A 461,373-nucleotide genomic window follows, 5' to 3' on the forward strand; every position below is an offset into this window, starting at 1 on the left:
TAAAGAAGTTGTAATAAATGATACTTATAAATCAATGGGCTATTCTAGAGGAGCATCTGCTCTTGGAGTAGGACTTGCTTTAGGAGAAATTGAACGCCAGGATTTGACTCAAAAATCAATTCTTAAAGATTGGTCATTATATTCTGAGGTTGCATCAACTTCTGCTGGAGTAGAATTATTAAACTGTGAAATTATTTTAATGGGTAATTCTAATACTTCCAATAGTAAATATAAAATTGGGCACAGTGTTATGAAAGATTCAATTGATATGGATTCTGTTTTAGAAGCTATGAAAAATAGTGGCTTGGAGTTTGATCAGCTGCCAGCTGAAAATCAAAAAGAAAAAATAGTAAACATTTTTGCTAAAGCAGAAGCTTCACCAGACGGCTATGTCAGAGGTAGAAGAACAACAATGCTAACAGATTCAGATATTAACCACACCAGACAGGCTAGATCAGTTGTTAATGCAGTTTTAGCTTCAGTTATGGGAGATTCTATGCTTTATATTTCAGGTGGTGCTGAACATCAAGGCCCAGCTGGCGGAGGTCCTGTAGCAGTAATAACTGAAAAATAATTTAAACTCTAAAACAGACATATTAGGAGGAAATTAGATGGAGCTATTAATCAATGTAATACCTTTGATAGTTATATTGGTTTTATTATTTATGCGAAAACATATGCTTTTTGCTGGTCTTGTTGGTGGTGTTTTGACAATGATAATTGGCGGAATAAGCATTGGGGAAGCTACAGGTCATTTTATCGGTGGTGTCTCCAACATGCTGGGAATAACTGTTCCCATACTATATGCAGCTTCTGCAGCAATGGTTGCTGAAGCGGGAAGTATTGAAGCATTAGTAGAACTAGCTCGTAGAAGTCTAAAAGGTAGAATCAGTATTTTAGCAGGTATTATGGTATTAATCCAGGCCTTTGCAACGTATATGGCAGGTTTAGGTGCCGGAAACACAATGGTTACTGCACCTCTTATCGCTGCTGCTGTTGGGGCTGTACCTGAACTGATTGCTGCAATGGCAATAGCTACAGCAGTTGGTTTTACAACATCTCCCGCTTCAACTGAAACAGTATTAGCAGCAGAGAGTGCAGGTCGAGATGTTATTGCACATGCAGCCGCCATGAGGCCATTTACAATTTTGTTTTTCTTACTAGCTGCTGGTCTAGCAATTTATGGAGTCAGAAAACGTAAGAGCATCGTTGTTAATAAGGATAAAGAAGAAAATAAAAAAGACAGCATCTCTTTATTAAAGACTGCTACACCTGCTGTGGCACTTTTAGTTATGGTTGTTGCTGGAAGCAGTATCAATAATCTAATAAATATTTCAATTTTCTCACCGGCAACTGCTGTTATTTTCACAGCAATCTTAACAGTGCTTTTAACTCCACTGGATACTGCTGAAACATCTGAAGCACTAATAGACGGTTCAAGATTTATACTTACAACCTTATTTTCAGTAGGTATTTTTCTATCATTTATCAATATGATTGGAGATTTAGGGACTTTCGAACAGCTGGCTGGTCTTGTAGAACAAGTACCCCAGGGGATTATAGTTCCAACAGCTATGCTGGTAGCGTTTTTAATTGCAATTCCGTCAGGAGCATTTACAGCCGGAGTACTAACTTTAATTCTGCCAACTCTTTCCGTGCTTGGATTACCATCTGAAGCGATGGGTTTTGTAGCAATTGCAACGGGTTTTGGAACTCAAATAAGTCCGGTTCAAATTAATGTTGCTGCCTTATCAGAAGGTTTTGATAAAGAAATAATGGATATAGTAAAGGAGAACGCAAAGTTTGTCATACCTGCATTATTTCTCCTAATGATAATAGCTTTCTTTGCCGTATAACAAAAGTTAATATTAGACAATAACCATAGAAATAAAAAATAATCAAGAGGAGTGGAATTGTTGGATAATAATAGTGGAGATATAGAAATAATTTATGGAATTGATAGTAACCCAGGATTTTTAAAAAGCATTCCGCTGGCATTGCAGCATATATTAGCAATGTTTGCAGCCAATATAACAGTTCCTTTGCTTTTATCTGGAGCTATTGGTTTAACATCAAAGGAAACCACTTTTTTGATCCAATCTGCTTTGTTTATGGCTGGGTTAGCTACTTTAATTCAGATAAGAAAAAAAGGAGACTTTGGCTCTGGTCTACCAATTGTGATGGGAACCAGTAATGCTTTTATTGCAACTGTATTGGCCATAGGGAAAGAATTTGGAATTTCAGTTGTTTTAGGTGCTAGTTTAATTGGTGGACTTTTCGAAATGTTTTTAGGATTTAATCTTTCTAAACTAAAAAAAATATTTACACCACTGGTTTCAGGTATAGTAATCTTAACTATTGGTATTACTCTAATTCCAGTTGGAATAAGACAGGCTGCAGGCGGCTCAAATCTTGGAGATAGCAAAAGTTTAATCTTATCTTCGATTGTTTTGCTGACAATCATAATTTTTAATCAGTATGGAAACAAATATTTTAAATCTTCTTCTATCTTAATCGGTTTAGTAGTTGGATATATAGTTTCGTATTTTATGGGAGACTTAGATTTAAACGTTGTTTATAATGCTTCCTGGTTTTCATTTCCTAAACCTTTAGCATTCAAGCTCAGCTTTGAGCCTTCAGCAATTATTGCCATGATCTTTATGTATATAGCAACAGCAATAGAAACTATTGGCGATATATCAGCTCTAACAAACGCTTCTGAAGGAAGAGAAGCAAGAGTTGAAGAGGTAAAAGGCGGGGTCATGGCAGATGGTCTGGCAAGTTCTATTGGAGCCTTTTTTAACGCCTTTCCAAATACATCTTATACTCAAAATGTTGGGGTAGTTAACCTAACAGGTGTTTTTAGCCGCCATGTTGTAAAAATAGGGGCATTTATTTTACTGATATTTTCTTTACTGCCTAAACTGGGGGCCGTTATTTCGATAATGCCAGAACCGGTTCTCGGAGGTGCCTCGATAGCAATGTTTTCTATGGTGGTAGTTTCAGGCTTATCAATTTTAAAAAATGTCAGTTATACTAGAAAAAACATGTTGATAATAGCTATTTCTTTAGGGATTGGAATAGGCTTAAATGTTGTTCCAGAGGCTGTTAGTTCATTACCAAATAATTTTCAGCTGTTTTTAACTTCTGGTGTTGTTCCAGCCTCTATTATTTCAATTATATTAAGTTATATTCTTCCTGAATAAAATATTAACTAAATATGGAGTTTAAGATTATGAAAAAAAATTTGCCAAAAGGATATAATCTAAAAGCGAAAAGTTGTGATCATAAATTCTTGGATTATGTAACTAAGTCTGAAAATGATGGGCTCAAAATCCATAGTGTTTTTAATCGAGTTATTAATCTTATAGATGCAAACGGAAATTTAATAACAATTGCCAACAATGAACTTGACAATGGTCCGGCAACTTTGATAGTTGACTCTAAAATTAATTTCAACTTTATTAATCAAGAAATGGAAGTTAAATATTATGATCAAAAAATAACTATAGCAGATAAATTACAAATTTCTTTAGCTGATTTAAAAATATGGACAGTACCTGCAGCAAAGATTGATAAAGTTAATAGTATTTATTTTAAAAAGAATAAAAAGTTATTTGATTCATATTTAAAAAGTAAATTAACTACAGACGGCTGTGGGTATTTTTATTTAGCTAATTTTAATTCTGATAAAAAGTTTGAGCAAAGTCCAGGGATGATTTCTAAAGAACTTAATCTTAGATTATCTAACTTAAAAGCTAAATTAATAGCTGGAGAAGATATAACTGCTGAAATAAAAAGTATAATTGGTTTTGGGATTGGTTTAACACCTTCTGGGGATGACTTTTTAGTTGGAATGTTATCCGTATTCTATTTGCTAAAAGAGGGTGAAAAATTATTCCTGGAAATAGTTTCAATAATCAAAAAATTCAAAATTGAAACAACTGATATTAGTAAAAAAATGCTAAAATATTCAATGAGAGGTAGTACAAGAGAAAATATTTATAAACTAATAAACGCATTAACTGCAGAAGAAAAAATAAAAGAAAAAGTTATTAAGAATGTATTAGAAATAGGATCGACATCTGGTAAAGATATTGCTGTCGGAATAATGACAGCTTTTGACGTAATTATAAATATTAGAGAAAATAATGGAGGGTAAAAATGTATTCTAAAACTTTAATTAAAAAAGATAGTTATTATGACTCAGTAACATTAATGTCACTTTCAAATAAAATTTTAAATGTTGATGGTGTAGAAGATGCTGTTGTTTCAATGGGAACAGCAATGAATAAAGATCTATTAAATAACATTGAGATGGCTACAGAAGAATCTGAGGCAGCTGGTGAAAACGATCTAATTATTGCCATTAAGGCTGAAGATGAAGAAAAGTACGAAACTGCCTTAGAAAAAGTTGAAGACCTTTTAGATAATAAGGATGATAAAAAAGGAGAAAAGAAAGAAGTTAAAGCTAAAACTATAAATTCAGCTTTAAAAGATTTTCCTGAAGCTAATTTTGCTGTGATTTCAGTACCTGGACAGTATGCAGCAAGAGAAGCTAAAATTGCTCTAAAAAATGATCTAAATGTTATGCTTTTTAGTGACAATGTAAGTATTGAAGCTGAAAATGAACTAAAAGATCTTGCTGTCGAAAAAGGTCTGCTGATGATGGGGCCTGACTGTGGTACTGCTGCAATAAATAGCAAAGGTCTTTGTTTCGCAAATAAAGTTAAAGAGGGAAATATTTCACTTATAGCTGCTTCTGGTACAGGTCTGCAGGAAGTAATGGTTCAAATTGATAAAAACGGAGGTGGAGTAGCTCAGGCGATTGGAACTGGTGGTCGTGATTTAAAGAAAGAAATTGGCGGTAAAATGATGATTCAATCTATAAAGGCACTGGCTGCTGATCCAGAAACTGAAGTAATTACTTTGATTTCTAAACCACCTGCTGAAGAAGTAGAAGCAAAGATCTTAAAAGTTGCTGCAGAAATCGACAAAAAATTTGTGATCTGCTTTTTAGAAAGTGATAGAGACAGTGATGACGAAAAAATAGTATTTGCAAACACTTTAAAAGATGCAGCTTTAAAATCAGTCGAAGCAGCTGGAATTACTGTTGAAAAAAAGACAGGAATTAAAGAAAATAAAGAACTTCAGGCTAAGATAAAAGAGGAAAAAGCCAAATTAAATAAAAAGCAAAAACATTTAAGAGGGTTATTTGGTGGTGGTACTCTCTGTGCTGAAGCACTCTATATTTTAAGAGATAAATTAGAGGGAATCAAAAGTAATATTGCCAAAAATGAGCAGGAAAAGCTTGCTGATATTAATAATTATCAGGGTAATGTTCTCTTAGATATGGGGGAAGACGAATTTACTTTAGGAAAACCTCACCCAATGATTGAGCCATCACTAAGAAATGAAAGAATTTTAGAAGAAGCTAAAGACCCCGAAGTAGGAGTCATTTTACTTGACTTTGAATTAGGATATGGTTCTCACTCTGATCCAGCAGGGGCTTCAGTAAAGGCAATAAAAGAAGCTAAAAAAATCGCAGCTGATGACAACAGGGAATTAATTTTTGTAAGTTATATTTGTGGAACTGAATCAGATTATCAAAATTACAGCCAGCAGGCGAAAAAGCTTAAAGAAGTTGGTTCTATATTAGCAGAAAATAACGTAGAGGCAGCAGAAATAGCAGCTGAAATTCTGGCTGAGGAGGTATAAAATGTCTAAAATAAATGAATTATTTGCAGAAGAATTAAATGTAATTAATATTGGTAACCCTAACTTTAAAGAAGATCTTACAGCACAAAATGTTGAAGTTGTTGGCTTAGACTGGCAGCCACCTGCAGGAGGTAAGCCGGAATTAATCGAAGCTTTAGATAATTTAAGTGAACATCAAGCAGAAATTTCAGAAGCAAACAAAAAAGTTGTGGAAATACTAAAAACATCCCAGGCCAAATTAATTGGTATAGATCAGGCGATTAATGTTGTTCCTGGAATGAAAAAGAATTTAATCTTACATGCAGGACCTCCAGTAGCCTGGGAAGATATGTGTGGTCCGATGGAAGGAGCAGTAATTGGAGCGCTAATCTATGAAGGGCTGGCAGCAGATGAGGAATCAGCTAGAAAACTTGCAGCATCTGGAGAAATTGAATTTGCCCCCTGCCACGAGCATAGTGCAGTAGGTCCGATGGCTGGAGTGATGTCAGCTTCAATGCCTGTGCATATTGTTGAGAATTCTAAGTATGGAAATAAAACATACTGTACAGTTAATGAGGGGCTTGGTAAAGTATTAAGATATGGAGCCTTTAGTGAAGAAGTAATCGATAGATTAAAGTTTATTGAAACTACCTATGCACCAGCTTTGAAGAAAGCACTTGCTTTAATAGATGGAGGAATTGATCTCAAGGCAATAATATCTCAGGCACTGCATATGGGAGATGAGTGTCATAATAGGAACAAAGCTTCTACCAGTCTCTTTTTTAGAGAGATTACACCTTACTTTTTAGAGGCAGATTTAGAAAAAGAAGTATTAATTGATTCATTGAAATTTATTAAGGAAAATGACCACTACTTTTTAAATCTATCAATGCCTACCTGTAAGGCTGCACTGGATGCAGCACATGGTGTAGAAAACTCTACTTTAGTTACAACTATGGCCCGTAATGGAGTCGAGTTTGGCTTAAGAATCAGCAGCTTAGATGCAGATCAATGGTTTACCGGTCCAGCTCAAATGGTAAAAGGGCTACTTTTCCCTGGTTATACTGAAGAGGATGCCAGTCCTGATATTGGTGACAGCACTATAACTGAAACAATGGGACTTGGTGGCTTTGTAATGGGCGGTGCTCCAGCTATTGTTCAATTTGTTGGAGGTACTGTTGATGATGCTATAAACTACAGTAAGCAAATGTATGAGATAACTGAAGGAGAAAATAATAACTTCTCAATTCCAACTCTAAACTTTAGAGGTTCAGCAATAGGAATTGATGTAATGAAAGTAATTGAAAGTGGTAGATTACCAATTATTAATACTGGAATGGCTCATAAAGTAGCTGGAGTAGGGCAGGTTGGAGCAGGTATTGTTAATCCTCCTGCAGAGTGTTTTGAAAAAGCTATTATAGCTTTGAGTAAAAAAATTGCTGGGAGTGAAGTCTAATGAGTAGGATAATGCTTGCTTTAGGGGGGAATGCTCTAGGAAATGGCCCTCAGGAGCAGCTTCAAATTGTAAAAGAATCTGCACGCTCAGTAGTTGATTTAATTGAACAGGGACACGAAGTTGTTATTGCTCATGGAAATGGACCACAGGTTGGCATGATCAATCTCGGAATGGAGGTTGCTTCTCAAAATGATGAAAGAGTAAAAGCAATGCCTCTTCCTGAAAGCGGAGCAATGAGTCAGGGATATATAGGTTATCATCTGCAGAATGCTATTGGCTCTGAACTAAGAAAAAGACAGATTGATAAAAATGTCGTAACTTTAGTTACTCAGGTTCTAGTTGATGAAAATGATGACTCTTTTAAAAATCCAACAAAACCAATCGGTGCTTTTTATAGCAAAGAACAGGCAGAGAAAATAAAAAAAGAAAAAGGATACAAAATGATTGAAGACTCTGGCCGTGGTTTTAGAAGAGTAGTTGCTTCTCCTGCCCCTGTTGATATTATTGAAAAAAATTCGGTAAATTCTTTATTAAAAAATAATCATGTTGTAATTACTGTTGGTGGTGGAGGAATACCAGTAGCAAAAAAAGGTTACCAGCTAGAGGGTGTTGAGGCAGTTATTGATAAAGATTTAGCAAGTGAAAAAATGGCAGAAATAATTGATGCTGATTTTCTTTTCATTCTAACTGCAGTAGACAGAGTCTGCATTAACTTTGGTAAAGAATCTGAAGAAGAACTGGCAGAAATGTCAGTTGAAGAAGCCAATAATTATATTAAAGATAATCAGTTTCCAGCAGGTAGTATGCTTCCTAAAGTTAAATCTGCTATAAAGTTTGTCCAGTCCAAAACAGGTAGAAAATCTATAATTGCTTCTTTAGAGAAAGCAGAAGAAGCATTACTAGGAAATAGTGGAACACTAGTTTATAATTGAAATTAAATCTTTTTAAATAAAAATATGAAAATAGTATCTATTTAGTTAAATAATAAAGCGAAAAATTATTTAGACGGCTTATCCTTTGTTTTAAGGATTAAGCCGTCTATTTTTTATTGTTTTATCTGGTTTTGAGTGTTAAAATTAAGATAGGAAAAAATTAAAGTAATTATAAATTTTAGTATATTATAAATTAAAATTTTAAAAAAAGGAGGATTTAAGATGGTTATTGCAGAACTTACAGTTGTACCATTAGGTACAGAAAGCACAAGTTTAAGCAGTTATGTTGCCGGCTGTCATCAGGTTTTAAAAGATCAGGATAAAGTTAAGTACAGATTAACCCCGATGGGAACTATTTTAGAAGGAAAACTTGCTGATATTTTTGAAATCACAAAAAAATGCATGAGGTTCCTTTTGAAAATGAAGCTTTAAGAGTTACTACAAGTTTAAAAATTGATGACCGCAGAGATAGAGAAGCGGCGATGGATAAAAAAATTAATTCAGTTGAAGAAAAACTTAAATAAATAATTCAAATCAGAAGGAGATGACCATGGAAGTAAAGAAAATAGCAGAAGTCAGAAGCAAGTATAAAGAACCAGTCGGTCCTGATGAAATGAAAAAAAGTAAAAGTATTATCGAAATAAAAGCTGAATATGTTGATGGTCTTGATCAGATAGAGGATTATGAATATCTGCAGATTCTTTTCTATTTTCACAAATCTGAAGGTTATGATCTAATTAGTAAAAGAAGAAAAGGACCTGAAAGAGGTCTTTTTACCTCCAGAAGCCCCCGCAGACCAAGTCCAATTGGAATTACGACTGTGGAGTTATTGAAAAGAGAAGGCAATAAGTTACATGTCTATGGACTTGATGCAATAGATGGGACTCCTGTTCTGGATATCAAACCTTATGCTTCTTTTATGGATCAGCCTTCATTATCCTTACAGAAAAAGACACCTCGTTATCATATAAATGATTTAATTAAATACCAGAATCTGCATGAACTGCTGCTAAAAGCGGGAGAATTTCACGGCCATTACTGTCCCTATCTTGCTCTGGGAGTGTTGGCTGCTGCAGATGCATTGAATAAGCTGAATCTAAAAAATAATGAAAAGGAAGGTTTACGAGCTGTTGTAGAAACAAAAAGCTGCTTTACTGATGGTATTCAATATACGGCAGGTACAACCTTCGGTAATAATAAACTTATTTATCAAGATTTTGATAAAACTGCTGTTACCTTCCTCAAAAGCGCTGAGCCCGATAAAAATTTGCGATATCAGCTCCAAGATTCTGATTTTATTAAGAAAAAACATCCTGAAGCAGCCAAGCTTTTCAAAAAAGTTATTACTAAAGAAAATGGATCTAAAAAAGATAAAGAGAAAATGAAAGAAATCTGGCAGGAAATAGCTTTTGAGATTGTTGAAGCTGATATTAATAAATACTTTAAAATTGAGGAAAATGTTGAAATTGAGCTGCTAGACGGAAGTATTAATCAGAGTCTAAAATAAAATGGGGGGTAATAAAAATGATCAAACATGTGGTAATGTGGGAGTTTAAAGATTTTGCTGAGGGAAAAGATAGAGAGAAAAATATTGAAATAGCAGAAAAGAAACTTTTATCACTCAAAGATTTAGTTGAGCAAATTAAATTCATTGAGGTTGGTAAAAATATCAACCAGAGTGAGGCTGCTTATGATTTAGTTTTAATTACTGAATTTGAGAGTCTTACTGATCTTGATGAATATCAAAATCATCCTGAACACAAGAAGGTAGCGGCTTTTATTGGGAAAACTGCTGCCAAAAGAGTTTTAGTTGATTATAAAAATTAATTAAAAAGACTTTACAGTACCTGATAATTTAAGGAGGTAATCTAAATGAAAGATATAAGTTATTCTGCCCTATCAAATGCTGCTCTGAGAGCAGCGGAGTCATATTACCCGGAAGACGAGCGCCTTTTTTATGACAGAATAGCGTTTTATTTGTTACCTCCTCTTTGGAAATTATTTTTGAAATTAATGAAATTTTCACCATTAAGAGAAATGATATATTCAAAAAGAGATAAGGAAATGCCAGGTGTGATTGGCAATCTTCTTTACAGAACAAAGTATATAGATGACCGTTTGAAAGATAACAAAAATAAAATGGAGCAGCTTTTAATACTTGGCTCAGGTTTTGACACTAGAGCCTACAGGATTGAAGGGGTTCAGAAACTAGAGGTATTTGAAGTAGATCATCCTCAAACTATTTCTAAAAAAAGAAAAGGATTAAAAAAATTATACAAGAAAATTCCAGATCATGTAAGATTGGTTGAGATTGATTTTGATAAAAAGAAGCTAGAAGAGGTGCTGCTTGATAATAATTTTGCTTTTAATAAAAAAACTCTGGTCATCTGGGAAGGTGTAACTCAGTATATAGAACAAAAATCAGTAGATAAAATACTTGATTTTTTTGCTGATTTAGAAACAGGAAGCAAAATATTATTCAGCTATGTCAAAAAAGGAATAGTTGATGGATCAGATAGGTCTGAAGTTGATCAGCAGATAATTTCATTTGTTGAGGAAATGGGTTTAGACTGGAAAACTGGAATTGAAAGCTCAAAAATTGAAACTATATTAAATGACAACATCTTAAATCTAATTGAAGATGTGGGTAGAGAAGAGTATAAAAAAAGATATTCTCATCTGACCAGTCGAGAAATAAACATTTATGCTGGAGAAAGAATTGTTTATGCAGAAAAGAGGTAAAATATGAATAATTTTAAACTCCATCATTTAATAACAGTTGGCACTAGAGAAGCAGAAATGATAGAAGCACTGCTTAATGATAACAATATTGAAGTTATTGTGCGTCATGACGAGTTTGGCGGCTACAGCATGATCTATATGGGTTATTCTGCTTACAATATAGAACTCTATGTATCAGAAAATGATTATAAAAAGGCTAAAGAACTGCTAAAAAGCTTAAATATAGATAGTGTTGATAATTCTAATGGAACAGCGGAGAATCAAAAGGCTGAAAAAGATATAAGGCGCGAGAAAAGTATTTCTTTTTATCTAGCTCAGATTGCTAAAATAGTTATTATTCTTTATCTGATTTTAAATTTAATAGCTTTAATTTTCTGATTTAGTTTTAAAAATTGATTATGAAAAATAAGAGCTGAGGAGATGATTGATTTGGGTTATATTGATCTGCACTGTGACAGCTTATTGAGAATTTATAATAAATATGATCAGGATAATTTGTTGGAAAATAATAAGCTGAGTGTTGATTTCAAGGGACTAAAAGCTGGAGGAGCGCTGGCCCAATTTTTCGCTATATTTATGCCTGATCAGTCAACTTTAGAAGAATTAAATTTAGCACAAATTGATGATGATTTATATATAGAAGATTTACTTAACATTTTAAAAAATGAAGTTAAAAAAAACAATAAAATGATTGAGATGGCCTATAATTATCGGGATTTGTTAAATAATAAAAATGAAAATAAAATTTCTGCCTTTTTGACAATTGAAGATGGAAGAAGTGTCAATGGTGATCTAGAAAAAATAAAAAAGTATTATGAACTTGGAGTTAGATTAATTACTCTAAGCTGGAATTATGAAAACTGTTTTGGGTGGCCCAATTCTGATAATCAGGAAATTATGAAAAAAGGGCTTAAACAATTTGGAGTTGAAGCAGTAGAATATATGAATAAAATAGGGATGATTATTGATGTTTCTCATCTTTCAGATGGAGGCTTTTACGATATTGCCGAACACAGTGAAAAACCCTTTGTAGCCTCGCATTCTAATGTGCGTTCTCTTGCAGCTCACCCCAGAAATCTTAAAGACGATATGATAACTAAGATTGCAGAAAAGGGTGGGGTGATCGGACTTAATTTTGCTCCCCAATTACTAAATAAAAATTCTGCTGATAAAAGAAGCCGGCTGGAAGAGATGATAGAACATTTAAATTACATAAAAAATATTGGTGGTGAGTCTGTGCTTGCTCTGGGAAGTGATTTTGATGGGATTCAGGGTGACTTAGAGATCACAAAAAGCAGTGAAATGCCACTTTTATTTAAAGCTCTTAAGAAGGATGGCTGGAGTGATGATTTAATTGATAAATTTAGATCAGAAAATGTTTTGAGAGTAATCAAAGAGGTATTAAATTAATTAAAACCATAATTATTTAATCAAATCAAAAACAGGAAAGAGGTAGATCCATGTTTTACTTATTATTAATAGTTACTTTTTTGGTAGCTTTATTGGTCTGTTACATTGTCAGTAAACTTTTCAATGATTCTATTTATAAAATCTTACAATTAATTGTTCCAGAAGCAATCAATGAAGCCTGGCTTAAATATATTAAATTCGCAATTTATGTTGTTGGTATTTCTGGAGGAGTCAGAGTCTGGGATTTAGAAAAATATATTACCTCCAGGTATGACAACAGAGAAATTGTTCAATTAACTGCAGAGCGCTGGACTCTAGAAATTTATAGAACTCTGATTGGATCTCTGCAGAGCATAGCTACTGTGTTGTTGATTTTCTTTATCTTTACTTTAATTGCTTATGTTGTTTTAAGAATTTTCTCTTCCAGAAAAGAATGATTTTACTCAATAGATCTTTATATAATTTTTGTGTTTATATAAAATAAAAATATAATCTAGGGTGATTAGGTGACTAAAAAAATAATTTTTTTAACGATAATATTTGTTTTTATTTCTAGTATTAATATTTTAGGTGCTGACAATTTGATAAGATTAAATGAAATTAAAACTGAAGTTAAGCAGGCAGAAGAAAATTTTAATCGCAATAAAATTATAAAGTTGAAAAAAGAAGCAGCTGAGTTAGTTTATAATTTAGAAACAGCTAAATTATTTAAAGAAATTTTCCCTGATTTAGAAGATCACGATAATCAGGCAGAGTTTGTTGTTGAAAAATTGGCAAAATCATTAAATGAAGATGATCTATATAAGTTAATGAAGATTTATCCGAATAATTATAGAATAAGTAACGTTCACAGGGCTATTTTAGCTAAAAGTGATAGTTTAGAAGACCTGAAAAAATTATTAAGTGCAGTTCCCAAAAATAATTATGTGTTTCATCCTGCTAGATCTAAAGCAGTTAAATATGTTAAAGATTTAAAAACTGCCAGAGATTTTAAACAACTATTCCCAAATTTAGATGACTATAATAAAGAGACAAGAGAGATTTATAGAAAACTTAAAAATAAATTAAATAGAGAAGAACTTATTAAATTATCTGAAATATTTAAAAATCAAAGCTTTAATGGCCTTGATGATTTACTACTTAAAAAAAGTGAAAATATTGATGATGTTTTGGATACTCTAAATAGGTATCCTAATTTTAAAAAATACAGGCCAAGTTATGTGCGAAAAATAGCTTATAATTTTGTTAAGGACAGAACAAGTGCGGAGAAATTTCTAGCTGAGTTTATTGAGCATAATGAATATACAAAAAGGGCAAAAGAATATTTAAAGGAGAGTCCTTCAGCAAAAAAAGAAACTTTCAATAAGCAAAAAGAAATTAATAAAAATAGTAAAATTAAAGATAACAGTAAATTAGATAATAATAATGATTACAAGGAAAAAAATATTGTTGATAAAAAACTTAATGACGAAAAGGAAAAAGATGGTTATGCAAAAATGGTTAAGCTAGAATCAGATATTATTTCTGGAAAGAGAAGTGAAATTACAGCTAAAAAAGAGGCTGTTAAATATGTGGACAGTTTAAAAACTGCTGATAAATTTCATAATGTTTTCTACAAAAGTATAAACAATAATGATGTCGATAGTATAATAAATAATCTTAAAGATGATTTAAACACAACTGAAATCAAAAAATTAATAACTATATTTTCTGATTTTCCTGCAGTAAGTACTTTGATTTATGAATATCTTGATAGATCAAAAAATTTGGATCAAATGATTAAAGCTGCTAAAGAGTTTAAAGATTATAAATATCAGGCGACAGCAGGAAGAAAAGCTTTAAAATATGTCAATAGTTTAGACTCAGCTGTAAAATACAAAAATAATTTTTATGAGTACGCTGCTAGATCTAATGGACCTGCTAATTCTCAGCTTTATGAAATAGTTAAAGCTAACTTAAATAATTCAAAATCTATAGATGATGCTATAAAGATAACCAAAGATTTTAGAGATGTTTTTTCGATAATCAAAATGAGAGAACAAGTAATTTCATTAGTTAATACAAAAGATAAGCTTTTGAAATTTGTTAATTACTATCCTTTAGAAAATTTAAAGATTGATAAAGTTTTAAGCCAGTTATCAAAAGCTGAACTTTTTGAAGTTGCTAAAAATTTCAAAATCAATAAAATTCAATCTGCTGCCAGACAGAGATATTTTAATCAAAGCATTAGTTATTTAGAATATAGAAACATTATAAATTATTTTCCTGAATATAAAAATGAAACAGTAAATATTGTTTTGAACTCAATTAATAATATTGATCAAGCTGTAAAAGCTAAAAATGCTATTCCTGAATTAAAAACAGAAATTAGAAAAAAGGCTTTAAATCATGTAAATGATTTATATTCAGCTAAATTATATAATGATAATTTTTTAGTCAATAATGATAAATTAAAAGTTATCAAAAAATTAATTAAAACTCTATCACATGATGATTTAGAAAAATTGTTAGATGAGTATAAAGTTTTTGCTGATAGAGAAAAAATATATAGATTACATCAAAAATATCATAAAATTAATGAACAGTATATTAAAATTTCTAGTAAGAATACTGAATTTAATATTCAAGGCCAGCTAAAAGATAGAAGTGAAGATGTGCTTTACCTTCGAGGTAGATCTTCTCCTGTTAATGCTGCTCTAAGTACTTATGGAACCTTGTTAGATGAATCAAATATTTATATAATAAATTATAATCAAGATAAACTAAAGGATAATTTTTATCTTTCTAAAGGTCATTATTTAATTGAAAAAAGAATGGGAGAAAACTATTTTGGCCAAAATGTTCCAGTCTGGATATATGGAGATAAACCAGAAAAATTGTCTGAAATTGAAAAAAGATTATCTGAAATAAATAAACAAATTAATAGACTTTAGTTTAAGTCTTTCTAGCTATATTCTTATAAAAAAGTACATTAATGGTATTGTTATTAAATAGTTGTAAAATAATTGAAAATGCATCTTAAGGAGCCCAAAATGAAAAAAATAATTTTAGTTTTAATAACAATCTATATTTTAACATCATTTGTTCCTGCGGCAGCAGCTGAAATCTCGGAAATTGAAATTAAAGGACTGCAGAAAAGTGATACCAGTCTTATAGAAAAACAGCTGGCTTTTTCTTTAGGAGAAGAATTGGAAGAAGAAAAATTAATTTTAAGCCGGCAGAGGCTTTTTAATAGTGATCTTTTCAATCCGTTTACACTTAAGCTTACAGGCAGAGAAATTACTCAGGATGAACTAAAGGTTATTGTAGAGGCAGAAGAGAGTGGGGTTTTCATGATCCACCCCTATGAATTTGCAATTAGAAAGACTACAGGGCTTCTTGGAGAAAAATTTGAACAAAAAATCAGGAATCCGGCTGGAAATGGAATCAGCTACAATCTTGCTTTTGACTGGAGTGATGATTCCTATCAGGAATATGGTTTAGAATATCTGGCTGATCAGGGTAAAATATACAGATTTTCCTGGAGGGATTTTGACCAGGATTTAGAATTTAATCAGCAGCAGTATTTAGCTGAAGGCAATTTTTATAAATTTGAAATTGAAAGCCTGCCTGTAGTTAATATAAAAAATACTTATTCTTTAAAATATCAAAAAAACGATTATAGTACTTTAAATAAGGATTTAGAACAGGAATACCTGATCCCAGATTATAATTTTCTTTATAGGGGAGCAGTTAACTTTGAAGCATATTTAAGCAGGGCTTTTTCTTTAGATGATGATCAAAGTGATTTTAATAAAATAAAAATTAACATAAATAAAGATTTTAAGCTGAATAATAAATCACAAATTATTGCAGATTTTAAGGGTGGATATAGTTCAGATGAAACTCCTTTTAACTATCAATTTACTGCTGGAGCTTTTAGTAAGAATGATGGTGGAATACCGATTAGGGGCCAGGAATATGAATTTGCAGGTACAAAATATTTAAAAGGAACCATAGAATACCAGCACCAGTTATGGCAGAGAAAAATTTGGGGAGTTCTCTTTATTGACACTGCAAAAATTTCTGCCAACAATATGAGCCTGAGTGACTATGACTGGGAAACTGATGCCGGGGTAGGAATAATATATTATTCTTTTTTAGGACCGATCAGAGCTGATATTGGCTTTGATAATTTAGATTCTGATCCGATATTTAATATTGGTTTTGGCAGCTCTTTTTAGATTTATAAAATTCATTTTAATTGGATTGAGTCTTAAACTAATTTAAGATTTTAAAAAATATACACATAGAAATAGTGAGGTGAAACTACTTAATTTATGTTAAAAAATAAATTAAAAGCAGGAATTATAGGACATTTAGTTGGCGATGCTCTTGGAGTACCTGTTGAATTTAAAAGTCGAAAAGAACTAAAAAAAGATCCAGTAACAGATATGCGGGGCTATGGCACTTATAACCAAGCTCCAGGAACTTGGTCTGATGATAGCTCTTTAACCCTCTGTCTTCTGGAATCGCTTTTAGATGGATATGATTTGAATGACCAGGCAGAAAAATTTATTAGCTGGCTTGATGAGGCTTACTGGACGGCTGGTGGGGAGACTTTTGATGTTGGTAATACAACCAGAGTTTCAATCGCCAACTTGAGGCAGGGAATGGAGGCAACAGCTGCTGGAGCTGGGGGAGAAAAAGACAATGGAAATGGTTCTTTAATGAGAATTTTACCACTTGCTTTTTATTTAATAAATGTAGAGCCAGCAGAAAAATTCAAAAAAACTGAAGAAGTTAGTTCATTAACTCATTCCCATCTCCGCTCTATTTTGGGCTGCTATATCTATCTTGACTTTGCCCAAAGACTCATCATGGAAGCTGACCTGGAGCAGGCTTATGAGCAGTCTATAAAACATATAAATAACTTTATAGGGCAAGATAATTTCAGCTCAGAATTAAAATATTATAGTAGGATTTTATCTGGAAATATTAAAGACTCAGCAGAAACTGAAATTAAGTCAACCGGCTATGTAGTTGATACTCTGGAAGCAGTATTCTGGGTGCTTTTAAACAGCAATTCATATCAAGAATCTGTTTTAAAAGCAGTAAATTTAGGAGAAGATACCGATACTGTTGCTGCAATCACAGGCGGCCTGGCTGGGTTATATTATGGATTTAATAGTATTCCAAAAAAATGGGTTAAGCAGCTGGCACGTTTAGATGATGTATTAGAATTAATCAACAACTTTAGTAAAAAATTATAAAATAAATCAATTATTAAATTGAAGGAGTGTTTAAATTTATGACAGAGAACTTAAAAGCCAGTTTGGTTATCGGAAAAGGATATAATCCCTGGTACAACCTGGCAGTAGAAGAATATCTATTAAACAATTTAGAAGAAGACGAAATAATACTTTATCTCTGGCAGAATGATAATACAGTTGTTATTGGACGTAATCAAAACGCCTGGCAGGAATGCAGGATTAGTGATTTAGAAGCTGCTGGTGGGAAATTAGCCCGCCGCCTTTCCGGTGGAGGAGCAGTATTTCATGATTTAGGCAATTTAAACTACACTCTTTTAATGCCCCGCAGGGAATATGACTTAAAAGAGAAGTTGAAAATAATTTTAAAAGCTCTGCAGAATTTAGGTATAGCTGCTGAGTTTTCCGGGCGTAATGACATTATATGTGGTGGAAAGAAAATATCAGGTAATGCATATTATCTTGGAAGTAAAGCTGCCTATATTCATGGGACAGTTTTAGTAGATAGCGATCTTGAAAAATTAGTTTCTTACCTGAATGTCTCAGATGCTAAAATCAAATCTAAAGGAATTAAGTCTGTCAGATCAAGAGTTATGAACCTGAGTGAAGCTGATGCAGAAGTTTCAGTTGCAGCAGTAAAAGAAGCTATTAAAAATAGTTTTTCTGATTTATACAATCAGGGTCAGGCTCTAAATGAAATTAAAATTAAAGAAAATCAAGAGCTTAAAGAACTAAATAATAAATATTCTTCCTGGGACTGGAGGCTGGGTAAAACACCTGATTTTGATATCTCATTTAATAACCGCTTCCAGTGGGGAGAAGTAGAATTAAATCTAAAACTCGCTTCAGGAACTATTGCAGAAGCCACCTTATATTCTGATGCCATGTACAGTGATTTAATACCGAAACTGTCAAACTCTTTAACCGGAAAGCAGTTTAAACAGCAAGAAATGCTGGCTGGAGCAGAAAAAGTACTTGATAGTTATAACTGGCCGGACCAAAATAATTCTAAGGCAGTTAAAGAAGGATTTTTAAACTGGTTAGAAAATGAATTAAACCAGATAATTTAATAATATGGAGAGAATAGTTTAGATAGGTTATTTATAATTATAGAATAAATATAAGTTTAATTTTAAAAAACTAAAGGATTCTGAAATTTTATAAAGAATTATAATATAATAAGGAAAATAAAGTTAAAATAAGATATATCTGAAATTAAACCCTAATAACAATTTCAAATAAAGTTAAATGAAAACAAACTTTGATGTTTATACAGCGAAATTAATACAACAGGGAGATGATTAAAATGCGTAGTGATCTGTCTAGTGAACAGAAATTAGAAGAACTACTTAAAAATTTAGTTAATCAGGCTCCTGGTGCATTATATCAATTTCGTTACTTCCCAAAAAATGAAGAAATAATTTATATTTATGTATCTCAGGGAATACATGATATTTTTGAGCTTTCCCCAGCAGTAATTATAAAAGATAGCTCTAAACTTTTTGAGCGGATGCATCCTGATTATATTGATCAGGTTCTAGCATCAATTGAAGAATCAGCAGCAGCTTTATCACTCTGGCAAGAGACTTTTAAGGTGCTTTTACCTGAAAAAGGTGAGCTCTGGATTCAGGGAACTGCCAGACCAGAAAAAGTAGTTGATGGAAGTATAATCTGGTATGGGAATTTTAGAGATATTAGTGAAAAGAAAATACAGCAGCAGGAATTAGAATATCAGCTCAGATTTCAGAGAGCTTTAACCTCAGTTTCCAGTGATTTGCTTGATTTGAATTCAGCTAATCTTGATCGAAAAATAAACAGTGTTTTAGAAAAGATAGGCTATTTTTTCGATATTGACCGCAGTTACATTTTTCAATTTACAGATAATAATCGAAAAATGTCTAACACATATGAATGGTCTTTTCAGGATATTGAGCCTCAAAAATGCAAGCTACAGCAGCTTCCTACTGCTAGATTTCCCTGGTGGATGTCAAAGTTAAAAAAGAATCAATTTATCTCAATTCAAGATGTTAATGATATGGTTAAAGATGCAAAACCTGAACAGAAACTGTTAAAAATGCAAAATATAAAATCTATTATTGTAATGCCAATGTTTATTGAAAATGAGTTATTTGGATTTTTTGGTTTCGATTTTGTGAGAGAAAAAAGGGAATTTTCTAAAAAAGATATTAGACTGCTGAAGATTTTTACTGATTTTATTACGACTGCATTTTCTAAACATTTAGACTATCAAAAAATCAGAAAACTAACTTATAATGATAGTTTAACCGGCCTCTATAACCGCAGATTTTTTGAAGAGGAATTAAAACGCCTGGATACAGAAAGACAGCTGCCGCTGGCAATTATAGTTGCTGATATTAATGGGTTAAAAGTTATTAATGACAGTTTTGGCCATCAAAAGGGAGACTGTTTAATTAAAAAAAGTGCTGAATTAATTAAAAATGAAATTAGAGATGAGGATATTTTAGCTCGTCATGGTGGAGATGAATTTGCTATTTTGCTTCCCCAGACTTCAACAGCAGAAGCTGAAAAAATTGTTGCCAGAATTAAAAGAAAAATCCCTGAATCTAATAATGATAACCTAACAATTTCTATTTCCTTTGGAATCGCTGTTAAAGACTCAATTGAGGAAGAAATTTATCAGACTTTTAAAAGGGCTGATAATAAAATGTATCACAATAAATTATCACAAAGTAAGAGTATTAAAAATAGGATTGTTAAGGGCTTAATTAGCACATTAGAAGTAAAAAGCAATGAAACTAAAGAACATACTGTTAGAATGACACGCTTATCTATAAATTTTGGCCGTTACTTAAATCTCTCTAATTTTGAACTAAACAGATTAGCGCTGCTTTCAACCCTGCATGATATTGGAAAAATAACAATTGATGATCATATTTTAAAAAAACCTGGTAAATTATCTAAAGCAGAATGGAAAGCAATCAAACAGCACCCGGAAGCAGGTTATAATATTGTAAAGGCTTCGGGAGAATTTGCTTTAATTGCAGAAGAAATTTACTCTCACCATGAAAGATGGAACGGTTGTGGTTATCCAAGACAACTTAAGGGAAGTGAAATCCCATTTTTAGCAAGAATAATTTCGATAATTGATGCCTATGATGTTATGACTTCGGAAAGACCATATAAAAAAATGATGACTAAAGCAGAAGCGATTAAGGAAATTAAAAGCTGTACTGGAACTCAATTTGATCCTGAACTGGCAATGAAGTTTATAGACTTTTTAAAGGAAAAGAATAGTAAATAAAAATATTTTTTCAAAAGGAGATTTAGTATGTATATAGTAAGTTCTTGTTTGGCAGGAATTAACTGCCGTTATGATGGTGGTAATAACTTAAACGAAAAGGTATTAGAATTAGTAAAAGCGGGTAAAGCAATTCCAGTTTGCCCTGAAATGCTAGGAGGATTAGAAACTCCAAGATTAGAGTCAGAGATAGTTAGAGATGAATCAGGAAATAGAAAAGTTGTAGACAAAGAGGGAAGAGATGTTACAACTGCATTTATAAAAGGTGCAATGAAAACTGCTGCTATTGCAAAAATAGTAGATGCCAAAAAAGCGATAATGCAGCAGAGAAGTCCTTCCTGTGGGTATGGCAAAATATATGATGGGACTTTCAGCGGTAATTTAATTGAAGGAAATGGGATTACGACTGAAGTGCTGCTTGAAAATGGAATAGAAATTCTGACTGTTGACGATTTAGATGAACTTGATTAATTATCCTTAAAAATATTTAAATAATAAAATATTTAAGGTTGCTGGAAAATTCCATTTTATCTTTAATTTTAATGGTAGCAACCGCAGATATTTTATTCGGGTTTAATTTTTTGAAAATTAAGAAAAAGGAGGGGTAAAAATATATGAAGTGTTTTCTTTAAAGCGGCTTTAGTTGGGATTAATGGTAACTTCAAATTATCACAGGGGGTTATATAATGAGTACAAAAGTTTCGATTAGTAAATTTGACTCTTTAAAGGGAAATGAAGAATTTATCGGTGGTAAATTTAAGCGCTATGAAGAAGATATTTCAGAAATCAAAGATAAGTTACGAGAAGTAATCGAAAAAAGTGTTGGTGGTATTGATAATTTAGTTAAAAATGGTGATCGGGTTTTGATAAAGCCTAATCTGGCCTTTTTGGCACCACCGGAAAGTTTTTCAGTGGTAGATCCGCGGGTAATTGAAGCCCTGGTTTCTCTGTTAAAAGAGGAATCACAGGCTGGAGAAGTCTGGGTTGGAGATAACCCATCTTTAGGTAAACATGTTGGACGAGCAAAACCGGCTTTTAAAGCAGCAGAAATGGAGCAGGCTGCATATAGAGGTGGAGCTGATAAGGTATTATATTTTGACGAAGAAGCATCAGTAGAAGTTGATATTCCCATGGCTAAAGTTTTTAAAAAAGCTTCAGTCTTTAGACCAATCTTGGATGCAGATGTGTTAATTAATCTGCCCAAGATGAAAACTCATTTAGGTGGTACTGTTACCTTAGGTTTAAAAAACTGGCAGGGTATTATTCCAAATGTCCATCCTTCTGGTCAGCAGCAGGATACCCATCGAATAGATCTTGACCAAAAAATAGCTGATCTTTTAAGGATTAGAAAAGCAGATTTAACAATTGTTGATGGAATTATTGCAATGGAAGGTCAGGGACCTCATGCAGGTACACCTCTAGAGATGAACCTCTTAATTGCAGGAGAAGATACGGTTGCAGTTGATGCAGTTACTTCATATATTATGGGTTATGAGCCTCACGAAGTGCCTTCAACTCAAATTGCCGCTTCTGAAGGTCAGGGAGAAATGAATTTAGCCAAAATAGAGACTGCTGGTGTTGATCCTGATAGTGTCAGGACTTTCTTTAAGCGTCCAGCCAGTAATCCTGTTGGGCTTATTCCTGGAATTGATGTTTTAATTCAGCAGACCTGTCCCGGCTGTTATAAATATATTAGGGGAGCATTAGACAGCTTTAAACAGAGTCTGGATACCGATAAATTTATTGAGAAAAATGGTGAAGTTATGGTAATCGCTGGTGGAGTTCCTTCTCTGGACTATAATGATGCGGCTGGTAAACACTTATTTGTAGTTGGTGACTGCTGGAAGCAGTTTGAATCAAGCTCAGAGGTTAAAAAAGCAATGGAAGTTGCAGAAACAGTAACTGAATATCCTGGCTGTGCCCCAATTTATGTCTTTGCCCAGTTAAATACTGATTTATCTGCAATGGGTGCATAAATAAAAAATTAAATTCGAATCATAAATAAAGATTAATAAAAAATAAAGATTCTCAGAGGATGCTGTTAATGCATCCTCAATTTTTTCTGTATTCAAAATAGCTGACTAAAAGATTGGAAAGCGGCATTAATAAGGGGAAGAAAGCAAAGGGGAGATAATCCATTGTTCCAACTCCTAAGACTGCTGTCATCATTAGTGCATTAACATTCCAGGGGATTAGTGGTGAAAAAACAAGACCTGAATCACCAACTGCTCTAGCTAAATCTCTGCGCTCTAAACCCATTTGATCATAGTTCTCACCGAGCATCTTGGCAGGTAAAAATACTGCTAAAAACTGATTGCAGCCTAAAGTTGCAGAAATGACAGCAGCAAATAAGCTAACAGCTATTAAATGGATTTTTTCCTTAATCAGATGCAGAAAAGGTTTGATAATGCTGTTTAAAACACCTAACTTTTCTAAAAGTCCACCTAAAAGGACAGCAAAGATGATTAGAGAAATCAATTCCAGCATGCTGGTTAAACCACCCCGGGCCAGAATATTATCAATAAATACTGTTCCTGTTCTGCGGTTGATGCCTTTAAACATGATATTTAAAAGTTTTGACCAGCTGTTTTCTGTGAAAATTATTCCCATTACTAAAGAAAAAAGTATGTTTAAAGACAGATTAATAATTGTAGTAACTTTCAATACTGCTAAAATAATAATCAAAATTGGTGGCAAAAGCAGCCAGTAAGAAATTTGGAAATGGCTGTTCAGCATACTGCTTAAAGAACTCAAATCAGCGGCAGCAGTGTTATTCGAAAAAATATTAAGTCCAATAATCAAAAAAGTGAAAGCTGTAATTATGTATGGTAAAATAGCAGTTTTAAACATATGATAAATCATTTCCATCACTTCAGATTCAGCGACGTGAGCCGTGATAATTGCAATCGATGAAACCGGTGACATTCGATCACCAACATAGGAGCCTGAAATAATAGCTCCGGCAGCTAAAGGCAGATTAAGTCCCATAGTCTGGGCAATACTGATTAGGGCCAGACCAATTGTACTTGCAGTTCCAACTGCTGTACCAACTGCCATTGAAACCATAGAGGTTGAGATAAAGGATAAAATGAAAAAATATTTAGGGTTAATGACTTTTAGGCCATAATAAATCATTGTGGGCACTGTTCCGACAGCAATCCAGAGAGCAATCATCATTCCCAGAAGAAATAGGATCAAAACTACATTTCCAATGTTTCTGAAGCTTGAAAAAAGCATGTCTTCAATTTCCTGCCATTTATAGCCCCAGAACAAAGCCAAACTGATGATAATCATTATTTCAAAAAATAGAGCAATTTGAATCGGTGCTTCCCAGAATAAAACAGAAAGCAAAATCAAAAGCGCCATAGTAATTACAGGAATTATAGCCTGTTTAAATGTCAGCATTTATGGTTCCTCCAGTTTGTTTATATTATATTTGTATTAATAACACTATATAATTAATTGTGAACATATGTCAACTTTTTATTGTTTTAAAAGCTTAGCCTGAAATTACCAGTAATTTGTCAGCATCTAATTTTACAATTATAGCTTTAAGTGATAAAATTATATCAATTTAAAAATTGTAAATTTTGTTTTCTTAGAGTAGAAAATTAGCGAGAAGTAGAGAAAGGGAGGATTTTATGAATTTTGTATTTTTATCACCTTATTTCCCAAACAATTTCTATAATTTTTGTGTAGGTTTAAAAGAAGCGGGGATTAATGTTTTGGCAATTGGCGATCTACCTTATGAAGAGCTGCGGAGAGAGCTTAAGGATTCGCTGACTGAGTATTACCGAGTAGATAATATGGAAGATTATTCTCAGATGCTCAAAGCCTGCGGCTATTTTACCTTTAAACATGGAAAAATTGACCGTATCGAATCAAATAATGAGTACTGGCTGGAAACAGATGCCAGATTAAGAAAAGATTTTAATGTTCAGGGATTGAAACCTGAAGACATTGAGGCAATGAAATATAAATCGAAAATGAAAGAAGTTTTCAAACAGGCAGGGCTCAATACAGCCCGCGGGAAAGTAATCGATCAGCTGGCAGAAGCAGAAGAATTCATTGGTGAAGTTGGCTACCCGGTTGTTGTCAAACCTGATAATGGAGTTGGAGCAGCTGACACATATAAGCTAAATAATCATCAGGAATTAGTAGATTTTTTTCAAAGCAAATTGGACCTTGATTATGTAATGGAAGAATATATTCAGGGTAAAATTTATACCTTTGATGGTCTAACTGATCAGAATGGTAATGTTGTTTTTTCTTCCTCAATGATCTTTAATGATGGAATTATGGAGACTGTAAATGAGGGTCTTGATATGTTTTATTATATTCCTCGCGAACTGCCAGAGGAGATTGTAGAAGCAGGAATGAAAACAGTGGAAGCCTTCGGCTTAAAAGAACGATTTTTTCACTTTGAATATTTTAAAATGGACGATGGGAAAATAGTTGCTCTGGAAGTCAATGTACGTCCCCCAGGTGGCTTAACCCTTGATATGTTTAACTATGCAAATGACATTGATGTTTATCGAGAATATGGTAGAGTGGTTCATTTTAACAGTTTCGAAGCAGATATCAGCAGAAAATATAACTGTTTCTATGTCGGCCGCAAAAACTTTATTAATTACAAACATTCACTAAGCGAGCTGCTGAATAATTATGGAGACTATATAATTAGGCATGAAGAAATTTCGCCTATTTTAGCACCGGCAATTGGAGATTATGGAATTATTTTGAGAAGCAAAGATCTTGATAAAGGTAAAGAAATAGTTCAATATGCGATCGAACATGCTTAGAAGGGAGTATAAATTAGATGAAAATAGAATATAGAAATTTTCACAGTTCAAACTTAAATCAAGATATGCCCTTTAAAATTTATGGACATGCTGGTAAGCCGATGCTCGTTTTTCCATCATCTGGCGGCAGTTTTCATGAATATGAAGACTTTGATATGATCGATGCTGTCTGGCCTTATATTGAAAATGGAGAGATTACTGTCTACACAGTCAGCAGTGTTGACAATCAGTCCTGGCTGAACCATGAGCTCCATCCACATGATAAAGCGGTAATTCATAATAATTACGACAGATATATTATAGATGAACTGCTGCCTCTAATAAAATATCACTCAAACTGGGAAGGTGGAATAATTAGTTCAGGCTGCAGTATGGGAGCTTACCACGCGGTTAATTTTTATTTCCGTCATCCTGATGCCATTGATACCTGTATTGCCTTAAGTGGAATTTATGATGCTAGATTTTTTACCGGAGGCTATATGGACCAGGAGATTTATCTTAATTCACCCGTAGATTATCTTAAAGAGCTGGAAGATGAATGGTATTTAAATCATTATCGAAAAAATGACTTAATTATCTGTGCAGGTCAGGGAAGATGGGAAGAGGATACTTTAAGAGATACCAGACTTTTAGATACTATACTTGCTGAAAAAGATATTCCTGCCTGGTTTGATTACTGGGGCTATGATGTAGATCATGACTGGCCCTGGTGGAGAAAACAGATACCTTATTTTTTAGAGTTATTAAAAAAAAGAAATATTTTATAATTAGGAGTTCAATAATTTTAAAAAATAATATTTTTAGATAATAATACTGAATATAATTAGTAAAAAGAAAAGCCGGGAATCAAATTTCCCAGCTTTTCCCTATTTACTGCTGTAATTTAATGATTAAATTATTTTAAAACTAAGTCAGTTTTTTAATAATTTTTTCTAAATATCTGGATTTAAGCTGTTTGCTGGCCATTGCCTGTTTAATTGGAGGTAATTTCAAAATTGCTGAAACTACAGCGGCCATTGCCCTGTGGCTGCCAAAAGCCTGATTATCAAAAATAAGGTTAGCTAATTTACCCCTTTCAATTGCCATTAAAACAGTTCTGTGAACTGAATTTACAGGAGTGATAATTTCTTCCTGGCGCCGCTGTAGGCTTAGAGAATGGTTGGGACAGTTCCTAACACAGACACCACAACCCAGACAAATATCTTTGTCGACTATTATTTTTCCATCCTCTCTGGAGATGGCATCGATGGGACAGGCTTCAATACAGTTTCCACAGTCAATACAGCTTTGATGATTAAGTTGAGGTAGATAATTAGTTGTCTGGACTGGGTGCAAATTACCGAATTTTTTTGCTGCTAGAAGAGCTTCACAGCAGCAGCCACAGCAGTTACAGATAAAGGTAGGACTCTCACGTACATTTTCTCCACACTGGACCAGTCCATGCTCATAAGCCTGGTGGAGAAGTTCCATGCATTCTGAGCTGTCAACTCGACGGGCATGGTCGTGTCTGATTAAAGAGTCGGCTGTGTTATTAAATGTCATGCAGATATCGAGTGGAGCATCACAGGCCTGATCAAGATGATGCATTTTATGTCTGCAGTAGCAGGTACTAATTCCGATATCTTCAGCAGTTTCTATAATATGACTTGCTTTTTCAAAGTCTAAGATATGGACCATATTATCTTTAGATAGTACTGCTTCATTTACGTAAACACGGCCAAGCTTTGTTTCACCTGCTAAAAACAGATCTTTAATGAAATCTTCTTCAACATTTAAATATTGATGATATAATTCTGCCAAAAGTTTTTGATTTATATCACTGCGGGTTCTCATCATAGAAAATTCGAAAAAACCTGCCATAGGTGGTGGCAGTACATATTTTTTAACACCCTGATCTTTAGAATCAAGTAGTATCGCTCTTGCAGCCAGTTCATCAAGAATATTTTCTGTTTTGACTGGATTCATTTTTAAAATTTTAGCAGCTTTTTCGACAGTAAATGGTTTTATAGGCAGCTGGGCTACTATTTTTGCTTCTTTTTCGCTAAAAAGTATAGATAAAATTTTATATAGTGTTTCAGAAGGTGGTGCCCCCTGAGGAAATTGATTTAGCCTTTCTTCAAGACTTTTATAAGCTGATTTTGCTGTTTTATGTGACATATTAAACACCTGCTTTCTTAATCTATAATTAGTTAAAGGATTGTTATTTCCTTCATTTATTATCTATTCAAAAAACTTAAACTGTGCTTTATTAAAAAAATCTTATAATTAGGAGTTCATTAATTTTGAAAAATAATATAGAGATAGAAATTATTAAAAACTTTAAATCTAAAATTCTGCAGAACAAAAGAAAGATTCGGGTCTATCTGCCGCCAAGTTATTCGACTCAAAATGATAAATATTATCCGGTTTTATATATACATGATGGCCAGAATATCTTTAGTGCTGAAGAATCATATTCAGGTGAGTCCTGGCAGCTGCACCAGACTGCAGAATATTTGATCAGAGAAGAGATGATTGAAGAAATCATAATAGTCGCTGTTGACAATATGGGTTCAGAGAGATTAAGCGAATATGCCCATCAAGATGGTGTTTTTAAGGGAGAAAAAATTAAAGCCCGGGGCTTGAAATATGAAAACTTTTTCATCAAAGAACTGATGCCTTTTATTGAAGAGAAATATCGCGTTAAAACGGGGCCTGAAGATACAGCTCTAATGGGGTCTTCAATGGGAGGGTTAGTTACATTCAATATGGGTTTAAAAAGACCTGACCTTTTTGCAAAGCTTGGAGTAATGTCTCCTTCACTCTGGTGGGGTAGTAATGGTGCTGTAGAAAAATTGAGATCATATAATTATGAGGGTTTGAAATCTAAAATCTGGCTTGATACCGGTGATGCTGAGGGGGAATTTATGTCAGTTTCAGAAAAAGTCATTGCTGAGCTAAAAAGTATTAGAGATAATAATGAGCTGGATCTCGTCTATTATCAGGCAGCTGACGCTCAGCACAGTGAATCAGCCTGGGCAGCTCGAGTGCACTCTCCCCTCTTATACTTTTTTGGAGAAGTTGGAGAAATTGAGAAAATTGAACTAATTGGGAGAGAAGTTATCGGCCTCAGGGAAGCTGGAATTCGAATAAATCCGGTTCTAACTTTTGACAGCGGCTTTAAAATGACAGCTCTGGAAGGCGAGTTTAAATCTTTAACACCTGAATTATTAGAAGTTAATGAAAATGGTGTTTTAAAGCCTAAAAAATTAGGGGAAGCAGAAATTGAGTTTAAAGTTTTCGGTCATTATGCTTATAAAAGTATCAAGATAGTAAAAAAATTAAAGGAAAAAGTGAATATTAATATTTATTTACAGCTAAAAACTGAAAACAATGAAGAAATCGAAGCTGTTTATATAGCGGATAATGATCCTAAAGAATTCAAAATGAAGCATTTAGATAACTCATATTATAAAGCCGATTTGACCTTAAAAAGAGATGATATTTTAAACTTTAAATTTACTTTAGGAAGCTGGAAGACTGTAGAAAAAGACAGACAGGGTCGAGATGTAGATAGCCATTTTATTCGAGCTAATGAAGACCAGAGCCTATATTTTGAAGTTGAAAGATTTTCTTAGTGGAATTAGACTGCAATTTAATCTTGACTTAAAAAAGATATTCAAATATAATATAAACGACTTTAGTTCATTAAAGAACAAAATTAAATATTAGACACAACAAAAAAACTAGTAAAGGAGAATGAGTAGTGGAGAAGAAGAGTAGTTTTACGATTCCGGTTTTTTTCAGTGTAGCATTTGTCTGGTTTACAACGCATTTTGGGGGTGGTTTTGCCTCAGGTAGACAGGCGGCTGAGTTTTTTGTCAGCCACGGCTGGTATTCAATATTTACCCCGATAATTGCCATGGGAATTGATGCGGTTATCTTTTATTATGCCTGGGACTTTAGTGTGGTTAATAATACATATGATTACAGAAGCTGGACTGACGAATTTTACCATCCTTATGAAAAGATTTTCTCAAATTTATACGAAATGATTTTTGTTTTGACAATGGGAGTAGCAACAGCAGTAGCTTTTGCCACCGGAGGCAGTACTATTAAAGCAGCAATTGGCACACCTTACCTGGCAAATACTATCGCTATAGCAGTAATCATCTTTTTGTTAACAATTTTTGGGGCTAAACTGGTCCGAGAATTTGCAACTTACATAGGTATCGCCATAATTATAGGAGTTATAGTAGTTTATGGAGCAAATGCGGTGGTTAGTTTCCCTCAAATTATTGATGTTATTAATAACCAGACTGCAGAAACTAATATCTGGTCTGCCCTCTGGAGCATGCTCTTATATGCCAGTTTTCAGGCCTTAGCTGTTGGAGCATATGTTGCAGTGGCTGATGTCTTGAAAACACGAGATGATGCGCTTAAGGCTGCCTGGGCAGGTTTTGCAATCAATGGTATCCTTTTAACCCTTGCTTCAGTTACAGTTCTTGCTTATTATCCAGAAATTTTAGAAATACCTGTGCCAACTATTTATGTTGTTAATAATGGAGTTGGGGGAGTTTTAGCAGAAAATATTATTTCAATTCTAATAGTACTTGGAGTAATCTCGACCGGAGTTAACTTTGTTTTTGGTGGAGTAAAAAGAATTGTTTCCTGGTGGCCTAATGACAATACCGGGCACAGTCATTCAATAGCAGCTTCCCTTATTTTTGTGCTAATTACCTGGTCGATTGCCCGTTTTGGTCTGATTCCTTTAGTTGCCCGGGGCTACAGCTTCTTAGGCTATTTGGGTATACCAATGCTGATCTTACCAATAGTCTATAAGCTGATTAAAAGAAGGCTTCAATAAAATTTAAACTATAGAATCAATAACTGGGACATTAAAATTTTTAAAAAGTAAGTTAGTAGAAAATTAATAAAGAAACTTAATAATGATTTTGAAAAATTATTAAAATGTAAAAGTATTAGATTAGTGAGGAGTGATTATTTGCAGATTTTAGTTTTAATTAAACAGGTTCCAGAAATGGAAAAGGTTCAATTTGACGCTGAAAAAGGAAGAATAGATCGAAAATCAGCGGGAGTTGAGGTAAATCCATTTGACTTAAATGCTTTAGAAGCTGCGGTCAGAATAAAAGAAAAAGTTGGAGGAGAAGTCACAGCTTTGAGTATGGGGCCAGAAAGAGCCGAATCCGCCTTAAAAGAAGCCGCCGCCAGAGGTGCAGATCAGGTTTTTCTCTTAACTGATAAAAACTTTGCCGGAGCTGATACAATTTCAACTTCGGCCGTACTTGCTGCAGCAGCCAAAAAATTAGGCAACTTTGATTTGATCATTGCTGGAGAAATGAGTGTTGATGGTGATACAGCTCAGGTTGGTCCCCAGACAGCGGAATTTTTGGATATTAACCACGCCGCTTATGTTAGTGAAATAACTGCAGTCTCAGAAGCTGAGATTACTCTAAACACCTCTCTCTGGGAGGCTAATTACAGCAAAACCTTCAATTATCCGCTGTTGATTACTGTAACCAAAGATCTTAATGATCCACGTCTGCCTTCATTTAAAGATAAAATGAAAGCCAGAAAAATTGAGGTAGAAAAATTAGACTATGCAGCTATTAAAGATCAGCTGCAGCAGAAAGAAGTAGGTTTTAAAGGTTCACCGACCTGGGTTGAAAATATTGTTGTACCTCAAAAAATAGAGAGAAAAGCTAAAATATATAATAAAGATGAAACTGAAAAAGCTATTGCTGATATTAACGAAGTTTTAATAGCTAAAAATTTGATGGAGGCTTAACCATGGCAGATAAAAATAATTTATTAATAATTGCTGAATACAGTCAAAATAAAATTCATCCGGTAGCTTTTGAATTATTAAATAAGGGAAGAGAGCTGGCAGACAAAGCAGATTTACAGTTAAAGGTTTTAATAATGGCTGCAGATTATATAGAAAATAAAGAGTTAAATGAGCTAATCTATCATGGGGCAGATCAAGTTCAGCTTTTAATCAATGATAATTTCGGCTATCCAGATGAATATTTATTCAAAAAAGCTATTCTTGAGTTTTTAACTAGTGAACCAGCAGAAATAATCTTAATTGGAGCTACTCATTTTGGACGTTCTTTAGCACCTAGACTGGCAGCTGCCATGAAAACCGGACTGACTGCTGACTGCACAGAGCTTGATATAGCAGATGATGGATCACTGCTGCAGATTAGACCTGCCTTTAGTGAAAATATACTGGCACATATAAAAAGCAGTACCAGCCCACAGATGGCTACAGTTCGCTACCAGGAATTTGCTAAAGCAGCTAGGGATGAAAACAGAAATGGCAGGATAGCAATTGAAAAAATAGACTTCAAAGAGAATGATGCTTTAAAAGAAATAGATAAAATTAGTGATCAAAAGATAAATATTACAGAAGCAGAAGTTGTTGTCGCAGGTGGAAGTGGTGTCAAAAATGCTGAAGACTTTAAACTGCTGCAGGAACTTGCAGATATCTTCAATGGTGTTGTAGCAGTCTCCCGAGATGTGGTTGATAAGGGTTTAATGCCGAAAGAACGTCAGGTTGGCTACAGTGGACAGCGGGTTAAGCCAAAAGTTTACTTTGCCTTTGGTATTTCAGGGGCTCCACAGCATTTAGCTGGAATGAAGGAAGCAGAAACTATTATAGCGGTTAACACAGATCCCTCAGCCCCTATTTTTAAAGCTGCCGATTATGCAGTTGAAGGAGATTTGTATGAGGTTATTCCTGAGATGATCAAAAGGTATGGGAATAAATAATTTAAACTGAAAACAGATTGATAGAGACAAAAATGGGTTATTTACATAAAATTTTATATTATTGATTTGGAGGGCGAAGGCTAATATGAAAAAAGTGATAATAGAGAAGTTAGAAGCAATTGTTGGCGAAAAATGGGTGGATACAGACCCCGAAAGAGTGCTTTCCTATAGTTTAGAAAGTACAAATGATAATTATAGTTTAGTAGCACCGGAACCTGCAGCTGGCTCAGTTATAGTTAAGGCTGCTGACAGTAAAGAAGTTGCTAAAATTTTAAAATTTGCCAATCAGGAAAAAATTAACGTAATTGCAAGAGGGGCCGGAACTGCCCTGGCAGCAAATACTATTCCAGACCAGGCAAGTATAATTTTATCTTTAGAAAGAATGGATCAGATACTGGAAGTTGATGAGGAAAATATGCTTTTAAAGGCTGAAGCAGCAGTAAGTCTGGGTGATATCATAGAGGAACTAAAAAGCAATGATCACCTATATTTCCCCCTGCATCCGGGAGATGAAGGAGCACAGGCTGGCGGCATGGCGGCCATGAATGCTGGTGGAGTTCGAGCTGTAAAACACGGAATTATGCGGAATCAGATTCTGGGGATGGAAGTAGTTTTGCCAACAGGTGAGATAGTCCATTATGGAGGCAGCAGAGGAAAACTGCTTAAAAATAATGCGGGCTATGATCTAATGCAGCTAATGATCGGTAGTGAGGGTACTTTAGGAGTAATAACCGAAGTAAGTTTAAAATTATATCCAGAACCTGCAGCAAATGGGACATTAATTGTAGCTTTTGATGACCGCAAAGATGCCTTTGCAGCTGTACCTGCCATTTTAAAAAATGGTATTATTCCAATGGCCTTAGAATATGTTGAAAAAGATGAGATCAAACTGGCTGCTGATGATATCGGTAAAAAATGGCCAGCTGAAACCGGGGAATATTTTTTAATAATTATGCTTTCAGAAGCAAAAGAAGATGACCTATTTGAAATTGGCGGTCAGATAGATGAAATAACAGCAGAATTTAATGCTGTTGACATGCTGATTGCTCAAAGCATCAGTGAGCGCAAAGATATTCTGGATATTAGAAGTCATATTTTACCGGCTATTTCAGATAAAATTGTTGACAGCCCTGATGTTACTGTTCCCAGGGGCAGCCTCTTAGAATATTTAGAGAGCTTAAATGAAATTGAAGAAAAATATAATACTAAATGCCCTGTGATTGCTCATGCTGGAGATGGTAATTTACATGTTCTAATTTTAAAAGAAGACGGCCAGAAACCTTCTTATTTCGATGAGATTAAAAAAGATATCTACCAGAGTGCAGTTGAGATTGGTGGTACAATAACAGGAGAGCACGGGATTGGTAAGTTGAGGCAGGATTATCTTTCAATGATGTATTCAGAGAGGGAACTAGATATCATGAAACAGATAAAAAAGGCCTTTGATCCTAATAATATTCTTAATGCCGGCCGCAGTATTTAACTTAGTTAAATTTAAATATAAAAATTGTTTTAATAGGACTCCATCCGCTATTTTTGGGTGGAGTTCTTAATTAGTTTAATTTAACTTTAATTATTTTTTAACAAAACTTATTTGAATTTTAATCAAAAATAAAAAATTAAAGGATGGTGTTTTTAATGGAAAAAAAGGAAAGATGGTATCATAAGGTTCCAAATGCATATACCTTACTTATGATAATAATTGTAATTGTAACTGTAATGACTTTTATTGTTCCAGCAGGTGAGTTTGCACGTCAGGAAATGAGTAATGGTCGTGTTGGAGTTATTCCAGGTAGTTTTGAATATGTTGATCAGAGTCCGGTGGGAGCCATTGGACTATTTAGAGCAATTCCAGAAGGAATGCTGGCAGCTGCCAATATAGTCTTTATTGTATTTTTTGCAGGTGCATTATTTAATGTTATAGAATCAACAGGAGCTTTAGAAAATGGTATTGGGGTTTTAGTTAAAAAACTGGAGGGGAGTTCTAATGCTGGTCCAAAAATGATCTGGGTCTTAACTTTTGTTTTTGGAGCATTAGGAGCTGTAGTTGGTTTTGAAAATAATATAGCCATAGTCCCAATTGGAGTGATGATTGCTTTAGCCTTAGGTTATGATTTAATTGTTGGAACTGGTATTGCTGTAGCTTCAATTGGATTGGGTTTTGCAACTTCTCCGATCAACCCTTATACAGTTGGAGTATCACATGCTATTGCAGAATTACCTATCTTTTCAGGTTTTAACCTAAGATTTTTCTTTATGATTAGTGCTTTTGCTGTTTTAGCACATCATACTACCTCTTATGCTAAAAAGGTAGAGAGTGGAGATAAGGCCAGTCTTGTTTCTGATATCAGCACTAAAGATTTAGAGCTGACTAAAAGTCTCAGTCAATATCATCTAACCAAACGCCATAAAGCAGTATTATTAGTTTTAGTTGCAATTATTGGAATTATTATTTTTGGTACTGTTCAATTCAGCTGGTATATTACGGAAATTACAACTGTCTTTTTAGTAGGTGCAGTAACTGCTGGTCTGGTTGCTGGCTATAATTCTGATAAACTTGTAGATGAAATGATTGCAGGTGCTTCTAAATTAACAAGTGGTGCTTTGATCATTGGTGTTGCTAGAGCGATTTCTGTTATTTTGGAAAAGGGAAAAATTGGAGATACTATTATTTATGCTTTAGCTGCTCCTTTAGAGGATTTACCCGCACTTGCTTCCGGTATTTTAATGAGTGTTGCCCACTCTATAATTAACTTCTTTATTCCTTCAGGTAGTGGACAGGCGATGGCAACAATGCCGATTATGATTCCTCTCAGTGACTTAGTTGGAATCACCAGGCAGACAGCTATTTTAGCTTTCCAGATTGGTGATGGTGTGATGAATTTAGTAGTGCCTACACTTGGCGGTTTGCTGGCGATGCTGGCCTTAGCTAGGGTACCGTTTGATAGGTGGTTTAAGTTTATTTATCCGATGGTGCTGAAGGTGCTGGCCCTGGGCTGGATCTTTATCTTTATTGCTACAATAATCGGTTATTAAAATCAAAGATTAATATTTAGATTATATAAACTCACTAAAATTATTGATAAGAGTAATTTTGAAGTTAGAATTTAAAGGAGAATTATTATATGATTTCAGAAAGAATTAAGGAAGAAGCAGCAAAAATTGAAAAAGAAATTATTAAGATTAGACATCAGATCCATCAAAACCCTGAACTGGCTTTTAATGAGAAAGACACAGCCAAACTAGCTGCTTCTAAAATGAAAGAATTAAATTTAGAAGTCGAGACAGGTATCTATGGTACAGGCGTCTGCGCTCTTTTGAAAAACAGCAGCGAAGGTGATAAAAAGACTAAAACTATTCTGCTTAGAGCTGATATGGATGCTCTGCCGATTCAGGAAGCAACAGGGTTGGAATATGAATCCAAAAACAGAGGTGTGATGCATGCCTGTGGACATGATGCTCATACTGCAATTTTGATTGGAACAGCTGTAGTGTTAAATGAATTAAAAGACGAGTTAAATGGTAACGTTAAGTTTCTTTTTCAGCCCGCCGAAGAAGAAGAGGGGGGAGCTGAAGGAATGATTAAAGCAGGAGTTTTAGAAAACCCTAAAGTTGATGCTGCACTGGGACTCCACGTCTGGGGTTCAACTCCAAAAGGGGTAGTTGAATATAGGCCTGGTCCTTTTATGGCCTCACCTGATCGTTTTGAAATTAAAATTATTGGTAAGGGCGGCCATGCTGCTCAGCCACATAACTGTATTGATCCGGTTCCTATTGCAGCCTCAGTAATTAATGAGATTCAAAATATTATCAGCAGACGCCTTGACCCAGCTGAATCTGCAGTAATCTCAATCTGCAATCTTCATGGTGGTGAAACTCATAATGTAATTCCAAATGAGGTAGTGCTGGAAGGAACAATGAGGACTTTAAAACCTGAAATCAGAGAAAAAATACCGGTCTGGATAGAAGAAGTTGTTGCTAAAACAACAGCTATTTATGGAGCAGAATATGAATTAGAATTTGAATACAGATTCCCACCTTTAATTAATAATTATGAGATGACAGAAGTACTTAAAAATGCTGCTGCTAAAATAGTTGGTGAAGAAAAACTAAAACTAGCTGAAAAACCAAATCTTGGTGGTGAAGATTTTTCTTATTTTACTGAAGCTTTACCTGCCTGTTTTTTCTTTTTAGGTATTGCACCTTCGACAGATGAACTAATTCAGCATCACCACCCAGAATTTAATGTTGATGACGATGTTCTGAAGGAAGGAATAGCAATTTTAGCTCAGACTGTTATTGACTATTTAAATAATTAAAAATTAATTCAACTAAAAAGCCGAGAATTTTCTCTCGGCTTTTTTCATCCTGCTCATCATATGCTATAATTAATATAGTGAAGAAAATGAAATGGAGGTAATACTATTTTGGATAAAGAAAAGATTGAAAGCTTAATTCAAAACTACCTTAAAAATTATCAGAATAAAAAAAATATTAATAGTCAGTGGAAAGAAGCTGTGGTTGAATATGCAGCGGCAGCTGATCCAATGTTTAGAGAATTAGAAAATACAGCTTCTGCTACTCATCTTTTACCAGCAGATATTTTAGCTGAGGCCAAAACAGTTATAGCTTATTTTATTCCCTTTTCTGAAGAAATAGTGAACTCAAATCTAGATGGCAAATATAGTTCTAAGCAGTGGGCTGTGGCCTATGGAGAAACAAATCAGCTGATTGAAGATTTAAATAAACATTTAAAAAACGAGCTGGAAAAGAAAAATTATCAGGCTTCCTTGATTCCTGCTACCCACAATTTTGACAAAAAACGACTTAAAAGTGACTGGTCACATCGACATGCGGCTTATATAGCTGGCTTAGGGACTTTTGGGGTCAATAATATGTTAATTACGGAAAAAGGTTGTGCCGGTAGAATCGGAACTTTAATTACAGATTTAAAAATAGAACCTTCAGCAAGACCTGAAAATGAAAGGTGTTTAAATAAGGCTGGTTTTAACTGCAGTCAATGTGTTGACAATTGTGCTAATGGTTCACTAAAAATTGATTCTTTTGACCGGTTTAAATGTTATCAGCTTCTTTTAGAAAACGATGAGCTTCATTCTGATTTAGGACTATCAGATGTCTGTGGCAAGTGTTCTGTTGGACTGCCCTGTACTTTTAAATCTCCACTTTAAAGAAATAGTAAGTCAGATTTAAAAATTATGGAAAGATCAAAAATAGAAGTTTAAATTAATATGAAAGGGTGAGCTTATGGATCTTAAAATCAGAGGTAATTCGGCGATAATAACCGCTTCCAGCAGTGGTTTAGGGAAAGCTTCTGCTGCCGCTTTAGTCAAAGAAGGGGTTAATGTTGTAATCAATGGGAGAAATCAGCAAAAACTTGAGCAGACTTTAGCAGAATTAAAGGCTTTAAATGGTGGTGAGGTTATTGCCTGTCAGGGAGATATTACCAAAAAAGAAGATATAATAAAGCTGGTAAAAACAGCAGTTGATAATTTTGGCAGAATTGATCATTTAGTAACTTCTGCAGGAGGTCCACCTGCCAAAAATTTTGTAGAAACCACTGAAGCTGATTGGTATAATTCCTATGACCTACTTGTAATGAGTGTAGTTAGGTTAGTTAAAGAATCATTAGAATATTTAAAAGCTGATGGTGGAGGAACTATCGTAAATATTACATCTATCAGTGTTAAAGAGGCTATAGATAACCTGGTTCTTTCTAATTCTGTCCGGATGACTGTTATTGGTTTAATGAAAACTCTGGCCAAAGAACTGGGCCCGGAAATTAGGGTAAATGCTGTATTGCCGGGATCACATGAAACAAGCAGAATTAAAGAACTGATTAATTCTGAAGTTGAAAATGGTTTGTATGCTAGCTACCAAGAAGGATTGAGCGCTAAAAGTAAAAGTGTGCCTTTAAATAAAATTGGGGATCCCGAAAATCTGGGTGATCTAATTGCCTTTTTATCATCACCAAAATCAGCTCATATTAACGGAGATTCGATTGTAGTCGATGGTGGAGCCAGCAGTTCAAACCTATAAGCGGGCATAAATGCAGTCTTCAACCAATCTTATTCCATGCATATCTGCAAATTCTCTAATTTCATCACTTCTGGTTCCTGGCTGCAGCCAGACATATCGTATTCCAAGTTCATTTATTTCTTCCATAATTTTAATGCCTATTTGGGGATTAACAACAATATCAACAACATCTATTTTTTGATTAATTGAGCTGAGGTTTTTATAGCATTTAATTCCATCAATTTCGTCTAAATTAGGATTAACAGGATAAACGGTATAGCCCATTTTTTCCATCTTTTTAAATATCTTATAGCCAAATTTATTTTTCTTATTAGTAGCACCAACAACTGCCCAATTGCGATATGCCATTGTTTTAGTATCTAAATCCATTTTATTCACTCCTAAGCTTAGTAAATTTTGTATCTTAATTTTAACAGAAAATAGTCAAAATAGCCAAAAAAATATGTAATTTACTTAATATCTAATTTTTTAAGCAGGCTTTAATTCTTTTTTGTCGAATTAATTTATTGAGCAAAATTAAAAATAGTCTTTAATAAGGAGATTGTTATGACAAAAAAATTAAGAGTTTCTATTATTACTGGTTCTGTTCTGGGAATTATCTGTATTATTGGCGGCAGTATTCGGATGGGCTTTAGCGGTAATCAGCTTTATCTATTTGCCCTTTGGTATAATAGATTAATTATGGGAATCTTAATTGGCTCCACTAATTTAAATACTGGAATTAATAATCTTATTAAAGGTGGGTTTTTAGGCTTATTGGTCTCACTTGCTTTTTATCTTTCAACCGGCATGAATGATCACATCTCATTTTTAGCTGGGATAGTTTATGGTGTCATTATAGCTGCTGTCGCTGGAAAATATGAATAATAAAAGGTGATAGAGTGAAAGTCTGCTCGCAAACCTCGTGGGCTTGCCCCGAGGAAAGAGAAGACGGTTTTGAATTTTAAGTATTATTTTTAGGTATTAAATATTATAAAAAAATAAGAACATGTGTTTGCTTAGTCTCTTTGTTTATGGTATAATATTAACAAGGAGGTAACAGCATGATAAGTAAAAAAATCATAAGAGAAAAAGGATATAAGTTCAGGCTATATCCTAATAAAAAACAAAAAATATTAATAAATAAATCAGTTGGTTGTACAAGGTATATCTATAATCATTTTCTTGCCCAAGCTAAAGCCGATAAATATAAAACATATACTGAATATTCTAAGCAGCTAACAAAATTAAAAAAAGAATTAATCTGGCTAAAAGAGCCAGATAAATTTGCTTTACAAAATGCTCTTAAAGATTTAGATAAAGCTTTTAATAATTTTTTTAGCGGCAAATATGATTTTCCTCAGTTTAAATCTAAAAAGAATATTAAAAACTCTTATCGGACTAATAAATTTATTAGAAAAAATGGTACTACTAATATTGAAATAAAAGATAATAAGATTAAGCTGCCTAAATTGGGTTGGGTTAAATTCAGAAAATCTCAAAAAGTTAAAGGCAATATATTAAATGTGACAGTAACTAAAACTAATACAGAAAAATATTTTATTTCGATAGCAGTTAAAGAAGAAATCAAAAAATTACTTGAGGTAGATAAAAAAATAGGTATAGACCTGGGACTTAAGGAGTTTGCTATTACTTCAGATGGTGAGAAAAAAGCTAATCCTAGAGTTTTAAATAAATATGAGAAAAAGATTGCCAGGTTAAATAGAAGTTTAGCTAGAAAAGAAAAAGGTTCTAATAATTGGTATAAAACTAAAAAGAAATTGGCTAGAGCACATGAAAAAATAGCTAATATTAGATTAGACTTTCTGCATAAGTTTTCAACTAAATTAATTGAAGAAAACCAACTCATAGCAGTTGAAAATTTAGAAGTAAAGAAAATGCTTAAAAATTCTAATTTAGCAAAATCAATTTCTGATATCAGTTGGAGTAAATTTATAGAATTATTAACCTATAAAGCTAAATGGTATGGAAGAGACCTGATTAAGATAGACACATTTTTTGCCAGCAGCCAGCTCTGTAATAACTGCGGCTATAAAAATGAAAAAGTTAAAGATCTAAAAATAAGAAAATGGAAATGCCCTGAATGTGGAGAAGTTCATGACAGGGATATTAACGCCAGTGTTAATATTTTAAATGAAGGTTTAAAAATACAGAAGGCAAGTTAGAGGATATACCGTAGGACTTACGGGATTTTAAGCCTGTGGAGATGGTGGGTTACTACTTCTAAGAAGCAGGAATCCTTGTAGGCTTGCCCCGAGGAGGGTCAATAAAATTAAAACAATTGATTTCAAAAAATATTTAGAAAAATACAAAGAAACAACAGGTCTTTATCCCCAGGAGTTAATGCAGATTGGCGAAAAATATCATCAAAAACAGTATCTAACTAAAGAAGAGTTATACCAGCTGGCACATTTAAATTCTACCAGGAGTTCTTATCATGTAAAAAAGAATCCTGATAATCGAGTTGAAAAAGTAACAGAAGCAGCTTATCAGCTTTACGATGATTTCTGCCGTCTGGCTCTATATACAAGCCTGATGGGGATTGGTACTCCTACGGCTTCTGCGATTTTGACTTCCCTGGATCCTGAAAAACACTGTGTAATTGATACAAGAGTCTGGGCCACCCTCTATAATCTCGACTATTTTGAAAAAGAAAAAGAAAGTTTTAAACCTGACGATTATATTAAGATAATGGATATAGTAAGGAGAATGGCGGCAGAATCAGAATTTTCTACTGCTGAAATTGGTTATGCCCTTTTTGCTTATGATGCTGTCCACAGAGAAGGTAATTTACATTAAATTTCATAAATTTAGTTATTAAAATTAGGAGGCAAATAAATGTTATTAGATCTATTTAAAGACCTTTTTGGAATAGGAATCAAAAAAATGACTGTAGAAGAATTTCATAAGAAGAAAATACCTGCAGTCGATATTAGAGAAAAAAAAGCATTTGAAGAAGAGCATATACCGGGAGCAATTAATATTCCTTTTAGAGAGTTTGATTTAAATAACCCTCAATTAAAAGAGATTAATAAAAATAGAGAGATTGCAGTATATTGTGTGAGTGGTGTTTCAAGTGTGAAAATAACAAGACTTTTAAATAAAAACGGATATGAAAAAGCTAAAAGCCTTAAGGGTGGTTTTGTTGCCTGGAAAGCATTTAAAAATTCCAAGAATAACAAGTAAGAGGTGTTTAAAATTATAGATAAAAACAAAGTAAGAATAAAAATAATTAAAGATGGACCATACTGTGTTTTTGGAGGCATTCCCTTAAAGGAAAAAATTATTACTCCTGTTGGTAACCACTATGAGTATCATGATGGAAGAGAACTATCTCAGGATAACAATTATTCACTCTGCCGCTGTGGTCAGACAAAAACCCCTCCATTTTGTGATGGTTATCATCAAGAAATTGACTTTGATGGAACTGAGACAGCAGCCAGGGTAAGTTATGCGACAAGAGCAGAATTGCTATCTGGAAAAGAGATCGATCTAATGGATGATCACCGCTGTGCTTATCTTCGTTTTTGTCATACAGAAAAGGGTACAACCTGGGATTTAATAAAATCAGACAGAAAAGAAGAAAAGGAATTAGCTAAAAAATCTGCTGAAGAATGTCTGGCCGGGAGATTAACTGCTGTCTCCAAAAAAGGAGAAATTCTGGAAAAAGATTTTGAGCCTGCTGTAGAAGTGCTTCAGGATCCAGAAAAAGACTGCAGCTCGGCAATTATAGTTAAAGGAAATATTGAAATTGAAGCTGCTGATGGTGAAACTTATGAAACCAGAAATTCTGCAGCTCTCTGCAGATGTGGTGAATCTGAAAACAAACCATTTTGTGACTGTACTCATTATCATAATGGATTTAAAGACGGATTTAAAGCTGATGACTAAGAAATCAAACTTTTATCGACTCTTATTAATTATTACTGCTTCTGCCTATCTGATTTTTGCTTTAGTTTATAGAATCAGTGGCACAATCAGTGATCCAATGTCTATTGGAGAAAGAGTTATTACAGTTTCACTTTTTTTAGCAGTAATTTTAATTTCCTTTAAAAATAAATTTGTTAAAGAAAACATAGATATTATAACTTTTCTGCTTTCTTTAACAGCAATTCTGCAGCTTATATATTATAATCATCAGTTTAATTTTAATTTAGGACTATCCATACCTGTAATTATTATTGTTGCAGCATTTAACTTGATTTTTGACTTGGATAGGTTAAAGTTAATTGTCAACTTTGGTTTGTTGAGCTTAATAATATATTCTTTAAAAACAAGTGAGAATGTTAAAATAATAAACTCACTTTATTTAAGTTCCTATATTATTATAGTTTCTTTGAGTCTATATATTAGCTACTTTATTAAAAAATCCCAGGAAAAATTAAAAATTAATTTAGAGAAATTAAAATCACAGCATCAATTCCAAAAAACATTTGCCAAAATAGCTTCTGAATTAGTTAATCTAGGCCTGGATAATTTTGATTATAAAATTAATAATTCTTTAAAAGAAATTGGTGAGTATTTCGATATTGACCGCAGCTATCTTTTTGAAATATCTGATGACAGGAAGACTATGTCCAATACTTATGAATGGACAGCACCTGGCATCAAGGCTGAAAAAAATGAATCACAGAGTTTGAAAACTAAAAAATACAGCTGGTGGATTGATCAATTAAAAAATAATGAAATAATTATCATAGAGAATGTTGATAATTTAGGCGAAGAAGCTGCTGCCGAAAAAGAACTATTTAAAAGCCAAAATATAAAAGCTTTAATTGTTTTACCAATTTATATAAAAGAAAAATTAACAGGTTTTTTCGGTTTTGATCTTGTTAAAAGCAAACTTAAGTTAAATACAATTAAAATTGAACAGTTAAAAATTTATATTGATGTTATTAAAAATGCTCTTTCCAAGCATCAGGATAATCTAAAAATAAAGGAATTAAGTTATTATGATAGTTTAACAGGATTATATAACAGAAGATTTTTCGAAGAAGAATTAAGCAGACTTGATACAGCTCGACAGCTGCCGATATCAATTATTATGACTGATTTAAATGGTTTAAAAATGATAAATGACAGTTATGGTCACAAAATGGGAGATAACCTTTTAAAAAAAGCGGCTGATTTAGTCAAAAATTCTATTCGAAGAGAAGATATTTTAGCAAGACAGGGGGGAGATGAATTTATAATCCTACTCCCTCAAACTAAAGCTGAAGAAGCTGCTAAGATTATTCAGCGAATTAAATCAAATACTGGATTAATAGCTGGAACTTCTGTTCCTTTATCAATTGCCCTGGGTCAGGCAACAAAAACTGAACAGGACCAGTCTATTGAAGAAACTATTAAAGATGCAGATAATCAAATGTATAAAAACAAACTTTCTGAAAGCAGAAGCAGTAAAAGTAATGTTGTCAAAGGCTTAATTAGCGCTTTAGCTGCCAAGAGTAACGAGACTAAAGAGCATACACTTCGAATGAAAGACCTGGCTTTAAAGTTTGCTGAGAGATTAAATCTTTCTGATTCTGAACAGCATCGACTCTCACTTTTAGCTGCTTTACACGATATTGGTAAAATTAATATTAGCAAGATATTTTAAATAAACCAGGTGAACTTAATGAAAAAGAATGGGAAATAATGAAAAATCACACAGAACAAGGATATAAAGTTGCATCTGCCTCGGAAGAGTTTGCTTCTGTTGCCGAAGAAATATTTTCCCACCATGAAAAATGGGATGGAAGTGGTTATCCTCGTCAATTAAGTGGGGAAGAGATACCCTATCTGGCTAGAATTATTGCACTAATTGATTCCTATGATGTAATGGTAAATGATCAGGCATATAGTAAAACAAAACCAAAGCAGGAAGCTCTGGCAGAAATTGAAAGGTGTGCGGGAACACAGTTTGACCCTGATTTAGCAGCTGAGTTTATAGAGATGATGGAAGCTGATGAATAAATACAACATTTTAAACTACATTAAAAGATTTTAAAATAATTATTGAGCTAAGAGGTGTAAAAATGGCTTTAAAGATAGTGCATACAGGTGATATTCACCTTGGAATGAAATTTAATCAGTATCCTCAAATTAGTGAGCAGCTTGAAAATGCAAGATACCAGGCTTTAGAAAATGTGGTAAAAGAAGCAAATCAAAGAAATGCAAATCTGATTGCAGTAGCCGGAGATCTTTTTGATAAGACAAATATTAAAAGTGCTGATATAAAGAAGACTATAGATATTTTAGATAACTTTGCCGGAGATGCTGTTCTGATATTGCCAGGTAATCATGATTATAGTGATGGAATAACTAAGCTTTGGGATAAATTTAGAGAAGAACTGACAGGTAAGATAATTATTTTAGATGAGAAAAGGATCTACAAGCTGCATGATTTTCAAATTCCAGCTGCCATTTATCCCGCTCCCTGTGAGACTAAACTTTCTGCTGAAAATAACTTGGGGTGGATTAAAAATTTAGACAGCAGGGATAAAGTGGATTATCAAATAGCCCTTGCTCATGGAGCTCTAGCAGGTTTTTCACCTGATTTAAATGACAATTATTTTAAAATGAGTCGAGAAGAATTATTAGATATTGAAATGGACATCTGGTTATTAGGGCATTCTCATCTTTCCTATCCCAATCAGGATAAAGTTATCAATCATAAAATATTTAATAATGGAACACCGGAGCCTGATGGTATGGACTGCAGTCATCCAGGTTATGCCTGGTATATTGAGTTAAATAAAGCAAAAGAGATTAAGGCAGAAAGAATTTTAACAGGAAATTATCATTTTTCAGATTTAGCAAAAGAAGTCAACAATCAGGCTGAACTGGAAAATCTAGTTGAGCAGATACTTAACAAGAGCCCAGAAACAAAAATTTTACGATTAAAACTTAGAGGAGAACTTCCTCGAGAAGAATTTAAAGTAAAAGATAAAATTCTTAGAAAACTAAGGGATAGATGCTTTTACACTAAAATTGATCAAAGTAATTTAGAAATGAAAATAGATCGAGAAATTATAAGAGAAGAATTTTCTGAGAACTCATTTCCCTATCAACTTTTAACTGAATTAGAGAACGATAATCAGGCTCTGCATTTAGCCTATAAAATGCTGAAGGAGGTCCAGGATTGAAAATAAAAAATTTTGCTGTCGAAATATTTGCTGGTATCAATAACAGAAGCTATCAGTTTGAAGATGGCTTAAATATTTTGTTAGGAAATAATGAAGCAGGTAAAAGTACCATTATAAATGCAATTTATGCCTCTTTATTTATTCAGCCCCAGCTAAAGTTAAATACTAAAGAGGGAAAAGAATTTGATCAAAAATTTCTTCCCTATCCTGATGGCGACTTTGCTGAGGCAGAATTGAAAATTGAAGCCGATAATTTAGAATATAAATTCTATAAAAAATGGAGTAACAACAATTATGCCGGATATCTTGAGTTAGCTGATGGTAGAAGGATAGAAAGTCCTACAAAAATTGCAGATTATAAAAAAGATATTTTTCCTTATGCCAAAAGCACCTATAATAATATTGTTTTCAGCAGCCAGCAGAATATAAAATCTACCTTAGAAAGGATTAATTCAGCTGAGAGCCCTGAATTAATTGATACAATTAATTCTTTTTTGAGAAAGGCAGTAATGGAATTAGATGGAGTTTCTATTGATAAATTTCGCAGCCAGCTAGAATCAGAGCTTGATCAGCTGACAAAAAAGTGGGATTTAAAGTCTGACTCAGTTAAAAATAGCGCCCGCGGAGTAAATAATCCTTATCAAGTTGGGACCGGAGAAATTTATGACAGTTATATTGCTAAGGAAAAGTTGAGACAAAAACTGCAGCAAAGTAAAATTAATGAGAACAGATTTGAAAAACTAAGTGCTGAAATAAAAGAACTGAAAGCTGAAGAACAAGAATTAATAGAAAAGATCGAAAATCTCTCAGCAGTAGAAGCTGAAATTAATCAGCGAGCAGCAGTTGAGTTAGAATTAAAAAATTTGGAAGAAATAATTAAAAAATTAAGCAGTGATACTAAAAAATGGCCTGAGATCAATCAAGAACTTACAGAAGCTGAAAAAAAATATAAAAAAATAACTGAGCGAATGAAAAAGTTAGAAGCTGAGAAAAATAGAGCAGAAAAATTAGCTCAAAAGCAAGAATTAGAAAAAAGAACTGCTAAAATTAAAGAACTAAAAACTGAAATAAAAGCTATGAAAAAAACAATCTCTGAGGCTGTTATTAATAACAAGCTAGTTGATGATTTAGAAAAATATAAGAATAAAATTGCAGAGAGCAGAGCTGCTATCAAGGCTTCTAAATTGAAAGCTAGAATAAATTTTTCAGCAGCAGATAATATTAAGATAATTACTGGTGTAGAGGGAGAAAAAAACATTGTAGAAGGTGAAGTTATAGAAGCTGATGGCTATCTGCGGATTAAAACTGATCAGTTTGATATTGAAATCGAGTCAGCAGAAATAGATTTTTCTAAATTAAAACAAGAATATGAAGAAAATAAAAATAAATTTGAGGAGCTTAAAGATAAATTAAAGATTGAAAACTTAACTGAGGCCAGAACAAAATTGGCAGAATTAAATAACTTAAAAAGAAAAATTAAAGAAAACAAAGCTCGAGTTGATGAGCTTTTGGCAGCAGATAAGTTAGAAGAATTAGAAAAACAATTAAGCAGCCTAAATAATATAGAGAGTGCAAGAGACTTAGAAAAAATAAATGGAGAGCTTGAAGAGTTAAAAAATAAAGCTTCAGATTTAACTACAGAAATTAAAATTAAGGAAAATAAAATTGAAGAATGGAAAGAAGAATATCAGAGTCTGACCGCACTTGAATTAGATTTAACAGAAAAAAATGAAAGAAAATTCGAATTAAAAAAAGAGCTCAAAAATCTTTCAGCTTTACCAGAAGACTATCAAAATGCTGAAGAGTTTATAAGTGATTTGAAAGCAAAAAGAGAGCGAAGAGAAAATATAAATCAAAGTTTACGTGAAAAGTTAGATGAGCATAAAGATTTAGAAAACAGCTTACCTGAGGCCAGCAGCCGAGAAATGGAAAACGAATTAAATGAGTTGGAAAATAATTTCATAAAACTAAAAGAAAAGGCAGCTAGTTTAATTAAAATCAAAGAAGTTTTTGAAAAGAAATTAAAAGAAATGGATGAAAATTCATTTGACCCACTAGTTAAAAGTTTTAATAAGAATTTAAAACAGCTGACAGCTGGAAAATACAGACAGGCGCTGATAGAAAAAGATTTTTCTATCAAACTAAAGTCAGAGCAGAGAAGAGAACTTCCGGGTAATCTGGATCTCCTATCATATGGAACCTATGATGCAGCAGCTTTAGCTTTTAGATTTGCAATCTTTGATAACTTATTTGCTAATTATGGAGGTTTTATAATCTTAGATGACTGTCTTGTTAATTTAGACCCTGAGCGCAAAAGAAATGCAGTAAAGCTGATTAATGAATACCAGAAAAAATATCAAATAATTTATACAACCTGTGATCCACAAACAGCGGCTGAACTTAAAGGTAATATAATTCAGGTAGAAGATTAGTAGACTTCAGCATTTTAATAAAAAATAACATAGAAGAGTGAAAAGGCATTAAAAAAAATCGCATATAATTATATGCGATAAATTAAAAATTATTAAATTTTGACATAAAAAATCAAGGTTCTGACGAATCTTTCTCGATCTCCTGTTTACAGTTTGCCTTTTTACTCTTCTTATTTTTTCGTTTTATTTTAGATTTAGTCCTCCACTACTATCTTTGATTTGCTCAAAGTTATCATTAAAGAAAGCGATCCCTTAACAATTTCTTTTTGCTTACCATTAATAGTAACTTCTTCGGAATTGATCATCATCAAACCTAATTAACACCTGATCAATTTTGATGTTCCTTTGAACTTCTTTCTAAATCTTAAATAAACTTACTTAAATAAGAATTTCAAAACACTACTTTTAAACATTTAATCTTAGGACTTCCTCAGAACCTTGTAAGTACATTATAGACTCCTTTCCTATAAAACGCAAGGTCGAAAAATGTCGATTTAACTAAATTAAATCTTAATATCTTCCATTTTTAAACAAATGCTAATTATAGCGTCAATTTTCAGAAAATAATCCCTTTTTAAATTATTTTAAAGAAGTTATAAAAGTTTAATTATTTTATCGATTTTAAATACAGTTTTAATATTCTAAATCAATGTTAATTAACTTATTTACAGTAATTTAAATTAATGCTAAACTAATAATAGAAATTAATTATAGATAAAATAATAGAATAACATCCAAAAAGGAGACAACTAACATGAAAATAAAAAATTTAAGCCATACTGCCTTTAGTCTGGCCTTAATTTTTATTTCTTTTATGCTTTTTAGAGGCAGCACAAATATAGTTAATGCTGTTACTGTACCAACTATAATGTATTTAAATTACATAAAGTTTTCCCTGAAGGAATATTTGGCTTTAATTATTATAACTTTAGCCTTTTCTATTTTATTTTTCTTTCAGCAGATATTTTTTATCTTTCTATATGCTTTGCTAGGAATAGTAATGGCAAAATTATTCCATGGAGATCATAAAAAACTTTTTAAAATAATATTTTTAACAAAAATTTTTGCAGTTGGATTCTTTTTAACCTTAAATTTAACAGATCTTATTTTAGGTACTGCTTTACAGCCAATGCTGCTTTCCATAATGGGGGGTAATGTTCTATTCCTGGTTTTATTTTATTTAGTTAATTCACTTTTAGTTTCTCTTGCTCTTAATTTCTTTGTACCTCAAATTGAAGCCAGAATTTAGAATAACAAAACAGGAGGAATTTTATATGGATAAAGCAGCTAATTATTTTACAGTCGAAGGAAAATACAATCAGGCTAAAGTTTTTTCGCTAACTAGAGATCAAACTGCAGTGGATCAGATTCAAAAAATCTGCAGTAATGCTGCCTATAAAAATTCTAAAATTAGAATTATGCCTGATTATCACCCTGGCCTTGGTAGTGTGATTGGTTTTACAGCAACTCTTGCAGATAGAATTATTCCAAATACGGTTGGGGTTGATATTAACTGCGGCATGCATACATCTAAGTTAGGTAATATTGACATCAACTTTAAGCTGCTTGATAAGTTTATCCGCAGCAGTATTCCTCATGGTTTTAAACATAACAAAAACATTAGTCAAAAAATACCAGCTGAATTAGAAAAAGAAATAGAAACTATTTCTGCAAAACTCGACTTAGATGCTGAAAATCAGCTTAAAGGTGTTGGCAGTCTTGGGGGAGGAAATCACTTTATTGAAATAAACGAGGATCAGGAGGGAAATAAATATCTGGTTATTCACAGTGGTTCTCGTAATTTTGGGCTGCAGATTTGTAATTATCATCAGCAGCGTGCTTATAAATACTGCAGCAACAAATATAAAGAGGTTAATGAGCCGGAATTAAAAGAAGAATATAATTTAAATAAATCTGATTCTTTTTTAGAAGGAAAAGCAGCAGCCGAATATTATCAAGACATGAAAATAGCTCAAAAATATGCTGATTTAAATAGAAAAATTATTGCTGAAAGAATATTAAACTTTTTAGATTTAAAACCACAGTTTAGTTTTCAAACTAGACATAATTATATTAATTTTGAAGATAATATTATCCGAAAAGGAGCAGTATCTGCCCATAAAGATGAAAAGTTACTAATACCTTTAAATATGAGAGATGGAAGCATTTTAGCCAGGGGATTGGGTAATCCGGATTGGAATTACTCTGCTCCTCATGGTGCAGGCAGGGTTTTATCAAGAACCCAGGCGAGAAAAGAGCTTTCACTGCAAGAGTTCAGAAAGACAATGCGTGATGTTTATTCTACTTCTGTTAAAAAAAGTACAATAGATGAATCTCCTTTTGCCTATAAATCAGCAGAAGAAATATTAATACCAATTAAAGAGAGTATTCAAGTAATAGAAGTTTTAAAGCCTTTATATAATTTTAAATCAAGCTAAATTAAACTAACTTCAGAGAGGTGATATTTATGTATTCAAATAAATTAGTAGCCCGGGCAATGGAATATGCTGCTCAGCATCATCGGGGAGGAACCCGCAAAGGTGGAGATATTCCTTATATTGTTCATCCCTTTGAAGTTGCAATGATTTTAAAAGAAAATTCTTTTGAAGATAAAATTGTAGCAGCCGGCCTGCTGCATGACTTATTGGAAGATACTGCTGTTTCTAAGTCAGATTTAGAAGCATGAGTTTGGAGCTGAGATTTTGGAATTGGTTATATCAGCTTCAGAAAAGTTAAAAGGAAGAGAAGCAAGAAGCTGGCAGTCAAGAAAAGAACAGACAATTAAAATATCTAAGTCAGGAAGCAAATTTCATTAATAAAGCAATTGCTTGTGCTGATAAACTAACTAATGCGCGCAGTATTTTGAGGGATCTTGAAAAGAGTCCTAAAAATTTCTGGCAGAGATTTACCGCTCCTAAAGAAAGGCAGAAATGGTATTATGAATCGCTAGTTCAGAGCCTTAATGAATTGGAAGGATTAAAAATGTATGCTGAGTTTAAAGCGGTTGTTGCTAAAATTTTTTCTTAAAGAAAATCATATGTTTTTTCGAAGTAAAACCCGCTTATTAATCTAATCGGTTCTAAATAAGAGCAGATTTTAAAGCGGGTTTTTTATTATTTACATATAGACAATATAAACTAATAAACCATGACAGATAGCCTAAAACAATTGTAATATAGGCAAATATTTTATGAAGTTTTAAGTTTAATCTGGGATTAATATTAAATATTTTTCTAAAAAATCTGATACCTAATAAGAAGGTTATTAAAAGAGATGTCAGAGCACTTATGCCTAAAGGAATAATCCACTGTCCCACAGCAGCCTCCTTTCATAAACTCAGAAGCTAAATAGAAAGAAAATTATTCGAGAGTTATTTCAGTTTCTCTGCTGCCAAATTTATTACATTCTGCAACCAAACGGATTGTATCACCTGATTTTGCACCAGGGATCATATAGTGTAAATATTGAACTTCATTATCAGTCTGCATAATAAAACTTTGTTCAATTTGCAAAATTGTCATTTAAGAAGACTTCAACATTGTTTACAAAATGGTCAGTATTATCATTCGAATTATGAGGGACAGTAACTTCAAGCATATTATTTTCAGCATTAAAAGACATTTCTATTATTTCCAGGCGGATGAGCATAGACATTAAATGTCAGAATAAAAACCAGAATAACACTAAATAACAAAAGCTTTTTCATAATAATTAACCCCTTTCTAATAATTAATGTTCTTGTTTATATAATTTGCCATAATTATTATAATTCCTGCATTGATATTTTATTTTTAAAAAAGTATAGTACTTTACTTGACTTTATAAGTAAAAGTTGTATAATATATCTACGGTTATATAACAACCTATAATAATACTATAAGTTTATAAGAAAGGATGATAAATCATGAAAGAAATCATGAAAAAAATCTGCAGGTGCAGGTGCAGCCGTAGGTGCTATATCAGCATATGGTGCTTTTCTAGTCCAAATGTGGTCATAATATAGCAGCACTTAATAATTAAATATTCTAAAAGCTTAAGACCCGGCATTTATTTGTCGGGTCTCTTAAAATCTAGCTATTTCCACCTCTATTTTCTTAATTGAATATAGAGATTTTTTGTTTTAAAAAGGAATTTTAATTGGAATGTTGTAACTATTAATAAAGTAGGGTTTTTACTAAAAAACTGATTATACCTCAGTTAGTTTTAATATGGGCAAAAGCTTTATGAAAAATTTAAATCTTAATTTTTTTGAAAATAAATTAAAAGGAGATCTCAAAATGTGGAATCGATCTGATTTAAAAGAGAATGCAAAACTAAAATTAAAGGGATTTTTATTGGCCGTCTTTTTTAGTAAGTTTTATTCTGATTATCTCAGGAGGAAGTCATAACAAGCTTGATTTAGGAGGGTCTGGAGGTAGTACTGGGCCGACTAATGGTGATGATTTCACAATACAGCTTGCCTTATTTGCAGCAGCAGCTTTTTTAATTATTTGGGGCTTAAGAATTTTTCTTGGTTATATACTTGAAGTAGGAGGCAGAAAATATTTTATTGAACTGTGGAATGGTAATTCAGAGCTTTCATATCTCCTAAAATATTTTAACAAAAGATATTATAAAAACATTATTATTACACTATTGTTTAGGGGGATTTATATATTTTTATGGACACTTTTATTAATAATTCCAGGTATTATTAAAATGTATCAATACCGCTTTGTTCCATATATTTTGGCTGAAAATCCTGATTTAGATCATAACCAGGTTTTAAATCTCAGCCGTAAAATGACAGCTGGAGAAAAAATGGATATTTTTATTCTTGATCTTTCATTTATTGGTTGGTTTATTTTAGGTGCCTTATTTTTTGGAATTGGAATTTTATTTGTTCAGCCTTATTATGATGCAGTTAATGCTGAATTATATTTTAAGTTGAAAAACAATCTAGAAATCAAAGAAGAAAAAATTTAAATTATAATTAGATATTCAGACTTCATTTAATTGGGGGCAGTCATTATGGCAAACAGGAAAAAAGTAAATGAAGCAGTTATTTGGTATCAAAAAGAAAGACATAAATACATAAATTTAAAAGCAGAAGTAGAGATTATTTTAAGAGAAGCTTTGAAAGAAAATGATATTGCTTTTCACAGTATAAAAAGTAGAGTCAAATCTGTAAATAGTTTTAGAGAAAAGGCTCTTCGGCAAAAATATGATGATCCGGCAGCTGAAATAACCGATTTAGCAGGTATTAGAATCATAACTCTTTTTGAAAAGGAAATTCATCAAATTAGCGATATAATAAAAGAATTATTTAAAATTGATTTTGAAAAAAGTGAGGATAAGTCAGATCTGCTGGACGCTGATAAAATGGGTTACAAATCAATCCATTATATAGCAGAGTTGAATCAGGAAAAAATTCATGCTACTGATCTAGAAAAATTTACAGGAATAAAATTTGAGATCCAAATCAGAAGTATTCTTCAGCATGCCTGGGCTGAAATAGAGCATGACCGTAATTACAAGTTCAAAGGAAAGCTGCCAAAACATTTGCAGCGAAGGTTTTATGCTTTAGCTGGTATGCTGGAAATTGCCGATCGAGAGTTCAATACCTTGTCGGAAGAAGTTGAGAAATTTAGACAAAACAAAAATAATTAGAAATGAGGGATTTTAAATGTATAGAAAAGTAAAAGAGTATTTTAAAGGACGAGAAACTCAGGATGGAGCTGGTGTTAAACTTAGGCGATGTTTTGGCTATCATCAGATTCCTGATTTTGATCCCTTTTTAATGATGGACTTTTTTGATTCTACTAATCCTGAAGATTACAAAAAAGGTTTCCCCTGGCACCCACATCGAGGCATCGAAACTGTTACCTACCTGATTAAGGGAGAAATTGAACATGGTGACAGTATTGGCAATAGTGGTGTGATCAGAGATGGAGAATGTCAGTGGATGACAGCTGGCTCAGGTATTCTGCACCAGGAACTGCCTCAACCATCAGAGGAGATGCTTGGAGTTCAGGTCTGGTTAAACCTGGCAGCAGATAATAAAATGACTGAACCTCAATATGGAGATATTACTTCAGATATGATTCCGGTTTATCATGATGATCAGAAAAAGGTTCACATTATCGCAGGAGAATATCAAGGTTTAAGTGGTGATATTCAAAGAGCTGATACAAAGCCTACTTTTTTTGATGTTGAATTGGAGCCAGAAAGTGATTTTATTTTTGAACTACCAGAAGAATTTAATGCTTATGCCTTTTTAATTAGAGGAGAAGCTAATTTTGATCCTGTAAAAGAAGATTTTCGCAGTTATCCCCAGGGTGTGCTGTATGAAAATGGAAGCAAAATCAGGGTTAACACTGCAGATGAAAGAGCACGCTTTTTATTTTTAGCTGGAAAAAAAACTTGAAGAGCCAATAGCCTGGGGTGGACCAATTGTAATGAACAGCAGAGAGGAATTAAAGACTGCTTCCCAGGATCTAGATAACGGTACTTTTATTAAAAGGAAAAATGAGAAAAGAATTTCAGAAATTAATAAGTTTTATCAGGAAGATTAAATTAAAGAAAGCAGGTTTTTACCTGCTTTTTAAATTTTAATGAATTTTTTTCATTTATTAATCAATTTCAACTTCTTCTATCTTGGAATCAGCAGCATTCTTTTGATAAATTTTTTATATACTTATTATATTGCACAAAACTAGAAAAAATATCTAAAAGGTAAAAATCTAAATAAGCTATATGAAATAATTAAAAGAAAGGAAGGTTTATTTATGAAGCAAAAAGTTGTTTTAATAACAGGTGCCTCAAGTGGTATCGGACGTGCGGCAGCTAAAAAATTTCTTGAGCAGGGATATATAGTTTATGGAGCGGCCAGAACTGAAGCAGACCTCAGATACTTAACTGAGTATCAGGATGGCCATTATATTTTAATGGATATCACAGATGCTGAAATGAGAAAAGATTGTATAAATCAAATCATTGAGAACGAAGGTAAAATTGATATTCTAATAAATAATGCTGGCTATGGAGCTTATGGTGCGGTTGAAGAGGTGCCAATTGAAAAGGTAAGAGCTCAATTTGAAGTGAATGTTTTTGGTTTATCTGAGCTAACTAAATTAGTGATTCCACATATGAGAAATAAAAAGCAGGGTAGAATAATCAATATATCTTCGATTGCAGGTAAAAATATGGACTCCTCTAGGTGGCTGGTATCATGCCAGTAAATTTGCTCTAGAAGGTTTAAGTGATTGTCTTAGAAATGAGTTAAGAGAATTTGGAATTGATGTTATTTTAATTGAGCCAGGTGCAATTGAAACAAAATGGGCTGAAACAGCTGGTAAAAATCTACTTGAAAGCTCTGGCTCTGGGATCTATCAAAAAGATGCAGAAAGAAAAGCTGCAAAATATGAAGAGATGTATGGAGAAGGTGGGATGGCTGCTCAGCCTGAAAGTGTTGCTGCAGCTATCTTTAAAGCAGCTGAAAGTCCAAAACCTAAGGCAAGATATGCAGTTCCAGCCCATGCTAAACTAATTTTATTTTTTCGCTGGCTGCTGCCTGATAGATTATATGATTTTTTTACTAATAAGTTTTTTTGATAATTCTTTCATTAATGATATAATATATAAGTGAGAGAATTTTAAGAAGGAGCTGTTTTTATGGACGAAGACAATATTCAAAGACTTGAGTATGAGGGGAAAGAGATTATATTAATTCCTACTGCTCATATTTCGAAAAAAAGTGCAGAGCAGGTAAAAGAAGTTATTGAAACTGAAGAACCTGATAGTGTATGTGTAGAATTAGATGAACAAAGATATAGTTCTATTAATGATGAAGATAAATGGAATGAAATGAACATCTTTCAGGTTATCAAAGAAAAAAAATCTCTTTTATTGCTGGTTAATTTAATAATTAGTTCTTTTCAGAGTCGGATGGCTGAAAAACTGGGGATTAAATCTGGAGAAGAGATGAGGCAGGGGATTAAGTCGGCTAAAGAAGTTGGGGCTGAACTGGTACTTGCTGACCGCAATATTCAGATTACTTTTAAAAGAGTCTGGGCGGGACTTGGACTCTGGGAAAAGTTGAAGCTTATTTTTCAAATTATAACTATGCTTTTTGTTGACGAAGAAATAACAGAAGCTGAATTAGATGAGCTAAAAAATGGAGATGCTTTAAATATGATGCTGGAGGAAATGGAAAGAGTTTTCCTGGAATCAAAAAGCATTTGCTTGACGAAAGAGATCAATTTTTGGCTAATAAAAATAAAAAATGCTCCTGGAGAAAAAATTGTTGCTGTTTTAGGTGCAGCTCATGTACCTGGAGTTAAAAAAGAAATTTTTAAAGAACAGAACTTAGCTAAGATAACTAAAATACCTCCTAAAGCTAAATGGGGGAAAATATTTTCCTGGGGAATTCCAGCAGTTATTTTAGTGATTATTATTTCCAGTTTTATTAATAATACTAGTACAGGTATAGAAGTTACTAAAGCCTGGTTTATTTGGAATGGATCACTTTCAGCTTTGGGAGTTATTTTAGGTAGGGGTCATATTTTAACTGTACTCACAGCTTTTTTAGTTGCACCTCTAAGTTCTTTAAAACCCTACGCTTGCAGCAGGCTGGTTTGCCGGTTTGGCAGAAGCTTATCTTAAAAAGCCACAGGTAAAAGATTTTCAGAAGTTGTCTGAGGGCATTACGATTAAAGAAATTTATACAAATAAAGTAACTCACATTCTTCTAATTGTTATTCTTGCTAACTTAGGCAGTGTAATCGGAACTGCTGTTGGTGGTGCTAGTGTAATTAGAACATTTTTAGAATTTTTTAGTTTTTTAGGATTAGCTTAGTTTAAAATATAAAAGAACTAATAATAAAAACTCTTCTCAAAAATTATGAGAAGAGTTTTTGCTTGTGCTCTTGTGCTTCTATATATTTTAATTTAATTAAGGGATCAAAACAGCATCGATTACATGAATGACACCATTGCTGGCTTCAATATCTGTTGTTGTAACCTGAGCGTCATTGATATAAACCATACCATCTTCGATTGAAATCTCAATTTCTGCACCAGATAGTGTTTCTACCATAGCTCCGTCCATTGTTAAAACATCTTCCGCCATTACTTTGCCTGAAACTACATGATAAAGTAAAACATTTGAAAGCTGCTCTTTATCAGCAAGCAGACTGTCTAAATTACCTTCTGGTAGAGCTGCAAAAGCTGCATCTGTTGGTGCAAAAACTGTAAATGGACCTTCACCTTTAAGTGCGGATATTAAATCAGCTTCAGTTAATGCAGTTGCGAGAGTATTAAAATCATCAGCCTCTATAGCTGTATCTATGATATCCATTTTACTTCCACCATGTCCATTTGCCAGAACCATTAAATTAAGAGAAAATACTAAAGCCAGAACAATTAAAGCTACCATCAATTTCCTGGAATCAACTAAACCTTTTTTCATTTTCATTTCCTCCTTATTAATTTAATATAGACAACATAAGCTTATTTTTTTAAAATTAAGGGACTAAAACAGTATCGATTACATGAATGACACCATTGCTGGCTTCAATATCTGTTGTGATTACCTGTGCATCATTGATATAAACCATTCCATTTCTAATTGAAATTTCAATATCCTCTCCAAGCAGTGTTCCTACTTCTGCTCCATCCATAGTTAAAACATCTTCAGCCATTACCTTACCGGAAACTACGTGATATAAAAGTACATTTGCTAACTGTTCTTTGTCAGCTAATAAACCTTCTAATACACCCTCAGGTAGTGCTGCAAAAGCTGCATCTGTTGGTGCAAAAACTGTAAATGGTCCATCACCTTTAAGTGCTGCTACTAAATCTGCTTCAATAACTGCAGTAACTAAAGTATTAAAGTCATCTGCCTCCAGAGCCACATCTAAAACATCAGGTCCACTACTTCCATATCCATATGCCAAAACCATAAAATTAAGAGAAAAAACTAAAGCCAGAACAATTAAAGCTACCATCAGTTTTTGAGAATTAAATAAACTTTTTTTCATTTTTTTATCCTCCCTAATTAAGTTTTGTACAATTTAATTTTGATAAATACAATATACCACCATTTATTTTACTTGTCAATAGGAATAATTATTATTTTTGATAATTGTATTCTAGTAAACAATTTTGTTCAAAAAATGAGTATAAATTTTCTCAAATGGTCGACATTTTAACAGCTTATTGATATAATATTTAGTAATGCAGAAGATAGAAGCAAGCAATATAATTACAGGAGGTTATAAAATTGCTTAAATTAGGAATTTTAGGATTAGGAACAGTAGGTAGTGGAGTAGTTAAGATTTTAGAAAAGAATGCTGAGAACATAAAAAATAAGGTTGGAACTGAAGTAAAGATAAAAAAAATACTCGTCAACAACCTTAACAAGAAAAGGGACATTGAGATCAAAAGGGATTTATTAACTGATAGAGTTGAGGATATAATTGATAACCCTGAAATCGATATTGTCGTAGAATTAATCGGTGGTGAACAACCGGCTTATGATTACATTATTCGATCCATTGAAAATGGTAAAAGTATTGTTACAGCAAATAAACTTGTAATTGCCAAATATGGCAAAAGGATTTTTAGAAAAGCAGATGAAAACAATGTTCAGGTTTGTTATGAAGGAAGTGTAGCTGGGGGGCTGCCAATTGTTAGACCTCTTCAGAATTCACTTGCTGCAAACAGAATAGAAAAAATTTATGGTATTTTAAATGGAACAACTAACTATATTTTAACTGACATGAGTAAAAACCAGAAGGATTTTGATGAATCTTTAAAAAATGCTCAGGAACTCGGCTTTGCTGAAGCTGATCCCACCTCAGATATAGATGGTCATGATGCAGCTTATAAAATTACTATCTTATCTTCTCTGGCTTTTGAGAGATTTGTTGATGTAAGAGATGTTTATGTTGAAGGTATTAGAGAAATTAAAAGTGCTGATTTAGAACTTGCACATGAAATGGGATATGTTATTAAACTGCTGGCTATTGCTAAAAATGGAGAGGATGGAGTTGACATTCGAGTTCATCCAGCATTTGTGCCGGAAGATCATCCGATTGCCATGATTAATGGTACTTATAACTGTGTTTATTTACATGGTGATGCAGTAGGACAGGTAATGTCAACTGCCAGAGGAGCAGGACAAATGCCAACTGGAAGTGCTGTAACAGCAGATATTATTCAGGTTGCAAAAGATATTAATTATAATCAGCGTGAAGTTCAGCGCATGGATTCATTTTTAGAAAGTAATGTAACTGACATTGATGAAATTGAAAACAGTTTTTATTTACGTTTTGAGGTAGAAGATAAGCCGGGTGTGTTATCTCACATCACTAAAATTTTTGGTGATAATAATGTCAGCCTTGCTTCAGTTCTTCAAAAACAGAAAAATAATCCGATTGTTCCTTTAGTTTTTATTACTCATCATGTAAAAGAAAAGGATCTTAAAAAATCACTGGCTGAAATTAAGAACCTTGATGATGTAATTGAAATTAATAGTGTGATTAGAGTTGAAGATGATCTTTAAAATATATTCTAATTAATATTATAAATTAGTGGAGGGGATTTGAAGTGAAAAAAATAATTTTGCTGCTTATTCTAATTTTATTTATCTCCACTAATTTTATCTCATATAATATTATTTATGCAGCAGAGGTTTCAACTGCTGAATGGAGGGAAGATCTTAATTATTTGAAAAGCGAGCTGCCTTTAAAACATTTAAACTTGTTTTCAGAGCTGAATCAAGCTGAATTTAATCGAGAAATTGAGGAGCTTAAATTTGATTTAGCAGAACTGTCTCAGCTTGAAATCACATTAAGAATTATTGAGATATTTAACAAAGTAGGGGACCAGAATCTAGCATTAGATAATACTTCTTATTTGAGAGAATATTATCCTTTTTATTTAAAGAAATTCGCTGATGGTTATCGTGTTATGGCGGTAAATAAAAATTATAAAGAAATTTTGGGAGCTAAACTAATTTCAATTAATGGTCATTCATTAGAAGAATTAAAATTTAAGTTTTCTGGATTGATAAATGCTGACAACTACTATGCCTTAGAATCTCGCCTTCAATCTTTTCTCAATTTAAAAGATGTTCTAATATATTTAAACATTATTGATCAAAATAATATTTTTTCTTTTCAGGAGGGTGAAAACTATTTTAATGTTAATTTTGAGGCGGAAAAAATTGAGAATATTAAAGCAAATTCTGAAAAATTAATTGAATTAGACTATCAAAAAAATAACTTTTCAAAAAAAGAGAAGCAACTTTTTTATGTAGATTATTTCCCGACTGAAAAAACAATTTATCTGCAGTATAACAGTCTTCAGAAAGGCCATCATGATAAAATAGCTGTCGAAGATTTGGAGCAAAATGATCTAAACAATTCTTCTTTTAAAAAAATGGAAGCGCAGCTATTTAATTTTTTGAATTATAGAGAAGTAAATAAATTTATAATTGATTTAAGATATAACAGCGGTGGTGATTACAGGCCCGGATTGGAATTGGCTGAAAAACTGAGTGCTTATAAAGACACTCTAAGATTTTATGTAATTATTGGTAAAGATACTTATTCTACCGCTATCCTAAATGCTTTAAATTTTAAGTATAAATTAAATGCATATTTAGTCGGATATCCTACTTTAACTAAAATAAATCATTTTGGAGAAGTCAAAAGTTTTAGGCTGCCAAATTCAAAGCTTAAAATAAGTTATTCAGCTAAATATTATCAAATTTTAGAAAAGAGTGATCCTGATTCTTTATATCCGGATATTATGGTAGAACAAGAATTTGAAGATTTTTTAAATGGTAAAGATACAGTTTTAAAACTAATTAATACGATAGATTGAATAGAGGAGTGAGAATGTGGATACTAAAGATTGGTTAATTAGAGATTTAAAGAAAAATTGGGTGCAGGATAGAGCAGTTAAAGTAGAAAAAGTTAATAAAATTGATAAAGAATTTTATAAGCAGTATGATATCAAACAGGGTCTGAGAAATTCTGATGGAACTGGTGTTGTGGTTGGTTTTACTAAGATTGGTTCTGTCCATGGTTATACTTACTGTGATGGTGTTAAAACTCCAATTGAGGGTAAACTATTTTATAGAGATATTGAGATCGATAATTTAATCAAAAACACTGGTGAATTTGGTTTTGAGAGTATTATTTATCTGTTATTATTTGGCGAGCTGCCTGATGAAGAGGAACTAGAAAAATTTAATACTATTTTAGATGGGTTTAGAAAATTACCTCCCCACTTTACCGAAAATACTATCTTAAAAAGTCCAAGTCGAGATGTAATGAATAAACTGCAGCGGGCAATTCTGGTTCTTTATTCTTATGATGATCAACCTGATTCACTTGAGATTGATAGAATTTTAATTCAGAGCTTAAAATTAATTGCTAGATTCCCAACAATTATTGCTTATGGCTATCAGGCTAAGGCGCATTACTTTGATGAACAAAGCCTTTATCTGCATAATCCAGTAGATGGTTTGGGTACAGCAGCTAATATTCTGCATATGATTAGATCTAATAATGATTATACTCAGCTTGAAAGAGATACTTTGGATCTCCTGTTAATTTTACATGCTGAACATGGTGGTGGTAATAACTCTGCTTTTACAACTCATGTAGTTTCCTCAAGTGGTACTGATACTTATTCAGCTGTAGGTGCGGCTGTAGGTAGTTTGAAAGGACCAAAACATGGTGGTGCCAACCTAAGAGTAAAATCAATGGTTGATAATATTAAAGAAAATCTGGCTGATTATTCGAATAAAAATGAGTTAAAGAAATATCTAGAAAGAATTTTAAATGGTGAGGTATTTGATAAAAAGGGTTTAATTTATGGAATGGGACATGCAGTCTATACTAAAAGTGATCCCAGAGCTGTTATTTTAAAGAAAAAAGCAAAGGAGTTGGCTGCAGCAAAAGGAAGATTGGAAGAATTTGAACTTTATCATAATATTGAAAGTTTAACTAAAGAAATTTTCAAAGAAAAAAGAGGAGAAGATTGTGTAATCTGTGCAAATGTGGACCTTTATTCTGGTTTTGTTTATCAGCTATTAAATATTCCGGAAGAATTATTTACTCCATTATTTGCTACAGCCAGAATTGCCAGCTGGTGTGCTCATCGAATTGAACAGCTGGTTAGTGATCATAAAATAATTCGTCCCGCTTATAAGTCATTAAAGAACGAAGAAAAATGTACAATTAGATAAAAAGAAAATATCTTAGAGGTGAATTTGATGAATAAATACATAACAATCAAAGGAGATATAATTAAGTCTAAAACTATTGATAATTTTGCAGAATTATTTGCAGAAAAGATAAATCAAATTAATTATCCTGAAGCAGTAATCAGCAAATTTGAAATAGTCAAGGGAGATGAGATTCGAGGAATATTTACTCAAGAGCTAAATATTATTGATTTTTTAAGGGAATTAAGATCAGTTTTATTACCATTAAAGATTAGACTGGCAATTACAATTACTGAGGTTGAGCCCGGCAAATTTCCTGATAATAAAGAAGAATTATATAAAAAAGCTGATAGTATTTTGGATTTTATCGGCCAAAATAGGCAGTTTAAAACATATATCTCAACAGATAATGAACTAATTAATAAGAGTTTAAATACTCCTCTACTGCTGATCGATAAAATTAAATTTTCCTGGCAGCACGATGACTGTTTATTATATAATACTTATGCTAAAGATAAAAATTTAGAAGTTCTAGCAGAAAAATTTGATTATGAAAAAGAGGACCTTGAAAAAATAGCAGAAGAGTTAGCATTTGATGAATTATATATTTCAGAACATAATTTAATGCAGATCTTAAGTATTTTTATAAACAATTAGATATAAATAGACAGAAATAGACAAAAATAGATAGAAATAGATAGAAATAGATAGAATAACACAATAGGGAGGTTTTAAAATGAATAGACAAAGTATAGATCAAAAAAATCTAGAAGATTTTTCAGCCTATTTTAAAAAAAGAGAAAACAGTGAGATCATTGCTAATGCAGTAATTAAAAATGGTATTAATGACACTGCTTTAAATAATGAATCTGTTAAAAAAATGCATTATGATTTTTCGGAAGAAATTGATGTAGGTAAGGTTACAAATCAGAAAAAAAGCGGACGCTGCTGGATGTTTGCAGCTTTAAATAATATCCGTTTCAGTATTTCTAAAGATCTAAATATTAAAGACCATAATTTTGAATTATCGCAGTCATATACAATGTTCTGGGATAAGTTGGAAAAAGCAAATTATTTTTTAGAAAACATCATTTCCACAGTGGAACTAGAGCTTGACAGCCGTCGAGTGATGTGGCTCCTAAATGAACCAACAAATGATGGTGGTCAGTGGGATATGTTTACTGCATTAATCGAAAAATACGGAATAATCCCTAAATATGTAATGCCTGAAACTTATCACAGCAGCAATTCCCGTTATATGAACAAAATATTGAGTTTAAAACTAAGAGATCTGGCTAAAACTCTGAGAAATGATTTTAAATTAGGTGCAGATAAAGAAAGTTTAAGAGAAGAAAAAGAAGCTATGCTGGGTGAAATTTATGCTGTGCTGGCTTATTTTTTAGGAGAACCTCCGCAAGAATTTGATTTTGAGTACAAAGATAAAGATGGTAAATTTTATCGCGACAGCGGACTGACTCCCAAAGAATTTTATAATAAATATTCTAAAGTTAAGATGACTGATTATGTAAGTATTATTAATGCTCCAACTAAAGATAAACCATTTGATCAAACTTATACAGTAGAATTTCTGGGAAATGTTAAGGAAGGTCAGCAGATCCATTATTTAAACCTGCCTATTGAAAAATTAATCAATTATAGTACAGCTCAGTTAAAAAATGGTGAACCTGTCTGGTTTGGTTGTGATGTAGGCCAGTGGTCTGATAGAGATTTAGGAATCATGGATACTGAGCTTTTTAATTATGAAAAAGTATTAGATACCAAGTTTTCTTTAGATAAAGGTGAACGCCTGCAGTATGGAGAGAGTATTTTAACTCATGCAATGGTCTTTACCGGAGTCAACCTTGATGATCAGGACCAAACTGAACGCTGGAAGGTTCAGAACAGCTGGGGAGAAAAAGTTGGTGATGATGGATTTTTCATAATGAGTAATGACTGGTTTAAAGAATTTAACTACGAGGTAGTTATTCATAAAAAATATTTATCTGAGTCTGACCTTAAATCATATCAAAAAGATCCGGTTGTTTTAAAACCCTGGGATCCCATGGGGTCTCTGGCTAAAAAATAATAACTTACTAGATTTAATGACAATTTAAGCTGCTGTTATCTAATACAGCAGCTTTATTACTTTGATGCTATCAATAATTTAAAAAAGGATGAGTTTAGATGAAAATTAAAGAATTTTCAAACAAATTTGATTTAAGTTATGATACTATTCGTTATTATATGAAATTGAATTTAATTAATCCTCAGAAGCTAGGGGGACACTATGATTTTGATCAGGAAGATCAAGATGATATGGAAGAAATTTTGAATTTAAAAGAGATGGAGTTTTCTTTAGAAGAGATTAAGGAGATTTTAAGTTTTAAGAGAATTGGAAGGCTGAGCAATTATCAAGAAAGCAGCTATTATCAGGACTTATATCAAAAAAAGTTAAAAAATATAGAAAAAAGAATTGTTGAACTAAAAGACGCCAAAAAATCTCTCAATCTTCACTTAAAGAAAATTAAAGAAGAAATAAATGAAAAGCAGAATGACCTCAGTTTAAATTTAAAGCTGCTGAATCTTTTTGCCTGCCCAGTTTGTGGAAATGATTTTACTCTCTCTGCAGAAAAAATTAAAAATAACAGAATTCACCAGGGCAGCCTTAACTGCATCTGTGGAGAAAAGATTTTAATTAAGGATGGTATTCTTTATACTAAAGAAATTTATAACAAAGAAAGAGCAGAATTGTTTGAAACAGATCCAGTTTTTCATCTGACAGATTATATTCAGCAGACTAATTCCAAATTTATGGATCAATCATATCAGAGCTTGGAGTGGCTGAAAAATAGAATTAATTATACTGACTTAAAAAACAAAATTATTTTAGAACCTGGTTCTGGTTATGGACTTCTGTTAAGAAATATCTATGACAAGCTGCCTTCAGATACTATCTATATCTGTGTTGAACATAATTCGGAGCAGAACAAATATCTTAAATCATTGCTGGAATTATCGGCTGCAGGACCTGAAGTTGTTTTCCTGACTGCAGAATTACCCTCTTTACCTCTTAAAGAAAAAAGTATTGATTATTTAATCGATTATTCCGGAATTTCTAATTATTCCTTTAATAATCAGGGTTTTTTACCTGAATTATTGGCTAAATATTTTAAAGATCATCTGATAATGACAGCGGTCTTTATTATTTATCATAAATTTGGAGAGAAAAACATTGTTGACAGAGAATATCGAGATTATTTTATCTATTCAAATATTAGAAGAAAAATTAAAGAAATGGGATTTGATTTTTTAGATGAATATAAATCTGAAATAAATAAAGTAAATATTTCAATGGGTAAATACGAAGAATTTGCTCAACTTGGAGATCAGATTTATTCTTATCAGCTGCAGGCTAAAAAATAAATCTTAAAAGTAGAGCAGGCTCCATTTTTTGAAAAAATTATTCTAAAAAAAGTTTTTAAGACTCTTGCAGTTGAGTTACCTCCATTAATTATAATTAGCTTAGAAATAGAGGAGGTAATAAAAATGTTGAGATATAAGAGGAAAAATGCTGCAAAAGAATTGGAAGTTAAAGCTGATAAGAGGGAAAATATAAATTTGATACTTTTTTTATCAGGTAAAACAATTTCTTTATTTGGTTCTGCAATTTATGCTTTTGTGATCGGTCTCTACCTTTTGCGTACAACTTCTTCTGCACTCTCTTTTGCCCTAAATCTAACTTTATATACTTTACCTGTAGTTTTGTTTAATCCAATTGCAGGTGTAATTGCAGATAAGTTTAATAAAAAGCTGCTTGTGGTTGGATCAGATTTAATTAATGGAATATTTCTATTTCTAATTTATTTGATTATAATTAGATTTAATTTTAATGTTTATCTATTATATTTCAGTACTTTTTTGATGACAACTTTAACTGTGTTTTTTGATATTGCTCTAGAATCTGCTAAACCAAGTCTGGTAAGAGAATCAGGGCTGGTGAAAATCAATTCTCAAGCCAGAATAATAGAGTCTTTATCCCATATTTTAGGTCCGCTGCTGGGAGGATTAATTTATGGATTTATTGATCTGGAAGGCTTTATTCTAATTAATGCTATCTCATTTATAATATCTGCTCTAATTGAATATTTTATAGATTATAAATATAACCAGCAGTTAGAAGAGACGGGAAATGATAAAGATTTAGATAGTTTTATTTTAAAATTAAAAGAAGGGTTTTACTATATTTTCAGATCTAGAAATTTGAAAAATTTGCTATATATTTTTATTGCTTTAAATTTCTTTTTCAATTTTACTTTAATTGTGCCATTACCTTATTTAATCAACACAATTTGGAAGATAGATCCCCAAAAATATGGTATAATCCAGGCTGCATTCCCGATTGGAATGATAGTTGGAGCAGTATTAACAGAAAAAATAATGGATAAAATAAGTTATAATATCTTAATTAAAAAGATTACTTTTGTTACTGCTTTTGGAGTGACAGCATTTGCACTGCCAATTATTGTTTTCAAAAATACTCCTACTCCAAATTTCATTCTTGTATATTATAGTTTTTTGATGTTTTTAAGTGGTATTTCAGTAGCCTGGATAGATGTTCCGGCAAATGTGATTATCCAAAAAATTGTCCCCCAGAATCTTCTGGGCAGGGTTTTAAGTGTTAAAATGAGCATTATTAAAATTATTGCACCAATTTCACTTTTAATTTCTTCTTTTGCAATTAAACTGATTGAAGTAGAATATATTATATTAACTGGAGCTGCTATCTTTTTAAGCTTTAATATTATATTTTTTAAGTCTGCTAGCGGAAAAAAATTTATTCAAACTAAGATCGATATTTAATTATTTATAAACTATAAATAAAACAATTTGAAAACATCTTGACTTTATGAACATTATTCATTATAATAATTATAGTGAACATAATTTATAAAGTGTTTTTTTATAATATAATGAACATAGTTCATATAAGATAATTGGAGGTAATAAGATGTATAAAGACGAAAAGACAAGAAAAATGGCAGAAATGCCAATTAAAAAATTGCTAACAGAAATGTCAATACCGGCAATAATTGGAATGCTGGTAACAGCAGTTTATAATATTGTAGATACAATCTTTGTTGGTAGAATTGGTACAGAAGCAGTTGGAGCTGTAACTATTGCCTTTCCCTTATTTATGGTAATTTCAGCAATTGGCCTAACATTTGGTATTGGTTCAGGCTCATTTATTTCTCGCTTATTAGGAGAAAATAATAAGGAGATGGCTAATCAGGTTTCAACAACTTCAATAATTACAACTTTTATTTTAGGAATTTTAATGGCAGTCGGAGGGATATATTATTTAAAACCTTTACTCAGGCTGTTTGGAGCGACTGATGCTATTATGCCTTATGCAGTAAACTATACTGCTATAATAATTTTAGGTTCAATTTTTACTATGAGCAACATGAATATGAATAATATGGTGAGGGCAGAAGGTAGTGCCAAAATGAGTATGGTTGCCTTAAGTACAGGGGCTGTTATCAACATTATTTTAGATCCTATTTTGATTTTTACATTTAAGATGGGAATTGCAGGTGCCTCAACAGCCACTGTTATTGCTCAGGCGGTTTCAACAGTGATGTTAATTGCATTTTATAAATCAGAAAAGAGTGTGCTTGATTTTAAAATAAGTGAATTTAGGCCATCACTAACAATTTATTCGGAAATTATGAAAATCGGAGTTCCAACTTTAATTAGACAGCTTTTAAGCAGTGTGGCCATGACTGTTTTAAATAATATGGCGGCTGTATATGGATCATCAGTTGTTGCTTCAGTTGGAATTATTAATAGAGTTTTTTCCTTTGGGTTTTTTGTAACTGCTGGATTTACTCAGGGTTTTCAGCCTGTAGCTGGTTTTAACTTTGGGGCTCGACAAATTAAGAGATTGAAGGATTCAATCTCTGTTACAATTAAAAGGACAACAATTTTTGGTATTGCGTTATTTATCTTATTTTATTTCTTTAATGAAGAAGTTATTTCTATTTTTAGTCGAGACCCTGAGGTAATAGAAATTGCTGCTGAAGGCTTAAAATATTATTCTCTAGTTTTACCGTTGATTGGTTTTAGTATTACAATCAATACTTTATTTCAGGCTTTAGGCCATGGAATTCCTGCAACAATATTATCACTTTCAAGACAGGGATTATTTTTTATACCTGCAGTTTATCTGTTTTCCAAAAAATTTGAAATCTCTGGATTGTTTATGGCTCAACCAGCTGCTGATGGCTTAACATTTGTGCTGACAGCACTCTTGTTTATCTATGTTTATCGTGAAATTAAAGAGCTGGAAACTGAAGCTTCTCTAAACACTTCGTCCAAAATTAAATTAAATTATGAGCAGGAAAGTGCTTAACGATAAAGAAATAAGTAAATAAGGAATTTCTTAATTAAAGGAGAAATAAAAATGCCTAAAATTATTGAGAACTTAGATGAAGAAATATCTAAAACAGCTTTGAAATTGTTTAGAGAAAGCTCATATAAAAAAGTTAGTATGCGAAAAATAGCAGCTGAAGTAGGAATAGCTGTTGGAACATTATATAATTATTACCCAAATAAATTAGAACTATATATAGAAGCTTTTGAAGAAAGCTGGCGAGAAACTTATCAAATTTTAAAAAGAAACTGTCAGCAGTTAGAAGACAATTATCTAATCAGCTACTTAAGGGTTATTTATTCAGAAATGAAAAATAAAAAAGCAATAGTCAGAGAATTATTTAGATATATAATTAGTGATTTAGAAATTGGAGAAGAAGAACAGAAAAAACAATTTAAGCGGGTTCGCTTTCCAGAAGTTTTGATTAATCAAATTTATAATTTATTTGCTGCCGTATTAGAAAAAGAATTTGAAATAGAAATTGAAAGAGATAGTAGTGATCTTTATCGGCTTTTTACTATGATCCAAACTGATATTCCACTACTGCAGCAAAATTTCAAAGATGAAGCTGAAAATATTGAATTTCTATATGATATTATTAGTGCGTATGTTGAAAAAAATCATATTAAATAGCAAAAAGGCTGAAAATAACCGTTATCGGTTTTTTCAGCCTTCATTTTTTTGGCTTATTTTTTTGCTTAAATTTTTAATTCCAATATATTAATGATGAAGTTAAATTTATAAACTATCAAAGTTAATTTTTAGTTATTTAAATACCCTCTTAACTCTTTACTACGGGTGGGATGTCTGAGCTTTCTTAAGGCTTTTGCCTGAATCTGTCTAATTCTTTCTCTGGTTACTCCAAACTGACTTCCAACTTCTTTAAGAGTTCTCTGACGACCATCTTCAAGTCCAAATCTTAATTTAATAATTCTTTTTTCGCGGTCAGTTAGAGTGTCTAATACTGTTTCTAATTGATCTTTAAGAAGTTCAGAAGAAGCAAGCATTTCTGGTGCAGGTGCATCCTGATCTTCAATAAAGTCTTTTAAATGGCTGTCTTTTTCTTCGCCAATAGGAGTGTCTAAAGAAGTAGGCTGCTGATTCATTGCTAGTTTTTGAATTTCCAGCACTTTTTCCGGCTCCATATTCATTTCTTCACCAATCTCTTCTAGAGTTGGTTCTCTTTCTAAATCTTTTTTGAGTCGCTTTTCAATTCTTCTTAATTTATTCATTGTTTCTACCATGTGGACCGGAATTCGAATAGTTCTAGCCTGATCTGCAAGTGCTCTTGTGATTGACTGTCTAATCCACCAGGTAGCATAGGTACTAAACTTATAACCTTTGGTGTAATCAAATTTTTCTACAGCCTTCATTAATCCTTTATTTCCTTCCTGAATTAAATCCAGAAAAGACATACCCTGTCCTATATATTTTTTAGCAATACTAACTACAAGTCTTAAATTAGCTTCAGTTAGCTGGGCTCTAGCTTCCTGATCACCCTGTTCAATTCTTTTTGCAAGTTCAACTTCTTCTTCTTTGTCAAGCAGATCAACTTTACCCATTTCCTTTAAATAAACGCGAACGGAATCATCAATACCGGCTCCATCAGGTATGGAAAGATCTAATTCATTTTCTTCTTCAGTACTGTCATTCTGGTTATCATTATTTTCATTATTAGCTTTTTTAACCATTTAAATTCCTCCTCAATGCATAATGCCTGACACAATCATTAATTGTAACACAAAAACATGAAAAAATAAAGACTTTCAACAAATTAATTTAAAAAGTTTTTCAATTTCATTTTTTCAAAGCTATGTTTTTCCTGTTTCTTAATTTCTTCATAAAGCTTCTGCAGTTCTTGATCTCTAAAAATATATTGAATTTTAAAATCATCGTCTAAATAATTACTTTGATAAATATCCCAGACAGAAATATTTTCTGTTTTTGCCAGTGTAACAAATTTACCAGCTTCTGTTTCTGCAATCAAGTTTTTGTTTTTTAGTCTTTCGATTTCAAGCTCTATATCTTCAGCCGGTAAATTAATTTGATCAAGTAAATTAGAAAAGGAAAGAGCTTGAGTATCCTGCTGCCTGTTATTTTTAAGCAAAACCAATAAAATGGCAGTCGGTATTAGGCCTCTCAATCCCTGGTTAATTTTTTTGCGGTTCAACATATATTTTAGACTGCTTCGATGCTGGAAAACATAAGAGCTCACAGCTCCTAAAAGTACGATTAACCAAATCAAATAGAGCCAGAGCAAGAAAATCGGAATTATCGATAAAGGACCATAAACCTGATTATAAGTTACAATATTAGATGTATAAATCCCATATAATCTTTTGGATAAAATAAATAAAAATCCACTAAATAAACCGGCAAAAATAGCTGCAGTAGGCTTTACTTCTGTATTTGGAACAAAGTAATAGAAAATGATAAAAACTAAAAAATTAAATGAAAATAAAATATGATTAAAAATACTGCTTTCACTAATCTGTTCTCCACTCAGCCAGAGACCTAAATATCTTTCTGCAAAAAGCAGACTTAAGGTTAAGAGCATTGTAATAGTAAAGGTACCTAAAGTGATAAAAGTCCAGAAGGACACAAATCTTTTAAACAGATCACGATGTTCTTTGACATTCCAAATATTATTAAATGTCATTTCTACTCGGGCCAGCATAAAAACAATAATAAAAATTAAAGAAATAAAACTAATTATTCCAAGCTGTTCTATATCAACATTTACGATATAAATTTCCAAATAATTAATTAAACTTTCTCCTGTACCAGCAGCCAAATTGTTTAAAATTAGAGACTTTATCTCATCTACAATCGTATCGATTTTACCAAAGAAGTTAAATAGAGTCATAATATAAAATGAAAAAATCAAAAAGGGAACTATAGACAGAATAGTGATATAAACCATTCCCATAGCATGAATAAATATGTCGTTTTCTCTAGCCTTCTGGTAAACCCTTTTTATAAACAATAAAATCAGGTCAAAAGAGATCAGCGTTTTGGCATTTTTTAAGAAATCATCTATATATCTCATTGGCGCCACCTCTTATGCTTTTTTTCCGTCCTAATATTATATTCTTTAAATAAAAAAAATGTCCTTCTCTGAATTGAAATAAATATTTGCTGAATAAATAATTTTTGATATAATTAAACTACAAATAAACAAAAGGGGGATAATATGGATAAACTTAAATCGGGAATCTTATTAATAACGATTGGACTTTTTATGCTGCTTAATACATTTGATTTAGTTAGTGATAATATTTTTCTTTATTTATTAAGTGCCGGATTTTTAATCAGTTATATTCTATTAGGAGGAAGGAAAAATTACAGAAATATTGGGTTTTTAATTCCAGCCTCAATTTTAACTTCTATTGCCTTAGCTTCCGATCTGCAGAGAATTGATTTTATTAATAATCTTGGTAGTGGAGTCTTTTTTATTCTCCTTGGAATCTCATTTTTAGTCATTTTAATTCACAGCAGTGCCTTTGAAAACTGGGACTGGCCGCTTTATCCGGGAGGATCACTAATTATTTTTGGTCTTTTTGTAATTTTCTTAGATAACAGTCAATTTATGCAGAACTTAAGTTATTTAAATTATTTAATTCCAATTATTTTAATTGGTTCAGGAGTACTTTTAATTTACTTTAGGCAAAATAAAAGATAATTCAAAAAATTAATAATATAAGCTTTAATTAGATATTGACTAAAAATTATGGTATACTTTAAATGAATATAATTAAATTACTAACTTTTATCAGTTTTTAGGAGAAAATTCTCTAACTGAAAATACTTTATTAATAATTTCTACCTTATTTATCTGGGTAGAATTTTATTAAATATAAATACTTTCTATTATTAAAGAATTAAAGAAGGGAGATTAGAGAATGTCGAAAAAATTTAAAAGAGTTTTAGTGGCCAATCGTGGAGAAATAGCAATTCGAGTAATTAGAGCCTGTAAGGAGTTGGGCATTAGAACTGTAGCAATCTATTCTGAGGAGGATAGAACCGCCCTCTTTAGAACCAAAGCAGATGAAGCTTATCAAATAGGAAATAATAAGGGGCCTATTGAGGCTTATCTGGCTATTGATGAAATTATTGATTTAGCAATTAAAAAGGATGTTGATGCAATTCATCCTGGTTATGGATTTTTATCTGAAAATCCCGAGTTTGTAAGACAGTGTGAAAATGCTGGGATTAAGTTTATAGGACCTGATGCAGAAGTAATGGAGAAGTTAGGTGACAAGATTAAATCTAAAATTTTGGCACAGGAGTTTGGAGTGCCGACTATTCCCGGCTTAGAAAAACCGATTAAAAAAGAAGCAGAAATCAAAAAATTTGCTGAAAAACATGGGTATCCTTTAATGCTCAAAGCTGCTGCCGGTGGTGGTGGTCGTGGAATGAGGATAGTCCGTTCTGATGATGAATTAATTTCCCAGTTCAGGGATGCCAAGGAAGAAGCCCGTAAGGCCTTTGGAATTGATGATATTTTTGTCGAAAGATATCTTGAAAATCCAAAACATATCGAGGTTCAAATACTTGGGGATGAGCATGGGAATCTTGTCCACTTATTTGAAAGAGACTGTTCAATTCAGAGGCGTCATCAAAAACTTGTAGAATTTACTCCTGCAGTTGCTTTAAGTGATGAAAAAAGACAGGCAATTCTTAAAGATGCCTTAAAATTATGTGAAGGTGCAGGTTATAAAAATGCTGGTACAGTAGAATTTTTAGTTGATAAATATGACAATCATTATTTTATAGAGGTTAACCCAAGAATTCAGGTGGAACATACTGTCAGTGAAATGATTACTGGAATTGATATTGTCCAGAGTCAGGTTTTGATTGCTGAGGGGTACAGACTTGATTCTGAAGAAATTAATATTCCTAACCAGGAATCAATTAAGGTTAATGGTTATTCAATTCAGTGTCGGGTGACAACTGAAGACCCGGCAAATAATTTCATTCCTGATACAGGGCGTTTGGACCATTATCGAACAGGTTCAGGTTATGGAATTAGACTTGATGGAGGTAATGGCTATACAGGTGCTGTAATTAACCCCTACTATGATAGTCTGCTGGTTAAAACAATATCCTGGTCCCGAACTTTTTCAGATGCAATCAGAAAGGCAATGCGCTCAGTTGAAGAAATGAAAGTTCGCGGTGTTAAAACTAATGCTTCATTTTTAATAAATGTTTTAAACCATGAAGAATTTCAAAAAGGAACCTGTGATACCGGTTTTATTTCCAACAATCCTGAACTGCTTGATGTTAGACCTGGATCTGATCAGGAACAGAAGATTTTAAGTTATCTTGGTGAAAAAATTGTTAATGAAACAAGAGGTAAAAAACCAGAATTTGATGTGCCCAAGGTGCCTGAATTTGAAAAAATTAATGGTTTGGAAGGTACAAAACAGATCTTAGATCAGGGCGGTCCGGAAGCAGTTGTAGACTGGATTAAAAATAAGGAAGAAATTCTTTTAACTGATACAACTTATAGAGATGCCCATCAGTCACTGATGGCAACCAGAATGAGAACTGTAGATATGGAAAAGATTGCAGAAGCGACTTCTCATTTAGCCAAGGACCTATTCTCACTTGAAATGTGGGGAGGAGCAACCTTTGATGTTTCTTATCGATTCTTAAAAGAATCTCCCTGGGAAAGAATTGAACGTCTACGAGAAAGAATACCTAATATTTTATTCCAGATGCTTTTAAGAGGTTCAAATGGTGTAGGATATAAGAACTATCCGGATAATGTAATTCGTAATCTGGTAGCAGAAGCTGCTGATGCTGGTATAGATGTCTTTCGGATTTTTGATTCTCTAAACTGGCTGCCAGCAATGGAAGTTTCTATAGATGAAGTCGTTAAACAGGGTAAAATTGCTGAAGTTTCAATGTGTTATACAGGTGACATTTTGGATGATAAAAGAGCTAAATATGATCTGGATTACTATGTAGATTTAGCTAAGGGAATAGAGGAAATGGGAGCACATATTCTTGGAATTAAAGATATGGCTGGACTTTTAAAACCATATGCTGCCTATGAATTAATTAAAGCTTTAAAAGCTGAAATTTCTATTCCAATTCACCTGCATACTCATGATACAAGTGGTAATGGTGGAGCTACCCTTTTAATGGCTGCTGAAGCAGGAGTTGATATTGTGGATACCGCCTTTAATACAATGGCAGGATTGACAAGTCAGCCACCACTTAACTCAATTGTAGCAGCTCTAACTAATACTTATCGTGACCCAGAAATGAATATTGAAGATATTCAGAAAATCTCAAATTACTGGGGTGCTGTTAGACCCGTTTATTCCCAGTTTGAATCTGAGTTAAAGTCAGGTACAGCCGAAATTTATAAATATGAAATCCCTGGAGGTCAGTATTCTAATTTAAAACCACAGGTAGAGAGTGTTGGTTTAGGTCACCGTTTCAAAGAATTTAAGGAAATGTACCGTAAGGTTAACTTTATGTTGGGTGATATACCAAAGGTTACTCCTTCTTCTAAAATGGTAGGAGATTTAGCAATCTTTATGGTTAAAAATGATCTGACACCAGATAATATCTGCGAAAAGGCCAAAAATATGGCTTTCCCGGATTCAGTTGAGGCTTACTTTAAAGGTATGCTTGGTCAGCCTCCTGGAGGTTTCCCGGAAGATATACAGGAGATCGTTCTTAAAGGGGAAGAACCGATTACAGTTAGGGCTGGAACTTTACTTGAGGATTATGATTTTGAGGCAGCTGCAGCTGAACTAAAATCAGAATATGATTTTGAACCAACTCAAAAGGACCTTTTAGCATATGCACTTTATCCAAAGGTCTATAAAGAATATTTAGATTACCTTGAAGAATATGGTGACCTCAGTCATATGGGTAGTGATGTATACTTCCATGCGCTACGTGAAGGTGAAACAAGTGAAATCAAAGTTGAAGAAGGTAAAACTTTAGTTGTCAAATTATTAGAGATTGGTAAAGTTGACGACCAGGGTTTCCGCAGACTTGCTTTTGAGGTAAATGGTTTTAGAAGAGAGATAAAAATCTATGATGAAGCAAGCACTGCCAAAGCTGATTCTGCGGTTAAGCAGATGGCTGATCCTAATAATGAAATGGAAATTGGAGCCAGTCTTCCCGGTAATATTGTTGAAATTTTAGTTGAAGAAGGGGAAGAAGTTGAAGAAAATCAGAGCTTAGTGATTATGGAAGCTATGAAGATGGAAACAAATATAACTGCTCCTGCAGCTGGTACAGTTGCAGCTATCCATGCTCAGGCAGGTCAGCAGCTTGAATCAGGAGAATTAATCTTAGAGTTAGAATAAATATAGACTTAGAATATATATAATAATCAGCTTAAAGTTTAGCTATAAAAGTTAACTAAACTTTTTGACTTAATTACCCGTCTGAATTCTCAAATTTAAAGAGAACAGGCGGGCTTTCTTATTTAAAATATTTACTGCTTTTTAAATTTGCTTGATTATGTTAAAATAAGATTAGAAGAACTTAATTAAAATTTATAAACTAAAGCTGAGAAAGAAAGGGGGAAGAGATATTATCTAATCAGATAATTATCTCAAATTTATGTATCACAAAAAAACCAGTCTCGGTCTTGATGAAAATATCGAGTCAATTTTAGCCTATGCAGGTATCTGGGTTACGGGTTTGATTTTTCTATTTATTGAAAAGAAAAACAATCATGTTCGTTTCCATGCGATGCAGTCATTAATCACCTTTTTTTCCTTGTTTATAGCTTCTTCTTTAATTTTAGTAATTCCGGTAATTGGGGTTATGATTTCTTCTTTAATAACTTTTGTTGGAACTATTCTCTGGTTTTTACTGATGTATAAAGCCTACAATGGTGAAGTATTTAAGCTGCCTTTTATAGGTGATTTAGCAGAGGAATTAACTTTTGGTGAAAGTTTTAAAGAAAAAAATTAGCTAACTAAAATTATAATTTCAAATAAAAAATTAGTAATAAAAAAAGCCTGTAGAAATTAAATCTCTACAGGCTGCTTAAATTTTATTTAATTTTTTTCAGCTGTCCAGGGGGTAAATCACTTTCATCTGTATCATTTTCCTTTGGATCTCCAGGTGGCTGTGGATCAAGTCCATTACCAACACCATTATTACCCTTTTCTTTTGTAGGTGGATCTGGTTCTTCAGGGTCTTCTGGGTCATCGATCGGATCTATTATTGCCAGTACAGAGAGAGTTAAACTAAATACAAGAACCAAAACCAAAAAAACTGCCAGTAAACGATTCCAGCTTTTCATAAGATAACCTCCTTTTTATAGACCATAAAATTAAGGAGAAGATCTGGCAGCCTGGCGGCCCTAAAAGGGTCCATAGCTTTGCGAGACATTTTTGCAAATGTTTTGCTTTTTGGATGCTCCTTCATATATATAATTATATTACTAAGATTAATATTAGTCAATAATTTTAATTCTAAATTATAAAATATTTTACAGGATTTGATTACTTAATATAGAAATATTATTAAGAGGCTAGATCTGCTTTTAAATAAATACTAAAATAAAAAAGGGGATAATGATGCATAAACCATCTAAAAGATTTGTTTATTTTACGATTCGTTTCATTCTTGTCCATGTTTTAATTTATATTTTCATAGGGGTTATTTTTAAAAACTTTGAAAATTATGTTGTCTCATTTACTAATATTGATGCTTATTACGATTTTAAAGCATCAGAACCTGAACTTTTTAGGATAGCATCAGTTTTTCAAATTTTTAGAGGTGCTATTTTTGCCTTTATTTTATATCCCTTTTATGACAATATTATTAAAAGTGATTATGCCTGGCAAAAATTATTTTTTATAATCTGGGGTTTTTCCTTTATAGGAGCAGCTGCTCCCATACCGGGTTCAATTGAAGGCTTAATTTACACCAATACTACCTTAGTTGAACATGGAATTGCATTAGTTAAATATACAGTAGAAATCTTTGTTTTTTCCTGGTTTTTTGTAAAATGGGAAAATAGAACTGAAAGAGACTACAGTTAAATTTGGAGGCAGTAATGGCAAAAAATATTAAATTTATTCATACAGCAGATATACACTTAGGCAAAAAATTAAGCTGCAATATTCCCTCTGAAACTCAGGTGGATAAAGTTTTATTTGATGCAACTGAGCAGGCTTTTCAAAATTTAGTTGAACTGGCAGTGACAGAAAATGTTGATTTTATCTTAATTGCAGGAGATCTTTATGACAGAGAAGCCAGATCAATTAAATCCAGTCATTTCTTTTTAGAGCAGGCTGAAATCTTAAATAAAAATGACATTAAAATATTTGTTATTTCTGGCAACCATGATCCAGCAGGGATAGAAAATGAAGTTTTTGAGCTGCCTGAAAATGTTAAATATTTTTCAAGTGATAATGTGGAAAGCTATGAATTTTTAAAGAACGGAAAGTTAGCAGCCAGAATTTTAGGGCAGTCTTACAGACAAAAATTCGAGAATAGAACAATGTATAATTATTATACAGCACCGGACAATTCAGTCTTTAATATTGCTCTCCTGCATACTGCTTTAAATAAGGATAATAACCGTTATGTACCTGTAACTAAAAGTGAGCTGTTGACTAAAAATGAAATACATTATTGGGCTTTGGGACATATTCATCAATATCAAAAGCTCAATCATAAACCATCAATAAATTTTTCTGGTACTCTGCAGGCTCATGATATTAGTGAAGAAGGTAATAAAGGAGCTCTTTTAATAGAAGTTGATTCTAATTTAAAAGTTAAAGAAAAGTTTATTCCACTGGCTCCTGTTGTTTTCAAAAAAATCGAAATTGATTTAGAAAAATATGAAGAACTTGATAATATTAGTCAGCTGCTGCAGCTTTTAAAGATCAGATTGGACAAATCTATCGAAAATCTTAGACTGAAAAACGAGTCTCAAACTTTTAAGACTAAGGCTGTGATAGTTCGATTATATATTAAGGGTAGAACTGGAATTCATCGACATCTAGATGCTAATCGAGATGAGCTTGAAGAAACACTTTTAAAAGATATCAGAAGCAGATTTAGAGGAGAAAGTCCAAATCTCTGGCTGCATTCTTTAGTTTTTAGAACTACAGCTCCTATAAAGAATTTAGAAGAGCTTAAAAAAAGCAGTGAACTTTACCAAAATATTGACCAGTTAATAAATGATATTTTAACCGATCCAGAATTAAAAAGGGAATTAGCTGCTGAGTGGGGTCAGATCTGGCAGGGAGATCAGAATCCCGAAGATAGGGAAAATCATAAATTTTTTGCGGATCAAAAAATACGGGCAGATATTTTAGAAGAAGCAGAAAAGATAATTATATCTGAATTAATAGAAGGCGGAGATTAAATGTTTTATAAAAATATTTATATTCGTGATTTTGGAATATTTAATAACCAAAATTTAGAGGATATTTCTAATAACCTGGTTGTAATTGGTGGTCATAATAGAGCCGGCAAGAGCAGCTTTTTAAAACTTTTGCGCCATCTACCATTTGGTCTGCCACAGAATAAGTCAATTCCTCCAGCCAGCAATCAATATTATATTGAGGCTGAAATTGAGAGAGATTATAGAAATTACAGCTTGTATTTAGAGGGTTATGCTGCCCCTAAGATTTTAGATGAAAAACAAAATAAAGTCAAAGCTCCAGAACTTTTTAATTACTTAGACCAGCTGAGCTACCAACAACTTTTTACTATTACCCTTGACGAACTGCAGCAGTTATCTAAAATTGCAAAAGGTAAAAAGAGAGAAAAACGCTTATACTCAATTCTTCTTGGTGCTGGTCTGTCAGAATTAGTTAAAGTTCCAGAGTTGGCAGATAAATATTATAATTATGCTAAAAATATAGGAGGTACTCTTGGTGATCCTTCAGTTGCTTCATTTAAGCCCTATTTTAAAGAAATTGAGGAAGCTGAGTCATTAAGAGATCAGGCATTATTAGAGATTAAAGAGTTTAATCAAAAAAAAGAAGAATTGAAAGTTTCAAAAGATAAACTGGAAACAGTAGATAAAGAAATAACTGAAAGTGAAAATCAAATTTTCCTGCTTGATCTGCTCAAAAATAATTATCCTACTCTTACAAAAATAGAGAATTTACAGGTTGAAATAGAGCAGTCATCAGTTAAGGAAAATGAAGAATATCTGGAACTTGAGCAAATTGAAAGTTATCAGCAAAAACTTGTTTCAATAAAAAACAAAATGAAATCTAATAAAAATGATTTATATAAGTCAATAAAAGCTAATAAATTAGATGATTTTCTAGAATTTATAAAAAATAATAGCTCCAAAATAAATAATCAGCAGCAAAAAATTGACCTGATTAATGAAAAAATAAAAAATTTAAAAAAACAAAAGAACAAAATTAGTAATGAATATCAGACTTTAACTCTAGAACTAGAAAATCTAAATTACAGCTGGCAGCAGCCCTTAATAAAGCTTGATAAAATAAATTTGGATTTAATTGAAACAGAAAAGTTTAATGATAATTTAAGCAGAAATGAAAGTTTAAAGACAGCAGTAAATAATATAAAAGGAGAAATTGATAAATTAGATGCTGAAGTAAAAAATATTAAAGCTAATATAAATGACTATGACTATAAAAGTCCTGCTTCAATTTTAAAAAATACTTATTATGGTTTAGCTTTATCAATTCTGGTTTTGAGCTCTTCTTTTATTATAAGTTACAGCCAAATTAAATATTTTTCTCTATTAATTGCCGGCTTTGTTTTCATTTATTATAGTTCTTATTATAAAAGTTCTAAATTGGAAAAAGAAAAAGCTGATAAATTAGAAATAGAGCTCACCCAGAAGAAGAATAAATTGAATTCGTATCGAAAGCAGCTTACAGAAAAAACTAAGGAACTAAAAAAAGTCCAAAATAATTTAATTAATTATGCTAATTTATTAGGAATAAAAAATGTTGAAGCTGATGAAAATTTAAATTATTTAAGATCATATTTTTTAGAAATTAAGGATAAAAAAAGAAGATATAAAAAGCTAAAAATAGAAGAAGAGGAGAAATTTAAACTTAAAGATGAAATACTGTTTGAATTAAGAGAAATATATGATTTAATTAAAGAGGCAGCTGATTACTTCAATGATCAACTTGACCTTAGTGCTGCTGCAGAAACTGAAACTGTTGATTTAATTTCTAAGTCTCAATTTTTGTTTAAAGATCTGAATCAATTGTCTAAAATAAAACAATCTGCTGAAGAATATTTGGAAAAAGAAAAAGAATTTGAGCTTTTACAAAGTGAGATTTTAGATTTTTTAGGTGATTTAGAAAGCGAAAAAAAGCTGGAATTGCGCCTGGAGCTTTACCGCCAAAAAGCAGAATCGGCAGCTGATTACCAAAAAATAAAAAAAGATTATGATAAGCAAAAGTCTCAAATAGAACATATTCTTTTAGCCTCAGATAAAACAAAAAAAATTCTAAATGAAAAAGATTCTGATGAAACATATTATCAACTTTTTCTAAACTTATATCATGATTTTTCCTCAGCTGATGCAGTCGAAGCAGAAAAGAAATCACGTGAAAAAGAGCTTCAGTTATTAAAAAAGAAAAAAGAGAGTTTAGAAGAAAAAATAACTACTTTGAAAAATAAAATAGAGGCACTTTCCAGCTCAACAAAGATCGAAAACGCGCAATTGAAGCTTAATCAGGCCCAGAATAATTTAGAAAAAAAAGCTCAGAGATATGCTGTAAATAAAAGTGTTTATTTTATTTTAAAGAAATTAAGAAAGCGAATGGTAGAAAAAGCAGAAGAAAAATTATTAAAACCCGCTGCAAATATTTTAGCTGAAATTACTGATAATTACTATAAAAAATTAGAAACTGGTTCTGATCTAGAAGAATCAGAATTTCAGGCAGTTACTGAAAACGGTAAAAAATTTAACAGCGTAGAACAGTTAAGCCGGGGTAGTTTAGAACAGCTATTTTTAGCAGTTAGAATTAGCAGAATTAAGGAAATAAAACCTCATTTACCAATTATATTGGATGATTCCTTAGTTAATTTTGACAGTAAACACTTATATAATACGGCTGAAATAATTTCTAATTTAGCTAAGACAAATCAAATTTTTGTTTTAAGCTGTCATCCTCATTTAATTAAGTATATCAGTGAAATATCAGATTCAGCTCAATACTGGAAACTAGATTCTGGAAACTTTGAATTAAGTGACAGTCAGGAATTAATTTCTCATTTAAGTCTTTAATTCTAATTATATGACAATATAATTAATAAATTCTGCAGAACTAACACTAATTTTGTTAGAAAGAGGTGATCAGATGGAGAAAAAAATTGAAAACATCAAAGAAGAAATTAATAATTATTTAAATCAGTCAAAGAATATTCAAGAAGACTGGATCGAGGACAATCACCCGATAGATATTGCTGAAGCCTTATCTGAATTAGAAGCTTCAGAGATAAACAACTTTACTAAATTACTGGAAACTGAAGATCTTGCAGATATCTTTGAAGAATCTGAAAAAGAACTTCAGATTGATATTTTAAAATGCAAGACTTCACAAGAAATTATAGAGATTTTTTCTCATATGGCAGCTGATGATATAACTGATATATTAGGCTTACTGCCAATCCAGAAGCGAAAAGAATTACTGCGACATATGAAACAGGATGATGCTTTAGTAGTCAGAAACCTGCTGGGATATGATAAAGAGTCTGCTGGTGGAATTATGACCACTGAATATCTTCTTTTAAATAAAAATTTAACCACAACCGCAGCTTTGAAAAAGTTAAAAAATATTGCACCTGATACTGAAATAATTGACACCATTTTCATTTCAGATAATAACAAAAAACTGGTAGGTAGTGTTGATTTAAGAGATATTTTAAGTTCTGATGATGACAAAATTTTAGAAGAATTAATGGATGACAATATTGTTAAGGTTACAGCAGATGTGGACCAGGAAATTGTTGCCCAGCAGGTTGCAAAATATGACCTGACTGTAATTCCAGTAATTAATAATAGTGGAATTTTAATTGGAATTATCACAGTTGATGATATTATCGATGTTATTGAAGCAGAGAATACAGAGGATTTATATAAGATGCATGGTGTAGATGAAGAAGAAAGCTCTGATGCTACTTTAATGCAGTCTGTCAAGAGCAGGCTCCCCTGGATGTTTATTAATCTGGCGACAGCATTTTTGGCAACCTTTACTGTAGCTATTTTTGAAGATGTAATTTCTCAGGTAGTTGCTTTAGCAGCTGCAATGCCGATAGTTGCCGGCATGGGAGGGAATGCAGGCACCCAAACATTATCTATTGTTATTAGAGGAATTGCGCTGGGGGAAATAGATTTTAAGGATAATTGGAAGCTGCTATTTAAAGAGGCAATGGTTGGAATTATCAATGGAGCTTCTACCGGCTTAGTTACAGGACTTATTTTATATTTGATGTATGGTAATTATTATCTTGGGCTGATAATATTTTTAGCTATGATTTTAAATCTGCTGATTGCCGGTATGTTTGGATTTTTAATTCCACTCTCACTGCAGTCACTAGGGATTGATCCTGCTTTAGCATCAGCAATATTTTTAACAACAGTTACCGATGTTTTTGGATTTTTTGTCTTTTTGGGTTTAGCAAAAACTTTTCTTTTTTACTTAATATAAATTACTCTTGCTTAAGATAATTTATATTCACCCAAAATGTAAAAAGATGTAAAAAATAGAACAATATATCAATGTGCGAATATATTAAATATATAAACTTTCTTTTTTTAAAGAATATAGGAAGGATTTTATATATAAATCTTGAAATATTATTAGGGACAGACAAATAATATACAAAATGAGGTGCTATATTAAAAGTGGAAGACAAAACAATAACTAAGATACCATTTGGGCAATTGGGGATTATTGTCCATGAGAGCTGCAAGGAGTTAGGAAAAAAGGTTGATGATTTCATTGTTGAAAGAAGAAAAGAGGAATTTGCCAGCAGCTGTAGTGAATATCATCTAGAGGAAATTAAAGACTCCTATATTATTGATAACGAGATTATTCGTTTCGCTAATGGTGAGGCTAAAGGTCATTTGAAGGAAACAATCAGGGGAAAAGATATCTTCCTTTTAGCCGATATCGGAAATTATAGTGTAACTTATAATATGTTTGGAGTTGAAAACCGCATGAGTCCTGATGATCATTTTCAGGACATTAAACGTTTAATATCTGCTATTGCAGGTAAAGCTAGAAGAATACATATTATTATGCCGCTTTTATATGAAAGTCGTCAGGATAAGAGAAATAGTAGAGAATCTTTAGACTGTGCTATGGCTCTCCAGGAACTAGAAAATATGGGTGTTGAAAACATTTTCACCTTTGATGCACATGAAACAAGAGTTCAAAATGCTATTCCACAAACAGGTTTTGAAAGTCTTCATTCTACATACCAAATTATTAAGGCAATGAATAATTCAGAAGAAGAAATGCTTTTTCATAAAGATGAAATGCTTGTGATATCACCTGATACAGGTGCTATGGATAGAGCGATTTATTATGCAAGTGTTTTAGGACTTGACGTTGGTCTTTTCTATAAGCGAAGAGATTATAAGAAAATTGTAGACGGTAGAAACCCAATTATCCAGCACGAATATATGGGTGCAGATGTTGCAGGCAAGGATATTTTAATTGTTGATGATATGATAGCATCTGGCGGTTCAGTTTTTGATATCGCCAAAGAATTAAAAAGTAAAAACGCAAGAAATGTCTATGTAGCCGTTTCGTTTACTTTCTTTACTAATGGGATTGAAAAAATGAACGAGTATTACGAAAAGGGATATATCAAAAAATTGTTCTCCACCAATCTAACCTATGTTCCCCAGAAATTTAAAGATGCAGATTGGTTTGAGGAAGTTGATATGTCGAAGTTGATTTCACTGCTGATTGATACTGTAAATTACGATGATTCAGTAAGTCCAATTTTAGATGCTACAAATAAAATTAAAAGCATAATTGGTGAATAAAGATAAAAGCTCCCGGTTTAACCCGGGAGCTTTCTAATTTATTCCTCTACAAGTTCGTCAATTTTTCTTTCTCGAACGTTAACTACATCTAACTCTTTCCATTTGCCTGAGAAAAATCTCCAGAGTATTAAAATCGATCTTACACTAACATCAATTCCCATTGCAATCCAAAAACCATTTAAGCCGAGGCCCATTTTCAAACCTAAAAAATAACTAAAAACTAAGCGAACTCCCCAATTACCAATAATGGTAAAATACATAACCCATTTAGTATCACCAGCACCTTTTAAGGCACCTGCTAGAACCATAAACAAGCCTAAAAGTGGTTGAATTACAATAAATATTTTTAAAGCTGAAACTGCCATTTTTATTACATCAGGGTTGTCAGTATATAAATGTACAATTGGTTCGACAAAAATATACATTAAAATTGAAGCTAAGATCATTAGAACTAAGGTTAAAAGAGTAGACTGCTTTGAATATTTTTCTGCTAATTCTTTTTTCTTAGCTCCCAGACTTTGACCAACTAAGGTAGTTGCAGCCATCCCAAAACCAAAACCGGGCATAAAGGAGAGAGAAGATACATTCATTGTAACTGCATTAGCTGCTATCGTAGCAGTACCTAAACCGGCAACCATAGCTGTATAAATTATTTGACTGCTCTGACGGGCGAACTGCTCAACTGCAGCAGGAATACCGATCAGCAGGATATCTTTAATTATTTCGAAATCTATTTTAAATTCTATGAGCTCTAAATCTAACTTAATTCCTTTTTCACCTTTGATTAAAATTGATATTCCGATTAAAAAGCCAACAAACCTTCCCAGGCCGCTACCTAAAGCTGCTCCTGCAACCCCCATGGCTGGAAAAATACCAACACCAAAGATAAGGAGATAGTTAAATAGAACATTAACCACATTACTGATAAACATTATAAAAAGAGGTGTTTTCATATCTCCAATTCCCTGCAGTATAGCATTAATAACCATCATCGGTAATCCAAAAAGCATAGAGGCTAATACTATGTTTAAATATGTACTGCCGTTATTTAAGATAAATGGATTACTTTCTTCCATTAACATAGTCATTGCTGCCATCAGATCTTTTGAAAAAATGATACCAACTGTTCCAATAACTAAAGCAGCTAAAAAGCCAGTAAAAAGTGACTGCCACATTATATGATTTGCCTCATCTTTATTTCCAGCACCAATATAGTGGGCAACTAAAGCAGTCGAACCAATTGTTAGAGACATTAAAGTTCCAATCAGTACAAAAACAACTCTATTTCCAATATCAACAGAAGCAATTGCTGCAGCCCCTAATTGGCCAACCATAATTACATCTACTACACCAACAATACTCTGTAAAAACATCCTTAAAATAGCCGGCCAGGCAAGATGAAAAATATTTTTTCTAATTTCTTGATTATTTTTTGCTGCTGTTAATTCCGACAAAAAGATCACTCCTAAATTTATAATTTATAATATATAAATATTATATGATATAATAAATCTTTAGACAAGTTTAAAGCAAAGATGGAAAATTATAGTTTTTAGGAGTGATAATTTTTACTTTCTGCATATTTAGGACCTAAATAGGGCAGCAAAATAATTTGGGCAGTAATTAAATTAAGATTATCTTTCTGCTGTTCAACAGCTAAAACTAACAAAAAATGTTCTATAAAGCCATAACCAAAACAGCCAACTATTATACCAGCTATTATGATAAATAGGTTTAGAAAATACCATAAATACTTCGGCATTTTATATCTATACTTTTTGAACCATTTTTCTAAATTATAAATCCCCCAGAAAGAAGAGAGAGCTATATAGGCAAAAATTATGGCTGTAAAAAAAAGTGTTAGTATTGATAAAGAAAAGACTAAAGCAACAGCTATCCCGAGAAAAAAAGCAGCCAGGGCAGCAGCTGTTGCCTTTCTGCCTAAATTAATAAAATATTGATCCTGATTATAAAGCATAAGAATTTTACACCTCATCTATAATTTTTATATCCATTACTTTTATTATCTATTATTTTTTGGGTCTTCACTTAATTTTAAATGGTTTTCTTTTAACAATTGGTTTATAAATTGTCTGGCAGAGCGGCCTGAACGTCCATTATTCCATTTGCTCCACTTTAAAGCTTCAGTTTTTAATTTTTCCGATTCAATATCAATGCCCTCTTTTTTTGCTAATTCTTCCGTTATATTTATATATTGAGCTTGAGAGGGATTATTAAACATCAAAGTTAAGCCAAATCTTTCAGAAAGTGATAATTTTTCATTTAAAATATCATTTTCGTGGATTTCAGATTCACGATCCTGCCATTTTTCTCTAACTAGATGGCGGCGGTTACTTGTGGCATAAAAAAGGACATTATTGGGTTTTGATTCTACCCCACCTTCCATTACCGCTTTTAAATATTTATAATCAGTTTCAAATTCTTCAAAAGAGAGATCATCCATAAAGATAATAAAAAATAGCCCTCTTTTACTTAAAAAATCCAGTATATCTGGTAGTTCTTTAATTTGTGAGCTGTTGATTTCAATCAAACGTAATCCCTGATTATAAAATTTATTCAAAAGAGCTTTAACAGAAGATGATTTACCGGTACCACTGTCTCCATAAAGAAGGACATTATGGGCCTGATAACCATTTAAAAAGCTTTTTGTGTTTTCGATTAATTTTCGTTTTTCACTTTGATAAGAGATCAGATCTGAAAAGCCTATTGGATCCGGATTATTGATTATTTTTAAGTTTTTATTTTCCCAATAAAAAGCTTTACCCTCATTTAAGACACCAGTCCCATAATTTTGATAAAATTTAATTAAACTTTTTAAATTTTTTTGATCAGAACTATAATTAAACAATGATTTAAAACTTTCTAGTTTATCATCATTAACCTTTAATTTATCAGTTTTAAAATTGTCGAGATATGAAAAATTTTCAGATGATAATATTTCAGTTAAATCACTAAAAGAGAAAGAAAATAATTCAGCTATTATCCTTATATCATTTAAAGCAATTTGATAAATACTGCTGCCTGTATTTATTAATCTTTTTTCGGCTTCTAATGTGAAAATATTTTCTGCTCTGATTAGCTGTTTTTTTAAATAATTATGCCAGACATCTCCCTGCAGCCTTTCTTTAATAGAGCATTCAACTAATCTGTAAATTAAATCTCCAACTTCAATATTAGAAGGCTGTTTCTCATCAAGGTGTTTTTTTAAATTTAGAATTAAATCATTTTCTCTTATATTTTTAAAGAAAATGATTTTTTCAGTTTCTAAAACTGCTTTTTTAATATTATTGCTGCTCAATCTGATTCCTCCTCAATTTTCTAAATACTATCTTTTATTATAACAGACTCTTTATTAATTATACAAAAAGAACTAAAATTTCACATCGTGTAAAAAAATTTTGAGATTTATGAACCAGAATAATTCATCAACTTTTTACATTTTAGAACAAATATAATATAATTTAGTATGTAATAAAGAGTTTTTAAGAGATTTATAAGAACTTGCTAAGGAGGAAATTAAATGGACCAAAATCAAAATTTTATAGATAAATATTTTAATTTAAAAAATTCACTCCTTTATTTTTTATTATTTGTTTCAATATCAGCAGTTTCTCTTCATTATATAAATAAAATTTATGCTGAAGGAAGTAATTTAGATGTATTTTTTTCATTTCCTTCTAAAATCATTATTTCTATATTTGCTCTTTTATTTTTCTATTTTATTTTAGATGGTTTAAGGTTATATTGTGTTTTAAAAACACTGAAAGCAGATATTTCATACTGGAATGTTTATAAATTAGTTTTTATAAATATTTTCATTTCCAATATAACACCGCTGGCAACAGGGGGTGGTTTTGCTCAGGTATATTTTCTCCAGAAAAAAGGAGTTCCACTGGGTAAATCTTCGGCAGCTGTTTTAATTAGAACTTTATTATCAGCCACAATGCTTTTTCTATCTGTACCCTTTATTATTTTTAGAAATCAATCAATGCTTAATTTGCTGCCCGGAGACTATCTTTATATTTATTTAGCTGCTTTTTTAACTCTTTATTTTTTAGTCTTTTATTTATTGATTTTTAAACTCAGGTTAATTATGAAATATATCTATAAATTTTTCTATTTTCTCAAGTCTAAACACATACTAACTAAAAAAAGATTTAGAAAAACCATTATGTATATTTTTAGAAACCTTGAGCTTTTTTCTGAAGACCTAGCATTTTTTATCCAGGGGAATAAAATATTTGTTTTTTTATCTTTTCTGTTTACAACTTTATTTTTGCTGGCAGAGTTTTCATTTTCTTATTTAGTAGTTAGAGGCCTGGGTTATGATCTGGCTTTTTATAAGATTTTATCAATGCAGATTCTAGTTGTTTTTATTATGTACTTTGCTCCTACCCCGGGAGCAGCAGGAATTGCAGAAGGGGGATACTCACTATTATTTGCCAGATTTGTAGCAAAAAAAGATCTCTTTCCCCTATTGTTTTACTGGCGTTTTTTCAGCAAATACATTGGTATTTTTATTGGTGTTTTTGTTTTTTTCTATTTAATTATTAGGGGAGGCATTAAAGATGAAGAATAAGAGTAAAATATATTTAACTATTTTTATATTAATTATTTTAATTTTATTGACATATAAAATCTATGCCCCCTATACAATACAGGACTTTAATGCCGTAAATGTGAAAAATATGGATATAATTAAAGATAAGGTTCAGGCTGATAACTATACATTTGCAGTTGTTGGGAATATTGAGAATTCAATTTCTATTTTTGATAACAGGATTTTAGAACAGATTAATCAAGCTGATGTTGATTTTATAATCTCAACAGGAAATAATCTTCGTGATGGAGATGAAAGTAAGTATCGAGTTTTTTATCGAACATTAGAAAAAATGGAGCTGCCATTTTTAACAGCGATTGGACGCAGAGAAATTAAAGATGACGGCAACGAAAACTTCTACAAATATTTTGGCCCCTTTTATTATTCACTGCAGATTAATGATTCTTACTTTATCTTTTTAGATACTACTGAAAATACTAACTTAAACTGGCAGAAGCAGTGGTTGAGAAATGAACTTGAGGAAGCTGCAGCTTATGAGAAAAAATTTGTAATAATGAATAAAGCGCCGCTTAAAGTTGATGCAGAATACCTAATAACTGACAGTATAAAATATATTGATGAGCAAAAGTTAAGAGATTTTTATCAGGATATATTTGCAGAATATGAAATTGATGCTGTTTTTTCTTCCAATCTAGAAATCTTTCATCAGGAAAAAATCAAAGGTGTTGATTATTATATAACTGGTGGTGCTGGGGGGGAACTTATTTTTGACAATGATAAAAGCTTTTATCATCACCTTTTAGTTAATGTAAATCAAACTGGAATAAATGTTAGTGTAGAACGTTTAGAAAACAATCCAGGTTTCCCTTCAAAGTTATTAGTTAATATCTGGGTTGCAGTGCAGTCTTTCTTTTATGCTAATTATATAAATATTTTATTAGTGCTATCTATATTTTTAACAATATTTTATATAATTCATAGAGAAATTAATAAAGAAGTTAATTACTACCGTGATTTTGCCTATGCTGAAAACGAATATAAAAACAAAAACTTAAAAATTGCAATGTTCACTAATAATTATTTCCCAGTAATAGGTGGAGTCCCTATTTCAATTCAGCGTCTGTCTAAAGCACTGCGAAAAAGGGGACATCAGGTTAAGATCTTTGCTCCAGAATATAAGGATAAAAGCAAAACTGAAGATGAAGAAAATATTATCCGCTGTAATTCAATTTATTATTATGAAGAATCAGGCTTAGAATTTCCGGTTACAAATATTTATTCTCCGCAGATAAAAAAAGATTTTCAGGCCGAAAATTTTGACTTAGTTCATGCTCATCATCCTTTTTGGCTGGGGAACAAGGGAAGAAAATTAGCAGAAAAGTTTAATTTGCCGCTTGCTTTTACCTATCATACCCGACTTGAGAAATATGCACATTATGTTCCAAATATATTATTTATGCGTAAGTTTTTTGCTAATCGACTGTCTCATTTTCTAATAAAGAATTTTTCCAATAAAACAGATGCAGTCTTTGCTCCGACTGAGTCGACTAAAGAATATTTGCGTAATGTTGGAGTCAGCAGATATATTAAGGTGATGCCAACTGGAATTGACTTTGATAATTATCAGCAAACTGAAGATGAAATTGCTGAGCTCAGGCAGCAGCTAATTGGGAAATCTGAACACTTATTAATTTCAGTGTCTAGATTATCAAAGGAAAAAAATCTGTATTTTTTATTAGACGGAATTAAATATTTAAAAGAAAAGACAGAGCTGAATTTTAAGCTAATTATAATTGGGAGTGGGTCTGAAAAAGAAAATATTAAGAAGTTTATTAGTGATAATAACTTGGAGAATTATATTGAACTGCTGGGGGCGGTTGATTTTCGAGAAATGGCTAAATATTATCTGGCCTCAGATTTATTTGTATTTGCTTCAACTACTGAAACACAGGGAATGGTCTTACTGGAAGCAATGGCAGCAGAAAATCCGGTTGTTGCTGTTAAATCAAGTGGAATTGATGATGTTATTGAAGATGGAGTTAACGGCTATAAAACCGAAGAGGAGATTGAAAAGTGGAGCAGCAGAATAGAAGAGTTATTAATTAATAGACAAAAATACGATGAATTTTCTCAGAATGCATTTAAAACTGCAGAGAGTTATTCAATTGAAAAAATGGCAGTAGAAGCTGAAGAATTATACTATAAGATTATGCAGCTTAAAAAATACCAAAATGATTGAACAGCTGCTTTTTAAGTAAATTTATTAAGCTTTAAATGAAAAAATGGTGCTGGAAGCTGTTAAACTTCTGGCACCATTTTAGGTTTCAGTCTATCTTAAATTATTCAGCATTAAATCATTAAGTACTAATTTATTCAGTCAAACTGAAATTATTTATTCTATTTATTTAGATCTTGCAGCCTCAATATTAATTTTTGTTCCCTTAATATAATTATCTTTCATGATCTGTAATACCTCATGACCTTTTTCTCTGGGAACTTCTACAAAGGTAAAGTTATCGTAAATATCAATTGCTCCAATTAAACCACCGGGCATTCCTGTTTCACCAGCAATAGCGCCTACAATGTGGCGGGGAGAAACTCTATCTTTTTTACCGATATTGATAAATAATCTAACCATTCCTGGCTCAGCTCCTGTATCTCCAAAGCTCTGGCCTGAACTTTCAGCCTGATTATCATCATTATCTTCTCTTTCTATTGATTTTTTCATTAAAGCAGCTGCGATTTCGAGTGCTGAATACTGCTCGTCAATTAAGTCTTCAATTAACTCAATGTATTTACCTAAATCAGCAGAATCCATATAAGTACTTAAATCATCACTGAATTGTTCAAACTGAGCTGCTTCTATATCTGACTGAGAAGGAATCTCAGCTCTTTTAATTTTTGATTTTGTGTACTTTTGGATATCTCTTAATTTATAAATATCCTTACCAACTACAAAGTTGTGTGCTTCACCGCTTTTTCCTGCTCTACCTGTACGTCCAATTCTGTGTACATAGTAGTCAGTATCCTGAGGTAGATCATAGTTAAATACTGCTTCCACATCATCTACATCGATTCCACGGGCCGCTACATCTGTAGCTACAAGAACTTCGATAATTCCATTTCTGAATTTACCCATTACTCTATCACGCTGATTTTGATTTAAACCACCGTGAATTGCATCAGATAAATAACCGCGAGCCTGTAATTTAATATTCAGCTCGTCAACCATTTTTCTAGTGTTACAGAAGACAATTGAAAGTTCCGGACTGCTTAGGTCAATAATTCTGGTTAATGCTTTAAGTTTATCATGTCTTCTAATTTCATAATAATACTGATCAATAGAAGGAACAGTTAGATTTTCGTGAGCAACTCTTAAAAACTCTGAGTTTTTCTGATACTTTTTGCTTAATCTTTTAATTGATTTCGGTATAGTTGCAGAAAAGAAGAGAGTCTGTCTGTCTTCTGGAATATCTCTTAAAACAGTTTCAATATCATCAATAAAACCCATATCTAACATTACATCAGCTTCATCAAGAACAAAGTAATCTATATTATCAAGTTTTAATGTCCCTCGACGAATGTGGTCCATTACTCTACCGGGAGTACCAATTACAATTTGTACTCCTTTATTTAGAGCTTTGATCTGTCTGCCGATTGACTGACCACCATAAACAGGGAGGGTATAAATTCTTTTCTTATATTTTGCCAGGCGTTTTAGTTCCTCTGAAACCTGAATTGCAAGTTCTCTTGTAGGACAGAGTATTATTGCCTGAGGATTCTTGTTTTCAGCATCCATTTCTTCTAAAAGAGGGATTCCAAAGGCAGCAGTTTTACCTGTACCGGTCTGTGCCTGACCTACAATGTCTTTTCCATCAAGTACAGCCGGAATAGCATTTGTCTGAATTGGAGTTGTTTCCTCAAAACCCATTTCTTCAACTGCTTTTAAAATCTCATCTGATACGTTTAATTCATTAAATTTAATCTTTTGCAAATTAACTTCCACTTCCTTTTTTAATTATATTCTTATACTAAATCTACCAACCACGCATTTTCTTAACAAATAATACTGCAGCAGGTTGTCAAATTTATACTTATACGTAAAAAGCCCCGACTACAATTCATATAGTCAGGGCTTAGTTGCTATATTATCTATTAAGTTATTTAAATTAATTTTTTAGTCAGCTCTCTTAGTATAACTCAGGCTGTATTTAAAGTCAAATTTTTTGACAAATAAATGTTCACAGTTGTCATAAAAAGTTTTTGATTAAATCGAACAATTATGGTTAAATTAAAGCAGGATTTAAAGTTTTTAGAGAGTATTATATAAATAGATATCAAATTTTGGAGGGGTTTTAATGGCTTTTATTCAGTGCAACTTTTATTCAAATGTTTTGGGAATGTCTTCAACAATGAATGTAATAACTCCGGAGAATAGGGAAAATCAGACTAAGGCTCAAATTAGAACTGCTTCTTATCCGTACCCAGTTCTTTATTTATTACATGGCCTTTCTGATGACCATACGGCCTGGCAGAGAAAGACTTCAATTGAAAGATATGCAACTAAATATGGGCTGGCAGTTGTAATGCCTGCTGTCCACCGCAGTTTTTATACTGACATGAAGTTTGGAAATGACTACTTTACATTTATCAGCCAGGAGCTGCCTGAAGTGGTGGAAAAATTATTTCCTATTAGTAATAAAAGAGAAGGTACCTTTACAGCTGGTCTTTCGATGGGCGGCTATGGTGCTTTTAAACTTGCTCTCAGCAGGCCTGAAAAATTTGCTGCAGCTGCCAGTATTTCAGGAGTAGTTAATATAAATATTGTAAACAGTCCGGAAAATTTTGAAGAAAAGCAAAAATTAAAAAGAGAATTTGAATTAATATTTGGCAACTTAAAAAATATAAAAAATACAGAAAATGATCTTTTTCAGCTGCTGGCAAAATTGAAAAATAAAAAGGTTGAAATTCCAGCATTATATCAATGCTGTGGTAGAGATGATTTTCTCTATCAAAACAATCTCGAATTTAAAGCTTTTTGCCGCGAAAATAAAATTAAGCTTGAATATAATGAAGAAGAAAATGCAGCTCATGAATGGGATTATTGGGATCGGAAGATTTTAGATGTGATAAGATGGCTTCCTATTAAATAAATTAATAATAGAGTGACAATTTTTACTTTAAGAACATCGTTTGACAGACCAAACTCAGTTTGTTATTCTATTAAAGAAGCTAAGTTTGTGGGATAAAATTATCCCGCGTTATTATCAGACTCTAATCTCTGCTGATAATTTAAGGATACTAAAATTAAGCATAAGGTTTAGAATTTGTTCAATTCGGACATTTTCTAAACCTTTTTTTGTGCCAGCAAACTTTTAAAAAATAAAATAAAGAGGTGAAAACATTGAAAATAAAAGCAGAAAATCTCTATAAGATTTTCGATGGCAGAGGCCAGAAAGAAATTGAAATGCTCAAAGATGGAATGGGCAAAGATGATATTTTAGAAAAAACAGGGGCCACAGTTGGAATCAATGATGCCAGCTTTGAAGTAGAAGAAGGAGAAATTTTTGTAATCATGGGTCTTTCAGGAAGTGGTAAGTCAACACTGCTTAGAACTTTAAATAGACTTGTAGAACCAACAGCTGGGAAAATTGAAATTGATGGTACAAATATTATGGATTTAAATAAAGATGAGCTTAGAAAATTTAGAAAAGAAAAGTTTGGAATGGTTTTTCAAAACTTTGCTCTTTTCCCTTACAGAACAGTTTTAGAAAATGCTGAATTTGGACTGGAGATTCAGGGGATGGACAAAGATAAAAGAAGAGAAAAGGCCATGACAGCTTTAAAACAGGTTGGGCTGGAAGGATATGAAGATCAAAAACCTGATCAGCTTAGTGGTGGTATGCAGCAGCGAGTTGGTTTGGCACGTGCTTTAGCTGTTGATACAGATATCTTACTGATGGATGAACCATTTAGTGCTTTAGATCCACTAATCAAAAAAGATATGCAGGATAAACTCCTTGACCTTTATGAACATATAGATAAAACGATTGTTTTTATAACTCATGACCTGGATGAAGCACTCAAATTAGGTGACAGAATTGCAATTATGAAAGATGGTGAAATTGTTCAGGTTGGTAATCACGAAGAAATTTTGACAAATGCTGAAAATGATTATGTAGCAGAATTTGTACAGGATGTTAATCGATCACGTGTTTTAACAGCCGAAGATATTATGGATAATCCAAAAGCTGTCCTATATAAACAGGATGGCCTGAGAACTGCACTGCATAAAATGCGCCACAATGAACTGGGCAGTATTTTTGTGCTGGGAGAAAATAGGAAGTATAGAGGCATTGTTACAATTGAAGATGTAGTTGAATCACTAAATAATGATCAGGAAAGTTTAGAAGAAATCATTAAAGAAGTTCCTTTAGCAGAACCAGAAGAAAGTGTTAATGATCTTTTCTCTAAGATTGCAGATATTGATACACCTTTACCAGTTTTAGATGAAGATCAAAAGTTAAAAGGTGTAATTGTAAAAACTAATGTAGTAGCTAATTTAGCTTCAGAAAAAGTTTAAAAATAATCAATATAATATTTAAAACAAGTAAAAGGATTTAGTAAATTAATTAATAATATCTCTGGAGGGATATAAATGAATAACAAAAAATTAATTTCAACTTTATTAATTGTTTTATTAGGATTTGGACTATTTGCAGCAGTACCACAGGCTGCAGCTCAGGATGATACAGTTGATTTTGGTTATGTACAGTGGCCTGGAGTTACAATTAAAACTCATGTAGCAGCTAAAGTTGCTGAATACTTAGGTTATGAAACTAAAATGACAGCAGCCTCACAGGCAATAATCTTTAAAAGTTTAGAAACTGAAGATCTGGATGTCTTTTTAGGGAACTGGCTGCCGACTATGAAAATGCATTTTAATGAATATGAGGAAAAGGGAATAGTTCATAATGTAAGAGTTAATCTAGAAGATGTTGTTTATCAGACTGCAGTACCAGAATATGTATATGAAGCAGGAGTTAAATCTCTGGCTGATTTACAGGAACATGCTGAAAAGTTCAATAGTACAATTTATGGAATTGAGCCCGGTAATGATGGTAATATAATTATCCAAGATGCCATTGATAATAACACATATAACTTAGGTGACTGGACACTACAGGCTAGTTCTACTGCTGGAATGCTTTCTTCTGTTCAGAGAGCAGTTAACAATGAAGAATGGATTGCATTTAATGGCTGGAAACCCCATTATATGAACGTATTATTTGATCTAAAATATCTTTCTGATCCAGAAGGCATCTGGGGAGAAAACGATAGTGTTTACACTGTAGCCAGAAATGGTTATCAGGATGAAAATCCTAATTTCTACAAATTCTTAGAACAATTTAAAGTAACTGCTCCGATCCAGAATAAATGGATTGATGAATATCAAAATAAAGAACGTGATCCAGAAGTAGTTGCAGAAGAATGGATTGCAAATAATTTAGATGTTGTTAATCAGTGGGTATTTGGAGTAAAAACAACAGATGGTAGAATGGGTAGAAAAGCAATAGCTGAAATTGTAAGTAAATAGTAATATTTAAATGAAAAATAATTAATAATAAATACTAAATAAGATAAGATACTGGTGGCTTTAAACTTTGATGCCACCAGTAAAAATTTAATAAGGATGGTGATTATTATTAACAATATTCTTGAATTACTAACAACAAAAATTCCTCTGGGGAATTGGATAGAAAATTTAGTTGATTTTTTAATAAATAATTTTAGTGGACCTTTAAATGCTTTTTCTTCTTTAATAGAATCGATTGTGGGAGGAGTAGAAACAGTTCTCTCATTTCCACATCCACTTGTTTTTATTGCAATATTTGCTTTAATTGCCTGGAAGTTGAAGGGGAAAAAGATGGCAGCTTTTGTTGCACTGGGTTTGGCTCTAGTTTTAAATATTGAAATGTGGGATCCCTTAATTATAACACTGTCATCAATTATAACTTCTGTTTTGATAGCACTTGTAATTGGAATTCCAGTTGGTATTATCAAAGCACATAATAAAGCTGTAGATTTAATAACTCGTCCTATTTTGGACTTTATGCAGACAATTCCACCCTTTGTTTATTTGATCCCTGCATTAATGTTCTTTGGTTTAGGTAATGTCTCTGGAGTAATTGCAACTGTAGTTTTTGCAATTGCACCTCCAATAAGGTTAACTTATTTGGGAATCAAACAGGTAGATGAAGAGTTAGAGGAAGCAGGACATGCCTTTGGTGCTAACTGGTGGCAGATTTTATTCAAAATTGAACTACCAGGAGCTATGCCTTCAATCATGATGGGAATTAATCAGTGTATTATGCTCTCACTATCAATGGTTGTAATTGCAGCTATGATTGGTGCAGGTGGACTCGGTAAACCAGTACTTCGTTCCTTAAACACGGTTGATATCGGCTTAGGATTTGAAGCCGGTCTGGGTGTAGTAATTATAGCAATGGTGCTTGATAGAATGTTTGGTAGAGATTCTTAAAGTAAATATAGAAAAGAAAAGCCCCGCCAGGATTATTTAAAATCTAAGCGGGGTTTATTATTATGAATATAATTTTTAATAGGATAAATAAGTTTGAAATCTAAATTAAACTACACCCTGATCAAGCATTGCATTGGCAACTTTTAAGAAACCAGCAATATTAGCGCCAGCCACTAAATCACCTTCCATGCCATATTCTGCAGCAACTTTACTTGCATCTTTGTAAATGCCGACCATGATTTTTTGGAGCTCCTGATCAACCTTATCAAATGTCCATTCATCAAACATTGCATTTTGAGTCATTTCGATTGCAGATGTTGCAACTCCACCAGCATTAGCAGCTTTGCCAGGAATATAAAATACTTCCTTATCTTTAACAATTTTAATTGCCTCTGGAGTTAGCGGCATATTAGCACCTTCACCAATAGCAATTACTCCATTATCAACTAATGTCTGGACATCTTCTGCATCCATTTCATTCTGGGTTGCACAGGGAAGAGCAATGTCACATTCAATAGACCAGATATCTGTACAGTTATCACAGTATTCTGCTTCAGGATATTCGTCTAAATATTCTTTAATTCTACCCCGTCTTTCTTCCTTGATTTCTTTTACTAACTCTAAATCAATTCCGTTTTCATCATATAAATAACCGGAAGAATCACTCATTGCAACAACTTTTGCTCCCAACTGGGTAACTTTTTCATTAGCATAAATTGCTACATTACCAGAACCTGAGATAACAACCTTTTTATCATTTAAAGATACCTTATGATCTTTCAGCATTTCTTCTAGTATGTAAACCAGACCATAGCCTGTTGCCTCAGTCCGAACCAGACTTCCACCCCAGTCAAGACCTTTACCTGTTAAAACACCAGCTTCATATCTATTTTTGATTCTCTTGTACTGACCAAAAAGATAACCAATTTCTCTACCACCAACACCGATATCTCCTGCAGGTACATCAGTTTTATCACCAATATGACGTGACAATTCTGTCATGAAACTCTGGCAGAAGCGCATAACTTCCTGATCAGATTTACCCTTAGGATCAAAATCACTACCACCTTTACCTCCACCAATAGGACGTCCGGTTAGTGCATTTTTAAAGATTTGTTCAAAACCTAAAAATTTAACAATCCCTGCATAAACTGAAGGATGGAATCTTAATCCACCTTTATAGGGACCTAAAGCTGAGTTATATTCTATTCTGAAACCACGATTAACATGTGTTTTACCCTGATCATCTACCCAGGGAACGCGAAAAATAATCTGTCTTTCTGGTTCAACAATTCTTTCTAAAATACCATTTTCCTCAAACTCTGGATGTTTTTCAAATACCGGATCTAAAGATTCTAAAACTTCTTCTACAGCCTGATGAAATTCTGCTTCACCAGGATTTCTTTCAACTACCTGTTCCATAACCTTTTCAGTATAACTATTCAAACTTCTCACTCCTCAATAAATATTTTCGATTGAACTATACAAATTAATATTAATATATATTTCTTTTAAAATCAATTATAAAAGCTATTTTTTCCATTGTATACAAGGATAATTGCATATAATGCCATTTAATCCAGACACCTATTTTGATAATTTAGCTTAAAAAAGCCGCTTAATTCTTGACAAGCTTTCTACTATTATATATACTTAAACAAAGTTCAAATAGAATAAATTTTAATAGGAAAATGCCTCATCAATCAGATGGGGTAGAGGCGCGAATTTAGATCAGTATTTTTCAATTAGGCTTAAACCGCTTTTGTTAAAAAAAGGCTAATTCGCCGAAGTATTCAGTCAGGGTTTAATGACTGTCTGCTGGGTCTGTATAAAATATGTGCAGAACTGTCATTAACAGCTTTATCCAGGCTGTTGATGTTGAGCTATCTCGAATGATGGAAGAGGTGATTTCTCTGATTAAGTATTTAACTCAGCGATTTCGCTGAGTTTTTGTTATATACCTATATATTTTTCTTTTATCACTAAATTATGATAGAATAAATGTAGTAAAAAAATATAAAAATGGAGTAGATTTATGAAAAAAATAACTATTGCCGAGAATAAAATTAGAGAGACAGTTGAAGAATTTGGAACCCCTTTTCATATCTATGATGAACAGGTTATTGTAGATCGCTTAAATACTTTAATTTCTTCCTTTGATTGGATTGATTTTAAAGAATATTTTGCTATTAAAGCTAATCCAAATCCTCATATTTTAAAGATTATGAAGGAAAATAGCTGTGGAGTTGATGCAGCAACTGTGACTGAAATTAAACTGGCTGAGGAAGTTGGTTTTAGTGGTGAGGATATTATGTTTACTTCTAACCTAACAACATTAGAAGCCTATCAATATGCAGTTGATAGAGGAGCCATCATTAATATTGATTATGCTCCTGATATTTATGAGCTTTTTGAAAATGGAATTATTCCGGAAAATATCTGCTTTAGATTAAATCCTGGTTCAATTGAAAATGAAATCATGGGTGATTCAAAGGAATCAAAATTTGGCTCAACAGCTGAACAGATCAGAGATGCAGTAGCTTTTTTAAAAGAAAATAAGATTAGCTCAATCGGTCTGCACACTATGGTTGTCTCTAACGAAAATGATCCTCAAATTTTTGGAGAATATACTGAAATGCTCTTTGAATTTGCCAGAAAAATAATTTCAGACTATGGTGTAGAAATTGATTTTATTAATATTGGGGGAGGCATTGGAATTCCCTATGAAAAAGAGCAAATTGTCGATGTTCAGGCAATTGCCCGAGAAGTTAAATCATCATATGATAAGATTCTTAAAGAAAACGGACTTGAGCCCAAGATTTTTATGGAATCCGGACGTTATATTACCGGTGAGTCTGGCTATTTGGTCACAAAAGTTATTAAGGAAAAAGAAACATATAAAAAATATCTGGGGGTAGATGCTTCAATGTCAGATCTAATGAGACCTGCAATGTATAGAAGTTACCACCACTTAACAAATATTGATGCAGAGGCGCGGGGAGAAAGCGAATTCGAAATTTATGATGTAATTGGCTCACTCTGTGAAAACAACGATAAATTTGCTATTGACCGCAAACTACCTAAAAGTAAATTGGGAGATTTATTAGTTATTCACGATACAGGTGCTCATGGTCACGCGATGGGCTTTAATTATAATGGAATGCTGAGAAATGGAGAATTTTTATATACTGTTGATGGGGAAGTAAAACAGATTAGAAGAGATGAGAGTTTTGAAGATTATACAACTACTATTATAGGGGGCTATTAATATGTTTAAAGGTGTAGGTACAGCATTGATCACTCCATTTAAGGATAATGGAGAGGTTGATTATGATTTATTTGAAAAGCTTTTAGATTATCAATTAGAAAACGAGGTTGATGCACTTGTTGTACTGGGGACTACAGGTGAATCTCCTACAGTTCATTTAGGAGAAAGAGAAAAATTAACAAAAATGGCAGTTGCCAAAGCTGATGGTGAAGTTCCAGTAATTGTTGGAACAGGAACCAATGATACTGTGAAAGTTATTGAGATGAATAAACTGGCTGAAGAAAATGGTGCTGATGGAGCTTTAATTGTAACTCCATATTATAATAAAACTAGTCAGGCAGGTTTGGTTGACCACTTTACCCATATTGCAAGAGAAACTGAGCTGCCGATCATTGCTTATAATGTTCCGTCCAGAACCGGAGTTAATATCGAGCCGGAAACTTTTAAGAAAATGGCTGAAATGGAAAACAACATTGTTGCTATCAAAGAAGCAAGTGGAGACATGAGTCAGATTTTAAATGTAATAGAAATTGCTGGTGATGAAAAAACTATTCTTTCCGGAAACGATGATCAGACATTACCCTTAATGATGTCTGGAGGTCAGGGAGTTATTTCAGTATTTTCTAATTTAATGCCGGGAGTGATGAAAAAAATTACTTCTCACATTTTGGCTGAAGAATATCAGGCAGCCAGAGACTTACACTATAAATATCTTAAATTAATGCGGTTAATTTTTATTGATGTAAATCCAATTCCAATTAAATTTGCAATGCAGCAGATCGGTTTGTCAAACAATAACTTAAGACGTCCTTTAATTAATCTGAGTCAGAAAGATCAGGAGCTAATTTTAAATGAAATGAAGGAGCTTGATATTGTATGAAATATGGAATCATAGGCTATTCCGGCCGGATGGGTCAGGCCATAGAAGACTTGTTTTCTGATGCCGGTCACGAGCTGGTCTATCAAAAGGATGAAAATGGTGAAAAGGAAATAGAAAAACCGGAAGTGATTATTGACTTTTCTTTAAAAGAGGCTTTTGCTGATACCATCCGAGTAATTGAGGAAAAAAAGGTGCCTTTAGTAATTGGAACTACAGGTTTAGATGAAGACGATTTTGCTGAATTAGATAGGTTGGCAGCAGAGGTACCGGTGATTCAGAGTTTTAATTTTTCAATTGGTATCAATATTCTGTCTGAATTGCTCAAAAAGGTTAATCAGTATGTTGACCAGGACTGGGATATCGAAATTTCTGAAACTCACCACCGTTTTAAAAAAGACAAACCTTCTGGAACAGCAATTATGCTGGGAGATTTAATCGATAGAGATAATTTAGAAATGCACTCTAAAAGGCTTGGATCAGAATTTGGAGAGCACGAAGTTGATTTTGCCAGCACAGGTGAAGTGCTTACTTTGAAACACAGAGCCTACTCTAGGGAGGCTTTTACACAGGGAGTGCTTTTGAGTGCTGAAAAAATTCTAGAACTGGATGCTGGATTTTACAGCTTTTCTGAAATTTTAAAATAAGAATTAAAATTTAACTCCAAATCTCATTCAAGATATACTAAGATTCATTAAAGTTAATAAATAAGATTTCCTTCCCGATCAGCACCTCCTGTACTGCGGGTCAGCTGAAAACATCGTGTTCTCAGAGCTTATTTATTAACATAATTCATCAAGTTTTTCTTAAAAAAGAGATAATTCATTTCATTTTAATTCTTATTTTTGACGGCTACTTGTATTTTTAATTAAAATTCTTATTTTAACTAATAAATCAAAAATATATTTAATATATTATAACTGGAGGCAAAAAAATGAATTCTTACGATTTAATTGATTATATTTCTAATTCGACTAAGAAAACACCTGTTAAGTTCTATCTTAAAGGTGAGGATTTAAAAGATGTTTTAAGTACTTACGAATATTATGGAGATGACAGCTCTGGAGTTGTTTTCTGTGAGCTGAAAGAGGCAGAAGCTTTAAAGGAAGAGCTGGGAGACAAATTAATTCAGTCCAGAATTGAAATGGATAGATTGAATTCTGCTATTCCACTAGCTGATTACAGCCAGTACAACTGCCGCATTGAGCCTGGTGTACATATCAGAGATCAGGTTGAAATCGGTGATGGCTGTGTCTTAATGATGGGGGCTGTGATCAATATCGGTGCTAAGATTGGTGCTAATACAATGATCGACATGAATACAGTGCTGGGAGGTCGAGCAACTGTTGGTGATAACTGCCACATCGGTGCTGGAACTGTGCTGGCTGGAGTTATTGAACCACCTAGTGCTGACCCAGTTGTTGTAGAAGATAATGTTTTAATTGGTGCTAATGCCGTTGTTTTAGAGGGAGTTAAAATTGGAGAAGGTGCTGTTATTGCAGCTGGTTCAATTGTAATCGATGATGTGCCTGCAGGTACTGTTTATGCCGGTGCTCCTGCTAAAAAGATTAAAGATGTGGATGATCAGACAAAACAGAAGACTGAGGTAATGGCCAGTTTACGTCAGCTTTAAATTTTAAAAATTAGATTGAGATTTTATTTAAAATCAATCAAAATTTATTTATGAAAATTAAAAAGTATAAATTCTAAGCTGGCTGGATTTTATTCTAGCCAGCTTTTAAATAGGTAGGTAAATAAATTTTCCCAAATATTTTATAAAGGATGTATTAAAATGCGTTATTTAGAACTATATAATAGTTATGATTTTACAATTGAGAAGGCAGAAGGAGTATATATCTATGACCAGGAGGGTAATAAATATTTTGATACCTTTTCTGGGATAGGGGTGCTGGCCCTGGGCCACAGCCACCCTGAAGTAGTTAATGCAATAAGTGATAAACTGCATAAATATGCACATACATCTAATTATTTTTTAGACCAGGATACAGAAAGAGTAGCCGAGTTAATTAGTGATCCTGATGATAAAGTCTTTTTTGTTAATTCTGGAACCGAGGCAACTGAACTTGCTTTAAAGATAATTAAGAAGAAAATTGGAGAAGCTAAAATATTATTTTTCAGCAATTCTTTTCACGGTAGAAGTCTGGGTGCACTTTCAGTCAATGGTTTTCCCGGAATCAGAGACCAGTTCAAACCACTTTTAGCAGGCACAGTAGAAGCTGAATTTAATGATGCAGCAAGTTTAAAGGAAACTGCAGCCAATAATCCAGATATTGAAGCAGTATTTTTTGAGCCGCTGCAGGGTTCAGGTGGTGTACAGCCAGCATCAGCGGACTTTGTAGCTGAATTAAATAGGCAGATTGAAGAAAATGGTTGGATTCTAGCATCTGATGAAGTTCAGGCAGGACTATATAGAACTACCAAAAGATATTCCTTCGAGCATTTTGATTTAAAACCTGATTTAATTACTGTTGCCAAAGCACTTGGTGGAGGTCTTCCTTTAGGCGCAGTAATTATGAGAGGAGAAATGACCAAAGTTTTAGAGCCGGGTGATCACGGTTCAACCTTTGCTCCTAATCCTCTTGCTCTAAGGGGAGCAAAAATAGTTTTAGAAAAGCTTGAGAATATGCAGGAGACAATTGCAGAAAGAGGAGAATATTTTTTAAAGAAATTAAAAGGACTTAAATCTGATGAGATAAAAGATGTTAGAGGAATTGGTTTAATGCTGGGGATTGAATTAAAAGAAGAAATCCCTGATCTAAGGGACAAGGCCCAGGCAGAAGGAGTTCTTTTGAATATTGTTAAAGGCAGAGTTATTCGCTTTTTACCGGCTCTTAATATTACGAAAGCAGAAATTGATGAACTGGTAGATAAATTAGAAAAGATAATTTAAAGATAAATTTCATATTACAATGTAATGAAACCGGGACCTGAAAATTTATTTCAGATGCCCGGTTTTTTCATGTCAGAAACTTTCAGTTTTTGAACTTAATTTAAAAATCAGGCATCTCGTCAATTGCATTTTTCTTTTCCTCAGTATCAACATGGGTATAAATCTGAGTTGTAGAGAGATTTGCATGTCCTAATAGATCCTGCAGCACCTTGATATCCTTAGTCTGACGATAAAGAGTAGAGGCAAAGGTATGTCGGAGTTTGTGAGGGGTAATTTTTTCAGCCCTGCTCAAACCTGCTTTTTTGGCATATTTTTTCACAAATAACTGAATAGTTCGCGGGCTAATTCTCCTGCCGTGCCGGGAAATAAAGACTGCCTGCCTGGCATCATTAGCTTTAATTTTAATTGAATTCCTTTCCCGCATATAACGTCTGATTGCTAAAAGAACATCTTGATGCAGCGGCACATAGCGTTCCTTTTTACCCTTCCCGTAAAACTTGATTGACCCATCTTCAAAATCGATATTATCAAAGTCAAGATTTACGAGCTCCGAAATGCGGAGGCCGGCATAGAGAAAGAGCTTAACAATTGCCAGATCACGAAGTCGGTTGATACCACCATGCTCATCAATGGCCTGAATAAATTTCTGTGCTTCTTTAAGTTTTAAATATATCGGCTCCAGTCGGGTATCAGTTTTACTGCTTTCTATTGCCTCTGCTGGATTTTTGTTTACAATTCCATAATGAAGGAGATATTTATAAAATGACCGAACAGCAAAGAGCTTTCTGTTTCTAGTTACTGCCTTATTATCATTAATAATCACTGCATCAGCCAAAAATTCTGAGATGTCAAGCCTATCAACCTCATCCGGTTTAAAACCTTTCTTAAAATCCAGTTCTTCTCTGAGATATCTATGTAATTGATGCAGATCACTGTCATATTCCTTAATTGTAAGTTCAGAATAGCCTTTTTCCACATCAAGATATTTTTTAAATTTATTTAAAGCCTGCAAAAAATCAAGTTGAGAAATTTGAACCACTTCCTTTCGTCTTCAGTACCTATATCTATTATACCCTTACATTATTTATTCAATTAAAAACCTTAAAATCCTCTATTTTAACTCTTGACCTTCTCTGACCTTTTTATTATAATTATTATAGAAAGTAAATTATAAAAAATATATAAATTGAATATTTAGTCTCAAAGGAGGAGTAAAAAGATGGATATGGAAAAGTTTACACGCAAGGCACAGCAAAGTCTGGTAGAGGCACAGAATGTTGCTCAAGACTATCAGCATCAGGAAATCTTTCCTTCCCATTTATTTAAAGCTTTATTAAATCAGGATGATGGAATTGTGATTCCACTGCTGCAGAAAGCAGAAGCCAACCTAAAAGAACTTAAAGCTGAAAATGAAAAACTCTTAAAAAAACTGCCCCAGGTCTATTCTGAACAGAGTGGACAGGCCTATATGTCACATCAGCTGAATGAGATTATGCGGGAGGCAGAAAAACAGGCAGATGCCTTAGGTGATCAGTATATATCGACTGAGCATTTTCTGCTGGCTATTTTAAGAGACCGCAAGACTGAGCTTGGTAAAATGCTCTATGAGAAAAATTTAAATTATAATGATATCAAGCAGATTATTCAGGAAGTACGCGGTGGCAGCAAAATTGATTCCCAACAGGGAGAAGAAGGCTTCAACGTTTTAGAAAAATACACGATTGATATTACTGAACAGGCCAAAAATGGAAAGCTGGACCCGGTAATTGGTCGAGATAACTTGATTCGAAGAGTAATGCAGGTTTTATCCCGCCGCCGCAAAAACAATCCGGTTTTAATTGGTGAGCCGGGTGTTGGTAAAACTGCCATTGTAGAGGGGCTGGCCCAGAGAATTATTAACGGTGATGTTCCAGAAGGTTTGAAAAAGAAAAAAGTTATTTCTCTTGATATGGGTTCTTTAGTTGCTGGAACTAAATTTAGAGGTGAGTTTGAAGAGCGATTAAAGTCAGTTCTAAAAGAAATTAAAAAAGCAGAAGGTCAGATTATTCTCTTTATCGATGAGATGCATACCCTTGTTGGAGCTGGGGCTACTGAAGGCTCAATGGATGCAGCCAATCTTTTAAAACCTGCCTTAGCTCGCGGTGAACTACACTGTGTAGGTGCAACTACCTTAGCTGAATACAAAAAGCATATAGAAAAAGATGCCGCCTTAGAAAGAAGATTCCAGCCAGTTCAGGTTTCAGAGCCTGATATTGACGACACAGTTTCAATTTTAAGAGGTTTAAAAGAAAAATATGAGATTCACCACGGGATAAAAATTACCGATAATGCAATTGTAGCTGCCGCCAAGCTTTCGGACCGCTACCTGACAGAGAGATTTCTGCCGGATAAGGCAATCGACTTAATTGATGAAGCAGCTTCTAAAATTAGAATTGAAATTGACTCGATGCCGATAGAGATTGATGAGCTTGACCGCAGAGTTAGAAGGCTGGAAACTGAAAAAGAGGCCTTAAAAAATGAAGATACAGCAGAAGCCCAGGAAAGATTGTCAGAAATCGAGGAAAAACTGCAGGAATTAAAGGATAAGCGTGATCCTCTGCGCTTAAAATGGAAAAATGAAAAAGACCAGCTGGCAAAAATGCAGGAGCTTAAAGAAAAGATTGATCAGATTGAATATCGGGCCGAAGCTGCTGAGCGTGAGGCCAATTACGAGGAAGCAGCCCGCCTGCGCTATGGTGAGCTAAATGAACTGCGCAAAAAACTGGCTGAGGTCAGCCAAAAGGTAGAGGAATCACAAAAAGATGCTGATCATCTGGTTAAAGAAGAGGTAACAGAAGAAGATATTGCAGAAATTGTATCTCTCTGGACCGATATTCCACTGCAGAAGCTGATGGAAGAAGAAAAAGAAAAACTGATTCACTTAGAGGGCGAGTTAGAAAAAAGAGTTGTCGGTCAGCATGATGCAGTTAAAGCAGTCAGTAATGCAATCCGCCGCTCCAGAACTGGTCTGCAGGATGCCAATCGACCGCTTGCTTCCTTTATGTTTATGGGGCCAACCGGGGTTGGTAAAACTGAGCTTGCTAAAACACTGGCGGAATACCTCTTTGATGACGAAAGAGCGCTGACCAGAATTGACATGTCTGAGTACATGGAGCGTCATGCTGTTTCAAAATTAATCGGTTCCCCTCCCGGCTATGTCGGCTTTGAAGAAGGCGGACAGCTGACAGAAAAGGTAAGGCGCAATCCCTACTCTGTAATTCTATTTGATGAGATTGAAAAGGCTCATCCTGACGTATTCAATATCCTGCTGCAGATTTTAGACGATGGTGTTCTAACTGACAGTCAGGGTAAAGAAGTCGACTTTAGAAACACAGTTATTATCATGACTTCCAATGTCGGTTCCCAGTATATTCAGGATTTAGAAGATGAAGCAGAAATTAAAGAAGAAATTGATGAGGCCTTAAGAGGACAGTTTAGACCTGAGTTCTTAAATAGAATCGATGAAAAGATAATTTTCCACTCCTTAACTAAGGAAGATATCTTTAAAATTATCGACATTCAGATTTCTTACCTGCAGCAAAACCTCTCAGAACAGGATATAGAAATTGACTTAACTAGAGCAGCTAAAGAAGAGCTCTTAGAGCTAGGTTTTGATCCGGCCTATGGTGCCCGCCCTTTAAGAAGGGTTATCCAGAACCAGATTAAAGACGAACTGGCTATGCTCCTTTTAGAAGAAAAAATTAAAGAGGGAGATACAGTAGAAGTTGATTTTGTAGATGGAGAATTCAGATTTAAAAATTAAAACTATTAAATACTGTTAAAATAAATATTAAATTTAAGGCAGATCGGCAGCTTACCGGTCTGCTTTTTCATTTTAATGAAGGAAAAAAAATAATTACCACGAAATATATTAATTGTACATGATTTTTCTAACAAAAAATGCAAGAAATATTAAAATGTGAGGTTTTTAAATGTCTAAAAACAAGAAAAATATTCGACTTTTTATCTTTGTCACAGCCTTTTACTGGTTTTCAATGTATGCCTATATTCCAACGTTTTCTCCCTACATAGAATCACTTGGTGCATCACATAAGATGATCGGCTTAATTTTAGGTTCATATGGGTTTACACAGATGCTGATTCGAATTCCTCTTGGAATTTATTCGGACAGAATTAATAAGAAAAAGGTATTTGTCAATCTAGGAATCCTGCTCAGCTTGATCAGCACCACAGGTATGTGGTTTGCTGAAACTCCAGCTCTAATTCTAGTTTTTCGCTCTCTGGCAGGGGCCTCTGCTGCAACCTGGGTTAGTTTTACTGTCCTTTTTTCTTCTTATTTTAAAAAAGATGATACTGCCCATGCAATCGGTCTAATTAATGCTTCTAACAAGTCCGGTCAGGTAGTAGGAATGCTTTTAGGTGGAATAATTGCTCAGGGATTGGGCCAGCAGTTTCCTTTTTTACTGGCAGCAGCTGGAGCAGTAGTTGGTTTTATTTTAAGCCTCAAAGTAGATGAAAAGAAAAATATTGACCATCGAGCAATTACTTTAAAAGAGATTTTAAAAGTTGCCAGAAACAGGAGTCTCTTAACTGTTTCTTTTCTGGCGATTTTAATGATGATGATTGCACATTCGACCACCTTCGGCTTTATACCGGTAGCTGCTAAAAACCTGGGAGCAACTAGTTTCCATCTGGGTCTTTTGACCACAATCACAACTATTCCTGGGATTTTATCTTCTTATTTAAGCGGCAGCTATTTCAGCCAGCGGCTTGGTGAAAAAAATACAGTTACAATTGGATTTATTCTGCTGGCAGTTTCCTGTATTTTAGTCCCCTTTATTGATCAACTTTACTTATTATACTTCAATCAGATGCTTAATGGGTTTTCACAGGGAATGATTTTTCCTGTTTTAATGGGGCTGAGCATCAAAAATGTAGAAGCAAATAAGAGGGGAACCGCTATGGGCTTTTTCCAGGCAATTTATGGGCTTGGCATGTTTGCTGGCCCAATATTAGTTGGAACCATCAGTGATTTAGCCGGGCTTGAAATGGGCTTCTGGATGATCGGTCTGGTTGGGATACTGGGAGCAGTTTTAAGCCGCCTTTATAAGTCTGAAAAAGTATAGCAACTTAACCATAAACTTAGATAATTAAGAAAAAACCAGATAGATGAGGAAGATTATAATGAATAAAAATAGTATTTTAAAACTGTTAAAACAGGATATAAATAAAAATATAAGTATAATTGGTATAATCGAGAACTACGGTATAGAAAACTTTATTCAAACTGGGGATTCAATTTTGATTACTGTCAAAACTGACCATCTCTGGTCATATCCAACAGCTGAAAATGAACAAGAACTTAAGGCACTACTGAAAAAGTTTAAATATCAGACACTTTATTTTGCTTCTTTAGAAGAATGGATGCTCCCAGTTATTAGTCAGAATAGAGAAATCGAATGGGAGTTAAAGACTGAAAGACTAATTTTACCTAAAACTGCTGAGTTAAAGAAAAATAGAGAACTCCGGGATAAAGCAGACAGCAGTGATAAAAATGAAAATAACCTAGATGCTGAATTTAAATTAAAAAGATTAAAGGCTGATGATGCAGATTTTATCTTTGCTAACTCTCACTACCAGCAGTATACTTCAAAAGCATATATAAAAGAACGAATAGAAGCAGACTGCTCAGCTGGAATTTTTGTTGCAGGAGAACTAGCAGCCTGGGGTTTAACTCATGATGATGGGGCACTTGGTTTTATTCATGTCAGAAATAATTTCAGAAAAAAAGGATTTGGACGTCTGATTATGAAACAGCTGATTAGAGATAAGATTGCTAATAAGCAGGCTATATTTTTAAATGTTGAGCCCGATAATTTAAAGGCAAAAAAATTATTTGCTTCATTAGGATTCGAATTTGATAGGATGATCAGCTGGATTAAGTTGAAAGATAAAACTTAAAAAAGAATAATAAAATAATGGAGGAAAAAAGATGAAGGAAGAAGAAATTATTGCTAAAACAGAGGACCCTGTTACTAAAAGCTCATTAATTAATGATTTTAAGAAGCTAAATCTAAGAGGAGAAATAGTAATAGTTCATTCAACTCTCAGTAAATTAGGCTGGGTTTGTGGAGGAGCAGTAGCTTTAATTGAAGCTCTGCAGGAGGTTATTACAGAAGAAGGTACATTGATCATGCCAGCTCATAGTGGAGATTATTCTGAACCAAAATATTGGGAAAATCCAGCAGTACCTGAAACATGGCACCAAAAAATAAGAGAAGAAATGCCAGCCTACAGACCGGAAGTAACACCTACACGCGGCATAGGTTTGACTCCAGAAATTTTTCGTAAATTTCCAGGTGTCTTAAGAAGTAATCACCCCTGTCTTTCATTTTCTGCCTGGGGAAAAGAAGCGGAATCTATTACAGCTAACCACACATTAGATTATGCCCTTGGCGATAACTCACCTCTTGCCAGGATTTATGACAGAGATGGGAAAATACTCTTGATTGGAGTTGGCCATGACAGCAATACCTCTCTACATTTAGCAGAATACAGAGCAGACTATGACTTGAAAATCAAAATTTTTGGCTCTTCAATTTTGCATGAGGGACAGAAGGTCTGGACTCAATATCAAGATATTGAATTTAATGATGATCTCTTTCCTGCGATTGGAAAAGAATATGAGGCAGAAAATGATTACAGCACAACCAAAGTAGGAATGGCAGAGGCTAAATTGTTTAAACAGAAAGAAATGGTAGATTTTGCAGTTAGCTGGCTGGAAGGGAGCGGCAACTAGTTAATTAGTGATTGTTTAAGGCATATAAAAGGAGAAAATAATGAATGCATTAATTTTAAATGGAGAAGAGTTGGATGGTATTTCTTTAGAGAAGTTTTCAAAAAGTATCAGAGAAGAGTTAAAAACAAAAGATTATGAAGTTGAGGAAGTATTGTTAAAAGAGAAAAAGATTGCTGACTGTCTGGGCTGCTTTAAGTGCTGGGTAAAAACACCAGGCATCTGTATAATTGATGATTACGGCAGAAAGGCTGCAGCTAAGATAATTAATTCTGACCTATTAATTTATTTAACTCCAGTAGTTTTTGGCAGTTATTCCTATCAGCTTAAAAAGGCACTGGACAGAATGATTCCACTAATTTCTCCTTTTTTTACGAAAGTTAAGGGAGAAATTCATCACAAAAAACGCTATTCAAAGTATCCTTCACTTTTAGGAATAGGTATAATGGAAGAAAAGGATCAAAACCATAGTAAAATTTTTGAGGAGCTTGTAAAAAGAAACGGAATTAATTTTCATTCAGCTTATATAGAGGCAGAGGTTTTCAAATTAGATGCTAATTTTGATAATGAAAGGCTGAAAAAGACAGTTAGAAATATTTCAGAAAAAGTAGGTGAGCAGAGTGAGTAATTATAAAAAAGCAATTTTATTAATTGGAAGTCCTAAGGGAAAGAATAGCTCATCAGCAAGTCTAGGATCCTATCTGTTGAAGGAGATTGAAAAATATGATGTTGCAGGCGAAACAGTTCATATCCATTCTGAAATAAGTACTGAAGCTAAAACAGATTTGTTTTTAGATAAAATAAAGGGAGCAGATTTTATAATCCTTGCAGCTCCTCTATATGTAGATACTATGCCCGCAAAAGTAATTAAGACTTTGAGCTTAATTGCAGCTCAAAGGAAAAATTTGTATTTTGATGATATTAAATCTGCCAAAAATCAGAGTTTTATTGCGCTTGTTAATTGTGGTTTTCCAGAAGCTGATCAAAACGCAACTGTGCTAAAAGTATATCAGGAGTTTGCAAAGGAGGCCGGGTTTAAATACCTTGGCGGAATTGGTGTTGGAATGGGCGGAATGGTCAGTAGTAAATCTTTGGCAGAAATGGGAGCTATGGCAAAGGATTTAGTGGAAGGGCTTAAAAAGGCTGCTGAAGATATAGTTAAAAACCAAAAAATATCTGATGCAGAAGTTGAAAAGACTTCAAAACCAATGATCTCTCAGAAGTGGTTATATACTTTGGGAGGCAACTGGGGCTGGCGTTTTCAGGCTTTAAAAAATGGTGTCTATCTCAAATTGAATGATAAACCTTATTTGAAAAACGAGTCTGATAATTAAAAATAAAATTATAAAAATAAAGGAAAAATAAGCCAGATAAAGAAATATAAGAATATGGAAACCAATAAGAGATGGGAGCTTATTTATTAAATGAGGTTAAAGCTTAATAAAAGCAATAATTTAATTTGTGTGTGGTTTGATTATGACAAAACTATAATTAGAAAAATGAATTCAATTCCTGGGAGCCGTTGGAATCCAAAAAGAAAATACTGGCGCTTTGAGAATAATTACAGTAATCTGGCCCTTTTTTTAGAAATGTTTAAAAATAAATATCTTATTTTTGATTCTAAAGTTAAAGTTTTTGCTGCTCCAGAATTAATAGCAGATTACTTAAGTTTTTATTATCTCCCACAATTTAAAAAGAAGTTAAAAATAAAAGGATATTCTTCAAATACAATTAAAGCTTATCTAAACCACAACAAGTCATTTATTAAATATATTCAAAAAGATTTATTTTCAATAAAAATGGCTGATGTTAATGAATATGTATTATATTTACTGGATGAGCTTAATAATACTCATTCTTATGCTAATCAGTTTATCAGTGCTTTTAAAACTTTTAATAAATTAATTTTAGAACTTGATGGTATCAACAACAAACTTCTGCGGCCAAAAAAGAAAAAGAAGCTGCCCAAGGTATTAAATAAGAGAGAGGTTAAAGAAATTATTGCTTCTGTTGATAATTTAAAACATCAGTTAATTCTTATTTTAACCTATTCGGCTGGCCTAAGAGTTAGTGAAGTGGTAAAACTTAAAATTTCTGATCTTGATTCTGATAGAATGTTAATATATGTCCGTTCTGCAAAAGGATATAAGGATAGGTATACTCTACTATCAAAAGCTGCATTAAATAAGCTGAGGCTTTATTTAAAGGCTTTTAAGGTGCATAATTATGATGCACAATGGCTTTTCCCTGGGCAAAATAAAGATAAACACCTTTCAAAAAGGAGTGCTCAGAAGGTTTTTAAGTGTGCCTGTAAAAAAGCCGGGATAAATAAAGAGCTTGGAATTCATTCGTTGAGACATTCTTTTGCTACCCATCTGCTTGAGCAGGGAGTTGATCTGAGGTATATTCAGAATCTGTTGGGACATAAAAGTTCAACTACAACTGAGATTTATACCCATGTGAGCAATAGAAACTTAATAGAAATAACAAATCCTTTTGATCAGTTATAGATATACAGATATTAATGAAAAAATCGTCGTGAAGATCTAGCATTTTAACAAATAATGAAATTTTATTCGTAAATAAGGGAGTTAGACGAAATGCTTAGATATTAGTAATAATTTAAAGGGAGCTATTTAAATGCAAACAAAAACTCTTGAATGTAATTGTGGAACATACTTGTTTTTAATATTTGACAAATATAAAATTGATCACCAAAATAGGGAACTAATTATCGAAAATTGCCCAATTCTTAAATGCCCTAATTGCTCAAACAAGTATATTTTGAGTCGTACGAGAAAATTTCTAGTAGAACAATTTATTGAAAAATATATGAAAGAAAACAAAGATATATTAGATGCTAAAAAATTTTTTAATATAACTAATAAAGACTATATAAAAGAAGATGTTTCGTTCATATATGATCCATGGGATTATAACTTTATTCCGGGATTATATAGACCATATAATACAGGATTTTTAACTCCAGTATTTTTCAATATAGAAGTTTTATTAAAATATACTCAAGATCCCAAATATTCGTTAGAACTAGGGGCGAACACTTATGGTAATATTTATAAGAAGAATCAAGGTCATTTAATTTCATTTGGAATTAATAGAAATGGAAAAGTGATTATGTGGCTAGGAGATATTCAAAATTTAAATTCTGAAGAACAATATTATTTACGTTCGGAAAATATAGAATCTGATCATGATATAGCTTCTGAATTTTATGAGGGTCAAATTGAAGTTAAATGGGCAGAACCTTCTAATGATAAAAAATTGTTTAAAAAAAGATTAAGATTTGCTGAAAAAATTTTGAATAAATATAATATTTCTTTATCACATTTAGAACCAGAGTCTATTCAAGAAGCTAGTAAAATAGTTAGACCTCTTGTTAATACAGAAAAAGCTTTCGCAAATGTAATAATTCCCTTAAATAAAGTTTTAGTAGAATCAATTAATAGTAAAGAATTAAAAGATGACATTAAAATCATTGATCCAGAATGCGATATAGAAAATTTAGGTAGTTTAAAATTGTTTGAATTGTGGCTTGCAAAAAGGCTGGAAATACCAAATTCAAGTAAAATAGTAAGTCCTTTATTTGTTTTGTACGATTTAAGAATAGCATTTTCACATTTACAATCAAAAGAAAAGAAAGAGAATAGAATATCTTATAGCTGTAAAAGATTAGGTCTATCAAAAGGTAATGGAGATTTTATTGAAATTTATGATGTTCTTATTAATGAATTAGTAAACATGTATGATAATTTATTAACTAGTATATAACCGCACTTCGTCTAACATGTGATTGGCGTCATGCCTTTTGTCATAAAGCTTGTAATATTAAGCAGCAAGAAATATTACGGCAAGCTTTACGCCAGTTCCTAACGGAACCAGGCACGAGCGCAAATCCCAGGGACGTTATACGACATATCAATTTTAAATTATTTATAATTATTGGGAGGGATAACTTGTTAAAAAATTTAAGAATTTTTTTTAGAAGATGGATAATATTCAATATGTTAGGGCAACTAATTTTTATTGGTTTCTTTATGTTAATGTTTTATCTCCTTCTTATTTATGGTGAAAACATAGAATTATTTAGATTTAATTTTTCTCAAGAAAGTTTTCTGGATACATTGGAAATATTAATTCAAATCATTGGTTTATTAGCATCTTTTTTAGTTGGACTTTTCTTTTTTGCGTTTCAAAATATTGAGAGTTCAAGGATGAATTGGTTTTTAGCTATTAAAGATGAAACAAAAAAATTGAAAGAACTTGTTAAAAATATTCCAAAAAAATATGAATTTTTAAAACCATATTTAAGTGATATTATATATTTATTTGGAAGAAGGTTAAATGAATATCCAATTGTTAAGGATGATTGGGAGCCTTTAAATAAACTTGTTGAAGTTCTTGATGAACATAACCTTTCTTATAACAATATGTTAGAAGAATATACTTATATAAATGAAATTATAGATATTATAAATAATTTAGAAAGTTATTCTGGCGAGTTAGGAATTTTATCAATAAATATTATAACAAAAAAAGCATAATATCTAAAATTACAAAACTATTTATTTTATTAATAAACTTTATAAGTATTGATATAATTATTAGAGCTTTCAATGTAAGTTTTTTATTAAATAGATATTTTCTTTTACTTTTAATAACTTTTTGTTTTCTTTTATTTATATTTGTATGTTTCGATGTAATAACAATTGTTAACGACTATTATAGAAATATAATGACTGATATTATTGAAAAAGATTAAGTTTAATATTTTACATAATTGATACGTCGTATAACATGGGATTAGCGTCATGCCTTCTGTCATAAAGCTTGCAATATTAAGCAGCAAGAAATATTACGGCAAGCTTTACGCCAGTTCCTGACGGAACCAGGCACGAGCGCAAATCCCAGTAACGTTATGTGAAAGAAATAGGTAATTCATACAAAATTATTAAATAGTATTTGGGAGGATAATAATGCAAGAATCAATTAAAAAAAGCTTTGTCAAACTAATTAAATTTATTTTTCTAATTTTGCTTCCTATTTTAGTTGCAATACATACTTTATTGAATTATGATTTTAAAAAAATCATAATTCAATATTCTTCAACCTCATATATATTTATCATATTTTTAATTTTAATAAATTATTTTATTTTCTTAATTTATGAGTTGAAAATCAAAATAGATAGATTAAATGCTGAAATCATTGAATTAAAAAAGACTGATGAATTATTTGAACATGATATTAAATTATTTAATAAATCAAAAAATATATTGAATGAAGATAAATTGATTTACTTTATTGATAAATTAGAGAGAGATCATTCTTATTTCAAAATTGAATTTGGAGATATTTTAAAATTTATAAAATTTCATAGTAAAGAAAGTAATAAATATTTATCTACTGAAATTAATAATAAATGTAATAATTTAGTTGAATCCTTAAATAATTTGAGTGGCTTTTTATCTACAAATTTTTTTGAATATCCTCAAAGAGCATTAGATAAGGAAGTCCAATATTGTTTGCAACCTGATTTAAACATAGATAGAAAAGGAAGTGGAACAACACAAGAAATGAAAGAATACTCAAAATATAAAAACCAGCTATATGATTTATCAGAAAAAGTTTCTAATAACTATAAAGAATTTAGAAAAGCTATTAAAAACAAATTATATATATAATTTGTTTTTCTATTTCCATCACATAACATGTGATTGGCGTCATGCCTTCTGTCATAAAGCTTGCAGGTTAACCAATCACGGATATAAAAAAGCAAGCTTTACGCCAGTTCCTAACGGAATCAGGCACGAGCGAAAATCCCAGTAACGTTATGTGAAATTGGACAAAAAGAGATTTTTGGAGGGATAATATGAAAAAAGAAGATTCAACAAAAGATAAATATATGTACATAGATGAAAAAATTAAGAATAGAGAGAGTTGGTTTAAAATTGCAGTCGTTGGCTTTATTATATTAGTAATCAGTTGGAAAATATTACAGTCTTCAATAAAAATCAGTAACTTTGATTTTAATGAATTATTAACACTAATTTTGGCAATATTTTCTATATCATTATCTATAGTTTTTTACTTTAAAGCTACTGAAACTAGTAATAATTTTTATGATAATTCTTATCAGTTTACGAAAGAAATCTCTGAAGTACTTGGAAGAATAGAAGCAGGATTTGGTGAAAGGCTTAGACATTTAGATGAAGGATATTCTGATTTAAGAGAAAAAGTTCATTATTCAGGTTTAAGTCGAGAAGAAACTGAGAAAGAGATAGACAATGAAGAAGAAAATCTTAGCAAGGCTGAAAAAGAAAGAAACCAACTCATTGAAGAAATTATAGAAAAAGCAGAAATGCAAGATCAAGAAAAACAGGCATTTATTGAAAAGTTAAAAGATAAAGAAAATGAGATAGATGAATTAAAAGAAGAAATTCGAGAACTGAAAGATGATAAATATACCCAAAAAAGATATAATATTATTGAAGAAATCCCTGAATATTTAAAGAAGTTTTTATTAAATGAGGTTATTCCAAATATTAGAAACGGAAGATTAAATGATGTTCCTGCATCTTACATTAAGAATAAATTTAATTATATGAAAAAGCATTATGATTATACACTTTTAAAGAAATTAAGATACCATGGTATTTTAGATAAAGATTATGATTTAACTTTGAAGGGGATATCTATATTAAAATATTATGCTAATACCAAAATAGTTAAAAAACCGCCCAACTTCACATAACATGGGATTGGCGTCATGCCTTCTGTCATAAAGCTTGCAATATTATGCAGCAAGAAATATTAAAGCAAGCTTTACGCCAGTTCCTGACGGAACCAGTCACGAGCGCAAATCCCAGGGACGTTATGTGACATTAGGCTAACTAGGTTTTCTTTGGCTTAGAAGTATCGAGATGTACTTTTAAAACCCTCTTAGATAGTTTAAAATCATTAATAATTAAATTTATGATTTTAAATCTAATGTTTAAGAAAAAAATAATTTACAGTTAAATCGCTTATGAAATGTCTCAGGTGTAAAGTCTTAATGAGCGAAAAGTGTAAAAAGTTATTGAGCATAAAAATATTTTTACTAAATCTTAATGAAGTAACTTTCGTGAAGATAGTAAAAGTAAAGTATCAATGATAAGCACTGCAGCAGATAGTATTAATTTAATAAAAGAGAAGAGATCTTAATTAATAATAAAAATATTTTTGATTAATCTTTAATGTAAATTTTTAATAAACTGAAAATATAAAAGCCTTATTGTCTATTATAAAAATTTAGTAAATCTATATGAAGTAAGTTTCGGGAAGATCTAGAATTTTAAGTATCAATGAGAAGTATAGCAGCAATAATAAATAATAAAAAAAGTAAAGATTTTTACGCCTAACAGTCACATTCGTGACATTAGGCTGGGTCAATTATCTTTATCTCTTAGAAGTTCCGAGATGGATTTATAAAATGTTCGTAACTAATAAAGAAATAATTAAACCTGCAATTTTGCAGGTATTTTTTGCTATTAAAAGAATTATATTATTAATGTTATAGTTTTATAGAAATAATTATTAAGAGAAGAGATCGTTATAAAATAGTTTTAAGCTAATATAAAATTTAAAGCAGCAACGATAAGTATTAAAACAAAAAATCAGAAAAGAATAAACGTTAGGCGAGAATACTTATAACCGCCTAACAGTCACATAACATGGGATTGGCGTCATGCCTTCTGTCATAAAGCTTGCAGGCTAACCAATAATGGATATGTAAAAGCAAGCTTTACGCCAGTTCCTAACGGAATCAGGCACGAGCGCAAATCCCAGGGACGTTATGTGACATTAGGCTAACTTAGTTTTTTTATCTTAACAGTAGCAAGATGGATTTATAAAATCCTCTTAGATAATACAAAAGCATTATAATTAAATCTAATGGTTAAGATCAAAATAATTTACAGATAAACCGCTTATAAAACGTCTCAGATGTAAAGTCTTAATGATCGAAAAGTGTAAAAAGTTATTGAGCATTAAAAAAGATTTTTAGTAAATCTTAATGAAGTAAGTTTCATGAAGATAAAAAAATCAAAGTATCAATGATAAGTACTGCAGCAAATAGTAATAATTTAATAAAAGAAAAGAGATCTTAATTAATAAGAAAATTATCCGCCTAACAGTCACATTCGTGACATTAGGCTAAGTCAGTATCCTTAGGCATTGAAATAACGAGATGGATTGACAAGATGCGCTTTAGAAAATCAAAAAAAGAGAAATAATAATTAAACCTGCACTTTTGCAGGTATTTTTTTCTATTACAAGAAGTATATTAATAATAAATTGATTTTGTAATAAAAAGTACTAATAAAATCTTTTGCTTAAATCTTTATGAAATAAAGTTCGTGAAGATATCAAAAAGTAATAATAAATAATTAAATATCGTGCCACAAAGAAATAATTTTATTTAAAGACCATAGAGAAGAAAAGAAGCTGGGGTGAGCAATTTATTATAGATCGCCGCCTAACAGTCACATAACATGGGATTGGCGTCATGCCTTCTGTCATAAAGCTTGCAGGTTAACCAATAACGGATACGAAAAAGCAAGCTTTACGCCAGTTCCTAACGGAATCAGGCACGAGCGCAAATCCCAGTAACGTTATGTGACATATCATAAAACCAAATAACCTCTTTTTTATTTTCATAAATTAAAAATATGAAAATAATTGCAATATAAAACGAATTATATTATAATAAAATGTATAAAATGAAAATAAAAGAGAGGATGATTTAAATGAAACCTTTTAAACCATTTGAATTACCAATAGAAGAACAAATTAATCCTATGGAATTTTATAATGAACTAATTAATGCAAGTACAAATGTGGGGAAATATCAGGTTATGTTAAAAAAATCTAAAGTTAATGAGTATTTTCTTATTACTCCCTTTAGTTTACAGGAAGCTGTACAGTCCAGCAAAATTGAAGGTACACAAGTAACTTTTGATGAAGTTTTAGAATTTGATATTGATAAAAATGAAAAAAACAATGATGCTCAGGAAGTTTTGAATTATTATGATGCATTAAACTATGGTGAGAGTGCTTTAGAAAAATATCCTATATCAACACGTCTCTTCAAAAAATTACATGAAATTTTAATGAGTAATGGTGTTCTAGGTCAAAATAGAGCTCCTGGAGAATATCGTTCTATTCAAAATTTCATAGGCCCGGAAGGATGTACTTTAGAAACAGCTACTTTTGTTCCACCCCAGCCCCAATTAGTGGATTCCTATATGTCTGACCTAGAAAATTATATTAATAACCCCAATGACAATCTGCAATCTTTAGTTAGGATAGCAATAATACATGCTCAATTTGAAACTATCCATCCGTTTTTAGATGGTAATGGTAGAATTGGACGTATATTAATTCCATTATATTTATATGATGTAAATCTCATAAACTCTCCCAATTTATTTATCAGTGAAGTATTAGAAAAAGATAAACATAAATACTATAGATTGCTAAATGGAACAAGAAAAGAGGGTAATGGTTGGAATGAATGGATTAAATTCTTCCTGCAAAGCGTAAATAAACAAGTGCTCAAAAATATTGATCTAATTGAAGAAATTGATAATCTATATGAAAGAGATTTAGAAAATGCAATGAATTTAATAAATAGTACTAATGTAGTAGACCTAATTAAAGCAATGTTTCAAAAGCCAATATTTAATGTGAAAACAATAAGTTCCTTAACAGGAATACATGATTCTACATGTAGAAGATATCTTTCCACTCTTGAAGAGGAGAAGGTAATATTTTCAGATAATAAAATGAGAAATAGAAAATATTATTACTATAATTTACTCGATTTATTAAGATAAAAACCATGATACGTCACATAACATGGGATTGGCATCATGCCTTCTGTCATAAAGCTTGCAATTTAACTAATAACGGATATGAAAAAGCAAGCTTTACGCCAGTTCCTACGGAAACAGGCACGAGCGCAAATCCCAGGAACGTTATGTGACATATCATAAACCAAATCATCTCTTTCTTTATTTTCATAAAATATAAATTTGAAAATAATTGCAATATAAAACGAATTATATTATAATAAAATGTATAAAATGAAAATAAAAGAGAGGATGATTTAAATGAAACCTTTTAAACCATTTGAATTACCAATAGAAGAACAAATTAATCCAATGGAATTTTATAATGAACTAATTAATGCAAGTACAAATGTGGGGAAATATCAGGTTATGTTAAAAAAATCTAAAGTTAATGAGTATTTTCTTATTACTCCCTTTAGTTTACAGGAAGCTGTACAGTCCAGCAAAATTGAAGGTACACAAGTAACTTTTGATGAAGTTTTAGAATTTGATATTGATAAAAATGAAAAAAACAATGATGCTCAGGAAGTTTTGAATTATTATGATGCATTAAACTATGGTGAGAGTGCTTTAGAAAAATATCCTATATCAACACGTCTCTTCAAAAAATTACATGAAATTTTAATGAGTAATGGTGTTCTAGGTCAAAATAGAGCTCCTGGAGAATATCGTTCTATTCAAAATTTCATAGGCCCGGAAGGATGTACTTTAGAAACAGCTACTTTTGTTCCACCCCAGCCCCAATTAGTGGATTCCTATATGTCTGACCTAGAAAATTATATTAATAACCCCAATGACAATCTGCAATCTTTAGTTAGGATAGCAATAATACATGCTCAATTTGAAACTATCCATCCGTTTTTAGATGGTAATGGTAGAATTGGACGTATATTAATTCCATTATATTTATATGATGTAAATCTCATAAACTCTCCCAATTTATTTATCAGTGAAGTATTAGAAAAAGATAAACATAAATACTATAGATTGCTAAATGGAACAAGAAAAGAGGGTAATGGTTGGAATGAATGGATTAAATTCTTCCTGCAAAGCGTAAATAAACAAGTGCTCAAAAATATTGATCTAATTGAAGAAATTGATAATCTATATGAAAGAGATTTAGAAAATGCAATGAATTTAATAAATAGTACTAATGTAGTAGACCTAATTAAAGCAATGTTTCAAAAGCCAATATTTAATGTGAAAACAATAAGTTCCTTAACAGGAATACATGATTCTACATGTAGAAGATATCTTTCCACTCTTGAAGAGGAGAAGGTAATATTTTCAGATAATAAAATGAGAAATAGAAAATATTATTACTATAATTTACTCGATTTATTAAGATAAAAACCATGATACGTCACATAACATGGGATTGGCATCATGCCTTCTGTCATAAAGCTTGCAATTTAACTAATAACGGATATGAAAAAGCAAGCTTTACGCCAGTTCCTACGGAAACAGGCACGAGCGCAAATCCCAGGAACGTTATGTGACATATCATAAACCAAATCATCTCTTTCTTTATTTTCATAAAATATAAATTTGAAAATAATTGCAATATAAAACGAATTATATTATAATAAAATGTATAAAATGAAAATAAAAGAGAGGATGATTTAAATGAAACCTTTTAAACCATTTGAATTACCAATAGAAGAACAAATTAATCCAATGGAATTTTATAATGAACTAATTAATGCAAGTACAAATGTGGGGAAATATCAGGTTATGTTAAAAAAATCTAAAGTTAATGAGTATTTTCTTATTACTCCCTTTAGTTTACAGGAAGCTGTACAGTCCAGCAAAATTGAAGGTACACAAGTAACTTTTGATGAAGTTTTAGAATTTGATATTGATAAAAATGAAAAAAACAATGATGCTCAGGAAGTTTTGAATTATTATGATGCATTAAACTATGGTGAGAGTGCTTTAGAAAAATATCCTATATCAACACGTCTCTTCAAAAAATTACATGAAATTTTAATGAGTAATGGTGTTCTAGGTCAAAATAGAGCTCCTGGAGAATATCGTTCTATTCAAAATTTCATAGGCCCGGAAGGATGTACTTTAGAAACAGCTACTTTTGTTCCACCCCAGCCCCAATTAGTGGATTCCTATATGTCTGACCTAGAAAATTATATTAATAACCCCAATGACAATCTGCAATCTTTAGTTAGGATAGCAATAATACATGCTCAATTTGAAACTATCCATCCGTTTTTAGATGGTAATGGTAGAATTGGACGTATATTAATTCCATTATATTTATATGATGTAAATCTCATAAACTCTCCCAATTTATTTATCAGTGAAGTATTAGAAAAAGATAAACATAAATACTATAGATTGCTAAATGGAACAAGAAAAGAGGGTAATGGTTGGAATGAATGGATTAAATTCTTCCTGCAAAGCGTAAATAAACAAGTGCTCAAAAATATTGATCTAATTGAAGAAATTGATAATCTATATGAAAGAGATTTAGAAAATGCAATGAATTTAATAAATAGTACTAATGTAGTAGACCTAATTAAAGCAATGTTTCAAAAGCCAATATTTAATGTGAAAACAATAAGTTCCTTAACAGGAATACATGATTCTACATGTAGAAGATATCTTTCCACTCTTGAAGAGGAGAAGGTAATATTTTCAGATAATAAAATGAGAAATAGAAAATATTATTACTATAATTTACTAGATTTATTAAGATAAAAACCATGATACGTCACATAACATGGGATTGGCGCTATAATTTTTGTCATAACTAGGCACGAGCATAAATCTTAGTAACGCTATACGAAAGAGATAGTTTACAAATTTTTTCAAATTATATATATCAAGGGGGTAAAAATAATGAAAAAAGATAAAGAGGTAGAAAAAGGAATTTTAAAAAAACAACGTCAACATTGGGAAAATAAATTTAGTCACAAATCTGATATGTTTGGGATAGAAGCAAGTGTTGCTGCTCAAAAAGCAGCAAAGAAATTTAAGAAGGAAGGAAAGAATAAGATCCTTGAACTTGGTGGGGGCCAGGGGAGAGATACAATTTTCTTTGCTCAAAATGGTTTTGAAGTTTATGTATTAGATTATTGTGAAAGTGGAGTTGAGGCTATTAACAAAAAAGCAGAGAAAATGAATTTATCAGACTCAATTAACGTAAAATGTCATGATGTCAGAGAGCCGCTTCCTTTTTCAGATGAAGTATTCGATGCTTGTTTTTCTCATATGTTATATTGTATGGCTTTTACAACTTCTGAATTGGAATTTATTTCAGATGAAATAAATCGAACATTAAAAACAAATGGATTGAATATATATACAGCTAGAAATACAAATGATGCTGATTATGGTACAGGAATTCATCGCGGAGAAGATATGTATGAAGTAGGTGGATTTATTGTTCACTTCTTTAGTAAGGAAAAAATAAAACATTTAACAAAAGGATTTAAGATAGTTGATATTAATGAATTTGAAGAGGGAGGACTTCCTAGAAAACTATTCCAAGTAACACTCAAAAAAATTGACGATCACTAATCACTGATATTAAAAAGATTTATTACAATGAAGATAATTATGCAGGGGGAAAGCTTAAATGAAAAAAGGTGACAAATTATTTGTAAGGATAGATTCTAAAGTTGAAGGAAATGAGCTTAAAAAAAATGATTTTAATGACCATATAAGCTATTTAAAAAAAATTGCATCTAAAAGACTTTTTTTAGGTGGTGGTTTTGTTAATAAAACAGGTGGAATGATAGTTTTTGAAGCTAAAAATATAGAAGAGGCAAAGAAAATTTCAGATATTGATCCCTTAATAAAACGAAATTTATATAAATATGAGATATTCGAATGGAAATTAGCTGTTTTATCTAATGATGAATATTAGTTTATTATTACAAAAATTTGAGTAAAATAACTGATTGACATTACAAATAAAATTTATTGGCCGCAAATCTTCTGTCATGAAATTCGTTTTAACAAATAAATTTAAGAGGAGTCGAGTTATGATAAAACCAGAAAAATTAAAAAAAGGAGATAAAATAGCAACTATAAGTTTGTCCTCAGGCTTAGCAGGAGACAAGAAATTCAGATACAGATATGAAATTGGAAAAAAAAGAATAGAAAATTTATTTGGACTGAAAGTCGTAGAAATGCCTAATAGTTTAAAAGGAATTAAATATTTAGATAATAACCCAAAAGCAAGAGCTGAGGATATGATGAATGCATTTAAAAATACAGAAATAAAAGCCATATTTTCTAACATAGGTGGTGATGATACCCTCAGGTTACTTCCTTACATAGATTTTAACGTTATTAAAAACAATCCTAAAATATTCATGGGTTATTCAGATACAACAGTAAATCATTTTATGTGCTATAAAGCTGGGTTGACAAGTTATTATGGCCCCAGTGTTTTAGCAGAATTTGCTGAAAATGTTGAAATGCATGATTATACAATAAATTGGATTAAAAAAACTTTATTTAGTAATGAGACTATAGGAGAAATTGAAAGTAGTAACTACTGGACTTCTCAGATGTTACCCTGGGAGAATAAAGAAAATAGTAAAATTAAAAGAGAATTGAATAAGGAAAATAGAGGGTATGAACTTCTTCAAGATAATGGCATTGTAAGAGGGGAATTAATAGGTGGTTGTATAGAAGTTTTAGACTGGTTGAGGGGGACAATTTTGTGGCCCGATTTAGAAGAATGGGAAAATAAAATACTATTTTTAGAGACTAGTGAAGAAAAGCCAACTCCTATAGAGATAAGAAGATATTTAAGATCTTTAAATGCAACTGGTATATTTAAAAAAATAAATGGTTTAATTGTAGGTAAACCAAATGATGAAAAATATTATGAAGAATATAAAGAAGAATATTTAAAAGTAATAAGAGATGAAGCAAAGAGAAATGATCTTCCAATAATGTATAACATGAATTTTGGACATACAGCACCAATGTTTATCTTACCATATGGAGTAGAGGCGGAAATAGATTGTAATAATAATAAATTTCGAATCAACGAAGCTGGAACAGTAAGTTCATAAATTCTTAAAAACCAGCGATCTTAAAGAATAAATAGAAAGGAGAGATTAGGATGCCCAATAATTATAATCCGGATAATTACATAAACGAGTTAAGTGCTGCTTTTAAAAACATATCTGATTCAGAATGTGCTGAAAAGCAAAAAGAATATATGAGAAACAAATTTGATTTTTTTGGTATTCAAGCTCAGCCAAGAAGAAAAGCAGCTAGAAAATTTATGCGAAAAAATAATAGACCAGATTATGAAAATCTAGATATTATTATAAAAAGACTGTGGGAAAAGGAAGAAAGAGAATATCAATATTTTGCAGTTGAACTTTTGGAGAGATACGAGAAGAAATTTACTGAAAATATAATTGATTTACTTGAATACATGATAACAAATAAATCCTGGTGGGATACTGTAGATAGAATTGCTAAAAATCTGGTAGGAAAATATTTTGAATTGTTTCCTGCTAAAAGGAATATCTATTTAGAGAAATGGGTTAAATCAAATAATATCTGGCTTCAAAGAACTACCTTGCTATTTCAATTAGGTTATAAAGAAAATACTGACATTAAACTACTATTTAGTCTAATTAACAAATTAAAAAATATCGATGAATTTTTTATTCAAAAGGCTATTGGTTGGTCGCTCAGAGAATATTCCAAAATTGAGCCAAAAGTAGTTGGAGAATTTATTCAAAACAATAATCTATCTTCTTTAAGCAGACGAGAAGGAATGAAAATAATAAATAAAAATAATTAAAATATTATAGTTCGCTCATTTAAATATTTTTAGCTGTTCTATTCAATTTTTTAACTTTATTAAAATCCAGAAGGAGGTAAGATAAAATGTATAATAAAAGTAAAGAAATAATAAAATTTTGGTTTGAGGAATTGACTCCTAAACAATGGTTTATTGCATCTGAGGAGCTTGATACAAAAATTTATGATAGGTTTGGTGATGTTCATGCTGCAGCAGCTAAAGGAGAACTTGACTCCTGGCGATCAACTCCCGAAGGAAGCCTTGCAGAAATTATATTACTGGATCAGTTCTCTCGTAATATATATAGAGGAAAACCAGCTGCTTTTGCAAATGATCTTGCTGCACTAGTTCTGGCCCAGGAAGCTATCAAAAAGGGCTTCCACACCAAAGTTGAAACTTTTAAACGCAGATTTTTTTACATGCCATTTATGCACAGCGAATCTTTACTGATACATGAAAAAGCATTAAGACTTTTCAATGAGCCTGGCCTGGAAGATAATTTTGATTATGAAATCAAGCATAAAAAGATAATAGAGCGATTCGGAAGATATCCTCACCGCAATGAAATACTGGGAAGAAATTCTACTGCTGAAGAAATTGAATTTCTATCTCAGCCAGGGTCATCATTCTGATTTATTTGCTGCGGCAACTATCATATTTGTTAAAAAGATTAAATTTGGAGGTATACTAATGAAAACAATCGGTTTAATTGGAGGAATGAGTTGGGAATCGTCACTTGAATATTATCGCATCACTAATCAGATAATTAAAGAAAAATTAGGGGAGCCACATTCCTGTAAGAGCATAATGTATTCGGTAGATTTTGCTGAATTTGAAAAGCTGCAGCATGAGGGAAAATGGGGATTATTAACAGATAAGATGATTAACATTGCAGTAAAATTAGAAAAAGCAGGTGCTGATTTAATACTAATTTGCACTAACACAATGCATAAAATGGCTCCAGAGGTTCAAAATAATATTAAAATCCCATTACTACACATAGCAGATGCATGTGCTGAAGAAATTAAAAATTTCAACTTAAATAGAGTTGGCCTTTTAGGAACTAAGTTTACTATGGAGCAGGATTTTTATAAAGCAAGGTTAAGAGAAAAACATGGAATAGAGGTAGTTATTCCTGATAGAAAAGAAAGAGAAATAGTTCATAATGTAATATATAAAGAATTAATATCAGGAAAAATAAAAATGGAATCTAAAGAAAAATTCAAATTAATCATCAATAACCTTAAAAAGAATGGGGCAGAAGGAGTTATTTTAGGCTGCACAGAAATTCCACTTTTAATAAAAGATGAAGATAGTGTTATTCCTGTATTTGATACTACAATGATTCACGCAAAAAAAGCTGTAGACTTAGCATTAGAAAAATCATAATTGTTATCTAAAATAGTGCTTCGCTAAAATGAAAAAAGTAATGTACAATAAGTTGTGTAAATTATTTTATTAAAAAGTGATTTATAAATAAATTAACTGAATTAAAAGGATGAATAATGTGTTTAATTATAAAAAAATAAAGGGTTTAGTGAAATTAATGCGGCCAGAATTACAATTTGCAGCAGGAATATCTGTAATTATAGGAGAAATTATTACAATTGGTAATCTACCTACTTTATCCGAATTATTTCTAGGCTTTATGTGGGGATTTTTTCTATCAGGATCAGCGATGATCTTAAATGATTATTTTGACATTGAAGTTGACAAAGTTAATGCACCAGAGAGGCCTTTACCATCTGGATTGATTTCTTCAAGTACTGCAGTAACATTTACTATTATTATAACCCTACTAGGATTGATAGTCTCATTTTTTATTAATAGAATAGCTATTTTATTATATTTGCTTTTCTGGATTATTGCTTTCTTGTATAATTGGAAATTGAAAGAAAAAGGATTAATGGGTAACATTTTTGTTAGCTCTTCAGTTGCAGTTACAATTATTTTGGGAGCAGTTGTAGTTGGTAATCCCTGGAATAAGGCAGTTATAATTTTTAGTATGATGCTTTTTATTTTTGATCTTGGAGAAGAAATTGCAGCTGACTCAATGGACATTGAAGGAGATAAGAAGAGAAATATAAAATCGATTGCTATAATACTGGGAAGAAAAAAGGCTCTAAACATCTCATTCTTATTATTTATTACTTATATATTATTAAGTTTTTTACCAGTTATCTTAGATTTATTTGGGATCAGCTATCTTATTATTATTTCTATAACAGATATTATTATCTTATTTTTTGCAATAAAACTTTTAAAAAGTGAAAATATAAAAGAAGGACGAATTATTATCCGCAATTTATACCTTAGTGGTCTTTTAGCTTTGCTTCTAATTATTATTAGCATGATTGAAATCTAATTTATTATAATAAAAATGTTTTATTTTATAGTTTATTAATTTATTACTCAAAAGATCAGAAAATTTTATATAACACTTGAAATTCATTAAAAAATCCTTTATACTAATAATAACGATAATTGTTATCAATTAATAATTTCAATAAAATTATAAATCTATAAGGAGGAATTATTATGTTTGTTCAAGATTATTATGCTTATAAAGGTACAAATAATGAATTTTATCATAACAAAAAAGGAGCTAGTGGTAATTCTGGTTATTATAAAAAGACAAATGCCGCTGATTTAACTGATAATTATTTTGCGACAACAGGTAATGAGCATACATTGAATTACTATAAGACAGTATCTGTTGACGATGAAAATATTTACGATGATTCTAATGTATTTAATAGATTAGAACTTTCATTTGACTCTCTGTTTTAAATTTAATATATTTTAAGAATTAGGGCCTGTGCATTTTAATTAATGCTCAGGTTCTTTTTTTTATAAATTTGAAAATCTAAGCTCAAATTATTATTATGATTATAGATAAGGGGGTATTTAAAATTGAATTTAATGGAAATTGAAAATTTAATTCCCGAATGCTGTAATGCTGCTGTAATAGATATTAATAAATGTTATGAAAAAGAAAAAACACTACCTGCACTGCTGACTTACATACTAAAGATATATTGAAAAATCTAAAACACAAACTTGAAGCAAAGAATTCCAAAGCTAAGTTAATTCCCTATCCTGGACTTAGTGGAATCAGATTTAAAAAGCTAGCTGAAAAAACCAGTTTAGGTGAAATTGGTGATAACTCTTTATTTTTACATCATAAATGGGGTCCCAGGGTCCACTTAAGAGTTTTATTAACTGATCTTAAAATAGATAGTAGGCCAAGTGATCCTGTTGAACAGGTCTGTCTCCACTGTGGAAAATGTATTGAGGCCTGTCCAGCAAATGCATTAGAAAAAAACAGCTTTAATATTAGAAGATGTCAAGAACGGCACCAAGATCTGAATTCTGCCCACAGCTGTGAAATTTGTGCTGAAGTATGCCCGATCGGAGAAGTTCCTGCAGAAATCAACTTAAGTTAAGATTAAACTGTTAATTTTTTTATCAATATAATTTATATTTAACCCAGTTTCATGTATAATCTAGTTAAGCTAACTATAATAAGCTAGAATTAGAGAATAAATAATAGATTCTAGTATAAAATTTTGGAGGTTTAATTAAATGAATAATAAGAAGCGAGTCTTTTCTGGTGTTCAACCAACAGGACAACTGCATATTGGTAATTATATTGGAGCCTTAAGTTTATGGGTGGAAAACCAGAGTAAATATGATAATATTTTTTGTATTGTAGATCTACACGCACTTACAATCCCTGAAAGCATTGAGCCAGCATATTTGCGAAAAAAAGTTAGAGAAGTTGCCGCCTTATATCTTGCCTGTGGGATTGACCCAGATGAATCTACAATATTTGTTCAATCTGAAGTTCCACAGCACAGCGAATTAACCTGGCTTTTAAATTGTGTTACTCCTATTGGCTGGTTAGAACGAATGACTCAATTTAAATCAAAATCTAAAAAACTTGAATCAGTTGGAACTGGCTTATTTGATTATCCAGTCTTAATGGCATCTGATATTTTGCTTTACAAAACAGATTTAGTACCTGTAGGCGAAGATCAAAAACAGCATATAGAAATTACAAGAGACATTGCTCAGCGATTTAATAATTTATATGGTGATGTGCTCAAAATACCAGAGGAATTAATTAGAAAAAGTGGAGCCAGAATAATGAGCTTTGATGATCCAGAGGCTAAAATGAGCAAAAGTGCTGGTGAAGACAAAAAAAGACATGCTGTTGGTCTGCTTGATACACCTGATGAGATAAGGGATACTATAATGAGTGCAACAACTGACTCAAATCGTGAAACTAGATTTGAACATGCATCTCCCGGGATAAAAAATATGTTGACTCTGTATCAGGCCTTGACCAAGCAGAGTCGTTCAGAAATAGAAAATCATTTTTCTGATGGTAAGTATGGTAAATTAAAAAAAGAGCTGTCAGAGGTTGTTATTGAAACTTTAAAGCCTATTCAGGAAGAATATAAGAGAATAATCAATGATGAAACTTATCTGGACCAGGTGTTAAATGACGGGAAAGAAAGAGTATCTGAAATAGCAGAAACTACAATGGATGAAGTTAAAAAAAGTATGGGCTTAAAGTAACTTAATGCAGTTATTTTATTTAGAATCTATTTGAGAGAAGAGGAAAATATATGGAAATTCCAAAAGATATTAAAAAAATACTGGAAAATGAAAATTTATGTGCAATGGCTACAGCCAGTGATAATAAGCCATATTTATCATTAATGAATTTCACCTATCTAGAAGCAGAAAATAAAATTATTTTAAGCAGCAGGAAAAACAGTAAAAAATATACTAATATTCAAAAAAACAAAAATATATCACTGCTGGTAGCCTCAAGTTCTAATGAACAAAGTGTTACTCTTTTGGGAACTGCTATGACAATAGACGCTGAAAATAAACTGGATTACAGAAAAAAACACCTAAAGAATATTAAAATGCCTCAGTTTGCAGAAGGTGATAATATAGGTCTAATTATTTTTGAAATTGAAGAAGTTATAGTTTCAAATAATCAGGATCAGGTTAAATATATTGGTAAAGTTTCGGATTAAGATTATTTTCAATAAGTATCTAATCTAAAAAAATAATTTATAAATAAAGAGGTGATTTAATAATGTCTGGTTCAATCTTGGGAGATATATTTAAGATCTCAACCTGGGGGGAGTCGCATGGTAAAGCCCTGGGAGTGGTTGTAGACGGCTGCCCGGCTGGACTTGAAATTTCTGCAGCGGATATTCAAAAAGATTTAGATAGAAGAAAACCGGGCCAGTCCCCTTTTGCAACTCCTAGAAAAGAGGGAGATAAAGTTGAAATTTTATCAGGTGTTTTTGAAGGAAAAACAACTGGAACTCCTATTTCCTTAATTATTTTTAATAAAAACCAGAAGTCTAAGGATTATTCAGCTCTGAAAGATGTCTATCGCCCTGCCCAATCCGATTACAGTTATGACTTGAAATACGGATTTAGAGATCACAGAGGTAGTGGACGTGCTTCCGGCAGAGAAACTGCTGCTAGAGTAGCTGCAGGTGCTATTGCAAAGAAAATATTAGCTGCTTTAGATGTTAAAATATTAGCTTATACCGCTTCAATTGGACCGATAAAAGCTGATCCTAAAAATTTTAATGAGGATTATATAATGGATAATTTTCTATACATGCCGGATCCAGAAGCGGTTGAGAAAGCTGAAAACTACTTAACTCAGCTGATTGAAGAAAATAATTCTTCAGGCGGAACAATTGAATGTGTAGTTGAAAATATACCCAGCGGTTTGGGTGACCCAGTATTTGATAAATGTGATGCTTTATTAGCAAGAGCAGTTATATCTATTGGAGCAGTTAAGGGAGTAGAGATCGGCAGCGGCTTTGAAGCAGCTGAAATGACAGGTTATGAACATAATGATTTTTACCGTTATAATGAGGGGAAAATAAATAAAACAACAAACAATGCTGGTGGAACCTTAGGTGGGATAACTGATGGCAGTGGAATTTTATTAAAAGCTGCAGTCAAACCAACTCCTTCTATAGAAAAAACACAGCAGGCAGTTAATAAATCAGGCGAAAATATTGACCTAAGTATTAAGGGCAGACATGATCCGGTTATTGTACCCAGAGCTGTTGTTGTTGTAGAAGCAATGGCTGCTTTAACCTTAGTTGATTTGCTGCTTAAGAATATGGGTTCCAGAATGGAATATCTTAAAAAAATCTATTAATCAGCTTATAATCATCTTAAATAAAAAGACAGTTAAATATTGTGATATTTATAATGAACATGCAGGATATTTTCATTATTCATCTAATATATATACTAAGAAGATTAAATGAAGGGAGTGTTTTTATGAATATTATTAATTTCTTTGAGTTGGACAACAATTGTCAAGTATTAAATAAAAAGGATCTGGAAGAAAATTCTCAAAAGAAAATTGAAGCACCTTCTGATAATTATTTTAAAAAAGATGAAAGAGATTTTGATGCTGCTGGAGAATGGTTGGTCATAGATGAACTAATAGAGATAAAAAACCAGTATCTAAATTATATTAAAGATGAGGAAAAGGAACTAACCTGGATTCAATTACCAGAAAAATATGTTGAAGAGGGATATATGGTAGACTATGATACCGATCAGGAATGCCCACTAGGAATTGACGCTTTAATCGAAGAAGATGGTTATCCGATTGGTGTTGTTAGCGGCTGTGACTCTATAAAACAGGCTAAAGTAGACAATAATCTTGATGGCCACAGGTACAAAGGCTTATTGGGAATTAAATTAAATAATGATTATTTTTTAAATTACAATAAAAATAACAAGGAATTTAGATTAATTAAAACACATGTAGATTGGGATAGAGGAAAACACACAATCTAAATCACTAAAATTTAATAATATTATTTGGCTAAAGGGCTGTATATGCAGCCCTTTAACTACGTTTAGTTTTAAATTTAAAAAACGGGAGGAACTATCAAATGGCAAAATTTAAAGATTTTATGAAATTAGATATTAGAGTTGGAAAAATTATTAAAGCAGAAGATTTTGAAAAGGCTAATGATCCTGCTTATAAACTCTGGCTTGATTTTGGTGAAGACATTGGTCAAAAAAAATCCAGTGCTCAAATTACCGAATTATATCAAATTGAAGATTTAATTGGTAAACAGGTTCTTGCAGTTGTTAATTTTTCACCTAAACAAATTGCTGATTTTATGTCAGAAGTATTGGTTCTTGGTGTTTACAGTGGAAAAGGAGTAGTTTTAATTGAACCAGAACAGGAGGTAAAACTTGGTTCAAGACTGGGGTGATTAGATGATTAAATGAATATCACTCTAATTTGAATTTAATATTTTAAAATGGGAAAACTTATGATAAAGTATAGATGTAGTTATATTTAATAAAGTTAAATGAGGTGTTGGAATGAGTTTATCAATTATCGCAGCAATGGATGAAAATCAATTAATTGGAAATCAAGGGGATATGCCCTGGAGATTACCAGCAGATTTGCAGCATTTTAAAAAAATTACTATGGGATCACCAATAATCATGGGCAGAAAAACCTTTGAATCTCTGGCCCGGCCCTTACCGGGTAGAACCAATATTATTATGACAAAAAATAAAAATTATTCTGCTGAAGGGTGTTTAATCGTTCATTCAGAGGCAGAAATATTAAAAAAGTTTTTAAATACAGAAAAAGAGGCATTTATTATTGGGGGAGAAGAAATCTATAAGCTCTTTTTACCCTACAGTAATAAGCTTTATTTAACAATGATCGAGAATGAGTTTTCTGGAGATACTTATTTCCCGGATATCGACTGGGAAAATTGGGGAAAAGTATCAGAGGAAAAAGGTAAGACAGATAAAAATAATCCGTACTCATATTCTTATCATGTTTATCAGCGAAAAAACAAAATTACCAGGAGTGATTAAAATGAAGCAGTATTTAGAAATGTGTCAGTATATTTTAGAAAACGGAGTGGATAAAGAGGATCGAACAGGAACAGGAACAAGAAGTATCTTTGGTCATCAGTTAAGATTTAATCTACAGGACGGTTTTCCCTTAATGACAACTAAAAAAGTTTACTGGAAGGGAGTTGCTTATGAGCTGCTCTGGTTTTTAAAGGGAGATACCAATATAAAATATTTAAACGATAATGACGTACATATCTGGGATGAATGGGCAGATGAAAACGGAGATCTTGGTAATGTATACGGCCATCAATGGCGCAGCTGGGAAGGCAGAGAGGGCACAATAGACCAAATTTCTCAAGTAATTGAACAGATCAAAGAAAATCCTCATTCCAGAAGATTAATAGTAAATGCCTGGAATGTAGGAGACTTAGATAAGATGGCTTTACCACCCTGCCATTTACTATTTCAGTTTTATGTAGCTGAAGGCAAATTATCCTGCCAATTATACCAGCGCTCCTGTGATACTTTCTTAGGAGTACCTTTTAATATTGCCAGCTACAGCTTATTAACCCATATGATTGCTCATGTAGTAGGACTTGAGGTTGGGGATTTTGTTTGGACCGGTGGAGATGTACATATTTATCAAAACCACTTTGATCAGATCAAAGAACAGCTGAGCAGAGAACCAAGGCCTCTGCCCCAGATTAAAATTAATAAAGACACTGATAACATTTTTGAGATTGACTTTGAAGATATAGAACTGATCGGTTATGATCCTCATCCTACTATTAAAGGAGAGGTTTCAGTTTAAGAGATCATTTTATCTTTAAGAAATATTAACAGCCTGGCTGATGAAAATACTGCCAGGCTTCTTATACAAAAATATTTAATTCCTTCTTTACTTAAGCAGAAAATATTTTAATTCTAAAAATAGTAAGAATTTTGCGAAGTTAATATTTTCTTTTATTTCCTAATTGACGTCCAAGCTCCTTATGTATATCCTCCTTTTGCCAATAATAAAAAACAGTTAATTGAAAGCTGGAGGAAAATAAAAACCTATAATTATCAAAGATTTTATCCTGGTCATGGCAGCATATTTACAAGAAAAAAATTTATCAAAACATTAAATAAAAAGGAGAAAAATATAAATGAAAAATAAAATAAAAGTTTATCCTGACAAGGCAATCTTTGGCTGGGAAGGAGATAATGGAATAGGCGAAATGTTAATTAATCAGATCATAAATGGAGAAAAAACAGCAACCTGCAGTTTTAAAATTGAGTATAGTGATGCAGAATTAAAAGAATTATATAAAACAAAAGGTAAAATTGTAACAGTTGAAAATAACGAAGGTATTCCTAAATGTAATATTCGGATTCTGGATATTTTTGAAACTAAGTTTGGTGATCCTGATCTGAGATTGGTAAATGGCGAGGGAGATGGAAATGATATAAAAAAATTTCAGGACGATCATCGAAAAGCCTGGAATGAAACAATTAAAGATAAAAATCTCACTGACGAAACAAAACTAATTGTAGAACTTTTTGAACTAATAGAAACTGCAAGGTGAATTTGATAAAGTTGAACTACCTGATCCGGTTATTCACCTGGAAAAAATTTATGCATTTTTCTGAAATTTAAGATATAATTTAATTAGAAAACGAAATGATACCTTATGGGGGGATTAGATGCAGATGCTAAAACTAAATAATAAAAGCTTTAAAATTATTACCAAAAATCTTAAAGAAAAAGCAAGACCATTAGATAAAGAGCGTTTTAACTATCATTTTGACCATGCTCAGCCAGAAAAACTGCTGAGAGAAATTAAAAAATATCAAAATAAAGATGGAGGCTTTGGTAATGCACTCGAGCCTGACTTTAGGCTACCCCTTTCAACACCAATGGCCACCTCTATAGCTTTAAGATATTTAATAAATCTTGATAAAAATAGCTATGCTCAAGAGATGATCAAAAAGGCAATTTCTTATCTTGAAAAAAGTTATAATCAAAATAGAAAAGGTTGGTATGCAGTCAGAAAAGAAGTTAATGATTATCCTCACACACCCTGGTGGCACTACGATGAAAAAGCTGAAATGACAGTAATTGATAAAAGCTGGGGGAATCCTTCAGCTGAAATATTAGCTTATCTTTTACGTTACAGCGATTATGTTACAAATCTTGATTTAGATCTTCTAATAGATCAGGCAGTTAATAATATTAAACAAACGGACAAATATGAATCAGAAAATGAAATTTACTGCTATTTAAAATTGTATGAAGAAGTGGACTCTAATATAAAATCCCAATTGAAAGCTGAGATTGCTGAAGGAATTAAACAGCTTATAGTCTATGCTCAGGACAAATGGCAGGAATATGTACCACTTCCTCTGGATTTCGTTCCAGCTCCAGAAAAGGAAAGTTTTGGGGTTAGTGAATCTAAAATAGAGGCTAACCTTGGTTTTTATGTTGAATGGATTGAAAACAGCAAGGATACACTTGTCAAACCACCCTGGGGAGAGAGCTTCTATCAGACAGATCTTAAAGAAGCCTATCAAGAATGGCAGGGTAACTGGACCCTAGAAATTTTAACTACCCTTGATAACTACGGTAGAATAGAAAAATAATCGTTCATCAATTTTTTCAAGAAGGGAATTATTATGAAATATCAGGAAACAGGTCGCTTTGGCAGGATCACTAAAAATTTGAGGAAATTAGGCTATGAAAAAGAGATGGAAGAGATATTATTTGATTCTTCTACTTTTACTGAACTTAAAAAAGCTGAACAAAATATATATCTTGAAACTGTGATCAAAAGAATGGAAAATATTATTGGTCAAAAAAATACCAAAGAGGTTTTCTTTGAGTGTGGAGCAAAATGCTGCGGAAAATCATGGTCTAAATTTGTTCAGAATATCTGGGATGAATCAAATTCACTTCCAGACTTTTTCTATAACTTAAATCAAAAAGAAGCTCAATATAACACGAAAATAGAATTTAATGAGCAAAAGAATTTAATCACTGTCAGCAGAACAAAGTGTATCTGCGGATTAATAAACAAAGGAAGTAAATTTGGAGAAAATACAAATTACTGCAGCTGCAGTGTTGGCCACATGTCAGAATTTTTCAGTACAGTCTTTAAAATTAATGAGATAGAATTATTAAACTCTATTTACGCTGGTGATGATAAATGTGAGTGGTTGATTTATATTGATTTAAAAAATAATGAAAAGAGTGAGGATGGATGATGGATAAGCTATTATATCAAAAAACAGTAAACTATCTTAATTATTTTTGTAAGGAAGTTAAGGACCGCTCTGTCGGCAGTGCCGGCAACCGAAAAGCAACAAAATTCTTTTATAATACACTCAAAGAACTGGGCTGGCAGACAAATATACAAAAGTTTGATGCCTTTGACTGGGAAAATAAAGGTGCCAGCTTAGAAGTCGATTCAGAAAAATTTGAAGTTTTTGTCAGTCCCTATTCCTTAGGCTGTAATGAAAAGGCTGAACTTAACGCCGTCTCAAGTATAGAAGAACTTGAAAATGGTAATTTTAATGATAAAATACTGCTTTTATATGGTAAAATAGCTAAAGAACAGCTGATGCCCAAAAATTTTGTCTTTTATAATCCAGAAGAGCATCAAAAAATTATTTCATTATTAGAAGAAAGTGGTGCAAAAGCAATAATTACTGCAACTGAAAGAAACGCAGCTCTTGCTGGCGGAGTTTATCCCTTTCCTCTAATAGAAGATGGAGATTTTGATATCCCTTCGGTCTATCTGACAGCTGAAAGTGGCAGAAAACTGCTTGAACATGTAGTAGAGCTTGTTAAGCTTATATCTGACTCTAAAAGAATTGCTGGCCCGGGCTATAATGTAATTGGAGTTAAAGATAAAAATCAATTTCAGGAAAATATTTCTGAGAGAATAGTTGTAACAGCTCATATAGATGCTAAAAAAGGTAGTCCTGGGGCCATCGATAATGCAACAGGTGTTGCTGTACTTTTAATTCTGGCTGAACTTCTTAAGGATTATGCTGGTGATAAACTGATTGAACTTGTAGCCTTCAACGGAGAGGATTATTATTCAGTTCCCGGACAAATGGCATATATAAAAGCAAATCAGGATAATTTTGATAACATTTTATTAAATATCAACATAGACGGTGCAGCTTATAAAGATGGTAAGACTTCATTTTCCACCTTTGGTTTAGCCCCGGCACTGGAAAAGATAGTTGATGAGATAGTAAAATCTTATTCTGGCCTTGTTAATGGAAGTAAATGGGTCCAGGGAGATCACAGTATTTTTCTGCAGTATGGAGTCCCTGCAGTAGCTATTTCTTCAAAATGGCTTATTGATAATATTAACACTCAGCAAATAACTCATACAAAAAAGGATAATTTAGAAATTGTTGATGCTCATAAAATAGTTGAAATAGCTGAAGCTTTAAACCAATTTGTTAGAAAAATTTAACTGATTATTGGACTTGAATTGGAGGGTCAAATTTTGCGCTTAAAACAGGAATTTTATCAAAAAGATGCAGTGCAGGCAGCAAAAGAACTGCTGGGGAAAATTATTGTTAGAAAATATAATGGTAAAACTATCAAGGTTAAAATTGTGGAAACTGAAGCCTACTGTGGAGCAGAGGACAAAGCCTCTCATGCACAAAATAATAAGAAAACCAAACGCACAGCTCCTATGTTTAAAAAAGGAGGCCACTCCTATATTTATTTAATTTACGGAATGTATCACTGTTTTAATGTCGTAACGGCTGCCGAAAACAACCCGCATGCTGTTTTGATCAGAGCTGTTGAACCTATAGAAGGACTAAATCATATTAAGGAAAACCGTCAGCTTAAAAGCAGCAAAACCGAAAATTTAACAAATGGACCTGGAAAATTGTCGCAGGCTTTAAAAATTGATAAAAATCTAGATAGCTGTAATTTAGTCAAAAGTGATCTATTATATATAACTGATGCTGAAATAGAAAAATTTGAGATTGAAAGCTCTACCAGGGTAAATATTGACTATGCTGAAGAGTATAAGGATAAAAAATGGCGCTTTTTTATCAAAAATAATAAATATATTTCAAGATCATAAACTAAAGGATATAAAAGAGTTTAATAGCGGGTGACAACAGCTGGTTTTAGGCAAACTTAAAGAGGTGAATAAAATGTTCAAAAATATAGTATCTGTTTTGTTTATAGTATTACTATTGATTAATTTTTCTCTTCTAGCTGCAGCTCAGACCAACAAGATAATTGAAAAAATTTATGCCCATTACCCTTTAGATGGAAATCTACTTGATCAGGGACCTCACCAATTACATGGTGAAAATTTAGATAAAAAAAGAGGTGTAGAAGATAGATTTGGAAATAAAAATTCTGCTCTAATTTTTACAGAAAAAAAAGATTCTGTGACATTACCTGTTAATATTAATCCCACAAAAATGCCACAGTTTACTGCTGCTTTCTGGTTTAAAATAGACGAAATTTCTGCAACTATCACTTTATTTACAAACAGTGATGGCGGTTTTGCCAGATCAATTGTCATAGATAATAGAAATAAACAGCCACTTTTATCAGTTTCAGCAGGGAGCAGAGATGTATATGGTGGTATAGGTATTCCCCTTAATAAATGGATTTTTACTGCAGTCAGCTGGAATGCAGAAACCGAAAGTGTTTCTTTGTATCTAGCAGATCAAAACAAAAATTTCAGCTCTATTTCTACTAATAATATTAACCCCAAAGATGCTGATCAGTTTATTAGACTTGCTGAAAACCATGCAGCAGATAATTTTTTCCAGCTAACTATTGATGAACTTATGATCTGGGATCAAATTTTAACTAGAGATGAAATTCGAAAAGTAGCTTTTTAAATTTGAAATCTTTGATTGAGTTGACAGCTGGCAGTATTTCTGCTAAACTTTTATTAAATTCAAAAAATTTGAGATGGAGGATGAGAGAATGAATAAGAAGAGTAGAGAAGAGAAGAGAGACGGTTTTTTTGGTGATTTTGGCGGCAGTATAGTTCCACCAGAGTTATCAGAAGTTTTAAAAGACTTGAAGGAAGCTTTTTATGAAATCAAAGATGAAAAAGATTTTAGAGATGAACTAGCCTATCTATTTAAAGATTATGTTGGTAAACCCAGTCCGTTATATTTTGCTAAAAGCCTAACTGAAGAAGTTGGAGGAGCAAAAATCTATTTAAAACGTGAAGATTTAAACCATACTGGTGCTCATAAAATAAACAACTGTATTGGACAGGCGCTTCTTGCCCGAAAAATGGGTAAAAAAAGAATTATTGCTGAAACTGGTGCTGGCCAGCATGGTGTAGCAACAGCAACTGCCTGTGCGTTATTTGATATGGACTGTATTGTCTATATGGGTGAGGTTGACATTAAACGCCAGGAGTTAAATGTATTTAGAATGAAACTTTTAGGGGCTGAAGTACGACCAGTAACAGCTGGTGATGCAACATTAAAAGATGCAGTTGATGAAGCTTTAAAAGACTTTGTTCAGAATGCAGATGATACCTTCTATATGTTAGGATCTGCAGTTGGACCAGACCCTTATCCAACTATGGTCAAAGAATTTCAGTCAATTATAGGTAAGGAAGCCAGAAAACAAATCCTTGAAAAAGAAGGTAAACTACCAGATTACATAGTTGCCTGTGTAGGTGGAGGTAGTAATGCAATTGGCCTATTTGCTCCTTTTGTTGATGACGAAGAGGTAAACATTCTAGGTATTGAACCGGGTGGTAAAGGTGATAAGCCTGGAGAAAATGCAGCTCCACTAACTTATGGTAAGCCTGGAGAACTGCACGGTTTTAAAAGCTATGTTTTATATGATGATGGTGATGTTGTTTCACACACTCATTCTATAGCAGCCGGTCTAGATTATCCTGGAGTTGGTCCAGAACACAGTTATCTTAAAGATTCAGGTAGAGCTAATTACACAACAGCAAATGATCAGGAAGCTTTAGATGCTTTCCACTTATTATCAGAAAAAGAGGGAATTATTCCGGCTCTAGAAAGTGCTCATGCTGTTGCAGGTGGAATGAAGGTAGCTGCTGAACTAGATAAAGATCAGATTGTTATTATAAATTTATCTGGACGTGGAGATAAAGATGTAGTTCAAATTAAAGATCTACATGAAAATGGTAACTTAAAATAATTAAAATATAAATTTATCAAATTATTAAAATAATGATATAATAATAAATTTCAAATAAAGGCTGAATATTTCTCAATAGTGATATTCAGCTTTTTTATACTTTCATATAATTACATATATATTTAATAAAAATTTAATTGGAGTGGTAAAGGTGAAAAAAATAGATTTTAATCAGGTTTTAAATGATTATAATGAAATTTTACCCACAGGAGTATTTTTAACTACAAAAGATGGTGAAGAAATCAATACAATGACAATGGGCTGGGGAACTGCAGGTTTTATCTGGAATCAAAATATTTTAATGGCACCAGTCAGGAAATCCAGGCATACACATCAGTTAATTGAAAACAGTGATTATTTTACAGTCAGTGTACCGCTAAAGGGTCAGCTGAAAAAAGAACTTCAATTTTGCGGAACTAAGTCAGGTAGAGACTATAATAAATTTGAAGAGTTGAATTTAGAACTGGCAGAAGTTGAAGAATCTGAAGTTCCAATTATTAAAGGAAATGATCTGCATTTTATCTGTAAGATTAAATACCAGCAGGATATGCTGAAAGAAAACTTAGATGATGATATTTTAAAAAAGAAATATCCAGATAGAGATATGCATACATTTTATTATGGAGAAGTTGTTGCAGTTTATAGAGAAGAATAATTTTAATTTATTTTTTAGAAGAGTTAGAAGCTAGCTCAACTGCAATTTTAAATAATAATGCAAAAAAGCAGAGGCTCTAGAAGCAAAAAGTTTTCACTTAAGTGGGGATTTGATCAGCTTTTTAATTTATGAGGCTTTATCAAAAGTAGTAATAAAAGATAAAAATTGCTGATTTCAGTCCATTTTAGTGAAAACTAGCTTTTTTAAGTAAAAACTTCGTAAAATTGTTATTTTACGAAGTTTTATTAAGTGTTAAATTTTATTTGTGTTATTATCTAGAAATCTGAAGTCTAATGGTTATTACTTTTTATATCTCATATCTTAAGTTAACTTAAGTTTTTGGGATATTAAAAAATTAAAACATCGGATGCCTAATCTTTTTTATACACCCGATGCAATCAAAAAAACTAAATATTTATTTCTTTAATGTTTTCTTTCAAATGCTCTGCTGATTTTTTAAAAGCTTTTTCTTCATCTGCAGACAGCGGCAGCTCTAAAACTTTTTTAATTCCATTAGAATTAATCAGAGTTGGTAAACTTAAACTCATATCTTCAACTCCATAATATCCTTCCATCAATGATGAAACAGTTAAAACTGCATTCTCATCTCTTAAAATAGCTCTGGCTATTCTAGAAACTGCAAGTGCTACTGCATAAAAAGTTGAACCCTTTTTTTCAATAATTTCATAACCTGCGTTCTTAACCTGATTACTTATTTCTTCAAGTTCATTATCTTTACATGTTTTACTGCAAATTGGACAATAATTATCTATTTGAGTTCCTGCAATATTTGTTAAGCTCCAGACAGGGACTTCACTATCACCATGTTCACCAATAATATAACCGTGAACATTACTTGCAGCAACTCCACAATTTTTACTTAACAATGATCTAAAGCGAGAACTGTCCAGTACTGTTCCTGATCCCAGAACTCTATTAGCGGGAAATCCTGATATTTTATAAGTTAAATAAGTTAAAATATCAACAGGATTTGTAACAACCAGCAGTATTCCATCCTGGTTATACTTAGTTATAGATGGTATTATATTTTTGAAAATTCCTGCGTTTTTCTTGATTAGATCAAGTCTGGTTTCTCCCGGCTTTTGTGCTGCACCTGCTGTAATAATTATCAATTTTGCATCTGCTAAGTCTTTATAATCACCTGCATAGATGTCAACCGGATTGACAAAAGAAGCACCGTGTCTTAAATCCATTGCCTCTCCTTCAGCTTTATCTTTATTAACATCTATCAGTACTATTTCTGAACCAACCCCCTGAACCATCAGAGCATAAGCAGTTGTTGCTCCAACTCCACCAGCTCCAATGACGGCGATCTTATTGGGATTTATTTTATTATTCATCTTATATCACCTCTTAAAATTTTAGTATTCATTCTTGCCTTTACCTTTTTAAGTATATCATTTTGTTTAAGAATAAAAGGTAAAATATTTTACAGCTGTGAAATGAATATTTATAATGAGATACAAAATTATAAGACAATTTCATTTTTCTTTTTATATTCCTGATACCTCCGATGTACAGTTGATTTTGAAACATCATAGCCCAATCCTCTAAGAGTTGCTGCTATGTCCTTAAAAGTTAAATCCAACTTTCTTAATCGAATAATTTCCTTTAAGGGAACTTCTTTACGATCTCGACCGCCCTGATCAATATTACTTAAATTGGCTGCAGGATTAAATTTATCTTCGGCTATTTTTTTCTTCATAGCTCTACTTATGTTTTGGTTTCTTAGTTCCTGCTGATAATTTTCTACTACTGCCAGTATCTCTAAAATCATCTTTTCCAAATCATTTAGAGCAATAGCACCTTTATCAGCTAAAGTATGTATTTGAGTTCCCATTTTTTCTACCTGATGGATTAAAGCCATTTTAGCGTTACCTCGACCTAAACGGCTGCTGTCCTGAACCAATAATATTTCAACTTTTCTCTTTTTAATTAAGTTTAAAACTTCTATAATCCCCGGCCTGCTCTCATTGAAGCCGCTTTCTTTTTCTTCTACAGTTTTTATAACTTTAAGTTCATTTTCTAAAGCATAACTTAAAAGTTCTTCTTTTTGTCTTTTTAAACTTGTACTCTGACTTTCTTTTTGAGTACTTACTCTAGTGTAAATAATAGTTTTTTTCATAAATTATCAACCTTTCTAATAATCTGTTAGCTTCCTGGTAAATTAAATATTTTAATTTAATGATGTGCAGTATTAAGTATAACAAAAGAAAAAATGATTGCAAAACAGCAATATTCTCTGCTTTACAATCATTTAAATACAAATTTTGATCTCTATTGATTAATTCAATGGGATAATTAGTTCCTGCCCTGGATTAATTACAGCTGAATCTATGTTATTTATTTCTTTAATTTTATAAATAACTTTTCTTAAATCAACATTACTTTTATTATAATATTGTGAGGCGATTGACCAGAGAGATTCTCCATTTTTTATCTCATGATTTATGAAGTTATTGCTGTTTTGACCGGAACTAATTAGTGAAAACAGTGCTATTAATATAATACTTAAAGCTAAAATAGCAATCAAAGCAGCTAAAATTTTAATAAATACCGATTTCCCAACTTTATTTTTTGTTTTAACCCCCTGATAATTTATAGTATAAGAATTTAAACCATTCATAAATAATCCCTCCCACTTATTTGATAAACATCTGTACTAAACAACTGTTTGTATTTATATTATAGCAGTACGTATGTTCATTGTCAAGTGTTATTTGAACGATTGTTTGTCTATTATTAAGATTTATGTTATAATAAAAGAAAATAAGAATGGAGGAATTATTATGGAAGATCTATCTAAAAGGCAGCAAAGTATCTTACAATTTATTATAGATGAAATAAAATCTAAGGGATATCCCCCTTCTGTGCGTGAAATTGGAAAAGCAGTTGGCTTAAAATCTCCTGCTTCTGTTCACAGTCATTTAAAAACTCTAGAAAAGCTTGACTACTTACGCAGAGACCCTTCTAAACCCAGGGCTATTGAGGTTATATATAATAATGATCAGGAAAATAAAACTGATAAAGAAATGATTAATATCCCGGTAGTAGGTAAAGTAACTGCAGGTGCCCCTATTCTGGCGGAAGAAAATATTGAAGATTATTTCCCTCTTCCTTTAAGCTATCTAAAGGTGGGTAACAATGATTTGTTTATGCTTAAAGTAAGTGGTGATAGTATGATTGAGGCAGGTATTCACGATGGTGATTATGTAATTGCAGAAAAACAGAGTTATGCTCAAAACAATGATATTGTCATTGCCCTTCTGGATGATGAAGCAACAGTAAAGCGCTTTTTTAAAGAAGAAGACCATATTAGATTACAGCCTGAAAATCCAGCCTATGAACCAATTATTTCTAAAAATGTTGTGATACTTGGTAAAGTTACTGGCCTTTTTAGAAAGTTTGATTAAAATTATATCTAACTAATTAGTCTTTCAGTAGATTACTAATTGATTAAAGCTTAATTATTTGCAATTAAAAAAACTAAGCAAATTAATGCTTAGCCAAATGAAATGATACTTTATTATTTTTTTAAATATAATTTCTAACAAATAACATAATCTGATTTTTAAAATTATAATTTCCCGCTGTTGGATAATTCTTTTATTCGATCAGCGGCTTTTTTTATTAATTTAAAGTCATGCCAGCTGTATTTTTTCATCTTTTCATTTCTCAATAAATAGGCAGGATGAAAGGTTGGCAGAATATATAAATCTCCCCTTTTAAACCATTTACCACGAACATTAGTAATTGATTCTTCAGGGTTAATCAAATATTTAGTAGCAGTCGAACCAAGTGTAACAATTACTTTGGGCTGAACTAACTCAATTTCTGAACGCAGGATTGAGACACAGGCTTCAAATTCATTCTGACGAGGAACTCTGTTCCCGGGTGGCCTGCACTTAATAACATTTGTAATATAAAGGTCTTTTCTTTTTAAATTGACAGTGGCCAGCATTTTATCCATCAATTTACCAGCTCGTCCCACAAAAGGCCTTCCCAGACGATCTTCATTAGCACCTGGTCCTTCACCAATGAGCATAATTTTATTATTTAAATTTCCTTCTCCCATTACAACTCCATTGGCTTTTTCACGAAGCTGACATCGACTGCACTTAAGGGCTTCTTCCTTTAAATTTTTATAATTATCATTAGGATAAGAAAATAACTGCTGTATTTTAAAATCTCCATTCTGGTCAAATAACATCAGATTCCTCCCGTTAGATCAAAGCTCAATTTTATGCTATTAATTATTCTATAAAATCCTGGTATTCTTCATCCGCCAGAGCTTTAAATAATTTTCTGGCACTAGCAGCCTCTAAAATTGCTCTAACATAATTCCCATTCTCATAAAATGCATAACCTTTAATTAAATGAGAATACTCATTTTCCTGCATTGACAGTGCCTGATTAGCATAATCTAAAGCCTGATCATATTTTTTAATCTCTACTAAAGCAGCAGCAGCGTGATTTAAGGCCCATAAGTTATTGCTGTCTATTTCAAAAATATATTCAAATAATGAAACAGCTTCCTGATAGTTTTTATTTATTACCTCTCTAAAGGCAGCATAATTTAACAGCAATAAATTATCATAATCAATATAATTTTGCCAATCCTCTAAATATGGAGAAACAGCAGCGTTAAAATCCTGCCGACTCACACTGCTGCCGAAAACATCTATAATCCTATATGAATTTTCAATATCTCCAATATTAGCATATGCTACTGCCAGAGTGTAATTTAAAACAATATCACTTTTATTCTGTTCAAGCTGAGCCTGAGTAGTCTCAATCAACTCTTCCCAATTATACTTTGATTCAGCTGCCGAACTTAAGGAAAAAGCTGTTATGAAAATTATAATTATAGAGACGATTAAAATCATTTTTTTCAAGAATAAACCAACTTTCTTTGATTGAATTATTATATCTTAATATAAATTAAGATTGTTTTATTCATCTAAATCAAGAAGACCGCTAATTTTTTCAACTGGAGCAATAGTAGAAATCGCATGTTTATAAATCATCTGATCGCGCTCATCACTTCTCAAGATAACTGTAAAGTTATCATAGGCTGTAATTCTTCCCTTTAACTGATACCCATTAACAAAATAAACAATGACCTCAATCTCTTTCTCATGAACATGTTTTAAAATATGATCCTGATAATTAATGTTATTACTATTCATCTCTGCAGCCCCCTTTTATATTTTTAAAAAGCTCTATATTATAAATTCAATATTATTTAGAAAATTCCTGCAAAGAAGCACAAATAATAAAATTATTATTTGTTTTCTTGATCTAACTCTTGAAAATATGAGTTTCCACTGCCAAAATATGATTTAAGCTGGTAATAAATATCATCAGGTGAGCGAACTCCAAAACCAGTATAAACTGCTTCACCATCTTTAAAAACTTTAGAAACTGGAACAGAATTAATATCATAACGCTCAAAGATTTCAGGAGCAGCAGTCAATTTTAACTGATATAGCTCTAATTCTGGAAAAGAATCAATAACCTGATTTATATTCTTTTCTGCTAACTGACAGTAACCACAGCCATCATTAGAAAACAGAACAAAAAATGCATCTTTTTCTTCTAACAATCTATCAAATTCGTCACCACTAGAAATCAATTTCTTTTCGTTTTTTGTATTCCTGCTCATAATCTTTTTCTCCTTTTATTAATTGAACCATAGTTTCTAAAATCTCTTTTTTCTTTTCCTTTTCAATATCAAAAACTATTAAATCATCTTCTTTTCTCAACCAGGTGAGCTGTCTTTTAGCAAAGTGACGACTCCGTTTTTTTATTTCATAAACAGCTTCTTCTAAACTAATTTCACCCTTTAAATGTGATATTAACTCTTTATAGCCTAAAGCCTGATGAGCAGTGTCACTTAGAGTTTCATGCTTTTCTATTAGATTTCTTACCTCAGTTAAAAGTCCCTGCTCCATCATTAGATCTACCCGGTGATTTATTCTTTTATATAAATTTTCTCTGCTTCTGATTAAAGCAAATTTATAAGCCGAATAGCGAGGTGGACGTTCTTTTTGTCTCTTTTTATAGAAGCTCTTAGTTTTTCCAGTCTGCTCATAGATTTCAATTGCTCTAATAACCCTACGCAGATCATTAGGATGCAGTTTTTCAGCAGTTATAGTGTCTTTTTCTGCCAAAATCTGATGGACCGCTTTAGTTCCTTTAGATTCAGCTAACTTTTCTAATCTATGCCGCAGTTCATAATCGGGTTCGATTTCAGGTAACATAAAGCCTTCTAAAACAGCTTTCAAATAGAGGTGAGTACCACCAACAAGCAAAGGGATTTTACCTTTAGCTTTAATTTCAGAAATTACTCGGTCACAATCTTCCTGAAATTTTGATACAGAATAGTCAGCTTCTGGATTTAAAAAGTCAATTAAATGATGCTCTATTCTATTTCTCTCTTTTTTAGAGGCTTTAGCAGTACCAATATTCATCTCCTGATAAATCTGCATTGAATCAGCTGAAATAATCTCTGCCTTAATTTCTGCAGCTAAATCAAGTGATAATTCAGTTTTTCCAACTGCTGTAGCACCTGTTAAAACAACTAAATCTCTCATTTTCTACCAAGTCCTTTTTCTATTTCCTCACGGCTGATATTAATCATAACTGGCCTGCTGTGAGGACAGCGGTATGGGTTTTCAGTTTTATATAAATCTTTTATCAGCTGAATGCTTTCTTCTTTAGTTAGAGGTTGGCCAGCTTTTATTGATGAACGACAGGCTAAATATTCCAGCATGTCCTTTTGGACCTCAGCAGCCGATTTTGCTTTTCCTGCCTCAGCTAATTCTGCTATCAGTTCTTCAATAATATTTCTTGTAGGCATATTTTTCAGTAAAACAGGAACTTCCTGAATTAAAATAGTGTTATTTCCAAAATCACTGAAATCAATCCCAATTTCTTTAATTTGATTTTCATATTGACGTACAATTTCTCTTTCTTCAGCTGAAAGTTCTATTTTAACAGGCAGCAGTAGTGATTGTGAAGCCTTATCTTTTTTATTGTACTCAGCATAAAATCTCTCATATAAGATTCTCTCTTGAGCATTGTGCTGGTCAACAATTTTTAAGCCCTGATCAGTTTCGATCAAGAGATAACTATTAAAAACCTGTGCTAGAAATTTAAAGTAGCTTTCTTCTGCTTCTACATTTTCCAGTGAATACTCCTGATTTTCATTTTCCTTAATCAGCTGCTTAAATTCTTTGTCTTCACTGCTTTGTTTAGGTCCCGATTTTTGGCTCTCACTGTCTCCGTAGTTGATATTTTTTTGATAATTATTTTTATCTGAAGTATAAGAACTAGATTTAGCATAACTATTTTTTCTATTTGAACTATAGCTGCTGTTATCTGAATATTTTTTAGATCCATATTTATTATTTGAACTGTGAGTCTTTTTTCCTTTATAATTATTCTCAGTATCTTCAGGTTTTGATTTAGAGCTTTGATTAAATAGCTGATCTCTTGCAATTTTATCTTCTGCTTGATCTTTATCAGCAGCTGGATTTTTATCCTGTTTTAATTTTATCCTGGTTGTTGGATCATTTTCTTTCAGAGTATTTCTAACAGCCTTTTTGATAACATCAAAAATAATTTGACTGCGGGAAAACTTAACCTCTCTTTTGGCAGGGTGAACATTAACATCTACCAAAATTGGATTAACTTTTATAAAAAGAAATACAATCGGTCTTCTACCCGGATCAATTAATTTATTATATGCAGTTTCAACTGCTTTTGCGGTTAAATTATTAAAAATAGGTCTGCCGTTAACAAAAAATAGTTCATGACTTCTGCTGGAACGGGTTAATTCCGGTCTGCAGAGGTAGCCGCTCAATTTAATGTATCTATCTTCAATATCAATTGGGATTAGGTTTTCTGCTATATCTGAACCATAGACAGCATAAATTGTATCTTTTAGCTTCCCATTACCCGGGGTAGATAGAATTTGACGACCATCATGAAAAAGTTTAAAGCTTAAATCACTGTTAGCGGTTGCTTCAGCACTTACAATTTTACTGATATGAGAAAATTCGGTAGTTGTAGTCTTTAGATATTTATAACGGGCAGGAGTATTATAAAATAGATCTCGAACAGTTATTTCAGTTCCTATTGTTGAGCCAACAGTTTTTTTGTTGATTATCTCTCCACCCTTAAGTTTAATATTAACTGCCTGATCACTATCCTGATGACGGCTGATCATCTCAATTTCAGCTACAGAAGCTATACTGGCTAACGCCTCACCTCGAAATCCTAAACTATAAAGGGAATATAAATCATCAATATCTTCAATTTTACTTGTAGCATAACGGTTAAAAGCTGATTCGATATCGTCTGCTAAAATTCCATGTCCATCATCCTTGACTTTTATTAATTCTCTTCCGCCATCTTCAATTTTAATTTCAATATTTTTGGCACCAGCATCTATAGAATTCTCAATTAGTTCCTTAACAATAGAGGCTGGTCTTTCTATAACCTCCCCTGCTGAAATCTGATTAGCAACATTTTGAGGAAGCTGTTTTATAACACCCATATTAATTCTCCTCTTCTTTTAAGTCCTTTTTTAAGTTGTATAAAAAGTTCATAGCATCCATTGGTGTCATTTCTAAAATATCCTGCTCATCTAATTTCTTTAAAATTGGACTTTTTTCTGTATTAAATAACGGCAGCTGTTGGTGTTTATCATCAGCAATCGTTTTTTCCAATTTTCGAACTGGCATCTTATTATTTTCTTCAAGTCGTTCTAATATTTTTTGAGCACTTATAATAATTTCCTCCGGCAGGCCCGCTAATCTAGCAACTTCAATACCATAACTATCATTAGCTCTACCTTGAACAATACGGTGTAAAAAGTGTACCCCATCACTATCTTCTTTAACCAATACATTATAATTTTTTATACCCTGGTATTCATCTTCCAAGCGAGTTAATTCATGATAGTGTGTTGCAAATAAAGTTCTTGCACCAATACGTTCCGGATTGTTCAGATATTCGCTGACAGACCAGGCAATAGAGACCCCATCATAGGTGCTGGTACCTCGCCCAACTTCATCTAAAATGATTAAGCTTTTCTCTGTACTGTTATTTACTATGTTCGCTACTTCATTCATTTCCACCATAAAAGTACTCTGGCCTGTTGTTAAATCATCACTTGCACCCACACGAGTAAAAATTCTATCGGTTAAACCAATCACTGCTTCTGCTGCAGGAACATAGGATCCTATTTGAGCCATTAAGACTATTAAAGCTACCTGACGCATATAAGTTGATTTACCTGACATATTAGGTCCTGTTATAATAATAAATCGCTGATCACTCTGGTTTAAATAACAGTCGTTTGGAACAAATTGTTCTTCAAACATTTTTTCGACAACTGGATGACGGCCATCCTTAATTTTTATCTCTGCTCCATTATTGATCTCCGGCCGATTATAATTATTTTCAATAGCTAAATATGAAAATGAAAGCAGAACATCTATTTTAGCTATAACTGCCGCTGTTTTATTAATTCTTTCCACCTCAGCTGCTATTTCATCTCTAATTTCTACAAATAATTTATATTCTAAATCATTTATTTTCTCTTCTGCCCCTAGGACTTCAGATTCCTTTTCTTTTAATTCTGGAATAATATAGCGCTCACTGTTGCTTAAAGTCTGCTTTCTTTCATAACGTTCCGGAACTTTATCTGTATGAGAATTAGTAACTTCTAAATAATAGCCAAATACTTTATTAAAACCTACTTTCAAAGTGTTGATTCCAGTTTTCTCTCTTTCTTCTTTCTGCAGAGCTGAAATCCAGTCTTTGCCGCTGCTGACTAAGCTTCTTAATTCATCTAATTTAGAATCATAAGCATCTTTAATAATCCCACCTTCAGTTATAGTAGTCGGTGGCTCATTTTTGATTGAATTGTCTATCAGATTATGAATATCCTCTAAAAGATCAAAATCAGCCTGCATTTCTGCTAATAAATTGCTTTGAAGCTCAGCCATCAGCTCCTTAACTGCAGGTAATTTTGCCAGTGAGTTCCTTAAAGCAACTAGATCTCTGGCATTAGCTGATTGGTAGGTAATTTTACTCATAATTCTTTCTAAATCATAAATTTCAGATAGTTCGGCTCTTAGTTTTTCTAAAACCATATAATTATCTATTATTTCTTCCAGGGCATCATGTCTTCTTATGATCTCACTCTTTTGAATTAAAGGCTGATTAATCCATTTTTTAATTTCCCTGGCTCCCATAGAGGTAACCGTCTGGTCTACAATCGAAAGCAGAGAACCAGAACGCTGATTATCTCGAATGGTCGAAGAGAGTTCCAGGTTTCTTCTGCTGGCTGAGTCTAAAACCATGTAATCTTCTAAATGGTATGCTTTTAAATTTGTTATTTGGTTAATAGTTCTCTTTTGGGTTTCTGACAAATAGCTTAAGACCTGTCCGGCTGCATAAACTGCAGCTTTCATATCTTCACAGCCAAACCCTTCTAGAGATTTTAGTTTAAAGTGGTCTAATAAGCCCTGATAGAGGCGTTCTAATTTTTTTTGATCTAAAATATTTAAAGTGAAATTATACTGGTTGTGCAGCTCTTTAATTAATTTTGAAGCAGCTGTCTGTTCATCTAAAAGCAGTTCACGTGGTGAAATTCTATTGATTTCATCTTTTAATTTATTTGTCTCTTCTGCCGGAAATTCAGTTAAATAAAATTCTCCTGTTGAAATATCGGTATAAGAAAAACCATAATAATCCCCATATTTAAAAGCTGCTGCTAAATAATTATTCTCATTTTCTGATAAAATTTCGTTTTCAATAACTGTTCCAGGTGTTACAACCCTAATCACATCTCTTTCTACAATCCCACTGCTTTCTGAGGGGTCTTCTAATTGCTCACAGATTGCTACTTTGATTCCATTTTTAATTAATTTTTCTATGTATGAAGCTGCAGAATGATAGGGAACTCCTGCCATTGGAATCTTTTCTCCTCCCCCTTTATTCCGAGAAGTTAATGCAATATCAAGTACTTTAGCAGCTCTTTTTGCATCTTCTCCAAACATTTCATAAAAATCTCCCAGTCTAAAAAAGAGCATTGCATCCTGATATTTATTTTTTAAATCATGATACTGTTTCATCATTGGTGTCAACTCTGCCAAATTAATCCCTCCAAATCTAATAAGTATTACAGCTCAATATTTTTTTAAGCTGAAATAAATAAGATAAAACCTGAAAGATCTATTTAGTTATCCTCCAGGTTTCTATCAAAATTATTTCTGCTGCAGCTGCTGCAAAATTAACTTTTGGCTCAGCTGTTAATAAATTTTATTCAATTACACTGCCTTCTAAAGTCCAACTCTTAGCAGATTCTACCTTAACTTTCACTAATTCTCCCACTAAATCTTCACGTTTATCAATAAAACAGATTTTATTTGCTGAAGTTCTACCTTCATAAACTTCCGGGTCATTATTGCTGGGTCCGGTTACTAGAATCTCCTGAGTAGTTCCAATTAATTTTTGGTTTTTTTCATAACTGATTCTATTCTGTAAGTCCATTAATCGATTTAAACGCTCTTTTTTAACTTCATCATCAATTTGATCATCTCTGCGGGCAGCTGGTGTACCACTGCGGGGAGAATAAATAAACGTATAAGCCATATCAAACTGTAGTTCTTTAACCAGTTCTATTGTTTTTTCAAAATCTTCTTCGCTTTCACCAGGGAAACCAACTATGAAGTCCGTTGAAACAGAAGCTTCTGGAATTTCTGCCTGTATATTTTTAACACGCTCAATATAATATTCACGGGTATAACCGCGGTTCATTTCTTTTAATACTTTATTGCTTCCTGATTGTACTGGTAAGTGAATATGATTTGCTACTTTATCTAAATTCTTAATTTTATCCAGTAACTCATCAGAAAAGTCTCTTGGATGTGAGGTCATAAAGCGAATTCTTTTCAGATCATCAACTTTATTCAATTCTTCCAGTAATTTTGGAAAGGTGCTTTCTTTTTCTAAATCATTACCATATGAATTAACGTTCTGTCCTAAAAGAGTTATTTCTTTAACTCCATCTGCTGCCAGTCTAGCAGCTTCTTCTACAATAGAAGTGACAGGTCGACTGCGCTCTCTCCCTCTCACATAGGGAACTATGCAGTAAGTACAGAAATTATCACAGCCCTGAATAATTGAAATCCAGGCTGCATGTTTTGATTCACGCTGTGAAGGCAGGTCAGGAATTAAGCCTTCTTCCTCATCCCAAACTTCAACAACTCTGTCTCTGGTTTCTTCAATTTTTTCTATTAAATTTGGTAGATGATGAATATTGTGGGTACCAAAAATAAGGTCAACATGTCTATATTTTTTATAAACCTCATCAACCGGTTCATCCTGCTGCATCATACAGCCACCAATGCCAATAATTAGATCTGGATTTTCCCGCTTATACTTTTTTAATTCACCCAATTTACCAAACACTTTCAGTTCTGCATTTTCTCTAATAATACAGGTATTTAACAAAATAATATCGGCATTTTCTAGTTGATCTGTATGCTGATATCCCATTTCCTCCAGCATACCAGCCAGCCTTTCTGAATCATGTTCGTTCATCTGGCAGCCGTAAGTTATTATATTATAATATTTATTTACACTCATTATTTCACTCCTAAATTCACTTAAAAATCATTTGCTTTATTGTCTTTATCATCATAGTCTTTTAAAGCTTCTAAGCTCTCATTTTTACCCATTACTACTAATCTATCACCTTCAAGAACTTTGTCACCGGCTCCAGGAGAAACGTTTAAATTTTCGCCCCTTTTAATGGCCATTACATTAACATTAAATTTAGACCTAAATTCAAGTTCTTTTAGTGTTTTGCCAATCATTTTATCTGTAGCTATAATTTCTATTACACCGTATTCGGGTGCAAATTCAATATAATCTAAAACATTGGAAGAAATTAAATTATGAGCTATTCTGGCTCCCATATCTCTTTCAGGATAAACAACCCTGTCTGCACCAACTTTATTTAAAACTTTACCATGTAAAGCATCTGGAGCCTTAACGATTACATAAGGAACCCCCAGTTCTTTTAAAATTAAGGTACATAATATATTAGCCGAAACATTATCACCAATGCTGACTACTGCCACATCAAAGTTTCTGACTCCAAGAGTTTTTAAAGCTTCTTCGTCAGTGGCATCTGCTTCGACTGCATGAGTCACCTTATTTGAAATTGCCTGAACTCTTTCCTCATCTTTATCAATTGCTAATACATCATAATTATTATCAGCTAATGTTGTAGCAACACTGGAACCAAAACGGCCTAATCCTATAACAACAAACTGTTTCATTTACTTTTCCTCCTGTACTTAACCAACCATGACCTTTTCTGTTGGATAATGATAAATTCCCTTACGCTGTTTTTCCCCAATTGCAACTGCCAGAGTTAAAGGACCAACTCTACCAGCAAACATCGTAATAGTAATTAAAACTCTGCTTATATCAGATAATTCTCCTGTGATTCCAGTTGATAAACCAACTGTACCAAAGGCCGAAACTGTTTCAAATAAAATATCTATAAAAGGAAAATCTTCAATCACTAAAAGTAACGTTGTAACTAAAATTATTAATCCAGCAGCCAGCATTGTTATGGTAAATGCTTTATAAACAATTTGTTTCTCAAACCTTCTATTATAAATTTCCATATCTTCTTTACCGGTTATCATATTTTTCATAGTTACTAAAACAACACCAAAGGTAGTTGTTTTAATTCCTCCACCGGTTGAACCTGGAGAAGCACCAATAAACATTAAAACAATAATTAAAAATAGTGATGACTGTTTTAAGGCGCCTGTAGGAACTGTATTAAAACCTGCTGTACGCGGAGTAACTGATAAAAACATTGCCCCTAGAGTTTTATCAAGTAAAGGCAAACCGGCTAAAGTATTATTATATTCTAAAACAAAAAATAATATAAATCCTAATAACAGTAAAGCCAGAGTCATAACAACCACAATTTTAGTCTGTAAAGTAGTCTTTTTGAATTTAATTCTATTGTAAGCTTCCATCATAACTCCAAAGCCAATACCACCCAGTATAATTAAAGCCATGATGACAAAATTAACTGTAATATCACCAGTAAAACCTTCTAAGCTGTTTCCAAAAAGGTCAAAACCTGCATTATTGAAGGCTGAAACAGCGTGAAAAATAGAAAGATAGATAGAATTCCAGAATGAATAATCCTGACTAAAACGCAAAAACAAAATTGCTGCTGCTGTTCCTTCGATTGCAAATGTAAAGCCTAAGAGGTATTGAACTAATCTTACCATACCTGATATTTGATACTGGTTTAAATCTTCCTGAATAATTAGTCTTTCTTTTAAACTAATTTTTTTGCCTACAATAAAAGCAAACAAAGTAGACATCGACATAATCCCGAGTCCACCAATCTGGATTAAAAGCATAATTACAGTAGAACCAAAAAGAGTAAAGGCTTCCTTTGTATTTACTACAATTAGACCGGTTACACAGGTGGCTGAAGTGGCAGTAAAAACGGCATCTACAGCTCCTAACCCCTGACCATCAGTTGTTGCAACTGGCAGCATTAAAAGCAGCGATCCAAGCATAATAATTACAAAATAGCCGCTCACTAAATATTGAGCTGGTGTTAAGTTCTTTTTCTTTAAATTCATAGTTTAGCCATCCTTATTTTCTATTCGAAGTAATTATACTATAATTAAAATTGATTGTAAAATAAAAACTGGGGATAAGCCCCCAGCTTTTAAAAAATATTTAAATATAAGTAATATTAGCCATCATATGGTTCGAACATATCTTTACCTACACCACATTCAGGGCAGGTCCAGTCATCTGGAAGATCTTCAAAAGATGTTCCTGGCTCAATTCCACCTACAGGATCTCCTTCTTCTGGATCATAAATGTACATACAAACTGTGCACTGATACTTCTGCATATTAAGTCTCTCCTCTCTCATTTAAATATTATTAAAATAATGATTTTATCTACTTAATTATAAAACATATATAACTTAAATGTCAAGTTTTTACTATTTACAGCCGCTCGAAATAATCGGGTGAATAAGCAGACTTCAAACCACTTTTGTCGGCTGCTCTTTCGGCAATTAAAGAAGCTATTAATAGAGGTATTATCAGGCTGTAATTATGGGTGAACTCCAGAATGATAAAAGTTGCCGTCAGTGGGGCTCGGATAACAGCACTAATCACCGCAGCCATCCCAATTAGAGCATATAAAGAAGGTGATCCGGTTAAAAATGGCAGCAGCTGATGTGATAAAATACCTATAATAATACCTGTTAAACTACCGATAAAAAGAGAAGGCGAAAAAATACCTCCAGAGCCACCAGAACCTAGAGTTAAAGCAGTTGCTATAATCTTAAAGATTAAAAGTATAAATAAAAAACTGAGATCATATTCACTTTGATTAAAAAGGTCAACAATTATTCGATTTCCTGATCCCATAATTTCAGGCAGTCTAAATGCTATTATTCCTAATAGAAGCCCTCCCAGAGCTGGTTTTAGAACAATATTTAGCTGCAGGTTGTCAAATAGATCAGATAGTCTACGCAGTGTATAAATAAAAGCTACAGCAAAGACTGCCGCAAACATCCCAATTAGAGCTGCAGTAATAAAATTATAGACATTTCCCACCTGACCCAAATTCAGATGAGCTAAAAATAAGTCCTGTCCACTCCAACGGATGACCATATCAGCTGAAATTGCACTAACAGCTACCATTATTAAACGATTTTTATCGACTCTATTAAATAAAATTTCTGTAACAAACATTATTCCACCCAAAGGTGCATGGAATAAGCCGGCAATACCAGCAGCAGCACCACAGCCTAAAAAAGTCTGGTAGTCAAACAGATCTAAATCTAACTTATATGCGATTAAATCTCCCATACCAGCGCCGATTTCAACTATTGGCCCAATCCGACCTCCAGAGCCACCTGTAGAAATAGTAATAGCCGACGCAAATCCTTCTGTTAACAAATCTCGATAAGTTAAATGCCTTTCCTTAGTTTCAATTGAACTTAAAATAGCTGGAATTCCGTGTCCTTTGGCTGTCATGCTTCCATATTTAATAATAAAACCTACAAGCAGACCTCCCAGTGCTGGCAAAAAGACAAAACTTAAGCGGTGAAAAATTGTCAGCTCCATATCAATCTCAATTAGAGAAAAGGTAAAATAATCCAAAATATTATTATACAACAGTGCAATTATACCAACAATAATCCCGATCAAAAAGGCCAGAAATAATTTTATGTATCGGTTTTTAAAAATTTTCTTGACTGACAACTTACCACCCCCTTAATCAACAGCTTAATTATTAGACATCGATAGTTTGGGCAAGTTCGGCATTATTAAAGATAAATTCTTTTCTAAGAGAAGCATTAGATCCCATTAGACGTGTGAAAATATCATCAGCCTCAATATCATCATCAATTTCTACCTTCTGCAGTACTCTATTTTCAGGATTCATGGTTGTCTTCCAGAGCTGATCTGGATTCATTTCTCCAAGTCCCTTATACCTCTGCAGTGAAAAACTGCTTCCCTCATTTTCTGATCTGAACTTTTCTAATTCCTGATCGCTGTATAAATAATGGCTCTTACCTCTTTTAGTAACCTTATATAAAGGTGGTTTAGCCAGATAAATGTGGCCATTTTCAATTAACTCCGGCATATAGCGGTAAAATAAAGTTAAAATTAAAGTTGCAATATGGGCACCATCAACATCAGCATCAGTCATAATAATTATTTTATGATAACGCAATCTTTTTAAGTCAAAATCTTCACCAATTCCAGCCCCTAGAGCTGTTATAATTGATGCTACCTCATTATTATTTAAAATCTTATCAAGTCTGGCCCGCTCTACATTTAAAATCTTACCCTTAAGTGGTAAAATTGCTTGAAATTTTCTCTCTCGACCCTGTTTAGCTGAACCACCTGCAGAATCTCCCTCAACAATAAATAATTCACTTTTTTCAGCCTTTTTGCTGCTGCAGTCAGCCAATTTTCCGGGTAGTGAATTGGAAGAAAGTGCTGTCTTCCTTTTAGTTAACTCTCTAGCCTTTTTAGAAGCTTTTCGCGCTCTTACTGCCTGTACAGCCTTATCAATAATCTTTTTAGCCAGCTCAGGATTAGTATCAAAATACAGACTTAAATATTCATATACTTCGCTTTCTACTACACTGCGTATTTCACTATTACCAAGCTTAGTTTTGGTTTGTCCTTCAAACTGCGGCTCAGGTAATTTAACGTTAATTATTGCGGTAATTCCTTCTCGAACATCCTTGCCGTTTAAAGAAGAAATTTTAGCAGGCAGCTGGTTGTTGTTTTTAGCGAAAGTATTAACTGCTCTCGTCAGAGCGGTTTTAAAACCTGTTAGGTGATAACCACCATCAACAGTATTGATATTGTTAGCATAAGAAAAAATTCTTTCATTATAACCGTCATTATATTGAACTGCTATTTCAACTTCATAGTCTCCTGGTTTTGACTCAAAATAAATGATATCATCATTAAGCACATTACGATCTTTATTTAAAAATTCAACAAAAGCTTTGATTCCACCATCATATTGAAACTCTTCTTCTACTGCTTCTTCTCCCCGCTCATCCCTTAAAATTAGAGTAAGCTCCTTATTTAAATAAGCAGACTCCTGTAAACGGTGGGCTAAATTTTCATATTTAAATTCTTCTGCTGTAAAAATTTCAGAATCTGGCTTAAAACGGATAACTGTACCAGTGCGGTCAGTACTGCCAATCTTCTTTAATTTATCAACAGGAGTTCCTTTCTGATAATGCTGCTGGTATTTATTCCCCTTCCAGTGGGTAGTTATAGTTAATTTTGAAGAAAGTGCGTTAACTACTGAAACACCAACTCCGTGTAAACCGCCAGAAACTTTATAACTATTATTATTAAACTTACCTCCAGCATGCAGGGTTGTCAAAACAACCTCTACTGCTGGTAAACCGGTGTCTTTATGAGTATCAGCCGGTATACCACGGCCAAAATCCTCCACTGTAATTTCTTCACCTTCATGGATGGTAACCTTTATCCTGTCACCATTTCCAGCCAAAAATTCATCTATACTGTTATCTACTACCTCCCAGACAAGGTGATGCAAACCTCTAATTCCAGTACTTCCAATATACATTCCAGGTCTTTTGCGAACAGCTTCAAGACCTTCTAATACCTGTATCTGGTCAGCATTATAATCTACATTATTAAAAAGTGTATCCATGACTCTTCACCATCCTCCATTTCCTTATTATAACAAAGAGATCTTGAGAATGCCAGTCTTTAGGCTTTTAAATTTGCAAATTCTATAACAGGAATGATATTATAAATTAGCAGAATAAGATAAAATTTGAGAGGAGATAGATAATGAAAGAAGAAATTTATCCAATTGCGATAGAAGATAAAATGAAGGATGCATATTTGAATTATTCCTTAAGTGTAATCATCGGTAGAGCCCTACCAGATGTTAGAGATGGTTTAAAACCTGTACATAGACGTATACTTTTTGCAGCCAGAGAGTTAGGTCTGCTTCATAATAGACCACATAAGAAATCAGCGCGTTTGGTTGGTGAGGTTTTAGGTAAGTTTCACCCTCATGGTGATAGTGCTGTTTATGAGGCGATGGTGAGGATGGCCCAGGATTTCAATCAGCGTTATCAGCTGATCGACGGCCAGGGTAACTATGGCTCAATTGATGGTGATAGTGCTGCTGCTATGCGTTATACAGAAACCAAACTGACAGAAATAGCAGAAGCTCTTTTAGATAATATTGATGAAAAAACTGTTAATTTTACTGATAACTTTGACGGCAGTCTGCAGGAACCAGAAGTTCTGCCCTCCAAAATTCCAAATCTTTTAGTAAATGGCTCAAGTGGGATTGCGGTTGGGATGAGCACTTCTATCCCGCCCCACAATTTAGGTGAGGTTGTAGATGCTCTAATCCACCTTTTAGACTACCCTAATGCAAGACTGGAGACAATAATTAAAAATCATCTTCCAGGTCCTGATTTCCCTACAGGAGCTAAAATTGTAGGTAATGATGGAATCAAAAGTGCTTATGAAACAGGTAAGGGTAAGATAACCTTGAGGGCAAAAAGTAAAATTGAAAAAGAAGGAAGACACCAGAACTTAATAATCACAGAAATTCCCTATCAGGTAAATAAAGCTAAATTAATTGAGGAAATTGCAGCTTTAGTAAATAAGGGTAAGATAAATCAGGTATCTGATTTAAGAGACGAATCTGATAAAAGCGGAATTAGAATAGTTATTGAATTAAAGAGTGGTGGTGATCCAGAATTAATTTTAAATAGATTATATAAATATACTTCACTTCAAAACAATTTCAGAATTAATTTGCTGGCTTTAAATGATAAGAAACCGGTAGTTATGGGACTTTTAGAAATTTTAGAGCACTTTTTAAATTTCCGCAAAGAAGTTATCAGAAAGCATACAAAATATAATTTAGATAAATCAGAAAACCGTTATCACATTCTTGAGGGCCTCAAAAGAGCAATTGATGAACTTGATATAGTAATTCAGGTTATTCGAAGTTCTAAATCAAAACAGGAAGCCCGGGAAAAACTGATGCAGGAGCTTGATATCACTGAAAAACAGGCACAATCGATACTTGAAATGCAGCTGCAGCGTTTGGTAGGAATGGAATTTGAAAAACTTGAGGCTGAGCGCGAAGATTTAGCTGAAAAAATTAAGTACTATAAAAATATCTTAAATAATCAAGATGTTTTAAATACTGTTCTCAGAGATGAATTAAAAGAAATCAAAAAACGTTTTGGGGACCAGCGCCGAACAGAAATTATTAGCGATGACAGTAAAGCAGAAATCAGCAAAGATGATCTGATAAAAGAAAAAAAAGCTGTTCTATCGCTTTCTTATCGAGGTATTATTAAAAGAAACGAAGAATATAAGAATTTGAGAGCTGCCAAAAATGACTACCTGGTTTCAACTGCTGAGGGCTCATCACTTGACCAGCTTCTCTTCTTCAGTGATCACGGAGAAGTTTACAATCTACAGGTCCATGATATTGAAGAACATCACGGCCTGGCGACTGGAGATAATCTGAGTAAATATATTCAGATCCCGATTAAAGAAAATATAATTTCCTTTAACATTCTAGCCAAAGATGAGGCAGACAGCAAAAATGAGTTTTATACTTTTGTTACCAAAAATGGTTTAATTAAAAGAAGTAGTGCAGATGAATATCGAACTAATTACAGCCACATTAGGGCAATTAAATTGGATGATGATCAGCTCTTAAATGTCGAAAAAACTAATGAAAAACAGGACCTATTTGTTGTTAGTAAAAACGGTTATATTATCCGATTCAGTGGTGACAGCTTCTCCACTACCGGCCGTAATACTCTTGGAAGTAAAGCAATTAATCTTACTAAAAAAGATAAAGTTATTTACTTTAATACTTTTGCTCCAGATCACTATTTGGTATCTATTTCTGAAGATGGTAGGGCTAATAAAATTAAACTAAGCAGCTTCAGAGTCCAGAAGAGAAATGGTAAGGGAGTTAGAATTTTCTCCAATACAAAATACAAATTGGCAGGAGCTGTTAAAGCAGCTAAGGATGACAAAATATTAATTGCTGCTAAAAATGGAGAAATCAACGAATTAAATGTTAATGATATTCCCGAAACTTCTCCAGGTGGTAATATGTATCAAGCAACTCATGGGTTAGAATTCGAAAAAATTATGGCTGTTGAAAAAATTATTGAAATTAATTAAAAATAAGAACCCTTCAGGATGGCAATAATATCATCCTGAAGGGTTTTTTTTATGAAAAATATTCTTTTATTTTAAAAAGACATGATTATCAATTGTAACCATTTTTGTTCTGCTGGCAAAGAAATCTGGATTTCTGGACTTTTTGGGATTATAAAAATATAAACTTCCCTGACTTGGATCTATACCACTTGCTGCATCATAAGCCGCTTTATAAGCGTCGCTGCTTGGAGAAAGGTTGATCATCCCATTTTCTACAGGAGTAAATTGTCCTGATTGGTAAACAACGCCTTTAATTGAATTGGGGAATGATGGATGGTAGACTCTATTGATTATTACAGCCCCCACAGCAACCTTACCCTCATAACTTTCTCCTCTTGCTTCTGCATTGATAATACTGGCCAGAACTTCCATTTCTTCAGCGCTAAAATTTTTATAGCCATGGAAGTTATCCTGAACAGCCTGCTGATTATCATCACCACTGCCTAAAACAACCATTAAAAACATTATTCCAAGACCGGTATAGATATCTTCTTTCTCAATTGAAGCAGCTCTAACTTCAGCAGCAGAAGGTATTATAGATGGAATAAATATGGTATTTAATACTATAATCACAGTTAATAAGACTATAACTTTTTTTAAATGAATCTTCTCCATAAGCATTCTCCTTTACCAAATTTCACAGATTAATATTATTAATATATATTAGTTATTTAAATATTTAAAGCAGCAGTGCTAATAATGCTAAACCACCAATAATATAACCTGTTCTTAGAGAACCTCCATCTTCTTCAGCTTTTGCCTCTTTTTCTCCTTCTAAAACAGCAATTCTATTTTCAAGTTCTTCTATTCTGGTCATATTTACACTCTGATTGTCTTCAAGTTCCTGCAGCTTCTGCCCGGAAAGTCCTTCAGCTTTTAGAGCCGCTAGCTCTTCTTCTAAGGCTGCGATTTGACCATCTATTTCGTTAACACTTGCTTCTAAATTAGATACTTTCTGTACATCTTCATTCATTTCTGCTATTTCTACATTTAGATTTGCTATGTCCTCATTTTGAATTTGATTTGTATCTTCTAGATTATTTAATCTTTCTTCAAAATTTTTCTGTCTTTCAGCAACAGTAACCAGTTCATCTCTAAATTCTAAAGAAAGCTCCCTAATAACATCAACATCTTCTTCACTTAAGTTTTGAGAACCTGCTGCTCCACCAACTGTATTTTCTAAAACATTTGCAATTATTTCTGCCATTTCATATCTGGTTAATGGTTCCTCACCATTAAAATCTTCTCCAGAATAAAGGCTTAAGTATCCCCTCTCAGCTAAAGTTTGAACACTGTCATAAGCCCAGTGATCACGAGGCACATCATCAAACTGCTGGGCATAAGCACCAACACTAAAAATTAAAACAAATAATACTGTTAAAGAAATTACTTTTTTATAGTTAAACATTTAATTTTCCTCCTCAATAATATTTCGTTGTTCAATTTGAAATTGCTCTCCAGTTCCAGTTACTGCTTCTAAGTTGTTAATATTAATACTACCAGGATTGTCACTTTTTAATTTGAAATGAATAGTAGCAATTACCCCATTAGCTTTATTAAAAGGAAATTCTTGATCAAAGATAACTTTACCAGGCTCTGATTTGTCAGGTCTGTTAAATGGTAATAAGTTGTTGTCTCCGACAAAGAAATCACCTCTAGAAATATGAGTTAAAAGAAGATTATCACTGTTATAATTTAGTTCAAAGGATATATTTTCAGCTTCAGAAATATTAGCAGCTAATATATCAACAGCATAATAGTCTTCATCTCGCTGGCCCATAGTTTCTTTGAGTAAAATTAAGGGTTTTAATTCTGGTAAACTAATCTCTTCGACAATTGTTTTCTGGTAATTATTAAGACCAGTAACTTTTAAGGCAAATGGTAGTGTTCCATCAACTCTTAAAGCTTCAATTGCCCAATTAACATTAATATTTTCTCCATCTCTCAACATACCCAGATGTTTTTTACTCTTTTCCTGACTGGCAGTTACTAAACCAGGTGGCAGGATTAGCTCTGCTTCAACACCATAAAGTGATGTTTCTCCAAAGTTATTGATTTCAGCCTGAATTCTAAATGGATTTGGTTCAAGTCTGCCGTCAACAGATTGAACATCTTCCATCAGAGTAATATTCGCGTCTAATTCAGGTGGACCTAAAAATCTCACTCTTCTTTCAACCTCATTGGAATCAGTATTCTCAGCATCAACTACTACCCTATAAGTCATAGCTTCTGGCAGAGAACTTAAATTTCTTGCACCAACATTCCAGGTGATTTGAGAAATATCTCCGGGTTCCATATCTCCAAGATTTCTTGTTATTTCATCTGCTCTAAAGTTACTGGGTAGTTTGATTTCTAAAGAAACATTCCGGGCATTAATTTCTGATGTATTCTCAAGATAAGCCACTACAGGAAAACTAGGATTATTTTCGTCTAATGTAACCTCTGCTGGTGATGTTACACCAAGTGAGAGAATACCAGGAACAATAGTTATTCCACCAAGTCCATATTTTGTAATATAGGTTTTGCTGCCACCGGGCTCAATAATTTCTGGAACCCAGTACATAGCTATTGCACTATCAATTTCATACTCACCTTTACGAATAAATTCCTGACCTGGGTTAAAATCAAAATCCCAGACACCATCAGCTAAACTTCCCCAGTCTGAAAAATAAACTCTATCCGGAGTACTTACATCAGTACCAATAAATGATCCCTGTGAAGTAACCTGAGGATTTGATACACTATCAAAAGCCTGCCAAAAATCGTCCAGCTGCTTATCATAGTATAATTTATCTTGTGAAATTGTAGCTTCTCCCAATCTGAATGGGGCACCATCATTTTCACCAAGCATTGTATCAAGCATTATCCTCAAACCAACTTTTTCTTCCTGTTCTCCCTGATTGATAACTCTATACTGGATTTGAGCACTATCTGCAAGACCAGTTGTTGAGCTTTTAACAATGGTCAATATTTGTTCAACAACTATATTATCAAATTTAGTTTTAGTAACTATTTGATTATCCTCAACTGTTGGTTCTTGAATAACCTCTCCATATTTAGCATTATCTCCAGCTCTTCTTTCAGTTGAGCCACCAAAAACATATTTTTCGTTATTAATCCAGAGTGATGTATAAGAAGTCCAGGGATTAGGACGCCCATAAATTAAAGGCTTATTATCATCATTTTCTCTAGCAGGGGCACCACCTGTAGTTTCTACAGCAAATCGCCCCTGTGAATTTTGATTTTGATTAACGACAATTACTATATATTCATTACCAAAACGAAGATTATTGTGCTCATCTTCATTTTGGAAAAAGTTATCCTGTGCAGCTGCGGTAAAGCTTAAACTTAAAATTAGCAGCATTGTAATAAAAACTATACTTTTATCTCTATATTTCCTCATTAACAACTACTCACCTCCGGTAATAAAATCAACCTGGCCAATATCTACTTCTACCTGACTGTTATCAGATTGGTCTATATAATATCTTACTGAAACAGGGATTCTATAAGCCTGTTGATATTCTTTAAACTGCCATCCGTGCTCTAAAGTTAGTTGAGCAACTCGATCCATAGAATCATAACCTGAAGACTCAGTCACTTCAATATTATTAACAGTTCCTCCTGGTGATATTTCAACCATTAATCTAACTGTACCTTCTGAACGGCTTCCAACTAAATCTTTTGGGAAAGTTGGGGGTTCAATTAAACCAATTAAATCACCTGCTGTTGGGGGAGGTGGTGGAGCTGTTTCTTCCACCTCAGCTGAACTTTCAATTTTTTCTTCCTCAGTCTCAGAAATCTCAGCTTCATTTTCTTCAGAAGCACTGGTGCTTTCCTCAACTGCAGTATCACCCTCAGCTGCTGTGCTGCTTTCTTCACTCTGAACATCATTTTCACTGCTATCTGTTTCCTGAACTACTTCAACTTCACTTTCACTTTCCTCACTGGCCATAACTTCTTCTTCAGTTTCTGGCTCAGGAGCAGTCTCAGGTTCTTCAACAGGTTCTTCAACAGATTCAGCCTCAGGTTCAGTTTCTGGTTCTAACTGTTCAGGTTCTACTTCCGCATGAGCTGTTTCTTCTGCTGCATCTTCAATTTCCTCTTTAACCGGTTCTGCAGTTGTTTCATTTTCAGATGGCTCTACTTCAGTTGTTTCCTCTTCAGCTGGAGCTTCTGCCTCAGGCTCTGCTTCAATTTCTTCAACTTCTGGCTCCACGGTTTCTTCAGGAACTACCTCTTCTACTTCTTCAAATTCTTCTGGTTCTTCTGCTGGGGGTTCTTCAATTGATTCTACTTCTTCCACAGCAGCCTCTTCCTCTACAGGTGCTGGCTGATAATCAACCATCTGCACATATCCATAATCATTTAACTCACTTTCACTTTGAGCACTACCATGCAGAAAGCCTATTGGAAGGAAGTATATAATTAAAAAATGTACAACAATTGAGATGCTTATATATAACAATAATTTTCGATCGTCGTTATTATTAGGCATAAATTCACCATCCTATTAACTACCTTCTTTTTCTGCTGCTAATGCCAATCTAGTTATGCCAACATTTCGCATTCCATCCATTAGCGAAACAACATTCTCATAACGAGTATTTTTATCAGCACTAATTACAATAGTTAGGTTATTATTTTCATTATTTGCAACTTCTGCTTCCGATATAATCTGATTTAAAGCTAATGATTGATCTTCATAATAGTAATTACCTTCTGAATCAATTTGAACTATAAAATTTTGACTATTTTGTTCTGTAGCAGTTACAGCTTTTGGCAGCTGCATTTCAATTCCTTCTGGGGTAGTTCTAAAAGTAGTAAAGAGCATAAAAAATACTAAAAGAAAAAATATAACATCAATCATAGGAATTATATTAATTGAACTTTTTTTCTTAAGAGTAGTTTTGAACATCACTTTCACCTCTATTACTGCTTACCACATCAACAATTTCAACCATATTTAAGTTCATCTGATGGGCTTTTCTTTCTACTTTATGAGCAAAATAAGAGTAGAATATAGCAGTTGGAATAGCAATAATTAATCCAAGAGCAGTACTAATTAATGCTGCTGCAATCCCGGAGCTGATTTGAGCTGGGTTTGCTGCTCCTGCTGCTGTACCTAAAATGTTAAAACTGCTAATAATCCCCATAACTGTACCTAAAAGACCTAACAAAGGTGAAATCATTGCTATAACATCTAAAATAGGCAAATGTCTTTCCATCTTTTTGATTTCATCTTCTCCAACCGCCTGTAAAACTTCTCTTAAGCGGGATGAATTTTCACTATTATGAGCCAAAGCAGCTGACAGCAGTTTAGCATTTGTACCTTTTTTACCTTTAAGTTCATTTAAAGCGCTTAAAATGTCTCCTTCTTCCACTAATATTTCTATTCTTTTAATCAATCTCACATTATTATCGTTATTTCTATAAAAGAAAATGGCCTTCTCGATTATTACAGCAAGGCTGAATACTGATGCAATCAAAAGCGGTATGGTCATTGGTCCACCAAGTGTTAATAAATTCCAAATACGATTAAAATCCAATCCTATCACTCCTCTTAAATCAATAATATTATAAATTTTATGCTTTGATTTCTAAAACTTAATTTAAATAGTAATTTTTAATTTGCTCTAAACCGAGGGAAAAATAAGTCTAAATTCAGTTCCGTTTTTCCCGCTGTCAACTTCAACTTCACCCTGCTGAGCATCCATTAATTCTTTGACTACTGCCAAACCAATACCTGTACCCTGGTTATTTGAATTTCTGGATTTATCTGCTCTATAAAATCTTTCGAAAATATATGGCAGATCCTTACTGCTGATACCTTCTCCAGTGTCTTTAACTGCAATAATTAATTTGTTCTGTTTATTAAAACTTCTAATCTCAATCTTTCCATTAATAACATTATATTTTATTGCGTTTTCTATAATATTATTAAAAATTTGAAATATACTATCTTTATCGCCTTTAATATATAGTTTGGGATCAAGTTTTAAATCTAATTCAATATTTTTTTCATTTAAATAATTTTGGTACTTTTTAATTATCTTCTTAATAATAGTATTTAAATTTAGTTTTTCCTCAGTTAAATTAAATATCTTATTTTGAGCATTAGCAAATTCATTTAATTTTTCAATTAAATTAGTCATCCGCTGACTTTCTTCCTGCATTTCTTTAATAGTTTCTTGATCAGCTTCCATTTTTCCGTCTTCTATAGCTTCCAAATAGCCTTTGATAGTAGTTAAAGGAGTTCTTAATTCATGAGCTAAATCTGAGGTTGATTCTTTTCTTATTTTTTCTAATTTATGCAGCTTTCTGCTCATCAAATTAAAAGCTTCTATTAATTCTGTTAATTCGTCATCTCCTTTGCTTTCAATATTTTGTTGATAATTTCCTTGAGCTACAGCTAAAGCTGCATTCTTTACTTTGATCAGTGGACTTGTAATTTTTTTTGATAAAATAAAAGAAAGAATAATTACTAAAAAACTTACAAATAATGCACTTAAAATTATTGCTCGATATACATTGTTTTTGAAATAACTGTATAACTCTGAATCAATTTTATTTTCTCCACTTAGTTCTTTCCAGTGCAGAGTTAAGACTTTTTTACCTTCAAAAAAAACATCCTGATTTTTAGTTTGACCTGGAAAATCAGCAGGCTGCTGTCTCAACATATTCATATGATTCATATGCATATTATTGTTCATGCCCATTCTTCTCATCATATTAGACATCTGACTATTCTGAGCAGGGAAATAAATTAGTTCTCCATTTTGATCTTCAATCCAAATTGGAGTCCGATTTGTTCTGCTGAAATTTTCCACTAAAGATATAATACTATTTAAATCATTATTAGTATAATTTTCACTTATCATTTCTGCCAGTTCACTTATGTTTTCTTCACGCTGCAGATTAATAAATCTATCAAATCTATCTCCTACAGAAAAACTTATAAAAACCCCTACTAATAAAAGGGATAAAATTACAAGGATTAAAAAGATAATAAATAATTTTTTACCCAGTTTAGACATTAAATATCACCTGTAAACTTATATCCCGCCCCATAAACGGTGACTATATACTGGTCTTTTGCAAGATCTAATTTTTTTCTAATATTTTTTATATGAGCATCAATTGTTCTGTCAAAACCACTAAATTCTAAGCCCATTACCTGATCAGCCAACTGTTCTCGGCTTAAAACCTGTTCCGGATTATTAATCAAAGCCATTAATAACTTAAACTCTGTACTTGTCAGCTCACAGTCTTCATTATTTTTTTTAACTCTCATCTCTTCTGGAAAAATTTTATATTCGCCATCATTTAAGCTGATAATACTTGCTGTTTTATGGTTTTTACTGCGTCTTAAAACAGCTTTAACTCTCATTAAAAGTTCGCGGGGACTGAAGGGTTTGCTTAGATAATCATCAGCTCCATAATTAAATCCATTTATTTTATCTTCTTCACTACTTTTAGCTGTCAACATGATTATTGGGGTATCAGAAACCTGTCTAATTTTCTGGCAGACTTCCTCACCACTTATTTTCGGCAGCATTAAATCTAAAATAATTAATACTATCTCATTATTTTTGAAAACATCCAGTGCTTTTTTTCCATCTTCTGCTTCTAAAATAGAATAATCATCTTGTAGATAACTTTTGATCAGCTTTCTAATTTTAGCTTCATCTTCTACTATTAATATTTTTTCCATATTGACACCTCAAAAAATACTTGAAATTTATTAAAAATTTACCAAATAAAACTCCAATTAAATAACTTCTTCAGCTAAAGAAGTTCAGTGATAAGTGAAAATCCCTAACTATTATCTATTATATAACTTAACCCCCCAATAATACAAGTTAAAATAAGATTAAAAAAAGAAAAATCTGCCCACCGGAAGGGCAGACAGATAATGGATTTATCTTGGTTCTACAATTAATTTTATAGCTGTTCTTTCTTCACCATCAATTTCTATATCTGTGAAGGCAGGAATACAGATCAAATCAATACCACTTGGAGCTACAAAGCCCCTTGCAATTGCTACAGCTTTAACACCCTGATTAAGTGCTCCGGCACCTATAGCCTGCAGTTCAGCATTCCCCTGTTCTCTCAAAACACCGGCTAAAGCTCCAGCAACCTTGTTAGGGCTCGAACTAGATGATACCTTTAATATTTCCATCTTCGTCTATTACCTCCTTGATTTGCTAAAATATTATTTCCCTCTAATAATATATTAGCCATCAATAAAATAAATTCCTGCATTTTTACGAAAAATTATAAATTATTTTTCTTTATTTCCATGATTTGCTTTACAGAATTACTATCTTTATCAATTTTTAGCAAAACAGCTTCAATTTTAACCTTGCCGGTTCCTACCTCATAACTAACAGGTAGAGAGGTTTTCATTTTTTCAACCATTTTCTCTGGCTTCATACCTAAAATAGAATCTACAGCTCCTGTTAAACCAGCATCAGTAATATAAGCAGTGCCTTCAGGAAAAACCTGAGCATCATTTGTTTGAACATGGGTATGTGTTCCAATAACAGCTGTAACCATCCCATCTACCGCTCGCGCAAACGCCATTTTTTCTCCTGTAGCTTCTGCATGAAAATCAACTAAAATAATATCAGAATCTTTGATTTCAGGATAAAGGTCCATGAATTTATGGTAGGGAGAATCATTATTACCCATATATATCTGGCCAATCAAATTAACAATAGTAATTTTTTTATTATTAATTTCTACAGTCTGCCAGCCTTTACCTGGGTTATTATCTGGATAGTTAAGAGGCCTAATTAGATTAGGATCCTGGTCAATAAAATTAAAAATATCTCTATTGTCCCAGGTATGATTTCCCATAGTAAAAAAATCGATTCCATAACCATAAAGTTCTTCAGCTACCTTTTTAGTTATTCCAAACCCACCAGCAGAGTTTTCACCATTTGCAATTATAAAATCAAGTTTATATTCTTTTTTTAGTTCCTCTAAAAAAAATCTTACAGCCCGTCTGCCAGCTCTACCAACAATATCTCCAACAAATAAAATATTCATTTCAACTCTCCCACATAAATTTATTATTAAAATTCACAAAAGGCTCCTCAAAGAGGAGCCCATTAATTTCAAAATTAATTATTTTTATTTAGCATAATCTACTACTCTGGTTTCACGAATTATAACAACTTTGATCTGTCCAGGATAGTCTAGATTTTTTTCGATCTTTTTAGTAATATCTCTAACCATTTTTGTACTTGCAATATCATTGATTTTATCAGGCTCAACGATTACTCTGATTTCACGTCCTGCCTGTATTGCATATGCTTTTTCTACACCTTCAAAGGACTCACCAATTTCTTCTAACTCTTCAAGTCTCTTAATATAAGACTCTAATGTTTCTTTTCTAGCTCCAGGTCGTGCAGCTGATATCGCATCAGCAGCCGCTACTAAAACAGCCTCTACTGATTTGAACTCAACATCATTGTGATGAGCTTCAATTGTATGAATTACCTTTTCACTTTCACCATGTTTTCTTGCAGTTTCTACACCAAGCTCAACATGTGTACCTTCCATGTCATGATCTATTGCTTTACCGATGTCATGGAGTAAGCCTCCACGTCTTGCAAGTGCAACATCAGCTCCTAATTCAGCAGCCATAATACTTGCTAAATAAGATACTTCAATTGCATGCTGTAATACATTTTGCCCATAACTTGTTCTAAACTTTAATCTTCCTAACAACTTAACCAGTTCAGGATTTAAACCATGAACTCCTGTATCAAAGGTTGCCTGTTCACCAATCTCCTTAATATGCTGATCTAATTCCTTCTCAGCCTTTTCAACCATTTCTTCTATACGAGCTGGGTGAATTCGACCATCAACAATTAGCTTTTCTAAGGCAATTCTTGCAATCTCGCGTCTGATAGGATCAAAACCAGAAATAACAACTGCTTCAGGAGTATCATCAATAATTAAATCGATTCCTGTTAGACTCTCTAAAGTTCTGATATTTCTTCCTTCACGACCTATGATTCTACCTTTCATATCATCATTTGGAAGATTAACAACAGATACAGTTGATTCTGTTACATGATCAGCTGCAGATCTCTGTATGGCAAGAGATATTATCTCTCTAGCCTTTTTCTCAGATTCTTCTTTGGCCTGAGCCTCTTTTTCTTTAATCATCTTAGCATATTCATGATCTAGTTCAGATTCTACCTTATTTAAAAGATATTCTCTAGCCTCACTTTCTGAAAAGCTAGAAATTCTTTCTAATTTCTCTTTTTGTTCCTTCTTTATCTCTTCAATTTCCTCTTCAGCTTTAGTCAAATTCTTATCTCGATCTTTAATGCTCTGTTCTTTTCGTTCTAAGTTTTCAGATTTACGATCAAGATTCTCTTCTTTATGCATCAGTCTATTTTCTAACTTCTGCAGTTCGTCTCTTCTTTTTTGACTCTCTTTATTTGCTTCTTCTCGAATTTGATGTGCATCTTCTTTAGCCTCAAGAGTAATTTCCTTCTTTTTCGCCTTTGCATCTCTTTCTGCATCTTGGATAATCTTCTCTGCTTCTTGTTCTGCAGACTGCATACGTGCTTTCGCAATATATTTTCGAATTAAATACCCAATTACAATCCCGAGAGGTAGGGCAATTATAAAATAAAACACACCTCCATTAATAATATTCACCCCCTGTCTATATTCAGTTTTTTTTATTTTTAATTTACATTTTCTAATAATATTTTAACTTTTTTATTGGCTTATGTCAAGAAAATAGTGCAATCTGGTATAAAAAGGAAAAAGCCTGCAGATACAGGCTTTTGTTAAAAAATTATTTATCTGTTATTTGATAAATTAAATCATAGTTAAATCCCTTATTTGCCAGATAGTTTTTTAATTTATAGCTGGAACTATCTTCTTCAGTTCTTCTCCGCAACCATTTATCTTTAAGATATTCAGCCATTTCAAGCTCTTCCTGACTGCTGAGATATTGATTCAAAGCATTATTTATAATTCTTTGGTTAACACCTTTATTTTTTAATTCTTTATAGATTAACTTGCGGCCGCGTGGATGATGTTTTTTACGAGAACGAATCCACATTTCAGCAAATCGTTCTTCATTAAGATAGTCATTTTCTAACAAAAAATCAACTACTGCTTTAATGATTTCTTCTTCAAAATCTTTTTTTCTTAACCTATCTTCAATTTCTTTAATTGTTCTTTCACGATAGCTCAAAAGTTTAAATGCTTTATTTCTTGCCTGAGAAAATTTTTCTTTATCTATCTGATCCATTTAAGATTATTCCTCTTCCTTTTCTTTCTTTTCATCACTTTCTGCTTCAATTTCTCCTTCAATCAGACCAACTTTAACTCTTATTTTTTCATCAATTTCTTCCATAACTTCAGGGTTATCCTGTAAAAATTCTTTTGAATTCTGTCTACCCTGACCTAAGCGAACATCACCATATGAATACCAGGAACCTGCTCTATCTACAATTCCTGTTTCTTCAGCCATATCAAGGATACATCCTGATTGAGAAATACCTGTGCCATACATTATATCAAATTGACAGTTTCTGAAAGGAGCAGCAACTTTATTTTTAACAACCTTAACTTTAGCTGTACTACCTATCAATTTATCTCCATCTTTAATAGTCTGTGACCTTCTCATTTCTATTCTAACTGAAGAATAAAATTTGAGTGCACGACCACCAGGAGTTGTTTCCGGATTACCGAACATTACCCCAATTTTTTCTCGAATCTGGTTAATGAAGATCACCGCTGCTTTTGATTTACTGATAGCACCTGACAATTTACGCATAGCCTGTGACATTAGTCTAGCCTGCAGACCCATATGAGAATCTCCCATATCACCTTCTAATTCTGCTTTTGGAACTAGAGCAGCAACTGAGTCAATAACAACCAGGTCAACTGCATTACTGCGAACAAGAGCTTCTCCTATTTCTAAAGCTTCTTCTCCACTATCTGGCTGTGAAATTAGTAAATTGTCAATATTAACGCCTAAATTTTTTGCATATTTTGGATCAAGAGCATGTTCAGCATCAATAAAAGCTGCTATTCCATCCATCTTTTGAGCTTCTGCTATGATATGCAGAGCTAAAGTTGTTTTACCTGATGATTCATTACCATATAATTCAATGATTCTTCCTTTTGGAATACCACCTATACCTAATGCTAAATCCAGCGGTAGAGCCCCGGTAGGGATTGCTTCTACATTTAACCTTTGAGAATCTCCTAACCTCATTATTGAACCCTTACCAAATTGTTTTTCTATTCGATTAACCGCCTTATCAAGCGCTTTTTCTTTATCACTAGTTGCCAAGTTTATCTTCCTCCCCAAATTTATTTTAACTGCAATTTTTGTCTTTAAATATATTATAGAACAAATGTTTAATGATTGCAAGTTCAATTTCTATTAAATGGAAAATAATTCAATATATTCTGGCCCTCCTGGTTTCAACTTACTCTGATAAAGGGTAACTGCCTCAATTTGTGCATAAATGTTGATGAAACCAGGATCTCTAAATTTACTTTTAATTTTTAAAGATCTATTTTTCGATCTTCCCAGAGTCAGATGAGGAATATAGTTTCTGTCATCTTCAGCAAAATCAAATTTGCTTAATTCAGCTTCTAAATTATTATGAATACTTTTCAAAAACTCTTTTCCTTCACTAACTGCTAAATAAAGGACCTTTGCTCTTTCTAAATCTGGAAAGGCATCAATTTTATTGAAGTTTATATATCTATTTTTTTCTTTAAAGTTAATATTTTTTAAGGCTTTGATTAGCATATTTTTTTCAGCTTCAGAGCCTTCACCAATGAACTTAAGAGTCAAATGCAGCTGGTCTTTATTGACCCATTTAAAATTAGATTCTAAGTCAGTTTTTATTAAGTCCAATTTGTTTTCAATTAAATTTTTACTTCTACTGTTAATATCAGCTGCTATAAAAAGTCTCATATCTTACTCCTTTTAACCATTGATCCCTAATTCAGCTTCAACTTCATCTAAAAGTTCCCTTGCTTCCAGATAGTTATCATTAATGTGCAGAGCTTTTCTCAATTCAGCTCTAGCAGCTTCCAGCATTTCTGCTCGATAATAAGCCAGACCTAAATAATAACGACTTTCTGCATATTCAGGATTTTTTTCAACTGCCAGTGAGAATCTAGAAATAGCTCTATAATTTTCTTTTCTTTCCAGATGAACTATTCCCTCTGCTAAATAAGCCTGGACATAATTGGAATTATATTTAAGTGACTGACTGTAATAAGTTAGTGCCTGGTCATAATTACCGCGTGTCTTTTCTACCTGGCCTAATAAATAATAACCATAATAAGAATTAGAATTAATCTCTACTGCTTTTTTTAAAGCAGATTCTGCCTCATCATAATTTTCTAATTCTAAATAACTCTCTCCTAAGCCAATATAATAAGGTGCAAAGTCATCTCTTAACTTAATTCCCTGCTGAAAAATTGATACTGCTGAGTTATAATTATCAATTCTCTGATACAAATTACCAAGATTTAAATATAAAGATGACTGAGATCCATTTAATTCTAAAGCAGATTCATAATACTCAACAGCCTGATTTAAGTTTTCATTTTTTTCTTCAATTTTTGCAAGATTTAAATAATCAACTGCAGTCGGATCATTATCAATTATTTGCTGATACAATTCTTTGGCTTTCTCTAAATTATCGTTTTCTAGATTAACATAGGCTAAATCTCTCTTAAACTGCAGTTCTTCAACTCCAAGCTTTTCTGCAGTCTCTAAATATCTTAAGGCTTCCTTAAAATCTGCACTGTCAAATTGGTTGTTCTTATTTAAATAAAGTTCTCCAATTCGCCAATTTAGTCTACCGCTTTGATAACCCAGATCATTCATTCTTTCTAAATAATTGACAGCTTTAGCTGACTGATTTCTGTTAACAGCAGTCATAGTTGAATAATATAAAACGCTAAATTTCAGTCCTTCATCAAGTTCGTGGTTCTCAATTAAGTTATTAAATTTTTCTTCCGCCAGTGCATAATTACCCTGGTTGTAATCATTTAAGGCTTCAGAGAATATTTCTGAAGCTGTTTTAGCTGCCGTGTCAGGTCCCTCCTGAGCCAAAACTAAACCAGAAAATGAAAATATTAATACTAAAATTAAAATTAAATTAATAAATTTTTTAAACATTATTTTCCTCACTTTCTTTAATGAGCTTATAAATTTCAAAAAGAGCGATTTGAGATGTATAAAAACGATTCATTTTTCTTCCGTAATTTTTTAACAATTTAAAGGTTTTTATTTCACCCTGATAATATATGGCTAAGTGCATTGTTCCTGCACTTTTACCATTATGATCCGAAGGGCCTGCTGCTCCTGTTGTGGCTATTACAAGATCAGTTTTAAAGATTTCAGCTGCATTTTCTGCCATTTTAATCACACATTTTTCACTAACAACACCAAACTTTTTTAAAAATTCACGGTCAATGTTTAATAGATTTTCTTTTATTTTTTTATTATAAGCAACAATAGAGCCCCAAAAATATTGAGAACTGCCACCTTTTTCTGTTAATCTTTTAGCTAACAATCCACCCGTAAAAGACTCAGCAGTTGAAATACTGAGTTTTTTAGAAATTAATAACTTATGAACTTTAGACAAAATATCTTCTGCATCTTCTCCATAAATATAATTTTTAAAATTACTTTTAATTTTTTCAGAAGCATTATTGATAATCTTTGCTTTTAATTTTTGATCATTAACCTGATCACTGTCAATTTTAAGCCTCAACTTCACCTCTGCTTTTCCAGCCTGATAGCTAATTTCTAAAGCTGGGTTAAGTTCTAATTTTTCCACTTCTGAAGCAAGTGTTGATTCTCCAATACCAATAAAGTTAAATTCTTTTATTAACAAATTATTTTTAGTTAGCTTAACTATCTGGGGACTAATTTTATTTTTAAATAAATATTTTAATTCAGATGGCACACCTGGTAATAAATAAAACAATTTTTTATCAACTTTTACTTTTAATGCAGGAGCTGTACCTCGACTGTTTTCAATAATCTCAGCTCCAGTTGGGAAAAAGGCCTGTGATAAATTATTTGATGTCATCTGAGATTCGTGATTGCAAAAGATGCCTTTTAGCTTATTTTCGATTTCTTCAGAATACTGAAGCTCTAAATTCACTGCTTCTGCAAACGCTTCTTTAGTCTTATCATCTTTAGTAGGCCCAAGTCCACCTGTAATAAAAATCAAGTCTGCATTTTCTGAAGCTTTTGAAATAGTTTTTTTAATCTTTTCTTTTTCATCACCACAAATACAAATATTTTCTATTTTAAAGCCTAAATCATTTAAATTTTTAGCTAAAAATTGTGAATTGCTGTCCTGTACAAGTCCACTAATCAATTCCGATCCTGTTGCTACTATTGCTGCTCTCAATATTTCCACCTCTTATTAATTATACCATTTTAGACAAAAAAAATCGACCCTGTAGAGGTCGATTGAATTAGAATCAGATTAAAATTATTTAAAGTAAAAATAAAACTATTTTCAAAATTATTAATGTTGTTAAACCGGCCAATAAATCATCCAGCATAACACCCCAGCCTGAAGGTAGTGTCTGAACTTTATCTATTAACCAGGGTTTAGTTATATCAAAAACTCTAAATAAAATAAAACCTCCGATTAAAACTGGTGTGTTTAAGGGTAAAGTATAATATGCTAAAAGCTGTCCGGCCATTTCGTCAATTACAATTTTACCATCATCTTTAATTCCCGTCTGTTTTTCTTCAAAATTAGCAACCGCAACACCACCTAATGAAAGAGCAGATATTAAATAGATATTATTTAATATTGGAAAAGCAAAGACAAGTAAAACCATCAGCAGTGAACCCCAGGTCCCGGGTGCATAAGGAAGGTGACCACTGTAAAAACCGGTTGCCAGAAAATGATTAATTTTTTTGAGCATAAATTCCTCCCTTAAGAATAATCAACCTTTGCCCCAGCAAAATAAGTATAACCAGAGTAGATTGTAATTAATACAGTTAACCAAACTAAGCCTTCAGTTAAAATAAAGGGTAAATCAAAAATTTTCGGATTAATAATTAAAGCAATTGCTGTAATCATCTGAATAGTAGTTTTAGTTTTACCCCATATATTAGCTGGAATAACTGAACCCTGATCAGCTGCAACTACTCTTAAACCGGTGACTGCTAACTCCCTTGCCACAATAATTAGTAATGGCCAGGTGGAAAGAACTCCTATTTCTACAAAGGCAGTAAAAACACCAATAATTAACATTTTATCTGCCAGTGGATCAAGAATTTTTCCTAATGTAGTTATTAGATCATACTTGCGAGCATAATAGCCGTCATATTTATCAGTTAAAGCTGCTAAAATAAATACTGCCAGTGCGCCAAGACTTGACGCCAGAGTATTAAGCAGCAGCAGATAAATAATTATTGGAACCAGTAAAATTCTTAAAGTAGATAATTTATTAGGCATGTTCATCCTTAATCTCTCCTATTAAGTCATAATGGAAGGCCTCTTTTATTACAGCCTGATAAATCTCTCCAATTTGAAGTTCCTGCCCTTCAATTGGAATATAAATTTGATTGTCTATCTCTGGTGAATCATAACGAGAGCGTGCTAAATAATTTTCCTGATCCTGATCTTCAATAATCACTTCAATTTTTTGATTAACCAATTCTTTATTTTTAGCTAAAGAAATTTCCTGCTGAAGCTGCATAATTTCTTCTTTTCTTTCAGCTTTAACATCTTCTGGTACTCTATCTTTAAGATTGTAGGCTGCTGTTCCTTCCTCTCTAGAAAATTCGAAAACACCGAGCCTGTCAAATTTATATTTTTTAACAAATGATTTAAGCTGTTTAAAATCTTCTTCATTCTCGCTTGGGAAACCTGTGATTAGAGAAGTTCTGAGTTTAGCATCCGGTATTTTATTTCTAATCTTATTTATAATATTAGCGATATCTTTTTCATTTCCTTTACGATTCATTAATTTTCTTATTTTTTCTGAAGAGTGCTGAATTGGCAGATCAAAGTAATTACATATTTTATCTTCTTCAGCAAAAACCTCAATAATCTCATCTGTAATAAACTCCGGATAGCTGTATAAAACTCGAATCCACTTGATGCCTTCTATTTCTGCTAACTTCTTTAAAAGAGGTGCCAGTGCAGAACGTCCATAAATATCAATACCATATTGAGTAGTATCCTGAGCAATAAGAATTAACTCTTTAATCCCTGATTCAGCAATTCTTTTTGCTTCCGCTGCAATGTCTGCAATTGATCTACTCTTTACTGTTCCTCTAATCTGTGGAATACTGCAGTAAGTACAATTGTTATTACAGCCTTCTGCTATTTTAAGATAAGCATAAACTTCATTATCCAACTCTCTTGGTAGTGATGAGCTGTAGTCAAAACCAGCCTCTTCTATACCACCGGCTTCTTTACCCTCTAAACTTTCTCTGATAACTTCTACTATTTCATCAAAGTTTGAAGTCCCGAGTATTGCATCAATTTCTGGAATATCTTTTTTTAGTTCCTCACTGTAGCGCTGAGTTAAACAGCCAGTTACTATTACAGATTTACAGCTGTATTTATTTTTATATTCAAGGGCTGTTAAAATTGTTTCAATTGATTCCTCTTTTGCATCCTGGATAAAACCACAGGTATTAATAACTATTACTTCAGCCTCTTTAAAATCATTAGTATATTTAAAATCTTTTGCTCCCTGTAAAAATCCATTCATATGCTGACTGTCAATTTCATTTTTGGGACAGCCTAAGGTCATTAAAGAATATTTTATCATTTTTACTCCTTTATATTGTCATTATTTAAAAACAAATTAATATTATTCCAAATTTATTATCTCTATAACTACAAAAAAGCCCTATTAGGGCTTGATTTATGAAATGGTCGGGCTATCCGGATTTGAACCGGAGACCTCTACACCCCCAGTGTAGCGCGCTACCAAGCTGCGCCATAGCCCGTTATCAACAAGAAATATTATATATAAATTAAATCTTTTTGTCAAATTAGATAAATGATTAAACTACTTTATTTAATATAGTCCAACTTTTTTAAATATGCCATTGTTTTATCAGGATAATCAGTTACCACAAAAATTTCCTGCAGTGAAGAGCTGTTTTTTGCAATCAGTTTAATTCCACTTCTGGTATTATATTTTAATTGAATGTAGGCAGGAGTTCCACTACCTTTTCTTCTATTAATTCGACCAGGTATTATACTTTTTATTAATTTTGATAAAGCTATATCTTCTAATAAAGGTAGAATATCTTCAATTATTGTATGTTCCTGTTTGATCTTATTGTGCCTATACTTATTAGCCATTTGATCACATCCTCAGTTAATTATAACATCGATAGATTAATGCCGCAAATACAAGCAGTTTTCTTTGAAATTATTTTAAAACTTATCTTAAATTAAATAGTTATATGATTTGGCATAAAAAAAAGAAAGCCAAAAATGACTTTCTTAAATTCAATGGAGCTGATGACCAGACTTGAACTGGTAACCTGCTCATTACAAGTGAGCTGCTCTACCAATTGAGCTACATCAGCATATCATAAGTTTAAAATGGCAGGGGAGACAGGACTTGAACCTGCAACCAATGGATTTGGAGTCCACTACTCTGCCAGTTGAGCTACTCCCCTAATTTAATATATAATTGTTAAAAATGGAGCTGATGACCAGACTTGAACTGGTAACCTGCTCATTACAAGTGAGCTGCTCTACCAATTGAGCTACATCAGCATATTATAAATTTAAAATGGCAGGGGAGACAGGAATTGAACCTGCAACCAATGGATTTGGAGTCCACTACTCTGCCAGTTGAGCTACTCCCCTAAACAGAGGCGTTTTTCAATCAAGCAATAATTATTATAATAAAGTTCCGGGGTTAGGTCAAGTCCTGTTTCTGCAATTATTTGATATTAGCTTAGTTTAATACTATATTACTTAAAAATACTTTAATTTATACATAATCTCATTATATTTTATTTGATTTATTATCAAAAAATTCTAATAATAACAGTTTTTTCATTTATTCACTTTTTCTATGTAAACTATGATACATTTCGTGTTTTTTTACACTTAATGTTATAAAACAACTTGATATTTTATTTATTATATATTATCATTTATATCGTAAAAGTTAAATATAATGTTAATATGAGGTGGTTTAATAATGGAAAAGCATGATTTGATTGTTATTGGAATGGGTCCTGCAGGAATGGCAGTAACTGCTATGGCCGCAAATATGGATTTAGATGTTCTCGCAATAGAAAAACATAAAGTTGGGGGAGAATGTTTAAATTATGGCTGTATTCCCAGTAAAGCTTTATTAAAAGCAGGCGAAGTTAATGAAGTAACTGAGAATTTTAAAAAGTTTGGAATTAATTTTTCAGGTAAAACAGAAATTGATAATCCTTTAGAAATTGTAAGAAAAAAGGTAAATGAAATTAGTGGTAATAAAACAATGAAGGCTTTTGAAAGAGCCAAACTTGTTGTTGATCAAGGGGAAGCAAAGTTTGTTGATAAAAAGATTGTGGAAGTTGATGGTACAAAGTATACAGCTGATAAAATATTTATCGCTACTGGTACTGAACCTTTAATTCCACCAATTCCTGGCCTGAAAGATGTATCTCGTCTAACAAATTTAAATATTTTTGCTCAAACTGATATCCCGGAAAAACTTACTATTATCGGCGGGGGAGCAATTGGATCTGAGATGGCCCAGGCTTTTTCAAGATTGGGTTCAGAAGTTAATATGTTCCAGATTGATGATCATTTAATTCCAACTGGTGATGAAGAAGCCGGTAGAGTTTTAGAAGAAAGATTCAAAAAAGAGGGTATCGGTGTTTATAACAGCACAGGTATCAATAAAGTTGAAGAAAAAGATGGCAAAATAATCACCCATACAGATGCCGGGAAATTTGTATCAGATAAGATTTTAGTAGCTACAGGTAGAAAAGCTGTTTTAGAACCATTAAAGCTTGATCAAGCAGGTATTAAATATGATAAGGTCGGCATTAAAGTTAACAAACGATTAGAAACAAATGTCAAAGGTGTTTATGCTGTGGGAGATTGTAATGGTAAGGCTCTTCTCTCTCATGCAGCGATGCATCAGGGAATGTTAGCCCTAATGAATGCTATAAATCCAACCCCTATCAAACAGTTTAAATATGATGATTTTCTTGTCCCCTGGTCTGTATTTACAAAACCAGAAATTGCTCAGGCAGGTTTAACTGAAAAAGAAGCAAAGGAAAAAGGAATAGACTATCAGGTTGTTAAAGAAAAATATGAAAATTACGGACGAACAATTGCTGATGGTAAGCCTGAAGGATTTGTTAAGGTAATAACCAACAGCAGAGGTAAGATTTATGGTGCTACTATTGTTGGTGAACAGGCAAGTGAGTTAATACATGAGTGGATTTTAGCAATCCAACACGACCTTTCAATGTTTGATATTATGATGACTCAGCACTCTTTTCCAACAATTTCCTTAATGAACAAGCGAGCTGCTGAAAAATGGATGATGGCTAAAACTAATTCAGGTATGGTTCCCAAATTTGCTAAGAAATTTATTTAAAATAAGATTAAATAAAATATATTTATAGATATAAAACAGGCTAATTGATGAGCTGATCTTTATCATTATCAATTAGCCTGCTATTTTTTTATTTTCTTTTTTTAATTGCAATAATTTCTGGTGGTGGACCCGGTTGATTTAAAAATTTGTAATTTAAAACATTATATTTTTTATAATTAAGATCACTGCTGTACTTTAACAGAGCATCTCTTTCTTCTTTTCCACCCTCATGGCCCGTATATATAACAAGTATTATTATTCCCTTTACTTTTAAAAGTTTTAAAGCTTTATTTAAAGCTTTAATTGTACTCTCACTTTTTGTAATTATCTTTTTATTGCCTCCCGGCAGATAACCAAGATTAAAAATAACAGCAGCTAAATCTTCATTAACATAGTTATCCAGTTCTGCATGATCAGAATTTATTAGTTCAGCCTGTTTATTTAACGAATCTTTTTTTAATAACTCTAATGTATTATTTATTGCATCCTGCTGAATATCGAATGCATACAGCTTACCCTTTGTTCCAACTAATTCTGCCAAAAACCTGCTGTCATGACCATTTCCTGCAGTTGCATCCAAAACAAAATCTCCCTTTTTAACTGTTTTTTTTAATAAATAATGGGAGAATTCAACAGCATTTAAAAAATCATTTTCCATTTTTATCACCTTTCTAAATTTGATTATATATAATTTTAAAATTAAGATATAGCTTAAAAATCAAAGTATTATTAACTTAATCTACTCAAATAATCTATAATTAGAAATATATTCAATTGACGATAAACTAAAGTTACTATATACTATTAATTGTGCTTGTGAAAAAGCTCTTTGCCCTCATCGTCTAGGGGTCTAGGACACCAGGTTTTCATCCTGGCGGCAGGGGTTCGAATCCCCTTGAGGGTACCATTTTTAATATGGAGGGATGCCCGAGTGGTTAAAGGGAGCAGACTGTAAATCTGCCGGCGATGCCTACAAAGGTTCAAATCCTTTTCCCTCCACCATTTTTAAGATGCTAAAACACCCATTTTAATGGGTGTTTTTTTGTTTTTATATGTACTTTTAATTTAAAATTATTGTTTTAATCATTAATAAATCAAATTATTCTCGTAAATTATTTATTTCAATTTCATCTTCTAAAGGCACAAATTCAAGTTCTACAATTCCACCAGCTCCACCCCAGGGACCTCTTTCTTCTCCATTAACTAAGGCTGTTATAGCACTGGCATTACCGATTTTTATATAAAGTTCATCATTAACCTCAAATTCTCTACTGTCTCCGTCTTCTAAAATGCCGCTAAAGGCAGATTCTCCATCAAGACGCACATTAACCCAAACAGTATTGTTTGCTCTAAAAACAATAGTTTTATCCACTTCAGTAAGCTCCTGCTCCTCTTCTTCTTGATCTCCTGAATCATTAATGTTTTGGGAAGTTTCTAGATTATTAGAACTGCTTTGATCAGTTTCTAAATTATCAGCAGCAATTTGACTTTCGTCATTGGTTACAGCAGCCTCTGGTTCAATTAACTCTCCTGCAGCATCTAACTCTCCAGCAGTATTAGTTTCCAGATTATTAACCTCTGTCATATTATTTAACTCGTTTTGACTTATAATTTCTGAATTTTCATTTGCTGAAAGATCAGGATTAATAGAGTTTAAAAGATCATTTTGATTATTAGATTGATTACTGGATAATGTTAATTCTTCTAAAATTGTATTTTCATCAGTTTCAGCTTGATCATTAGCGGTTATTTGTTCATCATTATTTTCTGTATCACTCTCTTCACTTTCTACAATTTCTGCTCCCTGATCAACAGTTAACTGTTCCTCACTATTGTTTTGATTTAATAACCTTATTTCTGAATCACTAAAATATTGAAAGGTATAAGCAGCAGCTGCAATTAAAAATAAAGCAGCAATTGCAATAAAAATGATTTTAAAAATGCTTTTTTTACGGTTTTTGTTTCTATTTGCTTTGTGAGAAATCTTAGTTCCATCAAGATAATCTTTATGTAGAGTATTTGATTTTTCCTCTTTAATCTTTAAAACTGGATAATAATTTAAAAGTTCTTGATAATTTATGTCAACTTCTCTAGCATAACCTTTAACAAAAACTTTAAGATAAACTTTTCCTGGCAAAATATCAAAATTATTTGCCTCAATAGCTTCTAAATATTTTTTTCTTATTTTTGTTCGTTCCTGAATATCGGCAAGAGTCAATTCTTTTTCCTGTCTTGCCTTTTTTAATAGTGTTCCCAATTCCATATCTTCCAATGGGGATAGCCTCCTTTTACAGTACAAATATAATTTATATAAATTTTTCTGAATTCAGACTTTAATAAATGCTCTTTATTATTATAACATACTTTAATAATTAATTTAATGATTTTAAGATTATTTTTTGTTTTTATTAAATAACTCAAAAATACTTATTAAAATCTATTAAAAAATAAGGACAGCATTTAAATGCTGTCCTTAATAATTCATATAAATAATATATATTATTTTTCACCTTTATAATAAGGTTCTCCAGAAGCTGCAGGTGGTATAGATTTACCAAAAAATCCTGCAAGCACAACTAAAGTAAGAACATATGGTATTGCACTTATTAATTCAGATGGAATAAAGGCAAAATCAACTCTAACTGCAATTGCTTCAGCAAATCCAAAGAGCATTGCTGCCCCAAAAGCACCAAAAGGATGCCATTTACCAAAGATCATTGCTGCCAGAGCAATAAAACCACGTCCAGCTGACATTTCTCTAACAAAGGCACTACCATCACCTATTGAAAGATGTGCCCCAGCTAAACCAGCTAAAATACCACTAATTAGAACACTTATGAATCTCCATTTATTGACACTTATTCCTAAAGTGTCAGCTGCTGCTGGATGTTCACCGATTGAGCGAATCCGAAGCCCCCAGTGAGTCTTAAAGAAAATAAACCAAACTATAGGAACTAAAATTAAAGCGATATAAGTTATTGGATTAAAACGAACTCCAAAAAATCTATATGCAGGTAATCTCCCAACCATTGGTGATGTACCTTTAACACCAAATAATACCTGAAGCAAAAAGATTGTAATCCCTGAAGCAAAGATATTAATACCTGTACCAACAACTATTTGATTTGCTTTAAAAGTAACACATACAAGGGCAAGAATAGCTGCAAAAGCCAGACCAGCAATCATAGAATATACTACACCAATCCATGGGCTGCCTGTGCTTGCACTACCATAAACAGCAGCAAAAGCACCAATTAAAATCATACCCTCTAAAGCAATATTTACAACACCTGATCTCTCAGAGAAAATCCCCCCTAAAGCAGCCAGGATCAAAGGAGTAGCAAAACGAAAACTGGCTAAAAACAATGATAGAGAAAATATCTGTTTCAATGTATCCATTATTCAACCCCTCCTTTTGCTTTTCTTTTTGCAAGATATACTTTAAAGACCTGGAGGGCTGCAACAAAGAAGATTACTAAAGCCTGTATCAGCATTACAATTTCAGAAGGAATTCCTGAAAACTGCATTTCCAGTCCACCCTGTGCAAGAGCTCCAAATAAAATTCCACCTAAGATAACTCCAATTGGATGAGTCTGTCCAATTAAGGCCACAGCGATTCCGGTAAAACCATACCCAGCATCCATCCCCTGCATAAAACTGAGATGAGTACCAAGCACTTCTCCTACCCCAGCGAGACCTGCTACAGCACCACTAATAAACATAGCGGTTATAATACCTTTGCTGGCATTAATCCCACCATATTCTGCACCATCAGGGTTAAAACCAACAGCTCGCATCTCATAACCAAGTGTTGTTTTAAATAATAAATACCATAAAATAATGGCTGCTATAATTGCCAGAAAAAAGTTGATATGAAGTCTAATTGCAGGTTGAGAAAATAATTCTGCAAATGGAAGCTTGGATAATAACGGATAATCCATAATATTTTTAAAGTTAAACATCGATGCAGACTCCATAATTTTGGGAGTAGCTGGACGACCTGTATCTCTAAAAATATTAATACCATAATTTATAGTTAAGGCAATAGCAATGTGATTTAACATAATTGTTGCTATAACCTCATGTACATCCATTTTCGCCTTTAAAAAACCTGGCAGACCTCCCCAGAGACCACCAACAAACATTCCTGCTATAATTGCAAACGGAAGATGAATAAAAGCAGGTAAAGAAGTAAAATAAAAACCAACAACTCCGGCAGTAAAACCTCCCATTAAAAGCTGTCCTTCAGCACCAATATTAAATAGTCCCGCTCTAAAAGGGAGTGCTACAGCCAGTCCAGTTAAAATAAGTGGAGTTGAACGCCACAAAGTATTTGCTATTGCACTAAAATTGCCAAAAGCTCCTATATAAAGAGCAGAATAGGCATCCAAAGGAGATTTATCAGTTAGAAAAATAAATAAAGTACCTACAATTAATGCGATTACTATTGATAATAAAGATAAACCTAAATCAGTTAAAACAGATTTTATTTTATCTGAGTAGTTATTCATTACCCTCACCTCCTGCTTCAGCTTTTGAGCCGGTCATCAATTTACCGAGCTCTCTTTCGTCTGTTTCTGAAGCTTTTAAAACATCAACAATTTCTCCTTCAAAAATCACTGCAATTCTATCACTTAAAGATAATACCTCACTTAATTCTGCAGAAACTAATAAAACACCAGCACCATTATCACGACGATCAATTATTTGTTTGTGAATAAATTCAATTGAACCAACATCCACACCACGAGTAGGTTGAGAAGCAATTAGAAATTCAGGGTCATGAGAAAACTCTCGGGCAACAATCAATTTTTGCTGGTTACCACCAGACAAATTTTTAGCCTGTGCTTCCATTCCACCACCACGAATATCATATTTTTTTATTAAGTCCTGTGTATTCTGAGCAACATTATCATAATGCATAATTCCGTTTTTTGAAAAAGGCTCTAGATCGTGATAACCTAAAATCATATTTTCTTTTAAATCAAAATCCATGATCAGACCACGTTTCTGCCTGTCTTCAGGGATATGTGCCACCTTTTCTCTTTTTATCTCACGGGCATTATATTTACTAATATCTTTATCTCTAAGATTAATTTTTCCACTCTCAATTTTACGAAGTCCAGTTATTGCCTCAACAAGCTCAGACTGACCATTACCTTCTACACCAGCAATCCCTAATATTTCACCTTTATGAACTGAAAGTGAAATATCTTTAACTACTTGAATATTTCTATTATCTCGTACATTTAAATTTTCAACACTAAAGATTTCATCACCAGGATTTGCTTCAGTCTTTTCTACTTCTAATAAAACTTGTCGGCCAACCATTAATTCAGCAACATCTTCTTTTGTTACATCAGAAGTATTTACTGTATCAATACTTTTTCCATTTCTCAAAACAGTAATTCTATCAGAAATAGTTTTAACTTCTTTCAGTTTATGAGTAATAAAAATAATAGTTTTACCCTGTTCTTTAAGTGATCTAAAAATATCAAATAGCTCATCAATTTCCTGTGGAGTCAAAACAGCAGTTGGTTCATCAAATATTAATAGTTCTGCACCTCTATATAAAGTTTTTATGATTTCAACTCTCTGCTGCATACCAACAGAAATATCCTCAATTTTTGCTTCAGGATCAACAAAAAGACCATATTTTTCAGAAATCTCTTTAACTTCTTTTTTAGCTCTTTTTTGGTCTAACATTAAACCACTGCGTGGTTCATTACCAAGCACAATATTTTCTGTTACAGTAAGAGGGTCTACTAACATAAAATGCTGGTGAACCATTCCTATACCTAATTCAATTGCATCCTGTGGTCCGTTTAGATTAATTTTATTTCCTTCGTAAAAAACCTGGCCTCCATCGGCATCATAGAGTCCATATAAGACATTCATCAAAGTTGTTTTGCCTGCACCATTTTCTCCGACAAGGGCGTGAATCTCACCCTTTTTTATTGATAAATTAACATTATCGTTTGCTTTAACACCTGGAAATATTTTAGTTATATTCTGCATATCTAAAATATAATTATCTTCCCTGGGCATGATTATTCCTCCCTAAAATGTACTAAAAATTAATTGGGCTCTGCTAAAAAGCAGAGCCCTTTAAATTAAATATAAGCTGTCTTAATAATTAAAGGTTATCAGGTCTGCCAGTTTCTCCCCAATTTTCTACTTCAATTTCGCCATTGATGATCATTTCTTTAATTTCAGCAATGCGTTCAGCATGAGGAGTAGTTACTGTTTCCTTCATTTCTCTAATAGTTTCTAATTCTGCTTCAGTTATAGTACCTGATTCTACAGCGTCAAGTACTGGTTGACCAACTTCAGTTAAGCTTGTTAAATCTACTCCACCATCAGCTAAAGTAAAGTATAAGTTATTACCGCCCTGATAGTTACCTTCTACTACAGATTTAACTGTATCAAACACAGCGTTATCTACCTTTTTAAGCATACTTGCAATTACATGACCTGGAGCAACATAGTTCTGATTGGAATCTACACCGATTGCATAGATATCTTCCTCTTCAGCTGCCTGGAAGACACCAGAACCTGTACCACCAGCGGCGTGATAAATTACATCTGCACCATCATCAATCATACCAAGTGCAATTTCTCTACCTCTGGCTGGATCACCAAAGTCATCAGCATATCTGGTTTGAATTTTGATATCAGGATTGATGTACTGAGCTCCCTGGAAAAATCCGCCTTCAAAACGGTGGATTAAAGCAAAATCAACTCCACCAACAAATCCTACATTGCCAGTTTCACTGGTTAATGCTGCTAAAGCACCCGCCAGGAATGAACCTTCCCATTCAGCAAAGTTAAGGCTTACAATATTTTCTGGAATGTCTTCAAAATATTGATCAACATGAGCAAATTTTGTTTCAGGATATTCACCAGCAACAGTTGTTAAACTATCTGCCATCTGAAATCCTACACCAATAACTAGATCATATCCTCTAGAAGCAAAACGACGTAATGCTGTTTGGTCTTCAGAAGGATCTGCAGGCTCAATATAATCAAAAGAAATTCCTAATTCTTCTTCAGCACGCTGTAAACCTCTGTATGCTGCATCATTAAAAGAAAGATCTCCAAGTCCACCAGTAGAAAGAACAATACCTACTCTAGTGTCCTGTGCTGCAGCTGGAACTGCTGCAAAAACTACCATCATTACAAAAGTAAAAATAATCGTTAAACTTAAAACTTTTTTCAAAATAATGACCCCCTCATATATTTTTTTTGAATGGTACCAAATTTTGTGAATTACAAATATAATATAACATTTTTATATTATATTTGCAACAAAAACGACTTAACTACTTTTAATTGTGCAAATATTATTTAAATTAAAAAATATTACTGTTTTCTACTTCTAAGCACTTTAAATTGAAATTGATCACTGCGAAAATAATTTTTTGAATATAAAAATAATCTTTCATTTTCATCATAATGCATCTGCTCTAAGAGCAAAATAGGTGCATTTTTTTTGACTTCTAGCTTTTCCATCAATTTCTTCTTTGCAGTAACCGGAATTATTTCTGTTACAGCATATTTGATTTTTAACTTATACTTATTTTCAAGCAGATCAAAAAGTGAATGACTAAAATCTTCTTTAATGTTGATTGGAAAAAGATTGGTGTTTAAATAATCAATACAAAAAACTACCGGTTTGTCATCAGCTGTACGAACTCGCTGTAACTTTAAAATTTCTTCATTTCGATTAATATTCATTTTTAAAGCAAGCTGCTTATCAACTGTAACATTTTCAATTTCTAAAGCTTTTGTTCCCGGGGTAAAACCTTCATTTTTTATAGTATCAGTAACACTAAACAGTTCTTCAATTCCTCTTTTAAAACGGGGGATAGGTTTTGAAACAAAGGTTCCTACTCCCTGACTTTTAATAATTTTCCCTTCTTTTTCTAAAACTCGAAGTGCTTCACGCAAACTAGCTCTACTGACATCAAGTTTTTTAGCAAAAGCTGTTTCAGAGGGAAGTTTGTCTCCTGCTTCATAAATTTCCTGATCGATTAAATTTTCAATGTGTTCTTTAATCTTCAAATATAATGGTCTTTTATCCTGTTTTAATATTTCCAAATCCGATTACCCCTCCTTTCTCAGACAGACGTCTTACCTGTCTGACAACTAACTAAATAGTATCACAATTCAATTTTTTTGTCAAGATTTTAACTATTTTGAGTATCAATTTTTTTCTTCAGATTGATCATCATTATCATAGTCGCCATTTAAAACTGCTTCTAAATCCTCTTCTTCTACCAAAACCTCTCTTGGCTTGCTGCCGGCATAGGGACCAACTATCCCATCTTCTTCCATGCTGTCAATTAACCTTGCTGCACGTGAATGCCCTATATGCAGCCTTCTCTGCAGCATTGAAATCGAAGCTCTATATTTAACTACTAATTTTACAGCTTCTTGATATAGTTCATCCTGCTCATCGTCAATTGATAATTCTACTTCTTTTATATCATCTTTTTCAATTTTATATTCTGCAGCTGCCTGATCTTTAACAAAAGCTGTAATATCAGAAATTTCTTTATCTGTCAGAAAAGATCCCTGGATTCTTTGAGGTTTCTGCATTCCCACCGGAGCAAAAAGCATATCTCCTTTTCCTAATAATTTTTCAGCACCTCCCATATCTAAAATTGTGCGAGAATCTGTTGCCGAAGAAACTGCAAAAGAAATTCGGCTGGGAATATTTGCTTTAATTAAACCGGTAATTACATCAACTGAAGGTCTTTGAGTTGCAATAATCAAATGAATCCCTGCCGCTCTGGACATCTGTGCCAGTCTGCAGATATTATCTTCAACTTCGCTTGCCGCTACCATCATTAGATCAGATAGCTCATCAATAACCACAACAATATAAGGCATCTTATCTTCCGGATCCTCAACCTGTTTGTTATATGATTCAATTCCTCTACTGCCTGTCTCAGAAAAAAGATCATAACGATTTTCCATCTCTTCAACTACCAGTTTAAGAACATTAGCTGCTTTTTTAGGATCAGTTACAACAGGTGTTATTAAATGAGGTAAACCCTGATAAATATTTAATTCAACTTTCTTTGGATCTACCAGCAGCAGTTTTACTTCTGCTGGAGTTGCCCGATACAGAATACTGCTGATTAGGGTATTAATACAGACACTTTTTCCGGAACCGGTTGCTCCAGCCACAAGTAAATGGGGCATTTTTGCCAGATTAAAGACAGCTGTATCACCATCAATACCTTTGCCTAAGGCAAGAGTAAGCTTATCTTCAGCTTTTTGAAATTCTTCTGAAACAATAACATCTCTAAAGGAAACTGTTATATCATTACCATGTGGAACCTCAATTCCAACAGCTGCTTTACCAGGAATTGGAGCTTCGATTCTCACATCACGAGCTGCTAAAGCAAGGGCAATATCATCTGATAAATTAACAATTTTACTCACTTTAACTCCGGTTGCAGGCTGAATTTCATATCGGGTAATTGTTGGACCATGATTAACATTAATCACCTTAGCTTCAACCCCAAAACTATTGAGGGTTTCCTCTAACAATTCACTTTTATTTGCTAATTTAACCTTCTTTTTGCCCGAATCATTTAAAAGTGAGATTCCGGGCAAAGTGTAATCTCCATGCTTTTCTCCTTGATCTTTAATATTTTTTGATTGATCTTTGCTTATATCAAAATCTTCGGTAATCTCTTTGTTTTCCTGATCTTCTGCAGCTTCTTTTTTTCTTCTTTTCTGTTTTTTATTCTTATCCTGTACCACCTTAGGATTAGAACTCTGATTATTTTTTGAATTTTCAGTTTGAACTTCATTCCTAATTCTATTATCAGCTTCTTCAACAATATTGCTGTCAATATTATCATAGTTATTAGATTCAGGCTCTGCTTTATCTAAATTATTATTCTTTTTTTGTTTTTTCTCATTTCTTTTTTCTTTAAATTTAACAAATAAATTGAATCTGCCCAAAGATAAACTGCTAAAAAATGAAATAATCTTTTCTTTTAAGCTTCTAACTGATTGATTAAAAGCAGAAATTGCTGCCTTAGTTTTTCTGAAAATATTATGTAAAAATAAATCAAATAACAGTAAAATCCCGATTAATAATAAAACAGAAAGAATAATATAAGCACCATTAACAGCAAATAGTTCTACCAAAAAGTAGGTAATTGCTCCCCCAATAACTCCACCTGCCGCATTTTCAGGTGTATTTAAAAATAAAATTCCACCTTCATTTAAATTAATAATTGAAATAATAGCTATAAAAGAAATAATTAGTCCTAAAAATTTAGTCGAAAACTTAATAGCTTTTGATCTAATTAACTGAATTCCCCAATAAACAAATAAAAGAGGCAGAATGTAACTACCACTTCCTACTAAAAAATAATAGGCTCTACTCATATAATTTCCTAATAAACCTGCAGAATTACTAAAAATAGCAAAATAACTAATTGCAGCAAAGGTAATTAAAAATAGTCCTAAAATCTCATTTTTTCTTTTTTCAATTTTAGGATCATTTTTTTGATCACTCATCTCTGCCCCTCCTTAAGATTATAATAACTTTAAATTTTTAAATAAAATTTATAAAAATTACAGCTGCAGCTACAAACCAGCAGTAATAACTAAAATAATTTAGTTTTTTCTCTGCCAAAACTTTTAGTAAAATTTTAATTGCTAAATAACCTGAAATAACAGCTGCCAGAAAGCCTAATATAACTATCTTTAAATCCAGATTAAATGAACCAGCTTCAACTACTTTTAAAAATTGTAAAAAACCTGCTCCTCCAATTACTGGTATAGACATCAAAAAAGAAAATCTGGCTGCTGCCTCTCGATTTAAACCCTGAAATAAAGAAGCTGCAATTGTTGAACCTGATCTGGAAATCCCTGGTATAATAGCTGCTCCCTGAGCCAGCCCCACTAATAAAGGCTGCCAAATTTTTAGCTCTTCTACTTCTTTGAATCCACCTTCAATTTTCTCAGTAATATATAAAATTAAACCGGTTAAGATCAGCATTAAAGCTGTTAGATATGCATTTGCAAAAAGATTTTCAAAAAAGTCTTCAAACAGAACACCTATAATCCCGGTTGGTATAATAGCAAGTAAAATATAAAAAGTTTCTTTTCTTTTTTCTTTTTTGAATAAAATCATATCTTTAATATCCTGCCAAAAGATAATAAAAATAGGAATTAAAGTACCAATATGTAAAATAACATTAAATAATATCTGATCCTCTTTAATATTGAAAAAACTTTGGGCAATTACTAAATGGCCAGAACTGCTGACCGGAATAAATTCGGTTAAACCCTGAATCAATCCCAAAAATATAGCCTGAAAACTATTCAATTTTTATTCCTCCTTCTCATCATTATAGCACATTTAGAAACATGTGTTCAAATTTAAAACCAGCTGCTTTTACACAGCTGGTTAATTTATTTAGTTTCTATACTTCCATAATTACAGGTAAAATCATTGGATTTCTTTTTATTTTTTGGTAAATGTAATTATTAAGTGAGTTGCGAATAGTATTTTTGAGCACAGACCATTCAGTTACATTATTTTCTTCACAGTCTTTAAGTGCATCTTCAACCCTCTGAGTAGCTGCTTCAATTAATTCTTCGGATTCTCTAATATAAACAAATCCGCGGGTAATAATATCTGGGCCTACCAGAATATTACCGTGTTTATCAATTGTAACAACAACTATAATTATCCCGTCTTCAGATAATAATTTTCTATCTCTTAGAACAATATTACCTACATCACCTACACCCAGGCCGTCAATCAGTACATCACCTGACTGTACATTATAATCTTTGCTGACTTTTTCTTCAGAGAAATTAATCTTATCTCCAACATCAGCAATATAAATATTGTCACTTGGGATTCCAACTTTTTCTGCCAGGTCTGCATGTTTATAAAGATGTCTGTATTCACCATGTACAGGCACAAAGTATTTTGGCTTGACCAGGTTTAGCATTAATTTTAACTCTTCCTGACTGGCATGACCAGAAACATGAACACCAGAAACATCTTCATAAATTACATTGGCTCCTCGGCGGTAAAGTTTATTTATAGTTTCACCAACTAATTTTTCATTACCCGGAATAGCAGAAGCAGATATCATAACTGTATCTCCATCTTTAATATTAATATGGTAATGGTCTCCCCGGGCCATCCTTGTTAGAGCAGCATAAGGTTCTCCCTGACTACCTGTAGTCAGTAAAGTTACTTTGCTATCAGGAATATCACCTATATCTCTGATATCAACTATCATATCATCAGGTATCTGTAAATAACCAAGTCTGCGCGCAATATCAACATTATTAATCATACTGCGGCCAGAAAAAGCAATTTTTCTGTTGTATTTAAAGGCTGCATCAACAATCTGCTGAACCCTGTGGATATTTGAAGCAAAGGTAGCAATAATTACTCTCTCCCTGGCTCCTCTAAGTATTTCGTCCACAGTTTCTCCCACAACCTTTTCAGATAAGGTATAACCTTCTCTTTCTACATTTGTACTATCAGAGAATAAAGCTAGAACACCTTCTTCGCTGTCTCCAAGCTCTGCCAATCTATGAAAATCTGCAACTTCGCCATCAATTGGAGTCTGGTCAAATTTAAAGTCACTAGCATAGACAATGGTGCCCAGCGGAGTTTCAATAGCAAGTGCACAGGTATCAGCGATACTGTGATTTACTCTTAAAAACTCAACTCCGAAATTACCTACCTGATACTGTTTACCCGGATGAACTACTTTTAATCTTGTGTCTTTTAGAAGACGATGTTCTTTTAAATTCCCTTCTAATAGTCCAAGAGTTAATTTCGTTCCATAAATAGGAGCATTTATCTCTTTTAATAAGTAAGGTAAGCCTCCAATATGATCTAAGTGACCATGTGTCAGAACAATTCCGTTAATTTTATCCTTGTTCTTAATCACATACTCATAATCAGGAATCACAAGATCAATTCCCAGTAGATCATTTTCCGGAAATTTAACTCCCGAATCAATTATCAACATTTCATCGCCAATTTCCAGAACCCACATATTCTTACCTATTTCTCCTACTCCACCAAGTGTAGTCATCGAAACATTTTTTATTTTATTGTTGTCATTCATTTAAAAAACAAAACACCTCCATAGTATTTTAAAACCAAAGTTAAATCGTCATTTTCAAATTTCACTGTCTTCACTTTAAATTTCATCTTCATCATTTCATAATTATTATCATACAAGTCTTAAATTTAAACATAAAAAAATTGCTTAATTCTGCCTGTAAATTTTTAAAAATAAGAAACCCGTCCAAAGCGTTAATACTATTATACATAGTATTGAAATAAAAAACAAGCAGAATTAAGCTTTTAGAATTTTTAGACTAAATCATTTTCTATTAAATATTCTGCAATCTGGACTGCATTTAAAGCAGCACCTTTTCTCAAATTGTTTGCAGTCAGCCAGAGATTAATACCATTTTCAACTGAGTTATCTCTTCTTATTCTTCCTACTAAAACATTATCATTTTTTTCGGTATCTATCTGCAGTGGATATTTTTCCTGAGCTGGATCATCCACAACCTCTACATTTTGAGTGCTGGCAAAAAGTTCTTTTACAGCTTCAATATCAAAACTGCTGTTTAGTTCAATATTTAAAGATTCTCCATGTCCAAAAATTACAGGAATTCTAACACAGGTTGCTGTAACAGGCAAATCTGGATTATGTAGAATTTTATGACATTCATTAACCATTTTCATCTCTTCTTTAGTATAATCATTATCTAAAAAGACATCAATTTGTGGAATTGCATTAAAGGCAATCTGATGATTAAAATTTTCATTTTTTATTTCTTCCTGATTTAAATAGGCTTTAGTCTGCTCAATTAACTCATCAACAGCTTTCTTGCCTGCACCAGAGACAGCCTGGTAGGTGTTGATCACTAATCTTTTTAGACCATATTTTTCAGCGAGTGGTTTTAACAGCATTACCATCTGAATAGTAGAACAGTTTGGATTAGCAATGATCTGCTGATGTCCCTTTAAATCCTCACCATTAACTTCTGGTACTACCAAGGGAGCATCGGGATTCATTCTAAAGGCATTGCTGTTATCTATTACAATACCCCCTGCTTTTTTTACCTGAGGTGCTACTTCTTTCGAGACACCACTACCTGCAGAGAATAAGGCAATATCAATTCCCTCAAAAGTTCCTTCTTTTACAGATTCTACTGTTAGCTCTCTATCTTCAAATTGAATTTTTTTTCCTTCAGAACGCTCAGATGCTATAACCTTAAGCTCATCAATAGGAAAATTCCTCTGACTTAAAGTTTTAAGCATTTCTCTACCTACTAAACCTGTTGCACCTACTACTGCTACATTATACTTTTTCATAAATTTCTTCTCCTTTCTCGACTACGGGGCGTCCAAAGTAATTTGTTCCCCAGACACCAATTATAATTAACACTGCTCCAACTACTTGAAATTTAAAAAAGGGTTCATTTCTAAAAACTACTCCAGCAACTATTGAAACAACTGTAGTTAAATTTGCAAAAACTGCTGATTCAGCTGCTGTTATTTTAGATAAAGTATAGTTCATCATAAAAAAGGCTACAACAGATGAAAATACTCCTAAATAAAGCACAGTTATCAGAACAACCCGGTTTGTCAACAAATTAAAATAACTGCTCAATTCAAAATTATTTTGATATAAGGCAATTGTGTTAAACAAAAAAGCACCAAAACCCATCATTACATATGTAATCTCAACCGGCTTAAATTCTAAGGATAGCTGTCTGGATATGATATTATAAAATCCAGCTGCAATTACAGATCCTCCCAACAAAATTAAACCTAAGTAATTCCCTGCTATTGGCGAGGCTCCTCTATTAAAAATAATAAAGAAAACGCCCCCCACAGATAAGGCAACAAAAATACTCTGTAAGAAGGTAGGCCTTTCATTTAAAATTAAAGCTGCCAGAATAGTAACTGCTACTGGAATCAAAGCAATCATCATTCCCGCTTCAGATGAAGTTGTATATAACATACCTGTGGTTTCACAGATAAAATAAATTCCCGGTTGAAATATTGCTAGAAGAAACAGCTTTTTCAAATTTTTAGCTTTCAAATTGATATTTATTATACCAATAATTCTTAAAATACTCAAGGAAGCAAAGGCGATTGCAAAACGAAAACCAAGCAGATGGAAAGGAGTCATCAGCTCCAATCCCTCCTTGGTAAACAAAAATGAAAAACCAAATATTGAACTAAAAACTAAACCTGCCAAATAAGGAAAATACTTTCTAAATCTCAGCATCTGCTTTTACTCAATTCTTTGGAGGCCAGGGACCATAATACTGATAGTATTGAGTCTCTACCCCACCATTATATAATTTTCGCCTTTTACTTGCCTCTTTGCCAAAGATTTCTTCAAATTTAGAATGGGAGGTAATAATATAGTAAGACCAGGTTTCAAGTTTTAAAAACTTTTCTCCCATTGTTCTATATAATTCTTCAACCTCTTCTTTTTCTCCCATTCGCTCACCATAAGGTGGGTTTGTAATTATATAACCATATTTGCGGTTTGTTGAAAAATCTTTAAATTCCTGTTCCTGAAAGTGAATGATATCTTCTACCCCTGCCTGTTTGGCATGATAGCGTGCAATACTGATTGTTTCTGGATCTCGGTCATAACCCATTATTAAGCGGGGCTCAACATTAATCTTTTTGGCTTTTTTTGCCTCAACCCTGGCTCTGGGCCATTCGAAATCATCAAAGATCGGCCATTTTTCTGAATTAAACTTCCTTTTTAGTCCTGGAGCCTGATTTTTAGCCATCATAGCCGCTTCAATCAAAATTGTACCTGAACCACAAAAGGGATCGACTAATATTCTATCTTTGTCCCAGCGGCTTAAATAAACCATCCCAGCTGCAATTGTTTCCTGAATAGGTGCTTTAACTGATAGTTCTCTATAACCTCTTTTGTGCAGCCCAGTACCAGATGTATCAATTGTTAAAATAGCTCGATCTTTGTATAAAGCAAGCTCTATCGGATAAAGAGGGCCATCTTCATCAAACCACTCTCTTTGATATTCTGCTTTCAACCTGTCCACTACAGCTTTTTTAGTGACTGACTGGCAGGTTGGAACACTGCTTAATTTGGAATCAATTGATTTAGCACTAACTGGAAATTTTGCATTTTCAGGCAGCCAGCTGGGCCAGTCCAAACTTCTAACTCCATCATACAGTTCGTCAAAGTCTTCTGCTTTAAAATCTCCTATTTTCACCAGAACTCTCTCTGCAGTTCTAAGCCACAGATTTGCTCTGGCTACTGCCTGCAGGTCACCTAAAAAAGTAATCCTGCCATTTTTAACCTCGGTAATTTCATATCCCAGGTCATTTACTTCTTTTTTTACTAAAGCTTCCATACCAAAGGTACTAGTTGCCATTAACTCTATTTTGTCCAAAAAAATTCTCTCCTTTTATTTTCAACTTCTATTTTGAATATTATTTTAATTTGACCCCAGCCGCTTTCAAATCAGCCTTTGTCTCATCATCTTCTTCCGGGTTAACAGCTCTGGTTCCTGCTAGTATAACATTAGTCTTAAATCCACTTTTAGCACTATCTAAAGCAGTATACTTAACACAGTAATCAAAAGCTAAACCTACAATATCAACTTCTTCGACTTCTAATGACTGCAGTAAACCTGCTAAACCTAGTTTAGAGCCATCATTATCCTGAAAAGCTGAGTAACTGTCTACTTCCGGATCAGTACCCTTTCTGATTATATAATCGAAATGTTCGGTCCTGATATTAGAATTAAACTCTGCTCCCTCTGTCAGCTGAACACAGTGATCGGGCCATAAAACTGGCCCGAGTCCTTCTTGATCACTAAAAGGGGTAAATGGCTCCTGATTGTGGTTTGAAGCAAAGCTTAAGTGTGAAGCCGGATGCCAATCCTGAGAAGCAACAATAACCTTATATTCTTCTGACACTAACAACTGATTAACTGTCTCATTAACTTCCGATGCATTTGGAACTGCTAAAGCCCCAGCTTCGTAAAAATCATTCTGTAAATCTACAACAATTAAAGCATCTGCCATAAGATCACCCCTTAAAACTTAATCTTAAAATCACTAAAATCGCTAAGGTCTTCATCAATAATTTTTAAATTTTCTACTTTGGCATAAGAAGGTCCTTCCCGAAGTTTGGAGATCATCTGATCTACCTTTTTTTGATCACCCTGGATTATTGTTTCTACTCTACCATCTGCTAGGTTTTTAGCCCAACCTTCTATATTCAAAACAGCTGCCTCTCTTCTAATAAAAGCTCTAAATCCTACTCCCTGAACTCTTCCAGAAATGAAAATATGCTTCTGAACTTTTTCTGCAGCCATTTAGCAACACCTCCGTTTGTTTATATTATACATAGTTATCTATTATCTAGCAAATTATCAGTCTAAATATTGATTAACTCTTAAAGCTGCTTTAGCTCCCTCAGCAGCTGAGATTATAATCTGCTTATCTATAATATCTGTCACATCACCTGCAGCCCAGATTCCTTCAACTCCGGTCTCATTTCTTTGATTGATTAAAATTTCTTTCTGCTTATTTGTTTTCACTAGATCTTTAACAAAATCACTGTTGGCAATTAAACCAATTTCGATAAAAAGTCCGTTGATATCAAGTTCTTCTGTCAACTCATCTTCTACATTTTTAATTATTATTGATTCTAGTTTATCTTCACCAATAATTTCTGCCACAGTTGTCGAAGTATGGACTTTAATCTTCTCGTTCTTATTAATTTTTTCCTGAAGGTATTCATCTCCCATCAGCACTGGCTGCACTTCTATTAAATCGACTTCACAGCCAATATTAGCTAAATCCAGAGCAGCTTCGAGTCCGGAGTTTCCACCTCCAACTACCGCTACCGGCTGACCTTTGTAGAGAAAAGCATCACAACTGGCACAGTAGTGAACTCCCTTACCTGTTAAAACATATTCCTGCTTCATTCCCAGATGACGTTTTTGAGCTCCTGTTGCAATAATTATAGACTTAGTTATATATTTCTTTCCATTATCAGTTTTGATCACTTTTTTATTTTCGCGGTCTTCAATTCCTACAGCCTCTTCTCCGATAACAGTCTTTACCTCATACTTTGCTATATGGTCCCAAAAATCATAGATTAAATCTGCCCCTGTGGTATCTGCTTTGCCTAAATAATTATCAATTTCATTAGTAGTAATTACCTGTCCCCCAATATCTTTGGTTAATAAAAGCAGATCAATTCCTTTGCGGACGGCATAAAGAGCAGCATTTAGTGCAGCTGGTCCCGCCCCGATAATAACTAGTTCCCATTCTTTGGTAGATAAATCTTTGGCCTCTCTCCCTATAAGTGGGTTGAACTCACCTTTGTTTTCTAAATCTATCAGGTCATCATAGCCCCCAAGACTCTGGTCGTTAATTATAATTTGAGGTACAGTTTTGTTTCCAGTTCTCTGTTTCATTACCTCATAGCTGTCACCTTCTTCAATATCAATTTCTTCAAATTTTAAGCCCTTGCTTTTTAAAAATGCCTTTGCTTTCTTACAATATGGACACCAATCTTTAGAATATACTTCAATTTTTAAGTCGTTTGACATTATAAATTCCCCCTATTGATTCTGATTCTTATTTGACATCAGTACTACTTGATGTTAACATAAATATGGTTATTAGAAAACAAAATAAATCTAAATAATTTAATTGAGGTGAAATTAAATGGCAACAGTTATGGAATATGCGGAAGATCTTGCAGAAGCAATTGTTGATTCACAGGAATTTCAGGATTTAAGAGAAAAAGAAGAAAAGATGGTTGAAGATGAAGATGCAAAGTCAATGCTTGATGATTTAAATGCTAAGTATCAGCAGGCACAAATGATGCAGCAGAATGGTAAGCAGATGACTGATGAACAAAAACAGGAATTACAAATGATGGAGCAAAAAATGAAGCAAAACGATAAAATTGCTGAATTTTATGAAGCTCAAAATCATTTCAATCAGTTAATGAATTCTGTAAATCAGGTAATTACACAAAAACTTCAGGGTCAAAACGAAGACGCTGAGTAATTAATAATATAATTAAATTTTGAACGGAACCGCAGTCAGCTGGCTGCGGTTTTTTCTTTTTTATTTGAAATTTTTCAGCTCTTAATTTAAACTATTCTCCATTTAAACTATTTCCTGCTTTAAAACCAGTTGCAAAAGCAATCTGCAGATTATAGCCACCTGTCATTGCTGCTACATCTATTATTTCTCCAGCAAAATATAAACCATCAATCAGTTTTGATTCCATCGTTTTAGGATCAATTTCTTCAGTGCTGACCCCACCTCGGGTAACAATTGCCCTTTCAAAACCTTTTTTAGCTTCTATATTCAATTTTAAGCTTTTAAATAAGTCTAACAATTCTTCCCTTTCAGCTGCAGTAATCTGGTTTACTGTCTTTTTATAATCGATCGAAGAAAGCTTTAGAAAGATAGGAATCATCTTTTTTGGTAATAAATCATCAAGACTGTTGCCAAAATATTTGTTGCTGTACTTTTCAAAATCTCTTAAAATCCTCTTATCCAAACTCTGATAGTCTAGAGCTGGTTTTAAATCAATTTCAAGCTGATAATTTTTGGGATCAGAATCAATAAACATTGAAGCTGAAATAACCAGAGGGCCATCCAAATAACCGTTTCTGATTTCTAGATCTCCAAAACCACTGTAAATTTCTTCGCCAGCTTTATTTAATTTTAGATCAACATATTTTAATTTTAAACCGTTTGCCTGATAGATCCAATTTTCTTTAGTCTTAAGACCGCATAAACCAGGTTCTGGCTTAACTATTTGGTGACCTAAACCCCGGGTCAGCTGAAAGCCGCTACCGTCAGATCCTGTTTGTGGGTAAGAGCTGCCGCCGGCTGCTAAAATTATTTTATCGGCCTGGAGCTGGCCCTGATATTTTAATCTAAGGCCTTTAACTTGCTGCCCATTTTTTAAAATTTCAACTGCCTGATCCTGTATTATTTCGACATCTTTTTTAAATAATTCCTTCTGCAGTACTTTCAAAACAGCCTGAGATCGGTTTGATTTCGGGAATACACGGTCTCCTCTTTCAATTTTCAAGGGCAGCCCCAGACCTTCGAAAAAATAATAAAGCCTGTAGGCATCAAACTCTGCTAAAGAACTGTACATAAATTCCGGGTTGTCAATAATATTTTTTATATGCTGATTTAAAGGTGAATAATTGGTTAAATTACAGCGGCCTTTACCGGTTATTAATAATTTTTTGCCCAGATTTTTATTCCTGTCAATTAAAATAACCTTATTTCCATTCTCAGCTGCCTGCAGAGCTGCCATCATTCCTGCAGGACCACCACCAATAACAACTACTCTAGCCAAATTATAACTTCCTTTCTTTGCAAAGAAAATATTGCTTCATACTTCTTATAAATTTTCTACCGCTTTTTTTATTCTGTTTAATCCTTTTTCTAAACGCTGACGGGGACAGGCTAAGTTTAAGCGCATGTACATTGAACCTGCATCGCCAAACCAGCGGCCAGGATTAAGTCCAACCTCAGCCTTTTGGTTCATAAATTCAATTAGTTCTTTATCAGTTTCAAATCCCAGCTGACTGCAGTCCAACCAGGCTAAATAGGTACCTTCTGCCTTAATTAATTTTATTTGAGCTAATTCAGTCTGCAGAAATTCTTTGAGAAAATCATAGTTATTCTTTAAGTATTTAAGCTGTTCTTCTAACCACTCTTCTCCCTCGTTATAGGCAGTTTTTAGTCCGATAAGACCAAATGGACTGTTGCCAGTTCCAAAACCATCTTTTGCCTTATTATAAGCTGCACGCAGCTCTTTTGACTCAATAATAGTATAGGAGGTATGTAAACCTGCAATATTAAAAGTTTTACTGGCAGCCAGATACGAAATCACCTTTTGCCTGTATTCTTTAAATTCTTCTTTTTCTAAAATAAGCTTCAAAGCAGGATGATGTTCAGCACCTGGATAAACCAAATCGGCATGTATTTCATCACTCAAAAGGTAAATATTTTCTCTTTTTAAAATGCGCAGCAGTTCAATTAGTTCAGATTCTTTCCAGACTCTACCTACTGGATTGTGGGGGCTGCAAAATATCATTGCTCTGACATTTTTGCCTTTAGCTTTAGCTGTTTCAATCTGATTTTCTAATTTGTCTAGATCCATCATATAATGACTATCTTTATTGATTAATTCATTTTCGATAAGCTGACAGTTATTATTCTTTACTGCTGAAAAAAACGGTTGATAAACTGGTGGCTGAATTATAACAGCATCATTATCTTCACAGATTGCCTTTAAAGTAAAATTAATAGCCGGAACAACACCTGTATCGAAAATCAGCCAATCTCTATCTATTTGCAGATCAAATCTTTTCTGAAGCCAATTTTCTACTGCCTCTTCAACACTCTGATCAGCAAAACTATAGCCAAATATTCCTGCTTCAGCTCTTTTTAATAAACTCTCCTTTACTGCAGGAGCTGTCTGCCAATCGGAGTCAGCTACCCACAGCGGTAAAATATCTTCATTGTTAAATATCTCTTTTCGTTTGTCCCATTTTGCAGACATTGTATTAGCTCTATTTTCTAATTTTGAAAAGTCAAATTTATCCAATCTAATTCCTCCCAGTTTAAATATTTTATCTATATATTTTTTAAATAATATTTAATATTTTATCAAATTAATTTAAAGGCTTTGATAAAATAAAGACATCAGCTTAATCATCTGCTTGTGGTCAAAACTACCACCTAACTCTCGAGTAGAGTGCATAGCCAGTAAGGGACTGCCGAGATCTATACTTTTAATCCCGAGCTGTGTTGCTGCAATAGGGCCAATTGTAGACCCTCCTGTTTTGTCAGTGCGGTTAGTATAATATTGAAATGGTATATCATTTTTTTTCATTAAATCAATTAAAACAGCAGCTGTTGAAGCATTTGTAGTATATTTTAAGTTAGCATTATACTTCAGAACCGGGCCCTGGTTTAATAAGGGGCGATTGTTTTCATCATATTCTTCACTAAAATTTGGATGAAGAGCATGAGCCATATCTGCAGAGACTAAAAATGATTTTTCGATGATGCTGTAATAATCTTCCTTTTCTGCAGCCAGATTATAGATGATTCTTTCTATTATATTTCCTGCAAAAGGAGAGTCAGCTCCCTGAGGAGTGTGGCTTCCGATTTCTTCATTATCATAAAAAAGAGCCATCTGAGTCCAGGCTTTAGCCTCTGATTTCAGGATAGATTTTAAAGCCGCATGAACCATTGCCAGATTATCCTGACAGCCTGCTGAAATAAACTCCTGCTCAGCACCTACAAATTTTGCTTTTTCAACTGGATATAAATAGAGTTCTGCCTCTAAAATCTCTTCTTCGCTGTAATCAGTATGTTTTCCGATTAACTTTTCTAAAGACAATTTTTCGGCCTGGTCTATTTCTGTTCCAGACTCTGCAGAGCTTTCAGCCTTATTTCCGCTTTTGTCTAAATCCTGTTTTTGAGTAATTAATGCTCTCAAACCTTTTTTCTTGTCAATTTCACCATCTTCATTAACATTTTTGTTTAAATGAATTGCAAGGTTGGGAATCACTGCTGTACTTTCCTTAAAATCAATCAGTTCTTCTTTTAGGGTGAATGAATTACTGTCCTTTAGAACTATTTTTCCAGCCAGCGACAAATCTCTATCATACCAGGTATTTAAAATTGGACTGCCGTAAATTTCGGTATTCAAAAGATAATAATTATCTTTTTTAACAATCGGATCCGGTTTTACCTTTAAGGCAGGGCTATCTGTATGTGATGAGATAATTCTAAAACCCTGATTTAAAAAGTCCTCACCTGTTATAAAAGCAATTACTGCAGACTTATTGCGGCTGATAAAATATTTTTTTCCTCTTTCTAGATTCCATTTCTGAGAAGGATCAAGTTCCTTAAAACCTGCCTGCTGCAGCTCCTTTTTTATTTCAGCTGCAGCATGGAAAGCAGTTGGGGAACTATTAAGAAATTCTAATAGTTCTTCTGCCTGATTATTCATTATCCTTCACCCCTGCGATATCAATGATTGCCTTAGCATAAATAGCTGCACTTTTTACAAGATCCTCTATTTCAATATACTCGTCTTTCTGATGTGCCAGTTCAGGTTGGCCCGGGAATAGAGGTCCAAAAGCCACACCTTTATCAACCAGGCGGGCATAAGTTCCTCCACCAATGGCTATGGGATCACTTTTATCACCTGTAAATTCCTGATAAGCAGCCATTAACTTCTGAATAAAGGGATCATCTTTAGCAACATATAAAGGTTCAGCATCTTTTAAAATCTCAACTTTAATTAAATCTTGGTCAAGATTATTTCTAATATCAGCAGTTACCTTTTCTGCACTGGATTTAACTGGGTAACGAATATTAACAATAAATTCAACCTTGTTTTGATCTCCCTTAATCACACCAGTATTAAAAGTCAGGGCTGTTGGAACATCATCCTGATCTTTACAGCCGATTGAAGCTCCATCATATTCGATTCCAATTTTGCTGCTGTAAAAGTTAAAGAATTCTTTAGCTTTAGAGTTGGCAAAAGGCAGCTCAGCCAAAATCTTAATTAAATAAGAAATTGCATTTTTACCCTCTTCTGGCATACTTCCATGGGCTGAAATACCGGTATAAGATAATTTTAATTTATTTCCAGCTGCTTCTAACTTTAAATCAGCTTTCTCATAATCAATTTCTGCTAAAAGTTTTTCTAATTCAGCTTTATTAATCCCACTTAAAACTGCTTCTGCATAATCAGGAACCATATTAGCAGCATTTCCACCTTTGATTTTCTCGAGCTTTAAACCCTTTTTATTTTCTGTTTTTAAATCAGTTGAAAATTTTAAATCTAAAATTCCTTTTTCAGCATGAATTGCTGGAAATGTTGCATCAGGACTAAAGGCTAACTCCGGCATTTTTTCTTTCTGAAAATAATAGTTTAAAGATGCCATACCTGATTCTTCATTAGTACCTAAAATTAATCTTACTTTTTTATTTAATTTAATATTTAAATCTTTTACTATTTTCATTGCATATAAGGCTGCTGCTGCAGGCCCCTTATCATCAATTGTACCTCTACCAAAAATTTTATTATTATGAACCTCAGCTGCATACGGTGGATAAGTCCAGTTACTTCCTTCTGGTACTACATCTACATGACAGAGCAGAGCTAAAATTTCTTCTCCCTCACCCATTTCAACATGGCCGGCCTGATTATCTATATTTTTAGTTTTAAAACCCATAGCTTCAGAGATTTCTAAAGCCTTTGCTAAAGCCTTATATACTTCTTTACCATACGGATATTCTCCTACAGCTTCAGCCTCAACACTTGGAATTCTAACTAATTCTTGAGTAGTTAAAACCATATCATCTCTTAAACTTTCGGCTCTTTCCATAATTTTATCCTTCATATTTAGTTTAATAGTCTAAAAACTACTAAACTTTACACCTCCTAAAATTTTTATGTATTTACTTTTATTAATTATCTAGCTACTATTCTATCATTTTTAGTTATAAATTTAAAATATAATATATTACAATTTAATGACAATTTGAATCCTCTTTGAATTAAAATATATCTTATAGTAAAATAAATTAAAGATAAGGGTGATCAAATAATGAAATTAAATCAAATAGATAGTTCAACTGCAATCAATCCACTGGGAAGAGAAAGAAAAATTGGCTTTAAAAATAATAAGAGTAAACAGGCTGTTTTACTATTACATGGTTATGGTGGTAAAAGCAAGAACTGGCTTTATGCAGCTGAAAAAATCAATGAAAATTTAGGGATTCCGGTTTATATTCCAAGGCTTCCTGGGCATGGTACAAATATTACTGACTTTTTAAATAGTAATGCAGAACAGTGGCTGCGGAAAGCTGTAGATAGTTATTTAGAGTTAAGCAGTAACTATGAAGAAATCTATGCAGCAGGTCTTTCAATGGGCGGTTTACTGGCTGCTTTGCTGGCTGCTCAATTTAAAATTAAAAAGTTGTCACTAGTTGCTCCTGCATTTTTCACTAAAAATAAAAATATAATTTTTACACCATATATAAAGCATATTGTCAAAAAATTAGACAAGGGCTTTGATCTGGATTCTGACAATTCTACCCCAGCTGAAATTGACTTTCATAATAATTACAGCTCTAATTATTATACTTCAGCTCTGGCAGAATTGTATAAACTGATTAAAAAAGGAAGAAAGGCTGCTGCTAAAATAAATACTGAGACTCAGCTTATTTTATCTGAAAAGGACGATCAGGTAGCAAGCAGTGAGATAAAAGCATTTTTAAATAAAAAAATGGGAAAATTTCTAGTAGAGGAAAAAATCTACCAAAAATCTTCCCATATAATAACAGATGACATTGAAAAAGAAAGGTGTGCTCAGGACATAATTAATTTTTTTAACGAATAATCAGCTTATTTTTAACAACTTATTTTTAAAATAACAGTTTACCGCTAAAAATAATCTACTAATACAAATTTACATTAATTCCTGCAGCTGTTTCAAGTAGCTTTTAAACTTAGCAGCTGCATTTTCTATAGGCTGTGCTTTTTCCATATCTACTCCAGCCTTCTTTAGAATATTAAGTGGGTAATCACTACCGCCAGCCTTTAAAAACTCTAAATATTTTGCGGCTGCAGTTGGGCCATCATTCTGTATTTTATCTGCCAGAGCTGCTGCTGCAGAATAACCAGTAGCATATTTATAGACATAAAAATTGTAATAAAAGTGGGGAATTCTGGCCCATTCATAATCCAACTTTTTATCAATTACTAAAGCCTCTCCAAAATATTTTTGGTTTAACTTTCGATACATTTTCTGCATAGCCTGAGAGGTTAAACTTTCTCCAGCTTCCACACTTTGATGAATCATTTTTTCAAATTCAGCAAACATAGTCTGTCTGTAAACTGTACCCCTGAAACCTTCCAGGAAATAATTCAATAAATAAAGCTTTTCCTCTCTATTTTCAGCATTTTCCAGCATATAATCTAAAAGAAGATTTTCATTTAGAGTAGAAGCTACTTCAGCCACAAAAATTTTATAGTTAGAATATAAATAAGGCTGATTTTTATTAGAATAATAACTGTGTACTGCATGACCCATTTCATGAATTAAAGTAAACAAATTACTAATATCCTGGGTATAGTTCATTAAAATATAAGGGTGAACTCCATAACACCCACTTGAATAAGCACCTGCTCGCTTGCCTTTATTCTCGAAAACATCTATCCAGCCTGATTTAAAACCTTCGTCAACTACTTCAATATAGTCTTCTCCCAGAGGTTTAACTGCTTTTTTGATTATTTCTTTTGTTTCTTCATACTTAAATTTCAGATCAACTTCTTCAATTAAAGGTTTGTAAGTATCATAAATATGAAGTTCATCTAATTCAAGCAGCTCTTTTTTTAGTTCCATATATTGATGGAGGGGCTCTAAATTATCAGATACTGTATCAATTAAGTTATTATAAACATCTGTAGAAATATTATCACTGTCAAGAGCTGATTCTAAAGCACTATCATATTTTCTAGCACGAGCATAAAAAACATCACCTTTAACCGAACTGTCAAGTACGGCTGCAAAAGTATTTTCTAGTTTTTGATACTCACCGTGCATTCCCTCAAAAGCATCCTGGCGAACCCGACGATCTTCATTTTTTAAAAGGTCAATATATCTGCCGTGAGTTAAACGCAGTTCTTCCCCGTTTTCATCTTCGATCAGTGGAAATTCTAAATCAGCATTATTTAACATGCTGAAAATATTTTCAGAACTTTGAGTAACTTCTCCTGCAAGCGCCAGTATTTTTTCTTCTGCAGCAGATAAATAATGCTCTTTCTTTCTTAATATATCATCGAAAAAATGATTATAAAATTCAAGCTCAGCTTCAGCTTTTTTAAATTCATTTAATTTTTCCTCACCCAGCTGAATAATTGCCGGCACCATAAATGCAGTTGAATTAGAAAGTTTATTATAGCACATCATAGCTTTGTTTTTATAATTTTGATATTTTTCATTTTGAGTGTTCTGATCATATTTCATGTGAGCATAAGCATATAGCTTAGACGTCTGTTCTTCAATTTTAATGATTTTATTTAAAGCAGCTAATAAATTTTCAGCACTCTCTGTAAAGTTTTCTTTTAAATCATCAATATTCTTAACCTCTTTTAAAACTCTTTCTAATTCAGTTTCAAAACTCTGATCATCAGCATAAATATCATTTAAATTCCATTTATATTTATCATCAATTTCTGCTCTTGTTTTCAATTCTTTAGACAAAAGAAATCTTCCTTTCTATATTTTTACTTTTATTATTTTCATGATTCAAAAGCCATCTTTTTCTCCAGACTCCCCCGGAATAACTATTAATGCTTCCATCAGCTGAAATAACTCGATGACAGGGAATAATTATTGAAATTGGATTGCGAGAGTTGGCCTGTCCAACAGCTCGTGCAGCATTAGGTTTCCCAATTTCTGCAGCTAATTCAGAATAAGAATAAGTACTAGCATAAGGAATATTTTTCAGATGGTTCCAAACTTTCAGCTCAAATGAGCTGCCCTCTAACTGCAGAGGAATCTCAAATGAATTTCTTTTTCCTAAAAAATATTGATTTAATTGATCAAAAATAAGATTATAAATTTTTAATATTTTTTTATCTTCATAAAAGTTTTTCTGACAGTTGTTTTTTACTTCCCGCAGGTGATCGTCAAAATCTATTCTTAATAACGCCTCTTTATTGAATTCTATTTTTAAAATACCTATTGGTGAGGGATAATATGTATAATAGCTGCTTTGATTAGTCAAAATATTCACCCCTAATATCTTTTAAGCCAGATGGAGTTTCAAAACGATCCAGATAATGAGCTGCTAAAATAATCATTTCTTTCCGGCTCATTACTCTATTTTCAGTCAAAACTACTCTCAATTTCTCAGGAATCAAATCCAATGCCAAAGCATTATTAAAATATTGATCTTCATCCATTTCTAAAACACGCTGGCTTTCTGCTGCCAGAAGTAATTTTAAAGCATTTGTAGTAGTTAATTTTTTCTTAGAACTTAAAGTTTCCAAACTACCAGGAACCCATTCATAAAGATTGTCAGCTTCTTTCTTTTGCATAATTTTTAAAATAATTGCTGTAAATTCTTTTTCATTAGGTACTGTATCTAACTTAAAATTATTATTATAACCCCCAATTGTAATTCCCCAGGAAAGCAGCTTTTCCAGACTTTTTAAAAGCTGAGGATCATCTACAATTGGTGCTTCTGCAGGATAATTATTAAGATTAATCTTCAAAGCTGAACGTATTTTTTTAAGGCTTTCCTTATCTTTTGCAATTTCAAGCGGACTTTTGTTTTTGTTTATTGCTTCTGAAACAGCAATACCTGCTGCTTCAGCAGTATTCATAGCCGGCGGCAGAACTCTGGCACTTGCTGCTGCTAAAGAACTGTAACCACTGCTGCGGCCAACAATCATTAAATTATTATTTTTTCTGGCAATTAAAGTTCTTAAAGGAATGCCGTAATACTCAGGATTAAATAGAACAAAACCTGGATAGTCTTGAGCTGCCGCCTGGTAATCTAAAGGATAGGAAGCTAAAGTTATTGTGTCTTTAAATATTTTTTGTCTAAATAAATCCTGGGTTTTTAATTGATACTCTGTCAGGAAATGTCTGCTTTCTCTGCGGTATAGCTCTGGTGGTAGATCATTTAATTCTGCCTTTTCAAAACCTTCTAAATTAGCCTGTAAATATTCTAATATTAATTCAGCCTCTACAGCTGCAATTCTTTTAGCTTCTGCGGTAGATTTTTTGGATAAAGGATCTACATTAAATAACAGCAGGGCATTTATATAGGCATCATAGCCACCATTATTTTCGATAAAAACTATATTTAGACCCCTTAAACGAAGATTTTTATTTTGAGGCTGATAACTTTTTCCAAAATCAGAAAAGCCCCAGGCGTGGTCATTTCTAAAGTGACTTCCCTGATATTTATTGTTTCTTACTGCATTTTTTAATTTTTGTGGTTCTACTCTAGAAAATTTCAAAATCTGAGTTGAAGCCATCCAGCGACCTTTTAAGTTTATATCAGCTGTACCAATAAAATATTCTTCTCCAGCTGCTGCAGCCAGATCTCCATCCTGAGAAGCATCAATATAAAAATCAGCATTTAATTGATAGGTCTTATTATTTTTTTCAGCTTCTAAATAAGAAATTTTTCCAGCTCTAACTTTTACCGACTTAAGTTCAGCAGAATTAATAATTCTAATATTTTCTTCAGCAGCAAGCATTTCCTCAAAGGCAGCTTCTGCTTTTTTAGGAGAAAAAGAAATAGAGGAGCCGAGTTTTTGATGCCATTCTGAAAAAATACCGTGATTAATATTTCTGGATTTACTATCATAGTTTAAATCTAAAAAATTTAAAGCAGCATAAGTCATTAGGCCACCAGGTTTTTTTCTGGTCATTAAAAGTGTTACATCTTTACCTTCCCGAGCCGCAGCAACCGCTGCTGTAACACCTTCAGGTTCACCAGAAAACACAACTAAATCACAATTTATTTTTTCTGCAGCCAGAGTGTTTAAGGTAAAACTGCAGACTAAAAATATTATTAATATCAAAATAAAAACTAAACTCTCTCTATTCAGCATTTATTCTCTCCTCATAAACTTATTTTTATTAAAATTTCGCACTACCAGGAGTCCTAGGGAAAGAGATAACATCTCTAATATTTTGCATTCCTGATAAATACATTAATAACCTTTCAAATCCAAGACCAAAGCCGGAGTGCGGAACAGAACCATATTTTCTGATATCTAAAAACCACTCATATTTTTCTAGATCCATATTTAATTCTTCCATCCGGGTTTTTAGCTTGTCATATCTTTCCTCACGCTGACTGCCACCAATAATTTCTCCAACCCCAGGAACCAGACAATCCACTGCTGCTACAGTTTTTCCATCATCATTCTGGCGCATATAAAAGGCCTTAATTTCCTTGGGATAATTATAAACCATTATTGGTTTTTTGAAATGTTCTTCAGTTAAATATCTCTCATGCTCAGACTGCAGATCAATCCCCCAGCTTACAGGAAATTCAAAATCGTGATCACTATTTTCCAGAATTTCTATAGCTTCTGTATAAGTCACTCGACCAAAATCTGAGTCAATAATGTTTGTAATCATATCTCTACGACCCTCATCAATCCATTTATTAAAGAAATCCATTTCTTCTTCAGCTTCTTCAACAGCAAATTTAAATAAATTTTTGATAAAATCTTCCATGAGAGTCATCATTTCTTCTAAATTACAGAATGCCATCTCAGGCTCAATCATCCAAAATTCTGAAGCGTGACGAGATGTATTAGAGTTTTCAGCTCTAAAGGTTGGGCCAAAGGTATAAACATCTCCAAGAGCAGTTGCCAGCAGTTCCGCTTCCAATTGCCCACTAACAGTAAGTCCGGTCTCTTCAGCAAAAAAATCCTGGCTGTAATCTATTTTGCCGGATTCTGTTCTGGGAAGTTTATCAAAATCAAGTGTAGTGACTTTAAATACCTCTCCTGCACCCTCAGCATCACCTGAGGTAATAATTGGAGTGTGAATATATTTGAAATCTTTATTATAAAAATAGTTATGAACTGCATAAGACATTTTACTGCGGAAACGATTAACTACTCCAAAGGTATTGGTTCGAGCTCTTAAATGAGCAATTTCTCTTAAAAATTCAAAGCTGTGTCTCTTTTTTTGAAGGATAAAATCTTCCGGCGCTTCTCCGATTATTTCAATTTCTTCAGCCTTTATTTCTACACTCTGTTCTCTACCCTCAACCTTGTCCAAATAACCTTTAACTTTAATACTGGCACCTCTATTAATTTCTGACAGCGGATGCTCATCCGGACTTAAAATAACGAGCTGCAGGTTTTCAAGAGTGCTCCCATCATTGATCTCTATAAAGGCAATATTTTTTGAGACTCTTTTAGTTCTCACCCATCCCATAACAATAACGTCTTTATAGTTATCAATTTTATCTTCTAAAATATCTTTTATTTTTTTCTTTTCAAAATAATTCATTTTATAAATATCCTCCCAATCATTATTTAATTTAATAATAAATAAAAAAATTATAGTTGAAACAAACTACCTAAAATAAATTTTAGTACTTTTTCTATTATATTTACTTCTCGCAAGCAGAGAAAAATCCTTTAAGAAATAGATATAAATTATTAATTTATTTTGCTTAAAGCATTTAAAAGCCCGGAGCGTAAACCCCGGGCCATGATAGATTTTTTGAAATTTATTCTTCTAACTTCATCGGCTCACCACAGCAAACCAATTCTCCTCCACCAACTTCTTTTACCTCAACTACATTACCACAAACTTCACAGCGATATACTTCTCCTTTTTTCTTTACATTCATATTTTAGCCTCCTCTAATTATAATTTAAAAATTACAACAGCTGCTTCAGCTGCTAAAATTACCTAAATTAATTATATGTTATAAATAAATAATTTGCAATATTTAATCATTAATTTTATCTAATTTAAATTCCTGATGCAAAACATTAATTGCTTTATTGGCATCATCTTTTTTAATTAGACAGGAGATTTTAATTTCAGAGGTGGTAATCATACCAATATTAATGTCGTTCTCTCCTAAAGAAGTAAACATTCTTGCTGCTATACCAGGTGTAGACTGCATTCCCACTCCAACAATTGAAATCTTTGCTACATCACGATCAATACTGTAGTTATCAAATCTTATTTCCGATTTAATATCCTCCAGTACTCTAAGTGCCAGTCTTTCCTGCTCCTGATTTATTGTAAAGGTAATATCATTAAGCTCATCCCGCTGCAGGTTCTGAATAATCATATCAACATTAACTGCATTATCAGCTAAAGATCTAAACATTCTGCCGGCTATTCCTGGTTCATCAGGTACTCTTTCAACAGTAATTTTAATTTCTCCTAAATCACTCGCTACTCCAACTACATTTTTTTTGCCTTCCATTTGCTCATCTCCTCTAACAATTGTGCCTGTAGTTTTATTAAAACTAGATGCTATATATAATTTTAAATCATAGGTATTTGCCAGTTCTACTGCTCTTGGATGTAAAACATTGGCCCCCAAATTAGCTAATTCTAACATTTCTTCATATGAAATATAATCTAATTTGCTTGCATTTTTGACAATCCTTGGGTCAGCAGTATATACACCATCAACATCCGAATAAATTTCACAGCGGTCTGCCTCAATAGCAGCTGCAACTGCAACTGTAGTCGTATCTGAGCCACCTCTACCTAAAGTTGTGAAATCCTGATTCTCATTAATCCCTTGAAAACCAGCAACTATAACTATTTTATTCTCTGCTAACTCTTTTTTTAAACGGGTAGTGTCAATATCAGTAATCATTGCCCGGTTATGTTTTTCATTTGTTTTGATTTTCATTTGACTTCCCGTTAGTGAAATAGCTGGATAGCCCAAAGAATGAATTGCCATAGTTAATAATGCTATTGAAACCTGCTCCCCGGTAGTCAAAAGCATATCTACTTCTCTTGGATCTGGATCATCAGTTATTTCCGCCATTAATTCAATTAAATGATCAGTTGTATCTCCCATAGCAGAGACTACTACAATCATCTGATTGCCTTCCTCATATCCCTCAATTACTCTTTTGGCAACATTTTTAATCAATTCTGCATTCGCTACTGAACTTCCTCCATACTTTTGTACAATTAATGACAATTGTTTCACCTTCCTGTTGTTATAAAGTTATTATTCTGCTTTAACTGGTATAATATTATTAACAGTTAATACTCCTTTAAGCTTCTCGACTTCTTGCAGTATTATTTCCAAGTTTTTTTCCGTGATTTCCTTAGTTATAATTATAACTGGCAGCAGGGGTGTTTCAGTTAAGTTATCATGTAAAATTAAATCTGCCAGATTTTTTTCTGAAAAGATATTTTTTATTTCTTCAATAATTTCTTCATCCTTTTCCAGCTGCAGTCTGATATAAAATGATTGTTTTTGATTATGGTAAAAATCAAAGGTATTCTTAATCTCTGTTTCTAAACCAAAAGCAATTTTATTCTTATTATTCTTAACTGCATTTATCAAATCTAAACTCAAAAGATTTGTCAGTGCTGAATCAGTGTTTTCAGCTATGAAATTAGTTTTTGCGTTATAAGCTGAGATAAATTCAACTGCATTACTATTTTCATTAACTGAAGCTAAAAAATGATTTCTTCTAATTAAATTTGGTCTAACCCCGATGTAAAGATTCCCATTTTCTTTTTTCATTGAAGCTAATAGTTTTATTCTATAGCCAAGTTCTGAAGCATATATCAAATCATAACTGGTAATTCCCTTAATTCCCTTAACCTTAATTAATTGAGGATCTACAGCTATATTATAAAATAAATTTGCTAATAAAACAATTTCATATAAACTGTCTAGCCCTCCTAAATCTAATTCTGGATTTTCTTCAATATAGCTTAACTCTTTAGCCTGTTCCAGTGTTTCTTTCATAGAAATAGTGTTTTTTTCCATCTCAGTTAAAATAAAATTAGTCGCTGCATTTAAAATAGCATTCATTTCTGTGACTTCATCCAGAGCAAAGAAATTATCAATTAGAGACTTCAGCGGCAGCGGAGAAAAAGCGGCAGCATAATAAAGTTTAGCCTGATATTTTTCTTCAAATCTTTTAAAATCACCAAAATTTTCTGCAAGTACCTGTTTGTTTGAGGTTATGACATTTTTTTTATTTTTTAAACTTTGGGTAATATGTCTTACTGAATCTTCATTCTGACTTAAGTCAATAATTATATCGACTTTAGAATTAGAAAACAGCTCCTTAAAATTATCCACTACTTTTATTGGATTAATGTCTTTTATATGTAACTGTTTAAAATTAATTTTTTTTTGGGGAGAAAAATTATAAATCAATTCAAGTTCTATTTTTTCTCCCGCTAAATTTTCTATTTTGTTTTTATTTTTAGCAAAAAAACTAATAAATGAATTAAAAGATTCCTGGTTAGCAATCAAAGCTGCTTTAGCCATTTTTAGATATCTCCTCTTTTAGACTCTGGTATAAACTTTTATTATAGGCTTTAATTATATAAAAATTTGAATTAATTGCAAGTGAATCATAAATTTTTTTCATTTCGGCTGCAATTAACTCTTCATTTTCTAATGCCAGCGCCAAAATTGTCGGCCCTGCTCCACTTAATGCAGCCCCAGCAGCGCCATTAAGATAGGCTGTATCTATTATTTTATCAAAAGCCTTGATTAACTGTTTACGGTAGGGCTGATGGAGCTGATCATCCATTGCAGTTTTTAATAATTTATAGTCCTGATTAATAAAAGCTGCTGTTAAAAGACTAATCCGGCTAAGGTTTGAAATAGCAGCTGAAAAATTTATCTTGTCTGGTAAAACCTGTCTTAATTTTTCAGTTTTAAGCTCATAATCCGGCACTAATAAAATACAGTTTATATTTTGATCCACGTTTATTTTATAATAATCATAGTTATCATTGCAATAAAAATTTACTGTTAAACCTCCAACAAGTGCAGGTACAACATTATCAGGGTGCTTTTCCAGCTCAACTGCAAGCTGTATAAAATCCTTTTCTGTTATCAATTCTTCAGAAACTACTGCAGCTGCTGCAAGGCCACCAATGATTGCTGAAGCACTGCTGCCTAATCCTCGAGCCAGTGGGGTATTCATTTCTTCAACAATTTCTGCTCCAATTAAATCTCTGTTTAAAAACTCAAAGTATTTCTGATAAGCCTGGGCAATTAAATTATCTGAAGCAGCTATTTTAATTTCTTGGTCTTTATTTTGGTCGATTACCTTAATTTTAAGCTCTTGGTCAGCTCTTTTTTTTATTTTAAAATTATTAAATAAATTTAAAGCTAATCCCAAAGTATCATAACCCGGGCCAAGATTTGCTGATGTTGCTGGAACTTTAATTTCAGTCATATTATTTTCCTTTCTTATATCTTTTTTACTCCTGTGTGGCCAAAACCGCCTTCCCCACGCTGACTTTCACTTAGACTTTCAACTTCATTCCATTCGATGATGTTAACTTTTTGTATTATTAACTGAGCAATCCGATCATTAAGATTTATCTTAAAATCTTCTGGGCCGTGGTTGATTAAAATTACACCAATCTCACCTCTATAGCCAGAATCTATGACTCCATCTGCATTTAAGACAGTTACTCCCTTTTTTAAGGCCAGGCCGCTGCGGGGATAAACAAAAGCTGCATAGCCTTTTGGAACAGCAATTTTTAAACCAGTTTTTATTAATTTATATTCACCACTTTTTATAGTCAGTTCTTCAGCTGCATGAAGATCCAGACCGGCGTCTTCTCCATAATGCTGATATTGTGGTAATTCTATCTCTTTATTCAACCTTTCTACTTTAATTTCCATTATCATCATCCTTTATTTTAGTTTGTAAACCAGTCAGAGAATTAATCTGATAGTTATTATTATAGATTAGATCTTCAATTTTGACAAATTCATATTCTTTTTTCAGCATTGGAATAATTTCGGCAAGAATTTCTACAATATTATTTGAATCATTATGAAAGAGCAGTATATCACCTGCATTGATATTATTTTTGATTCGATTGACTATATAGTTTTTTCCTGGATCCATCCAGTCATGAGAGTCCAAACTCCACTGGACAACCTGATACCCCAATTCTCTAGCTGTTTTAATAAGCAGCTGGTTATATTCACCATATGGAGCTCTAAATAATTTTGATTTTAATTTATTAACCTGATAACTTTCAATTATGGCTTCAGTTTTAAGCAGTTCCTCTGTTATTTCTGCCTGATTTAAAGAATTAAAATGAGGATGACTGTAGGAATGGTTATAGATTTGATGACCGGCAGTAGTTATTTTTTTAACTAATTCAGAATTATTTTCCAGCCAGATTCCAGCAAAGAAAAATGAAACAGGAATCTCTTCATCAGCAAAAAGATCTAATAGGGCTTCAGTTTGATTGCTGCCCCAGGCGCCATCAACTGTGAGAGTTATTTTATTATCAGTTCGATCTACCTGATAAATTGGCACCATCCTGCTGCCGCTGTAATCTTCAAAATAAGCCATATCTTCGGAAGCTCCAGCTGTAAAGCTGAAAGTAAAAATAAAAATTAGAATAAAAAAAGAAGCCAGCTTTAAATAAAAAAGCTGGAAAGTTTTATTTGTTCTATTATACAAACGGTTCACCCCTATTCTATAAAAACGTGATCCCCAATTTTAGTAATGACTCTTCTTCCCCGAAAGAAACTTACTCTAGTTGCAGTTTTGGGATTATAAAAATAGAGAGCTCCATTTGTTGGGTCACTGCCATTTAAAGCGTCCCTTGCTGCTCTATATGCTTTCTGATTTGGAGTTAGATTAATCTGACCATCACTGACAGCGGAAAACTGCCCTCCCTGATAAATTACCTGAGCAAACGTGTTGGGAAATTGACGACTAAGGACTCGATTTATAATAACTGCAGCAACAGCTACCTGACCTAAGTAAGGCTCACCTCTAGATTCACCGTAAATTGCTCTTGCTAAAAGATTAAGCTCCTGTTTGCTCACTCTTTTATTTAAAATTTGGTGTGAAGTTAAATTATGAACAGGTAATCTAATTTTTTCTCCACTTCTTAAAAAGCTATTACTTTTATTATTTAAAGCTAAAATTGTACCAATTGTGGTGCTGAAATCGCGGGCTAAATCATACAGTGTATCTCCAGGTCCTACATAATAATCAATAATCTTGTCTCTTGGTATTTTATCGATATCAGGTGCCTGATGGCCCGGATTAATTCTGGCAGCATAATGGGTATTTATTGAAAAAGAAAGACTTTCTTTTTCAGATTTATAATCAGTAAAAATCTCTTTAGCACTTTGATTAGAATCTTTGCTTTTAGATTCTAGCTGTGGAATTATTAATTCATCACCCATTTTTATACTAGCTTCATTTGTGATATTGTTTTTTGCCTTCAGCTGCTCTAAACTAATACCATAGTCATCTGCTATTTCAGAAAGTGTATCCCCCTGCTGAATTACATAGATCAGACTCAGGCTGGGAGCAGCATAGATAACTGCTGAAAAGAAAATTAGTATTAAAAAAATTAAAGTTGTTGATATGAATAATTTATTTTTTATCATATTTTAGCTCCATTATCATCTATTTTTTCAACCAGTTTGTGACAATTAAGTTCCTTCACAGGGCAGCCTTCCGGTAGTGAATCTAAAAATTTCTGTCCATATGATCTGGTTTTAACTCGGCGGTCAAATAAAATTATTAGACCCTTATCCTTTTTTGAACGGATTAAACGACCAAAGCCCTGACGGAATTTAATTACCGCCTGTGGTAAAGCCAAATTATAGAAGGGGTTTAGCCCCTCTGCTTTTAATAAATCTTCTTTCGCCTGATATAAAGGCTCTCCCGGGACGGGAAAAGGAAGTTTTACCATAACTAAATACCTTAAAATATCTCCAGGTAAATCTACACCTTCCCAGAAACTTGAGGTTCCAAAAATAACTGTATTATACTCAGATCTAAATTCCTGCATTATATAATTTCTTGATAATTTTGACTGAGATAAAATCCTAATTCCCAATTCTTCTAACTCGTCTTTCAGGTTATTATAACAATAACTGAGCATTCTGTATGAGGTAAATAAAACCATTGTTGAGCCTCTGCTTTTAGAAATTATCTTTTTTAAATTAAGAACAAGCTCTTTTAAAAAATTTTTATTACCAGGATCGGGGAAATCAACTGGTATCAATAACTCTGCCTGCTTGGAATAATCAAAAGGGGACTCCACCTTTAGTTCTTCAGCTTTTTTTATACCAGTTTCTCGGTAAAAATAATCAAAAGAATTAGCAGCAGTTATAGTAGCAGAAGTAAAAATTACATTTGTTAATTTTGACCACAGCATATCTGGCAAAAATTTACCAGCATCTATCGGAGCTGATTTCTGAACTATCTGTTCAGAGCCGCGATAATAGCTTGATTCCAACCAAAAAACAAAGTCATCATCTGCTGCATCCAAATTGAATTCTATCCTCTTAATCAAATCATGACAGCGATTAATACTTGATTTAATTTTCATTTCACTTTCATCAGTCTCAGCTTCTAAACCAAGATACAAATTCTCATATATAATTTGTAAAAAAGAAAAATCATTTTTTAAATAGGCAGCTAAATCCTGGGCAGTTTGATGAAACTCCTGCCATTTTGGCTGTGACTGTAGTTTTTGATCGACTGTAATCTTCTTATCTTTATAGTCTGCAATTAAATCTTTTAACTCATTAAAATATTGCGGAATTAAATCCCTTATTTTTTGGGTTGTTGGAATAATTCTTTTATCTAAAATATCTCTTAATCTTTTCTGATCACTATCTACAGCAAAGGCTATATCTTCCCGAATTTCTGATAAAAGAGAGTTTTTGTCACCACTTAGTCTTTTTAGCCAGTTATCAAGTAAAGGTTGATATAAGGGATGTCCTAAATGATCTGTCGCAATTTCTCCAATATTATGAGCCTCATCAATAATTAAATGATTAAAATTTGGTAAAATTCCTCGATCAGCAGAGCCAGTATCATCTTTAACTCTGGCATCAGATAAAAGAAGATGATGATTTACTATTAAAATATCAGCCTTATAGATAGCTTTTCTAGCCTGCATAAAATAACAGTTAGAATAAAATGGACAGGAAGTTTTTAAACAGAGATCACTCTCAGCAGCAATTTGATTCCAGATTGATTTATTTAGCTGAAAGTTTATTTCAGATTTTTCTCCAGCTTCGGTCTGTTTTTTCCAGTCATTTAATTCATTAAAAAGATCTGCTTCAATTGCTAATTCATCATTTTCAAAATTCTTTTTGAAGTTTTTAAATTTACGGAGGCAGAGATAATTGTTTCTACCTTTAACTAAAACAGCATTAAAATCAAAGCCCAGAACCCTCTGTAAAGTGATTAGGTCTTTGTTTATCAGCTGTTCCTGTAAGTTAATTGTATTTGTAGAAACAACAATTCTGGCCTGATTTAAATTATTATAAAAAAGAGCTGGGATTAAATAGGCAAACGATTTACCAGTACCTGTACCCGCTTCAATAAAATCAAATTGATGTCTATTAAAGGAATCAATAATTTTTTCAGCTGTTTGAAGCTGTTCTTTTCTTTCCGAAAAATTATCAATTTCCTGGGCCAGCTTACCCTCTTTTTTAAAATAACTTAAAATTTCTTTTTTATCTAATTTTTTCTTTTCTTTTTTTGTTCCAGCCTCAACCACAACATAAATATGGTCAGCCTGATTATTTACAATCGCAAAGCCAACTTCTCTTTCTGCCATTTTTGCAGCCAGCCTGATGTCAGCAGCTGATGGGGTCAGGTCACCAGAGGGGTGGTTGTGAATAATCATTTCTCCTGCCATTAAATTGTTAATCACAGCCGGAGCGGAATAACTATTACCTCTTGCCAGCACTTCTATATCTTCAATGATATTCTTATTATTTAATTGAGCTCTCATAAATATTTCATTACCAGAAGCTGCTTCAATTTCGTTTTTAATTGTATTTCCAACTTCTAATAACATTTCAGCACTAGCAGGCAACTTTAGTCCTCCCTTAGTTTTTTTAATAATATAACATCATCATCTTTTTTTTTATCAAACTGAGGTGTTTCTAAAATAAAAACTTTATCCTTTAATTGAGGATGATTGATTAGTCTTTTAAAAGCTTCACTCCCAATTTTACCTTCTCCAAGATGAGCATGCTCATCTTTATTTGTACAGCAGTCATATTTTGAGTCATTAAGGTGAATAACCTTTAACTTTTCTAGCCCAATAAGCTTATCAAAATCTGCAATTAACTCTTCTAAGCCTTTTGCTTCTTTCAAATTATATTTAGCAGTAAAAGCATGACAGCTGTCAACACAGATACCAATTCGTTCCGGATGATCTACAGCTTCTAGAATAGACTTAAGCTGTGAAAATTCTTCTCCAATACTTGTACCTGCTCCAGCAGTGTTTTCTAAAAGAATTAAAGTCTCACTTTCAACTTCAGTTAAAATTTTATTTAAAGCCTCTGCAATTTTTTGAATTCCACTTTCCAGGCCAGAACCTGTATGGCTGCCTGGATGAAAAATCAGGTATTCAGCTCCGAGCCTGTCACAGCGCTGGTATTCAGACTTAAGAGCTGAAATTGATTTTTCCCATAATTCCTTTTTTGGAGATGCCAGATTAATCAGGTAAGCAGCATGTACTACAACTGGATCAATCCTATATTTTTTTCTTGCCGCCCTAAATCTTTCTGCTTCCTCTGCCTCAACTTCACGCATTTTCCAGCCACGTGGATTTTTGACAAAAATCTGCATTGAATTACAGCCAATATCAGCTGCTCTTTTAAAGGATTTATCAAGGCCGCCAGCTATAGAAACATGTTTACCCAAAATCATCTTAAAATCCATCTCCAGTTATCTATATTTTTGACCAGTTTAAGGCTTATTAACTAGTCAGGTTTTAAATTATTCTTTATCTTCTAGTTCTTTTTTTGCATCTTTTAGAGATAAATTAATTCTATCCTGGTTATCTATTTCAATAACTTTTACAGGGATTTCATCTCCTACAGAAACAACGTCACCAACTTCTTTTACATGGTGATCAGCTAATTTAGAAATGTGAACAAGGCCTTCTTTGTTTGGCAGAATCTCTACAAAGGCACCAAAGTTCATAATTCTTTTAACCTTACCCTGATAGATCTTTCCGACTTCTACTTCTTCAGTCAGGCGCTCGATCATTTCTTTTGCTTTCTGGCCGCCTTCCTGATCTTCAGTCATAATTTTAACTAGGCCATCGTCTTCAATGTCAATGTCAGCTCCAGTTTCATCAATAATTTTATTGATCATCTTACCACCAGGACCAATAACAAATCTGATCTTTTCAGGATCAATGTTCATAGTGATGATTGCAGGTGCATTTTTAGATAATTCAGGACGAGGTTCTGGAATAACTTCCAGCATCTTATCCATAATATGCATTCTACCTTTTTTAGCTTTGGCTAATGCTTCTTTTAAAACTTCAGAAGATAGACCTTTTAATTTCATATCCATCTGTAAGGCTGTAATACCATCTTTGGTTCCAGCAACTTTAAAGTCCATGTCTCCATGGAAATCTTCAAAGCCCTGAATATCAGATAGAACAACAATCTCATCATCTTTTTTCATTAGTCCCATAGCAATACCTGCAACTGGTGCTTTAATTGGTACACCGGCAGCCATTAATGCTAAACTACTACCACAGATACTTGCCTGAGATGAAGATCCATTTGATTCTAATACCTCAGAAACAATTCTGATTGTATAAGGAAAATCTTCTTCAGAAGGAATAACCGGCAGTAAAGCTTTTTCACCTAAAGTACCGTGTCCAATTTCTCTTCTTCCTGGTGAACGCATTGGAGATGTTTCACCAACACAGAAAGATGGGAAATTGTAATGGTGCATATAGCGTTTGGTCTCATTTTCACCGAGTCCAAATATTGTCTGCTCATCTCTAGCTGAACCTAGAGTTAAAACACTTAAAGCCTGGGTTTCACCTCTGGTAAAGATACCTGATCCATGAGCTCTTGGTACAAAATCAACTTCAGCCCAGATAGGTCTAATTTCATCATATTCTCTACCATCAGGACGAACTCCATCATCAATAATTAAGCTTTTAACAGACTTCTTAATCATTTTTTCAAAAGCTAATTCAAGCTGATCATTTATTTCTTCGTCTTCATCAGGATTGATAGTTGTTTTTAATTCTTCTTTTAACTCATCCAGCCTCTTATTTCTTGGCTTTTTATCCTGAATTTGAATTGCTTCTTTCATTTTTTCTTCCAGAATCTGATCAACCTGTGTCTGAATTTCATCATCTACAGTTGGAGATTCAAATGGTTTCTTTTCTTTGCCAGCTTCTTCTCTAATATCTTCCTGCAGAGAAATAAACTTTTTAATTTCCTCATGAGCAGCATCCATTGCTTCTAAGATTTTTTCTTCACTTACCTCATTAGCACTGGCTTCTACCATCATAATTGCATCTTTACTTCCTGCTACTACCAGGTCAAGATCACTGTTTTCTCTTTCCTCTGCATCTGGATTAATAACAATTTCTCCGTCAACTAATCCAACTTTTACTCCCCCAATTGGGCCAGCAAAAGGAATATCAGATAGAGTTAGGGCAACAGAAGCACCATTTAAAGCCAGAACTTCCGGATCATGATCATCATCTACAGATAAAATTGTAGCAACTATCTGTACATCACGTCTGTATCCGTCTGGAAATAGTGGTCTGATAGAGCGGTCAATTACTCTAGCAGCTAAAGTTGCTTCATCTCTCGGTCTTCCTTCTCTTCTCATAACACTACCAGGAATCTGTCCGATCGCATAGACTCTTTCCTCATAATTAACCATCAATGGGAAATAGTTCATTCCTGGTCTTGGATCATCCATAGTTGCTGTAACTAAAACCTGTGAGTCACCACAGCGGACTACTACTGATCCATTGGCCTGTTTGGCCACCTTACCGGTTTGTAAATTAAATTCATCACCGGCAAAATCAATTGTCCATTCTTTCATATTTTTTTCCTCCTTATTCAAATAAAGAGCGGGGATTGCCCCGCTCTTTTAGTGTGCATTATTAACCGCGAATTCCTAATTTAGAAATAAGTTCACGATAACGCAGAACATCATTATTTTGTAAATATCTTAATAATTTTCTTCTAGTACCAACCATCTTTAGAAGACCTCTTCTTGAATGATGATCATTCTTATGATCTTTTAAGTGTTCGGTTAATTCAGCAATTCTTGCTGTTAAAAGTGCTACCTGGACTTCAGTTGATCCAGTATCGCCTTCTTCTAACTGATATTCCTTAATAATTTCTTGCTTTTTCTCTTTACTTAACATATTAAATTCACCTCCTGTAAAACTCATTCGCCACAAGCCAAGATAACGTCGGAGTGTCGTAATCCTAGCAAGTGGTAATTTAAAACTTTCCTTATAATTTTAACACAAAAGATTACGTGTGTAAAGAACATCTTGCTCCATTTGGGCAATTAATTCTTCTTTGTTATTGAAATTTTTTTCTTCTCGAATAAATTCAATAATATCTACACATATTCTTTTGTCATAAAGATTATCATCAAAATCTAGAATATAAACTTCAAAAGAAATATCTTGATTATTAAAAGTTGGATTATAACCTAAATTTGCTGCAGCAATATATTCTCTGCCATCAAATTTAACTTTAGCTGCATAAACCCCTTCTGGTGGCAGAGCATAATGAGTTTCCAACTTTAAATTTGCAGTTGGAAAACCCAGCTTTCGTCCGATTTTTTTCCCATGCACGACTTTTCCACACATCTGATATGGTCTACCAAGCAATTTTTTAGCCTTTTTTATTTTACCATGTTTTAAAAGATGTCTGATTCTGGTACTAGAAATACGATCATCACTGGCATGCAGTTGTGAAATGATTTTAGCATGATAACCGTGAAGGCTTCCCATTTCTTTTAATATTTCGACATTACCTTCATTTTTATGGGCAAAACGAAAATCATCACCCACCACAACAGTGTTAATTCGAATTTTATCTATTAAAATTTCATTTATAAATTCTTCAGCTCTTAAAGCTGCAAATTCCTGGTTAAATTCCTGTTCAAAATAATAATCTACTCCCATTTCCTGCAGAATTGAAATTTTTTGTCTGCGGGATACAATTGAGGGTGGGGGAGTTTTCCCATGAATTATTTTTAAGGGATGAGGATGAAAAGATAAAACTGCAGCCGGATAATTATTATCTCTAGCCTCTTTTACTGCCTCATTTATAATTAATTGATGGCCCTTATGCAGACCATCAAAGGCCCCAATTGCGAGACAGGTATTGCTTTTTTTATATTTATTATATTCTATGCTTGTTATAACCTGCATATCATTTCCTCCAGCATTAAATAAAAACTTTATGTGGTTGATAGATTGGATAATCATCTACAACTTGATATTGACTAATAGCTAAAAAATCTCCTGCTTCTGAAAAAAGCAAAAAATAATCCTCAATTTCTAAATCAATTTCTGATTCTACAAAATTTTCTTTGATTAAATAATTGCCATTTTCTGCTCTCTGATATTCTTCATCTTTAATAGTATAGTGCGGCAGATCTAAAATTTCATGACTTTCCTGCAAAATAGCTCCACCATATTTTTCAACCTCTTCGAAACTAACAGAGTCCTCCAGTTTAAAAGGACCTGATTTTGTCCGCAGCAAAAAGGTCATAACTGCATTTGTCTTCAGTTGTTCACCAATATCTCTGACCAGAGATCGAATATAAGTTCCTCTTGAAACTTCAGCTCTAAAACGAATTAAAGGCAGGTTAATTTCTAAAAGTTCAATCTTAAAAATTTCAACTTCCCTGCTCTGACGCTCAACTTCAATCCCACGTCTGGCCAACTGATAGAGGCGTGCTCCCTGATAATGCAGAGCAGAATACATTGGTGGAATCTGCTGTATTTTACCCTGAAATTTATGAACAGCTCTCTCAACCTCAGCTGCAGTTAAACGATTCCAGTTTAAATCTTCTCTAATAATCTCGCCTTCTAAATCCAGAGTATCTGTTCTAGTTCCTAATTTCATTTCACAGATATATTCTTTACGGCTGTCATCTAAAAACGGAATAATTTTTGTCGCTTTACCAAAACAAACACCTAAAACACCAGCTGCAGCGGGATCTAAAGTACCTGTATGACCAGCCTTTTTTTCACCTAAAATCCCTCTAAGCTTTTTAATAAGTGCAAATGAAGAAATCCCGGGCGGTTTCAAAATATTTGCTGTACCATTAAACATATTTTTTCGCAGCCTCCACAACTGAATTTATTGTTTCCGAAAGAGTCTTTTCGACAGTAGCACCTGCAGCTCTAGGGTGGCCACCACCATTAAATTCTGCTGCCAGTTTATTTACCTCTGCATAAAAATTAGAACGCAGACTGACCTTTATTTCAGTTTCTTCTTCTTCGGTAAAAAGAATTCCGATTTCAACATCTTCAATATCTCTGGCCATGCTGACCAAACCTTCGGTATAATCTGTCTCTGCTTCATGCATCATCTGACGGCTGACATGAAGCCAGGCTATTTTACCATTTTTGCTTCTTTCGAGAGTGGCAAGAGCAAGTCCCTTTAAAACTAAGGCTTTATAACTAATGCTGCCAAATATTTTTTTGTTAATTTTGTAGATGTCTACTCCAGCATCCATCAATTCAGCTAAAATTCTCAAAACTCGCGAAGAAGTATTCTCATAGCGCAGAGCACCTGTATCGGTAATAATCGCAGTTGCCAGAGGCTCAGCTATCTGTAAAGGTAGGTCAGAACCAATCATCTCTACAGCGAAATTATAAATTATTTCACCAACTGCTGCTTGATCAGGCTTAACTAAATTAATTCTGCCAAAATGACTGTTATCTGCATGATGGTCAATATTAATTATAAAGTCTGCCTTAGTAATTATTTCTTGATCCAGATCTACCCGATCTAAATTTCCAGAATCAAGAGTTATTAAAATATAATTTTCAGCAGCAAGATCTTCCTTTAATTCCTTAGAGTCTGTATAAATTGCCTCACCCTCAGCCTCTAAAAAAGAAAAAGGAGCCAGAGTATCTCGATTAAGATAGGCTCTGGCTTTTTTGTTTTTAATTCTTAACAGGCGGGTAAAAGCAGTTACTGATCCAATACTGTCACCATCTGCACCGACATGGCCAACAATTAAAAAGTTATCATTTTCATTTATTAAATTAATGATTTCTTTAATTTTTTTCTGCATCAGAGTCAGACTCCTTTATCTCTCCTGATTCTTTAAGATCTTTAATTATTTCAGATATGTGAACTCCATTTTCAATAGAATCATCATAGCGGAAAATAATTTCTGGTGTGTGATGAATTTTTACTCTTTCTCCAACAAGCTTGCGGACAAATCCCTGAGCCTGCTGTAAACCTTCCAGAGTTTCTTCTTTCTCTTTATCAGTTCCATAAACACTAACAAAGACCTTAGCATGTCTTAAATCTCCACTAACTTCTACATCAGTTACAGAGACAAAACCAATTCGTGGGTCTTTCATTTCTCTTAGTACAATTTGACTTATTTCTTCTTTCAATAATTCTCCAACTCTTACTGCACGTTTGTTTGACATTTTACCTCACCTCTATAAGGACCTTTTAATCTCCTTATAAGTATAGAATTCGATGATATCTCCAACTTTGATATCATTATAATTTTCAATTCCAATTCCACATTCATAACCAGATTTTACTTCTCTTACATCATTTTCAAATCTCTTTAGCGAAGAAATTGTTCCTTCATGAATCACAACTCCATCTCTAATTAAACGGGCATCATAATTACGGTTTACATGACCGTCTGTAATATAGGCACCGGCAATAATTCCTACATCAGGAACCTTAAAGGTATCTCTAACTTCAGCTCTACCAGTTACCTGTTCTCTCAATTCAGGATCAAGAAGTCCTGCCATCGCATCTTTAATATCTTCAATAGCCTTATAAATAACTCTATAGGTTCTAATATCTACCTGTTCTTTTTCAGCAGCTTTGATTGCATTATTATCCGGTCTTACATTAAAACCAATAATAATTGCATTTGAAGCGCTCGCCAGGTTAACATCAGTTTCATTTACTCCACCAACACCGGTGTGAATAACATTAACAGTAACCTCGTCTGTTCCCAGTCTTAAAAGCGAAGCTTTTAAAGCCTCAATAGAACCCTGAACATCAGCCTTAATAATAATATTAAGTTCCTTAACTTCACCTTCCTGAATCTGCTTATAAAGGTCATCTAAAGAAACCTTTGCATCAGACTGCAGTTCAGCCTGCCTTCTTTCTGCCTGACGGTCAGAAGCCACATCTCTGGCCATTCTCTCATCTTCTAGGGCCTGGACAAAGTCTCCGGCAGCTGGCACCTCATTAAAACCAAGCACCTCAACAGCTGCGGCTGGTCCGGCTTCATCTAAAGAGTCTCCATATTCGTTAAACATAGCTCTAACTCTACCAGAAGTTAAACCAGCTAAAATAGGATCACCAATTTTCAAAGTACCGTTTTTAACCAGAATAGTTGCTACTGGGCCTCTACCTTTATCAAGTTCAGCCTCAATTACAACACCTTCTGCCAGACGGTTAGGATTTGCCTTTAATTCTTCCATTTCAGAAACCAAAATAATCATTTCTAAAAGTTCATCAATGTTTTGCTCCTGCAGTGCAGAAACATTAACACAAATTGTATTTCCACCCCAATCTTCTGGAACTAAACCATATTCGGTTAATTCCTGTTTAACTCTTTCTGGTTGGGCATTTGCTTTATCAATTTTGTTAATTGCAACAATGATTGGAATACCTGCAGCTTTAGCATGGTTAATTGCTTCTTCTGTTTGAGGCATAATTCCATCATCAGCTGCTACAACTAAAATTGCAATATCAGTTAATTGAGCACCACGTGCTCTCATAGCTGTAAAAGCTTCGTGACCGGGTGTATCAATAAAAGTTATTAATTTATCATTAACTTCTGCCTGATAAGCACCGATATGCTGGGTAATTCCTCCAGCTTCACTGCCGGCAACTCTACTTTTTCTGATTACATCTAAAAGAGTTGTTTTACCGTGGTCAACATGACCCATTACTGTTACAATTGGGGGACGAGGTTTAAGATCTTCTTCTTTATCTTCAATCTCAGGTCCAACCCTCATTTGAGCAGTTTCTTCCTCTTCCGATTTAAACTTAATTTTAACTCCAATTTCTTCAGCTAATAATTCCAGAGTATCTTCATCAAGACTCTGATTTACATTAGCCATAACTCCCATATTCATTAATTCTACAATTAAATTATTAGGAGCTTCACCAATTTCTTCAGCAAACTCTTTAACTGTAATTGGAGTTTCAATTTCTACTGCATCATCTTCTTCTTCAGCTTCAATATCAGCTTCCACAGCTTCTTCAGCTGCATTTTTTTCAGCTTCTTTACTCTCAGCTTCAGCTTTAACAGCCTCTTTATGTGCCTCTTCATTTTCTGCTGCAGTGTTATCACCTGCATACATACCCTTTACAAGTTCTGCTGTTTCATCAGTTATCGTACTCATATGACTTGATACTTCAATATCAAGATCATTTAATAATTCTATTACTTCTTTACTATCCATATCCAGCTCATGAGCCAGATTATATACTCTAATTTTTGCCATACTTGCACCTCCAAAATATTCTGCTGTTAGTTAATCATGTTTAATCTCCTCCGAAATTTGTTCATAAATTTCATCAGAAATATCAATCTTTAATGCTTTTTTTAGTGAATTTTTTTCTACTGCTTTATCTAAGCAATCCATATTAGGACAGAGATAAGCACCTCTTCCGGGGGTTCTTCCTCCCGGATCAACTAAAATTTCTCCTTTATTATTCACCACTCTTAAAAGTTCAATCTTGTCTCTTCTGGCACCACAACCTACACATTTACGAATAGGACTTCTGCTCTGCAATCTCAATCCTCCTTAAGATTTTTTTAGTTAGCACAATAAATTCCATCATTTTTTACTTTTCGTCTATATTTTTATCTAATTCTTCTACTTCATCTGAAATCTCATCAATTAAATCCTCATTGGCTTCTTCAGCATCAGCATCTGGGTCTAATTCTGATGAAGCTGTTCCTTCAAGCTCAGACTGATTTTCGTCTGCTTGTTCTTCAAAATCATCCAAACTGGCTGTAAGTTTAGATGCATCTGCTTTAATTTCTTCAATATTTTCTGGTTCAGCTTCAACTTCAGATTCCTTTTTGATATCTACTTTCCAGCCAGTTAGCTTTGCTGCAAGTCTGGCATTTTGACCTTCTTTACCGATTGCTAATGATAGTTGAAAGTCTGGTACAACAACTTCAGCAATTTTATCAGATTTATTAATATCCACGCTAACAACCTCAGCTGGATTTAAAGCGTTTGCAACAAATACTTCTGGGTCATCATCCCATTTTACAATATCAATTTTCTCATTATTTAATTGATCCACAACAGCCTGAACTCTCATCCCTTTAGGACCTACACAGGCTCCTACAGGATCAACCTGACTGTCAGAACTGCTAACTGCCATTTTAGATCTTTGACCGGCTTCTCTAGCAACTGCTTTGATTTCAACTAAACCTTGAAAAATTTCAGGAACTTCTATTTCAAAAAGTCTTTTTAATAATCCAGGATGAGTCCTGGAAACTAAAATTCTAGGTCCTTTATTAGTTGTACTCACTTCAACTACATAAAGTTTAATTCTTTCCCCGATTTCATACCTTTCACCAGCTATCTGCTCAGAAGGTGGCAGCAGTGCCTCAGTTTTTCCCATATCAATTAGGATATTATCATTATGAAAGCGCTGAATTGTTCCTGTGATCAGCTCATCTTCTTTTTCTTTGTATTGATCAAAGATAACATCTCTTTCTGCTTCTCTGATTCGCTGCATCACAACCTGTTTAGCAGTCTGGGCTGCAATCCGACCAAAATTAGCCGGAGTTACTTCAATTTCTACTATATCACCGATTGTATACTTGCTGTCTATTCTTTCAGCTTCAGTTAAGGATATTTCACTATTTCCATTCTCAACTTCTTCTACAACCTCCTTGCGGGAATAAACTTTAACTTCCCCCGCTTCAGCTGATATTTCAATCCTTACATTATCTTTAGAACCAAAATCTTTTTTATAAGCTGAAACTAAAGCTGTTTCAATGGCCTCCAACAATACATCTTTAGATATACCTTTATCTTTTTCTATATCATCCAGGGCCTGAATGAATTCTACATTCATGCTTTTCCCCCCTTAATATTAAATTTCAAAAGTTAAATTAGCTCTTGCTACTAAATTATAATCAATAGTTAATTCTTCATCATTTTTAAGAATTAAAGTTATTTTTTGGTCTTCAAATTTCTTTAGAGAACCAATAAATTCTTTTTCACCATCTATTTTCTTAAAAGTTTTTACTGCAATTAATTCTCCCTGAAAACGTTCAAAATCCTCTTCAGTTTTAAGAGGCCGTTCAAGCCCCGGAGAAGAAACTTCTAATATATAACTCTTGTCAATAGGATCTTCTTCATCTAGAATAATGCTTAAAGCTCGACTTACTTTTTCACATTCTTCGATAGTTAAATCACCATCTTTGTTTTCTAAGAAGATACGAAGAACCCAATCACTGCCTTCTTTTAGAAATTCAACGTCAATTAATGTTAAATTTTCACTATGGGCAATTGGAAGCACAAAATCTGTTACTGTATCAGCAACTTTCCCCAAATAAAACACCCCTCTTTCTTAAATATTTAATTTTTTTAAAAAAATTTACTTAAACTATAATAAAAGAGTGGGAAGACATCCCCACTCCTAAAAATCAACATTAGTATTTATCAGAACTCTTTCCTTTATAATTCTATCACAGCTTTTTTAGACTTGCAAGTTTTTTAAGGATGCCGAGAGTATGGAAAATATTGGATCAAAAAACAAGATCTAAATTTTTTCCGAAATCCCTGATATTTCAAATGATCTCTATCAAAAATTTCAACTAAAAAAGAGACAGCTGATTTCTCTCAGGCATTCCATCTAAAGAGCCATGTTCTCTTAAAATCTCAATCACTGTCGAAGTAAGTGAGGTTCTGTTTGATAATTCTTCAATTGAGGTGAAATCTGATTTTTGTCTTTCAAGAACTACACTTTCAGCAGCACTGCCTCCTAATCCCTGCAGACTGATTAGAGGTGCTAAAAGCTTATTTTCTTCTTTTTTGATGAATCTGCCAGCAGCTGATTTGTAAATATCAACCGGCAAAAATTCAATCCCCCTCATCATAGCTTCCAGTACAATCCTAAGCACTGTTAATGTTCCACTCTCTTTAGCAGTCATATCATTACCCAGAGCTTCCAGTTCTTCAATTTTATTGATCACCGTCTCCCGTCCATTACAAGCCAGCTGAGCGTCAAAATCATCAGCTTTAATTGAAAAATATGCGGTATAAAAAGCTGCAGGATGGTGTACTTTAAAATAAGCGATTCTATAAGCCATAGTTACATAAGCAGCAGCATGAGCTTTAGGAAACATATATTTAATCTTTTTACAGGAATCAATATACCATTCCGGCACATTATTTTCCCTCATTGCCTGCTCCTCATCTTCAGTCAACCCTCTACCCTTACGCACATGTTCCATAATCCAGAAAGCAGTAGAAGGTTCTACTCCCCGCTGCAGCAGATAATTCATAATATCATCACGTACTGAAATTACTTCAGCCAGCTCTGCTTTTCCCTTTCTGATTAAATCCTGAGCATTATTCAACCAGACATCTGTTCCGTGGGAAAGTCCACTTATTCGAACCAGCTCAGCAAAGGTAGTCGGTCTGGTATCTCTCAGCATCTGCTGAACAAAGGAAGTACCAAATTCAGGTATTCCAAGAGTTCCAATATCCGTTCCGAGTAAATCCGGATCGACCCCCAGAATCTCAGTTCCAGAAAAAATACTCATCGTATCCTGGTCATCAAGTGGAATATCCTTTGGTTCAATTCCAGTCATATCCTGCAGCAGCCTGAGTGATGTTGGATCATCATGGCCGAGTAAATCAAGTTTTAAGATTCTACCACTAATTGAGTGGTAATCAAAGTGGGTAGTTCTAATATCTGTGTCCTGGTCATTTGCAGGATGCTGGATCGGACTGAAATCAAAAATACTGTTGGCCTTGGGCACAATCATCAATCCACCTGGATGCTGTCCGGTAGTTCTACGCACACCAGTACAGCCAGCTACCAGGCGATCAATTTCCGCCCTTTTAACATCCATACCCTTATCATCAAGGTAATTTTTGACAAAGCCAAAGGCTGTTCGGTCAGCAATTGTAGAAATTGTGCCTGCTTTATAAACATAGTCCCTGCCGAAGAATTCTTCAGTATATTTATGAATTTTGCCCTGGTATTCGCCAGAAAAATTAAGATCGATATCAGGAACTTTATCCCCTTTAAAGCCCATAAAGACTTCAAAAGGTATATCAAAACCATCTTTAATATATTCACAACCACAATCAGGACAGACTTTATCCGGTAAATCAACTCCAGTTCCAATTGAACCATCAGTAATAAATTCATGTTTTGAACACTCCGGACAGCGATAGTGTGGTGGTAAGGGGTTAACCTCAGTTATTTCAGTCATTGTTGCCACAAAAGAAGAGCCAACTGATCCCCTTGAACCTACTAAATAGCCATCCTCCAAAGATTTCTTAACAAGTTTGTGAGCGATTAAGTAAATAACAGCGAAACCATTCTCAATAATTGAAGAAAGTTCTTTTTCCAGCCGATCGACAACTAGTTTTGGCAGTTCTTCACCATAAAACTCATGTGCCCTCTGGTAAGACATCTCTCTAATTTCCGCTTCAGCCCCTTCAATTTCAGGTGTGAAAAGACCGTCAGGTATTGGTTTAATATTTTCAATCTGCTCCAATATTTGATTTGGATTATCAATCACAATTTCTGCTGCTGTCTCCTCACCAAAATAGGCAAATTCTGAAAGCATTTCCTCTGTAGTTCTATAATAAATTGGGGGCTGCTGATCTGCATCATTAAAGCCCTGTCCTGTCTGAAGAATTTCTCTAAAAATACTATCTTTCGGATCTAAAAAATGAGCATCTGAAGTTGCAACAACAGGCTTATTGAGTTCCTGACCAAGCTGGTATATTTTTTTATTAATATCCTTTAAATCTTCTTTTGAATTAACTTTATCTGGAATTAAAAATTGGTTATTACCCAGAGGCTGCAGCTCAAGATAATCATATAACTTAGCTATTTTTTTAATTTCATTTCTTGGTCTGTTGTTGACAAATGCTTTATAGATCTGACCTGCTTCACAGGCCGAACCAATCAGCAGACCTTCCCGGTGCTGGAGTAAGATACTCTTTAAGATTCTCGGTTTTTTGTAAAAATTATTCAGATGAGAAATTGAAATTAACTTATATAAGTTTTTAAGGCCTTTTTTATTTTTGGCTAAAATAACAGCGTGGAAGGGCCTTAAATCCTTCCAGTCAATCTTAGAAATATAATTATTAATCTGATTAAGATTATTTGTTTCATCAGCTTGAATAAGCTCTAATAAATTGTTGAGTATCTCGGCTGTTGCTTTGGCATCATCTAAAGCTCGGTGGTGATTTTCTAAATCTACATTAAAATATTCAGCAAGTGTATTTAGTTTATAATTTTTAGTATCCTTTACTACTGCTCTGGCAAGTCCCAGAGTATCTAAAACAGTATAATCATCCCTTTTAATCTCTAATTTTTCTAAAGCAGTTCGGATAAAACCATAATCAAAATCAGCATTATGGGCTACTAGTACACCATCACCTGCAAATTCAACAAAATTGTTAATAACCTCAGCTAATCCAGGGGCATCTTTAACCATTCGGTCATTGATTCCTGTTATTTCAGTTATTTTAGCAGGTATTTTAACTCCCGGGTTGATAAAAGACTTGAATTCATCAATCTTTTCACCAGCCTTAATTTTAACGGCCCCAATTTCTATTATTTCATGCTGAGACGGATTGAGACCGGTAGTTTCTAAGTCAAAAACTATAAACTCTGTCTCATCAATTTGAGCAGAATAAGGGTTGTTGATGATTGGTTCTCCATCATCAACTAGATAAGCTTCAACTCCATAAATAATCTGGACATCATGTTTTTGACCGGCAGCATAGGCATCAGGAAAGGCCTGAACAACACCGTGATCTGTAATTGCTATTGCTTTATGACCCCAGTCACCAGCTCTTTTAACAACATCTTTGACATTAATAACTGAGTCCATTGCACTCATCTGAGTGTGCAGGTGAAGTTCGACTCTTTTGTCTTCTGACTGGTCCATTCGCCTTTCTTTTTCTAAAGGCATTAAATCATTAAAAATGATTCCCCATTCCTTGCTGTAGGGGTCAAAAGCCACCTTACCTCTAATTTTAAGATGCTGGCCTTTGCTTAAACTGTCTAAAAAATCATCTTTGTCATCACTAAAACATTTTGCAGAAATGGAACTATCATAATCTGTAATTTTTAATATATATAAATAACTTCCTTTTCTAGTCTGGCGGACATCAATGTCAAAAAGATCAGCTTCTACAATCACTGAAGGAATCTCAGTATCCAATTCTTTTAAACTGTGAGTTTTCTGACCTCTAATCACACGTCCATAGCGGTCTTTTTTCTTACCGCCTCTGCTTTTATTCCGGGAAGAATTACCACCTGCAGAATTACCATTTGAATAATTTTGAGTAGGAGGTGCAGTTCTTTCTGAACGCTGTTTAAATTTAGCTGGATCAGTATTCTCTTCAATCTCAGGCAAAAAGTCACCATTATGAACTGATACTTTCTTTATATCTGCTAAATATTTACCAATATTATTCTCTAAAAAGTTAATTACCTTTGGCTGAGCCAGCTTTTTTTGGGCCATTTTTGTTTCTAACTTTATTTTCAGTTCCTGGTTCTCTAAAAACAGCTGGGCTCTTTTTAACCAGTTAGTACTGAAAGAAAAATATGATTCAAAGTTTTTAATTATCTGCGGCCAGATTAAAAACAATTCCTCTTTCAGACTCAAATTTGAGATTATTTCTAACTGAAATTCCTGCTCCTTTAATGAAAGCTTCTGATTTAAATCATTTTCTATCTCCGCTTTATTTTCAGAATCTGTGATACAATAAACTATTTTTTTCTGCTGGTCACAGATTAAATATTTATATAAGCTGTTTTCTTTAATTGAACTTAGTGCCTTTATCATTAATTACTCCTTCCAGAGAGTTGTTAACCTAAGAAATCTCTGTAAATAATTCTTCAACTTTTGTTTCTAATTTATCTAACTCGATTTCCATTTTCTCATTTGTTGACCTAATCATAGCTTCAACAACACCATTTTCAAGTGAACGAGAACCAATGGTCAAACGAAGTGGAATTCCTATTAATTCTGAATCATTAAACTTAACTCCTGCTCTTTCCTGACGGTCATCGATTAATACTTCCCAGCCTCGATCTTTTAAGTTCTGATAAATTTCTTCAGATTTTTCCTGAACTAATTCATCATTACCTAAGGGAAGAATTATGATCTGGTAAGGAGCAATAGCTTTGGGCCATTTAATTCCATACTGATCATTGTTTTGTTCAATTGCAGCAGCTACCAAACGGGTAATTCCAATTCCATAACTTCCCATTACAATTGGCTGTGCTTTCCCATTTTCGTCTAAATAATTTGCTCCCATATTTTCACTATATTTGGTTCCTAATTTAAAGATATGGCCAACTTCAATACCATCTTTGATATTCAACTTGCCGCTATCACATTTAGCACAATTTTCGCCTTCTTTAACCGAACGCAAATCTGTAAAAGCTTCAACTTCAAAATCTCTGCCGGCTTTAACATCTTTAAAATGGTAATCTTTTTCATTAGCACCAACAACAGCACCTGACATATTTTGAAGTCTTTTGTCAGCTATAATTCTAACATCAGTTAAATTAACTGGGCCAATAAATCCGGGAACACTATTAAATAATTCTTCAAATTCTTCCTCTTCCGCAGGCCGCAGCTCATTTACCTGCAGATAGTTAATTAATTTGATTTCATTTAACTCATCTTCACCGGAAACTAATGCTAATACTGCTTCTCCATCAGCAACCATCGCTACAGCTTTAATCATTTTAGCAGCTGGAACCTCTAAATATTCTACTAACTGCTCAATAGTTTTAATCTCAGGTGTATGTATTTTTTCGAAATCTGATTCCACTTCAAAATCAATCTCAACTTTATCTGAAACAGCTCTTTCCACATTTGCCGCATAATCACAGTGACTGCAGAATGCAATTTCATCTTCTCCAGAATCAGCTAAAACCATAAATTCGTGTGAATCTTTTCCTCCCATTGCTCCTGTATCAGCTTCAACTGCAACTGCTTCTAAACCACATTCAGCAAAAATTCTTTCATAAGCATCAAACATCGCCTGATAGCTTTTATCCAATCCAGAATAATCGATATCCAAACTATAGGCATCTTTCATGATAAATTCACGACCGCGCATTACACCGAAACGAGGTCTGATCTCATCTCTGACCTTAGTCTGAATCTGATATAAATTTAAAGGTAAATCTTTATAAGAACGAACTTCATCTCTGACTAGATCAGTTACAACTTCCTCATGAGTTGGTCCCAGACAATATTCTCTATTTTTACGGTCCAAAAACTTGATCATTAAAGGACCAAATTTGTCCCATCTCTTAGAATTCTTCCAGATTTCAGATGTCTGCATAACCGGCAGCAGAACCTCCTGAGCTTCACTATTGTCCATATGTTTTCTAGTAATCTTTTCAATCTTTTTGATAACTCGATAGCCCAAAGGCAGATAAGAATAAATTCCGGAAGAATGTTTTCTCATCATTCCTGCTCTCAGCATTAGTTTATGACTTGTTACCTCTGCTTCCGCTGGATCTTCCTTCAATGTTGGTAAATATAATTTTGACATGCGCATTTCACACCACTCCTATTTCTGTTCAAATAACTTACTGATATTTTTATTATAAAATTTTAGTTTTAAAGCTGCTTTTATTATTTCGCTTAAATTTGAAGTTTTAGCTTAAAGTTTTTTGATTTCCTTTAATAATTCGTCCAGCAGCTGGTCTTCTTTTACTTTTTTAACAATTTTACCAGATTTAAATATTAATCCTTCTTCCATACCACCCGCAACGCCAATATCAGCCTCTTTAGCTTCACCTGGACCATTAACAGCACATCCCATTACTGCAACTGTAATGTCTTTATCAATTTTCATCAATTCCTTTTCCACTTTTTCTGCCAGAGCTATTAAGTCGATATTTGTCCGGCCACAGGTAGGACAGGAGATAATTTCTACTCCTTTTTTCCTGAGCTCCAGTGACTTTAAAATTTGCCAGCCAACCCTAACTTCTTCAACCGGATCACCTGTCAATGAAACTCTAAGTGTATCTCCAAAACCCTGGGTTAAAAGTGAAGCAATACCGGCAGCTGATTTAATTGTACCACGCCAGGGAGTTCCAGATTCTGTAATTCCTATATGAAACGGATAATCTACTTTTTCAGCCATTAACCTATAAGCCTTTAAAGTTGTTGAAATATGGCTTGATTTTAGTGAAATAACAATATCATAAAAGTCATTTTCTTCTAAAACCCTAACATTACGGAGTGCACTTTCGACCATTGCCTCTGCAGTTGGGCCACCATATTTCTCTAATAATTCCTTTTCAATTGATCCTGAATTGCTGCCAACTCTAATTGGTATTTTATTATTTTTGCAGGCTAAAGCAACTTCTTTCACTTTCTGATCGCTGCCAATATTTCCTGGGTTAATTCTCAGTGCATCTACTCCGTTTTCTACTGCCATTAAAGCAAGTTGATAATCAAAATGAATATCTGCAACCAGAGGAATATTTATTTTCTTTTTGATCTCAGAAAGCGCCTGAGCAGCTTTTTGATCCGGTACTGCAACCCTGATGATCTCACAACCTACTGCTTCCAGCTGCTTAATCTGTTTAACAGTTGCTTCTATATTTTCTGTTTTAGTATTGCACATTGACTGAACAGAAATTGGAGCCCCTCCCCCAACCGGCTGTTCAGAAAAATGAACAAGCTTTGTTTGTCTTCTATTATACATAATCCACCTCTATCAATTATAGACTAAAAATGATCGATTAAAATTAATATTTTTAGTTAAAAAAAGTTCGCATTACATCATTATAAATTATGAAAACCATTAAAAGCATTAAAATTGCAAAACCCAGCATGTGAACATAACTTTCTTTGCGGGGGTCAACTGGTTTACCTCTAATTAATTCAACAAAAATAAATAAAATTCTACCTCCATCTAAGGCTGGAAATGGCAGCAGGTTAATAATACCCAGATTGATGCTGATAATTGCCATCCAATTTAAAACATTTAAAATACCAACCCTTGCAGCCTGACCAATAATTGAAGCAATCATAATTGGACCACCAATATCTTCAGCAGAACTTTCTCTAAACATCTGGACAAAGCCAAAAATAGTCATTTTAAAAACCTGATAACTCTGCTCTAATCCTAAGGTAAAAGCACTGATTAAAGAAACATTTTCTCGAATTAATTTTGGATAAACACCAATAACTCCTCGCTCACTTTCCTCACTGTACATAGGAGTTAATGTAATCTCATTTATTTGATTATCACGCTGATAACGGATTAAAATTTCCTGTTCAGAATTTTTTCGAATCAGATCGGACATTTCATTCCAACTACTAACTTCCTGGCCATTAATCGAAAGAATTTTATCGTTTGCCCGCAGACCAGCTTCTGCTGCTGGTTGTTCGGGAATCACCTCTCCTAAAATAGCTGCTTCATTAGTGGAAGTTGGTACACCGAAAATGGCAAAGGCCGAGATAAATATTAAAACTGCCAGCAGGAAATTCATAATCGGTCCCATTAGTATTACTGCCAGCCTTTTTAAAGGAGACTTTTGATTAAAAAGGCGTCCTTTTTCTTTCGCCTGATCGTAAACTTCTCTTTCCTCTGCTGACATTGAATCATCAGCCGGAAATTCCCCAACCATGTTACAAAAACCTCCAAGAGGTATTGCTCTGATAGAATATAAAGTTTCACCTACCTGTTTAGAAAGAAGCTTAGGACCAAAACCTAATGCAAATTCTGAGACCATAATATCAGATTTCTTAGCAGTGATATAATGGCCGAATTCATGAATAAAAACTAAAACACCTAAAACAACAATAAAAGAAACAATTGTTAGAACCATTCTTTAATTACCTCCAGAGCTAAACGACGCGCTTCTTGATCAGCATTTAAAACTGCTTCCAGATTGGGATCTTGAATATTTTGATGCTGGTCTAAGACTGCTGCAACAACTCTACTTAAAGCTAAAAACGGAATTTTGCCTTTTAAAAAACTATAAACTGCAATTTCATTAGCTGCATTTAAAACAGCAGGATAAGTCCCTCCTGCTTTCCCAGCTGTATAAGCATATTTTAGATTAGGAAATTTTTCTGTATCAGCCTGAAAAAATTCTAAAGCTGCTATTTTATCAAGCTCCAGTCTAGCTCCCAAAGATTTTTTTCTCTCAGGGTAGGTTAAACAGTATTGAATTGGCATTCTCATATCTGCAGAACCCATTTCAGCTAAAACTGTCCCGTCAACTAATCTAATCATTGAATGTACAATGCTTTGCGGATGAACAAGTACTTTAATATTTTCATAATCACAATTAAATAACCAGTGAGCTTCAATAACTTCCAAACCTTTATTCATTAGAGAGGCAGAATCAATTGTTATTTTGCTTCCCATTTCCCAATTAGGATGGTTTAAAGCATCTTCTACTGATACACCCTCCAGTTCATCTTTAGAATAGGAAAAGAAAGGACCACCAGAAGCAGTCAAAAGAATCTGATCTAATTCTTCCCTGTGTCCCTTTAAAAGCTGAAATATTGCATTATGCTCACTGTCTACTGGTAATAATTTTACACCATTTTTGCTGACTAAATCAGTTAAAATTGAACCACCACTGACTAAACTTTCTTTATTAGCCAGAGCAATATCGTTTCCGGCTTTAGCTGCTGCAATGGAAGGTTCTAAACCAGCAAAACCGACTACAGCATTTAAAAGAAGATCTACTTCAGCAGAAGCTGCTGTTTTTAGGTTTTCCTTGCCGGTTAAAACTTCTATTTTTTTATTTTTCAGCTCAGCTTTTAAAGCAGAAGCCGCTTTTTCGTCAACAACGACTACAAATTCTGGCTGATATTTTTCAATCTGCTGGTTCAGAAGCTCAATATTTTTATATGCGGTTAAAGATTTAACCTTCCAGTCTTTTAAACTATCAACAACTTCTAAAGTCTGGCATCCAATTGAACCTGTAGAACCAAGAATTGTTATCTCTTTCATTTTTTCACCTCTAAAAATCATAAAATTTATTTTTTGATATCAATTAAATCCGAATCCACAATTGCCTTAATAATAACTAAAAAAGTTGGCCCTACTACAAAACCAATTGCTCCTAAGATCCTATAACCTGAAAAAAGAGCGGTCATAGTTGCTAAAGGATGGAGGCCTAAGTTTTTACCCATAATTTTTCCTTCTGAGGCTGAACGAACCCCGGCTAAAAACAAATGGAGTAAAAAAAGTGAAAAAGCCTGAGAAAAGTTGCCAAATATTATTGAAATGGCAATCCAGGGATAAAATAATAGAGCTGGCCCAATAATTGGTATTAAATCTAAAATTGCAGCTGCCGCCCCAACAATTAAGGCATACTGGTTGCCCATTAATTTGACACCGGTTCCAGCTACTAAACCACTTATTGAAATTAAAATTAACATTGCTCTAATATAACCAACTGCAGACCTGTTTAGCTGAGTAAAAACATTAGCAATTTTAGGCTGAATATCTTCAGGAAAAATATTGATTAGAAATGTCTTAATACTATCTCGATCTCTGCTGATAAAAAATGTAGCAATAAAAGCAATAAAGAGAATCATCAGCATACTGGGCAGTTTTGTCAAGAAATCTAAAACTGAATTAATTACAGACACCAGAGCATCTCTAATTCCATTATATAAAAGCTGAAGATTGCTGTTAATAGCATCTTTGACAGCATCAGATATTTCCCAGTTTTCCATAAAAGTTTCCAGCTGCTCATTCTGTTCAGAAATCCAGTTGATTTGAGAATCGATAGAACGATAGTCCGGTAAATTACGAAGCAGTCTATTTAATTCTAAATATCCCTGAGCTCCACCAATAATGATCATTGTAACTAAAATAACTACCACTAAAATTAGAACTGCAACTACAATAAAACCCCGATGAATCGGAACCTTTTGATCCAAATAGTCGACTATCGGATTGATCAAACTGGCAATCACAGCAGCAATAATAAATGGGGTAAAATAAATAAAAACATGCTCTAAAATCACTAAACTCAATAACAAAAATAAAAACATTAAAAAATATTTAGTGTACCACTTATCTATTAACATTTAATTCACCCCAAAAATAAAATAATGAAATAATATGTGAAAGGTGCTGTGAAAATAAAACTATCAAACCTATCTAAAATTCCACCATGACCGGGAATAATTGTCCCCGTATCTTTAACACCAAAATTTCTTTTAATACATGATTCAAATAAATCTCCCATGATTGCTACTCCAGGGAATAGAAAGGCAAAAATAACATAATATATATTGAGAATATCTAAAATATAGGCTGAACCAATTATGAAAACAGCTGTTGTTAGTACTCCCCCAACTGCTCCTGCAATAGTTTTATTAGGACTTATTACGGGAGCCATTGATTTTTTACCAAATTTTTTACCGACAAAATAGGCACCAGAATCTGTCAACCAGGTAGCAATTAAAACCAACCATAAGGCAGCCGTATTTAGAAAAGGTTCCTGATTAATATCTCTTAAAAAAACTGCAAATGATAAGCCACCACCAATATAAATAATTGAGAAAAGCTGATAACTTAGATTGTTAATAAAGTTTTTTTCTTCATAGTTATGTAAATGATAAATATAAAGGGTAAATATTATAATAAAAAATATAATTCCATATGGCAAAAAATTAAGGTCATTTGAAATTAAATAAGCATTAAAAACAATAAGTACAGAAGCTAAAGCAAGTATTGTCAGCAGCCCTTTCGACTTAATTTTAAGCATTCTGCTGTATTCCCTAACAGCAAGTACAGTTATTATACTGACAGTTATAAAAAATGGAAGTGAACCAGCAAAAACTAAAAATATTAATAATAAAATTCCAATAATAGCACTAATAATTCTTTTTTTAAGCATTATTATCACCATCATTTAGGCCGCCAAATCTTCTCTCTCTTTGCTTAAATTCTTCAATAGCTTTAATTAAATCTTCAGCTTCAAAATCAGGCCAAAATTTATCAGTAAAATATAATTCAGCATAAGCTGACTGCCAGAGCAAAAAGTTGCTCAAGCGCATATCGCCACCAGTCCTAATTAAAAGTTCTACATCCTGCAGCTGACTGTTATATAAAAAATTAGAAAAATTATTTTCATCTAATTGCTCAAGTTTGATTTCATTATTTTTATAAGCTTCAGCAATCTTTTTAGCAGAATCTATAATTTCTGCTCGACCTCCGTAATTAAAAGCAATATTTAAAGTTAGCTTTCTATTTTCAAGAGAACGTTTTTCAATCTGATCAATTTCATTAATTAAATTTTCCGACAATGCATCTTTTCGACCAATAAAATTGACTTTAACTCCATTTGCAAGCAGCTCTTCTACCTCATTACGCATAGTTCTTCTCATTAGGGTTAATAAAAAATCTACTTCTGCTTTTGGTCTTTTCCAGTTTTCTGTTGAAAAAGCATATACAGTTAATGACTCAACCTTTAGATCAGCTGCAGCTTTTACTATTTTTTTTAAGGTTTTAACACCCTCTTTATGACCGGCACTTCTGTTTTTATTCTGTTTTTGTGCCCAGCGGCCATTACCATCCATAATTATTGCAATGTTTTTAGGGGTATTCATTAAATCATCCCTTCCAATTAATTAATTACCCCCTAAAATAGGGGGCATAAATTAGCTGTTATATTGAAAAGACCAGGTTATTAAATAAAAACCGTTATCAGCATCTTTTTCTATTTTAAGTACTCTTTTAGTTCCACTTTTTTTAAGATTATCCTTGTTTTTGTATGGAGGTTTAATCTCTTTCAATTCATAATCAAGCTGTTCTTTTTTAAAAAAATTAACTGCTTTTTCTAGTGGAGAAGCTAAAAATTTATTAATTTCCAATTCCATAGCTTAGACTTCCATTATCTCTTCTTCTTTTCTCTCAACTATGTCATTTAATTTACCAATATACTCATCAGTTAACTCCTGAACATTGTCCAGACCTCGGTGCATATTGTCTTCAGAGATTTCTCCTTCGTCTTCTAACATTTCTAATTCTTCGTTAGAGTCTCTTCTGATACCACGAATAGCAATTCTACCTTTTTCTGCTTTTTCATGCAGGATCTTTACAAGTTCTTTTCTTCTTTCTTCTGTTAACTGGGGGATATTAATTCTAATTACACTACCATCATTACTGGGGTTAAGACCTAAGTTCTCCTGCATGATAGCTTTTTCAATTGCTTCAATATTATTTTTATCCCAGGGCTCGATTACAATCTGTCTTGCTTCTGGAGCAAAAACCTTTGCCATCTGCTGGATTGGAGTTGCTACACCATAGTTATTAGCTTTAATGTTTTCAACTAATGAGGGTCTGGCTCTACCAGTTCTAATGGTATTTAAATCTTCCTTTGTTTTTTCTAATGTTTTCTGCATCTTTGTTTCTGTTTCTTTCATTACCTCTCTAAACATAAATTTGGCCTCCTCAGATTTAATAATTAACTAACAGAAGTTCCAATATCTTCGCCAAGTAATACCCGCTTAATATTGCCTTCTTTTTTAACCGCAAATACTTTTAAGGGTATTTTATTATCCATACATAATGAAACAGCTGTAAAATCCATAACCCGCAGAGAGTTATTTAATAAATCAATGTAGGATAAAGTTTCATGTTTCTGTGCATTTTCGTTAACTGCAGGATCAGAATCATAAATACCATCTACATTCTTAGCCATTAAAATTGCATCAGCAGAAATTTCAGCTGCCCTGAGTGCTGCTGTGGTGTCAGTTGAGAAAAATGGGTTTCCTGTACCGGCAGCAAAGATAACCACTCTTCCTTTTTCTAAATGTCTAATTGCTCGACGGCGAATATAAGGTTCTGCAATTTGACGCATTTCGATTGCTGACTGAACTCTGGTCTCAATATCATGTTTTTCTACAGCATCCTGGAGTGCTAAAGCATTGATTACAGTTGCCAGCATCCCCATGTAATCTGCTGTACCTCTGTCCATACCTTTTGCACTTCCTGCTATACCTCTAAATATGTTACCACCACCAACTACAACTGCCATTTCAACATTTGTAGATTTTACAACATCACTGATTTCTGAAGCAATTTTTTTGATCATTTCAGGATCAATCCCAAAGCCATTATCACCGGCAAGTGCTTCTCCACTAATTTTAAGCAGTATTCTTGAATAAACTGGTTTCTCTGTCATTATATAATTAACCTCCATTAAATATTATTCTTCAATTTTTAGCTAATTCCTTTTTTAAAAACAAATTTACTTAAAAAAAGAGAACACTCTCGCCAGTGCTCTCCTTTTTTAATTATTATTGATTTTTTGTCATGGCAGCAACTTCAGCGGCAAAGTCTTCTTCTTTCTTTTCAATACCTTCACCAATTTCGAAGCGTGTAAACTGTTTAACTTCCATATCATTTTCTGATAATATTTCTGCAACAGTTTTTTCATCATCTCTAACAAAAGGCTGCTCTAAAAGACAAACCTGAGTATAATATTTATTGATTTTACCTTCAATAATTTGATCAAGAATATGCTCTGGCTTACCTTCGTTTAACATTTGTTCTCTATAAATTTTCTTTTCTTTTTCAATTGCTTCTGCATCTACAGAGTCACGATCTAAGAATTCTGGATTAATAGCAGCAATATGCATTGCAACATCTTTAGCAGTCTGAGCTTTTGAATCATCAAATTCATTAGCAAATTCTACTAAAACACCAATTTTTCCACCTAAATGAATATATCCAAATAAATATCCATCAGTTTCCACTTTCTTAAATCTTCTTAAGTTGATATTTTCACCAATGCTTGCAATAGCAGCTTTGATTACATCATTAACTGTCTGGCTCTCATCTTTATACCAGTTTTCCTTTTCAATAGCTTCTACCTCTTCTGCATCACTCTGCATAATATGCTCGGAAATATCAGCTACTAGGTTCTGGAACTGATCATTTTTAGCCACAAAGTCAGTTTCAGAGTTAACTTCAACCAGTATACCTTTTTTGCGGTCATCAGTGATATTTAAACTTACTAAACCTTCAGCAGCAATACGACCGGCTTTTTTAGCAGCAGCTGCCATTCCTTTTTCTCTCAAATATTCGACAGCAGCTTCAATATCGCCATCCACTTCGTTTAATGCCTTTTTGCAGTCAAGAACACCTGCACCTGTGCGGGAACGAAGTTCTTTTATATCTTTCATTGTAACGCCCATTTATAAATAACCTCCTTATAGTAACTTATAAAACTTAAATTAAATATTTTTAAACCAAGATCTTTGAAATTATAATCTAATAATTTAGTTAATAATTACAATTATGCTAGAAAAAAAGCGCTGCAAAGCTTAAAACTTCACCAGCGCTTTTTATAAGTTCTTAATTTATTCAGCAGTATTTTCTTCAGCTTCAGCTTCTTGTTTAACTTCAGCTTCCTGTTTGCCCTGCTTTCCAGCAAGTACTGCATCAGAAATAACACTGGTAATCAATTTGACAGCTCTAATAGCATCATCATTACCAGGAATGACATAATCTATCAGATCTGGATCACAGTTTGTATCTAAGATTGATACAATTGGGATATCAAGTTTTCTAGCTTCTGAAACTGCGATATCTTCTTTTCTTGCATCTGTGATAAAGATTACATCTGGTAAACCATTCATATCTCTAATTCCACCGAGGAATCTCTGAAGTTTATCGTGTTCTTTGTTTAACTCGATAACCTCTTTTTTAGGAAGAACTTCAAAAATACCTTCTTCTTCCATCTGCTCGATTTCTTCTAAGCGGTCAATACGCTTCTTAATAGTATGGTAGTTAGTTAACATACCACCTAACCAGCGCTGATTAACATAAGGCATTCCGCATCTTTCAGCTTCTTTTTTAACAGTTTCCTGTGCCTGACGCTTTGTTCCAACGAACAGTACATTTTTACCTTCAGCAGCCTGATCCTTAACGAAATTATATGCATCGTCAATTAACTTAACTGTCTGCTGTAGGTCAATAATGTAAATCCCATTTCTTTCGGTGAAAATATATGGTTTCATCTTTGGGTTCCATCTTTTAGTCTGATGACCAAAATGAACACCCGATTCGAGGAGTTGTTTCATGTTTACAACTGACATAACTCCTGCACCTCCTTTCTGGTTTTAGCCTCCGACAGCATCAACTCTAAACACAACTGTATTAAATACAGCACCAGCATTTAGATCAACTGTCGTGTGTATTTTGCCACAAAAAAGTATACCATAGACTTGAAACTTAATCAAGGCTTTTTATGAAAATAATTTTTCTCTAATAGAAAAAAAGACTCCTCATCTAATTGAGGAGCCTGTTAAATCAACAATTATCATTTTATGCTTTTAGTTTTTCTAATTCTTCTAATAAATTGTCATTGAGAACTTTGATGTATGTTCCCTTCATTCCTAATGAACGAGACTCAATTACACCTGCACTTTCAAATTTACGTAAAGCATTAACAATAACAGATCTGGTGATACCAACTCTATCTGCTACCTTACTTGCTACTAATAATCCTTCTTCTCCATCTAATTCCTCAAAAATATGTTCAATCGCTTCTAATTCGGAATAAGATAGAGTATCAATTGCAATTTGAACCGCTGCTTTTTTACGAGCTTCCTTTTCTATTCTTTCACTACGGGAACGCAGAATTTCCATTCCAACAACTGCTGCTCCATATTCTGCCAGAACTAAATCCTCATCTGTAAAGGCAGAGCCATAACGAGCAAGAACTAAGGTTCCTAATCTATCTCCACCACCAACAACAGGTACAATTGTTGTTAACTTATCTTCAAATAAGCAGTCCTCACCATCAGCAAAAACACACTTACCATCTTTTTGTTCAATATTTGACTTTGTTTCTCTAATTCTTAATAAGCCTTTGTTATAGTCTTCAGGAAATTCTCCCTGATCAATAACTGCTTCTTCCATAATATCACATTCAAAATCATCTAAAAGGCTGTAACCTAAAATCTTTCCTTTTTTACTTGTCACATAAATGTTACACTGTACTGCTTCTTTTAAAACATAAGCCATATCAACAAAATCAACTGCGTTTCCACCTGTTCTCTGTAATAATCGGTTAATTTTTCTACTTTTTTCTAATAAACTACCCATTGTTATCTCCTCCATTTTCAGTTTTAAATTATAAAATATATTTACTTAGGTCTTTATCTGCAACAACATCTTTTAACTTATCATTTACATAGTCAACATTTATTTCTATTTCTTCGCGTTCCATACCTGGAGCTTCAAAAGAAAGATCTTCTAATAGTTTTTCCATAATTGTATGCAATCTTCTGGCTCCAATGTTTTCTGTTTCTTCATTAATATCATAAGCAAAACTTGATATTTCTTCGACAGCATCTTCTGTGAAGTTGATAGTTATGCCCTCAGTCTCTAATAAAGCCTTATACTGCTTGACCAGAGAGTTCTGGGGTAGTAAGAGTATATCTTTGAAATTTTCCCGGCTGAGGCTGTCTAAATTGACTCTCAGTGGGAATCTCCCCTGCAGTTCAGGTATCAGATCTGCTGGTGAAGAAACATGAAAGGCTCCTGCAGCAATAAAAAGAATGTGATCAGTTTTTACTGAACCATGTTTTGTGCTTACAGTTGAACCTTCGACAATCGGCAGAATATCTCTCTGTACACCCTGTCTTGATACTTCTGGGCCAGAATTTGATTCTCTACCGGCAATCTTATCAATCTCATCTAAAAAGATAATTCCATCTTCTTCAACCTTTTCTATTGCTTCAGCTTTAACCTGGTCCATATCGATCAGCTTTTGAGCTTCTTCATCTTTCAACATTTCTTTGGCCTGAGCAATAGTAACTTTTTTCTTCTGTTTTTTATTTGGAAAAATATTTCCTAACATATCCTGAAAGTTAATACCCATCTCTTCTACACCTGAACCAGAAAAGACTTCCATCATTTGAGTATTACTTTCTTCAACTTCAATTTCTATTTTTTGATCATCCAGCTTGCCCTCTTTAATCCTGTTGTACATTCTTTTTCTGCGGGCAGCTATTCGATCATCCACATTTTCACTCGTTCTATTAATATCATCAACTAAATTAGAATAATAGTCATCATTTTTTTTACCTTTACCGGGCAGCATTTTATTTACAATTCTTTGAATAGCCTGCTTTTCTGCCTCGATTTCAACTTCTTCCATTTTTTCTTCTCTGACCATTCTAATTGCTGATTCTGTAAGGTCTCTAATCATTGATTCTACATCACGACCTACATAACCAACTTCAGTGAATTTAGTAACTTCTATCTTTATAAAAGGAGCTCTGGCAATCTTAGCAAGTCTGCGTGCAATCTCAGTCTTACCAACACCGGTTGGTCCAATCATTAGAATGTTTTTTGGAATAATTTCATCCTTCATCTCATCCTTTACCAGTTTCCTTCTATATCTATTTCTTAGAGCTATTGCCACTGATTTTTTAGCCTTATTCTGTCCAATTATATATTTATCTAGTTCAGCAACGATTTCTTTTGGTGTTAGTTGATTATTCACCTGCTTCAGACTCACCTCCATTTAACTCCTCTAAAGTAATATTTTCATTGGTATAAATACAAATAGAAGCCGCTATTTTGAGTGCTTCACTGGCTATATCCCCGGCATTCAGGTCTTGAGCATGGTTTGATAAAGCTGTAGCAGCCGCTCTTGCATAAGGGCCACCTGAACCAATAGCAGAAATATCGCCATCAGGTTCAATCACATCACCATTACCTGAAATAATAAGGATTTCATCCAGATCTGCAACAATTAGCAAAGCTTCAAGTTTTCTCAAAATTTTATCTGTCCGCCATTCTTTGGCCAGCTCAACTGCTGCCCGCTGCAGACTTCCATGGTATTCCTCTAATTTCCCTTCGAATTTCTCAAAAAGGGTAAAGGCATCTGCAGATGTTCCGGCGAATCCAGCTAAAATTTTGCCATTATATAATCTTCTGACTTTTCTGGCTGTACTTTTCATAACTGTATTACCAAGTGTTACCTGGCCATCTCCAGCTAAGGCTGTACAACCATTATGTTTTACAGCAACTATAGTAGTTGCTTCAAAATCTGTAATTGACAATTTAGAACCTCCTTTACTTATAATCTTATATTTTTTAAATTGTCACATGATTCAAAATATTTTAATCTATTTTGTTTATATTAACATGTTTTAATAAAAAAAGTCAAGTTTTTGCTCTTAGATTCACAATATTTTTCATATATATTTTAAAAGTTTATATTTTGAAAGCACTGTTATATTAGTTATAATTGTCTGATTATCGAAAACGCTTTCGCAAAATAAATTTTTAAAGCTTCCCCCAAAATTCTAAATAAATAAGAAAATTGGAGAAAGCTAAATAATCTAAAAGATACAATAATTAATCTGCTTTTTCAGTATGTCCACATTCTTTGTTAGTACATTTATAATGTTTACCTTTGGCTTTAGTGGTTTTTTCCACCATTAAACTACCGCATTCGGGACATGGCTTTTTAACAGGTTTATTCCAGCTCATAAAATTACAATCTGGATAATTACTGCAGCCATAAAAAGTTCTACCCTTTTTGGATGTTCTCTCAATAATTTCTCCATCCTCACATTCCGGGCAATCAACACCTGTTTTTATAAGATAAGGTTTGGTGTTTTTACATTCCGGATAACTCGAGCAGGCCAAAAATTTACCATAACGACCATATTTAACAACCATGGGACTACCGCATTTTTCACAAACTTCATCTGTTTCTTCAACAATTTGAACACTTTCCATATTTTCTCTTGCATTTTCCAAGCGATTAAAGAAAGGTTCATAGAAGTCTCTTAAGATTTTTTTCCAATTTTCATTTCCTTTTTCAATTTCGTCAAGTCTTTTTTCTAAATCAGCTGTGAATTCTATATCTGTGACATCAGGAAAATATTCGGTTAATAATTCAGTCACTGTTTCTCCAAGTTCTGTCGGTTTAAAATATCTCCCTTCCTTTTCTACATAATCTCTAGATTCAATTGTAGAAAGGGTTGGAGCATAAGTACTTGGACGACCTATTCCCTCTTCTTCCAGTGTTTTTACCAGTGTTGCCTCAGAATATCTGGGAGGTGGAGTGGTAAAATGCTGTTCAGGATTTGTTTTAACTAAAGAATATATATCACCTTCATTTAAAACTGGAAGATCAATGTCATCTTCTTTTTCTTTTCCAGTTAAAATTAAATGCCCCGGAAATAGGAGACGAGAACCACTAACTCTAAATTTATATTTATCTCCAGCTTTAAATTGAGCCGAAATACTTTCATAAAGAGCTGGACTCATCTGACTGGCAACAAATCTTTTCCAGATTAAATCATATAATTTAAACTGATCTTTTGAAAGATATTGTTTCATTTTTTCAGGTGTTCTCTGAGTATCAGTAGGCCTGATAGCCTCATGAGCATCCTGAGCATTAGAATTATTTTTAGATTTTTTCTTAGAACTTTTTAAGAACTTATCTCCAAATTTATTTAAAATATAATCTTTTGCACCATTTTTTGCTTCATTAGAAAGCCTTGTGCTATCAGTTCTAATATAAGAAATCAGACCAACTGTCCCTTCACTACCAACATCTATACCTTCATAAAGCTGCTGGGCTAAATACATAGTCTTTTTAGCTGTATAGTTAAGTTTATTAGAAGCACGCTGCTGAAGGGTTGAAGTTGTAAAAGGAGACTTCGGATTTCTTCTTCTTTTTCTTTTTTTAACCTTTATTATTTCAAACTCTTCATTTTTTATATCTTCTATTACCTGATCTGTTTCTTCTTTACTTTCTAGATTGAATTTTTTATTATCAATTCGATATAAATCTGCCTTAATTACTTCTCCGGCTTCATTTTTTAACTCAATTTCAAGACTCCAATATTCTTCTTCTTCAAAATTTCTTATTTCTTCTTCTCTCTCGCAAATTATCCTAACAGCTACAGACTGAACTCGGCCTGCACTCAAACCTTTGCGGACTTTTTTCCATAACAAAGGACTTAGGCGATAACCAACTATGCGGTCCAATAATCTACGAGCCTGTTGTGCATCTACTAAGTCTTTATTAATTGTACGCGGATTTTTTATTGCGTTTTTAATTGCTGTTTTAGTAATTTCATTAAATTCTATCCGATTATTTTCTGCATCTGATAATTTCAAGGCATAAGCTAGATGCCAGGAAATAGCTTCTCCCTCACGGTCCGGGTCAGTTGCAAGAAAAACTTCATCACTTTTTTTAGCAGCTTTTCTTAATTTATTTAATGTCTTACCCTTACCCCTAATTGTAATATAATTTGGTTCAAAATCATCTTCCAGGTCAATACCTAATTTACTTTTGGGTAAGTCTCTAACATGGCCCATCGAAGCTTCTACCTTATAATTTCTTCCTAAAAATTTCTTGATTGTCTTTGCTTTTGCAGGTGACTCTACAATCACCAGGTTCTTTTTTTTCTTTGCCATTAAATTTATACCTCCAGTAAACTCTTAGTTTACTCTCTGTTGTTTTAATAAACCACTGTTAAATTCATTAAATTCAGCCGAAATTGTCATTAATAATTCAGAATCATCTACGACATCATTAATTATTTCCCAGACAAGATCTGTTTCTAAATTATTAGCAGCAGCCAGCTGAAACATTCTAAAAATTATAATTTCCAACTCATCTGCACTCAAAACTCCCATTGCATTGAGCTTTAAAATTATAGTTTTCATTTCTTTAGTGAAATAAAAATTTTCTACTTTTGTAAATACGCGATTATAACCACTGTTCATTTCTCGATCTATATAATAGTCACTATCGCTAACAGAAATTACTTCACTAAATAGAATATCAAATGCTTCACTGATGTTTTCAATAGTATGTCCCTTGTCTTCAAGTTCTATTACTATATCCTCCTGCTCTTCCCATAAATCTACATCATTTAGCATCTTATGAATTAATATACTTAAAATCTCTATAACTTTTTTATTCATATTATTCTGGCATTTCTGCCTCTAGGCCTCCCTACTTTAAGAAAATCTTTAACTAGTATATTATTATATTGGTTTAAGTAGATTTTGTAAACCCTTAAACTGATATTTTTTTCCTTTTAATCTAATTATAATATTCATCAGCTCTAATTTTACCAGAATTCTATCCACTTTTTCTGTAGTCAAATTACTTAATTTGATTAAATCATCATAATAAATTTCTATCTCATGTTGAAAAAGTTTTAAAATTTTTATTTCATCATAATTTAAATCAGGATATACTTTATTGATCAGCTTTTTATTTTCTAAAAAGTTATTTTCATCTTCCTCTTGCTGCAGATATTGATTAAGATAATCGGTAATATCACTAACTTTTGTAAAAATAGCTGCTCCCTTTTTGATAAGCTTATTGCAGCCAACCGAATTAGGCCTATCAATATTTGCTGGTACAGCCATAATATCTTTTCCCTGCTCCAGAGCATAATCAACTGTAATTAAAGTTCCACTTTTATCTCCAGCTTCTACTACTAATATCAAATCTGCTAAAGCACTAATAATTCTATTTCTCCTGGGAAAATTCTGGGCTCTAGGTGGAATTTCTGGATTAAATTCTGTCAGCATCAAACCACTATCAGCAATTTTTTGAGACAAAATATTGTTCTGAGAGGGGTATATATAATCAAAGCCATTACCTAATACAGCAGTTGTTATTCCAGCTTCGACAGATAATGCACCTTTATGAGCAGTACCATCTATCCCGTTTGCTAAACCGCTAATTATATTTATTCCCATTTTTGCTAACTCTGCTGCAGTTCTAGCTGCTATTTTTCTACCATAAACAGTAGAATTTCTGGAACCTATGATGGCAACTCCAGGCAGCTGAAAATTTAAACTTCCTTTATAAAAAATAACTGGAGGCGGATCATAGATATTTCTTAACTTCTGCGGGTAATTTTCATTATAAAGAGTTAAATATTCAATATTTTTATTTTCCAGTTCAGCCTGAATTTTTTTTGGATTAAATTGACTTCTACATTTATTAAATTCTTGAATTTGGGAACTTTTTAGACCTAATTTTTTTAAATCCTGATCACCAAGCTGCCAAATATTTTTTAGATCTTTTAAGTTTATAATCAGATTCTCAATAGTTTTAGGACCAAAACCACTAATTTTATTTAAAAAAATAATTGTCAGAGAATTAATATCCATAATTTACCTCCTTGTTTTATCTATAGTATATATCCAAAAAATGTTAATAGCAAATTTAATTTAGAAATTAAAGGAAGATTAACTTTGTTCTTGAATAATATAATTAATCGAGATTCTATATTTATTTGGGATTTTTATTGAGAAGGAGTGATATTATTGCTCAAATCTACTAAATATAATACTATTTTATATTTTTTAAGCATACTTGCTTTTATTATGGGATTTATTATTGTTGTTCCTTTATTGCTGGCTTTTTTCTACCAGGAAGGAAATGATATTTATCAGGCCTTTTATTATACAATAATCATTTCTCTGATTACAGGTACCATTTTGAAATTACCGACTGATCCTGAAAACATCTACATTGATTTAACAACAGCTATGTTACTATGTGCTTTGGGTTGGATTATTGTTTCAATGTTAGGGGCTCTCCCCTTTATGATTGGAATTGAAAAGTCTTTTATTGATTCTTTTTTCGAAGCAGTAAGTGGCTTTACAACAACTGGAATCACAGTTTTTACCGGGCTTGATTCTATGCCTAAATCTATTATTTTTTGGAGAAGTTTAATGCAGCTTTTAGGTGGTTTAGGTATTTTGACTTTTTTTCTTTTAATTTCAACTCGAGCCAAAGGTGAAACCTGGCAGCTTTTTAGTGCAGAAAGTCATAAAATTAATGTTTCAAGACCGGTTCCAAATGTTTTTAAAACTGTAAAAATACTCTGGATGATTTATCTTGGGTTTATGCTTCTGCAGAGTTTAATTCTTATTGCGCTGGGTTTATCTGTTTTTGATGCCTTTACTCACAGCTTTACCACCTTATCTACCGGAGGATTTTCACATTATGATGCAAGTGTAGCTCATTTTGCAGATAGCGGTTACAGCAACTATATTTTAATTGAATATGTCATAACATTTTTTATGTTTTTAGGTGGAGTTAATTTTTTACTTCATTTTAGATTTTTTACTAAAGATTATGAAAGCATTAAGAAAAATAGTGAACTAAAAACTTTTTTAAGGTTGATATTATATTCCACCTTTTTTATAAGTTTTTTAATTATAGTTTTAAATACTGCTGGTAATTTTAATGCTGAAGAAATTTTTAGAAAAACCATTTTTCAAGTAACCTCTATTATTACAACTACCGGTTTTGGAACCCATAATATTAATTCCAGCTTTTTCCCAGCTGCAGCCCGTCAGATTTTTATAGTATTTATGCTGATTGGCGGGAGTGTTGGTTCTACTGCTGGTGGAATCAAAGTAATGCGTTTAAATATTTTAGGGGGGTTATTTAAAAGGGAAGTTAAAAAGATATATCTGCCAAACCATGCAGTTTTACCTGTAACATTAGATAAAAGTATTGTTGATAGTGATGAAATTAATAAATTAACAGGCTTATTTTCTTTCTGGCTTGTCTTAATTGTCATTGGAGGGATCATAACATCCGTTTTTTCTGATCTCAATGGCTGGCAGGCTTTCTCGGGAATGTTTTCTGCAATGGGGAATATAGGACCTTTCTTCTTTTCTGTTGAAAAAATGGCTTCTTTGTCACCCGTTATTAAATTGACATATATCATTGGAATGCTTGCAGGAAGGTTGGAAATCTTACCAATTATTATCTTATTTTCTAGAAAAGCCTGGAAGGACTAAACACTATTTAAATTATTAAAAAAAATATAAAAACTGGAGGTAAAATAAATGTATATAATTATAGCTGGTGGAGGTATTGCTGGTAGAAATTTAACTAAAAATTTAGTCCAAAAACATGATGTAATTGTAATCGAGAAAGAACAAAGTGTTGCTGAAAAAATATACAGCCGCTATGGAGCAGTAACTGTGTTGGGAAGTGCAACTAGAATTGATATTTTAAAAGAAGCCGGTATTGAAAAGTGTGACGTAGCAATTGCAGTTATGAGAGATGATGCGGATAATCTTTCTTTTTCACTGCTTGCGAAAAACTTTGGGGTGGAAAAAATTCTAGTTAGAATGAGAGAACCAGAATACGAGAATGCCTTTGAAATGGCTGGCGCCACTAATATTGCTGCAACAATGGAATTGATTGTTGACCGCTTTATTACTGATATCGAAGAACCTGACGTAAGAAAAGTTGCCTCTTTAGGTGATGGAAAGGCTGAAGTTTCTATTTTAACCATACCACCTGAATCACCAATTTCAGGTATGAAAATATCAGAAATAGTTAGTCAAAAAAACTTTCCCGAAAACTGTGTAATTGCCGGTATTTTTGATAAGGCCCAGGACCGTTACATAGTACCACGTGGAAATAGAGAAATATTTGCTGGAAATCAGGTTTTTTTAGTAGCCTCAAAAGATGATATGGAAAGAGCAGCTGACTTTTTACTAAATAAAAATGATTAAAGAAAAGCTGAGTGCATTAAACCGCACTCAGCTTTTGTTATTTCTTATATAAAAATTATTTTAGTATAATTCTATTTCTGCTGAAACTGCAACATTTATATTTACCTTCTGCTCAGCCAGTGGAACTTCTGAAAAATTAGCTGATTCAGCACTTCTTGTCATTGATCTCAAAACATCATTGCCGTAAATATTTTGCTGACCAAAACTAATTTTTTGAATCCTATAATTTTCTTTATCCAGATTTTCAGCCATAAAAGCTGATTTTTCTTTTAAAGAGTTCAAAGCCATGGCTGTGACTTCTTCTAAAGCCTCTTCATTGCTTTCCAAACGGTAATCTATGTTTACTACTCTATTTGCTCCAGCGTTTAATAATTCGCCTAATAATACAGGCAGTTCACCTAAATTTTCAGTGCTAAACTTAATCCGATTGCTGACTCGATAGAAAGTTACTCTTTCTTCTTCATCTTCTCCGTTTAGTGATACATAATTAGTATAGGGATAAACTCTAAAACCCTGTGTTTCAACATTTTCTAATTCTTCTGCTTCTAAAATTGACATTAATTCACTTACAATTCTATTATTTTCTTCAACTGCTGCTGACTGTTCTCTGCTTTCATTTTCAAAACCAAGCACAACATCAGCTATCTCTGGATCATATTCACGCTGCTGAGTAATACTTAGATTAGTAGTGATATAGTCTTCTTCAACTGTTTCAACAGTTTCTTCTTTTTCTGCTGTTTGTACTGCTGGAGTATTAAAATATAGACCATTTACAACTAAAACTGATAATAAAATTAAAGCGATAAAAACTAAAAACATCCCTAGATTTTTACTCATAAAAATCCCTCCATTTAACTTTCATTAAAATAATTGTATTTTTATCTTTCTCTACTTATATTATTCTAATTAAATTATAAAATTCCTTTATTAATTTTTAATGAGATTTATAATTTTGATTTATTCACTAATTTTCTTCCCGTAGAGCAAATGAAATGTTCTGGTAGCTTTTATTTTTTAATTTTTCAATTAGAAATACTACTGCTTCAAAATTACTTTCTTTATCAGCATAAATTTTTATTTTATTATCTTTTTCAATTTTAATATCTGCAAGCAAAGATTCTATTTCCTGACGGCTGTACTCTTTTTGATTGTAATATATTTTATTATTTTGATCCAAAAATATATTAACCATCTCCACATTTTGTGTTCTACCAATACCGCTGTCCGGTACCGTAATGTTGTATAAAGCTTCCTCTCCCTGCAGTGTTGAAGAAACTAAAAAGAAGATTAATAATAAAAATACTATATCAATCATTGGGGCCAGATTTAAAGTTGAGCTCCTTTTTTTAGGCTGATAACTCATTTTTTTTCAACCCCTTTTTCGTTGTTTCCTTTATTTCTTTTTTAAAAAGCATACTCTCACTTTCTAAACGCAAATTATTCATTTGATTATGCAGTTTTTCTATTTTTGCATAAAAATAATGGTAAAATGCTGCGGCAGGTAGTGAAATTATCAGACCAGCAGCAGTTGTAAATAAGGCTTCAGAAATACCTAAGGCCATCTGTTCCGGATTTCCACCCAGACCTAAGACCTGAAATGTCTTGATCATACCACTAACAGTTCCTAAAAGCCCAAGAGTTGGTGCCACCTGGGCAATAAAATTTAAGAATCCTAAGTGTTTTTCAAGTTCTGGCAGCTGATCAACCTCTTCTGCATCAAGATAAAGTTTAAATTCTTCTCTGGTTTTTGGTTTTCTCTTTAAAGTATTACAATAAATATCTGCTGCTATTCCCTTTGTTTTATTTAATATATTACTCTGGCTATCTGAATTAAAATTTGAAATAGCCTCTAAATATTCATCTTTATTAATTGTTCTATATTTTAAAATAAAAACTATAGTCCGTTCGATTATTATAAATAACATTAAAAATGCTGCTAAAAGTAGTGGATATGATACAACACCTGCAGTTTCTATAAATTCTGTAATCATCTATATTACCTCCTTTTAATGTAACTCAAATTTAATTGGCAGATTTACTATTACCTCTATTTTTTCTCCATCTTTTTCAGCAGCTTTAAACTCCCAAATTCTTACCGCCTTCAGAGCCGCCTGGTCAAACGATTCGTAACCTGAGCTTTCATTAATCTTCAAATCATGTGTTTTTCCTTCTTTATCAATTCTTAATGAAATAATAACCTTACCTTCGATATTTCTCCGCCTTAAATTAGAAGGATATTCTGGCTGGCTGTATTTGCTAACTCCTGGTTTTTTAATTGAATCTGAACTACCTTTTCTTAGATCATAAACTTTATTTTCCTGGTCAGCTTTATTTTTTGCTGCAGCAGAATTATCAGCACTAACATTTGAGGTTATCTCATTATTTTTATTTTTAGTATCATTATTTATTTCTTCAGCATTGCTGACCTGCTTTGATTGAAGATCTGCAGCTTCGTTTTCTTGATTCGACTCTTTTGTCTCAGTTAGATTTGATTCTTTATCTGCTTCAGCTTCTAAATTAGCTATATAACTATCTAAATCAAATTCATCTTTTTTATTTTGCTCTTCCTGTTCTACAGATTCTTCTTTTTTGGAGTTATTTGCTGAATTCTGTATCCAGGCTGGTGGTTCAGCCACCTTTTCTTTCTCCTTATTTTGCTCTTTATCTTCAGCAGATTCTTTTTGTTTAACTGGTTGTTTCACTGCTTCTTTTCTATGTTTTTCTTTTGGTTCTTTTTTGATTTCTATTTTTTCTTTTTTTTCTAACTCAATTTTTTTATCATTTTGGTCATTTACATCATTCTTTTCCTGCTGCTTAACTTTTATATTTTTTACTTGTGATTCTTCCAGTTTATTTTCTGTCTGTATAACTTCTTTTTTAGCTGGTTCTTTTTCTTCTACTATCTTATTTTCAACAAGATCTTTCTTTTCTTCTGTAATTTCAACCTTTTTTTCAGCTAAACTATTTTTATCTACTTCCGCTTCATTTTTTGATTCTGGACAGCTGTTTCTTTTGTTTGAGACTTCAATTCATTCCTGGCATCTGACTGGCTTTCTCTCCCAGCAGGCTTTTTAGAAGCAGATAATAATAGTTCTATTTCAACTTCTTCTTTTTCCTGAATTTTTATATCTTCTGCCAGAAGCCTTAAAGAACCAGCTTCCAGCAGCAAGATAAGGGATAATGATAAGAGGAAGGCTGTTAGATATATTATTTTGTTATTCTTCATTATCATCATCCTTTCTATAAGTTAATTTGTAGGTTTAGCTAGAATTTGGTGCTGATACTTAGCATATAATTTCTTCCTGGCATAGGATAACCATCTACTACCTCATAATCTTTATCGAAGAGATTGTTGATAGAAGCTTTTAACTCAGTGGCATCATTAACATTTTTTATAATTTTTAAATCTGAAATAAAGTATGAATCCATATCCTCCCCAGAAGATCCATCTGTTCTTTCACCAGTAAATCTATTATTAAGAATATATTTTGTATCCTTCATTGTATATTTCATATTTAAACCAAATTTATGATATGGCATATCACCAATTTGTTTATCAGTTTGTTCATTATTAGCATCTAAATAAGTGTAATTAAAGTCTAAATCAAAATTGTTATTAACTTTCCTATTTGTATTTAACTCTATCCCTTTAATTGTAGCAGAATTGATATTTTCAGGAATAATATTAAATTTGATCAAATCATCAATGTTTCTTTTGAAAAACGTTATTTCTCTTTGACATATATTATCCATATACTTAAATCCAAAATCATAGGATACAGATTTTTCAGGATCTAAATCAGGATTATTTGCTCCAGGATAATATAAATCAAGATAAGATGGAGCTCTAAATGATTCTGCTGCATTTGCATTAAAACTCCAATTATTATCAATTTTATACACCATACCTAAACGTGGACTAATTTTAGAACCATATTGTTCATGATCATCATAACGAGCCCCTAAATTGAAGATGGTCTTTTCATTATGCATGTATTTATCTTGAATAAATATTGCTTTATTTAAATTATCCTCATTATAATTATCAGTTTCTACTCCATTTTCAATAAAATCCAGTCCATAACTTAAAGTATGTTTATTAAAATAATTAGTTTGCATAAATGAAAAACCTTTTTTATTAATATCAGTTGTCGTATCCCTTGTTAAATCTTTTAATTCTCTATCATTATTATAAACTGATATTTTACGATCCTTATTTTCTAAATTCTGCTTAAAGTTTAAATTAATATTCTGATCACTATCTTCACTTGAGCCATTTGGAGCTGGTCCATATGGAGATAACGAAGCTAAATATTGATCACTCAAATAATCTTCATCCTGGCCAGGATAATCAGTTTCACTTTCATTATTTTTAAAAGATAAGATTAAATCACTATAGTTACTTATCTGATAATTATATTTTAGAAAAAGATCTTCTCTTTCAATAGAACTTTTTTCGCGATGACCATCAGAAGACAATTTATCATATACTAAAATCAAACTATGATTATTATTTGAAAAGCTATGTGATAAATTATATTTTTGGGTATCAAAAGAACCAGATTCTAACTTAAGATTCGTTCTTTTAATATCTTTTGCTTCTTTAGTTATTATGTTAATTACTCCCCCCATAGCATTTGCTCCATAGACAGCTGATGCAGGAGATTTTAACACTTCAATTTTTTCAATAAATTCAACAGGTATTGATTCAAAACTAAGACTACCATCATTTGGATTGTTATATGGTTGACCATCTAGTAATATTAAAATTTGATCTCCTCTCATTCCTCGAATAATTATATCTTTACTATTGGTTACACCGCCATAATCTTTAATATGTACTCCTCCAGAACTACTCAATAACTCTGATAAATTTCTTGCACCACTCTCTTCAATCTCCTCCTGATCAATAACCTCAATACTGACCGGGGTTTCCATAATACTTTCCTCATAACGACTTGCTGTCACAACAACTTCTTCTAAATCCATAACTTCTTCCTGCGCACTTACCGGCACTGCTAAAATTAAAAGTGCTGTAAGCATGACTAAAACTTTTTTCTTTAACATTAACTATTCCTCCTTGTTTTTGTCTGCTCACAGCCACCCTAGACAAAATAGGCTATAAAATAGAAAAAGACACCCAGGTAAATTGAGGGTGTCTATAAATACTTAAATAGCCCACAACCATTCCTGTCTCGAAGATGGCTGTTATCCTTTTAGGCAGGTCTCCTGACTTTACAGCTCTACTGATTAACCTTCCCCATTATTATTAAATGAGTGATTTAACCAGCCTACTGATATACAGTGGCGGACCCGTTCAGGAATTTCACCTGATTCCCTATTATCTTCCATTTAAAGAAGCACCTAAAAAGAGAACATTATTTTCTTTTCTACTACTTTTATTCTAGTAATTTTTAAAAAGTCCTTTAAATTAGGACTAATTATTTTAAAAATTTTTGAAATCAGATCAAATATATAAATTTGTGAAAAAAATTATAAAAAAATAAAGGAGTTTCTAATTATTTACATAATTATATATTATATCTAAAAAAGGAGGTTTTTTAATGGCGTTACATAATAAAATTGGTGTTTTAGGTGAGGAGATTGCAGTTAGGTATTTAAAAAAAGAAGGTTATTATATTGTTGAAAGAAACTACAGAAATAAATTTGGGGAAATTGACATCATTGCTGCTAAAAATAATTATACAGTTTTTGTTGAGGTTAAAAGCAGAAGTTCAGAAAATTATATTGATCTGGCCCAATCACTCTATCATAAACAGCTGCACAAAATACGCAGAGCTGCAATTTTTTATTTCTCAGAAAAAAATATTCATTTAAGTTCAATCCGCTTTGATTTAATTGCCCTAAAAATTGATCCAACTGCTAAAAAAATTGACAAATTGAAACATTTTATTAATATTATTGATTAATTTTAGTAATCCACTGGCCTGCGAAAGGAGAAAATTATGTATTCATACCTCTATTCAGCTGTTATTCACGGAGTTAAAGCGGAAATTGTTAGAGTTGAAATAGATATTTCTAGAGGCTTACCCGGTTTCAATATAGTTGGTTTAGCGGGTAAAACTGTAAGAGAGTCTGCCAAAAGGGTGCGCTCTGCAATTATAAATTCTGGTTTTGAGTGGCCTGTTAAAAAGATTACTGTTAATTTAGCTCCGGGAAATATCAATAAATATGGTTCTCATTTTGACCTGGCAATAGCTGCAGTTTTACTAGAATCATCAGGTCAAATTAAAATTAAAGATAAAAACAAAAAGTTATTTGCAGGTGAATTAAGTCTGAATGGTAATATAAATCATGTCAAAGGTGTCTTATCTATGCTGCTGGCTGCACAAGAAAATAATTTTAAACAAGCTGTACTGCCAGCTAATAATCATAAAGAATCAATTCTGGTCAAGAATCTAAGTTCCTACTTGATCAAACATTTAAGTGATATTAATTACCTGGAAGATAACCAAGAAAACATTTTAACTACGCCAAAAGTAAAAATGAACTCAGTTATAGATTATACTGATCTTTCTGAAATAAGGGGTCAAAAAAACGCTAAAAAAGCTATTATCACTGCAGCAGCTGGAGGTCATAATTTACTTTTAATTGGCCCACCGGGCTGTGGTAAAACAGTTTTAGCAGAATCAATTGTAAAGTTATTAGCACCTTTAAATAAAAAAGAATTACTAGAAACCGCCTCAATTTACAGCATCAACAATAATTTAGACGAGTTGAGCTTGACCAAAAAACGACGCCCATTTGTAGCACCACATCACTCTATAACAGCTGCTGCTTTAATTGGTGGTGGTCATATACCTGTTCCAGGAGAAATATCTTTAGCTCACAATGGTGTCCTCTTTTTAGATGAACTGCCCGAATTCAAAAGCAGTGTGCTGGCTAATTTAAGAGAACCTCTAGAAAAAAAGAGAATAAAAATTGTCAGACAGCAGGGAAGCTATTACTTTCCAGCTAATTTTCAATTTATTGCAGCTATGAATCCCTGTCCCTGTGGTTTTTCTGGAGTTAAAAATCGAAAATGCAAATGTTCAGAAAGAGATATTGTTCGATACCAACAAAAATTATCAGGCCCATTAAAAGATAGAATTGATTTACAGATTGAAGTTCTACCACTAGAGAAAGATGAAATATTAACTGCTTCTCCTTCAGCCCAAGATAAAAATTATATTGATCAAATAGAAATAGCCCGCAAAATGCAGGCTGAAAGGTATCAAAATACTGATTTGAAAAATAACTCTGAACTTCTTTTAAAAGACATAGAAAAATACTGCCAGCTTGATCAAAGAAGCCAAAAAATATTAGACCAGGCTTATCAAAGGCTTAAATTAAGCGTCAGAGGTTATATCAGATTGATGAGGGTTGCCAGAACAATTGCTGACTTAAATAATCATCAAAAGATTAAAGATTCAGATTTAATTGAGGCAGTTGATTTTCGCTGGTATGCTGAAAAATCAGAAATGCTTCTTTAAATATTTAACCAGTGGAACTCCCAGAATTAAGACAACAGCAGCTTCACTTAGACCGATTTGAATTACATTTAACCAGTATGGAAGCTCAAACAAAAGATGGAGGTAAATACTGATTAAAAAGGCATTAAATAAAATCGGGCTTAAATAAGCAAAGATATTGTCTCTATTTTTATAAGTAACATAGGCAGCTAAAAGGGTAACTAAACTACCTCCTACTATATCAACCATACCAAGACCACCAATAACATTAGCTAACATTACACCTAAAAATAAAGCTGGTACAGCTTCAGGAAAAATTATTGGTAAAACTGTCAAAGCTTCTGCTGCTCTAAACTGAATTGGTCCAAAACTAACTGGTGCCAAAAAATAAGTTATAACAACATATAAGGCTGTTATTGCAGCTCCTCTGGCTATTTTTTTTGTATCCATTTTCTTATCTCCTTTCCAAGAGCTTATTTAGATTTTAAATGAATTATTTAAAGATAATATTTTTATTAAATTTACTTATTTAATTCTTTTTTAATTATTTTAATTTTCAAGTGCTTTATCAGGTACCCTACCAAAAGACTTCCGATGAATTGGTGATGAACCATATTTTTCTAGTGCAGCTATATGTTCAGCTGTACCATAGCCTTTATTCGACTTAAAATTATATTGAGGGTATTTTTCTGCGTACTTAAAAATAATATTATCCCTGCTGACTTTTGCAATTATTGAAGCTGCAGCAATTGCATTAATGTCTGCATCACCATCAATTATTGCCCGCTGTTCCATCGATATATTAGGAATCAGGTCATTTCCATCAACTAATAAAATATCTGGATGTTCTTCTAATTTGGGCAGCAAATTTTTCACTGCTCTCTTCATAGCCACAAAAGTGGCTTCTCTGATATTATATTTATCAATTTCACTGCTGCTTGCCATACCAACTCCAACGTGTGCCTTAGAATAAATTTCATCGTATAATTCTTCCCTTTTTTGGCGGGAAAGTTTTTTTGAATCATCAAGACCATATATTTTTTGCTCTGGGTCTAAAACAACAGCTCCAGCAACTACCGGACCAGCAAGCGGACCTCTGCCTGCCTCATCTATGCCAACAATAAGCTGATAACCCTGAGCAGAAAGTCCTGACTCAATTTCATTCATCTGCTCCCATTTAGTAATGATTGCTTCTTTTTTGGCAATCTTTCGCTCCAATTGAGCTGCAATTTTTTGAACACCTTTGCGAGAATCAGTCTTTAAGATTCCAATTATTTCGGGAAGCTGTTGATTAACCTCTAAATCAGAAGTTAATTTTTTAACATCTTTAATTGTCAGTTCACCTATCTTAGCTTCAGTAAAATCTTTTAAAGTATCCTGCTCTTTTAAACTATTTTTTTCATAATTTTGATCATTCTTCATCATTAGTTTCCACCTTTAGAGAAGCTGCTTCTTCTGGTTTTTCAAGAGTGATTCTGCCCAGTTTACCGTCTCTAAAATCATTGATGACTATTCCGGCAGCACGATTACGGTCAACCTTACCTCCGGTCATTAAACAGCCTCTTTTACGCGCTATATCAGCAAGTATATCGTAAGCCTGTGTTTCTAAATAATCGAGCCCATAGGCATCTAATAGAAGCTCTTCATTAATTTTAACTATGAATTCAATTAATTTATAAGCAGCTAATTCAAAATCAAAAATATCATTATCAACTGCTCCAGTTAAAGCAAGCTTATAAGCTTTATCTTCATCAGAAAATTTAGGCCATAAAATTCCAGGTGTATCGAGCAGCCTTACTTTTTTACTGACGTTAACCCACTGCCTACCTCTTGTTACTCCCGGTTTATTACCAATAGTGGTAATTTTTGAGCCAGCTAGAAGGTTGATTAAAGCTGATTTACCTACATTCGGAATTCCAATTATCATTGCTCTTAAGCGGCGGGGTTTTCTACCTTTTTTAGAAAGTTTAGCAGCAATTTGATCATGGGTATTATTTAAAATACTTTTTAATTCGCTGACACCTTCTCCAGTTAGAGAATTAAGTAATACTGCCTCCTCATCTGCTTTATTGTCAAAGTAATTTATCCACTGATGGTTATATTCAGCATCAGCTAAATCCTTTTTATTTAAAACAGTTATTTTTGTCTGTTCATTAATTAATTTTCTTAAATCTGGATTTTGACTGCTGATTGGAATTCTAGCATCTGCAACTTCGATTACTATATCAACTAGTTTCAAATCTTCCTTTAATATTCTTTTTGCTTTGGCCATATGGCCCGGATACCACTGTATCATAATTAAAACTCCTTAAAAATTATAAAATTTATTAAAAATTTAGATTTAGATATTGAAAAAAGGTGGAGAAGTTCCCCACCTTAGTCTCAAATAATTACTTTCTTTCTTCTCTTTTTTCCTTAATTCTAGAAGCTTTACCTCTTCTATCACGCAGGTAATAAAGGCGAGATCTTCTAACATCACCACGGCGAACCACAGTAATTGTGTCTAATTTAGAAGTATGGAGAGGAAAAGTTCTTTCCACACCTACACCGTGAGCAATCTTACGAATAGTGAAAGTCTCACTCAGACCACCACCATTTCTACGGATAACTACACCTTTAAATGGCTGTAATCTTTCTTTTCCACCTTCAGAGATTAATACTTTAAGATCTAATGTATCTCCAACAGCAAATTCGGGGATATCATCACGAATTTGTTCTTTTTCTATTTCATTGATAATATTCATCTATAAACCTCCTCTCAAAAAATATTTAAATTTATGCTTCCCACCAGGGATCAGATAATAAGCGGTCCATAATTATCGAAGCAGCACTTCTGACAGAAAGGTGATTAAAATCGCCCCTACCCCAGATTGGATAGAGTACATAATCACAGTCAGCAACCATCTCTTTAGTTAATCCATAACCAGTTCCATAAATAATTAAAAATGGACGATCAATCTGCTGCAGTTCCTTTCGCATATCCTTATAAGATATGTTATTAGGATATTCACGAGCATCAGTAGCAATCAGCAGCGGCTCTTTTCCGGTTTCTTCCCTAATCTCTTCCTTTACTTCCTCAAGTTCAGAAGCAATTTCCAAAACAGAAAATGCCTGATGACGATTATAAACATAATCAGCACCTCGACCACCAGTCCAGTAGTCTCTAACTCTTTCTACTAATTCCTGCTGTGACTTTAAATTATTAATTATATAGTATTTTTTAATATCATATGTTTTTGCAGCTCTTGAAATATCATGCAAATCATAATTTGTTACAGTTGTTGTTATAATTTCGTCCAATTTGTTATAAATAGGATTATGGACTAATCCGAGATAGACATCTGCCTCAATTTTACTCATCAAATTCACCCTTTAGTTCCAGCTTTATTTCTTTAAGTAATTCAATTTCTTGATCACTAAGTTTTTTATCTTCCAGCAGGTCTTTTCTCCTTAAAAGAGTTCTTTTAAGAGACTCTTTTTTACGCCAGCGCTCAATCAGCTGATGATTACCGCTAAGTAAGACATCAGGGACTTTAAGACCATTAAAATCTCTAGGCCTGGTATAATGAGGATGTTCCAAAAGTCCATTATAAAATGAATCTTTTTTAGAAGAATCTTCATCACCTAAAACTCCAGTTAAAAGACGAGAAATAGAATCTACAAGCACCATTGCCGGCAGTTCTCCTCCGGTAAGTACATAATCACCGATAGAAATTTCTTGATCAACAATAGTTGCTCTAACCCGCTCATCTACACCTTCATAACGACCACAAATAATTGTTAATCCCTCTTCCTGGCTGAGATCTTTAACGAGTTCCTGAGTCAGCTCCTGACCCTGTGGACTCATTAAAATAGTTTTTGATTTTTGCCCTCTTCCAGCTTGAGTATCCTGCCAGGCTTTAAAGATTGGTTCTGCCTTCATCACCATACCAGCTCCTCCACCATAAGGTGGTTCATCTGTTGTATTGTGTTTATCTTCAGCAAAATCACGGATATTAATTGTCTTAATATCAATCAAATCTTTTTCTCTGGCTCTTTTTAAAATACTCTCACTAAAAGGTCCCGCAAACATTTCGGGAAAAAGAGTTAAAATATCAAAAAACATAAATTCAGCTCCTAAAGATCTAAAATTCCTGGAATTGGATCAACAATAATTTTTTTATTTTCAAGATCAATTTCTAAAATCATCTCACGACTGGCAGGTAACATATATTTTTTATCCTGGCCTTGGACCAGAAAAATATCTGTACCTGAAGTATCAACAACATCTATTAATGTTCCCAGATGTCTGCCAGATTCTAAATAGACTTCACAGTCTATAAGATCACTGACATAAAAGTTATCTTCTGGAAGTAAATATTTTTCAGACTCATCAATCAAAACCTGATAATTTTTAAGTTTTTCAGCTTCGTCAATAGAATTGACATCAAAAAACTTAATTATTACAAATTGTTTATGGAAACGAATATACTCAATTTCCAGCTCTTTTAGCTCTTCTCCTCTTTTAAGATATACAATATCTAAATCAAGGAAACGCTCGGGAATATCAGTTGTTGCTTTGACACGAACCTCACCTTTATTTCCCTGAAAACGAGTTATTATTCCAATTTCTAAGTAATTATCATTCAATTATTTCACCAGCCTGAAAAATTATTTAATATCAACCTTAACATTTGTTCCTTCTTTAGCAGCTGCAGCATTAGCTACGGTTCTAATTGCTTTAGCAATTCGGCCTCTTTTACCAATGACCTTACCCATATCTTCATCTGCAACAGAAAGTTCTACAGTGATAGAGTTTTTTTCTTCAACTCTATTTACCGTAACTTCTGAAGGGTTATCTACAATTGATTCGGCAATAAATTTTATTAGCTCTTCCATGGAGAAAACCTCCTTTTAATTACTCATTACCGTGATACTTTGCCATTACACCTGACTTCTTTAATAAAGTCTTAACTGTATCTGAAGGCTTCGCACCATTATTTAACCACTTGAGTGCTTTTTCCTCATCAATGTTATAAGTTTCTGGTTCAGTTGTAGGATCATAAAAACCTAATTCCTCTACGAAATATCCCTGAGGAGCTCTCTTGGAATCAGATACAATAATTCTGTATGATGCATTACGCTTACTTCCCATTCTCTTTAAACGAATCTTAACCATCTATCAAACACCTCCTCTCATTCGCACCTAAAGTGCAAATTTGATCAGGGCAAAAAGCCCATCTGTAAATTTTATTATTACTATTTATTTAATTGAAAAATGGCAGATTAAAAGCTCCACCTTTTTTCATTTTACCACTGTTTAACTGCTTCATCATTTTCTTAATCTGTCTAAATTGTTTTAAAAGCCTGTTTACTTCCTGGATACTGGTTCCACTACCCTGAGCGATTCTTTTGCGGCGTGAGCCATTAATCACTTCAGGATCTCTGCGCTCTTCAGGAGTCATTGATGAAATGATAGCTTCAATATAGTCAAGCTGTTTATCATCAACCTGCATATTTTTGAGCTGTTTGGCTCCCCCCATCCCTGGAATCATTCCGAGAATTTCGTCCATGGGGCCCATATTTCTAACCTGTTCCATCTGCTCCATAAAGTCTTCTAAAGTAAACTCATTTTTTCTTAGTTTTTCTTCTAAAGCCTTCGCTTTTTCCTGGTCGATGCTTTTTTCAGCTTTTTCAATTAAGCTTAAAACATCTCCCATTCCTAAAATTCTAGAAGACATTCGGTCTGGATGGAATGTTTCTAAGTCAGCTAATTTTTCACCAGTACCTGCAAATTTAATTGGCTTACCTGTGATAGCCTTAATTGATAAAGCAGCACCACCACGAGCATCACCATCCATTTTAGTTAAAACTATACCATCTATATCAAGACGCTGGTCAAAGTTTTTAGCTACATTAACCGCATCCTGACCGGTCATTGCATCAACAACCAGCAGAATCTCATCAGGTTCAACTGTACCTTTAATATTTTCTAGTTCTTCCATCATTTCCTGATCTATATGCAGTCGACCTGCTGTATCAAGAATAATAGTGTCACAATTGTGAGAAGCAGCATAATTAATACTTCCCTTAGCAATATCAACCGGGTTGCTGTCTTCTCCCATTGAAAATACAGGCAGTTCTAACCTTTCACCTAAAACCTGAAGCTGTCTGATCGCAGCTGGGCGGTAAACATCGGCAGCAACTAATAATGGGCTTTTGCCATCTTTAGACAGCTTGCGAGCCAGTTTACCAGCACTGGTAGTTTTACCAGAACCCTGCAGACCAACCATCATAATAATTGTTGGCGGCTCAGAAGAAATCGCAATATCTTCTTTGCTGCCTCCCATAAGCTCCTGCATTTCTTCGTTTACAATTTTAATTACATGTTGGCCAGGAGTTAAACTTTCCATAACTTCCTTACCAACAGCTCTCTCTTCAATTTTTGAAATAAAGTTTTTTACAACTTTATAATTAACATCTGCTTCTAAAAGAGCCATTTTAACCTCTTTTAAAGCAGCCTTAACATCTTTTTCTGTCAGTTTACCTTTGCCTCGTAACTTATCAAAGGTATCCTGCAGTTTTTCAGCCAGACTGGAAAAAATCATAATATACCTCCTCTAGAGGATCGACTTTATCGATTCTAGTTTTTTGCGCAAATCTTCATTCTTATCTTCAGCTAAAATTCCTTTTTCAGTCAGAATAGCCTCTAAATCATTTATATTCTTTCTTATCTTGTTGTACTTTTTTAGAAGACCTAATTTAGCCTCATAGTCTTCAAGACTTTCTTCACTTCGATGCAAATGATCGTAAACTCCCTGCCGGCTGATACCAATATTATCGGCAATTTCCGATAGAGATAAATCATTGTAGAAGTAACTTTTAATAATTTGGCGCTGCTTTTCTGTTAATAACGAGCCATAAAAATCAAATAACATTGTTATTTTAATTGTTTTCTTTAGCAAAAAAATCACCTGTAAAGTTAGTTTACTTAACACAGGTGATAGTATATGATATTTTGGGGCTTTTGTCAAGCTAAAATTTCAAAAAACTACCCAAGATTTTATAAATGATATTTTACTAAAGCACAGTAATTAATCTCCAGTAAAAATATAGATTAAAATAGTATTCATAAATTAAAATTAATCAGGTTACCTTCCTGATCAGCACATCGTGTGCTGCAGTCAGCTTGCAGACCTCCTGTCTGCAGACCTAATTAATTTTATTTACTCATTAAGTTTAATTAACTATATTTTAAAGTCACTAAATTACTGTGCTTTATTTTAAAATATGTTATATAATTTTGTAGATCTTAAATTTTAGCTGACAAAATTCTTTTGATTAATATCTTAAAGATCCTACTCATCACTACTGAAAAGTGCTTCGATAAATTCATCTGGATCAAAGTTCTGCAGGTCTTCAGCTGCTTCTCCTACTCCGATAAGTTTGATTGGAATCTGAAGTTCGTTTTTAACTGCAATTACGATACCACCTTTAGCAGTTCCATCAAGTTTGGTCAAAGCTACTCCATCTACATCAACAGCATCGTTAAACAGTTTTGCCTGTGAGATTGCATTCTGGCCGGTAGTTGCATCTAAAACCAAGAGTATTTCTACCCCGGCATTCAGTTCTGCAGCTTCTCTATCAATCACCCTTTTTACTTTTTTCAACTCTTCCATTAAATTAGTTTGGGTATGCAGGCGGCCAGCTGTATCCACAATTAATAGATCTACATCCCTGGCTCTTGCAGACTGAACCGCATCATAGGCGACTGCTGCTGCATCAGACCCTTCCTGCTGAGCAATCACATTTACTCCAAGGCGGTCACCCCAGATCTGCAGCTGCTCAATCGCTCCAGCTCTAAAAGTATCCCCTGCTGCCAGCATTACTTTTTTACCCTGTTCCTTATATCGCCCAGCTATTTTGGCAATTGTAGTGGTTTTACCAGCACCATTAACCCCGACAACCATAATGATATTTAAATCTTTATCAAAATTAAATCCACCTTCATCATTCTGTAATAGGCTTTTTAATTCTTTCTGAAAATACTGCATTAATTCTTCGGGTTCTGTAATTTCTTCTTCTTCTACATCATCCTTTAATTTATCAATTAAAGTAAAAGTAGTTTTAACACCAACATCAGCCTGAATTAATACTTCCTCTAATTCTTCAAATAACTCATCGTCAATATTAGTCCTACCTGTAAAAATATTTGTTACCTTATTTACGAAACCTTCTTTTGTTTTTTTTAGTCCATCTTTTAATCTCTGTAAAAATCCCACTTATAAAGCCTCCTTGATATAGTTATCATTAAAATCTTCTGCCTGATCTAATTTTAAAGATACCAGGCGGGACACACCAGATTTCTCCATTGTTACACCATAGAGAGAATCAACTTCAGTCATCATGTAGCGTCGGTGAGTAATTATAATAAACTGAGCTACTTTTGAGTATTTTTTAATAAAACTGGCAAATCGAACAATATTAACATCATCCAAAGGAGCATCAATCTCATCTAAAACATAAAAAGGACTTGGTTTGACCTGAATAAAAGCAAAAATTAAAGCAATAGCAGTTAAAGCCCTTTCTCCACCTGATAACAGAGATAAACTTTTTAGACTTTTACCAGGTGGTTGAGCGTGAATCTCAACTCCTGTTGTCAGAAGTTCTTCTGGATCAGTTAATTCTAATTCAGCTTTTCCTCCCTGAAATAATGCTTTAAAAACTTTAGAAAACTCTTCTTTTACCTGATAAAAAGTTTCAGCAAACATTTTTTCCATTGATTCCTCAATATCAGAAATTACTAATTCTATTGAATTTCTGGCATGTTTTAAATCATCCTGCTGTTCATGCAGATAATCTAACCTTTCTTTTAACTCGGCAAATTCTTCTACTGCTGCTTCATTAACAGGGTGTAATTTCTCCATCTTCTTTTTTAAATCTTTAATTTTTGACTCAACTTCTGCTTCATCTTCATCTGTAATTTCTATCAAGCTGCTCTCATCAATTTCTGCAGGCTCTAAACCATAATCGTCTAATAAAATAGATTTTATATTCTGCAGCTTGTCATCCAGCTTAGTGTAACTTAAATCAAGCTGGTGAAAATCATCCTTAGTCTTATTTAAGTCCTGCTGCAGCTCCTTTGACTCTTTTTCTTTAGCTTCAACTTTCTTCTCTAGATCTTTTACCTCTTTAGTTAACTCTTCTTTTCGTTTCTTAAGTTCTTCTCCCTCAGCTTCAAGTTCTTTTTGTTTCTGTTTTAAATTGATCCTGCGGTCAGCAATTTTTTCTAAATCACTGTTTATAGATTCTATTTCCTGTTTACAGTTCTCAATTTCCTTGATTTTGAATTCTAAGCTTCTTTTCTTTTCTTTCAACTTTTCTTGAGCATTAATCCTTTTTTCAGAAATTCTGGCTCCATCCAGCTCTAATTCTTTTAGCCGTGGTTTAATTTCTGCCAGATTTTCTTTTTTGATATTTAGAGCTGCCTTCAAATCATCAATTTCATTATTTAAGTTATTAATCTCAGTTTTTAATTGATCAATAAATTCCTCTTTTGTTTGAATTGAATTCTGACTGCTTTTTAAATTATTATCCAGATCAGAAAAATTGTTTTCTCTTTGATTTTGATCATCTTTTAAATCAGTTATGTTTTCTTTAATCCTATTTTGATGATTTATTATATTATTTTCTTCCATTTTTAAAGACTGCAGTTTAGATTTCATACACTCCAGTTTGTTTTGTTTTTGGTCCAGTTCTTTTTTATCATTTTCTAATTTATTAACAAGTGATTTTCCTTTTTGCTGCAGTTTTATTTTCTTCTTTTTTAGCTCTTCAATTTTTCGACTGCGACCAATTAAATCGCGGCTGCTGCTGGAACTGCTGCCTCCAGAAATTGCTCCACCTGGATAAACAACATCTCCTTCAGTAGTTACAATTCTAAAACTTTTTTTGATATTTTTAGATATTTTAACAGCGTGATCTAGATTGTCACTAACAACTATCTGTCCTAAAAGAAAATTGAATATATTCTCAAGACGGTCTGGAAAATCTACCAAATCCACTGCCAGACCAATGAATCCAGCCTGCTGAGAAAGCTTAGTTAAGTAATGATCTCCCAGCCGAGAACCATTAACCATATTTAGTGGTAAAAAAGTTGCCCGGCCTCTATTATTTTTCTTTAAATACTGCACAGCATCACGGGCAGTCTGATCATCTTCTACAATAATATTTTGCATTTTAGCACCCAGAGCAGTCTCGATAGCCTGCTCATGTTCAGCCTGAACAGAAATTATTTCAGCCACAACATCAATCAAACCGCTAAACTTTTCTCTTTTTTCTAAAATGCTGCGCACACCATTATAATAACCTTCATAGCTTTCCTGCATCTCTTCCATAAGCTGCAGGCGAGAATTATAATGCTGATAATCTTCTTTAGTTTTTAAAAGCAGTTCTTTTCCCTCTTCTAGAGACTCAGCTTCAGCTTTAATCTGGTTTTTTAATTTCTCTAAAGAATTTTCAGCCTCTTCTATCTCAGATTTTACTTCTTTTAACTCGGCATTTACCTCTGCTGCTTCATCCTCTTTATCTTTTATTTTCAAATTGATTTCAGCCTGAGAGCTTGATATTTCAGCAAGTCTTGCATTAGAAATTTCCACTCTTTCTTTTAACCTTTCCAGAGCTGAACGTTCTACCTGAATTTTTTCTTTCTTCTCTTCAACCTTATTTCCTTTGGCTTTAATCTGCTGCTCCAGGCTCTCAATTTTTTCACTGCTGTTTTTAACTTTATTTTTCAAATCATTTATTTCATTTTCTACATGCTGCTGATCAGAATTAATCAGTTCAAAGTTCTCTCTGGCAGTTTTAACTTTACTTTCTTCCTGCTGCCTCTCCTCTTCTAATTGAGATAATTTTTTACTTAAATTTTCTCTATTTTCTATGTAATTGTTTTCTCTTTCCTTCATTACATTTAAATTATTATTAATTTCATTTACCTTATTTTGATTTTGAAAGTATTGATTATTAACCTCTTCTTTTTCATTTTTTAAAGCCTTTAACTTATCTTTAAAATTATCAAGTTTATATGAAAGAGCATTATAGATGCTTTCTTTTTCAGTTAATTTCTTCTGGAATTTTTCTCTCTGCTGACTCAGTTCTTTGAATTCTGCTGAGTACTCCTGCCACTGCTTATTTAACAAACTAATTTCTAAGTCTGAAAGCCGATCTTTATATCCCTTATATTTTTTAGCTTTTTCAGCTGCTTTTTCAAGGGGATCATGCCTTTTTTCCAGCTCATCTACTATGTCGTGAATCCGATTTAAATCGGTATTAGTATTTTCTAATCGCTTCTCAGCTTCCTCTTTGCGAGATTTATGTTTCATTATCCCGGCAGCTTCTTCAAAAAAGAGGCGCATTTTATCCGGTTTTGATTTAATAATCGAATCAATTCGACCCTGACCAACTATTGAATAGCCGTCACTACCCAGACCACTATCCATTAAAAGCATTTCTATATCTTTTAAACGACAGGAAGCACCATTAATTAAATAGTCACTACGTCCATCATCCTCAACCTGACGTCCCAGTGTTAGCTCCTGGCCCTCAACTGGTAAATCTCCATTTGAATTATCAAAAAATAAAGTTACACTTGCCTTCTTTTTCGGATTCAGCTTTTCACTTCCAGAAAATATAATATCTGCCATTCTGCTCCCGCGGAGATTTTTGGCGCTCTGCTCTCCTAAAACCCAGCGGATTGCATCAACAATATTACTTTTCCCACTGCCATTTGGACCTACTACTGCAGTGATATTTTCTTCAATTTCTATATCTGTTTTATTTGCAAAAGATTTAAATCCTTTTAGCCTAATTTTTTTTAGAAAAATATTAACCACCAACCTCACACTTTAGCCTAATTTGCATTTAAAAACCTACCCTCACGGATAGGTTTTAAAAGTACGTGATTTATCTCGGCTCTACTAAAAATTTAATAGCTGTTCTTTCTTCTCCATCAATTTCAATTTCAGCAAACGCAGGAATCATAATTAAATCCATTCCATTTGGAGCAACATAACCCCTGGAAATTGCTATAGCTTTAATAGTCTGATTAACTGCTCCAGCTCCAACTGCCTGTAGTTCTACTTGCTTTTCATCTCTCAACACTGCTGCTAAAGCTCCGGCAACAGCTTTAGGATCTGACTTTGATGAAACCTTTAATTCTTCCATAAATAATCTGGCTCCCCCTTAGGTTTATTTTAATTTTTTTCAAAATAGGTGGAGAATCGTAAGTATTATCTAATTAGACTTGAAAATACTTAGCTTGAGAATATTTAAACAGCTAGTTATTTAATTCTTGATTGAAGAAGATTTTCCTTCTTTATCAGCTTAATTAAGCCAATTTTTTTAATTTTGCCACTTCCTGATCAGTTAAATATCTAAAATCTCCTTCTTTAACACCTGCTAAGTTTAAAAAGGCAAAACCTGTTCTCTGCAGAGAAATCACTGAAAATCCAGCAATTCTGCACATTCTTCTGACCTGTCTATTTCTACCTTCATGAATCACAATTTCAAATTCTGTTTTATCACCTTTATAATTAATATTAGAAATTTCAGCAGGAGCTGTTTTTTGTCCATCTATTACCATCCCTGCCTCAAATTTTTCAAAATCATCACGGCGCAGCTCTCCCTGAGCTAAAACCTTATATTTCTTATCAACTTCTTTTTTAGGATGGGTTAATTTATAGGTCAAATCACCATCATTAGTCATAATTAAAAGTCCAGAACTGTCATAATCAAGTCTGCCGGCTGGATATAATCTCTGTTTTAAATCAGGTATTAAATCCATGACTGTTGGCCGTCCTTCTGGATCAGAAACAGTTGTAATATAACCTTCCGGCTTATTTAATAAGATATATCTTTTCTTTTCTTCACTAATTATTTCGCCATCAACAATAATCTCATCAGTTTCAGGATCAACTTTAAAACCCATTTCAGTAACTACTTCACCATTAACCTTAACCCTACCCTCTGCTATTATCTCCTCTGACTTCCTGCGGGAAGCAACCCCGGCATGTGCCATAACTTTCTGCAGTCTTTCCATTATTTCCACCTCAAAATTATTCTTTTTCGTTTTCATTATCTTTTTTCTCTTCTGCGGCAGCTTTTTCAGCTGCTTCTTCAATTTCTTCTGCAAATAATTTTTCAACTCTTTCAATTTCTGGCAGCTCATTTAAATCTTCAATATCAAGATATTCTAAAAACTGATCAGTGGTGCCATAAATGATTGGATTACCAATAGTTTCTTTTCTGCCAACTTCTTCTACAAGCTCATATTTACTTAAAGTATTTAGTGTTCTCTCAACACTGACCCCTCTAATTTCTTCAATTTCCGAACGGGTAACAGGCTGTCTATAAGCAATAATTGCTAAAGTTTCCATAGAAGCAGTAGAAAGAGAAGAAACCTTTGTTATATCAAATAGCTGTTCTATTTCTGCTGCAAAATCTTTTTTAGTTTGGAATAAATAACTATTATTATATTCTTTTAACTGGATGCCAAATTCAAAACTCTGATATTTTTGTTCCAAATAAATAATAATTCTCTCTAATTTTTCATCTGAAAACGAAGTTATCTTCTTAATTGTCTGATGAGGAAGCTTGTTTTTGCTGCTGAAAATCAAGGCTTCAACTAGTGCAATATCTCTTGGTTTCAAATCCTCAAAACCTAAATTATCAAGCTGCTGCTGTTCTTTTTCTTTTCTTTTACTGCTCAGGTAACTAATATTATCCTCGCTCATCCTATCACCTTTCCATACTGATTCTAATATCTGAAAAATTACTTTCCTGGACTACCTTAATTCTTTTGCGTTTCATTAATTCTAATAATGCTAAAAGACTTACTACAATTTCTAATTGATTATTTTGTTCATTTATTAGATGAAAAAATGATATTTCCTGGTTAACCTGCCTGATATTTTTTAAGATATCTCTAATTTTATTCCCAATATTAAACTTCTCTTCTTTTAAATATTCGAGTTTAGGATTTTTAAGAATCTCTGTTTCTTCTTCTTTTTCAGCTGTAATTGCTTTAACAACAAGCTCATGCAGTTCAGCAGCAGAAATTTCTAAGTCTACCTGAAGCATTTCGGGCATCAATTCTTCTAAATCTACCTGAGCTCGATAACGGCTGCCTGCTTCAGCTTCCCACTCCTTTAAAAGCTGAGCAATATTTTTAAATAATTCATATTCTCTTAAACGTATAATTAACTCGTGTTCGCTTTCTTCCTCTTCTGCCTCAATTTGAGCCGGCAGCAGTGCTTTTATTTTTATCTCAATTAACTCAGCAGCTATAATTAAAAATTCACTGGCCAGATCAATATCAAATTCCCGCATTTGATCCAAATAATCAAGATATTGATCAGTAATTCTGGCAAGTGAGAGTTCTGAAATATCAATTTCATTTTTTTTGACAAGCTGATATAAAAGTTCCAGCGGACCTTCGAAATCATCAAGCACAAGTTTATAATCCATAACTCAACCTCTCTCCTATAATAATAGGCCGTAAACTGTATTAACCAGTGGTCCAATAATACTCCACAAAACACCTGTATATGCAAGCAGTAATAATAAAATCATCCCATAAGGACCTTCCAACTTTCTGATATATTTATCAAATTTAGGCGGCAAAATCCCCATTAGAATTTTAGAACCATCAAGTGGAGGCACAGGTAAAAGATTGAAAAAGCCTAAACTTAAATTTATGATAACTGCCAGCTGGAAAAAAACAAAAATTGTCTGAACTAAATTACCATAACCAGCCATCTGCAGCTGATAGAGAGTTGCTGAACTAAAAAAGACAACCAATCTTGCTATTACAGCAAATACTGCTGCCAGAAAAAAGTTAGCACCAGGGCCAGCCAAACTAACCAGCATCATTCCCTGTCTTGGGTTTTTATAATAATTTGGATTGATCGGCACAGGTTTTGCCCAACCAAAGCGTCTGGTTAAAATCAAAACTAAACTCCCCATTGGATCTAGATGAGCCAGGGGATTTAGAGTTAATCTCCCCTGAGATTTAGGGGTTGGATCTCCTAATTTATAGGAAGCATAGCCATGCATAAATTCGTGTAGTGATAAAGAAAATAATAAAACTGGGATCAATAATAATAATTCATAAATTGTATTCATTATTCCACCTCTTATAAAAAGACAAATAAATTAAATAATATCTCTTAAATATTCCAGTGCCTGCTCGCGATCTGAAATATTATCTCTTAAAATCTGATCTCTTACTTCTAACAAATATTCCTTTATTTTTGGCCCCTGCTCTAAGCCAAGCTCCAATAAATCATGCCCTGAAACAGGTATTTTTATTTCTTTTCTTAAACTAAGATGTTTAAGAATTTCTTCAACATAATCCTGTTTGAAATTATTTATTATAAATAACAATAACTCTTCCGGCTGATATGACTCCAGTTCTCTGTATCTTAAAGCTGGATCCTTAGTATCAAAAACTGAAGTGGAAATTGACTCCCAATTTTTTCTGATAAATGTTTTCTTTTCTGGAATTGAGAGCGGCCATGATTCAATCAAGCTTTCTTTACTATTATAAAACAAAATTATTAATCTGACAAGAAAATGATTGACATCAATTCCATTCTCCCTACTTAAAGCAAGCAGCTTCTCTCCTCTTAAAAAATCAGCATCCCGATCAGCATCAAATTTATAATTATCTTTGATTAATTTTAAAACTGGAATCTGATTTAATAAAATTGATGAAAATTGAGAAATGTCTTTATGAGCCTTAAACAAATATGCCAGCTCAGTAAAAACTCTTTCTACAGCAAGTTTATGATAATCATAATTTTTTAATGAGCGTCGACTTAATTCAACAGTTTCTGCACTCAGCCTAAAATCCTTTAAAGTCTGAAAACGAATCCCTCTTAAAATTCTTAACGGATCATCCCTAAAACTATAATTGTGCAGCACTTTAAGAATCCGGTTATCTAAATCATAAAGACCTCCAAAAAAATCATAGAGTATTCCTTTTCGATCAGGATGTAAATCAATAACCAGTGTATTTACTGTAAAATCTCTTCTAAATAAATCAGAGAAAAGATCCGCTTTTTCAACAAGTGGTAATGAGCCAGGAAAATGATATTTTTCCTCTCTGCAGCTTGCTATATCAATTGAATATCCATATTCATTGTGCAAAAATCCGGTTGAAAATACATTATTGTAGTCATATTCATAATCATATTTTTCAGCTAGATGTTTGAAAAAATCTTTTAAATCCCCATCTAATAAAATATCTAAATCTTTATTTAAAGGTAAGCCAATCAATAGATCGCGAATTTGACCTCCAACTAGATATAGATTATATCCTAATTCTGCAGCCTCTCCTGCTAAAAACAGCAGTAGTTCTCTTCTTTCCTGAGGCAGTTCATCCAACAAATTTGATTTGTAATGCAAAAAGGAAGCCTGTTCATGATTATTTTGTCTATATTTTTTTAGCAAATCAAGCCCCTTATCCAAATCAACACTCAAACTCTTATATCTTTGACCTTTGTGATAGGGAACATCATGCTCACCTGATTTAATTTTACCCAAAAACTGAATTTTATATTTTAATAGATTAACGCTTTCTTTATTAAAATAAATATTATCCTGGTCGATTAAGTACTGGTCTTCTTTATAATATTTATAATCAGTCTTATCAATATGTGCAACTGCTTTTTTAAATGCAACTTCTTTTAGATTATTCACTTTAATTATCTGGCCATTATAAGTATAGTACTCTTCTGCCACTGAATTTAAAATTTTTTTTAATAAATTATTATTTCTCATCTGCTGCTCACCACTTTAAAAGACTGCCTCAATCGAGACAGCCTAAATTATAGTCTTGATAATACATTTTAAAACTGATTTTTGTAATAAAAAAGCCCTAGTTAGCAAAAATAATATTTTCAAATAAATCTTATTAATTAATTTTAGCTAAATCTATTTTCTCTAATTTAGGGTTATCTGCAGCTGAACGTCCAACTTTAGCTAAATCAGTCCATTCTCCATCTATTTTAACCTTTACAACATCTGCTGTAAAATCATTTTTAGTGCCCTCACAGGAACAATTTGATAAAAGCCAGCTTCCTACTCCATAGATATCCACAGGCACCTGTGATGATTCAAATCGATCAATTTTTTCTGGATTAAAACCTCCTGTTGCAATGATCCTAACATCACGACAGTAATTTTCAGCAACTTCTAAATCTTCCGGCCGCAAATCCCAATCTTTATATGCTTTGTCCAGCGCATTTCTCAAATTAAAAATCAAGCGGGCATTAACGCCATTGTCCAACTCTTTTTTTCCTAGTGGTTCTACACTTTTATCTCTTAAATCAGAAGAATTGTCAGGTCTAACACCAAATAACTTATACCGTTGAGCTTCTTCAGTCTGACCAGCTTTTAAGAGCTCAAGATATTTATCAAACATTGTTTTTAGAACTTTTAAACTGGTTCTGACACAGTCATTTTTAAAGTCTACCAGAGCAATTCTATTTACATCAAGCGGCATTAAGCGACAAAACTGCAGCATTGATTCTGCAGTATCTCCTAAAAATGAAGCTACATAAGAGTGGCTGATAGTACCTCCACCTTTTCCACCCCACCAGGCTCCCTGTTCGTCAGTAGAAATATAACGCTGAGTATTTGTTCCATATTCATTATTATAGGCATTCACTCCCAGAGAATAGGCATAGCCGTGCATTGCCTGAGATTTATAATGAGTAAATCTGGCCGGGAAAAAGAGAATATCCTTACCCCTTGCGGCAACCATAACCTCATAAACATTTGTTGCAATTCTAGATGCCTCAGTTAATGAACCTAATATAGGAGTTTCTAAAATTGAAAAGTCACGATAACGGCCCCTAATTTTAATTACAGGATCCACATTATGTGGATTTCCTTTATAGTAAGCTTTTTCTCCATCGTGACAGGCTTCAATTTCTAAATCAGATGAAGTATTAACAAAATTTTCAGCTTCATCTTTATAACCTGCTGCTGTTTTTAAAATCGAAAGAGCTTCATCAATTCCACCTAATATACAAAATGGTTGGCGTCTGGGAAAAATCTGCATTTCCACTTCAATATTGCCAATATCCTGCCCTTTGAACTCATAATCCTCTTTTGATAATTTAGTTAAAATGCGGGCGATATTGCGGAAATAAACATCAGAATACCAGCCTTCTGCCATTCTCTCTCTGTCCAGCTGAAATAATTCTGTTTCCAGACGCTCCCCATTAAAAATTGTCATAAACTCACCTCAAAAATTTTCTTATTTAATTATTTCATAAAGCAATTTATCTTTTTCTATTTTTGCTTCTGTTATAGTAAAAGCAGATAACAATTTTGCTTTGGCCTCGTCTAAATTTTTATTATCGTTGTAATGCAGTACAGCTAGAGTATCACCAGGTTTAACCTGATCTGCCTTCTTTTTCCTTAACTCTAATCCAACTGCTAAATCAATTTCAGAATCTTTATTTTCTCTACCAGCACCTAAAATCATTGCTGCCAGCCCAACATCTAAAGCCTTAATCTCAGAAATGCAGCCTGCTTTTTCTGCCTTAACTTCGACAGTGTTGGCAGCTGTTGGCAGTAAGGAAAGGTCTTCAACAACTTCTGCGTTTCCTCCCTGAGCTTTAATCATCTCAGCAAATTTAGAGAGTGCCTTACCGTTCTTTAAATTTTCTCTTAAAATTTCTTTGCCCGCTTCCAGATCTTCAACTTTACCTGCCAGCTGAAGCATAGCTGCCCCTAATTCGACACAGAGTTCTGTTAAATCTTCAGGTCCCTGACCCTTAAGAGTTTGAATAGCCTCTTTAACTTCTAGAGCATTACCAACTGCATAACCTAAAGGCTGATTCATATCGGTAATATAAGCTGCTGTATTTCGGCCAAGATTTTTACCAATTGCAACCATTGCTTCTGCTAGTTTTTTTGCAGATTCGAAATCTTTCATAAAAGCACCATTACCTGTTTTAACATCAAGTACTATCGCATCAGCACCTCCAGCTAATTTCTTACTCATAATACTGCTGGCAATTAACGGAATAGATTCTACAGTTGCTGTTACATCTCTTAAAGCATAAAGCTTTTTGTCAGCTGGAGTCAAATTCCCTGTCTGACCCATGACTGAAACTCCGTGCTGGTTTACATTTTCAAAAAATTTATCTCTGCTCAAAGATGTATTAAAATTCGGTATTGATTCTAATTTATCAATTGTACCACCGGTATGCCCGAGTCCCCTGCCCGACATTTTTGCAACTGGAATTCCAGCTGAAGCTACTAAAGGTGCCAGAACTAAAGTGGTTGTATCACCAACACCACCGGTACTGTGTTTATCAACTTTAACTCCCTTTATTGGACTTAAATCTATCATATCACCCGATTCGGCCATCAGCATTGTTAAGTTTGCTGTTTCTTCAGCATCCATCCCCTGAAAATATACTGCCATGGCCCAGGCAGACATCTGATAGTCAGGAATATCTCCTTCAACATAACCTTTGATTAAAAATTCTAATTCCTCTTTAGTTAATTTTTGACCTTCTCTTTTTTTATATATTATATCATAAGCTCTCATATATAAAACCTCCAATTAGATATTTTTAATAATACCTCTCATCAGCTTGATAAAGTCTGGTCTAACTTTTTCTGCAATTTCTACAACTTCTTTATGGTTCAGAGGTTGTGGTAGTACACCTGCAGCCATATTAGTAATACAAGAAACTCCAACAATTCCTAAACCCATATGATTGGCGGCAATTACTTCAGGTACTGTTGACATTCCAACAGCGTCAGCCCCAATTGTTCTTAAAAACTTAATTTCAGCTGGTGTTTCATAACTTGGCCCTGATTCAGCTGCATAAATACCTTTGCGGGTTAAGATCCCATTTTCGCGGGCAACATTTTCTGCAACCTCAATTAGTTCTTTATTATATGCTTCTGACATATCTGGAAAACGAGGACCAAATTCAGCAAAATTCTCTCCAATCAGCGGGTTATCACCCATCAGATTAATGTGATCAGAAATAATCATAAATTCACCAGCAGAAAACTCTTCGTTTACTCCACCAGCTGCATTAGTTAGAATTAATTTTTCAATTCCAACTTCTTTCATTATTCTAACTGGCATAACAAGTTCCTGCATTGAGTATCCTTCATAATAATGAGTTCTCCCCTGCATTGCTATAACTTTTTTACCTTCCAGTTCGCCAATAACAAAGCGTCCAGCATGACCTTCTACAGTAGAAATAGGGAAGTTAGTGAGCTCACCATAATCTATATAAACAGGGTTTTCAATTTCTTCAGCCATTACTCCCAGTCCTGAACCTAAAATAAGTCCAATTTCCGGTCTGTAATCAAGCGCATCAGCAATAATTTCAGCATTATTTTTAATATCTTCAATCATAATTAAAACCTCCATTAAAGTATTTTTATAAATTTAAGTTCAAAAACTAAATTATAAATTTACCATCACGATAGATCAATTCTCCATCAGCATAAATCTCTCCACCATTTTTCATATCACAGAGCATATCCCAGTGAATAGTAGAAATATTTTTGCCACCTGTTTCTGGATAACTGCGGCCTAAAGCGAGGTGGATTGTGCCACCAATTTTCTCATCAAATAGCATATTACGGGTAAATTCTGTAATTCCGTTATTACAGCCAACTGCAACTTCTCCCACATAGCAAGAGCCTTCATCAGTCTCCAGTAGTGAATGCAGAAGTTCTTCTCCTTTAGCAGCTGAAGCACTAACTACCTTACCCTTTTCAAATTCCAAGCTAATATCTTCAATCTCTTTCCCGCTGTATATACCCGGGAAAGAAAATCTGATTTTTCCTTCAACACTATCTTCAATTGGTCCAGTAAATACTTCACCCCCGGGGTAATTTTCTTTACCCTTATCAGCAATCCAGGTTCTGCCGCCTACCCTTACTTTTAAATCTGTATCTTCAGAAATAAAATGAAGCTCATCTTTTGTATTTAAAATTCCAGCAATCCTTTCCAACTCCTGACCAAACTCTTCCCAGTATGCAGCAGGATCTTCTTTATTTAAGTGACAGGCCTGGTAGACAAAGTCCCTGTAATCACCGAGCGACATACCTGCCTCCTGAGCATCTGCCTGAGTCGGAAACTGACAGATATTCCAATTTAAAGTACCTTCAGCTGCTCTATTCATTAGTATTTCACTAATTTCTTTCTGAGCAATTGAACGTTTTTTTATTTTTTCTGGATCAACACCCGCTAAATTTTTGGTGTTATTATGTCCTAAAATTCTTAAGGATGCATCAACATTTTCCATCAAATACTTTGTAAAAGGGGCACTATAATTAAGCTGTTCCTCAGAAGCATATTTATAAAATAATTCTTCCTGTTCCTCAAATTTAGTTATTACCAGTGGATGCCCACCTTTTTTTAAAACTTCTATATAAACTTCCTTAATTAAATCACTGCTGATATCTTCTCCCTGAATTAAAACCTGATCACCTTTTTTTACTTCAAGAGAATAATTAACTAAAAGTTCAGCGTATTTTTTTAATTTCAAATCTGACATTTTTATACCTCTTTCTTTAGAAAATTACTTTACCGTAAGTTCCGCCACCACCTGGTTCAAAAGTAAACTTACGCTGGCGGGCCTTTTGAATTTTATTAAATATTCTACTGCTCATACATTCTTTTAATTCTGCAGCAGTTAAATTATGAATTACATCCATCTCAGTTCCACAATTTTCAAATAGTTTAGCTGCAGTTTTCTTGCCAATACCTGGAATATCCAGTAAAGGGACCTGATAAATATATTCTGCTCTATGAGCCGGATGGTGTGGGTTTTTCATTTCTGCTATCTCTAAAATTCTATCTTTTACCCCAACTACTACTTTATCAGATTTACATTTAGGACACTTTATTACAGCCTGACTACCGCTAAAAGTGCTGTCACATTCCTCACAGTGAGAGCGGTGATACTTTCCAAGTTCGGGGTTTAAACCATAATTTTTTATAATCCTACTGCCGGCTTTTCTTTTTAAGGCTTTAATTACTGAATTATAATTTAAAGCTTCTAGTTTCATTATATTATATTCTCTTGCAATCTTTGGTAAGGAATGGGCATCAGAGTTACTTAAAAAGGATTTGTCACTTAACTCAGGCATTAAATCTGCCATTTTAGTATCAGCACTTAAACCAAGTTCTACAGCCGGGATCATCTCCCATTCTGCAGGGCTGAAAATTTCAGAAAAAGTATTAAATGCCCTGCCATAAAAACTTTTATGGGGAGTAAAAATATGGGCTGGAATCATGATACCTCCATGATAGTCGACAATCTTCAGTAATTCTTTTCCTGTTAAACTAGCAGCCTGAGAGCTTAAAGTTATGTTTGAAATATAATTATCCATAGTACTGCTGAATTCTTTAATCTGTTTAATTTTAGGGAAAAATGCAAGATAATGAACCTGACCTCCATTTTTTTCCCTGCTTTCGATTTCTGCTCCCGCTAAAATTAAAAGCTGATCCTGATAAAGAATTCCGCCCTGATCAAGCTCTTCCATCTCACCCTCAGCCAACATCTGATCAATATCTTTTAAAACAACAGGAGAAGCACAATCTATAATTCCGATAATGTCCAGACCTTTTTTAAACGCTGCTTCCTCTAGAATATTAGGAAAGTTCAATTTTCTGGAAGCCGTAATCTTAACCGGGCTGCCATCACTACCTCCCCCAATGTGAAGATGTAGATCTGCAAAAAACTCTTTTAACATTAAAAATCACCAAGGTAATACATGACAGCAATTAAGGTTTTGCTGTCTTTGATTTTTCCAGCCTGAAATAGTTCTTTCAACTCACTTTTTGATTTTGGTACAACTTCAATATACTCCCCTTCTTCTAAATCTGTACCTACAAACTCTAAATTTTCAGCCTGATAGATATAGATTTTTTCTGTACTGTAACCAGGGGTAGGATAAAATTCAAATAGTTTGCTGAACTTTTCAGCAGTATAACCAGTTTCCTCTCTCAGCTCACGACTGGCACATTCTTCTATTTTTTCTCCAACCTCTAATTTACCGGCCGGGATTTCATAAATTATCTCATCAACCGGATAACGATACTGCTTAATCAAAAGAAGCTTTCCCTCTTTGTTTTCGGCAAGCACAGAAACACCACCACTGTGTTCTACTACTTCTCTGGCAGCCTGATGTTGATTGGGAAATTCAACCTCATCTTTAAATAACCTCAAAATATTACCATCATATATTGTTTTTCCCTTTATCTTCTTTTCTTTCTTGATTTCCATGATCTGCCTCCATTTATGAAACTTTTAAGCCAACCTTTATTTCATCTGCTATTCTGGCAATGAATTGTGAATTGGTTGGTTTAGTATTTTCCTGTAGATTATTGCTGAAATATTCCTTCAAAGCATTTTCATTTCCACGCTTCCAGGCTACATTGATTGCATGCCGAATTGCCCTTTCCACACGGCTTGAAGTCGAATCAAACTCTTCGGCAACCTGGGGATAGAGCTCTTTAGTTACTGCACTTAACATATCCATATCATTAATCACCAATTCCACTGCGTATCGCACATATCTATAACCTTTAATATGAGATGGAATACCTAATTCTCTAATGATTTTTGTAATATATGGTGTGTAGTTTCCTTTTTTAAGTTCTAATTCTATCTCCTGTAAAAAAATGTCTGGATTATTATCATCTACATCTGAATTCATCAATAAATTTATTCTTTCAATTAATTTATCTAAATCAAAAGGTTTCATAATATAATAATGAACCCCCAAATCAAAAACATTCTTCATTATTTTATCATGACCCATTGCTGACAGAGCAATTATTTTCATATCTTTAATCATATTTTTTGAATTTAATTCTTCTAAAACACCAACACCATCAAGATGAGGCATAATTAAATCTAGAATCATTAGATCAGGATTTTCGTTTTTCTCTAAATATTCAATTACCTGCTCTCCATTATGCAGTATCTCTACTACATTCAAATTACTATTTAAATCAAAAAATTCAGCCAGCAGCTGACAAAATTCCTTATTATCATCAACAATTACAATATCAACAGACTTATCCATTTTATTTCCCCCATTTTTAAAATTTATTAAGTTTCATATTTCTCTAGTCCTCCAGCTTACTATTTAATCTTTGGCCAACAGCACCATTTCTTCTGCATGGGCCAAAGTTTTATCTGTAATTGTAGCACCACCAATCATTCTTGCTATTTCAGCAACTCTTTCCTCTTTATTTAAAGTATGAATTTTGGTGAAAGTTCTATTTTCTCCTTTTTCTTTTTTTATTAAAAAATGATGATTGGCTGCACTTGCAAGCTGGGGCAGATGAGTAATACATATAATCTGTCTTTCAGCTGCAATTTGACTTAATTTAGCTGCCATCTTAGCTGCTGTTTTGCCGCCTACACCGCTGTCAACCTCATCAAAAATTAAAGTGTCTACCTGATCAATAGCAGCAGTAATGGTTTTTAAAGAAAGCATTATTCTTGAAATTTCTCCTCCAGAAGCTATTTTGGCAAGTGATTTTAAATCTTCACCTCGATTAGGAGAAATTAAAAATTCAATTTGATCAGTTCCATCAGCTGCAATTTCTTTTTGCTTAAAATCAACTTCAAATCTAACATCTTCCATTGCTAAGTCTTTAAGTTCAGCTTTTAATCTAACTTCTAATTTTTGAGCATGCTTTTTTCTAATCTGAGAGAGTTCTTCAGATTTTTTTAGAATTTCTTGCTTAAATTTTTCATTTTTCTTAGTTAAAGATGAAATTTTCTCTTCGATATTTTCTAATTTATCTCGTTTTTGATAGAGCTCTTCTAAATATGAAAGTACAGTTTCTATATCTTCTCCATATTTTCTGAGTAAAGTATTTATTAAATCAAGTCGATTACTAATAACTGCTATTCTTTCTTCATCATAATCAAAAGCACTTTCAAAATCTCCCAGATCGAAGACAAATTCCTCTAAGCTATAATAAATATCAGCAAATTTTTTATTTAAATCTTTTAATTGTTGACTGTAGTCTTCTAGCTCAATAAATTTATTTTTTAAAACAGCAAGGCGGTCCATTATCCCCTTCTCACTGTAATCATCACCGCTTAAAGCACTCATTAGCTCAGCAACAACGCGATAAATCTCCTCTCCATGGGAAAGCGATTTGTATTCCTCTTTTAAATCCTCATATTCACCTTCTATTAAAGCTGCTTCCTCAATCTCATCAATTTGAAAATTAATTATATCTAATTCTCTTACTCTTTGAGAATCATCTATTTCAATTTCTGCTAAATCTTTTTGAACTTTCTTTAATTTTTGATAGAGTGATTTAATTTCTTTTTTTAAGGGCTTAATTTCCTGACCAATAAAAGCATCAAGGATCATTAAATGCGAACCCTGATCTAAAAGAAGCTGATGTTCGTGTTGACCATGAATATCAATTAAATAACGGCTGATTTTTTTTACTATTTTTAGGGTGGCCAGCTGACCATTGATTAGAGTTCGGTTGCGCCCATTCTCTCTAATTTCACGGGCAATTAAAATCCCGGTTTCTTCTTTTTCAATCCCGGCCTCAGCTAAAATTTCATTGATAATTGTCAGTTCTTCTGGCTGAAAAAAGGCTGAGATATAAGCGGCATCCTTACCGCTTCGAATCACATCTGTGTTTGCTCGAGCTCCCAATAACAAATCTAGAGCACCAATTATAATTGATTTTCCGGCTCCAGTTTCTCCACTTAAAATGTTTAAACCCTTTTTAAAAGTAATATTAACCTTATTTATCAGTGCAAAATTTTTAACCTGTAAATCACTGAGCATAAGTTCTCCTCCTGTAATTAGGCAAGATTCATCTTTTCTTTGATTGTAGTATAAAATGTACGGTCAGGTAATTTAATGATTGAAAGCTCCTGATCAGCACCACTGATTAATATTTCATCACCGGGTACAATTTCATTTTGCTGCCTACCATCAGCACATCCCTTAACTGTCATTCCATCACTATCAATTTTAATTCTAATTTCTTCCTGGTCAGAAATAACCATAGGCCGCAGATGTAAGTTGTGAGGGCAGATAGGTGTGATCAGTATAGCTTTAATTAAATGTGGGTTAATTATTGGACCACCAGCAGATAAAGAATAGGCGGTTGAGCCGGTTGGAGTCGATATAATTAGGCCATCACCCCTGAAATTATTTACAAGCTCATTATTGATAAATAATTCTATTTTCAACATATGAGATTCAGGAGCTCGGTTGATCACATAATCATTTAGGGCATAGCTGCTTGCTATTTTTTGATCAGAACGGTAATGCTCTATCTGGATCATCATTCTTTTTTCAATATTATAATTATCCTGATCAATCATTTCTAAAGCCTTGCTTAACTCTTCAGTTTCAACATCAGTTAAAAATCCAAGATGCCCCACATTGATTCCAAGAAGTGGAATATCACTGCCGATGAAATGATGAGAACTATGTAAAAAAGTACCATCACCACCAATTATAATAATATAATCAGCTTCTCTTTTTATTTTTTCATAATCAGCTTCTCTATCACTTTTATCAAGTTGAAAAGCCGCTCTCTTTTCTATCAAATAATCTTTATCACGAGCTTCAAACCATTCTATAGCTTTTTCCGCTACAGTAAAAGCCTCTTTTTTATCAATATTTACTATTAAAGCAGCTTTATCCATCTTTATCCTCCCAACTCTGAATGTGCAGACTCTATTACCTCTAAAATCTTATTATTCCATTTTTTATGATCAAAATCTTCAAGTTGATCTGTATATTTTAGGCGTATCAAAAATTCTATGTTCTTGCTGGAAGCTCCTGTTATTGGCGAATAATTAAGATCAAGCGGTTTCATTCCTTCTTTAAGAAAAAAATCACTTAAGCCAATTAGTACATCCTGGTGAACAGCAGGATCTTTAACAACACCATTTTTACCAACCCGCTCTCGCCCCGCTTCAAATTGAGGTTTAATTAAAGCAATAAACTCTCCATTTTTTTCTAAAAATTTCTTGACACCTGGTACAATTAACCTCAAAGAAATAAAAGATACATCTGTTACAATCAGAGGAACTTCAACATCTAAGCGATCTTTTTCCAGATGACGAAAATTACAGCGTTCTAAAATTACAACTCGCTCGTCCTGCCTTAATTTCCAGGCCAGCTGACCATAACCAACATCTATGGCGTATATTTTTTTTGCTCCCTGCTGAAGCAAGCAGTCAGTAAAGCCACCGGTTGAAGCTCCTATATCAATCGCCTCTTTACCTGCAGGATCAACATTAAAGACTTTTAAAGCCTTCTCAAGCTTATAACCGCCACGGCTGACATAAGGATTTTTATCACCTTTGAACTCTATTTCAGCCTCAGGATCAATTTGAGTCCCTGCCTTATCTTCCCGCTGACCATTTACAAAAACTAAACCAGCCATAATAGCTCTTTTAGCGCGAGAACGGCTTTTAAAAATCCCCCGCTCAGTTACTACAATATCTAATCTTTCTTTTCTGGCCATAATTCATTTACCTCCTCTGCTTTAGAAAGCAAAGAAAGTGCCTTTTCTAAAATTCCGCGGGCATCAAGTTGATATTCTTTTTTCATTTCTTCCATTCCACCATGGGTTACAAATTCATCTCCAACCCCAATTCGTCTAATATTTTGAACTGTAATTCCCCTATCAGCTGCTAATTCTAAAACAGCTGAAGAAAAACCTCCTGCCAAAACTTGTTCTTCAGCAGTTACAATATTTTTAGAGTTTTTAAGCGCTTTTAAAATAACTTTTTCATCCAGTGGTTTAATAAAACGGGCATCAACTACAGCAGTTTTGTAACCATTATTATTTAATATTTCAGCAGCTTTTTGGGCTGAAATGACAGTTGAACCAACAGCCAAAATTGTAAGGTCCATATCTTCTTTGATCTCAATTAATTCTTCAGCTGTTCCAATATCTATCTGCTGCAGCTCTTCAACTTTCCGAGGAATATATTCACCAGCAGCTGTTCCTCTTGGATAACGAAGTACTGCAGGGCCTTCATAATTAACTGCAGTATAAAGCATCTGCTGCAGCTGTTCTGCATCTTTGACAGCCATCATCACCAAATTAGGAATGGGACGTAAAAATGAATAATCAAATAATCCCTGATGTGTTTCACCATCATTACCAACAATACCGGCCCTATCTACTGCTATTGTCAGATCAATATTCTGCAGAGCAGCATCATGGATCACCTGATCATAGCCCCTCTGTAAAAAAGTAGAATAAATAGCAGCTACTGGTTTCATACCTCCACGAGCCAGACCTGTGCTCATTGTTATCGCGTGCTGTTCCGCAATCCCAACATCATAATAACGCTCAGGATATGACTCAGCAAAAATATCCATCCCGGTTCCAGCGGGCATTGCAGCAGTTATTCCTGCAATTTTTTTGTCTGCAGCAGCCATTCTGCTCAGGGTCTCACCAAAAATCTGGCTGTAGCTTGGTCTGGATTTAGACTTCTTAGAACTACCATCTTTAATATTAAAAGCTCCAACTCCATGAAATTTATCTGGATTATTTTCTGCAGGTGGATAACCCTTTCCCTTTTTAGTTACTACATGTAAAAGCACAGGCCCTTTTATCTCTTCTGCCTGTTTAAAATGCTTCATTAACTCTATAATATTATGTCCATCAATAGGACCTAAATATTTAAAACCAAATTCTTCAAATAGCACTCCCTGAATAAAACTATATTTCACGGCATTTTTAACTCGATCAACTGTATTAGAAACCGTTTTTCCTATGCGAGGAATCTTATTAATTAAAAACTCTATATCCTCCTGAACTTTTTTTACTGTTGGGTCATTTCTTAAAGTTGAAAGATAATTAGAAATAGCACCAACATTATTGGCAATAGACATTTCATTATCATTTAAAACAACGTTAATATCTGCCCCAATATGTCCAGCATGATTAAGTGCCTCAAAAGCCATACCACCTGTCAATGCTCCATCACCGATCACTGCGTAAATATCTCCCATCTGATTTAAATTTTCGCGAGCTAAAGATAATCCCACTGCAGCCGAAATTGATGTACTGCTGTGTCCAGCTCCAATTATATCATGAGGAGATTCCGCACATTTAGGATAACCACTAATTCCATCTTTCTGTCTTAAACTTGAAAAGCAGTCCTTACGGCCTGTTAAAATTTTATGGGTATAAGCCTGATGTCCAACATCCCAGATTATTTTATCTGTAGGTGAGTTCAAATAATGATGAAGGGCAATTGTTAATTCAACCGTCCCCAAATTGGAAGCAAGATGCCCCCCAGTTTTCGATATATTTTCTAGTAAAAATTCTCTAATTTCAGCAGCTAAATCTTTAAGCTGTGAAGCTTTTAATCGTTTTAAATCATCAATTCCATTAATACCCGATAAATAATTTTCCATTAATTCCACCTCTTTTTTAAAAAAGCATAAATTTTGTCATAGATAAGATGAAAAAATGCTAAAAATTTTCCAACTATAAATATAATCTCTGTTGATTTTTTCATTCCATAATACTTAAAAAAGGCTTTACCTCCAACAGTCAGGGACGAAGCCAGTCCAATAATTACCAGATTAGTCCAAAAGTTTGAGAAGTTATAATAATTTATTAAATCAATTGCAATTACCGCTCCAATTGCTCCACTTATTGTTCCACAAATATCCCCAACAATATCACACATTAAACTTGCTACCTTATCTCCATTTTTAGCAAGATAAAGCGAGGTTTTTGCCCCAAAAATTTTTTTAGCAGCCTTCGCATTAAAAGGCTCAGTCCTGGCAACAGTTGCTGCCACTCCAACCATATCAGATAAAACTCCTATTATTATAATAATTAACAGTATTATTACTGCCATCGGTAAAGGTACAAAACGCACCTGTGTTTGAGAAACTGAAGAAACACTTACCGCAATAAAAAAAGTCATTATAGCAATAATAATACTGCTCTTTAAATTAACCAAAAATATTCACCTCTATTTATAAAAATAACAGATGGTAATATAATAGATAAATGCTGTGTCATAGGTCCAGCAGGTTTTCCCCGAGAATTCCCGTCTGTCACCATCCGGGTGATTTCTCTTTAAATTCCCGCTGTAGGGTCTCCCTCTACAGAGCTGGATTGCCACTAAGAACACACTTTAATCCCTATTATATCCCCTCTGGACAGTCTAGAAGTTTTCCTTTGCAGCATTTAAACTATCTTCTAGCTTCTTTTGCAGTACAGGTTTCCAGCAGGTTCAACATAGAGCTGGATCCAAGCATCTATGTTTTGCTACTGTCTCCAGTACCACTTCAAAGCAGGCTACACTGCTTAACCTTGCGGTCAAAGCAGGTGAACCTAGCCTTGCTATGTATTATATAACTCGACCAGGCCTCCGCGGGAAAGGGGTCAACGCCCACATGCCATTGTGGATCGCCCCAAACCCTTATCTCCCTGCAATGGCCCCCGACTGGGCGTCAGCAGCCATTACAAAGAACTTCATCGATGTGCCCGTTGACGGATTTTTAGGCCCGCCTTCAAAGATAGTATGCTGACTAGAATACTGCACCATCTGCATTTTAACTAATTATAACATATTTATTTAGACCCTTCAATTAATGCTGTCTCTTTAAAATATAATCAACTAAATCCTTTAATGCTGCTGCTTTATCTCCAAAGATCTCAAGTTCAGCTTTAGCCCGTTCAGCATGTTCCTCAGCTGCTTTTTTTGCAGCTTTAAGGCCTAATAACTTAGGGTAGGTTGATTTATTTAATTCCTCGTCTCGACCAACAACCTTTCCCATTTTTTCTGTATCACCTGTTTGGTCAAGTAGATCATCAACAATTTGGAATAAGACCCCTATATTTTCCGCATAGGCTAAAAGTGCCTTTTCAGCTTGAGCATTATATTCAGAACAGTAAACACCATTTAATACAGCTGCTTTAATTAATGCACCTGTTTTGGCACGGTGAACTTTCTGCATCTCAGCCAGTGTTAGTTCCTTGTTTTCCGCTTCCAAATCTAAAACCTGACCTCCAACCATCCCCTGCTGCCCTGAATATTTTGCAGTATTGGCAATGATCTTTACTTTAGCTGCAGGGTCTAAATCCAGCTCAGCCAGCACTTCAAAAGCATATGTTAAAAGTGCATCTCCAGCTAAAATTGCTGCTGCTTCTCCAAAGACAAGATGATTAGTCTTTTTTCCACGCCGGAGCTGATCATCATCCATTGCCGGCAGATCATCATGGATTAAAGAATAACTGTGAATCATTTCTAAAGCTGAACCAGCCTTTAAAGCAGCCTCATAATTTCCAGCTAATAATTCTGCAGTTAATAATGTTAATACAGGTCTGATCCTTTTTCCACCAGAAAGCAAAGTGTATTTCATTGCTTCTGTTAATTGAGGAGCTGTTTCCTCTTCTAAAGTCATTAAATTTTCCAAATCTTTTTCTACTTCATCAGCCTTTTCTTTTAATATCTTTTTTATCTGCTGCAAAATTAATCCTCCTCAATCTCAGTTTCAAAGGGAACCTCTTTTTTGAATTCATCATTTTCTTTGATCATTAACTCTATTTTCTTTTCAGCCTTGTCTAATTTTTGATTACAAAACTTAAGCAGCTGCATTCCCTGATTAAACTCTTTTAGTGTTTGATCAAGGGAAAGACCTCCTTTTTCTAGTTCTTCTACAATTTTTTGTAATTTTTCTAAGGCTGTTTCAAAATCTAAATTTTCAAGATCAAGTATATTATCTTTTTTATTTTGATTAGTCATTAATATCACCAACTTTTCTAGTAGCTTTTACTTCTAATTCTGCCAGTCCATCACTCAAGCGGGCATTTAAAATTTCTCCAGTTTTAATTTCATCTATAGATCTGATGGTATTTTCGTTCTTATCCTGAAGAATTGCATAACCACGATCCAGAGTCTGAAGCGGACTCAAATTATTTAATTTCTGATATAACAATTGATATTTGTTTTCCCAGTTATTATAATCTTTTTCAATCTGATGAATTAATCCAGTTTCCAGACGGTCAAGTTCCTGTTCATAACTCCGGAAAATTTCCTCCGGAGAGCTAAAAATTCTCCTCTCAGAAATACTCTCAACTTTATTTTTATATTCCTTGATTTTTGCAGAACTGCTGTTTAAGAGTCGCTGAGTTAAATTTTCAAGTCTATTTAAAATTTCTTCCCGATTTGCGGTGGCCAGCTCAGCAGCTGCGGAAGGAGTAGGCGCTCTTAAATCAGCAACAAAATCGGAAATAGTAAAATCAGTTTCATGACCAACCCCACTAATTACCGGTAATTTTGAATTATAGATGGCTCGAACCACTTTTTCCTCATTAAAAGGCCAGAGGTCTTCAATTGACCCTCCACCACGACTGATAATAATCAAATCTATGTCATCCCGACTGTTTAAATACTCAATACCAGCAGTTATTTCTCCTTCAGCTAAATCACCCTGGACATGAGCTGGTACAATTAAGACAGAGAAATTTCCACTTCTCCTTTTCATAACTGAAAGTATGTCTCTAATTGCAGCCCCAGTTGGAGAGGTGACTATTCCAATTTTCTTAGCCAACAGAGGTATTTCTTTTTTCTTAGACGCAGCAAATAAGCCTTCTTTTTCTAGTTTTGCCTTTAGTTTTTCAAAGGCCTCATATAATTTACCCTTACCAGCCTGAACCATCTCCCGGGCATAAAACTGATATTCTCCCCGCTGTGCATAGATATCCAAACTACCTCTGGCTTCAACCTGCATCCCTTCTTCCGGTTTAAAATCCAGAGAAGAATTATAGCCTTTAAACATTACTGTTTTCAGCTGTGAGTTTTTGTCCTTTAGAGTAAAATACATATGACCGGAACTGTGGTGATAAAAGTTTGAAATCTCACCACTTATCCAAAAGTCAGAAAGAAGAGTATCTTCTTTAATTAAAGCCTGAAGATACTCTGTAATTTCTGCTACTGTATATATCTTTTTTTCTTTTTTTGAAAATAAATTATCCTGATATAAATCTGACATAAAATCAACCACTCTATTTTTTAGATTTGTCTAACAGATAGTTTTTGATGTTTTCTGCTGCTGTTTTTCCAGCCCCCATCGCTTTAATAACTGTTGCGGCACCAGTCACAACATCTCCTCCAGCATAAACCCCTTCTCTACTGGTCTGTTGGTTATCATCCACTTTAATTCCACCCCAACTTTTTGTTTCAATGTCTTTTGTGTTAGAAGTTAACATTGGGTTTGGATTTTGACCAATAGCAATAATAACTGTGTCTAAATCCAGCATCCAGTTAGATCCTTCAATTGGAATTGGGCGTCTTCTGCCTGAATCATCTTTTTCGCCAAGCTTCATTCTTAAACATTCCATCTTATCAACTCGGCCATCTTTACCGTGAATTGCAACCGGGTTATTTAGCAGTTTAAACTCAATCCCTTCTTCCTGAGCATGATGTATTTCCTCACTTCGAGCCGGCATCTGTTCGGCGGCTCTTCGGTATACTATGTATACATTTTCGGCCCCAAGTCTTTTAGCTGTTCTAGCTGAGTCCATTGCCACATTACCAGCCCCAACAACAGCCACGCGATCACCGACAACAACTGGGGTTCTATATTCCGGATATTTAAAAGCTTTCATCAGGTTAACACGGGTTAAAAATTCGTTAGCGGAATAAACTCCATTTAAGTTTTCACCGGGAATGTTTAAAAATCTAGGTAAACCAGCACCTACACCAATAAACATTGATTCATAACCCTGATCAAAAAGCTCCTCAACTGTAATTGACTTACCAACTACTACGTTTAATTTTATTTCAACCCCAAGCTCTTTGATAGCTTCAACTTCCTGATCAACTATACTTTTGGGAAGTCTAAATTCCGGAATTCCGTAACGCAAAACACCTCCAGTATCATGAAGAGCCTCAAAGATAGTTACATCTAGACCATATTTTGCTAGATCAGCCGCTGCAGTTAAACCAGCTGGGCCAGCACCAATGACAGCTACTTTTCTACCTTCTAATTCCGGTATTTTCATCTTTTCTATTTCCTCAGCAGTAGTTCTATCTGTACCTCTTTCCATATTGTAATCTGCTACATACCTCTCCAAACGACCAATTGCTACAGGTTCATTTTTAATACCCATCACACAGACATCTTCACACTGTTCTTCCTGAGGACAGACCCGACCACAAACAGCCGGTAAATTATTTTTGCTTTTGATAATCTGATTTGCTTCAACAACATCTCCATCTAAAATTGATTGGATAAACTGAGGAATTGGCACATGAACCGGACAACCTTCAACACAGGGCTGATGTTTACACTGCAGACATCTTTCTGCTTCAACTATGGCTTCCTCATCACTATACCCAAATGGAACTTCATCAAAGTTTTTAATCCGTTCTTCCGGTTTTTGCTCCTTCATTGGAGTTTTTTTCTTTTGTAAAGCCATTAATTATCCTCCTCGACTTCGTGATCATGAATTAAATCATCTTCATTTTGATAAAAACTCAATCTATTCATTAGTTCTTTAAAATCAACCTGATGAGCATCAAATGCGGGACCATCAACACAGGTGAACTTTCTTTCTCCGCCAACAGTCACCCGGCAGGCTCCACACATTCCAGTTCCATCAACCATAATTGCATTTAAACTAACTATAGTTTCTATTCCATACTCTTTTGTCATATCTGCAACCGCTTTCATCATCGGAACCGGCCCAATTGCTACTACTAAATCAATATCATCCTCATCTTCCAATAAATCTTTTAAAATATCTGTCACAAAACCATGGTGCCCATAACTACCATCATCAGTAGCAATATATACTCGATCACTATATTGATTTAACTCATCTTCTAAAATAATTAAATTTTTGGTTCTAGCCCCTGTGATACTTATTACTTCAGCTCCCTGTTCATAAAAGCCTTTGACCTTAGGATATAAGAGAGCTGTTCCAGTTCCTCCACCTAATAAAACAACTTTTTCATAACCTTCCATGTCTATATGATGTCCTAAAGGACCGACTATATCCTTAATATAATCACCTTTATCCATCTTTCCTAATAATTTTGTTGAATATCCAACTTCCTGAAAGATTATGGTAATCACACCTTCTTCTCGATCATAATCTGCCACAGTAAGAGGAATTCGCTCTCCCTTCTCATCTACTCTTAATATTATGAAGTTACCCGGCTGTGTTTTTTCAGCAATCAAAGGTGCTTTAACCTTCAATTTTTTAATAGTTGGAGCCAGAACTTCTTTTTCTAAAATTTCATACATAATTTACCTCCTCGTGTTTTAAAAAAAAGCAAAATAAATTCTGCTGCTTCTATAATTAATTCTTTGCCAGGACCCCTAATTCCTCCTTGATTTGAAAAATAATCAATTTAAAACTAAGTTATTTATTTCATTTAGTCAGATGTAATAATTTTGAAAATTAAGCAATATCTAAAAATCATCTTGACAAATTTAATAATTTAAGTTAGAATATTATTTGTCAATGCGAAAGTGGCGGAACTGGCAGACGCGCTAGGTTCAGGGTCTAGTAGCCGCAAGGCTGTGAGGGTTCGAATCCCTCCTTTCGCACCAGTTTTAAATTAGAATAACACTTAAAAGAGCAGAGTCTTCTGCTCTTTTTTTATTTGTTCAAATATTTTTAAATTAATTAAAGAAAAATCCTGGCTGATTAAACGTTTTTCTAATTTTCTTAAGCCTCAAGCTCAGCTGCAAAAGCGGCAATTCTACTTATACCTTCTTTAATTCTCTCTTCACTTAAAGCAAAAGAAATTCGAATAAAATTATCCATTCCAAAAGCTATCCCTGGCACTACTGCTACCTTACTGTGTTCTAATAATAAATCAGTAAAAGAAAGGGAATCCTTAATTTCCTGTCCCGCAATTTTTTTTGAAATCAAACCGGAAATATCAATTAAAAAATAAAAGGCTCCGGCTGGAGTTATTGCTTTAATCCCTTCAATATCTGCCAGTAATTTTGCAGTTAAATCTCTTCTCTTTTGATAAGTTTGGCAGCGATTTTTGACTATTTTTTTTAGTTTGGGATTCGCTAATGCTTTAGCACTTGCATACTGAGCAATTGTGTTGACATTAGAAGTTGTATGGCTTTGGATTTTTGTCATCTTACTTATCCATTTGCTGCTGGCAAAACCAAATCCTACCCTCCAACCAGTCATTGAATATGATTTAGACATTCCATTAACAATTAAAATTCTATCTTTTAACTCTGGAAATAATTCAATCATTGATACAAATTCCTGACCATCATAAAGTAATTTATCATATATTTCATCACTAATAATAAAAATATCCTCATCAGCAATGACCTCAATCAACTGTTTGAGTTCTGATTTTGAATAAAAGTGGCCATCTGGATTTGAAGGAGAATTAATAATAATTGCCTTTGTCTGATCTGTAAGACTTGCTTTCAATTCAGATGCAGTTAATTTATATTTATTTTCTGCTTTAGTTTCAATAAAACGCGGCTTCCCCCCTGCCAGTTTAACTATTTCAGGATAAGAGACCCAATAAGGTTTGGGAATTAAAATTTCATCCTCTGGCTCTGTAATTGCAGATAAAGCATTAAAAAGAACCTGTTTTCCTCCATTACATACAATAACCTCATCAGTCGAATACTGATAGGAATAGTTATCTGCAAAATAATTGACAACAGCTTCTTTTAATTCCGGCAGTCCTGAAACAGAGGTATAGCCGGTATAACCTTTATTCATCGCTTCCACAGCAGCTTTTTTTATGAATTCAGGTGTTGGAAAATCGGGTTCTCCTGCTCCAAAGCTTACTATATCTTCTCCATCTGCGGTTAGTTTATCTGCTTTTTTACTCACCGCAAGTGTTTTTGATTCTTCAATTTTTGCTATTCTTGCTGAATATTCCATCTTCACACCCCATTAAATAAATTCTTTTTCCGGTTGCTGATACCTAAATAGTTTTATAGTATCTACTTCCAAAATTTATTAAGCTAATATTACTAAATAAAATATACCATAAAAATAGCTAAAAAACAAAAAAAGAAGGCCTTAAGCCCTCTTTTTTAAGCAAATTTTGATAGTATTCCATTAATAAAGGAAGGTGAACTATCATCTGCATATTTTTTTGCAATTTTTACCGCTTCATTAATAGCAACTTTAACTGGAATCTCATGCTGAATTTCATAAGCAGCAATCCTCAAAATATTCCTATCAATTGCCGGCATTCTATCAATGTCCCAGTTAATAGCATATTTATTAATTTGAGCATCCAGAAGCTCAAGTTCCATTATAATTCCTTCCAGCAGCTCTTCAGCATATAATTCTTTTTCTATAATACCTTTTTCAGCCATAAAATTATCATAACTTTTTTTGTAATTTTCTAGATCAAGTTTTTTTCTGATGTCCAGACCATAAAGAATCTGTAAAACCCAGATTCTCTGTTTGTGTCTCGAAACTTTTTGCATACAGCAAATACCTCATTTCTAACTCTATTTAAATCTTTCCGGAATAATTCTTAGAATCAAGTCCTTTAAATCTTCTTCAAAACGCCAGCGCATCCCAAGATAGTAACCAAGAAGAGTAGTTAAACAGAGCAGCAGTGTTTTAAAAAAACCAATAGTTAAAATCAAAATACCAATAATTAAACCTACTAATGCTCCTATAACCTTTCTACGGTTCTGATATATAAATTGGGATAATTCTTCTTTTAATTCTTTTTTGTCCATTTTATAGACCACCTCATTCTACATTTTTAGGCAGTTTATTATCTTTTTTTACATCATCAATACGAATCTGTACTTTTTCTACCTCTATTCCTGTAGTTTTGGTAATGTAACTTTTTAAATCCTGCTGTATATTTTCACTAATAGCAGGTAAATCCCCAGGAACAGTTAGATCTCCACTCAAAATAATTTTTAAACCAGCTTCCATTTCTTCCAGTTTAACTTTAATATTATCAAATTTCTCTTTTTCATTAACTCGATCTTTAATTAAATTTGATAGAGCGGAAATTGTAATTGTAATATCTCCAGACTCAGAGCTCAATAATCTGGTTGATTTAAACTTCCTATCAGTAAAATAAGGGTAGATCACAAGTAAAGACATAAAAAGGAAGATTAAATATACAACTGCAATCTGCCAATTATTATAGCTTGTGGAAATCAAATCAGGTATGAAATTTGCTGATAAAAGCCCAAAACTATATAGAGAAAGAGTAATAGTTAAAACGATAAGAACTAAAGCAATTAAAAAAGAAAATATGTTTTGTATAATTTTCATTTGGCTTAACCCCCAATCATTTTCAAAGAATATTATTCTTTGTCTTCTGCTTCCTCTACTTCTTTATTTTTAACTTCTTCCTGCTCATCTTCAGGAAAATTAACTCCCTGTACGTGAACATTAACAGCCTTAACATCCAAACCTGTCATGCCTTCGATTGCCTGTTTTACATTATCTTGAATTTTCCAGGCTACATCTGGAATTGAATTCCCATAATTAATAATCACATAAACATCTACTAATGCAGTTTCATCATTAACCTCAACTTTTACACCCTTGCTTAGATTCTTTCTACCAAGCATATCTGCCAGGCCGCCAGCAAGACCGCCGCTCATTCCTGCAACTCCCTCAATTTCTGTAGCTGCCAGACCGGTAATGATCCCTACAACCTCATCCGCAATTTTGATACTTCCTTCATCAATATTTTCAGCTTCTAAATTTTCTGCTTTTAAATCTTTATTTTTTTTCTCACTCATTTTTTAACCTCCTCTGTTTACTAAATTTATCTTTTAATATCAGCCAAAATCTGATTTTGATCAGAATATTGACCAACAATTATAACTCCAATTTTTTCCTCATTATCTTTAATCAATTTCACATAAGTGTCATTATCCTCAATAATTTCTTCTTCATATTCTCCTTCTTTGTTTAACTCACCCAAAGAAACCACATTGATGCCCGCAACTTTCAATTTGTGAGAAGGCACATACATATTATACTCATCTTCGCCTCCACTCATTATTGTACCAGCTATTTTTCCTTGAGCCAGAGCAGGAGGCCAAATACCACAAATTTCACCCTTATATTCTGCTACATCACCAGCAGCATAAATATCAGGATTTGAAGTCTGCATTTTACTATTTACTTTAACACCTATATTAGTTTCAAGATCAAGATTTTCAATTAAAGACGTATTTGATCTAATTCCAGTTGAAATTAGAACAAGATCTGTCTCAATTTTCCTATCCTTTAAAATAACTTTTTCTACCTGCTGCTTACCTTCAAAACCTTCTGTTTTGGCATTAGTTATTACTTTTACATTATTAGCCTTAAGTTTTTGTTCAAGGAGATCTCCTCCTTTTTCGTCAAGCTGCATTGGCAGCAAATGAGACTCGATTTCTAAAACAGTAGTATCCAGACCTGCTTTAGCAAAATTATATGCAATCTCCAAACCTAAAAGACCACCACCTACTACAACTACTTTTTTAGCTTTTTCAGCTGCCTTATTAATAACCTTTACATCTTTTGCTGTTCTTAAAGTGAAAATATTTCCCAGCTCCCGGCCAGAAAATGGAGGGACAAAACAGTGAGAACCATTTGCTAAAAGTAATTTATCAAACTTATATTTACCTGTACCACTTTTAATAAATTTATTTTCCGCATCTACCTCAATAATTCTTTCATTAAGATGAAGATTGATATTATTGTCTTCAAACCACTGCTGATTATTAATAATAATATCTTCTACATCAACCTCTCCTGATAAACATTCAATCAGTCGGGGTCGATAATAAAAAGAATAATTTTCATCAGTGAAAATAGAAATTTTATCATCTTCTTTTCTGTTTTTCAAAATTTCTTTTGCTGCAGAAACTCCAGCCGCACAGGCTCCAATAATTAAATAATTCATATATCACTGTCCCCCTTTTTTAGATTAAAATTTTACTGGTAATATTTTAATTGTTAACTCTTTCTATATATTCGTTACTTCTTGTATCTATTTTAAGAGTATCTCCTTCTTCAATAAACAGAGGAACCTGAACCACTAAACCAGTTTCCATAGTAGCTGGTTTATTACCCCCAGACACTGTATTACCTCTAATATTAGGCTGAGTATCCTCTACTTTTAATTCAACAAAAGTAGGTAGATCAATATCAATTGGACGCCCCTGATATACAGATATCTCTAGTTCCATATTTTCTTTTAAATATTTAACCTTGTCTCCAAGCTGTTCCTCGCTGAGATGAAATTGATCATATGTATCATTATCCATAAAAATATAGTCGCTACCATCCCAGTACAGATACTGCATTTTCTTTTTATCAACATGAGCAGTTTCTACCTTTTCTCCAGCTTTAAAGGTTTTGTTAATAGTATATCCTTCTTCTACATTACGTAATTTTGTTCTAACAAATGCACTTCCTCTGCCAGATTTTGAGTGTTGAAACTCTATCACCTGATAAACCTCTCCATCCAGCTCTATTGTTAATCCAGTATTAAAATCATTTGTTGAAATCATTTAAAGCACCTCCACTATTTTTTACTGCAGTTCAATTATAGCAGAAATTAGCTTTTTAAACAAATTATTGCCTCTAAATAATACTGCCTCTGCTTATATTTAATTTAAAGTACTCAAAATAAAACTATTTTATATAATAACTAGCATTTTAAAGTATAATTAGCTCTTTCGGAGCAGAATTTAAAACCTCACATCCGTCTTCTGTAATTAAAAGATCATCTTCTATTCTAACTCCACCAAGACCAGAAATATAAATTCCCGGTTCATCTGTCACAACCATACCAGTTTTTAAATCAGCTTCTGAAGTATAGGAAAGTCTTGGTCCTTCATGAATTTCAAGTCCTAAACCATGACCCAAACCATGGCCAAAGTTATCCTTATAACCTGCTTCAGCTATGAAATCTCTGGCAATTTTATCAGCATCAAAACAACTCATCCCGGCTTTTATCTCAGCAATTACTTTTTCCTGTGCTGTTAAAACTAGTTCGTAGATATCTCTTAGTTTATCATCTGGTTCTCCAACAGCAATTGTCCTCGTAATATCAGAATGGTAGCCCTGAACCACTGTTCCAAAATCAATTGTGACTAGATCTCCCATCTCAATTTTTTTATCAGAAGCAACTCCATGGGGAAGTGCTCCTCTTTTTCCGGAGGCTACAATAAAATCAAATGCATTTGCCTCTCCTCCCTGCCTTTTCATGAAAAACTCTAGCTCTAAAGCTACTTCTTTTTCAGTTTTTCCTGGCTGAATAAAGTCAACTAAAAACTGAAATCCCCGGTCGGCAATTTCCACTGCTTTTTTAATTTTATCTATCTCTGATTTATCTTTGATCATCCTCAATTCTTCCACGATAGATTCCTGAGGATTTAATGAGTCAAGCTCTAATTTCTCCTTTAAGTTTTGATAGGTTTTAAAGTTCAAATCCTGACTTTCAAAACTTAAATTTTTAATTTTTTTTCTTTTAAGAAGTTCCGAAAAACCCTCAACAAATTTACTGCTGATTTCCTCTATTACACAGCCATCAGTCTGATCAGCAGCCTGATCTAAGTAGCGAAAATCAGTAATAAATATACTATCATTTTGAGTTATTAGTAGTTTACCAGCAGTACCTGTAAACTGACTTAAATAACGAACATTTTCTCTTTTAGTAACTAAAAAAGCCTCTATGTTCTTTTCTTTTAATTTTTCTTTAAGTTTATTTATTCTTTTTTCCATTAATATTTCTCCTTTCTTAAAACTTCTTTTAAACCCCAAAGACCTAAAATATAGCCATATGTACCCATTCCACTAATTTGACCAACTGCCGCTTCTGCAGTTATTGATTTTTTTCTAAAATCTTCCCGACGGTGAATATTGCTGATATGTACTTCAATTACCGGCAGGCGAACTGAAGCAATAGCATCTCGTAAAACAACACTGGTATGAGTTAGGCCACCTGGATTAATTATAACTCCAGCTAGTTCTTTGTAGTTTTGATGTAAATAATCAACAATTTCCCCTTCATGATTGCTCTGCATAATTTCTAATTTCAGATCTAATTTTACAGCTTCTGCTTCCAGTTCTTTATTTAACATTTCTAAATTTTTTGTTCCATATACTTCAGGTTCTCTCAAGCCCAACATATTCAAATTTGGTCCGTGTATTACAGCCACTTTTTGCATAAGTATTCCTCCATATATTCTTGAATATTATTATGATCAAATCTATCACTTAGATAAGTATCACCTATATCATTAATTAAAACCCACCACATTTTATTATCTGAGATTTTTTTATCATGGGCAATATAAGAAGCCAGTTCTGCTGCTTTTATTTTATCAGATGGAAAAAGCTGATAATCATAGCTATTAATTAGTTCTATTATTTTCTGGAAAGATTCACTACTTAATTTGCCTATTTTATTTGATAAAAATGCTGTAAATGCAATTCCCTTCACAACAGCTTCTCCGTGTTTGTATTTAAATTTTTCAGCTCCTTCAACTGCATGACCAAAACTGTGCCCTAAATTAAGCTTTTTGCGCAAACCTTGATCTTTAACATCTTCGCTAACATAATAATCTTTCATCTGTAGAGAAATTTTAGATATTTTAAGCATCAGCTCCGGATCAAGGTTTAAAATTTCATCTTTATTCTCTTTAAGAATTTCAAAAAGCGGATTACCACCTAAAATTGCGTATTTTATAACCTCACCCAAACCTGACTTAAGCTCATCTAAAGCCAAGGTTTTTAACCACTCTAACTGATAATAAACAAGATCAGCCTGGTAAAAGCTTCCGATTAAATTTTTTGTACTTTTAAAATTCACCGCAGTTTTACCACCAACACTGCTGTCCAGCTGTGAAATTAAAGTTGTCGGCATCTGAATTAGCTTAATACCTCTTAAAAAAGTAGCAGCAGCTAACCCACCAAGATCTCCAATTGTTCCACCACCAAAAGCAATTAAATAATCAGAACGACTAAAATTATTTTGATATAAAAGATTATATATTTTTTCTAATACCTTTAGATCCTTAATTTTTTCTCCGGCTTCCAGCTCAAGTTTAATTAGTTCAGCTGCATTATTTTTTAACAGCCTGAGAATTGGTTTAGAATGTTCTGCAATAACCTTTTGATCAGCAAGAAGCATTACTTTTCTACCCTTAATTTTAGCTGTTATTTTATCAAAACTTTTTTCTTTAAATCCCTGATCAATGATTACCGGATAACTTTGATTCTGATTTTTTATTGCAATTGTTAATTTTTGATCAGGCAGTTCAGCCATAATTAAATCCACTATTTCTTCAGCAGAATAATTTTCGCTATCTATATGAAATGGAATTTCCTCATAATAAGGTTTTCTTTCCTTTAAAAGCGACTTAACTGCAGCTAAAGGCTGATCTACTTCTAAAAGCGGCCTAACTACATTACTTTTTTTATTTCTTTCCAATACAGATTCTGCAGTTATATCAAGGCAAAAAACCTCTGATTTATCAATAATCATCTTTCTTGTCTCCTGATTTAAAACCGCACCTCCTCCTGGTGACAGGACAAGGTCTTCTTCAGAATTTAAAAGTTCAGCAATTGTATCTTTTTCAAGTTTTCTAAAATATTCTTCTCCTTTTAGATCAAATATTTGTTCAATACTCATTCCTTCTCGTTCAGTTATTAAATCATCACTGTCATAAAATTTGAAATCTTTGCGGGCAGCCAATTTCTCCCCAACTGTAGTCTTCCCTGCTGCCATAAAGCCCGTTAAAACAATTTTCATCTACTTCTCTCCTCCTCAAAATTTTCTTTAAAATTTATAATATAAGCTCCTGAAAAACCTAAAATAGTCCAAAAAACAGGAGCTACAGTTACCACACTAATATTAAATGCAGCCTGCAGTGAATATGCCAGCACAGCAAAAAATAAAGTTGACTGGATAAATTTATTTTTCCCACTTTGACTTTCTAAATCAATAGCTTTCAAAGCCTTAGGTCTTAAATTATATAGAATATATAATAACAGAAATAGGTAAATAACTAAAGCAGGAATTCCAGCTTAAAATCTTTAAACGAGGATAATAAATATTGTCAAAGCGTAAAAGTTGATAATTGTCACCAGTATTTTTAAAAAGCTGAAACTCCTGATAGAAAGGAAGATAAGCAAATAAGATCAAAAAGTTGCTAAAAATAATTAAATAAATCATTATTTTTTTTAATTTTATTTTAGTTTTAAATTCAGACAGCAATATAATAACCTTCCTCTCCCAACTGCTTTAAACTAATTTAGATTTTAACCAGCTCTATCTAGAGAAAAATTCAGGGTTTCCCCTGAATTAAATTTCTCTAAAAACTCTAAATATCCTTTTATTTATCTAAAATTTCTTCTATTTCTTGAGCAGTTAATGTTTTAAATTCTCTATTATCTATATTCTTCTTTTCCCCTTTAATCTCCTGCTTTTTATCTGGATTATTTGCTGCTTCCATTTTATAATTTTTATCTATCTTATGATGTTCATCTACCCCATCTGGACTTTCAAATAAAGCTTTCTCATCATTTTTTCCAGCTATTTCTTCAGTAATAATTTTGGGTGTAATAAAAATTATTAACTCTGTCTCAATATCATTTTTTTCTTCAGCTGAAAAGAGCTTTCCCAAAAGAGGAATCTCAGCTAAAATTGGAACTTCTCTAACCGTATGCAGCTCATCTTTTTTTATTAGCCCCCCAATAGCAAGAGTTTCTCCATTAGCAAGTATTACTGTTGTTTCAGCACTGCGGGAATTAACAGCTGGCAGGCCATCTGCTAGAACCTGTCCAATACTATTTACTGAAGGTTTTATTTCTAATAAAACCTGATTATCGTTTAAAATCTTAGGCAAAAACTCTAAAACAATACCCGCTTCAATATAACTAATGGTAGAAACAGTCTGTTCATCCTCTACCCTCTCTAATTTAACAGGTATCTGATCTCCAATAATTAACTTAGCCTTTTTTCTATCAACAGTCATTAAACTGGGATTGGCCAAAATATTTGATAACCCTTCTTCATTTAAGGCTCTTAAAGTTTCCGGCCAGCTGACTTTTAACTCATCTATATCTCCTTTTTTGTTTTTTATTATTTTTAATTCTGAAAGCTGATTTGGGTTAATACCTAGTTCTTTAATTTTACTTCTGCTAATTTCTTCAACTCTAGCTTTTATCATAATTTGCTTTTGTGGCTTGTCAATCTGCCTAATTATAGACTCAATTTCTTTGATTTCATTTTCCTCACAGCTGACTATTAAACCCTCACTATTTAAATCGATTATTTTAACTTTGTCAAAATTAGCTAATAAAATATCAGCTGCAGCTTCTGTACTCAGATTTTTTAACTTAAAATTCCTGCTTATAATTTTTTTGTTTTTTGCAGCTAATTTCTCTGCTGTACTGATATAAATTATCTCATCTTGATAGCTATAATCGAGGTCAAAACTATCTGTTATTAAATTCAAAGCTTTTTTAAAGGGGATCTCATTAAAAATAACTGTTATTTTACCGGAAACTGCACTATCACAAATCAAATTTTTATTAGCTGTATTTGCCAGCATAATTAGAGCAGTTTCTAGTTCAACATCTCTTAAATTTATAGAAATCATTTCAGCTGTACTTCCGCTTTCTGTCTTTATGAAAGCAGATAATAGTATAAAAACAATAACTAAAACTAATACCTGGAACATCTGTTTCTTTTTAGTTCTCATTTGTTTCCCCTTTCCAGAGATAAATTTTAATTGTTTCATTTTGATAACTAATATTAATCTCCTGGTTTTTTATAGTTTCTATTTTGAAAATATCAATTTTCTCCTTTTCTTTCTTTAAAATCTTTTGTCCCTGGTAAAGAAAAAGTGCGGCAGCATTAGTCTCATTTTTTATTATTCCAAGCAGCTCAAAGGGTAAATTTATTTTTGGAATAAGCTGTCTATCTTTTTTGCGCTTTTTCTTTTCAGACTCGATTTTTTGATTTTCAGTCAGCTCAGCTTCATTTTTATTTTTAATTTTAAGTTTTTCTGAAATGATATTGTTTTCTAAATATATCAGTTCTTCACTTTTATTACCCTTAGAAATCAGAGATAGCTGTTCTGAAGTTGGTTTTCCCTGATCTTTAGCTGCAAATGGATCTTTAATCTCACTAATTAAAATAATATTTTCTCCTTTTTCTTTTTCATTTTTTACATCAATATTTGATTTTATAATTTTTTCTGTTTTTTTGGGCACTGTTTTTTGTTCATCATTTACTGCTTCAATTTTATCTTCTACTCTATTTTCATTAAAAAACAACTCATCTGACGGACTTTCATCTTCATTAAATAATTTTAAAAAAGGAATTTCTGTTGTTTTGATATAATTAGAGAGAATAATTAAAAACAGGATGGCTGTCAGTATTATTAAAATCTTTTTTTTATTAAAATCTATCTTTTTCATTTTTGATCAGCTCATTTTTTAATTTTAAAAAGAAAAATAAATTAATACCATTATTCTTTATTTTAAATTCAGCTATTTTAAGTTGATTCTGCTGTGTCTCTAAGTATTGAATAAACTTAAGTATAGAATAAAAGTCACCCTCAAGATTCAAATTAATTTCAGTTTGAGCACTACTAAAATCAAGTAAAGTTAATTTTATTTTTTTAAGCTTATCTAAAATTTCAGCAGTGCTTTTTTTAATTGCCTCAGTTTTTATTTCCTGATCTGATTGTAAACTAATGCTTTCTTTATATTCTATTTTCAATTTATCATTCTGAAGCTGTTGTTTTTCTAACTGACTCTGCAGCATCTCTTTTTTATTAAAAAAATCTCTGCTGGCTGCTGCTTGAACTATCAAAAAAATTAAGAGCAGAACAATTAGCAGCAGTCTTATTAATTTCTCATTTTTAAATTTCATTAATTCCACCCTCTATTCTGCAGTAATTCAATTAATTAGTTATAAATTCAATCAATACTTTTCATCTCAAGCTCAAAATAAAACTTATCTTTTTGGTTGATTTTAAGCAGCTTTAAGTCGGTAAATTTTTTATCTGCTTTCAAATTTTCTATTAATTTAAAAATCATTTTTTGTTCCAAACTCACTGCATTCAACTTAATTTTACTATCCTTAAAATGAATCGAATTAAAAATTATATTTTCAGCAGCTCGGGCCAACTTAACTAATAAAATTGACCTTTTTTTTAGGCTGCTCTTATAATTTTTGTTAACTGAATTATCAATTAACTGCTGATATTTTAATTCTTCCTTATTTAAAATATCCAGCCTATTTTTTAGCAGTTCCAATTTTTTGTTTGAGATGAAGTTAAAGCTGCTTATCAAAACTATAAGAAGTAAAATTACTGCTGTAAAATTTTTAATAAATATTAAAAGTTGATCATAATGTCTTTCTTTAAAAATTACTGACATTTTTCAATACTCCAGAGCATTGAAGTTAGAAAAACAAAATCATCATCTTCTAAATCCATAAATTCTTCTAAATTTAAGAGATCACTCTTTCCTTCTAATACTTCCAGTCTCAAATTTTTATTGTTCAGATAATATTTTTGAGTTTTATCAATTTCACTCTGAAGATCAGATGGAGAAATTGAAGCCTGCAATAGATCAAGTTTCTTATCAACTGATGTCAGCATAGTATAGCTGCCGTTAATTTTATAATATAAAAGATAATTTGAATGAGCTACAACTTTATTAACAGTGTTAAAAACTGCAACAGGCAGAGCTGATATGAAATAGTTGTTTTTATATTTATCCAAATTCTCTGTTATACTGTCCAGCATAGTTTTTTCTGCTGCAAAAAATTTAATTTCTCTTGCTTTTGTTTTTTTTGAAACTATTTCTAGATAATCATAGTAAAATTCTTCTTCAAGATCTTCTTTTACCTCAGCAAACTTACTTAATATATTGTCCTCACTAATACGATAAGGGTTTTTCTCAGCTAAAGGAGCAGAGTGATAAAACAAAGATGCTGCGGGCAGTAAAACTACATAATGACAGTTGTAATTAAATTTTTTTATTTTTCCTATTGCTGATATTTCATTTATTCCATCAATAAAATGGATCTGATCATTTTTGGCTTTTACAACAAGATTTTTGAGAGTATTTTCTGCTGGGATTGTTACAGAATAATAATTATTTAGCATAGTTATTCACTCCTATATATTTTTTTATCTATTATTTCTAAATCTTCTTTCCTGAGCCTCATTTCAGCTTTATAGGGAATCAAATCATCCAAATAAGTGTAAAGATAAATAAATTCGCTGTCCTCCTCTCCTTTTAAACTGAGTTCTATTTCATGATTTAAATAGATTTTTTGATCACAGAGTTTTGACTTGTTTTTAAGAAAATATAACTGGTACTGCAGTCCTGATTCAACTGCTTCTTTATTTTGAGAAGCCCTGACTCTGCTGCTTAAAATTCTATAATTGATTTTTTGCTGCTGAATAAGTAAAGGTATAAACAGTGCAATTAATATAATTAAAACCACATTTAGAAATAAAACATAACCATCTTGATTCTTTAATTTCATTTTAATACCTACTTTTTAGCTAGATTTTAACCAATCTGCTGACAGTCAATTCTTCTGTACCACTTTTTAATTTTTCATTAACCGTTAAGCTTATTTTCAATAAACCGGGTTTAACAATTTTAAAACTCAGGTCTTCAATATCATCAAATAAAGATAAATTCCTTCCAAAATCTTTATAACTCAATTCACTGCTGCCTATACTTCTACCCAAATTATTAATTCCTTTACTTTGATAGAGATTGAATTGTAACCACTGATATTCTTCGTTATAAAAAGTGAAAATATCTAATTGATTTTCAGCTATAATTTCTAATTTTTTATTGTTTTTGATCTGCTCTGCAATGAAATCAACAGCCAAATAAGCATCAAGCTGCCAGGAATTATTTAAAATAAAAAAGTTATTTTGCTGATAAACATCTACCAGCAGCTGCAAAAAAACTGCTGCTAGTAGAGAAGAAATACAAATAACCAACATCATTTCTAAGAGACTGAAACCTGCTTCTTTTTTTAAAACAGCTGACTTAGCGTTGAAGCAAGCCAAAAATTTCATTTTGATGCACCTCATCCTGACAGCTAAATTTTACTTCAATTTTTAATTTATATAAACCTTCATATCTAATTCCATCTTCTAGATAGGGAATAATTTCGACCCTTGTCATCTCATAATTCTTAGGCAGTGATTCAGCTTCTAAAATTTCTAGATCTCTGATAAAGTCACTGCTGCTGTCTTCAATCCCCTCTTCAATTTGAGCTCTATTTTTATAAGCCTCCAATACTGATTCAGTCCAATTGACTGCTGAATTTTTATCTGCTAAAAACCCTTGAACTTCCAAACCTGTTTTAATTGTCCTGCTCATTACTGCAAGTACAACACCTGCCAGTGAGATAGTAATTATAACCTCCAGCATTGAAAAACCATCATTATTTTTCAACTCTAACCCTCCCCAGTTGATTTACTGTAACTTTATACTTCTCGGCATTAGGATGAGCTTTAGCCAAACCTACTGTTCCTCCACGGGCAGTTGCAGTATTATTAAATCTAATCCATTCATAATATTCTGCTTCTACGACTTTTAAACTTAATGTTTTATACAAAATTAGATCAGAGGAATAATAGCCTTTTTTCTTAATAACTTTATTGTTATTTTCTTTAGTATAAAAATAATAGGGGATTTTATTAGAATTAATATTTTCTTTGACCGTATATATTCTGAAAATATATGTCTGGTTATCTAAGATTGCTTTATTTCTTGCCCATCTGAAATCTGATGCCAGGCAATTTATCTGCTGTTTAATTTCAAAATCATTTTTTAGCTGTGGCTTAAAACTAATAGTTAATAAAATCCCCATAATTGTAATCACTAATAATAACTCAATTAGGCTAAAGCCTGCTTCATACTTCTTCATCTAATTAAAGTGAAGGTGCTGTTGACTCAGGTCCAATTAAAGATGAATTATCGGTTGAAATATAATAATATTCATCATCGGCAGCCTGGTAGGAAATTAGATATTTTTCTGCATCTGTATCTGTAACATAGTTATAAGACGAAGCAGCATTTTTAATATTAATCTCATCTAAACTTTCGGCTGCAGTAGTAAAATCACCTTCTGTACTTTGAGCCGGGTATTTGCCAAAATCTAAATAGTACATTTCCAGACTCTGCATTATATTATGCAGATCAGCTTTTGCTACTGCAGTATCTGCTTTATTCTTGACTCCACTTAGAGCTGGAACTGCCATTGACATTAAAATTCCAAGTACCACGATTACAATCAAAAGTTCAATTAAAGTAAAGCCCGCCTCATAATTTTCCTTATCAACTTGAGCAGCTTTAAAAATCTTAAACATTAATATTACCCTTTCTATTTTTGTTTTCCTTAATTTATGTCTAAACTTTTATTTCTTTATTAAATTGAATTAATGTAAATATAACTCGATTCAATTTAATAATTTTAAGGTGCTTTAACCTCTAAATTATTAAATAGATTTGAAACATAGGCATTATTACTGCTGCAGCAAGTAAAGCAACAAAAATTGCAGTTAATGTTATTAAAAAAGGCTCTAAATACTGCAGCATTTTTGCAATTTCTTCTTTTAACTTTTGATAATAATAATCACCTGCTCTTTCCAACATAATTTCCATTTGAGCTGTTTCTTCACCTGTCATTATCAGATAATAAAAAAGATCAGGGATATATTTACTATCTGAAAAACAATCTGTTAAAGAAGCACCTTTTGAAATATTTAAAGCTGTATTTTGGATAAATTTTTGATAATGATAGTCGCTAATAATATTTTTTACCAACTCTAAAGCTGAAATTAATTTTAAACCGCTTTGCAGAAGCAGTGATAAATAGATTGCTATCTGAGTTAAAATAAAATCACGATACACTATAGAAAAAAGAGGAATTTTTAACAAAATTTTGCTTTTTAAATCTTTCCTCATTTTACTTTTATATAAAAATATTAAAGTAATTGTTAGAATTATTAAAATGCTTAAAATTAGAAAAAAATAATTATTGAAAATGCTGCTTATCATTAAAAAAATTCTGGTTATTAAAGGTAGCTGTCCACTGAATTCCGTAAATAAATCAACAAAAACCGGCAGTATAAATCTAAAGATTAAAGCCGCTGCTAAAAAAACTGTAATAAGCACAGTGAGGGGATAAAAAGAAGCCTTTTTTATTTCTTTTTTCAAATCATCTCTACTGCTGTAATAATTTTCTAGACTGGATAATACTTCAACCAGATTGCCGCTTTCTTCACCTGCCTGAACAACAGAAGTAAAAAGTTCACTAAAAGCTTTTTCTTCTTTTAAAGCTTCAGCCAGGCTCAGACCTGATTCTATATTTTTTAAAATATCATTATAGATCTCTGCTTCATTTTTAGATTTAGTTTGTTCTGAGATAATTAACAGCGATCTATTCAAACTCAAACCAGACTTAAGCATTATTTTAAGCTGTGAGGCAAAAAATTTAAGATCAAAATCTTTATTTTTAAAGATAATTAACGCCTCCTTTAAAACAGCACAATATTAAAAGATAGATAATAGTGATTAACTAAATTTTAATGATTTAAATCAATAACCCTCATTAATTCTGCTGGGGAACTCTCACCTGCTTTAATTTTGTATAAAGCTGAATCATATAAGTTGATCATTCCACTGTCAGCTGCTTCTGACTTTAACTCTGAATAATTAGCATTTTGATTGATTATCTTTTTCATTTTGTCATTGATCAGTAGGATTTCTGCAGCAGCAGTACGACCAAGATAACCATCTCTACAGTGGGGACAGCCTGCTGGTTGATAAATATATTCTGGAGGATTATCTTTAAAAATATTATTTTTTATCTCGGTTTTCTTAACTTTTTTTCTGCAGTGTATACATAATCTGCGGAGTAATCTTTGTGAGACAACCGCATTAACAGTACTGCTGATTAGATATGGTGGAATTCCAATATCTATTAAACGAATAATAGCAGAAATACTGTCAATTGTATGGATAGTACTTAAGACTAAATGTCCAGTAACAGCTGCTCTAACAGCTATTTCAGCTGTTTCTTTGTCTCGAATTTCTCCAATCATAATAATATCCGGATCCTGCCGTAAAATTGATCTTAAAATTATAGGGAAGCTTAAATTTTGGGCCTCATTAATTTCAATTTGATTCAAAAGCTCAAGCTTGTATTCAACAGGATTTTCAACGGTTATAATATTATTAGACTCATCTGCCAGTTGGTTTAAGATTGAAAAAAGTGTTGTTGTTTTACCACTTCCAGTTGGTCCACAGAGGAGAATTATACCTGATTTAAATTTAAATATCTCTTGAAATCTTTCCAAGTTTGTTGAGTTAAAATTTAATTCTTTTAAGTCTAATAATTGCTCATTTCTTAAAAGCAGTCTTAAAACAGCCTTTTCTCCATAAATTGTTGGGATAACAGAACTCCTGATGTCATAATTTTCTTGCTGAAACTCAAAATCAAGTTTTCCATCCTGAGGTAAATGTCTGATAGTAATATCCATTCCTGAAATAATTTTAATTCTAGAAATTACAGCTGCAGCTATTTCTGCAGGTAAACTATAATAATCCTTTAGAATTCCATCAATTCGATACCTAATTTTAAAATAATCTTCTTTATTTTCAAGGTGAATGTCGCTTGCTTTTAAAGAAATTGCTTCAATTAAAATTTTATTTAAAAGCTTAACTACTGGTGCATCTTCAACAATATTTTTTAAGCTGTCAATATCTCTGCTATCGATTTTTCTGAAATCACCAAATTCCTTTAAAATCTCTTTTTGATCAACTTTAAAATAACTGCTGTAAATAAATTTTTCTGCAGCTGTGAATTCAGCTTCTGACATTAGAAAAAACTTCGTCTTTCTTTTAAAGATAAATTTTAACTTTTCCTGCAGAAATAAATCAGGTGGATAAAGACTGCCGAAAAAAACATATTCCTCATTTTGATCAATTAAAACAATCTTATGTTTTTTTGACTCAGCTAATTCTAATTTTCGAGCTCTATTCTTTTTAATCTCAAAATCAGTATCACTATAAATTTTTATTTCAAAATAAACTGATATCGCTTCTAATAAATCAGCTTCGTCCAATATGTTTTCTGATTTTAAATAATCAATTACTTCTTTTATCTCTTTATTTTCAGCAAAAAACTTTAACTTTAAGCGGTCACCACCAGTATTAATGTAATCTTTGTATAAAAATTCACAAAAATTTTGAATAATTTTTCACCTCCCCTTGAGTTCTGGACCTAGATTATTTACTATTTTTGTTATTTTAATAAAAAAATGTAATTAAAATGCTTAATTAGTTACTTAATTCACTACTCATTGAAATTCTCCTGCAAAAAATTGTAATTATTTTTAATTTTTTGAAAGTAATAACTATATTATTGTTAATTTTTGTAAATGATAACTATTTAATTAGTGAAAATATGCACAGCTAATATTATAATTATCATTTTTAAAATAAAAGATCGAAAATGTTTGTTTATGTTTGCGCACCCGGAAGGTGCACATAAATGAACATAGATTACATAAAAAAACTGTGGATTTTACTCCACAGTTTTTAAAAAGATTATTTTTTTAGATTATCCTTGCTCCCTCTTTAATTAAGAGTAAATACTCGATACTATCTACTAGAGCATCCCAGGATGCCTGAATAATATTTGTTGAAACTCCGACAGTTGTCCATGATTTTTCTAAGTCTGCTGTTTCAATTAATACTCTTACTTTGGCAGCAGTTCCATCATTTCCATTTAGAACCCGCACCTTATAATCGATCAGCTTACTCTCAGATATTTCAGGATAAAAAGAAAGTAAAGCCTTGCGGAAGCAATTATCAAGGGCGTTAACTGGACCATCACCATCAGCAGCAACATGAACCTTCTGTTTGTTAACAGCCATTTTTACAACTGCCTCTGAATAAGTATGGTCTTCCTTACTGATGCTGTTAGTTTTAAAATCTTCTATTTCAAAAAATGATTGGTAATCTTTAAATTCTCTAAAGGCCATTAAAATTAATGAGGCCTCTGCTCCCTCAAACTGATAACCCTGATTTTCCAGAACTTTAACTTTCTTAACTAACTTTTTAATCATTGCATCAGAAAAATCATTGAGGTCAAATCCAACTTCTTTCAACTTATATAAAAGATTGGACTTACCAGCAAGCTCTGAAACTAGAACCCGGCGCTCATTACCAACTAACTCCGGCTCAATATGCTCATAAGTATGAGGATTTTTCCTAACTGCACTAACGTGGATTCCGCCTTTATGGGTAAAAGCGCTTTTACCGACATAAGGCTTATTATTTTTAGGAATTAAATTAGCTGTTTCAGTCACAAAATAGTAAAGCGGTTTCAACATTTTTAGCTGTTCTGATGTCACCAGTTCTTCTCCATATTTTAACTGCAGAGCTGGAATCACACTGCATAAATCGGCATTACCACAGCGCTCACCCAGTCCACCAACTGTTCCCTGAAACTGAACAGCTCCCTCTTCGTAAGCTGCCAGAGAGTTAGCAACAGCAAGATTACCATCATTATGGGCATGGATTCCAATTGGTACCTCAAATTTACCGCTGATTTGCTGCATAACTTTTGTTACCTGTGAAGGCAGCATACCACCATTGGTATCACATAAAACAAGCATTTCAGCTCCAGCCTCAGCTGCTGTTTTAAGTACTTCCAGCGCGTATTCGGAATTACTTTGATAGCCGTCAAAAAAGTGTTCTGCATCAAAGAAGACATGTAAATCATTTTCTTTTAAGAAAGAAATAGTATCTTTGATCATTGCCAGATTTTCTGCCAGCGGAATTTGTAGTGCCTCCTGTACATGGAGGTCCCAGCTTTTAGCAAAAATAGTGACATACTCTACTCCTGCATCCACCAGTTTCAAGATATTTGGATCTTCCTCCACCTTCATATTAGGCCTTCTGCTGGAACTAAAAGCTGTTATTTTAGCATGGTCTAAATCCATATTCTGGACTTCTTTAAAATATGCCTCATCTTTGGGATTTGAACCCGGCCAGCCACCTTCGATAAAATCAATGCCAAAACGATCAAGCTGTCTTGTGATTTTTAATTTGTCATCTAAGGAAAGAGCAATCCCTTCTCCCTGTGAACCGTCTCTTAAAGTTGTATCATAAAGTGTTAATCCCATTTTGCATCACTACTCACCTTCTTCATTGCTTTTGAGAGTTTTAACCAAATAGTCTCCAACCTCGTCTGTGTTTAAGTCTCCTCCTTGATCTGCTGTCACCATGTTATTTTCTAAAGCACTTTTAACTGCTGCTTCTACCTTAGGAGTTAAATTACCATATCCAAGTTCTCTCAGCATCATTCCTGCTGCTAAAACTGCTGCCAGAGGGTTAGCAATATTCTGTCCTGCAATGTCCGGAGCACTCCCATGGACGGGTTCAAACATTGAAATACTGTCTGGATTAATATTACCGGAGACAGCCATTCCCATTCCTCCCTGCAGCTCAGCACCTAGATCAGTTATAATATCACCAAAAATATTGCAGGTCACAACTACATCAAATATCTCAGGGTTGCGGACCATCTTCATCGTCATTGCATCAACTAAAAAGTGATTCTGTTCTACCTCAGGGTAATTTTTACCCATCTCTTTAAAAGAACGCTGCCAGAGGTTGTGGGCGTAAGTCAAAACATTACTCTTATCGCAGACTGTTAATTTAGGTTCTCTACCAAATTCCTGAGCATATTCAAAGGCATATTTAATAACTCGATCAACACCTTTACGGGTAGAAATCATCTCCTGAGTTGCTACCTCATCCGGCGTATCTTTTTTAAGAAAACCTCCGATTCCTGCGTAAATACCTTCTGTGTTTTCGCGGACTACAGTAAAGTCAATATCCTCCAGCCCCTTACCCTTAAGTGGAGAAAATTCCTCTTTATATAATTTGATTGGTCTTAAGTTAACGTACTGGTCAAAATAAAAGCGGAGCTTGAGTAAAATCCCTTTTTCCAAAACTCCTGGTTCAACTCTGGGGTCACCAACTGCTCCCAGATAAATTGAATCAAAAGTCTCTAACTTGTTTAAAACATCAGCCGGCAGAATATCTCCAGTTTTTAAATATCTTTCTGCACCTAGATCAAATTTTTCAAACTTAAGACCTAATTTATAGGCACCATCTAAATATTCTAAAACCTTAATTCCCTGGCGGGTAACTTCTTCGCCAATTCCATCTCCCGGTATATATGCTATATTTGCCATTTATACCAGCTCCTTTTTAACATGTTCAATCAGGCCGCCATCTTTAATAATCTCCTGCATAAATGGTGGAAATGGTGCTGCCTGATAGCTTTCACCTGTCCGCATATTCTTGATTTCACCATTATCGATATCTACTTCCAGCTTATCTCCGGCTTTTGTGGCCTTGACAGCCTCCGGGCATTCTAAAATAGGTAGACCAATATTGATTGAATTGCGGTAGAAAATGCGGGCAAAACTTTCCGCTACTACACAGGAAACTCCTGCATATTTAATTGCCAGCGGTGCATGCTCACGGGATGAACCAGAACCAAAGTTTTTACCGCCAACAATAATATCTCCTTCACTTACCTGATCAGCAAAGTTCTCATCTATATCTTCCATACAGTGGGCCGCTAAATTCTCAGGTGTTGAAGAATTTAAATAACGGGCCGGAATTATTACATCTGTATCTACATTATCTCCATACTTAAATACTTTTCCTTTTAATTTCATTATTTAACCTCCTCTGGACCAGCAATATAGCCTTTAACTGCTGAGGCTGCTGCTACAGCTGGACTTGCTAGATATACTTCACTGCTGGTTGAACCCATTCGACCAACAAAATTACGGTTGGTGGTTGAAATAGCTCTTTCACCATCAGCTAAAATACCCATATGTCCACCTAAACAGGGTCCACAGGTTGGGGTTGAAACTGCCACTCCAGCATCTATGAAAATATCAAAGAGTCCTTCGTGCATTGCCTGCTTATAAATTGCCTGAGTTCCTGGGAAAACAAGACAGCGCACATTTTTATGAACCTTCTGACCTTTGAAAATTTCTGCGGCTGCTCTCAAATCTTCAATACGGCCGTTGGTACAGGATCCAATTACAGACTGATGAATCTCTATCTTTTCTGTAATTTCATCAAGACCTTTTGTATTTTCAGGTAGACTTGGGAAAGCAACCTGAGGTTCAATCTGGCTGACATCAATTTCTATAATCTGCTCGTACTCAGCATCTGGATCAGGCTTAACTACAGTGTATTCTCTCTGAGCTCGATCTTTTAAATATGCCTCAGTTTTTTCATCTGCTGCAATTAATCCAGCTTTACCTCCGGCTTCAATTGCCATATTGGACATTGTCATTCTACCATCCATTGAAAGATTTTCTATCGCCTCACCAGTAAATTCCATCGCCTTGTATAAAGCTCCATCTACACCGATTTTGCCAATTGTATAAAGGATTAAATCCTTACCACTGACATGAGGTTTAAGTTCTCCACTGTAGACAATTTTAATTGTCGGCGGCACCTTAAACCAGGCCTTACCAGTCGCCATTGCAGCTGCCATATCGGTACTTCCCACTCCAGTTCCCAGAGCACCAAGGGCGCCATATGTACAGGTATGGGAGTCAGCACCAATTATAATCTCTCCGGGAAGGGTTAGACCTTTTTCCGGTAAAAGCACATGTTCAATTCCCATCTGACCTACTTCAAAATAGTTTGTAATATCATGTTTTTGGGCAAACTCTCTCACTACTTTAACCTGCTCAGCTGCCTTAATATCCTTATTTGGAGCAAAATGATCAGGGACAAGTGCAATTCTCTCCTTATCAAATACTCTATCAACACCAATTTTATTAAATTCCTTAACTGCTACCGGAGCTGTAATATCATTACCTAATACCATATCGACTCTGGCATTGACTATCTCTCCCGGTTTGACCTGATCACGGTCAGAATGAGCAGCAAGAATTTTTTCGATCATCGTCATTCCCATTTTCTTAAATCACTCCTTAAAATCTTATAATGTTATATTTTAAATATTTTTTTAGCAGCCCGCTACTTTAAACAGGCTGCTTTAATTTACTTATCTTTGTTATAAACCAAATACTTATTGATTGCTTCAATATAAGCTGAGGCACTGGCTTCGGTGATATCTGTCTGAGAAGAATGACCGGTATAAATTTTACCGTCAATTTCTGCAGCAATAAATGCCTCACCAAGAGCATCCTTTCCTTCTGTTACTGCATCAATCTTATAGGACATCAGCTTAATATTTTCCATTCCAGTCAGCTCATTAATAGTCTGGAATATTGCATCTACCGGGCCATCTCCATTGCAGGCTGCTGATTGAATAACTTTACCTTTCTTTTTCAATCTAACAGTTGCTGTCGGCAGTAGGCCCCTTCCGGTTAGAACAGAAATATATTCAAGTTCAAAAGTTTTTTCATAGTCATAAAGCTCATTGTCCAGCAGTGCTATAATATCAGCATTGCTCACATTTTTCTTCTTATCTGCTAAATCCTTAAAGCGCTTGAAGAAGCTTTCAAAGCTTGCCTGATCGAGCTCATAATCATATTTTTCAAGAAAATCCTTTAAAGCATGGCGGCCTGAATGTTTACCAAGCACCAGTTTATTATGATCTAAACCAATAGTTTTGGCGTCCATAATCTCATAAGTAGTTCTTTCCTTAATCACACCATCCTGGTGGATTCCAGCTTCATGAGCAAAAGCATTAGCACCGACAATTGCCTTATTAGCCTGGATTGAAACTCCAGTAGAATTTGCAACCAGCTTCGATAAACGGGCAATCTGAGTTGTGTCCTGGGTCACATCAAGTCCGTAATAATCTTTGCGGGTATAAAGAGCCATCACAATTTCTTCTAAGGCTGCATTACCAGCCCGCTCTCCAATTCCGTTGACTGAAACTTCGACCTGAGTTGCTCCATTTTCAATGGCAGCCAGTGAATTTGCGACTGCCAGCCCTAAATCATTATGACAGTGGACACTGATATCTACATGATCTATATTAGGAGTTTTTTCCCTGACACCTTTAATTAAGGCCCCAAATTCAGAAGGTACTGAATAACCAACAGTATCTGGAATATTGATCACCTTAGCTCCGGCATCAATTGCTGCTTCAAATAAGCGTGCCAGAAAATCAACATCACTGCGGGAAGCATCTTCAGCTGAAAACTCAATGTTTTCCGTATACTGAGCTGCATATTTTACCCCTTCAACTGCATTTTTAATGACCTCTTCTTCGCTCATCTGCAGCTTGTATTCCATATGAATTGGTGAAGAAGCAATAAAGACATGTATTCTCGGATTTTCTGCGTCTTTTAAAGCCTCCCAGGCCCGGTCAATATCACCTTTGCGGCATCTTGCCAGACCTGCCACTTCGATTCCTTTTACATTTTCAGCAACCATTTTGACTGCGTTAAAATCTCCTTCAGAAGAAATCGGGAAACCAGCCTCAATCACATTAACCTTCATCTTGGCCAGCTGTTTAGCAATTGCCAGCTTTTCCTCCGGGATTAAAGTCACTCCCGGGGACTGCTCCCCATCTCTTAAAGTTGTATCAAATATTTTGACATTAGCCATTAATTTTCACCACCTTTTCTAGACTCCTGAATAATTAGTCAATCCAGGACATCATCTCTCTTAATCTGCGTCCGACTGCTTCTATTTGTGATTTTTCGTCTTTTTCGGTTAAAGAGTTAAATACAGGACGGTTTGCCTGGTTTTCTAAAATCCACTCTCTGGCGAATTTACCGCTCTGAATATCTTTTAATACTTCCTGCATATTTTCTTTGACATGCTCATCAATTACTCTAGGACCTGAAACTAAATCTCCGTACTGAGCTGTATCAGAAATAGAATCTCTCATTGTGGAAATTCCACCTTCAAACATTAAATCTACAATTAATTTCAGCTCATTTAGACATTCAAAATATGCAATTTCGGGCTGATAACCTGCTTCAACTAGAGTTTCAAATCCAGCCTTTACAAGTGCTGTTGTTCCTCCACATAAAACTGCCTGTTCACCAAAGAGGTCTGTTTCTGTTTCTTCCTGGAATGTTGTTTCGATAACTCCAGCGTGGGTACAGCCAATTCCCTTACCATAGGCTAAAGCTGTATCATAAGCCTTACCTGTATAGTCCTGATAAACTGCTAATAATCCGGGAACACCTTTACCATCTACATACAATCTGCGGACTAAATGGCCCGGTGATTTAGGTGCAATCATAAATACATCAACATTTTTTGGTGGTACAATCTGATCATAGTGGATATTAAGGCCGTGAGAAAAGACAAGTGAGTTGCCTTCTTCTAAATTAGGTTCGATATCATTTTTAAAGACTGAAGCCTGCTTGATATCTGGAATTAAAATCTGAATCACATCTGCTTTAGCTGCTGCCTCTGGAGTGGTTAAGACTTCAAAGCCATCTTCTTCTGCAACAGGCCAGCTTGAACTTTCTTTTCTGAGACCAACCACTACTTCAATTCCACTATCTTTAAGGTTTTGAGCCTGGGCATGTCCCTGACTACCATAACCTATAACTGCTACTACCTTATCTTCTAAGTACTTTAGATCTGCATCGTTGTCATAATAAATTTTCATTTCTATCTTCTCCTTTTATGTTCTGATTTAAGATTTATCTTTTTATGAAAAATTGTTTATAAAATTAACAGGAAATAATTTGAAATAGGAGTCCTGATTACACTCTTAGCAACTACTTCTGACTTCCTATTTCTTACTTCTTTACTTAACTGCCTGACCTCTGCTCAGAGCAACTCTTCCTGTCCTTACAAATTCTGCAATACCGAAATCCCTCAATAGTTCTGTTAAAGCCTCTAATTTATCTTCAGTTCCTGTAGCTTCAATCATTAAAGTGTCAGGAGCTACATCAACAATTTGTGCTCTAAATGTATCAGCAATTTGAATAATTTCTGAGCGCTGTTTGCGGGTGCATTTAACTCTGATTAAAATTAAATCTCTTTCTACAATTGCATTTTTATCGAGTTCTGTGATTTTTAAGACATTTATTAATTTATGCAGCTGTTTGGTTACCTGCTCTAATACTTTATCATCACCATTAACTACAATTGTCATTCTAGAAATCTCTGGATTTTCAGTTTTACCAACATTTAAACTTTCAATATTAAAATTGCGCCTGCTGAAAAGTCCTGCCACTCTGGTTAAAACACCAGGTTTATTTAAAACTGACACTGACAATATATGCTTCATAAATTATCCCCCTATCATATCTTTTAAGCCTGCTCCTGCCGGTACCATTGGATAAACATTTTCTTCTTCTGGAATATGAACATCTAAGATTGCTGGTCCTTTAAGCTCCATAGCTTCTTTGATTGCAACACCAAGTTCAGATTTATTATCTACTCTTTTAGACCAGATTCCATAAGCTTCCCCCATTTTAACAAAATCAGGTGCCGGAATTTTAGTGGAAGAATATCGCTTTTCAAAAAACATTTCCTGCCACTGTCTGACCATTCCCAGATATTTGTTGTTAAAAATAATTATTTTAACTGGAACATTATAAGCCTGGATAGTGCCTAATTCCTGAATATTCATCTGAATACTGCCGTCACCAGCAATTAAAATAACCTGCTCTTTAGGTAGTCCAATTTGAGCTCCAATTGCGGCCGGGAGACCAAAGCCCATGGTTCCCAAACCACCGGAACTGATAAACTGTCTCGGCTTTTTATATTTGTGATACTGAGCTGCCCACATCTGATGCTGACCAACTTCAGTTACAATTGTTGAGTCACCATTTGTGTACTTATCAATTTCTTCCATCAAATACTGCGGCTTTATCACTTCTGAGCCGTCATCTTCATATTTTAGAGGATATTTGGCTTTAAGCTCGCTAATCCGATCCTGCCAGGGACCATTTTCTTTTTCCTCTATAAAGGGAAGTATCTCCTGAAGTACATCTTTAACATCACCGACTACCGGTATTTCTACTTCAATGTTTTTACCTATTTCTGCCGGGTCGATATCTATCTGAATAATGTCGGCCTGAGCTACAAACTCATCTAATTTACCTGTGACTCGATCGTCAAAGCGAGCCCCAACTGCAATAACCAGGTCGGTTTCTAAGGTCGCCCGGTTAGCGTATTGAGTTCCATGCATCCCCAGCATCTCCAGTGCTAAATCTTTGTCTTCGGGATAGATTCCCAGAGCCATCAAAGTTGTTGTTATCGGTATTTTAGCCTTTTCAACAAGTTCTTTAATCTCCTTTTCAGCTCCGGAGATTACTGCTCCACCACCAACATAAAGCAGCGGCCTTTTAGCTTCATTAATCGCCTTAGCAGCTTTGTTAACCTGAAGTCGATGGCCTTCAAAAGTCGGCCTGTAGCCTGGCAAATTGATTTTAGCCGGGTAATTAAATTCGGCTTCTTTTTGGGTGACATCCTTAGCCAGATCAATCAGTACTGGGCCCGGTCTGCCTGTTTTAGCAATAAAGAAAGCCTCCTTGATTGTTTTTGCCAGGTCTTCGACATCAGTGACTAAAAAGTTATGTTTGGTAATTGGTAAAGAAATTCCTGTGATATCTGCCTCCTGAAAAGAATCTTTCCCCAGCATTGAGGTTGAAACCTGACCTGTAAAAGCAACTAAGGGCACTGAATCCATAAAGGCATTTGCCAGTCCTGTGACCATATTTGTTCCACCTGGACCTGAAGTTGCAATACAAACCCCTACTTTCCCGCTGCTTCTGGCATAACCATCTGCTGCATGTACTACTCCCTGCTCGTGTCTTCCTAAATAGTGTTTTAAATCTGAGTTATACAAGGCATCATAAAGGTTAATAACAGCACCACCCGGATATCCAAATATAACGTCAACATTTTCTTTTTTGAGGGATTCAACTATTATTTCCCCACCATTTAATTTTGGCATAAATTCACCTCCGCTGTAATTTTGAAAAATAAGTAGATATAAAAATAGCCCTGAACACAATTATTCAGGGCAGAAAAATATCTAAGAATTTAAACTTGAGAATTGACTGAAAATTAAATAAACTTCTCCTGCTAATCAGATGTAGTTTACTTCAGTCTGGAAGCAGTTTCCCGGCTAAAAGCCAATTGGATAGACTACTCCCTATTTCTCAGTTGATAAAATTCTTAAATGAAGCCAACCCTTCTCGACTACTTGCTATTCTATAACTTCATTTAATATTCTATTTATATTGTACACTATACTAAATTTATATCTTTTTATCAATCATTTTTTGAAAATATCTTTAATTTTTTGGATATTTTTTAATTATTAAAGTATTTTTAGGCTTTAATCAAGGACTGCTCCTTTAGAAGCTGATCCAACTAATTTTGCATAACGCTTTAAATAACCGCTGACATCAGGTACAAAAGGTTCTACTTTATCCATTCTGGCAGCTAATTCCTCTTCTGATAATTCTACTTCCAGAATAAATTTATCCATATCGATATGAATTATATCTCCCTCTTCTAAAGCTGCGATTGGTCCTCCAGCAGCTGCTTCGGGGGAAACATGGCCAATTGCTGCACCTCTTGTTGCTCCAGAAAAACGTCCATCGGTAATTAAAGCTACACTGTCATCTAAGCCCATTCCTGCTAAGGCAGAGGTTGGAGAAAGCATTTCTCTCATTCCTGGACCGCCTTTTGGACCTTCGTTTTTGATTACAACAACATCACCCGGCTTAATTTCGCCGTTATTGATAGCTGCAATTGATTCTTCTTCACTATTGTAGATTCTTGCAGGTCCTCTATGTTCCATCATCTGAGGTGCTACTGCAGCTCTTTTTACTACTGAACCCTCAGGTGCCAGGTTACCTTTTAGAATTGCAAGGCCTCCCCGTTCATGATAAGGATTATCTAGAGAACGAATAATCTCATGGTCAACAAAATTAATTGCTTTTAAATTTTCTTTAAGTGACTGACCGGTAACTGTAACTGTATCTAAATTAATCAAATCACCTTTAACAAGTTCATTGATTACTGCATGAATACCTCCGGCTGCATTTAGATTTTCCATATGATTTTTACCAGCCGGGGTTAGAGAACAGATATGTGGTACCTGATCACTGATCTCATTAAACTTATCTAATGGTAGGTCAATCCCAGCCTCATGGGCTATTGCCGGTAAATGTAAAGCTGTATTTGTTGAACACCCAAGTGACATATCAACAGTTATTGCATTCTCAAATGACTTTTCAGTTAAAATATCAGAAGGACGGATATCTTTTTCAACGAGCTTCATTACTGCCTTACCTGCTGCTTTGGCCAGTCTAATGCGGTCTGCTTTAACCGCTGGGATTGTTCCATTACCTGGTAGTGCCAGGCCTAATACTTCTGCTAGAGAATTCATGGAGTTAGCTGTAAACATTCCGGCACAGGATCCGACTCCCGGACAGGCTGAGCGTGCAATCTGGTCTAATTCCTCTTCTTCCATCTCACCGGAAACTACTGAACCTACTGCCTCAAATACATTGTGGAGGTCAATTGGCTCTCCACAGTGGCTGCCGTGCTCCATTGGTCCACCACTGATTACAACTGCCGGAATATCTAGTCTGGCAGCTGCCATCATCATTCCCGGAACAATTTTGTCACAATTGGGGATTAAAACCAGTCCATCAAGTTGGTGACCGTTAACCACCGCCTCAACTGAATCTGCAATAATTTCTCTACTAGCCAGAGAATAATGCATCCCGCTGTGGCCCATCGCAATTCCATCACAGACACCGATAGTTGAAAAAGTCAAAGCTGTACCGCCAGCTGCTGTGATTCCGTGTTCAACAGCATCTTTAATTCTATCTAAGAGTTTGTGGCCTGGGATAATATCATTTGCCGAATTGGCAATCCCAATCATTGGCTTATTTATATCATCATCGTCAAGCCCCAGTGCATAAAGCAGAGATCTGTGTGGAGCTCTTTCTATACCTTTTTTAATCTTGTCACTTCTCATTGTATTCCTCCTATTGCTGCTCACTTCTTTTTGAAAAGCATCATTATATTTAATTAATCATTATAAATTTCTGTACCTGATGTCTGGGCAATTTCTCTAAATCTGGCAATAATAGCTTTCGTTTTTTCGCCTACACTACCATCTGCTATTACCCTGCCGTCAACTTCAACAACCGGGATAGCCTCGGCTGCAGTTCCGCTTAAGAAACACTCATCTGCATTAAAAAGATCATGTCTTGTAAATAGCTCTTCTTTAACTTCTAATCCCATTTCTGCTGCCACTTCAAGCACAATTTCTCTTTTGGTCCCTTTTAGGATACCTGCATACCTTGGTGGAGTTGTTATTGTATCTTCTTCTATAATAAAGATATTATCTCCTGTACACTCTGCTACATAACCGTCAGTATTTAAAATAATGGCCTCAGGTGCTCCCTGCATATTGGCTTCTAGTCTGGCCATAATATTGTTTAAATAATTTAAAGATTTAATTCTGGGATTAACCATCTCCGGCCCATTTCTGCGGGTTGGAACTGTTACTAATTTCAAACCGGTTTTATATAATTCTTCCGGATAAAGCTGAATAGCACTGGCTATAATTACAACTGTAGGCTTCGGACACTTACGAGGGTCTAAACCCAGGTCTCCTTTACCTCTAGAAACTACTACTCTAATGTAAGCATCTTTTAAATCATTGGCCCTAATTGTTTTTAAAATTGCTGCTTCCATTTCTTTTTTACTCAAAGGAATATCCAGCATAATTGTTTTAGCAGACTGATATAAGCGCTTGATATGCTGATCAAGCATAAACACCCTGCCGTTATAGGCTCTAATCCCCTCAAAAATTCCGTCACCATAGAGAAAACCATGGTCAAAAACTGAAATTTTCGCCTGATCTTCAGGGACAATTTCTCCGTTAAGATAAATATTTCTACTCACTACTTTTGTCCTCCTTAAAATGTTATAATTCTACTTTTACTACTCATAATTATTGTTTTAATTATAGAGATAGCATTTTATTTAAGATATGTATTGGTTATAAATTATATAGTTTAATATTTAAAAAGTCAAGTTCTCTCAAAGAAAAAAACTCCCAATTAAGGGAGTCTTTTAATTAAGTAATTTTATTCATTTCCACCCGTGAATGATCCACGGATTTCAAAGCCTAAGTAATAGATATTGTTAGTATCTTCATCCACATATCTCAGTTCATCTAGACTATCATACTCTTTTTCTTTTGACAAAATCCTATTATAGCCAAAAAACATTTTTTTATCCTCTTTTAACTCATAATTAATAAACAAATCAAATAAAGTAGATCTGCTTTCTTCCTGATTGCTATTATCATAAGTATATTTTTCCCATGGTTGATAGGCAAACTTACTGTGTAAAGTTAAATTATCAGATAAGCCTGTATCAAAAACTAAAATATAAGCTGTTGTACTATTGGAATTATCAAACTCAGAATAGGAACCAGAAAAAACATTCCTTTCCCCATTTGTATTTATACGCCCAATAATAGGAGTCAACCGATAATCTCCTTTTTCTAATTCCCCAGGTTCTAATGGTCTAATATAATCTAACTGCCAGTCTGACATCATTATATCAGCACCTAAAATCATTGATTCTATTCCCATTTCAGCAAATACTCCACTACTTAAACTGAAAATAAAAAATAATGCTATCCCCACTACAATAAATTTTTTTGACATAAAGACTCCCCCTTTATATTTTTGCAGGATTTTTGTCGATTATCCTGAATTATATATTTATCATAGCATTTCTAAATTTAACTTCATATTACCCATAAGTATAATATTTTAATTAATTATTCGGGAGGAGAACTTTAATAGTGTTAGAAATAAGATGGAAAATTATTCTAGATTTCATTTATGAGACTGGTAAAATTATGGACTTACATAATTATTCGTATACATTTTTGCAAAATTTAAATAAAATGATACCTTTTTATGCAGCTAATTTTTTTCTTTTTGATGAAAATAAAGAGCTGCTTGATGATCCGATCTGCTATAATATTAATGATAGTGTTTTAAAAGCATATAATGATTATTACTGGCAGCTTGACGATATTAGAAACCTGGCTTTTGACCAAAAGGAACCTATTATTAGCACCCAATTAATGGACTATAAAACCTGGGTGAATACCGAATATTTCAATGATTTTCTGGCTAAAAATAGGCTCTATTATTCCTGTGGAATCGATATCCACGCTGAGCAGAGGCTGTTAGGCACAATCAGCCTTTTTAGAACTAATAAAGATAATAATTTTACAACTAATGATCTAATTTATTTGAAAATTTTGGCCAAACACAGCAGCAATCACTTGAAAAAATTATTTGAAATTGAAAGGTTAAAAAATATTAATAATAAAAGGAAAGAAAATCTTTTAATCAATAAAGCTAATAATTTTAATTTAAGCAAAAGAGAAAGAGATGTTTTAAAATTAATTTTAACTGGTAAAACTAATGAAGAAATTGCATCAGAATTATTTATTTCAGTTAATACAGTAAAAAAACACCTCAGCCATATTTTTAATAAGACCAAGGTGCATAATAGAACTGAATTGGTAGCAATAGTATATAAGTAATAAAGATAGATTAAATAAATTTTAGACCATCTCATTTTTATAATTTATTATTAATTATTATTTTTAAAAGCATTAATTATATCTTTAGTCTTTCGCAAAGCAGTAGAATAACTATCAAAAACCACTCTATAGTCAATTGAATATTTTTTTATATATTTTTCCACTTCTTTTAAATTAAATTCTTCAAAAGCTTCAATTAGCAATAATAAATCTCCCAGCTGGCCTTCTCGTTTAATTAATGCTTCTTTTAAATTACTTGAAAGTGATATCTCAGCTAAAATGTCTTCTAATTTTCTATCTAAATAGGCATCAAGTACAGATAATAAACCTAAAACAAAAAGATTATCTCCTCTATTATCCCCAAAATAATCAGTTAAAGATTCTGCAAAATTTGCTCTTAAAACTGCAGTTTTAAATAAAATATCAGGTTTATTATTATCAAGGCCTTTTAGAAAATATAAAAGGCTCCACTTTTTCAGCTTTTCTACACCTAACAAAACTATAGCTTGACGAATAGATTTAACATCATAACCATAATGGGCAGAATTTATGATTCGCAAAAGACTGTATGACATTGACAAATCTGATTTGATTATTTCTTCTATTCTTTTTGTTTTTGGTTCATCTTTATTTAGTTCTTTTATCATTTTAAAAAATGTAAAAGCATAAGAATTTGTTTTTTTAGCTTCTAAAATTTTTGGTTTAGTAAAGAAATAACCTTGAAAATAATCGAAACCAATATCTTTTGCTGCAAAAAATTCTTCGTACTTCTCGATTTTTTCTGCAATATATTGAATATCTGAATTATATTGATTACATTTATTTATTAATTTTTTTCGTTCAGCACCTTTTGTAATTAAAAAGTCTATTTTAATGTAGTCAGCCAATTTTACTAGAGGGATTAAGTTTTCAGTAAAAACAAAATCATCAAGTACTATATTAAATCCCATTTCTTTATAAATTTCTAATGCATAAAGCAGCTGTTGATCTAACTTAACCGTTTCCAAAACCTCAATATAGACCATTTCAGGAGCTAAAAGATCCGGTATTCCCTGTTTCAATAACTCATCTGTGAAATTTATAAAAGCTGGTCGGCCTTCAGTTAGATTATTAAATCCTATAGATTCCAAGGTGTTCATAATAACTTGAGCAGTTGCTTTTTCCCCATCGATAATTTTGGATTCTCCACCTCTAAATAGAAGTTCATATGAAAAAATATTTAAATTTTTATCCAGTATAGGTTGTCTAGCCACTACTGCTGACATTTGATCACCTCGATGATAAAAGCCCAGCTTAAAAAGCCAGGCTTCAGTTTTATTAATCTTTTTTTAACCTTAATTTCCTATTATCGCTTCTAATTCTTCTGGAGTTAAACTCTCAAATTCTTTTTCTTCTTTTTCTTTATTTTTGTTTATGCTGTCTAATAACTCTTTTCTTTCTTTTCTGCTTTCTTCGAGATATTCATTTATTATTTCTTCTTTAGTTTGTTCGGCTGAAGAATTATCATTATCTGAACCTATTTCTACATTATCATCTTTGATATAATCTTGATTCTCGACCTCTTCTCCATATTTAATAATTCTTGGAGTCACAAAAATTAATAATTCATTAGTAGATTCACTCTTTGAACGAGATTTAAAAAGCTCACCAAAGATAGGCAAGTCACCCAAAAGTGGTATTTTAGTAATTGTTCCTTCTCCATCAGTCTGAATCAAACCACCTATTACAAATGTTTCATTATTATTTAACCTTAGAGTAGTTTCTACACTTCTTGTTTTAGTAGCGGGAGGGGGAGTAGTATTTATGTTGGAATATCTATCCGGATTAATTTCATAAAAACTACTTACCTCTGGAGCAATTTTAAGCTCAATTTCATCATTTTCTGTAATCCAGGGGGTAAAAGTTAATTTCACTCCTGCTTCGACATATTCCCAGGTAGTTGTAATTTCTCCATCTTCTTCTTCTTGAATTGCATAAGGTTCTTCTTCAGTTATTGATAAATTAGCCTCTTCACCATTTAAAGTCATTAAACTAGGTCTGGCTAAAGTTTTAGAGTCAGTAGATGTATCTAAAAGTCTAAAAATTTCAGGCCACTTATAAGTTAAACTTTCTATTTTATCAAGGTCTGTATTTCTTTCAATTATAATATCACCAATTCCAACCCCCATGGAATCAGAATAATTCATTCCAATTTCTCTTGTTAAGTTAGAAGATATCTCTTCTACTCTTGTTTCTATGACAACCTGATACTGAGGCCTATTTATTTCTTTAATCAGTCCCTCTACTCCGTCCAGCTTATTTTTTGCCCCATTAATAATGATCTCTTTTCTTTTTGCATTAACATGGAGTTGAATGTCAGGATAAAATTTGGTTATTATTTCAGTTATTTGTGCAGTATCTATATAGTCAACTCTAATTTTTCGCGTTTCAGGCTCTAAACTCTGATCATAAGTTTTAGCCATTGATAAAGCATCTTTAACTGAATTTTCTTCACCCGTAATTGTAAGAGTTTCTGTTAAAGGATTAACCTGAAAATCTAAGTTTGAATTAACTATACGTAATTTTGATTCTAAATCAGCTAAATCTGCATTTAAAACATTGTAGCTCTCACTATATAATTCAACTTCTTCGCCTTCCATATTTTCGAAATCTGTTCCACTACTTTTTGTTACAACTTTAGAGGAATCAAGCCTATTAATCATTTCCTTTATTTCTTCTACTCGATCACTCTCACCTTTTATAATAAACTGTCTTCTTGAAGTATCCATTGAAATTAATGTTTCAGGAAATATTTCTTTTACAATAGTTCCTATATTTTCAAAGTCACTTGAATTTACCCTAACAAATTCTGTGACTAAATTGGAATAAACTAGATCAATTTTTTCAGGTGGAGCAACTACAACAGTGTTATTATCCCATTTATAATCAAGCCCTCTTGTTTTTGTTATCAAATCTAACGATTTTTCAAAAGTGATATCTGTTAAATGAACTGTTATATTACCAGTTATTTCACTATCAGTAATTAAATTAACATCTGCTACTTCAGCAATAGCTCTTAATACATCTACAATATCGGCATTTCTGAAATTCATGTCTTCTATTTTATCCTGTGGCCCAGCTAATGCTGCTCCTGTTAAAGATATAACAAGTACTAAAATCATAATAGAAATTTTTTTTATTTTTATCATTTGCTTCGCCTCCAATCAATATGAGCCCAATTTTTAATATTCAACTCTAACTGTGCTGCCATTTTTTATAAATACTGCCTCTCCATTTTGATAAGAAGATAATCTATAGCCATTCATTGTATCTCCTATTTTAAGAAGATGTTTATTCTGATTATAATCCACAATTAAAGCTATTCTAGAGTTAGCAGCTTTTATTATGCCATCGATTACTATATCTGGTTCTGAAACTACCACTTGTTCTTCTTGACTAGTATCTTCAGAAACAGCAAGCTCTTCTGGAAAATCCACTTCATCTGTCTCAACTGCTTCTGTAATTTCAGCACTTTCTATTTCTACAAAAAATGGATTTTTCAAGTTTTGCATTTGATTACTGCTTAGTTTGTTTACAACTGCAAAATCGTTTAAATCATCTTCCACATCAAGGTCTAAAGCAGACACTGAACTATTAATAATTAGCATTAAAATGAATATTAATAATAATTTAAAAATCTTCATAAGATCACCCCGCTGAACTTTCTATAAATTCTCTTAACTCATCTGATTGATGATAAAATAGATTAAGATTTAAAGACATCAAATTACCCTGCTGCTGAACATTACCTGCAGTTAAATTTTCTACAACTAATCTATAATCCCAGTTATCTAACATTTGAAGAAAAGATAATAATTCAAAATATTCACCCTGGATTTCAAAAGTAAAGGGATAACCATTATCTGTATTTCCTTTTTGATAGCTTCTAATATCAACATTACTTTCTCTGGCAAAATAATCAATGGCAGCTAAAATCTCTTCAGCTTCTCTAACTACTGTTTCTAACCTTTCTTCTCTTTCTTCTTTTAATTCAGCTAGTTCCTTTTCTAAACTATTAATTTGATTTACTTTGTTTAGCACAGTCGTATATTCACTTTGAACATCTGTTATCTGATTTTCTAAACTCTGCTGATGGGATTTTATAGGTTGGTAGAGTAAATAATAATAAGCAACCATTACTACTGTTACAAATAAAATAAAAAGTAGTATTTTTTCTCTTTTAGATAAATTACTCATTATAAATCACCCCTCTATCTTTATTATCTAATTTTACAATTAAATTGAATTCTAATCGATCATTTTTTCTAAACCTCTCTAATGAAATAATAGAAAAAATATCTGAATCAAAAATCCGCGAACTAAAATCTAATAATGATCTAATAGATTCAGCATTACCATTGATTTGAATTTGTCCACTACTGTATTCTAAACGATTGAAAGTAATATTATCATCAATTATTTTAGCAAACTCTATAAAAAAAGGTGCAGTAGTATATTTTTCTAGTTCAACTTTTTCTGGAAGTCTAAAATTAGCAATTTCATCTTCTAATTGATAATAATATTCTTCTTCTGGCCTTAGAGCTTCTAATCTTGTTTCCCAATTTTCCCTACGCGCTTCAAGCTTTTGAACTTCTAAATAATTAAAATAATAATTAAAGGCAGGTACTGCAATGATTGAAAATATCAATAATGCAATTACAATTTCCATCCATTCAATTTTTAAACCATCATCTTTTTCAAGGAGGTTAACTCTCATTATGCATCACCTCACTAATAATAGTACCAGCTGCAGCTGCCATAAAATGTTTATTGCTTTGTTTGGCATCATTCTTGATATTAAATTCTTTTAAAGGATCAATAATTGATATTTTAGAGTCTATCTGCCCTTTAAAATAGCTAGTTAAACCATTTAATAATAAGCCTCCACCTGTTAAATAGATATTCTCAACAGGATTATCTTTATTCCGTTCATTATGATATTCTAAAGAGCGATTTATCTCAAAAATTATCTCATCTGCCAACTCTTTTACTTGTTTCTGTGTTGTTTCAGCAGCGTCAATATCTGTAAGCATTAAATCAAATTTTTTTTCTTCAATTTCTGCCTGCTCAGGAAAAAATTCGAATTTTTTCTTTTCAATTTCTGCTTCATCATGGTTTTTTTCTTCATTCAAAAACAAATTACTAAAGTTGTTACCTGAGGTATCTACCTCTCGACTTAGATAAAAATTATTTTCAGCAGCAATTAAAATTTTAGAACTCCTTGCACCGACATCTAAAATCAAAGCTGGTTTTTCTAATCTTTTATCTTTACTTAGTAAAGATATTAGTGCCATATCTTCCAGATTAAATACTTTAACTTTCAACATATTATTATCGAATATCTCTAAATAGCCATTAAGAATATCCTTTGATATCCCAGTAACTAGAAGTTCATATTGATCATCTTTTTCGTTGATAATAATATAATCTAAAGCAATTTTTTCCGCCTCAATATCCATAAAATCTTGAACTTCCCAAACCAAAGCTTCTTTTAATTCATCTTTAGGCATTTTAGGCATTTTAAGATTTCTAACAAATTCCTGTCCAGAAGCTGGTGTAACCAATAAAACACCTGGTTTCATATCTTTTTCATCAAAAATCTCGGCGATGATTTTTGTTAAAAGATGGGTATCGATAATCTTTCCATCTTTAATTGTTCCAGGAGGCAACTCTCTCCTACCAGATGCAAGCAGCTTAAGCTTACCATTTTTTGCTCTACTACTTAGATATTTAACACTATTGTGCCCAAAATCAAGACTAACATACTTTATTCCTTTGATTAAAGATAATGGACTTAATGACATATAATTCATCCCCCTTCCATTTTATTTATCTAATTACACTCCAGTCTAATCTGATGGGCTTAGTTTTATCACTATTATAACTATAATCACCACCATGAACTCTTGTTAAATCTGCTATACCAGGATCTATACTTCCCCTTAAAGGATTATCTTCAGAATAAGTTTTAACACTTGAAATATTTTGGTCTGTATAATTTATTTCATTGAATATCATTGAAGAAGCATAACCACCACTAAAATCATTACTTGTATAAGTTGCAAAAGGAGCAAAATATGCTAAATTGATATCAGAACCCCAGGGCATAGTTATATGACCATTTTCAAATGATACTGTCCCAGCAGTTGTATAGAAAATTATATTTGCATCTCCATCAAGAGAAAGATTTGCATAAGGACTTATTTCTCCATCCACTAAAATATGAAGTACATCATCTGCTTTTGAAAAGTCCATACTTGCTGCCATATTAGGTGTTAAATCTCCATCAATATAAATATAATTTCCATCATTGTAAAATTGGTTATTATCATCTATAAAAGCCTGTCCTGCATTCATCTCGACCCAGTAATCTCTCCAATTATTATCTGTCTCTGGTTCAGGCTGTGGAATTGTAAACCACCAAAATCTATTTATTCTCTCAGCTCTATAAACTTTTCCATTATAATTTATTTTTGTCCCAACTGAATACGACTGATCACTCCAGTTATTATAACTTCCCTGATCATCTTCATAAGTGTATCCACCTTCTTCATCTAATCTTCTTTTAAATTCTTCTACAATTTTTTCTTGATAATCATAATCATCAGGACTAGGAAGTGATGTTTGATTATATTCAACCTTTCCATTAGCAAGTCCTACTTTCGATATGTCTGGCTCATTTATTTCCCAATAATCATTATTAGGATTATCAGGGTCTGGTTGTGTTGAATTATCATTAACTTTACTTGTATAAATTTCGTTATTATAAATTACTTTTTCTCTTGTTCTATAAATCTTATCATTATTCCACTCTTTAAAAGAATCATCAATCATCCAATTATCCTGCCAGTTATCTTCACCTGGTTCTACTGCTTCACCGGCCGAATAGTCACCTTTACTGACGTAAACTTTATTATCATGGACTACTAATTCTCCTTCAAAATAAGAAGAACTGTTTGACCATTTACTATATAAAACTTCAGCTGTTCCAAATGAATGGTCATCAACATTATTAAATTGATTATTACCATTTAAATTAATCTTATTTGCAAATCTAGAATATTTAAAATAATCAATTAAATGCTCAATTAAATATTCAACTGTAATAGTCTCACTTTCATTACCATTATCAGCTGTAACTTCATAAATATAGCTATTCGTTTCTTCATAATTAGGATGTGGATTAAATGCAATAGTAATATCATAACCTGCAATATTTAGATCATCATCTTCAAATTGACTTTCTAATTCCTGCAGCTCTTCATATATTTTTTCAGCTGAGAAAAAACTTCTACCAGCAATATTATTTTGATAAAATTCATTCAACTTTAAATCAAGATAATTCACGCCACCTTCAGCTGCATAAAACGCCTGGCTGCGTGCAGTTGCGTCCTGTACTAAATCTATATTAGAAGAATACATAAGCATCATAGCAGTGGCTAAACTTCCAACCAGTGCTAATAATAAAATAACCATTACTAAGGCTATTCCATCATTATTTTTAAAAATTTTTTTCATAATGATCACCTCCAGAAACTAAGGTTACGAGGATATACAGTTTTTAATTCTTCAATAATATTACCATTTCCTAAATCTACTCTTATTTCAAATTCAAATGGATTGTTATTAAAATCAATTTCAGTACCATCAACTATAATTTTCCTAACATTATCTCGATTTATTTTTGTGTTATCTTCCAATCTTATCTCATTACCTTCAATAAGCCTTATTTCAGTTCCACCAGCAATATTTTTTTCTTGATTATTACCACTACTATCTATATATTCTATTTTAATATCATCAGTGAATTTTATCTTGTCATCTTCAAATTCTATTGTTAGTCCATTGCTAAATTCAATTTTTGTTCTATCATAAAAAACAACCTGATCACTTGCATAATTATTTAATTGAAACTCTACAACACCTGATAAAGTTCTAAATTCCTCACCTGATGGCTTTTCTAATATTAATTCATCTGCATTATCATCATATTCTATAAAAAATTCATCATCATTATCTGAACTAAATTTCCATGTATCATTTGTTTTAAAATCAAAGAATGTATATTCTCTAATATTTTGACTAATATCTTCTATCATAATCTGGGTTAAACGATTGTTACTAACCCGCTCTGTACTATCTCTAAAAATATCAAATGACTGGACTAAAATAGTGCCCATCAAAGTCAGAACTATTAGTAAAATTGTAAAGGTTATTAAAACTTCAACTAAAGTAAATCCTTTATTATTTTTCATTTTAATCAGCACCCATCATTGTTTCGATTTCATATGTCCCTTCTCCCTGCTCTTCCTGCCAAAAAATAGTTAATTTAATATTATATAAATCATCTATAACTCCCGAATCAGAAATTTCTATTTCTGACTTTTCTAAATAATTAAATCTATTATTATCTAAATGGTCATCAAAAATATCTGATAGTTGATCTTTAATTATAATTGGTGAAACAGTATCTAAATCATCTTCTATAAAATCTCTTATATCACTTGAATAACTTCCACTACTTAGATCAACCCCATCTGAGTTTATAACACTTTTTAGATTATTAGAGTTAGCTAAATAATCAAGTATACTTGCAGACATTGAAGAAGCCAGATCTATATTTCTTGTAGTTCTTTCACTTCTAAATCCAACAAGAACAGCTCCAGTAAAGGTTGTAATTATAATAATTATGATTGTAAAAGCTAAAATAACTTCAACTAGAGTAACTCCTTCATCATTTTTTAAATTTTTCATTTAGGCTTCTCCTTTCTTTAAAGAATAAATGATAAGTATAAATCAAATAATTCCTCTGAATAAAACCAGAGTAGTAAAGAAGCCGCTGCTAAAAACGGACCAAAAGGTAATTTAGTTTTCATTCCCATTTTCCCGGAAATGATACCAGGTAGATGAGCAACCAAGGCAATTAAAGCACCTAAAAATATTGCACTAACAGCAATTATAGGCCCGGTAAAACTACCAACCATTGCCATCATTTTAATATCGCCACCACCCATTCCACCTTTACTTAAAAACGCAATTAAAAATAATAAGCCTCCAGCTGCTAAAATTCCCAATAAAGAATAAATAAAAGTTATGTCAGTTCTAAAAAGACTAAAACTTAATCCTACTACAAGACCTCCAAGGGTTAATTTATCTGGAAGTATTTGGTGATCAAAATCAATCATTGTCAGTGATATCATTAAAGAAGAAAATACTAAACCAGCAATTAAGATGGTTAAATCAGATATATAAATATAATTTATAATAAATATAATTCCGGTTAATAACTCGATAATAGGATATCTGATTGAAATATCTGCTTTACAGTTTTTGCATTTCCCTCCTAAAAAAATATAGCTGAAAATTGGAATCAATTCCAGTGAAGTTAATCTATGACCACAATTAGGACAGTGAGATGCTGGATAAATAATTGATTCACCTGCAGGTAGTCTGTAGATAACTACATTTAAAAAACTACCAATTATCAATCCTGTTATAAACAATAAAAATATCATAGAATCCTTCCATTCATTTTATATATTTAAATACTCACTCTAAACTTAAATGACTGTTTAAACCTTCTTCTAAATCACCATTAGATCTAATACCTACATATTCATTTTCTCCAGGAAGTTTAACTGAAAAAACAAAATTATCACCATCACTATTATAATGATATGGTTCATAACTTTCCAATCCTATTTCCTGAACTATGCTGTCTAAGGCATTAAATTCATCTCTAAAATTTGTTATAAAAGTTGATGTATTGGCAGCAGTAGGATATTCCCCCTCTTTAAATCTATATACCTCTATTTCTGTTAATAAGGTTCTGGTATTAAAAGTTAGAGCTTCTCTGCGGGCTTCTTCTCTAATACCCATTAGATTAGGCATAACAACTGCTGCTAATACACCGATGATTACTATTACAATTAATAATTCGATTAAGGTAAATCCTTTTTGACTTAAATTGTTTTTAGCCAATATAAATATCCTCCCAATAATTTTGCTTTTGTTTGAAAATTGAGGCAGTTAAAAATTAGTTGTTAGTATAAACCAAATTCAAACTGCCTCATATTTAATCAATAATTATTATATATTAAAAACCACTTGTTGTTATAGAACCATCATTAATAGTCACTGTCCATGTAGTATCACCGTCAGCCGGTTGTGCTTGAATATTATAATCTTCACCAGTAGCTGTATTATCAACAAAAAATACTGTTTGTTGATTCAAAGTTGGTATAGCACTACTATCAAATGCATCAGCACCAGTATTATTATCATCACTTATTGATAGTGTACCCCCACCAGTTATAGAAAAACTAACATTGCTTTTCTCTGCTTTATGAGCCTCTAATTCAACCATTAATGTTCTCATATTAGCTCTTATAGCTTCTCTATCTGCACTATCACCTAAACCAGCAATATTAGGAATAGCTATTGCGGCCAGTACACCAATAATAACAATAACAATTAATAATTCAATTAAAGTAAAACCTTCATTTCCACTAAAAATATCTCTTATTTTTTCCATTTTTTATTCCTCCTCATTTTGTTTAAAAAATAACTAAAATTTCAACTACAAGCTCTTGTTTTTAGTCCTTCACCCCCTTTTTTAAAGCTTAGAAATTACTGTAAATACTAAAGAGTGGTAAAATAATTGAAGCTACAATACCACCAACAACTACAGCTAAAATAATAATCATCACTGGCTCAATTAAAGAAATACTTCCTTCAATTGCATTCTCTACTTCCAGATCATAATAGTCGGATATTTTATTTAACATATCCTCTATATTACCACTTTCTTCTCCAACCCGAAGCATCTGAATTACCATTGGTGGAAATTCTCCACTCTGTCGAATTGGTTCTGAAAGTGTAGATCCCTCTCTAACTCTCATTCTGGTTTCTAATAAAACATCTGCAAAAACTTCATTGTCTACAACCTCTTCAATAACAGGCAGTGCATTAATAATATTAACTCCACTTTTAATTAAAAGTGCTAAAGTACTGGCAAATCTTGCTATTACAACTTTTCTAATTAAATCTCCTATAACAGGAATTTTTAATAATAACTTATCCTTATTTAATTTTCCTTTAGGAGTTTTAATATAAGTGCTCAGTAAAAATAACCCTGCTAATAAGATAATTAAAATTGCCCACCAGTAATTAGAGATAATATTACTAACAAAAATTAATATTTTTGTTGGAAGTGGAATCTCTCCTCCAAAATTAACCAGCATCTCTAAAATATTTGGCAGTACAAAACCCATCAAGATAAATACAGCTATAATAGCAACAATCACTATAACAACTGGATAATAAAGAGCAGATTTAACCTGTTTATTAATTTTATCCCGCTTCCGATAATACTCAACTAATTCAGATAAAACCTCATCTAAAACACCACCGGTTTCCCCGGCTTTTATTAGATGAATAAATAATTTAGGAAAATATTTAGGATGTTCTTTTAAAGCAGAAGATAATGTCTCTCCGGCCTCAACTCTTGCTAAAAGTTTTGCTAACATGTTTTTTTCCTGTTTAGAATTTGACTGCCTTTTAATTATAGTAATTGATCTAACAAGAGGTATTCCAGCTGCAACTAAAACAGAAAGTCTCTGAGCAAAATTTGCAAGCTCTGAAATTTTATATCCACCACCAAAAATATTAAACTCAGATAGATTTATATCCTTAGTTAGTCTTGATTCTTTTTGCTCTCCAGCACTTTCAACTGCTTTAATTGATACAGCATGTAAATTTTTTTCTCTTAATTGTTTAGCAGCATCTTCTCTGCTTACTGCTTCTAAATTCCCATTCAAAACCTGTCCTGACTGTCCACGAGCCTTATAACTATAAAGTTGAGCCATTTTGCACCTCCCTTAACTTAGAAGATTAAAACTAACGAAGTTTTTCATTAACATATTTAATATCATTACAGTAATGTAAAACTGATTCTCTTGATATTTTTCCCCGCTGATATAGTTTTAGAAGAGAATTATCCATAGTCATCATATTATAACGGCCGCCAGTTTGAATTGCCGAATAAATCTGATTAGTTTTACCTTCACGAATAATATTTCTGATAGCCGATGTCGCCATCATTATTTCAAAAGCTGCAACTCTTTCGCCCTGATCCCTGGTTGGAACTAACTGCTGGGCTATTACAGCACTGATCACTGAAGCAAGCTGTATTTTTATTTGATCCTGCTGAGCAGCTGGAAAAACATCAATAATCCTATCAATAGTTGCTGGTGCACTATTTGTATGCAATGTAGCCAGTACTAAATGTCCAGTTTCTGCAGCTTCTAGTGCAATCTGAATTGTCTCTAAATCTCTCATTTCTCCTACTAAAATCACATCAGGATCCTGTCTAAGACAGGCTCTTAATCCTTTTTTAAAATTATTAGTATCACTACCGACTTCTCGCTGATGAACAAGGCTTTTATTATGTTTATGAAGATATTCTATTGGATCTTCTAAAGTCATTATATGAGCCTGACGGTTTTGATTTATCTCATTAATTATCGCTGCTTGTGTTGTGGATTTACCACTCCCAGTTGGGCCAGTGCTTAAAACAAGCCCCATTCTTTGATAAGCAAATTTTTTAAAAATTTCAGGTAAATTCATTGAATCAATTGTTGGAACTTTGTTTGGAATAATTCTTAGTGCAATTCCAACACTTCCTCTTTGATGATAGGCGTTAACTCTAAATCTAGATGTACCAGGAATTCTATATGAAAAATCTAGTTCTCCTTTTTCTTTAAATTCTTTATACTGTTTATCATTCATCATTTTTTTTGCTAAATTTTCAGTATCTTCAACACTTACTTCTCCATTATACTTAGTATAGGGTTTAAGTTTTCCATTTTTTCTAATGTACGGAGGAGAAAATACTGTTAAATGAAGATCAGAAATCTGATCTTCTTGGGATACTATTTTTAATAGCTCTTCAAACTCCAATAACATCACTCCCCAATCCTACGTTAATATATAATCCTTTCAACTTCAGAAACATCTGTTTCTCCTGCTTTAATTTTTGCAATTCCATCTTCTTTTAAAGTTATCATTCCATTCTCTTTGGCATATTCACTAATCTTTTCTTTAGAAATATTATCACTTATCATTTCCTTAACCTTATTATCTATTTCAAAAATTTCTTGAATTGCTAAACGTCCATCATATCCAGTATTATTACATTTTTTGCAACCAACTGAAAAATATGCTTCTTCAATTTCTGGATCTCCTAAGTATTTTAAATCCGGTCTGTCCAGTTTTCTTTTTTCTTTACAGTGAGGACAGAGCCTCCTTACAAGTCTCTGAGCCACGACACCATTTAAAGAAGCAGCTACAAGATAGGGTGCTAGTCCCATATCAATCAATCGTGTAATTGAACTAACTGCATCATTTGTGTGTAAAGTACTAAAAACCAGATGCCCAGTCAAAGCAGAGCGAACTGCTATTTCTGCAGTTTCTTCATCTCTCATTTCTCCAATCATAATTATATCTGGATCCTGTCTTAAAATTGATCTCAGTGTTTTAGCAAAAGTTAATCCTGCTTTTACCTTAGCCTGAACCTGATTAATACCAGGAATTTGATATTCAACCGGATCTTCAATTGTAACCATATTAATTTTAGGACTATTAAGTTCATTTAAAGCTGCAAAAAGAGTTGTTGACTTTCCACTCCCAGTTGGTCCAGTTAATAACAGAACCCCATTTGGCTTTTTAATTAAATTTCCAAATTTAACTCTATTATAATCTGATAATCCTAAATTATCTAAATCTAAAAGATTCGTATTTCTCGCTAAAAGACGAATAACCACTTTTTCTCCTCTAACAGTAGGTAAGGTAGAAACACGCATATCTAAATTTTCCCCTTTGAAAATCATCTTGATTCGGCCATCCTGAGGAACACGATGTTCAGTAATATCTAGATTAGCAATAATTTTAATTCTTGAAACTAATGCTCTATGCGAAGATTTAGGTGCAGTCATTTCTTTTTTTAAAACACCATCTATTCTAAATCTAACTCTAATATTATTTTCTTCAGGCTCGATATGAATATCACTTGCACCTTTTTGATAGGCCTTAGAAATAATATAATTTGCCAATTTAATTATTGGTGCTTCATCAACCATCTCTCTTAGTTCAGCTTCTTCATATATTTCTTCGTTTTGGTTATCAGATACCTCTTCTACGTCATCTAAATTGAAATCTTCAAAAATATTAGAAATATCTATATCTTGATTACCATAAAGTCTGTCTATAGCTGAACGAATTTGATTAGGTGCTCCATAAAGTGGCTCAATTGTTAAATTGCTTAACATTTCTAAATCATCAATTGCTACTAAATCTGTTGGGTCTGCCATAACAACTTTTAGTTTACTCTCACCCTTTTTTTCAATCGGAACTGCTAAATATCTTCTAGCAATATTTTCAGGTATTAAATTTGAAAGCGAAGGATCAAAAAAGTATTTATCTAAATCTGCATGAGGAATTCCTCTTTGAAATTCTAAAACCTCAATTAGAGATTCTTCTCTAACATATCCAAGTTCAACTAAAACTTCACCAATTTTTTTGTCAGTATCCTTTAGCTTTTCTAAAGCCGAATCCAACTGTTCTCTAGTTATATATTCATGATCTAATAAAAGTTCTCCTAATTTTTTTCGATTCTTAAAAGCCAAATTATCACCTCACAATAAAAATTTTGTCGACTTTTGAAATATTTTGTAAATCTTTTTGCTGTTATAGTAAAATTCGACAGAGTTTTAATTTTTCCTGCAAAATTTTAATTAAATTTTAATCTTTTTGATAATTTAAGTTTATAAAGCAAAAAATTGCCATAAGTTGATTCACTTTGGCAATTTTACACCTGAGGCAAACATAACTATCATAGGTTTCCCCTTAGACTTATGTCTTTGCGTCACAGCCTTTAGACTGCTTTGCTTTTAATATTTAATTTATATTTTTTTTGTCTTAATTAAATTATAAAATAATTTTTTTTGAAAAACATTACCTAAAAGTATTATTTTTCGGTATCAGCTTCAATTTTAGTTACTGCTTCCTCTGCTATCTGATACCACTTTTTCTTGGGCGGCATTTCCTGGGTCCAGAGCTTAAATGAAGCCTCTGCCTGATAAATCAGAGTCGGCAGCCCGTTTCCAATCTGGGCTCCTCTTTTTTCTGCTTCTTTTAAAATTTCGGTCTTTAAAGGATTATAGACCAGATCGATTACCAGCTGTTCCTCGTGTAAATAATCTGGATTAATAACCAATTTATTCTTAATATTATTACTATACATCCCGACAGGGGTAGTATCAACTACCAAATCAGCCGCTTTTAGAGGTTCTGCATATTCCTGCTCTTCCAAACTGCAGAAATCAATATTTTGCTTAGGATTATCTTCTCTGAAAAGTCCTGCTAATTCTTCCGCATTTTCTACAGTCCGGTTAATTATAGTAATATCTGCTAAGTCAAGCTGAATCAGTGCTGCAATTACTGCTCTAGCTGCTCCGCCAGCTCCAATTACAACGGCTCTTTTATCTTTAGCTACAAAACCTGATTCTTCTACCTGACGCTGAAACCCAATCACATCAGTATTATAACCTGTTAAGCGCCCTCTTCTATTTAAAACAGTATTAACCGCTCCTGAGGCTCTTGCCAGAGAAGAAAATCCATTTAAGTAGGGAATTATGCTTTCCTTATAAGGAATTGTAACATTCCAGCCCGAGAAACCTAAGGTTTTTAAAGAATTAATATATTCCTCCAGGTTCTTTTCTTTTGTTTCCAGCATTAAATAAATTGCATTCAATCCTAAATCTCTAAATCCATTATTATGCAGGGATGGAGAAATTGAATGGCTTAAAGTTTTACCTAATAAACCATATAACTTTGTTTCACTATCTGGTATAAAAATACTCATCTTCTGCCTCCTAAAATCTTATAAATATTAGAATCTTATTAATTAAAAAGTTAAAACACGCTGGACTTAAATACCAGCGTGTCTGTTATGTATTTTCTCAGACCACTGGAATATTTAACTCCAGTTTTCAATTAAAATATTGTTTGAAGTCTTTCTCCCAGTGATTCGAAATCCTTAATTATAATTTTTCTTTTTTTAATGGTGATCATGCCGTCATCTATGAATTTATTCATCAGTTTGGTTACAGTCACCCGAGAGGAACCAATTAAATTGGCAATTTCCTGGTGAGTTAGAACCAGATCAATGACAGTTCCTTCATCAATTTCACGGCCAAAATCTTCTGCCAGGCGGGAAAGCAAACTGGCTAATCTGCCTGCAGCATCCTGAAACACCAATTCTCTCACCTGACTTGTTAAGAGGCGTGTTTTTTTGGATAGAGCCTCAATGATTTTAATTGCCAGAGAAGGTCTTTCGGTAATCAGCTTTTCCATCTCATTCCAGGGAATAATTAAAAGACGGGCATCATCCATTACCTCTGCTGTTAAAGGGTGAGGATCTTCGTCAAATAGTGATAACTCGCCAAAAATATCTCCCTCCTGCAGAATAGTTAAAACTTTTTCCTTACCTTCTGCTGAAAGCATGGAAAGTTTAACTTTACCATTAACTAAGAAATATAATTTTTTTACACTGTCATTTTCAAAAAAGATGACTTCATCTTTTTCGTAAAGTTTAGCATAAGAATTTTTGCATAATAATTCTAATTCTTCTGGATCAAGGTTTTGAAAAACAATTAAATCTTTTAAGCACTGTTTTGTTTCTTCCATATCTAAACCTACCTCTCTTTGGTTCTATATTATTATTATTCTCTATTAATGAATAAATTCCTTTTTTCTTAATAAATTTCTTTACTTACAATCTTTGCAATAACCATAAAATCTTAATTTATGTTCTGTAACCTTAAAATCATACTTGGCTTCCAGCTCTGATTCTAAATAATCTATATCTTCATCACTAAATTCTACCAGCCTGCCGCAGTTTTTACAGATCATATGGTGGTGATGTGATTCTTCTAAATATAATTCATAGATACGGGAATCTTCATTAAAATCATGGATATTTACTATTTCTAATTTATGCATTAATTCCAGGCTTCTATAAATAGTAGCCATTCCAATATCCTTATCTTTTTTCTTAACAGCTTCAAACAGATCCTCAGCTGTAAAGTGCCAGTTCTTGTTTTCCAGAATAGTTTCTAAAATAATTTCTCGCTGTCTGGTCAATTTATAATTATTTTCGGCTAATTTTCGCTTAAACTTTTCTTTTAAATTCTCCATAATTAACACCTCTTTTAAATGACTATTTACATTCTATCATAAATTTCCACAGATATTAATAATTTTTTTGAATTTTTCCGCTTGAATATCCATTTTTTACTTAAGAAAATAACTTTTGGCTATTGACTACGGGTCTATTTAATTATATAATGTAATAAATAGAAATATTTTGTCGAAATATGTTAAGAAAGGAGAATTAACATGAAATCTACTGGTATCGTCCGTAAAATTGATGATTTGGGTAGAATGGTAATTCCAATTGAGCTCAGAAAAACTATGAATATCAATAAAAAAGATCCTATGGAAATTTTTGTTGATGAAGAAAAAATTATTCTAAAAAAATATGAGCCAGCCTGCATATTCTGTGGTAGTGCAGATGACACTATAGAATATAAGGGTAGAACTATCTGTGGTGAGTGTATGGAGAATATGAAAGAACTACAGGCAGAAAAATAAAATTTTACCCAAATAACAAAAATTGGATAACAATCTCTTAAAAAAATAGCACCCTAACAGGTGCTATTCTTTTATTTAACTGTCATTTTTATTTTAAATATAATCTTTTTATATTCTTATCTTAAAAATACATGTCCACCAATTCTGGTTACAAAGTTTCTCTGGGATATCCAGGCTGTATTTGTAGCCACATCCGGATTATAGAAATAGATTGAACCCATTGTTGGATCATAACCTAATAAAGCTGCTCTAGCTGCCTGCAGTTCTTCTTCTCCAGGATAATAATTAGCCTGTCCGTCCATTAAACTACTGAACTGTCCTTTTTGCAAAATAACATCTCTAATCGTATTGGGAAAGTGGCTGCTCTTAATTCTATTTAAGATTACCGAACCAACTGCTACTTTACCCTTGAAATCCTCACCTCTGGCCTCTCCATGAATTATTCTGGCCAGTAATATTATGTCATCTCTTGATATGTTGTAATTTAATTCTGCCTCTAATTGCGGCATTTTTTTAAATGAACTCTGACCAAAAACTCCATCAATCTGAAGCTTATTGTCTCTCTGGAATTTTTTTACGGCTGCAACTGTGCCACCACCGTAGATACCATCTATGCTTCCCTGATAATAATTTAACTGACTTAATTTCTGCTGTAAAACTGCTACATCTATTCCTTCGTCGCCTCTGCTCAACGCCCTGCTTCCAAATTCAGCTAAATCCAGAGCCTCTACTTCCTTGAGATTGACAAAAGACACCATTATGAGGAGTAACATGACCGAGATCAAAACTTTATTCCTGCTCAGCATGATATATTACCTCCCTTTTGTAAACTGATAGTAAAATGTATAATATAATCTTCCTCCTTTAATCTGCTTCCAACTTAAACTTATTTGCTTATAAGCTTATTAATAATTATATGTGATTATCAACTTAATAATAAACAATTAACTGCAGCTTGTCAAATGTTCTTATTTTACAATTTTGATAGTCAATTATTATTAGCTTAAGATGCTTGTTAAGTCGGGAACCAAAATTAAAATTCAGACTTTTATGAACTTAATTTATTCTTCAGAAATTAATTCAACTTTAAATTGCTGCCCTAAATCAGCCATTACTTCTTTAACTTCTTTTTTGGTACCTTCAGTGACATCAATCCAGATTTGACCTGGATTATCATGGTCGACATTAACCGTCCCAATTCCTTCATAGGCCTTAATTATCATATCAATATAATTAATTTCTGTAGGGTCAACCTCATATCTTAGTTTTAGAGTATCCTTCATTCTAATTCTCCTTCTGACGTCGGAGTAGAGAACCAGCTGGAACTTCCTCAGCTAGTGGTATTTTAATCAGCTGTTTTGGATGAGGAGCCGCCGCAATTTCTGCTCCCTCTTCATCTAAAAGATAATCAGCTTTAACAGTAAATGTTTTTTGACCAGGAACTATAAATTCCAGTTCATCACCTTTAAAAATCTTATTTCTTACCTCAATAACCGCCTCATGTGACTCATGATCATAAGCTTTAACTACACCCATAAAATCGTAAGTTCTTAAATAGGAAGAGCTTTGATATCTTTGCCCTTCTGAACCTGGTTTGCCGTAATAAAAGCCCTTGGTATAATCCCGGTGACTGATCTTTCTGAGCTCAGCTAAAAGTTTAGTATCCACCTGATAGTTTTCTGGATCAGCATAGTACTGATCAATCAGCATCCTGTAGGTATTGACAACTGTAGCTGCATAGTGAACACTCTTCATTCTACCCTCTATTTTGAGGCTGCTTAGACCTATTTCTATTAGTTCAGGTATTTCCTCTGCCAGGTTTAAATCACGGGAATTCATGATAAATGTTCCCTGATCATTTTCCTCAACTGGATAATACTCTCCCGGCCTTTTTTCTTCTACCAGGTGATATTTCCAGCGGCAGGACTGAGCACAATCGCCCTTATTTGCATCTCGTCCGACAAAATAGTTGCTCAAAAGGCAGCGGCCAGAATAAGAAATACACATTGCTCCGTGGACAAAATATTCCAGTTCTACTTTACCCTCTGTTTTAGCAGCAATCTCTTTAATTTCGTCTCTACCCAACTCACGGGCCAGAATAATTCTTTCTGCTCCCTGTTCAGCCCAAAATAAAGCTGAAGCCCAGTTAACATTATTAGCCTGGGTGCTGATGTGGATTTCCATCTCGGGCATTTCTTTTTTGACAAAAGCAAAAACACCGGGGTCAGAAATAATTAACGCATCTAAATTGAGTTCTCTAATTTTTTCTATATACTCTGGAAGTTGAGCCAGTTCCTCATTGTGGGGAATCATATTCAGGGTCATATAAACCTTTTTACTGCGATTGTGAGCAAATTCTATTCCCTCTTTTAATTCCTCAACACTAAAGTTATCTGCTCCGGCTCTTAAGCCAAAGTTTAAACCTCCACAATATACAGCATCTGCACCAAATAAAATGGCGGTTTTCAACTTTTCTAAATTTCCCGCTGGTGCCAGTAATTCTATTTTATTCATTTATATCTTTCCTCCTGCTAATCGCCATCCCATCACCTGCAGTTACAATTGTAGAGTCAAGTTCCGGGTGGTTCATTATTAATTTTAAATATTTTTTCAAATTTTTTACCATTGTTCTAATTTTGGGTCGCTGTTTCTCAACTTCTAAAACCTTTCCTTTATATAAAACATTATCTGCAATCAAAATTCCTCCAGGAGCCAAAAGCTCCATTATATACTCAAAAAGATAAAAATACTGCCCTTTGGCAGCATCAAGAAAAATAAAGTCATAATCATTTTTTAGATACATTAAAATATCAAACGCATCTCCAACCTTTAAGTCTATTTTTTCCTGATAATTATATTCAGCAAAATTTTTTCGGGCCTTTAAAGCCCGCTGTGGATCTAATTCGACTGCCGTAATTCTAGCAGTCTTTGGGCTTGACTCAGCTAAGAGTAAAGTCGAAAAACCGTGCGCTGTACCGATCTCTAAGATTCTTTGAGGTTTTTTTAACTTAAGCTGCAGCTTAAGTAAGGCAGCTGCATCACGATCAATAATTGGAATATGATTGTTTCTGCACTCATTTTCTACCTTTTTAAATTGAGGCATAATATATTCATTTTTTGAAAATTTGCTGTTAATGTCAGTTAGTTTCATAATTTACTTCCTTTATACTTTAAAAATAGACTTTTTAAGATCTAGATCAAAACTCAGTTTAAATTTAATTTGAAAACTCCCTCTGTTTTTTAAGATGTTCTTCATATGTCTTTGTGAAAACATGACTGCCGTCTTCTCTGGCAAAATAAAAGAAATAGTCAGTTTCAGCCGGATTAATCGCAGCTTCTAAAGCTAGATCACCAGGGCTGGCAATTGGAGTTGGAGGCAGCTTATTCATCTGATAAGTATTATAAGGAGAATCAACCTCTAAATCAGAATATAATACACGGTCAGTCCGCTCAATTAAAGCATACTGAACAGTTGCATCCAGCTGTAGAGCCATTCCTTCTGCTAAGCGATTGTAGATTACAGAAGCAATAGTTTTCTTTTCCTCTGCAATTTTTCCTTCTTCTTCAATTAAAGAAGCAATAATTAAAATTTGATAAGCTGAATATTCACTTTCAGCTGCTGCCTCTTTTAATAAGGGCAGCCGTTTATTTTTAAAGTGGTTAATTAAAGAGACAGCTATATCTTTTTCCTGATAGCTCATCGGAAAATTATAAGTTGTCGGTATAATAATTCCTTCTGCCGGATAAATTAATTCTGGATCGGCTTCTATTGAATCCAGATTTTTTTCTAAATCCAGTTTTGAAATTTCCTGATTAATTTTTTTCCGCAAAAGATCTTTTTCGTATTCAGGAATCATTAGCCCTTCAAAACGGTTTAAAATTTCTGCTAAAGTAAAACCCTCTGGTATTGTAAGATTAAAATCTTCCTCTTCCCCCCGGCGCAGCTTGTCTATAATTTCCAGAGAAGAATCTGAAGTTGAAAAACGATAGTACCCTGCCTGTAAATCATTAAGATTCTGCAGGCGCAGCAGCAGATAAAAAACTGTCGAAGATTTAATAACTCCTTCTTCTTTCAGCAGATTTGCGATTGCCCGGCCGCTCATTCCAGATTCAATTTCCACCATGATATCCATCGGCTCTACTTCATTTATAGGCTCAATTAAAGAGTAAGCCCTCAGCGAAAAGCTGAGTATAATAATAAAGATTAAAAACAAAAATGCTGCTTTTTTCAACTTCAAAATCTTCCTCTCATCAAATTTGAATTAAAAATTTTACTAAGTTTATACTGCTCCACTAAAATCTTAAATCTACTCCATGCCCTCTAAATAGGCAGCCTGTACTTTTTCAAACTCTTCTTTTTCTTCAACCGGAACTATAATTTCTTCCTCACCTTCATTTAAAATTTTGATAACTGTAGCATCAGCATTTTCTCCAGCTCTAGCATCAACAATTATTAAATATTTAACTCCATCAATCACTAAATCCTCTTCTATAATAAACCGGCTTTCACCTGTGCCATCTGATAAAACTAATTCTTTCTGATCTTCATCAATCCAAAACTTACCATTACTCATTTTAAATACCCCTTTCATTTTGTTTGTTTAGTTCTTGATATCAAAAATATAGAAAATATTGGTTGCGCACCCGGTACTGCAGTTTACTTCCGATCAAGATAAGACTGTAGAATCAAAGAAGCTGCAATCTTATCTATTACTTTTTTTCTACCCTTACGGCTGACATCTGCCTCTAGCAAAATGTTTTTTGCCTGACTTGTTGTCAATCTTTCATCCTGAATTATAATTGGAAGCTCCAAATTATTTTCCAAAAAATTAATAAAAGCCTGAGTTATTTCTGCTCTTTTACCACGGCTGCCGTCCATATTATAAGGCATCCCAACAACTATTTTTTCTACATCATATTTTTCTAAATAAGCCTTAATTTCTGTTAATAACTCCTGATGACCATGCATTGCAATAGTATCCAGTGGTTGAGCAGTCCAGCCCATAGTGTCACTAACAGCAATCCCCACTCTTTTATTTCCATAATCTATCCCTAAAATTCTCAAATTAGATGCCTCCAATTTCATACTTCAATAAATTATTATATAATCATTTTCAGCAATAAGCAAATTTATCGGGTTAAAATTTTCTCCTATTTTCGGAATATATACTATGACAAAAAAATTGGCAGCTGAAAATTCCAGCTGCCTTTAATCTTTCTGCTACTCGTTATTTAAATAACTGCGCAGTAGTTCTTCAATTAATTCGTCTCTATCAATAGTTCTAATCATTGTTCGGGCATCCTTATAGCTTGTTATATAAGCTGGGTCTCCAGAAAGTAAATATCCGACAATTTGATTAATAGGATTATATCCTTTTTCTTCGAGGGCCTTTGATACCTTATTCAAGACAAATGCTGCTTCACTTAATTCCTCTTTATTGATCTTAAATCGCATTGTTTTATCGCTAAAATCTTCTGCGGCCATTTATATCACATCCCGTATTTTGATTTGTCTTATATTAATATTTCTGCAGTCAGCTTAAAAATCCTTGTTTTTTCGAGTTTTATTTTTAAAAAATGACTCCAATTTAAATGATTAGCCAGCAATTTCTTTAACAATTTTTTCTACTTCTGCAAGTGCTTCGGCTGTTTTTTCAGGTTTTGAACCTCCTGCCTGGGCCATATCAGGACGTCCACCACCACCACCACCAGCAACTCTGGCAACTTTGGCAATAATATCTCCTGCTTTAAATCCTTTTTCGATTAAATCCTTAGTAACTGAGGCAACAAAAATAACCTTATTCTCAGCTTTGCTGGCAAGTACAATTACTGCAGAATCAATTTTATCTTTCAGCTGATCGTTTAAATTTCGCAAGGCAGAATTATCAAGATTTTCAAGTTCTGCTGTCAGCACATTAATTCCTTCAATCTGCTGCAGCTGATCAATTAACTCGTCCTTTTTTGAGCCTGCTAACTTTTGTTTTAAAGCTTCGAGTTCTTTTTCTAAATCTTTCTGGTTTTGCTGCAGTTGTTTGACTCTATTTAACAGATTATCAGGATCTGTTTTTAATTCAGCTGCTGTCTGGTCCAGAATTTCAAGTTTAGAATTAAAGTAGTCGAGGGCATATTCTCCTGTTAAAGCCTCAATTCTTCTGACACCTGCTGCAATACCACTTTCAGAAACTATTTTAAAGGCTCCGATATCTCCAGTTGCATTAACATGGGTTCCTCCACATAATTCCAGACTGAAATCTCCCATTTTAACAACTCTAACTTCTTTACCATATTTTTCACCAAAGAGTGCGGTTGCTCCCATTTCTTTAGCTTCATCCAGGTCCTTATATTCAGTTTCTACCGGATAGTTTTCCAGTACAGCCTGATTTACCTTTCGTTCTATCTCATCAATTTCAGCTTCTGTTAGAGCTGAGAAATGAGTGAAGTCAAAACGAAGTCTGTCAGGAGCTACCAGAGAACCTGACTGGTTAACATGGTCTCCTAAAACTTCCTTTAAAGCTTTATGCAGCAGGTGTGTTGCAGAGTGATGTCTGGCTGTTGCCTGGCGTCGATCATTATAAACTACTGCTTCTACCTCATCTTTGAGCTCCACCTGCCCAGATTTGACTTCAACTTGATGCACAAAAACTTCTGCTTTTTTAACTGTATCTTTAACTTCAGCTTTAAATTTATCGGTCTGAATTACACCTTTATCACCAATCTGACCTCCACTTTCTGCATAAAATGGGGTTTTAGTGAGTATAATTTCTCCCTGATCTCCCTCTGTCAGTTTACTTACTTTTTGATTATCCTTAAGCAGACCTACGACTTCAGTTTTTTCCTTTAATGAATGATAACCGGTAAAAGTATCTTCCTTAATTTGATCTTTAAATTCAGCGTATAATTTTTCTACTTCACCACTACTGAAAGAAGTTTCGGCTCTGGCTTCTCTAGCTCGCTTGCGCTGAGCTGCCATTTCTTTTTCAAAACCTTCCTGGTCAACCTTAATTCCAGCTTCAGCTGCAATATCTTCTGTTAAATCAAGTGGAAAACCATAGGTATCATATAATTTAAAGGCATTTTTTCCACCTAAAACTTCTTTAGCTTCTGCTTTAAGTTCATTCAGCATATCTTCTAAGATATTTAAACCCTGTTCTAAGGTTTTGAGAAAACTTTCTTCTTCAGATTTTAAAACATTTTTAACGTGTGCCAGCTGTTTTTTGAGATCTGGTGCAACTCCTTTAACAACTTCAGCAGTTTTTTCTACTAATTTATATAAAAATGGTTCTGTAAAGCCTAATTTTCTTCCATAACGGGCTGCTCTTCTGATTAAACGGCGGATTACATAGCCGCGCCCTTCATTTGAAGGCAGTGCTCCATCAGAAATAGCCACAGAAGCTGAACGGATATGGTCAGCAATAACTCTGTAAGCTGTAAGGCTTTCCTCATTTTTTTGATAAGGAATACCTGTCATTTCTACTACCTCATCAATTATCGGTTTAATTAAATCTGTTTCAAAGTTAGTTTCTGTCTCCTGCAGAATAGAAGCAACTCTTTCTAAACCCATCCCGGTATCAATATTTTTATTGGGCAGTTCCTTGTATTCTCCTTCCTCAGTGTAGTTATACTGAGTAAAAACCAGATTCCAGATTTCTAAATATCTGTCTCCTTCACCACCAAGTACATCTTCCTCACTATCACCAGCTTCTACTCCACGGTCATAATGGATTTCTGAACAGGGACCACAGGGGCCAGTTCCAATCTGCCAGAAATTTTCTTTTTTACCCATTCTAACTATTCTTTCTTTGGGTAGGCCAACTTTATCGTGCCAGATTGCAAAAGCTTCGTCATCTTCCTCGTAAATAGTGATCCATAGTTTATCTGGATCAAGCTCCAGCACTTCAGTTACAAACTCCCAGCCCCAGGTGATAGCCTCTTCTTTAAAGTAATCACCAAAAGAGAAATTTCCAAGCATCTCAAAGTAGGTATGGTGGCGTGCTGTTTTACCTACATTTTCTATATCATTTGTACGGATACACTTTTGACTTGTAGCAATACGTTTTTTAGGTGGCTCAAGACTGCCGTCAAAATAAGGCTTAAAGGGAGCCATCCCCGCATTTATCCACAACAGGCTCGGGTCATTTTTAGGAACCAGAGGAGCACTATCTAAAATTAGATGTCCCTTTGATTTGAAAAAATCAAGATAAGCCTGTCTTATTTCATCTCCAGTTTTTATCATTTAAACCTTCCTTTCAAATTTATTTCTGTCTCTCAGATATTAATCTACACGACGCTTTTCATTGAGAATTAATTATGGATTGTTCTAATAACGGCTACATCTAAAATTCAATTAGTTACATTAAAGTTATATTTATTTTCTGCATTTAAAAATATAAATTTAAAATCTAAAAATCAAATTTAATGACTTTAGCAATTTTTATAAATAAACTTGATGAATATAAAGCTAAATCAGTTCGAAGAGCACGGATGCTCTGAGCTGACCGAGGAACAGGACGTTCCTTTGGGTAGGTAAACTGATTTAGCTGTAAATATGAATCTTAGTTTATTAAAAATTGATTTGGAGTTCAATTTGATTTTTTGATTCTTAAAATATTTATTCTTAGTTTAAGCAGAAAATTAAATCATGTCCCATTTAAACTAATTTAATTTTAGCAAAGCGGCGCTTTCCAATCTGAATAATCATTCCATCTTTAACTTCAAGGTCCAGATTAATTTTTTCATACTTCTCGTCATCTATTGTTACAGCACCCTGTTTGATCATCCGGCGGGCCTGACTGTTAGAATCAACTAATCCGGTAGCAGCTACCAGCTTAACTATCCAGAGTTCACCATCTTCTAAGTCAAATTCTGCAATTTCAATCACAGGAATATCCTCCGGTAAATTACCCTTAGAAAAGACGCTTTCAAACTCCTGACGAGCCTCAACTGCAGCTTCTTCGTCATGGTATTCTTCTACTATCTGGGCTGCCAGTTCTTTTTTAAGCTCCATTGGATTAAAGTCTTCCCGTTTAAGAGTTGCTTTAATTTCATCAAGACGCTCGATTGATATGTCGGTTAAAAGTTCAAAGTAACGGACAATCATATCATCCGGTATTGACATTACCTTGCCAAACATGTCAGCCGGTTCATCGTAAACTCCGATATAATTGTCTAAACTCTTACTCATTTTATTGACACCATCTAAACCTTCTAAAAGAGGCATCATTAATACAACCTGAGGCTCCTGTCCGTATTCCTGCTGCAGCTTACGCCCAACTAAGAGGTTAAAACGCTGGTCAGTACCACCGAGCTCCACATCTGCCTCAATTGCAACCGAATCATAACCCTGCATTAAAGGGTAGAAAAATTCGTGAATACCGATTGGCTTACCTGCATTATAGCGCTTGGAAAAATCATCACGCTCTAACATTCTGGCTACTGTATAATGAGCTGAAAGTTCTAAAACATCGGCAAAATCCATTTCACCTAACCATTTACCATTAAAAACTACATTGGTTTTTTCTGGATCTAAAACTTTAGAAAACTGTTCCTGATATGTACGCGCATTTTCTAAAACTTCTTCTTTGGTCAGCTGGTTTCTGGTTTCAGATTTTCCAGTAGGGTCACCAATCATTCCCGTAAAATCTCCAATAATTAGATAAACCTCGTGACCTAAATCCTGAAACTGCTTTAACTTGCGCAAAACCACTGTATGACCTAGGTGGATATCTGGTGCAGATGGATCAAGTCCGAGTTTAACTCTTAAAGGTCTTTCTTCTTTTTTCGCTTTTTTTAATTTTTTTTCCAATTCTTCCTCAGAGATAAGATCACTTACCCCTCTTTTTAGTATCTTTAGCTGTTCATTAATTTCCATAAAAAACACCTGTTCCATGTTCTGGGCAACAGGTACTTCACCTCCTGTATCCTTTGTCTTTACATTATAACAGATAGATTAATTAACAACAAGGGGTACCATAAACAGCTGTTTTATGTTATAATATTTTAGTGACGGGAGGTTAATTAATGAAGAAAAAAACAAAGGCAATATTTTTAATAACTTTTTTAATTATTTTTGCCCTGGGAGCAGGCGCTATCTTAGGTGCTGTCACCTGGATTATTCAGGATTCTCCTGATATAACAGATTATAAGGGTTCAAGTGAGGCAACTATGATTTATGATGCTGAGGGTGAGCTTTTAACAAAATTATTTAAAGAAAATAGAGTTTATGTTCCCTTAGAAAGAATTCCGGAAGATTTAAAAAATGCAATTATAGCAATCGAAGATACTAAATTTTATGTTCACCACGGTATTGACTTCTGGGGAATTGGAAGAGCAATGGTTAATAATATAATGAAGGGAGATCTTACCGACCAGGGTGCAAGTACAATTACTCAGCAGCTGGCAAGAAATGCTTTTTTAAGTCTTGATAAAACATACCTGCGTAAAATTCAGGAAGCATATCTAGCAATTCAGTTCGAGAGAATGTACACCAAATCCGAAATTTTAGAGATGTATCTAAATGAAATCTTTTTAGGCCACAGTGCCTATGGAGTTGAAACTGCTTCTCTGCAGTATTTCGGGAAAAGTGTTGAAAATTTAACTCTGGCTGAATCAGCTTTAATTGCTGGTCTGCCACAGTCACCGAATAATTATTCCCCGCTGCGCAATCCAGAATTAGCCATCAAAAGAAGAAATGTCGTTCTGGATAGAATGTACGAGCTGGATTATATTACAGCAGCTGAAAGGGATCAGGCCAAAAATGCAGAATTAAACTTAGATACTGTAGAAGAGGAAGAAATGGAAAATACAGCTCATTATTTTATTCTTTATGTTAGAGATCAGCTAATTGACCGTTTTGGTGCCTCTTTAGTCTATAATGGTGGTTTAAAAGTACATACTACTTTAGACCCTAAGATGCAGAAATTAGCTGAAACTACAATTAAAAATAAGATTGAAAATGGCTTTATTCCTTCTTTTCAAAGCAGCGGCAGTCAAAATTTACAGCCCCAGCTTTCACTTGTCAGTTTAGATGTTAATTCTGGAGCAATTAAAGCAATGGTTGGAGGTCGTGGTACTGATCAATTTAATAGAGCTTATCAGGCAGTAAGACAGCCTGGATCAGCTTTTAAACCTTTTGTCTATTCCACAGCTCTAATTGAAGGTGGTTATACAACTGGAACTATAATTAATGATCTACCAATGCTCGCTTCTGACAGCAATAAAGGTGATAGCTTAAGCATCTGGCCCCGAAACTATGGTGACAGATACCGCGGTCTGATTAACGTAAACACAGCTCTCACTAATTCTGTTAATGTGGCTGCAGTTAAGTTAATTAAAGATGTTGGAGTGAAAAATGTCATTGATTTCACTGAAAAACTTGGAATTTCTACCTTTACAGATTCTGATGGTCATAGTGACCATTATTCACTGGCACTGGGTGGTTTAAATCGTGGAGTTACTCCAATTGAGATGGCTTCTGCCTACAGTGTATTTGCAAATGATGGTATTTATACTGAAGCCCATGCAATTACTGAAGTTTATGATAAACATCAAAATTTAATTTATGAAGCCCAGCCTAAAAGCAAAATGGTCATGTCACAGGCTGACAGTTATTTAATTAAGTCGATGTTAAAAAGTGTAGTTGACAATGGTACAGGACGTAGAGCCCAAATGGATCGTGATGTTGGTGGTAAAACAGGTACAACCAATGATTACACTGATGCCTGGTTTGTTGGCTTTACCTCTCAAATTGCAACAAGTGTCTGGATTGGCGAGGACACAAGACGTTCAATGGAATATGATGTTAAAACAGTTGGTAGTGGTGAAGCGGCACAAATCTGGGGAGATTATATGAGGGCAGCTGTTAAAGATATGCCTATTATTAATTTCCAGATGCCAGACAATGTAATCGAAGTCGATGTTGACCCATATACCGGTTTACTTTCAAATGAATATTCACCTCGAATCGATGTTTTACCATATAAAAAAGGAACTGAACCAACTGAAAGAGAAAGCCTGCATGGTCCTGTAGAAACAGTAAGAGTTGACCGTCAAAGCGGACTCTTAGCTACAAATGACTGTCCTGCAGATCAGATTGAGGAAAGACATTATATCAGTAAGTCTGGAATCAGAATTGGACCAGCTCAAAAATCATTTAGAGAAGTCAATTCTGCCAAAGATAGTGAAGATTTGGTAAAGGGTACTTATACTATAAATACAGGAGAACCGGTACAGCAGATAGATCAGGAATACGGAATTCCAAAAATACAGAGGAACGGTAATCCACGTTATGAAACTAAACCAACTCGGAGCTGTAATATACATTCTGGTAGTGGATCATCAATTCCTTTCTTAAATGATGATAGTCAATCGGAGTCAGAATCTGAACCAGATTCTGGTGGTGGCTCTGAATCAGAAAGTGAAGAGGAAGAAGATGACAGTCCATTCAGCAGCATCTTTGATATTTTCGGCAATGATTAATTTTGCTTAATTATCTAAGCTCATAACTGCTGAAATAGTTTAAAATAAAAAAAATTAAGGGATTTCACAGTTTAAAAACTGTTGAAATCCCTTTTTTAATGGCTCTTTAAAATCTTTGCTGATCTTTAAGATTATTAAGCCAGTTATTGAATTTTAACTATGGTAACTCCCATTCCGCCCTCTTTTTGCCTTCCCAGACGGTAATCTTTAACATGAGAGTTTTTCTCTAAGACTTCTTCAACTGCATTTCTTAAAGCCCCTGTTCCCTTACCATGAACAATTTCAACTTCATTTAAGCCGGCTAAAAATGCATCATCTAAGTATTTATCAACCTTATACTGAGCTGCTTCATATCTTTCTCCTCTTAAATCAAGTTTGGGCGATACATGCTGAGATTTTTGAACCCGGTAATTCTTGAGCTGTTTTTCCTCATTATCATCAGGTATATCAACTTTAACCAGATCAGCCAGCGAGGCAGTTACCTGCATAATTCCCGCCTGAATCTGGGCTTCCTTTTTGTCACGGTCAATAGCTGTTATCTCACCTTTGCGTCCAATACTTCGAACCCTGACCTGATCTCCTTCATTAAATTGATCTGCATCAATTTTTTCTTTTTCTTTCTCATTTTCAGCTTCTAAAATTTGACTAAGCTCCTTTAAGTTCTGGTTGGCAGAAGTTTGAGCTCTATCAACCTCAGATCGCTGAGTAAAATCTTTTGACTTTAAATTAGAAATTATCCTCTTAGCTTCTTTTTTTGTCTCTTCTACAATTGCCTCTGCTTCTTCTCTGGCAGCCTTCATTTCTTTTTCATGTTTCTTTTGCTGGTCTTCAATCATTTTTTTATATTTTTCTTTTAATTTTTTCTCATGATCACGCAGTTCTTCCATTTCTTCTCTAAGTTTGTGATAGCGATTTCTTTCCTGGTTTAACTCATTAATTATATCTTCTACTTTGATTGACTCATCACTTAAAAAAGTTCGGGCCCGATCAATTATCTCCTGTGGAATACCCAATCTAAGTGCAATTTCAAAAGCATTTGAGCCTCCAGGAACTCCCATAATCAACTTATAGGTTGGTTTTAAAGTCTCAATATCAAATTCAACTGATGCATTTTCAACCTTGTCAGTTGTGTAGGCATAACTTTTCAGCTGACTGTAGTGAGTAGTCGCAATAGTAATCGCATTTTGCTGCTGTAGTTTTTCTAAAATTGAAATACCTAAAGCAGCGCCTTCTTCCGGGTCAGTTCCTACCCCCAGCTCATCCATTAAAACTAGAGTAGAATTATCAGACTCAGCTAAAAATTCTCTGATTCGGTGCATATGAGAAGAAAATGTACTCAAGCTCTGTTCAATGCTCTGTTCATCACCAATATCAGCAAATATCTTCTTAAAGACTGCTACTGTCGAATTAGCAGCTGCCGGAATATGCAGCCCAGTCTGAGTCATTAGAGTCAGCAGTCCAACTGTTTTTAAAGCAACTGTTTTACCACCTGTATTGGGCCCAGTTATAACTAAAGTTGCAATATCATCACCAACTTTTAAATCTATCGGTACTGGATCTTCTTTGAGCAGTGGGTGGCGAGCTTGATTTAACTCAATCACACCCTTTTCGTTTATTTCAGGTGCATTACATTCGAAATCAAGACTGAATTTAGCCGCTGCTGCAATACTGTCCAATCTGGTGATAATCATTAAATCTCTTTTGATTATTTCTTCATCCTGAGCTATTTTAGAGCTGAGCATCTGTAAAATACGCTGAATTTCAGCACTTTCTTTGGCTCTAACTTCCCGCAGCTCATTATTTAAACGGACAACTGCCATCGGCTCCATAAAAAGTGTTAACCCACTTGCAGACTGACCGTGAACTATGCCGTCAAAATTATTTCGCTGTTCCTGTTTAACTGGAACCACATAGCGATTTTCTCTTCTGGTCACAATATTTTCCTGCAGCATATCTTGATAGTGCTTACTTTTAATAATAGAATCCAGCTTATCGCGTATCGAATTTTCTATAGAATCCATTTTTGAACGCAGTGATTTTAATTTAGCACTGGCATCATCTGCAACCTCACCATATTCGTTAATACAGCGGTCGATTTCTCGGGCCAGCCCCGGCCGGCTCTGCAGATCTGAACATAAATCATAAATCAGCTGGTACTCTCTTTCAATAATCCTTGGATCTAAATCAGCTTTGATGCTCTCAAGATACCGCTGCATTTCTGAAACGCCCCTGAGCGTGCTTCTAACCCTACTTATTGCATCTGTAGAAAGCACTGAACCCTTAGCCGCTTTCTTTAAGTCATCTCTAATATCACGCACTCCACCAAAAGGCGGTGTAGAAAACTCTGAAATCATTGATTTCATTGCTGTAACTTCAGCTAATCTTTCCTGAATATAATTTGCATTATTTACAGGCTTTAAATTATTAACAATTTCCTGACCGATATTTGTAGCTGCTCGATCGGCTGTCATCCTTATTATTTTTTTGTACTCTAAAACTTCCAGACTGTGTTCTTTCAACTTAAATACCTCCGGAATAACTTACTTTTATTTTTTTGAATTTAAAAATTTCATTAATTCTGTCAAAGAATAAGTATTGATTACATCTTCTTTTTCCAGCCAGCCGCGGCGGGCTGTTGCAATTCCAAGCTCCATATCAGCATACTCCTTGTAGTGGTGAGCATCTGTATTAATTGATATTTTTCCACCTGCTTTTTTCACTTTGCGCGCCCACTCAGCATTAAGGTCCAGCCTCTGTGGTGAGGCGTTGATCTCTAAAGCAGTATTATATTCAGCTGCAGCTTCAATAACTTTTTCTAAGTCAACCGCATAAGGCTCTCTGCCGCCGAGCATTCTACCGCTGGGGTGGCCTATTAATTTTACATGCGGGTTTTTAACCGCTTTAATTATTCTGGCAGTCATTTCTTCTTCATCCAGATTAAAATAGCTGTGGATAGAAGCAATCACAAAGTCAAGCTGGTCTAAAAGTTCGTCCTCAAAATCAAGCTCGCCATTTTTTAGAATATCAACTTCTACCCCTTTTAAAACTCTAAAATCTTTCAGTTCAGCATTCAACTTGTCAATTTCCTGCAGCTGTTCTTTTAACTCATCAATACTCATCCCGCTGGCTACAGTTAAAGATTGGGAGTGATCGGTTACTGCAATATATTGGTAGCCCCTCTGATCTCTGGCGGCTTCTGCCATTTCTTTAATCGAAAAGGCACCATCACTGTAGCGAGAATGCAGGTGCAGATCACCTTTAATATCTTCGAGCTCAATACTTTTTGGCAGTTCTCCCTTTTGGGCAGCTTCTATTTCTCCCTGATCCTCTCTTAGCTCAGGAATAATATAGTCCAGGCCCAATCTATTAAAAATATCAGCCTCAGTCTCAATTTTTTCTTTTGTCCCATCTTGCTGAAAAAGGCCGTATTCACTTAATTTTAAACTGTGGTCTTTAGCAAGCTGACGCATCCGTACATTGTGGGCTTGAGAACCGGTAAAATAATGGAGAGCTGAAGGAAATTCTTCCTGACTGACAAGACGAAAGTCAGTCTGTACACCTTTATCGGTTCTGATGCTGACTTTGGTATCACCAGCTCCAATTACTTCAGCTGTAAAATTTAAGTTTTTAAGTTTTTTAGAAAGTTTTTGCGGCTGATCAGTAGCAATTAAAATATCTAAATCACCTGTTAGCTCTTTGGCTCGACGACTGCTGCCGCAGATTTCAATATCTGAAAAAAGTTCTGAGTCTAATTCAGACTTTATAGTGTCAATAATTTCTCGGGCTGTTTTTAAGGCCTGGGCCAGCATTATTTTATCAACATATTTCTCATGGTTTTTTAAAGCTTGTAAAAGTTTTGCTTCTGATTTTTTACCAAAACCCTTCAGCTCCTGCACTTTCCCCTCAGTCAGAGCTTTTTCTAAACTGATTAAGTCCTCTATTTCCAGTTCATAATAAAAGCGGTGAGCGGTTTTGGGTCCCAACCCCTGAATATCTGTCATCTCAATTACTCCTGGAGGCAGTTCAGATTTAATTGCTTCCATCTCTTCAATGATCCCGTCCTGCAGCAGTTCCTGGATTGACTCTGCAATTCCACTACCGATCCCCTTGATTTCTTTTAACTGATCTGCTGCCGCCAGCTCAGCAATTGCTTCCGAATAAGACTCAATTTTACGAGCAGCATTTGTATAGGCTCTTATCTTAAAATCATTTTCTCCTTTGATCGCCATTAAATCAGCAAATTTAGAAAGAACTTTAGCAATTTCTTTGTTGCTAATTTCCTGCATAATTACACCTCTATTTCTTTAAAAATATAGATTCAGTTAAGACGGCAAAAGGCCATGAATAAATCATGGCCGAAAAATTTCTTCAATTTTTGATTGTATTAGTGGTGATGCCTCAATTATCCTTTCAGCAAAAAATGATTGGTTTAAGACATCGTTTACCTTTTGATGTGGTATCTGAGCCAGAATTAAAATCAACAGATAGACAATTATTCCAGCTTTAAATATCCCCAGCAAAAAACCAGCAACCCTATCTACCGGCTGCAGAAAAATAGCATCAACAATTTTTTTGAGAGTAATCCCTAGAACATGGATCACAATATTGACCACAATAAAGATTACTGCAAAAGAAATAAACTGCAGCAGTGAAGTAGATAAATCTAAATATGGTTCTAAAAACTGGGTAAAATAGACATACTGTCTGACTGCAACAAACAGGGCAGCCAGCAGTCCTAGTATTGTACTTGTTTGATCTATAAAACCTCTTCTAAAGCCATTATAAGCAAAAAAGAGTAAGAGAACTAAAATAATGATATCGAGGAAGTTAATGATATCCAATTAGTCTACCTCCTCAAGTAGATTAGTAAGCTCCTCATTTTCCTGACGCAGCTTTTTCAGCTCCTGATGAAGGCTCTGATTGGCTTCTTTAAGCCTTTCTTTTTCTTTGCTCAGATCAATACACTGTCCTCTAAGCTTAAAATATTCATCAGCCAGATTAATCATCATCAGATTTGAGAGGCGTCTAAAAGGAAGTTTGGGATAGGCGTTTCTAATCTCACGGCCAGTTTTTTCCACATGATCAGCCAGTTTTTGAATATAATCTTCACTGAAATCTCCTGTTACAGTAAAACTGTCTCCCAAAATATTCAGTTTGAACTTCTTTTTATTTTGATTTTTTTCTTCTATCATTAGCAACATCTCCAACTATAATAGTAGTCTACTTTATTATATTCATTACAAAAGTCGAAATTCCTGCCTAAAATTTTAATTTCCTCTAATTTCTGCGGAATATTCTTCTTTGAGATGTTTTACTATCTGATTAAAACGCTCATTTACCTCCTGATCGGTTAAAGTTCTATCCTCTGCCTGGAACTTTAATCCAAAAGCTGCACTCTTATAGCCCTCTTTAATCTGGTCTCCCTGATAAATATCAAACAGTTCTAAGTTTTTCAGCACAGCCCCACCAATCTCTTTGATTGCCTGATGGATTTCTCCAACCGCAATTTCTTCTTTAAGAACAACAGCTAAATCGCGTGCAAGCACCGGGTACTTAACCAATTTTTGGTAGCTGTAATTTTTGCCTGCAGTTACTTTAAATAAAAAGTCTAAATCTAATTCAAAGATGGTTGTACCTGCAGGAAGATCATTCTGATCTGCCAGCTCTGGATGAATTTCACCAATAAAGCCAAAAGTCTTTGTCTGATCGTATTTGATTTCAGCTCTGCGTCCCGGATGTAGAAAATCTCGGTTATCATTATCTGGCATAAACTGATAATTATCAAGTTGAATTCTTTCAAATAGCATCTCTAAAACTCCCTTGAGAGCAAAGAAGTTAGGAGCCCCCTGCTGCCAGATGTCATTATCTACTCCAAAAATTCCACCTCCGAGCATATTTAATTCTTGCGGTCTATTATTCCCACCTTTATTTCTAAAAACTGTACCTGTTTCAAAAATAGACATCTCTGATCCCTGACGACGAGCGTTGGAAGATAAAACATCAATTAGTCCAGGTACCAGACTGGTTCTTAAAATAGCAAAGGCTTCACTTAAAGGATTTTTAATGCTTACAAACTCAGCATAATCTTCAAACTGACAAAGATTTAAATCCTGATAACTTTTCTTAGCCTGCAGACTGTAGGTAATAACTTCATCTAAGCCACCTGCCTGCAGAAGTTCTTCTACTCTTTTTTCGAATTTCTGCTGGGGAGTTCTTTTTCCTCGCTGCTTGGAAATAGGTCTGGTCGAAGGTATTTTATTGTAACCGTAAACTCGAGCAATTTCTTCAACCAGGTCAGCTCCCTGTTCAACATCAGTTCTGTAAGAAGGTACAGTTACTTCAAACGTATCAGCTTTTTGAACAGCCTCTACTTCAAAGCCAAGGCGTTCCAGACTTTCTCTGACTTCTGCAGCTTCTAATTCAATACCTAAAAGTTCATTGACTCTTGTAGTCTCCAGCTCAATTACAGCTGGCTCATATTTTAGCGGATATTGATCAATAACTCCCGGCACAACTTTAGCTCCATCACACTTTGCCAGCATCTGGCAGGCGCGATTGTTTGCTTCAATTGCTTTTTCGATGTCTACACCTCTTTCAAAGCGGTGAGATGAATCAGAATGCATTCCCAGTTTTTTAGCAGTTTTACGAATACTAACCGGGTTAAAATAAGCTGACTCAATTAAAACATCTGTAGTCTCTTCAGTTACTTCAGTATTCGCTCCACCCATAACTCCACCAACTGCAACTGCTTTTTCTGGATCGGAAATCACCAGCATTTCATCGTCGAGAGCTCTTTCTTCCTCATCTAAAGTCATTATTGTTTCTCCAGCTTCAGCCCGGCGGACAATAATTTTCCCGTCCTTGATTTTATTATAATCAAATGTATGCAGAGGCTGGTTGTATTCCATTAAAACAAAGTTAGAAATATCAACCACATTATTAATTGGTCTGATTCCAGCTGCTTTAAGTCGGCGTTGAATCCACTCCGGTGATTCTTTAATTTCAACATTTTTAACCAGGCGAGCTGTATAACGAGGACATAAATCAGGGTCCTCTATTTCTACCTCAACATAATTATTAATATCTCCAAGCTCTTCTGCTTCCTCAAAAGAAATTGGAGGAGTATTTAAAGTTTTTTCCTGAGCATATAATGATTTAATCTCTCTTGCCACACCAATCATCCCTAAACAGCGAGCATAGTTTGGGGTTAAATCCAGCTTAAATACATAATCATCCAGCCTTTTATACTTAAGAAAACTTGCTCCCAGTGGTGCAGATTCGTCTAAAACCATAATCCCGGCTGCTCTTTCCTCCTGCAGTCCAAGTTCATCTCTGGAGCAGATCATGCCCTGAGAAAGCTGACCTCTAAGTTCCACTTCTTCAATTTTCATTCCGTTTGGTAGAGCTGCACCTACTTCTGCAAAAGGAACCATCTGACCTGCTTCAACATTTGGCGCTCCTGTGACAACAGGAATTGGCTCTTGATCTGCTGCAGTTTTCACCATACAGATTACAAGTTTATCTGCATCTGGATGAGCTTTTATTTCTTCAATCTCTGCAACTATAATATCTTCTAAACCTTCTCCTAAATACTCTACTCCTTCAACTTCCAGCCCTGCCATTGTTAGCTTCTCTGAAAGATCTGCTGGAGTAAAATTTATATCAATATATTTTTTTAACCAGTTATATGATATCTGCAAATTTATCATCCTTTCTCATTTCAATTTTTATCAGTTATATTTAGATAATTTAGCCCTTTTTTAATATTTATCTATTTTAGCTATTTACTTTTTATACCGCAATTAAAATTGATGTAAAAAGCGTTTATCATTTTCGTATAAAACTCTAATATCGTCGATTCCATATTTTAATAAAGCCAGGCGATCAAGTCCAACTCCAAAAGCAAAACCGCTGTAAACATCCTTATCATAACCAGACATTTCAAGCACATTTGGATGAACCATACCAGCTCCCATAATCTCTAACCATCCCGTATGTGAACAAAGTGGACAGCCTTCTCCTCCACAAACAATACAGGAAACATCTACTTCTGCACTTGGTTCTGTAAAAGGAAAATAGCTGGGGCGGAATCTAACATCTCGCTCTTTGCCAAAAAGAGCTTCTACAATTAGCTCAATTGTTCCTTTTAAGTCACTGAAAGCAATATCCTTGTCAATGACTAAGCCCTCTGTCTGATGAAAAATTGGCGAATGAGATGCATCCAGTTCATCAGAACGGTAAACTCTACCGGGAGCAATGATTCTAACAGGCGGCTCCTCTGCTTCCATAGTTCTAATCTGAACTGGTGAAGTATGGGTTCTTAGTAAATAATGGTCATCAATATAGAGTGTGTCCTGCAGATCGCGCGCCGGATGATGTGCCGGAATATTTAGAGCTTCAAAGTTATAATACTCGCTTTCCACCTCAGGCCCCTCTGCTATATCAAAACCCAAACCAATAAAAATATCTTCTATTTCTTTAGTTACTAAAGATAAAGGATGACTCCTACCTGCTTCTACCACAGCACCTGGTAAAGTAACATCAATTTTCTCTGCTTCAAAACGTTTTTGAGCAGCCTTTTTTTCCAGGCGTTCTTTATGCTCACCCAGCCAGCTCTGAATTTTACCTTTTAAAATATTAGCTTCTTTTCCAACTACCGGACGTTGATCAGCCTCAATTTTTCCCATCTTTGAAAAAACGGACTGGATTGCTCCTTTTTTCCCTAGGTACTTAATACGCATTTCTTCTAGTTGGTCAAGATCAGCAACCTCTTTTAATTCTGCTTCTGCTTCTTTTTCAATCTTCTTTAGATCATCTAATAGATCCAAAACTAACACCTCCATGTTATATGTATGTTATTAATATTTTTATATCCTAAACACAAAAAATCCCGCCCTAAAGGGACGAGATACCGTGTTACCACCCTGATTATCCCACAAAGATGTGGAATCACTTTTATTTGTTAACGAAAGCATTTGCTTCCGGAAAAACCTACTAATTTCAGTTCTCAGCTCTGGAGTGAACTTCACTAAGTTTAATAATTTAACTGCTTTCAGCTGCTGCAGTTAATCTCTGCTAAAATCTTGCTTAGCTACTTTCCCCTTCTCTGCCTTTAAATATTCGATTCTTAAACGATTATACCATAGAAAAAAATCTCAAACAAGCCTAAAATATAAAATTACTTATCCTGCTGCAGCTTTTGTGAAAGTATCTCAAAAGAAATTACTGATGCTGCAACTGCTGCATTAAGGGATTCTATTTCTCCTGCCAACGGAATCTTTATTTTAGCAGTAGCAGAATCCATTAATTTAGAATCCAGACCATTTGCTTCATTGCCGATCATTAAAATTAATTTATCCTGATAATGGTGTTCAAAATGATATTCTTCAGCCTTGATGTCAGCTGCCAGCAGCTCATAATCGGCTGCTTCTGCTGAAATTTCTGCCAGAAACTCTTTTTGACTCAGTTTCTGCCTGATAGCTATTGAAAAAATTCCACCCATAGTTGACCGGATAACTTTTTGATTATAGATATCTACAGAACCTTTAAGGGCAATTATACCATCAAAACCTGCCGCAACAGCTGTCCGAATCATGGTCCCCATATTACCAGGATCCTGGATTCTATCCAGAAGCAGTATTTTATCTGCCCGTCTGTAAAAATCATTACCTTTAAAAACAGATTCTTCAACAACAGCTAAAATCCCCTGGGGATTAACTGTGGAAGCTGTTGCTTTTAAAAGATCTGATTCCAAATAGACAAAATCTGCCTTTGATTTTAAATCAGCCAGCAGCTTATCATTTTCAGCTGATTTAAAAAAAGCAGGAGTGAGAAAGACCTGCTTAAAATCTGCTCCTCCTGCTAACGCAGCCTCAATAAGTCTTTTACCTTCTAGAATAAAGACACCTTCCTTACGTCTATTTCTACTCCGGTAAAGCTTATTTAGATATTTAACTTTATCATTTTGAGAACTGCTGATTATATTCATTTAATTAATTTCCTAACTGCTCTTTTGCTAGATCTACTAAGTCAGCAAAGCCGTCAGAATCATTAACTGCTAAATCAGCAAGCATTTTACGGTCAATTTCTACATCAGCCTGTCTTAAACCATTAATGAAACGGCTGTAAGAAAGACCTTCATTTCTTGCTGCTGCATTAATTCTAGTAATCCATAATCTTCTAAAATCTCTCTTTTTATTTCTTCTATCTCTATAAGCATAATGTAGAGACTTCATTACCGCCTGGTTTGCAGGACGATATAATTTACTGCGGGATCCAAAATATCCCTTAGCCATCTTTAAAACTTTTTTTCTACGCTTACGCGCCTTATTTCCTCTTTTTACACGTGGCATCTTAAATGACACTCCTTCCAAAAATTTAACATTTATTATTTTTTATCTTATTTTATTATTTATAGCTTTTAAAACTGCAATTTATCCATGTAATAACTGCTTGTAACGCTTTTGATATGATTTGCTTAATAATTTAGCTTTACGTAATTGTCTTTTTCTATTACCGGATTTCTTGGTTAAAATATGACTGTGAAATCCTTTGTGGTGCTTAAGCTTACCATTAGCTGTAGTCTTTACTCTTTTAGCAATACCCTTGTGTGTTTTTTGCTTTGGCATGATTTAACCTCCTAATACTGTAATAATTATAAAGATAAATAGCTGTAATTAATTAAAAATTTAGCTATCTAATTATTTACTGTTTGTCACTTTCTGGAGTTAGAAACATCATCATATTTCTACCTTCCATTTTAGGCTTACTCTCGACTTTACCAATATCTTTAGTCTGTTCAATTAAACGATCCATAAGATCATATCCCAATTCCTTATGCATCATTTCTCTTCCTCTAAAGCGGATTCTTACCTTAACTTTATCTTTATTGTTGAGGAATCTACGGGCCTGCTTTAATTTAACATTAAAGTCATGATCTTCAATTTTAACACCCATCTGAACTTCTTTAACGTTCATTACATTCTGGTTCTTTTTGGCTTCTTTTTCTTTCTTAGCCTGTTCGTACTTGTACTTACCGTAATCCATGATTCTACATACAGGTGGATTAGCCTGTGGAGCAACTTCTACTAAGTCCAAACCCTTTTCTGCTGCACTATCCAATGCTTCATTCAATGACTTGATCCCAATTTGCTCACCTTCTTGATCGATCAGACGAACCTCTTTTGCTCTAATACGATCATTAACTCTTAAATCATTAACGATATTTATGCACCTCCTGAGTGATATAAAAACGACAAATATACAAAAAACGAGTGGTAGAAACCACCCGTTAAATTCAATAATCAGCTAAAGATAGGCCATCTCTTAAGATAAGCCTACTATTCCCGCAGAAAGCCCAAAGCTTGCGAAAATACTGATATTAACCAGTTCTGACTGGTGAGAAACAGGTGTTTCTACTTTCTTTTCCTTAATTAGTATAGCACAGGGGCCTGACTCTGTCAAGAAAAAAATATTTGATTCCCGATTCTTTATCAGACTGCTGTAATTAAACTTTAAACTTATATTTGTTTTAAAAGCATATCCAAAATTTCATCAGCTGGATCTATAATTTTTTTAAAATCAGAATTGATTTCGGATTTTAAATATGGGAGATGGGTACAACCAAGCAAAAGCTGGTCTGCTCCCATTTTTTGAAAAGAGTCGATTAATTCTTTCAATCCATATTTATTATATATTTCTTGTGGCTCTATTTCTGCTTCAATTGCATTAATGATCGGCATTATTCCAGCAGTTATAAATTCTAGTTCAGGATTTTTTGCTCTAATTATTTTTTCTATATTTGTAGCACTCTGTGAATTTGCTGCTAAAACCCCAATTTTATTTACTTGAGAAATTTCAATTTTTTTATAAACATCTAAAGGTGTTAAAATAGGAAGTTTTGATTCCTGTATTAGTTTATTTGTTTCTAAAACACCACTCAATGAATTACAATAAATTATTACTGCATCAGCACCAAGAGATTTAAGCTTCAAAATTTTTTCTAAAGTTACAGTCTGAAGTTTCTTGGGATTTATATACTGCAATTTATTTTGCTCCTCTGAGCTTGCTGAAGTAGAAGCTGATAAAACCTCATATCCTTGAAGACTGTAATATTTATGACCCAGCATTGTATCATAGGGAGTACCTGCAATTACTGCTAATTTAATATCTTTCAAAAACTCAACCCCTTTCAAAAAATCAATTATACCCCGACCTAAAAACCGAGGTATAACTGAAAAACATCACTTAATAACTATAATCAATGAGCTGTTTATTTAAGCTGCAGATTAATATATAAGACGAGCATACTATTCTTGAATATCATCCTGACTGATTGTTTTAGCTTCAATTTCCTGTAAAATCTTACCCTTAAATTCGGAAAGTTTACTTGTTCCTAAATCACCTTCACGTCTATCACGCACAGAAACTGTTCCGTTTTCTTCTTCTCTACCACCTACAATTAACATGTAAGGAATCTGCTTCACCTGGGCATCTCTAATCTTATAACCAACCTGCTCAGAGCGGCTGTCAACTTCAACTCTAATCTCTTCATCACTTAAAGCTTCTTTAACTTTTAGTGCATAATCTATCTGATCATCAGAAACTGGAATAATTTCGACCTGTACCGGCGCAATCCAGGTTGGGAAGGCACCCGCAAAATGCTCAATTAAAATTCCAATAAAACGCTCAATACTACCATAGATTGCTCTATGAATCATTGCTGGACGGTGTTCTTCTCCATCCTGACCAATATAGCTGAGGTCAAATCTTTCTGGCATCTGGAAATCAAGCTGAATAGTTCCACACTGCCAGGTTCTGCCGATACTATCCTCTAAATGGAAATCAATTTTAGGACCATAAAAAGCTCCATCACCTTCGTTAATCTCATAATCTAAACTATTTCTTTCAATTGAGTTTTTAAGAGCTTTGATCGCTCTATCCCACTGCTCATCAGATCCCATAGCCTTTTCGGGCTTGGTGCTCAATTCAACCTTGTAGTTAAAACCAAAAGCGCTATATAATCTATCTACAAGTTTAATAACCCCACTAAGCTCATCTTCAATCTGATCCGGCAGACAGTAAATATGAGCATCATCCTGGGTAAAACTGCGGACTCTCATTAAACCATGAAGGGCACCTGACATTTCATGGCGGTGCACCAATCCTAATTCGGCCATCCTAATTGGAAGCTCACGGTAGCTGTGCATTGAATCTTTATAAACTAAAATTCCACCAGGACAGTTCATAGGCTTCACAGCATGTGCTTCTCCATCAATTTCGGTAAAGTACATATTGTCTTTGTAGTGATCCCAGTGACCTGACTGATGCCAGAGTGATTCATCCAGAATAATTGGTGTTTTAATTTCTTCATAACCAGCCTTGCGGTGCTCTTCTTTCCAAAAATCAACCAATTCGTTTCTTAAAGCCATTCCCTTTGGATGGAAGAATGGAAATCCCTTACCTTCGTCCTGAATACTGAAAAGATCTAATTCTTTACCTAATTTTCGGTGATCTCTTTTTTTAGCCTCTTCCATTCTATTAATATATTTTTCTAAATCTTTTTCGCTGGCAAATGCTGTTCCATAAATCCGCTGCAGCATCTCATTGTTTTCATCTCCCCGCCAGTAAGCCCCGGCTACATTCATCAGTTTAAATGCTTTAACATAGCCTGTTGATGGAAGGTGAGGTCCGCGGCATAAATCAACATAATCACCCTGGAAATAGAGGCTGATCATCTGATCATCTAACTCATTAATTAACTCCAACTTATATTTTTCATTTCTTTCTTCCATTAAAGCTATCGCTTCAGCTCTTGGCAGAACCTTTCTTTCAATTTCAATGTCTTCGTCAATAATTTTCTGCATTTCTGCTTCAATTTTCTCTAATGATTCCTCGTTAATTGTTTCATCTAAATTAAAATCATAATAAAAACCATCATCAATAGCAGGTCCAATTGCTACCTGAACATTATCATATAACCTCTTAACAGCCTGAGCCATTACATGAGAAGCAGTGTGTCTAAGAATTTCTAATGCTTCATCACTATCAATTGTAATGATTGAAAGCTCAATATCTTCTTCGATCGGATAATTAGCGTCTACCTCTTCCCCATCTACTACACCTGCAACTGCATCTCTACCTAAACCACTACCAATTGAATAAGCAACATCTTCAACTGTTGTTCCAGACTCATATTCTTTAACTGATCCATCTGGTAGTGTTACTTTTACTTTTTCCATTTAATTTCCTCCTCAAATTTTACTAATCCTTAATTCTAATGTAATAATCTTATATAAAATAAAAAAATCCCTCATCTCAGATTAGAGACGACGGATTCGCGGTTCCACTCTAGTTAATAATAATTAGAAGCATCATAAATATTATAACAGCTAAAATTATTATTCACTCAATAAGATAACGGTTTAACCGAATAGAAATACTTGATTCTTCCTATCAGCTCCAGGGTGGTTTTCAATTTAATGATCAGTTATGTGCTCTCAGCCGCCGGCACAATTCTCTTTTAACTGCCAAGTAAATCTACTCTTCCCTATCAAGGCTTTTATGATCTTTATTTTTTATCATTATATTCTTAATTACTCTAAAAGTCAAATATTTTTTACTTAAGTTTAGTAAGTTTTTTGACATAAAAAAAATCCAGAGCAGAAAACTACTCTGAAATATAATTTCTAATTAAACTGTATAACTTTTCAGTTCAGCATTAATTAACCAAAAAGTGGTGCCGGGGGTCGGGCTCGAACCGACACGGGAATAAATTCCCACCGGATTTTAAGTCCGATGCGTCTGCCAATTCCGCCACCCCGGCCTGTTATTAAAATGGTGTTGGTAAGTGGATTCGAACCACTGGCCTCTACGATGTCAACGTAGCGCTCTGACCAACTGAGCTATACCAACTTAAAAGATTAAGTCAGCATTTCCAAGTCTTACATTACAACTATTTATTTTCAGCAATATCTGATAATAAATAATAAAAGTTAAATATGTATAAAAGTGGTGCCGGGGGTCGGGCTCGAACCGACACGGGAATAAATTCCCACCGGATTTTAAGTCCGATGCGTCTGCCAATTCCGCCACCCCGGCCTGTAAAATATTTAACTTAGAACATTATGTATTATATCAATGAAAATTTAATTTGTAAAGTAAAATTGGAGGCGGCAGACGGATTTGAACCGACGAATAAAGGATTTGCAGTCCTAATTACCGTTTCCGCTTCGCTTTTTTCACTTGCGACATTTTGTATTATATCAACGGTTCATAGGGTTGTCAAGAAAAAATTAAAAAAAGTTTTATTGCGTATATATACCCTTTCCGAAAGAAAATGGCACTTTCCCGGCACTTAGCTTACCGGGAGTGCTTTTTTTGATTAGTTATACATAAAAAGAATTTTATAGATTAAATGTAATTATTTTAATCATCAATACTATTTTCAACAATCTGGATTTCTTCTTCAGTTAAATTAGATAATTTATAAACTATCTGATCTATTTCATTGTCAATTTTTTTAATCTCATTTTCTAAATTGATAATTTCATGCTGCAGGTTTTCCCATTCTTTAACCACTTTTTTAAATACATGGTATTTACTATAACCAGGAATTTAAATATGTAAGGTGTTCTTAATAATGTTACTACTATTTTTATTATCTATCTCCTTTAACTGATCAGAGCTTAGATTTTCTAGATAGTATTTTATATGCCGCCTTTTGTATTTATTATTTTAAAATTAATTTTTATATAATTATTTTTTCAATTTCTTCTTTTGACATAGGCTTATAAAAATAATAACCCTGAATATAATCACAATTTAAACTTTTTAATATTTCTAGATCTTCTTTAGTTTCTATACCTTCACCAACAACTTTTACATTAAAGCTATGTGATAAATTTATTACTGTTTCAACAAGAGTTTTTGTTTTCCAATTCGTAATATCAGAAAGAAATGATTTATCTAATTTTAAAATATCTACTGGGAATTTTCCGAAATAACTTAAAGAAGAATAACCAGTACCAAAATCATCTAACACCACTAAAAACCCTAAGTCTTTTAATTTATTCAAAGCTTTTTCACGGATATTAATAACTGCCCTTTCGGTTACCTCTATTTCAACTAAATTATTAGGTACATCATAAAGCTTTGATACCTCTTCAATTTGTTTTATTATATCTGGATCATTAAGTTCACATGAAGATAGATTAATGCAAATTTTAATTTCATCATTACCCATAGAAATCCATTCTTTCAAAGTTTCAAATGCTTTTTCTAGAACCCACACCCCTATTTTTTTGATATATCTACTATTTATTGCCATTGGAATGAATTCATTTGGAGATATCAAACCTTTTTTAGGGTGATACCATCTAAGAAGTGCTTCTACAGCAACAATTTTTTCATTAACACTATCTACTTTTGGTTGAAATTCAAGAAAAAATTCATTATTTGATATCGCTTTTTCTAAATCTTTTTTTAATGACTCATAATATAATTTTTTTAAAAATATATCTTCATTATAAATCTTATAATCATCATTATTCGAATCAACTAAAGACATTGCGTGATGAGCCTTAGATAATAAATCCTCAGCATTCTCAGCTTGTTCAGGATATATTGAAGCTCCAATATTTATCTTTAATAAATAATTATACCCAGAATTAGCAACAAATTTCTTGAGCTCATTTAAAAATTCATTTATTTTTTCTTCAATGCTTAGATAATTATTTATATTGTTTGCATCTATTGAAAATAATACTAAAAATTGGTTTCCTCTATATAATGAAACAATATCTATATCAAGAAAAGAATTATTTATTTTATCTGCTATTTCTCTTATAAAATTATTACTATTACTATATCCTAGTATATTTATTATTTCACTTAAATTTCTAATTCTTGCATATATAACAACTAATTTTTCATTTTCATTAATATTTTTTATTTTTTCTATTAGATGTTGATGAAAGTAATTTTCATTTGTTAATCCTGTCAAATAATCATAATAAGCAAGATAATAGAGTTTCTCTTCAGTTTCATTATCAATTTTAAATCTTTTATTCATTTAAATCACTTCCTAAAAATAATAAAATACTAGTCATGACTAAAATTAATTTCACGTATTAAGAGATCAACACATTTCAATAAAACTATCAGCTAACTCTGAATCAAATAACTACTAAACTATTTTTTTATTCCGGATAATCCTTCTTTTTTGAACTTATTATATTATAGCACCTATCTTTAATCATAATATCATAAAAAGATAAAATAGTAATAATGCATACCAAATATTACATAAAAAATAAATGTTTATGGCTGCTTATAAAAGTATTCAAAACTATAGGTATGTTACGATTAATAAAAAATATTATAGAGTTACTACTTTTATTTATCTATACTTTATTTAGTCCTTTTGAGAACAAAACATCTAATCGTTTTTGCTATATTATCTTTTGGATTAAGTATTTTAAAATTTCCCCAAAAGATTTTGAATTTGTTTCTACAACAATAATTGTAATATATTATCATCTTTTCTCAAAACTTTTTCATTAATTTAATAATTCAATAAAAATAAAAAAAGTCCTTTATTAATTAAAAAGATCAACTAAATTAATAAAGTTGATCTTAAAAATAATTTATTCCTCTTAATTATTTAATAAATAATTTCAATTGCTTTTTTAAAGAAATAATTTTTAATAGGGTTTTGAAAATATAAAGCTGATAGAATTGGAATAGAGGATATTATAATTATTATAATTTTAAATATTTTTTTCTTCAGACTAGAATATCCATCTTTTTTAGAAATGTCCTGAATAATTTTTACAATATAACTTAAATAAGTTATAGAAATCATCATTAAAAAATTATAATAAATAAATCTTAAAACAAAATCTAAAAAAGATTTTTGTACAGGTAAAAACATAATTATAAAGTAAATTATATAATAGTAACTTCCCTCAAAGATAATATTTTTCCATATATTGTTTTCTCTAAATTTAGCATATTTCTCTTCTAGTTTAACTTCTTCAACACTCTTTTTTAATTCTAAAACAATTAATTTTTGATTAAAAAAATCTCTAGTTATTTTCTTTGGGTCTTTTAAAAAATTTTCATTTAATTCTTCTAAACTTAAATCACTCTTTTCTATTTTATTATAAGTCTCATTCAATTCTTCAAGATATCTTAATTTTATTTTTTCTTTATTAATTTCTTTGAAATTTTTTTCCTTTTCCTTATCTATACTATTATATAAATCTACAATTGTTTTTTTAGTGAAATAATATAAAACTAAAGTAAAAAAATACATTGAAACAGAAAATATAGTCACTATTAAAAAAGACTTTGCTAATATTAATTCAAAAAATAAATCTTTAAAATAAGTTAGGTAAACTATAAAACCTAATACAAATACAGCGATAAATATTGTACCAAAGAAATAAAAATTCTTAACCTGTTTCTTATGTACATTCATTTCAAAAATTTTATAATCCATTAAATCTCATCTCCATCAAAACTAATAACTTAATATTACTTAAATTTATTTTTATATAAAAACAAAAAAATCATTCATTATTAAAAAATATAATATATTATTTTATTGTTTCATCATATAAATTTGTAATTTTAGTATCTCCATTTAATACTATTTGTTTTTGATTATTAAATTCATTTACCTGTACTTTGTCAAATCTATACCACACGTCTTCTTTAACAATTGGAGAATTAGAGTTTTCCCACGATACAAATAACAAAGTGTTTTGGTAATTATCTTCTAAAACTCCAGCCTGTCTTTGGCTTTCATGATTATTTTTAAAAAGTTTTCTAACCTTAGCAGTAAAACTTATAGAAGAACCTACTTCACTAATGTTATTAAAAGTTTTTTCAATTTCAAGAAAATCTCTAATCTCTTCAATAAAAGGAGACTCATTATCTTTTTGAGTAAGAATATGAAGATCATTTTCGGCCCTTGTTATCGCTACATAAAAAAGTCTTCTTTCTTCCTCTATACTACCTATATCAACTTTTTGAACAGGCTCTATAAGTTCATCTACTCTATTTTGCACCGGGAAACTATAGCAATCATTGCTTGTAACATGTAAAACTATTATATGTTTTGCTTCTCTCCCTTTTGACTGATGAACAGAATAGACTGATACAGCGTTCTCAGGTTCCGAATTAGAATCTTCAGGGTTAAAATAATTATTCTTGCCACGATAAGCAATATTATTACTTTTTAGTTTTTTCTTTACATTTCTTATATATGGAGAACCATCATCATATCTACATAAAACCATAATGTCATCTGGAGCATTATCATTATCAATAATATTTTTTATAAGCTTTACTGTGTAGTTAGCTATATATTTATCATAAGATCCACTATTTGGGTCCAATATATGTAAATAAGGGGTTGTATCCCTTCCACTTTTCGCTTCCACTTTTTTAGATATTTGATGCTCATTATTATTAATTAGTTGGTTTCCAGCATCAAGAACTGTTTTAGGACATCTGAAATTTTCTGTTAAATAAGTTTTTGCTGACTCATCAAAATAATTATTAAAATCAATAAAAAATTTAGGTTCTGACCCTTGGAAAGAATAAATACTCTGCCAATCATCTCCTACACAAAATAATTTCACCTTAGAATCCTTTTCAAAAAATTGTTTTATAATATTAATGTGACTCTCAGCTACATCCTGAAATTCATCAACTAACATATGATCATACATTGAATAATACTTTTCAGGATCTTCTTTTAATATTTCATATGCCTTATATATCATATCATTAAAATCAATTTGATTATTTTCTTCTAATTTTTGATTATAATTTTTATAAATGACTGCTGCAGACATACCAAAATAATATTGACGTTTGTTATTTTTATTTAATCTAGGCTTAATATTATTAGGCGCAATATTAAATGTTTTTGCATTACTAATAAAATCCATAAAACTATCTATGATATTTGACTTAGAATGCTCAAAAACTTCATCTATATAGTCATTAAATTTCATTTTATTTAAATTCACTTTATTGAGAGTAAGTTTTGTATATAATTTTTTTTCAAGTATACCATCATGATAATTATAATCAAATGTCTCAATAAGATTCTTATCATGTTTTTTAAATTGTTCTCTAGCCCATTTTATCTTATCTTGATATTGTTCAGTTGTCCATTCAAACCAAGCTGGAACTTCACCTTCCTTATTTACTCCAAGGTGTTCTATATAAATATCATAATCTGGAATATAAAAATCTGGCTGATATACTCTTTTTTCTTCATGCTTATCTGCCCAACTAGCGGTTTTTTCATACTGATAATCTATGTCATGAAGCAAAAGAAAGTCTGCTATAGCTTTTTCCGCTCTTGACTTGACTTCTTCTCCTTTAAGTGTATGGTACTTTTTGTTTTTCATTTCGGCAACATATTCTGATTTATCTTCAAAATCTTCTTCTGTAATATAATCTACTTCATCATATTTTAAAAATTGATAATAATTATATAAAAAAGGATTATCATCTTCTTTAAGAAATCTTTTTAATATATTTTCAATAATATTCTTAATCTCATTATCTCCAACAACTGATAATTTCTGCTTAGAATTATTTTGAACAATTTTATAAGCAAATGAATGTATTGTACTCACTTTTACATCAGTAATATTAAAATTTTCTTTAAGCCTTATTTTCATTTCTTTAGAGGCCTCTTTTGTATAAGTAAGCGCAACTATTCTATTTGGAGCAACACCTTTATCTACTAAATATTTAATCCTATATGTAAGAACTAGTGTCTTACCGGTACCAGCTGCAGCAATAACTTGATTATAATTATCATTTTTTATAATGGCTTCGCATTGTCTACGATTTAAATCTAGTCCAGACCCTCCAACATCAGTAAATAAATAGCTAAATTCCTCTATTTCTTTATCTATGAATTTTTTATTATAATTATTTAATAGATCCATTAATTCATTAATTTTTTCTGAATATTTATCTATTGTAGACTCGTTATTTTTAATAGAATTCTTTATTTTTTCAAAACTTGTCTTAATTTTATCTAATTCACTTTTTAAATTTTTTTCTTTTGATTTAGTTAGGTAATCATTATAATTATGTAAATGCTTTACTGAAGAATAAAAATTATTATATTCTTCAATAAAATTATTTAGATTTATAAGATAACTAATTTTTTCTTCCAATAATCTCTCATAATCATCAAGATTATTTTTAAAAGAATTAATTTTGCTTATTTCATCTTCTTTTAAATACTCATTTGACTCTTCTTTTTTAAATGAGTCAAATAAATCATTTCGTTCTTTAATTAATTTATCAACATTCTTTTTATACTTACTAGGACTTTTTATTTGTACATCTAAAATTTTATTTATTTTGTTTTTGACTTTATTATCTATTGATTCCATACTAGAAATAAATTCTTCAAATGTTTCTTTAGTTTCTTTTCGTTTTTTCTGGTGTTGACTAACGCGAGAATCTATAAAATTAGTAATAATATTATTTTTTGATATATGTTTAATTGTACTATTGATTTTTTTAGCATAGTTAATCTTCTTTTCAATATCTTCAAATGACATATTTCAATTCCCCTAATTTAAATATATATTTTTTTAATGAAAATAATTTTATATATCCCAGTATTACCTAATATCTCTACAAACAAGTAAGTAATACTCGGATATATCGATTATTTATCTGAAATTTTCCCCTGACAAATACTACAAATAGTTCTACCCTCGAATTCAAATGTTTCATCCATACTTCCGCAAAAAATACAGGCAGGCTCATATTTACTTAAAATAATTTCATCACCATCAACAAAAATCTCCATCGGATCTTTTTTGTTAATATTCATTGTTTTACGCAGCTCAATTGGAATAACCATCCTACCCAAGTCGTCGATTTTTCGGACAATACCTGTTGATTTCATTAATAATCGTCTCCTTTTTTGTATTATTGTGAATATTTTACCATAATTTTTCTTTAAAAGCAAAAAGAAAACCAGCGCTAAGGCTGGTTGTTAACTTAATTATTTTGACTTTTAAAAAAAGAATTAATATTCATTGGTGGCATTTGAACAGGGCCGACCTGCATTTCTAAAGTAATATGACTTATAATGCTTCTTATATAAGGAAATAAAATAGATAACGTATTTCTTGTTATTATCTCCCTATGTTTTTCATTATCTTCATCAAAATTAGATAAACTAAACATTCCATTAATTCTCAATTTTATAAAGAATGGCTTATTATTTTCAATATAATCTTCATCAAATATATAACAAGTTACTATCCTTTTAAAATTATCGTCTTTTCTCTCAATTCCAAATTCAAAATCAAAATTCACTTCTATTTGTTCATCATTTTTTTTAGTAAAATCTTCATTCTTTTTATAAATAAACTCATCAATATAGTAGTTTTTAAATTCTAATATACTTCTATTTTTTTTCATGCTGCTAATAACTCCACTTCATATTCTTCATCAATATCATTTATTGTTAAACTAAAATTGTTCAGATCTGAATCAAAGGTAAATTCTTTGTCAATAAATTCGCTAAGATCAATTTCAGAGCTACAATAATCTAATTCATGGCTTGAGACATCTTCAACTGTAATCCCTACTTTTTCTAAATCCTTTTTTAATTCATCTCTCGTTACATTTTTTAAATAACTATCCATTTTTTCTTTCAATTCTTCAAGATTGACCATCAAATCATCTCTTCTATCTAAATCTTCAAGTCGCATCTTCGACCCTCCCTTTTTTTACTTCCTCTAAAGAATCTTTATTTATTAATTCTTTAGCAGATACAGAAATTATTGTACAGTTAGGTATACGAGAATTTAATCTTGTAATTCTTTCTTCTGTAAATTTTATATATACATCTGCTATTACTATATCTATATCATATTTTTCTTTTAAATGCTCAATAACTTTAAAATCATTTAATTCACTTCTGTACTCCTTCATTTCTATTTCTTTCTTTAAATCTTCTTTATATTTATTTAAAAGTTCTATAGTTTCAGGATTTCTTAAATTTAATACACTGTTTTTATAGATTAAAATATCATTTTTTAATATAGAATAAAAAGAGTATGTATATCTTTTATTATCATTATCCCAACTTTCTGCTATAGCCCATTTTTCAGCTAAATCAATACATGATTGACCATAACCATTAATAAAGAAATATACTCCATTGCCAATCCAATGACCTTTATCTTCTCTTATCCTATAATTATTTATTTTTATGCTTTCAACATTCTGGCTAGCAGTTCCATGATAACCGGTTATTGCATCTGGCATATCTACACCCTTCTATTTTCTTAATTAATAAAGTATGTAATAAGAACTTAATTCTATATAAAAATTTTTAAAACTATTATTTTTTATTAATAATAAGATTATTTGCTGGATATTTTTTATATCTCTTTATATTTCATTAATACCTATTATAACTAAATTTCGCTATTGAGTCAAAAAATCCTTTTTTCTAGAGATAATTTTTTTAATAAATAAAATTTAACATTATCATAACATTAAATTACTAATTAATTCTTTTGACACAGCACCTAACTTAGCAATATTTTTTATAGCAATAAGTGTTTCATTTTCATTAAAATTTTTTACTATTTGTTTCCATAAACTATCATTTTTTATTTCTTCTAGAAAATCATATCCTAAATTTGTGAGTGGACCAACCGAAAAATAATATATCTTATTATCTGCCCGCATTGGTTTATAATATTGAATTAAACTTGCTTCTTCCAATAATCGACAATGTTCAGCAATCACTTGAGAATCATAACCGTTTATTTTTATTTCTCCAATTGATCCAGCTCCTGGTTTATAATCCCCTTCAATTTTAAATAATATTTTTCTAAATAATTGTATTTCTCTTTTCATTATATCACCTTTATTTTATTATTCCGTATATAGTTAACACTATTAACCTAAATCTGTTGATATTATAATTCTTCTTAATTCATTAGTAAATTTCTGTAATTCTCCTATCTTAAATTTTATACTAAATTTATCCAGATCATTAAAAATTATATCCATATTATTATTAATAACAAAATCACCATGACTTAATGAGTTTCTCAGTTTTCTTATAATGAATTTTAAATTTATTTCACTTGAATCTTTTTCATCTCGATATTCTAATATATCAAAGTTTCCCCATTTATCATTATTAATATTACTTATTTTAATTTTAGGTATATCTTCCCAGAAAATTTCTTTTGGATAAATTAAAATTCCATATAAATGAGTAATAATAACCCCTTGATTAAAAAGAGAATAATTATCTTTTTGATCCCATCCAACTGATTTTTGCCAATCCTCAAAAAAATCCTTAATTGTCTTTTCTGGATTTTGATCAATTTCAACAATAAAACTTCCTAAAAAGTTAAGATTTAATGACACTTGTTTAATGATAGTTTTTTCATTTTTCTTTTTCATTAAAAATCATCCTTTTATTTATAAATAGAATTTTGTATATTATATCTATTTAAACAAAAAAAATTGAATTCCTCCATAAATAACAAAAAACCTCCAGAGCTTTCGCCCCAGAGGTTAAATAATAGTCTATTTATCTGTCCTCAATGGTTTCTGTAGCTCCTTTCCTATCCCTTCCAGCATCTTCCCTGCAATTGGCTCAATATCATGTCCTGGTATTTCTTTTTTAGCCTGGTCAGCTAAATATTTATAAAGCTGATCATCAAGTTCTGTTTCATCCATAATAAAATTAGCAGCTTCAAATCCTAAATTCTTAAGATCCATTTTGCCACCTCCTTTCTCAAAGAGGATTAACCCCCACTTAATAGCTTCATTAAGCAACAGTTCTTTCATATTATCTGGCATGCCTAACTCTTTGTATTTCCAGATTAAAAACTTCCAGTACCGATTTTCATTGATATATTCTTTATCCAACTCTTTTTCATAATCTTTTAAGATTTCATTAGCTGCAGCAATATTTTCATCAATTGAAGGTTGCTCAGGGATTAGATCACTATTATCTCTACTTATTGATAACTTCATTTTCTTATCTCCACTATCATAATTAAGAACTTTCTTTGAGATAATCTTCAACACCTTTTGCAACTGCTTCCATAAGCAAATAAAGATATTCTCTTTCATTAAGAAGTTTTTCCTCTCTCAAATTAGTTATAAAACCCATTTCTACAAAGATTGCTGGCATATCTGTCTTACGCAACACCCAGAGCTTTTCTCTTCCTTTAATACCTCTATTAGGAGTATCAGTAACATCAATCAATCTTGTTTGTACTAGCCCAGCCAGCCTTTTACCTTTTCTGCTTGTAAACCTCATAGAACTATAATAGAGAGTTTCTATACCAGCTGCAGTGGAGTTAGAAGCTGCGTTAGCATGTAGAGAAATCACTAAATCAACATCATTTTCATTGGCCATATCAACACGGTCATATAGACTCACATAAATATCTTCAGTTCTGGCCATTAGAACTTCATGCCCTTTTTGCTCTAACATCGGCTGCAAAATTAATGCTGCAGCTAAATTAATATCACTTTCTTCAGAATAAATATCATCTTGATATATTCCATCGTTTTCTTCTAATTCAATTGGATCAACTGCACCTGGATCACTTCCACCATGTCCAGCAAACACTGCAATTTTCATTATTTTAGCTCCTCTCCAAACTTTTTTTCCTTAGTTTGCAACAATTTATTCCTTAAAAAATCAGGTATAGTTATACCAAGCTCATCACAGTTTTCTAAAATAGAGATAGCCTCTGTAGCTCCAGCCCATAACAATACAAAATCTCTCATTCCTGTCATCCCAAGTTGAGTAACTAAATTACCTAATAAAATAACAATCACATAAGTAGATATTTTACCCCAACCTTTTCTAGACATCCAACTAGATAATTCTCCCTTTCTGCCAGCCTTTATAAGTCCTGTAATATAATCTGCAGCAATAAGTATTAAAAAGCTCTGCATAGAAACGTTCATATCGCCGAATAGCATTGTTATTACAGTTCCCCCAGATGCAAGAAAGCCTTTTGTAGTTGGATGCTCAATCAGTCTTTGAATATAATGGTGTACTTCTGTAATAAATAATCTCCATTTACCTCTCAAATTTACCACCTCAAATAAAAAAAACCACCTGTTAAGGTGGCTGAATAGTATATTTTATTTATAATCTTCCGCTTATTGAATCTTTATCTGATTTTAGCTTTCCTATTAATGTTTCAAATTCTTTACCTAAAGTTAAAGTGTATTTTTTACCTTCATTAACTGTGTGTTCTTCTTTAACCTCTATTATTCTAGTCATAGCTCTAAAAACACCTGGGTATTCAACAACTACAATATCACCTAAATTAAAATCAATCATATAATTATAAGGACCGTATTGGTTATATTCAACCTCAATAGAAGCGTTATTATTCACAGTTAACTCTAATCTTGACTTCATTAAACTTTCCCACTTATCAAATGGAAAGTTGTTTTCAAAATTCTCAAAATTAAAGTCATTTGTCAGCAACATTATCAGTAAATCTTTAACTTCTCTTTCGGCCCAATCTTCATAAGCTCTAAAAGGTTCACCAGTTAATAATCTCGCAACTAGTTTGGCGACATCAAAGTCCCAAGAATTTATTTCATCAACAGTTACTATATCAAGCTTATCTTGAATAATCTGTTCAATTTCTTCTCTGCTGTAATTGTTTATTAAATCAATTTCAGTATAACTAGTTATATGTGAAGCTATTTTAATTAATTCTTCTAAAGTCATGGTTCCAAACTGAAGAGTGCTAGGTTTTTTAAACTCATCCCATATAAACTCTTTAAACTCTTCGCTGTTCCACTCTTCCAGCTCCATTTCATCAAACTTTAATTCAGCTCTATCAAATAATTCTTGCTCTGTCTCTAAATCGCGTGCATCAATAAACAATTCTCCTAAGTCTAAATCTGACATTGGTTGTGACTCGTCTTTTCCAACAAGCTGTTCTCCGCCGTAAAAAGTAAATATTTCACTTTTACCTGTAGTACTTAATTCAGTATTTACCTCAATCGCTGCTCTAACCTTATATTCAGTTCTCTTTCCTAAAGGAATAATTTCATCATCCCAAGTCAGTGACAGCATTAAACTAGAAGTATAAAGTACAGTTTCATTAGCAACAGTAAAATTTTTAGCAGTAGAACCAAGTACACCGCGTGTTACTTCTTTTAGAGTAGTACCCTCTATTAAAGAATAACTAATTTTCTCTACCTTTTCACCATCAGTAATTTCTAAATACTTTACTTCTTCACTTCCTAACTGCCATTCTGCAGGAATACTTTCTACAAAAATTTCAGTATCTTCTGGAGCAATATCCTGTGTGGTTTTCACAGAAGTAACCTCCGTAGTTTTCACAGGTAATCTAACTGGAAATGTGTCCTTTGCCCCAAAATCATCAAATGTACTAGAAGTTGGTATATATTCAAAAAATCCTTTTATACCATAATTCCAAAGAGCTTCTTCATAAGGTCCAGTCCTTAACAATGTTCCAGAGACAAAAGCTCCATTATCAATTCTTGAAACCATATTAGTTCTAATGATAGGAAACCATGGGTCTAAAGATTGAGCGAAAGCAGAAATACTTTCCAGATTAACTTCAAGAGAAGTAGCCATTGGCATAACATTTAGCTCTAGTACACCTTCAAAACTAATAAACATTGGTGTTATAACATTTAAAAATGGATAACCATTATTAAATGATTGTAAAATTGACCAGTGATTATAAGCTGTATCATCAAAAATCCAATCCTCATAAGTTGTTTCAAAATCAGCTGGATAAGTCATTTCTTCAGTGGTTCTACCTTTTTGCCATTCTTTGATATCAGTAAGTTCGTGTTCAGCAAGTAACTCAATATTATAATAACAATTATCACCCGTATTAAGATAACTTCCAAAAAAGGGTTTATATTCTACAACTATAGGACTTATAACAATATCTGAAAAAATGTTTTCTAGATTAAGCACAGAATAACTTTTGTTAATATGATAACCTGTACCAATAGCTAAGCCAGCTATTGCTTCGGTATCTTGAATATTATTAATTGTCCCTATAAAATAGCTATTATCTATTAGTACATCTGCATCATGAAAACTACCTCCTACTAACCCTCCAGCAACAGAGTTAGTATTAATCTCTCCTATGAAAGAGCAATTTACAACACTTACTCCATAAGACATAATATATCATCTCCAATAACATTATTAAAAGTTTTTCCATTGAGCATTGTTTACTTTTCCTATTAACCCACCTATGCCTATGAAATCAGTAATCATCTCGCTCCAGTCGTGATTGCCTTGTCCTATTATTTCACAATTTACAGCCTTAATATTAATAAGGTTAGTAGGATAAATTGGTATATAATTCCCACCTTCTCGATAAATTACACTATTAATAAACACGCCTATATCGCTAAAACCAATAATACGGCCATTTTCAATAGTTAAATCTCTAATAGTTCCTCCGCGGTAATTGTTAACTAAACCACTATAACTATAATCTCCAGTAACGGTAATTTTATGTCCATTCCCATATAAATTAAATGATATTGCGTTTTCATAACCGGAAACAAAGTCATATACAAGAGAAGGTCTAATAACTGAATTCCACTTCTCACTAATACCTGGCAACTGTTCTATTTCTAAATTGTTTGCTATTTTAAAGGTTCCTGCATTACCATATGAAATATTACTTAAATCTTTTTCGGTTCTAATTATGGTATTAATAGGATTACCTACTTTCGAAGAAAAATTTAAAAGTCCTAAATCATTAACACCCCACCAAAGCTGTGTTCGAGAAAAATGTATAACTGGTTCATCTATATATTCATATCCTGGAAAAGCTCCTCTCATGCCACTTATAATAGTAGGATAAGGTAAATGTGTTAAATAACCTTCGTCCCAATCTTCTAAAAATGTAATATTTGGAATATCTAAACCATACTCATGTACAATAAAGTCAAAATCAGCTACGTTATTCCTGGTAGTATTGCCAACTATATGATTTTCTATAGTATTATTATATCCTATAATTCCACCACCAGATTGATCAATCTTATCACCACTAAACTCTTCATCACTTCCAGGTGTTATGTCTCTAATACTACTTTCCATTAAGCCTTGTAATAAACTTCTATTAAAACCACGTCTACTACAAGGATAAACTCTAGCTTTTAAACTCATAGGAGGTGTATCAGTTAAAGCTACTACAAAAACATAATTAAATTCTACGCCTTCTATGGAAGGTTCTGGTTCATCACTCCACCAATCAACCACAAAGCTACCACCATGGAATGAGATAGCAGAAGAAAATTCATAGGGTAAATCTCTAAACACTAACCAATTTTCAAGAATTTCATACTTTGTTTCTGCTCCATCTTCTTCAGATGCATCAATCCATTCCTGAAGTGTTTTTGATTCACCATTACAGTCGAAGGTTTCATAAGAAGCGACAAAACTATATTGTCGTGTATATCTCGTTCTTGATATAACTTCTTCTCCAGCTTCATTTTCAGTAGTATCATGATACCAAACTTCTTTGTCATGAACTTCAGCTATTTCGTTCCTTTCTATAACTATTTCTGGTTCGTACTGATTAATAAAATCTTCATAACCATACTCCCAATTTGGATATTTCACTACTACACCTCATTTCTTGAAACTGTTCTAATCATTCTATCAGCACCAGATCCTTGACCAGCTATTAAAATCTGATTTTCATTTGAGCTTTTATTCTCTTTGAAATTTATCATTTGCACCGAGTCATAGGTCGGGTCTAATCTGACACCCTTTCTAATTTTAGCTGTCAATACCTCAAATATAAAATTTTTAGTTTCTAAGTCTAAAACTATATCCCACCCTAAACCAGAAGCCTTTGAAATTTCATAAAGTATGTCTGATATTTTTTGGAATCTAGCTCTATAATTAATCTGTTTTCCAAAATTATTATTATTACCATTCAAAAGTCTAGAAACCTGTCTGTTTGTGTCAGTAGGATTTATTAAATTCTGATCAATATAATATCTCATAGCACTCTCAGCGTTACCTGAGAATGTGTCATAACCATCTCCTGTGTTTACATCATTAATTGCTATTCTATTCTCAAATATTTCTCCTAGACCTTTCCCTGAAACAGTTAGAAATTCTCCATTTACATCTTTCTTTAAATTCCTTGTAGCAATTCTGCCAGCACGAACGACGTCACCTTTTTTCGCAGCAACATAATTATCAAGCTGTAAATAGTTAGAAACTTTAACTTTTCTGTTTAAACTCAATTCATAATCATCTACTTTTCTCCAGCGTCTATTCCACACAAAATCCTTGTATTCTTCAAGTATAGCTAATAACTCAAATTCCGGAGATAAAATCATTATTACTTCATTATCAGTTATAGATTTAAAATATAGACTAAAGTTAGTCTGTATTTGATTTTCTATTATAGGAAGTAGTTCTTTTAATTTTACAAACTTTATATCTAAGCTCGATACTGTTTCAATTTTAATTTCTCTTATTGTGCTGCTTAATTTTATATTTAAATTAGTTTCTGATTGATTTTCTAATAAAATAGCAGAACTAAGCTTAATGGTAAAAGTAGAAATGCTTTTAAAATTGGCTTCTATTGCTGAAATTTCTAATAATTCATATTTTATAATTAAAGTATTTCTAAATATATCAGAGTCAACATTATAAAAATTAATATCTAAACTGTTTTGAAATTCATAATCAGTATATTTTAAATTTAAACTATTATCTGCTAATTTATGATCTACGTCTAACACATTTGTATTATCGCCATTATATACTAAATTTAACCCATTCGTCATTCCATTGTAATAGTTCACTTTTAATTGATTATCGCTCTTAGAAAAAAGAAGGCTCACGCTATTAGTATGATTTCCGTTATAATATATTTTTAAAGAGTTGTGAGCCTTTGTATAATCAATAATTAAACTATTTACAGGAGGATTGAAATATTTTATTTTCATAATTTATTCCTCCTCTTATAGTTTATGCTGTGGAATCCACATTACCTATAACAAGTAATTCTAAGGTTGCGTTTCCGACTGTCTGCACTTCATTGGTTGCGAGTTTTAAATATACTGTTATTACATCAGCATTGGTAAAAGGTATTGTAATTTCTTCTAGATTTTCAAATGGATCTTCAGTTGCTGACATTAAGCAATTAACGTTGTTTTGAGTAGTTCCTAACGTTATACTTTCAAAAGTATTTGAGGTAACATTAGTTGCAATCTGTACCGAATAAATAGCAGTATCTTTTATTGGTGATAACTGCCCTACATCAAGCTCAGTAATTAATTCATTATTAGCATTAAAGAAATAAATATTCTCTTCAACAGGAAAGTTTAAACTAGGCTCAGATGCTGCGATAATACCTTCATAAACTTTGAGGTCAGAAATTTGCTCATCTTGTGTTTGATAACCAGTTATTTCTAATATCAGAAATACCTCGCTATTATTAGAAACTACAAATTTTGGAATATTAGTAACAGTTGTAATTACAGTATTTAAGTCTTGTATTTCAACAATATCAGTAGCATTTTTATTAGCTATAACTGTATCTTTGTCCAATATAGCTGTATTTATTACTTGTCCATCGGTGTTATAAGCAGTTTCTGTAATTGTAAAACTATTCAGCATAGTTTTAGACTCTATATTAAAATCTATGATTTCTGAATATTTATCTTGACCTCCACCAGACTCATCAAAACCATATAACAATAATTTAGCAATTTTATCTTCAGTAGCAGAATCTTTATATAGTTTTATTTGTTTAAATGTACTCATATTAGTAATAACACTGCTAATTAGATCAGCATTCTGTATTTCAATTTGAGCAGGAATTGCTTCATTCTCAACTATCAATTGCAAAAAATAAGTAGAAGTACTCACATTATGAGCAGGATAAATTAAGGTTGTTTTAGATACATTTTCATCATATAACAAATCAAAATCTTCTATCATAGACACATCTGCAGAAGCGTAACTAACGCTATTAACGATACTAAAGTTAGAAGGGTTGAGCAGCATTATGTCAGAGTTATCTTGAGATGTATAAAACACTCCAAGTCTAAAATCTGGGTTATTAAAATCTAAACCATTATCTTTTATTTTTAATGGTATTTTACCAGCAGCTACACCAAATGTATCTGTAACAACATTTGTTGCTTCTGTTATCATATTTGACAACTCCATAAAATGAATGTTTCCAGTGGAATCACCTATAATAACTTTTTCGTTTCCTTCACTACCAGCAATAGTTATACTTAATCCGGTTATTGAAGGTAAAGTTGTGTTAACTTCTAGAGCATCTGTTTCTAAATTATATATATAATAATTGGTAGCTCCCATCATATCTCCACCATGCAAAGCAACTACATATTTCCCACTATTTGAAATTGTTACAGAAGCAGGCATTGGTAATGAGTTTAAATCTTTTTTTAAGTCTCCTAAAGCCATTTTTTATCACACTCCTAAAAATCTATTATAAAAATTAATTTCACAAAAAGTATTCTCGTTTATTCCTGCTCCTTCAAACCTTAAAGCATTTTGCTCTCTTTCTAAATAAAATAACTCCGAATCTAAGTCAAGAATATTCATAGCTCTTTTAAATTTTCCATTTTCATCAATAAATTCAACAGTCTTCTCGCCAAACTTGGTATTAATATTAATTTTTTGATTTTCCAATAACTCAATATTTAAAGCTATTTTTTTACCTGTGGTCAGATTAATAATATTTGGATTTATAACCGGTCCAGATATCTCAAACATACAGTCAGTTTTAGTGTGTCCCTCATTAAAAACAGTAAAATCTGAATTAGCTGGTAGAATAAAGTTATTGGAATCAATATCAAACCAGCGTGGATCAGCACAAAGAAAACTAACCTGCACAGTCTGAAAAGCTTGTCCCTGTGCATCTCCTCCCGGCATTTCTAAATTTTCAAGTTCAGCATTAATCTGATATGCTTTACCATCATTTTGCTGCCAGATTAATTTACCTTCTTTTAAATCCGGATTTAGTTTTGAAATCAGTTCTTTTCTCAAATCAAAAACTACCTGTCTATTATTACCTTTTAACAAAAACTGTATATTTATTGCTCTTGGTTGATATATTTTATTAATAACTGTTGAGCCTATTTGACCTGGCGCTTTATTTTCTCTTAAAGAATGAGCTGTATTTGCAAAACCATCCCACTGTTGTAAAATAATATTCTCCTGCTCCAAAAAAGTCATTATTTGATTTTCAGAATTTATAAAGCTAATTATCATAAAATTCACCTTCTTTAATCAAGACTAAATATACAACTTCCTTGGGTTACAATTTGTGCTTCTCCAGCAAATGGATTTTTAGCACTTGCGAAAGGATAAAGAGCTAACAATGTACCTGTAGTACCTGTCTGCGAATCAGTTAAAAAAGCATAAGTTATTCCAGCATCTTCATCTTCAGCCCAAGGACCAAACTCAATTTGAGTACTATTTTTTACAGCCTGTGCGTTGTTAAAAATCTCTGGAGTATCAAAAATAACTTCTTTTCTTTCGTAACCAGCATCATCAACTTCTATTAAATCTGTAAATAAAGCAGTTTCATCTAAACTTCCAGATGTGTTTGTAGCCAATCCAATATAAATATTAGTAGGAAGTGTTCCTGTGTTTCTAAATAAGGCATTTAAAACTAATTTTTTCCCTGCATCAGTTAAACCTGTCATTTATAATCACCCTCTTATTATTATTCTACAACTGTTCCTAAAAACTCAACATCGGAATATATTTGAAAAAAATATGTCCTTGCATATCTATTCTTACAATCTCAAGCCAGCCATTTAAATATCATCCAACATGTTGTGGGTAGTATTCTTCCAGCCATCTAATAAACATAACTTTATAAATTACCATACATAGCTCCCAACTTTCTCATTAATTGCTCTTGTTTTCTTCGCTGTTCTGAAGCTGTTTCAATATTATTCCCATCCATATTTACAGTTGGTTGGAAGTTATTATAGACTCTAGAATTAAAGCTGCTTTGAGCTGCTGTTCGAGCTTGCGGTGTTACTTGAGCTTGTGAAACATTGATTTGAGTAGTCAACTTATCTTTAATAGAAGTCATAGTATTTTTCAAACTATCTTCTTTACTTTCAATTCCTTTCTCTAAGCCTTCACTAATATTAGTACCTATTCCAGCAAAAACTTTAGAAGGCGAGTTAATTCCTAAAACTTTTTTTGCTGCATCGGTCAATCCTGAAGCAACATTTTTCACAGAGTTTACAACTTTATTCATAGCTGATTTTATACCGTCAGCTAAACTAGTTATTATATTCCTACCTATAGAGTATAAATCTTGATTTGATAAATACTCATAAACATCTGTCCAGAATACTTTAATTCCATCTACTATTTGACCAATTTTACCTGGAATCCAATCTACAACTTCATTAAACATTTCTTTCATATCTTCAGCAACTATTTTAAATGCATTTACTGTGAAATCAATGACATCATTCCATACATCATTGATAGTTTGCGCTATTTTACTAAAAATACTTATAAAACTATTAACAAAATTTTGGAATGTATTAATTGCAGTATTCCAGATAGAAGAATCAGTTACATAACCTTTTATTGTATCCCATGCATTACTAACGTTATCTATCATAGCTTTAAAAACATTAATAATCGTATCCTTTATGCTCCCAAAAACTTCTTTAATAGCATTTACTAAAGCTGAATCTGAAATAGTTTCAATTATGCTGGTCCATATTTTAGAGATAAAACTTTTAATATTGTTCCATATTTGTTGAGTATATACTAAAATTTGATCCCAGTATTTGATTATCTGTCCCACTGGTGTCCAGTTTAAGAATAGAGTTAAGATCACATCAAGAATATTACTTATAGTGTTTTTAATTGCATTCCAGCTATTTTTAGTAATTGATTTAACACTATTCCAAAGACCTTTCATTATAGATGAAACACTTGTAGCCATACTATTAATTAAATTTTTTAGACCTGTCAAAGCATTTGAAGTTATAGTTTTAATATCATTCCAAATTTGTGGAAAGTACTCCGGTAACTTTAAAAAAGTTCCAATAAATACATCAACTAGGTATTTTAAAAAGTATGCAATCTCCTTATGCCATTTTGAAAATATAGCAATAGCCCCAGCAACAGCTGCAACAATTGCAACTAATGGGCCAGCTCCTAGAGCCATGATTGCTGAACCAACTGCTGTAATTGTAGGTATTAAAGGTGCTATGGTTGTCATAATAGTTCCGACTACTACAAGAACAGGACCAATGGCCGCTACCAACATTCCAATTACACCAATAACAGCTTGTATTGGCTCAGGTAAATTACCTAACCAACCCGCTACTTTTCTAATACCACCAACTAAAGACTGGAAAATAGGAAGCAGCACATTTGATATAGCAGGCTCTAACATATCATAAATAGATAAAGCTGCATCAATTAAGCCATCTTTTAATAATCCTAGCCTTTTCTGCATAGATTTCATCTGTTTATTTGCAATATCTTCTGTTGCTCCACCTGCATTTCTTAATTCAGTTTCATACTGTCTAACTTGTTCAGAAGTGCCCATTAATAAGTTAATGGTTCTTTGAGTTTCAGCATTAAAACCTAGCTGTTTTAAAGTTGTTGCTTTTTGTTGATCGGACATTCCTGATAATTTATTCTCTAGCATTTCTATAATGTCAGCTATATGCTTCATATTGCCTTCAGAATCATAAATACTCACATTATGTTCTTCCCACATACCTTTATTTTTATTTTGAGCATCAGTTAAATAAGTGAGTGTTCTAGAAAGCATATTACCAGCTTCAGAACCTTTTATACCCATATCAGCAAAAACTGCTAATAAAGCCGTACCTTCTTCTATATCCTTACCCGTAGCTTTTAAAGCTGCACCTGCTTGGTTAGTCATTGCTTCAGAAAACTGCTGCGTGCTGGCATTAGCCATATTTTGAGCCTGAGTTAATACATCAGATACACGCTGCATATTTTCCATATGTTCAGCAGTATCTTCTGCTGCTAAACCTAAAGCACTTTGAGCATCAGTTAAAAGATCAGTAGCTGTGGCCATATCAAAATTACCAGCTGTAGCAAACTCAGCAACTTTCGGTAAAGCTTCCATCGCTTCAGCTGCATCCATACCAGCAGATGCCAGGTAATAATATGAATCTGCAGCCTCTTTGGCCGATTTATCAGTTGATAGAGCAACCCCTCTAGCTGTATTTTCCATTTGGGTTCTCATTTTGTTTGAAACATCACCCATAATAGAAAGAGATTGAGTCATAGAATTTTCAAACTCAATCCCAAACTTACCAGCTGCTGCTCCGATTGCTACAAGCGGTGCTGTTATATTCTTAGTCATTGTAGAACCAGCCGATTTTAGCTTATTTCCTGTTTTTGATACTGACTTTGCCAATCCAGACAACTCTTCTTTAGCAGTTTTAATACCTGCTTTAAAATCTTTTACTCCAGCTGTAAAGTTTGTAACTATAGCACCTGCATTATAAGCCATAAGCTCACCTCCTGATCTTCAAATTAGGATTATAGTTTTTCAACTCTTCATCTGAGCCAACCCCAGTGTCTTGGGCATCATTACTAATTTTTTTAGATTTACCGGTTTCTAAAAAGGTTTCTGGTGGGTTTTGTATTCTAGTAGCTCTAATCATCTTATATTCAAGATTAATTTCTTTAGTCTCCCGTTTTTGAATTTGTATATATATTTCTTCAATTTGTTTTTTGGTATATTTCCAGATCACTTCATCAGGAGGCATTGAATAAGTGCTAGCTATTTTTTCTACTGCTTCGAACTCTGTAACTTTGTCTTTGCTCTCTGAATCATTGCTTTCCACTGCAGCACTTTTGTAAAATTTTCAACGATCATCTCAATATCATTAACTTCTAAAATAACACCAAATAATTTTATCTCCTGAGAAATTAATAAATTATTATTTACCCATTCCTCATCTTTATCTAGCACTGCTGAATATAGTTTTAATAAAGCATCTTCACTTATTACGCTTATCAAATCAGGTATATTCTCTTCAGCATTTTCTAAAATTTCTTGATCTAAATTTAAAACTAGTTCTGCAAAAATATTTATCAGTTTCCCATATTTAGCTCTAACAAGCGGACCTACTTCAAGTTTTTCTTTGCCAACATAAACATCTTTAGTTTCCGGTATTAAAACTTCATCTACTTTTGTAGCCAAATTAATCTCCTCCAATATTGAAAAGCAGGGTTTCCCTGCTTTAAATAATTTTTATACTATTGTGGTAAAACTAGTACGGTAGTTATCTCCCATTGAATTGCCTGCCATATCTCTTATTTCTCCAGAAACAAAAGCAAGATACAATGTATCACTTGCTAAATTTGATTCTGGAATAAACGTAACAGTAAAATCATTCGGATTATAAGCTAAATCTCCAGCTATCTCACTTCCTGTAGCATCAACAATATTGAAATTACCTTTAGTAATATCTCTTTGCTGTATTGCTTCTGAAAAAGTCCATTCAACTTCCATATCTACTGCAACATCAATATCACTATCAACAGGAGATACAGCATTAATAACAGGAGGTTCGGTGTCATCATAAGTATCAACCCTTTTACCATATCTAGTTTTTTCATCTTTTGTAATATCTTCAATGATTAACATTGTTACCTCATAAACCGCATTATCATCTTTTGTCTGTTCAACTTCTGATGCCGAAATGGGAAAAGCCTTCCAAAACTCATAATTTGCAGTTCCCCCACCTGGAGCTGGTCCATCAACAAATAAAGATTTATATTCAACTTTTGGCGAACCTCCAAAATAAAGTGTGTTATTTTGAGCATCAAGTGCTTCACCGACTAAACCCCATGCAAGTTTCATGTTTTCTAAAGTATTTTCTTTCATAGTGAAAGTAACTTCTAGCCTTTCACCAATTTTGGCTATACCGATTACTCCTAAATACTGATCAGCATCATCAAATTCTTTGAATTCAGTTTCTTTACTATAGCTAACTCCACCCTGGGTTATACCAATATCTCTGGCATCTTCTTTATTAGAACCGTACGCTCCAACAAAAATATCTGATGGACCTACGGTAAAATTACCAGGGTTTCTAACAGCCTTAGTAACTGTCATTGAAATCACCTCTCTTTAATTATTCTTTTATCCAAATATTATAATTTGCACTAAATAAATGGTTTCCGTTTTCATCTCTACCAATATGGCCCGGTTCATTTTGGGCTTCTAACTTAATTACCCAGGTATCACCAAGCCAAAACTGATATAATTCTTTTAAAACTTTTTGTACTTCTCCAGCTTTACCTATTCCCAGAGGATAGCTTTTATTCCGAGTAATAACCTGGAATGTTCTATCAGCTGTCTTATCTTTTCTAGGAGCTCTACCAGGTGTATCGTAAAAAGTAATGCAGTCAATCGGCTTAGATGGCCTCTGACCAATAAAAATATCTTCACTAAAAGTTCCCACTTCATGAGCTTCCACAAAATCAACAACTTTTTTTAATAAAATACTCAATTATTATCACCTTCTTTATCTAAAGCAGCTTCGATTGCTGCAGCTAGACCCTGAATATAGTGCGGCGACTTTTCTTTTAAAGGGTTTTCTAAATATTTAGCCTCTCCACCGCTTATGCGACCTGGATGATTATGATTAAGATCCTGTTCTTCATGTTGATAAGTAGCATAAGGAGTGTTAAAAGCAACCTCTCCAATTAATTCATCAATCATTTTTTGTAGAGATATATTCCCTGCCTTAAAATCTTTAATTAAATTAGCTTTCCCATTACCAGAACTTTCAGTATGAGCTACCTGGTCATCATTAACTTTTGCAATACCTGCCCCTCTTAAATATCCAGTTTTTATAGGTGCTCTATTCATAGCCTCTCCAAGCAAATCAAATACAATAGCTACCACTTCTCGTTTAGCAGCTTTTAAAGCAATATCTTCTGCTTTATCCAAAGCCTTTTGAACCCTCTTAATATCCTCTTCCATTTTTTCAACATCTAAATCAAATAAAGGCTCTTCTTTCATTTTAAATACACCTTTAAATATTGATTAGCAACTATACCAGGTACATGGCCAGAATTTATAACCACTTTCTTTTCACCATTAAAAACAATTACACTTTCTGGTGGAAGATTCTCAAATCCTGGCGGAAGCCAAACTTCAATTGAAGATACAACTTCATTTCCTTTTGAGTTTCTTACAAGTTTAGTTCTTTCAAATTTTCTACATTCGACATTTTCTGCTATTTCTTCTAATTCAGGGTTACCATAACCATCTGATTTAATAAATTTATTTATTTTTTCTGCAACAGCATTAAAATAACTTCTTATCATATAAGATCACCAACCTGATACTTATATTTCTTTACAAGCTGCTGCACTGTTGGAGCATATGCAATACCGTTTATTACATAAGTTTCACTAACTGATTGAGAAACATTGATACTCTGAACACCCTGAGCCTGTAGATTAAGCCTTTTTCTATCTTCGGGACCTAGATTAAGCAAAAATATTGCCTGCTCAAATACGGCTTTATTATAGTCCTCTCTCGACATTTTAGAACTGAAATTCAAGCTGTCAATTTCTCTTTGAGCATGAGATAAAGCAGCCTTTTTCTTTTCATCATTAGAGTCATCCCATTCTGAAGTCCAGAGTCGCTTTGAAAAATAAGTATTAGCTGCAGCTATTGTAGGCATTTTTATCACTCTCTCAGTTCTTCTAAGCGATCAGTTAAATATTCAAGTGTAGTTTTTCGGTTTTTATTTTCTTTTTCTTCTAGCAACCAACTTTCTAGCTTTTTAATATCCTTACAATTATCAATAATTTCATCTGCTTCATTGACAGTTAGTTCAGTAATTTTGACAACTGGCTTTTTCTCTTCAACTTTTTTTAAAATAATAATCTTACCTTGAGCAGCTTTCATCTGCCCCCATTTATCATCACAATTAAATACATCACCTTCTAAATAAATCTTTTTATCCGGGCCAGCTGGATAGCCAACCTTCCAATCAGCTTGAACTTTCAACATAATTTCCACCACCTTAAAATAAGAAAGAGCACCAATTAAGGTGCTCGCATTATTTATGCAGACAATACGTCCATATAGAAAACATATTCAGGATTATATACTGCTGGCCACATTTCAGTCTTCATAAAGTGCCAGTATTTCTTTGGATCATTTTCTTCATAAATTGTAGTAAAGATGCCTGGCTGGAAATCATTCTCTGCAACAGGCCCCATTACTAGGCGGCCAGTATCTTCAATAGCCTGTCCAGCAGACTGTTTAACTAAAACAACTCTACCTTTAGGTACAAAGTATTCAGTAACAGTAGGTCTTCCTTTTTTATCTTCATGTTTTACAAATTCATCATAAGTTATAATCTCTGGATATCCTAAACTAACCAGATAATCATTAATTACACTTAGAGAAATACGAGTAGCATTATCGGAAAATTCACTTGCTACTTCAGTAGAACCTGTTAATTTTCTTAATTCAGCTCTTCTCATGACTATATTAGAAGGCATCTCATCATTTGTGCTGAAATAAGTCTCACAAGCTGCTATTAAATCACTTAATGGCTTAGGAGAAGCTCCATCCCATGGACCCCCTTCTAAAGCAGAACTATCAATTTTATGTTTAGATGGTACACCAAAATCAATAGCTAGTCTCTCATTTTCATCTTTATCATTAAATATGATAGCCCCTTTAGCCATTACCTGCCATCTTAACCACTCTCGTCTTGCTTGAGCTGAGCGTACGTTTCGTGCAGATTCATCTAAAATCTGACGCAAGTTTCTTTTTAGCTCATTATCGTTGCGAGGGTTAAAGATTTTATTTAAAATGGCTTTATTCACTTCAAATTTCTGTCCAAAGGGCACAACAGATCCAGCAACTTTTTTAATAGCCGGGCCACCAACTATTGGTGCTTCTGCATCTCCTCTGGACATTATTTTTGCCATAGCTGTGGTATTATCAAAAATATGATAAACCCAGTCATAATCAAATTCTTCCTGGACAGGTAAATAAGCAGAACCTATATAATTTTCAGGTTCATCAATTTCCTGTAAAAATCCTAAATAATCTATTCCAAATTCATTTTCAATTGTGTCAACCAATTTTTCTTTAGGCATTTATTCTCACTCCCTAGTTTTTAAATTTTAAAGTATTATTCAAAAGATATCATTGGCAAGTCTGCAGCAACCTGCTCATCATAATTAGGCATTCTTAAAGCATAAACTGCCCCATGAACTATACCTCCAACTAAAGCGTCTTCATCAGACACATCAATCAGTTCAGTACAAACAAATTCTGCTGCCGCAGCCCCATCATTCTTTTGAATTACAATATCTTCAGCATGAGCTGTAGTAATTCCATCTACAGTCAAAGTTCCTGCTGCTTCATCGATAGCAGTAATAATGGCTGTTTCTTCATTACTTCCACCTGGATCACAAATTATTTCATCACCATTCTGCCAATTATGCCAATCTTCCTCATTTAGATTTTTTAGAGGAATAGTGTTTTCAGCTGCATCAGCTCCACCAATTGCTACCTTATCTCTAGTAACAGGTGCATATTTACCAGAACTGGTTAATTTACCAATAGCAGCTCCTGGAGGTACATAGTCACCGTTAACAGCTTCTTTACTTACAACTCTTGCTCCGTCAATATAACGGGCATGTCTAGACTTTAAGATATTTATAAATTCAAGTTCTTCAGTAACACTGGGCTTTAAAGTCATTATTATTCACTCTCCTTTTTAGATTTGTATCCTAATTCCATGGCCAGACTTTCAGTATTCTTTTTCTTATCTTTTGGACCATTTCCACCTGGGTTACCACCTCCGCCACCGATATCTTTACCTGCTTCTTGTTCACCAAAAATATCTGGCTTTTCTTCTTTAATCTCGTTAATTAAGGCCGATGGTCCAAGTTTTGCTCCATCTTCAGTTAAAATATTACCTTCTTTATCAGTAGCAACTACTTTTCCTTCTTCATCAAGTTTCAGTCTGTTTTTAATACCCTTCTTTTCAACTAAAAACTCGAAATAATCCGGATCTTTAACTCCAGCATCTTTGGCTGCTAACTGCAGCTCATATTCAGTTTTTAATTCTTTTTCACGTTCCTCAGCTTTACCTTCAAGCTCCTTAACTTTTTCTTTATACTCTTCCAACTTTTCAGGATCAACTAAACCTTTCATTGCTTCTTTTAATTCATTAATTTCAGTCTCATAAGAACTTTCGGCCCGGGCCAGCCTCTTTTTGACAATCTCATCGACATCATCCTGAGTAAATAAATCATCTTCATCAGGCAAATTACTATTCCAGATATTTTTTATTTCCTCTTTGAGATCATCTGTAATCTCAACATCATTTTCTTTCAAAAATTTAATTAATTCATCCATTTTATACAACTCCTTTTATAATTCCTGTTTTAGGTCTGTCGACCACCGTTTTAAGCTCGTCAGCTATATACCAGGAGCTTTTAATGTCTTCCCCAGTCTGGACATAAAAAAAGCACCCCAGCAATGGAGTGCAGCAAAAATATTAAATTTAGGCATAAAAAAAGACACCCTCTCAGGTGTTTAATTATTTTAATTTAGTTGTAAACTTTCTTAGCAGCCAGTTAATTCCTTCTAAAGCCATAACAATCGGCTGCACATAAATTCTATGATACCAGGGCAGGTCATGATAAGGTGTATCCCAGATAGACATTATTCTTCAACTCCCGGCGGAGCTTCTCCATACACTTTTTTATATCTCTCAATATAATCTTTTTTATTCTCTTCTTCAGATTTATTATAATCTGGTTTATCATCAACTAAATCTAATCCGATTGGTTTTTTATTATTTTCAGACATAATATCATTCCCCCTCAGGAAGAATTCTTCTATAAACCCATCCTAACTCATCTGCTAAACTAGTCATAAGCTCATGACTATGTTCCTGCCACGCTTCTTCGCTTGATAGCTCTCCATTTAATACTTTATCTCTAAACTTTTCATGATGTTTATATTTATGCTGACTATATAATCGATTAACCTTACTATCAGAATTAACTTTTTTGCCATCACTCATCATACAAGAATATTTTCTGCCATTATGTCCTTCTACAGTCATACTGTAAATTGAATCAAAATTATTCAGTACTTTTAAATCATCTGAAGAAAATGAAGAACTTCCCGGATGATTATGTACCATAATTATACTATTTTTAGGTGACTTTTTCAATTTATCTACCAGTTCTGGAGTAAACTCAACTGAACTCTTACCTCCAGATAAGTCTTTAAAAGCAGGCAAACCATCAGATTTATTAATTAAAGAAAGATGCTCAGTTCCTGTTTCTTTTCCTCTTTCTAAAACCTTAAGATGTGTTTTTTCTAGTTTTTCGATTACATCATCATTAAGTTCAGGATGTAGCTTTTTATATTCCTTGCTAACCTTTAAATCACTTTTATCCGAGCTTATATTCTCTTTTACTTTATTTTGATATTTTTCAATCCATGGAGTCATCACATGGGCACAATTAGGATGAAATGGTGGCCTTGCATCAAGTTTTGGATAGTCCGGATGATCACCTGATAAAGAATAAACATTACCTTCATATATATTACAAATATCCATACCATCAACATCTACATGCTCACTTATTTGCACTAAATCAAAGCCAAAATCATTCATTCTATTTTCAATACCCTGAGTCTGTAGCTCTCTGGTCCTGGTGCGGGCAAACATTCTTATATATCTGTCAGGCTCCCACTTGCGGCCAATGCTATCAATTAATTTCAAGCCACTGTTTCTAATTTCCTGATACAATCTGCTGCCTATTTCCTTACCGGTAGTTGTACCACCTCTAATACCTGGCCTTTTGATAAGATTAATGCCTCTGACTTCATTAATACCACTCCTAACAACACCATCAAATCTTTTTCTCCAGGAGTCATTAATCATTCTGACATCTCTTAACATATCAGCAGTAACTTTTTCTGTAATCTTTTTGATTTTTTCTCTGTCTTTAGGAATTAAATCAAAAATCTGTGTAACTTCACCTTCATCATCATCAACATACTTACTCTGGTTTTTAATATAATTATTTGCCAGCTCTCTACCTGATAGATTACTTTTAGGTGCAGCAATACGAGCAAAGTTTTCAGCACTTTTAGCAAGTTCTGTTAAATCTTGATCAGCTCTCTGCCTTAATTTATCCAACTGGGCCAGCATATCCTTTTTATTTCCTATCTGTCTTAATTTTAAAGCTTCCCTATCAATAGAATCAGTTATCTTCTTATACTTATCCAAAATTTGCAGTATCTCTTCTTCAGCGGGGTTCTTTTCTAAATTGTTAGGCTCTAGCTCATCATACATATCAGCCATTTATATCACCAGCCTTAAATCGTATAAGGGGAACTTGACTGCTGCTGTTCTAATTCTGATTCTATTCTAGCTACTTCTTTTTGTATCCATTTTTCAGTTTTATCAGGATTATTTTTCCTAACTTTTTCGTCTAAACTAATAGCACCTGCTCTATCAAGTATCTCAGTTTCTTCTGCTTCTTCTTTTGGATCATCCGGTATTCCATCTCTCCAACTAGCTGAAGGTCGCTCAGCATCATATTTTTTATTATTATGATAAATATCCATTAACTGAGCTTTATAAAGAATATCTTTTATTCCATCATCATAATATCTTTTCTTTCTTGCAATTTTAGAAAGCAGTCGCATCAACCTATACTTTAGAGCTCTACCAGAATCAGCAACATTACCTTCACTTAAACCAAAAGCATCAGGTGAAGTTTCAGTGACTAAAAACATCATCTTTAAAATATAATCAATCTGTTTAAAAGCTGAATCAAGTTTAGCCTCCCAGGTTATATAATTAGGTTCAGCACCATCTTTTTCATAAGGGAAATATCTGCCGCCAGACACATCAATGTTACCATCATCATCCATTGCTTCTGCAGGACCCTTCATTTTGGGATCAGCATGTTTGTCTAAAACTCTTGATATCTGACTTATTCTATTATTTGCCTCATCCTGCAGACTCTTCATATCTAAATAGTCACTATAGCCCCAGAAAACCTCATCATCACGCCAGTTAGGTATATGAGTTATGATAAAGTCATCTACGCCAGTTTGCTGCATTTTATCAAGCTCAGGGTATAAAGTATCAAGTGCAACCTCTTCCTGGACTGTATATCCACTTATTTTATATAGAAAGTTAAATATTTTGCCTGGCTCATGGACTTCTAGTTTTAAAAACCTGGTGTCTTCTATATCATCGCCATTCATATCCTTCATGAAATCCCAGCCAATGATCTGTCTATTAACTTGTCTAATATTATCGTCTGCCTGCTCTACAAAAAAGTAATTAGGATTTTGAGACTCGATTATTATGCTGCGCTCATCAGAAAACTTGTTTTTTCTTGCATATCTAACTTTATAGCAGGAGTCTCCACGATAAGAATTACCTAAAGCTGACTCATATAAACCAGTATAAAGTTTGTTTTTTGTTATTAATTCCTGCAGTCTTTCATCAGTATCCTCATTATTTACTTTAAATTTTGGCTGCTCACCAAAAAGCATATCTGCTGATAACTTAGAAAGCAGGCCACAATAATTGGCTACAAGATAAGTCATTGCTTTCTGATCAGCATTTTCTAATCTACGCTGCACATCTTTAAATATTTCATCATGTTTACCTCTAAAAAGCTTTTTGTTTTCTTTATACTTTTCTATTCTTTTACGATCATCATCTGTTGGAGGCCAGCTATCTCCTTTGGTTAAATAACTCATAACTAAATCAACTCCTAATATCCTGCAGGCTTGTTTTTTCTTGGGGTAAGATTTGCTTTGTTTCCTAGCTCTTCAGTAGCATATCGAATACTATCAATAATATGATTATTCTTATCTACTGGCACCGGTAATATTTCTCCATCTTTACTCTCTTTATATTTATAAAGTGAAAACTCGTTTTTAGTATTAATACAATCTTTATGAATGATAATTTCATAATCTTTAAGCCGCTTAATCCCATATTCAATACTGCCGGGACCTTTATCTGCTCCATTTATTCTGACACCATTATTCTTAAAGTATTTAATACTTTTGGGCTCAGCGCTATCTGCAACAATTCTCCGGCCACCGTCATATTTTTCTTTAACTTTTTCAATTAAAGTATCATTGGTTCGCTGATATAAATAAAGCTCATCAAAGATATAAATTATTTTTTTCCTCTCGTCAATATGCATCTTAGAAAATGCAAAAGGATCGGGATAAAAACCCCAATCCAGTCCATAAAAAATATTGTCGAATGATGGTATAAATTTAGATAAGTCTTTAGTTTTCCAGTTGTTAAAGATAAGATTACCAAGAACTCCCCAGTTACCTAAAGTATAAACTTCATAATAATATTTATCAGATTCATTTTCTAAATTAGCGATATCCTGAGCTGTTAAATACTCATTATCTTTATAAGTAGTTTTTAGAATACTGCAGGGTAAACCATCAATCTTATCTTTAACAAACTGTTTATCATCCTGCCAGATACCAAAGAAATATTTATAAATCCAGTGTGATTTATGAATCGGATTAAAAGACAAAGTCAATCTCTTTTTATGGTTTGATTGGCCCCTGAGCCTTTTCTTAAGCTGCTTAAAATCTTTTTCTATTATTTCGGTAGCCTCTTCTACCCATATATCAGTAACTACTCCACTAATAGGTGTAATAGATTTAATCTTTTCTACATCATCAAGGCCACCAAACATAATCTGCTTATTATTTATTAAGCAGGTAATAGTCATTTCAGATTTATTAATATTAAAATATTTACTTAAGCCAAAAGCTATTATTGACTTTTTTATCTCATTAAAGACAGATCCTCTAACAGTATTTTTAACTTTTCTTACAACAAGATAATTTCTGCCTTTCATTACATCCAGAACAGCTCTCTGGGCCAGAAAATAACTTTTACCTGAGGAAGAACCACCAAAATATATCTGAAAGTAACTCTCATTCTTTAAACCTTTTTTGAAATATATAGGATTAAACTCGGACTTTTTAGGCTTTATTTTCATTCTCATTCCTAATCATCCTCAATAAATTCAATTTCTACTCCTGTAATATTATTGATATTATGCTCTATTCGGTCTTTCCACATACCAAGATGCCTTCCTATATCTTCAAGAGCACTTGGTTTGTCATAGAGCTTTAAACTAATACCATTTGCTCCTTGCTTTATCTCAGATACAGCTTTAATAGCTTCTGGATCCATTTCTTTAGTTTCCTTAATTTCTACAACCTTTTTGGTTCTAATAATAGGTTGCTCATAGTCATGCTGACCTTTATCATCCTTTTTATAGCCTACAACAACGTCTTTTTCAACTACTTCCAGATAGTCAGTTATCTTGCTATAGCCTATAGTTGCAAGCTCCTCTAAAACTCTGTCAGCTGTTATTTGAGTTCTTTTTGATCTGGCTCTCTTTAACCTTTCAATTTCTTCAGCAACTCTAACATTTCCTAACAACCTGGGCCCCTGAACATCAGCTGTTTTTTTACTATATCCAGCTCTAATTGCTGCCTGAGTTGCATTAAGATCTACAATGTATTCTTCACAAAAAGCTTTCTGTTTGTCAGTTAGTGAATCATCTTTAATAACTTTATCTTTAGGATGCTGCCAGCAATACCAGTTACCTTCATAATCAGAAGAAACTTCTTTTTTTCTCGAGCACATGCTTCCATCTTTATTAATACCACTACACTTAATTAGTTTTGTTTTACTCATTTGCTGACCTCACCTCCTTAAATTTGCGCATAAAAAAAGCACCCGATTGGGTGCTGAAAGTTATAATGCTTTAAAAATCATCTTCAATCTCATTAAAATCAATAGTATAAATTTTCTTAGATTTTTCCTTACCTCTTCGATTCTCATAATTCAAATGTAAATCTAGAAATTTTTTAGAATCCTTAATTTTAGCAACTTCATCGTCAGGATAATATCCTTTAATTACAAGTTGGACAACTTCTTTAGGAGGTATCTTAAAAATATTCAGTGTAGTATTTTTCCTCTCATTAAATATAAATTTCTTATTATGTAAATGTTCATCTCCAAGAAACAGCTCTATATTCTTAATAGTTTTATAACTATCACTGCTATTATATATGTGGAGAGTTATTTCAGTAAGCATAATACTTACCATAACAAATTCAGGTTCGCCTGTATCAAAATTAAAATTCATTTTTTCATCTAGAGTAAACCTAAATTTAGTTTCATCTACATTAAATTTTATTTTACCAATATATTTAATCCCATGGGAAAGAAGCACACCGAACAAAGTGGCAAAAACTGGTATTGACTTAATTAAAAAATCCCAGACATTAGTTTTTTCACTCATTTTATCACTCCTAATAATATCTCTATTAGAAGTATTTCAAGCAAATCTACAAAATTCCTTTGTTTTTAATACTTTTCTGTTCTTTATTAATCTTTCGCTTATTATATCTAATTTTATCCATCAAACTATCAAACTTAGCTTTGGTAATATCACGCTTCAACTTATTCTGTAATTTCTTATTTTCATCCATCAAATTTCTAACTTTCTCATTCTCATAATAAGAGTGAAATTTTTCTCCACAATTAGGACATTCAAAATATATTTCTGAAACCTGATCAGTTAGTTTTCTTTTCTTAGGATTCTCAAATTCAAATCTTACATTACATGAGTCACATTTTACAAACATATTCCCCTCCTATCTCTTTCATGAAAATAAATACCTTAGCAGCATACCCCACACCCTCTATAATCTCCCTCTCCCCTCAAAATATTAAAAGCCCTGGAGGTGCAAGGCCAGGGCTCCAATAAAGGAGGAAAATAAACATAACAAAGTTTATATTTATTTCCACAATACTAGAATATCACACCTTCTAGGGAAATGTTGCCCGAAAGTTGCCCGTTTCTTGCCCGATTGTTGCCCATTTTCCTCATAGCCCTACTTTTTGTAGCTTTTTTAGCACCTTTTATTATAATATTGAAGGAAATAAAAAGTATTTAATGAATATAATAACTAACACTACTTTTTTAGAAGGAGATTTGATATATGATTAATTCCGTTGCATTAGCTGCAGAAACTATTCCTGTTGAATATTTAGATATAGTTTCAAAAGTAGATTCATTTTATAATTCAGCTTGGACAAAGCTTATTTTAATCCTAGGTGGCTTTTTTTCAGTATTAACAGTCTTGGGCCCTCTCTATATTAATTGGTATCAAAAAAAGCACGCTAGTTATGAACAAGAAAAAATAGAAAAAAACTTAGAAAATTATATTGACAATAAATTTGAAGAAAAACAAAGTGAATTTGATAAAAAGTTCCATCGTAACATTGCTATGACAATGCATGTTCAAGGAAATGCAATTATGGATAAAGATCCACATGCCGCAATAAACTGCTATTTTGATGCTGTAGATGATTATTTAAAAGCAAATGATTCTCAAAACTTACATAGAGTTTTAAACATAATAAATAATTATATTACTGATAAAAATACTGAACCAAAAGATATCAATAAGATAGAAAGCTTTTTTAACATATCAGTAATAGATTTAGTTAATAATGTTTCTGAGGAAACAGATAATCACTCTGTAATTTTAAATAAATTAAGATATAATTATAAACAAAAAATGGAATAAATATGGGGCTATAATTAATTATAGCCCTACTCTATTTAGCTTTTTTAGCACTTTTTTCTTCATTCGCTGAATTGTAGTGCTTGAATAATCTCTGATAGTTGAGTCATTTCTGATACTAAATGTCTTTAATTCTAGCTCCCGCATTTTATCACTAACTTCATTATCAGTCATATCTTCAAAATATTTATATCTTACCAATCGTTTTTCTTTGTATGTTAGACACTCTAATGCAGCATCTATTCTTTCTTTTTCCATGATTAACTCTATTAACTCAGGATGTTTATCTAATTTATTCTGAACAAATTCTTCAACATCAGAATAAACACTATTAGTTTTGCCGCCGGGTATTTTAGAGTAGTCAATTGCCTGAGCTACATAATCTTCCTGGTATGCTATTTTGTTTGTTGTTATTTTTATTTTTGATTTTAAAAAAGGATAATTTTTTAGCTGCTCTTCTATCCTGTCTTTAACTTTAGTTTCCATTACAATTTCACTCCCCTCGGCTTTTCCATCATCTCCTTGAAATAATTAAAAAGAGGATCATCTTCTTCAAAATTTACTGGCTCTACCCTCTTAGTTTTTCTAATATCTAAACTAAAACAATCAATGAGGAAATTATATATTTGAGGTTGCTTTTTCTCAAGTTGTTCTCCCACTGTCATATTGATCAACTCCTGAGTTAATTAATTTCATTCGTTAATTACAAGTTTTGTTTCTACTTCATATTCAGCAACTATTTTAATCACTCTGTAATTTTCAGGTTTCTCCTGCATTTCTATGTAATCTAGTGCATTTTCTAGATTATCAAATTCAGCATCTTCTACCTCATACCAACCAGTAAACAAACCATTAGTTTCAACAATATACATTTCTACTTCACCTCTTCAATTTTTATTTCAGCTCTAGGATTATCATCAAAAAATATTCCAGAATCACCATATCTTTTTATTTGTTTGTCGTTTTCAAATGCATTACCATACTGCAATCCGTCTTCTACTGCTTTAACTAAATTACTCAGATCACCGTGCCGTTTATCATTAAAATAAAAGCTGCAGCTCAGTTTAAGCGGACCTTGAAGTTTTAATCCTCTGGCCTTTGCTTTCCATTCCCATGCCACTTTCTCTTGATAATCTAAACTCTTCTTTGCTCTTTTTGTCCACTTGCTTTTTTGAGTCATTCTTTGAGCTGGAACTGGTCTTCCTGGTATCACTAATTTCACTTTCCTCATCTCCTGCTGTATATAATATTTTAAATTCACCCGGTCTATCTGAATCTATAGTCACCGGTGAGTGCATTACTATTCCATCGATAACTAAAACTCCGAAACTTTTTCTAATTACATTCACCACCAAAATCCCTCCTTTGCACCTTAACCACCTTAATATAAATACTCTAAAATCAGTAATTTGACGTTTTCTGTTGACTTTGGTTTCCCTCTTGACCATTTGCTCCTTTTTGATTGCTGCTACCCCAGTCTAAGAACCTGACGTTGTCTGCGTTAACTTCCGGATTAATGAATGTCCTGTTATTATTCTCTGATTTTTTTATTTCCAGACTACCGTCTACTCCAACCAATCTTCCCTTACCAAGATGGCGGGCACAATTCTCAGCTAGACCTCTCCAGGTTACAATAGCGATAAAATCAACATCCCTATCACCATTTCTGTTGGTATAATTCCTCTCAACAGCCAGAGTGAAGTTGCAAACTGGAATTCCTGAACTTGTATAACGGAGTTCTGGATCATCGGTTAATCTCCCAATTAAAACAATTCTATTGAGCATTACTATTATTCTCCTTCTCCTCATATTCTGCAGCTATTTTTTGAAGATTATCAAAAACAACTTGGATTACTCGATTTGCTTTCCCACTACTTATCCCAAGCATTCGTTGCAACTTGATATTAAGCATTTCTAGATTTGTCATTAAGTTCTGGCACCTCTCTTTCAAAATATTTTTCAACAGCAATTTCTATTTCTTTTCGGATAAAATTTTTAACCTCTGGCCTGATCATACTTAAACGCCCTCTATTTCCTCCAAAATATTCAAAATCTATCTCCTCAGGCACTATTCCCTTAGAAATTTTTATTTTTAGGTAATCTTTACTGGATGTTGGATTTTTTCTGAGTAAAATTTCTCCTTTAATTTTTGAGTGCTCGATATCTTTCTCATTCTCAAAAATCTTTAGAGCAGAATTGTAACTTCTTGCTGCAACAAAACTATGATTTTCTTTTTCTCCATCTTCCCATAATTTATATATTTTCATCTTCTAGCACCTTGCTTTCTGACTCTCTTATAATTTTTTTGATTTCTTCTTCAGACAACTGAGGACAATCTTTTTTTATTTTCTCCAGCAGGTCCATTGTGTACCTCCAATCGAATATAATTATTGCTTTCACTCAAATTAAAACTTTTATCGGTATAACCGGCAGTTTCTAGCCCGTATTTAATTATAAAACTAGCTTTTCTAATATCTTTTTCTTCGTTTTCGGCTTTAAAATTCATGAGTAAATATGCAAGGTCCTTTTTTGTCTCATCTGTAATATCACCGGTAACAATTATTTTTTCTGCAATATCCATCTAGATCACTCCTTAAATCTATCAAAGTCAATGAAGAAATCTTTCCACTTGTAATCAAGCTTTGGGCTATCTTTATTTTTGGCAGCATTCTTTAAATCATTAATGCTTCCAATGCCTTTCTGACTCCAATCTTTTAAAACAGCCTGACAATAGGCCATGGGTTTATCTTTTTCAACTGAAATTTTACAGGCATTGAGAATAACCCCTTTTGACATTTGCTGAAGATATGTTTCAAAGTTATCCACATTTTCTTCGAAAAATTTTTCGTAATTCAATTCTTCTTTCTCTTTTAATTCTTTTGATTTACTTTCTTTTACTTTACTTTTATTTACTTTACTTTCCTTTACTTTACTTTGTGTACTTTTACTATCATTTACTGAGTTTTTGTTATCATTAATTGGTTTATTGTTCTCATTAACCATATTAGAGTTAATTTCATCCTCTGTTAACAATAAATATTCTTCTTTCATCTCAACTTTTTTGCGTCTGTAGGTAGCTTCTTTATATCTTATTTGTATCCCGTGACTTGTCAAAATACTATACTTTTCAAACATTTTTTGATTGAATATACCCCAGTTTACGCAATCATTAATTACTTCATTGAGTAGGTTTATGCCAACATTAATTTCACTACTGAATAGTAATTGTATCTCTTCTGTCCAGTCAATGTAGTATTTTTGACTGTAAATTTTCTGCCATAACTTGATTAAAAGACCGAATCCTTCTAGTCCATATTTAGCCTCTACTAATTTAATTTTATCCTCCATATGAGTATCAACTGTAAAATAATCAATACCCTTTTTTTGTGGTCTAGCCATTTAATCACCGCCCCCAGCTATCTTTACTAATTTACCTGTCAATTTTTGAATCTCTTTTTTAAATAATTTTTTATTACTATTTGTATCTGAAAGGTGTAATAACCAGATTTCTTTTGTATTTCTTAGATCATTAGAATTAAGAAAATCCTTAACATTTTCTAAGCTAAAATGACTTCTTTTAAGTCTTTTTTCAAGTACTGGATGGATCTTTCCAGCTTCAACATTTTTCTTTAATATTTCTTCAGAATAGTTACACTCAACCATAATATAATCAGGTTTATTAAAAATATATTTTGAATAGAAGGAATCAGTTATATAAATAAGTTTATCTCCAGTATTTCTAGACCATAATATGAATCCTATAGGGTCATTTGCATCATGCTGGACCTCAAAAGGCTTAACTACCCAGCTACCAACTTGAAGCGGTTTTTTAGCCGATATTGCATGAATGCGATGGTGATTTGAGTCAATACTATCTAGCACATCAATAGTACCTGGACTTAAATAACAATCAACTCCTGCAGCTATAACATCACTAATAGATTTACTATGATCACCATGCTCATGACTAATTAAGCAGCCAGCAATCTCTGTTAAATTAAAATTTAACCCTTCTTTAATTTTTTGAATTGGGATACCAGCCTCAATTAAGAGACTGGTCTTCCCGTCACTTACTCTGTAACAATTCCCAGAACTGCCACTTGCCAAAGCTTTAATATCTAACATTATTCTTCGTCCTCAATTTCAAATTCTAGTTTTCCTTGAGAACTTTTTTCTTTTTTAGTTTTTGTATTTTCTTTAATTTTTTCAGGTTCTTTAGCTTCTTTTTCTTCATCACTGTTATCATCAGGATTAAGCTCTGATGGATCAATATCTAATTTTTCTGTATTAGCATTTTCTGATATTTCCTGCTCTACATTTATGTCATGAGCACTCTCTTTTTGATCAGGAGTTACATCTATAATTTCGTCTTCAGTGTACATACCCATTGCAATTTCTGGCGCGTAAGTTCTAATAAACCATGCTGCAGCTCTGTACATCAACATCTGCTCAGGCATTGTCTGCCACTTACTGATTTCATTTCCGTACTTATCTGTTTTAGAATACCAACCTTCATCTTTTGCTAGTTTTATTGTTACTGTTGCACCCTCTAATTTATCTCCAGTTTCTTTTTCAATAGCCCAGGCCTGACACCCCCAGGAATCCTCGCCTTTTTCTCCTACCCAGTTATAGCGAATTGCTGAAAATCTACCACTGGTATTAAAAGTACTAATTAAAAACTGGGCAGACCAGCCTGGTTTACCATGAACAATGTATAAGTTCTGCATAACCATCAATGGATCAGCCTGCATTCGTTGGGCCATATTAATAGCAATTACACAGTTTGGGATATTACCTTGATAATTTTTTGGTACAAGAGATGATTTAGATAATAAATTAGCTGTTTTTAAGGCTAAATTAAAATTGTCTAAACTATCAAAACCGGGTGTCACCTGAATATTATTATTTTCCTTTTCTGTAACTTCATTTTTATTTTTGCTCATTACTTTTTTCCTCCTCATTTATTTTTAAACTTTCTCTAACTGGAAAATGATTTATACCTTCAAAAAATTCTCTCTTATCAATCCAGCTACTTAACCAAAAACCATCATTATGGTATTGCCGGATATTAATTTTTTCGTCACCAAAAACAATTATTAAACCATAACCAAACTCAAACCAATTATCGTTACTATATTCTTCTAAAAACTTTTTGAATTCATCATAAGGACTAATTATTTCAGGCATTTTTATCTGCTCCTTTTAACTTATTTATTTTTTCCTTGTAATAGTAAATAAACAAAGGCTTAAAATTATTGGTATGAGAGAAATCTTTACAAAACTTCATGTTTCTCTCAAGCTTTTTTATTTTTTCATCTTTACTCATTTAACTAGCTTCCTTCATGCCACAAATCTCTTTAGCTTTTTCTTTACCAAAAACTTTAGAGAGTTTCTCTAAATCCTTATCACCTTCAGTTAAAATAACCAGGTCTTCCACATTCTCTTTAGCAGTTAGTTTAATTAACTGGCTTTTAGAATCTATTTTTTGCGTAACTGATTCCATATTATCTACAAAGATTGGTGCTCTAAATTCATAGTGATCTGATAATGTGTTTATAATATCTATTCCAACAATTATTTTATGGCCGTTATTCAAGTTCGTATTGTATGGGACCCCTTTATATATAGTTCGACATGTAGGCTCTATAGTACCGTTTATATTCTTCTCAAAGAGTTTAAACTTAGCCAACTTAAATTTATTATTTACCTTTCCTTCTAACAGCTCTGCCCTAGTTTTTTCAAATTGTTCACAAAGGTATTTCTCTTTTTCTAATTCTTGATACTTTTCAGCGAGTTTTTCTTCTTCCTGTTTTAGCTCATCTATTCTTTCTTGGCCAGAATTATATTGATCAATTTTACTTAATTCAGACTGCAATTTTTCAATCTTATTTTCAATTTCAGCGATTTTGGTATTAACTTTATTAACAGCATCCTGATTATCATCTCTAATTTTTTGGATAGTTTCTTTAATATTTTCCTTTTCCTTAAGCTTTTTCTGGTACTGAAAATTATCTTGATAAGCTTCAGCTTTTTTCTTTAGTTCAAATAACTCATTATAAATATCATCTTTAACTTTTTCTAAACCACTCAACTCTTCTTTTAGATTATTGATTTCAGTAATTAATGAATTATTCTTTTCCTTTAGTTCCATGTACTTTGATTTATTGCTATTACCCTGTTCTTTAATATTTTCTAATCTCTCTGACTTATCTAATTTAGATTTCTTTTCAGCAGCTTTAAGTTGATCCTCAGGTAATATCTGGCCGCATGTTGGACATTTATCTTCAACTTCTATTTCTTCAGCATTAATTTTTCTGAAAGCTGCAGCCAATTCATTAATTTGTCTTTTAAACTCTTGCATTTTATTTTTATTTTCTTTAAGATCTAACTTTTTATTTCTGATTTTTCGCTTTAAGGTTGAAATATTATCTTTAATTTCTTCACCATCATTTTTTAATTCAGTAATTTTTTCATCATAATCAGACCGATGTTTAATTTTAATTTGTTGCAGTTCAGCTTCTAGTTCAGCTAACTCCTTTTCTTTATTAGTAATTTCGCTACCATTTTCAGTTGCAGAAAGCTCTTTTTCCAGTCGCTTTTTATTCTGTTTCAAATTTTCTATTTCCGATTTAACTTCTTCTTTTGATATTTCTGAAACCTCAGGTAAATTATTATTAACCTCATCTATCCTTATAGGAATTTTCTTTATTTCATCATTTAATTTATTAAGTTTGTCTTTAAGCGAATCTTTATACTTTTCAATAGTAGTATCTTCAAGAACTTCAGCTAGACTACTTAATTTATCTTCGGCTTTAAATATTTCTTCAGAACTAATTCCACCGACATAATCTGTTAGTATTTTACGTCTTTCTTTCCAGTGCAGCTGCTCATTATAATATTTAGGATCAGTAAGCAGTCTAAATATTTTCTCTGGAGCTATCTTTTTAACTTCTTCTTCAAATTCAGTTTTACTAACTCCAACTCCATTCACATAACAATCAGTAGTATGACCAGTAAATACTTCATCTATACTTCCTTTTTTCTTTTCCCATTTTTCATAATATTTCTTCTCAAAAGTCTTTTGACTACCATTAACTTCAATAGTTGCTTTAACAGCTGTAATTAAACCGTGTATTGGTTCATTATTCTCATCGAGAGGTTTAATATCAAATTTCTGTGGGCTCTGATCCATTGTGTCTTTATCAAAGAACAACCAGGACCAGGCATCAGCTATAGTAGTTTTTTTAGTTTCATTCTGGCCATATATATCAATATTTTTACCTTTAGGCTCAATTTTTAATTTTCTAGCTCCTTTGAAATTCTTTAATTCTAGCAATAATAATTTAATTTCTTTCATCACTTGCCCACCTTTCTATGTCCTGAGAGTAGAAATCTTTACAACTATTTGTTATACTATATTTAGATTGGTTTTTCTTACGGTCAGCTGTTCTAGCAGCTGGCTTTTTTATTTGTTCTATAACATATCTTGTATTCTCCATGACTTCTTTCAAAAACCTCGGGCCAAATCCGAAAATTATCAGCCCCATCAATAATCCCTGTATAAATATTTGCCATTCTCTTGCAGTTCCCATTTTGGCCTCCTTTAAATTCTGTTAAACCCGGATATAGGCTTATCATAAAGTTCAAAATACAATTCTGCTTCTTTTTCTTTCCGACATTTTAATGGATCCTTACCACAACAATCTGGATTTTTAATACAGTCATTACAATAATGAAACTTTTTTTCTTGGTCAGATATTGACTGCTTCATTTTGAATTCCCTCACTTAAATAACCACGACTTAAATATTTTTGATAGCAGCGTCTATTTCTTTCTTCTAAATCAGCTCCTAAATCTGAAGCTGCAATATCCAACATGTCACATACATGATTTGCATCTTCAATTTCATCTAACATACGTTGAAATTTTTCTTTTTGTTCATCAGTCATTTCATCTTCCGATTTAATATTGTAAGCAAATTTTAAAACATCTCTAATGCTTTGAATCGCTTCTTCAAATTCTTCAATTGCTTTAATACTGGTCTTATAAAACTCAATTTGTGCTTTATCAAAAACAATATTTGATGATGTCGTCCCATAAACTTTAATTCTTAAAATTGGACTTTGTAAATAAGCTACTGATTTTCGCTTTATGTCCTCGGGCATATTTAAATGGCCATTAATATATTTTGACAAAGTAGTCCTATCAATATTCAATATTCTTGCAAACTGACTTTGCTTAAGTCCTTTAGCCTTCATTCCATCTCTGATAGCTTCCCCTAAAGTTCTAGATTGAATCATTTTATTTTCCTCCCTTTTGATTTAATGGCACTTATTTTCGTTGTTTGTGCACTAAACGTGCCATATAATTAAATTAAGATATAAAACCTCACTTCAAATATCTCTCCCTGACTAATACCGCACCTGAGACTTTTTTAGTTTTTTCTTCTTTTTATGAACCACCTCTTTCCCATACCACCAGGCTAAAAAGGTCTCTCTTGGTATTCTCCATCCTAAACTAGGTAACTTTTTAGCACCTGGTATATCATAATTATTTAAAAACTCATAAACTTGAGATTGAGAACAACTCATTATCTCTTCTAAATGATAAGGCTTCATACCAGTAGGATATTTTTGTATTGCCTCGTCTATTTTCTTTTCTAATATTTCTCTTGCATCAGCTGTAATTGATTGCTGCTGTTTTCTTAATTCAAAGTTTATTGCCATTATTTTTGCACCTCCAATATTTTAGGACCTTCAATTGTTAAATTCCATTGTTTTTCTGCATCTAATATAATAATTCCATTCTCAAAAGTTGCTTGGTTTACTTCTTCAATAGCACAAATCTTCTCACACTCACTATTAAGTTTCGAAAACTTAACTTCTCCAGCTACCAGATCAACAAAATATATTACTTTACTCTTTCTATTAAACTCTTTGAACATATCAATTAAAATATTCTGCATATATTTACCTCCTAATTTCATTTAATTAACATAATATGGTATAATTTTATAGATACCTGCATTACTTCTAAATAACTAAAGAGGTGAAACATTGGCACGAAAAAAAGTATCTGTTACCAAGCAAACAAAGAGTGGTCGCAACACTCATTTTAAAGATAACTATAGTGGGCAAACAATGAATAAACAGCAATTTGTTAGTAAAATTAAATCTGGTGAATATGATAATTACCATATAAGAAAAATTAATGGAATTGAAACTCCTGTATCTAATCCAGATAAAAGTAAAAATAATAATTTAGACTAGCTTATTCTTCAAGTGCTGCAGGTATCAGTTTCACTTTATTGCCCTTTTTCTCTATAACCTCATCATCTGAAACTATTGCCAGTACTTCATCTTCGTCATTGGTAAAAATAACTTCCTCATAGTTCTTATCACCAATAATCATCTTAAACCAACTCCTAAATAAAGGTTTTTACTCACCTACATATAATTATTTACATTGAGGGAGAGATAAATAATAATAATGAGGTGGTAATTTGAAATCAGAAGAAATCGCTAAAGAAATAACTTTAAAAGCATTAAATCATGATAGTAAAAAGTCATTAATAACAAATGATTCAGAAACGAACAAATCACTTGCTAACGAAGTCTCTAAATTTTATAAAAAAATCTATAAAACTGCTGAAGAATGCATAAACACTCCAGCTAAAGATATAAAAATAGACTAATTTTGTTAGACAAATCAAAATATAATCTCTCCCTCTTTACCACCTATGATTTGTTTCATTTACTAGTGAAGCCAGATTATGAATTGATTCATTTACAACTTTTAAAGCTTCTATATCTTCTCTTCTTGGATGTAATTCTTCACTTTTTATTCTGCTAAGCAACAATGAATTGGTTTCACATAATTCTTCCAACTGCTCATCAACTAATTTAAAAAACCCCTTTTTATCTAACATTGAATCTCAACTCCCTAAGCTGAATATTTAATAACCAATTTTTCAACAACCGATGTATAAATCTCTTTAAGCCTGGTATCCTCTTCAATTACATCTAGCTTAGTAACTTTATTAACTTTAGATTTTTTAGCTCCAGCCTGTTCTAGACGTTCTCTTAAATTATTCAATCTTACATTTAGTCTGCAGCGGGCCCTATTTTCTAATATGTCATAACTTTGTTTTCTGACCTCTCTATAATTCTTATTTCTAAACCCGATAGTATTTAGCTGTTGGTTAACCCAATTTCTCCAATCCTGATCAGTGTGAATAACCGCACCTTTAATAGATTTAATTTGTTCTTCCTGGTGATCAACTTTCTGTTTTAACTCTTTAACTGACTCAGCTTGTAAAATAATTAAATCTTCAACTGAAGATGGTTTATTAACATACTGGCCAGTTTTCCTGATTTGAGGTAAAACCTCATCAAAAATCCAGGCTTCAAATCCCTCTGCAATTTCTTTTATTTTTTCATTATGGCTTTGATCCGCAGCTTTAATAATTAATCTATAAATATCACCCTCAGGTATAACTTTCATTTCTTGAATGCCACCTGATGTAGGGAGTGAATGATTCATACACCCCTTGCAATGTCTTTTTACTGCATGTACTGGAGAACTATATCCCAAAGCTGAAGCAACATCATTCCCAACTGCATAAGGCTTATTATTAATCTTTACCATTCTTACTTTTCCAAACTGATCATTTTTAAAGATTTGCAGGTTGTTCATTAATTTTCTCCTTTCCTAAAGGTATCTTCTCCTTTCTGTATAAATATGTTTATAGAAAGGAGGTGCCAATTATGGATATACAACAAAAAACTGAATTTATAAAAAGTGGAAATACAAAACAGGACATAATAGAAGAAAATGAAGCTTTGACTCAGAGATATTTTGAAAATGTTCAAGAATCATTAACCAAAGAATTTGATAAATTCATTGAACAAGCTGATAACTTGACCAAAAATGATATTGAGTTAATTATTGAAATTTCTTCTAAAGCAGCGGCTAAAACAATAAACGAATATGGTAAAACTTTAGCAGCTAAAGGTATCAGACTTAAACGTTAATAATGATATCGTGATTAGTAGTTCTCAATATTATTTGTTCTAAAGCTATTCCTACTTTTTCTAGATCTTCATCAGGAATAAAATTGCTCCGTTCAATAATCTGACTAATATTCATTTTTTTACGCTTATCTGAAAGTCCATTATCAACTTCTTCCAATTTAGATAATTGGCTTTTAAATTCATTCTCAAGATAATTAATAAATTGAGAATTTAATTTATCTTTCTGAACTGGAGACCTTATCTCCAGTTCAGTATTTACATTTTCAGTTTGTTTACTACCTCTTTTTCCTATCAACAATTCACTTATTCCAACAATAGAATCATTAACAGTATCATGAACTTGAACTAATGAATCACAAATCTCATTTTTAGAAGCAAATTTAGTAATCGTTTCATTTGACTCACAAAGCATTTTAAGCTGTTCTTCTAATAACTCTTCTACACTTTTTTTCACTTCTCTCACCTCCCACCAAAATTTTAAGAAAGGATGATAACTATGACTTCCCAAGAAATTGCTAAAGAAATTACTTTAAAGGCTATGGATAATAATTTGATAAAAGCTGCAAATACTGGTTCAGCTGAAGTAACAAATAAATCATTTGCTAATGAAACATGTAAGTTTTACAAAAAGATATTTAAGACCCTTCAAAAAACCAAAAATAATTATGCAGAATGATTATTATGATACGAGTTGTTTCTTTTGTTATCAAAAAAAATATCATCAATTTTCATATCAAAAAAATCTGCAATTTTTTTAGCTAATTTTAAAGTAGGATTCCTTGTACCTGTCTCTATATGACTATAAAAAGCCCTTGTTATATCAAGTTTTTCAGCAACTTCAACTTGAGTTAAATCTAGCTCTTTTCTTTTTCTTATCAATAAATCACGCATTTAAAACACCTCCTTTAGAAACAATTTGTATCAATTTAATTATATTATAACGAAACATTATGTATCTGTCAAGAGATTTAAGAAACTTTTTGTATCTTTTCTTTAATAACGATACAGAATGTATTATAATAAATGAAAGATGATTCAGGAGGCTTATTATGAGTATATCGAAAAGATTGCGCAAATTAAGAAAAGAAAATAATATGACCCAAGAAGATGTTGCTAAAAAATTAGGAATAACTAGAGCAGCTGTGGGATTATATGAGCAAGGTAAAAGAAATGTGGATAATGAAACATTAATGAAGCTTTCTGATATTTTTGGAGTATCTGTTGATTATTTATTAGGAGGCACCAATGAACGCTCTTCAGCAGATAAAATAAAAAAAGCTCTTACAGACGATCCAGAGCTTTCAGATGCCTGGGAAAAAATATCACAGCGTGAAGATTTACAACTTTTATTCAAACAAACTAAAGATATGGATGAGTCAAGCATTAGACAGGTTATAAGAATAATCAAAGCAATTGAAGATGAAGAATCTAATAACAGCTAAATTTAAGGAGTGGTCTGTATGAGAGAGAAAAAACACCGTACAGCTCTCCAGCGAACATACATAAATTATCAAGAGTGGGCCAGAGAAAATAATATATACCAAAAATTTATACCACTAAATCCAGGAATATATGGCTTTGTATACCTCTCTTCTTCTCAAAACTACTACGTGATAATTAATCAAAACCTCACTCTAGAACTTCAAAAGGAGGTGTACCTACACGAGGTAGAGCATATAATGTATGATATGCCGGAAGCTGGTTATGTAATTGGCATGGACATGCAGTACAGTCAGATGGAAAAGGCAGCGGATAATTTTGTTAAGGAGAATATCGAAAATTTTTTTGGTTAATAAACGAACATATATTCGACAAATAGTCTGAAAATTCGACATAAAGGAGGATTATGAAAACTAAAAATAAATTAATAGTAATCCTATTAAATTGTTTTTTTCCAGTCTTTATTGGTGGTTTAATTTATATTGGATACAGAACTAGTTCTCTCTTAATGTTCAAATGGTTTGAAATTATTGGGTTAGAAAAAACAGTTGAATTGATAAGATTTTTGACATTTAAAAATTTACCAGACATAATTATATTTTCATTGCCAAATGCACTCTGGATGTATTCATTTATTTTTTCTATATTATATGTATGGAAGGATAGCCAATCTAATAATAAGTATTTTTGGATATCTATAGTTATTTTTATCGGGATAGGAAGTGAAATAGGTCAATTTTTCAAATTAATACCTGGAATTTTTGATTATTATGATTTTGTAACAATATTGATTAGTATACTTTTAGCTTTTTATTTTGAAAGGAGATTAATAAAATGAAAAAAATAAGAAAATTAAATGTTCTATCAATAATAATTATTTTGATTTTTATTACTCTAGCAGCTGGTAGTACAGACGAAGATAGTTCATCTTCATCTGACACAATATCACTAAATGCTAAAGTAAGTTTTGATGGTTCTCAATTTATAATTACTAATCAAGATTCCAATGACTGGAAAGATGTTGAATTACAAATTAATCCTAAGATTTTAACTAGTGGTTATACTTACAATACATCAATAATGAAATCAGGTTCTACTTATACTGTAGGGGCAATGAATTTTAGTAATTCTGATGGAAAAAGATTTAATCCATTTGAATATAAACCTCAAGAAATTTGGATCAGTGCAACTATAAATGGTGAAGATGGTTTTTATAGTGGCGCTTGGAAATAAAATAATTCAGGGGGTAAGTTAAATGAAAAAGAAATTAACTGTAAGTTTATTAATTATAATTATTTTATTTACTGGTTTTATGACACATCAAACTAATATTGCTGCTCAATCAGAAAAAGGTACTTATGTTGGAAGTGTTGAGTCTGATAAATATCATTATCCTGGTTGTAGATGGGCTAAAAACATTAATCCTGAAAACGAAATATGGTTTAAAACTATTGAAGAAGCTCAAAACAAAGGATATAAACCTTGTGGCACATGTTTTTAATATAATAAATAAAGTACATGGTCTTCAGTAACTTTGTAAATTATATAAGAATACAGCTGTAGTACAATTAAATAACTTTATATTTTGTATAATAAAGGAGTGAGATTATTGGGTTTATTTTTAAGAAAAAGTTTTAAGGCTGGTCCAGTTAGAATTAATCTTTCAAAAAGTGGTGTAGGTGTTTCAGCTGGACCAAAAGGATTAAAAGCTGGTATTGGCCCAAAAGGTGCATATGTTTCTGGAGGAAAGGGTCCTGTTCGTTATAGAAAATATATTAATACTAAAAATAAAAGTTCTTCAAACCAAACTAATAAATCTAAAACATATTATATTGATGATCAAAACCCCTTACCAAAAGAAATATTTATAGACACGGGAATTACATTTCCAAAAACTTTAAAAGAATCAAATTTATTACTTGGTGATATTCCCAAATCACCGTCGAAAATAGATAAAATTAATAGATATTATTATATTGGTGGTTTTTCATTATTACTCTCAATTAGTTCTCCTTTATTTATTCTCCCTGGAGTAGCTTCATTAGTTTATGGATACTTAAAAAATAAAAAAATAGATGAATTAAATAACTTAATTTTAATTGCACAAAAAAACCATAAAAATTTATCTGAAGCAATAGAAAGTAACGAATTAGAAATTTATAAGCACTTGAACCCTAAAATTTCAGATTCTGATAATAAAGAGCTTGCTAAATTTTATAATTTTGTTAGTATGCACAGTTTATTTTTAGGATTCTTTGACGATTTGGTTACAAAAGATCAAATAATTAAAGCTAGTAAAGCTCTGAATATAGATAATAATTTATTTAATAATACAAAAGAAAAAGTTTTTAAAGATGTTTTTGACTTTTATGTTTCAGATTTTAAATTAGAAAAAAATGAAGAAATTAAATTAAAATCATTTATTGATACTTTTAATTTAGACAAAGATTTATTAAAGGAAGATTTAAATACTATTGAAAAAATGAGTAATTTCAGAAAAGAAATTGACTCTGAATTAGAACCAATTGAAGTTAATATAAATTTAAAAAACGAAGATTGCTTTTACAAAACAAGAGCCAAAATAATTAAAGAAAAAATTCTAAAAAGAAGAACTGTAAACGGGAAAAAAATTAAAGAAATTGGTTATGTTGAGAACCGTTCTGGAACTAGTTATATTACAAATAAAAGAATACTTACAGTAGGCTCAGGCAGTTATTCAGTTAAATTAGATAAAATACTTGATATTATAGTCACTCCTAAAGATAATGTCTTAGAAATAACAGTAGATAATAGAAAGAATCCAATTATTTTTACTACTCCTGAAATTGAATTATTTGCAACTAAAATTCAAAAATCAATAGATAAACTTCAAACAGAATTTTTATCATAAAAATGAAAGGATTGATATTTTGATTTTAAGAACAGATAAAGAAAAATGGGAAATAGAAAACTTAGATGAAAAAGCTAAAAAATCAAAAAATGCTAGTAGATGGAAGCCAGAAAAAAAAGATAAATATAGAACAGCCTATGAAAAAGATAAAGAAAAAATCATATTTTCTGATCCATTTCGTAGACTTCGTATGAAAACTCAGATATATACTGCTAGAGGAGTTAATCAACATTCTAGAACTAGATTAACTCATACACTAGAGGTTGCTCATACCGCAGAAATAATAGCCAGATCTCTAAATGTAAATACCGACCTTGCAGAAGCTATTGCTTACGCTCATGATTTGGGTCATACACCTTTTGGCCATGCGGGTGAATCAGCTCTTAATGAAATCTTAAAATCTAAAGACAAAAAGTTTTCTCACAATATTCAAAGTGTGTGGCTTTTAAGAAGATATAATATGAACAGTAGAGATAAATACAATAATTATGTTAAAGGATTCAATCTTACACATGATGTAGTTAAAGGAGTTTTAAAACATACTGATTATGAAAATAATCTTGATGAAATTGATCATCTTGAAGATTATAATTTAGATGAAGCAGATAGTATAGAATCTCAGATTGTAAAAATTGCAGATAGTCTCTCATATCGAAGGCATGATTTAGAAGATGGAATTAAACATTGGAAAACAAATTTCGGGACAAAAGAAGCAGAAGAACTTTTTAATGATTTATCTGATAAATATTCAGTAGAAATTGATTTAAATAATTGGTATCATTATTTAATTGATGATCTAATCAAAAATAGTGCCAACAAAAAAATGATTTCTTTTAGTAAATCTGGTCAAAAAATATACGATGAAATATATAAAACAATATTAAAAAAAATTATTAAATCTGAAACTGTGGATAAGGGAGATACAATTGGAAAAGAAATTATTAAAACAATATATGATCATTATGATAATAACTTCAATATATTATTAGAAAGAAATGAATATAATAAAATAAAATTGGAAAATACGAATAAAGAAAGAGTTATAATAGATTATATTCAATGGCTTGGAGATGAGAATGCTATAAATGAATATAAGGATATTAAACCTCAAAATAAATTTTTTTAATAAACATATTTAAATCAAATTGAAGAAAGGAATCTTTATGAAGATAATCGAAACTCTTTTATGTATTCTTCACCCTTCAAAATTAAAAGAAAATCACCTTAAAGAAAATCAATACCAATCAATTAAAGCAATTAGAAAGAATCTATTTAGATCATTTATTATTGTTATAGGCACTTTAATAATTAGTTTATTTTTTGTTCATTTGCTTAATATTTATATTACAAATTTAAATTTAAAGCTAAAAATAAAAGTTTGGTTACAACTAATTAGTGCATTTATTTTACTTTGGTCAACTTATGCAAAATTGATTAGTCCGGAAATTATGACTTTTTCTATGAGTACTTTACCTGAAAAAATTAATAATACAATTTTCAATATATTATATTTAACAGGATCACTTCTGCTGATAATTTCAATTATACTTTAATTTGGCCCTTCGGGGCTTCTCTTTTTACACACTAAGCGAACATATGTATATAAACTAGCACATTGTAACCATAAATTGTGCTAATTTAATCAAAATAAAGGAGGAATTGTGATGGCACACATTGAGAAAGTTAATGATGGTAAATATAAGGCAGTCGTAGAAATTGGTGTTCAGGGTAAAAGAAAAAGAAGAACTAGGACTTTAGACACATATAAAGAAGCAGAAAATTGGATGGCTAACATGATTAGAGATAAAGAGGAAGGCCAAATAACGGATCCAAATAATATTACTGTTTCTGAGTATTTTGAGCGTTATTTAAGAATTCATAAAAAACCTACTGTAGCTACTACAACATATGATAATTATAAAAGACGATATGAAGCTCATATTAAGCCAGATATAGGCCATATCAAATTAAAGGACTTACATCCTGTCCATTTAGAAGAATACTTCCAGATTAAGCGTTCTAGGGGCAAAATTAATGGTTCAGGGGGGCTATCTGAGAATACTTTAAAGAAAATCTATGTATTAATGAATCAATGCTTCAAAAAAGCTGTTAAATTTAATTTGATTAGACATAACCCTCTTGATCCAATTGAATCACCTTCCCCAAAAAAGAAAGAAGTTTCAGTAATGAAAGAAAAAGAAATAGCTGAAATTATAAAAACTGCAAAAGAAAATGATTTTTTTATGTTCGTATTCATCAGTACTATGCTTTATACAGGATTAAGAAAAAGTGAAGCTCTTGCTCTTTCATGGAATGTTATTGATTTAGATAGCGGTATATTGGAAGTTAAAAGGCGTTTAGTTGGCAAAAAGGGTGTTGGTGCTGTAATTGAGGAAGAAACTAAAAACAACTCAAGCAGACGCAAAATAAAGCTTTCTGAGAGACTTGTGGGGCTATTAAAGAAATATAAGACCTGGCAGCTAGAATTTAGAATTTTATTAGGATCAGATTACAAAGGTGATGATTTAGACCTGGTCTTCTGTAAACCAGATGGCGAAAGATATTATCCAACCAGTTTAAATAAAAAAATGAAAAAGATAACTGAAAAAGCTAATCTTCCTCATAAATCAAAAATCCATATTATGCGACATACATTTGCGACAATAAATGTAAATAATAAAGTTGGGCCAGAAATCGTTCAAAAAATGTTAGGTCATTCAACCATTTCTACTACAATGGATATTTATTATCATCATGACACAGATCAGCAAAAAGAAGCTGTAAAACACCTTGATAATGCCCTCAAAATATAAAATGGCACGTTTTTCGGCACGAATTAGCTAAAAAATTATTCTCCATAAATACAAAAAACAGCCACAATGGCTGTTGTATCAATAAAAAGTATTGGAGGCGGCAGACGGATTTGAACCGACGAATAAAGGATTTGCAGTCCTCTGCCTTACCACTTGGCTATGCCGCCCAAAACTGCAAATAAAATGGAGCGGGAAACGAGATTTGAACTCGCGACCCTCACGTTGGCAACGTGATGCTCTACCACTGAGCTATTCCCGCAAAAAATGGTGGTGGAAGACAGAATCGAACTGTCGACACGTGGATTTTCAATCCACTGCTCTACCGACTGAGCTATTCCACCAAAAATGGCGGAGGAGACGGGATTTGAACCCGCGATCTCCGGCTTGACAGGCCGGCGCGTTAAACCGCTACGCTACACCTCCGTGTGTTTTAGAAGTAAGATGTAGGAAGTCAATAAAACTGAAGACTTCAAACACAACTTCGAAATATTATATTTAAAAATAAAAATGGTGGGCGAAACAGGGCTCGAACCTGTGACCCCCTGCTTGTAAGGCAGGTGCTCTCCCAACTGAGCTATTCGCCCATCTGCAGTAATCAAAAGTATAATTACCGCGTCAGCAATAACTAGTATATATAAAATGCTAGTTCAAGTCAAAATCTGATATCAGCTATTATCAGCAATTAAATTATTTTATGTTAAATATACTACTAAATACTTGTAAAATCGACTACAGATATTTTTTTCTTAAAAGCTTAATTTTTCTAATTTAATCAATAAACTCTAACTCTAATTTATCATTAGATCTTATATAATTAAAGATTTCTACTGCAAGAACTGTATTAATATCTGTTTCAACAGAATTATAACTTTCAACTATAGTATTATAAAGTTCTTTAACATTGAACATAATATTATTTGTTTTTAATTTAGTTACTACAGCCTGAATCAGCATTTTCTGCCTTTCAGACCTTGGTAAATAAGATGAACTGCTCCAGCGAACAAAATTTAGAGCCTCCCGGCCAGATAAAAGGTTATTGCCGGCTTTCAAATCCAAACCTAAGCCTGGAACTCTGACATCTTCTTTTAGCTCAAGCTGGATTCCTCCTAACTCATCAATAACTTTTTCAAAGCCCTGATAGTTTACATAAACATAATTATCAAATTCAGTTTCAGTTAGCTCTCTCACAGCCTGTTGAATCGTTTCTTTACTATATGCTTTTAACTGCTTTCCTTCATAAGTTGAATTTTCATTTATGTAATTTAACTGTAATTTATTGTTTTCTGGCCTCAATTTTGTTAAAACTATCGAATCGGCTTCCACAGATCCCAGTGCAACACTTTCTTCATCGTCTAAACCCACAAATAGTATATTTAAGTTTTGATTGAAATTACTTTCTCCCATACCTAAAACAGATAACAGTTGATCAAATAAAGATTGTTCTGTTTCGGGTTGAGAAAGATCTCCATTTCCATTTGCTAATGGTTTTAAAGAACTTTCTAGATAATACCCTGTAAGGCCAATAAATAATACTATTAGGGCGATAATTAGAATCCCTAACCACTTATGCTTTTTCATTGATTTTTCATTTTTGTCTGTATTTTTGTCTGTATTTTTTTCTACCAATGTTATTGCCTCCCTATTCCCTTATATTCATAATATTCGTGATTATAGGCTCAATTCCTGCATAACATCAGCTTCTTTATTATTTTTAAAATGAATAATTTGTTTTTTGAAAAATATCAGCATTAATTTTGAAAAATTTATTGACAAAGTAAAATTTTATGTTATAATTTATATTTGTAATGCCGAAGTGGCGGAACTGGCAGACGCGCAGCGTTGAGGGCGCTGTGGGCCTTGGCCTGTGTGGGTTCGAGTCCCACCTTCGGCACCATTTTTTTATAATCAGATAATTTACCCCCAAGTTTATCCTGGTAATTCAGGTTTCTTGGGGGTTTTTTTGATTACTTATATTTTACTATTACTTCTTCAACGTCCCAGCGTGGTTCAAGCTTCTCTTTAATATCTTCTTTAAGAACCGGGGCAAATTGATGGTCTTCAGCTAAATCAACAGTAATTGTAATTACTTTATCTTCTAATTCTATATTTTCTATAAGATTAGTTTTTAATACATCAAGCCCATGGATAGGATTCATAACATGTTTTAACCTTTCCTTTACTACTTCTATGGTAGTCTCTACCCTTTCTTTTACTAAACCATGTTTTTCCTCATAATCTCTAATTGCTTCTTTTAGTGCATCTACAGCTAAGACTGAACAATGATTTTTAACAGCTGGTAATCCACCCAGTTCATCAGCAGCCTGCTGCCAGGTAATTTCTTTAGCTTCATCAATTGTTCTGCCTTTGGCCATTTCTGTAATAATTGAACCAGTAGCTATATTGGAAGCACATCCATATGATCGGAATTTTATATCCGTTATTCTTTGGTTTTCTTCATCTACTTTAAGATGAAGTTGAACCATATCACCACAAGCAGGTGACCCCTCTTTTGCTATACCATCTGGATCTTCAAGTTCACCAACATTTTTAGGATTTTGAAAATATTCAATAACTTTATCACTGTAAGGAGAACTCATCTTACTCACTTCCTTTCCTACCTAGGGGGCTGATTTCCCTTAAGCTTTCTACTACATCTTTTACAGCTGCAGCAACTTTATCCACATCTTCTTCAGTATTGTACCTGCTGAAAGTAAATCTAATTGAGCCGTGTGCTCTTTCATGGTCTCCACCAATTCCCAGGATTACATGACTAGCCTCTAGCGATTTACTGAAACAGGCTGAACCTGTACTAACTGCAAATCCTCTCATATCTAAATGTAAGGTGATTGATTCACCTTCTACATAGTGAAATGTTATATTAGCATTCTGAGGAGTTCTGTCTTCTCTAGAACCATTTAATGTAACATCTTCTATTTCTTTTTCAACTTTATCGATTAATTTATCTCTTAAATTTTTTATTCTTTCATTTTCTTCTTCGGTTATTAATTCAACTGCTTTTGCAAATCCTACTGCAGCTGGTATATTTTCTATTCCTGCTCTCAGATTATTTTCCTGAAAGCCACCGTCCATGATTTTCTCTAATTTAATTCCTTCTTTTTTATAAAGGGCACCTATACCCCGAGGGCCATGAATAGTATGAGCTGAAATAGTTACTAAATCAACCGGTAATTCCTTAGTATCAATCGGAATTCGTTTAAACGTATGTGTAGCATCAGTATGAAATAGAATATCTTTATCAGCAAGATATTCACCTATTGTTTTTATATCCTGCACAGTTCCAATTTCCTGATTGGCATGCTGGATTGAAACTAAAACAGTATCTTTCCTTATACTATTTTTTAATTCTTCAATATTAACCCTTCCTTTGCTATCTACACTTATATAACTCACATCATAGCCCTGTTTTTCTAACTTCTTGGCAGTATTTAAAACAGAAAAATCTTCAATATCAGAAACTACTAGATGTCCTTTTTCTTTTTGATTGTACATAATACCTTTTAAAGCCAGATTATTAGATTCGGTTGCTCCAGAAGTGAAAATTAATTCATTCGCATCTGCATTTAAAGAATCTGCAATTTTTTCTCTGGCTTCTTCTAACGCCTCTTTTGCTTCTATACCCATTGTATAAGCAAACTCTGAAGTTGCTACAGCATAAGTCTCAAAAAAGAATGGTTTCATAGCTTCCAGTACCTTCTCGTCAATTCTAGTCACAGCAGAATTATCGAGATAAACTACATCCTTATTCATTAAATCACCCCATTTTATTATATATATAAAGTTATTTCTGATTCTTTAGCTTCTTTAATATAAGTTCCTACAGCACAATATTCAGTAATAACTTCTTCCCTTAAATCATCTTTATCTATTCCCATGATATCTATTGTCATATCACAGGCAAATATTTTCCCTCCTAATTCAACATAGTCCTGAAGCATATCTTCTAAAGACCTAACATTTGCTTTTTTCATTTTCCATTTCATATATAATTTGCCTAAACCTAAAAAATTCATTTTAGAAAGTGGACCTTTATCCAGCTGTCCTTTTTTGAGCCGCTCTAAGCCCCAAAAGGTAAAATACATAGAAACATCCATTCCCATTGATAATGCTCCATTGCCAATTATAAATGCACTGTATAGTTTATCATAATCTCCACTTTCAACAATCAATGTGGTCTTGTCTTCCATAATATCCACCTCTATACTTTAATTTTGATTTTCCAGTGATTGTTAATCTCCTCAACTGATACTAACTCTAACCCCATTGCTTCAACAGCCATTGGAATTTCTTTTTTAGAAGCAGAGTGATCTCCTGTTACTATTATTATATCGCCTTTTTCTGCTTTCCTTACAGCTTTTCTTGTTTCTACCAAAGGTACTGGACAATTTTCACCTAAACAATCTACTTTTATTTCATCAGCCATAATTATCCTCCTTATTTAAAGATTGAAACTTACCTCTTTTCGATATAAAAAACTGCTGTCATTTAAAATTTTAATATTATATTCTGAATATTTTTTATTTTTAAAATAAAAATTATTTATTAATCTTTACTGTTAACATTATATAATATCCGAGTTTTTTGGTCAAGTTTATAATTTACAATCTATTTTTGACTGCAGATTTTAATGGTTTTAATTTATTAGTCAAATTAATTTTATTGTTATACAATTTAGTTGCTTTATAATTTATAAACTCTCCTGCTTTAGTTTATTCAGCATAAGCAGGAGAGTCTTATTAAAAAAATATTCTTTATTTAGTTTTTAAATTTATCTTTAATATCTTTCAATTTAAATTCTCTGCTGTAAAGCCAGGCAGCAAAAATAGTAGTAATTGGTGCTACTATTACTAAACCTATACTACCAACAAGAGTTCTTAGTATTTCCGAAACAATAATTCTCAAATTGAAAATTCTTCTTAAAGTTGCTGTTCTAGTCATAAAGGCCATCATTAATGTTAAATATCCACCTGCATAGGCCAAAAGAAGAGTAGTTGTCATAGTACCGATTACATCACTACCGACGTTAAAACCTGATTTAATCAAATCTTTCATTTCCAGGTCAGGTCTCTGTTCTTTCAACTCTTTGATAGTTGTAGCCATATCCATAGCAATATCCATTGCTGCTCCAGAAGCTCCTATAACTACCGCTGCATAAAATATTTCTCTAATATTTAAATTAAAATAGCCAGCAGCCATCATTTCCCCTACATAGGGAGAAGACATTCCATCAAGTGCAAGTTTATTTCCAAAAAAGATAGTTAAGATTATTGTTATTAAAAGACTCAAACTCGTGCCAAAAAATGAAGCAAACCCCTTTTTAGTAAAGCCAGCAATTGAAAATAATATTAACGCAGATAAAATCAAAAGCACAAAAGATGTAAAAAAAAAATTAATGGATCTAGGCCTGCTAATAACCCAGGGATTAATATCTTCCAGATAATAAAAATACTCCCGATAAAAGAAAATAGAGCTTTTAATCCTATATAACGAGCATAAAGTATTAATAATGTAATAAAAAGTGCAATTAATATTAAAATCCAACCCTGTCTATATACATCTAAAGCAACTGCTGCTCTAATTTCATTGTTTTCTGTTTCTGAAATTGCAACTAAAATTTCCTCCCCGTCCTTAAAACGATAATCCCAGCCAAAATTCCCAACTAAATGATTGGAAGCATTAACTATTGAACCTTTGTATTTCCCCTCTTTAATTTCTACTCTGACTATTTGCCGACCAAATTTCTGAACACCTGAACCACTAATTTCACTATTATCAACTTTTTTAACCACAGCTTTAAGCTCTCTAGTATCATCTTTGAAACTTAAATTATAAAATAAAAATAAAAGAGATAGGCTAATAATAACTATTAGAATAATTGCTTTGATCTTTTTGCTTTTCATTTCTATTCCTCCACACTAAAATTTAAAGAAAGGTGAGGAATTACTCCTCACCTAATAGTTAAAGATTTACTTTTAATTATTTACTCTAATTTAGCTCTACATCTAATAATTCTGCAGTAATTTTAGCTACATCAGTATTATCCATTGAATCAGAGTATTCAGCTGCACCAGCACCATGAGTTCTAATTGGGATAATTTGTCCTGTGTGAGCAGAAGAAGTCCATCCAATTCTAGATCTTCTTGAAGTAATGTGAGCTATAGTTGACTGTACTGGACTGATCCAGGTTGCCTGAGGCCAATACCCGTTAAATTCATCAACATCTGCTCCTCTACCTTTTGCATCCTGAAGATCCATAGCGCTTTCTAAAAGCTCTTTTTCTCTATCGCTTAATTCTTCTATTCCAAAATCTTCTTTTAAGTCAGCATATACCTGTTCTCTATCACCTGTATATTCAAAACCTTCCTCAATAGAAGCCTTAATCTCACGAATAGGTGCTAAATCCATAAAGTAATCATATTCCATACCTTCACTGCTGTTTAAACCAAGACCACCAGTTTCATGGTCACCAGCAACAATTATTAAAGTCTCATTTGGATGTTCCAGATAAAACTTATATGCAGTTTTAACAGCATTATCAAAAGCTAAAGTATCATGAATGGTAGCAGCAACATCATTATCATGAGCTGCATGGTCAATACGTCCACCTTCAACCATCATAAAGAATCCATCTTCATCTTGACTTAATAATTCTATACCTTTAGTAGTCATTTCAGCAATACTTGGTACAAACTCATTATCTCTATCAATCTCGTAAGAAACATGGCTCATAGTCGGTGTATAAATCACCTGATCTCCAGCCTGAGGTTTATAATCTCTAAATTCTGCTGTTTGCGCACTGGATTCAAATACTTTGTAACCTTTGTTTGAAAATTCTTCAAATAGGTTTCTGTTATCTTCACGCTTAGAGTTTTCATTACTGCCGGGCAAGAAGTGTCTTGCTCCACCACCAACAAGGTAATCAACTTCATTTTCTAAATACTGTGCTGCTATCTCATTTTCCATTCCTCTGTCTGGTACATTGGAACCAAAAGCAGCTGGAGTAGCGTGAGTAATTCTGGCAGTTGACACTAAACCTGTAGCCATTCCCTTTTCTTTAGCTGCCATTAGAACAGATTTAAGCGGCTTATCATTAAGGTCTAAAGCAATAGTATCTCTATCAGTTTTAGAACCAGTTGCTAATGCTGTCGCAGTTTGAGCAGAACCAGGTACTAAAGTGAATGACCCTGTAGTTCTTGTTGAACCTTCGTGATCTAATCTATGCATCATTAATCTATCACTATGTTCTTCTGCTTTAAGATCAATATAACTTTCGCCATATTCTTCATAATCATGATTAACTTCTTCTAAATTTTCAAACTGATTATAGTATTCTGCCAGTGTTGCCTGAGAACTGGACATACCATCACCAATAAGAAAGAATATATATTTGGGATTATCTGTTTCTGTTCCAGCGGCTAAGACACTACCAGCTAAAAGCATTGTAATTAAAGCAGTCATAAGTATTCTAGAATAAACTTTTCTTCCATTAATTTTATTAAACATTTAATATCCCCCTAATATGATTTAATATTTTTTTGAAAAGCCAAAAAACTAAAAACCAATAATTTGTAACCAAGTATTACTTTACTATTCACCCCCAAAGCTAAAATATTTAATAATTCGGCATGCCACTTATATTAAATGCAATTTCCATACCAGAAGCATGATATTTATTAAATTAAAATAGAAAGTTTTATTTTTTGAAAATTATTAATAATTAATCTTATTAAGAGGTGGTCGATTAAAATTTAATTTAAATTATCTAAAATAACTGCTATATTTTCATTTTTTAAATAAAAAAATCAGTAAAAACTATTCTCAAAAAGAGAGTCTTTACTGGTCTAAATATTATAATATTCTTTATTGTGTGTATTTTTAGTTAACTTCACAGTTTAGGTGTGTAAATTACTCAACTAAATCAGCTACTTCCTGATCATCTTTATATTTATTAATCCAATTATACAAAGTTTTTCTAGAAATACCTAAGTTTTTAGCAGCTTTGGTTTTATTTCCACTGCTCCTTTTTAAAGATTTTATAATTTTTTCTTTTTCACTTAATTTTTCTTGCTCACTATTAACTTTTTCTATAATCTCTTGAGGTAAATCCCGGACATCAATCTCATTGTTTTTAGAAATAATGATTAATCGTTCGGTTAAATTCTCTAACTCTCTTATATTCCCGGGCCAGTCATATTTTTTTAATAACTCCACAGCTTCATCAGAAATACGTTTCTGACTAACCCCTTCTCTGCTTGATATTTTTTTGATAAAATGATTCATTAAAATTTTTATATCTGATTTTCTTTCTCTAAGTGGAGGAACATTGATCGGAATAACATTTAAGCGATAAAATAAATCACTTCTAAATTTATTTTCTCTGACCATTTTTTTAATATCTCGGTTAGTAGTTGCAATAATTCTCACATCAACATCTATGCTTATATTTTCTCCAACTCTTTCAAACTTTTTTTCCTGTAACACCCGCAGCAGTTTAGACTGTGTATCAAGACTAATTTCAGTAATTTCATCTAACATTAAAGTCCCCTTATCTGCCAGCTCAAACTTCCCTTTTTTATCTTTTACAGCACCTGTAAATGCACCTTTTTTATGTCCAAATAATTCTGATTCTATAATATTATGATTTAGTGCCGCACAATTTACTGCAATAAAATTATTCTCTCGACGCTGACTGTGGTAATGTAAAGCTCTTGCAACTAATTCTTTTCCAGAGCCACTTTCACCCTGAATTAAAACTGTAGAACTGTAATCAGCAGCCATATCAATTGTCTCTATTAAATTATACACTTTTTTACTTTCTCCAACTATTTTATTATACTTTTTCCTTATCTCATCTTTTTTATCAATTTTACTTTGGCCAATTAAATTACGAATTTTTATTTTAAGCTCATCATAGTCTAATGGTTTAGTTAAAAATTCTGACGCCCCCAATTTCATTGCTTTTACAGCCATTGGAATACTTCCATATGCAGTCATAAAAATAAATTTGCTTTTTACATCTTTTTTTAACATAGTTTCATAAAATTCAATCCCATTCATTTTTGGCATTCTTATGTCAGATATAATTAAATTTGCTTTAAAAGTTTCAGCCTTTTTAACTGCATCATCTACATCATTTGCGTAATCAACTATATAATTCTCGGATTCTAATATTGCTTTTAAAACTTTTGATATATTTTCTTTGTCATCAACTATTAATATTTTTTTCATTACTGCTATCATCCTTATAAATTGGTAATTTAATTTCAAAAACTGTATTTTTATCAATATCTGCTTTTATTTTTCCATTATGTTTTTCAATAATCTCTTTTGACATACTTAAACCTATTCCACTACCACTTTTTTTAGTTGTAAAAAATGGGTTAAAAATTTTATCAAGATCTTCATTTTTAATTCCGCTGCCATTATCTTCAATACTAACAAAAATATAATCATTATTATTTTTAACTCTTATTCTGATAAAACCAGATTTTTTAATCGCTTCAATTGAATTCAAAATTATATTGGTAAAAACACTTTTAATTTTATTAATATCCCCTTTTATATATAGATCTTCAGTGTCAAATTCTTTAATTAAAGTTATGTTATTATTGTCAATCATTGCTTCTAATAACTTGAAAATATCATTTAGAAGGTTAATTATATCAATCTTTTTAAACTCATATGATTTGATTCTGGCAAAATTCAAAAATTCATCTAAAAAATTATTAAGTGTGTCAATTTCTTCATTTATTATTTCAAAAAAACCATTTTTTGAATTTAACTCTTCTTTTAATTTTATTACTTCAACAGCACCTGAAATAGCTTCTAAGGGGTTTCTTATTTCATGGGCCAAATAAGCTGACATTTTTCCAAGAGTAGCCATCTGTGTTTTTTCAATTAGACTTTTTCTAATAATCAGCATTTCTTCGTACATCCAAATTACAGAATTATAAAGTTCTTTTAATTCTGAAGGAGGATTTTTAGATTTAAGTTTTGAAATATCAAAATCACTTTCTGGGATTTTACGAACTATTTTAGCAAGATTAGTGATTGGTTCTAAGATATAATCTGCTGTAATATGAATAATAAATGTCAGCAGCAAAAAAGCTGCAGTTAAAATAATGATCATCATTCTAATGGAATAGTTTATCTTATTCTTTAGAGTTTGTTGAGAAAGTATGATTATAGTCCTACCAATAATCTCCCCATCTATAATTATATCTCTGCTGGTAATTAATTTATCATTATCTAAATAACTCTGTTTCTGTGTAAAATCACTCTCAATAAACTTTCCTTCCAGGCTTCTATCCAGGGCTGCTAAAATTCTACCGTTATTATTAATTATTTTTGCACCTACAACATCTCGTTCACTATTGAAGGATCTAACATTTTTAGAAAGTGTACTAAACTCATGCACCAGCAGTGCTTCTTTGCTGATTTCTGCTAAAGTTCTTGCTAAAAGTACTCCCCTTCTCTCAATTTCTTCCTGAAATATATCTTTCTGCTGAACAATTAATACATAGCCTACTAAAAGCATTATTATCAAAAATATTAACATTGTGTAAGTAATCAGTCTCTTTTTTAATGACAAAATTAATCATCCTTATTTTTTAGCTTTCTTCGATTTTAATTCTATTTCTATTAAAATTAATCTTTATAATCAGATAAATATTTTCGAACAATATCATACATTTGATCACTGCTTACAGCAAAACCATCAAAACCAGATTTTTGCATAGACTTTAAACCTTCCTGATCAGTATCTAGGCTTAAAAAGGCTTTTCTCAGCTTATTTATTATTTCATTTTTTATATCTTTTCTAGCAGCTATAGAAGATGTCGGCAGATAAGAGGATTTAGATATAACTCTAATTTCTGAACTATATTTTCTATTGTCTTCATCTTCTAAAATAAATAGTTTTATTGCTCCTGCATCAACTAAACCGTAACTTACACTTTTCAGGGCATTAATATGTTTGCCTGTATAGATGACATTTAAGTCATTTTTATAATTTATACCATTTCTATTTAAAATAGCTATTGGTAGGTAATATCCTGAAGTAGAATCTTTTTCAGCTGTAAAAGCTATTTTTTTATCCTTTAAATCATCTAAATTTTTAATCTCAGAATCTTTATGTACAATAAACCCTCCCTGATAATAAGAACTGCCTAACCTTTTTTCTAAGACTATTGGCTTACAGTCTAATTTTTTACGTGCTTTCACATAAAAAACAGGAGAAAAATAGCCCAAATCAATCTTTTTATTTTCCATCAAATCAATTAATGCCTGATGATCTTTGGCAATTATTAATTCAATATCTACTCCACTTCTTTTAGAAACCTCCTCCAGTATAGACTGCCAACTTTCTAGTTTTGATAAAGCAATTTTTTTAGAAGTAACTCCTAAAGTTATAAATTCTTCTGCCTGTACTGAAACTGTAGAGATCATAAGAAATAAAATTAGCAGAACTAAATAAAGATATTTTTTTAAATATTTCATTGCCATCTCCCTAACTTAATTTTGCCCAAATTTAATTTAATATTTAAAATTAATTAAATAATCTGAAATTTGCTCACTTACTTTATTATATACAATTAAGAAAGAAAAAACAAAATTATTTAAAAAGCTGACAGAATTAACTGCCAGCCTTTAAAAGTTATTTGATTATTATTTCTTACAGCTTTTCTGGAGCCTCATATTCTACCCCAAAAGTTTCTACCTCTACAGTTTTCATTACCTGATCTTCTTTTGGCACATCTCTGGCACCTGTTTCTACCTCAGCAATTTGATCAACAGTTTCCATACCCTCAATAACCTCTCCAAAAGCCGCATACTGACCATCTAAATGGGGAGAATCTTTGTGCATAATAAAAAACTGTGATCCAGCAGAATTAGGGCTCTGACTACGGGCCATTGAAATTACTCCTCGGCTGTGTTTTAGATCATTATCATAACCATTAGCAGAAAACTCACCTTTAATTGAATATCCTGGATTACCCATTCCTGTACCATCAGGACAACCCCCCTGAATCATAAAACCTTTAATTACCCGATGAAAAATCAGGCCATCATAATATCCATCCTCAGCTAGCTGAATAAAATTTTTAACCGTATTTTCAGCTGTTTCTGGATAAAGTTCTAACTTAATCTGGTTTCCACTTTCCATTGTTATTGTTACTTCTGGATTTTTCGACATATATAACACCTCAATTTAATTTTTAATCTTTCTTTCATTATTATATATAATTTAAACCGAGAATTAAAGCTGATATTCTAAAATTTATTAATCAATTTGGGCTGTTCTTCCTATCTTATCAAAAAGTTAAAAATTGACAAGCTAAAGATATTAATTATATAATTGATTTAAATAATTAAATTTTTCAAAAAGAAGGGAGTAGTTAAAAGTATGAAAAATATTTTAAAGAAAAGCTATTTATTAATCTTAATTGTTTTACTGGTATCATTATTTTCAATGAATTTAGCAGCGCAGGAATATGAGATAGGAATTTCACAGTTTGTTGAGCATCCATCTTTAGATTTGGCCAGAGAGGGTTTTATTGATCAGCTGGCAGAAGAAGGATTTATTGATGGTGAAAATATTGAAATAGATTTACAGAATGCTCAGGCTGATTTTGCAACCGCTCAAACAATTGCCCAGAGATTTAAGCAAAACAATATTGACTTAGTTCTGGCAATTGCAACACCATCTGCTCAAACAGCTGCAAATGTTTTAAATAATACGCCAGTGTTAATTACAGCCGTTACTGATCCAGTAGAGGCGGGTGTGGTTGAAAGTATGGAAAAACCTGGAGCAAACATTACAGGAACAACAGATATGAACCCGGTAGCAAAACAGCTAGAATTAATAAAAGATTTTTTGCCTGAAGTAAAAAATATAGGAATTTTATACAATCCAGGTGAGGTAAATTCTACAGTTCAGGTTGAACTGGCTAAAGAAAAAGCAAAAGAAATGGGAGTTAAACTGGAAGAGGCAACAGTTAGCAACAGTAGTGAAGTAAGCCTTGCAGTTTCCTCTCTAGTAGATAGTGTAGATGCAATTTATGTACCAACTGATAATATCATTGTTTCTGCTATGCCTACTGTACTGCAGATAGCTCATAATAGAAAGGTGCCTGTATTTGCTTCTGAAAACAATTCAGTTAAGCAGGGGGCAATAGCTACCTTAGGAATAGATTACTATCAACTTGGCAGACAGACAGGATCTATGGCAGCCAGGATTCTTAAAGGGAGTAAACCAGCAGAAATGCCGGTTGAATCTTCAGATGAATTAAAGCTCTATATTAACCAAAAGTCTGCTGAACAAATCAATCTTAAAATACCAGAAGATCTTTTAGAATCTGCAGATACTATTTTTTAAAATCTGATAAATTTTAAATAGAAATTTATTTAGTAGAAACTTATTTAAATAAAAAGCTTATTTGAAATAAAATTACAAAATTTAAAATTAAACTAGATATGCAAAATTTAATTTGCAAAAAAAGAAGCCAGGCAAAATGCCTGGCTTTAATATTCTAAAAAGTGGTGGTGGAAGACAGAATCGAACTGTCGACACGTGGATTTTCAATCCACTGCTCTACCGACTGAGCTATTCCACCTAATATGTAATTAAATAAAAATGGTTGCGGGGACCGGATTCGAACCGATGACCTCCAGGTTATGAGCCTGACGAGCTACCAGACTGCTCTACCCCGCGCTATAAATGGTGAGCCATGGAGGATTCGAACCTCCGACAACCTGATTAAAAGTCAGGTGCTCTGCCAACTGAGCTAATGGCCCATTTCTCTTGCGACGCTTTTTATAATATCAATAATCCAGGTGCTTGTCAAGAAAAAATCATAAAAAAGTTTAAAAATCTTTATAAATAGTAAATTTTATTGAAAATAAAAGGCAGACAACAACCAGCTGCCCACCTTCAAATTTAAAATTATTAAACTAAGGTAAGTAATTTTTAGGATTTAGCGGTTTTTCATTTTGTAAAACTCCAAAATGAAGATGAGGCCCAGTACTTAAACCTGTATTTCCAGATAAAGCAACCTGCTGACCCTTATTAACCATTGATCCTTTTGCTACACTTACTCTAGAGTTATGGGCATAAAGAGTTTCTACCCCTCGTCCATGATCAATAATAACTGTATAACCAAAACCATTCATCCAACCACTATGTACAACTTCTCCTGCAGCTGCTGCTTTCACAGGAGTGCCTGATCGCACAGCAATATCTAAACCATTATGAAATAATCTTGTTTTCTTAATGGGATGATTTCTCCAGCCAAAATTAGAAGTAATTCTTCCATTAACAGGCCAGATCAAAGAACCACGACTTAATGTAAAGGGTCCTCTTTGATAATCAGTAATTATTAGCTCATCACCAGCAAAAATTCTATCTCCACTCAAATTATTTGCACTTCTAATCGAATCCACATTAGTACCATACATCCTGGCAATACTGCTTAAAGCATCTCCTCGTTGAACTTTATGAACAATAGGATCATTAGGCGTTGATTTACTTGAAGTAGTTTTAGCTGCTGTTTTAGTACTTCCACCAGCCGCCTTCGAATTCAGTAAAGGCAGTACCAGTTCCTGGCCGGCTTTAATAAAATCTGAATTAAGACTATTTGCAGCCATAATCTCTTCGACAGGTAAATTTCTGCGTGCTGCTATTGCTGATAAAGTGTCTCCCGGACGAACTGTATAATATATTTTAGCTTCAGCTGCTTTTTCTTGATTGGTATTAGTTTTAGCTGCATCATCTCTTGGAATTTTTAAATCCTGTCCCGGTCTAATAGTGACAGATGTCATATTATTAAACTCCATAATCTCTTCCACACTAAGATCTTTTGACTTAGCAATTCCTGACAGAGTATCTCCATTATCTACCACATATAGTTCATAAGATACTTTCTCAGAAATCATTTTTTTCAATAACTGACGAGTATTGTCACCGGCTATTCCATCAACCGATAAATTTTGACTACTCTGAAAATCTTTTACTGCTTCTTCAGTGCTGCGTCCAAAAATACCGTCGGGTGCTGTATTATATCCAAGAGTTTTTAAATACTTCTGAATTTCCATTACATCTCTTCCACGATCATTCAGCTTAACCTGGAACGCAGAAACTGTAATAGTTATTGACAAAAGAAAAACTAATAAAATTATTAGCGTAGTTAAAAAGTTATTTTTTTCCATATCTCCCCTCCTTTCTCCAATTTCTTCTACTATATATATTTCTAGATAAAAGTTAAATTTCCTCTTTATATTTTCCTTTTTTGTTTAAATTTTTAAAATTATTCTGTCTTAAGGCTTCATAAATAATAATAGACACTGAATTAGAAAGATTTAGAGACCTTAAATTGTCCAGCATCGGAATCCTAATGCAGTTTTCTAAGTTTGCTTCTAATAGATCTTCTGGTAAACCCGCTGTTTCTTTGCCAAATAAAAAATAATCATCTTCCTGATATTTAAGATCAGAATAAGCTGCTGGGGCTTTTGTAGTTGCATAAAAAAAGCGCCCTCCCTTATTCTCTTCAAAAAAATGATCTAAATTATCATAATAACTGATATCTAATTTATCCCAGTAATCAAGACCCGCTCTTTTTAAATATTTATCTGAAGTTGAAAAGCCTAATGGTCTAACTAAGTGCAGCTTTGAATTTGTTACTGCACAGGTTCTAGCTATATTACCGGTATTTTGTGGTATTTCTGGTTCAACAAGTACTATGTTCAATTCTATCACCTTATTTTAATTGATTTATGTTGCTTTTTATGAAAGATCCTTACTAAATCTAAATATCAATAACAAGGCCATCATAAGCAGGACTTACATGGTCTGGCAGATAATCATCTAATTTTTCATGGTCTAACCTGTGTGACATATGAGTTAAATATCCGTTTTTTAAAGATAATTTATCAACTAATTCAACAGCCTGGTCAACAGACATATGTGTTGGGTGCTCTTCAAATCTAAGAGCATCTACAGCAGCATATTCAATTCCATCCAGAAGCTTTAATGAACTTTCAGGAATATAACTGCAGTCTGTTAAATAAGCAAAATTATTAATTCGATAAGCTAAAATTTGATTATCTCCATGGTAGATTGGAACAGCTATAACTTGAAGATCTCTAAATGTGAATTTCCTCTCTACTTCTTTTAGAATAACCTGTGGTATTCCTCCACCTGGATTATTATCTGAAAAAATATAAGGAAAAATCCTTTTGATGTGATTCAATGTTTTCAAATCACCGTAAACCGGCATTTCTTTACCCTGATACCAGTTTAGAGCCCTTATATCATCAAAACCCATAATATGATCTGCATGAGCATGAGTCATTAAAACTGAATCAACATTCTTTATCTTATTATTTATCAATTCCAGCCTCATCTCAGGTGGAGTATCTATTAATAAATTATATTCATCACTTTTAACATGAATGGAAGTTCTCATTCTTTTATTTTTTGGATTGTCAGACTGACAAACCTCACAATCACAGGCTATCACAGGTACCCCATGAGAGGTTCCTGTTCCTAAAAATGTTATCTGCAAAAAAACATCTCCTCTCATGAAAATTTTATCTTAAAATTGGGGTATTTGTCAAACTTATTCGGCCAGTTCTTCCCGTTTAATTAGGGATTTGCTCCGCATAAAGTTAGCAAGTTTTTTATAAATCAAAACTGTTATCACAGAATTAATAACAGCTTTAGCCAAATTAAAAGGTATAATACCCGGCAGCATCATCTGTAAAACCTGTTCTCTTGGAATTCCATAAAATATTGGGTTTAAGAGCAGGTTAGCTCCTGCCATAACAACTGTCATTGCAATAGAACCAATAGCCAGTCCTTTGACAGCACCAAGTTTATTATGATGCTGCTGATAAAAATATCCCGCAACTCCTGCAAATACACCTGTTGCTAAAAAATGCATAAAGGCTCCAAAAGAACCTCCAAGACCCGTGAAAACAGCCATTAAAATCGATAAAATAAAAGTTGCTCCTAAAGCTGCACCCGGGCCAAATAAAAAGGCAATAATCAATATTGGAATATCTCCTGGTTCGTAAATTAAAAATGGTAAAAACATTGGAAAACGAATTAACAGCATTAAAACTAAAGAAAAGGCTGCTAAAACTGAGGTTGTAGTAATTTTTTTTGTATCCATTCTCTATCTCCTTCTATATTTATTTATTATCTCCATTTTGGGCAAAAAAATTAGCCCTGCTTAGAAAACAGGGCTTCTTAATAATTTAATCTTCTTTATTCCGGACTTTACCGTCGGTACTGGAATTTCACCAGTTCAGCTGCAGCTCGTGGACTATACCACCGGTTAGGATTTGCTCAAAAGCGCACCATACCCTGAAGATAATATTTTCTTATTATTTTAATTATAAGCAATAACTGCTGTAAAAGCAAATTATTCTTGTGAATTATAGTTAATTATTTCAACTCCGGGATAAAAATGCTTGATAATCTCCTGGTAATTCCAATTAGCTGCAGCCATGCCTGCAGAAGCAGATTGATCAAGTCCTAAATTGTGGCCCCAGCCTGATCCATAAACAAATATTTCTTTTAAATAGCCATTTTGATCAAAATGACTGTTAAAGTAAAAGCGGCTGCTTTTTAAACCACCAAGAACTCTTCTGATTTGAGAAACACTGTAATTTTTCTCAGACTGTTCTCCAAAAATTGTTAAAGAAGTTATCGTTCCACCCCGGGCACGCTTATCAACTTTGATCCTTTTAATTTTATCCAAACCACTGCGGTACTCAATAATTTCTGCAGGAACTTTTAACTGCCAGCGGTAGTTACTGCTGCCATAATCTTTAGAATATGATTCTGGAGCAGACAAAAGCCACTGCTGCAGTTCTAAAGGATTTAAAGGAAAATCATAGCGATCAACCTTCATCTGATTTGATCCCCTAAGATAGGGTAAATCTGCAGACCAAATTTGATCACTGCGCTCAGTATAGCCACCACTATTACTGCTGAAAACAGCTTCAATAATTTGGCCTTCAAAAACTGCAGTTTCTCCCTGAGTTTCCAGTACTGACTCAGTAGTACGCTGATGTTCGCTCATTATACCGTTATAAGCGGCACAGTGGACACTGGAACAGAGATCATAACCATCACTGCTGTGGCGTCCCAAATTGTTTAAAGTATAACTTCTGGCTGCTACAGCCTGGGCTTTCAGAGCTTCTTTAGGCCAGCTGGCATATATTTCAGAAGGAACTACAGAAATTAAATAGGGTGTTAATTCTACCTGATTTATTAAAGTAAAGTTGTCTCCCTCCCCTTTAATTATCATCTCACCCCTATACTGCCTATTTCCACTTCCCTGCCAGAAATAACCCTGACCATAGCTGATATTATAAACATAAAAAGAAGAATTCTCCTGACTGCTGTAAAGCTGATATTCTAATTGAGAATTTCCAAGTCTAACTCTTCGTTCTTTACTGCTGATATAAATTGAATCAGCTTCAAGCTCTAACAAATAATTTTTTCTGGCCTTACCTTTAAATATAATTTTCCCCTGATAAATAATAGAAAAGGGATCTGAATACTGAAAAAGTAAGTGTTCATTGTTTTCCTGCAGTCCAATTCTCAACATCTGTATCTTCTTCTGATCTAAAATTTTTTGCGGCCTCTCCCAGGAAGCCTCCAGGTTAAAGGGATTAATTTCTTCAGGCTGCTTCTGATCTTCTTTTGCTGGTTTTAAGCTGGGGTATTTTTCCTGATAATAGTTAATTTTCTGGTAGGCCAGCTCTTTAAACCATCCGTAACCCAGTGCGCGCTGCCAGTGATTATAGGCTTTTATTTCCTCCCCGGCTTTTTCCAGCATTTGAGCCATATCTTTGTATAAATAACTCTGTGACCTGTTAGCCTGATATGCATTTTCATAATCATTAAAAGCTGCTAAATATTTTTGCTGGAGTTTATTTAGTTCAGCCCTGAGTAGGTAAAATTCTGAATCAGTACCCTTTAAATCATCTAGCTCCAATAAATATTTTTTAGCATTTTTATAATTTTTTAAATCTAAATTATTTTTTACTAAATAATAATATTTTTGAAAGAGAAAATGATGCGATTCAGTTTCTGAATTTAGCTCCTTATTTTCGGGGTTAAATTTTATTTTGTTTTCTAAAATATAATTTGAAGCTAAATTATTATTTAATTCATAAAAATTAACAGCTAAACTTAAATAATCTTGACTCTGTTGACTTAAAATAGAAGTCTCAAGCAGAATCCTATTTTCCTCTTTTAATTTATTTTGCTCACTGTAAACTACAGCCAAATTTCTTCTGCTTTCTAAATTATAAGGATCCAGATCAATTATTTGCTGATAATAATATTCTGCCGATTGATAATTAGCCTCATAAAAAGCTTCTTTTGCCATTTCAAAAAATTCTTCAATGTTTCTATTTCTGCTCTCCTGAGCCAGCATTACACTCTTTTTTGATTCTTCCTCATAAAAATAATCAAAAACTGGAATTAAGATCCCCAAAAGGAGAGCAGAAATAATAATCAATCTAAAAACTTTTTTCATTAAATACAACTCCTAGTTTAAAGAAGATCACTAGCAATTTCAGCCAGTTCTGATCTTTCACCTTCTTTTAACATAATATGACCGGCAATTTTTTGGTCATGAAATTTATGAGCCAGATAGTTCAAACCATTTTTATGAAAATTTAAATAAGGATTATCTATCTGGAAAGGGTCTCCAGTGAAAATCAATTTTGAACCCTCTCCGGCTCTAGTTACAATAGTTTTTACTTCATGCAGAGATAAGTTTTGAGCCTCATCAATAATGATAAACTGATCTGGAACTGAACGTCCCCTGATATAAGTAAGAGCTTCAATTTGAATTAGATCTTTATCTAATAATTTTTGATAAGCAAACCTTGCATCTTTATTGCGGTGGACTATAAAGTCCAAATTATCAAAAATAGGCTTCATCCAGGGGCCCATCTTCTCTTCTACATCTCCCGGCAGGAACCCGAGCTCTTTTCCCATTGGTTGAATTGGTCTGGCTACCAGAAGTTTTGAGAAAACCTGCTCATCAACTACTTTTGCCAGTCCAGCAGCAAGTGCCAGCAAAGTTTTACCTGTACCCGCTTTACCGGACATTGTTACTAATTTAATTTCATCGTCAAGCAGAAGCTCCATAGCCATCTGCTGCTCTCTATTTCTGGCCCTAATCTTAGCAGGTTGACTCTTATTATAGCGCAGCGGAACTAAATTATCGCCATCAAAACGAGCCAGAGCAGTATTTTTATTACGATCATCTGCTGTCAACTGCACAAATTCATTTGGATATAAAGAATCATCAAGCTGATTTAACTCTGATAAAGAAAGTTTTTCCTCTTCATAAAATTTATTAATTAAATCTGACCCACACATTATTTCTTTAAAACCTGAATAAACCTCTTCTTCTTTTAAGCGGGAAGAACTGTGCTCTTCAGCCTCTAAACCATATGCATCACAGATTAAACGCATATTAATATCATCAGAAATCATTATAACTTTACGGTCTGTATTCTCCTTTTGTAGATGAATAGCGGTAGAAATTATCCGATTATCCATCTTGCTGGAGCTCAAACCGCGGGGAAGCTCTAATTCGCCGTTAATTATAATTTTGACTATACCACCTGATTCTAATTCAACACCATCATGAAGATTACCGCTTTCTCTGATTTCTTCTAAAATTCTAGAACTTTCACGAGCATTGTAACCTAAATCAGAACTTTTGGTTTTTAAATCATCAATTTCTTCTAATACAGCGAGCGGGATCACAACATCATTGTCCTCAAAACTATAAATAGCGCGAGGGTCATTCAGAAGTACATTTGTGTCTAAGACAAATATCTTTTTCATTTTGCTTCCTCCCTCAAATTAATTATTTTGATAATATCTACATAAATGACTGGCAAAGCAATTTTCACAATCTGGATTTTGGGCCTTACATATAGCACGACCATGATCAATTAACCAGTGATGAAAATCTATCCAGTACTTTTTTGGAATTAATTTAGTTAATTCTTTTTCAGTTTTATCAACATTTTTACCGCTGCTTAAACCAAGACGCTCTGAAACTCTAAATACATGCGTATCTACCGGAAAAGCAGCTTTATAGAAAGCATTAGCTAAGACTACATTGGCTGTCTTACGGCCAACTCCTGCTAGTTTCAGCAGTTCTTTTCTGGTTGAAGGTACTTCTCCCTCAAACTGGTCGATAAGTATCTGACAGGTCTTTAAAATATATTTAGCTTTATTTCTATAAAGACCAATACTATTAATTTTTTCTTCCAACTCTTTTTGGTCAAGTTTTAACATAGCTTCAGGAGTATTGTATTTTTTAAAAAGTTCTTTTGTAACTTTATTAACCTGAATATCAGTCGTTTGAGCTGATAAAATAGTTGCAATCAAAAGCTCAAATGATGAAGTATGCTCTAAAGCTGTGCCGGGCTCGGGATAATGTTTAGAAAATAGTTCAACTAATTCTTCTACTTTTTCTTTTTTATTTATCTTTTTAGTCAATATACTGCCTCCTCTAAGCATCATTCTTAATACTATTTTACTCTAAATTTTAATAAAAATAAAGCTAGATTATTAATTGATTTAAATGTTCATATTATCTAGACATCACAATTAATAAATGATAGTATAATAAAAAGTGTAGCTTGAAGTTTAGATTATATAGTCTTAATTTTTATTAAAAGTATAAAGATTTTAATTTATAAATGAGGTGTTGATTATGAAATATAATTTTGGTATTGATATTGATGGAGTATTAACTGATGAAGGACCTGATAACAATAGTATCTGGCAGCAAAAAATGAATGAGTTTTTTGATCGAAAAATTACTCTAACAGAGTATACTTATGATCTGGCAGAAGCCTTTGCAATTAATAATCAGGAACTAAATGAGTTTATTCAGGCAAAAATAGAAGAGGTCTACAGCAGTGTTAAACCAGTTGTTAAAGCCAAAGAAATACTGACCGAACTATATCAGGAAGGGCACCGCTTGATTTTAATCACAGCCCGCCATGAGGAACATCGCTCTTTAACTGAAAAATGGTTAGCCGAACATGGGATTCCTTATCATGAGCTGCATCACGAGCATAATAAGGCACCCTTAGCTGCTGAAAAAAATATTGCTTTGTTTATTGATGACAAAAAAGAAAATGCTTTAGAAATCGCAGCTAAGGATATTCCGGTTTTTCTGGTCAGTAAGTACCACAACTATGATTTTGATGGTAACAGTAAAATCACAAAAGTTAATAACTGGGATGAAATCAGAGAAAACCTAAGACTATTCCTCTCTAAAAACGCTCATGCCGGTAAACTCTCTTAAAATTGAGGTGAATGGGACTTCATTATCAGGTATAGCTTTAAAATTGCTTAGAATTTCAAGCAGACGCTGTGCCTGATAATAATTTTGGTTTGTTTTATCTATCTGTTTTAATAAAGGTTCAACATAATTTTTTAGAACAGAAAGTTCATAAATCAGGGCAGAATTAAACATTACATCTGCATTTTCCTGATAAGGGAAAATATTTTTCTCCTCACCCCTGCGTACACTCTGCCATAAATTTAAAGTATCAGCAGCTGACAAACCGCGATATTGATTATCCCTTACAATTCTTCTGATTAATCTGGTATCAGTTGTCGGAATTCTATTATGACAGTCAATATTCAGCTGAGTTAAAGCACTGATATAAACTTTAAATTTTAAATCCTGTGGAATCACTTCTGTCATTCTGTCATTAAGACCATGAATTCCTTCAATTAAGATCGTCTGGTCATCATCTAATTTTAAAAACTTACCACTTTTTTCTCTAATTCCCTTTTCAAAATTAAATTTTGGTAGTTCTACTTCTTCTCCCTGAATCAGCTGCAGTAGATGATCATTAAACAGCTCTAAGTTTATTGCTTCAATTGACTCAAAATCAGGTTCTCCATTTTCATCAACAGGTGTGTTTTCTCGATGCACAAAATAATCATCACCTGAAATTTGAACCGGTCTTAAACCATTAATTTTCAACTGAGTTGATAAACGATGAGTAAAAGTTGTTTTACCAGACGAGCTTGGTCCAGCAATTAATATAATTTTATTTCTGGGCATTCCACTTTTGATTCGGTCTGCTATTTCTGCTATTTTTTTCTCATGCAGGGCTTCTGCAATTCTAATTAATTCATTGTGTTCTTTAGCTTCTATACATTTATTTAATTCTGCAACATTGTTAACACCTAAAATTTTACCCAGACGTTCATATTCTAAAAATACATTTGCCAGTTTTGGCTGTTCTTTAAATTTAGGAACCTCTTTATCACTAAAGAATTTTGGAAAAAGAAGTACAAAACCTGGAATTCTTAAATGCAGATCAAATTCTTTTAAATATGAAGTTGAAGGAACCATATTATAATAAAAATAATCATAATAACCATCTAGTTCATAGAGAGTATAATAATCTTTATTCTGCTGATCCAGCAGTTCTCGTCTGAAAGTACAGTTTTCTTGTGCAATTATTTCTAAAACTTTTTCTTTTTTTAATTTATGTTTTTTAATTTTATAGTCAGCATCAATTATTTCCTGCATTTTTTCTTTTAACCTGGCTAAATCACTTTTGCTTAAACTGGGCTTATTTTCCAACTCACAATAAATTCCATTACTAATTGAAATTTCTATTTTTAAAATAGTTTCTGGAAACAATTCATAAATAGCCTTTGCCATTACAAAATATAAACTTCTTCTGTAAATTCTATTTCCTAATTCAGAAGAAATATTAACCGTTTTCAGTTCTGCATCTCGATCAAGCTCTTCAGTTAAATCATAAATTTCATTCTCAATAATAACAGCCATAACATCTTTTTTATTCTCAAGGCTGCTCTCAGCTATTATATTTTCAATACTGCATTTTTCTATAATTTTAATTTTTTCACTATCCACTTTAAGATCCATTCTTCTCCTCCTCTAAAGCAAAAATTTCCTGGATTTTATTTTTATATTCGCTGTTTTGTTCTTCTTTTAGATAATCGTCTACAATTTTTCTTGCCTTTTTAAAATCAATTTTGAGCAGAGAATAAGCCGCATAATAACGAATTATGGGTGAACTATCATCTAATTTTTGTTTAATTTTATTAAAAAACTTTTTTTCTTTTAAATCAGCTGCTGCCAGCAGTGAATTCCTAATTAAGATTCTGCTGCCCCTCCAGGTTATAGCTGTATTATCTAATTCAGCAGGAATTTCTTTACGCTTTAGATTAAGAAAATATTCTAAATCTTTATCAAATAATTGAAGTTTTTCTTCTTCTGCTGCTTCAGTTTTTTGATTATGAGGGCAAATATCTTTACAATCATCACAACCCCAGATATGATGGCCAATTTTTTCTATTTCTGATTCTGAAAGCATTCCCTTTTTTTGAGTTAAATAAGCCGTACAGTCCTCAGCAGCCAGCAAATTAGCTTCTTTAAGTGCCCCAACCTGACAGCTTTCAAGACAGAGTCTGCAGCTGCCGCAGCTGAGATCTAGAGGTTGATCTGCTTCAATTTCTAAATCAGTAAAAATTTCTCCCAAAAATAAATTGGAACCTAAATTAGGATTGATTAAAAGAGTATTTTTCCCGATAAACCCAACTCCTGCTTTTTGAGCTAAAGCTTTTTCTAAAAATGGTGCTTGATCAACAAATATTTTATAGTTAAAATCTTCATCTATTTTTTGCCGCAGTTCAACAACCAATTTTTCCAATTTATTTCTCAGATAATTGTGATAATCCTCTACTGTCACGTAATTTGATAAAAAAGGATTGGCTTTATTCTGTTTATAACTAACTGCAGTCACAATTATTGATTTTAAATTGGAAAAGTGTAAAGCTGGTGTCGTCAGTTCTTCAAGATTTTGATTGGCAAAAGGTTGGGGCCAAAATTGACCACGGCTTCTCTCCTCTAAAATTTTAAAATCAGTCTCCAGTTTCTTATTATCAGTAACCCTACAGATATCAATATTTAATTCAGCTGCACACTCTTTAACCAGCTTATTAATCTGCATCAAGTTTTAACTCCTTTTCTTTTTTAAATAAATAGAGGCTGTAAACTATACCTGCAGCTGCAGATACTAAGGCCCAGAAAAAGTACATCTTCTCTCCACCTGATATCTGATAAATCTTACCACCAATTAAACTACCAGAAATAGCACTCAAACCCATAAAGATTCCTGCATAAAGATTCTGGCCTGTAGCCCGGAACTTTTCTCCACTTATCCGATCAACATAATCTACTCCAACTGCAAAAAACAAGCCAAAAGTAATGCTGTGCAGCAGCTGAGAAAATAGAATGACAGGAGTAAATGGGAAAAATGAGAGCAGAAGCCAACGAATAATAAAACCTACACTGATGATAACTATTATTCTGCTGAATTTATTACCTTTAATAATCCTATCAGAAAAGAAAAAAGCTAAAATTTCACTGGCAGAAGAAATCGTTAAAGCCACTCCAACTAAAAATTCTCCTCCACCCTGAGCCACGATATATAAAGGGAAATAACTGTAATTTGCATTCATTGCTGTCTGCAGTATAAAAACAAAGAATAAAAAGTAAAGCAGTCTTCTTTTTTTAAATATCTTTTTAAAATCTCCCGGTTTTAAAACTTCTATCTCTCTTTCAGTTTTTGGAAGAAATTTTAATAAAAACATAGAGATAATTAAAACAACCGCATAGACATAAAATAAATTAACAGAAGAGGTAGCCTCTAAAAAATAACCCATAATGGAAACTGAAATCATATAACCGGCTGAACCCCAAAGTCTAAATTTACCATAATAATTAGAATTATCACCAAGATAATCTAAGAGTAGGCTATCTGACAAAGGTATAATTGGATTTTGGAATAATGTATAAAAAAACATCAGCAGCATTAAAATTTTAAATGAAGTTGTCTGCGGAAATAAAATCACTGTCAAAAAAGTCCCTGTTAAGGTAATAAACAAAACTTTTTTATTTTCATGAAAATAATCTGTTAAAAAGCCCCAAAATGGCATCAAAAGCAGAGCAAAAATCCTGGGAATTGCATTTACCAAGCCAATTTGAAAAGAATCAAGCCCTGCGTCCTGAAAATAAATATTAAAATAACCAAAAGCGGCCATTGTTATATAAAAGATAAAATTATACAGCTTAAAAGCCAAAAAAATCAGTCCTCATTTAAAATTATTGATTCAACCATTAGATCCTTATTAAATATTTTATCTGAATAAGACAGTAATTCAGAAAGGGTAATATTATCGATTATCGAAGCTAAATCAAAAATATCAATACCTAAACGACGATAATTAATAAATTCAGCAGCTAAGTGATTGAAATTATTGAATAAGCGAATATAACTACCCTGATATTTTCTTTTAATCCGCTCAAAGTTATCTCTAATTTCATCATGATCAATTTCAACCAGTTTATCTTTGACTTTCTCCCGCATTAAATCTGGTCTATTGCTTTCTCCATGTAAATGTACATAAGCATAATCAGGCTTTTTATGATAGGTGCTGGAAAAACTGTTATCAATAATCCCCTGCTCTAAAAGTTGGTTGTAATTTTTACTGCTGCGTCCAAAAACTATATCTAAAAGAAGGTTAACAATATACTCTTTTTTTATTATTTCAGCCGGTTCTTCACCTGTAATAGGATCTTTGAAGGCAATCTGAACCATCGGTCTTGAAATATTCATTTTTTCTTCTACCAATTTTTTGGCTACTGCAGACGGTTCTTCTTTAAAAATTCGAACTGGATTTTTAAAATGAGGAAAATGCTTTTTTGCCTGATTTTCTTTAATTAAATTAATTATTCTCTTAGGCTCAAGATCCCCAATTAAAATTAAGTCCATATTAGAGGGTAAATAGAAATTATAGTAGCAGATATATAAATCTTCTGGAGTTATTGACATTACACTTTCTTCAGTTCCAGCTATATCATTTTTAACAGGATGATTAGAATAAAGAGCTGATAAAAGATTAAAATAAGATCTCCAGTAAGGATTATCCTGATACATTTTAATTTCCTGAACAATAATTCCCTTCTCTTTTTTTACATTCTCTTCACTAAAATAAGGATCCTGAACAAATTCAATTAAATTAATTAAAGACTCTTCAAAGTTACTACTGCTTGAAAAAAGATAGTTAGTGCTGTCAAAATTAGTATATGCATTAGCAGAAGCACCAAGATCAGCAAACTTATCGAAAATACTCTTTTCCTTATCTTCAAAAAGCTGGTGTTCTAAAAAGTGAGCAATTCCAAGCGGCATATTTCGCTTACGTCCGTTTTTAACATCAATAAATTCAACATCATTTGAACCAAAATTTACAGAAAGCATTGCATATTGTTTAACATAATCTTTTTTAGGAAAGATATATACATTTAAACCATTATCTAATTTAGTTTTTACTAATCGTTCGTCCATTACCTTATTATAAATATTTTCCAAATTTATCAACCCTCACTTTTCAATAAGAACACAGTGTCCAATTTTAATTTATCAGCAGCAGCAATTATGTCGGCTCTATTAACTTTTTCTACCCCGGCGATAGTCTGCTTAATTGATTCTCTTTTATTATTAACCAGGCTCAAAAGATAATGAGCAGAAAGAGCTCGGTTGCTGTCTAAATCCTGCTTTAAATGATTAATAATACTTTTTTTAGAGCGCATAAAATCTTCTTCAGTAAAGTCACCCTCAGCTGCTGATCTAATTTCCTTTTTAACCAATTCTACAACTTCTGCCTGGTTTTCAGCATTAATACCACTGTTGATTAAAAATAAGCCCTTAGTAGTCTCAATAGAAGAA

Annotated in this window: 464 protein-coding genes, 20 tRNA genes, 1 pseudogene, 5 riboswitches and 2 other annotated features (2 of these 492 running past the window's edge); of the genes and pseudogenes, 152 read left to right on the plus strand and 333 right to left on the minus strand. The window is 32.9% G+C overall.

Annotated elements, in window-relative coordinates:
* The 21 genes and pseudogenes from atzD to ACZ446_RS06460 all read left to right on the plus strand — a co-directional run.
* On the plus strand, positions 1–574 hold the 3' portion of the coding sequence (atzD, locus tag ACZ446_RS06360; RefSeq protein WP_290763024.1) for a cyanuric acid amidohydrolase. The gene continues 527 nt to the left of window position 1, outside the view; the window shows 574 of its 1,101 coding nt (coding positions 528–1,101); its start codon lies beyond the left edge, outside the window; it ends in the stop codon at positions 572–574.
* A gap of 37 nt (positions 575–611) precedes the next feature.
* Positions 612–1,856, plus strand: a complete 1,245-nt coding sequence (locus tag ACZ446_RS06365) for a Na+/H+ antiporter NhaC family protein (protein ID WP_464394276.1) — start codon at positions 612–614, stop codon at positions 1,854–1,856.
* A gap of 60 nt (positions 1,857–1,916) precedes the next feature.
* Complete coding sequence (locus ACZ446_RS06370; protein ID WP_290763027.1) at positions 1,917–3,206, plus strand: uracil-xanthine permease family protein; 1,290 nt, start codon at positions 1,917–1,919, stop codon at positions 3,204–3,206.
* Positions 3,207–3,235: 29 nt separating this feature from the next.
* Positions 3,236–4,162 (plus strand): oxamate carbamoyltransferase subunit AllH family protein, encoded by a 927-nt coding sequence (locus ACZ446_RS06375; RefSeq protein ID WP_464394277.1) that lies wholly within the window; start codon positions 3,236–3,238, stop codon positions 4,160–4,162.
* Positions 4,163–4,164: 2 nt separating this feature from the next.
* The gene (gene fdrA, locus ACZ446_RS06380) at positions 4,165–5,718 is read left to right on the plus strand and encodes an acyl-CoA synthetase FdrA (protein WP_464394278.1); all 1,554 of its coding nucleotides are present in this window, start codon (positions 4,165–4,167) and stop codon (positions 5,716–5,718) included.
* A 1-nt stretch (position 5,719) separates the two neighbouring features.
* Complete coding sequence (locus ACZ446_RS06385) at positions 5,720–7,153, plus strand: YlbE family protein (protein WP_464394279.1); 1,434 nt, start codon at positions 5,720–5,722, stop codon at positions 7,151–7,153.
* Positions 7,153–8,085: a carbamate kinase gene (gene arcC / locus ACZ446_RS06390; RefSeq protein WP_290763035.1), complete on the plus strand. Its 933-nt coding sequence runs from the start codon at positions 7,153–7,155 to the stop codon at positions 8,083–8,085. Before ACZ446_RS06385 ends, arcC begins: the two co-directional genes overlap by 1 nt.
* A 222-nt stretch (positions 8,086–8,307) precedes the next feature.
* Positions 8,308–8,609, plus strand: a pseudogene (locus tag ACZ446_RS06395) (MTH1187 family thiamine-binding protein).
* A gap of 26 nt (positions 8,610–8,635) precedes the next feature.
* Positions 8,636–9,592: a tRNA (N6-threonylcarbamoyladenosine(37)-N6)-methyltransferase TrmO gene (gene tsaA / locus ACZ446_RS06400; protein WP_464394280.1), complete on the plus strand. Its 957-nt coding sequence runs from the start codon at positions 8,636–8,638 to the stop codon at positions 9,590–9,592.
* A gap of 17 nt (positions 9,593–9,609) precedes the next feature.
* Complete coding sequence (locus ACZ446_RS06405; RefSeq protein ID WP_290763042.1) at positions 9,610–9,912, plus strand: Dabb family protein; 303 nt, start codon at positions 9,610–9,612, stop codon at positions 9,910–9,912.
* A 45-nt stretch (positions 9,913–9,957) separates the two neighbouring features.
* A complete protein-coding gene (locus ACZ446_RS06410; protein WP_464394281.1) occupies positions 9,958–10,827 on the plus strand; it encodes an SAM-dependent methyltransferase in 870 nt (289 codons plus the stop codon).
* A 3-nt stretch (positions 10,828–10,830) separates the two neighbouring features.
* Entirely contained in the window at positions 10,831–11,205 is a 375-nt protein-coding gene (locus tag ACZ446_RS06415) for a putative signal transducing protein (protein WP_464394282.1), read from the plus strand.
* A 42-nt stretch (positions 11,206–11,247) separates the two neighbouring features.
* Entirely contained in the window at positions 11,248–12,237 is a 990-nt protein-coding gene (locus ACZ446_RS06420; RefSeq protein ID WP_464394283.1) for a dipeptidase, read from the plus strand.
* Positions 12,238–12,287: 50 nt separating this feature from the next.
* Positions 12,288–12,674: a hypothetical protein gene (locus ACZ446_RS06425; protein WP_290763049.1), complete on the plus strand. Its 387-nt coding sequence runs from the start codon at positions 12,288–12,290 to the stop codon at positions 12,672–12,674.
* 69 nt (positions 12,675–12,743) lie between these two features.
* The gene (locus ACZ446_RS06430) at positions 12,744–15,170 is read left to right on the plus strand and encodes a hypothetical protein (RefSeq protein WP_464394284.1); all 2,427 of its coding nucleotides are present in this window, start codon (positions 12,744–12,746) and stop codon (positions 15,168–15,170) included.
* A 99-nt stretch (positions 15,171–15,269) separates the two neighbouring features.
* The gene (locus tag ACZ446_RS06435; RefSeq protein ID WP_464394285.1) at positions 15,270–16,460 is read left to right on the plus strand and encodes a BamA/TamA family outer membrane protein; all 1,191 of its coding nucleotides are present in this window, start codon (positions 15,270–15,272) and stop codon (positions 16,458–16,460) included.
* 96 nt (positions 16,461–16,556) lie between these two features.
* Positions 16,557–17,489, plus strand: a complete 933-nt coding sequence (locus tag ACZ446_RS06440; RefSeq protein ID WP_464394286.1) for an ADP-ribosylglycohydrolase family protein — start codon at positions 16,557–16,559, stop codon at positions 17,487–17,489.
* Positions 17,490–17,527: 38 nt separating this feature from the next.
* The gene (locus ACZ446_RS06445; protein WP_464394287.1) at positions 17,528–18,556 is read left to right on the plus strand and encodes a lipoate--protein ligase; all 1,029 of its coding nucleotides are present in this window, start codon (positions 17,528–17,530) and stop codon (positions 18,554–18,556) included.
* Between the two features lie 236 nt (positions 18,557–18,792).
* A complete protein-coding gene (locus tag ACZ446_RS06450) occupies positions 18,793–20,769 on the plus strand; it encodes a GAF and HD-GYP domain-containing protein (RefSeq protein ID WP_464394288.1) in 1,977 nt (658 codons plus the stop codon).
* 27 nt (positions 20,770–20,796) lie between these two features.
* A complete protein-coding gene (locus ACZ446_RS06455) occupies positions 20,797–21,237 on the plus strand; it encodes a 2-thiouracil desulfurase family protein (protein WP_464394289.1) in 441 nt (146 codons plus the stop codon).
* A gap of 215 nt (positions 21,238–21,452) precedes the next feature.
* On the plus strand, positions 21,453–22,742 hold the full coding sequence (locus tag ACZ446_RS06460) for a DUF362 domain-containing protein (protein WP_464394290.1): 1,290 nt from the start codon (positions 21,453–21,455) through the stop codon (positions 22,740–22,742).
* A gap of 76 nt (positions 22,743–22,818) precedes the next feature.
* Here the strand turns inward: ACZ446_RS06460 and ACZ446_RS06465 are convergent, their stop codons facing one another.
* Entirely contained in the window at positions 22,819–24,171 is a 1,353-nt protein-coding gene (locus tag ACZ446_RS06465) for a Na+/H+ antiporter NhaC family protein (RefSeq protein WP_464394291.1), read from the minus strand.
* Positions 24,172–24,407: 236 nt separating this feature from the next.
* Between ACZ446_RS06465 and ACZ446_RS06470 the strand changes: the two genes are divergently transcribed.
* On the plus strand, positions 24,408–25,568 hold the full coding sequence (locus ACZ446_RS06470) for an ATP-grasp domain-containing protein (protein ID WP_464394292.1): 1,161 nt from the start codon (positions 24,408–24,410) through the stop codon (positions 25,566–25,568).
* Between the two features lie 17 nt (positions 25,569–25,585).
* Complete coding sequence (locus ACZ446_RS06475; RefSeq protein ID WP_464394293.1) at positions 25,586–26,335, plus strand: esterase family protein; 750 nt, start codon at positions 25,586–25,588, stop codon at positions 26,333–26,335.
* Positions 26,336–26,474: 139 nt separating this feature from the next.
* Here the strand turns inward: ACZ446_RS06475 and ACZ446_RS06480 are convergent, their stop codons facing one another.
* Entirely contained in the window at positions 26,475–27,725 is a 1,251-nt protein-coding gene (locus ACZ446_RS06480) for a 4Fe-4S dicluster domain-containing protein (RefSeq protein WP_464394294.1), read from the minus strand.
* A 125-nt stretch (positions 27,726–27,850) separates the two neighbouring features.
* Between ACZ446_RS06480 and ACZ446_RS06485 the strand changes: the two genes are divergently transcribed.
* From ACZ446_RS06485 to ACZ446_RS06525, 9 genes are all read left to right on the plus strand, one after another.
* Positions 27,851–29,185 (plus strand): alpha/beta hydrolase, encoded by a 1,335-nt coding sequence (locus ACZ446_RS06485; RefSeq protein ID WP_464394295.1) that lies wholly within the window; start codon positions 27,851–27,853, stop codon positions 29,183–29,185.
* A gap of 128 nt (positions 29,186–29,313) precedes the next feature.
* Positions 29,314–30,414: a YkvI family membrane protein gene (locus tag ACZ446_RS06490; protein WP_464394296.1), complete on the plus strand. Its 1,101-nt coding sequence runs from the start codon at positions 29,314–29,316 to the stop codon at positions 30,412–30,414.
* 138 nt (positions 30,415–30,552) lie between these two features.
* Positions 30,553–31,356, plus strand: coding sequence for an electron transfer flavoprotein subunit beta/FixA family protein (locus ACZ446_RS06495; protein ID WP_464394297.1), 804 nt, complete (start codon positions 30,553–30,555; stop codon positions 31,354–31,356).
* Positions 31,357–31,358: 2 nt separating this feature from the next.
* On the plus strand, positions 31,359–32,342 hold the full coding sequence (locus ACZ446_RS06500) for an electron transfer flavoprotein subunit alpha/FixB family protein (RefSeq protein WP_464394298.1): 984 nt from the start codon (positions 31,359–31,361) through the stop codon (positions 32,340–32,342).
* A gap of 85 nt (positions 32,343–32,427) precedes the next feature.
* Positions 32,428–33,825 (plus strand): FAD-binding oxidoreductase, encoded by a 1,398-nt coding sequence (locus ACZ446_RS06505; RefSeq protein WP_464394299.1) that lies wholly within the window; start codon positions 32,428–32,430, stop codon positions 33,823–33,825.
* 155 nt (positions 33,826–33,980) lie between these two features.
* On the plus strand, positions 33,981–35,378 hold the full coding sequence (locus ACZ446_RS06510) for a YfcC family protein (protein WP_464394300.1): 1,398 nt from the start codon (positions 33,981–33,983) through the stop codon (positions 35,376–35,378).
* Positions 35,379–35,467: 89 nt separating this feature from the next.
* Positions 35,468–36,661 (plus strand): M20 metallopeptidase family protein, encoded by a 1,194-nt coding sequence (locus ACZ446_RS06515; protein WP_464394301.1) that lies wholly within the window; start codon positions 35,468–35,470, stop codon positions 36,659–36,661.
* 108 nt (positions 36,662–36,769) lie between these two features.
* Positions 36,770–37,531: an epoxyqueuosine reductase gene (locus ACZ446_RS06520; RefSeq protein WP_464394302.1), complete on the plus strand. Its 762-nt coding sequence runs from the start codon at positions 36,770–36,772 to the stop codon at positions 37,529–37,531.
* A 76-nt stretch (positions 37,532–37,607) separates the two neighbouring features.
* A complete protein-coding gene (locus tag ACZ446_RS06525; RefSeq protein WP_464394303.1) occupies positions 37,608–38,399 on the plus strand; it encodes an SDR family oxidoreductase in 792 nt (263 codons plus the stop codon).
* On the opposite strand, the gene ACZ446_RS06530 is transcribed toward ACZ446_RS06525, so the two are convergent.
* Entirely contained in the window at positions 38,394–38,768 is a 375-nt protein-coding gene (locus ACZ446_RS06530) for a CoA-binding protein (RefSeq protein WP_464394304.1), read from the minus strand. The two genes, ACZ446_RS06525 and ACZ446_RS06530, sit on opposite strands and share 6 nt — an antisense overlap.
* Positions 38,769–38,945: 177 nt before the next feature.
* Between ACZ446_RS06530 and ACZ446_RS06535 the strand changes: the two genes are divergently transcribed.
* The 13 genes from ACZ446_RS06535 (at position 38,946) to ACZ446_RS06595 (ending at position 50,985) form a co-directional block, all read left to right on the plus strand.
* Positions 38,946–39,266 carry a hypothetical protein gene (locus tag ACZ446_RS06535; RefSeq protein ID WP_464394305.1) on the plus strand — a complete coding sequence of 107 codons (321 nt, stop codon included), beginning with the start codon at positions 38,946–38,948 and terminating at the stop codon, positions 39,264–39,266.
* A 176-nt stretch (positions 39,267–39,442) separates the two neighbouring features.
* Positions 39,443–40,564, plus strand: a complete 1,122-nt coding sequence (gene tnpB, locus ACZ446_RS06540) for an IS200/IS605 family element RNA-guided endonuclease TnpB (protein ID WP_464394306.1) — start codon at positions 39,443–39,445, stop codon at positions 40,562–40,564.
* Positions 40,565–40,742: 178 nt separating this feature from the next.
* Positions 40,743–41,198: a hypothetical protein gene (locus ACZ446_RS06545; protein ID WP_464394307.1), complete on the plus strand. Its 456-nt coding sequence runs from the start codon at positions 40,743–40,745 to the stop codon at positions 41,196–41,198.
* Between the two features lie 39 nt (positions 41,199–41,237).
* Positions 41,238–41,585 (plus strand): rhodanese-like domain-containing protein, encoded by a 348-nt coding sequence (locus ACZ446_RS06550; protein ID WP_464394308.1) that lies wholly within the window; start codon positions 41,238–41,240, stop codon positions 41,583–41,585.
* A gap of 3 nt (positions 41,586–41,588) precedes the next feature.
* Positions 41,589–42,290, plus strand: coding sequence for a CDGSH iron-sulfur domain-containing protein (locus ACZ446_RS06555; protein WP_464394309.1), 702 nt, complete (start codon positions 41,589–41,591; stop codon positions 42,288–42,290).
* Positions 42,256–43,998: a diguanylate cyclase gene (locus ACZ446_RS06560; protein ID WP_464394310.1), complete on the plus strand. Its 1,743-nt coding sequence runs from the start codon at positions 42,256–42,258 to the stop codon at positions 43,996–43,998. The genes ACZ446_RS06555 and ACZ446_RS06560 overlap by 35 nt, the downstream gene beginning before the upstream one ends.
* A gap of 38 nt (positions 43,999–44,036) precedes the next feature.
* A complete protein-coding gene (locus ACZ446_RS06565; protein WP_464394311.1) occupies positions 44,037–44,354 on the plus strand; it encodes an HD-GYP domain-containing protein in 318 nt (105 codons plus the stop codon).
* Positions 44,355–44,416: 62 nt separating this feature from the next.
* Positions 44,417–45,526, plus strand: coding sequence for a metallophosphoesterase family protein (locus tag ACZ446_RS06570; RefSeq protein ID WP_464394312.1), 1,110 nt, complete (start codon positions 44,417–44,419; stop codon positions 45,524–45,526).
* Positions 45,523–47,958: an ATP-binding protein gene (locus ACZ446_RS06575; protein ID WP_464394313.1), complete on the plus strand. Its 2,436-nt coding sequence runs from the start codon at positions 45,523–45,525 to the stop codon at positions 47,956–47,958. Before ACZ446_RS06570 ends, ACZ446_RS06575 begins: the two co-directional genes overlap by 4 nt.
* A 754-nt stretch (positions 47,959–48,712) precedes the next feature.
* Positions 48,713–49,207 carry a hypothetical protein gene (locus ACZ446_RS06580; RefSeq protein WP_464394314.1) on the plus strand — a complete coding sequence of 165 codons (495 nt, stop codon included), beginning with the start codon at positions 48,713–48,715 and terminating at the stop codon, positions 49,205–49,207.
* A gap of 25 nt (positions 49,208–49,232) precedes the next feature.
* Positions 49,233–50,396 (plus strand): RtcB family protein, encoded by a 1,164-nt coding sequence (locus ACZ446_RS06585; RefSeq protein WP_464394315.1) that lies wholly within the window; start codon positions 49,233–49,235, stop codon positions 50,394–50,396.
* Positions 50,397–50,425: 29 nt separating this feature from the next.
* The gene (locus ACZ446_RS06590; RefSeq protein WP_464394316.1) at positions 50,426–50,644 is read left to right on the plus strand and encodes an HD domain-containing protein; all 219 of its coding nucleotides are present in this window, start codon (positions 50,426–50,428) and stop codon (positions 50,642–50,644) included.
* Between the two features lie 176 nt (positions 50,645–50,820).
* Positions 50,821–50,985: a hypothetical protein gene (locus tag ACZ446_RS06595; protein ID WP_464394317.1), complete on the plus strand. Its 165-nt coding sequence runs from the start codon at positions 50,821–50,823 to the stop codon at positions 50,983–50,985.
* A 332-nt stretch (positions 50,986–51,317) separates the two neighbouring features.
* Here ACZ446_RS06595 and ACZ446_RS06600 read toward each other — a convergent pair whose 3' ends face one another.
* Both ACZ446_RS06600 and ACZ446_RS06605 read right to left on the minus strand, forming a co-directional pair.
* Positions 51,318–51,479, minus strand: a complete 162-nt coding sequence (locus ACZ446_RS06600; protein WP_464394318.1) for a hypothetical protein — start codon at positions 51,477–51,479, stop codon at positions 51,318–51,320.
* Positions 51,460–51,612 carry a hypothetical protein gene (locus ACZ446_RS06605; RefSeq protein ID WP_464394319.1) on the minus strand — a complete coding sequence of 51 codons (153 nt, stop codon included), beginning with the start codon at positions 51,610–51,612 and terminating at the stop codon, positions 51,460–51,462. Before ACZ446_RS06605 ends, ACZ446_RS06600 begins: the two co-directional genes overlap by 20 nt.
* A 1,044-nt stretch (positions 51,613–52,656) precedes the next feature.
* On the opposite strand from ACZ446_RS06605, the gene ACZ446_RS06610 reads away from it, so the two are divergent.
* From ACZ446_RS06610 to ACZ446_RS06645, 8 genes are all read left to right on the plus strand, one after another.
* Complete coding sequence (locus ACZ446_RS06610) at positions 52,657–52,923, plus strand: DUF975 family protein (protein ID WP_464394320.1); 267 nt, start codon at positions 52,657–52,659, stop codon at positions 52,921–52,923.
* Positions 52,924–52,968: 45 nt separating this feature from the next.
* Positions 52,969–53,607: a GTP pyrophosphokinase gene (locus ACZ446_RS06615; protein ID WP_464394321.1), complete on the plus strand. Its 639-nt coding sequence runs from the start codon at positions 52,969–52,971 to the stop codon at positions 53,605–53,607.
* Positions 53,608–53,623: 16 nt separating this feature from the next.
* Positions 53,624–54,364: a pirin family protein gene (locus ACZ446_RS06620; RefSeq protein ID WP_464394322.1), complete on the plus strand. Its 741-nt coding sequence runs from the start codon at positions 53,624–53,626 to the stop codon at positions 54,362–54,364.
* Between the two features lie 31 nt (positions 54,365–54,395).
* Positions 54,396–54,512, plus strand: coding sequence for a hypothetical protein (locus tag ACZ446_RS06625; RefSeq protein ID WP_464394323.1), 117 nt, complete (start codon positions 54,396–54,398; stop codon positions 54,510–54,512).
* Positions 54,513–54,725: 213 nt separating this feature from the next.
* The gene (locus tag ACZ446_RS06630; protein ID WP_464394324.1) at positions 54,726–55,178 is read left to right on the plus strand and encodes an SDR family NAD(P)-dependent oxidoreductase; all 453 of its coding nucleotides are present in this window, start codon (positions 54,726–54,728) and stop codon (positions 55,176–55,178) included.
* Positions 55,129–55,551 carry an SDR family NAD(P)-dependent oxidoreductase gene (locus ACZ446_RS06635; protein WP_464394325.1) on the plus strand — a complete coding sequence of 141 codons (423 nt, stop codon included), beginning with the start codon at positions 55,129–55,131 and terminating at the stop codon, positions 55,549–55,551. The genes ACZ446_RS06630 and ACZ446_RS06635 overlap by 50 nt, the downstream gene beginning before the upstream one ends.
* Before the next feature lie 60 nt (positions 55,552–55,611).
* A complete protein-coding gene (locus tag ACZ446_RS06640; protein WP_464394326.1) occupies positions 55,612–56,601 on the plus strand; it encodes a TraB/GumN family protein in 990 nt (329 codons plus the stop codon).
* A complete protein-coding gene (locus tag ACZ446_RS06645; RefSeq protein ID WP_464394327.1) occupies positions 56,582–56,794 on the plus strand; it encodes a hypothetical protein in 213 nt (70 codons plus the stop codon). The genes ACZ446_RS06640 and ACZ446_RS06645 overlap by 20 nt, the downstream gene beginning before the upstream one ends.
* A gap of 96 nt (positions 56,795–56,890) precedes the next feature.
* On the opposite strand, the gene ACZ446_RS06650 is transcribed toward ACZ446_RS06645, so the two are convergent.
* A complete protein-coding gene (locus tag ACZ446_RS06650; RefSeq protein ID WP_464394328.1) occupies positions 56,891–57,406 on the minus strand; it encodes a fasciclin domain-containing protein in 516 nt (171 codons plus the stop codon).
* 55 nt (positions 57,407–57,461) lie between these two features.
* Entirely contained in the window at positions 57,462–57,977 is a 516-nt protein-coding gene (locus tag ACZ446_RS06655) for a fasciclin domain-containing protein (RefSeq protein ID WP_464394329.1), read from the minus strand.
* 242 nt (positions 57,978–58,219) lie between these two features.
* Between ACZ446_RS06655 and ACZ446_RS06660 the strand changes: the two genes are divergently transcribed.
* The 9 genes from ACZ446_RS06660 to ACZ446_RS06700 all read left to right on the plus strand — a co-directional run bounded on the left by ACZ446_RS06660 (position 58,220) and on the right by ACZ446_RS06700 (position 69,245).
* Positions 58,220–59,503, plus strand: coding sequence for a homoserine dehydrogenase (locus ACZ446_RS06660; RefSeq protein WP_464394330.1), 1,284 nt, complete (start codon positions 58,220–58,222; stop codon positions 59,501–59,503).
* 44 nt (positions 59,504–59,547) lie between these two features.
* Positions 59,548–60,828, plus strand: coding sequence for a S41 family peptidase (locus ACZ446_RS06665; protein WP_464394331.1), 1,281 nt, complete (start codon positions 59,548–59,550; stop codon positions 60,826–60,828).
* A gap of 16 nt (positions 60,829–60,844) precedes the next feature.
* The gene (locus tag ACZ446_RS06670) at positions 60,845–62,200 is read left to right on the plus strand and encodes a citrate synthase (protein WP_464394332.1); all 1,356 of its coding nucleotides are present in this window, start codon (positions 60,845–60,847) and stop codon (positions 62,198–62,200) included.
* Between the two features lie 27 nt (positions 62,201–62,227).
* Positions 62,228–62,836, plus strand: a complete 609-nt coding sequence (locus ACZ446_RS06675; protein ID WP_464394333.1) for a SatD family protein — start codon at positions 62,228–62,230, stop codon at positions 62,834–62,836.
* A gap of 79 nt (positions 62,837–62,915) precedes the next feature.
* Positions 62,916–64,265, plus strand: a complete 1,350-nt coding sequence (locus tag ACZ446_RS06680; RefSeq protein ID WP_464394334.1) for a C1 family peptidase — start codon at positions 62,916–62,918, stop codon at positions 64,263–64,265.
* A 98-nt stretch (positions 64,266–64,363) separates the two neighbouring features.
* Complete coding sequence (locus ACZ446_RS06685) at positions 64,364–65,602, plus strand: MerR family transcriptional regulator (RefSeq protein WP_464394335.1); 1,239 nt, start codon at positions 64,364–64,366, stop codon at positions 65,600–65,602.
* Between the two features lie 123 nt (positions 65,603–65,725).
* Complete coding sequence (locus ACZ446_RS06690) at positions 65,726–67,039, plus strand: MFS transporter (protein ID WP_464394336.1); 1,314 nt, start codon at positions 65,726–65,728, stop codon at positions 67,037–67,039.
* A 148-nt stretch (positions 67,040–67,187) separates the two neighbouring features.
* A complete protein-coding gene (locus tag ACZ446_RS06695; RefSeq protein ID WP_464394337.1) occupies positions 67,188–68,591 on the plus strand; it encodes an MATE family efflux transporter in 1,404 nt (467 codons plus the stop codon).
* Between the two features lie 51 nt (positions 68,592–68,642).
* Positions 68,643–69,245, plus strand: a complete 603-nt coding sequence (locus tag ACZ446_RS06700) for a TetR/AcrR family transcriptional regulator (protein WP_464394338.1) — start codon at positions 68,643–68,645, stop codon at positions 69,243–69,245.
* Between the two features lie 128 nt (positions 69,246–69,373).
* Here ACZ446_RS06700 and rpoD read toward each other — a convergent pair whose 3' ends face one another.
* Both rpoD and ACZ446_RS06710 read right to left on the minus strand, forming a co-directional pair.
* Positions 69,374–70,303, minus strand: a complete 930-nt coding sequence (rpoD, locus tag ACZ446_RS06705) for an RNA polymerase sigma factor RpoD (protein WP_464394339.1) — start codon at positions 70,301–70,303, stop codon at positions 69,374–69,376.
* Positions 70,304–70,386: 83 nt separating this feature from the next.
* Positions 70,387–71,661, minus strand: a complete 1,275-nt coding sequence (locus ACZ446_RS06710; protein WP_464394340.1) for a YihY/virulence factor BrkB family protein — start codon at positions 71,659–71,661, stop codon at positions 70,387–70,389.
* Between the two features lie 144 nt (positions 71,662–71,805).
* Here ACZ446_RS06710 and ACZ446_RS06715 point away from each other — a divergent pair, with 144 nt between their 5' ends.
* The 3 genes from ACZ446_RS06715 to ACZ446_RS06725 all read left to right on the plus strand — a co-directional run bounded on the left by ACZ446_RS06715 (position 71,806) and on the right by ACZ446_RS06725 (position 76,562).
* Positions 71,806–72,294, plus strand: a complete 489-nt coding sequence (locus tag ACZ446_RS06715) for a hypothetical protein (protein ID WP_464394341.1) — start codon at positions 71,806–71,808, stop codon at positions 72,292–72,294.
* Positions 72,295–72,514: 220 nt separating this feature from the next.
* A complete protein-coding gene (locus ACZ446_RS06720; RefSeq protein WP_464394342.1) occupies positions 72,515–75,946 on the plus strand; it encodes a pyruvate carboxylase in 3,432 nt (1,143 codons plus the stop codon).
* A gap of 259 nt (positions 75,947–76,205) precedes the next feature.
* Positions 76,206–76,562, plus strand: a complete 357-nt coding sequence (locus ACZ446_RS06725; protein ID WP_464394343.1) for a DUF4870 domain-containing protein — start codon at positions 76,206–76,208, stop codon at positions 76,560–76,562.
* An 82-nt stretch (positions 76,563–76,644) separates the two neighbouring features.
* Here the strand turns inward: ACZ446_RS06725 and ACZ446_RS06730 are convergent, their stop codons facing one another.
* Complete coding sequence (locus tag ACZ446_RS06730) at positions 76,645–76,896, minus strand: hypothetical protein (protein ID WP_464394344.1); 252 nt, start codon at positions 76,894–76,896, stop codon at positions 76,645–76,647.
* A 42-nt stretch (positions 76,897–76,938) separates the two neighbouring features.
* Positions 76,939–77,013: riboswitch (cyclic di-GMP riboswitch) on the minus strand.
* A 157-nt stretch (positions 77,014–77,170) separates the two neighbouring features.
* Between ACZ446_RS06730 and ACZ446_RS06735 the strand changes: the two genes are divergently transcribed.
* From ACZ446_RS06735 to ACZ446_RS06755, 5 genes are all read left to right on the plus strand, one after another.
* Positions 77,171–77,641: a hypothetical protein gene (locus ACZ446_RS06735; RefSeq protein WP_464394345.1), complete on the plus strand. Its 471-nt coding sequence runs from the start codon at positions 77,171–77,173 to the stop codon at positions 77,639–77,641.
* A gap of 14 nt (positions 77,642–77,655) precedes the next feature.
* The gene (locus tag ACZ446_RS06740) at positions 77,656–78,975 is read left to right on the plus strand and encodes a metallophosphoesterase family protein (RefSeq protein WP_464394346.1); all 1,320 of its coding nucleotides are present in this window, start codon (positions 77,656–77,658) and stop codon (positions 78,973–78,975) included.
* On the plus strand, positions 78,976–81,843 hold the full coding sequence (locus ACZ446_RS06745; protein WP_464394347.1) for an AAA family ATPase: 2,868 nt from the start codon (positions 78,976–78,978) through the stop codon (positions 81,841–81,843).
* A 73-nt stretch (positions 81,844–81,916) separates the two neighbouring features.
* Positions 81,917–83,266 (plus strand): magnesium transporter, encoded by a 1,350-nt coding sequence (gene mgtE / locus ACZ446_RS06750; RefSeq protein WP_464394348.1) that lies wholly within the window; start codon positions 81,917–81,919, stop codon positions 83,264–83,266.
* 197 nt (positions 83,267–83,463) lie between these two features.
* On the plus strand, positions 83,464–84,615 hold the full coding sequence (locus ACZ446_RS06755) for a ribose-phosphate pyrophosphokinase (protein WP_464394349.1): 1,152 nt from the start codon (positions 83,464–83,466) through the stop codon (positions 84,613–84,615).
* Between the two features lie 38 nt (positions 84,616–84,653).
* Here ACZ446_RS06755 and ACZ446_RS06760 read toward each other — a convergent pair whose 3' ends face one another.
* The 3 genes from ACZ446_RS06760 to ACZ446_RS06770 form a co-directional block, all read right to left on the minus strand.
* Positions 84,654–86,069 (minus strand): MATE family efflux transporter, encoded by a 1,416-nt coding sequence (locus tag ACZ446_RS06760; protein WP_464394350.1) that lies wholly within the window; start codon positions 86,067–86,069, stop codon positions 84,654–84,656.
* Positions 86,070–86,167: 98 nt separating this feature from the next.
* Positions 86,168–86,593 (minus strand): hypothetical protein, encoded by a 426-nt coding sequence (locus ACZ446_RS06765; protein WP_464394351.1) that lies wholly within the window; start codon positions 86,591–86,593, stop codon positions 86,168–86,170.
* Positions 86,594–86,638: 45 nt separating this feature from the next.
* A complete protein-coding gene (locus ACZ446_RS06770) occupies positions 86,639–87,934 on the minus strand; it encodes an ATP-binding protein (RefSeq protein WP_464394352.1) in 1,296 nt (431 codons plus the stop codon).
* Positions 87,935–88,156: 222 nt separating this feature from the next.
* Here ACZ446_RS06770 and ACZ446_RS06775 point away from each other — a divergent pair, with 222 nt between their 5' ends.
* Together ACZ446_RS06775 and ACZ446_RS06780 are read left to right on the plus strand one after the other, a co-directional pair.
* Positions 88,157–89,215 carry a lysylphosphatidylglycerol synthase transmembrane domain-containing protein gene (locus ACZ446_RS06775; RefSeq protein WP_464394353.1) on the plus strand — a complete coding sequence of 353 codons (1,059 nt, stop codon included), beginning with the start codon at positions 88,157–88,159 and terminating at the stop codon, positions 89,213–89,215.
* Complete coding sequence (locus ACZ446_RS06780; protein ID WP_464394354.1) at positions 89,205–91,436, plus strand: glycosyltransferase; 2,232 nt, start codon at positions 89,205–89,207, stop codon at positions 91,434–91,436. Before ACZ446_RS06775 ends, ACZ446_RS06780 begins: the two co-directional genes overlap by 11 nt.
* A 162-nt stretch (positions 91,437–91,598) precedes the next feature.
* On the opposite strand, the gene ACZ446_RS06785 is transcribed toward ACZ446_RS06780, so the two are convergent.
* Positions 91,599–93,191, minus strand: coding sequence for a DEAD/DEAH box helicase (locus ACZ446_RS06785; RefSeq protein ID WP_464394355.1), 1,593 nt, complete (start codon positions 93,189–93,191; stop codon positions 91,599–91,601).
* A gap of 364 nt (positions 93,192–93,555) precedes the next feature.
* On the opposite strand from ACZ446_RS06785, the gene ACZ446_RS06790 reads away from it, so the two are divergent.
* The 4 genes from ACZ446_RS06790 (at position 93,556) to ACZ446_RS06805 (ending at position 97,739) form a co-directional block, all read left to right on the plus strand.
* The gene (locus ACZ446_RS06790) at positions 93,556–94,350 is read left to right on the plus strand and encodes an alpha/beta hydrolase (RefSeq protein ID WP_464394356.1); all 795 of its coding nucleotides are present in this window, start codon (positions 93,556–93,558) and stop codon (positions 94,348–94,350) included.
* Positions 94,351–94,601: 251 nt separating this feature from the next.
* On the plus strand, positions 94,602–95,780 hold the full coding sequence (locus ACZ446_RS06795; protein ID WP_464394357.1) for a quaternary amine ABC transporter ATP-binding protein: 1,179 nt from the start codon (positions 94,602–94,604) through the stop codon (positions 95,778–95,780).
* 75 nt (positions 95,781–95,855) lie between these two features.
* Positions 95,856–96,794, plus strand: a complete 939-nt coding sequence (locus ACZ446_RS06800; protein ID WP_464394358.1) for an ABC transporter substrate-binding protein — start codon at positions 95,856–95,858, stop codon at positions 96,792–96,794.
* A 96-nt stretch (positions 96,795–96,890) separates the two neighbouring features.
* A complete protein-coding gene (locus ACZ446_RS06805) occupies positions 96,891–97,739 on the plus strand; it encodes an ABC transporter permease (protein WP_464394379.1) in 849 nt (282 codons plus the stop codon).
* A 105-nt stretch (positions 97,740–97,844) separates the two neighbouring features.
* Here ACZ446_RS06805 and gdhA read toward each other — a convergent pair whose 3' ends face one another.
* Entirely contained in the window at positions 97,845–99,161 is a 1,317-nt protein-coding gene (gdhA, locus tag ACZ446_RS06810; RefSeq protein WP_464394380.1) for an NADP-specific glutamate dehydrogenase, read from the minus strand.
* A 283-nt stretch (positions 99,162–99,444) separates the two neighbouring features.
* Positions 99,445–99,633: riboswitch (Lysine riboswitch) on the plus strand.
* Between the two features lie 141 nt (positions 99,634–99,774).
* Between gdhA and ACZ446_RS06815 the strand changes: the two genes are divergently transcribed.
* The 5 genes from ACZ446_RS06815 to ACZ446_RS06835 all read left to right on the plus strand — a co-directional run bounded on the left by ACZ446_RS06815 (position 99,775) and on the right by ACZ446_RS06835 (position 104,795).
* Positions 99,775–101,007, plus strand: a complete 1,233-nt coding sequence (locus ACZ446_RS06815) for a diaminopimelate decarboxylase family protein (protein ID WP_464391839.1) — start codon at positions 99,775–99,777, stop codon at positions 101,005–101,007.
* A gap of 1 nt (position 101,008) precedes the next feature.
* Positions 101,009–101,887: a 4-hydroxy-tetrahydrodipicolinate synthase gene (gene dapA / locus ACZ446_RS06820; protein ID WP_464391840.1), complete on the plus strand. Its 879-nt coding sequence runs from the start codon at positions 101,009–101,011 to the stop codon at positions 101,885–101,887.
* Positions 101,884–102,531 carry a 4-hydroxy-tetrahydrodipicolinate reductase gene (locus ACZ446_RS06825; RefSeq protein ID WP_464391841.1) on the plus strand — a complete coding sequence of 216 codons (648 nt, stop codon included), beginning with the start codon at positions 101,884–101,886 and terminating at the stop codon, positions 102,529–102,531. Before dapA ends, ACZ446_RS06825 begins: the two co-directional genes overlap by 4 nt.
* A gap of 287 nt (positions 102,532–102,818) precedes the next feature.
* The gene (dapD, locus tag ACZ446_RS06830) at positions 102,819–103,517 is read left to right on the plus strand and encodes a 2,3,4,5-tetrahydropyridine-2,6-dicarboxylate N-acetyltransferase (RefSeq protein ID WP_464391842.1); all 699 of its coding nucleotides are present in this window, start codon (positions 102,819–102,821) and stop codon (positions 103,515–103,517) included.
* Positions 103,518–103,676: 159 nt separating this feature from the next.
* Positions 103,677–104,795 carry an aspartate aminotransferase family protein gene (locus ACZ446_RS06835; protein ID WP_464391843.1) on the plus strand — a complete coding sequence of 373 codons (1,119 nt, stop codon included), beginning with the start codon at positions 103,677–103,679 and terminating at the stop codon, positions 104,793–104,795.
* Positions 104,796–104,895: 100 nt separating this feature from the next.
* Here ACZ446_RS06835 and xerA (ACZ446_RS06840) read toward each other — a convergent pair whose 3' ends face one another.
* Positions 104,896–105,834 (minus strand): site-specific tyrosine recombinase/integron integrase, encoded by a 939-nt coding sequence (gene xerA, locus ACZ446_RS06840; RefSeq protein WP_464391844.1) that lies wholly within the window; start codon positions 105,832–105,834, stop codon positions 104,896–104,898.
* Between the two features lie 180 nt (positions 105,835–106,014).
* Between xerA (ACZ446_RS06840) and clpB the strand changes: the two genes are divergently transcribed.
* The 39 genes from clpB (at position 106,015) to ACZ446_RS07035 (ending at position 143,015) form a co-directional block, all read left to right on the plus strand.
* Positions 106,015–108,597, plus strand: a complete 2,583-nt coding sequence (gene clpB, locus ACZ446_RS06845) for an ATP-dependent chaperone ClpB (protein ID WP_464391845.1) — start codon at positions 106,015–106,017, stop codon at positions 108,595–108,597.
* A gap of 169 nt (positions 108,598–108,766) precedes the next feature.
* Positions 108,767–109,921 (plus strand): MFS transporter, encoded by a 1,155-nt coding sequence (locus ACZ446_RS06850; RefSeq protein WP_464391846.1) that lies wholly within the window; start codon positions 108,767–108,769, stop codon positions 109,919–109,921.
* 58 nt (positions 109,922–109,979) lie between these two features.
* Complete coding sequence (locus ACZ446_RS06855) at positions 109,980–110,756, plus strand: GNAT family N-acetyltransferase (RefSeq protein ID WP_464391847.1); 777 nt, start codon at positions 109,980–109,982, stop codon at positions 110,754–110,756.
* 31 nt (positions 110,757–110,787) lie between these two features.
* A complete protein-coding gene (locus ACZ446_RS06860) occupies positions 110,788–111,594 on the plus strand; it encodes an AAC(3) family N-acetyltransferase (protein WP_464391848.1) in 807 nt (268 codons plus the stop codon).
* A gap of 40 nt (positions 111,595–111,634) precedes the next feature.
* Positions 111,635–112,219, plus strand: coding sequence for a flavodoxin family protein (locus ACZ446_RS06865; RefSeq protein WP_464391849.1), 585 nt, complete (start codon positions 111,635–111,637; stop codon positions 112,217–112,219).
* Complete coding sequence (locus ACZ446_RS06870; RefSeq protein WP_464391850.1) at positions 112,212–112,925, plus strand: NAD(P)H-dependent oxidoreductase; 714 nt, start codon at positions 112,212–112,214, stop codon at positions 112,923–112,925. Before ACZ446_RS06865 ends, ACZ446_RS06870 begins: the two co-directional genes overlap by 8 nt.
* Positions 112,926–113,015: 90 nt before the next feature.
* On the plus strand, positions 113,016–114,101 hold the full coding sequence (gene xerA / locus ACZ446_RS06875) for a site-specific tyrosine recombinase/integron integrase (protein WP_464391851.1): 1,086 nt from the start codon (positions 113,016–113,018) through the stop codon (positions 114,099–114,101).
* 130 nt (positions 114,102–114,231) lie between these two features.
* Positions 114,232–115,380, plus strand: a complete 1,149-nt coding sequence (locus tag ACZ446_RS06880) for a hypothetical protein (protein WP_464391852.1) — start codon at positions 114,232–114,234, stop codon at positions 115,378–115,380.
* A 185-nt stretch (positions 115,381–115,565) separates the two neighbouring features.
* Complete coding sequence (locus tag ACZ446_RS06885) at positions 115,566–116,153, plus strand: hypothetical protein (protein ID WP_464391853.1); 588 nt, start codon at positions 115,566–115,568, stop codon at positions 116,151–116,153.
* Between the two features lie 432 nt (positions 116,154–116,585).
* Positions 116,586–117,293, plus strand: coding sequence for a hypothetical protein (locus ACZ446_RS06890; protein ID WP_464391854.1), 708 nt, complete (start codon positions 116,586–116,588; stop codon positions 117,291–117,293).
* A 188-nt stretch (positions 117,294–117,481) separates the two neighbouring features.
* Complete coding sequence (locus tag ACZ446_RS06895) at positions 117,482–118,363, plus strand: hypothetical protein (RefSeq protein ID WP_464391855.1); 882 nt, start codon at positions 117,482–117,484, stop codon at positions 118,361–118,363.
* Between the two features lie 2,032 nt (positions 118,364–120,395).
* Positions 120,396–121,484 carry a Fic family protein gene (locus ACZ446_RS06900; protein ID WP_464391856.1) on the plus strand — a complete coding sequence of 363 codons (1,089 nt, stop codon included), beginning with the start codon at positions 120,396–120,398 and terminating at the stop codon, positions 121,482–121,484.
* 276 nt (positions 121,485–121,760) lie between these two features.
* A complete protein-coding gene (locus ACZ446_RS06905; protein WP_464391856.1) occupies positions 121,761–122,849 on the plus strand; it encodes a Fic family protein in 1,089 nt (362 codons plus the stop codon).
* A gap of 276 nt (positions 122,850–123,125) precedes the next feature.
* A complete protein-coding gene (locus ACZ446_RS06910) occupies positions 123,126–124,214 on the plus strand; it encodes a Fic family protein (RefSeq protein WP_464391856.1) in 1,089 nt (362 codons plus the stop codon).
* Positions 124,215–124,355: 141 nt separating this feature from the next.
* A complete protein-coding gene (locus ACZ446_RS06915) occupies positions 124,356–125,036 on the plus strand; it encodes a class I SAM-dependent methyltransferase (protein ID WP_464391857.1) in 681 nt (226 codons plus the stop codon).
* A gap of 58 nt (positions 125,037–125,094) precedes the next feature.
* A complete protein-coding gene (locus ACZ446_RS06920) occupies positions 125,095–125,385 on the plus strand; it encodes a YciI family protein (protein WP_464391858.1) in 291 nt (96 codons plus the stop codon).
* Positions 125,386–125,503: 118 nt separating this feature from the next.
* Entirely contained in the window at positions 125,504–126,547 is a 1,044-nt protein-coding gene (locus ACZ446_RS06925) for a S66 family peptidase (protein ID WP_464391859.1), read from the plus strand.
* 50 nt (positions 126,548–126,597) lie between these two features.
* Positions 126,598–127,293 (plus strand): DNA alkylation repair protein, encoded by a 696-nt coding sequence (locus ACZ446_RS06930; protein ID WP_464391860.1) that lies wholly within the window; start codon positions 126,598–126,600, stop codon positions 127,291–127,293.
* Positions 127,294–127,379: 86 nt separating this feature from the next.
* Positions 127,380–127,925 carry a DUF924 family protein gene (locus ACZ446_RS06935; RefSeq protein WP_464391861.1) on the plus strand — a complete coding sequence of 182 codons (546 nt, stop codon included), beginning with the start codon at positions 127,380–127,382 and terminating at the stop codon, positions 127,923–127,925.
* A gap of 58 nt (positions 127,926–127,983) precedes the next feature.
* A complete protein-coding gene (locus ACZ446_RS06940; protein WP_464391862.1) occupies positions 127,984–128,682 on the plus strand; it encodes an aspartate/glutamate racemase family protein in 699 nt (232 codons plus the stop codon).
* 118 nt (positions 128,683–128,800) lie between these two features.
* A complete protein-coding gene (locus ACZ446_RS06945) occupies positions 128,801–129,658 on the plus strand; it encodes a UbiA family prenyltransferase (RefSeq protein ID WP_464391863.1) in 858 nt (285 codons plus the stop codon).
* A gap of 173 nt (positions 129,659–129,831) precedes the next feature.
* Positions 129,832–130,083 carry a hypothetical protein gene (locus tag ACZ446_RS06950; protein WP_464391864.1) on the plus strand — a complete coding sequence of 84 codons (252 nt, stop codon included), beginning with the start codon at positions 129,832–129,834 and terminating at the stop codon, positions 130,081–130,083.
* A gap of 123 nt (positions 130,084–130,206) precedes the next feature.
* Positions 130,207–130,335, plus strand: a complete 129-nt coding sequence (locus ACZ446_RS06955; protein WP_464391865.1) for a hypothetical protein — start codon at positions 130,207–130,209, stop codon at positions 130,333–130,335.
* The gene (locus ACZ446_RS06960) at positions 130,332–130,739 is read left to right on the plus strand and encodes a 4Fe-4S binding protein (protein ID WP_464391866.1); all 408 of its coding nucleotides are present in this window, start codon (positions 130,332–130,334) and stop codon (positions 130,737–130,739) included. Before ACZ446_RS06955 ends, ACZ446_RS06960 begins: the two co-directional genes overlap by 4 nt.
* A gap of 139 nt (positions 130,740–130,878) precedes the next feature.
* Positions 130,879–131,877 carry a tryptophan--tRNA ligase gene (gene trpS, locus ACZ446_RS06965; protein WP_464391867.1) on the plus strand — a complete coding sequence of 333 codons (999 nt, stop codon included), beginning with the start codon at positions 130,879–130,881 and terminating at the stop codon, positions 131,875–131,877.
* A gap of 50 nt (positions 131,878–131,927) precedes the next feature.
* Positions 131,928–132,347, plus strand: a complete 420-nt coding sequence (locus tag ACZ446_RS06970; RefSeq protein ID WP_464391868.1) for a pyridoxamine 5'-phosphate oxidase family protein — start codon at positions 131,928–131,930, stop codon at positions 132,345–132,347.
* 62 nt (positions 132,348–132,409) lie between these two features.
* Entirely contained in the window at positions 132,410–133,504 is a 1,095-nt protein-coding gene (gene aroC, locus ACZ446_RS06975) for a chorismate synthase (RefSeq protein WP_464391869.1), read from the plus strand.
* A gap of 125 nt (positions 133,505–133,629) precedes the next feature.
* The gene (locus ACZ446_RS06980) at positions 133,630–134,157 is read left to right on the plus strand and encodes a hypothetical protein (protein ID WP_464391870.1); all 528 of its coding nucleotides are present in this window, start codon (positions 133,630–133,632) and stop codon (positions 134,155–134,157) included.
* A 98-nt stretch (positions 134,158–134,255) separates the two neighbouring features.
* Positions 134,256–134,585 (plus strand): tRNA-binding protein, encoded by a 330-nt coding sequence (locus ACZ446_RS06985; protein WP_464391871.1) that lies wholly within the window; start codon positions 134,256–134,258, stop codon positions 134,583–134,585.
* A 112-nt stretch (positions 134,586–134,697) separates the two neighbouring features.
* Complete coding sequence (locus ACZ446_RS06990) at positions 134,698–135,207, plus strand: dihydrofolate reductase (protein ID WP_464391872.1); 510 nt, start codon at positions 134,698–134,700, stop codon at positions 135,205–135,207.
* Between the two features lies 1 nt (position 135,208).
* Positions 135,209–136,000, plus strand: a complete 792-nt coding sequence (locus ACZ446_RS06995) for a thymidylate synthase (protein WP_464391873.1) — start codon at positions 135,209–135,211, stop codon at positions 135,998–136,000.
* 349 nt (positions 136,001–136,349) lie between these two features.
* Complete coding sequence (locus tag ACZ446_RS07000; RefSeq protein WP_464394381.1) at positions 136,350–136,757, plus strand: ASCH domain-containing protein; 408 nt, start codon at positions 136,350–136,352, stop codon at positions 136,755–136,757.
* A 118-nt stretch (positions 136,758–136,875) separates the two neighbouring features.
* Positions 136,876–137,811: a hypothetical protein gene (locus tag ACZ446_RS07005; protein ID WP_464391874.1), complete on the plus strand. Its 936-nt coding sequence runs from the start codon at positions 136,876–136,878 to the stop codon at positions 137,809–137,811.
* Positions 137,812–137,844: 33 nt separating this feature from the next.
* Complete coding sequence (locus ACZ446_RS07010) at positions 137,845–138,432, plus strand: DUF6144 family protein (protein ID WP_464391875.1); 588 nt, start codon at positions 137,845–137,847, stop codon at positions 138,430–138,432.
* Positions 138,432–139,658 carry a M28 family metallopeptidase gene (locus ACZ446_RS07015; RefSeq protein ID WP_464391876.1) on the plus strand — a complete coding sequence of 409 codons (1,227 nt, stop codon included), beginning with the start codon at positions 138,432–138,434 and terminating at the stop codon, positions 139,656–139,658. Before ACZ446_RS07010 ends, ACZ446_RS07015 begins: the two co-directional genes overlap by 1 nt.
* Positions 139,659–139,691: 33 nt before the next feature.
* The gene (locus ACZ446_RS07020; RefSeq protein WP_464391877.1) at positions 139,692–140,285 is read left to right on the plus strand and encodes a DNA-3-methyladenine glycosylase; all 594 of its coding nucleotides are present in this window, start codon (positions 139,692–139,694) and stop codon (positions 140,283–140,285) included.
* 73 nt (positions 140,286–140,358) lie between these two features.
* A complete protein-coding gene (locus tag ACZ446_RS07025) occupies positions 140,359–141,063 on the plus strand; it encodes a LamG domain-containing protein (RefSeq protein ID WP_464391878.1) in 705 nt (234 codons plus the stop codon).
* A gap of 88 nt (positions 141,064–141,151) precedes the next feature.
* The gene (trpB, locus tag ACZ446_RS07030; protein WP_464391879.1) at positions 141,152–142,360 is read left to right on the plus strand and encodes a tryptophan synthase subunit beta; all 1,209 of its coding nucleotides are present in this window, start codon (positions 141,152–141,154) and stop codon (positions 142,358–142,360) included.
* Between the two features lie 151 nt (positions 142,361–142,511).
* Complete coding sequence (locus ACZ446_RS07035; protein WP_464391880.1) at positions 142,512–143,015, plus strand: flavin reductase family protein; 504 nt, start codon at positions 142,512–142,514, stop codon at positions 143,013–143,015.
* Positions 143,016–143,422: 407 nt separating this feature from the next.
* Here the strand turns inward: ACZ446_RS07035 and ACZ446_RS07040 are convergent, their stop codons facing one another.
* The 3 genes from ACZ446_RS07040 to yneA form a co-directional block, all read right to left on the minus strand.
* The gene (locus ACZ446_RS07040) at positions 143,423–144,376 is read right to left on the minus strand and encodes an L-lactate dehydrogenase (protein WP_464391881.1); all 954 of its coding nucleotides are present in this window, start codon (positions 144,374–144,376) and stop codon (positions 143,423–143,425) included.
* Between the two features lie 128 nt (positions 144,377–144,504).
* Positions 144,505–145,161, minus strand: coding sequence for a YneB family resolvase-like protein (locus tag ACZ446_RS07045; RefSeq protein WP_464391882.1), 657 nt, complete (start codon positions 145,159–145,161; stop codon positions 144,505–144,507).
* 159 nt (positions 145,162–145,320) lie between these two features.
* On the minus strand, positions 145,321–145,662 hold the full coding sequence (gene yneA, locus ACZ446_RS07050) for a cell division suppressor protein YneA (protein ID WP_464391883.1): 342 nt from the start codon (positions 145,660–145,662) through the stop codon (positions 145,321–145,323).
* A gap of 163 nt (positions 145,663–145,825) precedes the next feature.
* On the opposite strand from yneA, the gene lexA reads away from it, so the two are divergent.
* The gene (gene lexA, locus ACZ446_RS07055; RefSeq protein ID WP_464391884.1) at positions 145,826–146,449 is read left to right on the plus strand and encodes a transcriptional repressor LexA; all 624 of its coding nucleotides are present in this window, start codon (positions 145,826–145,828) and stop codon (positions 146,447–146,449) included.
* Between the two features lie 164 nt (positions 146,450–146,613).
* Here lexA and ACZ446_RS07060 read toward each other — a convergent pair whose 3' ends face one another.
* From ACZ446_RS07060 to gyrB, 13 genes are all read right to left on the minus strand, one after another.
* The gene (locus ACZ446_RS07060; protein ID WP_464391885.1) at positions 146,614–147,246 is read right to left on the minus strand and encodes a uracil-DNA glycosylase; all 633 of its coding nucleotides are present in this window, start codon (positions 147,244–147,246) and stop codon (positions 146,614–146,616) included.
* Between the two features lie 43 nt (positions 147,247–147,289).
* Entirely contained in the window at positions 147,290–147,922 is a 633-nt protein-coding gene (locus ACZ446_RS07065) for a tetratricopeptide repeat protein (RefSeq protein WP_464391886.1), read from the minus strand.
* A 66-nt stretch (positions 147,923–147,988) separates the two neighbouring features.
* Positions 147,989–148,225: an RNA chaperone Hfq gene (hfq, locus tag ACZ446_RS07070; RefSeq protein ID WP_464391887.1), complete on the minus strand. Its 237-nt coding sequence runs from the start codon at positions 148,223–148,225 to the stop codon at positions 147,989–147,991.
* Between the two features lie 95 nt (positions 148,226–148,320).
* Positions 148,321–148,701 (minus strand): thioredoxin family protein, encoded by a 381-nt coding sequence (locus tag ACZ446_RS07075; protein ID WP_464391888.1) that lies wholly within the window; start codon positions 148,699–148,701, stop codon positions 148,321–148,323.
* The gene (miaA, locus tag ACZ446_RS07080) at positions 148,661–149,632 is read right to left on the minus strand and encodes a tRNA (adenosine(37)-N6)-dimethylallyltransferase MiaA (RefSeq protein ID WP_464391889.1); all 972 of its coding nucleotides are present in this window, start codon (positions 149,630–149,632) and stop codon (positions 148,661–148,663) included. Before miaA ends, ACZ446_RS07075 begins: the two co-directional genes overlap by 41 nt.
* Positions 149,629–151,599, minus strand: coding sequence for a DNA mismatch repair endonuclease MutL (gene mutL / locus ACZ446_RS07085; protein ID WP_464391890.1), 1,971 nt, complete (start codon positions 151,597–151,599; stop codon positions 149,629–149,631). Before mutL ends, miaA begins: the two co-directional genes overlap by 4 nt.
* A gap of 1 nt (position 151,600) precedes the next feature.
* Positions 151,601–154,207 (minus strand): DNA mismatch repair protein MutS, encoded by a 2,607-nt coding sequence (gene mutS / locus ACZ446_RS07090; RefSeq protein WP_464391891.1) that lies wholly within the window; start codon positions 154,205–154,207, stop codon positions 151,601–151,603.
* Positions 154,208–154,373: 166 nt separating this feature from the next.
* On the minus strand, positions 154,374–155,702 hold the full coding sequence (gene miaB / locus ACZ446_RS07095; protein WP_464391892.1) for a tRNA (N6-isopentenyl adenosine(37)-C2)-methylthiotransferase MiaB: 1,329 nt from the start codon (positions 155,700–155,702) through the stop codon (positions 154,374–154,376).
* 20 nt (positions 155,703–155,722) lie between these two features.
* A complete protein-coding gene (locus ACZ446_RS07100) occupies positions 155,723–156,400 on the minus strand; it encodes a potassium channel family protein (protein ID WP_464391893.1) in 678 nt (225 codons plus the stop codon).
* Positions 156,401–156,418: 18 nt separating this feature from the next.
* Entirely contained in the window at positions 156,419–157,741 is a 1,323-nt protein-coding gene (locus tag ACZ446_RS07105) for a TrkH family potassium uptake protein (RefSeq protein WP_464391894.1), read from the minus strand.
* A 116-nt stretch (positions 157,742–157,857) separates the two neighbouring features.
* Positions 157,858–158,022, minus strand: coding sequence for a rubredoxin (gene rd, locus ACZ446_RS07110; RefSeq protein WP_005488503.1), 165 nt, complete (start codon positions 158,020–158,022; stop codon positions 157,858–157,860).
* Positions 158,023–158,119: 97 nt separating this feature from the next.
* A complete protein-coding gene (locus ACZ446_RS07115) occupies positions 158,120–159,388 on the minus strand; it encodes a chloride channel protein (protein ID WP_464391895.1) in 1,269 nt (422 codons plus the stop codon).
* 31 nt (positions 159,389–159,419) lie between these two features.
* Complete coding sequence (gyrB, locus tag ACZ446_RS07120; RefSeq protein WP_464391896.1) at positions 159,420–161,336, minus strand: DNA topoisomerase (ATP-hydrolyzing) subunit B; 1,917 nt, start codon at positions 161,334–161,336, stop codon at positions 159,420–159,422.
* A gap of 143 nt (positions 161,337–161,479) precedes the next feature.
* On the opposite strand from gyrB, the gene gyrA reads away from it, so the two are divergent.
* Entirely contained in the window at positions 161,480–163,864 is a 2,385-nt protein-coding gene (gyrA, locus tag ACZ446_RS07125) for a DNA gyrase subunit A (RefSeq protein WP_464391897.1), read from the plus strand.
* 66 nt (positions 163,865–163,930) lie between these two features.
* Here the strand turns inward: gyrA and ACZ446_RS07130 are convergent, their stop codons facing one another.
* From ACZ446_RS07130 to ACZ446_RS07250, 25 genes are all read right to left on the minus strand, one after another.
* Positions 163,931–164,518 (minus strand): cell wall hydrolase, encoded by a 588-nt coding sequence (locus tag ACZ446_RS07130; RefSeq protein WP_464391898.1) that lies wholly within the window; start codon positions 164,516–164,518, stop codon positions 163,931–163,933.
* 64 nt (positions 164,519–164,582) lie between these two features.
* Positions 164,583–165,311 (minus strand): S-layer homology domain-containing protein, encoded by a 729-nt coding sequence (locus tag ACZ446_RS07135; RefSeq protein ID WP_464391899.1) that lies wholly within the window; start codon positions 165,309–165,311, stop codon positions 164,583–164,585.
* Positions 165,312–167,306 carry a COG1361 family protein gene (locus ACZ446_RS07140; protein WP_464391900.1) on the minus strand — a complete coding sequence of 665 codons (1,995 nt, stop codon included), beginning with the start codon at positions 167,304–167,306 and terminating at the stop codon, positions 165,312–165,314.
* Positions 167,307–167,312: 6 nt separating this feature from the next.
* Complete coding sequence (locus ACZ446_RS07145; protein WP_464391901.1) at positions 167,313–168,401, minus strand: TonB family protein; 1,089 nt, start codon at positions 168,399–168,401, stop codon at positions 167,313–167,315.
* Positions 168,402–168,416: 15 nt separating this feature from the next.
* Positions 168,417–168,821, minus strand: coding sequence for an ExbD/TolR family protein (locus ACZ446_RS07150; RefSeq protein WP_464391902.1), 405 nt, complete (start codon positions 168,819–168,821; stop codon positions 168,417–168,419).
* The gene (locus tag ACZ446_RS07155) at positions 168,802–169,461 is read right to left on the minus strand and encodes a MotA/TolQ/ExbB proton channel family protein (RefSeq protein ID WP_464391903.1); all 660 of its coding nucleotides are present in this window, start codon (positions 169,459–169,461) and stop codon (positions 168,802–168,804) included. The genes ACZ446_RS07150 and ACZ446_RS07155 overlap by 20 nt, the downstream gene beginning before the upstream one ends.
* Before the next feature lie 78 nt (positions 169,462–169,539).
* Positions 169,540–170,940: a sensor histidine kinase gene (locus tag ACZ446_RS07160; protein ID WP_464391904.1), complete on the minus strand. Its 1,401-nt coding sequence runs from the start codon at positions 170,938–170,940 to the stop codon at positions 169,540–169,542.
* Positions 170,940–171,617: a response regulator transcription factor gene (locus ACZ446_RS07165; RefSeq protein ID WP_464391905.1), complete on the minus strand. Its 678-nt coding sequence runs from the start codon at positions 171,615–171,617 to the stop codon at positions 170,940–170,942. The genes ACZ446_RS07160 and ACZ446_RS07165 overlap by 1 nt, the downstream gene beginning before the upstream one ends.
* 207 nt (positions 171,618–171,824) lie before the next feature.
* A complete protein-coding gene (locus ACZ446_RS07170; RefSeq protein WP_464391906.1) occupies positions 171,825–172,085 on the minus strand; it encodes a stage V sporulation protein S in 261 nt (86 codons plus the stop codon).
* A 95-nt stretch (positions 172,086–172,180) separates the two neighbouring features.
* Positions 172,181–172,957 (minus strand): TIGR00282 family metallophosphoesterase, encoded by a 777-nt coding sequence (locus ACZ446_RS07175; protein ID WP_464391907.1) that lies wholly within the window; start codon positions 172,955–172,957, stop codon positions 172,181–172,183.
* 84 nt (positions 172,958–173,041) lie between these two features.
* On the minus strand, positions 173,042–174,586 hold the full coding sequence (gene rny / locus ACZ446_RS07180) for a ribonuclease Y (RefSeq protein ID WP_464391908.1): 1,545 nt from the start codon (positions 174,584–174,586) through the stop codon (positions 173,042–173,044).
* A gap of 142 nt (positions 174,587–174,728) precedes the next feature.
* Positions 174,729–175,190 carry a regulatory protein RecX gene (locus ACZ446_RS07185; protein WP_464391909.1) on the minus strand — a complete coding sequence of 154 codons (462 nt, stop codon included), beginning with the start codon at positions 175,188–175,190 and terminating at the stop codon, positions 174,729–174,731.
* Between the two features lie 6 nt (positions 175,191–175,196).
* Complete coding sequence (gene recA, locus ACZ446_RS07190; RefSeq protein ID WP_464391910.1) at positions 175,197–176,240, minus strand: recombinase RecA; 1,044 nt, start codon at positions 176,238–176,240, stop codon at positions 175,197–175,199.
* A 93-nt stretch (positions 176,241–176,333) separates the two neighbouring features.
* The gene (gene thpR / locus ACZ446_RS07195) at positions 176,334–176,876 is read right to left on the minus strand and encodes an RNA 2',3'-cyclic phosphodiesterase (protein ID WP_464391911.1); all 543 of its coding nucleotides are present in this window, start codon (positions 176,874–176,876) and stop codon (positions 176,334–176,336) included.
* A gap of 12 nt (positions 176,877–176,888) precedes the next feature.
* Entirely contained in the window at positions 176,889–178,094 is a 1,206-nt protein-coding gene (locus ACZ446_RS07200) for a tetratricopeptide repeat protein (protein ID WP_464391912.1), read from the minus strand.
* Positions 178,087–179,340, minus strand: a complete 1,254-nt coding sequence (locus ACZ446_RS07205) for a competence/damage-inducible protein A (RefSeq protein ID WP_464391913.1) — start codon at positions 179,338–179,340, stop codon at positions 178,087–178,089. Before ACZ446_RS07205 ends, ACZ446_RS07200 begins: the two co-directional genes overlap by 8 nt.
* Positions 179,341–179,428: 88 nt before the next feature.
* Positions 179,429–179,869 (minus strand): phosphatidylglycerophosphatase A family protein, encoded by a 441-nt coding sequence (locus tag ACZ446_RS07210; protein ID WP_464391914.1) that lies wholly within the window; start codon positions 179,867–179,869, stop codon positions 179,429–179,431.
* 11 nt (positions 179,870–179,880) lie between these two features.
* Entirely contained in the window at positions 179,881–180,411 is a 531-nt protein-coding gene (gene pgsA, locus ACZ446_RS07215; RefSeq protein WP_464391915.1) for a CDP-diacylglycerol--glycerol-3-phosphate 3-phosphatidyltransferase, read from the minus strand.
* Positions 180,398–181,732 carry a 30S ribosomal protein S12 methylthiotransferase RimO gene (gene rimO, locus ACZ446_RS07220; protein ID WP_464391916.1) on the minus strand — a complete coding sequence of 445 codons (1,335 nt, stop codon included), beginning with the start codon at positions 181,730–181,732 and terminating at the stop codon, positions 180,398–180,400. The genes pgsA and rimO overlap by 14 nt, the downstream gene beginning before the upstream one ends.
* Positions 181,733–181,836: 104 nt before the next feature.
* Positions 181,837–181,913: transfer RNA gene (locus tag ACZ446_RS07225), tRNA-Pro, on the minus strand.
* 67 nt (positions 181,914–181,980) lie between these two features.
* Positions 181,981–182,274 carry a DUF2103 domain-containing protein gene (locus ACZ446_RS07230; protein WP_464391917.1) on the minus strand — a complete coding sequence of 98 codons (294 nt, stop codon included), beginning with the start codon at positions 182,272–182,274 and terminating at the stop codon, positions 181,981–181,983.
* 154 nt (positions 182,275–182,428) lie between these two features.
* Positions 182,429–182,504: transfer RNA gene (locus tag ACZ446_RS07235), tRNA-Thr, on the minus strand.
* A gap of 17 nt (positions 182,505–182,521) precedes the next feature.
* Positions 182,522–182,597: transfer RNA gene (locus tag ACZ446_RS07240), tRNA-Trp, on the minus strand.
* Positions 182,598–182,621: 24 nt separating this feature from the next.
* Positions 182,622–182,697: transfer RNA gene (locus ACZ446_RS07245), tRNA-Thr, on the minus strand.
* Between the two features lie 17 nt (positions 182,698–182,714).
* Positions 182,715–182,790 (minus strand) — tRNA-Trp (locus ACZ446_RS07250).
* A gap of 340 nt (positions 182,791–183,130) precedes the next feature.
* Between ACZ446_RS07250 and ACZ446_RS07255 the strand changes: the two genes are divergently transcribed.
* Positions 183,131–184,534, plus strand: a complete 1,404-nt coding sequence (locus ACZ446_RS07255) for a dihydrolipoyl dehydrogenase family protein (RefSeq protein ID WP_464391918.1) — start codon at positions 183,131–183,133, stop codon at positions 184,532–184,534.
* An 88-nt stretch (positions 184,535–184,622) separates the two neighbouring features.
* On the opposite strand, the gene mnmM is transcribed toward ACZ446_RS07255, so the two are convergent.
* Positions 184,623–185,192, minus strand: coding sequence for a tRNA 5-(aminomethyl)-2-thiouridylate-methyltransferase MnmM (mnmM, locus tag ACZ446_RS07260; RefSeq protein ID WP_464391919.1), 570 nt, complete (start codon positions 185,190–185,192; stop codon positions 184,623–184,625).
* A 173-nt stretch (positions 185,193–185,365) separates the two neighbouring features.
* Here mnmM and ACZ446_RS07265 point away from each other — a divergent pair.
* Positions 185,366–185,441: transfer RNA gene (locus ACZ446_RS07265), tRNA-Glu, on the plus strand.
* Between the two features lie 10 nt (positions 185,442–185,451).
* A tRNA-Tyr gene (locus ACZ446_RS07270) sits at positions 185,452–185,536 on the plus strand.
* Positions 185,537–185,633: 97 nt separating this feature from the next.
* Here the strand turns inward: ACZ446_RS07270 and ACZ446_RS07275 are convergent.
* The 15 genes from ACZ446_RS07275 to ACZ446_RS07345 form a co-directional block, all read right to left on the minus strand.
* Positions 185,634–186,797, minus strand: coding sequence for a helix-turn-helix domain-containing protein (locus ACZ446_RS07275; protein WP_464394382.1), 1,164 nt, complete (start codon positions 186,795–186,797; stop codon positions 185,634–185,636).
* 236 nt (positions 186,798–187,033) lie between these two features.
* Positions 187,034–187,933, minus strand: a complete 900-nt coding sequence (locus ACZ446_RS07280) for an ABC transporter permease (RefSeq protein WP_464391920.1) — start codon at positions 187,931–187,933, stop codon at positions 187,034–187,036.
* Positions 187,933–189,045 (minus strand): ABC transporter permease, encoded by a 1,113-nt coding sequence (locus tag ACZ446_RS07285; RefSeq protein ID WP_464391921.1) that lies wholly within the window; start codon positions 189,043–189,045, stop codon positions 187,933–187,935. The genes ACZ446_RS07280 and ACZ446_RS07285 overlap by 1 nt, the downstream gene beginning before the upstream one ends.
* Positions 189,038–190,582: an ABC transporter ATP-binding protein gene (locus ACZ446_RS07290; RefSeq protein WP_464391922.1), complete on the minus strand. Its 1,545-nt coding sequence runs from the start codon at positions 190,580–190,582 to the stop codon at positions 189,038–189,040. The genes ACZ446_RS07285 and ACZ446_RS07290 overlap by 8 nt, the downstream gene beginning before the upstream one ends.
* Before the next feature lie 88 nt (positions 190,583–190,670).
* A complete protein-coding gene (locus ACZ446_RS07295) occupies positions 190,671–191,753 on the minus strand; it encodes a BMP family lipoprotein (protein WP_464391923.1) in 1,083 nt (360 codons plus the stop codon).
* Positions 191,754–191,896: 143 nt separating this feature from the next.
* Positions 191,897–192,634, minus strand: coding sequence for a GntR family transcriptional regulator (locus ACZ446_RS07300; protein WP_464391924.1), 738 nt, complete (start codon positions 192,632–192,634; stop codon positions 191,897–191,899).
* Between the two features lie 105 nt (positions 192,635–192,739).
* The gene (locus ACZ446_RS07305) at positions 192,740–195,079 is read right to left on the minus strand and encodes an FtsK/SpoIIIE family DNA translocase (protein WP_464391925.1); all 2,340 of its coding nucleotides are present in this window, start codon (positions 195,077–195,079) and stop codon (positions 192,740–192,742) included.
* A 37-nt stretch (positions 195,080–195,116) separates the two neighbouring features.
* Positions 195,117–195,893, minus strand: a complete 777-nt coding sequence (locus ACZ446_RS07310; protein ID WP_464391926.1) for an undecaprenyl-diphosphate phosphatase — start codon at positions 195,891–195,893, stop codon at positions 195,117–195,119.
* A gap of 97 nt (positions 195,894–195,990) precedes the next feature.
* Positions 195,991–197,667, minus strand: coding sequence for a ribonuclease J (locus ACZ446_RS07315; RefSeq protein WP_464391927.1), 1,677 nt, complete (start codon positions 197,665–197,667; stop codon positions 195,991–195,993).
* A gap of 251 nt (positions 197,668–197,918) precedes the next feature.
* Positions 197,919–198,932: an aspartate-semialdehyde dehydrogenase gene (locus ACZ446_RS07320; RefSeq protein ID WP_464391928.1), complete on the minus strand. Its 1,014-nt coding sequence runs from the start codon at positions 198,930–198,932 to the stop codon at positions 197,919–197,921.
* Complete coding sequence (locus ACZ446_RS07325) at positions 198,919–199,854, minus strand: DMT family transporter (protein WP_464391929.1); 936 nt, start codon at positions 199,852–199,854, stop codon at positions 198,919–198,921. Before ACZ446_RS07325 ends, ACZ446_RS07320 begins: the two co-directional genes overlap by 14 nt.
* 10 nt (positions 199,855–199,864) lie before the next feature.
* Complete coding sequence (locus ACZ446_RS07330; RefSeq protein WP_464391930.1) at positions 199,865–201,004, minus strand: THUMP domain-containing class I SAM-dependent RNA methyltransferase; 1,140 nt, start codon at positions 201,002–201,004, stop codon at positions 199,865–199,867.
* A 40-nt stretch (positions 201,005–201,044) separates the two neighbouring features.
* Complete coding sequence (gene pncA, locus ACZ446_RS07335) at positions 201,045–201,641, minus strand: bifunctional nicotinamidase/pyrazinamidase (RefSeq protein WP_464391931.1); 597 nt, start codon at positions 201,639–201,641, stop codon at positions 201,045–201,047.
* 11 nt (positions 201,642–201,652) lie between these two features.
* A complete protein-coding gene (locus tag ACZ446_RS07340) occupies positions 201,653–201,934 on the minus strand; it encodes an acylphosphatase (protein WP_464391932.1) in 282 nt (93 codons plus the stop codon).
* Positions 201,935–201,991: 57 nt separating this feature from the next.
* Complete coding sequence (locus tag ACZ446_RS07345) at positions 201,992–203,179, minus strand: FAD-dependent oxidoreductase (protein ID WP_464391933.1); 1,188 nt, start codon at positions 203,177–203,179, stop codon at positions 201,992–201,994.
* Between the two features lie 118 nt (positions 203,180–203,297).
* On the opposite strand from ACZ446_RS07345, the gene ACZ446_RS07350 reads away from it, so the two are divergent.
* Complete coding sequence (locus ACZ446_RS07350) at positions 203,298–203,645, plus strand: YlbF/YmcA family competence regulator (protein ID WP_464391934.1); 348 nt, start codon at positions 203,298–203,300, stop codon at positions 203,643–203,645.
* 91 nt (positions 203,646–203,736) lie between these two features.
* On the opposite strand, the gene ACZ446_RS07355 is transcribed toward ACZ446_RS07350, so the two are convergent.
* The 4 genes from ACZ446_RS07355 to pepV form a co-directional block, all read right to left on the minus strand.
* Positions 203,737–204,963, minus strand: coding sequence for a BaiN/RdsA family NAD(P)/FAD-dependent oxidoreductase (locus tag ACZ446_RS07355; protein WP_464391935.1), 1,227 nt, complete (start codon positions 204,961–204,963; stop codon positions 203,737–203,739).
* A gap of 45 nt (positions 204,964–205,008) precedes the next feature.
* Entirely contained in the window at positions 205,009–206,220 is a 1,212-nt protein-coding gene (locus tag ACZ446_RS07360) for a MalY/PatB family protein (RefSeq protein WP_464391936.1), read from the minus strand.
* A gap of 72 nt (positions 206,221–206,292) precedes the next feature.
* Positions 206,293–207,636, minus strand: coding sequence for a M18 family aminopeptidase (locus ACZ446_RS07365; protein ID WP_464391937.1), 1,344 nt, complete (start codon positions 207,634–207,636; stop codon positions 206,293–206,295).
* The gene (gene pepV / locus ACZ446_RS07370; protein WP_464391938.1) at positions 207,629–209,023 is read right to left on the minus strand and encodes a dipeptidase PepV; all 1,395 of its coding nucleotides are present in this window, start codon (positions 209,021–209,023) and stop codon (positions 207,629–207,631) included. Before pepV ends, ACZ446_RS07365 begins: the two co-directional genes overlap by 8 nt.
* Before the next feature lie 222 nt (positions 209,024–209,245).
* Between pepV and ACZ446_RS07375 the strand changes: the two genes are divergently transcribed.
* On the plus strand, positions 209,246–210,040 hold the full coding sequence (locus ACZ446_RS07375) for an alpha/beta hydrolase (RefSeq protein WP_464391939.1): 795 nt from the start codon (positions 209,246–209,248) through the stop codon (positions 210,038–210,040).
* A gap of 69 nt (positions 210,041–210,109) precedes the next feature.
* On the opposite strand, the gene pepF is transcribed toward ACZ446_RS07375, so the two are convergent.
* The 42 genes from pepF to dprA all read right to left on the minus strand — a co-directional run bounded on the left by pepF (position 210,110) and on the right by dprA (position 257,821).
* Positions 210,110–211,906 (minus strand): oligoendopeptidase F, encoded by a 1,797-nt coding sequence (gene pepF / locus ACZ446_RS07380; protein WP_464391940.1) that lies wholly within the window; start codon positions 211,904–211,906, stop codon positions 210,110–210,112.
* Positions 211,899–212,432 (minus strand): methylated-DNA--[protein]-cysteine S-methyltransferase, encoded by a 534-nt coding sequence (locus tag ACZ446_RS07385; RefSeq protein ID WP_464391941.1) that lies wholly within the window; start codon positions 212,430–212,432, stop codon positions 211,899–211,901. Before ACZ446_RS07385 ends, pepF begins: the two co-directional genes overlap by 8 nt.
* Positions 212,425–214,275 carry an FAD-dependent oxidoreductase gene (locus ACZ446_RS07390; RefSeq protein ID WP_464391942.1) on the minus strand — a complete coding sequence of 617 codons (1,851 nt, stop codon included), beginning with the start codon at positions 214,273–214,275 and terminating at the stop codon, positions 212,425–212,427. Before ACZ446_RS07390 ends, ACZ446_RS07385 begins: the two co-directional genes overlap by 8 nt.
* Before the next feature lie 28 nt (positions 214,276–214,303).
* On the minus strand, positions 214,304–215,695 hold the full coding sequence (gene asnS, locus ACZ446_RS07395) for an asparagine--tRNA ligase (RefSeq protein ID WP_464391943.1): 1,392 nt from the start codon (positions 215,693–215,695) through the stop codon (positions 214,304–214,306).
* Positions 215,696–215,918: 223 nt separating this feature from the next.
* Complete coding sequence (locus ACZ446_RS07400) at positions 215,919–216,041, minus strand: desulfoferrodoxin FeS4 iron-binding domain-containing protein (protein ID WP_464391944.1); 123 nt, start codon at positions 216,039–216,041, stop codon at positions 215,919–215,921.
* Between the two features lie 102 nt (positions 216,042–216,143).
* The gene (locus tag ACZ446_RS07405) at positions 216,144–217,367 is read right to left on the minus strand and encodes an aspartate kinase (protein WP_464391945.1); all 1,224 of its coding nucleotides are present in this window, start codon (positions 217,365–217,367) and stop codon (positions 216,144–216,146) included.
* A gap of 30 nt (positions 217,368–217,397) precedes the next feature.
* Positions 217,398–218,681, minus strand: coding sequence for a homoserine dehydrogenase (locus tag ACZ446_RS07410; RefSeq protein WP_464391946.1), 1,284 nt, complete (start codon positions 218,679–218,681; stop codon positions 217,398–217,400).
* A complete protein-coding gene (thrB, locus tag ACZ446_RS07415) occupies positions 218,674–219,603 on the minus strand; it encodes a homoserine kinase (protein ID WP_464391947.1) in 930 nt (309 codons plus the stop codon). The genes ACZ446_RS07410 and thrB overlap by 8 nt, the downstream gene beginning before the upstream one ends.
* A gap of 14 nt (positions 219,604–219,617) precedes the next feature.
* Positions 219,618–220,058 (minus strand): dUTP diphosphatase, encoded by a 441-nt coding sequence (gene dut, locus ACZ446_RS07420; RefSeq protein WP_464391948.1) that lies wholly within the window; start codon positions 220,056–220,058, stop codon positions 219,618–219,620.
* Positions 220,048–220,854, minus strand: a complete 807-nt coding sequence (locus ACZ446_RS07425) for a polysaccharide deacetylase family protein (protein WP_464391949.1) — start codon at positions 220,852–220,854, stop codon at positions 220,048–220,050. Before ACZ446_RS07425 ends, dut begins: the two co-directional genes overlap by 11 nt.
* Before the next feature lie 11 nt (positions 220,855–220,865).
* The gene (locus tag ACZ446_RS07430; protein WP_464391950.1) at positions 220,866–221,798 is read right to left on the minus strand and encodes a cell wall hydrolase; all 933 of its coding nucleotides are present in this window, start codon (positions 221,796–221,798) and stop codon (positions 220,866–220,868) included.
* Complete coding sequence (locus ACZ446_RS07435; protein WP_464391951.1) at positions 221,795–224,251, minus strand: helicase C-terminal domain-containing protein; 2,457 nt, start codon at positions 224,249–224,251, stop codon at positions 221,795–221,797. Before ACZ446_RS07435 ends, ACZ446_RS07430 begins: the two co-directional genes overlap by 4 nt.
* A 2-nt stretch (positions 224,252–224,253) precedes the next feature.
* Positions 224,254–225,105 carry a deoxyribonuclease IV gene (locus ACZ446_RS07440; protein ID WP_464391952.1) on the minus strand — a complete coding sequence of 284 codons (852 nt, stop codon included), beginning with the start codon at positions 225,103–225,105 and terminating at the stop codon, positions 224,254–224,256.
* 57 nt (positions 225,106–225,162) lie between these two features.
* Positions 225,163–227,253, minus strand: a complete 2,091-nt coding sequence (locus tag ACZ446_RS07445; RefSeq protein WP_464391953.1) for a polyribonucleotide nucleotidyltransferase — start codon at positions 227,251–227,253, stop codon at positions 225,163–225,165.
* Between the two features lie 61 nt (positions 227,254–227,314).
* A complete protein-coding gene (gene rpsO / locus ACZ446_RS07450) occupies positions 227,315–227,581 on the minus strand; it encodes a 30S ribosomal protein S15 (RefSeq protein WP_464391954.1) in 267 nt (88 codons plus the stop codon).
* 99 nt (positions 227,582–227,680) lie between these two features.
* Positions 227,681–228,604, minus strand: a complete 924-nt coding sequence (locus tag ACZ446_RS07455; RefSeq protein WP_464391955.1) for a bifunctional riboflavin kinase/FAD synthetase — start codon at positions 228,602–228,604, stop codon at positions 227,681–227,683.
* 16 nt (positions 228,605–228,620) lie between these two features.
* Positions 228,621–229,514, minus strand: a complete 894-nt coding sequence (gene truB / locus ACZ446_RS07460; RefSeq protein ID WP_464391956.1) for a tRNA pseudouridine(55) synthase TruB — start codon at positions 229,512–229,514, stop codon at positions 228,621–228,623.
* Positions 229,507–230,484 carry a DHH family phosphoesterase gene (locus tag ACZ446_RS07465; RefSeq protein ID WP_464391957.1) on the minus strand — a complete coding sequence of 326 codons (978 nt, stop codon included), beginning with the start codon at positions 230,482–230,484 and terminating at the stop codon, positions 229,507–229,509. The genes truB and ACZ446_RS07465 overlap by 8 nt, the downstream gene beginning before the upstream one ends.
* The gene (gene rbfA, locus ACZ446_RS07470) at positions 230,468–230,851 is read right to left on the minus strand and encodes a 30S ribosome-binding factor RbfA (RefSeq protein ID WP_464391958.1); all 384 of its coding nucleotides are present in this window, start codon (positions 230,849–230,851) and stop codon (positions 230,468–230,470) included. The genes ACZ446_RS07465 and rbfA overlap by 17 nt, the downstream gene beginning before the upstream one ends.
* A gap of 12 nt (positions 230,852–230,863) precedes the next feature.
* Positions 230,864–232,906 (minus strand): translation initiation factor IF-2, encoded by a 2,043-nt coding sequence (gene infB, locus ACZ446_RS07475; RefSeq protein WP_464391959.1) that lies wholly within the window; start codon positions 232,904–232,906, stop codon positions 230,864–230,866.
* 30 nt (positions 232,907–232,936) lie between these two features.
* Entirely contained in the window at positions 232,937–233,197 is a 261-nt protein-coding gene (gene rnpM, locus ACZ446_RS07480) for an RNase P modulator RnpM (protein WP_464391960.1), read from the minus strand.
* 52 nt (positions 233,198–233,249) lie between these two features.
* On the minus strand, positions 233,250–234,503 hold the full coding sequence (gene nusA, locus ACZ446_RS07485; protein ID WP_464391961.1) for a transcription termination factor NusA: 1,254 nt from the start codon (positions 234,501–234,503) through the stop codon (positions 233,250–233,252).
* Between the two features lie 18 nt (positions 234,504–234,521).
* Complete coding sequence (locus ACZ446_RS07490) at positions 234,522–234,992, minus strand: ribosome maturation factor RimP (RefSeq protein ID WP_464391962.1); 471 nt, start codon at positions 234,990–234,992, stop codon at positions 234,522–234,524.
* A 256-nt stretch (positions 234,993–235,248) separates the two neighbouring features.
* Positions 235,249–239,475 (minus strand): PolC-type DNA polymerase III, encoded by a 4,227-nt coding sequence (locus ACZ446_RS07495; protein WP_464391963.1) that lies wholly within the window; start codon positions 239,473–239,475, stop codon positions 235,249–235,251.
* A 28-nt stretch (positions 239,476–239,503) separates the two neighbouring features.
* Positions 239,504–241,210: a proline--tRNA ligase gene (locus ACZ446_RS07500; RefSeq protein ID WP_464391964.1), complete on the minus strand. Its 1,707-nt coding sequence runs from the start codon at positions 241,208–241,210 to the stop codon at positions 239,504–239,506.
* Between the two features lie 105 nt (positions 241,211–241,315).
* Entirely contained in the window at positions 241,316–242,368 is a 1,053-nt protein-coding gene (gene ispG, locus ACZ446_RS07505; protein ID WP_464391965.1) for a flavodoxin-dependent (E)-4-hydroxy-3-methylbut-2-enyl-diphosphate synthase, read from the minus strand.
* A gap of 52 nt (positions 242,369–242,420) precedes the next feature.
* Complete coding sequence (gene rseP / locus ACZ446_RS07510; RefSeq protein ID WP_464391966.1) at positions 242,421–243,497, minus strand: RIP metalloprotease RseP; 1,077 nt, start codon at positions 243,495–243,497, stop codon at positions 242,421–242,423.
* On the minus strand, positions 243,488–244,636 hold the full coding sequence (locus ACZ446_RS07515; RefSeq protein ID WP_464391967.1) for a 1-deoxy-D-xylulose-5-phosphate reductoisomerase: 1,149 nt from the start codon (positions 244,634–244,636) through the stop codon (positions 243,488–243,490). Before ACZ446_RS07515 ends, rseP begins: the two co-directional genes overlap by 10 nt.
* Positions 244,637–244,662: 26 nt before the next feature.
* A complete protein-coding gene (gene ytvI, locus ACZ446_RS07520; protein WP_464391968.1) occupies positions 244,663–245,724 on the minus strand; it encodes a sporulation integral membrane protein YtvI in 1,062 nt (353 codons plus the stop codon).
* 5 nt (positions 245,725–245,729) lie between these two features.
* Positions 245,730–246,539 carry a phosphatidate cytidylyltransferase gene (locus ACZ446_RS07525; protein ID WP_464391969.1) on the minus strand — a complete coding sequence of 270 codons (810 nt, stop codon included), beginning with the start codon at positions 246,537–246,539 and terminating at the stop codon, positions 245,730–245,732.
* A complete protein-coding gene (locus tag ACZ446_RS07530; RefSeq protein WP_464391970.1) occupies positions 246,532–247,251 on the minus strand; it encodes an isoprenyl transferase in 720 nt (239 codons plus the stop codon). The genes ACZ446_RS07525 and ACZ446_RS07530 overlap by 8 nt, the downstream gene beginning before the upstream one ends.
* A gap of 51 nt (positions 247,252–247,302) precedes the next feature.
* Entirely contained in the window at positions 247,303–247,521 is a 219-nt protein-coding gene (locus tag ACZ446_RS07535; protein ID WP_464391971.1) for a hypothetical protein, read from the minus strand.
* 3 nt (positions 247,522–247,524) lie between these two features.
* Entirely contained in the window at positions 247,525–248,082 is a 558-nt protein-coding gene (frr, locus tag ACZ446_RS07540; protein ID WP_464391972.1) for a ribosome recycling factor, read from the minus strand.
* A 26-nt stretch (positions 248,083–248,108) separates the two neighbouring features.
* On the minus strand, positions 248,109–248,828 hold the full coding sequence (gene pyrH, locus ACZ446_RS07545; RefSeq protein ID WP_464391973.1) for a UMP kinase: 720 nt from the start codon (positions 248,826–248,828) through the stop codon (positions 248,109–248,111).
* 115 nt (positions 248,829–248,943) lie between these two features.
* Positions 248,944–249,843: a translation elongation factor Ts gene (gene tsf, locus ACZ446_RS07550; RefSeq protein WP_464391974.1), complete on the minus strand. Its 900-nt coding sequence runs from the start codon at positions 249,841–249,843 to the stop codon at positions 248,944–248,946.
* A gap of 165 nt (positions 249,844–250,008) precedes the next feature.
* Positions 250,009–250,746 carry a 30S ribosomal protein S2 gene (rpsB, locus tag ACZ446_RS07555; RefSeq protein ID WP_464391975.1) on the minus strand — a complete coding sequence of 246 codons (738 nt, stop codon included), beginning with the start codon at positions 250,744–250,746 and terminating at the stop codon, positions 250,009–250,011.
* 229 nt (positions 250,747–250,975) lie between these two features.
* Positions 250,976–251,758 carry a GTP-sensing pleiotropic transcriptional regulator CodY gene (gene codY, locus ACZ446_RS07560; protein WP_464391976.1) on the minus strand — a complete coding sequence of 261 codons (783 nt, stop codon included), beginning with the start codon at positions 251,756–251,758 and terminating at the stop codon, positions 250,976–250,978.
* Between the two features lie 28 nt (positions 251,759–251,786).
* The gene (gene hslU / locus ACZ446_RS07565) at positions 251,787–253,184 is read right to left on the minus strand and encodes an ATP-dependent protease ATPase subunit HslU (RefSeq protein ID WP_464391977.1); all 1,398 of its coding nucleotides are present in this window, start codon (positions 253,182–253,184) and stop codon (positions 251,787–251,789) included.
* Positions 253,156–253,725: an ATP-dependent protease subunit HslV gene (hslV, locus tag ACZ446_RS07570; RefSeq protein ID WP_464391978.1), complete on the minus strand. Its 570-nt coding sequence runs from the start codon at positions 253,723–253,725 to the stop codon at positions 253,156–253,158. The genes hslU and hslV overlap by 29 nt, the downstream gene beginning before the upstream one ends.
* A gap of 298 nt (positions 253,726–254,023) precedes the next feature.
* Entirely contained in the window at positions 254,024–256,102 is a 2,079-nt protein-coding gene (gene topA / locus ACZ446_RS07575; RefSeq protein WP_464391979.1) for a type I DNA topoisomerase, read from the minus strand.
* Between the two features lie 24 nt (positions 256,103–256,126).
* Positions 256,127–256,615, minus strand: a complete 489-nt coding sequence (locus ACZ446_RS07580) for a DUF494 family protein (RefSeq protein ID WP_464391980.1) — start codon at positions 256,613–256,615, stop codon at positions 256,127–256,129.
* Positions 256,616–256,678: 63 nt separating this feature from the next.
* Positions 256,679–257,821, minus strand: coding sequence for a DNA-processing protein DprA (dprA, locus tag ACZ446_RS07585; RefSeq protein ID WP_464391981.1), 1,143 nt, complete (start codon positions 257,819–257,821; stop codon positions 256,679–256,681).
* A gap of 147 nt (positions 257,822–257,968) precedes the next feature.
* Here dprA and ACZ446_RS07590 point away from each other — a divergent pair, with 147 nt between their 5' ends.
* Both ACZ446_RS07590 and ACZ446_RS07595 read left to right on the plus strand, forming a co-directional pair.
* Positions 257,969–259,468, plus strand: a complete 1,500-nt coding sequence (locus ACZ446_RS07590; RefSeq protein WP_464391982.1) for a TrkH family potassium uptake protein — start codon at positions 257,969–257,971, stop codon at positions 259,466–259,468.
* Between the two features lie 48 nt (positions 259,469–259,516).
* Positions 259,517–260,194 carry a potassium channel family protein gene (locus ACZ446_RS07595; RefSeq protein ID WP_464391983.1) on the plus strand — a complete coding sequence of 226 codons (678 nt, stop codon included), beginning with the start codon at positions 259,517–259,519 and terminating at the stop codon, positions 260,192–260,194.
* A 60-nt stretch (positions 260,195–260,254) separates the two neighbouring features.
* Here the strand turns inward: ACZ446_RS07595 and ACZ446_RS07600 are convergent, their stop codons facing one another.
* From ACZ446_RS07600 to ACZ446_RS07625, 6 genes are all read right to left on the minus strand, one after another.
* Entirely contained in the window at positions 260,255–261,031 is a 777-nt protein-coding gene (locus ACZ446_RS07600; protein ID WP_464391984.1) for an SIMPL domain-containing protein, read from the minus strand.
* A 127-nt stretch (positions 261,032–261,158) separates the two neighbouring features.
* The gene (locus ACZ446_RS07605) at positions 261,159–261,557 is read right to left on the minus strand and encodes an ExbD/TolR family protein (RefSeq protein WP_464391985.1); all 399 of its coding nucleotides are present in this window, start codon (positions 261,555–261,557) and stop codon (positions 261,159–261,161) included.
* The gene (locus tag ACZ446_RS07610) at positions 261,541–262,185 is read right to left on the minus strand and encodes a MotA/TolQ/ExbB proton channel family protein (RefSeq protein WP_464391986.1); all 645 of its coding nucleotides are present in this window, start codon (positions 262,183–262,185) and stop codon (positions 261,541–261,543) included. Before ACZ446_RS07610 ends, ACZ446_RS07605 begins: the two co-directional genes overlap by 17 nt.
* Before the next feature lie 15 nt (positions 262,186–262,200).
* Positions 262,201–262,896 carry an energy transducer TonB gene (locus tag ACZ446_RS07615; RefSeq protein WP_464391987.1) on the minus strand — a complete coding sequence of 232 codons (696 nt, stop codon included), beginning with the start codon at positions 262,894–262,896 and terminating at the stop codon, positions 262,201–262,203.
* Positions 262,897–263,165: 269 nt separating this feature from the next.
* Complete coding sequence (locus ACZ446_RS07620; protein ID WP_464391988.1) at positions 263,166–263,420, minus strand: hypothetical protein; 255 nt, start codon at positions 263,418–263,420, stop codon at positions 263,166–263,168.
* 38 nt (positions 263,421–263,458) lie between these two features.
* Positions 263,459–265,261, minus strand: coding sequence for a TonB-dependent receptor plug domain-containing protein (locus tag ACZ446_RS07625; protein WP_464391989.1), 1,803 nt, complete (start codon positions 265,259–265,261; stop codon positions 263,459–263,461).
* A 135-nt stretch (positions 265,262–265,396) separates the two neighbouring features.
* Positions 265,397–265,577, minus strand: a riboswitch (cobalamin riboswitch).
* 181 nt (positions 265,578–265,758) lie between these two features.
* On the opposite strand from ACZ446_RS07625, the gene ACZ446_RS07630 reads away from it, so the two are divergent.
* Together ACZ446_RS07630 and ACZ446_RS07635 are read left to right on the plus strand one after the other, a co-directional pair.
* The gene (locus tag ACZ446_RS07630) at positions 265,759–266,124 is read left to right on the plus strand and encodes a YraN family protein (RefSeq protein WP_464391990.1); all 366 of its coding nucleotides are present in this window, start codon (positions 265,759–265,761) and stop codon (positions 266,122–266,124) included.
* 36 nt (positions 266,125–266,160) lie between these two features.
* Positions 266,161–267,687 carry a YifB family Mg chelatase-like AAA ATPase gene (locus ACZ446_RS07635; protein WP_464391991.1) on the plus strand — a complete coding sequence of 509 codons (1,527 nt, stop codon included), beginning with the start codon at positions 266,161–266,163 and terminating at the stop codon, positions 267,685–267,687.
* Here the strand turns inward: ACZ446_RS07635 and ACZ446_RS07640 are convergent.
* From ACZ446_RS07640 to ACZ446_RS07815, 36 genes are all read right to left on the minus strand, one after another.
* Positions 267,670–268,116 (minus strand): QueT transporter family protein, encoded by a 447-nt coding sequence (locus ACZ446_RS07640; RefSeq protein WP_464391992.1) that lies wholly within the window; start codon positions 268,114–268,116, stop codon positions 267,670–267,672. The genes ACZ446_RS07635 and ACZ446_RS07640 overlap by 18 nt on opposite strands.
* Positions 268,117–268,215: 99 nt before the next feature.
* Entirely contained in the window at positions 268,216–269,091 is an 876-nt protein-coding gene (locus ACZ446_RS07645; protein WP_464391993.1) for a ribonuclease HII, read from the minus strand.
* A complete protein-coding gene (gene ylqF / locus ACZ446_RS07650) occupies positions 269,078–269,962 on the minus strand; it encodes a ribosome biogenesis GTPase YlqF (protein WP_464391994.1) in 885 nt (294 codons plus the stop codon). The genes ACZ446_RS07645 and ylqF overlap by 14 nt, the downstream gene beginning before the upstream one ends.
* Positions 269,963–270,056: 94 nt before the next feature.
* Complete coding sequence (gene rplS / locus ACZ446_RS07655) at positions 270,057–270,410, minus strand: 50S ribosomal protein L19 (RefSeq protein WP_005488625.1); 354 nt, start codon at positions 270,408–270,410, stop codon at positions 270,057–270,059.
* Positions 270,411–270,441: 31 nt separating this feature from the next.
* Positions 270,442–271,026, minus strand: coding sequence for an RNA methyltransferase (locus ACZ446_RS07660; RefSeq protein WP_464391995.1), 585 nt, complete (start codon positions 271,024–271,026; stop codon positions 270,442–270,444).
* The gene (trmD, locus tag ACZ446_RS07665) at positions 271,019–271,771 is read right to left on the minus strand and encodes a tRNA (guanosine(37)-N1)-methyltransferase TrmD (protein WP_464391996.1); all 753 of its coding nucleotides are present in this window, start codon (positions 271,769–271,771) and stop codon (positions 271,019–271,021) included. Before trmD ends, ACZ446_RS07660 begins: the two co-directional genes overlap by 8 nt.
* An 11-nt stretch (positions 271,772–271,782) precedes the next feature.
* Entirely contained in the window at positions 271,783–272,295 is a 513-nt protein-coding gene (gene rimM / locus ACZ446_RS07670; protein ID WP_464391997.1) for a ribosome maturation factor RimM, read from the minus strand.
* Between the two features lie 21 nt (positions 272,296–272,316).
* The gene (locus ACZ446_RS07675; RefSeq protein WP_089722705.1) at positions 272,317–272,544 is read right to left on the minus strand and encodes a KH domain-containing protein; all 228 of its coding nucleotides are present in this window, start codon (positions 272,542–272,544) and stop codon (positions 272,317–272,319) included.
* A gap of 19 nt (positions 272,545–272,563) precedes the next feature.
* Positions 272,564–272,824 carry a 30S ribosomal protein S16 gene (gene rpsP / locus ACZ446_RS07680; RefSeq protein WP_073155695.1) on the minus strand — a complete coding sequence of 87 codons (261 nt, stop codon included), beginning with the start codon at positions 272,822–272,824 and terminating at the stop codon, positions 272,564–272,566.
* A gap of 88 nt (positions 272,825–272,912) precedes the next feature.
* Positions 272,913–274,253, minus strand: a complete 1,341-nt coding sequence (ffh, locus tag ACZ446_RS07685) for a signal recognition particle protein (protein ID WP_464391998.1) — start codon at positions 274,251–274,253, stop codon at positions 272,913–272,915.
* A 12-nt stretch (positions 274,254–274,265) separates the two neighbouring features.
* Entirely contained in the window at positions 274,266–274,610 is a 345-nt protein-coding gene (gene ylxM / locus ACZ446_RS07690) for a YlxM family DNA-binding protein (RefSeq protein WP_464391999.1), read from the minus strand.
* 393 nt (positions 274,611–275,003) lie between these two features.
* Positions 275,004–275,927 (minus strand): signal recognition particle-docking protein FtsY, encoded by a 924-nt coding sequence (ftsY, locus tag ACZ446_RS07695; RefSeq protein WP_464392000.1) that lies wholly within the window; start codon positions 275,925–275,927, stop codon positions 275,004–275,006.
* Positions 275,928–279,536 (minus strand): chromosome segregation protein SMC, encoded by a 3,609-nt coding sequence (gene smc / locus ACZ446_RS07700; RefSeq protein ID WP_464392001.1) that lies wholly within the window; start codon positions 279,534–279,536, stop codon positions 275,928–275,930.
* Positions 279,537–279,606: 70 nt separating this feature from the next.
* Positions 279,607–279,867, minus strand: coding sequence for a stage V sporulation protein S (locus ACZ446_RS07705; protein ID WP_464392002.1), 261 nt, complete (start codon positions 279,865–279,867; stop codon positions 279,607–279,609).
* A gap of 163 nt (positions 279,868–280,030) precedes the next feature.
* On the minus strand, positions 280,031–280,741 hold the full coding sequence (locus ACZ446_RS07710) for a pseudouridine synthase (protein ID WP_464394383.1): 711 nt from the start codon (positions 280,739–280,741) through the stop codon (positions 280,031–280,033).
* Between the two features lie 16 nt (positions 280,742–280,757).
* Positions 280,758–281,435 (minus strand): SMC-Scp complex subunit ScpB, encoded by a 678-nt coding sequence (gene scpB, locus ACZ446_RS07715; protein ID WP_464392003.1) that lies wholly within the window; start codon positions 281,433–281,435, stop codon positions 280,758–280,760.
* Positions 281,436–281,439: 4 nt separating this feature from the next.
* Complete coding sequence (locus ACZ446_RS07720) at positions 281,440–282,168, minus strand: segregation and condensation protein A (RefSeq protein ID WP_464392004.1); 729 nt, start codon at positions 282,166–282,168, stop codon at positions 281,440–281,442.
* 15 nt (positions 282,169–282,183) lie between these two features.
* A complete protein-coding gene (locus ACZ446_RS07725) occupies positions 282,184–282,825 on the minus strand; it encodes a site-2 protease family protein (protein ID WP_464392005.1) in 642 nt (213 codons plus the stop codon).
* Positions 282,826–282,855: 30 nt separating this feature from the next.
* Positions 282,856–284,484 carry a tRNA nucleotidyltransferase/poly(A) polymerase family protein gene (locus ACZ446_RS07730; RefSeq protein ID WP_464392006.1) on the minus strand — a complete coding sequence of 543 codons (1,629 nt, stop codon included), beginning with the start codon at positions 284,482–284,484 and terminating at the stop codon, positions 282,856–282,858.
* 133 nt (positions 284,485–284,617) lie between these two features.
* Complete coding sequence (locus tag ACZ446_RS07735) at positions 284,618–285,946, minus strand: nicotinate phosphoribosyltransferase (RefSeq protein ID WP_464392007.1); 1,329 nt, start codon at positions 285,944–285,946, stop codon at positions 284,618–284,620.
* A 21-nt stretch (positions 285,947–285,967) separates the two neighbouring features.
* Positions 285,968–287,272, minus strand: a complete 1,305-nt coding sequence (locus ACZ446_RS07740; protein WP_464392008.1) for a pyrimidine-nucleoside phosphorylase — start codon at positions 287,270–287,272, stop codon at positions 285,968–285,970.
* A gap of 15 nt (positions 287,273–287,287) precedes the next feature.
* On the minus strand, positions 287,288–288,100 hold the full coding sequence (locus ACZ446_RS07745; RefSeq protein ID WP_464392009.1) for a purine-nucleoside phosphorylase: 813 nt from the start codon (positions 288,098–288,100) through the stop codon (positions 287,288–287,290).
* Between the two features lie 46 nt (positions 288,101–288,146).
* Positions 288,147–289,250 carry an aminopeptidase gene (locus tag ACZ446_RS07750; protein WP_464392010.1) on the minus strand — a complete coding sequence of 368 codons (1,104 nt, stop codon included), beginning with the start codon at positions 289,248–289,250 and terminating at the stop codon, positions 288,147–288,149.
* A gap of 16 nt (positions 289,251–289,266) precedes the next feature.
* Complete coding sequence (locus ACZ446_RS07755; protein ID WP_464392011.1) at positions 289,267–290,451, minus strand: endonuclease Q family protein; 1,185 nt, start codon at positions 290,449–290,451, stop codon at positions 289,267–289,269.
* Positions 290,451–290,984 (minus strand): NUDIX hydrolase, encoded by a 534-nt coding sequence (locus tag ACZ446_RS07760; RefSeq protein WP_464392012.1) that lies wholly within the window; start codon positions 290,982–290,984, stop codon positions 290,451–290,453. The genes ACZ446_RS07755 and ACZ446_RS07760 overlap by 1 nt, the downstream gene beginning before the upstream one ends.
* A 13-nt stretch (positions 290,985–290,997) precedes the next feature.
* Positions 290,998–291,789 (minus strand): sporulation transcription factor Spo0A, encoded by a 792-nt coding sequence (gene spo0A / locus ACZ446_RS07765; RefSeq protein ID WP_464392013.1) that lies wholly within the window; start codon positions 291,787–291,789, stop codon positions 290,998–291,000.
* A 63-nt stretch (positions 291,790–291,852) separates the two neighbouring features.
* Complete coding sequence (gene recN, locus ACZ446_RS07770; protein ID WP_464392014.1) at positions 291,853–293,532, minus strand: DNA repair protein RecN; 1,680 nt, start codon at positions 293,530–293,532, stop codon at positions 291,853–291,855.
* A gap of 17 nt (positions 293,533–293,549) precedes the next feature.
* Complete coding sequence (locus ACZ446_RS07775; RefSeq protein ID WP_464392015.1) at positions 293,550–294,404, minus strand: NAD(+)/NADH kinase; 855 nt, start codon at positions 294,402–294,404, stop codon at positions 293,550–293,552.
* A gap of 2 nt (positions 294,405–294,406) precedes the next feature.
* Positions 294,407–295,231 (minus strand): TlyA family RNA methyltransferase, encoded by an 825-nt coding sequence (locus ACZ446_RS07780; RefSeq protein WP_464392016.1) that lies wholly within the window; start codon positions 295,229–295,231, stop codon positions 294,407–294,409.
* Positions 295,210–297,141 (minus strand): 1-deoxy-D-xylulose-5-phosphate synthase, encoded by a 1,932-nt coding sequence (gene dxs, locus ACZ446_RS07785; protein WP_464392017.1) that lies wholly within the window; start codon positions 297,139–297,141, stop codon positions 295,210–295,212. Before dxs ends, ACZ446_RS07780 begins: the two co-directional genes overlap by 22 nt.
* Entirely contained in the window at positions 297,141–297,698 is a 558-nt protein-coding gene (locus ACZ446_RS07790; protein WP_464392018.1) for a hypothetical protein, read from the minus strand. The genes dxs and ACZ446_RS07790 overlap by 1 nt, the downstream gene beginning before the upstream one ends.
* A gap of 634 nt (positions 297,699–298,332) precedes the next feature.
* Positions 298,333–299,214: a polyprenyl synthetase family protein gene (locus ACZ446_RS07795; RefSeq protein WP_464392019.1), complete on the minus strand. Its 882-nt coding sequence runs from the start codon at positions 299,212–299,214 to the stop codon at positions 298,333–298,335.
* A gap of 2 nt (positions 299,215–299,216) precedes the next feature.
* The gene (gene xseB / locus ACZ446_RS07800; RefSeq protein WP_464394384.1) at positions 299,217–299,489 is read right to left on the minus strand and encodes an exodeoxyribonuclease VII small subunit; all 273 of its coding nucleotides are present in this window, start codon (positions 299,487–299,489) and stop codon (positions 299,217–299,219) included.
* Positions 299,482–300,738, minus strand: a complete 1,257-nt coding sequence (gene xseA, locus ACZ446_RS07805; RefSeq protein WP_464392020.1) for an exodeoxyribonuclease VII large subunit — start codon at positions 300,736–300,738, stop codon at positions 299,482–299,484. Before xseA ends, xseB begins: the two co-directional genes overlap by 8 nt.
* Before the next feature lie 13 nt (positions 300,739–300,751).
* Positions 300,752–302,167, minus strand: coding sequence for an NADPH-dependent glutamate synthase (gltA, locus tag ACZ446_RS07810; RefSeq protein WP_464392021.1), 1,416 nt, complete (start codon positions 302,165–302,167; stop codon positions 300,752–300,754).
* Positions 302,167–302,997 carry a sulfide/dihydroorotate dehydrogenase-like FAD/NAD-binding protein gene (locus tag ACZ446_RS07815; protein ID WP_464392022.1) on the minus strand — a complete coding sequence of 277 codons (831 nt, stop codon included), beginning with the start codon at positions 302,995–302,997 and terminating at the stop codon, positions 302,167–302,169. Before ACZ446_RS07815 ends, gltA begins: the two co-directional genes overlap by 1 nt.
* Before the next feature lie 222 nt (positions 302,998–303,219).
* Between ACZ446_RS07815 and ACZ446_RS07820 the strand changes: the two genes are divergently transcribed.
* Positions 303,220–303,306, plus strand: a tRNA-Leu gene (locus tag ACZ446_RS07820).
* Between the two features lie 118 nt (positions 303,307–303,424).
* Here the strand turns inward: ACZ446_RS07820 and ACZ446_RS07825 are convergent.
* The 34 genes from ACZ446_RS07825 to ACZ446_RS07990 form a co-directional block, all read right to left on the minus strand.
* Positions 303,425–304,627: a pyridoxal phosphate-dependent aminotransferase gene (locus ACZ446_RS07825; RefSeq protein WP_464392023.1), complete on the minus strand. Its 1,203-nt coding sequence runs from the start codon at positions 304,625–304,627 to the stop codon at positions 303,425–303,427.
* Positions 304,628–304,782: 155 nt separating this feature from the next.
* Entirely contained in the window at positions 304,783–305,184 is a 402-nt protein-coding gene (gene nusB / locus ACZ446_RS07830; protein WP_464392024.1) for a transcription antitermination factor NusB, read from the minus strand.
* Positions 305,185–305,208: 24 nt separating this feature from the next.
* A complete protein-coding gene (locus ACZ446_RS07835; protein ID WP_464392025.1) occupies positions 305,209–305,445 on the minus strand; it encodes a DUF2273 domain-containing protein in 237 nt (78 codons plus the stop codon).
* 13 nt (positions 305,446–305,458) lie between these two features.
* Positions 305,459–305,998, minus strand: a complete 540-nt coding sequence (gene amaP, locus ACZ446_RS07840; protein ID WP_464392026.1) for an alkaline shock response membrane anchor protein AmaP — start codon at positions 305,996–305,998, stop codon at positions 305,459–305,461.
* A 32-nt stretch (positions 305,999–306,030) separates the two neighbouring features.
* Positions 306,031–306,474, minus strand: a complete 444-nt coding sequence (locus ACZ446_RS07845) for an Asp23/Gls24 family envelope stress response protein (RefSeq protein WP_464392027.1) — start codon at positions 306,472–306,474, stop codon at positions 306,031–306,033.
* 26 nt (positions 306,475–306,500) lie between these two features.
* A complete protein-coding gene (locus ACZ446_RS07850) occupies positions 306,501–307,628 on the minus strand; it encodes an NAD(P)/FAD-dependent oxidoreductase (RefSeq protein WP_464392028.1) in 1,128 nt (375 codons plus the stop codon).
* 46 nt (positions 307,629–307,674) lie between these two features.
* Positions 307,675–308,238 (minus strand): elongation factor P, encoded by a 564-nt coding sequence (efp, locus tag ACZ446_RS07855; protein ID WP_464392029.1) that lies wholly within the window; start codon positions 308,236–308,238, stop codon positions 307,675–307,677.
* Between the two features lie 148 nt (positions 308,239–308,386).
* Entirely contained in the window at positions 308,387–309,454 is a 1,068-nt protein-coding gene (locus ACZ446_RS07860; RefSeq protein ID WP_464392030.1) for a M24 family metallopeptidase, read from the minus strand.
* Positions 309,454–309,900: a type II 3-dehydroquinate dehydratase gene (gene aroQ, locus ACZ446_RS07865; protein WP_464392031.1), complete on the minus strand. Its 447-nt coding sequence runs from the start codon at positions 309,898–309,900 to the stop codon at positions 309,454–309,456. Before aroQ ends, ACZ446_RS07860 begins: the two co-directional genes overlap by 1 nt.
* Positions 309,882–311,486, minus strand: coding sequence for a 3-dehydroquinate synthase (gene aroB, locus ACZ446_RS07870; protein ID WP_464392032.1), 1,605 nt, complete (start codon positions 311,484–311,486; stop codon positions 309,882–309,884). The genes aroQ and aroB overlap by 19 nt, the downstream gene beginning before the upstream one ends.
* Positions 311,483–311,689: a hypothetical protein gene (locus ACZ446_RS07875; RefSeq protein ID WP_464392033.1), complete on the minus strand. Its 207-nt coding sequence runs from the start codon at positions 311,687–311,689 to the stop codon at positions 311,483–311,485. The genes aroB and ACZ446_RS07875 overlap by 4 nt, the downstream gene beginning before the upstream one ends.
* Positions 311,690–312,069: 380 nt before the next feature.
* The gene (locus ACZ446_RS07880) at positions 312,070–313,440 is read right to left on the minus strand and encodes a type II secretion system protein GspD (protein ID WP_464392034.1); all 1,371 of its coding nucleotides are present in this window, start codon (positions 313,438–313,440) and stop codon (positions 312,070–312,072) included.
* Positions 313,430–314,161 (minus strand): hypothetical protein, encoded by a 732-nt coding sequence (locus ACZ446_RS07885; RefSeq protein WP_464392035.1) that lies wholly within the window; start codon positions 314,159–314,161, stop codon positions 313,430–313,432. Before ACZ446_RS07885 ends, ACZ446_RS07880 begins: the two co-directional genes overlap by 11 nt.
* Positions 314,142–314,618, minus strand: coding sequence for a hypothetical protein (locus ACZ446_RS07890; protein WP_464392036.1), 477 nt, complete (start codon positions 314,616–314,618; stop codon positions 314,142–314,144). Before ACZ446_RS07890 ends, ACZ446_RS07885 begins: the two co-directional genes overlap by 20 nt.
* Positions 314,619–314,665: 47 nt before the next feature.
* Complete coding sequence (locus ACZ446_RS07895; RefSeq protein ID WP_464392037.1) at positions 314,666–315,127, minus strand: PilN domain-containing protein; 462 nt, start codon at positions 315,125–315,127, stop codon at positions 314,666–314,668.
* The gene (locus ACZ446_RS07900; protein ID WP_464392038.1) at positions 315,118–315,861 is read right to left on the minus strand and encodes a hypothetical protein; all 744 of its coding nucleotides are present in this window, start codon (positions 315,859–315,861) and stop codon (positions 315,118–315,120) included. The genes ACZ446_RS07895 and ACZ446_RS07900 overlap by 10 nt, the downstream gene beginning before the upstream one ends.
* Positions 315,862–315,863: 2 nt before the next feature.
* On the minus strand, positions 315,864–316,247 hold the full coding sequence (locus tag ACZ446_RS07905; RefSeq protein ID WP_464392039.1) for a hypothetical protein: 384 nt from the start codon (positions 316,245–316,247) through the stop codon (positions 315,864–315,866).
* 19 nt (positions 316,248–316,266) lie between these two features.
* On the minus strand, positions 316,267–316,797 hold the full coding sequence (locus tag ACZ446_RS07910; protein WP_464392040.1) for a type II secretion system protein: 531 nt from the start codon (positions 316,795–316,797) through the stop codon (positions 316,267–316,269).
* Positions 316,769–317,179, minus strand: coding sequence for a prepilin-type N-terminal cleavage/methylation domain-containing protein (locus tag ACZ446_RS07915; protein WP_464392041.1), 411 nt, complete (start codon positions 317,177–317,179; stop codon positions 316,769–316,771). Before ACZ446_RS07915 ends, ACZ446_RS07910 begins: the two co-directional genes overlap by 29 nt.
* The gene (locus tag ACZ446_RS07920; protein WP_464392042.1) at positions 317,169–317,654 is read right to left on the minus strand and encodes a pilus assembly FimT family protein; all 486 of its coding nucleotides are present in this window, start codon (positions 317,652–317,654) and stop codon (positions 317,169–317,171) included. Before ACZ446_RS07920 ends, ACZ446_RS07915 begins: the two co-directional genes overlap by 11 nt.
* A 4-nt stretch (positions 317,655–317,658) precedes the next feature.
* Complete coding sequence (locus ACZ446_RS07925) at positions 317,659–318,096, minus strand: type IV pilin protein (RefSeq protein WP_464392043.1); 438 nt, start codon at positions 318,094–318,096, stop codon at positions 317,659–317,661.
* 121 nt (positions 318,097–318,217) lie between these two features.
* Positions 318,218–319,255: a type II secretion system F family protein gene (locus ACZ446_RS07930; RefSeq protein ID WP_464394385.1), complete on the minus strand. Its 1,038-nt coding sequence runs from the start codon at positions 319,253–319,255 to the stop codon at positions 318,218–318,220.
* 59 nt (positions 319,256–319,314) lie between these two features.
* On the minus strand, positions 319,315–320,856 hold the full coding sequence (locus ACZ446_RS07935; protein WP_464392044.1) for a GspE/PulE family protein: 1,542 nt from the start codon (positions 320,854–320,856) through the stop codon (positions 319,315–319,317).
* Positions 320,857–321,348: 492 nt separating this feature from the next.
* Positions 321,349–322,923: a citramalate synthase gene (cimA, locus tag ACZ446_RS07940; RefSeq protein WP_464392045.1), complete on the minus strand. Its 1,575-nt coding sequence runs from the start codon at positions 322,921–322,923 to the stop codon at positions 321,349–321,351.
* A 9-nt stretch (positions 322,924–322,932) separates the two neighbouring features.
* The gene (locus ACZ446_RS07945; RefSeq protein WP_464392046.1) at positions 322,933–324,000 is read right to left on the minus strand and encodes a 3-isopropylmalate dehydrogenase; all 1,068 of its coding nucleotides are present in this window, start codon (positions 323,998–324,000) and stop codon (positions 322,933–322,935) included.
* Positions 324,001–324,492, minus strand: coding sequence for a 3-isopropylmalate dehydratase small subunit (gene leuD / locus ACZ446_RS07950; RefSeq protein ID WP_464392047.1), 492 nt, complete (start codon positions 324,490–324,492; stop codon positions 324,001–324,003).
* Entirely contained in the window at positions 324,492–325,757 is a 1,266-nt protein-coding gene (leuC, locus tag ACZ446_RS07955; RefSeq protein WP_464392048.1) for a 3-isopropylmalate dehydratase large subunit, read from the minus strand. The genes leuD and leuC overlap by 1 nt, the downstream gene beginning before the upstream one ends.
* Positions 325,758–325,843: 86 nt before the next feature.
* Complete coding sequence (locus ACZ446_RS07960) at positions 325,844–327,364, minus strand: 2-isopropylmalate synthase (protein ID WP_464392049.1); 1,521 nt, start codon at positions 327,362–327,364, stop codon at positions 325,844–325,846.
* 34 nt (positions 327,365–327,398) lie between these two features.
* Positions 327,399–328,385, minus strand: a complete 987-nt coding sequence (gene ilvC / locus ACZ446_RS07965) for a ketol-acid reductoisomerase (RefSeq protein WP_464392050.1) — start codon at positions 328,383–328,385, stop codon at positions 327,399–327,401.
* 141 nt (positions 328,386–328,526) lie between these two features.
* Positions 328,527–329,012, minus strand: coding sequence for an acetolactate synthase small subunit (gene ilvN / locus ACZ446_RS07970; protein WP_464392051.1), 486 nt, complete (start codon positions 329,010–329,012; stop codon positions 328,527–328,529).
* A gap of 3 nt (positions 329,013–329,015) precedes the next feature.
* On the minus strand, positions 329,016–330,686 hold the full coding sequence (gene ilvB / locus ACZ446_RS07975; RefSeq protein WP_464392052.1) for a biosynthetic-type acetolactate synthase large subunit: 1,671 nt from the start codon (positions 330,684–330,686) through the stop codon (positions 329,016–329,018).
* A gap of 387 nt (positions 330,687–331,073) precedes the next feature.
* A complete protein-coding gene (ilvD, locus tag ACZ446_RS07980; RefSeq protein ID WP_464392053.1) occupies positions 331,074–332,729 on the minus strand; it encodes a dihydroxy-acid dehydratase in 1,656 nt (551 codons plus the stop codon).
* A 53-nt stretch (positions 332,730–332,782) separates the two neighbouring features.
* Positions 332,783–333,664 (minus strand): branched-chain-amino-acid transaminase, encoded by an 882-nt coding sequence (gene ilvE, locus ACZ446_RS07985; protein ID WP_464392054.1) that lies wholly within the window; start codon positions 333,662–333,664, stop codon positions 332,783–332,785.
* Between the two features lie 185 nt (positions 333,665–333,849).
* Positions 333,850–334,437, minus strand: coding sequence for a hypothetical protein (locus ACZ446_RS07990; protein ID WP_464392055.1), 588 nt, complete (start codon positions 334,435–334,437; stop codon positions 333,850–333,852).
* A 140-nt stretch (positions 334,438–334,577) separates the two neighbouring features.
* Here ACZ446_RS07990 and ACZ446_RS07995 point away from each other — a divergent pair, with 140 nt between their 5' ends.
* Entirely contained in the window at positions 334,578–335,333 is a 756-nt protein-coding gene (locus ACZ446_RS07995; RefSeq protein ID WP_464392056.1) for a helix-turn-helix transcriptional regulator, read from the plus strand.
* A gap of 50 nt (positions 335,334–335,383) precedes the next feature.
* On the opposite strand, the gene ACZ446_RS08000 is transcribed toward ACZ446_RS07995, so the two are convergent.
* From ACZ446_RS08000 to ACZ446_RS08085, 18 genes are all read right to left on the minus strand, one after another.
* On the minus strand, positions 335,384–336,598 hold the full coding sequence (locus ACZ446_RS08000; RefSeq protein ID WP_464392057.1) for an EAL and HDOD domain-containing protein: 1,215 nt from the start codon (positions 336,596–336,598) through the stop codon (positions 335,384–335,386).
* Positions 336,599–336,667: 69 nt separating this feature from the next.
* Positions 336,668–338,521, minus strand: a complete 1,854-nt coding sequence (locus tag ACZ446_RS08005; protein WP_464392058.1) for a type II secretion system protein GspD — start codon at positions 338,519–338,521, stop codon at positions 336,668–336,670.
* A gap of 33 nt (positions 338,522–338,554) precedes the next feature.
* Positions 338,555–339,016 (minus strand): hypothetical protein, encoded by a 462-nt coding sequence (locus ACZ446_RS08010; protein WP_464392059.1) that lies wholly within the window; start codon positions 339,014–339,016, stop codon positions 338,555–338,557.
* Between the two features lie 4 nt (positions 339,017–339,020).
* On the minus strand, positions 339,021–339,569 hold the full coding sequence (gspM, locus tag ACZ446_RS08015; RefSeq protein WP_464392060.1) for a type II secretion system protein GspM: 549 nt from the start codon (positions 339,567–339,569) through the stop codon (positions 339,021–339,023).
* Positions 339,562–340,089 (minus strand): PilN domain-containing protein, encoded by a 528-nt coding sequence (locus ACZ446_RS08020; RefSeq protein ID WP_464392061.1) that lies wholly within the window; start codon positions 340,087–340,089, stop codon positions 339,562–339,564. Before ACZ446_RS08020 ends, gspM begins: the two co-directional genes overlap by 8 nt.
* A complete protein-coding gene (pilM, locus tag ACZ446_RS08025) occupies positions 340,079–341,176 on the minus strand; it encodes a pilus assembly protein PilM (protein WP_464392062.1) in 1,098 nt (365 codons plus the stop codon). Before pilM ends, ACZ446_RS08020 begins: the two co-directional genes overlap by 11 nt.
* Positions 341,177–341,201: 25 nt before the next feature.
* Complete coding sequence (locus tag ACZ446_RS08030; RefSeq protein ID WP_464392063.1) at positions 341,202–342,890, minus strand: pilus assembly PilX N-terminal domain-containing protein; 1,689 nt, start codon at positions 342,888–342,890, stop codon at positions 341,202–341,204.
* A gap of 5 nt (positions 342,891–342,895) precedes the next feature.
* Entirely contained in the window at positions 342,896–343,627 is a 732-nt protein-coding gene (locus ACZ446_RS08035; RefSeq protein WP_464392064.1) for a prepilin-type N-terminal cleavage/methylation domain-containing protein, read from the minus strand.
* A 1-nt stretch (position 343,628) separates the two neighbouring features.
* Positions 343,629–344,126: a hypothetical protein gene (locus tag ACZ446_RS08040; RefSeq protein ID WP_464392065.1), complete on the minus strand. Its 498-nt coding sequence runs from the start codon at positions 344,124–344,126 to the stop codon at positions 343,629–343,631.
* A 17-nt stretch (positions 344,127–344,143) separates the two neighbouring features.
* A complete protein-coding gene (locus tag ACZ446_RS08045; protein WP_464392066.1) occupies positions 344,144–344,887 on the minus strand; it encodes a prepilin peptidase in 744 nt (247 codons plus the stop codon).
* Positions 344,888–344,921: 34 nt separating this feature from the next.
* Positions 344,922–345,353 (minus strand): type II secretion system protein, encoded by a 432-nt coding sequence (locus ACZ446_RS08050; protein ID WP_464392067.1) that lies wholly within the window; start codon positions 345,351–345,353, stop codon positions 344,922–344,924.
* A gap of 115 nt (positions 345,354–345,468) precedes the next feature.
* Positions 345,469–345,906 (minus strand): prepilin-type N-terminal cleavage/methylation domain-containing protein, encoded by a 438-nt coding sequence (locus tag ACZ446_RS08055; protein WP_464392068.1) that lies wholly within the window; start codon positions 345,904–345,906, stop codon positions 345,469–345,471.
* Positions 345,907–345,994: 88 nt separating this feature from the next.
* On the minus strand, positions 345,995–347,239 hold the full coding sequence (locus ACZ446_RS08060; RefSeq protein ID WP_464392069.1) for a type II secretion system F family protein: 1,245 nt from the start codon (positions 347,237–347,239) through the stop codon (positions 345,995–345,997).
* 31 nt (positions 347,240–347,270) lie between these two features.
* On the minus strand, positions 347,271–348,332 hold the full coding sequence (locus ACZ446_RS08065; RefSeq protein WP_464392070.1) for a type IV pilus twitching motility protein PilT: 1,062 nt from the start codon (positions 348,330–348,332) through the stop codon (positions 347,271–347,273).
* A 23-nt stretch (positions 348,333–348,355) separates the two neighbouring features.
* Positions 348,356–350,056 (minus strand): GspE/PulE family protein, encoded by a 1,701-nt coding sequence (locus tag ACZ446_RS08070; RefSeq protein ID WP_464392071.1) that lies wholly within the window; start codon positions 350,054–350,056, stop codon positions 348,356–348,358.
* Between the two features lie 189 nt (positions 350,057–350,245).
* A riboswitch (cyclic di-GMP riboswitch) is annotated at positions 350,246–350,329 on the minus strand.
* A gap of 68 nt (positions 350,330–350,397) precedes the next feature.
* A complete protein-coding gene (locus ACZ446_RS08075; RefSeq protein WP_464392072.1) occupies positions 350,398–351,294 on the minus strand; it encodes a shikimate dehydrogenase in 897 nt (298 codons plus the stop codon).
* Between the two features lie 131 nt (positions 351,295–351,425).
* Complete coding sequence (locus ACZ446_RS08080) at positions 351,426–352,118, minus strand: Crp/Fnr family transcriptional regulator (RefSeq protein WP_464392073.1); 693 nt, start codon at positions 352,116–352,118, stop codon at positions 351,426–351,428.
* Between the two features lie 81 nt (positions 352,119–352,199).
* Positions 352,200–352,628, minus strand: a complete 429-nt coding sequence (locus ACZ446_RS08085) for a Fur family transcriptional regulator (protein ID WP_464392074.1) — start codon at positions 352,626–352,628, stop codon at positions 352,200–352,202.
* Between the two features lie 201 nt (positions 352,629–352,829).
* On the opposite strand from ACZ446_RS08085, the gene ACZ446_RS08090 reads away from it, so the two are divergent.
* Positions 352,830–353,084 carry an AbrB/MazE/SpoVT family DNA-binding domain-containing protein gene (locus ACZ446_RS08090; protein ID WP_464392075.1) on the plus strand — a complete coding sequence of 85 codons (255 nt, stop codon included), beginning with the start codon at positions 352,830–352,832 and terminating at the stop codon, positions 353,082–353,084.
* A 116-nt stretch (positions 353,085–353,200) separates the two neighbouring features.
* Here ACZ446_RS08090 and ACZ446_RS08095 read toward each other — a convergent pair whose 3' ends face one another.
* From ACZ446_RS08095 to tyrS, 10 genes are all read right to left on the minus strand, one after another.
* Positions 353,201–353,842 carry a cell wall hydrolase gene (locus ACZ446_RS08095; protein ID WP_464392076.1) on the minus strand — a complete coding sequence of 214 codons (642 nt, stop codon included), beginning with the start codon at positions 353,840–353,842 and terminating at the stop codon, positions 353,201–353,203.
* Positions 353,843–354,145: 303 nt separating this feature from the next.
* Positions 354,146–354,367: a DUF4911 domain-containing protein gene (locus ACZ446_RS08100; protein WP_464392077.1), complete on the minus strand. Its 222-nt coding sequence runs from the start codon at positions 354,365–354,367 to the stop codon at positions 354,146–354,148.
* A gap of 1 nt (position 354,368) precedes the next feature.
* Positions 354,369–355,598, minus strand: a complete 1,230-nt coding sequence (locus tag ACZ446_RS08105) for a peptidase U32 family protein (RefSeq protein ID WP_464392078.1) — start codon at positions 355,596–355,598, stop codon at positions 354,369–354,371.
* Positions 355,591–356,235 (minus strand): O-methyltransferase, encoded by a 645-nt coding sequence (locus tag ACZ446_RS08110; RefSeq protein WP_464392079.1) that lies wholly within the window; start codon positions 356,233–356,235, stop codon positions 355,591–355,593. Before ACZ446_RS08110 ends, ACZ446_RS08105 begins: the two co-directional genes overlap by 8 nt.
* Positions 356,236–356,299: 64 nt before the next feature.
* Positions 356,300–357,322: an endolytic transglycosylase MltG gene (gene mltG, locus ACZ446_RS08115; RefSeq protein ID WP_464392080.1), complete on the minus strand. Its 1,023-nt coding sequence runs from the start codon at positions 357,320–357,322 to the stop codon at positions 356,300–356,302.
* Between the two features lie 69 nt (positions 357,323–357,391).
* Positions 357,392–357,658: a DUF1292 domain-containing protein gene (locus ACZ446_RS08120; protein WP_464392081.1), complete on the minus strand. Its 267-nt coding sequence runs from the start codon at positions 357,656–357,658 to the stop codon at positions 357,392–357,394.
* Positions 357,659–357,741: 83 nt separating this feature from the next.
* Entirely contained in the window at positions 357,742–358,149 is a 408-nt protein-coding gene (ruvX, locus tag ACZ446_RS08125) for a Holliday junction resolvase RuvX (protein ID WP_464392082.1), read from the minus strand.
* A 156-nt stretch (positions 358,150–358,305) separates the two neighbouring features.
* Complete coding sequence (locus ACZ446_RS08130; RefSeq protein WP_073155929.1) at positions 358,306–358,569, minus strand: IreB family regulatory phosphoprotein; 264 nt, start codon at positions 358,567–358,569, stop codon at positions 358,306–358,308.
* A gap of 111 nt (positions 358,570–358,680) precedes the next feature.
* Positions 358,681–361,317: an alanine--tRNA ligase gene (gene alaS / locus ACZ446_RS08135; RefSeq protein WP_464392083.1), complete on the minus strand. Its 2,637-nt coding sequence runs from the start codon at positions 361,315–361,317 to the stop codon at positions 358,681–358,683.
* Between the two features lie 414 nt (positions 361,318–361,731).
* On the minus strand, positions 361,732–362,952 hold the full coding sequence (gene tyrS / locus ACZ446_RS08140) for a tyrosine--tRNA ligase (protein ID WP_464394386.1): 1,221 nt from the start codon (positions 362,950–362,952) through the stop codon (positions 361,732–361,734).
* A gap of 149 nt (positions 362,953–363,101) precedes the next feature.
* On the opposite strand from tyrS, the gene ACZ446_RS08145 reads away from it, so the two are divergent.
* Positions 363,102–365,558: a penicillin-binding protein 1A gene (locus tag ACZ446_RS08145; protein WP_464392084.1), complete on the plus strand. Its 2,457-nt coding sequence runs from the start codon at positions 363,102–363,104 to the stop codon at positions 365,556–365,558.
* 143 nt (positions 365,559–365,701) lie between these two features.
* Here the strand turns inward: ACZ446_RS08145 and ACZ446_RS08150 are convergent, their stop codons facing one another.
* The 54 genes from ACZ446_RS08150 to ACZ446_RS08415 all read right to left on the minus strand — a co-directional run bounded on the left by ACZ446_RS08150 (position 365,702) and on the right by ACZ446_RS08415 (position 414,400).
* On the minus strand, positions 365,702–368,077 hold the full coding sequence (locus ACZ446_RS08150) for an endonuclease MutS2 (protein WP_464392085.1): 2,376 nt from the start codon (positions 368,075–368,077) through the stop codon (positions 365,702–365,704).
* A 27-nt stretch (positions 368,078–368,104) separates the two neighbouring features.
* The gene (gene polX / locus ACZ446_RS08155) at positions 368,105–369,844 is read right to left on the minus strand and encodes a DNA polymerase/3'-5' exonuclease PolX (RefSeq protein WP_464392086.1); all 1,740 of its coding nucleotides are present in this window, start codon (positions 369,842–369,844) and stop codon (positions 368,105–368,107) included.
* Between the two features lie 63 nt (positions 369,845–369,907).
* Positions 369,908–370,399, minus strand: coding sequence for a CvpA family protein (locus ACZ446_RS08160; RefSeq protein ID WP_464392087.1), 492 nt, complete (start codon positions 370,397–370,399; stop codon positions 369,908–369,910).
* Complete coding sequence (locus tag ACZ446_RS08165) at positions 370,400–370,750, minus strand: cell division protein ZapA (RefSeq protein ID WP_464392088.1); 351 nt, start codon at positions 370,748–370,750, stop codon at positions 370,400–370,402.
* A 75-nt stretch (positions 370,751–370,825) separates the two neighbouring features.
* Positions 370,826–373,258: a phenylalanine--tRNA ligase subunit beta gene (gene pheT, locus ACZ446_RS08170; RefSeq protein WP_464392089.1), complete on the minus strand. Its 2,433-nt coding sequence runs from the start codon at positions 373,256–373,258 to the stop codon at positions 370,826–370,828.
* Positions 373,259–373,360: 102 nt separating this feature from the next.
* Positions 373,361–374,386, minus strand: a complete 1,026-nt coding sequence (gene pheS, locus ACZ446_RS08175) for a phenylalanine--tRNA ligase subunit alpha (protein ID WP_464392090.1) — start codon at positions 374,384–374,386, stop codon at positions 373,361–373,363.
* Positions 374,387–374,454: 68 nt separating this feature from the next.
* Positions 374,455–374,674 (minus strand) — a binding site (T-box leader).
* A gap of 62 nt (positions 374,675–374,736) precedes the next feature.
* The gene (locus ACZ446_RS08180; protein WP_464392091.1) at positions 374,737–375,546 is read right to left on the minus strand and encodes a TrmH family RNA methyltransferase; all 810 of its coding nucleotides are present in this window, start codon (positions 375,544–375,546) and stop codon (positions 374,737–374,739) included.
* Positions 375,547–375,550: 4 nt separating this feature from the next.
* Positions 375,551–375,910: a 50S ribosomal protein L20 gene (gene rplT / locus ACZ446_RS08185; protein ID WP_464392092.1), complete on the minus strand. Its 360-nt coding sequence runs from the start codon at positions 375,908–375,910 to the stop codon at positions 375,551–375,553.
* A gap of 81 nt (positions 375,911–375,991) precedes the next feature.
* Positions 375,992–376,186 (minus strand): 50S ribosomal protein L35, encoded by a 195-nt coding sequence (gene rpmI, locus ACZ446_RS08190; RefSeq protein WP_089722673.1) that lies wholly within the window; start codon positions 376,184–376,186, stop codon positions 375,992–375,994.
* A gap of 76 nt (positions 376,187–376,262) precedes the next feature.
* Positions 376,263–376,820 (minus strand): translation initiation factor IF-3, encoded by a 558-nt coding sequence (gene infC / locus ACZ446_RS08195; protein ID WP_464394387.1) that lies wholly within the window; start codon positions 376,818–376,820, stop codon positions 376,263–376,265.
* A 257-nt stretch (positions 376,821–377,077) separates the two neighbouring features.
* Positions 377,078–377,734, minus strand: a complete 657-nt coding sequence (locus ACZ446_RS08200) for an aspartate/glutamate racemase family protein (RefSeq protein WP_464392093.1) — start codon at positions 377,732–377,734, stop codon at positions 377,078–377,080.
* 132 nt (positions 377,735–377,866) lie between these two features.
* Positions 377,867–379,798: a threonine--tRNA ligase gene (gene thrS, locus ACZ446_RS08205; RefSeq protein ID WP_464392094.1), complete on the minus strand. Its 1,932-nt coding sequence runs from the start codon at positions 379,796–379,798 to the stop codon at positions 377,867–377,869.
* Positions 379,799–379,878: 80 nt separating this feature from the next.
* Positions 379,879–380,122, minus strand: a binding site (T-box leader).
* Between the two features lie 171 nt (positions 380,123–380,293).
* Positions 380,294–380,382 (minus strand) — tRNA-Leu (locus ACZ446_RS08210).
* Positions 380,383–380,394: 12 nt separating this feature from the next.
* A tRNA-Val gene (locus ACZ446_RS08215) sits at positions 380,395–380,471 on the minus strand.
* Between the two features lie 97 nt (positions 380,472–380,568).
* Positions 380,569–380,657, minus strand: a tRNA-Leu gene (locus ACZ446_RS08220).
* 327 nt (positions 380,658–380,984) lie between these two features.
* Positions 380,985–381,137: a hypothetical protein gene (locus tag ACZ446_RS08225; protein WP_464392095.1), complete on the minus strand. Its 153-nt coding sequence runs from the start codon at positions 381,135–381,137 to the stop codon at positions 380,985–380,987.
* Between the two features lie 169 nt (positions 381,138–381,306).
* A complete protein-coding gene (locus ACZ446_RS08230; RefSeq protein ID WP_464392096.1) occupies positions 381,307–382,629 on the minus strand; it encodes a putative bifunctional diguanylate cyclase/phosphodiesterase in 1,323 nt (440 codons plus the stop codon).
* Between the two features lie 591 nt (positions 382,630–383,220).
* Positions 383,221–384,060, minus strand: coding sequence for a hypothetical protein (locus ACZ446_RS08235; RefSeq protein WP_464392097.1), 840 nt, complete (start codon positions 384,058–384,060; stop codon positions 383,221–383,223).
* 97 nt (positions 384,061–384,157) lie between these two features.
* On the minus strand, positions 384,158–387,163 hold the full coding sequence (locus tag ACZ446_RS08240; protein ID WP_464392098.1) for a UvrD-helicase domain-containing protein: 3,006 nt from the start codon (positions 387,161–387,163) through the stop codon (positions 384,158–384,160).
* 110 nt (positions 387,164–387,273) lie between these two features.
* Positions 387,274–387,516: an AbrB/MazE/SpoVT family DNA-binding domain-containing protein gene (locus ACZ446_RS08245; RefSeq protein WP_464392099.1), complete on the minus strand. Its 243-nt coding sequence runs from the start codon at positions 387,514–387,516 to the stop codon at positions 387,274–387,276.
* Between the two features lie 95 nt (positions 387,517–387,611).
* Positions 387,612–388,037 carry a protein-export chaperone SecB gene (locus ACZ446_RS08250; protein ID WP_464392100.1) on the minus strand — a complete coding sequence of 142 codons (426 nt, stop codon included), beginning with the start codon at positions 388,035–388,037 and terminating at the stop codon, positions 387,612–387,614.
* A complete protein-coding gene (locus ACZ446_RS08255; protein WP_464392101.1) occupies positions 388,034–388,330 on the minus strand; it encodes a hypothetical protein in 297 nt (98 codons plus the stop codon). The genes ACZ446_RS08250 and ACZ446_RS08255 overlap by 4 nt, the downstream gene beginning before the upstream one ends.
* Complete coding sequence (locus tag ACZ446_RS08260; protein ID WP_464392102.1) at positions 388,320–388,889, minus strand: hypothetical protein; 570 nt, start codon at positions 388,887–388,889, stop codon at positions 388,320–388,322. The genes ACZ446_RS08255 and ACZ446_RS08260 overlap by 11 nt, the downstream gene beginning before the upstream one ends.
* 225 nt (positions 388,890–389,114) lie before the next feature.
* Positions 389,115–389,489, minus strand: a complete 375-nt coding sequence (locus ACZ446_RS08265) for a DUF2513 domain-containing protein (RefSeq protein ID WP_464392103.1) — start codon at positions 389,487–389,489, stop codon at positions 389,115–389,117.
* Positions 389,490–389,531: 42 nt separating this feature from the next.
* Positions 389,532–390,047 carry a HEPN family nuclease gene (locus ACZ446_RS08270; RefSeq protein WP_464392104.1) on the minus strand — a complete coding sequence of 172 codons (516 nt, stop codon included), beginning with the start codon at positions 390,045–390,047 and terminating at the stop codon, positions 389,532–389,534.
* A 126-nt stretch (positions 390,048–390,173) separates the two neighbouring features.
* Positions 390,174–390,626 carry a hypothetical protein gene (locus tag ACZ446_RS08275; protein WP_464392105.1) on the minus strand — a complete coding sequence of 151 codons (453 nt, stop codon included), beginning with the start codon at positions 390,624–390,626 and terminating at the stop codon, positions 390,174–390,176.
* A gap of 22 nt (positions 390,627–390,648) precedes the next feature.
* Positions 390,649–391,242, minus strand: coding sequence for an N-acetylmuramoyl-L-alanine amidase family protein (locus ACZ446_RS08280; RefSeq protein WP_464392106.1), 594 nt, complete (start codon positions 391,240–391,242; stop codon positions 390,649–390,651).
* Entirely contained in the window at positions 391,242–391,700 is a 459-nt protein-coding gene (locus ACZ446_RS08285) for a phage holin family protein (RefSeq protein ID WP_464392107.1), read from the minus strand. Before ACZ446_RS08285 ends, ACZ446_RS08280 begins: the two co-directional genes overlap by 1 nt.
* A 58-nt stretch (positions 391,701–391,758) precedes the next feature.
* On the minus strand, positions 391,759–393,798 hold the full coding sequence (locus tag ACZ446_RS08290) for a hypothetical protein (protein ID WP_464392108.1): 2,040 nt from the start codon (positions 393,796–393,798) through the stop codon (positions 391,759–391,761).
* Positions 393,799–393,822: 24 nt separating this feature from the next.
* Positions 393,823–395,256, minus strand: a complete 1,434-nt coding sequence (locus ACZ446_RS08295; RefSeq protein WP_464392109.1) for a hypothetical protein — start codon at positions 395,254–395,256, stop codon at positions 393,823–393,825.
* 2 nt (positions 395,257–395,258) lie between these two features.
* Positions 395,259–396,602, minus strand: coding sequence for a Gp37-like protein (locus ACZ446_RS08300; RefSeq protein WP_464392110.1), 1,344 nt, complete (start codon positions 396,600–396,602; stop codon positions 395,259–395,261).
* 22 nt (positions 396,603–396,624) lie between these two features.
* Complete coding sequence (locus ACZ446_RS08305) at positions 396,625–398,094, minus strand: hypothetical protein (RefSeq protein ID WP_464392111.1); 1,470 nt, start codon at positions 398,092–398,094, stop codon at positions 396,625–396,627.
* Between the two features lie 6 nt (positions 398,095–398,100).
* Positions 398,101–398,904 carry a phage tail domain-containing protein gene (locus ACZ446_RS08310; RefSeq protein ID WP_464392112.1) on the minus strand — a complete coding sequence of 268 codons (804 nt, stop codon included), beginning with the start codon at positions 398,902–398,904 and terminating at the stop codon, positions 398,101–398,103.
* 14 nt (positions 398,905–398,918) lie between these two features.
* Entirely contained in the window at positions 398,919–399,341 is a 423-nt protein-coding gene (locus ACZ446_RS08315) for a phage tail fiber protein (RefSeq protein ID WP_464392113.1), read from the minus strand.
* A 173-nt stretch (positions 399,342–399,514) separates the two neighbouring features.
* A complete protein-coding gene (locus ACZ446_RS08320; protein WP_464392114.1) occupies positions 399,515–402,169 on the minus strand; it encodes a phage tail tape measure protein in 2,655 nt (884 codons plus the stop codon).
* 4 nt (positions 402,170–402,173) lie between these two features.
* Positions 402,174–402,506, minus strand: a complete 333-nt coding sequence (locus ACZ446_RS08325; RefSeq protein ID WP_464392115.1) for a hypothetical protein — start codon at positions 402,504–402,506, stop codon at positions 402,174–402,176.
* Entirely contained in the window at positions 402,452–402,865 is a 414-nt protein-coding gene (locus ACZ446_RS08330; protein WP_464392116.1) for a hypothetical protein, read from the minus strand. The genes ACZ446_RS08325 and ACZ446_RS08330 overlap by 55 nt, the downstream gene beginning before the upstream one ends.
* A 51-nt stretch (positions 402,866–402,916) precedes the next feature.
* A complete protein-coding gene (locus tag ACZ446_RS08335) occupies positions 402,917–403,783 on the minus strand; it encodes an Ig-like domain-containing domain (protein WP_464392117.1) in 867 nt (288 codons plus the stop codon).
* Positions 403,784–403,802: 19 nt separating this feature from the next.
* A complete protein-coding gene (locus ACZ446_RS08340) occupies positions 403,803–404,180 on the minus strand; it encodes a minor capsid protein (protein WP_464392118.1) in 378 nt (125 codons plus the stop codon).
* The gene (locus ACZ446_RS08345; RefSeq protein WP_464392119.1) at positions 404,177–404,695 is read right to left on the minus strand and encodes a hypothetical protein; all 519 of its coding nucleotides are present in this window, start codon (positions 404,693–404,695) and stop codon (positions 404,177–404,179) included. The genes ACZ446_RS08340 and ACZ446_RS08345 overlap by 4 nt, the downstream gene beginning before the upstream one ends.
* The gene (locus tag ACZ446_RS08350) at positions 404,692–405,003 is read right to left on the minus strand and encodes a hypothetical protein (protein ID WP_464392120.1); all 312 of its coding nucleotides are present in this window, start codon (positions 405,001–405,003) and stop codon (positions 404,692–404,694) included. The genes ACZ446_RS08345 and ACZ446_RS08350 overlap by 4 nt, the downstream gene beginning before the upstream one ends.
* The gene (locus ACZ446_RS08355) at positions 405,000–405,365 is read right to left on the minus strand and encodes a hypothetical protein (protein ID WP_464392121.1); all 366 of its coding nucleotides are present in this window, start codon (positions 405,363–405,365) and stop codon (positions 405,000–405,002) included. The genes ACZ446_RS08350 and ACZ446_RS08355 overlap by 4 nt, the downstream gene beginning before the upstream one ends.
* Positions 405,366–405,370: 5 nt before the next feature.
* Positions 405,371–405,697 (minus strand): hypothetical protein, encoded by a 327-nt coding sequence (locus ACZ446_RS08360; RefSeq protein ID WP_464392122.1) that lies wholly within the window; start codon positions 405,695–405,697, stop codon positions 405,371–405,373.
* Between the two features lie 53 nt (positions 405,698–405,750).
* Positions 405,751–406,800, minus strand: coding sequence for a major capsid protein (locus tag ACZ446_RS08365; RefSeq protein ID WP_464392123.1), 1,050 nt, complete (start codon positions 406,798–406,800; stop codon positions 405,751–405,753).
* Between the two features lie 35 nt (positions 406,801–406,835).
* Positions 406,836–407,408, minus strand: a complete 573-nt coding sequence (locus tag ACZ446_RS08370; protein ID WP_464392124.1) for a hypothetical protein — start codon at positions 407,406–407,408, stop codon at positions 406,836–406,838.
* A 2-nt stretch (positions 407,409–407,410) separates the two neighbouring features.
* Positions 407,411–408,070 carry a hypothetical protein gene (locus ACZ446_RS08375; RefSeq protein ID WP_464392125.1) on the minus strand — a complete coding sequence of 220 codons (660 nt, stop codon included), beginning with the start codon at positions 408,068–408,070 and terminating at the stop codon, positions 407,411–407,413.
* 184 nt (positions 408,071–408,254) lie between these two features.
* Positions 408,255–408,380 carry a hypothetical protein gene (locus tag ACZ446_RS08380; protein WP_464392126.1) on the minus strand — a complete coding sequence of 42 codons (126 nt, stop codon included), beginning with the start codon at positions 408,378–408,380 and terminating at the stop codon, positions 408,255–408,257.
* Positions 408,380–408,526 (minus strand): hypothetical protein, encoded by a 147-nt coding sequence (locus ACZ446_RS08385; RefSeq protein WP_464392127.1) that lies wholly within the window; start codon positions 408,524–408,526, stop codon positions 408,380–408,382. Before ACZ446_RS08385 ends, ACZ446_RS08380 begins: the two co-directional genes overlap by 1 nt.
* 4 nt (positions 408,527–408,530) lie before the next feature.
* The gene (locus ACZ446_RS08390) at positions 408,531–410,039 is read right to left on the minus strand and encodes a phage minor capsid protein (protein ID WP_464392128.1); all 1,509 of its coding nucleotides are present in this window, start codon (positions 410,037–410,039) and stop codon (positions 408,531–408,533) included.
* Between the two features lie 14 nt (positions 410,040–410,053).
* Entirely contained in the window at positions 410,054–411,457 is a 1,404-nt protein-coding gene (locus ACZ446_RS08395) for a phage portal protein (RefSeq protein ID WP_464392129.1), read from the minus strand.
* 14 nt (positions 411,458–411,471) lie between these two features.
* The gene (locus ACZ446_RS08400) at positions 411,472–412,743 is read right to left on the minus strand and encodes a PBSX family phage terminase large subunit (RefSeq protein WP_464392130.1); all 1,272 of its coding nucleotides are present in this window, start codon (positions 412,741–412,743) and stop codon (positions 411,472–411,474) included.
* Positions 412,744–412,745: 2 nt separating this feature from the next.
* Entirely contained in the window at positions 412,746–413,444 is a 699-nt protein-coding gene (locus ACZ446_RS08405) for a terminase small subunit (protein ID WP_464392131.1), read from the minus strand.
* Between the two features lie 70 nt (positions 413,445–413,514).
* Complete coding sequence (locus ACZ446_RS08410) at positions 413,515–414,054, minus strand: hypothetical protein (RefSeq protein WP_464392132.1); 540 nt, start codon at positions 414,052–414,054, stop codon at positions 413,515–413,517.
* 46 nt (positions 414,055–414,100) lie between these two features.
* Positions 414,101–414,400, minus strand: coding sequence for a hypothetical protein (locus ACZ446_RS08415; RefSeq protein ID WP_464392133.1), 300 nt, complete (start codon positions 414,398–414,400; stop codon positions 414,101–414,103).
* A gap of 357 nt (positions 414,401–414,757) precedes the next feature.
* Here ACZ446_RS08415 and ACZ446_RS08420 point away from each other — a divergent pair, with 357 nt between their 5' ends.
* Complete coding sequence (locus ACZ446_RS08420) at positions 414,758–415,348, plus strand: hypothetical protein (protein ID WP_464392134.1); 591 nt, start codon at positions 414,758–414,760, stop codon at positions 415,346–415,348.
* Positions 415,349–415,366: 18 nt separating this feature from the next.
* Here ACZ446_RS08420 and ACZ446_RS08425 read toward each other — a convergent pair whose 3' ends face one another.
* The 19 genes from ACZ446_RS08425 to ACZ446_RS08515 form a co-directional block, all read right to left on the minus strand.
* Positions 415,367–415,831 carry a sigma-70 RNA polymerase sigma factor region 4 domain-containing protein gene (locus ACZ446_RS08425; protein WP_464392135.1) on the minus strand — a complete coding sequence of 155 codons (465 nt, stop codon included), beginning with the start codon at positions 415,829–415,831 and terminating at the stop codon, positions 415,367–415,369.
* The gene (locus ACZ446_RS08430; protein WP_464392136.1) at positions 415,831–416,010 is read right to left on the minus strand and encodes a hypothetical protein; all 180 of its coding nucleotides are present in this window, start codon (positions 416,008–416,010) and stop codon (positions 415,831–415,833) included. The genes ACZ446_RS08425 and ACZ446_RS08430 overlap by 1 nt, the downstream gene beginning before the upstream one ends.
* A 27-nt stretch (positions 416,011–416,037) precedes the next feature.
* Positions 416,038–416,217, minus strand: coding sequence for a hypothetical protein (locus tag ACZ446_RS08435; RefSeq protein ID WP_464392137.1), 180 nt, complete (start codon positions 416,215–416,217; stop codon positions 416,038–416,040).
* Positions 416,218–416,219: 2 nt separating this feature from the next.
* Positions 416,220–416,567 (minus strand): RusA family crossover junction endodeoxyribonuclease, encoded by a 348-nt coding sequence (locus tag ACZ446_RS08440; protein WP_464392138.1) that lies wholly within the window; start codon positions 416,565–416,567, stop codon positions 416,220–416,222.
* A 179-nt stretch (positions 416,568–416,746) separates the two neighbouring features.
* Entirely contained in the window at positions 416,747–417,130 is a 384-nt protein-coding gene (locus ACZ446_RS08445; RefSeq protein WP_464392139.1) for a single-stranded DNA-binding protein, read from the minus strand.
* A complete protein-coding gene (locus ACZ446_RS08450) occupies positions 417,120–417,257 on the minus strand; it encodes a hypothetical protein (RefSeq protein ID WP_464392140.1) in 138 nt (45 codons plus the stop codon). The genes ACZ446_RS08445 and ACZ446_RS08450 overlap by 11 nt, the downstream gene beginning before the upstream one ends.
* Complete coding sequence (locus ACZ446_RS08455; protein ID WP_464392141.1) at positions 417,250–417,612, minus strand: hypothetical protein; 363 nt, start codon at positions 417,610–417,612, stop codon at positions 417,250–417,252. Before ACZ446_RS08455 ends, ACZ446_RS08450 begins: the two co-directional genes overlap by 8 nt.
* 50 nt (positions 417,613–417,662) lie before the next feature.
* The gene (locus tag ACZ446_RS08460) at positions 417,663–417,926 is read right to left on the minus strand and encodes a hypothetical protein (RefSeq protein WP_464392142.1); all 264 of its coding nucleotides are present in this window, start codon (positions 417,924–417,926) and stop codon (positions 417,663–417,665) included.
* 5 nt (positions 417,927–417,931) lie between these two features.
* Positions 417,932–418,744, minus strand: coding sequence for a Lin1244/Lin1753 domain-containing protein (locus ACZ446_RS08465; RefSeq protein ID WP_464392143.1), 813 nt, complete (start codon positions 418,742–418,744; stop codon positions 417,932–417,934).
* Entirely contained in the window at positions 418,745–419,470 is a 726-nt protein-coding gene (locus ACZ446_RS08470; protein WP_464392144.1) for an MBL fold metallo-hydrolase, read from the minus strand.
* The gene (locus ACZ446_RS08475; protein ID WP_464392145.1) at positions 419,470–420,288 is read right to left on the minus strand and encodes a recombinase RecT; all 819 of its coding nucleotides are present in this window, start codon (positions 420,286–420,288) and stop codon (positions 419,470–419,472) included. Before ACZ446_RS08475 ends, ACZ446_RS08470 begins: the two co-directional genes overlap by 1 nt.
* Positions 420,275–420,532 (minus strand): hypothetical protein, encoded by a 258-nt coding sequence (locus ACZ446_RS08480; RefSeq protein WP_464392146.1) that lies wholly within the window; start codon positions 420,530–420,532, stop codon positions 420,275–420,277. The genes ACZ446_RS08475 and ACZ446_RS08480 overlap by 14 nt, the downstream gene beginning before the upstream one ends.
* Positions 420,525–420,671 carry a hypothetical protein gene (locus ACZ446_RS08485; RefSeq protein ID WP_464392147.1) on the minus strand — a complete coding sequence of 49 codons (147 nt, stop codon included), beginning with the start codon at positions 420,669–420,671 and terminating at the stop codon, positions 420,525–420,527. The genes ACZ446_RS08480 and ACZ446_RS08485 overlap by 8 nt, the downstream gene beginning before the upstream one ends.
* The gene (locus tag ACZ446_RS08490; protein ID WP_464392148.1) at positions 420,672–422,702 is read right to left on the minus strand and encodes a coiled-coil domain-containing protein; all 2,031 of its coding nucleotides are present in this window, start codon (positions 422,700–422,702) and stop codon (positions 420,672–420,674) included. It abuts the gene before it with no gap.
* Positions 422,689–422,937, minus strand: coding sequence for a hypothetical protein (locus tag ACZ446_RS08495; RefSeq protein ID WP_464392149.1), 249 nt, complete (start codon positions 422,935–422,937; stop codon positions 422,689–422,691). Before ACZ446_RS08495 ends, ACZ446_RS08490 begins: the two co-directional genes overlap by 14 nt.
* A gap of 11 nt (positions 422,938–422,948) precedes the next feature.
* Complete coding sequence (locus ACZ446_RS08500) at positions 422,949–423,116, minus strand: hypothetical protein (protein WP_464392150.1); 168 nt, start codon at positions 423,114–423,116, stop codon at positions 422,949–422,951.
* Entirely contained in the window at positions 423,097–423,645 is a 549-nt protein-coding gene (locus ACZ446_RS08505; protein ID WP_464392151.1) for a helix-turn-helix domain-containing protein, read from the minus strand. Before ACZ446_RS08505 ends, ACZ446_RS08500 begins: the two co-directional genes overlap by 20 nt.
* 111 nt (positions 423,646–423,756) lie before the next feature.
* On the minus strand, positions 423,757–424,071 hold the full coding sequence (locus ACZ446_RS08510; protein ID WP_464392152.1) for a hypothetical protein: 315 nt from the start codon (positions 424,069–424,071) through the stop codon (positions 423,757–423,759).
* Positions 424,071–424,310 (minus strand): hypothetical protein, encoded by a 240-nt coding sequence (locus ACZ446_RS08515; protein ID WP_464392153.1) that lies wholly within the window; start codon positions 424,308–424,310, stop codon positions 424,071–424,073. The genes ACZ446_RS08510 and ACZ446_RS08515 overlap by 1 nt, the downstream gene beginning before the upstream one ends.
* A 91-nt stretch (positions 424,311–424,401) precedes the next feature.
* On the opposite strand from ACZ446_RS08515, the gene ACZ446_RS08520 reads away from it, so the two are divergent.
* Positions 424,402–424,614, plus strand: a complete 213-nt coding sequence (locus tag ACZ446_RS08520) for a DUF3892 domain-containing protein (protein ID WP_464392154.1) — start codon at positions 424,402–424,404, stop codon at positions 424,612–424,614.
* 1 nt (position 424,615) lies between these two features.
* Here the strand turns inward: ACZ446_RS08520 and ACZ446_RS08525 are convergent, their stop codons facing one another.
* Positions 424,616–424,756, minus strand: a complete 141-nt coding sequence (locus ACZ446_RS08525; RefSeq protein ID WP_464392155.1) for a hypothetical protein — start codon at positions 424,754–424,756, stop codon at positions 424,616–424,618.
* Between the two features lie 91 nt (positions 424,757–424,847).
* Between ACZ446_RS08525 and ACZ446_RS08530 the strand changes: the two genes are divergently transcribed.
* Positions 424,848–425,039 (plus strand): hypothetical protein, encoded by a 192-nt coding sequence (locus ACZ446_RS08530; RefSeq protein WP_464392156.1) that lies wholly within the window; start codon positions 424,848–424,850, stop codon positions 425,037–425,039.
* Between the two features lie 36 nt (positions 425,040–425,075).
* On the opposite strand, the gene ACZ446_RS08535 is transcribed toward ACZ446_RS08530, so the two are convergent.
* Both ACZ446_RS08535 and ACZ446_RS08540 read right to left on the minus strand, forming a co-directional pair.
* Positions 425,076–425,273 carry a hypothetical protein gene (locus ACZ446_RS08535; protein ID WP_464392157.1) on the minus strand — a complete coding sequence of 66 codons (198 nt, stop codon included), beginning with the start codon at positions 425,271–425,273 and terminating at the stop codon, positions 425,076–425,078.
* A 14-nt stretch (positions 425,274–425,287) separates the two neighbouring features.
* Positions 425,288–426,040, minus strand: a complete 753-nt coding sequence (locus ACZ446_RS08540; RefSeq protein WP_464392158.1) for a BRO-N domain-containing protein — start codon at positions 426,038–426,040, stop codon at positions 425,288–425,290.
* Positions 426,041–426,111: 71 nt separating this feature from the next.
* Between ACZ446_RS08540 and ACZ446_RS08545 the strand changes: the two genes are divergently transcribed.
* Entirely contained in the window at positions 426,112–426,378 is a 267-nt protein-coding gene (locus ACZ446_RS08545) for a hypothetical protein (RefSeq protein ID WP_464392159.1), read from the plus strand.
* Here the strand turns inward: ACZ446_RS08545 and ACZ446_RS08550 are convergent.
* On the minus strand, positions 426,368–426,832 hold the full coding sequence (locus ACZ446_RS08550; RefSeq protein WP_464392160.1) for a hypothetical protein: 465 nt from the start codon (positions 426,830–426,832) through the stop codon (positions 426,368–426,370). The two genes, ACZ446_RS08545 and ACZ446_RS08550, sit on opposite strands and share 11 nt — an antisense overlap.
* Positions 426,833–426,874: 42 nt before the next feature.
* On the opposite strand from ACZ446_RS08550, the gene ACZ446_RS08555 reads away from it, so the two are divergent.
* On the plus strand, positions 426,875–427,054 hold the full coding sequence (locus ACZ446_RS08555) for a hypothetical protein (RefSeq protein ID WP_464392161.1): 180 nt from the start codon (positions 426,875–426,877) through the stop codon (positions 427,052–427,054).
* On the opposite strand, the gene ACZ446_RS08560 is transcribed toward ACZ446_RS08555, so the two are convergent.
* Complete coding sequence (locus tag ACZ446_RS08560; RefSeq protein ID WP_464392162.1) at positions 427,042–427,269, minus strand: helix-turn-helix transcriptional regulator; 228 nt, start codon at positions 427,267–427,269, stop codon at positions 427,042–427,044. The two genes, ACZ446_RS08555 and ACZ446_RS08560, sit on opposite strands and share 13 nt — an antisense overlap.
* 158 nt (positions 427,270–427,427) lie before the next feature.
* Between ACZ446_RS08560 and ACZ446_RS08565 the strand changes: the two genes are divergently transcribed.
* The 9 genes from ACZ446_RS08565 (at position 427,428) to ACZ446_RS08605 (ending at position 433,521) form a co-directional block, all read left to right on the plus strand.
* Entirely contained in the window at positions 427,428–427,820 is a 393-nt protein-coding gene (locus ACZ446_RS08565; RefSeq protein WP_464392163.1) for a helix-turn-helix domain-containing protein, read from the plus strand.
* 18 nt (positions 427,821–427,838) lie between these two features.
* Complete coding sequence (locus ACZ446_RS08570) at positions 427,839–428,171, plus strand: hypothetical protein (protein ID WP_464392164.1); 333 nt, start codon at positions 427,839–427,841, stop codon at positions 428,169–428,171.
* A gap of 53 nt (positions 428,172–428,224) precedes the next feature.
* On the plus strand, positions 428,225–428,656 hold the full coding sequence (locus tag ACZ446_RS08575) for a hypothetical protein (RefSeq protein WP_464392165.1): 432 nt from the start codon (positions 428,225–428,227) through the stop codon (positions 428,654–428,656).
* Positions 428,653–429,051 carry a hypothetical protein gene (locus ACZ446_RS08580; protein WP_464392166.1) on the plus strand — a complete coding sequence of 133 codons (399 nt, stop codon included), beginning with the start codon at positions 428,653–428,655 and terminating at the stop codon, positions 429,049–429,051. The genes ACZ446_RS08575 and ACZ446_RS08580 overlap by 4 nt, the downstream gene beginning before the upstream one ends.
* Positions 429,052–429,073: 22 nt before the next feature.
* A complete protein-coding gene (locus ACZ446_RS08585; RefSeq protein WP_464392167.1) occupies positions 429,074–429,319 on the plus strand; it encodes an Ada metal-binding domain-containing protein in 246 nt (81 codons plus the stop codon).
* A 108-nt stretch (positions 429,320–429,427) separates the two neighbouring features.
* Positions 429,428–430,708: a DUF4236 domain-containing protein gene (locus ACZ446_RS08590; protein WP_464392168.1), complete on the plus strand. Its 1,281-nt coding sequence runs from the start codon at positions 429,428–429,430 to the stop codon at positions 430,706–430,708.
* 19 nt (positions 430,709–430,727) lie between these two features.
* Positions 430,728–431,834, plus strand: a complete 1,107-nt coding sequence (dgt, locus tag ACZ446_RS08595) for a dGTP triphosphohydrolase (RefSeq protein ID WP_464392169.1) — start codon at positions 430,728–430,730, stop codon at positions 431,832–431,834.
* Between the two features lie 37 nt (positions 431,835–431,871).
* Complete coding sequence (locus ACZ446_RS08600) at positions 431,872–432,261, plus strand: hypothetical protein (protein ID WP_464392170.1); 390 nt, start codon at positions 431,872–431,874, stop codon at positions 432,259–432,261.
* Positions 432,262–432,372: 111 nt separating this feature from the next.
* A complete protein-coding gene (locus ACZ446_RS08605; protein ID WP_464392171.1) occupies positions 432,373–433,521 on the plus strand; it encodes a tyrosine-type recombinase/integrase in 1,149 nt (382 codons plus the stop codon).
* Positions 433,522–433,613: 92 nt separating this feature from the next.
* On the opposite strand, the gene ACZ446_RS08610 is transcribed toward ACZ446_RS08605, so the two are convergent.
* The 6 genes from ACZ446_RS08610 to ACZ446_RS08635 all read right to left on the minus strand — a co-directional run bounded on the left by ACZ446_RS08610 (position 433,614) and on the right by ACZ446_RS08635 (position 435,147).
* Positions 433,614–433,688 (minus strand) — tRNA-Cys (locus tag ACZ446_RS08610).
* Between the two features lie 17 nt (positions 433,689–433,705).
* Positions 433,706–433,780: transfer RNA gene (locus ACZ446_RS08615), tRNA-Gly, on the minus strand.
* Between the two features lie 6 nt (positions 433,781–433,786).
* Positions 433,787–433,862: transfer RNA gene (locus ACZ446_RS08620), tRNA-Phe, on the minus strand.
* Positions 433,863–433,867: 5 nt separating this feature from the next.
* A tRNA-Asp gene (locus tag ACZ446_RS08625) sits at positions 433,868–433,944 on the minus strand.
* 85 nt (positions 433,945–434,029) lie between these two features.
* Positions 434,030–434,105: transfer RNA gene (locus ACZ446_RS08630), tRNA-Val, on the minus strand.
* Between the two features lie 184 nt (positions 434,106–434,289).
* The gene (locus tag ACZ446_RS08635; RefSeq protein WP_464392172.1) at positions 434,290–435,147 is read right to left on the minus strand and encodes an LCP family protein; all 858 of its coding nucleotides are present in this window, start codon (positions 435,145–435,147) and stop codon (positions 434,290–434,292) included.
* A 181-nt stretch (positions 435,148–435,328) separates the two neighbouring features.
* Here ACZ446_RS08635 and ACZ446_RS08640 point away from each other — a divergent pair.
* A tRNA-Leu gene (locus ACZ446_RS08640) sits at positions 435,329–435,415 on the plus strand.
* A 70-nt stretch (positions 435,416–435,485) separates the two neighbouring features.
* On the opposite strand, the gene ACZ446_RS08645 is transcribed toward ACZ446_RS08640, so the two are convergent.
* From ACZ446_RS08645 to ACZ446_RS08695, 11 genes are all read right to left on the minus strand, one after another.
* A complete protein-coding gene (locus ACZ446_RS08645) occupies positions 435,486–436,118 on the minus strand; it encodes an iron-sulfur cluster assembly scaffold protein (protein WP_464392173.1) in 633 nt (210 codons plus the stop codon).
* Between the two features lies 1 nt (position 436,119).
* A complete protein-coding gene (locus ACZ446_RS08650; RefSeq protein WP_464392174.1) occupies positions 436,120–437,289 on the minus strand; it encodes a cysteine desulfurase family protein in 1,170 nt (389 codons plus the stop codon).
* 17 nt (positions 437,290–437,306) lie between these two features.
* Positions 437,307–437,726 carry a DsrE/DsrF/DrsH-like family protein gene (locus ACZ446_RS08655; protein ID WP_464392175.1) on the minus strand — a complete coding sequence of 140 codons (420 nt, stop codon included), beginning with the start codon at positions 437,724–437,726 and terminating at the stop codon, positions 437,307–437,309.
* Positions 437,727–437,737: 11 nt separating this feature from the next.
* Positions 437,738–437,962: a sulfurtransferase TusA family protein gene (locus ACZ446_RS08660; protein WP_464392176.1), complete on the minus strand. Its 225-nt coding sequence runs from the start codon at positions 437,960–437,962 to the stop codon at positions 437,738–437,740.
* 332 nt (positions 437,963–438,294) lie between these two features.
* Positions 438,295–438,909 carry a YibE/F family protein gene (locus tag ACZ446_RS08665; protein WP_464392177.1) on the minus strand — a complete coding sequence of 205 codons (615 nt, stop codon included), beginning with the start codon at positions 438,907–438,909 and terminating at the stop codon, positions 438,295–438,297.
* Positions 438,900–439,439, minus strand: coding sequence for a YibE/F family protein (locus tag ACZ446_RS08670; protein ID WP_464392178.1), 540 nt, complete (start codon positions 439,437–439,439; stop codon positions 438,900–438,902). Before ACZ446_RS08670 ends, ACZ446_RS08665 begins: the two co-directional genes overlap by 10 nt.
* Positions 439,440–439,524: 85 nt before the next feature.
* Positions 439,525–441,042: an alkaline phosphatase gene (locus ACZ446_RS08675; RefSeq protein ID WP_464392179.1), complete on the minus strand. Its 1,518-nt coding sequence runs from the start codon at positions 441,040–441,042 to the stop codon at positions 439,525–439,527.
* A gap of 402 nt (positions 441,043–441,444) precedes the next feature.
* Positions 441,445–442,767 carry a sigma-54-dependent transcriptional regulator gene (locus ACZ446_RS08680; RefSeq protein ID WP_464392180.1) on the minus strand — a complete coding sequence of 441 codons (1,323 nt, stop codon included), beginning with the start codon at positions 442,765–442,767 and terminating at the stop codon, positions 441,445–441,447.
* On the minus strand, positions 442,745–444,130 hold the full coding sequence (locus ACZ446_RS08685) for a sensor histidine kinase (protein WP_464392181.1): 1,386 nt from the start codon (positions 444,128–444,130) through the stop codon (positions 442,745–442,747). Before ACZ446_RS08685 ends, ACZ446_RS08680 begins: the two co-directional genes overlap by 23 nt.
* Positions 444,131–444,186: 56 nt before the next feature.
* Positions 444,187–445,038: a phosphate/phosphite/phosphonate ABC transporter substrate-binding protein gene (locus tag ACZ446_RS08690; protein ID WP_464392182.1), complete on the minus strand. Its 852-nt coding sequence runs from the start codon at positions 445,036–445,038 to the stop codon at positions 444,187–444,189.
* Positions 445,039–445,213: 175 nt separating this feature from the next.
* On the minus strand, positions 445,214–445,735 hold the full coding sequence (locus ACZ446_RS08695; protein WP_464392183.1) for a peptidylprolyl isomerase: 522 nt from the start codon (positions 445,733–445,735) through the stop codon (positions 445,214–445,216).
* Positions 445,736–445,945: 210 nt separating this feature from the next.
* Here ACZ446_RS08695 and ACZ446_RS08700 point away from each other — a divergent pair, with 210 nt between their 5' ends.
* Positions 445,946–446,917 (plus strand): ABC transporter substrate-binding protein, encoded by a 972-nt coding sequence (locus tag ACZ446_RS08700; RefSeq protein ID WP_464392184.1) that lies wholly within the window; start codon positions 445,946–445,948, stop codon positions 446,915–446,917.
* Positions 446,918–447,079: 162 nt separating this feature from the next.
* Here ACZ446_RS08700 and ACZ446_RS08705 read toward each other — a convergent pair.
* The 10 genes from ACZ446_RS08705 to nth all read right to left on the minus strand — a co-directional run bounded on the left by ACZ446_RS08705 (position 447,080) and on the right by nth (position 455,083).
* Positions 447,080–447,155, minus strand: a tRNA-Phe gene (locus ACZ446_RS08705).
* Between the two features lie 21 nt (positions 447,156–447,176).
* A tRNA-Met gene (locus ACZ446_RS08710) sits at positions 447,177–447,253 on the minus strand.
* Positions 447,254–447,260: 7 nt separating this feature from the next.
* Positions 447,261–447,336, minus strand: a tRNA-Lys gene (locus tag ACZ446_RS08715).
* Positions 447,337–447,492: 156 nt separating this feature from the next.
* Positions 447,493–448,746 carry a LysM peptidoglycan-binding domain-containing protein gene (locus ACZ446_RS08720; RefSeq protein ID WP_464392185.1) on the minus strand — a complete coding sequence of 418 codons (1,254 nt, stop codon included), beginning with the start codon at positions 448,744–448,746 and terminating at the stop codon, positions 447,493–447,495.
* 52 nt (positions 448,747–448,798) lie between these two features.
* Positions 448,799–449,284: a tRNA (uridine(34)/cytosine(34)/5-carboxymethylaminomethyluridine(34)-2'-O)-methyltransferase TrmL gene (gene trmL / locus ACZ446_RS08725; RefSeq protein WP_464392186.1), complete on the minus strand. Its 486-nt coding sequence runs from the start codon at positions 449,282–449,284 to the stop codon at positions 448,799–448,801.
* Positions 449,285–449,342: 58 nt separating this feature from the next.
* Positions 449,343–450,101 carry an MBL fold metallo-hydrolase gene (locus ACZ446_RS08730; RefSeq protein ID WP_464392187.1) on the minus strand — a complete coding sequence of 253 codons (759 nt, stop codon included), beginning with the start codon at positions 450,099–450,101 and terminating at the stop codon, positions 449,343–449,345.
* Between the two features lie 54 nt (positions 450,102–450,155).
* Entirely contained in the window at positions 450,156–450,710 is a 555-nt protein-coding gene (locus tag ACZ446_RS08735) for an ECF transporter S component (protein WP_464392188.1), read from the minus strand.
* Positions 450,711–450,794: 84 nt separating this feature from the next.
* A riboswitch (FMN riboswitch) is annotated at positions 450,795–450,916 on the minus strand.
* 46 nt (positions 450,917–450,962) lie between these two features.
* On the minus strand, positions 450,963–453,092 hold the full coding sequence (locus ACZ446_RS08740; protein ID WP_464392189.1) for a SpoIID/LytB domain-containing protein: 2,130 nt from the start codon (positions 453,090–453,092) through the stop codon (positions 450,963–450,965).
* Between the two features lie 17 nt (positions 453,093–453,109).
* Entirely contained in the window at positions 453,110–454,420 is a 1,311-nt protein-coding gene (locus tag ACZ446_RS08745) for a PhoH family protein (protein WP_464392190.1), read from the minus strand.
* A gap of 18 nt (positions 454,421–454,438) precedes the next feature.
* A complete protein-coding gene (gene nth / locus ACZ446_RS08750; protein WP_464392191.1) occupies positions 454,439–455,083 on the minus strand; it encodes an endonuclease III in 645 nt (214 codons plus the stop codon).
* Between the two features lie 217 nt (positions 455,084–455,300).
* Here nth and ACZ446_RS08755 point away from each other — a divergent pair, with 217 nt between their 5' ends.
* Positions 455,301–455,900 carry a 5' nucleotidase, NT5C type gene (locus ACZ446_RS08755; RefSeq protein WP_464392192.1) on the plus strand — a complete coding sequence of 200 codons (600 nt, stop codon included), beginning with the start codon at positions 455,301–455,303 and terminating at the stop codon, positions 455,898–455,900.
* Here the strand turns inward: ACZ446_RS08755 and ACZ446_RS08760 are convergent.
* The 5 genes in view from ACZ446_RS08760 to yfmF are tightly spaced (at most 5 nt apart) and all read right to left on the minus strand, a layout consistent with a single transcriptional unit that may run on beyond the window.
* Positions 455,859–457,508, minus strand: a complete 1,650-nt coding sequence (locus ACZ446_RS08760) for a uridine kinase family protein (protein ID WP_464392193.1) — start codon at positions 457,506–457,508, stop codon at positions 455,859–455,861. The two genes, ACZ446_RS08755 and ACZ446_RS08760, sit on opposite strands and share 42 nt — an antisense overlap.
* Positions 457,498–458,595 carry a tRNA epoxyqueuosine(34) reductase QueG gene (gene queG / locus ACZ446_RS08765; RefSeq protein ID WP_464392194.1) on the minus strand — a complete coding sequence of 366 codons (1,098 nt, stop codon included), beginning with the start codon at positions 458,593–458,595 and terminating at the stop codon, positions 457,498–457,500. The genes ACZ446_RS08760 and queG overlap by 11 nt, the downstream gene beginning before the upstream one ends.
* Entirely contained in the window at positions 458,585–459,727 is a 1,143-nt protein-coding gene (locus ACZ446_RS08770; RefSeq protein WP_464392195.1) for an MFS transporter, read from the minus strand. The genes queG and ACZ446_RS08770 overlap by 11 nt, the downstream gene beginning before the upstream one ends.
* A gap of 5 nt (positions 459,728–459,732) precedes the next feature.
* A complete protein-coding gene (gene yfmH / locus ACZ446_RS08775; protein ID WP_464392196.1) occupies positions 459,733–461,016 on the minus strand; it encodes an EF-P 5-aminopentanol modification-associated protein YfmH in 1,284 nt (427 codons plus the stop codon).
* Between the two features lie 5 nt (positions 461,017–461,021).
* A protein-coding gene (gene yfmF / locus ACZ446_RS08780) for an EF-P 5-aminopentanol modification-associated protein YfmF (protein WP_464392197.1) crosses the window boundary here: on the minus strand, positions 461,022–461,373 show its end. The gene runs 926 nt beyond the window's last position; 352 of the gene's 1,278 nt are visible here — the last part of the coding sequence; its start codon lies beyond the right edge, outside the window; its stop codon occupies positions 461,022–461,024.

It is taken from the genome of Halanaerobium sehlinense (genome assembly GCF_055379485.1).

Bases quoted from the DNA above. Each gene is read 5' to 3' on its own strand.
- ACZ446_RS06365 (WP_464394276.1), top strand. From the start codon at position 612: ATGGAGCTATTAATCAATGTAATACCTTTGATAGTTATATTGGTTTTA.
- ACZ446_RS06375 (WP_464394277.1), top strand. From the start codon at position 3,236: ATGAAAAAAAATTTGCCAAAAGGATATAATCTAAAAGCGAAAAGTTGT.
- fdrA (WP_464394278.1), top strand. From the start codon at position 4,165: ATGTATTCTAAAACTTTAATTAAAAAAGATAGTTATTATGACTCAGTA.
- ACZ446_RS06385 (WP_464394279.1), top strand. From the start codon at position 5,720: ATGTCTAAAATAAATGAATTATTTGCAGAAGAATTAAATGTAATTAAT.
- arcC (WP_290763035.1), top strand. From the start codon at position 7,153: ATGAGTAGGATAATGCTTGCTTTAGGGGGGAATGCTCTAGGAAATGGC.
- tsaA (WP_464394280.1), top strand. From the start codon at position 8,636: ATGGAAGTAAAGAAAATAGCAGAAGTCAGAAGCAAGTATAAAGAACCA.
- ACZ446_RS06405 (WP_290763042.1), top strand. From the start codon at position 9,610: ATGATCAAACATGTGGTAATGTGGGAGTTTAAAGATTTTGCTGAGGGA.
- ACZ446_RS06410 (WP_464394281.1), top strand. From the start codon at position 9,958: ATGAAAGATATAAGTTATTCTGCCCTATCAAATGCTGCTCTGAGAGCA.
- ACZ446_RS06415 (WP_464394282.1), top strand. From the start codon at position 10,831: ATGAATAATTTTAAACTCCATCATTTAATAACAGTTGGCACTAGAGAA.
- ACZ446_RS06420 (WP_464394283.1), top strand. From the start codon at position 11,248: ATGATTGATTTGGGTTATATTGATCTGCACTGTGACAGCTTATTGAGA.
- ACZ446_RS06425 (WP_290763049.1), top strand. From the start codon at position 12,288: ATGTTTTACTTATTATTAATAGTTACTTTTTTGGTAGCTTTATTGGTC.
- ACZ446_RS06435 (WP_464394285.1), top strand. From the start codon at position 15,270: ATGAAAAAAATAATTTTAGTTTTAATAACAATCTATATTTTAACATCA.
- ACZ446_RS06440 (WP_464394286.1), top strand. From the start codon at position 16,557: ATGTTAAAAAATAAATTAAAAGCAGGAATTATAGGACATTTAGTTGGC.
- ACZ446_RS06445 (WP_464394287.1), top strand. From the start codon at position 17,528: ATGACAGAGAACTTAAAAGCCAGTTTGGTTATCGGAAAAGGATATAAT.
- ACZ446_RS06450 (WP_464394288.1), top strand. From the start codon at position 18,793: ATGCGTAGTGATCTGTCTAGTGAACAGAAATTAGAAGAACTACTTAAA.
- ACZ446_RS06455 (WP_464394289.1), top strand. From the start codon at position 20,797: ATGTATATAGTAAGTTCTTGTTTGGCAGGAATTAACTGCCGTTATGAT.
- ACZ446_RS06460 (WP_464394290.1), top strand. From the start codon at position 21,453: ATGAGTACAAAAGTTTCGATTAGTAAATTTGACTCTTTAAAGGGAAAT.
- ACZ446_RS06465 (WP_464394291.1), bottom strand. From the start codon at position 24,171: ATGCTGACATTTAAACAGGCTATAATTCCTGTAATTACTATGGCGCTT.
- ACZ446_RS06470 (WP_464394292.1), top strand. From the start codon at position 24,408: ATGAATTTTGTATTTTTATCACCTTATTTCCCAAACAATTTCTATAAT.
- ACZ446_RS06475 (WP_464394293.1), top strand. From the start codon at position 25,586: ATGAAAATAGAATATAGAAATTTTCACAGTTCAAACTTAAATCAAGAT.
- ACZ446_RS06480 (WP_464394294.1), bottom strand. From the start codon at position 27,725: ATGTCACATAAAACAGCAAAATCAGCTTATAAAAGTCTTGAAGAAAGG.
- ACZ446_RS06500 (WP_464394298.1), top strand. From the start codon at position 31,359: ATGGCAGATAAAAATAATTTATTAATAATTGCTGAATACAGTCAAAAT.
- ACZ446_RS06505 (WP_464394299.1), top strand. From the start codon at position 32,428: ATGAAAAAAGTGATAATAGAGAAGTTAGAAGCAATTGTTGGCGAAAAA.
- ACZ446_RS06510 (WP_464394300.1), top strand. From the start codon at position 33,981: ATGGAAAAAAAGGAAAGATGGTATCATAAGGTTCCAAATGCATATACC.
- ACZ446_RS06515 (WP_464394301.1), top strand. From the start codon at position 35,468: ATGATTTCAGAAAGAATTAAGGAAGAAGCAGCAAAAATTGAAAAAGAA.
- ACZ446_RS06525 (WP_464394303.1), top strand. From the start codon at position 37,608: ATGGATCTTAAAATCAGAGGTAATTCGGCGATAATAACCGCTTCCAGC.
- ACZ446_RS06530 (WP_464394304.1), bottom strand. From the start codon at position 38,768: ATGGATTTAGATACTAAAACAATGGCATATCGCAATTGGGCAGTTGTT.
- ACZ446_RS06535 (WP_464394305.1), top strand. From the start codon at position 38,946: ATGACAAAAAAATTAAGAGTTTCTATTATTACTGGTTCTGTTCTGGGA.
- tnpB (WP_464394306.1), top strand. From the start codon at position 39,443: ATGATAAGTAAAAAAATCATAAGAGAAAAAGGATATAAGTTCAGGCTA.
- ACZ446_RS06545 (WP_464394307.1), top strand. From the start codon at position 40,743: ATGCAGATTGGCGAAAAATATCATCAAAAACAGTATCTAACTAAAGAA.
- ACZ446_RS06550 (WP_464394308.1), top strand. From the start codon at position 41,238: ATGTTATTAGATCTATTTAAAGACCTTTTTGGAATAGGAATCAAAAAA.
- ACZ446_RS06560 (WP_464394310.1), top strand. From the start codon at position 42,256: ATGGATTTAAAGACGGATTTAAAGCTGATGACTAAGAAATCAAACTTT.
- ACZ446_RS06565 (WP_464394311.1), top strand. From the start codon at position 44,037: ATGAAAAATCACACAGAACAAGGATATAAAGTTGCATCTGCCTCGGAA.
- ACZ446_RS06570 (WP_464394312.1), top strand. From the start codon at position 44,417: ATGGCTTTAAAGATAGTGCATACAGGTGATATTCACCTTGGAATGAAA.
- ACZ446_RS06580 (WP_464394314.1), top strand. From the start codon at position 48,713: ATGAAAATAAAAAATTTAAGCCATACTGCCTTTAGTCTGGCCTTAATT.
- ACZ446_RS06585 (WP_464394315.1), top strand. From the start codon at position 49,233: ATGGATAAAGCAGCTAATTATTTTACAGTCGAAGGAAAATACAATCAG.
- ACZ446_RS06590 (WP_464394316.1), top strand. From the start codon at position 50,426: ATGTATTCAAATAAATTAGTAGCCCGGGCAATGGAATATGCTGCTCAG.
- ACZ446_RS06600 (WP_464394318.1), bottom strand. From the start codon at position 51,479: ATGACAATTTTGCAAATTGAACAAAGTTTTATTATGCAGACTGATAAT.
- ACZ446_RS06605 (WP_464394319.1), bottom strand. From the start codon at position 51,612: ATGTCTATGCTCATCCGCCTGGAAATAATAGAAATGTCTTTTAATGCT.
- ACZ446_RS06610 (WP_464394320.1), top strand. From the start codon at position 52,657: ATGTATCAATACCGCTTTGTTCCATATATTTTGGCTGAAAATCCTGAT.
- ACZ446_RS06615 (WP_464394321.1), top strand. From the start codon at position 52,969: ATGGCAAACAGGAAAAAAGTAAATGAAGCAGTTATTTGGTATCAAAAA.
- ACZ446_RS06620 (WP_464394322.1), top strand. From the start codon at position 53,624: ATGTATAGAAAAGTAAAAGAGTATTTTAAAGGACGAGAAACTCAGGAT.
- ACZ446_RS06625 (WP_464394323.1), top strand. From the start codon at position 54,396: ATGAACAGCAGAGAGGAATTAAAGACTGCTTCCCAGGATCTAGATAAC.
- ACZ446_RS06630 (WP_464394324.1), top strand. From the start codon at position 54,726: ATGAAGCAAAAAGTTGTTTTAATAACAGGTGCCTCAAGTGGTATCGGA.
- ACZ446_RS06640 (WP_464394326.1), top strand. From the start codon at position 55,612: ATGGACGAAGACAATATTCAAAGACTTGAGTATGAGGGGAAAGAGATT.
- ACZ446_RS06650 (WP_464394328.1), bottom strand. From the start codon at position 57,406: ATGAAAAAAGGTTTAGTTGATTCCAGGAAATTGATGGTAGCTTTAATT.
- ACZ446_RS06655 (WP_464394329.1), bottom strand. From the start codon at position 57,977: ATGAAAAAAAGTTTATTTAATTCTCAAAAACTGATGGTAGCTTTAATT.
- ACZ446_RS06675 (WP_464394333.1), top strand. From the start codon at position 62,228: ATGAATAAATACATAACAATCAAAGGAGATATAATTAAGTCTAAAACT.
- ACZ446_RS06680 (WP_464394334.1), top strand. From the start codon at position 62,916: ATGAATAGACAAAGTATAGATCAAAAAAATCTAGAAGATTTTTCAGCC.
- ACZ446_RS06685 (WP_464394335.1), top strand. From the start codon at position 64,364: ATGAAAATTAAAGAATTTTCAAACAAATTTGATTTAAGTTATGATACT.
- ACZ446_RS06690 (WP_464394336.1), top strand. From the start codon at position 65,726: ATGTTGAGATATAAGAGGAAAAATGCTGCAAAAGAATTGGAAGTTAAA.
- ACZ446_RS06695 (WP_464394337.1), top strand. From the start codon at position 67,188: ATGTATAAAGACGAAAAGACAAGAAAAATGGCAGAAATGCCAATTAAA.
- ACZ446_RS06700 (WP_464394338.1), top strand. From the start codon at position 68,643: ATGCCTAAAATTATTGAGAACTTAGATGAAGAAATATCTAAAACAGCT.
- rpoD (WP_464394339.1), bottom strand. From the start codon at position 70,303: ATGGTTAAAAAAGCTAATAATGAAAATAATGATAACCAGAATGACAGT.
- ACZ446_RS06710 (WP_464394340.1), bottom strand. From the start codon at position 71,661: ATGAGATATATAGATGATTTCTTAAAAAATGCCAAAACGCTGATCTCT.
- ACZ446_RS06715 (WP_464394341.1), top strand. From the start codon at position 71,806: ATGGATAAACTTAAATCGGGAATCTTATTAATAACGATTGGACTTTTT.
- ACZ446_RS06720 (WP_464394342.1), top strand. From the start codon at position 72,515: ATGTCGAAAAAATTTAAAAGAGTTTTAGTGGCCAATCGTGGAGAAATA.
- ACZ446_RS06725 (WP_464394343.1), top strand. From the start codon at position 76,206: ATGTATCACAAAAAAACCAGTCTCGGTCTTGATGAAAATATCGAGTCA.
- ACZ446_RS06730 (WP_464394344.1), bottom strand. From the start codon at position 76,896: ATGAAAAGCTGGAATCGTTTACTGGCAGTTTTTTTGGTTTTGGTTCTT.
- ACZ446_RS06735 (WP_464394345.1), top strand. From the start codon at position 77,171: ATGATGCATAAACCATCTAAAAGATTTGTTTATTTTACGATTCGTTTC.
- ACZ446_RS06740 (WP_464394346.1), top strand. From the start codon at position 77,656: ATGGCAAAAAATATTAAATTTATTCATACAGCAGATATACACTTAGGC.
- ACZ446_RS06745 (WP_464394347.1), top strand. From the start codon at position 78,976: ATGTTTTATAAAAATATTTATATTCGTGATTTTGGAATATTTAATAAC.
- mgtE (WP_464394348.1), top strand. From the start codon at position 81,917: ATGGAGAAAAAAATTGAAAACATCAAAGAAGAAATTAATAATTATTTA.
- ACZ446_RS06765 (WP_464394351.1), bottom strand. From the start codon at position 86,593: ATGCTTTATAATCAGGATCAATATTTTATTAATTTAGGCAGAAAGGCA.
- ACZ446_RS06775 (WP_464394353.1), top strand. From the start codon at position 88,157: ATGGACCAAAATCAAAATTTTATAGATAAATATTTTAATTTAAAAAAT.
- ACZ446_RS06780 (WP_464394354.1), top strand. From the start codon at position 89,205: ATGAAGAATAAGAGTAAAATATATTTAACTATTTTTATATTAATTATT.
- ACZ446_RS06790 (WP_464394356.1), top strand. From the start codon at position 93,556: ATGGCTTTTATTCAGTGCAACTTTTATTCAAATGTTTTGGGAATGTCT.
- ACZ446_RS06800 (WP_464394358.1), top strand. From the start codon at position 95,856: ATGAATAACAAAAAATTAATTTCAACTTTATTAATTGTTTTATTAGGA.
- ACZ446_RS06805 (WP_464394379.1), top strand. From the start codon at position 96,891: ATGGTGATTATTATTAACAATATTCTTGAATTACTAACAACAAAAATT.
- gdhA (WP_464394380.1), bottom strand. From the start codon at position 99,161: ATGGAACAGGTAGTTGAAAGAAATCCTGGTGAAGCAGAATTTCATCAG.
- ACZ446_RS06815 (WP_464391839.1), top strand. From the start codon at position 99,775: ATGAAAAAAATAACTATTGCCGAGAATAAAATTAGAGAGACAGTTGAA.
- dapA (WP_464391840.1), top strand. From the start codon at position 101,009: ATGTTTAAAGGTGTAGGTACAGCATTGATCACTCCATTTAAGGATAAT.
- ACZ446_RS06825 (WP_464391841.1), top strand. From the start codon at position 101,884: ATGAAATATGGAATCATAGGCTATTCCGGCCGGATGGGTCAGGCCATA.
- dapD (WP_464391842.1), top strand. From the start codon at position 102,819: ATGAATTCTTACGATTTAATTGATTATATTTCTAATTCGACTAAGAAA.
- ACZ446_RS06835 (WP_464391843.1), top strand. From the start codon at position 103,677: ATGCGTTATTTAGAACTATATAATAGTTATGATTTTACAATTGAGAAG.
- clpB (WP_464391845.1), top strand. From the start codon at position 106,015: ATGGATATGGAAAAGTTTACACGCAAGGCACAGCAAAGTCTGGTAGAG.
- ACZ446_RS06850 (WP_464391846.1), top strand. From the start codon at position 108,767: ATGTCTAAAAACAAGAAAAATATTCGACTTTTTATCTTTGTCACAGCC.
- ACZ446_RS06855 (WP_464391847.1), top strand. From the start codon at position 109,980: ATGAATAAAAATAGTATTTTAAAACTGTTAAAACAGGATATAAATAAA.
- ACZ446_RS06860 (WP_464391848.1), top strand. From the start codon at position 110,788: ATGAAGGAAGAAGAAATTATTGCTAAAACAGAGGACCCTGTTACTAAA.
- ACZ446_RS06865 (WP_464391849.1), top strand. From the start codon at position 111,635: ATGAATGCATTAATTTTAAATGGAGAAGAGTTGGATGGTATTTCTTTA.
- xerA (WP_464391851.1), top strand. From the start codon at position 113,016: ATGAGGTTAAAGCTTAATAAAAGCAATAATTTAATTTGTGTGTGGTTT.
- ACZ446_RS06880 (WP_464391852.1), top strand. From the start codon at position 114,232: ATGCAAACAAAAACTCTTGAATGTAATTGTGGAACATACTTGTTTTTA.
- ACZ446_RS06890 (WP_464391854.1), top strand. From the start codon at position 116,586: ATGCAAGAATCAATTAAAAAAAGCTTTGTCAAACTAATTAAATTTATT.
- ACZ446_RS06895 (WP_464391855.1), top strand. From the start codon at position 117,482: ATGAAAAAAGAAGATTCAACAAAAGATAAATATATGTACATAGATGAA.
- ACZ446_RS06900 (WP_464391856.1), top strand. From the start codon at position 120,396: ATGAAACCTTTTAAACCATTTGAATTACCAATAGAAGAACAAATTAAT.
- ACZ446_RS06905 (WP_464391856.1), top strand. From the start codon at position 121,761: ATGAAACCTTTTAAACCATTTGAATTACCAATAGAAGAACAAATTAAT.
- ACZ446_RS06910 (WP_464391856.1), top strand. From the start codon at position 123,126: ATGAAACCTTTTAAACCATTTGAATTACCAATAGAAGAACAAATTAAT.
- ACZ446_RS06915 (WP_464391857.1), top strand. From the start codon at position 124,356: ATGAAAAAAGATAAAGAGGTAGAAAAAGGAATTTTAAAAAAACAACGT.
- ACZ446_RS06920 (WP_464391858.1), top strand. From the start codon at position 125,095: ATGAAAAAAGGTGACAAATTATTTGTAAGGATAGATTCTAAAGTTGAA.
- ACZ446_RS06925 (WP_464391859.1), top strand. From the start codon at position 125,504: ATGATAAAACCAGAAAAATTAAAAAAAGGAGATAAAATAGCAACTATA.
- ACZ446_RS06930 (WP_464391860.1), top strand. From the start codon at position 126,598: ATGCCCAATAATTATAATCCGGATAATTACATAAACGAGTTAAGTGCT.
- ACZ446_RS06935 (WP_464391861.1), top strand. From the start codon at position 127,380: ATGTATAATAAAAGTAAAGAAATAATAAAATTTTGGTTTGAGGAATTG.
- ACZ446_RS06940 (WP_464391862.1), top strand. From the start codon at position 127,984: ATGAAAACAATCGGTTTAATTGGAGGAATGAGTTGGGAATCGTCACTT.
- ACZ446_RS06950 (WP_464391864.1), top strand. From the start codon at position 129,832: ATGTTTGTTCAAGATTATTATGCTTATAAAGGTACAAATAATGAATTT.
- trpS (WP_464391867.1), top strand. From the start codon at position 130,879: ATGAATAATAAGAAGCGAGTCTTTTCTGGTGTTCAACCAACAGGACAA.
- ACZ446_RS06970 (WP_464391868.1), top strand. From the start codon at position 131,928: ATGGAAATTCCAAAAGATATTAAAAAAATACTGGAAAATGAAAATTTA.
- aroC (WP_464391869.1), top strand. From the start codon at position 132,410: ATGTCTGGTTCAATCTTGGGAGATATATTTAAGATCTCAACCTGGGGG.
- ACZ446_RS06980 (WP_464391870.1), top strand. From the start codon at position 133,630: ATGAATATTATTAATTTCTTTGAGTTGGACAACAATTGTCAAGTATTA.
- ACZ446_RS06985 (WP_464391871.1), top strand. From the start codon at position 134,256: ATGGCAAAATTTAAAGATTTTATGAAATTAGATATTAGAGTTGGAAAA.
- ACZ446_RS06990 (WP_464391872.1), top strand. From the start codon at position 134,698: ATGAGTTTATCAATTATCGCAGCAATGGATGAAAATCAATTAATTGGA.
- ACZ446_RS06995 (WP_464391873.1), top strand. From the start codon at position 135,209: ATGAAGCAGTATTTAGAAATGTGTCAGTATATTTTAGAAAACGGAGTG.
- ACZ446_RS07005 (WP_464391874.1), top strand. From the start codon at position 136,876: ATGCAGATGCTAAAACTAAATAATAAAAGCTTTAAAATTATTACCAAA.
- ACZ446_RS07010 (WP_464391875.1), top strand. From the start codon at position 137,845: ATGAAATATCAGGAAACAGGTCGCTTTGGCAGGATCACTAAAAATTTG.
- ACZ446_RS07015 (WP_464391876.1), top strand. From the start codon at position 138,432: ATGGATAAGCTATTATATCAAAAAACAGTAAACTATCTTAATTATTTT.
- ACZ446_RS07025 (WP_464391878.1), top strand. From the start codon at position 140,359: ATGTTCAAAAATATAGTATCTGTTTTGTTTATAGTATTACTATTGATT.
- trpB (WP_464391879.1), top strand. From the start codon at position 141,152: ATGAATAAGAAGAGTAGAGAAGAGAAGAGAGACGGTTTTTTTGGTGAT.
- ACZ446_RS07040 (WP_464391881.1), bottom strand. From the start codon at position 144,376: ATGAATAATAAAATAAATCCCAATAAGATCGCCGTCATTGGAGCTGGT.
- ACZ446_RS07045 (WP_464391882.1), bottom strand. From the start codon at position 145,161: ATGAAAAAAACTATTATTTACACTAGAGTAAGTACTCAAAAAGAAAGT.
- yneA (WP_464391883.1), bottom strand. From the start codon at position 145,662: ATGAATGGTTTAAATTCTTATACTATAAATTATCAGGGGGTTAAAACA.
- lexA (WP_464391884.1), top strand. From the start codon at position 145,826: ATGGAAGATCTATCTAAAAGGCAGCAAAGTATCTTACAATTTATTATA.
- ACZ446_RS07060 (WP_464391885.1), bottom strand. From the start codon at position 147,246: ATGTTATTTGACCAGAATGGAGATTTTAAAATACAGCAGTTATTTTCT.
- ACZ446_RS07065 (WP_464391886.1), bottom strand. From the start codon at position 147,922: ATGATTTTAATCGTCTCTATAATTATAATTTTCATAACAGCTTTTTCC.
- hfq (WP_464391887.1), bottom strand. From the start codon at position 148,225: ATGAATAGTAATAACATTAATTATCAGGATCATATTTTAAAACATGTT.
- ACZ446_RS07075 (WP_464391888.1), bottom strand. From the start codon at position 148,701: ATGAGCAGGAATACAAAAAACGAAAAGAAATTGATTTCTAGTGGTGAC.
- miaA (WP_464391889.1), bottom strand. From the start codon at position 149,632: ATGAGAGATTTAGTTGTTTTAACAGGTGCTACAGCAGTTGGAAAAACT.
- mutL (WP_464391890.1), bottom strand. From the start codon at position 151,599: ATGGGTGTTATAAAACAGCTTCCTCAAAATGTTGCTAATCAGATTTCA.
- miaB (WP_464391892.1), bottom strand. From the start codon at position 155,702: ATGAGTGTAAATAAATATTATAATATAATAACTTACGGCTGCCAGATG.
- ACZ446_RS07100 (WP_464391893.1), bottom strand. From the start codon at position 156,400: ATGAAACAGTTTGTTGTTATAGGATTAGGCCGTTTTGGTTCCAGTGTT.
- ACZ446_RS07105 (WP_464391894.1), bottom strand. From the start codon at position 157,741: ATGAATTTAAAGAAAAAGAACTTAACACCAGCTCAATATTTAGTGAGC.
- rd (WP_005488503.1), bottom strand. From the start codon at position 158,022: ATGCAGAAGTATCAGTGCACAGTTTGTATGTACATTTATGATCCAGAA.
- gyrB (WP_464391896.1), bottom strand. From the start codon at position 161,336: ATGGATACACTTTTTAATAATGTAGATTATAATGCTGACCAGATACAG.
- gyrA (WP_464391897.1), top strand. From the start codon at position 161,480: ATGAAAGAAGAAATTTATCCAATTGCGATAGAAGATAAAATGAAGGAT.
- ACZ446_RS07130 (WP_464391898.1), bottom strand. From the start codon at position 164,518: ATGGAGAAGATTCATTTAAAAAAAGTTATAGTCTTATTAACTGTGATT.
- ACZ446_RS07135 (WP_464391899.1), bottom strand. From the start codon at position 165,311: ATGTTTAACTATAAAAAAGTAATTTCTTTAACAGTATTATTTGTTTTA.
- ACZ446_RS07140 (WP_464391900.1), bottom strand. From the start codon at position 167,306: ATGAGGAAATATAGAGATAAAAGTATAGTTTTTATTACAATGCTGCTA.
- ACZ446_RS07145 (WP_464391901.1), bottom strand. From the start codon at position 168,401: ATGCCTAATAATAACGACGATCGAAAATTATTGTTATATATAAGCATC.
- ACZ446_RS07150 (WP_464391902.1), bottom strand. From the start codon at position 168,821: ATGTTCAAAACTACTCTTAAGAAAAAAAGTTCAATTAATATAATTCCT.
- ACZ446_RS07160 (WP_464391904.1), bottom strand. From the start codon at position 170,940: ATGTCTAAACTGGGTAAAAAATTATTTATTATCTTTTTAATCCTTGTA.
- ACZ446_RS07165 (WP_464391905.1), bottom strand. From the start codon at position 171,617: ATGGAAAAAATATTAATAGTAGAAGATGAAGCTAAAATTAGAAAGCTG.
- ACZ446_RS07170 (WP_464391906.1), bottom strand. From the start codon at position 172,085: ATGGAAATATTAAAGGTATCATCTAGTTCGAGCCCTAACAAGGTTGCT.
- ACZ446_RS07175 (WP_464391907.1), bottom strand. From the start codon at position 172,957: ATGAATATTTTATTTGTTGGAGATATTGTTGGTAGAGCTGGCAGACGG.
- ACZ446_RS07185 (WP_464391909.1), bottom strand. From the start codon at position 175,190: ATGGATCAGATAGATAAAGAAAAATTTTCTCAGGCAAGAAATAAAGCA.
- thpR (WP_464391911.1), bottom strand. From the start codon at position 176,876: ATGAGACTTTTTATAGCAGCTGATATTAACAGTAGAAGTAAAAATTTA.
- ACZ446_RS07200 (WP_464391912.1), bottom strand. From the start codon at position 178,094: ATGTTTAAAAAATTTATTAATTTAATTTTAATTTTAGTATTAATATTT.
- ACZ446_RS07210 (WP_464391914.1), bottom strand. From the start codon at position 179,869: ATGCTCAAAAAAATTAATCATTTTCTGGCAACCGGTTTTTACAGTGGT.
- pgsA (WP_464391915.1), bottom strand. From the start codon at position 180,411: ATGAACATGCCTAATAAATTATCTACTTTAAGAATTTTACTGGTTCCA.
- rimO (WP_464391916.1), bottom strand. From the start codon at position 181,732: ATGATAAAATATTCTTTAATGACCTTAGGCTGTCCCAAAAATGAAATT.
- ACZ446_RS07230 (WP_464391917.1), bottom strand. From the start codon at position 182,274: ATGGCTAATAAGTATAGGCACAATAAGATCAAACAGGAACATACAATA.
- ACZ446_RS07255 (WP_464391918.1), top strand. From the start codon at position 183,131: ATGGAAAAGCATGATTTGATTGTTATTGGAATGGGTCCTGCAGGAATG.
- mnmM (WP_464391919.1), bottom strand. From the start codon at position 185,192: ATGGAAAATGATTTTTTAAATGCTGTTGAATTCTCCCATTATTTATTA.
- ACZ446_RS07275 (WP_464394382.1), bottom strand. From the start codon at position 186,797: ATGGAATTGGGAACACTATTAAAAAAGGCAAGACAGGAAAAAGAATTG.
- ACZ446_RS07280 (WP_464391920.1), bottom strand. From the start codon at position 187,933: ATGGATACATTGAAACAGATATTTTCTCTATCATTGTTTTTAGCCAGT.
- ACZ446_RS07285 (WP_464391921.1), bottom strand. From the start codon at position 189,045: ATGAATAACTACTCAGATAAAATAAAATCTGTTTTAACTGATTTAGGT.
- ACZ446_RS07290 (WP_464391922.1), bottom strand. From the start codon at position 190,582: ATGCCCAGGGAAGATAATTATATTTTAGATATGCAGAATATAACTAAA.
- ACZ446_RS07305 (WP_464391925.1), bottom strand. From the start codon at position 195,079: ATGAGTGATCAAAAAAATGATCCTAAAATTGAAAAAAGAAAAAATGAG.
- ACZ446_RS07315 (WP_464391927.1), bottom strand. From the start codon at position 197,667: ATGAATGACAACAATAAAATAAAAAATGTTTCGATGACTACACTTGGT.
- ACZ446_RS07320 (WP_464391928.1), bottom strand. From the start codon at position 198,932: ATGAAAAAGTATAATGTAGCAGTAGTAGGTGCAACAGGTTTAGTAGGT.
- ACZ446_RS07325 (WP_464391929.1), bottom strand. From the start codon at position 199,854: ATGCTGAGATTTAGAAAGTATTTTCCTTATTTGGCAGGTTTAGTTTTT.
- pncA (WP_464391931.1), bottom strand. From the start codon at position 201,641: ATGGCAGATGCTTTAATTGTTGTAGATTTACAGAATGATTTTTACGAA.
- ACZ446_RS07340 (WP_464391932.1), bottom strand. From the start codon at position 201,934: ATGGCTGCAGAAAAAGTTCAGAAGCATATTTTCATTTCTGGAAGAGTT.
- ACZ446_RS07345 (WP_464391933.1), bottom strand. From the start codon at position 203,179: ATGTCAAACGACTTAAAAATTGAAGTATATTCTAAAGATTGGTGTCCA.
- ACZ446_RS07350 (WP_464391934.1), top strand. From the start codon at position 203,298: ATGGCAACAGTTATGGAATATGCGGAAGATCTTGCAGAAGCAATTGTT.
- ACZ446_RS07365 (WP_464391937.1), bottom strand. From the start codon at position 207,636: ATGAATAATCAGGCAGAAGAACTATTAGAATTTCTTAATAGTTCCCCA.
- pepV (WP_464391938.1), bottom strand. From the start codon at position 209,023: ATGGAAAGAGCCGAAAGTTTAAGAGATGATATGGTTTTAACTACTCAA.
- ACZ446_RS07375 (WP_464391939.1), top strand. From the start codon at position 209,246: ATGAAATTAAATCAAATAGATAGTTCAACTGCAATCAATCCACTGGGA.
- ACZ446_RS07390 (WP_464391942.1), bottom strand. From the start codon at position 214,275: ATGCTGAATAGAGAGAGTTTAGTTTTTATTTTGATATTAATAATATTT.
- asnS (WP_464391943.1), bottom strand. From the start codon at position 215,695: ATGAATTATTTTGAAAAGAAAAAAATAAAAGATATTTTAGAAGATAAA.
- ACZ446_RS07400 (WP_464391944.1), bottom strand. From the start codon at position 216,041: ATGAATGTAAAGAAAAAAGGAGAAGTATATCGCTGTGAAGTTTGTGGT.
- ACZ446_RS07410 (WP_464391946.1), bottom strand. From the start codon at position 218,681: ATGGCTAAAGCAGCTTTGATTGCTAACCAGGAATCTTTTAATTCATTT.
- thrB (WP_464391947.1), bottom strand. From the start codon at position 219,603: ATGACTGAAATTAAAGTTCCAGCAACATCAGCAAATCTTGGCCCGGGT.
- dut (WP_464391948.1), bottom strand. From the start codon at position 220,058: ATGGAAATTAAAGTAGAAAGGTTGAATAAAGAGATAGAATTACCACAA.
- ACZ446_RS07430 (WP_464391950.1), bottom strand. From the start codon at position 221,798: ATGATAAAAAATAAATTATTCATATCAACAACTTTAATTTTTTTAATA.
- ACZ446_RS07440 (WP_464391952.1), bottom strand. From the start codon at position 225,105: ATGGATTTTAAGATGATTTTGGGTAAACATGTTTCTATAGCTGGCGGC.
- ACZ446_RS07445 (WP_464391953.1), bottom strand. From the start codon at position 227,253: ATGAAAGAATGGACAATTGATTTTGCCGGTGATGAATTTAATTTACAA.
- rpsO (WP_464391954.1), bottom strand. From the start codon at position 227,581: ATGTTAAGTAAAGAGAAAAAGCAAGAAATTATTAAGGAATATCAGTTA.
- ACZ446_RS07455 (WP_464391955.1), bottom strand. From the start codon at position 228,604: ATGCAGGTTATAACAAGCATAGAATATAATAAATATAAAAAAAGCAAT.
- truB (WP_464391956.1), bottom strand. From the start codon at position 229,514: ATGTTTAATGGTACAGCAAATATTTTGAAACCGCCCGGGATTTCTTCA.
- ACZ446_RS07465 (WP_464391957.1), bottom strand. From the start codon at position 230,484: ATGCAGAAAAAAATTAAAGAAATCATTAATTTAATAAATGAAAATGAT.
- rbfA (WP_464391958.1), bottom strand. From the start codon at position 230,851: ATGTCAAACAAACGTGCAGTAAGAGTTGGAGAATTATTGAAAGAAGAA.
- infB (WP_464391959.1), bottom strand. From the start codon at position 232,906: ATGGCAAAAATTAGAGTATATAATCTGGCTCATGAGCTGGATATGGAT.
- nusA (WP_464391961.1), bottom strand. From the start codon at position 234,503: ATGAATGTAGAATTCATTCAGGCCCTGGATGATATAGAAAAAGATAAA.
- ACZ446_RS07495 (WP_464391963.1), bottom strand. From the start codon at position 239,475: ATGATAAAGGCACTAAGTTCAATTAAAGAAAACAGCTTATATAAATAT.
- ACZ446_RS07500 (WP_464391964.1), bottom strand. From the start codon at position 241,210: ATGCGCATGTCAAAATTATATTTACCAACATTGAAGGAAGATCCAGCG.
- ispG (WP_464391965.1), bottom strand. From the start codon at position 242,368: ATGTATAATAGAAGACAAACAAAGCTTGTTCATTTTTCTGAACAGCCG.
- rseP (WP_464391966.1), bottom strand. From the start codon at position 243,497: ATGGTTCTAACAATTGTTTCTTTTATTGTTGTTTTAGGTGTTTTAGTT.
- ACZ446_RS07515 (WP_464391967.1), bottom strand. From the start codon at position 244,636: ATGAAAGAGATAACAATTCTTGGTTCTACAGGTTCAATTGGATGCCAG.
- ytvI (WP_464391968.1), bottom strand. From the start codon at position 245,724: ATGTTAATAGATAAGTGGTACACTAAATATTTTTTAATGTTTTTATTT.
- ACZ446_RS07525 (WP_464391969.1), bottom strand. From the start codon at position 246,539: ATGCTTAAAAAAAGAATTATTAGTGCTATTATTGGAATTTTATTATTA.
- ACZ446_RS07530 (WP_464391970.1), bottom strand. From the start codon at position 247,251: ATGAATACCCCTAAAAACATTGCAATAATTATGGATGGTAATGGCCGC.
- ACZ446_RS07535 (WP_464391971.1), bottom strand. From the start codon at position 247,521: ATGGAATTGGAAATTAATAAATTTTTAGCTTCTCCACTAGAAAAAGCA.
- frr (WP_464391972.1), bottom strand. From the start codon at position 248,082: ATGTTTAGAGAGGTAATGAAAGAAACAGAAACAAAGATGCAGAAAACA.
- pyrH (WP_464391973.1), bottom strand. From the start codon at position 248,828: ATGACAGAGAAACCAGTTTATTCAAGAATACTGCTTAAAATTAGTGGA.
- tsf (WP_464391974.1), bottom strand. From the start codon at position 249,843: ATGGGCGTTACAATGAAAGATATAAAAGAACTTCGTTCCCGCACAGGT.
- rpsB (WP_464391975.1), bottom strand. From the start codon at position 250,746: ATGTCAGTTGTAAACATGAAACAACTCCTCGAATCGGGTGTTCATTTT.
- codY (WP_464391976.1), bottom strand. From the start codon at position 251,758: ATGGGTAGTTTATTAGAAAAAAGTAGAAAAATTAACCGATTATTACAG.
- hslU (WP_464391977.1), bottom strand. From the start codon at position 253,184: ATGGAGGTGAGTCTGAAGCAGGTGAATAATCAACTAACACCAAAAGAA.
- topA (WP_464391979.1), bottom strand. From the start codon at position 256,102: ATGGCAAAGAAAAAAAAGAACCTGGTGATTGTAGAGTCACCTGCAAAA.
- ACZ446_RS07580 (WP_464391980.1), bottom strand. From the start codon at position 256,615: ATGAATAAAAAAGTTATAGAGATTTTAAGTATATTAATTCATAAGATG.
- dprA (WP_464391981.1), bottom strand. From the start codon at position 257,821: ATGGATATTAATTCTCTGACAATTATTTTTTTAAATAAAATTAGTGGT.
- ACZ446_RS07595 (WP_464391983.1), top strand. From the start codon at position 259,517: ATGTATATAATTATAGCTGGTGGAGGTATTGCTGGTAGAAATTTAACT.
- ACZ446_RS07600 (WP_464391984.1), bottom strand. From the start codon at position 261,031: ATGAGTAAAAATCTAGGGATGTTTTTAGTTTTTATCGCTTTAATTTTA.
- ACZ446_RS07605 (WP_464391985.1), bottom strand. From the start codon at position 261,557: ATGAGTTATCAGCCTAAAAAAAGGAGCTCAACTTTAAATCTGGCCCCA.
- ACZ446_RS07610 (WP_464391986.1), bottom strand. From the start codon at position 262,185: ATGATTACAGAATTTATAGAAACTGCAGGTGTTGTATCATATCCACTA.
- ACZ446_RS07620 (WP_464391988.1), bottom strand. From the start codon at position 263,420: ATGAAGAATAACAAAATAATATATCTAACAGCCTTCCTCTTATCATTA.
- ACZ446_RS07625 (WP_464391989.1), bottom strand. From the start codon at position 265,261: ATGTTAAAGAAAAAAGTTTTAGTCATGCTTACAGCACTTTTAATTTTA.
- ACZ446_RS07630 (WP_464391990.1), top strand. From the start codon at position 265,759: ATGGCGTTACATAATAAAATTGGTGTTTTAGGTGAGGAGATTGCAGTT.
- ACZ446_RS07635 (WP_464391991.1), top strand. From the start codon at position 266,161: ATGTATTCATACCTCTATTCAGCTGTTATTCACGGAGTTAAAGCGGAA.
- ACZ446_RS07640 (WP_464391992.1), bottom strand. From the start codon at position 268,116: ATGGATACAAAAAAAATAGCCAGAGGAGCTGCAATAACAGCCTTATAT.
- ACZ446_RS07645 (WP_464391993.1), bottom strand. From the start codon at position 269,091: ATGATGAAGAATGATCAAAATTATGAAAAAAATAGTTTAAAAGAGCAG.
- ylqF (WP_464391994.1), bottom strand. From the start codon at position 269,962: ATGATACAGTGGTATCCGGGCCATATGGCCAAAGCAAAAAGAATATTA.
- rplS (WP_005488625.1), bottom strand. From the start codon at position 270,410: ATGAATATTATCAATGAAATAGAAAAAGAACAAATTCGTGATGATATC.
- ACZ446_RS07660 (WP_464391995.1), bottom strand. From the start codon at position 271,026: ATGAGTAAAATTGAGGCAGATGTCTATCTCGGATTAGTCCATAATCCT.
- trmD (WP_464391996.1), bottom strand. From the start codon at position 271,771: ATGTTTTTTGATATTTTAACTCTTTTTCCCGAAATGTTTGCGGGACCT.
- ACZ446_RS07675 (WP_089722705.1), bottom strand. From the start codon at position 272,544: ATGGAAGAGCTAATAAAATTTATTGCCGAATCAATTGTAGATAACCCT.
- rpsP (WP_073155695.1), bottom strand. From the start codon at position 272,824: ATGGTTAAGATTCGTTTAAAGAGAATGGGAAGTAAGCGTAATGCATCA.
- ffh (WP_464391998.1), bottom strand. From the start codon at position 274,253: ATGATTTTTTCCAGTCTGGCTGAAAAACTGCAGGATACCTTTGATAAG.
- ACZ446_RS07705 (WP_464392002.1), bottom strand. From the start codon at position 279,867: ATGGAAGAATTAAAGGTTTCATCAAAGTCAGATCCTAAAGCTGTTGCC.
- ACZ446_RS07710 (WP_464394383.1), bottom strand. From the start codon at position 280,741: ATGGAAAGACTGCAGAAAGTTATGGCACATGCCGGGGTTGCTTCCCGC.
- scpB (WP_464392003.1), bottom strand. From the start codon at position 281,435: ATGAGCGAGGATAATATTAGTTACCTGAGCAGTAAAAGAAAAGAAAAA.
- ACZ446_RS07720 (WP_464392004.1), bottom strand. From the start codon at position 282,168: ATGGATTATAAACTTGTGCTTGATGATTTCGAAGGTCCGCTGGAACTT.
- ACZ446_RS07725 (WP_464392005.1), bottom strand. From the start codon at position 282,825: ATGAATACAATTTATGAATTATTATTATTGATCCCAGTTTTATTATTT.
- ACZ446_RS07730 (WP_464392006.1), bottom strand. From the start codon at position 284,484: ATGAGAAATAATAATTTATTAAAAAAAATTTTAAATTCAGTGGCAGAA.
- ACZ446_RS07735 (WP_464392007.1), bottom strand. From the start codon at position 285,946: ATGACAATTTTTAATGGGGAGCGTCTGGAAACAGAATTATTTCAGCTG.
- ACZ446_RS07740 (WP_464392008.1), bottom strand. From the start codon at position 287,272: ATGAGAGCTTATGATATAATATATAAAAAAAGAGAAGGTCAAAAATTA.
- ACZ446_RS07745 (WP_464392009.1), bottom strand. From the start codon at position 288,100: ATGATTGAAGATATTAAAAATAATGCTGAAATTATTGCTGATGCGCTT.
- ACZ446_RS07750 (WP_464392010.1), bottom strand. From the start codon at position 289,250: ATGTCAGATTTGAAATTAAAAAAATACGCTGAACTTTTAGTTAATTAT.
- ACZ446_RS07755 (WP_464392011.1), bottom strand. From the start codon at position 290,451: ATGTTAAAAGAGTTTTTTGCAGATCTACATCTTCACATTGGGGGAGGT.
- ACZ446_RS07760 (WP_464392012.1), bottom strand. From the start codon at position 290,984: ATGGAAATCAAGAAAGAAAAGAAGATAAAGGGAAAAACAATATATGAT.
- spo0A (WP_464392013.1), bottom strand. From the start codon at position 291,789: ATGGATAAGTCTGTTGATATTGTAATTGTTGATGATAATAAGGAATTT.
- recN (WP_464392014.1), bottom strand. From the start codon at position 293,532: ATGCTCAGTGATTTACAGGTTAAAAATTTTGCACTGATAAATAAGGTT.
- ACZ446_RS07775 (WP_464392015.1), bottom strand. From the start codon at position 294,404: ATGGATAAAGCTGCTTTAATAGTAAATATTGATAAAAAAGAGGCTTTT.
- ACZ446_RS07780 (WP_464392016.1), bottom strand. From the start codon at position 295,231: ATGGCCAGAAAAGAAAGATTAGATATTGTAGTAACTGAGCGGGGGATT.
- dxs (WP_464392017.1), bottom strand. From the start codon at position 297,141: ATGGAAAATTATTTATCGGGTATTAATGGAATTGATGATTTAAAACGA.
- xseB (WP_464394384.1), bottom strand. From the start codon at position 299,489: ATGACTAATCAAAATAAAAAAGATAATATACTTGATCTTGAAAATTTA.
- xseA (WP_464392020.1), bottom strand. From the start codon at position 300,738: ATGTCAGATTTATATCAGGATAATTTATTTTCAAAAAAAGAAAAAAAG.
- gltA (WP_464392021.1), bottom strand. From the start codon at position 302,167: ATGGCTTTACAAAAGAAAAAAACTCCAATGAAGGAGCAAAAACCGGAA.
- ACZ446_RS07815 (WP_464392022.1), bottom strand. From the start codon at position 302,997: ATGTATGAAATTTTAGAAAAAGAAGTTCTGGCTCCAACTATTAAAAAA.
- ACZ446_RS07825 (WP_464392023.1), bottom strand. From the start codon at position 304,627: ATGGAATATTCAGCAAGAATAGCAAAAATTGAAGAATCAAAAACACTT.
- nusB (WP_464392024.1), bottom strand. From the start codon at position 305,184: ATGCAAAAAGTTTCGAGACACAAACAGAGAATCTGGGTTTTACAGATT.
- ACZ446_RS07835 (WP_464392025.1), bottom strand. From the start codon at position 305,445: ATGGACAAAAAAGAATTAAAAGAAGAATTATCCCAATTTATATATCAG.
- amaP (WP_464392026.1), bottom strand. From the start codon at position 305,998: ATGAAAATTATACAAAACATATTTTCTTTTTTAATTGCTTTAGTTCTT.
- ACZ446_RS07845 (WP_464392027.1), bottom strand. From the start codon at position 306,474: ATGAGTGAGAAAAAAAATAAAGATTTAAAAGCAGAAAATTTAGAAGCT.
- ACZ446_RS07850 (WP_464392028.1), bottom strand. From the start codon at position 307,628: ATGAATTATTTAATTATTGGAGCCTGTGCGGCTGGAGTTTCTGCAGCA.
- efp (WP_464392029.1), bottom strand. From the start codon at position 308,238: ATGATTTCAACAAATGATTTTAATACTGGATTAACAATAGAGCTGGAT.
- ACZ446_RS07860 (WP_464392030.1), bottom strand. From the start codon at position 309,454: ATGGAAAAAAGAATAAATAAACTTAAAGAAAAATTAAAAGAAAAGAAC.
- aroQ (WP_464392031.1), bottom strand. From the start codon at position 309,900: ATGCAAAAAGTGGCTGTAATACACGGACCAAATTTGAATATGTTGGGC.
- aroB (WP_464392032.1), bottom strand. From the start codon at position 311,486: ATGAAAATTGTTTTAACGGGCTTTATGGCAGCAGGGAAGACTACAGTT.
- ACZ446_RS07880 (WP_464392034.1), bottom strand. From the start codon at position 313,440: ATGAGAACTAAAAAGAAACAGATGTTCCAGGTATTAGTTTTAGTTATT.
- ACZ446_RS07885 (WP_464392035.1), bottom strand. From the start codon at position 314,161: ATGAAAAAGATAGATTTTAATAAAAAAAAGATTTTAATAATACTGACA.
- ACZ446_RS07890 (WP_464392036.1), bottom strand. From the start codon at position 314,618: ATGAAATTTAAAAATGAGAAATTAATAAGACTGCTGCTAATTGTTCTG.
- ACZ446_RS07895 (WP_464392037.1), bottom strand. From the start codon at position 315,127: ATGTCAGTAATTTTTAAAGAAAGACATTATGATCAACTTTTAATATTT.
- ACZ446_RS07900 (WP_464392038.1), bottom strand. From the start codon at position 315,861: ATGCTAAATAATTATTATTCTGTAACAATCCCAGCAGAAAATACTCTC.
- ACZ446_RS07905 (WP_464392039.1), bottom strand. From the start codon at position 316,247: ATGAAATTAAAGAATCAAGATGGTTATGTTTTATTTCTAAATGTGGTT.
- ACZ446_RS07910 (WP_464392040.1), bottom strand. From the start codon at position 316,797: ATGAAATTTTTGGCTTGCTTCAACGCTAAGTCAGCTGTTTTAAAAAAA.
- ACZ446_RS07920 (WP_464392042.1), bottom strand. From the start codon at position 317,654: ATGAAGAAGTATGAAGCAGGCTTTAGCCTAATTGAGTTATTATTAGTG.
- ACZ446_RS07925 (WP_464392043.1), bottom strand. From the start codon at position 318,096: ATGTTTAAGATTTTTAAAGCTGCTCAAGTTGATAAGGAAAATTATGAG.
- cimA (WP_464392045.1), bottom strand. From the start codon at position 322,923: ATGGGATTAACACTTTATGATACAACTTTAAGAGACGGTTCACAGGGA.
- ACZ446_RS07945 (WP_464392046.1), bottom strand. From the start codon at position 324,000: ATGGCAAATATAGCATATATACCGGGAGATGGAATTGGCGAAGAAGTT.
- leuD (WP_464392047.1), bottom strand. From the start codon at position 324,492: ATGAAATTAAAAGGAAAAGTATTTAAGTATGGAGATAATGTAGATACA.
- leuC (WP_464392048.1), bottom strand. From the start codon at position 325,757: ATGGGAATGACGATGATCGAAAAAATTCTTGCTGCTCATTCTGACCGT.
- ACZ446_RS07960 (WP_464392049.1), bottom strand. From the start codon at position 327,364: ATGGCTAATGTCAAAATATTTGATACAACTTTAAGAGATGGGGAGCAG.
- ilvC (WP_464392050.1), bottom strand. From the start codon at position 328,385: ATGAAAATTTATTATGACAACGATGCAGATCTAAAGTACTTAGAAGAT.
- ilvN (WP_464392051.1), bottom strand. From the start codon at position 329,012: ATGAAGCATATATTGTCAGTGTCAGTTTTAAATAAACCTGGTGTTTTA.
- ilvB (WP_464392052.1), bottom strand. From the start codon at position 330,686: ATGCCAAAATTAAATGGTGGGGAAATAATAGTTGAATCCCTCAAAAAA.
- ilvD (WP_464392053.1), bottom strand. From the start codon at position 332,729: ATGAGAAGTGACAAGATTAAAAAAGGTATAGAAAGAGCTCCACACAGA.
- ACZ446_RS07990 (WP_464392055.1), bottom strand. From the start codon at position 334,437: ATGTCAAAAAAATTTATTGTAGTGGGGATAGCATTATTTTTTATTTTC.
- ACZ446_RS08000 (WP_464392057.1), bottom strand. From the start codon at position 336,598: ATGTCAGCAGTAGTGGCTAGACAACCTATACTGGATAAAAATTTAAAT.
- ACZ446_RS08005 (WP_464392058.1), bottom strand. From the start codon at position 338,521: ATGATAAAAATAAAAAAAATTTCTATTATGATTTTAGTACTTGTTATA.
- ACZ446_RS08010 (WP_464392059.1), bottom strand. From the start codon at position 339,016: ATGAAGATTTTTAAATTATTATTAATATTCATTTTAATGCTAATTATT.
- gspM (WP_464392060.1), bottom strand. From the start codon at position 339,569: ATGAGTAATTTATCTAAAAGAGAAAAAATACTACTTTTTATTTTATTT.
- ACZ446_RS08020 (WP_464392061.1), bottom strand. From the start codon at position 340,089: ATGAGAGTTAACCTCCTTGAAAAAGATGATGGTTTAAAAATTGAATGG.
- pilM (WP_464392062.1), bottom strand. From the start codon at position 341,176: ATGTCATTAAGTCCATTATCTTTAATCAAAGGAATAAAGTATGTTAGT.
- ACZ446_RS08030 (WP_464392063.1), bottom strand. From the start codon at position 342,890: ATGAAAAAAATTTTTAAAAATAATGATGGAATAGCCTTAGTAATGGTT.
- ACZ446_RS08035 (WP_464392064.1), bottom strand. From the start codon at position 343,627: ATGAAAAATAATAAAGGATTTACTTTAGTTGAAGTTTTAATAACCTTT.
- ACZ446_RS08040 (WP_464392065.1), bottom strand. From the start codon at position 344,126: ATGAAAAATTTAAAAAATGATGAAGGAGTTACTCTAGTTGAAGTTATT.
- ACZ446_RS08045 (WP_464392066.1), bottom strand. From the start codon at position 344,887: ATGATATTTTTATTGTTTATAACAGGATTGATAATTGGTAGTTTTTTA.
- ACZ446_RS08055 (WP_464392068.1), bottom strand. From the start codon at position 345,906: ATGGAAAAAATAAGAGATATTTTTAGTGGAAATGAAGGTTTTACTTTA.
- ACZ446_RS08060 (WP_464392069.1), bottom strand. From the start codon at position 347,239: ATGGCTCAACTTTATAGTTATAAGGCTCGTGGACAGTCAGGACAGGTT.
- ACZ446_RS08075 (WP_464392072.1), bottom strand. From the start codon at position 351,294: ATGAGTATTTTTATACCAGATAGTGAAACAAAGTTATATGGTTTATTA.
- ACZ446_RS08080 (WP_464392073.1), bottom strand. From the start codon at position 352,118: ATGGAAGAAACAAAACAGTGCTTAAAAGATTTAATTGTTTTTCAAAAC.
- ACZ446_RS08085 (WP_464392074.1), bottom strand. From the start codon at position 352,628: ATGGAGAATTTAAAAGAAAAGTTTAAGCGAAAATTAGCCGAAAATAAT.
- ACZ446_RS08090 (WP_464392075.1), top strand. From the start codon at position 352,830: ATGAAATCTACTGGTATCGTCCGTAAAATTGATGATTTGGGTAGAATG.
- ACZ446_RS08095 (WP_464392076.1), bottom strand. From the start codon at position 353,842: ATGGTGTCTTTTGTCAATCTCAAGGAAGTAGAGGCTCTGGATTTAGCT.
- ACZ446_RS08100 (WP_464392077.1), bottom strand. From the start codon at position 354,367: ATGAAGGATACTCTAAAACTAAGATATGAGGTTGACCCTACAGAAATT.
- ACZ446_RS08105 (WP_464392078.1), bottom strand. From the start codon at position 355,598: ATGAATAAAATAGAATTACTGGCACCAGCGGGAAATTTAGAAAAGTTG.
- ACZ446_RS08110 (WP_464392079.1), bottom strand. From the start codon at position 356,235: ATGAAACTAACTGACATTAACAGCAAATTTTCAAAAAATGAATATATT.
- ACZ446_RS08120 (WP_464392081.1), bottom strand. From the start codon at position 357,658: ATGAGTAATGGTAAGTTTTGGATTGATGAAGATCAGAAAGAATTAGTT.
- ACZ446_RS08130 (WP_073155929.1), bottom strand. From the start codon at position 358,569: ATGGCCGCAGAAGATTTTAGCGATAAAACAATGCGATTTAAGATCAAT.
- alaS (WP_464392083.1), bottom strand. From the start codon at position 361,317: ATGATAAAAACTGGAGATGAAATAAGACAGGCTTATCTTGATTTTTTC.
- tyrS (WP_464394386.1), bottom strand. From the start codon at position 362,952: ATGGAAATTAATGAACAGCTAAAGATACTAAAAAGAGGGGTAAGTGAT.
- ACZ446_RS08145 (WP_464392084.1), top strand. From the start codon at position 363,102: ATGAAGAAAAAAACAAAGGCAATATTTTTAATAACTTTTTTAATTATT.
- polX (WP_464392086.1), bottom strand. From the start codon at position 369,844: ATGCAGGAAATTAGCAACAAAGAAATTGCTAAAGTTCTTTCTAAATTT.
- ACZ446_RS08165 (WP_464392088.1), bottom strand. From the start codon at position 370,750: ATGATAGAAGAAAAAAATCAAAATAAAAAGAAGTTCAAACTGAATATT.
- ACZ446_RS08180 (WP_464392091.1), bottom strand. From the start codon at position 375,546: ATGAATATAATCAGCAGTTCTCAAAATGATAAAGTTAAATATCTAAAT.
- rplT (WP_464392092.1), bottom strand. From the start codon at position 375,910: ATGCCACGTGTAAAAAGAGGAAATAAGGCGCGTAAGCGTAGAAAAAAA.
- rpmI (WP_089722673.1), bottom strand. From the start codon at position 376,186: ATGCCAAAGCAAAAAACACACAAGGGTATTGCTAAAAGAGTAAAGACT.
- thrS (WP_464392094.1), bottom strand. From the start codon at position 379,798: ATGGAAAAAGTAAAAGTAACACTACCAGATGGATCAGTTAAAGAATAT.
- ACZ446_RS08230 (WP_464392096.1), bottom strand. From the start codon at position 382,629: ATGAATAAAAGATTTAAAATTGATAATGAAACTGAAGAGAAACTCTAT.
- ACZ446_RS08235 (WP_464392097.1), bottom strand. From the start codon at position 384,060: ATGGATTATAAAATTTTTGAAATGAATGTACATAAGAAACAGGTTAAG.
- ACZ446_RS08240 (WP_464392098.1), bottom strand. From the start codon at position 387,163: ATGTCATTTGAAGATATTGAAAAGAAGATTAACTATGCTAAAAAAATC.
- ACZ446_RS08245 (WP_464392099.1), bottom strand. From the start codon at position 387,516: ATGAAATCAACAGGTATTGTCCGAAAAATCGACGACTTGGGTAGGATG.
- ACZ446_RS08250 (WP_464392100.1), bottom strand. From the start codon at position 388,037: ATGAAAAAAAATAGAAGTATATTAGAATTTAAAAACTACTATATTGAT.
- ACZ446_RS08255 (WP_464392101.1), bottom strand. From the start codon at position 388,330: ATGCGACTTGAAGATTTAGATAGAAGAGATGATTTGATGGTCAATCTT.
- ACZ446_RS08260 (WP_464392102.1), bottom strand. From the start codon at position 388,889: ATGCCAGATGCAATAACCGGTTATCATGGAACTGCTAGCCAGAATGTT.
- ACZ446_RS08265 (WP_464392103.1), bottom strand. From the start codon at position 389,489: ATGAAAAGAGAAATACAATTATTTAGAAAAATATTATTTAAAATTGAA.
- ACZ446_RS08270 (WP_464392104.1), bottom strand. From the start codon at position 390,047: ATGAAAAAGAAAAATGAAAAAACTATCATTAAACAAGTGTCATTAAAT.
- ACZ446_RS08275 (WP_464392105.1), bottom strand. From the start codon at position 390,626: ATGAAGTTATCAATAAGTAGAGATAATAGTGATCTAATCCCTGAGCAA.
- ACZ446_RS08280 (WP_464392106.1), bottom strand. From the start codon at position 391,242: ATGAAAATTGCAGTGTTTGCTGGACATGGTGGAAGTGATCCAGGTGCA.
- ACZ446_RS08290 (WP_464392108.1), bottom strand. From the start codon at position 393,798: ATGTCTTATGGAGTAAGTGTTGTAAATTGCTCTTTCATAGGAGAGATT.
- ACZ446_RS08300 (WP_464392110.1), bottom strand. From the start codon at position 396,602: ATGAAAATAAAATATTTCAATCCTCCTGTAAATAGTTTAATTATTGAT.
- ACZ446_RS08305 (WP_464392111.1), bottom strand. From the start codon at position 398,094: ATGGCTTTAGGAGACTTAAAAAAAGATTTAAACTCATTACCAATGCCT.
- ACZ446_RS08310 (WP_464392112.1), bottom strand. From the start codon at position 398,904: ATGATAATTAGCTTTATAAATTCTGAAAATCAAATAATGACTTTTTTG.
- ACZ446_RS08315 (WP_464392113.1), bottom strand. From the start codon at position 399,341: ATGACAGGTTTAACTGATGCAGGGAAAAAATTAGTTTTAAATGCCTTA.
- ACZ446_RS08320 (WP_464392114.1), bottom strand. From the start codon at position 402,169: ATGGCTTATAATGCAGGTGCTATAGTTACAAACTTTACAGCTGGAGTA.
- ACZ446_RS08335 (WP_464392117.1), bottom strand. From the start codon at position 403,783: ATGACAGTTACTAAGGCTGTTAGAAACCCTGGTAATTTTACCGTAGGT.
- ACZ446_RS08345 (WP_464392119.1), bottom strand. From the start codon at position 404,695: ATGAAAGAAGAGCCTTTATTTGATTTAGATGTTGAAAAAATGGAAGAG.
- ACZ446_RS08350 (WP_464392120.1), bottom strand. From the start codon at position 405,003: ATGATAAGAAGTTATTTTAATGCTGTTGCAGAAAAAATAAATAAATTT.
- ACZ446_RS08355 (WP_464392121.1), bottom strand. From the start codon at position 405,365: ATGCCTACAATAGCTGCAGCTAATACTTATTTTTCAAAGCGACTCTGG.
- ACZ446_RS08360 (WP_464392122.1), bottom strand. From the start codon at position 405,697: ATGTTGAAAGTTCAAGCTGATTGGAAGGTTGGCTATCCAGCTGGCCCG.
- ACZ446_RS08365 (WP_464392123.1), bottom strand. From the start codon at position 406,800: ATGCCTAAAGAAAAATTGGTTGACACAATTGAAAATGAATTTGGAATA.
- ACZ446_RS08370 (WP_464392124.1), bottom strand. From the start codon at position 407,408: ATGACTTTAAAGCCCAGTGTTACTGAAGAACTTGAATTTATAAATATC.
- ACZ446_RS08375 (WP_464392125.1), bottom strand. From the start codon at position 408,070: ATGGATGAATTAATTAAATTTTTGAAAGAAAATGATGTTGAGATTACA.
- ACZ446_RS08380 (WP_464392126.1), bottom strand. From the start codon at position 408,380: ATGTCTATCTGGGATACACCTTATCATGACCTGCCCTGGTATCATAGA.
- ACZ446_RS08385 (WP_464392127.1), bottom strand. From the start codon at position 408,526: ATGTCTGAAAATAATAAAAAACCAATCGGATTAGATTTAGTTGATGAT.
- ACZ446_RS08390 (WP_464392128.1), bottom strand. From the start codon at position 410,039: ATGGCTGATATGTATGATGAGCTAGAGCCTAACAATTTAGAAAAGAAC.
- ACZ446_RS08395 (WP_464392129.1), bottom strand. From the start codon at position 411,457: ATGAGTTATTTAACCAAAGGAGATAGCTGGCCTCCAACAGATGATGAT.
- ACZ446_RS08400 (WP_464392130.1), bottom strand. From the start codon at position 412,743: ATGAGAATGAAAATAAAGCCTAAAAAGTCCGAGTTTAATCCTATATAT.
- ACZ446_RS08405 (WP_464392131.1), bottom strand. From the start codon at position 413,444: ATGAGTAAAACAAAACTAATTAAGTGTAGTGGTATTAATAAAGATGGA.
- ACZ446_RS08410 (WP_464392132.1), bottom strand. From the start codon at position 414,054: ATGAGTGAAAAAACTAATGTCTGGGATTTTTTAATTAAGTCAATACCA.
- ACZ446_RS08415 (WP_464392133.1), bottom strand. From the start codon at position 414,400: ATGTTTGTAAAATGTGACTCATGTAATGTAAGATTTGAATTTGAGAAT.
- ACZ446_RS08420 (WP_464392134.1), top strand. From the start codon at position 414,758: ATGATTAATTCCGTTGCATTAGCTGCAGAAACTATTCCTGTTGAATAT.
- ACZ446_RS08425 (WP_464392135.1), bottom strand. From the start codon at position 415,831: ATGGAAACTAAAGTTAAAGACAGGATAGAAGAGCAGCTAAAAAATTAT.
- ACZ446_RS08430 (WP_464392136.1), bottom strand. From the start codon at position 416,010: ATGACAGTGGGAGAACAACTTGAGAAAAAGCAACCTCAAATATATAAT.
- ACZ446_RS08435 (WP_464392137.1), bottom strand. From the start codon at position 416,217: ATGTATATTGTTGAAACTAATGGTTTGTTTACTGGTTGGTATGAGGTA.
- ACZ446_RS08445 (WP_464392139.1), bottom strand. From the start codon at position 417,130: ATGCTCAATAGAATTGTTTTAATTGGGAGATTAACCGATGATCCAGAA.
- ACZ446_RS08450 (WP_464392140.1), bottom strand. From the start codon at position 417,257: ATGCTTAATATCAAGTTGCAACGAATGCTTGGGATAAGTAGTGGGAAA.
- ACZ446_RS08455 (WP_464392141.1), bottom strand. From the start codon at position 417,612: ATGAAAATATATAAATTATGGGAAGATGGAGAAAAAGAAAATCATAGT.
- ACZ446_RS08460 (WP_464392142.1), bottom strand. From the start codon at position 417,926: ATGGATATTGCAGAAAAAATAATTGTTACCGGTGATATTACAGATGAG.
- ACZ446_RS08465 (WP_464392143.1), bottom strand. From the start codon at position 418,744: ATGGCTAGACCACAAAAAAAGGGTATTGATTATTTTACAGTTGATACT.
- ACZ446_RS08470 (WP_464392144.1), bottom strand. From the start codon at position 419,470: ATGTTAGATATTAAAGCTTTGGCAAGTGGCAGTTCTGGGAATTGTTAC.
- ACZ446_RS08475 (WP_464392145.1), bottom strand. From the start codon at position 420,288: ATGAGCAAAAATAAAAATGAAGTTACAGAAAAGGAAAATAATAATATT.
- ACZ446_RS08480 (WP_464392146.1), bottom strand. From the start codon at position 420,532: ATGCCTGAAATAATTAGTCCTTATGATGAATTCAAAAAGTTTTTAGAA.
- ACZ446_RS08485 (WP_464392147.1), bottom strand. From the start codon at position 420,671: ATGAGTAAAGATGAAAAAATAAAAAAGCTTGAGAGAAACATGAAGTTT.
- ACZ446_RS08490 (WP_464392148.1), bottom strand. From the start codon at position 422,702: ATGAAAGAAATTAAATTATTATTGCTAGAATTAAAGAATTTCAAAGGA.
- ACZ446_RS08495 (WP_464392149.1), bottom strand. From the start codon at position 422,937: ATGGGAACTGCAAGAGAATGGCAAATATTTATACAGGGATTATTGATG.
- ACZ446_RS08500 (WP_464392150.1), bottom strand. From the start codon at position 423,116: ATGAAGCAGTCAATATCTGACCAAGAAAAAAAGTTTCATTATTGTAAT.
- ACZ446_RS08505 (WP_464392151.1), bottom strand. From the start codon at position 423,645: ATGATTCAATCTAGAACTTTAGGGGAAGCTATCAGAGATGGAATGAAG.
- ACZ446_RS08510 (WP_464392152.1), bottom strand. From the start codon at position 424,071: ATGGCAATAAACTTTGAATTAAGAAAACAGCAGCAATCAATTACAGCT.
- ACZ446_RS08515 (WP_464392153.1), bottom strand. From the start codon at position 424,310: ATGCAGAATATTTTAATTGATATGTTCAAAGAGTTTAATAGAAAGAGT.
- ACZ446_RS08525 (WP_464392155.1), bottom strand. From the start codon at position 424,756: ATGATTATTGGTGATAAGAACTATGAGGAAGTTATTTTTACCAATGAC.
- ACZ446_RS08535 (WP_464392157.1), bottom strand. From the start codon at position 425,273: ATGTTAGATAAAAAGGGGTTTTTTAAATTAGTTGATGAGCAGTTGGAA.
- ACZ446_RS08540 (WP_464392158.1), bottom strand. From the start codon at position 426,040: ATGAACAACCTGCAAATCTTTAAAAATGATCAGTTTGGAAAAGTAAGA.
- ACZ446_RS08545 (WP_464392159.1), top strand. From the start codon at position 426,112: ATGGATATACAACAAAAAACTGAATTTATAAAAAGTGGAAATACAAAA.
- ACZ446_RS08555 (WP_464392161.1), top strand. From the start codon at position 426,875: ATGACTTCCCAAGAAATTGCTAAAGAAATTACTTTAAAGGCTATGGAT.
- ACZ446_RS08560 (WP_464392162.1), bottom strand. From the start codon at position 427,269: ATGCGTGATTTATTGATAAGAAAAAGAAAAGAGCTAGATTTAACTCAA.
- ACZ446_RS08565 (WP_464392163.1), top strand. From the start codon at position 427,428: ATGAGTATATCGAAAAGATTGCGCAAATTAAGAAAAGAAAATAATATG.
- ACZ446_RS08570 (WP_464392164.1), top strand. From the start codon at position 427,839: ATGAGAGAGAAAAAACACCGTACAGCTCTCCAGCGAACATACATAAAT.
- ACZ446_RS08575 (WP_464392165.1), top strand. From the start codon at position 428,225: ATGAAAACTAAAAATAAATTAATAGTAATCCTATTAAATTGTTTTTTT.
- ACZ446_RS08580 (WP_464392166.1), top strand. From the start codon at position 428,653: ATGAAAAAAATAAGAAAATTAAATGTTCTATCAATAATAATTATTTTG.
- ACZ446_RS08585 (WP_464392167.1), top strand. From the start codon at position 429,074: ATGAAAAAGAAATTAACTGTAAGTTTATTAATTATAATTATTTTATTT.
- ACZ446_RS08600 (WP_464392170.1), top strand. From the start codon at position 431,872: ATGAAGATAATCGAAACTCTTTTATGTATTCTTCACCCTTCAAAATTA.
- ACZ446_RS08605 (WP_464392171.1), top strand. From the start codon at position 432,373: ATGGCACACATTGAGAAAGTTAATGATGGTAAATATAAGGCAGTCGTA.
- ACZ446_RS08645 (WP_464392173.1), bottom strand. From the start codon at position 436,118: ATGAGTTCTCCTTACAGTGATAAAGTTATTGAATATTTTCAAAATCCT.
- ACZ446_RS08650 (WP_464392174.1), bottom strand. From the start codon at position 437,289: ATGAATAAGGATGTAGTTTATCTCGATAATTCTGCTGTGACTAGAATT.
- ACZ446_RS08655 (WP_464392175.1), bottom strand. From the start codon at position 437,726: ATGGAAGACAAGACCACATTGATTGTTGAAAGTGGAGATTATGATAAA.
- ACZ446_RS08660 (WP_464392176.1), bottom strand. From the start codon at position 437,962: ATGGCTGATGAAATAAAAGTAGATTGTTTAGGTGAAAATTGTCCAGTA.
- ACZ446_RS08670 (WP_464392178.1), bottom strand. From the start codon at position 439,439: ATGAAAAGCAAAAAGATCAAAGCAATTATTCTAATAGTTATTATTAGC.
- ACZ446_RS08675 (WP_464392179.1), bottom strand. From the start codon at position 441,042: ATGTTTAATAAAATTAATGGAAGAAAAGTTTATTCTAGAATACTTATG.
- ACZ446_RS08680 (WP_464392180.1), bottom strand. From the start codon at position 442,767: ATGAAAAAAATATTAATAGTTGATGACAAAGAAAATATATCAAAAGTT.
- ACZ446_RS08690 (WP_464392182.1), bottom strand. From the start codon at position 445,038: ATGAAATATTTAAAAAAATATCTTTATTTAGTTCTGCTAATTTTATTT.
- ACZ446_RS08695 (WP_464392183.1), bottom strand. From the start codon at position 445,735: ATGTCGAAAAATCCAGAAGTAACAATAACAATGGAAAGTGGAAACCAG.
- ACZ446_RS08700 (WP_464392184.1), top strand. From the start codon at position 445,946: ATGAAAAATATTTTAAAGAAAAGCTATTTATTAATCTTAATTGTTTTA.
- ACZ446_RS08720 (WP_464392185.1), bottom strand. From the start codon at position 448,746: ATGGAAAAAAATAACTTTTTAACTACGCTAATAATTTTATTAGTTTTT.
- ACZ446_RS08735 (WP_464392188.1), bottom strand. From the start codon at position 450,710: ATGGATACAAAAAAAATTACTACAACCTCAGTTTTAGCAGCCTTTTCT.
- ACZ446_RS08740 (WP_464392189.1), bottom strand. From the start codon at position 453,092: ATGAAAAAAGTTTTTAGATTGATTATTATTTCTGCTCTCCTTTTGGGG.
- ACZ446_RS08745 (WP_464392190.1), bottom strand. From the start codon at position 454,420: ATGAAAAAGATATTTGTCTTAGACACAAATGTACTTCTGAATGACCCT.
- ACZ446_RS08755 (WP_464392192.1), top strand. From the start codon at position 455,301: ATGAAATATAATTTTGGTATTGATATTGATGGAGTATTAACTGATGAA.
- ACZ446_RS08760 (WP_464392193.1), bottom strand. From the start codon at position 457,508: ATGGATCTTAAAGTGGATAGTGAAAAAATTAAAATTATAGAAAAATGC.
- queG (WP_464392194.1), bottom strand. From the start codon at position 458,595: ATGCAGATTAATAAGCTGGTTAAAGAGTGTGCAGCTGAATTAAATATT.